General features: G+C 71.9%; 412 protein-coding genes, 6 tRNA genes, 2 pseudogenes and 1 riboswitch (1 of these 421 cut by a window edge). Of the genes and pseudogenes, 234 read left to right on the forward strand and 186 right to left on the reverse strand.

Annotation, left to right across the window (positions count from 1 at the left end):
* Positions 1 to 140: 140 nt before the first annotated feature.
* The 11 genes from ACZ51I_RS19305 to ACZ51I_RS19355 form a co-directional block, all read right to left on the reverse strand.
* The gene (locus ACZ51I_RS19305) at positions 141 to 2,330 is read right to left on the reverse strand and encodes a M28 family peptidase (protein ID WP_468877183.1); all 2,190 of its coding nucleotides are present in this window, start codon (positions 2,328 to 2,330) and stop codon (positions 141 to 143) included.
* 259 nt (positions 2,331 to 2,589) lie between these two features.
* Complete coding sequence (locus ACZ51I_RS19310) at positions 2,590 to 3,456, reverse strand: alpha/beta fold hydrolase (RefSeq protein WP_468877186.1); 867 nt, start codon at positions 3,454 to 3,456, stop codon at positions 2,590 to 2,592.
* Positions 3,457 to 3,458: 2 nt separating this feature from the next.
* Positions 3,459 to 4,205, reverse strand: coding sequence for a thioesterase II family protein (locus ACZ51I_RS19315; protein WP_468877189.1), 747 nt, complete (start codon positions 4,203 to 4,205; stop codon positions 3,459 to 3,461).
* Between the two features lie 9 nt (positions 4,206 to 4,214).
* Positions 4,215 to 4,406 carry an MbtH family protein gene (locus tag ACZ51I_RS19320; protein ID WP_468877192.1) on the reverse strand — a complete coding sequence of 64 codons (192 nt, stop codon included), beginning with the start codon at positions 4,404 to 4,406 and terminating at the stop codon, positions 4,215 to 4,217.
* Positions 4,403 to 5,704 carry an MFS transporter gene (locus tag ACZ51I_RS19325; RefSeq protein ID WP_468877195.1) on the reverse strand — a complete coding sequence of 434 codons (1,302 nt, stop codon included), beginning with the start codon at positions 5,702 to 5,704 and terminating at the stop codon, positions 4,403 to 4,405. The genes ACZ51I_RS19320 and ACZ51I_RS19325 overlap by 4 nt, the downstream gene beginning before the upstream one ends.
* Before the next feature lie 2 nt (positions 5,705 to 5,706).
* Positions 5,707 to 6,756, reverse strand: a complete 1,050-nt coding sequence (locus ACZ51I_RS19330; RefSeq protein ID WP_468877197.1) for a cupin-like domain-containing protein — start codon at positions 6,754 to 6,756, stop codon at positions 5,707 to 5,709.
* Positions 6,757 to 6,812: 56 nt separating this feature from the next.
* Positions 6,813 to 8,111, reverse strand: coding sequence for a diaminobutyrate--2-oxoglutarate transaminase (locus ACZ51I_RS19335; RefSeq protein WP_468877198.1), 1,299 nt, complete (start codon positions 8,109 to 8,111; stop codon positions 6,813 to 6,815).
* 5 nt (positions 8,112 to 8,116) lie between these two features.
* The gene (locus ACZ51I_RS19340) at positions 8,117 to 12,688 is read right to left on the reverse strand and encodes a non-ribosomal peptide synthetase (RefSeq protein ID WP_468877200.1); all 4,572 of its coding nucleotides are present in this window, start codon (positions 12,686 to 12,688) and stop codon (positions 8,117 to 8,119) included.
* Positions 12,685 to 27,522, reverse strand: a complete 14,838-nt coding sequence (locus ACZ51I_RS19345; RefSeq protein ID WP_468877203.1) for an amino acid adenylation domain-containing protein — start codon at positions 27,520 to 27,522, stop codon at positions 12,685 to 12,687. The genes ACZ51I_RS19340 and ACZ51I_RS19345 overlap by 4 nt, the downstream gene beginning before the upstream one ends.
* Before the next feature lie 118 nt (positions 27,523 to 27,640).
* On the reverse strand, positions 27,641 to 29,008 hold the full coding sequence (locus ACZ51I_RS19350; protein ID WP_468877204.1) for a serine hydroxymethyltransferase: 1,368 nt from the start codon (positions 29,006 to 29,008) through the stop codon (positions 27,641 to 27,643).
* Positions 29,009 to 29,039: 31 nt separating this feature from the next.
* Positions 29,040 to 29,861, reverse strand: coding sequence for a TauD/TfdA family dioxygenase (locus ACZ51I_RS19355; protein WP_468877206.1), 822 nt, complete (start codon positions 29,859 to 29,861; stop codon positions 29,040 to 29,042).
* A gap of 369 nt (positions 29,862 to 30,230) precedes the next feature.
* On the opposite strand from ACZ51I_RS19355, the gene ACZ51I_RS19360 reads away from it, so the two are divergent.
* Positions 30,231 to 31,040, forward strand: a complete 810-nt coding sequence (locus tag ACZ51I_RS19360) for a 4'-phosphopantetheinyl transferase family protein (protein WP_468877209.1) — start codon at positions 30,231 to 30,233, stop codon at positions 31,038 to 31,040.
* On the opposite strand, the gene ACZ51I_RS19365 is transcribed toward ACZ51I_RS19360, so the two are convergent.
* The 3 genes from ACZ51I_RS19365 to ACZ51I_RS19375 form a co-directional block, all read right to left on the reverse strand.
* Complete coding sequence (locus tag ACZ51I_RS19365) at positions 31,000 to 31,212, reverse strand: MbtH family protein (RefSeq protein WP_468877211.1); 213 nt, start codon at positions 31,210 to 31,212, stop codon at positions 31,000 to 31,002. The genes ACZ51I_RS19360 and ACZ51I_RS19365 overlap by 41 nt on opposite strands.
* Positions 31,209 to 31,793, reverse strand: coding sequence for a helix-turn-helix transcriptional regulator (locus ACZ51I_RS19370; protein ID WP_468877213.1), 585 nt, complete (start codon positions 31,791 to 31,793; stop codon positions 31,209 to 31,211). The genes ACZ51I_RS19365 and ACZ51I_RS19370 overlap by 4 nt, the downstream gene beginning before the upstream one ends.
* 314 nt (positions 31,794 to 32,107) lie before the next feature.
* Positions 32,108 to 33,097 (reverse strand): helix-turn-helix transcriptional regulator, encoded by a 990-nt coding sequence (locus ACZ51I_RS19375; RefSeq protein ID WP_468877216.1) that lies wholly within the window; start codon positions 33,095 to 33,097, stop codon positions 32,108 to 32,110.
* A gap of 54 nt (positions 33,098 to 33,151) precedes the next feature.
* Here ACZ51I_RS19375 and ACZ51I_RS19380 point away from each other — a divergent pair, with 54 nt between their 5' ends.
* Positions 33,152 to 33,568, forward strand: a complete 417-nt coding sequence (locus ACZ51I_RS19380; protein ID WP_468877218.1) for a hypothetical protein — start codon at positions 33,152 to 33,154, stop codon at positions 33,566 to 33,568.
* Positions 33,569 to 33,707: 139 nt separating this feature from the next.
* On the forward strand, positions 33,708 to 33,848 hold the full coding sequence (locus ACZ51I_RS19385) for a hypothetical protein (protein WP_468877221.1): 141 nt from the start codon (positions 33,708 to 33,710) through the stop codon (positions 33,846 to 33,848).
* 168 nt (positions 33,849 to 34,016) lie between these two features.
* On the opposite strand, the gene ACZ51I_RS19390 is transcribed toward ACZ51I_RS19385, so the two are convergent.
* Positions 34,017 to 34,226, reverse strand: coding sequence for an ADP-ribosylation factor GTPase-activating family protein (locus tag ACZ51I_RS19390; protein WP_468877223.1), 210 nt, complete (start codon positions 34,224 to 34,226; stop codon positions 34,017 to 34,019).
* A 168-nt stretch (positions 34,227 to 34,394) separates the two neighbouring features.
* Between ACZ51I_RS19390 and ACZ51I_RS19395 the strand changes: the two are divergent.
* A pseudogene (locus ACZ51I_RS19395) lies at positions 34,395 to 34,619 on the forward strand (NAD(P)-dependent oxidoreductase); the annotation flags it as partial.
* A 184-nt stretch (positions 34,620 to 34,803) separates the two neighbouring features.
* Positions 34,804 to 35,667, forward strand: a complete 864-nt coding sequence (locus ACZ51I_RS19400; RefSeq protein ID WP_468877227.1) for a Cof-type HAD-IIB family hydrolase — start codon at positions 34,804 to 34,806, stop codon at positions 35,665 to 35,667.
* 2 nt (positions 35,668 to 35,669) lie between these two features.
* Here the strand turns inward: ACZ51I_RS19400 and ACZ51I_RS19405 are convergent, their stop codons facing one another.
* Genes ACZ51I_RS19405 through ACZ51I_RS19420 form a run of 4 tightly spaced genes read right to left on the reverse strand, consistent with a single transcriptional unit; the run spans position 35,670 to position 43,555 of the window.
* A complete protein-coding gene (locus tag ACZ51I_RS19405) occupies positions 35,670 to 37,415 on the reverse strand; it encodes a GAF domain-containing sensor histidine kinase (RefSeq protein ID WP_468877230.1) in 1,746 nt (581 codons plus the stop codon).
* Positions 37,416 to 37,435: 20 nt separating this feature from the next.
* Positions 37,436 to 40,996 (reverse strand): thiol reductant ABC exporter subunit CydD, encoded by a 3,561-nt coding sequence (gene cydD, locus ACZ51I_RS19410; RefSeq protein WP_468878190.1) that lies wholly within the window; start codon positions 40,994 to 40,996, stop codon positions 37,436 to 37,438.
* A gap of 30 nt (positions 40,997 to 41,026) precedes the next feature.
* On the reverse strand, positions 41,027 to 42,028 hold the full coding sequence (cydB, locus tag ACZ51I_RS19415; RefSeq protein WP_468877233.1) for a cytochrome d ubiquinol oxidase subunit II: 1,002 nt from the start codon (positions 42,026 to 42,028) through the stop codon (positions 41,027 to 41,029).
* A gap of 18 nt (positions 42,029 to 42,046) precedes the next feature.
* Positions 42,047 to 43,555 carry a cytochrome ubiquinol oxidase subunit I gene (locus ACZ51I_RS19420; protein WP_468877235.1) on the reverse strand — a complete coding sequence of 503 codons (1,509 nt, stop codon included), beginning with the start codon at positions 43,553 to 43,555 and terminating at the stop codon, positions 42,047 to 42,049.
* 202 nt (positions 43,556 to 43,757) lie between these two features.
* Between ACZ51I_RS19420 and ACZ51I_RS19425 the strand changes: the two genes are divergently transcribed.
* On the forward strand, positions 43,758 to 44,138 hold the full coding sequence (locus tag ACZ51I_RS19425; protein ID WP_468877238.1) for a cyclophilin-like fold protein: 381 nt from the start codon (positions 43,758 to 43,760) through the stop codon (positions 44,136 to 44,138).
* On the opposite strand, the gene hisC is transcribed toward ACZ51I_RS19425, so the two are convergent.
* Positions 44,139 to 45,233 (reverse strand): histidinol-phosphate transaminase, encoded by a 1,095-nt coding sequence (hisC, locus tag ACZ51I_RS19430; RefSeq protein WP_468877240.1) that lies wholly within the window; start codon positions 45,231 to 45,233, stop codon positions 44,139 to 44,141. It abuts the gene before it with no gap.
* Positions 45,234 to 45,624: 391 nt separating this feature from the next.
* On the opposite strand from hisC, the gene ACZ51I_RS19435 reads away from it, so the two are divergent.
* The 3 genes from ACZ51I_RS19435 (at position 45,625) to ACZ51I_RS19445 (ending at position 49,264) form a co-directional block, all read left to right on the forward strand.
* Positions 45,625 to 46,731: a LacI family DNA-binding transcriptional regulator gene (locus ACZ51I_RS19435; protein WP_468877242.1), complete on the forward strand. Its 1,107-nt coding sequence runs from the start codon at positions 45,625 to 45,627 to the stop codon at positions 46,729 to 46,731.
* Between the two features lie 286 nt (positions 46,732 to 47,017).
* The gene (locus ACZ51I_RS19440) at positions 47,018 to 48,460 is read left to right on the forward strand and encodes a metallophosphoesterase (RefSeq protein WP_468877245.1); all 1,443 of its coding nucleotides are present in this window, start codon (positions 47,018 to 47,020) and stop codon (positions 48,458 to 48,460) included.
* Between the two features lie 165 nt (positions 48,461 to 48,625).
* Positions 48,626 to 49,264 (forward strand): hypothetical protein, encoded by a 639-nt coding sequence (locus ACZ51I_RS19445; protein ID WP_468877248.1) that lies wholly within the window; start codon positions 48,626 to 48,628, stop codon positions 49,262 to 49,264.
* Positions 49,265 to 49,283: 19 nt separating this feature from the next.
* Here ACZ51I_RS19445 and thiC read toward each other — a convergent pair whose 3' ends face one another.
* On the reverse strand, positions 49,284 to 51,068 hold the full coding sequence (gene thiC, locus ACZ51I_RS19450; protein WP_468877250.1) for a phosphomethylpyrimidine synthase ThiC: 1,785 nt from the start codon (positions 51,066 to 51,068) through the stop codon (positions 49,284 to 49,286).
* A gap of 199 nt (positions 51,069 to 51,267) precedes the next feature.
* Here thiC and ACZ51I_RS19455 point away from each other — a divergent pair, with 199 nt between their 5' ends.
* Complete coding sequence (locus ACZ51I_RS19455; RefSeq protein ID WP_468877253.1) at positions 51,268 to 52,590, forward strand: YibE/F family protein; 1,323 nt, start codon at positions 51,268 to 51,270, stop codon at positions 52,588 to 52,590.
* 142 nt (positions 52,591 to 52,732) lie between these two features.
* Here the strand turns inward: ACZ51I_RS19455 and ACZ51I_RS19460 are convergent, their stop codons facing one another.
* The 4 genes from ACZ51I_RS19460 to ACZ51I_RS19475 form a co-directional block, all read right to left on the reverse strand.
* The gene (locus tag ACZ51I_RS19460) at positions 52,733 to 53,173 is read right to left on the reverse strand and encodes an SsgA family sporulation/cell division regulator (RefSeq protein WP_468878191.1); all 441 of its coding nucleotides are present in this window, start codon (positions 53,171 to 53,173) and stop codon (positions 52,733 to 52,735) included.
* Between the two features lie 138 nt (positions 53,174 to 53,311).
* A complete protein-coding gene (locus ACZ51I_RS19465; protein WP_468877255.1) occupies positions 53,312 to 54,082 on the reverse strand; it encodes an IclR family transcriptional regulator in 771 nt (256 codons plus the stop codon).
* Positions 54,083 to 54,319: 237 nt separating this feature from the next.
* A complete protein-coding gene (locus ACZ51I_RS19470) occupies positions 54,320 to 54,538 on the reverse strand; it encodes a DUF5326 family protein (protein WP_468878194.1) in 219 nt (72 codons plus the stop codon).
* Positions 54,539 to 54,793: 255 nt separating this feature from the next.
* Positions 54,794 to 55,111 carry a cupin domain-containing protein gene (locus ACZ51I_RS19475; RefSeq protein WP_369145339.1) on the reverse strand — a complete coding sequence of 106 codons (318 nt, stop codon included), beginning with the start codon at positions 55,109 to 55,111 and terminating at the stop codon, positions 54,794 to 54,796.
* A gap of 51 nt (positions 55,112 to 55,162) precedes the next feature.
* On the opposite strand from ACZ51I_RS19475, the gene ACZ51I_RS19480 reads away from it, so the two are divergent.
* The 4 genes from ACZ51I_RS19480 to ACZ51I_RS19495 all read left to right on the forward strand — a co-directional run bounded on the left by ACZ51I_RS19480 (position 55,163) and on the right by ACZ51I_RS19495 (position 58,336).
* Positions 55,163 to 55,540, forward strand: coding sequence for a phage holin family protein (locus tag ACZ51I_RS19480; protein WP_468877258.1), 378 nt, complete (start codon positions 55,163 to 55,165; stop codon positions 55,538 to 55,540).
* 27 nt (positions 55,541 to 55,567) lie between these two features.
* Entirely contained in the window at positions 55,568 to 56,707 is a 1,140-nt protein-coding gene (locus ACZ51I_RS19485) for a cystathionine gamma-lyase (protein ID WP_468877260.1), read from the forward strand.
* 217 nt (positions 56,708 to 56,924) lie between these two features.
* Complete coding sequence (locus ACZ51I_RS19490; protein WP_468877262.1) at positions 56,925 to 57,821, forward strand: LysR family transcriptional regulator; 897 nt, start codon at positions 56,925 to 56,927, stop codon at positions 57,819 to 57,821.
* Between the two features lie 35 nt (positions 57,822 to 57,856).
* A complete protein-coding gene (locus ACZ51I_RS19495; RefSeq protein WP_468877264.1) occupies positions 57,857 to 58,336 on the forward strand; it encodes an NUDIX domain-containing protein in 480 nt (159 codons plus the stop codon).
* 3 nt (positions 58,337 to 58,339) lie between these two features.
* On the opposite strand, the gene ACZ51I_RS19500 is transcribed toward ACZ51I_RS19495, so the two are convergent.
* The gene (locus ACZ51I_RS19500) at positions 58,340 to 59,533 is read right to left on the reverse strand and encodes a globin domain-containing protein (RefSeq protein WP_468877265.1); all 1,194 of its coding nucleotides are present in this window, start codon (positions 59,531 to 59,533) and stop codon (positions 58,340 to 58,342) included.
* A 104-nt stretch (positions 59,534 to 59,637) separates the two neighbouring features.
* The gene (locus tag ACZ51I_RS19505) at positions 59,638 to 60,291 is read right to left on the reverse strand and encodes an HAD family hydrolase (RefSeq protein ID WP_468877266.1); all 654 of its coding nucleotides are present in this window, start codon (positions 60,289 to 60,291) and stop codon (positions 59,638 to 59,640) included.
* 173 nt (positions 60,292 to 60,464) lie between these two features.
* Between ACZ51I_RS19505 and ACZ51I_RS19510 the strand changes: the two genes are divergently transcribed.
* The 3 genes from ACZ51I_RS19510 to ACZ51I_RS19520 all read left to right on the forward strand — a co-directional run bounded on the left by ACZ51I_RS19510 (position 60,465) and on the right by ACZ51I_RS19520 (position 62,355).
* Positions 60,465 to 61,322, forward strand: coding sequence for a GNAT family N-acetyltransferase (locus ACZ51I_RS19510; RefSeq protein ID WP_468877268.1), 858 nt, complete (start codon positions 60,465 to 60,467; stop codon positions 61,320 to 61,322).
* A gap of 78 nt (positions 61,323 to 61,400) precedes the next feature.
* On the forward strand, positions 61,401 to 61,865 hold the full coding sequence (locus ACZ51I_RS19515) for a MarR family winged helix-turn-helix transcriptional regulator (RefSeq protein ID WP_468877270.1): 465 nt from the start codon (positions 61,401 to 61,403) through the stop codon (positions 61,863 to 61,865).
* Between the two features lie 37 nt (positions 61,866 to 61,902).
* A complete protein-coding gene (locus tag ACZ51I_RS19520; RefSeq protein WP_468877272.1) occupies positions 61,903 to 62,355 on the forward strand; it encodes a GNAT family N-acetyltransferase in 453 nt (150 codons plus the stop codon).
* Between the two features lie 53 nt (positions 62,356 to 62,408).
* On the opposite strand, the gene ACZ51I_RS19525 is transcribed toward ACZ51I_RS19520, so the two are convergent.
* Both ACZ51I_RS19525 and dnaB read right to left on the reverse strand, forming a co-directional pair.
* On the reverse strand, positions 62,409 to 63,791 hold the full coding sequence (locus ACZ51I_RS19525) for a serine hydrolase domain-containing protein (protein WP_468877274.1): 1,383 nt from the start codon (positions 63,789 to 63,791) through the stop codon (positions 62,409 to 62,411).
* A 219-nt stretch (positions 63,792 to 64,010) separates the two neighbouring features.
* Positions 64,011 to 65,492, reverse strand: coding sequence for a replicative DNA helicase (gene dnaB / locus ACZ51I_RS19530; protein ID WP_468877276.1), 1,482 nt, complete (start codon positions 65,490 to 65,492; stop codon positions 64,011 to 64,013).
* Between the two features lie 424 nt (positions 65,493 to 65,916).
* Between dnaB and ACZ51I_RS19535 the strand changes: the two genes are divergently transcribed.
* A complete protein-coding gene (locus ACZ51I_RS19535) occupies positions 65,917 to 67,254 on the forward strand; it encodes an MATE family efflux transporter (protein WP_468877278.1) in 1,338 nt (445 codons plus the stop codon).
* Positions 67,255 to 67,392: 138 nt separating this feature from the next.
* On the opposite strand, the gene rplI is transcribed toward ACZ51I_RS19535, so the two are convergent.
* The 4 genes from rplI to rpsF form a co-directional block, all read right to left on the reverse strand.
* The gene (gene rplI / locus ACZ51I_RS19540) at positions 67,393 to 67,839 is read right to left on the reverse strand and encodes a 50S ribosomal protein L9 (protein ID WP_053640001.1); all 447 of its coding nucleotides are present in this window, start codon (positions 67,837 to 67,839) and stop codon (positions 67,393 to 67,395) included.
* Positions 67,840 to 67,857: 18 nt separating this feature from the next.
* On the reverse strand, positions 67,858 to 68,094 hold the full coding sequence (gene rpsR, locus ACZ51I_RS19545; RefSeq protein WP_005315025.1) for a 30S ribosomal protein S18: 237 nt from the start codon (positions 68,092 to 68,094) through the stop codon (positions 67,858 to 67,860).
* Between the two features lie 56 nt (positions 68,095 to 68,150).
* Positions 68,151 to 68,738: a single-stranded DNA-binding protein gene (locus ACZ51I_RS19550; RefSeq protein ID WP_468877281.1), complete on the reverse strand. Its 588-nt coding sequence runs from the start codon at positions 68,736 to 68,738 to the stop codon at positions 68,151 to 68,153.
* 74 nt (positions 68,739 to 68,812) lie between these two features.
* Positions 68,813 to 69,103, reverse strand: a complete 291-nt coding sequence (rpsF, locus tag ACZ51I_RS19555; protein ID WP_015034882.1) for a 30S ribosomal protein S6 — start codon at positions 69,101 to 69,103, stop codon at positions 68,813 to 68,815.
* A gap of 285 nt (positions 69,104 to 69,388) precedes the next feature.
* Here rpsF and ACZ51I_RS19560 point away from each other — a divergent pair, with 285 nt between their 5' ends.
* The 3 genes from ACZ51I_RS19560 (at position 69,389) to ACZ51I_RS19570 (ending at position 72,092) form a co-directional block, all read left to right on the forward strand.
* Positions 69,389 to 69,691: a hypothetical protein gene (locus ACZ51I_RS19560; RefSeq protein WP_468877283.1), complete on the forward strand. Its 303-nt coding sequence runs from the start codon at positions 69,389 to 69,391 to the stop codon at positions 69,689 to 69,691.
* 177 nt (positions 69,692 to 69,868) lie between these two features.
* Positions 69,869 to 70,987: a lipid II:glycine glycyltransferase FemX gene (locus ACZ51I_RS19565; protein WP_468877285.1), complete on the forward strand. Its 1,119-nt coding sequence runs from the start codon at positions 69,869 to 69,871 to the stop codon at positions 70,985 to 70,987.
* A gap of 73 nt (positions 70,988 to 71,060) precedes the next feature.
* A complete protein-coding gene (locus ACZ51I_RS19570) occupies positions 71,061 to 72,092 on the forward strand; it encodes an alanine racemase (RefSeq protein ID WP_468877287.1) in 1,032 nt (343 codons plus the stop codon).
* Between the two features lie 45 nt (positions 72,093 to 72,137).
* On the opposite strand, the gene ACZ51I_RS19575 is transcribed toward ACZ51I_RS19570, so the two are convergent.
* On the reverse strand, positions 72,138 to 73,649 hold the full coding sequence (locus ACZ51I_RS19575) for a glycosyltransferase family 87 protein (RefSeq protein WP_468877289.1): 1,512 nt from the start codon (positions 73,647 to 73,649) through the stop codon (positions 72,138 to 72,140).
* Positions 73,650 to 73,767: 118 nt separating this feature from the next.
* Complete coding sequence (locus ACZ51I_RS19580) at positions 73,768 to 76,530, reverse strand: transglycosylase domain-containing protein (RefSeq protein WP_468877291.1); 2,763 nt, start codon at positions 76,528 to 76,530, stop codon at positions 73,768 to 73,770.
* A gap of 371 nt (positions 76,531 to 76,901) precedes the next feature.
* Here ACZ51I_RS19580 and ACZ51I_RS19585 point away from each other — a divergent pair, with 371 nt between their 5' ends.
* The 3 genes from ACZ51I_RS19585 (at position 76,902) to ACZ51I_RS19595 (ending at position 80,047) form a co-directional block, all read left to right on the forward strand.
* Complete coding sequence (locus tag ACZ51I_RS19585) at positions 76,902 to 77,582, forward strand: PadR family transcriptional regulator (protein WP_468877293.1); 681 nt, start codon at positions 76,902 to 76,904, stop codon at positions 77,580 to 77,582.
* 48 nt (positions 77,583 to 77,630) lie between these two features.
* Positions 77,631 to 78,713 carry an inositol-3-phosphate synthase gene (locus tag ACZ51I_RS19590; protein WP_468877294.1) on the forward strand — a complete coding sequence of 361 codons (1,083 nt, stop codon included), beginning with the start codon at positions 77,631 to 77,633 and terminating at the stop codon, positions 78,711 to 78,713.
* Positions 78,714 to 78,787: 74 nt separating this feature from the next.
* Entirely contained in the window at positions 78,788 to 80,047 is a 1,260-nt protein-coding gene (locus ACZ51I_RS19595) for an MFS transporter (RefSeq protein WP_468877296.1), read from the forward strand.
* Between the two features lie 88 nt (positions 80,048 to 80,135).
* On the opposite strand, the gene ACZ51I_RS19600 is transcribed toward ACZ51I_RS19595, so the two are convergent.
* Positions 80,136 to 81,578 (reverse strand): CCA tRNA nucleotidyltransferase, encoded by a 1,443-nt coding sequence (locus ACZ51I_RS19600; RefSeq protein WP_468877298.1) that lies wholly within the window; start codon positions 81,576 to 81,578, stop codon positions 80,136 to 80,138.
* Positions 81,579 to 81,835: 257 nt separating this feature from the next.
* Here ACZ51I_RS19600 and ACZ51I_RS19605 point away from each other — a divergent pair, with 257 nt between their 5' ends.
* The 7 genes from ACZ51I_RS19605 (at position 81,836) to trxA (ending at position 91,473) form a co-directional block, all read left to right on the forward strand.
* Entirely contained in the window at positions 81,836 to 84,244 is a 2,409-nt protein-coding gene (locus ACZ51I_RS19605; RefSeq protein WP_468877300.1) for a DUF6049 family protein, read from the forward strand.
* A gap of 45 nt (positions 84,245 to 84,289) precedes the next feature.
* Positions 84,290 to 86,512 carry a murein biosynthesis integral membrane protein MurJ gene (gene murJ / locus ACZ51I_RS19610; RefSeq protein ID WP_468877303.1) on the forward strand — a complete coding sequence of 741 codons (2,223 nt, stop codon included), beginning with the start codon at positions 84,290 to 84,292 and terminating at the stop codon, positions 86,510 to 86,512.
* A 117-nt stretch (positions 86,513 to 86,629) separates the two neighbouring features.
* Positions 86,630 to 88,327 carry a serine/threonine protein kinase gene (locus tag ACZ51I_RS19615; protein ID WP_468877305.1) on the forward strand — a complete coding sequence of 566 codons (1,698 nt, stop codon included), beginning with the start codon at positions 86,630 to 86,632 and terminating at the stop codon, positions 88,325 to 88,327.
* Between the two features lie 24 nt (positions 88,328 to 88,351).
* On the forward strand, positions 88,352 to 89,053 hold the full coding sequence (gene sigM, locus ACZ51I_RS19620) for an RNA polymerase sigma factor SigM (RefSeq protein ID WP_468877307.1): 702 nt from the start codon (positions 88,352 to 88,354) through the stop codon (positions 89,051 to 89,053).
* Positions 89,050 to 89,988 (forward strand): anti-sigma factor, encoded by a 939-nt coding sequence (locus tag ACZ51I_RS19625; protein ID WP_468877310.1) that lies wholly within the window; start codon positions 89,050 to 89,052, stop codon positions 89,986 to 89,988. Before sigM ends, ACZ51I_RS19625 begins: the two co-directional genes overlap by 4 nt.
* Positions 89,989 to 90,125: 137 nt before the next feature.
* On the forward strand, positions 90,126 to 91,091 hold the full coding sequence (trxB, locus tag ACZ51I_RS19630; protein ID WP_361741238.1) for a thioredoxin-disulfide reductase: 966 nt from the start codon (positions 90,126 to 90,128) through the stop codon (positions 91,089 to 91,091).
* 46 nt (positions 91,092 to 91,137) lie between these two features.
* Positions 91,138 to 91,473, forward strand: coding sequence for a thioredoxin (trxA, locus tag ACZ51I_RS19635; protein WP_468877314.1), 336 nt, complete (start codon positions 91,138 to 91,140; stop codon positions 91,471 to 91,473).
* Between the two features lie 69 nt (positions 91,474 to 91,542).
* Here the strand turns inward: trxA and ACZ51I_RS19640 are convergent, their stop codons facing one another.
* The 9 genes from ACZ51I_RS19640 to rpmH form a co-directional block, all read right to left on the reverse strand.
* Positions 91,543 to 92,160, reverse strand: a complete 618-nt coding sequence (locus tag ACZ51I_RS19640) for a GNAT family N-acetyltransferase (RefSeq protein WP_468877316.1) — start codon at positions 92,158 to 92,160, stop codon at positions 91,543 to 91,545.
* 162 nt (positions 92,161 to 92,322) lie between these two features.
* Complete coding sequence (locus ACZ51I_RS19645) at positions 92,323 to 93,363, reverse strand: ParB/RepB/Spo0J family partition protein (protein ID WP_468877319.1); 1,041 nt, start codon at positions 93,361 to 93,363, stop codon at positions 92,323 to 92,325.
* Positions 93,360 to 94,433, reverse strand: coding sequence for a ParA family protein (locus ACZ51I_RS19650; protein ID WP_468877321.1), 1,074 nt, complete (start codon positions 94,431 to 94,433; stop codon positions 93,360 to 93,362). Before ACZ51I_RS19650 ends, ACZ51I_RS19645 begins: the two co-directional genes overlap by 4 nt.
* Positions 94,434 to 94,669: 236 nt before the next feature.
* Entirely contained in the window at positions 94,670 to 95,386 is a 717-nt protein-coding gene (gene rsmG, locus ACZ51I_RS19655) for a 16S rRNA (guanine(527)-N(7))-methyltransferase RsmG (RefSeq protein WP_030685782.1), read from the reverse strand.
* A gap of 118 nt (positions 95,387 to 95,504) precedes the next feature.
* Positions 95,505 to 96,017 carry a Jag family protein gene (locus tag ACZ51I_RS19660; protein ID WP_468877323.1) on the reverse strand — a complete coding sequence of 171 codons (513 nt, stop codon included), beginning with the start codon at positions 96,015 to 96,017 and terminating at the stop codon, positions 95,505 to 95,507.
* Between the two features lie 29 nt (positions 96,018 to 96,046).
* Positions 96,047 to 97,363, reverse strand: coding sequence for a membrane protein insertase YidC (gene yidC, locus ACZ51I_RS19665; RefSeq protein WP_468877326.1), 1,317 nt, complete (start codon positions 97,361 to 97,363; stop codon positions 96,047 to 96,049).
* A gap of 3 nt (positions 97,364 to 97,366) precedes the next feature.
* Positions 97,367 to 97,693, reverse strand: a complete 327-nt coding sequence (gene yidD / locus ACZ51I_RS19670; RefSeq protein ID WP_352018112.1) for a membrane protein insertion efficiency factor YidD — start codon at positions 97,691 to 97,693, stop codon at positions 97,367 to 97,369.
* Complete coding sequence (gene rnpA, locus ACZ51I_RS19675) at positions 97,690 to 98,061, reverse strand: ribonuclease P protein component (RefSeq protein WP_468877329.1); 372 nt, start codon at positions 98,059 to 98,061, stop codon at positions 97,690 to 97,692. The genes yidD and rnpA overlap by 4 nt, the downstream gene beginning before the upstream one ends.
* Before the next feature lie 21 nt (positions 98,062 to 98,082).
* A complete protein-coding gene (gene rpmH, locus ACZ51I_RS19680; protein WP_007265229.1) occupies positions 98,083 to 98,220 on the reverse strand; it encodes a 50S ribosomal protein L34 in 138 nt (45 codons plus the stop codon).
* A 397-nt stretch (positions 98,221 to 98,617) separates the two neighbouring features.
* Between rpmH and dnaA the strand changes: the two genes are divergently transcribed.
* The 11 genes from dnaA (at position 98,618) to ACZ51I_RS19735 (ending at position 112,899) form a co-directional block, all read left to right on the forward strand.
* A complete protein-coding gene (gene dnaA / locus ACZ51I_RS19685; protein WP_468877331.1) occupies positions 98,618 to 100,375 on the forward strand; it encodes a chromosomal replication initiator protein DnaA in 1,758 nt (585 codons plus the stop codon).
* Positions 100,376 to 101,217: 842 nt separating this feature from the next.
* Positions 101,218 to 102,348, forward strand: a complete 1,131-nt coding sequence (gene dnaN, locus ACZ51I_RS19690; RefSeq protein WP_041130169.1) for a DNA polymerase III subunit beta — start codon at positions 101,218 to 101,220, stop codon at positions 102,346 to 102,348.
* Between the two features lie 76 nt (positions 102,349 to 102,424).
* Entirely contained in the window at positions 102,425 to 103,303 is an 879-nt protein-coding gene (gene gnd, locus ACZ51I_RS19695) for a phosphogluconate dehydrogenase (NAD(+)-dependent, decarboxylating) (protein ID WP_468877333.1), read from the forward strand.
* Between the two features lie 58 nt (positions 103,304 to 103,361).
* The gene (recF, locus tag ACZ51I_RS19700; protein WP_468877335.1) at positions 103,362 to 104,483 is read left to right on the forward strand and encodes a DNA replication/repair protein RecF; all 1,122 of its coding nucleotides are present in this window, start codon (positions 103,362 to 103,364) and stop codon (positions 104,481 to 104,483) included.
* Entirely contained in the window at positions 104,480 to 105,034 is a 555-nt protein-coding gene (locus ACZ51I_RS19705) for a DciA family protein (RefSeq protein WP_468877337.1), read from the forward strand. Before recF ends, ACZ51I_RS19705 begins: the two co-directional genes overlap by 4 nt.
* 403 nt (positions 105,035 to 105,437) lie before the next feature.
* Entirely contained in the window at positions 105,438 to 107,468 is a 2,031-nt protein-coding gene (gene gyrB, locus ACZ51I_RS19710) for a DNA topoisomerase (ATP-hydrolyzing) subunit B (RefSeq protein WP_468877339.1), read from the forward strand.
* A gap of 41 nt (positions 107,469 to 107,509) precedes the next feature.
* A complete protein-coding gene (gyrA, locus tag ACZ51I_RS19715; RefSeq protein ID WP_468877342.1) occupies positions 107,510 to 110,131 on the forward strand; it encodes a DNA gyrase subunit A in 2,622 nt (873 codons plus the stop codon).
* A gap of 106 nt (positions 110,132 to 110,237) precedes the next feature.
* Positions 110,238 to 110,798, forward strand: a complete 561-nt coding sequence (locus ACZ51I_RS19720) for a DUF3566 domain-containing protein (RefSeq protein ID WP_468877343.1) — start codon at positions 110,238 to 110,240, stop codon at positions 110,796 to 110,798.
* A 98-nt stretch (positions 110,799 to 110,896) separates the two neighbouring features.
* A tRNA-Ile gene (locus tag ACZ51I_RS19725) sits at positions 110,897 to 110,970 on the forward strand.
* A 161-nt stretch (positions 110,971 to 111,131) separates the two neighbouring features.
* Positions 111,132 to 111,266 carry a DLW-39 family protein gene (locus ACZ51I_RS19730; protein ID WP_003958712.1) on the forward strand — a complete coding sequence of 45 codons (135 nt, stop codon included), beginning with the start codon at positions 111,132 to 111,134 and terminating at the stop codon, positions 111,264 to 111,266.
* 337 nt (positions 111,267 to 111,603) lie between these two features.
* Positions 111,604 to 112,899, forward strand: coding sequence for a hypothetical protein (locus ACZ51I_RS19735; RefSeq protein WP_468877345.1), 1,296 nt, complete (start codon positions 111,604 to 111,606; stop codon positions 112,897 to 112,899).
* Between the two features lies 1 nt (position 112,900).
* Here ACZ51I_RS19735 and ACZ51I_RS19740 read toward each other — a convergent pair whose 3' ends face one another.
* A complete protein-coding gene (locus tag ACZ51I_RS19740) occupies positions 112,901 to 114,193 on the reverse strand; it encodes a serine/threonine-protein kinase (protein WP_468877348.1) in 1,293 nt (430 codons plus the stop codon).
* Between the two features lie 63 nt (positions 114,194 to 114,256).
* Positions 114,257 to 114,805 carry a helix-turn-helix domain-containing protein gene (locus ACZ51I_RS19745; protein WP_468877350.1) on the reverse strand — a complete coding sequence of 183 codons (549 nt, stop codon included), beginning with the start codon at positions 114,803 to 114,805 and terminating at the stop codon, positions 114,257 to 114,259.
* Positions 114,806 to 114,934: 129 nt separating this feature from the next.
* Between ACZ51I_RS19745 and ACZ51I_RS19750 the strand changes: the two genes are divergently transcribed.
* Both ACZ51I_RS19750 and ACZ51I_RS19755 read left to right on the forward strand, forming a co-directional pair.
* A tRNA-Ala gene (locus ACZ51I_RS19750) sits at positions 114,935 to 115,007 on the forward strand.
* A 276-nt stretch (positions 115,008 to 115,283) separates the two neighbouring features.
* Positions 115,284 to 115,658, forward strand: a complete 375-nt coding sequence (locus tag ACZ51I_RS19755) for a DUF6344 domain-containing protein (protein WP_468877353.1) — start codon at positions 115,284 to 115,286, stop codon at positions 115,656 to 115,658.
* A 261-nt stretch (positions 115,659 to 115,919) separates the two neighbouring features.
* Here ACZ51I_RS19755 and ACZ51I_RS19760 read toward each other — a convergent pair whose 3' ends face one another.
* On the reverse strand, positions 115,920 to 116,618 hold the full coding sequence (locus ACZ51I_RS19760) for a DUF5324 family protein (RefSeq protein WP_468877354.1): 699 nt from the start codon (positions 116,616 to 116,618) through the stop codon (positions 115,920 to 115,922).
* A gap of 173 nt (positions 116,619 to 116,791) precedes the next feature.
* Between ACZ51I_RS19760 and ACZ51I_RS19765 the strand changes: the two genes are divergently transcribed.
* Together ACZ51I_RS19765 and ACZ51I_RS19770 are read left to right on the forward strand one after the other, a co-directional pair.
* Positions 116,792 to 117,319: a peptidylprolyl isomerase gene (locus ACZ51I_RS19765; RefSeq protein ID WP_468878196.1), complete on the forward strand. Its 528-nt coding sequence runs from the start codon at positions 116,792 to 116,794 to the stop codon at positions 117,317 to 117,319.
* Between the two features lie 21 nt (positions 117,320 to 117,340).
* Positions 117,341 to 118,204: a rhomboid family intramembrane serine protease gene (locus ACZ51I_RS19770; RefSeq protein ID WP_468877356.1), complete on the forward strand. Its 864-nt coding sequence runs from the start codon at positions 117,341 to 117,343 to the stop codon at positions 118,202 to 118,204.
* 314 nt (positions 118,205 to 118,518) lie between these two features.
* Here the strand turns inward: ACZ51I_RS19770 and crgA are convergent, their stop codons facing one another.
* Positions 118,519 to 118,773: a cell division protein CrgA gene (gene crgA, locus ACZ51I_RS19775; protein WP_056565215.1), complete on the reverse strand. Its 255-nt coding sequence runs from the start codon at positions 118,771 to 118,773 to the stop codon at positions 118,519 to 118,521.
* A gap of 140 nt (positions 118,774 to 118,913) precedes the next feature.
* Here crgA and ACZ51I_RS19780 point away from each other — a divergent pair, with 140 nt between their 5' ends.
* The 6 genes from ACZ51I_RS19780 to ACZ51I_RS19805 all read left to right on the forward strand — a co-directional run bounded on the left by ACZ51I_RS19780 (position 118,914) and on the right by ACZ51I_RS19805 (position 123,230).
* Complete coding sequence (locus tag ACZ51I_RS19780) at positions 118,914 to 119,681, forward strand: DUF881 domain-containing protein (protein ID WP_468877360.1); 768 nt, start codon at positions 118,914 to 118,916, stop codon at positions 119,679 to 119,681.
* A 15-nt stretch (positions 119,682 to 119,696) separates the two neighbouring features.
* Positions 119,697 to 120,368: a class E sortase gene (locus tag ACZ51I_RS19785; RefSeq protein WP_468877362.1), complete on the forward strand. Its 672-nt coding sequence runs from the start codon at positions 119,697 to 119,699 to the stop codon at positions 120,366 to 120,368.
* Positions 120,369 to 120,432: 64 nt separating this feature from the next.
* Positions 120,433 to 120,594 (forward strand): hypothetical protein, encoded by a 162-nt coding sequence (locus tag ACZ51I_RS19790; RefSeq protein WP_015034837.1) that lies wholly within the window; start codon positions 120,433 to 120,435, stop codon positions 120,592 to 120,594.
* On the forward strand, positions 120,591 to 121,229 hold the full coding sequence (locus ACZ51I_RS19795) for an aminodeoxychorismate/anthranilate synthase component II (protein ID WP_468877365.1): 639 nt from the start codon (positions 120,591 to 120,593) through the stop codon (positions 121,227 to 121,229). Before ACZ51I_RS19790 ends, ACZ51I_RS19795 begins: the two co-directional genes overlap by 4 nt.
* Positions 121,226 to 122,515, forward strand: coding sequence for a class E sortase (locus tag ACZ51I_RS19800; protein ID WP_468877367.1), 1,290 nt, complete (start codon positions 121,226 to 121,228; stop codon positions 122,513 to 122,515). Before ACZ51I_RS19795 ends, ACZ51I_RS19800 begins: the two co-directional genes overlap by 4 nt.
* Before the next feature lie 37 nt (positions 122,516 to 122,552).
* Positions 122,553 to 123,230 carry a class E sortase gene (locus tag ACZ51I_RS19805; protein WP_468877368.1) on the forward strand — a complete coding sequence of 226 codons (678 nt, stop codon included), beginning with the start codon at positions 122,553 to 122,555 and terminating at the stop codon, positions 123,228 to 123,230.
* Positions 123,231 to 123,338: 108 nt separating this feature from the next.
* Here the strand turns inward: ACZ51I_RS19805 and pknB are convergent, their stop codons facing one another.
* The 6 genes from pknB to ACZ51I_RS19835 form a co-directional block, all read right to left on the reverse strand.
* Positions 123,339 to 125,354, reverse strand: coding sequence for a Stk1 family PASTA domain-containing Ser/Thr kinase (gene pknB / locus ACZ51I_RS19810; protein WP_468877370.1), 2,016 nt, complete (start codon positions 125,352 to 125,354; stop codon positions 123,339 to 123,341).
* Between the two features lie 156 nt (positions 125,355 to 125,510).
* Complete coding sequence (locus tag ACZ51I_RS19815; protein ID WP_468877372.1) at positions 125,511 to 126,977, reverse strand: peptidoglycan D,D-transpeptidase FtsI family protein; 1,467 nt, start codon at positions 126,975 to 126,977, stop codon at positions 125,511 to 125,513.
* Positions 126,974 to 128,416 carry an FtsW/RodA/SpoVE family cell cycle protein gene (locus ACZ51I_RS19820; protein WP_468877374.1) on the reverse strand — a complete coding sequence of 481 codons (1,443 nt, stop codon included), beginning with the start codon at positions 128,414 to 128,416 and terminating at the stop codon, positions 126,974 to 126,976. Before ACZ51I_RS19820 ends, ACZ51I_RS19815 begins: the two co-directional genes overlap by 4 nt.
* Positions 128,417 to 128,442: 26 nt before the next feature.
* A complete protein-coding gene (locus ACZ51I_RS19825) occupies positions 128,443 to 129,936 on the reverse strand; it encodes a Stp1/IreP family PP2C-type Ser/Thr phosphatase (protein WP_468877376.1) in 1,494 nt (497 codons plus the stop codon).
* Between the two features lie 179 nt (positions 129,937 to 130,115).
* Positions 130,116 to 130,634 (reverse strand): FHA domain-containing protein FhaB/FipA, encoded by a 519-nt coding sequence (locus ACZ51I_RS19830; RefSeq protein WP_383785402.1) that lies wholly within the window; start codon positions 130,632 to 130,634, stop codon positions 130,116 to 130,118.
* Positions 130,635 to 130,644: 10 nt separating this feature from the next.
* Entirely contained in the window at positions 130,645 to 131,514 is an 870-nt protein-coding gene (locus ACZ51I_RS19835; RefSeq protein WP_468877379.1) for an FhaA domain-containing protein, read from the reverse strand.
* Positions 131,515 to 132,166: 652 nt separating this feature from the next.
* Between ACZ51I_RS19835 and ACZ51I_RS19840 the strand changes: the two genes are divergently transcribed.
* The 3 genes from ACZ51I_RS19840 (at position 132,167) to ACZ51I_RS19850 (ending at position 134,903) form a co-directional block, all read left to right on the forward strand.
* Positions 132,167 to 132,253 (forward strand) — tRNA-Leu (locus ACZ51I_RS19840).
* A 164-nt stretch (positions 132,254 to 132,417) separates the two neighbouring features.
* Entirely contained in the window at positions 132,418 to 134,205 is a 1,788-nt protein-coding gene (locus ACZ51I_RS19845; protein ID WP_468877382.1) for a sensor histidine kinase, read from the forward strand.
* Between the two features lie 38 nt (positions 134,206 to 134,243).
* A complete protein-coding gene (locus tag ACZ51I_RS19850) occupies positions 134,244 to 134,903 on the forward strand; it encodes a response regulator transcription factor (protein WP_468877384.1) in 660 nt (219 codons plus the stop codon).
* Positions 134,904 to 134,922: 19 nt separating this feature from the next.
* Here ACZ51I_RS19850 and ACZ51I_RS19855 read toward each other — a convergent pair whose 3' ends face one another.
* Positions 134,923 to 135,384, reverse strand: a complete 462-nt coding sequence (locus ACZ51I_RS19855; RefSeq protein WP_468877387.1) for a MarR family winged helix-turn-helix transcriptional regulator — start codon at positions 135,382 to 135,384, stop codon at positions 134,923 to 134,925.
* 107 nt (positions 135,385 to 135,491) lie between these two features.
* Between ACZ51I_RS19855 and ACZ51I_RS19860 the strand changes: the two genes are divergently transcribed.
* The 4 genes from ACZ51I_RS19860 to ACZ51I_RS19875 all read left to right on the forward strand — a co-directional run bounded on the left by ACZ51I_RS19860 (position 135,492) and on the right by ACZ51I_RS19875 (position 139,874).
* Entirely contained in the window at positions 135,492 to 136,616 is a 1,125-nt protein-coding gene (locus ACZ51I_RS19860) for an ABC-2 transporter permease (RefSeq protein WP_468877390.1), read from the forward strand.
* A 186-nt stretch (positions 136,617 to 136,802) separates the two neighbouring features.
* Complete coding sequence (locus ACZ51I_RS19865) at positions 136,803 to 138,263, forward strand: DUF2252 domain-containing protein (protein WP_468877392.1); 1,461 nt, start codon at positions 136,803 to 136,805, stop codon at positions 138,261 to 138,263.
* Positions 138,264 to 138,719: 456 nt separating this feature from the next.
* On the forward strand, positions 138,720 to 139,475 hold the full coding sequence (locus tag ACZ51I_RS19870; RefSeq protein WP_468878198.1) for a J domain-containing protein: 756 nt from the start codon (positions 138,720 to 138,722) through the stop codon (positions 139,473 to 139,475).
* Between the two features lie 54 nt (positions 139,476 to 139,529).
* On the forward strand, positions 139,530 to 139,874 hold the full coding sequence (locus ACZ51I_RS19875; RefSeq protein WP_468877394.1) for a rhodanese-like domain-containing protein: 345 nt from the start codon (positions 139,530 to 139,532) through the stop codon (positions 139,872 to 139,874).
* A gap of 24 nt (positions 139,875 to 139,898) precedes the next feature.
* Here the strand turns inward: ACZ51I_RS19875 and ACZ51I_RS19880 are convergent, their stop codons facing one another.
* The 6 genes from ACZ51I_RS19880 to paaA form a co-directional block, all read right to left on the reverse strand.
* On the reverse strand, positions 139,899 to 141,032 hold the full coding sequence (locus tag ACZ51I_RS19880) for an acyl-CoA dehydrogenase family protein (protein ID WP_468877397.1): 1,134 nt from the start codon (positions 141,030 to 141,032) through the stop codon (positions 139,899 to 139,901).
* A 140-nt stretch (positions 141,033 to 141,172) separates the two neighbouring features.
* Complete coding sequence (locus ACZ51I_RS19885; protein ID WP_468877399.1) at positions 141,173 to 142,261, reverse strand: 2Fe-2S iron-sulfur cluster-binding protein; 1,089 nt, start codon at positions 142,259 to 142,261, stop codon at positions 141,173 to 141,175.
* Entirely contained in the window at positions 142,262 to 142,759 is a 498-nt protein-coding gene (gene paaD / locus ACZ51I_RS19890) for a 1,2-phenylacetyl-CoA epoxidase subunit PaaD (protein WP_468877402.1), read from the reverse strand.
* Positions 142,753 to 143,481 carry a 1,2-phenylacetyl-CoA epoxidase subunit PaaC gene (paaC, locus tag ACZ51I_RS19895; RefSeq protein ID WP_468877404.1) on the reverse strand — a complete coding sequence of 243 codons (729 nt, stop codon included), beginning with the start codon at positions 143,479 to 143,481 and terminating at the stop codon, positions 142,753 to 142,755. Before paaC ends, paaD begins: the two co-directional genes overlap by 7 nt.
* Positions 143,478 to 143,765, reverse strand: a complete 288-nt coding sequence (gene paaB / locus ACZ51I_RS19900) for a 1,2-phenylacetyl-CoA epoxidase subunit PaaB (RefSeq protein WP_468877406.1) — start codon at positions 143,763 to 143,765, stop codon at positions 143,478 to 143,480. The genes paaC and paaB overlap by 4 nt, the downstream gene beginning before the upstream one ends.
* Positions 143,762 to 144,778, reverse strand: coding sequence for a 1,2-phenylacetyl-CoA epoxidase subunit PaaA (gene paaA / locus ACZ51I_RS19905; RefSeq protein ID WP_468877408.1), 1,017 nt, complete (start codon positions 144,776 to 144,778; stop codon positions 143,762 to 143,764). The genes paaB and paaA overlap by 4 nt, the downstream gene beginning before the upstream one ends.
* Positions 144,779 to 145,025: 247 nt before the next feature.
* On the opposite strand from paaA, the gene ACZ51I_RS19910 reads away from it, so the two are divergent.
* The 3 genes from ACZ51I_RS19910 to ACZ51I_RS19920 are packed head-to-tail and all read left to right on the forward strand — an operon-like array spanning position 145,026 to position 147,681.
* Positions 145,026 to 145,694, forward strand: a complete 669-nt coding sequence (locus tag ACZ51I_RS19910) for a DUF5819 family protein (protein WP_468877411.1) — start codon at positions 145,026 to 145,028, stop codon at positions 145,692 to 145,694.
* Positions 145,691 to 147,022, forward strand: a complete 1,332-nt coding sequence (locus tag ACZ51I_RS19915; protein WP_468877413.1) for an HTTM domain-containing protein — start codon at positions 145,691 to 145,693, stop codon at positions 147,020 to 147,022. Before ACZ51I_RS19910 ends, ACZ51I_RS19915 begins: the two co-directional genes overlap by 4 nt.
* Positions 147,019 to 147,681 carry a TrmH family RNA methyltransferase gene (locus tag ACZ51I_RS19920; protein ID WP_468877416.1) on the forward strand — a complete coding sequence of 221 codons (663 nt, stop codon included), beginning with the start codon at positions 147,019 to 147,021 and terminating at the stop codon, positions 147,679 to 147,681. Before ACZ51I_RS19915 ends, ACZ51I_RS19920 begins: the two co-directional genes overlap by 4 nt.
* Before the next feature lie 40 nt (positions 147,682 to 147,721).
* Here ACZ51I_RS19920 and paaN read toward each other — a convergent pair whose 3' ends face one another.
* Positions 147,722 to 149,419: a phenylacetic acid degradation protein PaaN gene (paaN, locus tag ACZ51I_RS19925; RefSeq protein WP_468877418.1), complete on the reverse strand. Its 1,698-nt coding sequence runs from the start codon at positions 149,417 to 149,419 to the stop codon at positions 147,722 to 147,724.
* A 124-nt stretch (positions 149,420 to 149,543) separates the two neighbouring features.
* Between paaN and ACZ51I_RS19930 the strand changes: the two genes are divergently transcribed.
* Positions 149,544 to 151,130 (forward strand): 3-hydroxyacyl-CoA dehydrogenase, encoded by a 1,587-nt coding sequence (locus ACZ51I_RS19930; protein WP_468877420.1) that lies wholly within the window; start codon positions 149,544 to 149,546, stop codon positions 151,128 to 151,130.
* Positions 151,127 to 151,720: a TetR/AcrR family transcriptional regulator gene (locus ACZ51I_RS19935; RefSeq protein WP_468877423.1), complete on the forward strand. Its 594-nt coding sequence runs from the start codon at positions 151,127 to 151,129 to the stop codon at positions 151,718 to 151,720. Before ACZ51I_RS19930 ends, ACZ51I_RS19935 begins: the two co-directional genes overlap by 4 nt.
* 24 nt (positions 151,721 to 151,744) lie before the next feature.
* Here ACZ51I_RS19935 and ACZ51I_RS19940 read toward each other — a convergent pair whose 3' ends face one another.
* Positions 151,745 to 152,284 (reverse strand): Lrp/AsnC family transcriptional regulator, encoded by a 540-nt coding sequence (locus ACZ51I_RS19940; protein ID WP_468877425.1) that lies wholly within the window; start codon positions 152,282 to 152,284, stop codon positions 151,745 to 151,747.
* Positions 152,285 to 152,463: 179 nt separating this feature from the next.
* On the opposite strand from ACZ51I_RS19940, the gene pdhA (ACZ51I_RS19945) reads away from it, so the two are divergent.
* The 7 genes from pdhA (ACZ51I_RS19945) to ACZ51I_RS19975 all read left to right on the forward strand — a co-directional run bounded on the left by pdhA (ACZ51I_RS19945) (position 152,464) and on the right by ACZ51I_RS19975 (position 160,511).
* Positions 152,464 to 153,624, forward strand: coding sequence for a pyruvate dehydrogenase (acetyl-transferring) E1 component subunit alpha (pdhA, locus tag ACZ51I_RS19945; protein ID WP_468877428.1), 1,161 nt, complete (start codon positions 152,464 to 152,466; stop codon positions 153,622 to 153,624).
* The gene (locus ACZ51I_RS19950; protein WP_468877430.1) at positions 153,624 to 154,670 is read left to right on the forward strand and encodes an alpha-ketoacid dehydrogenase subunit beta; all 1,047 of its coding nucleotides are present in this window, start codon (positions 153,624 to 153,626) and stop codon (positions 154,668 to 154,670) included. Before pdhA (ACZ51I_RS19945) ends, ACZ51I_RS19950 begins: the two co-directional genes overlap by 1 nt.
* Positions 154,670 to 156,076 (forward strand): dihydrolipoamide acetyltransferase family protein, encoded by a 1,407-nt coding sequence (locus ACZ51I_RS19955; protein ID WP_468877432.1) that lies wholly within the window; start codon positions 154,670 to 154,672, stop codon positions 156,074 to 156,076. Before ACZ51I_RS19950 ends, ACZ51I_RS19955 begins: the two co-directional genes overlap by 1 nt.
* A gap of 156 nt (positions 156,077 to 156,232) precedes the next feature.
* Entirely contained in the window at positions 156,233 to 157,084 is an 852-nt protein-coding gene (locus ACZ51I_RS19960) for an NTP transferase domain-containing protein (protein ID WP_468877435.1), read from the forward strand.
* Positions 157,081 to 158,391 (forward strand): molybdopterin molybdotransferase MoeA, encoded by a 1,311-nt coding sequence (locus ACZ51I_RS19965; protein ID WP_468877437.1) that lies wholly within the window; start codon positions 157,081 to 157,083, stop codon positions 158,389 to 158,391. The genes ACZ51I_RS19960 and ACZ51I_RS19965 overlap by 4 nt, the downstream gene beginning before the upstream one ends.
* Positions 158,392 to 158,411: 20 nt before the next feature.
* A complete protein-coding gene (locus tag ACZ51I_RS19970; RefSeq protein WP_468878201.1) occupies positions 158,412 to 159,473 on the forward strand; it encodes a potassium channel family protein in 1,062 nt (353 codons plus the stop codon).
* Positions 159,474 to 159,524: 51 nt separating this feature from the next.
* Complete coding sequence (locus tag ACZ51I_RS19975) at positions 159,525 to 160,511, forward strand: NAD(P)H-quinone oxidoreductase (protein WP_468877439.1); 987 nt, start codon at positions 159,525 to 159,527, stop codon at positions 160,509 to 160,511.
* Between the two features lie 171 nt (positions 160,512 to 160,682).
* Here the strand turns inward: ACZ51I_RS19975 and ACZ51I_RS19980 are convergent, their stop codons facing one another.
* The 6 genes from ACZ51I_RS19980 to ACZ51I_RS20005 form a co-directional block, all read right to left on the reverse strand.
* Complete coding sequence (locus tag ACZ51I_RS19980; RefSeq protein ID WP_468877442.1) at positions 160,683 to 161,231, reverse strand: bacterial proteasome activator family protein; 549 nt, start codon at positions 161,229 to 161,231, stop codon at positions 160,683 to 160,685.
* Positions 161,232 to 161,327: 96 nt separating this feature from the next.
* Positions 161,328 to 164,192: an FtsX-like permease family protein gene (locus ACZ51I_RS19985; protein WP_468877445.1), complete on the reverse strand. Its 2,865-nt coding sequence runs from the start codon at positions 164,190 to 164,192 to the stop codon at positions 161,328 to 161,330.
* Complete coding sequence (locus ACZ51I_RS19990; RefSeq protein WP_468877447.1) at positions 164,189 to 164,923, reverse strand: ABC transporter ATP-binding protein; 735 nt, start codon at positions 164,921 to 164,923, stop codon at positions 164,189 to 164,191. Before ACZ51I_RS19990 ends, ACZ51I_RS19985 begins: the two co-directional genes overlap by 4 nt.
* A gap of 139 nt (positions 164,924 to 165,062) precedes the next feature.
* A complete protein-coding gene (locus tag ACZ51I_RS19995; protein WP_468877449.1) occupies positions 165,063 to 165,695 on the reverse strand; it encodes a PadR family transcriptional regulator in 633 nt (210 codons plus the stop codon).
* 95 nt (positions 165,696 to 165,790) lie between these two features.
* Positions 165,791 to 166,561 carry a hypothetical protein gene (locus tag ACZ51I_RS20000; protein ID WP_468877452.1) on the reverse strand — a complete coding sequence of 257 codons (771 nt, stop codon included), beginning with the start codon at positions 166,559 to 166,561 and terminating at the stop codon, positions 165,791 to 165,793.
* Between the two features lie 123 nt (positions 166,562 to 166,684).
* Entirely contained in the window at positions 166,685 to 168,337 is a 1,653-nt protein-coding gene (locus ACZ51I_RS20005) for a protein kinase domain-containing protein (RefSeq protein ID WP_468877454.1), read from the reverse strand.
* A gap of 264 nt (positions 168,338 to 168,601) precedes the next feature.
* Between ACZ51I_RS20005 and ACZ51I_RS20010 the strand changes: the two genes are divergently transcribed.
* Positions 168,602 to 170,224: a protein kinase domain-containing protein gene (locus ACZ51I_RS20010; RefSeq protein WP_468877456.1), complete on the forward strand. Its 1,623-nt coding sequence runs from the start codon at positions 168,602 to 168,604 to the stop codon at positions 170,222 to 170,224.
* 37 nt (positions 170,225 to 170,261) lie between these two features.
* Here the strand turns inward: ACZ51I_RS20010 and ACZ51I_RS20015 are convergent, their stop codons facing one another.
* The 3 genes from ACZ51I_RS20015 to ACZ51I_RS20025 form a co-directional block, all read right to left on the reverse strand.
* On the reverse strand, positions 170,262 to 171,278 hold the full coding sequence (locus ACZ51I_RS20015) for a phosphotransferase (protein WP_468877458.1): 1,017 nt from the start codon (positions 171,276 to 171,278) through the stop codon (positions 170,262 to 170,264).
* Positions 171,279 to 171,293: 15 nt separating this feature from the next.
* On the reverse strand, positions 171,294 to 171,731 hold the full coding sequence (locus ACZ51I_RS20020) for a pyridoxamine 5'-phosphate oxidase family protein (RefSeq protein WP_468877460.1): 438 nt from the start codon (positions 171,729 to 171,731) through the stop codon (positions 171,294 to 171,296).
* 141 nt (positions 171,732 to 171,872) lie between these two features.
* Positions 171,873 to 172,532 carry a response regulator gene (locus ACZ51I_RS20025; protein ID WP_468877463.1) on the reverse strand — a complete coding sequence of 220 codons (660 nt, stop codon included), beginning with the start codon at positions 172,530 to 172,532 and terminating at the stop codon, positions 171,873 to 171,875.
* Between the two features lie 338 nt (positions 172,533 to 172,870).
* On the opposite strand from ACZ51I_RS20025, the gene pdhA (ACZ51I_RS20030) reads away from it, so the two are divergent.
* The 6 genes from pdhA (ACZ51I_RS20030) (at position 172,871) to ACZ51I_RS20055 (ending at position 179,051) form a co-directional block, all read left to right on the forward strand.
* Positions 172,871 to 174,055, forward strand: a complete 1,185-nt coding sequence (gene pdhA / locus ACZ51I_RS20030) for a pyruvate dehydrogenase (acetyl-transferring) E1 component subunit alpha (protein WP_468877466.1) — start codon at positions 172,871 to 172,873, stop codon at positions 174,053 to 174,055.
* Between the two features lie 2 nt (positions 174,056 to 174,057).
* The gene (locus ACZ51I_RS20035; RefSeq protein ID WP_468877469.1) at positions 174,058 to 175,038 is read left to right on the forward strand and encodes an alpha-ketoacid dehydrogenase subunit beta; all 981 of its coding nucleotides are present in this window, start codon (positions 174,058 to 174,060) and stop codon (positions 175,036 to 175,038) included.
* A gap of 10 nt (positions 175,039 to 175,048) precedes the next feature.
* Positions 175,049 to 176,425 (forward strand): dihydrolipoamide acetyltransferase family protein, encoded by a 1,377-nt coding sequence (locus ACZ51I_RS20040; protein WP_468877472.1) that lies wholly within the window; start codon positions 175,049 to 175,051, stop codon positions 176,423 to 176,425.
* A 75-nt stretch (positions 176,426 to 176,500) separates the two neighbouring features.
* Positions 176,501 to 177,010 (forward strand): hypothetical protein, encoded by a 510-nt coding sequence (locus ACZ51I_RS20045; RefSeq protein WP_468877475.1) that lies wholly within the window; start codon positions 176,501 to 176,503, stop codon positions 177,008 to 177,010.
* Between the two features lie 59 nt (positions 177,011 to 177,069).
* Entirely contained in the window at positions 177,070 to 177,744 is a 675-nt protein-coding gene (locus tag ACZ51I_RS20050) for a GntR family transcriptional regulator (RefSeq protein WP_468877478.1), read from the forward strand.
* Positions 177,741 to 179,051, forward strand: coding sequence for an MFS transporter (locus ACZ51I_RS20055; RefSeq protein WP_468877482.1), 1,311 nt, complete (start codon positions 177,741 to 177,743; stop codon positions 179,049 to 179,051). Before ACZ51I_RS20050 ends, ACZ51I_RS20055 begins: the two co-directional genes overlap by 4 nt.
* Positions 179,052 to 179,134: 83 nt before the next feature.
* On the opposite strand, the gene ACZ51I_RS20060 is transcribed toward ACZ51I_RS20055, so the two are convergent.
* Complete coding sequence (locus ACZ51I_RS20060) at positions 179,135 to 179,962, reverse strand: maleylpyruvate isomerase family mycothiol-dependent enzyme (RefSeq protein WP_468877484.1); 828 nt, start codon at positions 179,960 to 179,962, stop codon at positions 179,135 to 179,137.
* Between the two features lie 155 nt (positions 179,963 to 180,117).
* Between ACZ51I_RS20060 and ACZ51I_RS20065 the strand changes: the two genes are divergently transcribed.
* Entirely contained in the window at positions 180,118 to 180,921 is an 804-nt protein-coding gene (locus tag ACZ51I_RS20065; RefSeq protein WP_468877487.1) for a carbon-nitrogen family hydrolase, read from the forward strand.
* A 21-nt stretch (positions 180,922 to 180,942) separates the two neighbouring features.
* Positions 180,943 to 182,079, forward strand: coding sequence for an SMI1/KNR4 family protein (locus ACZ51I_RS20070; RefSeq protein ID WP_468877489.1), 1,137 nt, complete (start codon positions 180,943 to 180,945; stop codon positions 182,077 to 182,079).
* Positions 182,080 to 182,101: 22 nt separating this feature from the next.
* On the opposite strand, the gene ACZ51I_RS20075 is transcribed toward ACZ51I_RS20070, so the two are convergent.
* From ACZ51I_RS20075 to ACZ51I_RS20095, 5 genes are all read right to left on the reverse strand, one after another.
* Positions 182,102 to 182,920, reverse strand: coding sequence for a histidine kinase (locus tag ACZ51I_RS20075; protein WP_468877492.1), 819 nt, complete (start codon positions 182,918 to 182,920; stop codon positions 182,102 to 182,104).
* Between the two features lie 22 nt (positions 182,921 to 182,942).
* The gene (locus tag ACZ51I_RS20080; protein ID WP_468877495.1) at positions 182,943 to 183,551 is read right to left on the reverse strand and encodes a hypothetical protein; all 609 of its coding nucleotides are present in this window, start codon (positions 183,549 to 183,551) and stop codon (positions 182,943 to 182,945) included.
* A gap of 58 nt (positions 183,552 to 183,609) precedes the next feature.
* Positions 183,610 to 185,067, reverse strand: coding sequence for a hypothetical protein (locus tag ACZ51I_RS20085; RefSeq protein ID WP_468877498.1), 1,458 nt, complete (start codon positions 185,065 to 185,067; stop codon positions 183,610 to 183,612).
* Between the two features lie 11 nt (positions 185,068 to 185,078).
* On the reverse strand, positions 185,079 to 185,513 hold the full coding sequence (locus tag ACZ51I_RS20090) for a hypothetical protein (protein WP_468877500.1): 435 nt from the start codon (positions 185,511 to 185,513) through the stop codon (positions 185,079 to 185,081).
* A 79-nt stretch (positions 185,514 to 185,592) separates the two neighbouring features.
* Complete coding sequence (locus ACZ51I_RS20095; protein ID WP_468877503.1) at positions 185,593 to 187,068, reverse strand: aminotransferase-like domain-containing protein; 1,476 nt, start codon at positions 187,066 to 187,068, stop codon at positions 185,593 to 185,595.
* Positions 187,069 to 187,131: 63 nt separating this feature from the next.
* Between ACZ51I_RS20095 and ACZ51I_RS20100 the strand changes: the two genes are divergently transcribed.
* Positions 187,132 to 188,325 carry a trans-sulfuration enzyme family protein gene (locus ACZ51I_RS20100; RefSeq protein ID WP_468877505.1) on the forward strand — a complete coding sequence of 398 codons (1,194 nt, stop codon included), beginning with the start codon at positions 187,132 to 187,134 and terminating at the stop codon, positions 188,323 to 188,325.
* Here ACZ51I_RS20100 and ACZ51I_RS20105 read toward each other — a convergent pair.
* Genes ACZ51I_RS20105 through ACZ51I_RS20115 form a run of 3 tightly spaced genes read right to left on the reverse strand, consistent with a single transcriptional unit; the run spans position 188,322 to position 191,052 of the window.
* On the reverse strand, positions 188,322 to 188,813 hold the full coding sequence (locus ACZ51I_RS20105; RefSeq protein ID WP_468877508.1) for an LURP-one-related/scramblase family protein: 492 nt from the start codon (positions 188,811 to 188,813) through the stop codon (positions 188,322 to 188,324). The genes ACZ51I_RS20100 and ACZ51I_RS20105 overlap by 4 nt on opposite strands.
* 31 nt (positions 188,814 to 188,844) lie before the next feature.
* Positions 188,845 to 189,594, reverse strand: a complete 750-nt coding sequence (locus ACZ51I_RS20110; protein WP_468877511.1) for a bestrophin-like domain — start codon at positions 189,592 to 189,594, stop codon at positions 188,845 to 188,847.
* A 6-nt stretch (positions 189,595 to 189,600) separates the two neighbouring features.
* Positions 189,601 to 191,052 (reverse strand): hypothetical protein, encoded by a 1,452-nt coding sequence (locus ACZ51I_RS20115; RefSeq protein WP_468877514.1) that lies wholly within the window; start codon positions 191,050 to 191,052, stop codon positions 189,601 to 189,603.
* Between the two features lie 141 nt (positions 191,053 to 191,193).
* Between ACZ51I_RS20115 and ACZ51I_RS20120 the strand changes: the two genes are divergently transcribed.
* Positions 191,194 to 192,987 carry an NHL domain-containing thioredoxin family protein gene (locus ACZ51I_RS20120; RefSeq protein WP_468877516.1) on the forward strand — a complete coding sequence of 598 codons (1,794 nt, stop codon included), beginning with the start codon at positions 191,194 to 191,196 and terminating at the stop codon, positions 192,985 to 192,987.
* Here the strand turns inward: ACZ51I_RS20120 and ACZ51I_RS20125 are convergent, their stop codons facing one another.
* From ACZ51I_RS20125 to ACZ51I_RS20150, 6 genes are all read right to left on the reverse strand, one after another.
* Entirely contained in the window at positions 192,988 to 193,332 is a 345-nt protein-coding gene (locus ACZ51I_RS20125; RefSeq protein WP_468877519.1) for a hypothetical protein, read from the reverse strand.
* A gap of 42 nt (positions 193,333 to 193,374) precedes the next feature.
* Complete coding sequence (locus ACZ51I_RS20130) at positions 193,375 to 194,706, reverse strand: M18 family aminopeptidase (protein WP_468877522.1); 1,332 nt, start codon at positions 194,704 to 194,706, stop codon at positions 193,375 to 193,377.
* A 186-nt stretch (positions 194,707 to 194,892) separates the two neighbouring features.
* A complete protein-coding gene (locus ACZ51I_RS20135; protein WP_468877524.1) occupies positions 194,893 to 196,731 on the reverse strand; it encodes an acyl-CoA dehydrogenase in 1,839 nt (612 codons plus the stop codon).
* A gap of 221 nt (positions 196,732 to 196,952) precedes the next feature.
* Positions 196,953 to 197,555: a hypothetical protein gene (locus ACZ51I_RS20140; protein ID WP_468877527.1), complete on the reverse strand. Its 603-nt coding sequence runs from the start codon at positions 197,553 to 197,555 to the stop codon at positions 196,953 to 196,955.
* Entirely contained in the window at positions 197,555 to 199,336 is a 1,782-nt protein-coding gene (locus ACZ51I_RS20145; RefSeq protein WP_468877529.1) for an alpha/beta hydrolase, read from the reverse strand. Before ACZ51I_RS20145 ends, ACZ51I_RS20140 begins: the two co-directional genes overlap by 1 nt.
* 6 nt (positions 199,337 to 199,342) lie before the next feature.
* On the reverse strand, positions 199,343 to 199,768 hold the full coding sequence (locus tag ACZ51I_RS20150) for a hypothetical protein (RefSeq protein WP_468877532.1): 426 nt from the start codon (positions 199,766 to 199,768) through the stop codon (positions 199,343 to 199,345).
* Between the two features lie 123 nt (positions 199,769 to 199,891).
* Here ACZ51I_RS20150 and ACZ51I_RS20155 point away from each other — a divergent pair, with 123 nt between their 5' ends.
* Complete coding sequence (locus ACZ51I_RS20155) at positions 199,892 to 200,386, forward strand: SseB family protein (protein WP_468877535.1); 495 nt, start codon at positions 199,892 to 199,894, stop codon at positions 200,384 to 200,386.
* Between the two features lie 126 nt (positions 200,387 to 200,512).
* Positions 200,513 to 201,475: a pirin family protein gene (locus ACZ51I_RS20160; RefSeq protein ID WP_468877538.1), complete on the forward strand. Its 963-nt coding sequence runs from the start codon at positions 200,513 to 200,515 to the stop codon at positions 201,473 to 201,475.
* Between the two features lie 166 nt (positions 201,476 to 201,641).
* Here the strand turns inward: ACZ51I_RS20160 and ACZ51I_RS20165 are convergent, their stop codons facing one another.
* Together ACZ51I_RS20165 and ACZ51I_RS20170 are read right to left on the reverse strand one after the other, a co-directional pair.
* Positions 201,642 to 202,457, reverse strand: a complete 816-nt coding sequence (locus ACZ51I_RS20165) for an MBL fold metallo-hydrolase (RefSeq protein WP_468877541.1) — start codon at positions 202,455 to 202,457, stop codon at positions 201,642 to 201,644.
* A 105-nt stretch (positions 202,458 to 202,562) separates the two neighbouring features.
* Complete coding sequence (locus ACZ51I_RS20170) at positions 202,563 to 204,680, reverse strand: SpoIIE family protein phosphatase (RefSeq protein ID WP_468877544.1); 2,118 nt, start codon at positions 204,678 to 204,680, stop codon at positions 202,563 to 202,565.
* Positions 204,681 to 204,887: 207 nt separating this feature from the next.
* Between ACZ51I_RS20170 and aspS the strand changes: the two genes are divergently transcribed.
* Positions 204,888 to 206,702: an aspartate--tRNA ligase gene (aspS, locus tag ACZ51I_RS20175; protein ID WP_468877547.1), complete on the forward strand. Its 1,815-nt coding sequence runs from the start codon at positions 204,888 to 204,890 to the stop codon at positions 206,700 to 206,702.
* A 266-nt stretch (positions 206,703 to 206,968) separates the two neighbouring features.
* Here the strand turns inward: aspS and ACZ51I_RS20180 are convergent, their stop codons facing one another.
* From ACZ51I_RS20180 to ACZ51I_RS20210, 7 genes are all read right to left on the reverse strand, one after another.
* The gene (locus tag ACZ51I_RS20180) at positions 206,969 to 207,289 is read right to left on the reverse strand and encodes a hypothetical protein (RefSeq protein ID WP_468877550.1); all 321 of its coding nucleotides are present in this window, start codon (positions 207,287 to 207,289) and stop codon (positions 206,969 to 206,971) included.
* Positions 207,290 to 207,550: 261 nt separating this feature from the next.
* Positions 207,551 to 207,814, reverse strand: coding sequence for a hypothetical protein (locus ACZ51I_RS20185; RefSeq protein WP_468877553.1), 264 nt, complete (start codon positions 207,812 to 207,814; stop codon positions 207,551 to 207,553).
* Complete coding sequence (locus ACZ51I_RS20190; RefSeq protein WP_468877555.1) at positions 207,807 to 212,495, reverse strand: putative T7SS-secreted protein; 4,689 nt, start codon at positions 212,493 to 212,495, stop codon at positions 207,807 to 207,809. The genes ACZ51I_RS20185 and ACZ51I_RS20190 overlap by 8 nt, the downstream gene beginning before the upstream one ends.
* Entirely contained in the window at positions 212,495 to 213,142 is a 648-nt protein-coding gene (locus tag ACZ51I_RS20195) for a hypothetical protein (protein WP_468877558.1), read from the reverse strand. Before ACZ51I_RS20195 ends, ACZ51I_RS20190 begins: the two co-directional genes overlap by 1 nt.
* Positions 213,139 to 213,690, reverse strand: coding sequence for an SseB family protein (locus tag ACZ51I_RS20200; RefSeq protein WP_468877560.1), 552 nt, complete (start codon positions 213,688 to 213,690; stop codon positions 213,139 to 213,141). Before ACZ51I_RS20200 ends, ACZ51I_RS20195 begins: the two co-directional genes overlap by 4 nt.
* Before the next feature lie 252 nt (positions 213,691 to 213,942).
* Positions 213,943 to 214,209, reverse strand: a complete 267-nt coding sequence (locus tag ACZ51I_RS20205) for a hypothetical protein (RefSeq protein WP_468877563.1) — start codon at positions 214,207 to 214,209, stop codon at positions 213,943 to 213,945.
* Between the two features lie 155 nt (positions 214,210 to 214,364).
* Positions 214,365 to 215,066: a hypothetical protein gene (locus ACZ51I_RS20210; RefSeq protein WP_468877565.1), complete on the reverse strand. Its 702-nt coding sequence runs from the start codon at positions 215,064 to 215,066 to the stop codon at positions 214,365 to 214,367.
* 271 nt (positions 215,067 to 215,337) lie between these two features.
* Between ACZ51I_RS20210 and ACZ51I_RS20215 the strand changes: the two genes are divergently transcribed.
* Positions 215,338 to 215,679, forward strand: a complete 342-nt coding sequence (locus ACZ51I_RS20215) for a DoxX family protein (protein ID WP_468877568.1) — start codon at positions 215,338 to 215,340, stop codon at positions 215,677 to 215,679.
* 71 nt (positions 215,680 to 215,750) lie between these two features.
* Here the strand turns inward: ACZ51I_RS20215 and metG are convergent, their stop codons facing one another.
* Entirely contained in the window at positions 215,751 to 217,358 is a 1,608-nt protein-coding gene (gene metG / locus ACZ51I_RS20220) for a methionine--tRNA ligase (RefSeq protein WP_468877570.1), read from the reverse strand.
* A gap of 97 nt (positions 217,359 to 217,455) precedes the next feature.
* On the opposite strand from metG, the gene ACZ51I_RS20225 reads away from it, so the two are divergent.
* Together ACZ51I_RS20225 and ACZ51I_RS20230 are read left to right on the forward strand one after the other, a co-directional pair.
* Positions 217,456 to 218,214 carry a response regulator transcription factor gene (locus ACZ51I_RS20225; RefSeq protein ID WP_468877572.1) on the forward strand — a complete coding sequence of 253 codons (759 nt, stop codon included), beginning with the start codon at positions 217,456 to 217,458 and terminating at the stop codon, positions 218,212 to 218,214.
* Positions 218,211 to 219,296 (forward strand): sensor histidine kinase, encoded by a 1,086-nt coding sequence (locus tag ACZ51I_RS20230; protein WP_468877575.1) that lies wholly within the window; start codon positions 218,211 to 218,213, stop codon positions 219,294 to 219,296. The genes ACZ51I_RS20225 and ACZ51I_RS20230 overlap by 4 nt, the downstream gene beginning before the upstream one ends.
* On the opposite strand, the gene ACZ51I_RS20235 is transcribed toward ACZ51I_RS20230, so the two are convergent.
* On the reverse strand, positions 219,293 to 221,182 hold the full coding sequence (locus ACZ51I_RS20235) for a VWA domain-containing protein (RefSeq protein ID WP_468877578.1): 1,890 nt from the start codon (positions 221,180 to 221,182) through the stop codon (positions 219,293 to 219,295). The two genes, ACZ51I_RS20230 and ACZ51I_RS20235, sit on opposite strands and share 4 nt — an antisense overlap.
* A gap of 256 nt (positions 221,183 to 221,438) precedes the next feature.
* Between ACZ51I_RS20235 and ACZ51I_RS20240 the strand changes: the two genes are divergently transcribed.
* Positions 221,439 to 223,502 (forward strand): PhoX family protein, encoded by a 2,064-nt coding sequence (locus ACZ51I_RS20240; protein ID WP_468877580.1) that lies wholly within the window; start codon positions 221,439 to 221,441, stop codon positions 223,500 to 223,502.
* 28 nt (positions 223,503 to 223,530) lie between these two features.
* Here the strand turns inward: ACZ51I_RS20240 and ACZ51I_RS20245 are convergent, their stop codons facing one another.
* From ACZ51I_RS20245 to ACZ51I_RS20280, 8 genes are all read right to left on the reverse strand, one after another.
* Entirely contained in the window at positions 223,531 to 224,502 is a 972-nt protein-coding gene (locus tag ACZ51I_RS20245) for a hypothetical protein (RefSeq protein WP_468877583.1), read from the reverse strand.
* Positions 224,503 to 224,570: 68 nt separating this feature from the next.
* Positions 224,571 to 226,046 carry an APC family permease gene (locus ACZ51I_RS20250; RefSeq protein WP_468877585.1) on the reverse strand — a complete coding sequence of 492 codons (1,476 nt, stop codon included), beginning with the start codon at positions 226,044 to 226,046 and terminating at the stop codon, positions 224,571 to 224,573.
* A gap of 220 nt (positions 226,047 to 226,266) precedes the next feature.
* A complete protein-coding gene (locus tag ACZ51I_RS20255; protein WP_468877587.1) occupies positions 226,267 to 228,210 on the reverse strand; it encodes an FUSC family protein in 1,944 nt (647 codons plus the stop codon).
* Between the two features lie 228 nt (positions 228,211 to 228,438).
* Positions 228,439 to 228,681 (reverse strand): DUF2630 family protein, encoded by a 243-nt coding sequence (locus ACZ51I_RS20260; RefSeq protein WP_468877589.1) that lies wholly within the window; start codon positions 228,679 to 228,681, stop codon positions 228,439 to 228,441.
* Between the two features lie 18 nt (positions 228,682 to 228,699).
* Positions 228,700 to 228,861, reverse strand: a complete 162-nt coding sequence (locus tag ACZ51I_RS20265) for a hypothetical protein (RefSeq protein WP_468877592.1) — start codon at positions 228,859 to 228,861, stop codon at positions 228,700 to 228,702.
* A 41-nt stretch (positions 228,862 to 228,902) separates the two neighbouring features.
* Positions 228,903 to 229,334, reverse strand: coding sequence for a hypothetical protein (locus tag ACZ51I_RS20270; RefSeq protein ID WP_468877594.1), 432 nt, complete (start codon positions 229,332 to 229,334; stop codon positions 228,903 to 228,905).
* A gap of 11 nt (positions 229,335 to 229,345) precedes the next feature.
* On the reverse strand, positions 229,346 to 229,786 hold the full coding sequence (locus tag ACZ51I_RS20275; RefSeq protein WP_468877597.1) for a DUF7144 family membrane protein: 441 nt from the start codon (positions 229,784 to 229,786) through the stop codon (positions 229,346 to 229,348).
* Between the two features lie 37 nt (positions 229,787 to 229,823).
* On the reverse strand, positions 229,824 to 230,621 hold the full coding sequence (locus ACZ51I_RS20280; protein ID WP_468877599.1) for an alpha/beta fold hydrolase: 798 nt from the start codon (positions 230,619 to 230,621) through the stop codon (positions 229,824 to 229,826).
* Between the two features lie 78 nt (positions 230,622 to 230,699).
* Here ACZ51I_RS20280 and ACZ51I_RS20285 point away from each other — a divergent pair, with 78 nt between their 5' ends.
* Complete coding sequence (locus tag ACZ51I_RS20285) at positions 230,700 to 232,031, forward strand: aminotransferase-like domain-containing protein (protein WP_468877602.1); 1,332 nt, start codon at positions 230,700 to 230,702, stop codon at positions 232,029 to 232,031.
* Between the two features lie 85 nt (positions 232,032 to 232,116).
* Positions 232,117 to 232,521, forward strand: coding sequence for a hypothetical protein (locus tag ACZ51I_RS20290; RefSeq protein WP_468877605.1), 405 nt, complete (start codon positions 232,117 to 232,119; stop codon positions 232,519 to 232,521).
* Between the two features lie 37 nt (positions 232,522 to 232,558).
* Here ACZ51I_RS20290 and ACZ51I_RS20295 read toward each other — a convergent pair whose 3' ends face one another.
* Together ACZ51I_RS20295 and ACZ51I_RS20300 are read right to left on the reverse strand one after the other, a co-directional pair.
* A complete protein-coding gene (locus tag ACZ51I_RS20295; protein ID WP_468877607.1) occupies positions 232,559 to 233,182 on the reverse strand; it encodes an FMN reductase in 624 nt (207 codons plus the stop codon).
* A gap of 4 nt (positions 233,183 to 233,186) precedes the next feature.
* The gene (locus ACZ51I_RS20300) at positions 233,187 to 234,266 is read right to left on the reverse strand and encodes an LLM class flavin-dependent oxidoreductase (protein WP_468877611.1); all 1,080 of its coding nucleotides are present in this window, start codon (positions 234,264 to 234,266) and stop codon (positions 233,187 to 233,189) included.
* 107 nt (positions 234,267 to 234,373) lie between these two features.
* Here ACZ51I_RS20300 and ACZ51I_RS20305 point away from each other — a divergent pair, with 107 nt between their 5' ends.
* The 3 genes from ACZ51I_RS20305 to cobM are packed head-to-tail and all read left to right on the forward strand — an operon-like array spanning position 234,374 to position 236,535.
* Positions 234,374 to 234,514 (forward strand): DUF6126 family protein, encoded by a 141-nt coding sequence (locus ACZ51I_RS20305; RefSeq protein ID WP_468877613.1) that lies wholly within the window; start codon positions 234,374 to 234,376, stop codon positions 234,512 to 234,514.
* Between the two features lie 48 nt (positions 234,515 to 234,562).
* Positions 234,563 to 235,789: a precorrin-6y C5,15-methyltransferase (decarboxylating) subunit CbiE gene (gene cbiE / locus ACZ51I_RS20310; protein ID WP_468877616.1), complete on the forward strand. Its 1,227-nt coding sequence runs from the start codon at positions 234,563 to 234,565 to the stop codon at positions 235,787 to 235,789.
* A complete protein-coding gene (cobM, locus tag ACZ51I_RS20315) occupies positions 235,786 to 236,535 on the forward strand; it encodes a precorrin-4 C(11)-methyltransferase (protein ID WP_468877618.1) in 750 nt (249 codons plus the stop codon). Before cbiE ends, cobM begins: the two co-directional genes overlap by 4 nt.
* A gap of 64 nt (positions 236,536 to 236,599) precedes the next feature.
* Here cobM and ACZ51I_RS20320 read toward each other — a convergent pair whose 3' ends face one another.
* Positions 236,600 to 236,674, reverse strand: coding sequence for a 50S ribosomal protein bL37 (locus tag ACZ51I_RS20320; RefSeq protein ID WP_099895366.1), 75 nt, complete (start codon positions 236,672 to 236,674; stop codon positions 236,600 to 236,602).
* Positions 236,675 to 236,865: 191 nt separating this feature from the next.
* Positions 236,866 to 237,981, reverse strand: a complete 1,116-nt coding sequence (locus ACZ51I_RS20325; RefSeq protein WP_468877621.1) for a cobalt-precorrin-5B (C(1))-methyltransferase — start codon at positions 237,979 to 237,981, stop codon at positions 236,866 to 236,868.
* A gap of 12 nt (positions 237,982 to 237,993) precedes the next feature.
* Here ACZ51I_RS20325 and ACZ51I_RS20330 point away from each other — a divergent pair, with 12 nt between their 5' ends.
* Complete coding sequence (locus ACZ51I_RS20330) at positions 237,994 to 238,719, forward strand: cobalt-precorrin-6A reductase (RefSeq protein ID WP_468877624.1); 726 nt, start codon at positions 237,994 to 237,996, stop codon at positions 238,717 to 238,719.
* A gap of 132 nt (positions 238,720 to 238,851) precedes the next feature.
* Here the strand turns inward: ACZ51I_RS20330 and ACZ51I_RS20335 are convergent, their stop codons facing one another.
* The 3 genes from ACZ51I_RS20335 to ACZ51I_RS20345 are packed head-to-tail and all read right to left on the reverse strand — an operon-like array spanning position 238,852 to position 242,212.
* Positions 238,852 to 240,336, reverse strand: a complete 1,485-nt coding sequence (locus tag ACZ51I_RS20335) for a precorrin-2 C(20)-methyltransferase (protein ID WP_468877627.1) — start codon at positions 240,334 to 240,336, stop codon at positions 238,852 to 238,854.
* Complete coding sequence (locus tag ACZ51I_RS20340) at positions 240,333 to 240,986, reverse strand: precorrin-8X methylmutase (protein ID WP_468877630.1); 654 nt, start codon at positions 240,984 to 240,986, stop codon at positions 240,333 to 240,335. Before ACZ51I_RS20340 ends, ACZ51I_RS20335 begins: the two co-directional genes overlap by 4 nt.
* A complete protein-coding gene (locus tag ACZ51I_RS20345) occupies positions 240,983 to 242,212 on the reverse strand; it encodes a cobalamin biosynthesis protein CobG (RefSeq protein WP_468878203.1) in 1,230 nt (409 codons plus the stop codon). Before ACZ51I_RS20345 ends, ACZ51I_RS20340 begins: the two co-directional genes overlap by 4 nt.
* A gap of 75 nt (positions 242,213 to 242,287) precedes the next feature.
* Positions 242,288 to 242,424, forward strand: a riboswitch (cobalamin riboswitch).
* A 40-nt stretch (positions 242,425 to 242,464) separates the two neighbouring features.
* Here ACZ51I_RS20345 and cobN point away from each other — a divergent pair.
* Positions 242,465 to 246,076 carry a cobaltochelatase subunit CobN gene (gene cobN / locus ACZ51I_RS20350; RefSeq protein WP_468877631.1) on the forward strand — a complete coding sequence of 1,204 codons (3,612 nt, stop codon included), beginning with the start codon at positions 242,465 to 242,467 and terminating at the stop codon, positions 246,074 to 246,076.
* Here cobN and abc-f read toward each other — a convergent pair.
* Entirely contained in the window at positions 246,073 to 247,665 is a 1,593-nt protein-coding gene (gene abc-f, locus ACZ51I_RS20355; RefSeq protein WP_468877634.1) for a ribosomal protection-like ABC-F family protein, read from the reverse strand. The two genes, cobN and abc-f, sit on opposite strands and share 4 nt — an antisense overlap.
* Positions 247,666 to 247,830: 165 nt before the next feature.
* On the opposite strand from abc-f, the gene ACZ51I_RS20360 reads away from it, so the two are divergent.
* Both ACZ51I_RS20360 and ACZ51I_RS20365 read left to right on the forward strand, forming a co-directional pair.
* Positions 247,831 to 248,772, forward strand: coding sequence for a hypothetical protein (locus ACZ51I_RS20360; RefSeq protein WP_468877635.1), 942 nt, complete (start codon positions 247,831 to 247,833; stop codon positions 248,770 to 248,772).
* A 2-nt stretch (positions 248,773 to 248,774) separates the two neighbouring features.
* The gene (locus tag ACZ51I_RS20365) at positions 248,775 to 249,131 is read left to right on the forward strand and encodes a GntR family transcriptional regulator (RefSeq protein ID WP_468877638.1); all 357 of its coding nucleotides are present in this window, start codon (positions 248,775 to 248,777) and stop codon (positions 249,129 to 249,131) included.
* A gap of 31 nt (positions 249,132 to 249,162) precedes the next feature.
* On the opposite strand, the gene ACZ51I_RS20370 is transcribed toward ACZ51I_RS20365, so the two are convergent.
* Complete coding sequence (locus tag ACZ51I_RS20370; protein ID WP_468878206.1) at positions 249,163 to 250,071, reverse strand: GlxA family transcriptional regulator; 909 nt, start codon at positions 250,069 to 250,071, stop codon at positions 249,163 to 249,165.
* A gap of 129 nt (positions 250,072 to 250,200) precedes the next feature.
* Here ACZ51I_RS20370 and ACZ51I_RS20375 point away from each other — a divergent pair, with 129 nt between their 5' ends.
* Positions 250,201 to 250,815, forward strand: a complete 615-nt coding sequence (locus ACZ51I_RS20375) for an MBL fold metallo-hydrolase (protein ID WP_468877641.1) — start codon at positions 250,201 to 250,203, stop codon at positions 250,813 to 250,815.
* Between the two features lie 25 nt (positions 250,816 to 250,840).
* On the opposite strand, the gene ACZ51I_RS20380 is transcribed toward ACZ51I_RS20375, so the two are convergent.
* Positions 250,841 to 251,200, reverse strand: coding sequence for a helix-turn-helix domain-containing protein (locus ACZ51I_RS20380; protein ID WP_468877644.1), 360 nt, complete (start codon positions 251,198 to 251,200; stop codon positions 250,841 to 250,843).
* A 70-nt stretch (positions 251,201 to 251,270) separates the two neighbouring features.
* Between ACZ51I_RS20380 and ACZ51I_RS20385 the strand changes: the two genes are divergently transcribed.
* Positions 251,271 to 251,630 carry a hypothetical protein gene (locus ACZ51I_RS20385; RefSeq protein WP_468877647.1) on the forward strand — a complete coding sequence of 120 codons (360 nt, stop codon included), beginning with the start codon at positions 251,271 to 251,273 and terminating at the stop codon, positions 251,628 to 251,630.
* Positions 251,631 to 251,721: 91 nt separating this feature from the next.
* On the opposite strand, the gene ACZ51I_RS20390 is transcribed toward ACZ51I_RS20385, so the two are convergent.
* The 3 genes from ACZ51I_RS20390 to ACZ51I_RS20400 form a co-directional block, all read right to left on the reverse strand.
* Positions 251,722 to 251,991, reverse strand: a complete 270-nt coding sequence (locus tag ACZ51I_RS20390; protein ID WP_468877649.1) for an SCO5918 family protein — start codon at positions 251,989 to 251,991, stop codon at positions 251,722 to 251,724.
* Positions 251,992 to 252,119: 128 nt separating this feature from the next.
* The gene (locus tag ACZ51I_RS20395; RefSeq protein ID WP_030206327.1) at positions 252,120 to 252,323 is read right to left on the reverse strand and encodes a cold-shock protein; all 204 of its coding nucleotides are present in this window, start codon (positions 252,321 to 252,323) and stop codon (positions 252,120 to 252,122) included.
* 231 nt (positions 252,324 to 252,554) lie between these two features.
* A complete protein-coding gene (locus ACZ51I_RS20400) occupies positions 252,555 to 253,361 on the reverse strand; it encodes a class I SAM-dependent methyltransferase (protein WP_468877652.1) in 807 nt (268 codons plus the stop codon).
* A gap of 185 nt (positions 253,362 to 253,546) precedes the next feature.
* On the opposite strand from ACZ51I_RS20400, the gene ACZ51I_RS20405 reads away from it, so the two are divergent.
* The 3 genes from ACZ51I_RS20405 (at position 253,547) to ACZ51I_RS20415 (ending at position 255,778) form a co-directional block, all read left to right on the forward strand.
* Complete coding sequence (locus ACZ51I_RS20405) at positions 253,547 to 254,941, forward strand: glutamate decarboxylase (RefSeq protein ID WP_468877655.1); 1,395 nt, start codon at positions 253,547 to 253,549, stop codon at positions 254,939 to 254,941.
* A gap of 70 nt (positions 254,942 to 255,011) precedes the next feature.
* Positions 255,012 to 255,422 (forward strand): VOC family protein, encoded by a 411-nt coding sequence (locus ACZ51I_RS20410; RefSeq protein WP_468877657.1) that lies wholly within the window; start codon positions 255,012 to 255,014, stop codon positions 255,420 to 255,422.
* A 32-nt stretch (positions 255,423 to 255,454) separates the two neighbouring features.
* Positions 255,455 to 255,778 carry a hypothetical protein gene (locus tag ACZ51I_RS20415; RefSeq protein WP_468877660.1) on the forward strand — a complete coding sequence of 108 codons (324 nt, stop codon included), beginning with the start codon at positions 255,455 to 255,457 and terminating at the stop codon, positions 255,776 to 255,778.
* Positions 255,779 to 255,937: 159 nt separating this feature from the next.
* Here the strand turns inward: ACZ51I_RS20415 and ACZ51I_RS20420 are convergent, their stop codons facing one another.
* The 6 genes from ACZ51I_RS20420 to ACZ51I_RS20445 all read right to left on the reverse strand — a co-directional run bounded on the left by ACZ51I_RS20420 (position 255,938) and on the right by ACZ51I_RS20445 (position 260,530).
* Positions 255,938 to 256,585 (reverse strand): VOC family protein, encoded by a 648-nt coding sequence (locus ACZ51I_RS20420; protein ID WP_468877663.1) that lies wholly within the window; start codon positions 256,583 to 256,585, stop codon positions 255,938 to 255,940.
* Between the two features lie 94 nt (positions 256,586 to 256,679).
* Positions 256,680 to 257,018 carry a MerR family transcriptional regulator gene (locus tag ACZ51I_RS20425; RefSeq protein ID WP_468877666.1) on the reverse strand — a complete coding sequence of 113 codons (339 nt, stop codon included), beginning with the start codon at positions 257,016 to 257,018 and terminating at the stop codon, positions 256,680 to 256,682.
* Between the two features lie 729 nt (positions 257,019 to 257,747).
* Entirely contained in the window at positions 257,748 to 258,059 is a 312-nt protein-coding gene (locus tag ACZ51I_RS20430; RefSeq protein WP_468877669.1) for an SCO5918 family protein, read from the reverse strand.
* A 45-nt stretch (positions 258,060 to 258,104) separates the two neighbouring features.
* On the reverse strand, positions 258,105 to 258,494 hold the full coding sequence (locus tag ACZ51I_RS20435; protein ID WP_468877671.1) for a CBS domain-containing protein: 390 nt from the start codon (positions 258,492 to 258,494) through the stop codon (positions 258,105 to 258,107).
* Positions 258,495 to 258,540: 46 nt separating this feature from the next.
* A complete protein-coding gene (locus ACZ51I_RS20440; RefSeq protein WP_468877674.1) occupies positions 258,541 to 260,070 on the reverse strand; it encodes a DEAD/DEAH box helicase in 1,530 nt (509 codons plus the stop codon).
* Positions 260,071 to 260,326: 256 nt separating this feature from the next.
* The gene (locus tag ACZ51I_RS20445; protein WP_468877677.1) at positions 260,327 to 260,530 is read right to left on the reverse strand and encodes a cold-shock protein; all 204 of its coding nucleotides are present in this window, start codon (positions 260,528 to 260,530) and stop codon (positions 260,327 to 260,329) included.
* A gap of 454 nt (positions 260,531 to 260,984) precedes the next feature.
* Between ACZ51I_RS20445 and ACZ51I_RS20450 the strand changes: the two genes are divergently transcribed.
* The 4 genes from ACZ51I_RS20450 to ACZ51I_RS20465 all read left to right on the forward strand — a co-directional run bounded on the left by ACZ51I_RS20450 (position 260,985) and on the right by ACZ51I_RS20465 (position 262,310).
* Positions 260,985 to 261,407: an STAS domain-containing protein gene (locus ACZ51I_RS20450; protein WP_468877680.1), complete on the forward strand. Its 423-nt coding sequence runs from the start codon at positions 260,985 to 260,987 to the stop codon at positions 261,405 to 261,407.
* On the forward strand, positions 261,404 to 261,577 hold the full coding sequence (locus tag ACZ51I_RS20455; RefSeq protein ID WP_468877683.1) for a hypothetical protein: 174 nt from the start codon (positions 261,404 to 261,406) through the stop codon (positions 261,575 to 261,577). Before ACZ51I_RS20450 ends, ACZ51I_RS20455 begins: the two co-directional genes overlap by 4 nt.
* 181 nt (positions 261,578 to 261,758) lie before the next feature.
* Entirely contained in the window at positions 261,759 to 262,115 is a 357-nt protein-coding gene (locus tag ACZ51I_RS20460; RefSeq protein ID WP_468877686.1) for a PRC-barrel domain-containing protein, read from the forward strand.
* A 24-nt stretch (positions 262,116 to 262,139) separates the two neighbouring features.
* Positions 262,140 to 262,310, forward strand: coding sequence for a hypothetical protein (locus ACZ51I_RS20465; RefSeq protein ID WP_468877689.1), 171 nt, complete (start codon positions 262,140 to 262,142; stop codon positions 262,308 to 262,310).
* 14 nt (positions 262,311 to 262,324) lie between these two features.
* On the opposite strand, the gene ACZ51I_RS20470 is transcribed toward ACZ51I_RS20465, so the two are convergent.
* A complete protein-coding gene (locus tag ACZ51I_RS20470) occupies positions 262,325 to 263,245 on the reverse strand; it encodes a DUF1206 domain-containing protein (protein WP_468877691.1) in 921 nt (306 codons plus the stop codon).
* A gap of 285 nt (positions 263,246 to 263,530) precedes the next feature.
* Here ACZ51I_RS20470 and ACZ51I_RS20475 point away from each other — a divergent pair, with 285 nt between their 5' ends.
* The 5 genes from ACZ51I_RS20475 to trhA all read left to right on the forward strand — a co-directional run bounded on the left by ACZ51I_RS20475 (position 263,531) and on the right by trhA (position 266,410).
* Positions 263,531 to 263,815 carry a hypothetical protein gene (locus ACZ51I_RS20475; RefSeq protein WP_468877694.1) on the forward strand — a complete coding sequence of 95 codons (285 nt, stop codon included), beginning with the start codon at positions 263,531 to 263,533 and terminating at the stop codon, positions 263,813 to 263,815.
* 155 nt (positions 263,816 to 263,970) lie between these two features.
* A complete protein-coding gene (locus tag ACZ51I_RS20480; RefSeq protein WP_468877696.1) occupies positions 263,971 to 264,186 on the forward strand; it encodes a DUF6243 family protein in 216 nt (71 codons plus the stop codon).
* Between the two features lie 319 nt (positions 264,187 to 264,505).
* Positions 264,506 to 265,174, forward strand: coding sequence for a DUF998 domain-containing protein (locus tag ACZ51I_RS20485; RefSeq protein ID WP_468877698.1), 669 nt, complete (start codon positions 264,506 to 264,508; stop codon positions 265,172 to 265,174).
* Between the two features lie 68 nt (positions 265,175 to 265,242).
* Positions 265,243 to 265,455, forward strand: coding sequence for a DUF4287 domain-containing protein (locus tag ACZ51I_RS20490; protein WP_468877701.1), 213 nt, complete (start codon positions 265,243 to 265,245; stop codon positions 265,453 to 265,455).
* A 124-nt stretch (positions 265,456 to 265,579) separates the two neighbouring features.
* Complete coding sequence (trhA, locus tag ACZ51I_RS20495) at positions 265,580 to 266,410, forward strand: PAQR family membrane homeostasis protein TrhA (protein ID WP_468877704.1); 831 nt, start codon at positions 265,580 to 265,582, stop codon at positions 266,408 to 266,410.
* A gap of 225 nt (positions 266,411 to 266,635) precedes the next feature.
* On the opposite strand, the gene ACZ51I_RS20500 is transcribed toward trhA, so the two are convergent.
* The gene (locus tag ACZ51I_RS20500; RefSeq protein WP_468877707.1) at positions 266,636 to 266,974 is read right to left on the reverse strand and encodes a MerR family transcriptional regulator; all 339 of its coding nucleotides are present in this window, start codon (positions 266,972 to 266,974) and stop codon (positions 266,636 to 266,638) included.
* A 674-nt stretch (positions 266,975 to 267,648) separates the two neighbouring features.
* The gene (locus ACZ51I_RS20505) at positions 267,649 to 268,683 is read right to left on the reverse strand and encodes a LuxR C-terminal-related transcriptional regulator (protein WP_468877710.1); all 1,035 of its coding nucleotides are present in this window, start codon (positions 268,681 to 268,683) and stop codon (positions 267,649 to 267,651) included.
* Between the two features lie 165 nt (positions 268,684 to 268,848).
* On the opposite strand from ACZ51I_RS20505, the gene ACZ51I_RS20510 reads away from it, so the two are divergent.
* The 15 genes from ACZ51I_RS20510 to ACZ51I_RS20580 all read left to right on the forward strand — a co-directional run bounded on the left by ACZ51I_RS20510 (position 268,849) and on the right by ACZ51I_RS20580 (position 283,386).
* A complete protein-coding gene (locus ACZ51I_RS20510; RefSeq protein WP_468877712.1) occupies positions 268,849 to 269,004 on the forward strand; it encodes a hypothetical protein in 156 nt (51 codons plus the stop codon).
* Positions 269,005 to 269,131: 127 nt separating this feature from the next.
* Positions 269,132 to 269,320, forward strand: a complete 189-nt coding sequence (locus ACZ51I_RS20515) for a lysine biosynthesis protein LysW (protein ID WP_031012706.1) — start codon at positions 269,132 to 269,134, stop codon at positions 269,318 to 269,320.
* Complete coding sequence (locus ACZ51I_RS20520; RefSeq protein ID WP_468877714.1) at positions 269,317 to 270,201, forward strand: RimK family alpha-L-glutamate ligase; 885 nt, start codon at positions 269,317 to 269,319, stop codon at positions 270,199 to 270,201. The genes ACZ51I_RS20515 and ACZ51I_RS20520 overlap by 4 nt, the downstream gene beginning before the upstream one ends.
* An 87-nt stretch (positions 270,202 to 270,288) precedes the next feature.
* On the forward strand, positions 270,289 to 270,918 hold the full coding sequence (locus tag ACZ51I_RS20525; protein ID WP_468877715.1) for an aspartate aminotransferase family protein: 630 nt from the start codon (positions 270,289 to 270,291) through the stop codon (positions 270,916 to 270,918).
* Positions 270,915 to 272,234, forward strand: coding sequence for an aminotransferase class I/II-fold pyridoxal phosphate-dependent enzyme (locus ACZ51I_RS20530; RefSeq protein WP_468877717.1), 1,320 nt, complete (start codon positions 270,915 to 270,917; stop codon positions 272,232 to 272,234). Before ACZ51I_RS20525 ends, ACZ51I_RS20530 begins: the two co-directional genes overlap by 4 nt.
* The gene (gene argC / locus ACZ51I_RS20535) at positions 272,227 to 273,276 is read left to right on the forward strand and encodes an N-acetyl-gamma-glutamyl-phosphate reductase (protein WP_468877718.1); all 1,050 of its coding nucleotides are present in this window, start codon (positions 272,227 to 272,229) and stop codon (positions 273,274 to 273,276) included. The genes ACZ51I_RS20530 and argC overlap by 8 nt, the downstream gene beginning before the upstream one ends.
* Positions 273,273 to 275,132 carry a M20/M25/M40 family metallo-hydrolase gene (locus ACZ51I_RS20540; protein ID WP_468877720.1) on the forward strand — a complete coding sequence of 620 codons (1,860 nt, stop codon included), beginning with the start codon at positions 273,273 to 273,275 and terminating at the stop codon, positions 275,130 to 275,132. The genes argC and ACZ51I_RS20540 overlap by 4 nt, the downstream gene beginning before the upstream one ends.
* Positions 275,129 to 275,962, forward strand: coding sequence for a thiamine pyrophosphate-dependent enzyme (locus ACZ51I_RS20545; protein ID WP_468877722.1), 834 nt, complete (start codon positions 275,129 to 275,131; stop codon positions 275,960 to 275,962). Before ACZ51I_RS20540 ends, ACZ51I_RS20545 begins: the two co-directional genes overlap by 4 nt.
* On the forward strand, positions 275,959 to 276,900 hold the full coding sequence (locus ACZ51I_RS20550) for a transketolase family protein (protein WP_468877724.1): 942 nt from the start codon (positions 275,959 to 275,961) through the stop codon (positions 276,898 to 276,900). The genes ACZ51I_RS20545 and ACZ51I_RS20550 overlap by 4 nt, the downstream gene beginning before the upstream one ends.
* A gap of 56 nt (positions 276,901 to 276,956) precedes the next feature.
* Entirely contained in the window at positions 276,957 to 278,210 is a 1,254-nt protein-coding gene (locus ACZ51I_RS20555) for an ATP-grasp domain-containing protein (RefSeq protein WP_468877726.1), read from the forward strand.
* On the forward strand, positions 278,207 to 279,535 hold the full coding sequence (locus ACZ51I_RS20560) for an amidohydrolase family protein (protein ID WP_468877729.1): 1,329 nt from the start codon (positions 278,207 to 278,209) through the stop codon (positions 279,533 to 279,535). Before ACZ51I_RS20555 ends, ACZ51I_RS20560 begins: the two co-directional genes overlap by 4 nt.
* The gene (locus ACZ51I_RS20565; protein ID WP_468877731.1) at positions 279,532 to 280,773 is read left to right on the forward strand and encodes an MFS transporter; all 1,242 of its coding nucleotides are present in this window, start codon (positions 279,532 to 279,534) and stop codon (positions 280,771 to 280,773) included. The genes ACZ51I_RS20560 and ACZ51I_RS20565 overlap by 4 nt, the downstream gene beginning before the upstream one ends.
* Before the next feature lie 33 nt (positions 280,774 to 280,806).
* Positions 280,807 to 281,754, forward strand: a complete 948-nt coding sequence (locus ACZ51I_RS20570; protein ID WP_468877733.1) for an NAD-dependent epimerase/dehydratase family protein — start codon at positions 280,807 to 280,809, stop codon at positions 281,752 to 281,754.
* 34 nt (positions 281,755 to 281,788) lie between these two features.
* Entirely contained in the window at positions 281,789 to 282,124 is a 336-nt protein-coding gene (locus tag ACZ51I_RS20575; RefSeq protein ID WP_468877735.1) for a putative quinol monooxygenase, read from the forward strand.
* Positions 282,121 to 283,386: an ATP-grasp domain-containing protein gene (locus ACZ51I_RS20580; protein WP_468877737.1), complete on the forward strand. Its 1,266-nt coding sequence runs from the start codon at positions 282,121 to 282,123 to the stop codon at positions 283,384 to 283,386. The genes ACZ51I_RS20575 and ACZ51I_RS20580 overlap by 4 nt, the downstream gene beginning before the upstream one ends.
* A 54-nt stretch (positions 283,387 to 283,440) precedes the next feature.
* Here ACZ51I_RS20580 and ACZ51I_RS20585 read toward each other — a convergent pair.
* Positions 283,441 to 283,740, reverse strand: a pseudogene (locus tag ACZ51I_RS20585) (response regulator transcription factor); the annotation flags it as partial.
* A gap of 163 nt (positions 283,741 to 283,903) precedes the next feature.
* Positions 283,904 to 283,974: transfer RNA gene (locus ACZ51I_RS20590), tRNA-Gly, on the reverse strand.
* A 406-nt stretch (positions 283,975 to 284,380) separates the two neighbouring features.
* Between ACZ51I_RS20590 and dcd the strand changes: the two genes are divergently transcribed.
* Positions 284,381 to 284,956, forward strand: a complete 576-nt coding sequence (dcd, locus tag ACZ51I_RS20595; protein ID WP_468877739.1) for a dCTP deaminase — start codon at positions 284,381 to 284,383, stop codon at positions 284,954 to 284,956.
* Positions 284,957 to 284,969: 13 nt separating this feature from the next.
* On the forward strand, positions 284,970 to 285,467 hold the full coding sequence (locus tag ACZ51I_RS20600) for a phosphoribosyltransferase (protein WP_468877741.1): 498 nt from the start codon (positions 284,970 to 284,972) through the stop codon (positions 285,465 to 285,467).
* Between the two features lie 60 nt (positions 285,468 to 285,527).
* On the opposite strand, the gene ACZ51I_RS20605 is transcribed toward ACZ51I_RS20600, so the two are convergent.
* From ACZ51I_RS20605 to ACZ51I_RS20615, 3 genes are all read right to left on the reverse strand, one after another.
* Positions 285,528 to 286,379 (reverse strand): Yip1 family protein, encoded by an 852-nt coding sequence (locus tag ACZ51I_RS20605; protein WP_468877743.1) that lies wholly within the window; start codon positions 286,377 to 286,379, stop codon positions 285,528 to 285,530.
* 153 nt (positions 286,380 to 286,532) lie between these two features.
* A complete protein-coding gene (locus tag ACZ51I_RS20610) occupies positions 286,533 to 288,791 on the reverse strand; it encodes a (Fe-S)-binding protein (RefSeq protein ID WP_468877745.1) in 2,259 nt (752 codons plus the stop codon).
* A 107-nt stretch (positions 288,792 to 288,898) separates the two neighbouring features.
* A complete protein-coding gene (locus ACZ51I_RS20615; RefSeq protein WP_468877747.1) occupies positions 288,899 to 289,378 on the reverse strand; it encodes a sugar transferase in 480 nt (159 codons plus the stop codon).
* A 203-nt stretch (positions 289,379 to 289,581) separates the two neighbouring features.
* On the opposite strand from ACZ51I_RS20615, the gene dnaK reads away from it, so the two are divergent.
* Genes dnaK through ACZ51I_RS20635 form a run of 4 tightly spaced genes read left to right on the forward strand, consistent with a single transcriptional unit; the run spans position 289,582 to position 293,730 of the window.
* Positions 289,582 to 291,423 (forward strand): molecular chaperone DnaK, encoded by a 1,842-nt coding sequence (gene dnaK, locus ACZ51I_RS20620; RefSeq protein ID WP_468877750.1) that lies wholly within the window; start codon positions 289,582 to 289,584, stop codon positions 291,421 to 291,423.
* Entirely contained in the window at positions 291,420 to 292,073 is a 654-nt protein-coding gene (gene grpE / locus ACZ51I_RS20625) for a nucleotide exchange factor GrpE (RefSeq protein WP_468877753.1), read from the forward strand. The genes dnaK and grpE overlap by 4 nt, the downstream gene beginning before the upstream one ends.
* Positions 292,074 to 292,106: 33 nt before the next feature.
* Positions 292,107 to 293,282, forward strand: a complete 1,176-nt coding sequence (dnaJ, locus tag ACZ51I_RS20630; protein WP_468877755.1) for a molecular chaperone DnaJ — start codon at positions 292,107 to 292,109, stop codon at positions 293,280 to 293,282.
* A gap of 4 nt (positions 293,283 to 293,286) precedes the next feature.
* Positions 293,287 to 293,730 carry a heat shock protein transcriptional repressor HspR gene (locus ACZ51I_RS20635; protein WP_468877757.1) on the forward strand — a complete coding sequence of 148 codons (444 nt, stop codon included), beginning with the start codon at positions 293,287 to 293,289 and terminating at the stop codon, positions 293,728 to 293,730.
* Positions 293,731 to 293,779: 49 nt separating this feature from the next.
* Here ACZ51I_RS20635 and ACZ51I_RS20640 read toward each other — a convergent pair whose 3' ends face one another.
* Positions 293,780 to 294,760, reverse strand: coding sequence for a helix-turn-helix transcriptional regulator (locus ACZ51I_RS20640; protein ID WP_468877759.1), 981 nt, complete (start codon positions 294,758 to 294,760; stop codon positions 293,780 to 293,782).
* A gap of 133 nt (positions 294,761 to 294,893) precedes the next feature.
* On the opposite strand from ACZ51I_RS20640, the gene ACZ51I_RS20645 reads away from it, so the two are divergent.
* Both ACZ51I_RS20645 and ACZ51I_RS20650 read left to right on the forward strand, forming a co-directional pair.
* The gene (locus tag ACZ51I_RS20645) at positions 294,894 to 295,106 is read left to right on the forward strand and encodes a hypothetical protein (RefSeq protein ID WP_468877760.1); all 213 of its coding nucleotides are present in this window, start codon (positions 294,894 to 294,896) and stop codon (positions 295,104 to 295,106) included.
* A gap of 8 nt (positions 295,107 to 295,114) precedes the next feature.
* A complete protein-coding gene (locus ACZ51I_RS20650; protein ID WP_053649837.1) occupies positions 295,115 to 295,432 on the forward strand; it encodes a Rieske (2Fe-2S) protein in 318 nt (105 codons plus the stop codon).
* 111 nt (positions 295,433 to 295,543) lie between these two features.
* On the opposite strand, the gene ACZ51I_RS20655 is transcribed toward ACZ51I_RS20650, so the two are convergent.
* Positions 295,544 to 295,948, reverse strand: a complete 405-nt coding sequence (locus ACZ51I_RS20655; RefSeq protein WP_468877764.1) for a pyridoxamine 5'-phosphate oxidase family protein — start codon at positions 295,946 to 295,948, stop codon at positions 295,544 to 295,546.
* A 122-nt stretch (positions 295,949 to 296,070) separates the two neighbouring features.
* Between ACZ51I_RS20655 and clpB the strand changes: the two genes are divergently transcribed.
* On the forward strand, positions 296,071 to 298,662 hold the full coding sequence (gene clpB / locus ACZ51I_RS20660; RefSeq protein ID WP_468877766.1) for an ATP-dependent chaperone ClpB: 2,592 nt from the start codon (positions 296,071 to 296,073) through the stop codon (positions 298,660 to 298,662).
* 38 nt (positions 298,663 to 298,700) lie between these two features.
* Here clpB and ACZ51I_RS20665 read toward each other — a convergent pair whose 3' ends face one another.
* A complete protein-coding gene (locus tag ACZ51I_RS20665; protein WP_468877768.1) occupies positions 298,701 to 299,120 on the reverse strand; it encodes a hypothetical protein in 420 nt (139 codons plus the stop codon).
* 140 nt (positions 299,121 to 299,260) lie between these two features.
* Between ACZ51I_RS20665 and ACZ51I_RS20670 the strand changes: the two genes are divergently transcribed.
* Positions 299,261 to 299,797, forward strand: coding sequence for a YbjN domain-containing protein (locus ACZ51I_RS20670; protein ID WP_468877771.1), 537 nt, complete (start codon positions 299,261 to 299,263; stop codon positions 299,795 to 299,797).
* 20 nt (positions 299,798 to 299,817) lie between these two features.
* On the opposite strand, the gene ACZ51I_RS20675 is transcribed toward ACZ51I_RS20670, so the two are convergent.
* Together ACZ51I_RS20675 and ACZ51I_RS20680 are read right to left on the reverse strand one after the other, a co-directional pair.
* Positions 299,818 to 300,912, reverse strand: a complete 1,095-nt coding sequence (locus ACZ51I_RS20675; protein WP_468877773.1) for a glycosyltransferase family 39 protein — start codon at positions 300,910 to 300,912, stop codon at positions 299,818 to 299,820.
* A gap of 242 nt (positions 300,913 to 301,154) precedes the next feature.
* Positions 301,155 to 302,324, reverse strand: coding sequence for a pyridoxal phosphate-dependent aminotransferase (locus ACZ51I_RS20680; protein ID WP_468877774.1), 1,170 nt, complete (start codon positions 302,322 to 302,324; stop codon positions 301,155 to 301,157).
* Positions 302,325 to 302,576: 252 nt separating this feature from the next.
* Here ACZ51I_RS20680 and ACZ51I_RS20685 point away from each other — a divergent pair, with 252 nt between their 5' ends.
* The 16 genes from ACZ51I_RS20685 to ACZ51I_RS20760 all read left to right on the forward strand — a co-directional run bounded on the left by ACZ51I_RS20685 (position 302,577) and on the right by ACZ51I_RS20760 (position 319,214).
* Positions 302,577 to 302,825, forward strand: a complete 249-nt coding sequence (locus ACZ51I_RS20685) for a hypothetical protein (RefSeq protein WP_468877776.1) — start codon at positions 302,577 to 302,579, stop codon at positions 302,823 to 302,825.
* A 488-nt stretch (positions 302,826 to 303,313) separates the two neighbouring features.
* Positions 303,314 to 303,832, forward strand: a complete 519-nt coding sequence (locus ACZ51I_RS20690; RefSeq protein WP_468877779.1) for a DUF2617 family protein — start codon at positions 303,314 to 303,316, stop codon at positions 303,830 to 303,832.
* 75 nt (positions 303,833 to 303,907) lie between these two features.
* On the forward strand, positions 303,908 to 305,632 hold the full coding sequence (locus ACZ51I_RS20695; protein WP_468877781.1) for a polyamine aminopropyltransferase: 1,725 nt from the start codon (positions 303,908 to 303,910) through the stop codon (positions 305,630 to 305,632).
* A 66-nt stretch (positions 305,633 to 305,698) separates the two neighbouring features.
* A complete protein-coding gene (locus tag ACZ51I_RS20700; protein WP_468877784.1) occupies positions 305,699 to 306,586 on the forward strand; it encodes an SRPBCC family protein in 888 nt (295 codons plus the stop codon).
* Between the two features lie 101 nt (positions 306,587 to 306,687).
* Positions 306,688 to 307,473: an aldose epimerase family protein gene (locus tag ACZ51I_RS20705; protein WP_468877787.1), complete on the forward strand. Its 786-nt coding sequence runs from the start codon at positions 306,688 to 306,690 to the stop codon at positions 307,471 to 307,473.
* Between the two features lie 24 nt (positions 307,474 to 307,497).
* Positions 307,498 to 308,037, forward strand: coding sequence for an orotate phosphoribosyltransferase (pyrE, locus tag ACZ51I_RS20710; protein ID WP_468877789.1), 540 nt, complete (start codon positions 307,498 to 307,500; stop codon positions 308,035 to 308,037).
* Positions 308,038 to 308,258: 221 nt separating this feature from the next.
* Positions 308,259 to 309,281, forward strand: a complete 1,023-nt coding sequence (fbaA, locus tag ACZ51I_RS20715; RefSeq protein WP_356900689.1) for a class II fructose-bisphosphate aldolase — start codon at positions 308,259 to 308,261, stop codon at positions 309,279 to 309,281.
* A 64-nt stretch (positions 309,282 to 309,345) separates the two neighbouring features.
* Positions 309,346 to 310,506 carry a MalY/PatB family protein gene (locus tag ACZ51I_RS20720; protein ID WP_468877791.1) on the forward strand — a complete coding sequence of 387 codons (1,161 nt, stop codon included), beginning with the start codon at positions 309,346 to 309,348 and terminating at the stop codon, positions 310,504 to 310,506.
* A gap of 41 nt (positions 310,507 to 310,547) precedes the next feature.
* Positions 310,548 to 312,050 carry an MFS transporter gene (locus ACZ51I_RS20725; protein WP_468877793.1) on the forward strand — a complete coding sequence of 501 codons (1,503 nt, stop codon included), beginning with the start codon at positions 310,548 to 310,550 and terminating at the stop codon, positions 312,048 to 312,050.
* Positions 312,051 to 312,065: 15 nt separating this feature from the next.
* Entirely contained in the window at positions 312,066 to 312,479 is a 414-nt protein-coding gene (locus tag ACZ51I_RS20730; RefSeq protein WP_468877796.1) for a DUF3151 domain-containing protein, read from the forward strand.
* Between the two features lie 218 nt (positions 312,480 to 312,697).
* Positions 312,698 to 313,558 (forward strand): tryptophan 2,3-dioxygenase, encoded by an 861-nt coding sequence (locus tag ACZ51I_RS20735; RefSeq protein ID WP_468877798.1) that lies wholly within the window; start codon positions 312,698 to 312,700, stop codon positions 313,556 to 313,558.
* On the forward strand, positions 313,551 to 314,786 hold the full coding sequence (gene kynU / locus ACZ51I_RS20740; protein WP_468877801.1) for a kynureninase: 1,236 nt from the start codon (positions 313,551 to 313,553) through the stop codon (positions 314,784 to 314,786). The genes ACZ51I_RS20735 and kynU overlap by 8 nt, the downstream gene beginning before the upstream one ends.
* A gap of 94 nt (positions 314,787 to 314,880) precedes the next feature.
* The gene (locus ACZ51I_RS20745; protein ID WP_468877804.1) at positions 314,881 to 315,750 is read left to right on the forward strand and encodes an alpha/beta hydrolase; all 870 of its coding nucleotides are present in this window, start codon (positions 314,881 to 314,883) and stop codon (positions 315,748 to 315,750) included.
* 291 nt (positions 315,751 to 316,041) lie between these two features.
* Complete coding sequence (locus ACZ51I_RS20750) at positions 316,042 to 317,355, forward strand: sensor histidine kinase (RefSeq protein ID WP_468877806.1); 1,314 nt, start codon at positions 316,042 to 316,044, stop codon at positions 317,353 to 317,355.
* A complete protein-coding gene (locus ACZ51I_RS20755) occupies positions 317,352 to 318,017 on the forward strand; it encodes a response regulator (protein WP_468877807.1) in 666 nt (221 codons plus the stop codon). The genes ACZ51I_RS20750 and ACZ51I_RS20755 overlap by 4 nt, the downstream gene beginning before the upstream one ends.
* A gap of 9 nt (positions 318,018 to 318,026) precedes the next feature.
* Positions 318,027 to 319,214, forward strand: coding sequence for a cytochrome P450 (locus tag ACZ51I_RS20760; protein WP_468877810.1), 1,188 nt, complete (start codon positions 318,027 to 318,029; stop codon positions 319,212 to 319,214).
* 49 nt (positions 319,215 to 319,263) lie between these two features.
* On the opposite strand, the gene ACZ51I_RS20765 is transcribed toward ACZ51I_RS20760, so the two are convergent.
* Both ACZ51I_RS20765 and ACZ51I_RS20770 read right to left on the reverse strand, forming a co-directional pair.
* Positions 319,264 to 320,865 carry an ABC transporter permease gene (locus ACZ51I_RS20765; RefSeq protein WP_468877812.1) on the reverse strand — a complete coding sequence of 534 codons (1,602 nt, stop codon included), beginning with the start codon at positions 320,863 to 320,865 and terminating at the stop codon, positions 319,264 to 319,266.
* Positions 320,862 to 321,761: an ABC transporter ATP-binding protein gene (locus tag ACZ51I_RS20770; protein ID WP_468877815.1), complete on the reverse strand. Its 900-nt coding sequence runs from the start codon at positions 321,759 to 321,761 to the stop codon at positions 320,862 to 320,864. Before ACZ51I_RS20770 ends, ACZ51I_RS20765 begins: the two co-directional genes overlap by 4 nt.
* A gap of 62 nt (positions 321,762 to 321,823) precedes the next feature.
* Here ACZ51I_RS20770 and ACZ51I_RS20775 point away from each other — a divergent pair, with 62 nt between their 5' ends.
* The gene (locus ACZ51I_RS20775; protein WP_468877817.1) at positions 321,824 to 322,339 is read left to right on the forward strand and encodes a GbsR/MarR family transcriptional regulator; all 516 of its coding nucleotides are present in this window, start codon (positions 321,824 to 321,826) and stop codon (positions 322,337 to 322,339) included.
* Here ACZ51I_RS20775 and ACZ51I_RS20780 read toward each other — a convergent pair.
* The gene (locus ACZ51I_RS20780) at positions 322,336 to 323,139 is read right to left on the reverse strand and encodes a diacylglycerol kinase family protein (protein WP_468877819.1); all 804 of its coding nucleotides are present in this window, start codon (positions 323,137 to 323,139) and stop codon (positions 322,336 to 322,338) included. The two genes, ACZ51I_RS20775 and ACZ51I_RS20780, sit on opposite strands and share 4 nt — an antisense overlap.
* 143 nt (positions 323,140 to 323,282) lie before the next feature.
* Here ACZ51I_RS20780 and ACZ51I_RS20785 point away from each other — a divergent pair, with 143 nt between their 5' ends.
* Positions 323,283 to 324,566 (forward strand): adenylosuccinate synthase, encoded by a 1,284-nt coding sequence (locus ACZ51I_RS20785; protein WP_468877821.1) that lies wholly within the window; start codon positions 323,283 to 323,285, stop codon positions 324,564 to 324,566.
* A 61-nt stretch (positions 324,567 to 324,627) separates the two neighbouring features.
* On the opposite strand, the gene ACZ51I_RS20790 is transcribed toward ACZ51I_RS20785, so the two are convergent.
* The gene (locus ACZ51I_RS20790; RefSeq protein WP_468877824.1) at positions 324,628 to 325,458 is read right to left on the reverse strand and encodes an oxidoreductase; all 831 of its coding nucleotides are present in this window, start codon (positions 325,456 to 325,458) and stop codon (positions 324,628 to 324,630) included.
* 85 nt (positions 325,459 to 325,543) lie between these two features.
* On the opposite strand from ACZ51I_RS20790, the gene ACZ51I_RS20795 reads away from it, so the two are divergent.
* From ACZ51I_RS20795 to ACZ51I_RS20805, 3 genes are all read left to right on the forward strand, one after another.
* Positions 325,544 to 326,449, forward strand: coding sequence for a LysR family transcriptional regulator (locus ACZ51I_RS20795; protein ID WP_468877827.1), 906 nt, complete (start codon positions 325,544 to 325,546; stop codon positions 326,447 to 326,449).
* A 161-nt stretch (positions 326,450 to 326,610) separates the two neighbouring features.
* Positions 326,611 to 327,156, forward strand: coding sequence for a DUF6232 family protein (locus ACZ51I_RS20800; RefSeq protein WP_468877830.1), 546 nt, complete (start codon positions 326,611 to 326,613; stop codon positions 327,154 to 327,156).
* A complete protein-coding gene (locus tag ACZ51I_RS20805) occupies positions 327,153 to 327,473 on the forward strand; it encodes a hypothetical protein (RefSeq protein WP_468877832.1) in 321 nt (106 codons plus the stop codon). The genes ACZ51I_RS20800 and ACZ51I_RS20805 overlap by 4 nt, the downstream gene beginning before the upstream one ends.
* 31 nt (positions 327,474 to 327,504) lie before the next feature.
* Here the strand turns inward: ACZ51I_RS20805 and ACZ51I_RS20810 are convergent, their stop codons facing one another.
* Positions 327,505 to 329,442, reverse strand: coding sequence for a serine/threonine-protein kinase (locus ACZ51I_RS20810; RefSeq protein ID WP_468877835.1), 1,938 nt, complete (start codon positions 329,440 to 329,442; stop codon positions 327,505 to 327,507).
* Between the two features lie 166 nt (positions 329,443 to 329,608).
* Between ACZ51I_RS20810 and ACZ51I_RS20815 the strand changes: the two genes are divergently transcribed.
* Both ACZ51I_RS20815 and ACZ51I_RS20820 read left to right on the forward strand, forming a co-directional pair.
* Complete coding sequence (locus tag ACZ51I_RS20815; RefSeq protein WP_468877838.1) at positions 329,609 to 330,550, forward strand: NADP-dependent oxidoreductase; 942 nt, start codon at positions 329,609 to 329,611, stop codon at positions 330,548 to 330,550.
* A gap of 148 nt (positions 330,551 to 330,698) precedes the next feature.
* Positions 330,699 to 331,349, forward strand: a complete 651-nt coding sequence (locus ACZ51I_RS20820) for an FMN-dependent NADH-azoreductase (protein ID WP_468878209.1) — start codon at positions 330,699 to 330,701, stop codon at positions 331,347 to 331,349.
* Here ACZ51I_RS20820 and ACZ51I_RS20825 read toward each other — a convergent pair.
* Entirely contained in the window at positions 331,334 to 331,573 is a 240-nt protein-coding gene (locus tag ACZ51I_RS20825) for a DUF397 domain-containing protein (protein WP_468877839.1), read from the reverse strand. The genes ACZ51I_RS20820 and ACZ51I_RS20825 overlap by 16 nt on opposite strands.
* Positions 331,570 to 332,406: a helix-turn-helix domain-containing protein gene (locus ACZ51I_RS20830; RefSeq protein WP_468877841.1), complete on the reverse strand. Its 837-nt coding sequence runs from the start codon at positions 332,404 to 332,406 to the stop codon at positions 331,570 to 331,572. Before ACZ51I_RS20830 ends, ACZ51I_RS20825 begins: the two co-directional genes overlap by 4 nt.
* 156 nt (positions 332,407 to 332,562) lie before the next feature.
* Here ACZ51I_RS20830 and ACZ51I_RS20835 point away from each other — a divergent pair, with 156 nt between their 5' ends.
* From ACZ51I_RS20835 to ACZ51I_RS20850, 4 genes are all read left to right on the forward strand, one after another.
* A complete protein-coding gene (locus tag ACZ51I_RS20835; protein ID WP_468877843.1) occupies positions 332,563 to 332,973 on the forward strand; it encodes a hypothetical protein in 411 nt (136 codons plus the stop codon).
* Between the two features lie 198 nt (positions 332,974 to 333,171).
* The gene (locus tag ACZ51I_RS20840) at positions 333,172 to 334,533 is read left to right on the forward strand and encodes an aminotransferase class III-fold pyridoxal phosphate-dependent enzyme (RefSeq protein ID WP_468877846.1); all 1,362 of its coding nucleotides are present in this window, start codon (positions 333,172 to 333,174) and stop codon (positions 334,531 to 334,533) included.
* Positions 334,534 to 334,600: 67 nt separating this feature from the next.
* Positions 334,601 to 335,308: a GntR family transcriptional regulator gene (locus tag ACZ51I_RS20845; RefSeq protein ID WP_468877848.1), complete on the forward strand. Its 708-nt coding sequence runs from the start codon at positions 334,601 to 334,603 to the stop codon at positions 335,306 to 335,308.
* 112 nt (positions 335,309 to 335,420) lie between these two features.
* Entirely contained in the window at positions 335,421 to 336,071 is a 651-nt protein-coding gene (locus tag ACZ51I_RS20850) for a hypothetical protein (protein ID WP_468877850.1), read from the forward strand.
* Positions 336,072 to 336,093: 22 nt separating this feature from the next.
* Here ACZ51I_RS20850 and ACZ51I_RS20855 read toward each other — a convergent pair whose 3' ends face one another.
* A complete protein-coding gene (locus ACZ51I_RS20855) occupies positions 336,094 to 336,798 on the reverse strand; it encodes an SLATT domain-containing protein (RefSeq protein ID WP_468878211.1) in 705 nt (234 codons plus the stop codon).
* Between the two features lie 279 nt (positions 336,799 to 337,077).
* On the opposite strand from ACZ51I_RS20855, the gene ACZ51I_RS20860 reads away from it, so the two are divergent.
* The 7 genes from ACZ51I_RS20860 (at position 337,078) to ACZ51I_RS20890 (ending at position 343,684) form a co-directional block, all read left to right on the forward strand.
* Positions 337,078 to 337,413: a YbaB/EbfC family nucleoid-associated protein gene (locus ACZ51I_RS20860; protein ID WP_352018515.1), complete on the forward strand. Its 336-nt coding sequence runs from the start codon at positions 337,078 to 337,080 to the stop codon at positions 337,411 to 337,413.
* Positions 337,414 to 337,479: 66 nt separating this feature from the next.
* The gene (gene recR / locus ACZ51I_RS20865) at positions 337,480 to 338,079 is read left to right on the forward strand and encodes a recombination mediator RecR (RefSeq protein ID WP_041662562.1); all 600 of its coding nucleotides are present in this window, start codon (positions 337,480 to 337,482) and stop codon (positions 338,077 to 338,079) included.
* A gap of 47 nt (positions 338,080 to 338,126) precedes the next feature.
* Positions 338,127 to 338,795, forward strand: a complete 669-nt coding sequence (locus tag ACZ51I_RS20870) for a DUF5063 domain-containing protein (protein WP_468877853.1) — start codon at positions 338,127 to 338,129, stop codon at positions 338,793 to 338,795.
* A gap of 207 nt (positions 338,796 to 339,002) precedes the next feature.
* Positions 339,003 to 340,274 (forward strand): aspartate kinase, encoded by a 1,272-nt coding sequence (locus tag ACZ51I_RS20875; RefSeq protein ID WP_468877855.1) that lies wholly within the window; start codon positions 339,003 to 339,005, stop codon positions 340,272 to 340,274.
* A complete protein-coding gene (locus ACZ51I_RS20880) occupies positions 340,271 to 341,338 on the forward strand; it encodes an aspartate-semialdehyde dehydrogenase (RefSeq protein WP_468877858.1) in 1,068 nt (355 codons plus the stop codon). Before ACZ51I_RS20875 ends, ACZ51I_RS20880 begins: the two co-directional genes overlap by 4 nt.
* Before the next feature lie 253 nt (positions 341,339 to 341,591).
* On the forward strand, positions 341,592 to 342,410 hold the full coding sequence (locus ACZ51I_RS20885) for a SigE family RNA polymerase sigma factor (RefSeq protein ID WP_468877860.1): 819 nt from the start codon (positions 341,592 to 341,594) through the stop codon (positions 342,408 to 342,410).
* Positions 342,407 to 343,684 carry a hypothetical protein gene (locus ACZ51I_RS20890; RefSeq protein WP_468877862.1) on the forward strand — a complete coding sequence of 426 codons (1,278 nt, stop codon included), beginning with the start codon at positions 342,407 to 342,409 and terminating at the stop codon, positions 343,682 to 343,684. The genes ACZ51I_RS20885 and ACZ51I_RS20890 overlap by 4 nt, the downstream gene beginning before the upstream one ends.
* A gap of 204 nt (positions 343,685 to 343,888) precedes the next feature.
* Here ACZ51I_RS20890 and ACZ51I_RS20895 read toward each other — a convergent pair whose 3' ends face one another.
* Complete coding sequence (locus tag ACZ51I_RS20895; RefSeq protein ID WP_468877864.1) at positions 343,889 to 344,629, reverse strand: SURF1 family protein; 741 nt, start codon at positions 344,627 to 344,629, stop codon at positions 343,889 to 343,891.
* Between the two features lie 23 nt (positions 344,630 to 344,652).
* Complete coding sequence (locus ACZ51I_RS20900) at positions 344,653 to 346,479, reverse strand: S9 family peptidase (protein ID WP_468877867.1); 1,827 nt, start codon at positions 346,477 to 346,479, stop codon at positions 344,653 to 344,655.
* 62 nt (positions 346,480 to 346,541) lie between these two features.
* Here ACZ51I_RS20900 and ACZ51I_RS20905 point away from each other — a divergent pair, with 62 nt between their 5' ends.
* Positions 346,542 to 347,372 carry a class I SAM-dependent methyltransferase gene (locus ACZ51I_RS20905; protein WP_468877869.1) on the forward strand — a complete coding sequence of 277 codons (831 nt, stop codon included), beginning with the start codon at positions 346,542 to 346,544 and terminating at the stop codon, positions 347,370 to 347,372.
* A 1-nt stretch (position 347,373) separates the two neighbouring features.
* Here ACZ51I_RS20905 and ACZ51I_RS20910 read toward each other — a convergent pair whose 3' ends face one another.
* On the reverse strand, positions 347,374 to 348,411 hold the full coding sequence (locus tag ACZ51I_RS20910) for an Lrp/AsnC family transcriptional regulator (protein WP_468877871.1): 1,038 nt from the start codon (positions 348,409 to 348,411) through the stop codon (positions 347,374 to 347,376).
* A gap of 164 nt (positions 348,412 to 348,575) precedes the next feature.
* Here ACZ51I_RS20910 and ACZ51I_RS20915 point away from each other — a divergent pair, with 164 nt between their 5' ends.
* A complete protein-coding gene (locus ACZ51I_RS20915) occupies positions 348,576 to 349,967 on the forward strand; it encodes a tetratricopeptide repeat protein (RefSeq protein WP_468877873.1) in 1,392 nt (463 codons plus the stop codon).
* 81 nt (positions 349,968 to 350,048) lie between these two features.
* Positions 350,049 to 351,056: a YdcF family protein gene (locus tag ACZ51I_RS20920; protein ID WP_468877875.1), complete on the forward strand. Its 1,008-nt coding sequence runs from the start codon at positions 350,049 to 350,051 to the stop codon at positions 351,054 to 351,056.
* 57 nt (positions 351,057 to 351,113) lie between these two features.
* Here ACZ51I_RS20920 and ACZ51I_RS20925 read toward each other — a convergent pair whose 3' ends face one another.
* A complete protein-coding gene (locus ACZ51I_RS20925) occupies positions 351,114 to 352,190 on the reverse strand; it encodes a serine/threonine-protein kinase (RefSeq protein WP_468877877.1) in 1,077 nt (358 codons plus the stop codon).
* A 239-nt stretch (positions 352,191 to 352,429) separates the two neighbouring features.
* Between ACZ51I_RS20925 and ACZ51I_RS20930 the strand changes: the two genes are divergently transcribed.
* Both ACZ51I_RS20930 and ACZ51I_RS20935 read left to right on the forward strand, forming a co-directional pair.
* A complete protein-coding gene (locus ACZ51I_RS20930; RefSeq protein WP_468877879.1) occupies positions 352,430 to 353,308 on the forward strand; it encodes a glycosyltransferase family 2 protein in 879 nt (292 codons plus the stop codon).
* A 22-nt stretch (positions 353,309 to 353,330) separates the two neighbouring features.
* Positions 353,331 to 354,044: a 4'-phosphopantetheinyl transferase family protein gene (locus ACZ51I_RS20935; RefSeq protein WP_468877881.1), complete on the forward strand. Its 714-nt coding sequence runs from the start codon at positions 353,331 to 353,333 to the stop codon at positions 354,042 to 354,044.
* Between the two features lie 84 nt (positions 354,045 to 354,128).
* On the opposite strand, the gene ACZ51I_RS20940 is transcribed toward ACZ51I_RS20935, so the two are convergent.
* The 3 genes from ACZ51I_RS20940 to ACZ51I_RS20950 all read right to left on the reverse strand — a co-directional run bounded on the left by ACZ51I_RS20940 (position 354,129) and on the right by ACZ51I_RS20950 (position 355,935).
* Positions 354,129 to 354,202: transfer RNA gene (locus tag ACZ51I_RS20940), tRNA-Pro, on the reverse strand.
* Positions 354,203 to 354,240: 38 nt separating this feature from the next.
* Positions 354,241 to 354,978: a Pr6Pr family membrane protein gene (locus ACZ51I_RS20945; RefSeq protein WP_468877884.1), complete on the reverse strand. Its 738-nt coding sequence runs from the start codon at positions 354,976 to 354,978 to the stop codon at positions 354,241 to 354,243.
* A gap of 18 nt (positions 354,979 to 354,996) precedes the next feature.
* Positions 354,997 to 355,935, reverse strand: a complete 939-nt coding sequence (locus tag ACZ51I_RS20950) for a metallophosphoesterase (RefSeq protein WP_468877886.1) — start codon at positions 355,933 to 355,935, stop codon at positions 354,997 to 354,999.
* A gap of 74 nt (positions 355,936 to 356,009) precedes the next feature.
* Between ACZ51I_RS20950 and ACZ51I_RS20955 the strand changes: the two genes are divergently transcribed.
* Positions 356,010 to 356,474 carry a GatB/YqeY domain-containing protein gene (locus tag ACZ51I_RS20955; RefSeq protein ID WP_468877888.1) on the forward strand — a complete coding sequence of 155 codons (465 nt, stop codon included), beginning with the start codon at positions 356,010 to 356,012 and terminating at the stop codon, positions 356,472 to 356,474.
* Positions 356,475 to 356,589: 115 nt separating this feature from the next.
* Here the strand turns inward: ACZ51I_RS20955 and ACZ51I_RS20960 are convergent, their stop codons facing one another.
* Positions 356,590 to 358,827: a transglycosylase domain-containing protein gene (locus ACZ51I_RS20960; protein WP_468877890.1), complete on the reverse strand. Its 2,238-nt coding sequence runs from the start codon at positions 358,825 to 358,827 to the stop codon at positions 356,590 to 356,592.
* Positions 358,828 to 359,243: 416 nt separating this feature from the next.
* Here ACZ51I_RS20960 and ACZ51I_RS20965 point away from each other — a divergent pair, with 416 nt between their 5' ends.
* Complete coding sequence (locus ACZ51I_RS20965; RefSeq protein ID WP_015034550.1) at positions 359,244 to 359,588, forward strand: WhiB family transcriptional regulator; 345 nt, start codon at positions 359,244 to 359,246, stop codon at positions 359,586 to 359,588.
* 79 nt (positions 359,589 to 359,667) lie between these two features.
* Here ACZ51I_RS20965 and bagB read toward each other — a convergent pair whose 3' ends face one another.
* Both bagB and bagA read right to left on the reverse strand, forming a co-directional pair.
* Positions 359,668 to 361,089 carry an ATPase BagB gene (bagB, locus tag ACZ51I_RS20970; protein WP_468877893.1) on the reverse strand — a complete coding sequence of 474 codons (1,422 nt, stop codon included), beginning with the start codon at positions 361,087 to 361,089 and terminating at the stop codon, positions 359,668 to 359,670.
* Entirely contained in the window at positions 361,086 to 362,048 is a 963-nt protein-coding gene (gene bagA, locus ACZ51I_RS20975) for an ATPase BagA (RefSeq protein ID WP_468877895.1), read from the reverse strand. The genes bagB and bagA overlap by 4 nt, the downstream gene beginning before the upstream one ends.
* A gap of 157 nt (positions 362,049 to 362,205) precedes the next feature.
* On the opposite strand from bagA, the gene ACZ51I_RS20980 reads away from it, so the two are divergent.
* The 5 genes from ACZ51I_RS20980 to ACZ51I_RS21000 all read left to right on the forward strand — a co-directional run bounded on the left by ACZ51I_RS20980 (position 362,206) and on the right by ACZ51I_RS21000 (position 365,629).
* Positions 362,206 to 362,364, forward strand: a complete 159-nt coding sequence (locus ACZ51I_RS20980; protein WP_015034547.1) for a DUF4177 domain-containing protein — start codon at positions 362,206 to 362,208, stop codon at positions 362,362 to 362,364.
* Positions 362,361 to 362,831: a RidA family protein gene (locus tag ACZ51I_RS20985; protein ID WP_468877897.1), complete on the forward strand. Its 471-nt coding sequence runs from the start codon at positions 362,361 to 362,363 to the stop codon at positions 362,829 to 362,831. Before ACZ51I_RS20980 ends, ACZ51I_RS20985 begins: the two co-directional genes overlap by 4 nt.
* An 87-nt stretch (positions 362,832 to 362,918) precedes the next feature.
* Positions 362,919 to 363,806, forward strand: a complete 888-nt coding sequence (locus ACZ51I_RS20990; protein ID WP_468877900.1) for an NUDIX hydrolase — start codon at positions 362,919 to 362,921, stop codon at positions 363,804 to 363,806.
* Positions 363,803 to 364,633, forward strand: coding sequence for an MBL fold metallo-hydrolase (locus tag ACZ51I_RS20995; protein WP_468877903.1), 831 nt, complete (start codon positions 363,803 to 363,805; stop codon positions 364,631 to 364,633). The genes ACZ51I_RS20990 and ACZ51I_RS20995 overlap by 4 nt, the downstream gene beginning before the upstream one ends.
* Before the next feature lie 111 nt (positions 364,634 to 364,744).
* A complete protein-coding gene (locus ACZ51I_RS21000) occupies positions 364,745 to 365,629 on the forward strand; it encodes a prohibitin family protein (RefSeq protein WP_468877905.1) in 885 nt (294 codons plus the stop codon).
* Between the two features lie 61 nt (positions 365,630 to 365,690).
* Here the strand turns inward: ACZ51I_RS21000 and ACZ51I_RS21005 are convergent, their stop codons facing one another.
* On the reverse strand, positions 365,691 to 366,365 hold the full coding sequence (locus ACZ51I_RS21005) for a Crp/Fnr family transcriptional regulator (RefSeq protein WP_015034542.1): 675 nt from the start codon (positions 366,363 to 366,365) through the stop codon (positions 365,691 to 365,693).
* Between the two features lie 305 nt (positions 366,366 to 366,670).
* Between ACZ51I_RS21005 and nth the strand changes: the two genes are divergently transcribed.
* From nth to ACZ51I_RS21020, 3 genes are all read left to right on the forward strand, one after another.
* Positions 366,671 to 367,534 (forward strand): endonuclease III, encoded by an 864-nt coding sequence (gene nth / locus ACZ51I_RS21010; protein ID WP_468877907.1) that lies wholly within the window; start codon positions 366,671 to 366,673, stop codon positions 367,532 to 367,534.
* An 82-nt stretch (positions 367,535 to 367,616) separates the two neighbouring features.
* Positions 367,617 to 368,321 (forward strand): NUDIX hydrolase, encoded by a 705-nt coding sequence (locus ACZ51I_RS21015; protein ID WP_468877909.1) that lies wholly within the window; start codon positions 367,617 to 367,619, stop codon positions 368,319 to 368,321.
* A gap of 90 nt (positions 368,322 to 368,411) precedes the next feature.
* Positions 368,412 to 369,611, forward strand: coding sequence for a MarP family serine protease (locus ACZ51I_RS21020; protein WP_468877911.1), 1,200 nt, complete (start codon positions 368,412 to 368,414; stop codon positions 369,609 to 369,611).
* A 35-nt stretch (positions 369,612 to 369,646) separates the two neighbouring features.
* Here ACZ51I_RS21020 and ACZ51I_RS21025 read toward each other — a convergent pair whose 3' ends face one another.
* The 6 genes from ACZ51I_RS21025 to ACZ51I_RS21050 form a co-directional block, all read right to left on the reverse strand.
* Positions 369,647 to 369,838, reverse strand: coding sequence for a hypothetical protein (locus ACZ51I_RS21025; RefSeq protein WP_468877913.1), 192 nt, complete (start codon positions 369,836 to 369,838; stop codon positions 369,647 to 369,649).
* 122 nt (positions 369,839 to 369,960) lie between these two features.
* Entirely contained in the window at positions 369,961 to 370,896 is a 936-nt protein-coding gene (locus ACZ51I_RS21030) for an alpha/beta fold hydrolase (RefSeq protein ID WP_468877916.1), read from the reverse strand.
* Positions 370,893 to 371,378 carry a phage holin family protein gene (locus ACZ51I_RS21035; protein WP_468877918.1) on the reverse strand — a complete coding sequence of 162 codons (486 nt, stop codon included), beginning with the start codon at positions 371,376 to 371,378 and terminating at the stop codon, positions 370,893 to 370,895. The genes ACZ51I_RS21030 and ACZ51I_RS21035 overlap by 4 nt, the downstream gene beginning before the upstream one ends.
* Positions 371,379 to 371,416: 38 nt before the next feature.
* Positions 371,417 to 372,808: a Na+/H+ antiporter NhaA gene (gene nhaA, locus ACZ51I_RS21040; protein WP_468877920.1), complete on the reverse strand. Its 1,392-nt coding sequence runs from the start codon at positions 372,806 to 372,808 to the stop codon at positions 371,417 to 371,419.
* 234 nt (positions 372,809 to 373,042) lie between these two features.
* Positions 373,043 to 374,998 (reverse strand): acetate--CoA ligase, encoded by a 1,956-nt coding sequence (acs, locus tag ACZ51I_RS21045; RefSeq protein WP_468877922.1) that lies wholly within the window; start codon positions 374,996 to 374,998, stop codon positions 373,043 to 373,045.
* Positions 374,999 to 375,191: 193 nt separating this feature from the next.
* Positions 375,192 to 377,552: a SulP family inorganic anion transporter gene (locus ACZ51I_RS21050; protein ID WP_468877925.1), complete on the reverse strand. Its 2,361-nt coding sequence runs from the start codon at positions 377,550 to 377,552 to the stop codon at positions 375,192 to 375,194.
* A gap of 278 nt (positions 377,553 to 377,830) precedes the next feature.
* Between ACZ51I_RS21050 and ACZ51I_RS21055 the strand changes: the two genes are divergently transcribed.
* Positions 377,831 to 379,129, forward strand: coding sequence for a polysaccharide deacetylase family protein (locus ACZ51I_RS21055; RefSeq protein WP_468877928.1), 1,299 nt, complete (start codon positions 377,831 to 377,833; stop codon positions 379,127 to 379,129).
* 67 nt (positions 379,130 to 379,196) lie between these two features.
* Here the strand turns inward: ACZ51I_RS21055 and ACZ51I_RS21060 are convergent, their stop codons facing one another.
* Complete coding sequence (locus ACZ51I_RS21060; protein ID WP_468877930.1) at positions 379,197 to 380,183, reverse strand: ATP-binding protein; 987 nt, start codon at positions 380,181 to 380,183, stop codon at positions 379,197 to 379,199.
* Between the two features lie 102 nt (positions 380,184 to 380,285).
* On the opposite strand from ACZ51I_RS21060, the gene ACZ51I_RS21065 reads away from it, so the two are divergent.
* The gene (locus tag ACZ51I_RS21065; protein ID WP_468877932.1) at positions 380,286 to 381,161 is read left to right on the forward strand and encodes a Fic family protein; all 876 of its coding nucleotides are present in this window, start codon (positions 380,286 to 380,288) and stop codon (positions 381,159 to 381,161) included.
* A gap of 502 nt (positions 381,162 to 381,663) precedes the next feature.
* Here ACZ51I_RS21065 and ACZ51I_RS21070 read toward each other — a convergent pair.
* Positions 381,664 to 382,503, reverse strand: a complete 840-nt coding sequence (locus ACZ51I_RS21070) for an HAD family hydrolase (protein WP_468877934.1) — start codon at positions 382,501 to 382,503, stop codon at positions 381,664 to 381,666.
* Between the two features lie 644 nt (positions 382,504 to 383,147).
* Between ACZ51I_RS21070 and ssd the strand changes: the two genes are divergently transcribed.
* From ssd to ACZ51I_RS21105, 7 genes are all read left to right on the forward strand, one after another.
* A complete protein-coding gene (gene ssd / locus ACZ51I_RS21075) occupies positions 383,148 to 384,179 on the forward strand; it encodes a septum site-determining protein Ssd (RefSeq protein WP_468878215.1) in 1,032 nt (343 codons plus the stop codon).
* Positions 384,176 to 385,372: a TadA family conjugal transfer-associated ATPase gene (locus ACZ51I_RS21080; RefSeq protein ID WP_468877937.1), complete on the forward strand. Its 1,197-nt coding sequence runs from the start codon at positions 384,176 to 384,178 to the stop codon at positions 385,370 to 385,372. The genes ssd and ACZ51I_RS21080 overlap by 4 nt, the downstream gene beginning before the upstream one ends.
* Positions 385,372 to 386,250 (forward strand): type II secretion system F family protein, encoded by an 879-nt coding sequence (locus ACZ51I_RS21085; RefSeq protein WP_468877939.1) that lies wholly within the window; start codon positions 385,372 to 385,374, stop codon positions 386,248 to 386,250. Before ACZ51I_RS21080 ends, ACZ51I_RS21085 begins: the two co-directional genes overlap by 1 nt.
* Positions 386,247 to 387,035, forward strand: a complete 789-nt coding sequence (locus tag ACZ51I_RS21090) for a type II secretion system F family protein (RefSeq protein WP_468877942.1) — start codon at positions 386,247 to 386,249, stop codon at positions 387,033 to 387,035. The genes ACZ51I_RS21085 and ACZ51I_RS21090 overlap by 4 nt, the downstream gene beginning before the upstream one ends.
* A 121-nt stretch (positions 387,036 to 387,156) precedes the next feature.
* The gene (locus ACZ51I_RS21095; RefSeq protein WP_468878217.1) at positions 387,157 to 387,363 is read left to right on the forward strand and encodes a DUF4244 domain-containing protein; all 207 of its coding nucleotides are present in this window, start codon (positions 387,157 to 387,159) and stop codon (positions 387,361 to 387,363) included.
* Positions 387,350 to 387,751, forward strand: a complete 402-nt coding sequence (locus ACZ51I_RS21100; protein WP_468877945.1) for a TadE family type IV pilus minor pilin — start codon at positions 387,350 to 387,352, stop codon at positions 387,749 to 387,751. The genes ACZ51I_RS21095 and ACZ51I_RS21100 overlap by 14 nt, the downstream gene beginning before the upstream one ends.
* 110 nt (positions 387,752 to 387,861) lie before the next feature.
* A complete protein-coding gene (locus ACZ51I_RS21105) occupies positions 387,862 to 388,398 on the forward strand; it encodes an Rv3654c family TadE-like protein (RefSeq protein WP_468878220.1) in 537 nt (178 codons plus the stop codon).
* On the opposite strand, the gene ACZ51I_RS21110 is transcribed toward ACZ51I_RS21105, so the two are convergent.
* Positions 388,352 to 390,817: a DEAD/DEAH box helicase gene (locus ACZ51I_RS21110; protein ID WP_468877946.1), complete on the reverse strand. Its 2,466-nt coding sequence runs from the start codon at positions 390,815 to 390,817 to the stop codon at positions 388,352 to 388,354. The two genes, ACZ51I_RS21105 and ACZ51I_RS21110, sit on opposite strands and share 47 nt — an antisense overlap.
* Positions 390,818 to 390,897: 80 nt before the next feature.
* Between ACZ51I_RS21110 and ACZ51I_RS21115 the strand changes: the two genes are divergently transcribed.
* The 11 genes from ACZ51I_RS21115 (at position 390,898) to ACZ51I_RS21165 (ending at position 407,291) form a co-directional block, all read left to right on the forward strand.
* A complete protein-coding gene (locus ACZ51I_RS21115) occupies positions 390,898 to 391,251 on the forward strand; it encodes an STAS domain-containing protein (protein WP_468877948.1) in 354 nt (117 codons plus the stop codon).
* A gap of 15 nt (positions 391,252 to 391,266) precedes the next feature.
* The gene (locus ACZ51I_RS21120) at positions 391,267 to 391,725 is read left to right on the forward strand and encodes an ATP-binding protein (protein WP_468877950.1); all 459 of its coding nucleotides are present in this window, start codon (positions 391,267 to 391,269) and stop codon (positions 391,723 to 391,725) included.
* 172 nt (positions 391,726 to 391,897) lie between these two features.
* Positions 391,898 to 394,216, forward strand: a complete 2,319-nt coding sequence (locus ACZ51I_RS21125) for a sodium-translocating pyrophosphatase (protein WP_468877953.1) — start codon at positions 391,898 to 391,900, stop codon at positions 394,214 to 394,216.
* Between the two features lie 220 nt (positions 394,217 to 394,436).
* Positions 394,437 to 395,144 carry a small secreted protein gene (locus ACZ51I_RS21130; RefSeq protein WP_468877956.1) on the forward strand — a complete coding sequence of 236 codons (708 nt, stop codon included), beginning with the start codon at positions 394,437 to 394,439 and terminating at the stop codon, positions 395,142 to 395,144.
* 95 nt (positions 395,145 to 395,239) lie between these two features.
* Positions 395,240 to 396,778 carry a DUF7059 domain-containing protein gene (locus tag ACZ51I_RS21135; protein ID WP_468877959.1) on the forward strand — a complete coding sequence of 513 codons (1,539 nt, stop codon included), beginning with the start codon at positions 395,240 to 395,242 and terminating at the stop codon, positions 396,776 to 396,778.
* 650 nt (positions 396,779 to 397,428) lie between these two features.
* Positions 397,429 to 397,626, forward strand: a complete 198-nt coding sequence (locus ACZ51I_RS21140; protein ID WP_468877961.1) for a hypothetical protein — start codon at positions 397,429 to 397,431, stop codon at positions 397,624 to 397,626.
* A 283-nt stretch (positions 397,627 to 397,909) separates the two neighbouring features.
* Positions 397,910 to 400,741 (forward strand): type I DNA topoisomerase, encoded by a 2,832-nt coding sequence (gene topA, locus ACZ51I_RS21145; RefSeq protein WP_468877964.1) that lies wholly within the window; start codon positions 397,910 to 397,912, stop codon positions 400,739 to 400,741.
* A 103-nt stretch (positions 400,742 to 400,844) separates the two neighbouring features.
* The gene (gene tmk / locus ACZ51I_RS21150; protein ID WP_468877967.1) at positions 400,845 to 404,204 is read left to right on the forward strand and encodes a dTMP kinase; all 3,360 of its coding nucleotides are present in this window, start codon (positions 400,845 to 400,847) and stop codon (positions 404,202 to 404,204) included.
* A 115-nt stretch (positions 404,205 to 404,319) separates the two neighbouring features.
* A complete protein-coding gene (locus ACZ51I_RS21155; RefSeq protein ID WP_468877969.1) occupies positions 404,320 to 405,522 on the forward strand; it encodes a DNA polymerase III subunit delta' in 1,203 nt (400 codons plus the stop codon).
* Positions 405,523 to 405,586: 64 nt separating this feature from the next.
* Positions 405,587 to 407,131: an alpha/beta hydrolase gene (locus tag ACZ51I_RS21160; protein WP_468877971.1), complete on the forward strand. Its 1,545-nt coding sequence runs from the start codon at positions 405,587 to 405,589 to the stop codon at positions 407,129 to 407,131.
* Positions 407,132 to 407,217: 86 nt separating this feature from the next.
* A tRNA-Thr gene (locus tag ACZ51I_RS21165) sits at positions 407,218 to 407,291 on the forward strand.
* 177 nt (positions 407,292 to 407,468) lie between these two features.
* Here the strand turns inward: ACZ51I_RS21165 and lepB are convergent.
* A complete protein-coding gene (gene lepB / locus ACZ51I_RS21170) occupies positions 407,469 to 408,212 on the reverse strand; it encodes a signal peptidase I (RefSeq protein WP_468877974.1) in 744 nt (247 codons plus the stop codon).
* A 115-nt stretch (positions 408,213 to 408,327) separates the two neighbouring features.
* Positions 408,328 to 409,050 (reverse strand): helix-turn-helix transcriptional regulator, encoded by a 723-nt coding sequence (locus ACZ51I_RS21175; RefSeq protein ID WP_468877977.1) that lies wholly within the window; start codon positions 409,048 to 409,050, stop codon positions 408,328 to 408,330.
* Positions 409,051 to 409,063: 13 nt separating this feature from the next.
* Between ACZ51I_RS21175 and ACZ51I_RS21180 the strand changes: the two genes are divergently transcribed.
* Positions 409,064 to 409,873, forward strand: a complete 810-nt coding sequence (locus ACZ51I_RS21180; protein ID WP_468877979.1) for a SidA/IucD/PvdA family monooxygenase — start codon at positions 409,064 to 409,066, stop codon at positions 409,871 to 409,873.
* Between the two features lie 181 nt (positions 409,874 to 410,054).
* Positions 410,055 to 410,708: a pyridoxamine 5'-phosphate oxidase family protein gene (locus ACZ51I_RS21185; protein ID WP_468878222.1), complete on the forward strand. Its 654-nt coding sequence runs from the start codon at positions 410,055 to 410,057 to the stop codon at positions 410,706 to 410,708.
* Between the two features lie 122 nt (positions 410,709 to 410,830).
* On the opposite strand, the gene ACZ51I_RS21190 is transcribed toward ACZ51I_RS21185, so the two are convergent.
* From ACZ51I_RS21190 to ACZ51I_RS21200, 3 genes are all read right to left on the reverse strand, one after another.
* Entirely contained in the window at positions 410,831 to 411,214 is a 384-nt protein-coding gene (locus ACZ51I_RS21190) for a DUF6479 family protein (protein ID WP_468877981.1), read from the reverse strand.
* Positions 411,215 to 411,409: 195 nt separating this feature from the next.
* Entirely contained in the window at positions 411,410 to 413,101 is a 1,692-nt protein-coding gene (locus ACZ51I_RS21195) for a bifunctional 3'-5' exonuclease/DNA polymerase (protein ID WP_468877983.1), read from the reverse strand.
* Between the two features lie 90 nt (positions 413,102 to 413,191).
* Positions 413,192 to 414,436 (reverse strand): LuxR C-terminal-related transcriptional regulator, encoded by a 1,245-nt coding sequence (locus tag ACZ51I_RS21200; protein ID WP_468877985.1) that lies wholly within the window; start codon positions 414,434 to 414,436, stop codon positions 413,192 to 413,194.
* A gap of 141 nt (positions 414,437 to 414,577) precedes the next feature.
* Here ACZ51I_RS21200 and ACZ51I_RS21205 point away from each other — a divergent pair, with 141 nt between their 5' ends.
* Positions 414,578 to 415,504: an NADP-dependent oxidoreductase gene (locus tag ACZ51I_RS21205; protein ID WP_468877987.1), complete on the forward strand. Its 927-nt coding sequence runs from the start codon at positions 414,578 to 414,580 to the stop codon at positions 415,502 to 415,504.
* Between the two features lie 53 nt (positions 415,505 to 415,557).
* Positions 415,558 to 416,115, forward strand: coding sequence for a GNAT family N-acetyltransferase (locus tag ACZ51I_RS21210; protein WP_468878225.1), 558 nt, complete (start codon positions 415,558 to 415,560; stop codon positions 416,113 to 416,115).
* A gap of 249 nt (positions 416,116 to 416,364) precedes the next feature.
* On the opposite strand, the gene ACZ51I_RS21215 is transcribed toward ACZ51I_RS21210, so the two are convergent.
* A complete protein-coding gene (locus tag ACZ51I_RS21215) occupies positions 416,365 to 417,186 on the reverse strand; it encodes an NAD(P)H-binding protein (RefSeq protein ID WP_468877989.1) in 822 nt (273 codons plus the stop codon).
* A gap of 93 nt (positions 417,187 to 417,279) precedes the next feature.
* On the opposite strand from ACZ51I_RS21215, the gene ACZ51I_RS21220 reads away from it, so the two are divergent.
* From ACZ51I_RS21220 to ACZ51I_RS21235, 4 genes are all read left to right on the forward strand, one after another.
* Entirely contained in the window at positions 417,280 to 417,672 is a 393-nt protein-coding gene (locus ACZ51I_RS21220; protein WP_468877992.1) for a winged helix-turn-helix transcriptional regulator, read from the forward strand.
* Complete coding sequence (locus ACZ51I_RS21225; RefSeq protein WP_468877995.1) at positions 417,648 to 418,796, forward strand: DUF2786 domain-containing protein; 1,149 nt, start codon at positions 417,648 to 417,650, stop codon at positions 418,794 to 418,796. Before ACZ51I_RS21220 ends, ACZ51I_RS21225 begins: the two co-directional genes overlap by 25 nt.
* A gap of 463 nt (positions 418,797 to 419,259) precedes the next feature.
* On the forward strand, positions 419,260 to 421,326 hold the full coding sequence (locus ACZ51I_RS21230; RefSeq protein WP_468877997.1) for an FUSC family protein: 2,067 nt from the start codon (positions 419,260 to 419,262) through the stop codon (positions 421,324 to 421,326).
* A 190-nt stretch (positions 421,327 to 421,516) separates the two neighbouring features.
* Positions 421,517 to 421,729, forward strand: coding sequence for a DUF397 domain-containing protein (locus ACZ51I_RS21235; protein ID WP_063992029.1), 213 nt, complete (start codon positions 421,517 to 421,519; stop codon positions 421,727 to 421,729).
* Positions 421,730 to 421,793: 64 nt separating this feature from the next.
* Here ACZ51I_RS21235 and ACZ51I_RS21240 read toward each other — a convergent pair whose 3' ends face one another.
* Positions 421,794 to 422,291 carry an ATP-binding protein gene (locus ACZ51I_RS21240; protein ID WP_468878000.1) on the reverse strand — a complete coding sequence of 166 codons (498 nt, stop codon included), beginning with the start codon at positions 422,289 to 422,291 and terminating at the stop codon, positions 421,794 to 421,796.
* A 396-nt stretch (positions 422,292 to 422,687) separates the two neighbouring features.
* Here ACZ51I_RS21240 and ACZ51I_RS21245 point away from each other — a divergent pair, with 396 nt between their 5' ends.
* The 7 genes from ACZ51I_RS21245 (at position 422,688) to ACZ51I_RS21275 (ending at position 428,995) form a co-directional block, all read left to right on the forward strand.
* Entirely contained in the window at positions 422,688 to 423,560 is an 873-nt protein-coding gene (locus tag ACZ51I_RS21245; RefSeq protein WP_468878002.1) for a helix-turn-helix domain-containing protein, read from the forward strand.
* Between the two features lie 62 nt (positions 423,561 to 423,622).
* Complete coding sequence (locus ACZ51I_RS21250; protein WP_468878005.1) at positions 423,623 to 425,080, forward strand: aldehyde dehydrogenase family protein; 1,458 nt, start codon at positions 423,623 to 423,625, stop codon at positions 425,078 to 425,080.
* 103 nt (positions 425,081 to 425,183) lie between these two features.
* Positions 425,184 to 425,741: a DinB family protein gene (locus tag ACZ51I_RS21255; RefSeq protein ID WP_468878008.1), complete on the forward strand. Its 558-nt coding sequence runs from the start codon at positions 425,184 to 425,186 to the stop codon at positions 425,739 to 425,741.
* A 316-nt stretch (positions 425,742 to 426,057) separates the two neighbouring features.
* The gene (locus ACZ51I_RS21260; protein ID WP_468878010.1) at positions 426,058 to 426,435 is read left to right on the forward strand and encodes a hypothetical protein; all 378 of its coding nucleotides are present in this window, start codon (positions 426,058 to 426,060) and stop codon (positions 426,433 to 426,435) included.
* Between the two features lie 96 nt (positions 426,436 to 426,531).
* Complete coding sequence (locus ACZ51I_RS21265) at positions 426,532 to 427,146, forward strand: PadR family transcriptional regulator (protein WP_468878013.1); 615 nt, start codon at positions 426,532 to 426,534, stop codon at positions 427,144 to 427,146.
* Between the two features lie 137 nt (positions 427,147 to 427,283).
* Positions 427,284 to 428,234 carry an ATP-binding cassette domain-containing protein gene (locus tag ACZ51I_RS21270; RefSeq protein ID WP_468878016.1) on the forward strand — a complete coding sequence of 317 codons (951 nt, stop codon included), beginning with the start codon at positions 427,284 to 427,286 and terminating at the stop codon, positions 428,232 to 428,234.
* Positions 428,231 to 428,995, forward strand: a complete 765-nt coding sequence (locus tag ACZ51I_RS21275) for an ABC transporter permease (protein ID WP_468878018.1) — start codon at positions 428,231 to 428,233, stop codon at positions 428,993 to 428,995. The genes ACZ51I_RS21270 and ACZ51I_RS21275 overlap by 4 nt, the downstream gene beginning before the upstream one ends.
* 23 nt (positions 428,996 to 429,018) lie before the next feature.
* Here the strand turns inward: ACZ51I_RS21275 and ACZ51I_RS21280 are convergent, their stop codons facing one another.
* Positions 429,019 to 430,293, reverse strand: a complete 1,275-nt coding sequence (locus tag ACZ51I_RS21280; RefSeq protein ID WP_468878021.1) for an ion channel protein — start codon at positions 430,291 to 430,293, stop codon at positions 429,019 to 429,021.
* Positions 430,294 to 430,406: 113 nt separating this feature from the next.
* On the opposite strand from ACZ51I_RS21280, the gene ACZ51I_RS21285 reads away from it, so the two are divergent.
* On the forward strand, positions 430,407 to 431,168 hold the full coding sequence (locus tag ACZ51I_RS21285) for a MerR family transcriptional regulator (RefSeq protein WP_468878023.1): 762 nt from the start codon (positions 430,407 to 430,409) through the stop codon (positions 431,166 to 431,168).
* Positions 431,169 to 431,200: 32 nt separating this feature from the next.
* Here ACZ51I_RS21285 and ACZ51I_RS21290 read toward each other — a convergent pair whose 3' ends face one another.
* Positions 431,201 to 431,569: a YbjQ family protein gene (locus ACZ51I_RS21290; protein ID WP_468878228.1), complete on the reverse strand. Its 369-nt coding sequence runs from the start codon at positions 431,567 to 431,569 to the stop codon at positions 431,201 to 431,203.
* 151 nt (positions 431,570 to 431,720) lie between these two features.
* On the opposite strand from ACZ51I_RS21290, the gene ACZ51I_RS21295 reads away from it, so the two are divergent.
* The gene (locus tag ACZ51I_RS21295; RefSeq protein WP_468878026.1) at positions 431,721 to 432,422 is read left to right on the forward strand and encodes a DedA family protein; all 702 of its coding nucleotides are present in this window, start codon (positions 431,721 to 431,723) and stop codon (positions 432,420 to 432,422) included.
* Positions 432,423 to 432,431: 9 nt separating this feature from the next.
* Here ACZ51I_RS21295 and ACZ51I_RS21300 read toward each other — a convergent pair whose 3' ends face one another.
* A complete protein-coding gene (locus tag ACZ51I_RS21300) occupies positions 432,432 to 434,084 on the reverse strand; it encodes a threonine/serine exporter family protein (protein ID WP_468878028.1) in 1,653 nt (550 codons plus the stop codon).
* Between the two features lie 187 nt (positions 434,085 to 434,271).
* Positions 434,272 to 434,763 carry an inorganic diphosphatase gene (locus ACZ51I_RS21305; RefSeq protein ID WP_468878030.1) on the reverse strand — a complete coding sequence of 164 codons (492 nt, stop codon included), beginning with the start codon at positions 434,761 to 434,763 and terminating at the stop codon, positions 434,272 to 434,274.
* 102 nt (positions 434,764 to 434,865) lie between these two features.
* On the opposite strand from ACZ51I_RS21305, the gene dacB reads away from it, so the two are divergent.
* From dacB to folE, 6 genes are all read left to right on the forward strand, one after another.
* The gene (gene dacB, locus ACZ51I_RS21310) at positions 434,866 to 436,269 is read left to right on the forward strand and encodes a D-alanyl-D-alanine carboxypeptidase/D-alanyl-D-alanine endopeptidase (protein ID WP_468878033.1); all 1,404 of its coding nucleotides are present in this window, start codon (positions 434,866 to 434,868) and stop codon (positions 436,267 to 436,269) included.
* 49 nt (positions 436,270 to 436,318) lie between these two features.
* Positions 436,319 to 437,467: a zinc-dependent metalloprotease gene (locus ACZ51I_RS21315; protein WP_468878036.1), complete on the forward strand. Its 1,149-nt coding sequence runs from the start codon at positions 436,319 to 436,321 to the stop codon at positions 437,465 to 437,467.
* A gap of 207 nt (positions 437,468 to 437,674) precedes the next feature.
* A complete protein-coding gene (gene tilS, locus ACZ51I_RS21320) occupies positions 437,675 to 438,685 on the forward strand; it encodes a tRNA lysidine(34) synthetase TilS (RefSeq protein WP_468878042.1) in 1,011 nt (336 codons plus the stop codon).
* Positions 438,686 to 438,726: 41 nt separating this feature from the next.
* Positions 438,727 to 439,266 (forward strand): hypoxanthine phosphoribosyltransferase, encoded by a 540-nt coding sequence (gene hpt / locus ACZ51I_RS21325; protein WP_323448162.1) that lies wholly within the window; start codon positions 438,727 to 438,729, stop codon positions 439,264 to 439,266.
* 171 nt (positions 439,267 to 439,437) lie between these two features.
* Positions 439,438 to 441,456: an ATP-dependent zinc metalloprotease FtsH gene (gene ftsH, locus ACZ51I_RS21330; protein WP_468878045.1), complete on the forward strand. Its 2,019-nt coding sequence runs from the start codon at positions 439,438 to 439,440 to the stop codon at positions 441,454 to 441,456.
* Between the two features lie 101 nt (positions 441,457 to 441,557).
* A complete protein-coding gene (gene folE / locus ACZ51I_RS21335) occupies positions 441,558 to 442,163 on the forward strand; it encodes a GTP cyclohydrolase I FolE (RefSeq protein WP_468878047.1) in 606 nt (201 codons plus the stop codon).
* 21 nt (positions 442,164 to 442,184) lie between these two features.
* Here the strand turns inward: folE and ACZ51I_RS21340 are convergent, their stop codons facing one another.
* The 6 genes from ACZ51I_RS21340 to ACZ51I_RS21365 all read right to left on the reverse strand — a co-directional run bounded on the left by ACZ51I_RS21340 (position 442,185) and on the right by ACZ51I_RS21365 (position 447,004).
* Positions 442,185 to 442,667, reverse strand: a complete 483-nt coding sequence (locus tag ACZ51I_RS21340) for a DUF3180 domain-containing protein (protein ID WP_468878049.1) — start codon at positions 442,665 to 442,667, stop codon at positions 442,185 to 442,187.
* A gap of 50 nt (positions 442,668 to 442,717) precedes the next feature.
* Positions 442,718 to 443,317: a 2-amino-4-hydroxy-6-hydroxymethyldihydropteridine diphosphokinase gene (gene folK / locus ACZ51I_RS21345; RefSeq protein ID WP_468878051.1), complete on the reverse strand. Its 600-nt coding sequence runs from the start codon at positions 443,315 to 443,317 to the stop codon at positions 442,718 to 442,720.
* Positions 443,314 to 443,673 carry a dihydroneopterin aldolase gene (folB, locus tag ACZ51I_RS21350; RefSeq protein ID WP_116160313.1) on the reverse strand — a complete coding sequence of 120 codons (360 nt, stop codon included), beginning with the start codon at positions 443,671 to 443,673 and terminating at the stop codon, positions 443,314 to 443,316. Before folB ends, folK begins: the two co-directional genes overlap by 4 nt.
* A 121-nt stretch (positions 443,674 to 443,794) precedes the next feature.
* On the reverse strand, positions 443,795 to 444,214 hold the full coding sequence (locus ACZ51I_RS21355; RefSeq protein WP_468878231.1) for a nuclear transport factor 2 family protein: 420 nt from the start codon (positions 444,212 to 444,214) through the stop codon (positions 443,795 to 443,797).
* 65 nt (positions 444,215 to 444,279) lie between these two features.
* Positions 444,280 to 445,140, reverse strand: a complete 861-nt coding sequence (folP, locus tag ACZ51I_RS21360) for a dihydropteroate synthase (RefSeq protein ID WP_468878054.1) — start codon at positions 445,138 to 445,140, stop codon at positions 444,280 to 444,282.
* Between the two features lie 28 nt (positions 445,141 to 445,168).
* Complete coding sequence (locus tag ACZ51I_RS21365; protein ID WP_468878056.1) at positions 445,169 to 447,004, reverse strand: phosphatidylglycerol lysyltransferase domain-containing protein; 1,836 nt, start codon at positions 447,002 to 447,004, stop codon at positions 445,169 to 445,171.
* 165 nt (positions 447,005 to 447,169) lie between these two features.
* Here ACZ51I_RS21365 and ACZ51I_RS21370 point away from each other — a divergent pair, with 165 nt between their 5' ends.
* A complete protein-coding gene (locus ACZ51I_RS21370) occupies positions 447,170 to 448,282 on the forward strand; it encodes an alpha/beta hydrolase (RefSeq protein ID WP_468878059.1) in 1,113 nt (370 codons plus the stop codon).
* 40 nt (positions 448,283 to 448,322) lie between these two features.
* On the opposite strand, the gene ACZ51I_RS21375 is transcribed toward ACZ51I_RS21370, so the two are convergent.
* On the reverse strand, positions 448,323 to 449,309 hold the full coding sequence (locus ACZ51I_RS21375; protein ID WP_468878062.1) for an ABC transporter ATP-binding protein: 987 nt from the start codon (positions 449,307 to 449,309) through the stop codon (positions 448,323 to 448,325).
* A 143-nt stretch (positions 449,310 to 449,452) separates the two neighbouring features.
* On the opposite strand from ACZ51I_RS21375, the gene ACZ51I_RS21380 reads away from it, so the two are divergent.
* From ACZ51I_RS21380 to ACZ51I_RS21395, 4 genes are all read left to right on the forward strand, one after another.
* The gene (locus tag ACZ51I_RS21380) at positions 449,453 to 450,139 is read left to right on the forward strand and encodes an ABC transporter permease (protein WP_468878064.1); all 687 of its coding nucleotides are present in this window, start codon (positions 449,453 to 449,455) and stop codon (positions 450,137 to 450,139) included.
* Between the two features lies 1 nt (position 450,140).
* A complete protein-coding gene (locus tag ACZ51I_RS21385) occupies positions 450,141 to 450,815 on the forward strand; it encodes an ABC transporter permease (protein ID WP_468878067.1) in 675 nt (224 codons plus the stop codon).
* Between the two features lie 18 nt (positions 450,816 to 450,833).
* Positions 450,834 to 451,814: an ABC transporter substrate-binding protein gene (locus ACZ51I_RS21390; RefSeq protein WP_468878070.1), complete on the forward strand. Its 981-nt coding sequence runs from the start codon at positions 450,834 to 450,836 to the stop codon at positions 451,812 to 451,814.
* 131 nt (positions 451,815 to 451,945) lie between these two features.
* Positions 451,946 to 453,004 (forward strand): hypothetical protein, encoded by a 1,059-nt coding sequence (locus tag ACZ51I_RS21395; RefSeq protein ID WP_468878072.1) that lies wholly within the window; start codon positions 451,946 to 451,948, stop codon positions 453,002 to 453,004.
* A 39-nt stretch (positions 453,005 to 453,043) separates the two neighbouring features.
* Here ACZ51I_RS21395 and ACZ51I_RS21400 read toward each other — a convergent pair whose 3' ends face one another.
* A protein-coding gene (locus ACZ51I_RS21400) for an NADH-quinone oxidoreductase subunit D (protein ID WP_189803293.1) crosses the window boundary here: on the reverse strand, positions 453,044 to 453,654 show its 3' portion. It continues 532 nt past the right edge of the window; 611 of the gene's 1,143 nt are visible here — the last part of the coding sequence; its start codon lies off the right edge, out of view; the stop codon is at positions 453,044 to 453,046.

Consider the following 453,654-nt stretch of genomic DNA (forward strand, 5'->3'; position numbering starts at 1 on the left):
GAGGGGGAGGGGAAGACTGTGAGGACGGACCTAGATGACCGCTGCCGGACCGATGGGATGGGGGGCGCGGAAAAGGGAGAGGGGGGCCGGGGCGGTGTTTCACGTGAAACACCGCCCCGGCCCCGCTCTTCTGGTGGCCCTCAGGACTTGTACGTGTGTGTGACGACCGTCCTCGCGTGGCCCACCGTCCAGTCCGGCAGCACCGCCAGGACCCGTTCGGCGTCCTCTCCGGTCTTCAGGAAGACCTGGTCGACCTGGATCTCGACGGGACCCGAGCGGTCGACGGTCAGCGTGTGGCCGTCGAAGCGGCCGACGACGTCGATCACCGCCTCCTCGCTCTCGAAGGGCCGGCCGCCGATGGAGAGGCCGGGGCCCGTCACCGTGATCCTGACCAGCTCCGCGCGGTTCGCGCCGAGCGTGATCCGGACGGGCGCGGTCGCACCGGCGGTGCGGACGGAGACCTTCCCCTCCCGTACGGACACCTTCCGCGCGGCGAGCCCGCCGTCGCGGACCCGCAGACCCGTGTCGCGGGCGACCCGGTCGACGACACCGAGGCTCTCCGGCGTGAGGTGGTCGCGGCCTTCGAGCACGATCCGCGGGTCCTTGCCGTCGGTCTGTTCCTGGAACGCGCTGACCAGCTTGGGGTGCGCACTGTCGTACGGCTGGACGAGCCCGACGACCAGGAGCCCGCAGGCGGTGTATGCGAGCACGGCGAGGCCGGACCGGCGCGGCGGGCGCCCGGCGTGGGCGGCGAACGGCGCGAGGACCAGCGCCAGCGGGACGGCGACCAGGACGCCCGCCACGGCGAGGGCCGCGTCCATGGGAATGGCGGTGGGCAACCGGCCCATCATCGGGACGGCCAGCTCGAACAGGTTCCGGGTGAACTGGGCGATCAGCACGAACGACACGAACGCGCTCACGAGCAGCGGCACCGCCCGCGAGCGGCCCGGAAGCACCAGGTAGCCGCCGATGGACAGGACGGACAGGGCGGAGCCGATCCACAGCAGATAGCCGGGTCCGACGCCGAGCCAGGCGGTGAGCACTCCGAGCACTCCGACCGCCCAGGCGTTGCCGAGCAGGGCGGCACGGGCGTCCGGCCGCCCGGCGCCGTCCGGGGCGCGGCGCCGGCGCCGGCGCTCCAGGAGCAGCTGCGGGGCGAGCCCCCCGAGGACGGTGAGGGGCAGCGGCACCAGGTACATCAGCCAGGGGTGCGCGTACCAGGCGTGCGGACCGACCAGGGACTGGGCGGCACCCACCAGCGCACCCGTGAGCACGGCCGCCGGGAGGCCGAGGAGCGCGGCCCCGGCCGTGGCCGCCACCCGGCCGGGACGGAGGTCCCAGACCCGGCCGGCCCGCCAGGTCAGCGCGGCCAGCGCGAGGAGCAGGGCGAGGGTGCCGGCCTTCACGAGCAGCGGGTCCAGGGTCACCCACCAGCGCGACAGCACGTCGAAGTAGTACGGGGCGGGCTTCCGGCCGGCCGGGTCGGCGGTCCCTGTGACGTCGGAGGCGAACCGGACGGTCAGGTCGGTGACGGCCTGCGCCGAACCGTCCCCGATCGCGGCGACCCGGTCGTTGGGCGTGTGGTACTGGTAGCCGTCCTCGAAGAGGGCGTAGTCGAGGCCCGACCAGCCCTGGGCGCGCCACACCCGGCTGTCGGTGTCGGAGTTGATGAGGCCCGCCTGGAACAGCCACTGGCCGAGGACCGAGCCGTACGGCCGCGTGGTGTCGCCCGCGAGCTCGATCAGCCGGCCGTCGTCCTCGCCCGCCTGGAACAGGATGGGCAGTCCGCCCGAGCCGACGGCCTCCAGGTTCAGGAACCAGCGGACGTCCTTCGCCCACGGATGCCCGGTGAAGGCGTCGGCGCCGGTGAGGCCGACCTCCTCGCCGCCGTTGAAGAGGTAGACGACCGTGCGGTGGTGGTCCGCGCCGGCCAGCTGCCGGGCGGCCTGGAGCACCGCGCCGACGTTGATGCCGTCGTCGGCGGAGCCGGGGCCCTCCATCGCCGAGTCGACGTGGACGTTCACCAGGAGGGCGTCCTTGCTGTCGCCGGGCTGGCGGGCGATCACGTTCTCGACGGCGTAGTCGACGGCACGGTCGTGGAAGCGGTACGAGCCGGTGGCGCGCTGCCGCTCCACCTCCAGGCCCGGGATCGCCTCCAGCTCGCGGGAGACGAGGTCGAGCCCCTCCGCGAGCTGCGGGCTCGCGGCGACGTGCGTGCCGAGGTCCTCAAGACGCTGGGCCGTGGCCAGCGCGCCCCGGCCCGCCTCCCCGTCGGGTGCCGGACGGGTCGCCCCGTAGGCCAGCGAGAAGGAGACGGCCAGGAGCAGCACCAGGACCGCCCAGGTCCCGGCGAACCGCCGTCCACCGGACGGAGCTCCGGACCGTCCACCGGACGGAGCTCCGGACCGGCCGCCGGACGGACCGCCGGACGGACCGCCGGACCAACCGCCGAACCAACCGCCGAACCAACCGCCGAACCGGCCTCCGGTCCCGGCGCCGGGACCGGAGGACCCGAGGTCCTCCGCCGGCCGCGCGTCGGCCGGGTTCGGCCGGGACTTCAGCATGCTCACCGCAGAGCCCTTTCCTCGGTCATTCCCCGGGCTGCGGCAGCTGCCGCAGTTCCCGCCACCACGTGCGCAGTTCGCGTACGACCGTCTCCTCGCGCTCCAGCGTGAGCGCGTGCGCCGCGTCCGGGACGCGGACGAGCGAGGCCTGCGGGACGGCGCGCTCGATCTCCTCGGCGGTGGCCCGCATGCCGAGCGTGTCGGCGTCGCCGACGAGCACCCGGACCGGCACGTCGAGCTTCGCGAGACGGTCGGCCGCGGGCTCGGGCCGCGTGAAGTCCGGAGTGTCCTTCTGCTGCGTGTAGTTGAGCCGCAGCATCTCGGCGACCGCCTCGCGCACGGCCGCCCGCTCGGGCGCCGCCTCGCGGCCGGGGCCGTCGACGAAGAGCCGCACCTCGAGTGCGATCAGCTCCTCGACCGTCCGGGGGACGTCGGCCTCCTCGGCGGTGTCCCAGGCCTCCTCGGCCGCCCCGACGGCTTCGAGCAGCGGGCGCTCCTCGTCCGCGACCGGGGAGTCGAAGCCCGAGACGTCGGGCGCGAGCAGGAAGAGACCGCGCACCCGTTCGGGGTGCTCAAGGGCGAAGTCGATCGCGAGTCGCGCGCCGCGCGACTCGGCCACCAGCACGGCGGACTCGAGACCGTAGGCGTCGAGGACGCTCCGGAGGTCGGCGAGGTCGGAGAACTCGCCGTCCAGCGTCGTCGTCGACCGGCCGAAGCAGCGGCAGTCGTAGGCGACGGAGAACATCTCGTCGCTCAGCGCCTCCATCAGCGGGTGCCACATCTGCCCGTGGGCGATGCCGGAGTGGACCAGGACGGCGGCGGGGCCGGCCGGGGCGCCGCCGCTCACGGCGTGCAGGGTGCCGCCGGGGACGGTGAGGGTACGCGTTTCCATGTTCATCCTTCGATTGACTGCAGGGGGCGGGTGCCGGATCGCTGATGACAGCCGACCACGAACGCGGCGACTTCTTCCACGTGGTGCAGGAGGAACATGTGACCGCCCTCCCACATCCGGGTCGGGCAGTCGCCCTGCCCGTGCGCCGCCCAGGCCGTGAGGCTCTCGACGGGCACGCCGGGGTCGTCGGTGCCCCCGATCGCGAACACCCGGGCGGAGAGTTCTGGGCCCTCCGCGTACCGGTAGCCCATCGCCATCCGGTAGTCGGCGCGCAGGCCCGGCATGACGAGTTCGAGGAGGTCGGGCTGGGTGAAGAACTCCGGGGGCGTCACCCCGTGCGAGCGGAGGCTGGCGAGGATCTCGGCGTCCGTCGGCACCGGTCTGGGCGGCAGCACCTTCGGCGCCACCATCCCGGACGCGATCAGGCAGTCGACCGGGAGCGAACGCTCCTGGAGCAGACGGGCCAGTTCGAACGCGACCAGCGAGCCGAAGCTGTGCCCGAACAGGGTGGTCGGCCGCCGGTCCGCGCCGAGCTCGTCGGCCAGGGTGCGGACGAGCAGCCCCATGTCCTCCAGGGGCTCTTCGAGCATCCGGTGTTCGCGTGCGGGCAGATGCGGTGCCCACAGCTCCACCTCGGGGGGAAGCCATCCGGTCCAGCTCTCGTAGACCGTGCCGTTGCCGCCCGCGTAGGGCAGGCACACGATCCGGCTGGTTCCTTCACCGGCGCTGAGCCGTCGGAGCAGGGTCATGGCGGACGATCAGCTCCGCGCGCAGCGCGGACGCATGTCGGTCCACACGGTCTCGATGCGGTCGAGGCACTCGTCCTTGCTCGCGGCCGGACCGTCGGCCTCCCAGCCGGCGGGCAGCTCGCGGTCGCTCCGCCAGATCGAGTACTGCTCCTCGTCGTTGACCACGACGACGTAGTCGGGCTCTGCGGTGGTCACGCTCATGGGGTCACCTCTTCGGGTGTCGGAAGTACGGGTTTCGGAAGTACGGGGGCGGGTGCGGCGGCGGACGGCGCGGCCGCCGCGGAGAGCCGGCGGCCGTAACCGGCGAAGGCGAGGCTGATCGCGAGGGAGGAGACCGCGATCACGGCCAGGGTCGCGGAGCCGGAGGTCGCCTCCAGGGCGATGCCGGCCGCCAGGACGGACAGGGGTTTCAGGCTGAACGCGGCGACCTGCGCGGTCGTCGTCACCCGGCCGAGGAGCTCGTCCGGGGTGAGCCGCGCCCGCAGCGTGCTGTAGACGATCGCGGAGAGCGACTCCCCGCCGCCCGCGAGCAGGACGACGCCGAGGGCCAGCGGCAGCGACGCGGTGCCGCTCAGGACGAGCAGCGCGACGCTCCCGAGGACCGTGCCGGCGCACATGGCCGCCACGGTGGCCGTCCTGATCCGCCCGGCGAGCACGGCGCCGGCGATCGCCCCGACCGCGTAGACCGCGATGATCGCCCCGAGGACGCCGGGCGACCAGCCGAGGTCCTCGCGGATGAAGTACGTGGCGCAGATGACGACCGGCGAGGTGAAGAAGGTGACCGCCGCCCAGTAGAGCAGCGCCGCCCGCAGCAGCCGGTGCCCGGCGATGAACCGGAAGCCCTCCAGGACCTGCCGGCGCATCGGCGCGGGCGTCTGCTCCCGCGCGGTCTGCATCGGGCGGCGGATCAGCATCAGGGAGACCGCCGACACCGCGAAGGTCAGCGCGTCGACCCCCAGGGTGCCGGCCCCGCCGATGCCCGTCACCAGGACACCGGCGAGCGCGGGACCGGCGATGTAGCCGAGCGCGTTGCCGATCGACAGGAGCGAGTTGGCCTCGCCGAGCCGGTCGCGGCCGACCAGCGAGGGCACGCAGGACAGGCAGGCCGCCTCGAAGACGGCGTACAGCACACCGACCGGCACGGCCACCGCGTACATCACCGGAAGCACCGGCAGACCCAGCCAGGCGGCCAGCGGCACCGCGCCAACGAGCAGCGCGCGCCCCACGTCCGACCAGAGCATCATCCGTCGCCGGTCGAGGCGGTCGGCCCAGGCGCCCGCGGGGACACCGAGCAGCATCATGGGCAGCGCCGACAGCATGGCGATCAGGCCCATGTGCAGTCCGGAGCCGGTGAGGGCCAGGACGAGGAGCGGCAGGGCGGTCTTGCTCAGCGCGTCGCCGAGTGCCGAGGCGCCCTGGCCGCCGGCGAACAGCAGGAAGTCGCGGTCCCGCAGCAGGTTGTGGCCCGCGGGGGTGGCCGTGCTCGCAGGTGTGCTCATGGTCAGGCCCAGTCGTCCCAGTCCTTGGCGCCGGTCACGTTGCGCAGGCCGCCCTGGGACTTGAAGTACATCTGCGCCAGGTAGCGCTCGGGGATGCAGGTCAGCCAGCCCAGCGCGTTGTCCTCGCCGACGATCTGGTGGCTGTACGAGATCGAGGTGTCCATGGCCTCGATGGCGTGCCAGTAGCCGCTGGGGACGTACAGCGTCTCGCCCGGGTGCAGGACGGTCTCCTCGACGACCACGTCCTTGAAGCGCGGGTGGCGCGTCAGGTCGGGGCGGCGGTAGTCGACCTGCGCCATGCCGAACTGGCGGCGGAACGGGCGCGGGTACAGCTTGGCGTGCTGGTCCGGGGAGACGAAGTAGCAGCGCTTGCGGCCGACGACCTGGCTCAGGTAGGCCGCGGTCTGCATGCCGTCGCTGTGGAACGGGGTGACGGTGCCCTTGCTGCCGACGAACATCACGGACGCGACCCGGGAGGACACGGTGGAGCGCGACGCCGGCTTGCCGCTGCCGCGGTTGAGGAAGAGCTTGGCGAGGTACAGGCCGAGCAGCTTGGCCGGGTTGACCGTACCGGCCGGCAGCTTCGCCTTGAAACGGATGTCGGCCCAGTTCGGCGCCAGGTCCGGGAGGTCGTAGTCCTCTTCGAGGCCCGGGTAGTGCTCGACCATCCGGTGGACCGGGTAGGCGCGCAGGTAGTAGGCGCGGCCCTCGTCGGTGTTCTTCTCGATCTCGTCGAGGAGCGCGGACAGCTTCATCCCGCGGAAGCCGCCGACGTTGCCGAGGATCAGCTCCTTGTCGAGCAGCTGGAGGTTGGCGTGGATGTCCAGGTCGCCGAAGTGCTCGCGGAAGTAGTCCAGGCTCCAGCGCTCCATGGCCGGCCAGTCGTCCATCAGGCCGGTGACGATGGCGGGCTTGCGCTTGTAGACGTACTCGCGCTTGAACATCTCGGGGTCGGGGTTGTGGAGCCGGTCGATCGCGTCGACCTTGACCGTGGCCTCGGGGAAGATCGTGCCGGCGACGGTCGTGTCCTGCTCGGCCTGGTGGATGGTCATCGTGGGTCCTGTTCGTGAGTCTGTGGGGCGACGGATGGGGGGGACTGCGGGCCGCGTCAGTGGGAGAGCGCCGTGAGCAGGCCCTCGTGGATCAGCTCGCAGCCGTACCGGAGCACGTCGAGCTCCATGGTCAGCGCGGGCAGCAGCTTGAGGACCGCCTTGTCGCGGCCGGTGGACTCGACGATCAGGCCGCGCTCGAAGCACCAGGCGACGACCTCGTCGGCGGCCCGGCGGCCGCCGGCGTGCGTCAGGTCGATGCCGATCGCGTGGCCCTCGCTGCGGATCTCGACGCCGGGCAGCGGGTTGCTCTCCCAGAAGGAGCGGAGCAGTTCGGCGCCGTTCCGGGCCTGGTCCAGGAAGGCCTCGCTCTGCCAGAGGTCGAGGGCGGCGCAGGCGGCGACGAACGCCAGCTGGTTGCCGCGGAAGGTGCCCGGGTGGTCACCGGCCTGCCAGGAGTCGAGGCCCTCGCGGATGAGGAGGATCGACATCGGCAGGCCCAGGCCGCCGATCGACTTCGAGACGGTGATGAGGTCGGGGACGACCCCGGCCTGCTCGAAGGAGAAGAAGCCGCCGGTGCGGCCGCAGCCGGCCTGGATCTCGTCGGCGATCAGCACGATGCCGTACCGGTCGCAGAGGTCGCGCAGGCGGCGCAGGTCCTCGTCGGGGATGCGGTAGACGCCGCCCTCCATCTGGACGACTTCGAGGATGACCGCGGCGGGCACGTCGACGCCGGACAGGTCGTCGCTCAGGAACTGCTCGAGGAGGTCGACGGTCGGGAAGTGGCCGCGCGGTCCGACCGGGAACGGCAGGTGGGTGACCTCGCCGAGGGCCGTACCGGCCACCTTGCGCAGCGAGTTGTCCGCCGTCGCCGCGAGGCTGCCGCGGCTGACGCCGTGGTACGCGCCGGAGAAGGCGATCACCTGGGAGCGGCCGGTGTGCTTGCGGGCCAGCTTCAGCGCGGCCTCGACGGCGTCGGTGCCGGTGGAGCCGCAGAACTGGACGCGGTGGTGCAGTCCGCGCGGCTCCAGGATCTCCTGGCCGAAGCGCTCCAGGAACTCGCGCTTGGCCGCCGTGTGGAAGTCCAGGGCGTGCAGCAGCCCGTCGCCCTGGAGGTAGGCGAGGACCTGACGCTTGATGTGGTCGTGGTTGTGACCGTAGTTGAGGGCGCCGGCGCCGGAGAAGAAGTCGACGTACTCCGTGCCGTCCTCGGCGACCAGCGTGGTGCCGTGCGCCGAGGCGAGCAGCGTGGGGAACGCCCGGCAGTACGACCGGACGGCGGACTCCCGGGTCTCGAACACATCGGTGGAAGGGGCGAGAGCGGAAGGGACGAGCGGGGAAGCGACGCGTTCTGCCATGACCGTCATCGGGGGTCTCCAATCGGGTGGGAGGCGAGCGGGAGCACCTGGCCGACGGTGGCGGCAGGTGTACGGGCGACCGAGGCGAGCAGCGCGAGGTAGTCGTCGAGCAGCTGCCGGGCGTCGGTGTCGGCGACGCGGTCGCCGTAGTACGAGAGGGCGATACGGGGTTCGGCGTCGTCGGTGACGTCGAGGCGGAGCGAGAACTCGGTCTGGTTGCGGGTGCCGTCGCTCTCGGCGCCCTCGTGGACGCTCGCGGCCTGCTGGGCGCGCAGCGCCGAGGAGACCGGGTAGTTGGCGACGACGACGACCGAGTCGAACAGCGGTCCTTCGCCGGCCCCCATCCGCTGGAGCGCGCCGGTGGGGACCGAGGTGTGCTCGGCGCCCTCGACGCGGGCCAGCTGGAAGCGGTCGAACAGTGCGGTCAGGCTCTCGTCCCGGTCGATCTCCACCCGTACGGGCAGAGCGGCGATGAACAGGCCGACCGCGCGCTCCAGGCCGTCGACGGCCCGGTCGCGTCCCGCCGAGACCACGCCGACCGTGACGTCGGCGCGCTCCAGGCGGGCGGCCGCGAGGAGCGACCAGCCGGCGCAGGCCAGGGTGGAGAAGGTGTGCCCGTGCTCGGCGGCCCGTTCGCGCAGCGCCTGGGCGACCGTCGGGTCGAGCCGGCCGGCCACCCGGGCGAAGCGGGACGGGCCGAGGAGGCCCGGCTCCGCCGCCAGCCGGGACGGGAGGGCCCCGGTCAGCTGGTTCCGCCAGAAGGCGGTGTCCGCCTCCGGGTCGGTGTGCTCGGCGTCGAGCTCGGGGACCGGCGGGAGGCCGGCGTCCCGTCCTTCGAGGGCGGCGACGTAGAGCGCGAGGAGTTCGTCGAGCAGCACCAGGTTCGACCAGCCGTCGGCCAGCAGATAGCTCTGGATCTGGCCCAGCCACCAGGTGTTCCGGCCGCGCACCAGCCACACCCGCCACAGGGGCGGCTCGGAGACGTCGAAGGGCGCGGCCCGCTCGGCCTCCAGGAGGGCGATCAGCTCGTCGGCGACCGCGTCCGGCTCGTGGTCGCTCCAGTCGAGGACCTCGATCACCGGGGCGAGCTCGTCGGCGACGACCGGGGTCCAGGCGCCGTCGCCGTCGCGCCGGAAGCCGGTGCGCAGGGCGGGGTGGCGGTCGCCGAGCGCCTGCCAGGCGGCCCGGAAGCCGTCCGGGTCGATCTCGAAGGGCAGCTCGGTGGTGGACTGCATCTGGTACAGGCCCGGCACCCAGTCGCTCTCCAGGACGTCCAGCATGTGCTGCTGGCTCGGTGTCACCGAAGGTCCTTCGCCACCGGTCCTGGCGGGCCCGGCGGCCGGGGCGGCCTCCCGCTCGTCGACGGCCTTCGCGAGCGACTCGATCGTCTGGTGGGCGAAGACCATGCGCGGGGTCATCTCCAGGCCCGCGCGGCGGGCCGCGCTGACCATGCGGATGACGGCGATGGAGTTGCCGCCCAGGGTGAAGAAGCCGACGTCGACCGGGACGTCGTCGCGGCCGAGCGCCTCGCGCCACAGCTCCACCAGGGCCCGCTCGGTGTCGGTGCCCGCGGCCCGCCCGGTGACGGCGGCGACCGTGGGCGCCGGCAGCTCGCGGCGGTTGATCTTGCCGTTGTGGGTCAGCGGGAAGGCGTCCATGCGGACGAAGGAGCCGGGCACCATGTGCTGGGGAAGCCGCGCCGCCAGCTGCCGCTTGAGCTCTGCGTCCTCGGGGATCTCCCCACCGGGCGGCGCCACCAGGTAGGCGACGAGCGTCTTCGCGCCGTCGCGCGGGCCGTGTGCCGCGACCAGGCAGGAACCGCCGCCGATCACCTCCCGCAGGGCCGCCTCGATCTCACCGGTCTCCACCCGGTAGCCGTTGATCTTGATCTGGAAGTCGATGCGCCCGAGCAGCTCCAGGTTGCCGTCCGGCAGCCAGCGGGCCCGGTCGCCCGTGCGGTACATCCGCGCCCCGGGCAGCGGGCTGAACGGGTCCGGCAGGAACTTCTCGCCGGTCAGCCGGGCCCGGTTGTGGTAGCCCCAGCCGACCCCGACACCGCCGAGGTACAGCTCGCCGGGGACGCCGACGGGCAGCGGGGACAGCGAGGCGTCGAGGACGTACGAGGTCTGGTTCGCCATCGGGACGCCGTACGGGATGCTGCGCTGCTCCGGCAGGACCTCGCCGATCAGGTGGATCGTCGAGTCCATGGAGACCTCGGTGGCCCCGCCCATGCTGACCAGCTGCGCCGACTCGACGAGCCGCGCCGCACCGCGCTGTGGCAGCGCCAGCGGGATCCAGTCGCCGCCGAGCAGCACCAGCCGGATCGGCAGCCGCTCGCCGCCGCGCACCTCGGCCTCCTCGACGAGCAGGCCGAACAGTGCGGGGACCGAGTGCCACACGGTGACGGACTCGCGCTCGATCGTCTCGATCCAGCGGTGCGGCGAGCGCTCGTCCTCGGGCGTCGGGAAGACCACGGTCGCACCGGCCATGAGCGTGCCGAACACGTCGTACGCGCTCATGTCGAAGGCCAGCGCCGAGACGCCGAAGACCTTGTCGCCGGGACCGACCAGGAAGCGCCGGTTGAAGTCGGTGAAGTTGTTGACGCGGCCCCGGTGGTCGAGGAGCACGCCCTTGGGCAGACCGGTCGAGCCCGAGGTGTAGATCAGGTACAGCAGGTCGTCGGGACGGACCTCGCGCTCCGGGCGGGTCGCGGGGAAGTCCCCGGCGGAGGACGGGTCGACGGCCGTGACGCCGTCGCCGGCGAGCCGGTCGTCACGGGTGACGACCAGGCGGGCGCCGGAGTCCGCCAGCATCCACTGGAGACGCTCGGCCGGGTAGCCCGGGTCCAGCGGCACGTAGCCCGCACCGGCCTTGGCGATGGCGAGCTGGGTGACGACCAGGTCGATGCCGCGCTCCAGGCAGACGCCGACGCGCTCGTGGCGGCCGGCGCCCCGCTCGACGAGCAGGTGGGCGAGGCGGTTGGCGCGGGCGTCGAGTTCGGCGTAGTCGACCGCCTCGTCGCCGCAGACCACGGCGGTGACGCCCGGGTCCACGTCCGCCCACTGCTCGAACAGACCGTGCGCGGTGGCGTCCTCGGGGTACTCCTCGCCCGTGCTGTTCCACTCGTCGACGACGAGCTCCCACTCGGCCGGGGTGAGCAGGTCCGCGTTGTCGACGTGGACGTCCGGGGTCTCGCACAGTCCGGTGAGCAGCCGCCGGTAGTGGCCGAGCAGGCGTTCGGCGGCGTCGGCGTCGATCACCGACTCGTCGAACTCCAGCGACACCATGACCTCGTCGTCCGTCACCGCGCAGGACAGGTCCAGCGGGAACTTGGCGGTGCCGGAGTGCAGATGGGTCGGGGTCAGCGACAGGTCGCGCAGCCGCATCTCGTGGCCGGGGCCGTTGTTGAAGACGAACATGGCCTCGAAGAGCGGGCTCTCGGCCAGGGTCCGCTGCGGCGCGACCTTGTCGACCAGCACGTCGAAGGGGATCTGGTGCTCTTGCGCCCACAGCGACTCGCGGGTGATCCCGGCGAGCACGTCGCCCAGGCTGCCGGCCCCGGCGGACAGGTCGGCGACCACGGGAACGGTGTTCGCGAAGTAGCCGACCAGTCGCTCGGTCTGCCGGTTCCGGTTGGCCATGACCGTGCCGACGGCGAACCGGGAGGTGCCCGTGTACCGGTGCAGGAGCACCGCGAACGCGCTGAGCATCACGTTGAACACGGTCGTGCGGTGCGTCTCGGCGGTGCGCTGGAGCTCGCGGCCGAACTGCCCGTCCCACTGGCAGCGGATGCGCCGCCCGGTGCGGGCCGTGCCCCGGTCGCCGCTCGCCGACAGGCCGAGCGGCTGGACCCAGGCCAGCTGCTCGCGCCACTGCGCGACCAGCCAGTTGTGGTCCGCGGGCTCCTGGGCCCGCTCGTGCACGGCCGCGTCGGCGTAGTCGATGCCGAGCTCGGGCAGCCGGGGCGAGCGGCCCTCGCGGGCCGCGTCGTACAGCTCCGCGAGGTCCTCCAGCAGGACGCCCACCGACCAGGCGTCGGTCGCGATGTGGTGCACGACCAGCGCGAGCAGGTGGTCGTCGGCGGCGATCCGGAACAGCCGGCCGTGCATCACGGGCCCGGCGGCCAGGTCGATCGGCCGGGCCGCCTCGCGCTGCGCGGCGGCCATCGCGGCCTCCTCGCCGCCGGTCTCCTCGACCGGCAGCGGCACCGGCTCGGCCTCCCGCACGACCTGCTCCAAGCCGCCGTCCGGCAGCTGCCGGTAGACGGTGCGCAGGACCGAGTGCCGGGCGACGAGCCCGTCGAGCGCGGTGCGCAGCGCGGCGACGTCGAGCGCGCCGCGCAGGCGCACGCCGTACGGCACGTTGTACAGCGGGCGGCCGTCCGCGAGGGACTCGGCGACCCACAGCTGCTCCTGGCCGCGGGAGAGCAGGACGGGCGCCGCGGGGTCGCGGCGGCGGATGGTGCGCGCCGCCGCCCGCTGCTTGCCACGGGCCAGCAGCAGCTGGGCCATCAGCTCCCGCTTGGCCGCGGACAGGCCCTTGACGGCCTCCCGCTGGGTGGAGACTTCCCCGATCATGCGTCCCTCTCCTCGCCGGCCGCGAGCAGCTCGCGGGCCTGGTCGTCGGTCACGCCGTCGAGCAGCACCTCGAGTTCGAGGAGCTCGGCCTCGCTCAGCCCGGCCATCTGGAACTCCTCCAGGGCCTGTGCGACACCGCGCACGGTGGGCTGCTCGAAGACGGTGCGCAGCGGCAGTTCGATGTCCGTCTGCGCGGCCAGTTCGGCCACCAGACGGGTGGCGAGCAGCGAGTGGCCGCCCAGGGTGAAGAAGTCGTCCAGCGCGCCGACCGCCGGGGTGCCGAGCAGTTCCTCGAAGACCGAGGCCACGAGCCGCTCGGTGGGGCCGGACAGCGCCTCGAAGCGCTGCCGGACCCGCTCGACGGTGACGTCGTCGCGCTGGAGCGCGCCCCGGTCCACCTTGCCGTTGGCGTTGCGTGGCAGCCGGTCTGCGAAGACGTAGCCGGTGGGGACCATGTAGCGCGGCAGGCGGGTGCCGAGCGCGGCGGCCAGGACGGCCGGGTCGTGCTCGGTGCCGACCACGCAGGCGACCAGGGTGGGTTCGCCGTCGCAGTCGCGCAGGACGACCGCCGCCTCCCGTACGGCCGGCAGCTCGCACAGCGCCGTCTCGACCTCGCCGGCCTCGATGCGGAAGCCCCGGATCTTGAGCTGGTCGTCGAGGCGGCCGAGGAACTCGAGCCGGCCGTCGGCGTGCAGCCTCACGCGGTCGCCGGTGCGGTAGAGCCGGGCGCCGGGGACCGTCGCGTACGGATCGGGGACGAAGCGGTCCGCGGTGGCCTTCGGGTCACCGAGGTAGCCGCGGCCGACCACCGGGCCGCCGATGGCGAGCTCGCCCGGCACGCCGAACGGCACGCGCCGTCCCTGCGCGTCGAGGACGTACGAGCTCACGCCGGCGACGGGACTGCCGAGCGGGACCGGGCGGTCCTGCGGCGGCGGTGTGGACAGCACCGCGAGGTGGGTGTCGTCCGAGCACTCCGCGGGGCCGTAGGCGTTGACCATCGGGATCCCGGGGAAGCGGCGCAGCCAGTCCGCCGCGAGGTCCGGCGGCAGCGCCTCGCCCGTGGCGATCAGGAACCTGAGGCTCGCCAGGTCGTCGCCCGCCGCGTGGTCGAGCAGCGCCCTGATCATGCCGGGCACCAGCTGGAGCACGGTGACGCCGCGCTCCCGGACGAGGGCGAGCAGCGCCTCTGCGTCCCGGCTGGTGGCGTCGGAGCTGATCACCGTGGTCGCACCGCGCGTCACCGCGACGAGCATCTGCCAGACGGAGATGTCGAAGGACTGCGAGGCGGTCTGGGCCACGACGTCGCCCGAGGACAGCTCCAGGTCATGGGCCATCAGTTCGAGGTGGCCCAGGAGTCCGGCCTGTTCGATCTCCACGCCCTTGGGCTCACCGGTCGTACCGGAGGTGAAGATGACGTACGCGCGCCGGGACGGGTGCGCACCGGCGGCGTCGAGCGGACGGTCCGCCGCGGAGTCGTCGAGGACGAGGTGGCTGCCGCGGGCCCGTGAGTCGGCCTCGCCGCGGGCCCGGCCGTCGCCGAGCAGGGCGGCGACACGGTCCGCCTGCTCGTCGTCGGTGACCGCGACGACCTCGCCGAGCCGGTCGAGGATCGTGGCGATCCGCCGGTCCGGTACGGCCGGGGAGACCGGCACGTACGTGGTGCCGGCCGCGCCGCAGGCGAGGGCGGCGGCGATGTGCCGGGCGGAGCGCTCGGCACAGACCACCACGGCCGGCTCGGGGCCGGTGGCCGCCGTGGTCAGCCGCTCGGCGAGTGCCGCGACCCGGTCCCGCAGTTCCCGGTAGGTCCAGACGGTGGTGCCGTCGATGACGGCGGGGGCGTCCGGGGTGTGCCGCGCCCAGTGTTCGAGCGCCTCGGAGGTGGTCCTCGGCGTCAGGGCGGCCGGTCCGGCGCTCAGGGCGTCCTGGGCCGCGGCCTCGGCGGCCGAGCGCAGTTCCAGGTCGGCCACGGCCCGCGCCGGGGCGGCGGTGATGCTGCCGAGCAGGGCCTCGAAGTGGTCGAGGAGCTGCTCGCCGGTCTCGGCGTCGAACAGGTCGGCGTTGAGTTCCAGGGTCGCGTGCAGGCCGTCCTTCTCCTCGGCCAGGTCGAGGCTGAGGTCGAACTTGGCGGAGCCGACCGGGGCGTGCAGCCGCTCCAGCCTGAGGTCGCCGAGGTCGATCTCCGAGTAGGGCGCGTTGTGCAGGGTGAACATGACCTGGAAGAGCGGGCTCACGCTCAGGTCGCGGTTCGGCTGGAGCGCGTCCACCACCCGGTCGAAGGGGACGTCCTGGTTGGCGTAGGCCGCCAGGGTCGTCGCGCGGACGCGTTCGAGCAGCTCGGTGAAGGACTCCTCCGCGGAGAGCTTGTTGCGGAAGACGATCGTGTTCACGAAGAACCCGACCACGTCCTCGATCTCGACCGAGCGGGTGCCCACCGGGGTGGCGACCGCGATGTCCGCCGCGCCGCTGTAGCGGTGCAGCTGGGCGTTGAAGGCCGCGAGGAGGGTCATGAACAGGGTCGCGTTGTGCTCGCGGCCCACGTGCCGGACGCCGTTGACCAGTTCGGTGTCGAGGATCCGGCGCACCGTCAGGCCGCGGTTGGTCATCGCGGCCGGCCTCGGCCGCTGCGCGGGGAACTCGAGCACGGACGCCGGATCGGCCAGCGTCTCGCACCAGAAGTCCAGCTGCCCCTGGTAGTCGCCGCCCTCGACCCGGTCGCGCTGCCAGCTCGACCAGTCGGCGTACTGCACCTCCAGCTCGGGCAGCGGCGAGGCCGTGCCCTGGCGTCGTGCCTGGTACAGGGCCGCGAAGTCGCGGACCACGATCTGCAGGCCCCAGCCGTCGGCGACGACGTGGTGCACGGTGAGGACGAAGACGTGGTCCTCGTCGGAGAGCCGGATCAGGGTGGCCTGCTCCAGCGGCGCCTGGGCCAGGTCGAAGCGGTGCCGGGCGGCCTCGTCGACGAGCTGCCACATGCGCCGCTCGGCGTCCTCCTGCGGCGCGTCGCTCAGGTCGACGACCGTGAGCGGCATGGTGACCTCGCCGGCCGGCTCGACGATCTGGCTGACCCGGCCGTCGCCCATGACGATCCGGGTGCGCAGCACCTCGTGCCGGGCGACCAGCTCGTCCAGGGTGGCGGCCAGCGCCTCGGTGTCCAGCGGGCCGCGCATCCGCACGACCGTCGGGCTGTTGTAGGCGCCGGTGTCGCCCTCCAGCTGGTCGAGGACCCACAGGCGCTCCTGGCCGTACGAGGCGGGCAGGGAGCCGGTGCGGGGCAGGGCCACGATCGGCGCGGGGACGGCGGTGCCGCCGGCGACGCCGTCGATGTGCGCGGCGAGGTCCCGCACGGTCTGCTTCTCGAACAGGGTGCGCAGCGCGATCTCGCAGCCGAAGACCCGGCGGATCCGGGACACGACCTGGGTCGCCATCAGCGAGTGGCCGCCGAGGTTGAAGAAGTTGTCCTCGGGGCCCACCTGGTGGGCGCCGAGCACGTCCTGCCACAGGCCGGCCACCAGTTCCTCGGTGGGCGTCAGCGGGGTGCGCGGTCCGTCCTCGTGGACGCCGGTCGCCGCGGAGGGTTCCGGCAGCGCCGCGCGGTCGATCTTGCGGTTCGGGGTGAGCGGGAAGGCGTCGAGGACCACGACGAACGCCGGGACCATGTAGTCCGGCAGCCGCTTGCGGACGTACCCCTTCAGCTCGTTGCCGGCCACCTTCCGGCCGGGCCTGGCCACCACGTAGGCGACGAGCGCGGTCTCGCCGCTGGCGTCGGCGCGGGCCATGACCAGGGCGTCCTGGACCTCCGGCGCGGAGCAGATCACGTGCTGCACCTCGTCGGTCTCGACGCGGTAGCCGCGGATCTTCACCTGGTTGTCGGCGCGGCCGAGCGGGGTGACGGAGCCGTCGGCGAGGTAGCGGCCGAGGTCACCGGTCCGGTACATGCGGTCCTCGTCGGACGCGCCGAACGGGTTGCGCACGAACTTGGCGGTGTTGAGCTGCTCGTCGGCGTAGCCGAGGGAGAGGTGCGGGGAGCGGATGACGATCTCGCCCGGTTCCCCGACGCCGGCCTGCTGCCCCGCCTCGTTGAGGACGAGGAGCTGGACGTCCTTCATGCCTCGGCCGAGGGGGTACGTGACCCCCGGGTCGGTCTCGGCGGTGCCGTGGGCCGCGGGGACCACGTAGTAGCCGACCGCGCGCTGCGTCTCGGTCGAGCCGTACAGGTTGACGCAGGTCGCCGAGCCGGCCATGCGGGTGATGGCCCGTACGTCACGGCTGGTCAGCGTGTCGCCGAGGAAGAACACCCGCTCCAGGAGCGGCAGCGTGCCCGGGGCGACCGACAGCTGGTCGAACAGCCGCGCCATCGGGGGCGTCATGTGGCTGACCGACACCTGGGCCGTACGGAACCACTGGGCAAGACGGCCCGGGGTCTCGACGTCGAGGCGGTCGGGCACGCAGATCATGGCGCCCGTGACCAGCGGCGTGAACACCTCGCGGTGCAGCGGGTCGTGGCTGATGCCGGAGAGCAGGCTGTAGCGGTCGGTCTCGCGGAGCCCGAAGGTCTCCACCATCCACGGCACGAAGTGGGTCAGGGACCCGTGCGCGCCCCGGATGCCCTTCGGCTTGCCGGTGGAACCGGAGGTGAACGCGACGTACGCGCAGTCCCGCGGGCCCACCTGGACCGCCTCGGCCGGTTCGGCGCCCTGCGGCACCAGGTGCCGGGCGTCCGAGAGGCGGGACGGCAGCTCGAAGCGGCAGCGGAGGGAGAGCGCCTGGAGCGCGGTGTCCACCGCGAGCGGCACGGCACCGGCCCCCTCCAGCTGGAGGAAGGCGCTCGGGCGGGCCACCGCCAGGCAGTCGGCGATGCGGTCGGCCGGGTAGCTCGGGTCGAGGATGGCGAACGAGGCTCCGGCGCGCATCACCGACAGGATCGCCCAGACCAGGGAGGCACTGCGCTCGCCGTAGATGGCGACCACGTCGCCCTTGGCGACGCCCTGCCGGCTCAGCAGCCCGGACATGGCGGCCGTCGCCCAGGCGAGGTCGCCGTAGGTGAGTTCCTGGCCCGGCTCGCTGATCGCGATCCGCTGCGGCTCACGGGCGGCCCGCCGCTCGAACTGCTCGACCACCGACCCGTACCAGGTGGTGTCCAGCGGTGCGGCCGGGTCGGGCAGCTCACGGCGCGCCTGCGGCGTGTCGAGCCGCAGTGCGTCGATCGGGCTGCCGCTGTCGGCGACGGCCTGCTCGATGACCCGGATCCACTGGGCGAGCAGCTCCCGCGTCGTGGCCTCGTCGAACTTCTCGCCGGCGTACATCAGGTCCAGCGAGAGGCCCGGACCCGCGGGGTCGACGTAGAAGGTGAGGTCGAACTTGGCACCGAGGTCGGGGACGGCGAAGGTGTCGACCTCGATGCCCGGCAGCTCGGACCGGTGCGGCGGGATGTTGAGCAGGTTCAGGTAGACCTGGAACAGCGGCGTGGTGTTCAGGTCGCGCTCGGGGGCCAGCTTTCCGACCAGCGTCTCGAACGGGACGTCCTGGTGCTCGTACGCGTCGAGGGTGGTCGTGCGGACCCGGTCGAGAAGCTCGGCGAAGGTCGGGTCGCCGGACAGGTCGGCGCGCAGCACCAGCGAGTTGATGAAGAAGCCGATCAGGTCCTCCACCTCGCGGTGGCCACGGCCCGCGATGGGCACGCCGATCGCGAAGTCGCGCTGGCCGGCCAGCCGTCCCAGGGTGAGCTGGAGGGTGGCGGCGAGCACCATGAACAGGGTCGCCCCGGACCCGGCGGCGAGCCGCTCCATCGCCTCGCGCAGCTCCGGTGCGACGGTCGCCCGCACCCGGTGGCTCCCCTCGTCGTCCGCCGGGGCGGAGCCGCCGCGGGCGATCGGGAGGGTCAGCGAGGGCAGCGCGTCGAGCTGCTCGCACCAGTACGCGACGGAGGCGTCGAGCGCGCCGGAGTCCAGCTGGTGGCGCTGCCAGCGGGAGAACTGCTCGTACGTGACCGGGAGCGGCGGCAGCGGGGCGGCGGGCTCGTGGCCGGTCTCCTCCGCGTAGAAGTGCGTCAGGTCCCGCTTGAGGATCTCCATCGACCAGCCGTCGCCGACGATGTGGTGCAGCGTCAGGACGAGCACGGCGTCGTCGCGGCCGAGGTCGAGGAGCCGGACCCGCAGCAGCGGTCCTGCCGACAGGTCCATCGGCTCGGCGGCCTCGCGGTCCACCAGGGCGAGGGCCTCGGACACCCGCTCCTCGGCGGTGACGCCGGTCGGCGGGGTGCGCGCCAGGGTGACGTCGGCGCTGTCGAGGACGGACTGGGTCAGGACGCCGTCCCGGTGGGCGACGACCGTGCGCAGCGTGGTGTGCCGGTCGACCAGGCGGCCGACGGCCCGTTGCAGCGCGGCCTCGTCGAGGGCGCCGGTGAGCCGGATCGCACCGGCCAGGTGGTAGCGGCCGGTGAGGGCGTTCTGGCCGGAGCCGTTCTCGATCTCCTCCAGGAGCCACAGGCGTTCCTGCATCACCGACAGCGGCGCGTCGCCGCCGACGGCGTGGGCCGTGATCCCGCCGGAGGTGTCCCGGGCGGCCGCTTCGTCGCACAGGGCGGCGTAGTCGCGGAGCACGGGCGCCTCGAACAGGGCGCGCAGCGGGACCTCACGGCCCAGCTCCTCGCCCACCTGCGAGGTGATCACGGTGGCGAGCAGGGAGTGTCCGCCGATGGTGAAGAAGTCGTCGCCGGCGCCGACCGCGTCGACGTCGAGGACCCGGGCCCAGACCCGGGCGACGGTCCGCTCGGTCTCCGACTCCGGCTCGGCGAAGTCGGCGTGCGCGAAGTCGGCGCGGCGCGGCCGGTCGAGACGGCTCGGGTCGATCTTGCCGCCGGGCAGGCGGGGCAGTTCCGTACGGGTCACGAACGCGGCCGGAACCATGTGCGGCGGCAGCTCCGCCGCGCACTGCCTGGCCAGCGCCTGCGGGGTCAGCTCCGGGTCGGCGGTCTCGACATGGGCCACCAGGACACCGTCGAGGCCGCGCACCACGGCCCGCTTCACCCCGGCCAGGGCGAGCAGCACCGACTCGATCTCGGCGGGCTCGACGCGGTAGCCGCGCAGCTTGATCTGGCTGTCGCCGCGGCCGCAGTAGTCCAGCGTCCCGTCGGCCCGCAGCCGGACGAGGTCGCCCGTGCGGTACATGCGGGCGCCGGGGACGGCGGAGAACGGGTCGGGCAGGAAGTGCCCGGCGGTCAGCGCGGGCCGGCCGTGGTAGCCGAGGGCCAGACCGGCACCGCCGGCGTACAGCTCGCCGACCGCGCCGGCGACCACCGGCCGCAGGTCCGCGTCCAGGACGTACGCCGTGCCGCCCGGCAGGACCGCGCCCAGCGAGGCGGGCTGCCCCGGCTCGAGGGCGGCGGCCGTGATGGCGACGGTGCACTCGGTGGGGCCGTACGCGTTGACGAAGCGCCGACCCGGCTGCCACCGCTCGACCAGCTCGGCGCGGCAGGCCTCGCCGCCCGACACGAGGGTCTTCAGGAGCGGCAGTTCACGGGCGGGCAGGGAGGCGATCACCGACGGCGGCAGCAGGCAGACGCTGATGGCGCGCTCGGCCAGGACATCGGCCAGTGCCTCGCCGACGAGGGCGTGCTCACGGCCGACGACGCACAGGGTGCCGCCCGCGGCGAGGGTGGAGAAGATCTCCCAGACGGAGGCGTCGAAGCTCAGGCTGGCGAACTGGAGCATGCGCGAGCCGGCGTCGATCCCGAAGACACCCGCCTGGGCCGCCGTGAGGTTGGCGAGCGAGCGGTGGGAGACGAGGACGCCCTTGGGGCGGCCGGTGGAGCCCGAGGTGTACAGGAGGTACGCGGGAGCGTCCGGGTCGGCCTGCGGCAGCGCCACGGACTCGGCCGGGGCCTCGCGCAGCGCCTCCTCGACGAGTTCGCGGGTCACCAGACCGCGCGCCCCCGAGTCGGCCAGCATGAAGTCCTTGCGCTCGGCCGGGTAGGCGGGGTCGACCGGCAGGTACGCCGCTCCGCAGCGCTGCGCCGCGAGGACGGCGACGACCGCCTCGACGGACGGCTCGACCGACACGGCGACGACGTCACCGGGGCGCACGGCGAACCGGTCGGCGATCACCCGGGCGACCTGCTCGACCCGGGTGCGCAGCGCGTCGTAGGTCAGCGCGCTGTCGGCGCCCTCCAGGGCGATCGCGTCGGGACGGCTGTCGACGGCACGCTCGAACTGCGCCCAGAACGTGTCGGGGTGCGGCTCCGCGCCGGCCTGGGCCGGCCAGTGGCCGAGGGCCGCGGCCGCCGAGGGGGTCTCGACGCGCTCGTCCGGACGCTGCGCCATCGCGCGGGCCGTCTCGGCGAACAGCCGGGCGACGAGCTGCGCGGTCTCGGGCCGGAAGAGGTCCGTGTTGAACTCGAGCCAGCCCGTCAGCGGGCCGCCGTCGTCGGTGATCTCGAAGGTCAGGTCGGTCTTGGCGGTGCCGGTGTACAGCGGGGCGGTCTCGACCCGCAGGCCGGGCAGGGCCGGCGAGGGCAGGGCGCCGCTGCGGACGTCGAGGATCACCTGGAAGAGCGGGCTGCGGCTGGGGTCGCGGTCCTGGCCGCTCGCCTCGACGATCGCGGAGAACGGCACCCACGTGTGCGGCATCGTCTCCAGGGTGGTGGCGCGGACCCGGGCGACGAGGTCGCGGCCGGTGGCGCCGCCGGGCACCTCGAAGCAGAGCGGGACGGTGTTCACGAAGAAGCCGACGACGTCGTCGTAGGCGCCGTCGCCCGGACGGTTGGCGTCGGGGACGCCGATGACCACCCGCTCCTGGCCGGTCAGCCGGGAGAGCGTCGAGGACAGGCAGGCGGCCAGCGTCATGAACACGGTGGCCCGCTGGTCGCGGGCGAGCGAGCGCAGCAGGTCCGAGTCGGCCTGGCCGAGCGTCAGCGGGACGCGCGCGCCGTCGAAGGTCTGCACGGCCGGACGGGTCCGGTCGAAGGGCAGGTCGAGGGCGAGCGGAGCGCCGGCCAGGTGCCCGGACCAGAAGGCCAGACCCTGCTCTCCCTCCGCGGAGTCGAGCCGGACGCCCTCGTCGAGGGCCCACCGGGCGTACTGGTGGACGACCGCGGGCGGCTCGCCGGCACCGGTGCCGGCACCGTGCGCGTACAGCTCGGCCAGCTCTCCGGCGATGACCTCCATCGAGCGGCCGTCGGAGACGATGTGGTGGAAGGCCAGGAGCAGGGCGTGCTCGTCGGGCCCGAACTCCACCAGGGCGGCGCGCATCAGTGGCGGCGCATCGAGGTCGAAGAGCTGCCGTACGTGCTCGCCGACGAGCACGGAGAGCTCCGCCTCGCGGCGGGCGGGCGCGATCGAGGTCCGGTCGAGGGCCTCGAAGGGGCAGGTCAGGCCGGTGTGCACGAAGGGGACGGGCCGACCGCCCTCGTCCTTGAAGCCGGTGCGCAGCGCCGGGTGCCGCTCGACGATCGCGTCGAGCGCGCCGCGCAGGACGTCCCGGTCGAGCTCGCCGTAGAGCCGGAGCACACCCGGCACGACGTAGGCGCGGGAGCCCGGGGCGAACTTCTCCAGGAACCACAGGCGGCGCTGGCCCAGCGACAGGGTGGGCTCGACCTCGGCGGCGACGGCCGCCGCGGCCTCGGTCTCCACCGGCTCGGCGGCGGCCAGTTCGGCGATCCGCGCCGCCTGGGCGCGGACGGTGACGGACTCGAAGAACATCCGCAGCGGCGGCTGGACGCCGAACTCCCGGCGCACCCGGGTGTTCAGGTCGGCGGCGCGCAGCGAGTGGCCGCCGAGCGCGAAGAAGTCCTCGTCGGGACCGACCCCGGCGACTTCGAGGACCTCGCACCAGAGGGCGGCGAGCCTGCTCTCAAGCGGCGACATGTCCGCCGCCCCGGTGGAACGGGACACGTCGAGGGCCAGCTCGCGCAGGGCGTGCGCGTCCACCTTGCCGTTCGAGGTGAGCGGGATGGCGTCCAGGACGAGGAGGCGGCTCGGGACCATGTAGCTGGGCAGCTCGCGGTTGAGCCACTGGCGCAGCCCGTCGGTGCTCACGCCCGCGCCGGTGACGGCGGCGATCAGCTCGGTCTCGCCCGCGCCGCGGGTGGCGACCACGGCCGCTTCGGCGACGTCGGGGTGCCGGCGCAGCACCACGTCGACCTCGCCGAGCTCGATGCGGTAGCCGCGCACCTTGACCTGCTGGTCGGCGCGGCCGACGTAGCGCAGCTCGCCGTCGGCGGCGCGGCGCACCAGGTCGCCGGTGGCGTACAGGCGGCGGCCCGGCTCGGTCGCGAACGGGTCCGGGACGAAGCGCTCGGCGGTCTTGCGGGGCTCGGAGGCGTAGCCGCGTCCGACGCCGATGCCGCCGATGTACGCCTCGCCGACGACGCCGTCGGCGACGGGCCGCAGCTCGGCGTCGAGGACGTGGACGACCGCGTCGGTCATGTCGGCGCCGATGGACACGTCACGGGCGCGGGAGACCCGGCCCGACTCGGGGCCGAGGTGGGCGACGGTCGAGCACACCGTGGTCTCGGTGGTGCCCCAGCGGTTGTGGAGGTCCACGTGGGCGCGGTCGGCCGCGAACCACTGGTCGAGCTTGTCGGGGTGCGCGGCCTCGCCGCCGATCAGGATCGAGCGCAGCGCCGGCGGCACCCGCACCCCGGACTCCAGGGCGGTGACGAGGACGTGGAAGAAGGCCGTGGGGATGTCGACGAGGGTGAGCCGCTGCTCCTCGCACCAGGCCCAGAACCGCTCGGGCGAACCGAGCACCGACTCGTCGCGCAGCACCAGGGCGGCGCCCCGGGTCCACGCGGAGAAGATCTCCTCCAGGCAGGGGTCGAAGGTGAGCGGCGCGAACTGCAGCACCCGGTCGCCCTCGGCGACGTCGAAGGCGTCGAGGAAGGACAGCAGGTAGCTGACGAGCGAGCGGTGCTCGATCTGCACGCCCTTGGGGCGGCCGGTCGAGCCCGAGGTGAAGATGACGTACGCGAGGTTGTCGCCGGTGACGGCGAGCGCGGGACGGTCCTCGGGAAGGTCCGCGCCGGACTCCTCGTCGACCCGGGTCGCCTCGCCCAGGGAGGCCGCGAGCGCGGCGGTCGCGCCGTGGCAGAGGATCCGCGCGCACCGGGCGTCGCCGACCATGTCGGCGAGGCGGTTCTGGGGCAGCGTCGGGTCCAGGGGGACGAAAGCGGCCCCGGACTTCATGACCGCGAGCATCGCGACGATCAGTTCGGGGGAGCGTTCCAGGCACAGGCCGACGGTCTGCTCGGGACGCAGGCCCTCCTGCCGCAGCCGGTGCGCGAGACGGTTCGCCGCGGCTTCCACCTGGGCGTACGTCAGCTCCTCGGCGCCGGCCACGAGGGCGGTCGCGTCGGGGGTGCGGTCGGCCGTCGCCTCGAACAGCTCGTGGACGGAGGTGATGCCCGGCAGGGTGCGGGCCGGGACGTCGGCCCGGGTGAGGGACTCGGTCGCGCCGGTCAGCCGCAGCGCGGAGACCGGGGACCCGCCGTGGACGACGATCTGCCGGAGCAGCTCCAGGAACTGCTGTCCCAGCTGCCCGGCGAGGGCCTCGTCGAAGCGGTCCGCGCGGACCAGCATGTGCGCGAGGAGGCCGCCGTCGGCCGGGATCGCGTGCAGGGTGATGTCGAACTGGGTGGCCAGCTCACCGGCCGGGAACGGCTCCAGGGTGAGGTCGCCGAGGACCGCGCCGGTGCTGCCCGCGCCGAAGAGGACCGAGGTGACGTCGTCGGCGATCGCGTTGTGCGGCCGCTCGAAGACGACCGCCGTGTTGATCGCGGCCGAGGTGTTGCCCTGGGCGCGCAGCAGCTCGACGAGCCGGCTGACCGGGAAGTGCTGGTGGCCGAGCGACCGGCGCAGCTGCTGTCCGGTGCTGCGGATCAGCTCGGTGACGGTCGGGTGGGCGCCGGGCTCGGCGCGTACCGGGATGGTGTTGGCGAAGTAGCCGAGGGTGTTGCGGAAGCGGGCCTGTGGGCGGCCGGCCGTGGTGGCGCCGACGACGAAGTCGCGCGCGCCGCTGTGCGCGGCGACGAGGACCTCGAAGGCCGCCATCAGGACCGAGAAGACCGTCGTGTCGCTCTCGCCGGCGATCCCCTCGAGCGCGGCGAGCAGGTCGGCGTCCACCGTCACCCGGTGGCTCGCGATGCCCTGGTCCGGCCTCGGCACCTCCCGTACGGGGAGCGACGGCGCCTGGACGTCACCGGCGAGGAGGTCCAGCCAGTAGCGCTCGTCGGCCTGCCACTGCGGGGAGCGCTCGTAGTCCTGCTGCCAGCGGACGAACTCCTCGTAGCCGACGGCCACCGGAAGCTCGGGGGCGCGCTCGTGCAGCAGGTCGCCGTAGACGGTGGTCAGCTCGTCGAGCAGGGTCACCACCGACCAGAAGTCCGTGATGGCGTGGTGCTGCGCGAGCACCAGGACCGGTGCGCCGCATCCGGTGAACAGCTTCGCGCGGGCGACGTCGCCGTGCTCGATGTCGAAGGGGTCGAGGGCGCACGCGTCGACGCGGGCCCGGAGCACCTGCTCCGTCTCGCCCGTCAGGGCGACGACGTCGAGCTCGAACGGCACGGCGGGGTCGACGATCTGCACGCGCCGGCTGCCGTCGACGCCGAAACCGGCGGTGAGGATGGGGTGGCGGGTGCCGATGTGGCGCACGGCGGCGGCAAGCACCCCGGCGTCGACCGGCTCCGACAGCCGGACCGCGACGGAGACGTTCTGCCGGCAGTCCGGGCCTTCGAGGTCCCGCATGAACAACAGCGACTGCTGACCGGCCGACAGCGGTACGGCTCCGCCGCGCTGCCCGGACGTCTGCTCGGCCGGCGCCTCGGGGGCGGACTCCAGGCGCTCCTCGACCGCGACCGCGACCTCGCGCAGGCTCGTCGGCTGCAGCAGCAGGCCCGGGTCGGTGACGACGCCGGTCTGCTCCTCGATGCGGAAGGCGAGGTCGACCGCGGCCAGCGAGTCGAGGTCGAGGTCGGCGACCATCGTGGCGGGCGCGTCGCCCTCCCCCCGGCCGACCAGGCTCAGGGCGCGCTCGATCGCGTCGACGCGCTCCTCGCGGGAGAGCGGGAGGAGTTCGGCGCGCGAGGGCAGGGTGAGCTCGCGCCGCTCGCCGCGGGCGACGGCGGTGGTGGAGCGGCGGTGGATCTCGCCCTCGACCTGACCGGCGATGTACGCCGTGCGGCCGGCCAGGCGCTGGATCTTGCCGCTGGAGGTCTTGGCCAGGCTGCGGGCGGCGAGCAGGACCACGTCGTGCAGGGCGATGCCGTGCTCCTGCTGGACGGCCGCGGCGATCGCGTCCGCGATCCCGGGGAGGTCCTTCTCGCCGGCGGAGACGGCGACCTCGTGGAGGATCACGCACTCCTCGCCGTCCCCGGTCTCCACCGAGAACGCCGCGCCGCAGCCGGGGCGGGCCAGGGAGGAGGCCGCGACGGCGGTCTCCTCCAGGTCGTGCGCGTACAGGTTGCGGCCGCGGACGACCATCATTTCCTTGAGGCGTCCGGTGACGAAGATCTGCTCGTCCAGCACGAAGCCGAGGTCGCCGGTGCGCAGGTACGGCTCGGGGTCGTCCGCGAGGCGGGCGCCGAAGGTCGCTTCGGTCGCGGCCTCGTCCTCCCAGTAGCCGGAGGCGACGGAGCTGCCGCGCACCCACAGCTCGCCGACCGTGCCGGGGGCGACGCGCTCGCCGGACTCCGGGTCGACGACGGCGAGTTCGTGGCGGTCCGCGACGAGGCCGGAGGAGACCAGGTGGTCGCCGTCCGCGAGCTCCTCGGCGCGGCCCTGCTCCAGGGCGGGGCGGTCGACGCGGATGCCGTGGGCGCCGTTGCCACGGCCGCTGCCCGAGACGAACAGGGTCGCTTCGGCGAGGCCGTAGCAGGGCAGCAGCGCGGACCGGTCGAAGCCGCTGACGGCGAAGGCGTCGGCGAAGCGCTCCAGCGTGCGGCCCCGGACCGGCTCGGCGCCGCAGAAGGCGACCCGCCAGGACGACAGGTCGAGGTTCTCCCGCTCGGCGGGGGTGCTCTTGTTGACGCAGAGGTCGAAGGCGAAGTTGGGGCCGCCGCTGACGGTGGCGCCACGGCTGGAGATGGCCTCCAGCCAGCGCATCGGCCGGCGCATGAACTCCAGCGGCGACATCAGGACGTTGGACAGGCCGGACAGCATCGGCTGCAGGACACCGCCCAGCAGTCCCATGTCGTGGTAGAAGGGCAGCCACGAGGCGACGACGTCGCCGTCGGCGAGGCCGAAGGCGCCGGCGATCGCGGAGCCGTTGGACAGCAGGTTCCCGTGGGTCACCACGACACCGCGCGGGGTGCCGGTGGAGCCGGACGTGTACTGGAGCAGGGCGACCGAGTCGGGGGCGACGGCCGGCATGCGCCAGTCGTCGGCGCCCTCCAGCATCGCCTCTTCGGTGACGATCCAGGGCAGCCGGGCCACCTCGGGCGCCTGCTGCTCGAACAGCTCACGGGTGAAGGCCTGCACCAGGCCGTCCGTGAGGACGATCTCGGCGCGGGAGCTCTTCACCACCGCGCGCAGCCGGGGCAGCGTACGGGCGACGCGCATCGGGTCCGGCGGGTAGACCGGGACCGCGACCATGCCGGCGTACAGCGTGGCCACGAAGCCCACGACGAAATGCTCGCCCGGGGGGTAGAGCAGCATGACCCGCGCACCCGGCTTCGCCCGCTCCAGCAGGGAGACGGCTATCGCCCGCGCACGCCTGTCGATCTCGAGCATGGTGAGCTTCGTGTCGACGCCACCGGTGTCGGCGAGGAATTCGTAGCTTGCGTCGGCGCCGCGTTCAAAGACGTTCCGGCGGATGACATCAACGACAGAATTGTTTGCGTACATAGACCGTTCTCACATCGGCGTGGAGTTTCGGAGCCCGGGCGGGCGGAGTGGCCCTGAGGGCACACCGCGGGGGCGGGCCGGCGTCATGGGGGCGCGCCGGCCCGCCGGGGAATCGCGGTCAGTAGCCGGCGACCGGCCGGCGGTGGCAGATGCTGCGGATCCGCTCCTGGACGCGTGCCCGCAGGGCGTGGTCGAGGGCGTAGGTGTTGTTGGACGTGTTCTCGAGGTCGGTCAGCACTTCGTGGACGAGCTCCGCGACCTCCGCGACGTCGGCCTCGTCGAAACCGCGGGCTGCCATGCTGTTGCTGCCGAACCGCACTCCCGACGTGACGAAGGCGGAGTGCGCGTCGCCGACGATCCGGTTCTTGTTGACGAGCACACCGCACTGCTCGAGCGCCTTCTCGGCGTTGACACCGGTGACGCCGTACGACGTGAGGACGTCGGCCACGACGATGTGGTTGTCGGTCCCGCCGGAGATCACCCGCACTCCGCGCGCGACGAGCTGCTCGGCGAGCGCGGCCGCGAGGTCGCGGACCCGGTGGATCCGGGCGGTGAACTCCGGCGTGGTCGCGGCCCCCAGGGCGTAGGCCTTGGCGGCGATGCTGTTGACCACCGGCGCGCCCTGTATCAGCGGGAAGAGCCCGCTGTTCAGCGTCTGCTGGAGCGTGCGGCCGCTGGGGAGCACCAGGTCGGCCGAGTCGCCGAGCATGATCAGGCCGCCGCGCGGGCCGTAGAGCTGCTTGTGCGTGCACGTGGTCACGACATGGGCGTGTGCCAGCGGCGAGGGGTGCAGCCCGGCCACCACGAGACCGGCGATGTGGGTGATGTCGGCCAGCAGGTACGCGCCGACCTCGTCGGCGATGGCGCGGAACGCGGCCCAGTCGAGCGTACGGGGATAGGCGGTGGTGCCCGCGATGATCAGCTTCGGCCGGTGCGCGAGCGCCTGGGCGCGGACCTCCTCGTAGTCGATCAGCCCGTCGGCCCCGAGGCCGTAGCTGTGCGCCTCGAAGATCTTGCCCGAGAGGTTGACCTTGGCACCGTGACTGAGGTGGCCGCCGGCGTCCAGGTCGAGGCCCAGGATCGGGTCGCCCGGCTTCAGGAGCGAGTTCATGACGACCTGGTTGGCGGTGCTCGCCGAGTGGGGCTGGACGTTCGCGTAGCGGGCGCCGAAGGCCTGCTTGGCGCGCTCGACCGCGAGCTCCTCGACCTTGTCGACGTTCACGCAGCCGGCGTGGAACCTGCGGCCGGGGTAGCCCTCGGCCGTGACGTTGGCGAAGAAGCTTCCCTCGGCGAGCAGCGCCGCGGGGTTCACGGGGCTGCAGGAGGCGACCAGGGCGAGGGTCTCGCGCTGCCGGTGCAGCTCGTCGTCGAGGAGCCCGTACAGGGCCGGGTCCCCGAGCTCCATGGCGTGCAGGGCGTTCTCGTAGAAGGCCGAGAGCGGGGCGGTCGGAGGGGTGAGCGTGGGCAGTCCGACGGCTTGGGTCATGGGGCCGAATCCAAACTGTGAGGGGTGGGGGTCAGAAGTTCGGCGTCGAGAGCATCGCCGCGACCTTGCGGTCGGGGTCCTCGAAACCGCGCCGGCCGTGCATGACGCGCTTGTTGTCGATCATGACGATGTCGCCGGGCTCCCACTGGAGGTCGACCCGCACCTCCTCGGTGGCGTCGAGCGCGTCCCAGCGGCAGTGCTGCGGGATGGACGATCCGTCCTCGAAGGACACGAGCGCCCCCGAACCCAGGTAGCTGTTGCACAGCGTGGGCGCGTCCACGTAGGGGGCCTGCGGGACCGCGGAGACGGTCCACTTCCAGTTGAGGTTGCCGACCTCGTCGAAGTCGTACTCGAAGTCGTCGAAGGTGGCGAACAGCGCCTCCAGCTCGGCCCGGTCGGCCGTGCCGAAGACGCGCTCCTGGTGCTCGGGGGCGGTCGGGAACGGCAGGCGCCAGGTCAGCCGCAGCCGGTCGAACAGCTCGCGGGTCTCCGGGGCGAGCCGCTTGTACGCCTCGACGCCGTCGTAGACCGTCGTCTCGCCGTCCTCGTCGGCCGGCCGCACGCAGTAGAACCACTGGAGGCCGGGGTGCAGCGGGCAGTAGCTCATCTCGGAGTGCGCCGGAATGGGATTCCGGTGCGCGTCGACGAGGAGCACGGCGCCGTCGTCGGAGATCGTCTCCCGGTTGGGATTCTGGTGGAAGAAGAGCTTCGACGAGAACTTCTGGACGAGCGCGCGGAAATCGTCGGCGGTGGCGCCGAATCCACGGAACATCAGCGTGCCGTGCTGCTTGAAGAGTTCGGAGATCTCGGAGTGCGGGAGTTCGGCGAGGGGGAGATCTGCGCTTTCGATCACCAGACCGTGGTGATCGGAAAGGGGAGAGGTTTTGAAAGGGGTTGTCGCCATGAGAATTCCTACGTGGGTGAGAGGCCCTGGCTTTCCATCACGGTCGTGACGTTAGGCGGGCGTTCATACGGTGGGCAATATCGGGATCCTGGACTGATCCGGTCATTGCAGGGGGTGTCCAATTCCGTCCACGGGGCGCGGTGCGCGGTGTCCCGTGGACGGCGTGCGCGGTGTCCCCGGAACAGGTGTCACGGCTTTCGGGGGCGTGTGTTCGCGCCGTCCTGCCGCGAGCATGGGAGGCCTACCGGTACATGCGGTACCTCCCCGTCCCGACCAGCGGAACGGCGGCGACCGGCAGGGGAAGGCAGGCGGTGGACGATGAACTCGTGCCCGACGCCGTACGCGGCCGGCTGCCGGATCGACCAGTCCCCGGCGGTCCCGGTGCTCGGCCCGGCCGACTGCCACATCTGGTGGGCGGATCCGGCCACGGTCACCGACGACTGCCTCGACCTGCTCGACGAGACCGAACAGTCCCGGCTCCCGCAGCTGCGCCGGACGGAGGACCGGCAGCGGTTCATCGCCGGACGGGCCCTGCTGCGCACCGCGGCCGCCGGCTATCTCGGCCTGCCACCCCAGTGGGTCGAGGTGATCGCCCGCTGTCCCGACTGCTCAAGGAACCACGGAAAGCCCGAACTGCCGGGCACCGGGCTCCAGGTGTCGGTGTCGCACTCCGGCTCCCGGGTGGCGGTCGCCGTCACCCGCACGGGTCCCGTCGGCATCGACGTCGAGGAGATCAGCGCCTCCGTGGCCCCCGCGGAACTGCTCCCCCACGTCCTCGGTCCCGCGGAGCCCCGGTCCCCCGCCCACACCACCATCGGCGGCTTCCACCGGATGTGGACCCGCAAGGAGGCGGTGCTCAAGGCGACGGGCCTGGGACTGCGGATACCGCTGTCCGAGGTCGGGGTGTCGGCTCCGGAGGAGGACCCGAGGGTGCTGTTCCTGGGCGGTCCGGCGGCCAGGCCCGCCGAGGACTTCGTCCTGGCCGATCTGGAGGCCGGTGCGGGCTGTGCGGCCGCGGTCGCCGTGATCGGCGGCGGACGGCCCGTCTTCACCGCCTACTCCCGGAGCCACCCCTCGGCCGCCGCGTTCAGTGCGGGGCCGCCGCCGGCTGCGGGGCCCGGGCGCTGAGCGGCCGCATGTCCGTCCACGTCCGCTCGATGTGGTCGAGGCACTCCTGCCGCTCGCCGCTGAAACCCTCCGGCTCCCAGCCGGCCGGCAGCTCGCGGTCGGCGGGCCAGAGCGAGTACTGCAGTTCGTGATTGCGGACCACGAGCTGGGTGCCGGTGCCTTCGGTCGTCATGTCTCCACCTGCTGTCGTTGTCGGGGTTCGGGGTGCGCGGCCGGTGCGCGCGGGGTGGTCAGAGCGGCACGGACCAGCTGCGCCTTGTTGTGTGCGCCGAGCTTGGAGCGGATGCGCTTCACGTACGTGTCGACCGTGTGCTGGCTGATGCCGATCCGCCGGGCCGCCTGGACGTGGGTGCAGCCCTCGACGAGGTGCCCGAGCACTTCGCGCTCCCTCGGGGAGAGCGTGGCGACGCCCTGCCGTGCGGGAACCGGTCCCGGCGCCGCCACCCGCCGGATGGCGTCCACGAGCATCAGGGGCGCGTCGTCGAACGGAAGGGTCGCGCCCGCCCGTTCGGAGCCCGCGCCCCGGCCCTTCTCCGGCCCTTCGGTCAGGAGGACCGTCCGGGCGGCGGGGACGGCCGGCGGCAGCTCGCCGAGCAGGTCCCGGTCGACCACGAGGCAGTCGACCGACCCGGGCACCACCGCGAACGGCGTGCTCAGGGCGAACGCGACCTGGATGTCGGCCTCCGCGTCGAGCAGATAGCGGATGCCGAGCAGGGCGAGCTGATTCTCGACGAAGATCCCGGCACGCGTCATGTCGACTCCTCGTCTGCGCTGGGTCCGGTCCACTCCGGTTCCACAGGACCAATCTCCGTGATGGGACCGCTCATCGGAAGGCGACTCCGGTGGCCCGTTGAGGCCCTGGACACAAGGGGACACCGGGGCGCGGGGAACGGAGTTACGGGGCGTGGGAGTAAGGGAATCCGGGGCGGGAGCACGGGGATACGGGGCGCGGGAGCACGGGAATACGGGGCGCGGGAGCACGGGAATACGGGGCGCGGGAGCACGGGGATACGCCAAGGGGACCGGCCCACGAAGGGCCGGTCCCCTGAACGTTCACGGCGTCAGCTCTACTCGGGAATCCAGCCGTTCTGCGCGGCGCGGACGCCCGCCTCGAACCGGCTGCGCGCCCCGAGCCGGGTCATCAGCTCGGAGGCCAGCCGTCGCGCGGTCCGCGGCGACACCCCGAGCCGCTTCGCGATGGTCTCGTCCGTGTGGCCCTCGGCCAGCAGGACCACGACCGTGGCCTGCTGGTCGGTGAGGCCCTGCTCGTCGGCCCTGCTCTCCTCGTTCAGCGGCCGGGCGTCGTTCCAGACGCTCTCGAAGAGTGCGCACAGCGCGGTCAGCGTGCCCTGGCCGGTCAGCACCACGGCGCCCTCGGCGCTGTTGTCGCTGTTCACGGGGATGACGGCGGTCTTGCGGTCGAAGACGATCATCCGGGTCGGCAGGGTCGGCACGGTGCGCACCTCGCCGCCCAGCTTGGACAGCCAGCTCACGTACTGGAGGGTGTGCGGGCTTTTGCGGGCGCTGTTGAGGTAGACCGTCCGCATCCGGACCCCCCGGTCGAAGAGCTCCTGGTTGAGCGGCTTCGCGGCCTCGATGTGCTCCGGCCGCTGGGGCCCGTCCGGGGCGAAGGTCATGACCTCCTCCCGGGTGTCCCGGGTGAGGGCGGCGAGCCCGTCGCGGATCTGGTCGATCCCGGTGAGTCGCTCGCCGTGCGGGTGGGTTTCCGCCGGCCGTATCTCCTCGTACTCCGCGATCAGCTGGGCCGCGGCCGCCCGCGATTCCTCCAGCTGTTTCTGGTGCGTCGCGAGCTCGGCCTGCTGGCGCGCCATGAGCATTTGGAGGCCGACCTCGGGCGACACGGGCCACGGCGTGCCCTCCTGGTCATAGGAGGGACGCAGCAACGCCAGTTCGCTCAGGGTGTCGAGACCGTACCGGACCTGCTCGGGAGTGAGCCCCAGCCGCTCCGCCAGATCCGCCACGCCGTCGCGCGGCCGTGCCAGGAGACCCCGGTAGACGGCCTCGGCGATGGAATCAAGACCAAGCGCCTTGAGCACGGCACATCTCTCCCCCCGGAGATTTCGCGGTTTAGGGGCTCCATCATCACACGCGTGGCCAGTTTTCTACAGAAGGCGGACTGGACTGTACCGGCCATTGCCGGAATGGGACTTCTGGTCTTCTTCTTCCTGGTTCGTCCTTTGGGGAAAATGCCGGGTGTGTATCTCGTTCACACCGAACTTCTCAACAAGAAGGCGGAGTTGTGCATCCCTCAGAACCTCGCGGATCTCCTCCGTGACCTGGCGCTTCCCGGCGACGGTGTGGAGCACGTGGTCGTCCACCCCCGTCCGGGCCACGGAGTGACAGTGGGGGTCTATCTGCTCGCCGACCGTCTCCGGGTCGCGGAGGAGACGGCGGCGCGGCTGTGCCTGCGCGCGGTCACCGAGATCGGTCCGTTGCCGGGGTGGCGGGTCGGCTGCTCGGAGGCGCCGCTGCTGGCGCCGTACGGTTTCGACGGATTCGTGGGCTGAGGCCCTGGACGTGGCCCGCTGACCTCTTCGGTCCAGGGCCCGTTCCGTCCACCGGAATTCCCTTCCGAACATCTTTCGGCTTGACGAAGCTCTGTCCCACCGAAGGAAAACCCCCACCGACTCGTAAGGGACTCATACCTTGCTGCGCTTCCGTTCCGCCCGCTGGGCTGCAGTCCTCCTCACGGCTCTCGCTCTCCTGGTCCCGGCTTTCGACGGGGCCGGTGACTCCGCCGGCACCGTGGTCACCGCCGCCGCGCTGGACGACGTGATCTGGGGCTGACACCCACCCGACGCCTCGGCGTCGACGCACGGAACGGGACGCGGGGCGCCCCGGGCTGCCCCTACCGAACGCCGGACGGCATCGAAGACAGAGTCTTCGGTGCCGTTTCGTCGTACGCGGGGTCTTCGATGCCGTCTCGTCGTGCGCGGCACCTTCCGCAGGGGCCGTTCAGGCCGTCCGCGGCTCGTGGCTCCGCCACAGGGCGAGCAGGACCGGGGAGTCGGCCAGGACGTCGCCCACCAGCACCGGATCCCGCGAGGGGTGCGCCGCTCCGGCCCGCTCGCACTCCGCGCAGAGGGCCATGCCGAGGCTCGCGACCCACGTCCCGTACGGCGCACCACAGGAGTCGCACTCCGCGCCTCTCCGGCCCGCGACCATGCCACGCCCTCCCTGAAGACGCCGTCAGCTCCCAGGGGTCTTCCCCGTCACGTCGAAAACGAACGGGTGTTTACGGCCACGTCCTGGCGCACACCGGAGTGCGCCGATTCCGCGCCGACTCCGCGTCGGCGCCGCGCGGTTCCTCGCTCAGCCCGGACGCTTGGGCAGATGGCGGTAGCCCGGGTGCACCCCCGGGGGGCCCTGCTGTCCCGCCCGGGTCCCCGTCGAGGACCCGGGGACCGGGCTGACCGCCTCCCCGGCGACGCGCTCGTCCCCGAGACCTGGCGGGAGGCGGTCGCCGGCCACGACGCCGTCCTCTCCTGCCTCGGCAGCACCGACCGCAAGCGCCCCACGACCGTCCACTCGCAGGGCACGCGGAACATCGTCGAGGCCATGCGCGCCTCCGGCGTCGGCCGGCTGCTCTGCCTCTCGTCCGCGGGCTCGGAGACCACCCCGGAGGTGCCGCTGCCGCAGCGGCTCCCGCGCGATCCCTCACACACATCCACCCGTGCGATCCCGCGTACTCATATGTGCGGCTCCTCGCACGCCCGTGCGTCCGGTACGGAAGAATGGTGCGGTGACCTCTCCCCGTTCCCCGCGCCCTTCCGCCCCGGTGGCCCGGCTGATCGCCACCGACCTCGACGGCACGCTGCTGCGCGACGACAAGTCCGTCTCCGAGCGCACCGTCGCCGCCCTCGCGGCCGCCGAGCAGGCCGGCATCGAGGTCTTCTTCGTCACCGGCCGCCCGGCCCGCTGGATGGACGTCGTCAGCGACCACGTCCACGGGCACGGCCTGGCGATCTGCGCCAACGGCGCGGCCGTCGTCGACCTCCACTCGGGAGGCACCTTCCTGGAGGTCCGCCCGCTGGAGCGGCCGGTCGCGCTCGACGTGGTCCGCGCCCTGCGCGCCGCCGCGCCGGGGACGTCCTTCGCCGTCGAGCTCACCACCGGCATCCACTACGAACCGCACTACCCGCCCTTCTTCCTCGACCCCGGCGCCACCGTCGCCACCGCCGAGAAGCTCCTCTTCGAAGAGGAGCCCGGCTCGGCCGCCCCGGTGCTCAAGCTGCTCGCCCAGCATTCCGAGCTCGACCCCGACGTGTTCCTCGCGCTCGCGAGGGACGCGGCGGGCGACCTGGCGGCCTTCACCCGGTCCAGCCCGACCGCCCTCATCGAGATCAGCGCGCTCGGCGTCTCCAAGGCCTCCACCCTGGCCCTGTGCTGTGCCGAGCGCGGCATCGCGGCCGAGGAGGTCGTCGCCTTCGGCGACATGCCGAACGACATCGAGATGCTGAGCTGGGCCGGCCGCTCGTACGCCATGGGCAACGCCCACCCGGACGTCATCACGGCCGCCTCGGGCCGGACGACCGGCAACAACGAGGACGGGGTGGCCGTCGTCATCGAACGCCTCGTCGCCGACGCCCTGGCAGCCCGGCCCTGAGGTCAGAGCGGCGCCTCCCACACCACCGTCGTCCCGCCGCCGTCCTCGCCCAGGCCCGGCCCGCACCAGCTCGCGCCGCCCAGTGACTCGGCCCGGCGGGCCAGATTGCGCAGGCCGCTCCGCCGCCCGCCCGCCGGAATCCCGATGCCGTCGTCGGCGACCGAGAGGCGGACCCCGGCGGAGCCGTCGGGCAGGGTGACGCCGGCGTCGACGACCACCTCGATACGACCCGCCTCCGCGTGCCGGAACGCGTTGGAGAGCGCCTCGCGCAGGGCGGCGATGAGGTTCTTGCCGGTGAGTTCGCCGACCGTCGAGTCGATCGCGCCGAGGAAGCGGTGTGCGGGCTTGAAGCCGAGCGGGACGGCCGCCATGTTGATCTCCCGCAGGACGCGGGTCCGCAGCCCCGACGGCGCCTCGGCGGGGCCCTGCTGGAGCGCGAAGATCGCCGTACGGATCTCCTGGATGGTCACGTCCAGCTCGTCCACTGCCTTGCCCACGCCCTCGCGCACGGCCGGCACGATCGACCTCCGCTGGGCGCTCTCCAGCATCATGCCGGTGGCGAAGAGCCGCTGGATGACCAGGTCGTGCAGGTCGCGGGCGATCCGGTCACGGTCCTCGAAGACGGCGAGACGCTCCCGGTCGCGCTGCGCGTCGGCCATCATCAGGGCCAGGGCGGCCTGCGAGGCGAACTGGGTGGCGAGCGTCCGCTCCGCCTCCGTGAACTGCCGGCCACCGCGCACCCGGGGCGTGGCGAGCGCGCCGAGGACCCGTCCGCCGCTCTGCAGCGGAAGGATCATGCTCGGCCCGTACGAGGAGGTCAGCCGGCTGGACGTGCGCGGGTCGATCGAGGCGTCGGCCACGAAGACCGCCTCGCCCTCCAGGAGCTCCTTCACGAGCGCGCTCTCGGGCGGGATCACCATGCCGAGGGACTTCGTGGGCCGGGGCGAGGACACGGCGACGATCTCCAGGCCGCCGTCCTCCGCGGGCAGCAGCACGATCCCGGCGTCCGCGTCGGCGAGCCGGCGGGCCTGTTCGGCGACGACCGTGAGGGCGTCGTCCGCGTCGCCGCCGGAGAGCAGCGCGGTGGTGACGGCGACCGAGCCGTCGATCCACCGCTCGCGCTGCCGGGCCGCCTCGTACAGGCGGGCGTTGCCGATCGCGATACCCGCCTCGGTGGCGAGGACCCGGACCATGTGCACGTCGTACTCGTTGAACTCGCCCCCGCCGTGTTTCTCCGCGAGGTAGAGGTTGCCGAAGACCTCGCCCTGGACCCGGATGGGGACGCCGAGGAAGGTCCGCATCGGTGGGTGTCCGGGCGGGAAGCCCGCCGCGCGCGGGTCGGTGGACAGATCGGTGAGGCGGATGGTCTGCGGGTCGCGGATCAGCGCGCCGAGGAGCCCCGCGTGGCCGTCGGGGCGGCGGCCGATCCGACGGGCCACGTCCTCGCCGACGCCGAAGGTGACGAAGTCGGAGAGGCCCTCGCGGTCCTGGTCGACGACGCCGATCGCGGCGTAGCGGGCGTCGGCGAGTTCGGCGGCGGTCTCGCAGATCCGGTCGAGGGTGGAGTGCAGCTCCAGACCGGTGCCGACCGAGCGCATGGCCTCCAGGAGCTGCGGGACGCGGGCGGTGAGCTCCGTGGACAGCCCCTGGAGGCTCCGGGTCGCCCGGGTGGCGGCTTCCAGGGGATCCTCCGAGGGGTCGGGTGCGGCTTCCTGAGGGTGTGGAGGGTCGGACGCGGCGGCGGTCATGGACCCGAGCCTAGTAAGTCCTATTTGGCGAGAAAAGTCGGCCGATCGCCGGCGGTGAGGAGCAGATCGGTCGCCCGCTCCTGCTCCAGCATCCGGCGCAGCGGTCCGTCCGCCGCCGCGAGCTCGGCGTACGGGCCGCGCTGCACGGTCCTGCCCTCGTCGAGGACCACCACCTCGTCGACGGCGTCGAGCCCGTGCAGCCGGTGGGTGATGAGGACGGTGGTGCGGCCCTCGGTGGCGCGGAGCAGATCGTCGGTGAGGGCGTCGGCGGTGGCCAGGTCCAGGTGCTCGGCGGGTTCGTCCAGGACGAGGACCGGGAAGTCGGCGAGGAGGACCCGGGCGAGCGCGAGGCGCTGCCGCTGGCCTCCGGAGAGCTGCGAGCCGTGCTCGCCCACGAGCGTGTCGAGTCCGGCGGGCAGCCCGTCGACCCAGTCGAGCAGCCGGGCCCGGCGCAACGCCTCCCGCAGCTCGTCGTCGTCCGCCCCGACCTTGGCGAGCCGCAGGTTCTCGCGGACGGAGCTGTCGAAGAGGTGGGCGTCCTGGGCGCAGAGGCCGACGAGCCGCCGGACCGCGTCGCCGTCGAGCTCCCGGGCCGGTACGCCGCCGATCCGGTACGTGCCCCGCTCCACGTCCAGGAACCGCAGCAGCACCTGGGCGAGCGTGGTCTTGCCGGAGCCGGAGACGCCGACGACCGCGACCCGCCGCCCGGCCTCCAGGGTGAGCCCGAAGCCGTCGAGCGCGAGCCGCTCCTGCCCGGCGTGCCGGGCCGAGAGCCCGGCCAGCTCCAGCGGGAACGGGTCCGCCGGGGGAGCTGCGGGCGTCCGAGGTTCGTGTACGGGGACGGGCGCGTCGAGCACCTCGAAGACCCGCTCGGCGCTGCGCTTGACGCGCTGGCGGTACTGGACGGCGAGGGGCAGGCCGGTGACGGCCTCGAAGGCGGCGAGCGGCGTCAGGACGACCACGGCGAGGGCGACCCCGTCGAGCCGCCCGTCCCGTACGGCCTGGATGCCGGCGAGCGCGGCGGCCACGACGGTCAGGCCGCACACCAGGGCCGAGAGCCCGGCGCCGAGCGCGGCGGCGGCTGCCTGCCGGGAGGCGATGGAAGTGAGGGTGCGGTCGGCGTCCCGGGTCCGCTCGATCCGGCCCCGGAGCGCTCCGGCGACGGTCAGTTCGGCGCAGCCGCGCAGCAGATCGGCCACGGCGGTCGCCAGGGCGCCGCGTGCGGGGGCGAGGCGCCGCTCGGCCCGGCGGGCGAGTGCCCCGCCGGCGGCCGGCACGGCGATCCCCGCGAGCAGCAGGCCCACGGCGAGGACGGCACCGGCCTCGGGCAGCAGCCAGGCGGTGAAACCGGCCGACGCGGCACCCACGAGGAGGGCGGCGCCCACCGGGAGCAGCCAGCGCAGCCAGTAGTCCTGGAGCGCGTCGACGTCCTGGACGAGCCGCGCGAGGAGGTCGCCGCGGTGGGTGCGGCGCAGTCCGGCCGGGGCGATCCGCTCCAGGCGCCGGTAGACGGAGACCCGCAGGTCGGCGAGCATCCGCAGGACGGCGTCGTGCGAGACGAGCCGCTCGGCGTACCGGAAGACGGCCCGGCCGATGCCGAAGGCGCGCGTGGCGGTGACGGCCACCATCAGGTGGAGCACGGGCGGCTGTTCGGAGGCGCGCGAGATGAGCCAGCCGGACACGGCCATGAGCCCGACGGCGGACCCGAGGGCGAGGCTCCCGAGCAACAGCGCGAGCGCCATCCGCCCCTTGAGGTCCCCGGCCATGCCGCGCACCCGCCGCAGGACCGGCCCACGGGCGGTGGGCATCGGCTCCGGCCGGGTGGTGAGCGCGCTTTCCGCCAGGGGCGAGGGGCTGGGCGAGAGCTCGGAGGAGGGCGGGCTCGACACCTCGACGGACCCGGCACCTCCCGCCGCACCCGCACCCCGGGGGCCCGTGACCGGCACGGCACCGCCCACCGTCACCACCCGGTCCGCCACGGCGAGCAGCGCCGGCCGGTGCACGACCAGCAGTACGGTCCGCCCCGCGGCGAGGCGGCGAACCGCGTCGACCACCCCCGCCTCCGTCGAACCGTCAAGCGCCGCCGTCGGCTCGTCGAGCAGCAGCAGCGGCCGGTCCGCGAGGAACGCCCGGGCGAGCGCGAGTCGCTGCCGCTGGCCCGCCGAGAGCCCCGCGCCGTCCTCGCCGAGCGGGGTGCCGAGTCCCTGGGGCAGCCCCGTGACGAAGCCGTCCGCCCCCGCCGCCCGCAGCGCGTCCCGTACCTCCTCGTCCGAGGCGTCCGGACGCGCCAGCCGTACGTTCTCGGCGACCGTTCCCGCGAAGAGGTACGGGCGCTGCGGGACCCAGGCGATCCGGGACCGCCACTCCTCCAGGTCGAGTGTCGCCAGATCGACGCCCCCGACCCGTACCGAACCGCCCTCCTCCGGCACCGCGAACCCGAGGACGACGTCGAGCAGGGTCGACTTCCCGACCCCGCTCGGCCCGACCAGGGCCACCGTCTCGCCCGGCTCGACCACCAGCGTCGCCGCGTCGAGCGAGGGTTCGGCACGCCCCGCGTGACGTACGGTCACGCCGTCGAGCTCAAGCCGTACGGACTCCGGCACGGCCACCGTGCCCGCGTCCCGTACCGGCTGCTCCAGGACGTCGAAGATCTCCTCCGCCGCCGCGAGCCCCTCCGCCGCCGCGTGGTACTGCGCCCCCACCTGCCGCAGCGGAAGGTACGCCTCGGGCGCCAGGATCAGGATGACGAGCCCGGTGTACAGGTCGAGCTCGCCGTGGACGAGACGCATGCCGATGGTCACGGCGACGAGCGCCACCGACAGGGTCGCGAGCAGCTCCAGGGCGAAGGAGGAGAGGAAGGCGATCCGCAGTGTGCGCATCGTCGCCTGGCGGTACTCCGAGGTGATCGCGCGGATCGACTCGGCCTGGGCCTTCGCCCGGCCGAAGATCTTGAGGGTGGGCAGGCCGGCCACCACGTCCAGGAAGTGGCCGGAGAGCCGCGAGAGCAGCTTCCACTGCCGGTCCATCCGGGCCTGGGTGTACCAGCCGATGAGGATCATGAAGACCGGGATGAGCGGCAGCGTGACCACGATGATCGCCGCCGAGACCCAGTCCTCGGTGACGATCCGGGCCAGGACCGCCACCGGCACGACCACCGCGAGACCCAGCTGCGGCAGATAACGGGCGAAGTAGTCGTCGAGGGCGTCGACGCCCCGCGTGGCGAGGGCGATCAGCGAACCGGCCTTCTGGCCGCTGAGCCACCCGGGGCCGAGTGCGGCCGCGCGGCCGAGGAGCCGGCCGCGGAGTTCGGACTTGACCGCCGCGCTCGCCCGGTGGGCGGCGAGCTCGGTCAGCCAGGAGACCAGACCCCGGGCCACCGCGACTGCGGCGAGCAGCACCACGGGGGTGGTCAGGTCGAAAACCGACTGGGCCTTCTGGAAGGCCCCCACCACGATCTCGGCGATGAGCATCGCCTGGGCGATGACGAGCACCGCCCCGACGAGGCCCAGCACGACCACCGCGGCCAGGAAGAGACGGGTGGCCCTGGCGTACCGGAGGAGGCGTGGATCGATCGGTTTCACGTGAAACATGCCCTCTCGTGAGCGTGGGCCTCAGTGAGCGTCGGCGATGTGCTGGGTACCGATGCGCTTGCGGAACACCCAGTAGGTCCAGCTCTGGTAGAGCAGCACCAGCGGGGTCGCGATCGCCGCGCACCAGGTCATGATCTTGAGCGTGTACGGGCTCGACGACGCGTTCGTCACGGTAAGGCTCCACTCCGGGTTGAGCGAAGACGGCATGACGTCCGGGAAGAGGGCGAGGAAGAGCATCGCCACCGCGGCGGCGATCGTCACGCCCGAGAGCGCGAACGACCAGCCCTCCCGCCCCGCCTTGATGGTGGCGATGGCGCCGAGGAGCGCCACCACGGCCACCAGCATCGCCGCGAGGCTCCAGCTGTCTCCGGTATGGACCTGGGTCCACATCAGGAAGCCGAGCGCGAGCACGGCCGCGACCAGACCCAGCTTGAGCGCGAGCGCCCGCGCCCGCTCCCGGATGTCCCCGACCGTCTTGAGAGAGGTGAAGACGGCGCCATGGAATGTGAAGAGGGTGAGCGTGACCAGGCCGCCGAGAAGCGCGTACGGGTTGAGCAGGTCCAGGAGGGTGCCGGCGTACTCCATGTCGCCGTCGATCTTCACGCCCCGGACGATGTTGCCGAAGGCCACGCCCCAGAGGAACGCGGGGATCAGCGAGGTCCAGAAGATGGCCTTCTCCCAGTTGCGCTGCCAGTTCTCCTCGGGCCGCTTCACCCGGTACTCGAAGGCGACGCCCCGGATGATCAGGCAGACCAGGATGATCAGCAGCGGCAGGTAGAAGCCGGAGAACAGCGTCGCGTACCACTCGGGGAACGCGGCGAAGGTCGCGCCGCCGGCGGTGAGCAGCCACACCTCGTTGCCGTCCCAGACGGGTCCGATGGTGTTGATGAGGACCCGCTTCTCGGGCCGGTCGCGGGCGAGCAGCTTGGTCAGGATCCCGACCCCGAAGTCGAAGCCTTCGAGGAAGAAGTAGCCGATCCAGAGGACCGCGATGAGTACGAACCAGACGTCGTGGAGTTCCATGCCTCGATCTCCTGAGCCTCAGTACGAGAAGGCCATGGGGCGGTCGGGGTCACGAGTGTCCCCGCCGATCCTGGTGGGCGGGTTGAGGTCGTCCTCGGTGAGCTCCGGCGGGCCGGCCTTGATGTACTTCACGAGGAGCTTGACCTCGATCACGGCGAGGACGGCGTAGAGCGCCGTGAAGACGATCATCGAGGTGAGCACCTCGCCCGTGGTGGTGCCGGGAGAGACCGCGTCCCGGGTGCGCAGCACGCCGTAGACGACCCAGGGCTGGCGGCCCATCTCGGTGAAGATCCAGCCCCAGGAGTTGGCGATCAGCGGGAACGCCATCGTCCAGAGGGCGACGATCCAGTACCACGTGGCCAGGCGGGGGCTGAGCGCCTTCCGCTTGAACAGGACCAGGTTCGGCACCTCGTCCTCACCGGTCCGCAGGCCGGGTGCCAGCATGAACTTCTTCCGGGTCAGCCAGAGACCGAGCATGCCGATGCCCAGCGAGGCCATGCCGAAGCCGATCATCCAGCGGAAGCCCCAGTAGGCGACGGGGATGTTGGGCCGGTAGTCGCCGGGCCCGAACTTCTCCTGCTCGGCCTTGTTCACGTCGTTGATGCCCGGGACGTACGAGCTGAAGTCGTCGTTCGCGAGGAAGGACAGCAGGCCGGGGACCTCGATGGCGACCTTGTTGTGGCCCTTCTCGACGTCGCCGTAGGCGAAGATCGAGAAGGGTGCGGGCGCCTCGCCGTCCCAGAGCGCCTCGGCGGCGGCCATCTTCATCGGCTGCTGCTTGAACATGACCTTGCCGAGCAGGTCGCCGCTGATGGCGGTGCCGAGACCGGCGATGATCAGCGTGACCAGGCCGAGCCGCAGCGAGGTCCGCATGATCGGGATGTGCTTCTTGCGGGCCAGGTGGAAGGCGGAGATGCCCACCATGAACGCGCCGCCGACCAGGAACGCCGCCGTCATCGTGTGGAAGAACTGGGTGAGGGCGGTGTTCTGGGTGAGCACCTGCCAGAAGTCGGTGAGCTCCGCGCGGCCGCGCTCCTCGTTGATGCGGTAGCCCACGGGGTGCTGCATCCAGGAGTTGGCCGCCAGGATGAAGTACGCGGAGAGGATGGTGCCGATCGACACCATCCAGATGCAGGCGAGGTGGATCTTCTTCGGCAGCTTGTCCCAGCCGAAGATCCACAGACCGATGAAGGTCGACTCGAAGAAGAAGGCGATGAGCGCCTCGAAGGCGAGCGGGGCACCGAAGATGTCACCGACGAAGCGCGAGTAGTCGGACCAGTTCATACCGAACTGGAACTCCTGCACGATTCCGGTGACCACGCCCATGGCGATGTTGATCAGGAAGAGCTTGCCCCAGAACTTCGTCGCCCTGAGGTACTTCTCGTTCTCCGTCCGCACCCAGGCGGTCTGGAGTCCGGCGGTGAGCGCGGCGAGGGAGATCGTCAGGGGGACGAACAGGAAGTGGTAGACGGTCGTTATGCCGAACTGCCAGCGCGCCAGAGTCTCCGGCGCCAGAGCCAGGTCCACGTCGTTTCTCCTTACATCGCCGAGGTCCGGTCGGCAGCTGGCCCTCCTTATCACCCCATAGGGGGACAAGAAGGACGCGCTTGTGAACGCGTTCACATTCACAAGCATTATGGCTCATACGAAATCCGTACCGTCAACCGGGGGCCCCTCCATCGAAGGCCACCCCTTCCCAGGACCTTCAACATATTGTTGAATCCGGGGCATGACTCTTCGGATACGCATCAGCTGGCCGGCCGGGCACACCACGGCCACCCTTGAGGAGACCCCCACGAGCAAGTCGCTCGCGGGAGCCCTCCCGCTCTCCTCCACCGCCCGGACCTGGGGCGAGGAGGTCTACTTCGACACACCGGTCTCCGCCGCCGTCGAGGACGACGCACGCCAGGTCGTCGAGCCCGGCACCGTGGCCTTCTGGACGGAGGGCGACGCACTCGCCCTCCCCTACGGCCCGACCCCGATCTCACGGGGTGACGAGTGCCGGCTCGCGAGCCCGTGCAACCTGCTGGGCGGGCTCGACGGCGACCCGCGGATCCTGGCGAGCGTCAGGGACGGCGACCCGATCCGCGTGGAACTCGTCTCGGACTGATCAGCCCTTGCGGAAGCCCTCCGCCGCCTTCAGGAACAGGTCGTTCGCCTCGCACTCACCGATCGTGACGCGCACGCCCTCGCCCGCGAACGGCCGCACCACCACGCCGTGCCGCTCGCACTCCGCCGCGAAGTCCATGGTCCGCTCGCCGAGCCGCAGCCAGACGAAGTTCGCCTGGGTGTCCGGCACGGTCCAGCCCTGGGCCACTAGCCCCGCATGGACCCGCTCGCGCTCGGCCACCAGCGAGCCGACCCGGCCGAGCAGTTCGTCCTCCGCCCGCAGCGAGGCCACCGCCGCGTCCTGCGCCAGCTGGCTCACCCCGAACGGCACCGCCGTCTTGCGCAGCGCCGCCGCCACCGGCTCGTGGGCGACCGCGAAGCCGACCCGCAGCCCCGCCAGGCCGTACGCCTTGGAGAAGGTGCGCAGCACGGCCACGTTCGGCCGGTCGCGGTAGAGCTCGATGCCGTCCGGGATGTCGGCGTCGCGGACGAACTCCCGGTACGCCTCGTCAAGGACGACCAGGACGTCGGAGGGCACCCGGTCGAGGAAGCGCTCCAGCTCCGCCCGGCGCACCGCCGTGCCCGTGGGGTTGTTGGGGTTGCAGACGAAGATCAGCCGGGTTCGGTCGGTGATCGCCTCGGCCATCGCGTCGAGGTCGTGCACCTCGCCGTCGGTCAGCGGCACCTGCACCGAGGTGGCTCCGCTGATCTGCGTGATGATCGGGTACGCCTCGAAGGAGCGCCAGGCGTAGATCACCTCGTCGCCCGGGCCTGAGGTGGACTGGAGCAGCGACTGCGCCACGCCGACCGAGCCCGTGCCGGTGGCCAGGTGGGAGACGGGCACGCCGAAGCGGTTCGCCAGCTCCTCCATCAGGCCGGTGCAGGCCATGTCCGGGTAGCGGTTGAAGTTCGCGGCGGCGGCGAGCGTGGTCTCCATGACCCCCGGCAGCGGCGGGTACGGGTTCTCGTTGGAGGAGAGCTTGAAGGCCACGGGCCCGCCCGCGGCGGCCGGCTTGCCCGGCTTGTAGGTGGGGACCCCGTCCAGCTCGGCGCGCAGCTTGGGGCTGCCGGTGCTCGTCCCGCTGGTCTCGCTCACAGTGTGGCCTCCTCGACCGTCCGTACCGCCAATACTCCTCACCTTAAGAGGATTCACCCCCGCTGCGAATGGGCTGTGGACAACAGGAGGGACACGCTGTGGATACGGCCCCACTCCCGGTCGTGAAGAGGGGGAGCGCGCGTCCGGGTGGCGTGCGCCGGTGGCGAGCGCCGTGGCGCGCATCCCCCGTAGAGGTGAGTTGAGACCTCTTCGAGACCTCGCCCCCTCGCCAGGCCTAGGGCGTTCGATGGGCCGAGTTCGTACGCCGAACACCCTAACTACCTTGGATTTCCCTCCGGTTGGGGATGTTCGATCATGCAGAAACGTGCCTGTCAACGTCCGCATATGCGACCGCCCCGACCGCCTCTCATCGCCCTACTATCGGCTCGCCATGACAGCAGCAGGGAAGCACCAGGTGAGCCGGGCACAGACCCGGGGAAGCCGGCAGGGCCGAGCAGGCATCCGGGACGTGGCCGCCGCCGCCGGGGTCTCCATCACGACTGTCTCCGACGCGCTCAACGGCAAGGGCCGACTTCCGGACGCCACCCGCCGCCACGTCCGCGAGGTCGCCGACAGGCTGGGCTACCGCCCATCCGCGGCGGCCCGCACGCTCCGTACCGGCAAGTCGGGACTCATCGGCCTGACCGTGACCACGTACGGGGATGAACCTTTCACCTTCACCGAATTCGCGTACTTCGCGGAGATGGCCAGAGCAGCCACATCGGCGGCACTCGCCCGGGGCTACGCCCTGGTCATCCTCCCCGCGACCTCCCGCCATGACGTCTGGTCGAACGTCGCCCTCGACGGCACCGTCGTCATCGACCCCTCCGACCACGACCCGGTCGTCACCGAACTGGTCCGCCAGGGCCTGCCCGTCGTCTCCGACGGACGCCCCGCCGGCACCCTTCCGGTCACCGCCTGGGTCGACAACGACCACGAAGCCGCCGTCCTCGACCTGCTCGACCACCTCGCCGACTCCGGCGCCCGCCGGATCGGTCTCCTCACCGGAACCACCACCGACACGTACACCCGCCTGTCCACCACCGCGTACCTCAAGTGGTGCGAGCGCGTGGGCCAGGACCCCGTCTACGAGGCCTATCCGGCGCACGATCCGTGCGCGGGCGCCGTCGCGGCCGACCGGCTGCTCGCCCGCCCGGACCGGCCCGACGCCGTGTACGGCCTCTTCGACCCCAACGGAACCGACCTCCTCGCGGCCGCCCGCCGCTACGGACTGCGCGTCCCGGACGACCTGCTGCTGGTCTGCTGCAGCGAGTCGACCGTCTACGCCACCACCGAACCACCCATCACGACGCTCTCGCTCAAGCCGCGCCGGATCGGCACGGCCGTCGTCCAGCTCCTCATCGACGCCATCGAAGGGGTCGCCACCGACGGTCCGGTCGAGCAGGTGATACCGACCGAACTCATCGTCCGCACCTCCTCGCAACGGCGTTCGCCGCGCACCACGGTCAGCCCGCCACGGTCACCCGCGAAGGACTGATCCCACGGGCGACGGCGCCCGAACCCGCCGTCATCCGACCCGCCGTCCCCGCCCCTGCCCGTGGGCAGGGGCGGCGAAACCGGTCACCGTACCGGCTTCAACCCTGGACTGGACCTTCTCAATTCGGGCGAAACAACCAGTGAACCCGGAGTGGACCCGGATTCACCACCCCTGGTGCGTCACACAGGAGGACCCTCATTCCTATGATGGGCGGACGACACCGCGGACCACCCCGACCAGGCCGGTCCGCGATGTGCAGGGCATCGCGACGGTGGTGGAGGGGTCGATGACTCAGGGGGCCGGTCAGGAGCCCGTGGTGCGCACGGCGACATTGCGTGACTTCCGCGTACCGCCGTACGCCCGGGTGCCCGTGCAGGGCCACGCCGCCGAACCGCCGTCCCCGGAGGAACCACCGGTGGCTCCGGCGGCCGGTTCCGTACGCGCCGAGGGCGAGGCTCCCACCGAACGGCTGGCTCACGTGCGCCCGGCTGCCGCCGAACGCGAGGCCCCGGCCGAGCACCCGGCGTCCGCCGAGCACCTCCCGCCGGTCGCCCCCTCACCGGTCGAGGCGGTCCCGGTACAGACCCGACCGACGCAGGGCCAGCCGGTGCAGTCCCCGCCCGCCGCACCGTCGGCGGTCACGCCCGCCGCTCCGCCCGCCCCCGCGCCCATGCCCGCCGATCCGACCCTCCACCTGGGTCACCGCCTGGCCCCGGCACCCGCCGCCCCGGCCGGCTCCTCCATCGTCTCCGTCGCCACCGGCCACCCGGGCAACGCCTTCCCCGAGGGCGAGCCCGAGGGGTACACCCCGACCGAGCGCGACCTCCCGGTCATCAACCGCGGCGACACGGTCCAGGTCCCCCTCACCCCCGAAGCGGCCCCCGCCCCGGAGCCCGCGAACGGCGACGGGCCCGGCCCCCTCTACGTCGTCGGCGACGTCCACGGCTACCTCGACGAGCTCCTCGCCGCCCTGCGCGCCCAGGGCCTCATCGACGAGAACGGCGGCTGGGCCGCGGGCAACGCCCGGCTCTGGTTCCTCGGCGACTTCACCGACCGCGGCCCCGACGGCATCGGCGTCATCGACCTCGTCATGCGCCTCTCCGCCGAGGCAGCCGCCGCGGGCGGTTACTGCAAGGCCCTCATGGGCAACCACGAGCTGCTGCTGATCGGCGCCAAGCGCTTCGGCGACACCCCCGTCAACTCCGGCGCGGGCACCGCCACCTTCCAGGCCGCCTGGCTGCTCAACGGCGGCCAGAAGCACGACATGGACCGGCTCCAGGACGTCCACCTCCAGTGGATGTCCCGGCTGGACGCCGTGGTGCGCGAGGACGACCACCTCCTCGTGCACTCCGACACCACCGCGTACCTCGAATACGGTCAAACCATCGAGGACGTCAACGACACGGTCCACGAGATCCTCAACCGGAACGACGCCGACGAGGTCTGGGACGTCTTCCGGAAGTTCACCAAGCGCTTCGCGTTCCGCGACGACGGCGGCCCCCAGGCCGTCCAGGAGCTGCTCTCCACGTACGGCGGCCGCCGGATCGTGCACGGCCACAGCCCCATCCCGTACCTCCTCGGCCAGGTCGGCACGGAGGACGGCGAGGACAGCGCGGGCCCTGTCGTCCACGGACCCCACGTGTACGCCGACGGTCTCGCGATCGCCATGGACGGCGGAGTGACCATGGCCGGAAAGCTACTGGTCGTCCAACTCCCCCTGAACGGCTGACGCATCACACTGCGCATCCGGGAAGGGCGATTTCCGGAAACTCCCTGTCAGGCCGCGGTGTCGCCGCAATACCATCGGGTCCATCCGTAGCAGGCTCTCCTCCGTTTCCGCCCAACCGACCGTTTCCCACGGCTGACCGGGCCTACGGAGCATCGGGGGACGCACATGAACGTGGCTCCGCACCTGATGACCGAGGACCGCGCCGAATACGAGCGGGTCCTCGACGACGCACTGAGCACCGCCCACGCACGTCCGGATCTCGCCGGGGTCGGAACGCGGCTCACGGTCGCGCAGCTGCGCGCCATGACCATGAACGCGACAGCGCTCATCACCAGCGCCGCGGCGAGCGAGTACGACCACTTCGTGAAGGTCCGCGAGCAGACCCGGGCGGCCCACGGGGCCCGGACCCCCCTTCCGTACGACCGGCCGGGTCCCGGCGCGGGCGTCCTCGCGATCTTCAGCGTCATGGTGCCCGTCCTCGCGGGCGCGGCCGCCGTCATCTTCCTGCTGGTCGGAGCGGTTCTGCACGCCCTCGCCCCCGGCATGGTCTTCGGCTCGACGCTCCTCACGGCCGGTCTGGTCTTCGGCACCGTCGCCGCGGCCGGTCTGCTCGCCGCGGCCGTCGGCCTCCTGCTGACCGCCCTGCGCAACAGCCCGGCCGCGGCGGGCGGCACCGCCCCGGCCGACGACGAACTCTCCCTCGCCAGGGAGGCCTGGCGCCGCGCCCTCCTGGAGCGCGGCATCCTCCCCTTCCTCCGCGACGCCCTCGCCGCCACGTCGCCCCCGGACGCGACGAGGCCGTGAGCGGCGAGGGAACGGGGAACTACTCGGCCAGTGGCAGGTAGACGCGGTTGCCGCTCGCCGCGAACTCCTTCGACTTCTCCGCCATGCCCGCCTCGATCTCCTGCTGCGTGCCACCGTGTTCACGCCGGATGTCCTGGGAGATCTTCATCGAGCAGAACTTCGGACCGCACATCGAGCAGAAGTGGGCGGTCTTCGCGGGCTCCGCGGGCAGCGTTTCGTCGTGGAACTCGCGGGCGGTGTCCGGGTCGAGCGCCAGGTTGAACTGGTCCTCCCAGCGGAACTCGAACCGCGCGTCGGAGAGCGCGTCGTCCCACTCCTGCGCGCCCGGGTGGCCCTTGGCGAGGTCCGCGGCGTGTGCCGCGATCTTGTACGTGATGACGCCGGTCTTCACGTCGTCCTTGTTCGGCAGGCCCAGGTGCTCCTTGGGCGTGACGTAGCAGAGCATCGCCGTGCCCCACCAGGCGATCATCGCCGCGCCGATGCCGGAGGTGATGTGGTCGTACGCCGGCGCGACGTCCGTGGTCAGCGGGCCGAGGGTGTAGAACGGCGCCTCCTCGCAGATCTCCTGCTGGAGGTCGATGTTCTCCTTGATCTTGTGCATCGGGACGTGCCCGGGGCCCTCGATCATCGTCTGAACGTTGTGACGCTTGGCGATCGTGTTCAGCTCGCCGAGCGTGCGCAGCTCCGCGAACTGCGCCTCGTCGTTGGCGTCCGCGATCGATCCGGGGCGCAGACCGTCGCCGAGCGAGTACGTGACGTCGTACGCCGCCAGGATCTCGCAGAGCTCCTCGAAGTTCGTGTAGAGGAAGTTCTCCTTGTGGTGCGCGAGGCACCAGGCGGCCATGATCGAGCCGCCGCGCGAGACGATGCCGGTCTTGCGGCGAGCGGTGAGCGGCACGTACGGCAGGAGCACGCCTGCGTGCACCGTCATGTAGTCGACGCCCTGCTCGGCCTGCTCGATGACCGTGTCCTTGTAGATCTCCCAGGTCAGGTCCTCGGCCTTGCCGTCGACCTTCTCCAGGGCCTGGTAGAGCGGCACGGTGCCGATCGGCACGGGGGAGTTGCGCAGCACCCACTCGCGGGTGGTGTGGATATTGCGCCCGGTGGAGAGGTCCATGACCGTGTCGGCGCCCCACTTGGTCGCCCAGGTCATCTTCTCCACCTCCTCCTCGATGGAGGAGGTGACGGCGGAGTTGCCGATGTTGGCGTTGACCTTCACCAGGAACCGCTTGCCGATGATCATCGGCTCGATCTCCGGGTGGTTCACGTTCGCCGGCAGCACGGCGCGGCCCGCGGCGATCTCCTCCCGTACGACCTCGGGGGAGACGTTCTCGCGGATCGCCACGTACTCCATCTCCGGGGTGATCTCCCCCCGGCGGGCGTACGCGAGCTGGGTCACCGCCTCGCCGGTGCGGCCCCGGCGCGGCAGCCGGGGGCGGCCGGGGAAGACGGCGTCGAGGTTCTTCAGCCCACCGCCGCGCGGCGAGGTGTGCTTGATGCCGTCGTCCTCGGGGCGGGCCGGGCGGCCCGCGTACTCCTCGGTGTCGCCGCGCGCGATGATCCAGTTCTCGCGCAGCGGCGGAAGGCCCCGCCGGACGTCGGTGTCGATGGCGGGGTCGGTGTACGGGCCGGACGTGTCGTACAGCGTGACGTCCTTGCCGTTGGTGAGGTGCACCTGCCGCACGGGCACCCGGAGGTCCGGGCGCGAGCCCTGGACGTACCCCTTGTGCCAGCCCGGCGTGCGCTCCTGACCGTCGGTCCGGTTCTGGTCGGAGGCAGGCGTGTGCGCATCCTGAATGGTCATGAGACCGATCTCCCTACGCCGGCATTACCCGGTAACAGGTTCGGCGGTCGGCGCAGCCTCTTCCCGTACGTGCGTACGGTGATCAGCGCCCTCTCAGCCCGGTGCTCCGAGCTCCCGCGTGTGCAAAGGTGCCACCACGCTAGCGTCATCCCTGGCGTGCTGAACAGTGGGCCCCCGCCGTTCTTGCGATGATCGGTCGGTGACTTCCCCCCAGCAGACTCCCGAAACCCATGGCCACGGGCACTCCCACTCCCACAGCCACGGCCCCGCCGCACCGGTCTCGCGGCATCTGCGCAAGGTGATCGCGGCGGTCCTGATCCCGTTCGCCACCGCCGTCGTCGTCGGGCTCGCGGTCCTGTGGCCGGGCGGCACCCCCGCGCACGAGCGCACCGGCGTCGGCTTCGACCGGCAGACCCAGCAGGGTGAGGTCGTCTCCGTCGAGCACGTCGACTGCAAGGACGTGAACGCCGCCCAGGTCCCGCCGACCGGCGACACCTCCACTCCGGAAGGGCGCGAGGCGGTCAACGCCCAGCAGGGACAGTGCGCGAAGGCAACGGTCGAGGTCACCACCGGTCCGGACAAGGGGCGCAGGTTCGTCGAGATCGTTCAGCCGGACGCGCCGCGTCAACTGCACGAGGGGCAGGGCGTGGTGGTGGCGTACGCCCCTGACGCCCCACACGACCTGCAGTATTCGGTGACCGACGTGAACCGGAAGCTGCCTCTGACGGTGCTCGCCGCCATCTTCGCCGTCGCGGTCGTGGTGGTCGGCCGGATGCGCGGTGTCATGGCCCTCGTCGCGCTCGCCGCGAGCTTCCTCGTGCTGACGTTCTTCATCCTGCCCGCGATCCTGGAGGGGTCGAACCCGCTGGTCGTGGCGGTGGTCGGGTCGAGCGCGATCATGCTGCTCGCGCTCTACCTGTGTCACGGTCTGTCGGCCCGCACTTCGGTCGCGGTGCTCGGCACACTCATCTCGCTGCTGCTGATCGGTCTGCTCGGCTCGCTCTTCATCGGCTGGGCCTCGCTCAGCGGCAACACCGACGACAACACCGGCCTGATCCACGGCCTGTACCCGCAGATCGACATGTCCGGTCTGCTGCTCGCCGGGATCATCATCGGATCACTCGGTGTGCTCGACGACGTGACGGTCACCCAGACGTCGGCGGTCTGGGAGCTGCACCAGGCCGATCCGGACATGGGGCCGCGCGGCCTGTACCGGGCCGGGATCCGGATCGGCCGCGACCACATCGCCTCGGTCGTGAACACGCTGGTGCTCGCCTACGCGGGTGCCGCCCTGCCGCTGCTGCTGCTCTTCTCCATCGCCCAGAGCAGCATGGGCACGGTGGCCAACAGCGAGCTGGTCGCCGAGGAGATCGTCCGGACCCTGGTCGGGTCGATCGGCCTGGTGGCGTCCGTTCCGGTCACCACGGCGCTCGCGGCCCTGGTGGTCTCCGCCGACCGCCCGGCGTCCGGGGGCGGCAAGCCGGCGGCGGTACGGGGAGGGCGACGGCGCCGCGCCAAGTGAGGCGTGCGTACGGGGGGACGGGCCGGCCCGGCTCGGGGAGGGTCCGGCTCGTGGAGGTTCAGGTTCGTGGAGGTTCAGGCTGCTGGGTCAGGCGGTCCGGCTCGGGCTGCCGGGGCAGGCGGTCCGGCTCGGACGGGCCCGCTCAGGCGGGGCCGGCGTTCTCTTCGGCCAGGATCCGGCCGAGTGCGGCCTCCAGGTGATCCTCGAAGTCACCGAGCGTCCGCTCCTGACCAAGCGGAACCAGCTTGTCCGTTCGGTCGAGGAAGGCGACCAGCGGCGGCGCGCTGGCCCGGAACAGCGCGCGATCGGCGCCCACCTGGAGCCGGATGGAGACGTCCGAGAGTCTCTCCGGCTCCGTGGGGGCGATGTGCACGTCGCCGTCGCCACTCGGCCGGTTGATCCCGTCGAGCAGCAGCTCCCTCCCGAACGCCCAGGTGACGGGCGCGTCGCCGGGCAGGTGGAAGGTCATCCGCACCGCGTAGGGATCCCGGGTCTCGTATCGCAGTTCGACCGGGATCTTGAAGGAGAGCTCCTCGGAGACGAGGAAGCTCATCAGGACCTCGGCCTGAACGGACTCTCGCATCATGTACCCCGCAGTAGATGAAGCAGTTGTGTGAACACGGCTGCTGAAAGCTGTGACCGAAACGGCCAGGAATGATCCCCCGTGGCCCTCTTGACGCAATCGTGCTGTAAGCACTAGCGGATCACAAGGAGTGATTTTTCAGATACTGATAGAGAACGCAAGGGAATTGAAGAGCCTTCCGATCTCACAGCGTAGCCGTTCAACTGCGGGGAGCAACCGTTCTTCCTGGTGAAGGGGGAGAGAAATCGCCATCGCGGCCGCTGCGGACCCCACAGTGATGGGGATGGCGGCACATACCGTGCCGAGCGCATATTCCTGACGCTCCACCAGGGGTTCCATTCGCCCCAAACCTCCCAAACGCTCCAAAAGCACACGGTGGTTACGCACCGTGTACGGAGTGATGGCTTCCACCGGATGGCGGTCGAGGTGGTCTTGACGAGATTTCAGATCGAGTTGACTCAGCAGGCACTGCCCGATCGCGTGGGCGTGCGCCGTCTCGCGGAAATCGGCCCATTCCTCCACCGCGGGGGCGGAGGGGGTGTCGGCGATGGCGACGAGCTCCACCTCCCCCTCGCGGTAGAGGGCGAAGTAGATGGGTACGCCGATCTCGTCCCGCAAGCGGGCGAGGGAGTCTTCGATCTTGATGCGACGATTCTGCACAGCTCCGCCGCCGGCCAGCCGGACGGCGGCGTCGCCCAGGACGAACACGCCCTTGTCGCGGACCAGATAGCCCTCGTGCGTCAGGGTGCGGAGCAGGTGGTACGTCGTGGGCAGCGGAAGGCCCGTCTCACGGGCGAGCTGTTTGGCCGGGGCACCCTCCGCATGGGAGGCGACGGCCTCCAGGAGTCTCAGCGCCCGCTGCACCGAGCCGATCAGGGTAGGCGCAGCCGTCTGCGTAGCCGTGGCCAAAGGTCACCCCCAGGCGTGACGACGGATGCAGTGCACCCGCCCGCGGGGGCCGCCCCCGCGCGCCCGCCGGGCCTGGGAAACCGCTGGTCAGTATGGAGGTCTACGCCTGTAGTCCCCAACACGGCGGAGAGATTCCACTGTAGTGGCAGCCCCAGGGCCCACATCCAGATTCGACCAGCGCGTTCCCCCGCGCGGGCTAATACCCTCCGCCGCCTTCATACCGATAGGTAGCTCGTGCTACCACTCCTCGCGCGATCTGGCGGAGGAGCTGAACTTCCGCACGACGTAGACCAGTCCGGCGACCAGGGCCACGAACAGCAGCGCCTTGAAGAGCAGACCGACCACGAAGCTCAGGACGCTGGTGATCAGCCCCCCGAAGACGAACAGGGCGAGGAGGGGTATGGCGACCCACTTCACCCACCAGGGCATCCCCGCGAGAATCTCCCGTACGGCCATCGTCCCTACCTCGCTCTCGAAGAACCGCTCCGCGCACTCCGCGCCGAACACCCTCAAGGCTAGGGGCGGAAGGAATCCCGTGGGGGCCCCGTGGCCCCCGCTCTCCCCTGATCCACCCCCTAGGGGCTCGGCCCCCACACCAGGGCCCGCTCTCGGGGTCCGGCGCGGAAGGGTCAAGACCCCGGCCCGACCAGACCCCGGCCCGACCAGACCCCAGCCCGACAGACCCCAGGTCCCGCGAGGACCCGGGCCCGTTCAGCCCTCCGGGGGTGAGAAGACCACCATGACCCGCAGGTCCTCGCTGATGTGGTGGAACTTGTGCTCCACCCCCGCCGGCACGTAGACCACGCTGCCGCGCGCCACCTGCGTGGTCTCCGTCCCCACGGTGATCGCCGCCCGGCCGCTGACCACGAAGTACACCTCGTCCTGGCCGTGCGGCTGCTGCGGATCGAGCTCCCCGGCGTCCAGCGCGTACAGCCCCACCGACATGTTCCGCTCACGCAGGAACTGGAGGTACGCACCCTTGTTCGCGGCGCGCTCCGCCTCCAGTTCGTCCAGCCGGAATGCCTTCATCGCCTGCTCGCCCCTGCCCTCGGCCCGATCATGTCTGCCACGATCAGACACATGAAGAATTTCGTCGTCAAGACGCTCGCGAACGCGGGCGCCCTGGGAGTCGCCATCTGGCTCCTCCAGGACATCACCCTGACCGGTGAGAGCACCGGCAAGAAGGTCCTGACCCTCATTCTCGTCGCCCTGGTCTTCGGCCTGGTGAACTTCCTGGTCAAGCCGGTCGTCCAGCTGCTGACCCTTCCCCTCTTCATCCTGACGCTCGGCCTGATCACCCTGGTGGTCAACGCCCTGATGCTGCTCCTCACCTCCTGGCTGGCCGAGCAGGTCGACCTCAGCTTCCACGTGGAGGGCTTCTGGACCGCTGTCCTGGGCGGCCTGATCATCTCCGTCGTCTCGTGGGCACTGAACGTCGTGCTCCCCGACGGCGACTGAGTGGAACGACGGATAGGAACGGAAACCGTGAAGGACGACGAACTCGGCGACGGCACACGGGCGGTGCGGGCCGGACTGCCCGAGCCCGTGAAGTACGAACCGACCTTGCCGGGGCCGGTCTTCGCGGCCCACTTCCATCTGCCGGGCGAGCCGACCGGCCCTTACACGTACGGCCGCGACGAGAACCCCACGTGGACCCATCTGGAGCGGGCGATCGGGGAGCTGGAGGCACCGGGGGAGGAGGGCGTGGAGACGCTGGTCTTCGCGTCCGGCATGGCCGCGATCTCCGCCGTCCTCTTCTCCCAGCTGAAGGCCGGCGACGCGGTGGTACTGCCGGCCGACGGCTATCAGGCGCTGCCCCTGCTGCACGAGCAGCTGCGGGCGTACGGCGTCGAGGTCCGCACCGCGCCGACCGGCGGCGACGCCCAGCTGTCCGTACTGGACGGCGCCAGGCTGCTGTGGATCGAGACCCCGTCCAACCCGGGTCTGGACGTCTGCGACATCCGCCGTCTGGCGGGGGAGGCCCACGCGGCCGGGGCGCTCGTCGCCGTCGACAACACCCTGGCCACCCCGCTCGGCCAGCGCCCGCTCGCCCTGGGCGCGGACTTCTCCGTCGCCAGCGACACCAAGGGCATGACCGGGCACGGCGACATCCTGCTCGGCCATGTGAGCTGCCGGGACCCCCTGCGGGCGGCGGAGGTACGGCGCTGGCGCAAGATCGTCGGCGCCATCCCCGGTCCCATGGAGGCCTGGCTCGCCCACCGGTCGCTCGCCACGCTCCAGCTGCGGATCGAGAGACAGTGCTCGACCGCGCTGACGTTGGCGCGGACGCTCGCCGAGCGCGCGGACGTCACCGGACTGCGTTATCCCGGGCTGCCCGACGACCCCTCGCACGCGGTGGCCGCCCGGCAGATGCGGCGCTTCGGCCCGGTGGTCTCCTTCGAGCTGGCGGACCGGAAGCGGGCCGAGCGGTTCCTGGAGGCGCTGCGGCTCGTCGACGACGCCACCAGTTTCGGCGGCGTGCGTTCCACTGCGGAGCGGCGCGGGCGCTGGGGCGGGGACGCGGTCGCGGAGGGCTTCATCCGCTTCTCGGTCGGAGCCGAGGACCCGGAGGACCTGATCGCCGATGTGCTGCGCGCCCTCGACGAGGCCGCGAGCACGAGCTGAACACACGGAAGAGGGCGCTCCGAGCCTCCCCCCTCGTGGCTCGGAACGCCCTCGGTTTCACGCGCGGAGTCCGCCTGGACAAGGCTAGTTGACCGAGCGTCAGTGTCCAATCACGGTAGCGACAGCGACCTATCGACTTATTTATAGTTGGACGGTCCTGAGGCGTAGTCAGCCGACCGCCTGAGTCGAACGGCCGCCCGGCCGGGAGGGGACCGAGATGGATCTGGCCTTGCTGCGCACGTTCGTCACGGTGCACCGGGCCGGCTCGTTCACCCGCGCCGCCGCGCTCCTGGGCCTCTCCCAGCCCGCCGTCACCAGTCAGATCCGGACGCTGGAACGACAGCTGGGGCGGCCGCTCTTCCTCAGACAGGCGCGCGGGGTCACCCCGACCACCATCGGCGACGAACTCGCCCACCGTGCGGCACCCCACCTGGACGCCCTCGTGGAGATCGCCGAGACCGGCCTCGACGAGGAGAGCGCGGTCCGCACCCTCCATCTCGCCGGTCCCCCGGAGTTCACCGCGCTCCGCGCGCTGCCCGCCCTCACCCCGCTGGTCGGCCAGGGGCTCGCCGTACGGACCTCCTTCCTCGGCAACACGGAGGAGATCCTCGACGGGCTCGCCGCCGGCCACCACGATCTGGCCATCGCCACCGCCCGGCCGCGCGGCGGGCTGCTCGTCTCCACCCCGCTCTGCGACGAGGAGCACGTCCTGGTCGCGGCCCCTCGTTGGGCCGCCCGGCTCTCCCCCGAGGTCCTCCTCAGCGAGGGCGCGGTCGTCCTGGAACAGCTTCCGGTGGTCGAGGTCCACGAGTCGCTGCCCTTCGTCTCCCGCTACTGGGCGAGCGTCTTCGAGACCAAACCGGCGGCCGCCGCCACCGTCATCGCCCCCGACCTGCGGGCCGTACGGGACTCCGCCGCCTCCGGCGCGGGGATCGCCGTCCTGCCGCGCTATCTGTGCGAGGAGGCCCTGCGCCAGGGAAACCTGGTGGCGCTGCTCGACCCGCCGGTCCCTCCCCTCCGGACCTACTTCCTGCTCGCGCGTACGGGGACGCTCGCGCTGTCCCCCCTCGCCCGGGCTCACGAGGAGCTGTTGCGTGCGGCCGGGAACTGGTGAGTTTCAGGACACCTCGGACGGGCCATTTTCTTCCCATGACCGAACGGCCCGTGATCAAGCGCACCGCACGCGCCATCCTGCTCGACGGGGACGACCTGATCCTCATCAAGCGGACCAAGCCCGGGATGGATCCCTACTGGCTCACCCCCGGCGGCGGCGTGGAGCCCACCGACGCCACCGTCGTCGAAGCCCTGCACCGCGAAGTGCTCGAAGAGCTCGGCGCCAAGGTCACCGACGTGGTGCCCTGCTTCGTCGACACCGTCGAGCACATCGTCGACGGCGGGGTCTCCGGGGTGAAGGTCCAGCACTTCTTCGTCTGCCGGCTCGGCTCGATGGACCCCTCCTTGCGGCACGGCCCCGAGATCGAGGAACCGGTCGGCGAGTACGAGATCGTCCGGGTGCCGTTCAGCCGGGTCGGCATCGCCGCCGTGCACCTCGTTCCGCTCTCGCTGCGCCACTACCTCGACGGCAACATCGAGGGCGTCCGCGCGATGCACGCCCCCGATCTGGGCTAGGTACTAGCCGGCAGTCGCGGGGGCGAGCTCCGCGAGGAAGTCGTGGCGGATGCGGTCCGAGGGGACCCCCGCTCCGCGGAGGGCGTCGACCCCGCGGCGGACCATGTCGAGCGGGCCCGAGAGGTAGGCGTCGCGCTCGTTCCACGGGCCGTAGCGGCAGACGGCCTCCGGGAGCCTCCCCTGCTCCTCGGTGACCGGGTGCACGGAGAGCCACGGAAAGGTCTTCTGGAGCCGCAGCATCGTGTCGATGTCGTAGAGATCGTGGCCGCTGCGCGCCCCGTAGAAGACGTCGACAGGACGCCGGTCCCCGTGCTCGGCGACGTCCTCGACCAGCGCCTTGATCGGCGCGATCCCGGTGCCGCCGCCCATGCAGAGCAGACCGGTGTCCGTGGAGTGGTCGACCGTCATCGAACCGGCCGGCGGACCGAGCCGCAGGACGTCCCCGGGGCGCGCCCGGTGGACCAGCGCGTTGGACACCCACCCGGCCGGGACGGCCTTGACGTGGAGCGAGAGCAGCCCGTCCGGCCGGGGTGCCGAGGCGAAGGAGTAGTGGCGCCAGACCCTGGGCCACCACGGGGTCTCCAGCGTCGTGTACTGCCCGGCGAGGAAGGGGTACGGCTGGTCGGGCCTGAGCGTGACGACGGCGATGTCCGGGGTGCGAAGGTCATGGGAGACCACCTCGGCCTGCCACCAGGCGGGCGTGGTCCGCTCGTTCTCGGCGGCGGCGTCGATCATGATCTGGGAGATCGTCGTGTACGTGCGGACCCAGGCCGCCTCGGTCTCCACGTCCCAGCTCCTCTCCGCGTACCGCACCAGCGCGCCGATGAGCGCCTCGCCGACAGCCGGATAGTGGGCGGCCCGGGTTCCGTACTTCCGGTGCCCCCTGCCGAGGTTCTCCAGGTACGCGGTGAGGGCAGGGGTGTCGTCCATGTGCTCGGCCGCCGTCAGGAGAGCCTTGAGAAGCCGGTCCCGCTGGGTGTCCATGGCCACGGGGAACATCTCGCGCAGCTCGGGGTGACGGACGAAGAGCAGGGCGTAGAAGTACGAGGTCACCCGGTCGGCCACCGGGGCGATCTCCGCCAGGGTGCGTCGGACGAGCACGGCGTCGGAGCAGGGTCTTCCGGGTATTCGGGGTTCCTTCCCGCCCGCTTCCGGGGGCTCCCTCTCGTCCGTCGTGGTGGTCGGAGCTTCCATCATGTGCCTCGCCTCGCGCTGGCCGGCTTCCGTGACCGCAGCATGGCGCTTCGTCCGGCGCTTCGGACAGAAAGTGGCGTTCTCGGGCCAAAGGACCGGGTTTCTGGCTAGGCTGCGCTGTTTCGGACCAAGGCGTAGGCCTCGCGCAGGTCCCCCCCGGAGTAGCTGTGGCGGGAGAGCCCGGCGAGATGGTGGTCCGCGTTCACGGCCACGGTCTCGGACACGATCGCGAAGAGCTCGGCGTCGGACATCGAGTCGCCGTACGCGACGCAGTCGTCCGGGCCCACTCCGTACCCCGCGCAGAGTTCCCGGGCAATCCGCACCTTCGCCCGCGCGTCGAGGATGCCCGGCCGGTGGATCGGCGCGGTGAAAGGGACCGCCGGCCAGAGCGAACCGTGGGTCGTGTCGACGCCCCAGTCGAGAAGCCGCTCGACGAAGAAGTCGGGCGAGAGGGAGATGACCGCGCACCGGTCTCCCCGGGCCCGGATGTCCGCCCAGACCTCCCGGATGCCGGCCAGCCAGGGCGCTCCCTCGAAGGCGGCCGCGACCTGCTCCAGGGTGAGCGCGGACCACAGGGCATGGGCCTGGACCGCGAACTCGTCGGGCGTGAGCCCCTTGAGGAACCTCGCCTCAAGGGCGGCTATCTCGTCCACCAGCCCCAACTGCCGGGAGATCTCCACTGCGGCGGCCGATCCTCGGATCAGGGTGCCGTCGAGGTCGAAGAGGTGTAGGCGTCGTGTTCGGCGTTTCACGTGAAACATCGTCTGTGGGACACGAGGCGGAAGCAACGGCGTTCGGGTATCCGCCAGAGGCACCTGTGTCCGTCTGGGGTGCCGACCGTAAGAATCGTCCAGACGAATCGGCCACCACAGGTGCCGACCGGATCCGGTAAAGCGGTGGACGGACGATCACTGTGTCGGAGAGCCTGAAAGGCATGCCGATCTCCCCCCTCGCACACCTCCCGATCCGGCGCCTCGGCCGGGAGGACCTTCCCGCCTGCTCAGACCTCGCCGAGAGCCGGGAATGGCTACGGGAGGAACACAAGTGGGGCCTGCTGCTGACGGCCGGCACCGGCTACGGGATCGACGACCCCGCCGGTTCGGGCCTTGCCGCCTGCTGCGTGGTCACCTCGTACGGTCCGGGGCTCGCAGCGATCGGCATGGTGCTCGTCGCCGAGCGCTACGCACGCCAAGGTGTGGGACGCCGGCTCATGCAACACGTCCTGGCGGAGGCCGGGGACACCCCCCTCACCCTGTACGCCACGACGAACGGGCAGCCCCTGTACGAGCAGCTGGGCTTCGTCGAGACCACCCGGGCGGAGATGGTGCGCGGACGCTTCACCTTCGCCGCGCCCGCCCCGGATGTTCCGGTCCGCCCGGCGACGGCCGAGGACCTTCCCGCGATCCTGCGCCTGGACCACGAGGTCTTCGGACTCGACCGCACCCACGTCATCGCCCGGCTCCCCGCCTTCGCGGACCACCTCCGGGTCGCGGAGGAGGACGGCGAGATCACGGGCTTCGCGGCCGCCTGGCCCAATATGGACACCCATGTCATCGGCCCGCTGATCGCCCGTGACCCGCGCACCGCACAGGCCCTGATCGCCTCCCTGGCGGCCACCACCGACCGACCGCTGCGCACGGATATCGACGTCCGCCACGCCTCCCTGCTGCGCTGGGCCAAGGAGAACGGCATCGACACGATCGCCACCACGTCGCTGATGGTCCGCTCCCTGCCCGACCTCCCCGGAGACTGGCGCCGCCGCTTCGCTCCCCTGACGGTCGCCGCCGGATAGGTTTACTTGCAGACGCCCATTATTGCGTCGCTTCGTCTACCCTGGGTGTCGAGAGCCACTCCGCACCGAGGAGAGACCATGACCGCGACGGACCCCGCACTCACCGCGCTCGCCCAGCGCTGGTGCGCCCTCTCCCTGCTGCACGGCAGGATCGAGTCCCACATCGAGCGTGCACTGGAGTCCGGGCATGGTCTGAGCGTGCGGGAGTACTCGTTGCTCGACGTCCTCAGCCGTCAGCACAGCGGCCCCGGCGGTCACCTCCAGATGAAGCAGGTCGCCGACGCCGTCGTGCTCAGCCAGAGCGCCACCACCCGGCTCGTCACCCGGCTCGAGGACCGCGGCCTGCTCACCCGGTACCTCTGCGCCACCGACCGACGCGGCATCTACACCGATGTGACCGAGGCGGGCCTGAAGCTCCTCGAAGAGGCCCGCCCCACCAACGACCGCGCCCTGCGTGAGGCCCTCGACGAAGCCGCGCGGAACCCGGAGCTCGCACCGCTGGTCCAGGTCGTGGAGGGCGTGGGCGCGCCCGTGTCAGCCTGACAACGACCACGGGGAACTCCCTCGCTACGCTGCGGGCATGAGCGATCTTGATATACGCCCCGCCACCGCGGAGGACCTTCCCGCCATCGTCGCGATGCTCGCCGAAGACCCCCTGGGCGCACAGCGCGAATCCCCTGACGACCTCGCCCCCTACCTCGCCGCTTTCGAGCGCCTCGCGAACGACCCGCACCAGCACGTCGTCGTGGCCGTCCGCGAGGAGAAGATCGTCGGAACCCTCCAGCTGACGGTCATCCCGGGCCTCTCCCGCCGGGGCACCACCCGCTCGATCATCGAGGGCGTCCGCGTTCACGCCGACGAGCGCGGCAGCGGTCTCGGGACGCAGCTCATCGAATGGGCCGTCGCGGAGTCCGGACGCCAGGACTGCCGACTGGTTCAGCTGACCTCCGACGTGACCCGTACCGACGCCCACCGTTTCTACGAGCGCCTGGGGTTCGAGGCCTCCCACGTGGGGTTCAAGAAGAACCTGTGAGGACGTGTTTCACGTGAAACAGCACGGTTTCACGTGAAACAGCTCTCAACGGCTCACAGACCGCGCCAGCCCGCCTCGTCCACACCGCCGGGAACCGCGTCACCCGGCTCGTACGGCTCCCGCGTGAAGACGAACGACCCGAGGTCGAGATGGCTGACGCTTCCGTCGGCGCGCCGAACCGCCCTGAGCGTCTCCCCCGCGTAGTAGCCGTTCAGTCCGACCCAGCCTCCCTCGGGCAGTGCCCGGAAGCGGGCCCGCCGGCCGGCGCCCCGCAGGGGTTCCAGCACCACGCTCCGCTCGGGACCGAGCCGAAGGCCGTAGGCGTACGTGCCCCAGTACCAAGGCCCGGTGAGAGACAGCAGCTCCTCATCGACCTCGGCCTCGGGGAGGGGCCGCCACGGCTCCGGGAACCTCGGCTCCGCCTCCGCCACGATCCGTACGAGATCGGAGGCCACAACCCCCGTCAGCGGGCCTGAGGTGGCATTGGAGAGAGCGATCCCCGCAAGGCCGTCCTCCACGCTCACCCACAGACAGGCGACGAAGCCCGGGAGGGAGCCGGAGTGGCCGATCAGGGTGCGGCCGTCCTTACGCAGCAGCTGGAGACCGAGCCCGTAACTCCCCTCCCAGTCGCCCTCCCCGGCGGGAGAGGCCGGGGCCCGCATCTCCTCCACGGACGCGATGGCGAGCACCCGCTCGTCTCCCGCCGCGAGGAAGGCGGCGAACCGGGCGAGGTCGGCGGCCGTCGACCAGAGCTGCCCGGCCGGTGCCATCAACCCGAGGTCCTCGGACGGCTCGGGCAGCATGACGTCGGCCCAGGGGTGGACCGCCCAGCCACCCGCGTGCGGAGCGACAGGATCAAGCGTCGTACGGCTCATTCCCAGCGGCTCCAGGATCTCGCGCCGCAGCGCCTCCTCCCAGGTCACCCCCCGGACGGCCTCGATCAGTGAACCGAGCAGGGTGTAGCCGGGGTTGGAGTAGTGGTGCCGGCGCCCCGGCGACTGCAGGAAGGGCCGCTCCCCCAGGACGTCGGAGAGCTCCGGCCGCAGCGTGGCGGAGGACCGCTCCCACCACGAGCCGGGCGTCTCGGCCGCGAGCCCGCCGGTGTGGCCCAGGAGTTGGGCAATCGTCACCTCACCGGCGCCCGTCCCCTTCAGATGCCGCTCCAGCGGGTCGTCGAGCCCGAGCAGACCCTCGTCCCGCAGCCGCATCACCAGGACGGCGGTGAACACCTTGGTGATCGAACCGATCCTGAACTGCGTGTCCGCGTCCGGCGCGTGGCCGTCCACACAACTGCGCGCACCGCTCCACACCAACGCACCGTCGCGGACCACCGCCCCCACGAAGGAAGGCGCCCGCCCCTCGGACTGGGCAACCGCGACCCGGTGCAGCAGAGCCCGCTCGGTCCCGGGCAACAAGGCCTCGAAAGATGTAGTCATAGACCCCATCCAACGCGAAAGACCCGGGCGGGACTTCCCGATTTCCCTGTCGGCCGTGTCGACGGCTCGACAGTGCGGGGAAGGGTCGCGATGACGCCAAGGAGCCTCCGCGACGCCGAGAGGTCAGCTGCGCCAGGATGCGATCTGACGACGGGCAGACCTCCAGACTTCCTCGAACTCCTCGGAGGTGAGTTGTTCGAGATCGTGGCAGCGCTCCGGTCAGGTCTGGGCCATGTCCACGAAGCGTGAGTAGTGGCCTTGGAAGGCGACGGTGATGGTGGCCGTCGGGCCGTTACGGTGCTTGCCCACGATGATGTCCGCCTCGCCCGCGCGCGGTGACTCCTTCTCGTAGGCGTCCTCGCGGTGCAGGAGGATCACCATGTCGGCGTCCTGCTCGATCGAGCCGGACTCACGCAGGTCGGAGACCATCGGCTTCTTGTCGGTGCGCTGCTCGGGTCCACGGTTCAGCTGGGAAAGCGCGATCACCGGCAGTTCCAGCTCCTTGGCGAGGAGCTTCAGGTTTCGCGACATGTCGGAGACCTCTTGCTGACGGCTCTCCTGTCGCTTCGAGCCGCCCGACTGCATGAGCTGGAGGTAGTCGATGATGACCAGCTTGAGGCCGTTGCGCTGCTTGAGCCGACGGCACTTCGCGCGGATCTCCATCATCGACAGGTTCGGGGAGTCGTCGATGTACAGCGGGGCCTGGGAGACGTCCGGCATGCGGCGGGCGAGACGCGTCCAGTCCTCGTCGGTCATCGTGCCGGAGCGCATGTGGTGGAGCGCGACCCGGGCCTCGGCCGAGAGCAGGCGCATCGCGATCTCGTTGCGGCCCATTTCGAGGGAGAAGATGACGCTGGGCAGGTTGTGCTTGATGGAGGCCGCCCGGGCGAAGTCCAGGGCGAGCGTCGACTTACCCATGGCGGGACGGGCCGCGATGATGATCATCTGGCCGGGATGCAGGCCGTTGGTGAGCGAGTCGAGGTCGGTGAAGCCCGTGGGCACACCCGTCATCTCGCCGCTGCGGGAGCCGATCGCCTCGATCTCGTCGAGCGCGCCCTCCATGATGTCGCCGAGCGGGAGGTAGTCCTCGGTGGTCCGCTGCTCGGTGACCGCGTAGATCTCGGCCTGGGCCGAGTTCACGATCTCGTCGACGTCTCCGTCGGCCGCGTAACCCATCTGCGTGATCTTGGTGCCGGCCTCCACGAGGCGGCGCAGGACGGCGCGCTCGTGGACGATCTCCGCGTAGTACGAGGCGTTGGCCGCGGTCGGTACCGACTGGACCAGGGTGTGGAGGTAGGAGGCGCCGCCGACGCGGGTGATCTCGCCCCGCTTGGTGAGCTCGGCGCCGACCGTGATCGGATCGGCCGGCTCGCCCTTGGCATAGAGGTCGAGGATCGCCGCGTAGACGGTCTCGTGGGCGGGCTTGTAGAAGTCGTTGCCCTTGATGATCTCCACGACGTCCGCGATGGCGTCCTTGGAGAGGAGCATGCCGCCGAGGACGGACTGCTCGGCGTCGAGGTCCTGCGGGGGAACGCGCTCGAAGCCGGAGAGCCCGCCGTCCCAGGGGCCGTCGCCGCCCCGCTCGTGCTGGTCGTCCCGGCCGCGGCCCCGGCCGCGTCCTTCGCTTCGCGTACGGGTGGGCAGCCGGTCGCTCGGTCCGCTGTCGGCCCAAGGGTCGTCCAAGGGCTCGGAAACGCTCACCGAGACACCTCCTCCCGTCCGCTCCGCGGACCTCGCCATGCCACTCTTTCTTACGCCACGGGCTTGATCAACGAGTGGCTTTGCGACCGCTTCTGGCGCGTCGGGCGCCGGACCACGGTAGGCCTGCGGGGGGCGTCAGCCAATCTGGTTATCCACAGGCCCTGTGGGTGAAGGGCCAGATGCTGTGGAGAACCCCCCGGATCCTGTGCACGGAGCGGGGGACAGTCATGTGGACAAACTCATAAGGCCCCCGGCTTCACGCACCTGACCTGCACTTTCCCCATCCACGGGCTGTGGGGGAGAAAAAGTTTTCCCGCTGGATCAAGATCAGACCAAACGCCCCACGCCCGAAGCCTCACGCCAGCAGAAAGTAAGGATCAGTCAGGCATTGCATGTCTTACCTGTGGAAGATTAGATTGACCCCATGACTCAGGCTCCCGCGGCCACCAAGGCCGTCCGCCGACAGCACGACCGCGAGATCGTCTCCCTCGCCCTGCCGGCCTTCGGTGCTCTCGTCGCCGAGCCCCTGTTCCTCATGGCCGACAGCGCCATCGTCGGGCACCTCGGCACACCTCAGCTCGCGGGCCTCGCGATCGCCGCGGCACTGCTCTCCACCGCCGTCAGTGTCTTCGTCTTCCTCGCCTACGCCACCACCGCCGCCGTCGCCCGGCGCGTGGGTGCGGGCGACCTCCAGGCCGCCATCCGGCAGGGGATGGACGGCATCTGGCTCGCACTCCTCCTCGGCGCCGCCGTCGTCGCGCTCACCCTGCCCACGGCGCCCTGGCTCGTCGCCGTCTTCGGGGCCTCGGACACCGCCGCCGCCTACGCCGTCACCTATCTCAGAATCTCCAGCATCGGCATCCCCGCCATGCTGGTCGTCCTGGCCGCCACCGGCGTCCTGCGCGGCCTCCAGGACACCCGTACGCCGCTCTACGTGGCCATCGCCGGCTTCGCGGCCAACGGCGCGCTCAATGTGGGCCTGGTCTACGGGGCCGGGCTCGGCATCGCGGGCTCCGCCTGGGGCACGGTCATCGCCCAGTGCGGCATGGCCGCCGCCTACCTCGTCGTGGTCGTACGCGGCGCCCGGCGCCACGGCGCCACCCTCCGCCCCGACCCGGCCGGCATCCGGGCCTCCGCTCAGGCCGGAGTCCCGCTGCTGGTCCGTACGCTCTCGCTCCGCGCGGTCCTGATCATCGCCACGGCCGTCGCCGCACGGCTGGGGGACGCGGAGGTCGCCGCCCACCAGATCATCCTGTCCTTGTGGAGCCTGATGGCCTTCGCGCTCGACGCGATCGCCATCGCGGGCCAGGCCATCATCGGCCGCTACCTCGGCGCGGACGACGCCGACGGCGCACGGCAGGTCTGCCGCCGCATGGTCCAGTGGGGCGTGGTCTCCGGGATGGTGCTCGGCGCGCTGCTCATCGTCTCCCGCCCCCTGTTCGTCCCGCTCTTCACCAGCGACATCACGGTGCGGGACGCCCTGCTCCCGGCCCTGCTCGTGGTCGCGCTCTCGCAGCCGGTCTCCGGAGTCGTCTTCGTCCTCGACGGCGTCCTCATGGGTGCGGGAGACGGCCCCTACCTGGCCTGGGCGATGCTGCTCACGCTGGTCGTCTTCGCCCCGGTCGCCCTCCTCGTGCCGACGCTCGGAGGCGGCCTGACGGCGCTCTGGTGGGCCATGACCCTGATGATGTCGGTCCGGATGGGCACCCTGTGGCTCCGTATGCGCTCCGGCCGCTGGATCGTCACGGGCGCCACCCGCTGACGGACCGCGCGCATGTTTCACGTGAAACGTGAACACGAGACGGCAGGCCACAGGCCGCAGACGAGGAACAGCGGAAGGGCCGCACCCCGAGGGGTACGGCCCTTCCTCACTGCTGAGCGCAGACTGCCAAGGGCAGCGTTACGCGGCGACGACCTCGACGCCGAGCTTCGCGGCAACCTCGGGGTGCAGACGCACGGACACCTGGTGCGAGCCCAGGGTCTTGATCGGCGAACCGAGCTCGACGCGACGCTTGTCGACGTCGGGGCCACCCGCGGTCTTGATCGCCGAGGCGATGTCGGCCGGGGTCACGGAGCCGAAGAGACGGCCGGCGTCGCCGGAGCGAACGGCCAGGCGCACCTTCGTGCCCTCGAGCTGGGCCTTGATCTCGTTGGCCTGCTCGATGGTCGCGATCTCGTGGATCTTGCGGGCGCGGCGGATCTGCGCCACGTCCTTCTCGCCACCCTTGGTCCAGCGGATCGCGAAACCACGCGGGACCAGGTAGTTGCGAGCGTAGCCGTCCTTGACGTCGACGACGTCGCCAGCGGCACCGAGGCCGGAGACCTCGTGGGTGAGGATGATCTTCATTTTTCGGTCACCCTTCCCTTATCGCGCGGTGGACGTGTAGGGCAGCAGCGCCATCTCACGGCTGTTCTTGACGGCCGTGGCGACGTCACGCTGGTGCTGCGTGCAGTTGCCGGTCACGCGGCGGGCACGGATCTTGCCGCGGTCGGAAATGAACTTCCGCAGCATGTTCGTGTCCTTGTAGTCCACGTACGCGGTCTTGTCCTTGCAGAACGCGCAGACCTTCTTCTTAGGCTTGCGCACAGGCGGCTTCGCCATGGTGTTTCTCCTGTGTGATCAAGAAGTGGGGTTACGAGCTGCTTCGAGGGCGTGCCCTAGAAGGGGGGCTCGTCCGAGTAGCCGCCGCCGGAGTTTCCACCCCAGCCGCCTCCGCCGCCCTGCTGGCCGCCGCCGGAGGAGGAGCCGCCGGTCGCCCACGGGTCGTCGGCGGGAGCACCGCCACCACCCTGCTGGGGACCGCCGGAGTTTCCACCCCAGGCACCGCCACCGCCGCCGGCGGCCGGCTGGCCGCCGCCGAATCCACCCTGGCCACCGCGACCGGTGGTCTTGGTGACCTTGGCCGTGGCGTTCTTGAGGCTGGGGCCGACTTCGTCGACGTCCAGCTCGTAGACCGTGCGCTTGACGCCCTCACGGTCCTCGTAGGACCGCTGCTTCAGCCGGCCCTGCACGACGACGCGCATGCCTCGCTGGAGCGACTCGGCGACGTTCTCCGCCGCCTGACGCCAGACCGAGCAGGTGAGGAAGAGGCTCTCGCCGTCCTTCCACTCGTTGGTCTGACGGTCGAAGGTGCGGGGGGTGGACGCGATACGGAACTTCGCGACCGCCGCACCGGACGGGGTGAAGCGCAGCTCGGGGTCGTCGACAAGATTGCCGACGACCGTGATGACGGTCTCGCCTGCCATGGGGGAACCTCTCGGCGGGTTTGCTTCTGGCTGCTTTGTTGCTACTCGAACCCGATGACCACTGAGCTAGAAGCTCAGTGGGTCTCGGGACGGAGGACCTTGGTCCGGAGGACCGACTCGTTCAGGTTGAGCTGGCGGTCGAGCTCCTTGACGACCGCAGGCTCGGCCTGCAGGTCGATGACCGAGTAGATGCCCTCGGGCTTCTTCTTGATCTCGTAGGCGAGACGACGACGGCCCCAGGTGTCGACCTTCTCGACCTTTCCGTTGCCCTCACGGACGACGGAGAGGAAGTTCTCGATCAGCGGGGAGACAGCGCGCTCCTCGAGATCGGGGTCGAGGATGACCATCACCTCGTAGTGACGCATGTGGAACCCACCTCCTTTGGACTCAGCGGCCACGGTCGTTCCGTGGCAGGAGGGTCGTGATGCGTAAGCAACGGTATCCGCCACCACTGACAAACCCCCTCGACGAGCGAGGAGAGCTGTCGGGGATCCCGGAGGGACCTGGGCAGACACCGGCGCAGCTGTACAGAGTACCCGCACATCGGCTTCCGGTTGAAATTCCCCGGTGAGGGGACGCAATCTGTACACAACGGATGTGGGCGGCGCTACGATGCGCCGCCTTCCGGCAGGCACGCCAGGAGGTGCCCCATGGCACAGGCAATGCGACCCGACCCCGGCCATTCTCTCTTCGCGACCGACGGCAAACCCCATCCCCTCCAGGACACCCTGGTGGGTGTGACCCTGGTCCTGGGGATCCTCGCCTTCGTCACCGCGCAGTTCCACAATCTCCATCTGCTGAGTTCCTGGTCGGGCCTGATCGGCATCCTGACCGGTGCCTACGGCCAGTTCATCTCCGTGACGACCCGCGAGCGCTTCGCGCTGATCGTCGGACTCGGCGCGGCGGCGGTGGGTTTCTACCTCGGCATGGCCCACGGCGGTCTCTTCGGCTGAGCCCGGCATCCTCGGGCCCGCCCGTCCTCCATGGGCGTGCCCGGCGACCTCGTGCGTGCCCCGACGCCACGTCGGGGCACACACACCCATTCGGGGCGCCTCTCGATCACAGTAGGCTTCGGCGCGAGAGCCGGAGCCCCTGACCGATGGGGACACACCTGCCGAGGAGCGCCCCGCATGAGCCTGACCCTGAGGACCATCAGCCGTGAGCAGCATCTGGCATTCATCCAGAGCCAGCCCTCCGCGAGCCACTGCCAGGTCCCGGCGTGGGCTGATGTGAAGACCGAGTGGCGCTCGGAGAACCTCGGCTGGTTCGACAAGTCGGGTGAGCTCGTCGGCGCCGGCCTGGTGCTCTACCGTCAGCTCCCGAAGATCAAGCGCTACCTCGCCTATCTGCCCGAGGGCCCGGTCATCAACTGGTACGCGCCCAACCTGGACGACTGGCTGCAGCCGATGCTGGCGCACCTCAAGCAGCAGGGCGCCTTCTCGGTGAAGATGGGCCCGCCGGTCGTCATCCGCCGCTGGGACTCGGCGGCCATCAAGGCCGGCATCCAGGACCCGGACGTCAAGCGCCTGAAGGACGTCGAGGCCACCCACATCGAGCCGCGCGCCTTCGAAGTCGCGGACCGGCTGCGGAAGATGGGCTGGCAGCAGGGCGAGGACGGCGGCGCCGGCTTCGGCGACGTGCAGCCCCGCTACGTCTTCCAGGTCCCGCTCGCGAACCGCTCGCTCGACGACGTCCTCAAGGGCTTCAACCAGCTGTGGCGCCGCAACATCAAGAAGGCCGAGAAGGCCGGTGTCGAGGTCGTCCAGGGCGGCTACGAGGACCTGGCGGAGTGGCAGCGGCTGTACGAGATCACGGCCGTCCGTGACCACTTCCGGCCCCGCCCGCTCTCGTACTTCCAGCGCATGTGGACCGTCCTCAACAACGAGGACCCCAACCGCATGCGCCTCTACTTCGCGCGCCACAACGGTGTGAACCTCTCCGCCGCGACCATGCTCGTCGTCGGCGGGCACGTCTGGTACTCCTACGGCGCCTCCGACAACATCGGCCGTGAGGTCCGCCCCTCGAACGCGATGCAGTGGCGGATGCTGCGGGACGCGTACGCCATGGGCGCGACCGTCTACGACCTCCGGGGCATCTCGGACTCGCTCGACGAGACCGACCACCTCTTCGGGCTCATCCAGTTCAAGGTGGGCACGGGCGGCGAGGCCGTCGAGTACGTCGGCGAGTGGGACTTCCCGCTGAACAAGCTGCTGCACAAGGCGCTCGACATCTACATGTCGCGCCGCTGAGCGTTCCGTAGGCTTCGTAGTCTCGTACACACCTTTGATCCACCGCTGCCGTCAGAAAGGTTCCGGGCCGGCCATGGCGCTCTCCCTCTACGTCGACACCGCTCGCTGGCGGGCGCACCAGAAGACCGTCATCGACCAGTTCCCCGGCCTCATTCCGGTGTGCAAGGGAAACGGGTACGGCTTCGGGCACGAGCGGCTCGCGGACGAGGCGGCCCGGTTCGGCGCCGACATGCTCGCCGTGGGCACCACGTACGAAGCCGCGAAGATCAAGGACTGGTTCGGTGGCGACCTGCTGGTCCTCACCCCCTTCCGCCGAGGTGAGGAACCGGTTCCGCTGCCCGACCGGGTGGTCCGTTCCGTGTCGTCGGTGGACGGCGTCCACGCCCTGGTCGGCGCGCGGGTCGTGATCGAGTGCATGAGCTCGATGAAGCGGCACGGTGTGCGCGAGGAGGAGCTCCAGCAGCTCCACGCCGCCATCGAGGACGTCCGCCTGGAGGGCTTCGCCCTCCACCTGCCCCTGGACCGGCCGGACGGCACCGACGCGGTCGAGGAGGTCATCGCCTGGATGGACCGGCTGCGGACCGCCGGGCTGCCGCTGCACACCATGTTCGTGAGCCACCTGCGGGCCGAGGAGCAGGCCCGGCTCCAGCAGCAGTTCCCGCAGACCCGCTTCCGCGCCCGGATCGGCACCCGGCTGTGGCTGGGCGACCACGAGGCCACGGAGTACCGGGGCGCCGTCCTCGACGTGACCCGGGTCGCCAAGGGCGACCGGTTCGGCTACCGCCAGCAGAAGGCCGCGTCGGACGGCTGGCTGGTCGTCGTCGCCGGCGGCACCTCCCACGGCGTGGGCCTGGAGGCCCCGAAGGCGATGCACGGCGTCATGCCGCGCGCCAAGGGCGTCGCCCGGGCGGGCCTCGCCACCGTCAACCGGAACCTCTCGCCCTTCGTCTGGGCCGGGAAGCAGCGCTGGTTCGCCGAGCCGCCGCACATGCAGGTGTCGATCCTGTTCGTGCCGGCCGACGCCCAGGAGCCCCGCGTGGGCGATGAGCTCGTGGCGCATCTGCGCCACACCACGACGCAGTTCGACCGGCTCGTCGAGCGCTGAGCAGGCCCAAAAGAGCAGCGTCCCGGGGGGTGAGTGGTTTCTCGGTCAGTCGGGAGCGCCCCAGGGGTAGCCGGGGTCGTCGGTGGTGCCCCAGCGCACCCGCTGTCCCTCCGTGGCCGGGGCGGCGTGCCGGGCCGGATGCGCCGCCCTGCCCGCCACGACGCGGTCCTCGGCGCCGTCCAGGACGCCCCCCGAGGGGTCGTCCGCGCCGTCCTGCCGGACCGGGTCCTTCTCGGGCGTCAGGATGTCCCGTACGACCATCGCGCACAGGTACAGCGTGCCGAGCAGATGCAGGACGATCGCGAACTGGTAGCCGTCCACCGGCAGGCCCTGCTTGTTGCCGCTGGTCGTGAAGGCCAGGTACATCCAGACGCCGACGAAGTACATGACCTCGCAGGCCTGCCAGATTAGGAAGTCGCGCCAGCGGGGCCGTGCGAGCGCGGCCAGCGGGACCAGCCACAGGACGTACTGCGGCGAGTACACCTTGTTGGTCAGCACGAACGCGGCGACGACCAGGAAGGCCAGCTGGGCGAAGCGCGGTCTGCGGGGCGCCGTGAACGCCAGGAACGCGAGACCGGCCACCGCCGCCGCCATCAGCAGGAGCCCGTACAGATTGGCCCGGCCCGGCGTGATCACGTCGCCCGTCCGCTGGCTGACCAGCAGCCAGATCGAGCCGAAGTCGACGTTCCGGTCCCGGCTGAAGAGGTAGAACTGCTTCCACCCCTCCGGCGCGAGCAGCATCACGGGCAGGTTCACGACCAGCCACGCGCCGCACGCGCCGAGCACCGCGGTCCCGTACGCCCGCCACTTCCCGGCACGCCAGCAGAGCAGCAGCAGCGGGCAGAGGAGCAGTATCGGGTAGAACTTGGCGGCCGTGGCCAGGCCCAGCAGGATGCCGAAGGCCAGCGGCCGGCTCCGCGACCACATCAGGGCGGCGGCGGCGGTCAGCGCGACGGCCAGTATGTCCCAGTTGATCGTGGCGGTGAGCGCGACCGAGGGCGCGAGCGCGACCAGGAGGCCGTCCCAGGGGCGCAGGCGGTGGGTCCGGGTCACACAGACCGCGAGGACGGCCGCGCAGACCATCAGCAGGCCCGCGTTGACCAGCCAGTACCACTGCTCCTGCTGCTTCATCTCGCCGCCGCCCGGCGTCAGCCAGGCCGCGACCTCCATGAAGAGGCCCGTCAGGACGGGGTACTCCAGGAACGGTATGTCGCCGCCCAGCCGGTCGAAGTACGGGACCAGACCGTCCGCGAAGCCCCGGCCGGCGAAGAGGTGCGGGATGTCCGAGTAGCAGGCGTGGGTGTACTGGGAGGTCGTGCCCTGGAACCAGGCCCAGTTGTAGCAGGGCAGTTTCTGCACCATGCCGAGGGCGTACATGCCGAGGGCCACGAGCGCGATCACCCGCACGGGCGTCAGCTGCCCGGTGGCGGCCACCGCCCGGCGGCCGTAGGGGCCACCGATCAGTTCGCTGCCCGCGGCGGCCACCTTGTCCCGGTGGGTGGGGATGACCGTCTGCGAGCGGTTCCGCGGCGCGCTCGACTTCTGGAGGCTCGGCATGGGGGACATCCTGCCGTACGCCCCCGGGAAAACGGCGAGGGCCGCCGCGGCCGGTCCGTACGGAAGGTACGGAGCGGACGCGGCGGCCCTCAGGACGTGCCCGGCGAGGGGGTCGGGGTCAGGGGACCCAGGTCCCGTCGCCGGGTTTACCGCCCGGCCCGTTGCCACCCCCCGAGCTGTCGTCCGTCGGCGTGCCGGTCGCCGTCGGTGTGCTCGTCGTGGGTGGTGTGGTGGTGGGCTGGCCGGTGTTGCCACCCGGGTCACCCGTGTTGTTGCAGTTCCAGTCCCAGACGTCACAGGTCGTCTTGCCCGGCTTCGGCGTCTTGGACGGCGTCGCCGGGGGGGTCGTCGTCTTCGACGGGGTGGCCGGAGGGGTCGTCGTCGGCGTCGTCGACTCGGTGGGCGTCGGGGTGGCCGTCGGGGTCGGCGTCGGGCTGGGGGCGCCACCGCCGTAGACGGGCTTGGCGCCCTCCAGCTTCTCCGGCTTCGGGAAGTCCACGAGCGGCATGTCCTTCACGGCATCCGTCATGTACTCCCGCCAGATCCGGGAGGGGAACGACGAACCGTGGATCGTGGGCTGGTCACCCGTGCCGTACATCGGCAGGAACTCGCGGCCCTTCTTCGTCTCGTCGTCGTCGAAGCGGTACATGTCGATCGCGGTCGCCAGCTGCGCGGTGTAGCCCACGAACCAGGCCGACATGTTGTCGTCGGTCGTACCGGTCTTGCCGGCGACCGCGCGGCCCGGGATGCGGGCCTTGGTGCCGGTGCCCCGGTCGTCGTCCACGACGGACCGCAGCACGTCGGTGACGTTGCCGGCGATGGCCGGGCTGAAGGCCGACTTGGGCTTGGCCTCGTGCTTCTTGATGACGATGCCGCTCCGCTTGACCTTCTCGACGGAGTACGGGTCGTTCTGCTCACCCTTGTTGGCGAAGGTGGCGTACGCGCCGGCCATGCGGATGGCGCTCGGGCTGGAGACACCCAGGGAGAAGGAGGGCACCTCGCCCTTGACGAGGGACTCCTCACGGAGTCCGGCGCTCATGGCCGCCTCGCGAACCTTGTCGATGCCGACGTCCATACCGAGCTGCACGTAAGGGGAGTTGGCGGACTTGATCATGGCGTAGCGCAGGGAGATGGGGCCGTAGCTGGCGTCCTCGTCGTTGCTCTGACGCCACTCCTTCCCCTTGTCGTCGAGCCAGACGTCCCCGTTGTACTTGCGGATCGTCAGGTCGTCCTTGCCGTTGTAGAGGCTCTTGTCCGGGTCCAGGATCGTGCGCTCGGACGCGTCCTGATCAGGACCCAGCCTCGGATCCCGGACTCCGTCCTTCATCGCGGCGGCGAGCACGAACGGCTTGAACGTCGATCCGACCTGGGCTCCGGTGCTGTCGGCGTTGCTCCGGAAGTGCTTGGTGGCGTCGACGCCACCGTAGATGGCGACGATCTTCCCGGTGGCCGTGTCGACGGAAGCGCCGCCGAACTGGACGTGCGTGTCCTCCTTCGGACGCTTCTTCGGGTCGATGTTCTCCTTGATGACCTTCTTGATCGTCGCTTCCATCTTGTCCACCTTCGGCTTCTCGAAGGTGGTGTAGATCTCGTAGCCGCCGCGCTCCAGCTCCGGCTCGGTGATCCCGAACTGGTTCAGCATGTTCTGGTTGGCGGTGCTGACCAGGTAGCCGATCTGGCCGCTCAGGTTGGCACTCTTCCGGAGCCTCTCCACCTTGGGGAAGGTGGTGTACTTCGCCCGCTCCGCGGCGGTGAGATGCCCGTCCTTCTGCATCTCGTCGAGGATCCACTTCCACCGCTCGGTGGCCCGCGCGGTGTTCGCCTCGGGAGTGGCCCGGGGGTCGATGTCGGGGTAACCGGCGGGGTCGTAGTACGTCGCGCCCTTCAGCACCGCGGCGAGCAGCGCCGACTGGCTGGGATCGAGCTTGCTGGCGTCCTTGTTGAAGTAGGCGCGGGCCGCCGCCTGAATGCCGTAGGCGCCCCGTCCGTAGTACGAGGTGTTCAGGTAGCCGGCCATGACCTCGTCCTTGCCGAGCTCGTTGCCGACCTTCATGGAGATGAAGAGTTCCTTCACCTTCCGGGTGAGGGTCTGCGACTGGTCGTCGAGGCGGTTGTTCTTCACGTACTGCTGGGTGATCGTCGAACCACCCTGGGTCTCGCCGCCCTTGGCCATGTTCCACACGGCGCGGGCGATACCCATGGGGTCGATTCCGGAGTCGTCACGGAAGGTCTTGTTCTCCGCGGAGATCACCGCGTTCTGCATGGAGAGCGGGATCTGCCCGATCTGGACGATCTGGCGGTTGGTACCGCTGCCTGTCGCGACCATGCGCGACCCGTCGGCCCAGTAGTAGATGTTGTTCTGCGAGGTCGCCGTGTCGGCGGTGTTGGGGATCTCCACCTTCGAGTACGCGATCGCGGCCGCGCCCATCAGGCTCGCCACGAAGAACAGGAACGTGCCCGTCACGAGCTTCCACGACGGCATCCAGCGACGCCAGCCGTACTTGTTGTGGCGCGGGTAGTCGATGATCCGCTTCTTGCCCGGCGGACGACCGCCGGCGCCGCGCCCCGGACCACTGCCGCGACCTCCGCCACCACCACCGCGCCGTCCCCCACCGGGACCGCCGGGGCCACCGGGGCCGGAGTCGGCGCCCCTGCGACGGCTGCCGCGCTGGGCGGCCCGGCGGGCCTCCGCGCGCCCTCCGTAGGGACGCTGCTCCTCTCCATAGGAGGAGGGAGGTCCGTACGAGGCCGAAGGGGCCCCCGTACCGACGTCATGGGCCGGGGCCGACCTGCGGCCCGGCTGCTGGGCAGCGCGCCGTGCCGCCGCGCGACCGCCCGTCGGCGGCTGCTGCGGCGGCATTTTGCGACGATGCTCGCTCATCGAACGACTACTCCTCGGGCAGGCGCGTACGCCTGGAAGCGGCAGTTGAGTTCCGGTCCCCCCGAAATGCGCACGGCCGGAACCCATCGGAGGCCCCTCCGTACCGCAGCCGGTCACCCGCAGCACTGACGCTCCAGGGCCTCGCTCGGTTCCCGGTGATCTGCATGCCGCACAGACTACGCACGGCCAAAACCCACCGAGAGCCGGACTTCACCCCAAATCAGGCAAGTCGATCGCTGTGAATCGACGATGTGACGCCGGTCACGGTGATCCCGCTTGTCGAGACAGAGGGGCCGTTCTATCGTGCTGATGTATCGAGTCGATACATCAGCACGGCATAAGGGCCCCGAGGGCGGAGGAGGAGGCGACGGATGAGCAGACGCTCCGGAATCCTCGAGTTCGCCGTTCTCGGCCTGCTGCGCGAGGCCCCCATGCACGGGTACGAGCTGCGCAAGCGCCTCAACACCTCGCTGGGCGTCTTCCGGGCCTTCAGCTACGGAACGCTGTATCCCTGCCTCAAGACGCTGGTCGCAAACGGCTGGTTGATCGAGGAGCCGGGCAGCGCCCCGGAGGAGGCCCTCGCCGCTTCACTGGCGGGACGCCGGGCCAAGATCGTCTACCGGCTGACCCCGGAAGGTAAGGAGCACTTCGAGGAGCTCCTCTCCCACACCGGCCCGGACGCCTGGGAGGACGAGCACTTCGCGGCGCGCTTCGCCTTCTTCGGACAGACCGAGCGCGAGGTGCGGATGCGCGTGCTCGAAGGCCGCCGCAGCCGGCTGGAGGAGCGCCTGGAGAAGATGCGCGCCTCCCTGGTCCGGACCCGCGAGCGCCTGGACGACTACACACTTGAGCTGCAGCGCCACGGTATGGAGTCCGTGGAGCGCGAAGTGCGCTGGCTGAACGAGCTCATCGAGAGCGAGCGGGCAGGGCGGGATCAGCGATCCGGCTCCGACGCCCCCGCTCAGCACGACAACGATTCTGGAGAAACGGGCGGCCTGCCCCGGCACGGGGGCAGTACCCGGCCGGATCCGTCCGATGACACCGCCAAGTGAAACCCTGCGCACAGCAGGGCTTCCACGATCACACAGGGAGCAACCGGAATGGGTTCGGTTCGCGTAGCCATCGTCGGCGTGGGCAACTGCGCCGCCTCGCTGGTTCAGGGCGTCGAGTACTACAAGGACGCCGACCCGGCGGCCAAGGTGCCCGGCCTGATGCACGTCCAGTTCGGCGACTACCACGTCGGTGACGTCGAGTTCGTCGCCGCCTTCGACGTCGACGCGAAGAAGGTCGGCCTCGACCTCTCCGACGCCATCGGCGCCAGCGAGAACAACACCATCAAGATCTGCGACGTCCCGAACAAGGGCGTCACGGTCCAGCGCGGTCACACGCTCGACGGTCTCGGCAAGTACTACCGCCTGACCATCGAGGAGTCCGCCGAGGAGCCGGTCGACGTCGTCCAGATCCTCAAGGACCGCCAGGTCGACGTCCTCGTCTGCTACCTGCCCGTCGGTTCCGAGGAAGCGGCGAAGTTCTACGCCCAGTGCGCCATCGACGCCAAGGTCGCCTTCGTCAACGCCCTCCCGGTCTTCATCGCCGGCACCAAGGAGTGGGCGGACAAGTTCACCGAGGCGGGCGTCCCGATCGTCGGCGACGACATCAAGTCGCAGGTCGGCGCGACCATCACGCACCGCGTGATGGCGAAGCTGTTCGAGGACCGCGGTGTCCGTCTTGAGCGCACGATGCAGCTCAACGTCGGCGGCAACATGGACTTCAAGAACATGCTGGAGCGCGACCGCCTGGAGTCCAAGAAGATCTCCAAGACCCAGGCCGTCACCTCGCAGATCCCGGACCGCGAGATGGGCGAGAAGAACGTCCACATCGGCCCCTCGGACTACGTGGCCTGGCTGGACGACCGCAAGTGGGCGTACGTGCGCCTCGAGGGCCGCGCCTTCGGCGACGTCCCGCTGAACCTGGAGTACAAGCTCGAGGTCTGGGACTCCCCGAACTCGGCCGGTGTCATCATCGACGCCCTGCGCGCGGCCAAGATCGCCAAGGACCGCGGCATCGGCGGCCCGATCCTCTCCGCGTCGAGCTACTTCATGAAGAGCCCGCCGGTGCAGTACTTCGACGACGAGGCCTTCGCCAACGTCGAGAAGTTCATCAAGGGTGAGGTCGAGCGCTAAAGCGCCGCACGCTCGTCGATCGAGGGTCCCCGAGGCACTGCCCGGGGGCCCTCGTCGTATGTGAGTCTTGCGCCATGTCCGTCGTACGTGATCTGCGCGTACTCCTGCGCCTGACGAACTTCCGTCGCCTGCTCGCCGTCCGGCTGCTCTCCCAGTGCGCCGACGGCGTCTACCAGGTGGCCCTGGCCGCGTACGTCGTCTTCTCCCCCGAGAAACAGACCTCTCCCACGGCGATCGCCTCCGCCATGGCGGTGCTCCTGCTCCCGTACTCGCTCGTCGGACCCTTCGCCGGGGTACTCCTCGACCGCTGGCAGCGCCGCCAGGTCTTCCTGTACGGGAACCTCCTGCGCGCCCTGCTCGCCTGCGGGACCGCCGTCCTCGTCCTCGCCTCCGTACCGGACTGGCTCTTCTACGCCTCCGCCCTCTCCGTCACCGCCGTCAACCGCTTCGTCCTCGCCGGACTCTCGGCGGCCCTCCCGCGGGTCGTCGACGAGGAGCGGCTCGTCATGGCGAACTCGTTCTCGCCCACCACGGGTACCCTCGCCGCGACCCTCGGCGGCGGTCTCGCGTTCGGTGTGCGGCTGATCGCCGACGACTCCGACGCGGTCGTCGTGGCCTGCGGTGCCGTCCTCTATCTCTGCGCGGCCCTCGCCTCACTGCGGATGTCCCGGGAGCTCCTCGGCCCCGACCCGACCCTTGTGCCGCAGTCCTTCGTCTCTGCTCTGAAGTCGACGGCGCACGGCCTGGCTGCGGGACTGCGACACCTCGCGGAGCGACGCCCTGCCGTCCGGGCGCTCACCGCGGTGGCCCTCATGCGCTTCTGTTACGGCGCTCTGCTCGTCACCGTGCTCATGCTCTGCCGCTATGGCTGGAGCTCCACGGAGTCCGAGGGCCTCGGATTCCTCGGCATCGCCGTCGCCGCGTCGGGCGCCGGCTTCTTCGCGGCGGCTGTCCTCTCTCCCTGGGCAGTGGGGCGGTTCGGGGCCTTCGGCTGGATGACGCTGTGCACGGCCACGGCCGCCGCCCTGGTACCGGCACTCGGCCTGTCCTTCGCCCCGGCACCCTTCTTCGTCGCCGCCTTCCTCCTCGGACTCATCACCCAGGGGGCCAAGATCGCGACGGACACGGTGGTCCAGAGGTCCGTGGACGACTCCTTTCGAGGCCGGGTCTTCTCCCTCTACGACGTGCTGTTCAACGTCGCCTTCGTGGGCGCGGCGGCCGTCGCGGCCTTGATGCTGCCGCCCGACGGCCGGTCGCCCCTGCTGGTCATGCTGGTGGCCGTGATCTATGCGGCGACCGCTGTGGCCCTGCACCGGGAACGCGAAGAGGGGTGATGTTTCACGTGAAACACCACCCCTTCCAGGGCGTCGGTCAGGTCGGTGTTTCACGTGAAACATCGGCCCGGCCGGGCGCCGACTCGGCTCAGTCGCGTGCTGCCCACCACTCCTTGAGCGCGGCGACGGCCTGGGCGTGCTCCATCGGCCCGTTCTCCAGTCGGAGCTCCAGCAGAAACTTGTACGCCTGCCCGATGGCCGGCCCCGGTCCGATGCCCAGGATCTCCTGGATCTGGTTGCCGTCGAGGTCGGGGCGGATCGCGTCCAGCTCCTCCTGCTCCTGGAGCTGGGCGATGCGGTCCTCCAGGCCGTCGTAGGCGCGGGAGAGGGCGCCCGCCTTGCGCTTGTTCCGCGTGGTGCAGTCCGAGCGGGTCAGCTTGTGCAGCCGGGAGAGGAGCGGCCCGGCGTCACGGACGTAACGCCGCACGGCCGAGTCGGTCCACTCGCCGGTCCCGTAGCCGTGGAAGCGAAGGTGCAGCTCCACCAGGCGCGAGACGTCCTTGATCATCTCGTTGGAGTACTTGAGCGCGGTCATGCGCTTCTTGGTCATCTTCGCGCCGACCACCTCGTGGTGGTGGAAGGAGACCCGGCCGTCCTTCTCGAAGCGGCGCGTGCGCGGCTTGCCGATGTCATGGAGCAGGGCGGCGAGCCGCAGGACCAGGTCGGGCCCGTCGTCCTCCAGGTCGATCGCCTGGTCGAGGACGGTCAGCGAGTGCTCGTAGACGTCCTTGTGCCGGTGGTGCTCATCGCTCTCCAGACGCAGCGACGGCAGTTCGGGCAGCACGTGCTCGGCGAGACCCGTGTCCACGAGGAGACCGAGGCCCTTCCGGGGGTGCGCCGATAGCAGCAGCTTGTTGAGTTCCTCACGGACGCGCTCGGCGGAGACGATCTCGATCCGGCCCGACATCTCCGTCATGGCCGCCACGACCTCGGGCGCGACCTCGAAGTCCAGCTGCGCGGCGAACCGCGCGGCCCGCATCATCCGCAGGGGGTCGTCGGAGAAGGACTCCTCCGGCGTACCCGGCGTCCGCAGGACCCGGGCGGACAGGTCCTCGAGACCGCCGTACGGATCGATGAACTCCTTCTCGGGAAGGGCCACGGCCATGGCGTTGACGGTGAAGTCACGCCGGACGAGGTCCTCGTCGATCGAGTCTCCGTAGGAGACCTCGGGCTTCCGCGAGGTCCGGTCGTACGCCTCCGAGCGGTACGTGGTGACCTCGATCTGGTAGCCGTCCTTCTGGGATCCGACGGTCCCGAAGGCGATGCCGACCTCCCACACCGCGTCGGCCCACGGCCGGACGATCTTCAGCACGTCCTCGGGGCGGGCGTCGGTGGTGAAGTCCAGGTCGTTGCCGAGCCGGCCGAGCAGGGCGTCCCGCACCGAGCCGCCGACCAGCGCGAGGCTGAACCCGGCCTCCTGGAAACGGCGGGCGAGGTCGTCGGCGACGGGGGACACGCGCAGCAGTTCACTGACCGCGCGGCGTTGCACCTGGCTCAGTGCAGTCGGGGTGTCTTCGTTGGCGTTCGGCACAACAGAAAAGGGTACGTGCCCCGGCTCACCGCGACGTCCCCGTTTTCCGCGGGGCGGGGGCGGGCGGCTTCCGCCGGGGAGGGGACGGCTTCCGCCAAGGAGGGCGTCCGGCGGCCTCGGCCGGCGACCGGTCGGAGATCGGCTGGAGCAGTCCCCGGCACTTGCCCCCAGCGAGCCTCGTTACCATGCCTGGACACAGCAACCGGGAACCATCGACACCACTGGCACCACAGACAACGACGAGGACGGGCGAGCGCGTGGCCGAGGCGGCAGACATCCAGGGAACCGGCCCCTCACCTGCCCGCCGATGGCTGCGGCGCACGATCACCGTCGCCTTCGGGGCGCCCCTTCTCACCGGCCTGCTCCAGGGCCCCCTCGTCACCTCCCCGGCGGCCGCCGCCGGGGACGCCGCCGTCTCCAAGACCGTTGATGTGTCGCTCGACACGCTGACCCCGGCCGCTCCCGTCGAGGGGGACACGGTCACCCTGAGCGGCACGGTGACCAACCGGAGCAAGAAGACCGTCACCGACGCGACCGTGGATCTGCGCGTTGGACCGAGGATGACGAGCCGCAGCGAGATCGAGCAGATCACAGGGCGCACCGGCTTCCGGAGCGACAGCGACCCCGCTCCCCTCGAGGACGCCCCCACGGTCAGGATTCCCCGGCTCGGCCCCGGTCTCAGCGCCGACTTCTCGATGTCCGTCCCCGTCTCCGAGCTCGGGCTCGACGAGGAGGGCGTCTACCAGCTGGGCGTCTCCCTCAGCGGCCAGACCTCGGACCGGCAGTACGACCGGGTGCTCGGCATCGAGCGGACCTTCCTGCCGTACCAGCCCGAGGCCACCGAGAAGAAGACCCAGCTCACCTACCTCTGGCCGCTGATCGCCCCGGCGCACGTCTCGGCGCAGACCGCCACGGACGACCAGCAGACGCCGGTCTTCGAGGACGACGACCTGGCGGCCGAGCTGCGTCCGGGCGGACGCCTGGACCAGATGGTCTCCCTGGGCAAGTCCCTTCCGGTCACCTGGGTGGTCGACCCGGACCTGCTGGCCTCCGTCGACGCCATGGCGAACGGCTACCGCGTCAAGGACGGCGATCTGGACGTCCCCGGCAAGAACCAGGCCGTCGCCGAACGGTGGCTGGACGCGCTGGAGAAGGCGGTGCAGGGGCACAAGGTCGTCGCCCTTCCCTTCGCCGACCCCGATCTGGCCTCCCTGGCCCACCGGGGCAAGGACGTCCCCGGCTCCCTCGGACACCTCCAGTCGGCGACCTCCCTGGCGGGCGTGACGGTCGAGACCGTCCTCCACGTGCAGGCGTCCACCGACTTCGCCTGGCCCGCCGACGGAGCCGTCGACCCCTCCATCGTGGCGGTCGCGACCTCGGCCGGAGCCGACAAGGTGATCGCCCGCAGCGACAGCGTCCGCGACGACCTCCCCTACACGCCCACGGCCGCCCGCCCGCTCGGCAACGGCAGCACCACGGCCGTGGTGACCGACGCGCTCCTGTCCACCGCCTTCGAAGGGGACATGGTCCGCGAGGAGAGTTCCACGCTCGCCGTCCAGGAGTTCCTCGCCCAGTCCCTCGCGATCACCCTGGAACAGCCGGAGGACCAGCGCAGCGTCGTGGTCGCCCCGCAGCGGATGCCGACCGGCGCCCAGGCCCAGTCCATGGCGACCGCCCTGCAGGGCCTCTCCGACAGGCGCTGGACCCAGCCGACGGACCTCCTGACCGCCGCAGCGGCCAAGCCGGACCCTGACGCCTCCACCACGGTGCCGAGCGGCTCGCGCTACCCGAAGAAGCTCCGCGACAGGGAACTTCCCGTCCAGGCCTTCCGTGACATGAAGACCACGCGCGACGAGCTGAACGACTTCAAGGTCATCCTGACCCAGCCGGAACGCGTCGTGACGCCGTTCGGCAACGCGATCAACCGCGAGATGTCGACCTCGTGGCGCGGTGAGGCCCGGTCGGCCGCGATCTACCGGAACAACGTCCTGGACTATCTGCAGGGCCTCACCAAGGGCGTCCAGCTCATCGACAAGTCGGACCTCACGCTCTCCGGCCGCAGCGCGACGATCCCCGTGACCGTCCAGAACAAGCTGCTCCAAGGCGTGGACCACCTGGTGCTCCGCCTCTCCTCCGCCAACAAGAACCGGCTGGAACTGGACGGCGACGGATTCGACGAGCTTCCGGTGAAGGTCGGCGGCGGACACAGCCAGTCGGTGAAGTTCACCGCCTCGGCGAACGTCAACGGCCAGGTGCCGATGACGGCCCAGCTCTACACCGAGGACGGCACCCCCTACGGGCAGCCGATGAACTTCACCGTGAAGGTCTCCGAGATCACCCCGACGGTGATGCTCGTGATCGCCGGCGGAGTCCTCCTCCTCGTCCTCGCCGGCGTACGCATGTACAGCCAGCGCAAGCGGGTGGCCGCCCGGAACGCCGAGGCGGAGGCGGCCGGCACCGCCGAGGACGACACCGTCGACGACGCCCCTTCGGAGCCCCGGGACGAGCCCCGCGAAGAGGGGCCCGGCGACGAGAAGCCCGGCAAGGAGGAGGCCCGCGACGAGGGTCCTGAGCCGGATGAACCGGTGCAGCCGAGTGACCCGACACCGGACACCGGGTCCGAAAGCGGCGACCCGTCGGGCCCGGGTGAGAAAGTGGACCGTTGAGCGATGTCGTGGCCGGTCGGCCGGGGACGATGAGGTGGGGTAACCATGAACGCGCCGTACGACGGTGACCGCGGCCAGGGCGCGGGCGGCCCGGCGCCGTCCGGTGGGACGCCCGCGGTGCCTCCCGGCGCCGGCCACCCGCCGGTGCCCGCCCCGCAGCAGGGCGCCCCTGACCCGCAGGGGCAGGACCCCTACGCGCAGAACCCGTACGCCCAGGACCCCTACGTCCAGGACGCCTTCACCCACGACCCGTACGGGGCCCAGGACATGTCGGCGCAGGACCCGGTGACCGAGGCGCTCTACGACCGCGCCGCGCACCCGCCGCCCCCGCCCGGCACCTACCAGGACCCCCACGCGCTCTACCAGCAGCCGGCCGCGCCGCCGCACGCGCCCGACCCGCGGGTGTGGGCGCAGACCCCGGCGCCCGAGCCGGACGGTCCCTCACGCCATCTGCCGTACGGCGACGACGCGCGCACGGTCCAGTTCACCGGGGTCGACGACCTGGTGACCCGGGCCGGTGAGGAGACGCCGGAGCCGGACGCGTTCGCGCACCTCTACCGTGACCAGCAGGCGCCCGGGCAGGTGCCCCCGCCCGCGCCGGAGCCGGACCCGCTGCCCGCGCCCGCCCCCAAGAAGTCGGGCCGTGCCTCCGGACTGCTGAAGTCGAGCGCGGTGATGGCGGCCGGCACCCTGGTCTCCCGGCTGACCGGCTTCGTCCGCAGCCTGGTGATCACTGGCGCGCTCGGCGCGGCCCTGCTCGGTGACACCTTCACCATCGCCTACACCCTGCCGACGATGATCTACATCCTCACCGTCGGCGGCGGCCTCAACTCGGTCTTCGTCCCCCAGCTCGTGCGCTCGATGAAGAACGACGAGGACGGCGGCGAGGCCTACGCGAACCGGCTGCTCACCCTGGTCATGGTGGCGCTCGGACTCATCGTGGCCCTGGCCGTCTTCGCGGCGCCGCTGCTGATCCGGCTGATGTCGAACACCATCGCCGACGACGCCGCGGCCAACAGCGTGGCCGTGACCTTCGCCCGCTACTGCCTGCCCACGATCTTCTTCATGGGCGTGCACGTGGTGATGGGTCAGATCCTCAACGCCCGCGGCAAGTTCGGCGCGATGATGTGGACGCCGGTCCTCAACAACATCGTCATGATCGTCACGTTCGGCCTGTTCATCTGGGTCTACGGCACCTCCGCCGAGTCCCACATGGGCGTGCAGACCATTCCGGACGAGGGCATCCGACTGCTCGGCATCGGAACCCTGCTCGGCCTCGTCGTCCAGGCCCTGGCGATGATCCCGTACCTGCGCGAGACGGGTTTCCGCTTCCGGCCCCGCTTCGACTGGAAGGGCCACGGGCTCGGCAAGACGGTCAAGCTGGCCAAGTGGACCGTCCTCTTCGTCCTCGCCAACCAGGCGGGCGTCCTGGTCGTCACCCAGCTCGCCACCGCGGCCGGTGAGGAGTCCGGGAAGAACGGTGCCGGTTTCCTCGCCTACTCCAACGCCCAGCTGATCTGGGGCATGCCGCAGGCCATCATCACCGTCTCCGTCATGGCCGCGCTGCTGCCGCGGATCTCCCGCGCCGCCCACGACGGCGACCCCGGCGCCGTCCGGGACGACATCTCGCAGGGTCTGCGGAACTCGGCGGTCGCGATCGTCCCGGTGTCCTTCGCCTTCCTGGCGCTCGGCGTCCCGATGTGCACCCTGCTCTACGCCTCCAGCGGCATCGAGGCCGCCCAGGGCATGGGCTTCATCCTGATGGCCTTCGGCCTCGGCCTGATCCCCTACTCCGTCCAGTACGTCGTGCTCCGCGGCTTCTACGCCTACGAGGACACCCGGACGCCGTTCTACAACACGGTGATCGTCGCCGCCGTCAACGCGGCGGCCTCGGCGATCTGTTACGTCGTCCTGCCCGCCCAGTGGGCCGTCGTCGGCATGGCCGCCTCGTACGGGCTCGCCTACGCCGTCGGTGTCGGCATCGCGTGGCGCCGGCTCCGCAAGCGCCTGGGCGGCGACCTGGACGGCACCCACGTGCTGCGGACCTACGCCCGCCTCTGCATGGCGTCCGTGCCCGCCGCGATCGTCGCAGGTGCCGTCGGTTTCGGTCTGCTGAAGCTGCTCGGCGAGGGCGCCCTGGGCTCGCTCGTCGCCCTGTTGGTCGGCGGGGCGGTCCTCCTCGGCGTCTTCTTCGTCGCGGCGAAGCGCATGCGGATCGCTGAACTGAACACCCTGGTCGGCATGGTCCGCGGACGTCTGGGACGCTGAACCGGCACCCGCGCACAACCATCGGCGGGAACCGCGTGTCGTGCATAGCGTCCGACTGTGGGCACAATTGGCTTGGCTGTTGGATGTGGCGCAACGGATGGGGAGGCAGGAACGACGGTGGCGGAACGTAGCACGGCTGCCGTCGACGTGGCCGACAACAGCGGTGACGACCCGCTGACCGCCAAGGCGGACACGGCCGCGACCGACGGGGTGGCGGAAGAGCAGAAGACGGCGGAGAAGACCGCCGAGGCCACGGAGAACAAGGCGGTCGAACGACAGAGCGGCGAACAGCCCCCCATCACGGCACCCGAACTGCACAGCGGCCACAAACTGGCCAGGCGCTACCGGCTCGAAGAGTGCGTCACCCGTCTGGACGGCTTCAGCAGCTGGCGTGCCGTCGACGAGAAGCTCCGCCGTGCGGTCGGGGTCCACCTGCTGCCCGCCGACCATCCCCGAGCCCGGTCGGTCCTGGCCGCGGCCCGCTCCTCGGCCCTCCTCGGCGACCCCCGGTTCGTCCAGGTCCTCGACGCCGTCGAGGAGAACGACCTCGTGTACGTCGTGCACGAGTGGCTACCGGACTCCACCGAGCTGACCGCCCTGCTGGCGACCGGCCCGCTGGAACCCCACGACGCGTACCAGCTCGTCAGCCAGGTCTCCCAGGCCATGGCCGCCGCCCACCGCGAGGGCCTCGCCCACCTCCGGCTCACCCCGAGCGCCGTACTGCGCAGCTCCACCGGCCAGTACCGGATCCGCGGCCTGGCCGTGAACGCCGCCCTGCGCGGCATCACCGCCGAGCGTCCGCAGCGCACCGACACCGAGGCCATCGGCGCCCTGCTGTACGCCGCGCTCACCCAGCGCTGGCCGTACGACAGCGATGCCTACGGACTCTCCGGACTCCCCAAGGGCGTCGGGCTGCTGCCGCCGGACCAGGTCCGCGCCGGTGTCCACCGGGGTCTCTCCGAGATCGCCATGCGCGCCCTCGTCAACGACGGGGCCACCGCCTCGCGTCAGGAGCCGCCCTGCACCACTCCGGACGAGCTGGCCAAGGCCGTGGCGGCGATGCCCCGCGTCAAGCCGCCGGAGCCGGAGTTCACCGCGCCGCCCGAGTACCAGCAGACGACCTACCAGCAGGGCACCTACGGCCGCCCCCAGCCGCGCCCCCCGGTCACCCAGCCCGTCGTCGTCCCGCCGCCCCCGCTGCAGAGCCGCACCGGCAAGGCGCTGAAATGGGCCGTCTCGGCCCTGCTGATCGCCGCCCTGGGACTCGGCAGCTGGCAGATCGCGGACCGGCTGCTCAACCAGGACAGCGCGCCGCCGACGCCGAACACGTCCCCGATGACCGACGACGAGAAGCCCGCGCCGCCGAAGCCGCTCACCATCGAGTCCGCGTACGACTTCGATCCGCTCGGCGGCGACGGCGGAGAGAACCCCGGGGACATACAAAACGCGTACGACGGTGTGCCGAGCACCTACTGGCAGACCAGCAGGTACCGCGGGGACTCGAAGTTCGGCAACCTGAAGGAGGGCGTGGGCGTCCTCCTCGACCTCGGCAAGGACCAGAAGGTCGACTCGGTCGACCTCTCCTTCGTCGGCCAGACCTCCGTGGAACTGCGCACCGCGCCCGTCGGCACCTCGTCAGTCCCTTCCGTGCTCGACGCCTTCACCACCCAGGTTTCGAAGTCCGGCACCGAGGTCACGCTGAAGCCCACCAAGCCGGTGACGACCCGCTACGTCCTCGTCTGGCTGACGGACCTTCCCGCCACCGGCGACGGCGGCTTCCGCGGCATGGTGTCCGAGATCAAGGTCATGGGCTGACGACCGCAGGGGAGGGGCTCACCGTTGGACCGTCCGATAGACGCCGTAGACGACCGGGAACTCCTGGCACGTCATATCACCGGGGACCCGGACGCCTTCGGTGAGCTCGTCCGCCGCCACCGCGACCGCCTGTGGGCGGTGGCGCTGCGGACCCTGGGGGACCGCGAGGAGGCCGCCGACGCCGTCCAGGACGCCCTGATCTCCGCCTTCCGGGCCGCCCACACCTTCCGTGGCCAGTCGGCCGTCACGACCTGGCTCCACCGCATCACGGTGAACGCCTGCCTCGACCGAGCCCGCAAGACCGCCTCCCGCCGGACCTCGCCCGTCGACGACACCGACCGCTTCGAGCAGCTCCTCGACCCCCATGAGTCGGCCGAGGCACCCGTCGAGCGCCAGGACCTCCACCGCCAGCTGCTCTCCGCCCTCGACGCGATCCCCGACGACCAGCGAGCCGCCCTCGTCCTCGTGGACATGCAGGGATACCCGGTCGCGGAGGCGGCCCGTATCCTCGGCGTCCCCACCGGGACCATCAAGAGCCGCTGCGCCCGCGGGCGGGCACGCCTCCTTCCGCTGGTCACCCATCTGCGTACCGACACCGTGGGTAACGCGGCCGCCGAAGGGGGAAGGAACCGGACGCCGGGGACATCCGTCCCACCGGTGCCGGGGTCGACGGATACCGGACCGACAGATCCAGCTGCTGTGAAGGGCGGAGGTGGGCGCACGTGACTTCCACGGCCGGCAAGGCCGACACCACACAGCACCCGGACGTCTCGGAGATCTCCGACCTGACCGAGGGGCTGCTCTCACCGACCCGTTCGGCGGCCGTACGGCGGCACGTGGACGGCTGCCCCCTCTGCGCGGACGTACGGTCCTCCCTGGAGGAGATCCGGGGCCTCCTCGGCACGCTGCCCGGGCCGCCCCGCATGCCCGCCGAGATCGCCGGCCGGATCGACGCAGCCCTGGCCGCCGAAGCCCTCCTCGACGCCACCTCCCCGGAGAGCGACGCCCCCGTTTCACGTGAAACATCGCGCTCTTCGGACGACACCGCTTCTTCCGCACCCTCCGCGCCCGCCGCGGACCGCCCTGCCGGCCGCCCGCGGGCGGCTACCGGCCCCGGCCGCCCCTCCCAGCCCCGCCGTCGCCGGATCGCGCTGCTCTCCTCGATCGGCGCCGCCTTCGGGGCCGTGGTGCTCGGAACGAGCCTGTACCTCAGCCAAGCGGGCAACCTGACCGCCGGGAGTGCGGACAGCGGCGCCAAGAAGGCCGACACCGTCGCGGGAGCGGTGCTCAGTCCCTTCTCCGGTGAACCCGTGGAAGACCGCGTCCACGCCCTGCTGACCGAGAACCGGGCGCCCAGGACGCCCCAGGGGATCGGACCCGAATCCATGTCCGCCGAGGGCGGCGGCGACACCCCCCAGCGCAACAGGGGCAGCGCCGTACCCGCCTGCGTGCTGGCGGGTACCGGCCGCAGCGACGGGGTGCTCGGCTTCGAGCGGGGCGACTACCGGGGAACTCCCGCCTACCTGCTCGTCCTCACCGATCCGACGGACAGTACGAGGGTCCTGGCCTATGTGCTCGACGCCTCCTGCGCCGAACGGCCCACGGAGAGCGGGGGCCCCGCCGCCGATCTCCTGCTCAGCCAGACGTTCCCGCGCTCCTGACCCCTCTCTCTGTCTCACGACGGCGCCGCGCGGCGGTCCCGGGAATGCACGCCCCTTAGGATCCGTTGGGTGGGGTGAGCGACCGAGACAACCGCCCCCGTAGGCAGTGGCAGGCTGCAGAGACGAGGAAGAAACCCGTGAGCGACGTCCGTAACGTGATCATTATCGGCTCGGGGCCCGCGGGTTACACCGCTGCGCTCTACACGGCCCGAGCGTCGCTGAAGCCTCTGGTGTTCGAGGGTGCCGTCACCGCAGGTGGCGCCCTCATGAACACCACCGAGGTCGAGAACTTCCCCGGTTTCCGTGACGGGATCATGGGCCCGGACCTGATGGACAACATGCGGGCCCAGGCCGAGCGCTTCGGCGCCGAGCTGGTGCCGGACGACGTCATCGCCGTGGACCTGACCGGTGACATCAAGACCGTCACCGACACCGCCGGCACCGTGCACCGCGCGAAGGCCGTGATCGTCACCACCGGCTCCCAGCACCGCAAGCTCGGCCTCCCCAACGAGGACGCGCTCTCCGGCCGCGGTGTCTCCTGGTGCGCCACCTGCGACGGGTTCTTCTTCAAGGACCAGGACATCGCCGTCGTCGGCGGCGGCGACACCGCGATCGAGGAGGCCACGTTCCTCTCGCGCTTCGCGAAGTCCGTCACGATCGTCCACCGCCGGGACACCCTGCGGGCCTCCAAGGCCATGCAGGAGCGTGCCTTCGCCGACCCGAAGATCTCGTTCGCCTGGGACAGCGAGGTCACCGAGATCCACGGCGAGCAGAAGCTCAGCGGTCTGACCCTGCGCGACACGAAGACCGGTGCGACCCGCGAGCTCCCCGTCACCGGCCTCTTCATCGCCGTCGGCCACGACCCGCGGACCGAGCTGTTCAAGGGCCAGCTGGACCTGGACGAGGAGGGCTACCTCAAGGTCGCCGCCCCGTCGACGCGCACGAACCTCACGGGTGTCTTCGGCGCCGGTGACGTCGTCGACCACACCTACCGTCAGGCCATCACGGCCGCCGGCACCGGCTGCTCCGCCGCGCTCGACGCCGAGCGCTTCCTGGCCGCCCTCGCCGACAGCGAGAAGCTGGCCGAGACCCCCGCGGTCTGACCCCCGTCTCCCCCTACCCCACACCCCGCGAAATAAGGAGGTCGCCGTGGCCGGCGCCCTGAAGAACGTGACCGACGCAGATTTCGAGGACATCGTCCTCAAGAGCGACAAGCCCGTCCTGGTGGACTTCTGGGCGGCCTGGTGCGGCCCGTGCCGCCAGATCGCCCCGTCGCTCGAGGCCATCGCCGCCGAGCACGGCGAGATCGAGGTCGTGAAGCTCAACATCGACGAGAACCCGGCCACGGCTGCCAAGTACGGCGTCATGTCGATCCCGACGCTCAACGTCTACCAGGGCGGCGAGGTCGTGAAGACGATCGTCGGCGCCAAGCCGAAGGCCGCCATCCTGCGCGACCTGGACGGCTTCGTCGAGGCCAAGGCCTGACACGCCCCACACGTTTCACGTGAAACGGCCCGTCCCCGAGAGGGGGCGGGCCGTTCTCGTGTGCCAGGGCTAGAGCGGCCGTAGGGCAGGTTCCTTCTGGACTGCCCCGAGCAGACGGTCCAGGGCCATCTCGACGTCCTCCTTCCAGGAGAGCGTCGTCCTCAGCTCCAGCCTCAGACGGGGGAAGGCGGGGTGAGGGCGGACGGTCTTGAACCCCACGGCGAGAAGGTGGTCGGCCGGCATCACACAGGCCGGCTCCTTCCACCGGGCGTCCCCGAACGCCTCGATAGCCTTGAAGCCCCGCCTCATCACGTCCTTGGCCACGGTCTGCACCATCACCCGCCCCAGGCCCTGCCCCTGATAGCCCGGCATGATCCACGCCGTCATCAGCTGGACCGCGTCCGACGCCACGGGGCTCGTCGGGAAGGCCGTCGAACGCGGCACATAGGCCGGGGGAGCGTAGAGGACGTAACCGACCGGCACCTCGTCGACGTAGACCACCCGGCCGCAGGAACCCCACTCCAGGAGAACGCCCGAGATCCAGGACTCCTTCTCCAGCTCCGGGCGCCCCGCCTTCACCGCCGCCTCACCGCTGACCGGGTCGAGCTCCCAGAAGACACAGGAGCGACACCGCTTGGGCAGATCCGGAAGGTTGTCCAGCGTGAGCGGTACGAGCCGACGCCCCACGGCTGCTCCTCGTTTCCCTCGCTCTCGAGCACGGATACGCCTCTCGGAATCGTATCGATCGGGCGATCGGGGCGACACCGCTGGCAGGCAAAGGGCGGGCCGCGTTCCGGTGAAGACCGGAGCACGGCCCGCCCTGGGCGGCCTCAGCGAGCGGGAAGGAGATCAGCCCTCGGCGTTCTGATCGGAGTTCTTGGGGTCCATGACCCGTCCCTCGCCGGGAGCCAGGGTCGACAGGATCCGGTCCAGATCCTCTATCGAGGCGAACTCGACGACGATCTTTCCCTTCTTCTGCCCGAGGTCGACCTTCACCCGTGTCTCGAAACGGTCCGAGAGCCGGGTGGCCAGGTCTGTCAGCGCGGGCGAGACACGGGCGCCCGCACGCGGCCCCTTCGGCTTGATCGTTGCGGCAGGCTCCTCGGAGCCCATGAGGCTCACGATCTCCTCGACACTACGTACCGAGAGGCCTTCGGCGACGATCCGGTACGCCAGCTTGTCCTGGGCCTCCGGGTCCTCCACGCCGAGCAGAGCACGTGCGTGGCCGGCGGAGAGGACTCCCGCGGCGACCCGGCGCTGCACCGGCAGGGAGAGACGCAGCAGTCGGAGCGTGTTGGTGATCTGCGGGCGGGAACGCCCGATCCGCTCCGCGAGCTGGTCATGGGTGCAGCCGAAGTCCTTGAGCAGCTGCTCGTAGGCGTGGGCCTCTTCGATGGCGTTCAGCTGGGCCCGGTGAAGGTTTTCCAGGAGCGCGTCCAGGAGCATCTTCTCGTCGTCGGTGTCCCGGACGATCGCCGGGATCCGCTTCAGGCCGGCCGTCGTCGACGCCCGCAGACGGCGCTCACCCATGACGAGCTCGTAGCGGTCGGCCTCGACCTTGCGCACGACCACGGGCTGGAGCAGACCGACCTCCTTGATGGAGGTGACGAGCTCCGCCAGCGCGTCCTCGTCGAAGACCTCACGAGGCTGGTGCCGGTTGGGAACGATGGCATCGATCGGAAGCTCGGTGAAGTAGGCCCCGGCCGGAGGCTCCGGAAGAACCACCGGAGCGGCTTCGGTCCACGTCGGCGCCGACTCCGGAGCCTGCGGGCTCTGCGGCAGCGTCGCCAGCTTCGCGGCGGCCACCCCGCGCTCCACCTGTCGCTCCTGGGGAGCAGCGGGGATGAGCGCACCGAGCCCACGCCCCAATCCCCTACGTCGCTCACTCACTGGATCCCCTCCGACATGCGCTGGTTGTTCTGGTGCCCTACATGGGCGTGCTGCGGGTCGTACTGCACGGCGACCCCCCGCAGGGCGATCTCACGGGCCGCTTCGAGATACGACAGGGCACCGCTGGAGCCCGGGTCGTAGGTGAGGACCGTCTGTCCGTAGCTCGGTGCCTCCGAGATGCGGACGGACCTCGGAATGCTGGTCCGCAGCACCTCTTCGGCGAAGTGGCTGCGCACCTCGTCGGCGACCTGGGAGGCGAGCCTGGTCCTGCCGTCGTACATGGTGAGCAGGATCGTGGAGACGTGGAGCGCCGGGTTGAGGTGTCCCCGCACCAGGTCGACGTTCCGCAGGAGCTGTCCGAGCCCCTCCAGCGCGTAGTACTCGCACTGGATCGGGATCAGCACCTCCGCGCCCGCCACCATGGCGTTCACCGTGAGGAGGCCGAGCGAGGGCGGGCAGTCGATCAGGATGTAATCCAGCGGCTGCTCATAGGCCTGGATGGCCCGCTGCAGACGGCTCTCGCGCGCCACCAGCGACACCAGCTCGATCTCCGCGCCGGCGAGGTCGATGGTGGCGGGGGCGCAGAAGAGGCCCTCCACGTCCGTGACCGGCTGCACCACATCGGAGAGCGGCTTGCTGTCCACCAGGACGTCGTAGATCGAGGGCACCTCGGCGTGGTGGTCGATGCCGAGCGCCGTGGAGGCGTTGCCCTGCGGGTCAAGGTCGATGACCAGGACCCGGGCGCCGTGCAGTGCCAGGGACGCGGCAAGGTTGACCGTCGTGGTCGTCTTGCCCACGCCGCCCTTCTGGTTGGCGACCACCATCACGCGCGTCTGAGCCGGGCGGGGAAGTCCCTCCCCGGCACGACCCAGCGCCTCTACTGCCAGCTGGGCAGCACGACCGATGGGGGTGTCGTCCATCGGGGGCGGTGTTTCACGTGAAACATCCTCCCCCGCCGATTCGGTTCGGGGACCGGGGACCGGATCGGTCATCGGTCCCGCGATGTTGGCGTCGGACCGCAAGGATTCACTCTCCTCGGCTTCAGGCTCGCGATGAGGAGAGCCTGCCATGCTTTCAGGGTCGTGAACCAGCGAGGTCGGTGGTTCTGTGGGTGAATCCACCTCTGTGGACAACTCTGTAACCCTCGCGGGTGGCTTCACACGGGGTCGACGGTCCCGGGGCGTGGCAGCCGCGCGACCGCGGCTGATGATCCCCTGCAGCAGTGAGCGACGTTTCACGTGAAACACCTTGCCCCTGCCGCCCGGCCGGGACCGTTCGACACTCCGAAATGGTACGTATCGGACGCTCAGCGGCGGCGACGGGTCTTGCTCGTACGGGCGGCCTTGGCCCGCTTGGCCGCGAACCGCACACCGCCGGGGCTCTCGCCGACCTCCACCCGAACGACCGTGGACAGCGGATCGACGATGCCCTCGCCCACCTGGAGCACCGAGGTCTCCACCACACCGAGCCGGGAGAGCGCGGCGCGGGCACCGTCGATCTCCTCCTGCGCGGTGTCGCCCTTGAGCGCCAGCATCTCTCCGTACGGCCGCAGCAGGGGGACGCCCCAGCCGGCCAGCCGGTCGAGCGGCGCCACGGCACGGGCGGTCACCACATGGACGGGCGTGATCTTGCCGAGCATCTCCTCCGCGCGCCCCCGGACCACGGTCACGTGGTCGAGGCCGAGCAGCTCGACGACCTCCTGGAGGAAGTTGGTCCTGCGCAGGAGCGGCTCCAGGAGCGTGATCTTCAGATCGGGCCGGACCAGAGCCAGGGGGATACCGGGCAGACCGGCGCCCGAGCCCACGTCGCATACCGTGACGCCCTCGGGGACGACCTCCGAGAGGACGGCGCAGTTCAGCAGGTGGCGTTCCCAGAGCCGCGGGACCTCGCGCGGGCCGATCAGACCGCGCTTCACCCCCGCGTCCGCGAGCAGTTCCGCGTACCGCACGGCCTCCGGGAAGTACTCGCCGAAGACTGTCCGCGCCTGCTCCGGCGCCTCGGGGAGCTCCGCTGCCTCCGTCACGGGAACCGTCCTTCCGTACCGCACGACCCGCGTGCGAGCGCACTGTGGTGGATGACTATCAAGGCTGACAAAGATCGGCCCCGCCTGCGAACAGACGGGGCCGACACTACGTGAGGGGTCAGGCCGGGAGCACGACGACGAAGCGCTGCGGCTCCTCGCCCTCGGACTCGCTGCGCAGACCGGCGGCGGCGATCGCGTCGTGGACGACCTTCCGCTCGAAGGGCGTCATCGGGTCCAGCTTGACCGGCTGGCCGCTGGACCTGACCTCGGCGGCCGCCTTCGCGCCCAGCTCGGCGAGCTCGGAGCGCTTCCTGGCCCGGAAGCCGGCGATGTCGAGCATCAGTCGGCTGCGGTCACCGGTCTCACGGTGCACGGCCAGGCGGGTCAGCTCCTGGAGCGCCTCCAGGACCTCGCCGTCACGGCCCACGAGCTTCTGCAGGTCGCGGCTGCTGGAGTCGCTGATGATCGAGACCGCGGCGCGGTCCGCCTCGACGTCCATGTCGATGTCACCGTCGAGGTCGGCGATGTCGAGCAGGCCCTCAAGGTAGTCGGCCGCGATCTCACCCTCCTGCTCCAGGCGGGTCAGGGTGTCGCCACCCTCGGCGGCGGCGGAGGTGGTGCCTTCCGTCACGGATGGACTCCTTCTTGCTTCGGGGAGGCTTACTTCTTGGAGGACGGGTGCTTGGGACGCTGCTGGCCCTTGCGCTGACCCTGGCCGGACTTGCCCTGCTGGGAGCCTCCCGAGTTGGCGCGGCTCGGACGCTGGGGCTTGTCGCCCTGCGCCTCGTCCTTGGCCTCGGTCTTGGCCGGACCCTGGGGCTTCTTCTCGAGCGACGTGGTCGCCTCTGCGGCGGTCGGCTCGGAGCCTTCCTCGGTCTCCTTGGCCAGGGCCTGCTGGACCGCGGCGGCCTGGCGCTGGGCCTTGGTCTGGCGCTTGGGCTGCTGGCGCCTGGCGGCGGCACCGCCCTCGGCCTCGGCCACGATCGTGTCGCTCTTGATCACGGTGCCGTCCGGCTGGGCTGCGAAGCCGGCCTTGGACAGGCCCGCGAAGAAGCGGCGCTCGTTCTCGTTGCGGTCGCTGCCCTTGGCGACGATCACCTTGACGACGCTCTTCCGGCGGCGGCCGCGGACCTCACCGTGCTGGGTGATGCTCTTCAGCAGACGCTGGAGGTAGGAGTCCTGAGCCTTGCTGCCCGGGGTGGGGTTCTGGTTGATCACGTACATCTGCTGGCCCATGGTCCACACGTTGGTGGTCAGCCAGTAGACGAGGACACCGACGGGGAAGTTGATGCCCATACCGGCGAAGATCAACGGGAAGATGTACATGAGCATCTTCTGCTGCTGCATGTACGGGGTCTTCACCGAGAGGTCGACGTTCTTCATCATCAGCTGGCGCTGGGTGAAGAACTGCGAGGCCGACATCATGACGATCATGATCGCGGTGACGATCCGGACCGACGTGATCGAGGCGTCGAGGGCGGCGGCCTCCGCGGCGGTGTCCATGAACTTCGAGGCGAGCGGGGCGCCGAAGATGTGGGCCTGACGGGCGCTGGCGAGCAGCGGGCCGTCGATGACCCCGATCTCCTTGCCCGAGGCGATGCCGGAGAGCACGTGGTACAGGGCGAAGAAGAACGGCGACTGCGCCAGGATGGGCAGGCACGAGGAGAGCGGGTTGGTGCCCGTCTCCTTGTACAGCTTCATCATCTCTTCGGACTGACGCTGCTTGTCGCTCTTGTAGCGCTCCTGGATCGCCTTCATCTTCGGCTGGAGCGCCTGCATGTTCCGCGTCGACTTGATCTGCTTGACGAACAGCGGGATCAGGCAGATACGGATCAGCACCACGAGGGACACGATGGACAGGCCCCAGGCCCAGCCCGTGTCGGGACCGAAGATCGCCCCGTACACCTTGTGGAACTGGACGATGACCCAGGAAACGGGCCAGGTGATGAAGCTGAACAGACTGGCAATCGTGTCCACTAATCAGGCTCCTTGAGCATTGGGCGAGGTCTCGGCGGCCGGGCTCGTCTCGGCGGGGGACCCGCCCTTGTCGCCGCGCAACGCGTTCCGCAGCATCTCGTGCCAGCGGGGACGCTTGCGCGGGGGGACGTGGTCCACGCCGCCGGGCGACCACGGGTTGCACCGCAGGATGCGCCAGGCGGTCAGGGCCGTGCCCTTGATCGCGCCATGCCGGTCGATGGCCGTGAATCCGTAGTGGGAACACGACGGGTAGTACCGGCAGACGGGGCCCAGAAGAGGGCTGATCGTCCACTGGTACAGCTTGATGAGAGCCAGCAGCGGGTACTTCATCGCGTGCCCCCTCCCAGCAGCCGCTGGAGAGCGGCGTCCAGGTCTCGGGCCAGCTGTGCGTGGTCGGCGTCGCCGGCTCCGGGCAACGCCCGTACGACCACCAGGCTACCGGGGGGCAGCTCGGCAAGGCGGTCGCGGACGAGATGGCGCAGGCGTCGCTTCACCTGGTTGCGTACGACCGCCCCGCCCACGGCCTTGCTCACGACGAAACCCGCACGCGTCGGGGGAGCGCTCTCCCCAGGCGCGTGCGGGTTCGTGGCACCGCTGCGTAGGTGGACGACGAGGAGCGGGCGACCGGCCCGGCGACCTCGGCGTACCGCGGTTGCGAAGTCCTCGCGCCGCCTCAGCCGATTCTCGGTAGGCAGCACGTCATGACCTGTTTAAGCGGATCAGGCGGACAGTGCCGAGCGACCCTTGGAACGGCGGTTCGCCAGGATGGCGCGACCGGCACGCGTACGCATCCGCAGGCGGAAGCCGTGGGTCTTCGCGCGACGACGGTTGTTCGGCTGGAAGGTGCGCTTGCTCACTCGGGGGCTCCAGAAATGATTCGTAGATGGCGGGACATCGCCTGGCTGTCACCGTGCGCCCACGAGTAGCTCGCAATACGCCCGAGTGCACCGCTTCACGATCACTGACCGTGATCTTTGCCCATCGGAGGCAGGCGGCAGCAGCCATCGACAACTCGACCTGGTTACGGTACGCGCGGCTACGCCATCCGGTCAAACCGACCTGTCGTCGCCTCCCATTGTGCACAGGCTGTGGACAACAACTTGAACCACGTCATCCGGCCCGACTACCGTGGACGGTCTCCACAATCTTTTGCCGTTCTGTCCTCACCTGTCCTCAACGGACCCGTCCTCACGGACTTCGACCCACTGTCCCCGAGAACCACACCATCGTGGGACCTGCGAGAAAGCGTGCCCTGTGGCTGACGTTCCTGCCGATCTTGCCGCAGTGTGGCCACGCGTCCTCGAGCACCTCCTCGCCGAGGGCCAGCAGGGAATCGAGCCCAAGGACAAGCAGTGGATCGAGCGCTGCCAGCCCCTCGCCCTGGTCGCGGACACGGCGCTGCTCGCCGTGCCCAACGAGTGGGGAAAGCGGGTCCTGGAGGGCCGGCTCGCCCCGCTGATCAGCGAGACCCTCAGCCGTGAGTGCGGCCGGCCGATCCGGATCGCGATCACCGTCGACGACTCCGTCGGCGAGCCGACGCCGCCGGCGCCCCCGGCGCAGCAGTCCCGCTACGACGAGCGCGGGCAGGCCGAGCCGTACGAGAAGTACGAGGGCTACGGACACCGGCCGATGCCCGACGACGGGCTGCCCACCGCCCGCCCGGCCTATCCGGACTACCAGCAGCAGCGGCCCGACCCCGGCGCCTGGCCGCGCACCCAGGAGGACCTCTCCTGGCAGCAGCCGCGGCTGGGCGGATACCAGGAGCGTGCCCCGTACACCGGTCCTGAGCAGTCCCGGCAGAGCCGCTACGACGAGCCCGGCCGCGGCTACGAGCAGCAGCGGCCCGAGCGCGCCGAGCTGCCCGACCCGCAGAACCACGGCCCCCGGCCCGGTCCCCGCCCCGGCGGTCCGGGCCCCGGCCCCGGCGGCGGCCACGGCTCCTCGTCCACCGGGCAGGGCACCGGCGCACCGGGTGAGCAGCACGCGCGCCTGAACCCCAAATACCTCTTCGACACCTTCGTCATCGGTTCCTCGAACCGGTTCGCGCACGCGGCGGCCGTCGCGGTGGCCGAGGCGCCGGCGAAGGCGTACAACCCGCTCTTCATCTACGGGGAGTCGGGCCTCGGCAAGACCCACCTGCTGCACGCGATCGGGCACTACGCGCGGAGCCTCTACCCGGGCACGCGCGTGCGGTACGTGAGCTCGGAGGAGTTCACCAACGAGTTCATCAACTCGATCCGCGACGGCAAGGGCGACGCCTTCCGCAAGCGCTACCGCGACGTGGACATCCTGCTCGTCGACGACATCCAGTTCCTGGCGAGCAAGGAGTCGACGCAGGAGGAGTTCTTCCACACCTTCAACACCCTCCACAACGCGAACAAGCAGATCGTGCTCTCCTCGGACCGGCCGCCCAAGCAGCTGGTCACCCTGGAGGACCGGCTCCGCAACCGCTTCGAGTGGGGTCTCACCACCGACGTGCAGCCGCCGGAGCTGGAGACGCGTATCGCGATCCTCCGCAAGAAGGCGGTGCAGGAGCAGCTCAACGCCCCGCCGGAGGTACTGGAGTTCATCGCCTCCCGGATCTCGCGGAACATCCGTGAGCTGGAGGGCGCCCTGATCCGGGTGACGGCCTTCGCGAGCCTCAACCGGCAGCCGGTGGACCTCGGGCTCACCGAGATCGTCCTCAAGGACCTGATCCCCGGTGGGGAGGACAGCTCGCCGGAGATCACCGCTCCCGCGATCATGGCGGCCACCGCCGACTACTTCGGCCTGACGGTGGAGGACCTCTGTGGGTCCTCGCGCAGCCGCGTCCTGGTGACGGCCCGGCAGATCGCCATGTACCTGTGCCGTGAGCTCACGGACCTGTCGCTGCCGAAGATCGGTGCGCAGTTCGGCGGCCGCGACCACACGACGGTGATGCACGCGGACCGCAAGATCCGTGCCCTGATGGCGGAGCGGCGCTCCATCTACAACCAGGTCACCGAGCTCACCAACCGCATCAAGAACGGCTGACGCGGGCCCGCCACAGGGCTGCGGACAAGGGCCTTCAGAGCCTCTTCAAGGGCGCTCCGGGACACCTCCCGGGGCGCCCTTCGGCGTTCCCGGGCACCGGCGGCGCCCTGGGGACGGACATCCGCTGTTCGATTACTCCGTTCCGGTGGCGGGTTCTCCACAGATTGGGGGATGATCTCCCGTCCACAGGGTGGGGACTGTCGAGTTATCCGGATTGTGTCCACAGGCTGGCCTGGTGACAGATCATCACCCCAGGTCAGACCCTTGTGGAATTGTTGGCAAACGATCTCCACAGGCTGTGGATGAATCTTTCGTCCACAGGGGGCCCAGGAAGTTGTCCACCGGCCGCCCACAGGGGACGGTCGGTTGCCCACAGCTTCTCCACACCGCTGTCCACTGTTCGGCAACGAAACACCCCCGCTCACTGGCCCGAGTGAAAACCGTCACACCAAGGGAGACGTTTGGGCTGTGGGGAACCGGGGGAAAGCTGGGGACAGCGCTGGGGAGAACTCCCCATGGCCTGTGTACCGGCTGTGCAGAACTTTCGGGTGTCCACAGAAAGCCCTGGTTGTCCACGGGCTCCACCCACAGGGTCGGTGGACAAAAAAACGGGTCTGACCTGCGAAAACGACGTTATCCACCGTTTCCACAGGCCCTACTACTACTCCCACATAGAGTTAGCCCGGAATTCGCTTCGAAGTGGGACCTGTGCACAACTCGGCGCCGGAGCTCCGACGCGCTCTTCTCGCGACTTGACCCCGAGCAGCACCGAGTGTCGGCGGCGTACGTCAGACTGGTTCCCGCAGTCGACGAAGAGCCAGCAACAGCAGGAGGCGGTTCCGGTGAAGATCCGGGTGGAGCGCGATGTACTCGCGGAGGCGGTGGCCTGGGTGGCCCGCAGCCTTCCGGCCCGTCCGCCGGCGCCCGTGCTCGCGGGCCTTCTCCTGAAGGCCGAGGACGGCGCCCTGAGCTTCTCGAGCTTCGACTACGAGGTCTCCGCCCGGGTCTCGGTCGAGGCCGAGGTGGAGGAGGACGGCACCGTCCTCGTCTCCGGCCGGCTGCTCGCCGACATCTGCCGCGCCCTCCCCAACCGACCGGTGGAGATCTCCACAGACGGTGTACGGGCGACCGTGGTCTGCGGCTCCTCCCGCTTCACCCTCCACACCCTGCCTGTGGAGGAGTACCCGGCGCTGCCGGAGATGCCCACCGCGACCGGCACCGTCCCCGGTGAGGTCTTCGCCTCCGCCGCCGCCCAGGTGGCCATCGCCGCCGGCCGTGACGACACGCTGCCCGTCCTCACCGGCGTGCGCATCGAGATCGAGGGCGACACGGTCACCCTGGCCTCCACCGACCGCTACCGCTTCGCGGTCCGCGAGTTCCTGTGGAAGCCGGAGTCCCCGGACGCCTCCGCGGTCGCCCTGGTGCCCGCGAAGACCCTCCTGGACACCGCCAAGGCGCTCACCAGCGGCGACACCGTGACCCTGGCGCTCTCGGGCTCCGGCAAGGGCGAGGGCCTCATCGGCTTCGAGGGCGCGGGCCGCCGCACCACCACCCGTCTCCTGGAGGGCGACCTCCCGAAGTACCGGACGCTCTTCCCCACCGAGTTCAACTCGGTCGCGGTGATCGAGACCGCCCCCTTCGTCGAGGCCGTGAAGCGCGTGGCCCTTGTGGCCGAGCGCAACACCCCGGTCCGGCTGAGCTTCGAGCAGGGCGTGCTGATCCTGGAGGCCGGCTCCAGCGACGACGCACAGGCTGTGGAGCGGGTCGACGCGCAGCTGGACGGCGACGACATCTCGATCGCCTTCAACCCGACCTTCCTGCTGGACGGCCTGAGCGCGATCGACTCCCCGGTCGCCCAGCTCTCCTTCACGACGTCCACGAAGCCGGCGCTGCTGAGCGGCAAGCCCGCGCTCGACGCGGAGGCTGACGAGGCCTACAAGTACCTGATCATGCCGGTACGCCTGAGCGGCTGACCCCACAGGTGTGCACCGGGGTCCGGGCGTAGGCTCGGACCCGGGTAAACCGCACACGACGCTTAAGGAATCTCTGATGGAGCTCGGTCTCGTCGGTCTCGGCAAGATGGGCGGCAACATGCGTGAGCGCATCCGCCGCGCAGGCCACACCGTCATCGGATACGACCGCAACCCGGACCTCGCCGATGTCCACAGCCTCGAAGAGCTTGTGGGCAAGCTCAAGGGTCCGCGCGTCGTGTGGGTCATGGTCCCGGCCGGTGCCGCGACGCAGTCCACCATCGACGAGCTGGCGGAGCTCCTCTCCCCCGGCGACATCGTCGTGGACGGCGGGAACTCCCGCTGGACGGACGACGAGAAGCACGCCGAGGAGCTCGCCGCCAAGGGCATCGGCTTCGTCGACTGCGGTGTCTCCGGCGGCGTCTGGGGCCTGGAGAACGGCTACGCGCTGATGTACGGCGGCGACGCCGAGAACGTGGCGAAGGTCCAGCCGATCTTCGACGCGCTCAAGCCCGAGGGCGAGTTCGGCTCGGTCCACGCGGGCAAGGTCGGCGCCGGCCACTTCGCGAAGATGGTCCACAACGGCATCGAGTACGCGATGATGCAGGCCTACGCCGAGGGCTGGGAGCTCCTGGAGAAGGTCGACTCCGTCACCGACGTGCGCGAGGTCTTCCGCTCCTGGCAGGAGGGCACGGTCATCCGCTCCTGGCTGCTCGACCTCGCGGTGAACGCGCTGGACGAGGACGAGCACCTGGACAAGCTGCGGGGCTACGCCTCGGACTCCGGCGAGGGCCGGTGGACGGTCGAGGCCGCCATCGACAACGCCGTCCCGCTGCCCGCGATCACCGCCTCGCTGTTCGCGCGGTTCGCCTCCCGTCAGGACGACTCCCCGCAGATGAAGATGATCGCCGCGCTGCGCAACCAGTTCGGTGGCCACGCGGTCGAGACGAAGAAGTAATCCACAGGCTGTGCACCCCGCGGTGCACAGCCGCCGGGGAAGAAGGTCGGCGCCCACCATGCACGTCACGCATCTCTCGCTGGCCGACTTCCGCTCCTACGCCCGGGTCGAGGTCCCGCTCGACCCGGGCGTCACCGCTTTCGTGGGCGCGAACGGCCAGGGCAAGACCAATCTCGTCGAGGCCGTCGGCTATCTCGCGACCCTCGGCAGCCACCGCGTCGCCTCGGACGCCCCGCTCGTCCGGATGGGCGCCGAGCGCGCCGTCATCAGGGCCGCCGTCACCCAGGGCGAGCGCTCCCAGCTGGTCGAGCTCGAACTCAACCCGGGCCGGGCCAACCGTGCCCGTATCAACAGGTCCTCGCAGGTCAGACCGCGTGACGTGCTGGGGATCGTACGGACCGTGCTGTTCGCGCCCGAGGACCTCGCCCTGGTGAAGGGCGACCCGGGCGAGCGCCGGCGTTTCCTCGACGAGCTGATCACGGCCCGCACGCCCCGCATGGCGGGCGTGCGCTCCGACTACGAGCGCGTGCTCAAGCAGCGCAACACGCTCCTGAAGTCGGCGGCGATGGCCCGCCGGCACGGCGGCCGCGGCCTGGACCTGTCGACCCTCGACGTGTGGGACCAGCATCTGGCCGGGGTGGGCGCCGAGCTCCTCGCCCAGCGGCTCGACCTCATCGCCGTACTGCAGCCGCTCGCCGACAAGGCGTACGAGCAGCTCGCGCCCGGCGGTGGACCGATCCTCCTGGAGTACCGCCCCTCCGCGCCGGGCACCGGGCACACCCGTGAGGAGCTGTACGAGCAGCTGCTCGCCGCCCTCGCCGAGGTCCGCAAGCAGGAGATCGAGCGGGGCGTGACGCTCGTCGGACCCCACCGGGACGAGCTGCTCCTGAAGCTCGGCGACCTCCCCGCGAAGGGGTACGCGAGCCACGGCGAGTCCTGGTCGTACGCCCTGGCCCTGCGGCTGGCCTCGTACGACCTGCTCCGCGCCGAGGGCAACGAACCGGTCCTCGTCCTCGACGACGTCTTCGCCGAGCTGGACGTCCGCCGGCGCGAGCGGCTCGCGGAGCTGGTGGCGCCGGGCGAGCAGGTGCTCGTCACGGCGGCGGTGGACGACGACGTGCCGGCCGTCCTTGCGGGGACCCGGTACGCCGTGGCCGGCGGCATGGTGGAGCGGGTATGAGCGAGGAGAAGTTCCCACAGCCTGTGGACAGGCCCGTGGCGCCCGAGCCCTCGGGTGTGGATCTCGCGCGGGTCGCGCTGCGCGCCGCCAAGGAGCAGGCGAAGGCCCGGGGCGCGGCCGCCCAGCAGAAGAAGCAGGCCCGGCGCGGAGGCGGGCTGCGCTCCGGCGCGCGCGCCGACGGACGCGACCCGATGGCGCTCGGCGCCGCGATCAACCGGCTGATCACCGAACGGGGCTGGGAGACCCCCGCGGCGGTCGGCGGGGTCATGGGCCGCTGGCCCCAGATCGTCGGCGAGGACGTGGCCAAGCACTGCGTACCGCTGAAGTTCGACGACGAGCCGGACGCGCGGGTGCTGACCGTGCAGTGCGACTCGACGGCCTGGGCGACGCAGCTGCGGCTGCTGGCGCCGAAGCTGGTGGCGCGGCTCAACGAGGACCTGGGGCACGGGACCGTGCGGATGATCAAGGTGCTCGGGCCTGGCGGGCCCCGCCGCGGATACGGGCCGCTCAGGGCGCCCGGCAGCGTCGGGCCCGGGGACACGTACGGCTAGGGCCTGTCTGACGATCCCCGTCGGGCCCGGGGACACGTACGGCCGGAGCGGTGCCGGGGACCTCGCGGTGCGGGTCCAGGCGGAAGGGCGCCGCATGCATAGGGCGTTGCGCCCACTCGTCCCGGACCCCTTCCGGACCTCTCACCGCGTGCGGCCGACCGATGCCCGCGGTCGGCGCCACTGGCCGTCACAGCTCGAAGCGCTGGGTGGCCGTCAGGGGGCCCTGGGGACCCTGGGCGGATATGGGGAGTCGTCGCGCTCCCGCCCAGGGCGGCACATGCGCATTCAGGTACCGGCAAACCCCCATGACTGTCTGCGCTACCGGTAGACTGGGAGACAATCCCGCCACCATGCGGAACATGTCGAACGACGCAGCCGCTCCCGTATGCCCGGAGAACGGCCTGTGCTGTGCCAGAAAGGGCGCTTCGTGGCCGATTCCGGCAACCCCAACGAGAACAACCAGTACACCGCCAGCAACATCCAGGTCCTCGAGGGCCTGGATGCGGTGCGCAAGCGCCCTGGCATGTACATCGGCTCGACCGGTGAGCGCGGTCTGCACCACATGGTGCAGGAGGTCGTCGACAACTCGGTCGACGAAGCCCTGGCCGGCCACGCCGACACCATCGACGTGACGATCCTGGCCGACGGCGCCGTGCGCGTCGTCGACAACGGCCGTGGCATCCCCGTGGGCATCGTGGCCTCCGAGGGCAAGCCGGCCGTCGAGGTCGTGCTGACCGTGCTCCACGCGGGCGGAAAGTTCGGCGGCGGCGGCTACGCCGTCTCCGGCGGTCTGCACGGTGTCGGTGTGTCGGTCGTGAACGCCCTGTCCACCAAGGTCTCCGTCGAGATCAAGACGGACGGCCACCGCTGGACCCAGGACTACAAGATGGGCGCCCCGACCGCGCCCCTCGCGCAGCACGAGGAGACCGACGAGACCGGCACCTCGGTCACGTTCTGGGCCGACCCGGACATCTTCGAGACGACCGAGTACTCCTTCGAGACGCTCTCGCGCCGCTTCCAGGAGATGGCCTTCCTCAACAAGGGCCTGACGATCACGCTCACCGACGAGCGCGAGTCCGCCAAGGCCACGGTCGGCGCCGACGACCCGGACGCCGAGGCGGCCGCCGAGCCGGCCGCGCGCACGGTGAAGTACCACTACGAGGGCGGCATCGTCGACTTCGTGAAGTACCTCAACTCGCGCAAGGGCGAGCTGATCCACCCCACCGTGATCGACCTGGAGGCGGAGGACAAGGACAAGGCCCTGTCCCTCGAGGTCGCGATGCAGTGGAACAGCGGCTACAGCGAGGGCGTGTACTCCTTCGCCAACATCATCCACACCCACGAGGGCGGCACGCACGAGGAGGGCTTCCGGGCGGCGCTGACCTCGCTGATCAACAAGTACGCGCGCGACAAGAAGATGCTCCGCGAGAAGGACGACAACCTCACGGGCGACGACATCCGCGAGGGTCTGACCGCGATCATCTCGGTCAAGCTGAGCGAGCCGCAGTTCGAGGGCCAGACCAAGACCAAGCTGGGCAACACGGAGGCGAAGACCTTCGTCCAGAGGGCGGTCTACGAGCACCTCAACGACTGGCTCGACCGGAACCCGAACGAGGCCGCGGACATCATCCGCAAGTCGATCCAGGCCGCCACCGCGCGCGTGGCCGCGCGCAAGGCGCGCGACCTGACCCGCCGCAAGGGCCTCCTGGAGTCGGCGTCGCTGCCGGGCAAGCTGTCCGACTGCCAGTCGAACGACCCGTCCAAGTGCGAGATCTTCATCGTCGAGGGTGACTCCGCCGGCGGCTCGGCCAAGTCCGGCCGCAACCCGATGTACCAGGCCATCCTGCCGATCCGCGGCAAGATCCTGAACGTCGAGAAGGCCCGGATCGACAAGATCCTGCAGAACACCGAGGTCCAGGCCCTGATCTCGGCCTTCGGCACCGGTGTGCACGAGGACTTCGACATCGAGAAGCTCCGCTATCACAAGATCATCCTGATGGCGGACGCCGACGTCGACGGTCAGCACATCAACACCCTGCTGCTCACCTTCCTCTTCCGCTTCATGCGGCCGCTGGTCGAGGCCGGGCACGTCTACCTCTCCCGCCCGCCGCTCTACAAGATCAAGTGGGGCCGGGACGACTTCGAGTACGCGTACTCGGACCGTGAGCGGGACGCGCTCGTCGAGCTGGGCAAGCAGAACGGCAAGCGGATCAGGGAAGACTCGATCCAGCGCTTCAAGGGTCTCGGCGAGATGAACGCCGAGGAGCTGCGCGTCACCACCATGGACGTCGATCACCGCGTGCTCGGCCAGGTCACCCTGGACGACGCCGCGCAGGCCGACGACCTGTTCTCGGTGCTGATGGGCGAGGACGTCGAGGCACGCCGCTCGTTCATCCAGCGCAACGCCAAGGACGTTCGCTTCCTCGACATCTGAGTCGGTCTCAGCTGACCGTACGAAAGGACTCACGACCAGCAATGGCCGACGAAAACACCTCCGGCACCACCGAAGAGCAGGAGCCCGTGCTGCGGATCGAGCCCGTCGGGCTCGAGACCGAGATGCAGCGCTCGTACCTCGACTACGCGATGTCCGTCATCGTGTCCCGCGCGCTGCCCGACGTACGGGACGGCCTCAAGCCCGTCCACCGGCGCGTGCTGTACGCGATGTACGACGGCGGCTACCGGCCCGAGAAGGGCTTCTACAAGTGCGCCCGCGTCGTCGGTGACGTCATGGGTACGTACCACCCGCACGGCGACTCCTCGATCTACGACGCGCTCGTCCGCCTCGCCCAGCCCTGGTCGATGCGGATGCCCCTCGTCGACTCGAACGGCAACTTCGGTTCCCCGGGCAACGACCCGGCCGCCGCCATGCGGTACACCGAGTGCAAGATGATCCCGCTGTCGATGGAGATGCTCCGGGACATCGACGAGGAGACCGTCGACTTCCAGGACAACTACGACGGCCGCAACCAGGAGCCGACGGTCCTCCCGGCCCGGTTCCCGAACCTGCTGGTCAACGGCTCCGCCGGCATCGCCGTCGGCATGGCCACCAACATCCCGCCGCACAACCTGCGCGAGGTCGCGGCCGGTGCCCAGTGGGCCCTCGAACACCCCGAGGCCACCCACGAGGAGCTCCTCGACGCGCTGATCGAGCGGATCAAGGGCCCCGACTTCCCCACGGGCGCGCTCGTCGTCGGCCGCAAGGGCATCGAGGAGGCGTACCGCACCGGCCGTGGCTCGATCACGATGCGCGCGGTCGTCGAGGTCGAGGAGATCCAGAACCGCCAGTGCCTGGTGGTCACGGAACTGCCGTACCAGACCAACCCGGACAACCTCGCGCAGAAGATCGCCGACCTGGTGAAGGACGGCAAGATCGGCGGCATCGCCGACGTCCGCGACGAGACCTCGTCCCGGACCGGCCAGCGCCTGGTCATCGTGCTCAAGCGCGACGCCGTCGCCAAGGTCGTCCTCAACAACCTGTACAAGCACACCGACCTGCAGACGAACTTCGGCGCGAACATGCTGGCGCTCGTCGACGGCGTGCCGCGCACCCTCTCGCTCGACGCGTTCATCCGCCACTGGGTGACGCACCAGATCGAGGTCATCGTCCGCCGGACGAAGTTCCGGCTGCGCAAGGCCGAGGAGCGCGCCCACATCCTGCGCGGTCTGCTCAAGGCCCTCGACGCGATCGACGAGGTCATCGCGCTCATCCGGCGCAGCGACACGGTCGAGGTCGCCCGCGGCGGCCTGATGGACCTGCTCGAGATCGACGAGATCCAGGCCAACGCGATCCTGGAGATGCAGCTCCGCCGGCTCGCCGCCCTGGAGCGCCAGAAGATCGTCGCCGAGCACGACGAGCTCCAGTCGAAGATCAACGAGTACAACGCGATCCTGGCCTCCCCGGAGCGCCAGCGGGGGATCGTCAGCGAGGAGCTGGCCGCGCTCGTCGAGAAGTTCGGCGACGACCGCCGCTCCAAGCTCGTGCCCTTCGACGGTGACATGTCCATCGAGGACCTGATCGCCGAGGAGGACATCGTCGTCACCATCACGCGCGGCGGCTACGTGAAGCGGACGAAGACCGAGGACTACCGCTCGCAGAAGCGCGGCGGCAAGGGTGTGCGCGGCACGAAGCTGAAGCAGGACGACATCGTCGACCACTTCTTCGTCTCCACCACCCACCACTGGCTGCTCTTCTTCACCAACAAGGGCCGGGTCTACCGGGCCAAGGCGTACGAGCTGCCGGACGCGGGCCGGGACGCGCGCGGCCAGCACGTGGCCAACCTGCTCGCCTTCCAGCCGGACGAGCAGATCGCGCAGATCCTGGCGATCCGCGACTACGACGCCGCGCCGTACCTGGTGCTCGCCACCAAGGGCGGCCTGGTGAAGAAGACCGCGCTGAAGGACTACGACTCGCCCCGCTCGGGCGGTGTCATCGCGATCAACCTGCGGGAGCGCGAGGACGGCACGGACGACGAGCTGATCGGCGCCGAGCTGGTCTCCTCCGAGGACGATCTGCTGCTCGTCTCCAAGAAGGCGCAGTCGATCCGCTTCACCGCCACGGACGACGCGCTGCGTCCGATGGGACGCGCCACATCGGGTGTCAAGGGGATGAGTTTCCGCGAGGACGACGAGCTCCTCTCGATGAATGTCGTCCGGCCCGGTACGTTCGTCTTCACCGCGACCGACGGCGGGTACGCGAAGCGCACCCCCGTCGACGAGTACCGCGTCCAGGGCCGTGGCGGCCTCGGCATCAAGGCCGCCAAGATCGTGGAGGACCGTGGCTCGCTCGTGGGCGCGCTGGTGGTCGAGGGGACCGACGAGATCCTCGCCATCACGCTGTCCGGCGGTGTGATTCGCACGCGAGTCAACGAAGTCAGGGAGACCGGCCGTGACACCATGGGCGTCCAGCTGATCAACCTGGGCAAGCGCGATGCCGTCGTCGGCATCGCACGGAACGCCGAGGCGGGCAGCGACGACGAGTTCATCGACGGCGCCGACAGCGCCGACGACGCCGAGGGCGTGGTCGAGTCGGTCGAGGTCGACGTCGACGCCGAGGCAGTCGAGGGCACGGAGCCCTCGGCCGGGGAGCACGAGGAGTAAGAGCGTGAGTGGAGCCACGGGCGCCGGATCGGCGGCCGCCGGAGCTTCTGCTGGTGCTGGAGCGAACGGCGCCCGTGGCCCCGCCACGGACTCCCAGGGGGTTGCGGTGACGGACACTCGGGGGCAGCAGCCCTCGTACGAGACCTACAACGGGCCACTGCCCGGCGAGCGCCCTCAGGGGCAGCCGGGCGGGCCCTACCACCCGCCGCAGGCGTACGGCGCCCCCGCGGGCGGTACGGCGGGCGGGCAGACCGGGGCCGTGCGCCGGCCGCGGACCGGGGCGCGCACGACGCCCAGGACGCGCAAGGCGCGGCTGCGGGTGGCCAAGGCCGACCCGTGGTCGGTGATGAAGGTGAGCTTCCTGCTCTCCATCGCGCTGGGCATCTGCACGGTCGTGGCCGCGGCGGTGCTGTGGATGGTCATGGACGCCATGGGCGTCTTCTCGACGGTCGGCGGGACGATCAGCGAGGCCACGGGCTCGAACGAGTCCAACGGCTTCGACCTGCAGTCCTTCCTGTCGCTGCCGCGGGTGCTGATGTTCACCTCGGTGATCGCGGTGATCGACGTGGTCCTGATGACCGCCCTCGCGACGCTGGGCGCGTTCATCTACAACCTCTCTGCCGGTTTCGTGGGCGGGGTGGAGCTCACGCTCGCCGAGGACGAGTAGTCCGCGTGGGGCCGGCCCGGGTTCGGATTTTGGGACTGGCCCCCACGTGCGCTAATGTTCAGGAGTCAGCGCGCGGGACACACACCGCAGAGCGCGGCGGGGCTATAGCTCAGTTGGTTAGAGCGCATCCCTGATAAGGATGAGGCCACAGGTTCAAATCCTGTTAGCCCCACACTCTCGATCGACCCGGATGGTTATTCCATCCGGGTCGATCTTTTTGTACGGGGTTTGAAGGCAGGGGTACGAAGGCCGTGCAGGTCACCGATCGGTATCGGTCGATGTGTAGAGTGGGCGTCAGAAGTTTCCTACGTCAACGAAAGACGAGGTCGCGCGGTGAAGAAGCTTCTCCTGGTCGCACTGGCCGCCATCGGCGGGCTCCTCGTGTACCGCCAGATCCAGGCGGATCGCGCCGAGCAGGACCTGTGGACGGAGGCGACCGACTCCGTGCCCGCTGGTTCCGGTGTCTGAGAGCCACACACACTCTGTGGGCGAAGCCCCGGCCGCGTGAGCGGACCGGGGCTTCGCTGTTCCCGGACCCTGACACGATCTCCTTGAATTCGCCTCCGCAAATCACTTGCTTGCTCAAGCAAAGCTGAGTGATCAGGGCGTTCTGCCCACCGGCGACCACGCGCGCGTGGTGGGCCCGCGAAGCGGGAGGAATCCACCGCGCGGGCGGACACCGGAGGTACGGGCGGGGCAGGATGGACCGGCACCAGGGCCGTAGCGGGGCGCTGGTGCTGCTCGCGGGGGCTGTTGTCGCCCTGGGGCGGGCGCGGCGCAGGGCGGGAACGGACGGGAGAAACGCGTGAGCACGCAGGCCGGGAGGCGGACCGGGATCGGCCGGAGGGCGGGGGCCCTGATCGCGGCGGCCGCGGCCGTGGGCGCGGTGACGGCACTGCCGGCCCAGGCCCGGGCGGCCGAGGGGGCGGCGGTACCCCCGTACGCCTTCGACGCCTCCGCCCAGCGGATCCAGGGCGCCGCCTCGAGCCTCGACGCGCAGGCCCTGCAGACCGGCCGGACCTACCGGGACACCCTGAAGAAGGACGGCAAGGTCTACTACCGGATCGACCTCGACACGAAGCGGAACTCGTACGTCTCCGTCGTCGCCGTCCCCAAGCCCGGCGGCAAGGTCGAGTACGGCGACGGCTTCAAGGTCAGCATCCAGGACAACTCCGGAACGGACTGCGGCTACCAGGACGTCGATTTCGGCTCCGGGCAGTACGCCAGGCCGCTCGCCGCCTATGCCCGCCGGATCATCGACCCGGACTCCTACAGCTGCCAGAAGCAGGGCGCCTACTACGTGCTTGTAGAGCGCGAGTCGGCGACGGGCTCCACCCCGGACGACTGGGAACTCGAGCTCCGGTACGTGACCGAGCCGCTCCTCAAGCAGCCGGGCTCCACCGCGCTCCCCGAGACCTGGGCGTCGGCCACGCCCGCCCCGCCGGCCGGAGGCCCGCGGAAGCGGCAGGGCGGCGCCGGGTTCAAGGAGGCCGTCGCACTGCGGGAGGGCGAGTGGCGGGCCGACATCCGGCCCGGACAGACGCTCTTCTACCGGGTCCCGGTCGACTGGGGGCAGCAGCTCTTCGCCGGGGCCGAGCTGGGCAGCGGCGCCGAGGGGGACTCCGTGAGCAACGCGCTCACCCTCGCGCTCGACAACCCGGCCCTCGGCTTCGTCGACATGAACACGGTCAGCTATGCCGGTGAGCCCGCGACGGTGGCGCTCGACCCGCTGCGGCCGGTGGCCCATGAGAACCGCACCTCGTACGACGACGCCACCAGCGGCATGCGGTTCGCCGGCTGGTACTACCTGTCGGCGACGCTGAGCCCGCAGATCGCCGCCGAGTACGGCGACAAGCCGGTGCCGCTGACGCTCCGGGTGAACGTCGAGGGCAGCCCGAAGCAGGCTCCCCCGTACGACGGGGACCCCGGGATGTTCTCGGTGACCGCGGACGACCGGGAGGCGGCGGCGAACGGCGCCGCCGGGGAGTCGGCCACGGCGGACGGGGCCATGAAGGTCGTCGCGGCGGCAGGAATCGGCACCGGGACCGTGCTGCTGCTCGGGCTCGGGGCCTGGACCCTGCTGGCCCGGCGGCGGGCCTGAGTCAGATCTGCGCCAGGGCCCAGAAACCGACCGCGAACGACACCAGCGCGAGCAGCAGCACCGGGACCGTCACCTTCGAGGGCGGTCCCGGTCGGCGTACGGGGGCGAGGGACGCGGGCGCGGTGGGTGCCGTGTGCGGGGCGGGAACGGGAACGGGCCGAGGGGTGTACGGAGGAGTGGGAGGTTGCCCGTACGGCGTCGCGGAGGCGGGCGCCTGCCCGAAGGAGGGGGTCGGGTGCGTGACCGGCGGAGGCAGATGGAAGCTGCCCGTCTCGGAGGGCCCGGGCAGCGGCGCCCGCGGCGGCACCTCGGTGGTGGGCCGGTACTGCTGTGGCTGTACGGGGTGTGCGGGCTGGTCCTGGGCCGGTACGGGCTGCTGCCGGTCCGGTACGGACGCGGGGGCCGGCGTGGCGCCGGTGGGGCCCTCGGGGCCGAAACCGGCCGGGAGCGGGCCGAGCTGGTCGAAAATCTCGACCGGCTCCTCGTCGGGGCGCGGCTCGGGCAGCAGCTCGACGGCGGCGCTCAGCGCCTTGCGCGCCCCCGTGGCCGTCCGGAACCGGGCCTGCGGATCCGGCTGGAGCAGACTGGCCAGCACCTGCCACAAGGGCTCCGGAACGCCCTCTGGGGCTCCCGGGGTGCCGTGCGCGAGGAAGTGCTCGACCAGGGCCTGCGAGTCCGGCTTGCGGCCCTGGAGCAGATAGAGCGCGACCAGGCCGACGGCGAAGAGGTCGGCGGTGAAGTCCGGCTCGGCGCCGAGGAGCTGCTCGGGCGCGAAGTAACCGGGCGTCCCCACCACGTAGTTGGTCTCGGTGAGGCGGGGTTCGCCCTTGCGCATGGAGATGCCGAAGTCGGACAGCCGCAGATGCGGCCGCCCGGTGCCGGTGACCTCCATGAGGATGTTGGCGGGCTTGATGTCCCGGTGCACGACCCCCTCGGCGTGCACCGCGGCCAGGCCCGAGAGGAGCTGGTCGAGCAGGGAGCAGACGAAACGGGGCGGCAGCGCGCCGTAGTCCCCGATGACGTGGGCCAGCGAACCGCCGGCCACCAGGTCCATGGTGAAGAGGACCTTGTCGTCGTCGGCGGCCCAGCTGGCCGGGGCGAGGACGTGCGGATGGTCGATCCGCAGCGCCTGCTCGCGGACGAAGCGGAGCAGCGTGTGCGCGTCGCTCTGCAGCAGCACCTTGGCCGCCACATAACGGCGCCGCCGATGGTCCCAGGCACGCCACACCGCGCCCGCCCCGCCGCGCCCGATCGGGTCGATCAGCTCGTACCGACCAGCGAAGATCTCACCCATCGTGCTGCGCCCGCTCCCCGTCTGCGTCGTCTCACCGCGGCGCCGACCGGTGCCGGCCCCGCGTCAGTTCTGGTGCGACTCGTAGTGGGCGACCGCGTCGGCGGTGCGCCCGGCGCCGTACACCCGGAGGAACTCTGCCAGTTCCGGGTGGGCCGGGGCGAGCGAGTCGGCGGCGTCGATGATGTCTCCGGCGGCCGCCACGGAGCGCAGCAGCGACTGGATCTCGCGGACCACCCGGCGCACGGTCGGCGCGCCGGAGCCGGTCGTGGTCGGGGTCGTGCCGGTGAGGACGGAGCCGCCCTGGGACTTCTTCACCTCGTCCATCCGGTCGGCGGCCTCGGCGGCGCTGACGCTGCCGTCGGCGACCTGGACGGCGAGCTCCTGGAGTGCCTGGACGCGCTGGACGACGGCCGGGTTGCCGATCTTGGCCCGCTGGCCGCTCATCAGCTGGGACAGCATGGGCGCGGAGAGCCCGAGGACGGCCGCGAGCCTGGCCTGGTTGAGCCCGAGATCGTCGATCAGCCTACGGAAGAGCGCCCCCAGCGGCTCCCCGTACCAACTGCGCTGAAGCTCTCTGGCTCTTGCCGTGGCTTCCTGCTGCGCTGCGTCCATTACTTCTCCCCATCCCTTAGGTTCGCCACTGCGAACCTCGGTCAGCATCTTACGGAGCGTGGTCGCCGACCGGGAGACCCAATCCTTTTGCCGGAGATGGGGGGTGACCCGGTACGCTGTCCTCGTTCCGGGGCCTTAGCTCAGTTGGTAGAGCGCTGTCTTTGCATGGCAGATGTCAGGGGTTCGACTCCCCTAGGCTCCACTCGGACAGACCCCCCTGACCCGCGACAGCGCAGGTCAGGGGGGTCTTTCGCGTTCCGTGGGGGTACGGGAGGTGGGGGTGCGGGGCCCGGTTCGGGGGCTGTGGCGCTGGGTGACGGGGGGCCGCGCTGGGCCGTCCGGGTGGTGTTCATCGGAAGAACTGCGCGGCGGCGGCGTCGGTCCGCGGAAATCGGGGGCGCATCCACATCATGAGAAAGGTATGTAAAGCGCGCAACCCGAAATGAACCATCCGAGAACGTCACGAAAGTGAGGGGTCATGGCCACCGCCAAGGTCAAGCAGTTCTGGACCGCCTTCATCTCCGTCCTCTTCGCCCTGCTCGCCTCCGCCGGCCTGGCGAACACCGCCGCCGCGGCCGCACAGCCCGCCGTCCAGCAGCCCGAGGAGCCGGCCGCTCCGGCCGCCGCCCGCGCCGCCGCCACCGGGGAGCGCGTGCTCGCGTCCGTACCGTCACAGCGGACGCATCGGTGGCCGCTCGCCGGTGACCGCTCCCTGCCGCCCACCATCAAGCAGCGCATCGCGGCCGAGGCCCACGGTTCCTCCCCCTCCGCGCGGCAGCGCTCGTCGTCGACGGCCGCGGTCGAGAGCGACCCGGTCGCGCTGACCGAGTCGGCGCTCGCCGCCGGGGCGTAGGGCGCGGGGAGACCACGACGCGTACTCCCCGCACTCCCGTTCGCATGACTTGGCAGAAACCAGCACGACCGGGCAGGACCGGTGGACCCGGCCACGCCCCGCAGAATCCGGCAATCCAAGCAGGACCCAGCAGAACTCCAGCGATCCCAGCAGACCCAGCAGGACCTTGGTAGGACCCGGCAGGACCTCAGCAGGACCCAGCAGGACCCAGTACCACCCAGCAACCACCCCCGGCAGGACCCCGGCAGGAGTGGCGGTCGGTCAGCGGCGCTCGTCGCGTTCGGCGGCTTCCGCGGCGGCCGCGGCATCGGCCTCGGTCTCCAGATCCGCGTCGAGGGGAGTCTCCGTGCCGTCGACGGGCGACAGCGAGGATCCCTCGTCCATCTCGGTGGGAGCGGGAGGCTCGACCAGCCAGTCGGGATTGGCCTGCTTGTCCCACCACTTCCAGGCGGCGAACGCGCCGCCGGCCAGTACGCCGAGGACGGCGAGTCCCTTGGCGAGGCGTCCGGCCCTGGCCCGACGCTCGTGCTTCCTCACGATCTTCTGGATTTCCTTCGGCGTCACCTGACCGCGCAGCGCGGCCCAGGCGGCGGTGGAACGCGACCCGGCCTCCTCGAGGACGGGACCGGTCGCGGCGACCGCGCTCTCGACGCGCGGCACGGTGTAGTCGGCCGCCTGACGGGCGGCCCGGCGGGTCTTGACCGCCGCACGTTGTGCGGCCGCGTCGACCCGCGGCGGTACACGCGGTGCGACATACGAGTCGTACTGCGCACGTGCCTGCGCCCGGGCCTGCTCAGCGGCCTTCGAAAGCTTCGGCGCGAGCAGCACCCGCGCCTCGTTCGCGTAGTGCGTTGCCTGGTCCTTGGCCGAGTCGGCGTACGGCGCCACCACTTCCGCGGCGTGCAGCACGCTCTCCTTCGCCGAACCTGTCGCGGCGCGCACGCTGTCCATGCGGGTCACGGGATTCCTCCTCCTCGGTGGCGATGTCGGGTTTTCACCTTTCCATCCTCTTGGGAATCATGCCCGCCGGAGCAAGGTCCGTCATGTGGGGCTGGCATCCGGGGCATGCGAGGATCGGACACGTCAGAGACAGACGTGACATGACGCGACACGACGTGGGACGGAAGGCGACCGTGGCCGAGCAGCTGTACGCGACCCTCAGGACGAGCCTGGGCGACATCGAGGTGCGGCTGATGCCGTTCCACGCCCCGAAGACGGTCCGGAACTTCGTCGAACTCGCCTCCGGCGAGCGTGAGTGGACGCACCCCGCCACCGGCACGGTCTCCTCGGACCCGCTCTACGACGGAACGGTTTTCCACCGGGTCATCAAGGGCTTCATGATCCAGGGCGGGGACCCGCTGGGGAACGGCACGGGCGGACCCGGCTACGAGTTCGCCGACGAGTTCCACCCGGAGCTCTTCTTCGACCGCCCCTACCTGCTGGCGATGGCCAACGCCGGCCCGGGCACCAACGGCTCGCAGTTCTTCGTCACCGTCGGCCCCGCGACCTGGCTGAACCGCAAGCACACCATCTTCGGCGAGGTCGTGGACAAGGAGAGCCGGAAGGTCGTGGACGCGATCGCGGCCACCCCGACCGACCCCCACACCGAGCGTCCGCTCCAGGACGTGGTCCTCGAGTCCGTGGTGATCGAGAAGCGCTGAGGCGGAAGGGACGGGACTCCCATGGACACGCAGCCCGGTCTGCTGCGCTGCTACCGCCACCCGGAGGCCGAGACCGGCATCCGCTGCGCCCGCTGCGAGCGGCCCATCTGCACGGAGTGCATGATCTCCGCGTCCGTCGGCTTCCAGTGCCCCGAGTGCGTACGGCGCGGCTCCGGGACCGGCCACGCCCCCGACGCCAACCGGCCCCGGACGCTGGCCGGCGGCCGGGTGGCCGCGGACCCGCGCCTCGTCACCAAGGTCCTCGTCGCGATCAACCTGGCGCTGTTCATCGCCGTCCAGGTGGTGGGGGACCGGCTCCTCGACGACCTCGCGCTCATCGGCGGCGCCTACCTGCCGAGCGGGGAGCTGGTCGGGGTCGCGGAAGGCGAGTGGTACCGCCTGCTGACCTCCGCCTTCCTCCACCAGGAGATCCCGCACTTCCTCTTCAACATGCTGGGCCTGTGGATGATCGGCGGGATCGTCGAACCCGAGCTGGGGAGGGCCCGGTACACGGCCCTCTGTCTGCTCTCCGGGCTCTCGGGCTCCGCCCTCGCCTATCTGCTCTCCCCGCAGAACCAGTTCTCGCTCGGCGCCTCCGGCGTCGTCTACGGTCTGATCGGCGCGTGGATCGTGCTGGCCCGCCGCCGGCGGCAGGACATGCGGCCGGCGCTCCTGTTCGTGGCGCTGAACCTGCTCATCACGTTCACTCGTCCGGGGATCTCCTGGCAGGCGCACATCGGCGGTCTGGTGGCCGGCGCCCTCGTGACGTACGCGATGCTGCACGCGCCCCGGGCCCGGCGGGACCTCGTGCAGTACGGGGCCTGTGCGCTGGTGCTCCTGGTCGACGTGGGCATCGTGATCGCCCGTTCAACCGCGCTCAACTGAGCACATAGCGCTGTGGAAGAGCTCTTCTGTGAGCTTTCCCCAGAGTTATCCACAGTGCGTGGCCGGTCTCTCCCCCGGCATGGGGAAACACCGCACCCCCCGCCTCTGACCTGGCGCTTCTCCAGGGAGGCGAGGGGTGTCGGGGTGATCCACCAAGGGTGATTCCGGTCATACCGGCGTCAACCTCGGGGCGAGTTATCCACAGATCTTCGTAAGTTATCCAGTGCTGTGCACAACGCTGTGGATAAGCTCGGGGGAAAGCTTGACGAGCGACCGGTGCGAGCGCTAACGCACCCCGGACGCGGCTCCCCCGGCTACTTCCACTGCGTGGAGACGCCGAAGCCGGCCGCGATGAAGCCGAAGCCCACCACGATGTTCCAGTTCCGGATCGACTCGACCGGCATGGAGCCGTCGGTGACGTAGAAGACCACGATCCACACCAGACCGATGGCGAACAGCGCCAGCATCACCGGCGCCACCCAGCTGCGGTTGGTCAGCTTGATATTGGTGGCCTGCTTGGCGGGCGGAGGCGTGAAGTCGGCCTTCTTGCGGATCCGTGACTTCGGCACGAGGGACTCTCCTGTCGATGCGCTGCGTGACCGCGCAGGGAACTGTGGCTGGCGCCGGGATGTGACGAAGGAGGACGACTGCGTCCCCCAGGCGTCCGTTAGCGTAGTGGTTCCGCGGCACCGAAGGGGATCAGGGTACGTTGAGCAATTCCGCCGACACTCCCGAAGGGCCGGGCCGCACCACGAGGTGGCGCCCCGTCCGGGTGCTCACCCTTGCCGTCTTCGCCCTCGCCGGACTGATCTTCGTCACGAGCTTCAACACCGCCAAGGGCACCAACCTGCGCACGGACGCCTCCCTCCTCAGGCTGTCCGACCTGATCGAGGAACGCAGCCACAAGAACGCCGGCCTCGACGAGTCCACCGCCGCGCTCCGCACCCAGGTCGACTCCCTCGCCGCCCGCGACGACGGCTCCACGCGCGCGGAGGACGAGAAACTCGCCGCCCTCGAGGCGAAGGCGGGGACCACCGAGGTCTCCGGCTCCGGCCTCACCGTCACCCTCGACGACGCCCCGCCGAACGCCCAGGCCGCCCCCGGCTACCCCGAACCGCAGGCCAACGACCTGGTCATCCACCAGCAGGACCTCCAGGCCGTCGTCAACGCCCTGTGGCAGGGCGGCGCCGAAGGCATCCGCGTCATGGACCAGCGGCTCATCTCCACCAGCGCCGTGCGCTGCGTCGGCAACACCCTGATCCTCCAGGGCCGCGTCTACTCGCCGCCCTACAAGATCACCGCCGTCGGTGACCAGGGAAAGCTGACAAGGGCCCTGGCCGCCTCCCCCGCCCTCCAGAACTACCAGCTGTACGTCAAGGCCTACGGGCTCGGCTGGAAAGTCGACGAGCACAGGGCGGTGACTCTTCCGGGGTACTCGGGCACAGTGGACCTCCACCACGCGAAGCCGGTGAGCTGACAGCGGGAGGGCGGCTTGCGTCTCGTCGTGAGGACCCTCAGCGAACTGTGCCTCACCGCCGGCACACTCATCGTCCTCTTCGTCGCGTACGTCCTGTACTGGACCGGCGTCCAGGCCGGCAGCGCGAGCGCCGCCCACATCGAAAGCCTCCAGCGCGAGTGGGCCCGCACGCCCGTCGCCCCCGCACCCGCCCCCGCGCGCGTACCGCCGCCGTACGTCACCGGCAAGGGCATCGCCGTCATGTACGTCCCCCGGCTCGGCCGGGACTGGACCTGGCCCGTCCTCCAGGGCACCGCCCCCGACGTCCTGAAACAGGGCCTCGGCCACTACCCCCGCACCGCCGCGCTCGGCGGCACCGGCAACTTCGCCGTCGCCGGCCACCGCCGCACCCACGGCGACCCCTTCAAGGACTTCCCGCGCCTGCGCCCGGGCGACGCGATCGTCCTCACCGACGGCACGACCTGGTTCACGTACCGGATCGACCGAGGCCCGTACCGGACCGTCCCCGGCGACACCGCCGTCGTCGACCCCGTCCCGGGGAAGTCGGGCTTCGACGGACCCGGCCGCTACCTCACCCTCACCACCTGCGACCCCGAGTGGGGCAGCAGCCACCGGCTGATCGTCTGGGCGCACCTCGACGCCACCCGACCGGTGACCGACGGCCGTCCACAGGCTTTGGACAGCTGACCCCCCGCGGCCCCCTCGCCCCGTACTCTGGTCCCCGTAACGAACGGAAGGGGCGGTCGACGTCATGTACGGCTGGATCTGGCGGCATCTGCCGGGCAACGCGTGGGTGCGGGCGCTGATCTCGATCGTGCTGGTCCTCGCGGTCGTCTACGTCCTCTTCCAGTACGTGTTCCCCTGGGCGGAGCCCCTGCTTCCGTTCAACGATGTGACGGTGGACGGCCAGTGAGCGCGCGAATTCTCGTCGTCGACAACTACGACAGCTTCGTCTTCAACCTCGTTCAGTACCTCTACCAGCTCGGCGCCGAGTGCGAAGTCCTCCGCAACGACGAGGTCGAGCTGAGCCACGCCCAGGACGGCTTCGACGGCGTCCTGCTGTCCCCCGGGCCCGGCGCGCCCGAACAGGCCGGGGTCTGCGTCGACATGGTCCGGCACTGCGCCGACACCGGCGTGCCCGTCTTCGGCGTCTGCCTCGGCATGCAGTCGATGGCCGTGGCGTACGGCGGCGTCGTCGACCGCGCGCCCGAGCTGCTGCACGGCAAGACCTCGCTCGTCACGCACGAGGGCCGGGGCGTCTTCGCCGGTCTGCCCTCGCCGTTCACCGCGACCCGCTACCACTCGCTGGCCGCCGAGCCCGCCACCCTGCCGGCCGAGCTCGAGGTCACGGCACGGACCGAGGACGGCATCATCATGGGGCTGCGCCACCGTGAACTGCCCGTCGAGGGCGTGCAGTTCCACCCCGAGTCGGTCCTCACCGAGCACGGGCACCTGATGCTGGCCAACTGGCTGGAGCAGTGCGGCGACAAGGGGGCGGTGGGCCGGTCGGCGGGGCTCGCTCCGGTGGTGGGCAAGGCCGTCGCGTGACGACGGGCTCGCCGTGGTTCCGGCCGACGAACGGCCCGGAGCCCGAGCCGATACCCGGCGAGCCGCAGGGGGCGGCCGAGCCGTACGCGCCTTCCGAGCACCCGTACGGGGCGGCCGAGCCGTATGAGCCTGCCGAGACGTACGCGCCTGGCGAACCGTATGGGACCGGTGAGCCGTACGTACCCGTGGAGCCGTACGTACCCGCCGAGCCGTACCCGGGCGCCGAGCCGTACACGCAGTCCTCGGCCGCGTACCCGCCCTCGGAGCCGTACGCGCCCGCCGACTCCTCCGTACCCGCCGAGCCGTACGCGTACGAGGATCCGCCGGCCCGCGGTGCCGTGCCCCCACAGGGCCTCTACGAGCCCTCCTACGGGGCCTACGAGGCTGAGGAGTCCCCGAGGGTCGCCCGGGGCGAGACGATGCCCCTGCGTGCCCTGGAAGAGGTCTCCGAGCCCGCTCCGGGCCCGGGGCGGGCCGAGCGCCGTCGTGCGGCCAAGGGGGGCCGGGGGAGGAATCGGGGCGGCGCCCCCGCGAACATCGCGCCGTCCGCCGCCGAAGGGCGGCCCCTCTCCCGCGTGGAGGCCCGGCGCGCCGCACGCGCCGCCAAGGACAGCGTCGGCGTCGTCGCCAGCCGGGTCGTCGGGGAACTCTTCATCACCTTCGGCCTCGTCATGCTCCTCTTCGTCACCTACCAGCTGTGGTGGACGAACGTCCGGGCCGGCCAGGAGACCGACCGGGCCAAGGAGCAGATCGAGGACACCTGGGCCCACGGCGGCGACGACACCAAACCCGAGGCCTTCGAGCCCGGCAAGGGCTTCGCCATCATGTACATCCCCAAGCTGGACGTCGTCGTCCCCGTCGCCGAGGGCATCAGCAAGACCGAGGTCCTCGACAAGGGCATGGTCGGCCACTACGGCGAGGGCAAGCTCAAGACGGCCATGCCGGCCGACAAGCAGGGCAACTTCGCGGTGGCGGGCCACCGCAACACCCACGGCGAGCCGTTCCGGTACATCAACCAGCTGAAGCCCGGCGACCCGATCGTCGTCGAGACCCGGAGCGCGTACTACACGTACGAGATGGCGAGCATCCTGCCGCAGACCTCGCCGTCCAACGTCTCGGTGATCGACCCCGTACCGAAGCAGTCCGGCTTCACGGGCCCCGGCCGGTACATCACCCTGACCACCTGCACGCCGGAGTTCACCAGTACGTACCGCATGATCGTGTGGGGCAAGCTGGTCGAGGAACGCCCGCGCAGCAAGGGAAAGCCGGAAGCGCTCGTAGGCTGAGAGCCCACACCTCCGGACGGGACGACGGGACGACCTAGTGGCACGCGCGCGCAACCGGATCGCCGGGATCATCAGCCTTTTCGGCGAACTCCTCATCACGGCGGGCCTGGTACTCGGCCTCTTCGTCGTCTACTCCCTGTGGTGGACCAACGTCCTCGCCGACCGCGCCGCCGACAAGGACGGCGCCCAGGTCCGCGACCAGTGGGCCGACCAGGGCCCCGGGGCGCTCGACACCAAGGACGGCATCGGCTTCCTCCACGTCCCCGCCATGCGGAACGGCGAGGTCCTGGTGAAGCGGGGCACCGGCACCGACGTCCTCAACCACGGCGTCGCCGGCTACTACACCGAACCGGTCAAGTCCGGGCTGCCGCAGGACGAGCGGGGCAACTTCACGCTCGCCGCCCACCGGGACGGGCACGGCGCCAAATTCCACAACATCCACAAGTTGAAGACCGGGGACGCGATCGTCTTCGAGACCAAGGACACCTGGTACGTCTACAAGGTCTACCGGACCCTGCCCGAGACCACGAAGTACAACGTGGACGTCCTCCAGCCCGTCCCGAAGGAATCCGGCAGGTCCAAGCCCGGCCGCTACATCACGCTGACCACCTGCACCCCCATGTACACCTCGGACTACCGCTACATCGTCTGGGGTGAACTGGAGCGCACGGAGAAGGTCGACCGCGACCGCACCCCTCCGGCGGAACTGCGCTGAACCCGGGGGACACCCCGGACGGGAAAGCCCCGGCATCCGTTCTGGATGCCGGGGCTTTCCCATCGGGCGTGCCGGGTGCGGGCGGGCGTGCCGGGTGCGGGCAGGGCGTCAGCCGAAGAAGCCGCCGCCGCCTCCGCCGGGATTGCCGTTGTTGTTGTCCCCGCCGCCTCCGCCCATCGTGAAGACGGTGATCGGCTGGGTCTTGTCGACCATCGTGCCCTCGGGCGGGTTCGTGTTGAGGACCATGGCGTCCTCCTTGTCCGAGCCCGCCTGCGTGACCGTCAGGCCCATGCCCTGGAGCAGGTCACGGACCTCCTTGAACTTCTTGCCGGTCAGGCCCGTGGGGATCTGCACCTGGGTCTGCTGCGGGCCCTTGGAGACCTTCAGGGTGATCTGGACGTCCTTCGGCTGGTTCGAGGGACCCTGCGGAGTCTGGTCGACGACCGTGCCGGCGGGCTGGTCGTTGTCCACCTCCTCCTTGGTCACGTTCGTGAAGCCGATCGCGTTCAGCTGCTGCAGGGCCTGGTTGTAGTCACGGCCCGTCACCTTGGGAAGCTCCGACAGCTGCTTCTTCGCGACGGTGATCGTGACCTCGGTGTTCTGCTCGGCCTTGGTGTTGCCGTCCGGGTTCTGGCGCAGGACCGTGCCGGGGTCCTCCTCGGACTCCTCCTGCTCGACCTTGACCTTGAAGCCCTTGTCCTTGAGGCTCTGCTCGGCCCGCTCCTGGGACTGCTCGACGACGTCCGGGACCTCGATGAGCGGGGCACCCTCGGAGACGTACACCTGGATCGTGCCGTCGACCTCCATCTTCGCGGTGGCGTCCGCGGCCGGGTCCTGGCGGCAGATGGCGTCCTTCGGCTGGTCGCAGCGCTCGGTGCCGGCCTGCTGGACCTTCACCTGGGCGTTCTTCGCGAGATCCTGCGCGCCCTGCATCGTCTGGCCGACCAGCTGCGGCACCGTCACCTGCTGCGGGCCGTCCTTGTCGTCGAAGAGCGAGACACCGATGAAGATCGCGCCGACGAGCACCAGGATGCCCGCCAGGACCAGGAGGATCGTCGAGGTGTTCGACTTCTTCTGGCCACCGCCGCGACGGCGGTCCGGACGGTCGCCATAGCCGTAACCGCCGTCGTCCGGGTTGACCGGCGGCAGCATCGACGTCTGCCCGGCCGGGTCGGCCTGGCGCAGCGCCGTGGTCGGCTGGTCCTCGGGCGGATAGCCGTAGCCCCCGCCGTACGAGGGCGCGCCCCCCATGCCCATCCCCATCGCGGCGGCGGCCGCGACCGGCTGACCGTCGAGGCAGGCCTCGATGTCCGCACGCATCTCGTCGGCGGACTGGTAGCGGTAGTCGGGGTCCTTGACCAGCGCCTTCAGGACGATGGCGTCCATCTCGGGCGTGATCTCGGGGTCGAAGTTGCTCGGCGGCTGCGGCTCCTCGCGGACGTGCTGGTACGCGACCGCGACCGGGGAGTCGCCGATGAACGGGGGACGGACGGTGAGGAGCTCGTAGAGCAGGCAGCCCGTGGAGTACAGGTCGGAGCGGGCGTCGACCTGCTCGCCCTTGGCCTGCTCCGGGGAGAGGTACTGGGCCGTGCCGATCACCGCGGCGGTCTGCGTCATGGTCATGCCCGCGTCGCCCATGGCGCGCGCGATGCCGAAGTCCATGACCTTGACCTGGCCGGTACGCGTCAGCATCACGTTCGCCGGCTTGATGTCACGGTGCACGATGCCGGCGCGGTGCGAGTACTCCAGCGCCTGGAGGATGCCGACCGTCATCTCGAGGGTGCGCTCGGGCAGCAGCTTGCGCCCGGAGTGCAGCAGCTCACGCAGCGTCGACCCGTCGACGTACTCCATCACGATGTACGGGATGGAGACCTGGTCGACGTAGTCCTCGCCGGTGTCGTAGACGGCGACGATCGCCGGGTGGTTGAGCGAGGCGGCGGACTGTGCCTCACGGCGGAACCGGGCCTGGAAGGACGGGTCGCGGGCCAGGTCGGCCCGCAGCGTCTTCACGGCGACGGTGCGGCCGAGCCGGGTGTCCTGGGCGAGGTACACCTCGGCCATGCCACCACGGCCGAGCACCGGGCCCAGCTCGTACCGGCCGCCGAGGCGACGCGGCTCTTCCATAGCTAATCCAGCCCTCTCCGTCTGTCCCGACCGCACCCATGGGTGGTCCGGCGGTGTGTGCTGTTCGCGCATACGCTACCGGCCCCGGGAAGGCGTTCCGCCCGGGGCCGGTAGCTGATACCTGACCGGTACCTGGCTCGTACGGGGGCCTGGGGGTCAGCCCCGGGTCTTGATGACCGCCTTCATCACGGCCTTGGCGATCGGGGCGGCGAGACCGCCACCGGTGATGTCCTCACGGTCGGTGCCCTCCGAGTCCTCGACGACCACGGCGACCGCGACCGGGGAGCCCTCGGAGGTCTTCGCGTACGAGATGAACCAGGCGTAGGGACGCTTGGCGTTCTTCTCGCCGTGCTGGGCCGTACCCGTCTTGCCGCCGACCTTCACGCCGTCCATGTTCAGGTCGGCGTTGCCGCCGGTGCCCTTCGTGACGACGCTCTCCATCATCTGCTGGAGCTTCTGGGCGGTCTCCGGCGAGACCGGGCGGCTCATCTCCTCCGGCTCGTTCTGCTTGATGATGTCGAGGTTCGGCGCCCGCAGCTGGTCGATCATGTACGGCTTCATCAGCTTGCCGTCATTGGCGATCGCCGCCGTGACCATCGCCATCTGCAGCGGGGTGGTCGCGGTGTTGAACTGGCCGATCGACGAGAGCGCGTTGCCACCGCGGTCGGCGTTCTTGTCGAACACGGAGGCCGAGGAGCGCACCGGGGTGAACTGCTCGGCGTTGAAGCCGAACTTCTCCGCCATCTCGACCATCTTGTCGCGGCCGACGTCGTCGCCGAGCTTCGCGAAGACCGAGTTGCAGGAGATCTCGAGGGCATGGATCAGGCTGGCGTTGGCACAGCCGTGGGCGTGGTTGACCATCTCCCGGTTGGACAGCGGGATCTTCCAGCCCTCGGGCGTCTGGGTCGCCGCGTTGATGTCGGTGACCTTGCCGTTCTCCAGGGCGGCGGCGGCGGTGACGACCTTGAAGACGGAGCCGGGCGGGTAGATCTCGCGGAGCGCGCGGTTCTGCTTCGGCTTGTTCTTGTCCTTCTCCAACGCGACCCAGGCCTTCTCGTCCTTGCCGGAGTAGCCGGCGAAGGAGGACGGGTCGTACGAGGGCGTGGACGCCAGCGCCAGGATCTTGCCGGTCTTCGGCTCGATGGCGACGACGGCGCCGATCTTGTCGCCCAGCCCCTCGTAGGCGGCCTTCTGCGCGGCGCCGCTGAGGGTGGTGACGACGTCGCCGCCCTTCTTCTTCTCCCCGGTGAACATGGCGAGGGTGCGGTCGAAGAAGAGCCGGTCGTCGTTGCCGGTGAGGATGCCGTCCTCGATCTTCTCGATCTGGTTGGCGTCGTACGCCTGCGAGGCGTAGCCGGTGACCGGGGCCCACATGGGGCCGTCGATGTAGGTGCGCTTGAACTTGTAGAACTTGTCGCCCGAGTCGACGGAGCCCGTGACGGGCTTGCCGTCGACGATGATGTTGCCGCGCTCGTTCGAGTACCGCTCGATCTGGACGCGCCGGTTCTTGGGGTGCGCGTTCAGTTCGTCGGCGCGGACGAGCTGGAGCCAGTTGTCCCGCAGGAGCAGGGCGAGGACCAGCAGGCCGCAGAAGATCGCGACCCGCCGCAGCGGCTTGTTCACGGGCGGACCACCTGGGTCATCTCGGCGTCGGGGGACGGGGCGGGCGCGGGCGCGGGACGGCGCGCGGTGTCGCTGATCCGGATGAGGATGCCGATCAGGGCCCAGTTGGCGATCACGGAGGAACCGCCGTACGCGAGGAACGGCATCGTCATACCGGTGAGCGGGATGAGGCCCATCACACCGCCGGCGACGACGAAGACCTGCAGCGCGAACGCGCCGGACAGACCCATCGCGAGCAGCTTGCCGAAGGGGTCACGGGCGGCGAGGGAGGTACGGACGCCGCGCTCGATGATCAGGCCGTAGAAGAGCAGGAAGACCATCACACCGGTCAGGCCGAGCTCCTCGCCGACCGTGGCGAAGATGAAGTCGGAGTTCGCGGCGAACTGGACGAGGTCCGAGTTGCCCTGACCGAGACCGGTGCCGAGGATGCCGCCGGAACCGAAGGACATCAGCACCTGCGTCATCTGATCGCAGGCGTACGCCATGTTGCTGCCGGCAGGCGCCGTCTTGAGGCACTCGAACGGGTCGAGCCAGGCCTGGACGCGCGACTGCACGTGGCTCGCCGTCGAGCCCACGACCACGGCACCCGCGGAGGACATCAGCAGACCCATGACGACCCAGCTGGTCCGCTCCGTCGCGACGTACAGCATGATCACGAACAGGCCGAAGAACAGCAGCGACGTACCGAGGTCGTTCTCGAAGACCAGGATGAGGAGGCTGATCGCCCAGATCGTCAGAATGGGGCCGAGGTCACGCCCGCGGGGCAGGTAGAGCCCCATGAACCGGCGGCTCGCCAGGGCCAGGGCGTCTCGCTTCACCATCAGGTAGCCGGAGAAGAACACGGCCAGGACCAGCTTGGCGAACTCACCGGGCTGGATGGAGAAGCCGCCGACGCGGATCCAGATCTTGGCGCCGAAGACGTCCGCCCCGAGACCCGGCACGAGCGGGAGCAGCAGCAGGACGAGCGCCACCACCATGGAGATGTACGTGTAGCGCTGGAGGACGCGGTGGTCCTTGAGCAGCAGCAGCACGCCCACGAACATGGCGATGCCGATCGCGGAGTACATCATCTGGTTCGGCGCGGACGGGCTGAACGCGCCGTAAGTGCGCTTCGCCAGCGAGATCAGCCGCGGTGACTGGTCCAGACGCCAGATCAGTACCAGGCCCATGCCGTTGAGCAGGGTCGCCAGGGGCAGCAGCAGCGGGTCCGCGTACGGGGCCCACTTCCGCACCACCAGGTGCGCGACGCCCGCGAGGAGGGTCAGGCCGAGTCCGTACCCGAGCATTCCGGCCGGGACCTTGCCGTCGATGGCCAGGCCGACGTTGAGGTACGCGAACACCGGGATGACGACGGCGAACGCGAGCAGCGCCAGCTCGGTGTTGCGGCGGCTCGGCGCCTCGATCGCGCCGATGGTGGTCGTGTTGGTGACAACGCTCATGGTGGTGAAAGGCCCCCTACGGGTGCTTACTGCTTGCCGCAGTTCGAGGCCAGCTTCTGCTCCTCCGCGGTGAGGGTGGGACCCGGGGACGGAGCGGCTGTGGTGGGCTTGGGGTCAGGGGTGGCGGCGTCGCCGGGCTTCTGCGTGGCCGGTGGCTTGCTCGCCTGGTCGGCGGCCTTCTCGGCGGCGGCGTGACGCTGCTCGGCCTTCTTGCAGGCCGAGGCCTGCACGGCCAGCTCGGTGATCTTCGTCTGGGCCTTGGCGAGGCTGCCGCCCGCGATCGTGTCCTCGACCTGCTTCCGCTGGTAGGCGGGGAGGTACTTGAGTTCGATCTCGGGGTGGTCCTTCTCGACCTTCGAGAGCGACACCCACGCCAGGTCCTGGCTGATGCCCTGGTACAGCGCGACGTGCTGGTCCTTGGCTCCCACGAAGTACTGCGTCTGCGTCCAGCGCCAGCCGCCGTACAGGCCGCCGCCGATGACGGCGAGGGCGAGGAGGAGGAAGAAGGAGCGCTTGAGCCACTTGCGTCCGGTGCGCGGCTTGACGAAGTCGTCATCCGTGTACGAGTCGAAGGAGCCCTGCGGGGGCATGCCGCCGTAGCCGTGGTCGTCGCCGCTGCCGGGCGGGCCGAAGCCGCCGGCGGGCGGCTGCTGGTGCGACGCGGCGCGGCCGAGGCCCGAGGCGCGGCCGGCCGGGGTCTGCATCGCTCCGCCGTCGTTCAGCTGCGCCTGGTTCTCGGCGACGGCGCCGACGATGACCGGGATGTCGCTGAGGTGACCGGCGAGGGTGTCGCCGCCGTCGACGTCGAGGACGTCGGCGACGATCACCGTGATGTTGTCGGGGCCGCCGCCGCGCAGCGCGAGCTGGATCAGCTCCTGCACGGTCTCCTGCGGGCCCTGGTAGCTGGCGAGGGTGTCTTCGAGGGTCTGGTGCGAGACCACCCCGGACAGGCCGTCGGAGCAGATCAGGTAGCGGTCGCCGGCGCGGACCTCACGGATCGAGAGGTCGGGTTCGACGTGGTCACCGCTGCCGAGCGCGCGCATGAGGAGCGAGCGCTGCGGGTGGGTGGTGGCCTCTTCCTCGGTGATCCGGCCCTCGTCGACGAGGCGCTGGACCCACGTGTGGTCCTGGGTGATCTGCGTGAGGACGCCGTCGCGCAGCAGATACGCGCGGGAGTCCCCGACGTGCACGAGGCCGAGCCGCGCTCCGGTCCACAGGAGGGCGGTGAGCGTGGTGCCCATGCCCTCCAGCTGCGGGTCCTCCTCGACCATCATCCGCAGCTGGTCGTTGGCGCGCTGCACCGCCGTACCGAGCGAGGTGAGGATGTCGGAGCCGGGGACGTCGTCGTCGAGCGTGACGAGCGTGGAGATCACCTCGGAGGAGGCGACCTCACCGGCGGCCTGGCCGCCCATGCCGTCGGCGATGGCGAGCAGCCGCGGACCGGCGTAACCCGAGTCCTCGTTGCCCTCGCGGATCATGCCCTTGTGCGAGCCCGCGGCGAATCGCAGGGACAGAGTCATGCGCACCTGCCCTGTCGACGCCGCATCGGGGTACGGCCGGTCTCGACCCACACTGCCCACCCTCCGGTCGCTCCGGTCACGCCGGTCGCTTCGGTCGCTCCGGTCGGGAGCGCGGCACGTCCCGTGGCGGGGACCGTCCCGGCTCGCTCGCTCCGCTCGCGCTCACTCATGATGTAGCACTACTTCCGCAGCTCGATGACGGTCTTGCCGATGCGGATCGGCGCGCCCAGCGGAATCGGTGTGGCGGTGGTGAGGCGGGTCCGGTCGAGATAGGTGCCGTTCGTGGACCCGAGGTCCTCGACGATCCACTGGCCGTCCCGGTCCGGGTAGATCCTGGCGTGACGGCTGGACGCGTAGTCGTCGTCGAGCACGATCGTCGAGTCGTGCGCCCGGCCCAGCGTGATCGTCTGGCCCTGGAGGGCGACGGTCGTGCCGGTGAGGGTGCCCTCGGACACGACCAGCTTGGTCGGGGCGCCACGGCGCTGGCGGCCACCCGTGTTCTGCTGGCCGCGCTGCTGCGGAGGCGCGGCGGCCTGGCGCGCGTTCTGCTGGGGTCGCGCCTCCTGGCGCCGCGAACCGCGCTGGGTGACCCGCGTACCGAACAGGTCGCTGCGAATGACCTGGACGGCCACGATGACGAACAGCCACAGAACGGCCAGGAAACCCAACCGCATGACCGTCAGGGTCAGCTCTGACATTGCCCCCGCTTCACCCTTCGGCTTGCCGGTAAACGATGGTGGTGCTGCCCACGACGATCCGCGAGCCGTCGCGGAGCGTAGCGCGGGTGGTGTGCTGCCCGTCCACCACGATGCCGTTGGTGGATCCAAGATCCTGGATCGTCGAGGGCGTTCCGGTCCGGATCTCGCAGTGCCGGCGGGAGACGCCGGGATCGTCGATCCTCACGTCCGCGTCGGTGCTGCGGCCGAGGACCAGGGTCGGGCGGGAGATCTGATGGCGGTTGCCGTTGATCTCGATCCAGCGGCGCACCTGGGTGCCCGCTCCGCCGTGGGTGGCGGGGCCGGGCATGGATCCGGGACCGCCCGCCGGGCGTCCGGCGGGCGCCGTCGGCCGGTGGCCGGGCGCGCCGGGAGGCGGGGAGGCGGGCATGGGCGGAGCGCCGGCCGGGGGGTACCCGTAGCCGCCGCGGCCCTGCTGCTGGTGGTGCGGCTGCGGCCCCGCGGAGGGGGGCTGCGGCTGTGACGTACTCGACGCCAGCGTGCGGCTGCGGACGCGGTACAGGCCGGTGTCGAGATCCTCGGCCTTCTCCAGGTGGACCTTGATCGGGCCCATGAAGGTGTACCGCTGCTGCTTCGCGTAGTCCCTGACCAGGCCGGCGAGCTCGTCGCCGAGCTGGCCCGAGTACGGGCTGAGGCGCTCGTAGTCCGGCGTGCTCAGCTCCACGATGAAGTCGTTGGGGACGACGGTCCGCTCGCGGTTCCAGATCGTCGCGTTGTTGTCGCACTCGCGCTGGAGGGCGCCTGCGATCTCGACGGGCTGGACCTCGGACTTGAAGACCTTGGCGAAGGTGCCGTTGACCAGACCTTCGAGACGCTGCTCGAAACGCTTCAGGACTCCCATGGGGCACCTCCTCCGTCGTTGTCGCCCTGGTACTGCTTACTGATCGTATCCACGCGTCGGGAAATCGGCTGGTTCCCCTTCTCTGCCCTGTGGACGAGTGTCACCTCTCACAGGCTTTCCCCACGGATCGTAGAGGTGGCCTGTGGACAGTGTCCCGCACCCGGCTGTGGGAGCGGAGGCTCGGGCCGGGGTTCCGGGGCGGTCCGTCCCCTTCCGCCCTCCTTCTCCCCTCTCCCTCCCCCTTCCTTCCGGCTTCTCTCCGTCTTCCCTGGGCCCTCCCAGAGTCTTCCCTGGGTCTTCCCTGGGGCTTCCCTGAGTCTTGCCTGGGTCTTGCCTCGGTCCTCCCTGGGTCTTGCCTGGGTCTTGCCTCGGTTCTCCGCGCGTCCTCCTCCGGACTCGCTTCCGCCTTCCGGGCTCCGTCCGTCCGTCCGTCCCTGTCCCCTGGATCTGGCCGCCTGCCGGCCGCCTCTCGCCCCTGCCTCCCGTCGATTCCTCTCCTCTCGCGGCTTCCTCACTCCTTCCCTCCCCTGTCCTTGTTCTCCGGGAGCGGGAGCGAAACAACGGGTGTGAATCCACGGTCTGCGACGTGCTAATCTTCAGATGTCGCCAGGCGCTCCCACTGAGAAGTGAGAGGGCAGGGAGATCACCCAATGCGCGGGTGGCGGAATAGGCAGACGCGCTGGATTCAGGTTCCAGTGCCCGAAAGGGCGTGGGGGTTCAACTCCCCCCTCGCGCACCAGACGGAAGCCCCGTAGGTCATCGACCTACGGGGCTTCCGCGTATGTCGGCACGAGTGTGAGCCTTCCCACGTCGGGTGCACTGGGCGAGGTCGCGACTTTTGTCGTCGGACGGCGAGACGAAAGAGAGACGCCCGGCGTGCCGGGCGCTGCCTAGGGTTCGAGCGTGGACGCAACGTCGAAGTCGGGGAGCTGGACCGCGCGGGAGATCGGGGCCGGGGTCGCCGCCTGGTGGAACTGGTACGTGCTGCCGGGACAGTGGTCGCCGCGCAGGATCACGGGTGAGGTCGCCCTCGCCGGAGTCGTCGCGGTGCTGGCCGCGGGGACCGAGGAACTCATGGGCGGCGCGGGATGGCGGCTGGCCGCGGTCGCCGTCGGCGCGGCCGTCCTGTCGCTGCTGCGGCGCGGCCTTCCCGCGACCGCGCTCGTCCTGACGGCCGGGCTCACGCCCTTCCTGCCCGGCCTCGAACCCCTGCTCATCGTGCTCGGCTGGTCGGCCGGCCGGTACGTCGTCGACGTCGGAAGGGCACTGGCGGCGTTCATCGCCGCCTTCGTCCTGAACATCGGCGGGACGCTCCTGGACACCTGGGACCAGCAGCGGCTGCTCCACGTCGCTCTCATGGCGACCCTCTACTACCTGGGCACCACCCTGGCCCCCGGCCTCGCCCACCGCTACTGGGCCCAGCGGCGGACCCTGCTGCACGCGCTTCAGGAGCGCAACGCGCAGCTGCTGCGCCAGCGGAGCATGGTGGTCTGGCAGGCCCGGCTGCGCGAGCGGCAGCGGATCGCCCAGGACATGCACGACAGCCTCGGGCACCAGCTCGCCCTGATCGCCGTGCACACGGGCGCGCTCGAAGTGGACCGGGACCTGAGCGAGCGGCAGCGCGAGGTGGTCGGCGTCCTGCGGAACGCCTCGGTGACCGCCATGCACGAGCTGCGCGAAGTCGTCGGGATACTCCGCGACGGGGTCGCGGCGGAAGCCGGGACGGTGACGGGGCCTGTGCCGGCCGGGGACGAGACGGGGCGGGCCGCGCGCGGAATCGCCGGCATCGAGGGGCTCGTGGCCGCGGCCCGGGCGGCGGGCACCTCGATCGGACTGCGGCGGCTGGGAGAGGAAAGACCCCTGGAGCCGGCCGCCGACCACGCCGCGTACCGCATCGTGCAGGAGGCCCTGACCAACGCCTACAAGTACGCGCCGGGGGCGCCGATCGGCGTCGAGCTGCGGTACGAGCCGGACACCTTCGTCGTGGAGGTCGTCAACGGGGAGCCGGCGGACGGGCCGGTCAAGGACGTGGTGAGCGGCAGGCAGGGGCTGGCCGGGCTCGTCGAGCGGGCCCGGCTGGTGGGCGGCATCTGTCACGCCGGTCCGGCCGACGGCGGGGGTTTCCGGGTGGCCGGGATGCTGCCGTACGGGGCGGCGCCCGTCGCCGAGGCAGCACCTTTGGTCGATGCGGCCGACGACTTCCGGCAGCAGACCACGAAGCCGCTGGCGGGCGATGGTCGTCCGGTCGAGGTCGGACCGGCCGACTGGACGTTCACGGAGCGGGAGCTGGCCATGGCGGTGCGCGGGGGCAAGAGCAGGAGCACGGGCGGAGCGGTCGCGCTGGGCTGCGGGATAGCGTTCGCGGCCCTCGTCCTGCTCGTGGTCGCGGCGGGTTTCGCCCTCTACTTCCTGATGGGCTCGCTGAAGGAGGGCATGATCGACCCCGTCCAGTACGAGGCGGTGAAGGTCGGGATGACCGAGAAGGAGGTCCGCCACCAGCTGCCCTCCGGCGACACCATAGCCACGGCGGGACTGAACGGCACGGGACCCGAGCGGCCGGCGGGATCCAGCTGCCTGGTGCTGATGTCCTCGGAGACCGGCGAGACCTTCGAAGAGGAGCCCGTTTTCCGGTTCTGTTTCAAGGACGGCAAGCTGATCGAGAAGAAGTCGTACGTGGTCGAGCAGCGGTAACGCTGGGCCGCCCGTACCGGAGGCGTGGGGGAGAAGCTGTGGCAGGGCAGCCCATCAGGGTCGTGATCGCCGACGACGAGCCTCTGATCAGAGCCGGGATCCGGATGATCCTCATCTCCGACCCGGAGATCGAGGTCGTCGGCGAGGCGGCGGACGGGCGGGCCGCCGTCGAGGCCGCACGGGCGCACGCGGCCGACGTGGTGCTGCTCGACATCCAGATGCCGGTGCTCGACGGCCTTTCGGCCCTGCCGGAGCTGCGCCGGGCGGCACCCACGGCCCGGGTGATCGTCCTGACCACCTTCGGGGAGCGGGAGAACGTGCTGCGGGCCCTGGAGCACGGCGGTGCCGGGTTCCTGCTCAAGGACACGGCGCCCGCAGAGCTGATCCGTGCGGTGCGGGCGGCCGCGGCGGGGGACGCCTATCTGTCCCCGGCGGCGACCCGACACGTGGTGGAGCGGCTGGCCTCCGGCCGGGAGGCGGCGCGCGCCGAGCAGGCACGGGCGCGTGTGGCAGCGCTCACCGAGAAGGAGCGGGGCGTGCTCGCGCTGCTCGGCGAAGGGCTCTCCAACGCGGACGCGGGGAAGCGGCTGCACATGAGCGAGGCCACAGTGAAGACGTACGTCAGTCGGATCCTGTCCAAACTGGCCTGCGAGAACCGGGTACAGGCTGCCCTGCTCGCGCGGGACGCCGGGCTGTAGGAGCCCGGGGGGCTTCAGCTCAAGGGGCGCCGGAGGCAGGGCTCGTGGGCGCGGCGTTGTAGCGCAGCAGGTACGCGGCGAAGCGGGCGAGGTCCTCGGCCGGCCAGTCCTCCAGGCGCTCCTGGAAGGCGGCCATGCGGCTCGTCTGGGCCGCGGCGAGAACCTTCGTACCGGCCTCGGTGGGATGCAGCACATGCACCCGGTGGTCCTCGGAGGCCGGGCGTCGCTCGACGAAGCCGAGCTTCTCCAGGCCGGCGACCTGGCGGCTCACCGTCGACTTGTCCAGGAGGTAGTGGGCCGCGAGGTCGGTGGCACGGCAGCCGCGCTGCTCCTCGATATGGGCGAGGAGCGTGTACGAGACGAGCGGGAGCTCGGGGTGGACCCGGGCGGCCGCCGCGCGTGCCCGGCGGGCGAAGGCCGTCAGCTCGCGCTGGATGACGTCCACGGACGCCTCACGGGGTGGCTGTGCGCCGCCGGTCATCGTGCGCTCCCTGCTGTGGGGGTGAGGTGGTCCGTTCAGGTGCTGGGTCGCCCTTCGCGGCCTTTCGGTTGTATAGTACAACGGTTCTTTAGTTGTAAAAGCCAACCATGGAGGTCTCGGTGTCCGCAGGACCGAACACCAGCGGTGCGTTGCGACATGTCCTCGGACATCTGCTCACCCCCCTGTTGATGTGCGTCGGCATGGGACTCGCCTACCTCGGCGCCTTCCACGCACCCGAACCCCACGACCTGCGCGTCGACATCGTCGGCTCCGGCCCCACCACGCAGGTCCTCGCCCAGACGCTGCAGAACAAGGGCGCCGGCGCCCTCGACGTCCGTACCGTCGCCGACCGGGACACGGCCGCCTCCGCACTGCGCGAGCAGCGAAGCTTCGGCGCCTACATACCCGGCGAGAAGCCCGAACTCCTCGTCGCCTCGGGCTCCTCCGACACCAGCGCCATGGCGGTCGAGAAGGTGTTCACCAAGGTCGCCGCCGCCCAGGACGCGCCACTCAAGGTCACCGACATCGCCCCCACCGCCTCCGGCGACCCCACCGGCCAGGGCGTCTTCTTCCTGCTCGTCGCCCTCAGCATCGGCGCCTACGCCTCGGTCGCCGTCATCGGCGGAGCAGGAGCCGTCCTGCCCATGCGGATCAGGGCCCTTCTCGCCGCCGGGATGTCGCTCGCCGTCAGCCTGATCGGCACCCTCTTCGCCGGGCCGGTCTTCCACCTGGTCGACCACGGGCTCGGCGGTGTGTGGGCGATGTCCTGGCTGTACGCGGCGGGCATCCTGGCCGTCGGCGTCGGCCTGCACACCTTCCTGCGCCGCTGGACCACGCTCGGCGTGATGGTGCTCTTCGTCATGCTCAACTTCACGAGCTCCGGCGGTATCTACCGGCCCGAGCTCCAGCCCGGCTTCTTTGGCGCGCTGCACGCCTTCTGGAACGGCGCGGGCTTCGTCGAGGGCGTGCGCGGCCACGTCTACTTCGACGGCCACGGGCTCGGCGGGAACGTCCTCGTCCTCGCCCTCTGGTTCCTCGCCGGCGCCGCGCTCGTCGTCCTCGCCGGGATCACGGAGGCGCGGCGGCGTCGGGCCTCGGCGGAGGGTGCCGGTGCTGGTGCCGAGGTCGGTGCGGGTGCCGGGGTTGGTGTTCCTGGTGAGGCGCGGGGCCGGGGGACGTCCGAGGTGGAGGCTGAGGCCGAGGAGGAGATGGAGGAGGCCGTCGCGGTGTGAGGGACGGCCTGTGACGGATGGGCTGGTGGAAGGGCTGAGGGCTGGGCCTGAGGGCCCGCCTGGGGTGGAGGCCGGGAGTTGTCCACAGGGTCGTGGATGCGTTGTCCACAGGGGGAGACGGCCGATCGGGAACGGCGGTACGGTCGGGGCCGGATGATGTTGGACATCGCATCGGGGGGGCGTCCCATGGACGAGAACCGGGCCGTCGTGCCAGGACAGCGGAGTACGGACCGAGCGCGCGACGGAGTGCGCGTCCCGCACGTGCCGGGGTTCGCGCCCCGTACCGCCCCCGGCGCCGGAGCCTCCCCCAAGGACCGCGGCAAGCAGCTGCGCGAGCGAGTGCCCCGCTCCTCGCACGACCGGGCGGCCCTCGCCGCCGACCGTCCGGACGCCGTGCGCGCCGTCGAGGAATCGAGCCGGGGCCGGGTTCCCGAGCTGACGCCGATACGGGTCGGCAGGATGGCGGCGAGCCCCTTCGCCTTCCTGCGCGGCTCCGCCGGGCTCATGGCCCAGGACCTCGTCGGGACGCCCGTCACCGGGATCGCCGCCCAGATATGCGGCGACGCCCACGCCGCCAACTTCGGCCTCTACGGTGACGCGCGCGGACGGCTCGTCATGGACCTCAACGACTTCGACGAGACCGTCGTCGGCCCCTGGGAATGGGACCTCAAGCGGCTCGCCACCTCCCTCGTCCTCGCCGGACGGGAAGTGGGGGCGAGCGAGGACCTGTGCCGGGCCGCCGCGTTCGACACCGTCGGGGCGTACCGGCGCACCATGCGCCTGCTCGCCCGGCTGCCCGCACTCGACGCCTGGAACGCGATCGCCGACGAGGAACTCGTCTCGCACACCGACGCCCGCGACCTCCTCGGCACCCTGGAGCGGGTCTCCGCCAAGGCCCGCAACAACACGAGCGCCCGGTTCGCCGCCCGGTCGACCGAGGCCGTGACGGACGACGAGGGCGGCGGCCGCAGATTCGTCGACGCTCCCCCGGTGTTGCGGAGGGTCCACGACGCCGAGGCGGCCGAGGTGGCCCACTCCCTCGGCGCGTACCTGGAGACCGTGTCCGAGGACAGACTGCCGCTGCTCGCGCGGCACGCCGTCCACGACGTGGCCTTCCGGGTGGTCGGCACCGGGAGCGTCGGCACCCAGTCCTATGTGGTCCTGCTGCTCGACCACCGGGGCGAGCCGCTGGTCCTGCAGGTGAAGGAGGCCCGGCCGTCGGCCCTGCTGCCGCATCTGCCGGCCGCCGGATTCACCGTGCCGGAGGTCGCGCACGAGGGGCGGCGCGTGGTGCTCGGCCAGAAGCGGATGCAGGTCGTCAGCGACATGCTGCTGGGCTGGACCACGGTCGGGGGCCGACCGTTCCAGGTGCGGCAGTTCCGCAACCGCAAGGGCAGCGTGGACCCCGCCGCCCTCACGGAGGACCAGCTCGACGACTACGGGCGGATGACCGGGGCCCTGCTCGCCCGCGCGCACGCCCACAGCGCCGATCCGCGCCTGATATCCGGCTACTGCGGCAAGAACGAGGAGCTCGACGAGGCGGTCGCCTCCTTCGCCGTCACGTATGCGGACCGCACCACCGCGGACCACGCCGACCTGCTCGCGGCCGTCCGCACGGGCCGCATAGCGGCGGAACTGGGCGTCTGACGCCCGTCGGGGGCGGGGGAAGCACAAGGGGGGAGGGGAGGGAGGGGGGGGAGGCCCCCCGAGGACCGTAGGCTGGGTGGGACGAGGCGGAACGAGGACTTGGCGGGCGTGGACGTGAGCGTGGACCAGGGTGTGAACGAGGGACCCGGGGACGAGCGGCCCGAGGCCGAACAGCCCGGCGCGCAGCAGTCCGGCGGCCAGTCGGCCGGGGCCGAGCGGCCCGGGAGCCGGCGGTCTGAGGACCACTCGGTAGGGGCCGAGGCGTCCGGGGACCAGCAGCCCGCGGGCCAGGCGTCCGGGGACCAGCAGCCCGCGGGCCAGGCGTCCGGGGACCAGCAGCCCGTGGGCCAGGCGTCCGAGGGCCAGGCATCCGCGGGCCAGGAGCCCGAGGACCAGAACCCCGCGGGCCGGCAGCCCCCGGGGCAGGAGTCCGGGGATCAGCGGCCTGAGGCTCGGTTGGAGCGGGCTGTGCGGGCGGCCGAGCAGGCGCTGATCGAGTTCGAGATCGCTGTCGAGACCTTCCGGGTCGAGGTGGAGAACTTCTCGCGGCTGCATCACCAGAAGCTCGGGCCGATGTACGCGCGGCTCGACGAGCTCGACGCGCGGATCGCCGAGGCGCGGGCGGCGCGTACCGGGGATCCCGAGGATCTGCGGCGGGCGCAGGAGGCGCGGGCGGCGGTGTTGCCGATGCCCGGCGTGGACGAGCTGTTCCACGACTGGATCGACTCCGATGGGCTCTCGCCCGAGGCGGCCGCGATGCTCACCGACCGGCCGGTGCAGCCGCCGAAGCGGGTCCGCCCCGGTGAGGAGGCGCGCAGGCTCTACCGTGAGCTGGCCCGCAAGGCTCACCCCGATCTGGCGCGTGAGGACGACGAGCGGAAGCGGCGCGAGGAGTTCATCACTCGGGTGAACGCCGCCTACGCCCGGGGCGACGAGGCGTTGCTGCGCGAGCTCGCCGCGGAGTGGGAGGCCGGGCCGGTTCCGGTCGAGGAGCGGCTCAGCGAGAGCGAGGAGCTGTACGCGCGCCTGGAGTGGCTGGCCGAGCGCAAGGACATGCTGTCGGCGGTGGCGCGGGAGCTGGAGGAGAGCGCGATCGGCGCGATGCTGCGGATGGCGCCGGACGATCCGGACCGGCTCCTGGAGGAGATCGCCGAGCAGCTGCTCGCGCAGGTCTCCGAGCGGGAGAACGAGCTGGCGGGGCTGGTGCAGTAGGTTTTTCGTGCGCCCGGGTCGTTCGGGCGGTTCTGACGAGAGAAGGCTTGTCCCATGAATTTCTCCCCGCTGCCCTCGGTGGACGCGGCTTCCGTGCCGGCCGATGCCCTGGTGCTGGACGTCAGGGAGGACGACGAGTGGACGGCCGGTCACGTCGAGGGCGCGCTGCACGTGCCGATGAGCGACTTCGTGGCGCGCTTCGGCGAGGTGACGGAGGCCGTGGCCGAGCGGGGGCGCGCCTATGTGATGTGCCGGGTGGGCGGCCGTTCGGCGCAGGTCACGCAGTATCTGGTGCAGCAGGGCTTCGACGCGGTGAACGTGGACGGCGGGATGCTCGCCTGGGACGGTGCCGGGCGTCCGATGGTGGCGGAGAGCGGCATCCCGGCCTTCGTGCTCTGAGTCCTTGACGGCTTTCCGGGGGCGTCAGTCGAGGGGGTGGGTGGCCAGCAGGTCGCCGAGTGCCTCCTCGTGGGCGGCTGCGGGGCCGAGGGACAGTTCGAGGTGCTTGGCCCAGGCGTGGTAGCGGTGCAGCGGGTAGTCGGTGTCGGCGCCGAAGCCGCCGTGCAGGTGCTGGGCGGTCTGCACCACGCGGCGTACTCCTTCGGAGGCCCAGATCTTCGCGACGGCTACGTCCCCCGCTGCGGGGAGCGGTCCGTCCGCGCCGCTGGAGAGGCGCCAGGCGGCCTGCCAGAGGGTGGCTTCCATGGCGCGCAGGTCGATGTAGCGGTCGGCGGTCTGGACGGCGACGGCCTGGAAGGTGGCGACGGGGTGGCCGAACTGTTCGCGTTGTCCGGTGTACTGGCTCGTCATGGTGAGGACGGCCTCGCCGAGTCCGAGGGCGAGGGCGCAGGTTCCGGTGGTGAGGAGGGAGCGCAGGTGTTCCCAGGCGCCGTCGGTGTCGATGAGGTGTGTGGGTGCGACGCGGACGGCGGCGAGGTGTAGTTCGGCGAGGCGTTCGCCGCTGGTGGAGTACTGGGCGGTGAGGCGGAGGCCGTCGTGGGGGCGGGGCAGCAGGGCGAGGACCGTGCGTCCCTCGGCGGTGTGTGCCGGTACGGCGATGACGTCGGCGTTGTGCGCCCAGGGGACGGCGGTCTGGAGGCCGTCGAGGATCCAGTCGGCTCCGTCGCGGCGCGCGGTGACGGCGCGGTCGGCCGGTTCGTGGCCGGTGCGGCCCTGGGAGGCGGCGGTGAGGACGAGTTCGCCGCGGGCGGTACGGGGGAGGAGTTCGGCGGCCGTACGAAGGTGGGCGTACCGCTCGACGGTCATGGCGACGGCGCTGGTCTCCAGGAGCGGGACGCGGGCGAGGACGCGGGCGGACTCGCGCAGGACGAGACAGAGGGCGACGGGGTCGAGACCGGCGCCGCCGTGCTCGGGGGCGAGGGTGAGGCCGAGGAGGCCGGCGGTGGCGAGCCGGGACCAGAGTGGCCGGTCGAGGTCCTCGGCGACGGCGCCCGGGGTGAGGGCGGGGCTCGGGACGGCATCGGGTGTGACGTCCTTGAAGACCGCCTTGGCCGTCTCGGCGGCCGCTTGCTGCTCTTCGGTGAAGGTGAAGTCCACTGTGCTGCCTTCCCGTTGGCGACCTCGCGCTGTCTGACGGTTCGTCAAGATAGAACAGGTTCCAGGGGAAGGGAATGGGGGCGCCGCCGGTACTTCGGCGGCACCACCGATCCGTCAGCGCTCGGGACGGCCGGGTCGTGTCAGCGGTCGAAGTCCAGCTCCACGTCCGGGGTGGCCGGATGGGACTGGCAGGCCAGGACGTATCCGGCTTCCGTCTCCTCGGGCTCCAGGGCGAAGTTGCGGTCCATCCGCACTTCTCCGCCGACGAGGAAGGCACGGCAGGTGCCGCACACCCCTCCCTTGCAGGCGTACGGGGCGTCCGCGCGGGAGCGGAGCACGGTGTCGAGGAGCGTCTCGCCCCGCTCCACGGGCCAGGTGCCGGACCGGCCGTGCAGGGTCGCCGTCAGGGTGGCGTGGGCAGGGGCGTCGGCCGCGGGGGCCGGGGCGGGCGCGGAGCCGTCGTCGACGTGGAAGATCTCCTGGTGGATCCGGCCGCGGTCGACGCCCAGGCCGCGCAGTGCCTGCTCGGCGCCCTGGACCAGTCCGAAGGGGCCGCAGAGGAACCAGCCGTCGATCGTGCCGACCGGCAGCAGGGCGGGCAGCAGCGCGGCGAGCCGCTCGCGGTCGAGGCGGCCGGACGGCAGTCCCGCCTGCTGCTCCTCCCGGGAGAGGACCGTGACCAGCTGGAAGCGGTCCGGGTAGCGGTCCTTGAGGTCGGCGACCTCGTCGAGGAACATCGTGGACGCGGCCGTGCGGTCGCTGCGGACCAGACAGAACCGGGCCTCCGGTTCGCGGGCGAGCAGGGTGGCCGCCATCGACAGCACCGGGGTGATGCCGCTGCCGCCGACGACGGCGGCGAAGTGTCCGGGGCGCGGGGTGAGCGAGAAGCGGCCCATCGGTTCCATGACTTCGACGAGGTCGCCGACGGCCAGTTCCTTGAGCGCGTACGTCGAGAACGAGCCGCCGTCGACGAGCCGGATGCCGACGCGCAGGACGGGGGGCTCGCCGGCCGGGGCGGCGGGGGCGCAGATCGAGTAGGTGCGCCGGACCTCCTCGCCCTGCTCGCCCGTGCGGCGCAGGGCGAGGTGCTGGCCGGGGAGGTGGCGGTACGCCTCGTGGAGCTCGGGCGGGACCGCGAAGGTGACGGCCACGGAGTCGTCCGTGAGTCGCTCGACCTCGCTCACCCGGAGCGGATGGAACCCGGCCCGTCCGGCGGCTGAGGACACCATCTACAACTCCTTGAAGTGGTCGAACGGTTCGCGGCAGGCGGTGCAGCGGCGCAGTGCCTTGCACGCGGTGGACGAGAAGCGGCTCAGGAGCTCGGTGTCGGTGGATCCGCAGTGCGGGCAGCGGATCGCGAGGGTGAGCGGCACGGGGCCGCCGGTGGGCCCCTGGGGGCGGGGCGGGGCGATGCCGAACTCGGTGAGTTTGCGGCGCCCTTCCTCGCTGATGTCGTCGGTGGACCAGGCCGGGGCGAGGACCGTGACGACGGTGACGTCCTGTATGCCGTGGAGGTGGAGGGCCTGCTCGATGTCGGAGGCCATCGCCTCGATCGCGGGGCAGCCCGTGTAGGTGGGGGTGAGGGAGACCTCGACCCGGCCGGGGCCGAGGATCTGCACGCCCCGCATGACGCCGAGTTCCTCGAGGGTGAGGACGGGCAGCTCCGGATCGGGGACGGCGCCGGCGATCCGGCTCAGTTCCTCCTCCAGGGCCGTCATGGTCACCACGTCGCCCCCGGGTGGCTGCGGTGCAGGTGCTGCATTTCGGCGAGCATCCGGCCGAAGGGCTCGGTGTGCAGGCCCTGTCGGCCGGCGCCGGCGCTCCAGGCGCCGGTGCGGGGTCCGGAGGGCACGGTGAGGGTGGCGCGGGCGAGGACGTCGGTGACGGAGTCCAGCCAGGTGGGTTCCAGGGCCGGGAGGTCCAGGTCGAGGCCGTCGACGGGCTGGAACAGTTCGCCGGTGTACCGCCAGAGGGCGTCGCAGGCCCGTTGCATGCGCTGGTGGCTCTCGGGGGTGCCGTCGCCGAGGCGCAGGGTCCAGTGCTCGGCGTGGTCCTGGTGGTAGGCGACCTCCTTGACGGCCTTGGCCGCGAGGCCGGCGAAGGGGCCGTCGCCGGAGGCCAGCTGCCCGTACAGGAGCCGCTGGTAGGTGGAGAAGTACAGCTGTCGGGCGATGGTGTGGGCGAAGTCGCCGTTCGGCTGCTCGACCAGCTGGCTGTTCCTGAAGGAGCGCTCTTCGCGGAGGTAGGCCAGTTCGTCCTCGTCGCCGGCGAGGGAGAGGAGGACCCGGGCCTGGCCGAGGAGGTCGAGGGCGATGTTGGCCAGGGCGACCTCCTCCTCCAGGACGGGGGCGGAGCCGGCCCACTCCCCCAGGCGGTGGGAGAGGACGAGGGCGTCGTCGCCGAGGGCGAGCGCCGCGGCGGCGGTGCGGGTGTCGGTGGTGGCGCTCACAGGTGCTTCACCCCCTCGGGGATCTCGTAGAACGTCGGGTGGCGGTAGGGCTTGTCCGCGGCCGGCTCGAAGAAGGGGTCCTTCTCGTCGGGCGAGGAGGCGGTGATCGACGCGGAGGGGATGACCCAGATCGAGACGCCTTCGGACCTGCGGGTGTAGAGGTCGCGGGCGTTGCGCAGGGCCATCTCCGCGTCGGGTGCGTGGAGACTGCCCGCGTGGGTGTGGGACAGTCCGCGGCGGGAGCGCACGAACACCTCCCACAGCGGCCAACCGTCGCTCGTCATGCCTGTGCCTCCCCGTGCTCACCGGTGTGCTTCCGCGCGTAGGCCGCCGCCGCTTCTCTGACCCAGGCGCCGTCCTCGTGGGCCTGGCGCCGCTTGCTCAGCCTCTGGTCGTTGCAGGGGCCGTTGCCCTTGAGGACGTCCCAGAACTCGGTCCAGTCGATCGGGCCGAAGTCGTAGTGTCCGCGCTCCTCGTTCCACCGGATGTCGGGGTCGGGGAGGGTGAGGCCGAGGGCCTCGGCCTGCGGGACGGCGATGTCGACGAAGCGCTGGCGCAGTTCGTCGTTGGTGTGGCGCTTGATCTTCCAGGCCATCGCCTGGGCGGTGTGGGTCGACTCGTCGTCCGGCGGGCCGAACATCATCAGCGAGGGCCACCACCAGCGGTTCACCGCGTCCTGGGCCATGGCGTGCTGGGCCTCAGTGCCGCGGGAGAGGGCGAGCAGAGCCTCGTACCCCTGGCGCTGGTGGAAGGACTCCTCCTTGCAGACCCGGACCATCGCGCGGGCGTACGGGCCGTAGGAGCAGCGGCAGAGGGGGACCTGGTTGGTGATCGCGGCGCCGTCCACGAGCCAGCCGATCGCGCCGACGTCGGCCCAGGTCAGCGTGGGGTAGTTGAAGATCGAGGAGTACTTCTGGCGGCCGGAGTGGAGCTTGTCGAGGAGCTCGTCGCGGCTGGTGCCGAGGGTCTCCGCCGCGCTGTACAGGTACAGGCCGTGGCCGGCCTCGTCCTGCACCTTGGCCATGAGGATCGCCTTGCGCCGCAGTGAGGGCGCCCGGGTGATCCAGTTCGCCTCGGGCTGCATGCCGATGATCTCGGAGTGGGCGTGCTGCGCGATCTGGCGGACGAGCGAGGCGCGGTAGGCCTCGGGCATCCAGTCGCGCGGCTCGATCCGCTCGTCGGCGGCGACAGCGGCGTCGAAGACCGCCTCGTGGGCGGCCTGCTCGGCCGCCGCGGCCGTGTCCGACGCGCCGGGCACGCCCGTGGTCCCTGCCGTCCCTGCCGTCACTGCGGTCATCAGACCCCCTACCGACCGATCGTTCGGTTGAATGACTTCAATGGTGGGTCGGCGGCCCGTATGGTGTCAACCCTGTGGATAACCGAGGTGGGCCGATCGGGATCGGGGCGGGATGGACGCGTACGTCGAAAAGGACGCGGTCGAGGTGAACGACGACGGGGGGAGACCCGGCGGGGAACCGTCGGTCACGCCTCCTGGAACGCCTCCCGGAACGCCTCCCGGAGCGAAGGGGGCCGGCGCCGGGATCATGGCCCTCTCGCTGCCGTACCAGGTCGTCGTCGCCGTGGCGCTCGCCGTCGTCGGAGTGTTCGCCAGCGTCCACCTGGCGATGGTGTTCCTGCACGTGGCGCCGTCCAACACGCTGACCAAGCGGCACGGCGAGGCCGTCGGCGACTGGATCTACCCCGAGTTCGAGCAGAACTGGAAGCTCTTCGCGCCCAATCCGCTCCAGACGAACGTCTCCGTCGAGGTCCGCGCCGAGCTCACCCCCGTCGACGGCCGCCGCCGCACCACCGGCTGGATCGACCTCACCGCCGAGGACGTCGAGGCCGTCCGGCACAACCCGATGCCCAGCCACACCCAGCAGAACCAGCTCCGCAGGGCCGTGGACTTCTACCTCAACACGCACACCGACGACCAGCGCCCCGACGGACTGCGGGGCACCCTCTCGGAGCAGTACATGCGCCGGATCGCGATGCTCAGGCTCGACGTCCTCGAAGGCCCCGACGGGCGGGCCGTCGGCGCCGACGTGAGGCGCATCCAGCTCCGCACCGTCTCCCGGGTCATCCCCGCCGCCCGGTGGAGCACCGAGAAGACGCGGTCCAACCCCTCCTACCGCGACTTCCCGTGGTGGAGGATCACCGAGGCCGACCGGCCCGCAGGCGCCGCCGCGAGCCGCACGGAGGCGGGCCGATGAGCACGTCACCCCGCACGACCGGCTCCCCCGCCACGACCGGCTCCCTCGCCACGACCGGCTCCCTCGCCACGACCGGCTCCCTCGCCACGACCGCGTCCCCCGGCACGCGCGCGCGTGCCCGCGAGACGTTCGACCGCCGGCTCGCCCGCGGGGTGCAGGCCGTCACGGGCCGCACCCTCGCTCCGTACCAGAGCGCGATCGTACGGATCGGCTTCTCGCTGACCTGGCTGCTCTTCCTGATGCGCGAGCTGCCGTACCGGCACCAGCTGTACGGCCCCGACGCCCCCTGGTCCTGGGAGATGGCGCAGCGGCTGATCGCCGACAACCGGGCCTTCACCGCCCTCATGTGGTCGGACGGCCGGATCTGGTTCGAGGCCGTCTACGGGCTCGCGGTGCTGTCCGCCGCGCTGCTCCTGGTGGGCTGGCGCACCCGTGCCGTGTCCGTGGTCTTCATGGTCGGCGTGCTGTCGCTGCAGAACCGGTCCGTCTTCGTCGGCGACGGCGGCGACAACGTCCTCCACCTCGCCGCGATCTACCTCGTCTTCACCCGCTGCGGCCGGGTGTGGTCCCTCGACGCCCGGCGGGCGGCCCGCGAGGCCCGCGCGGCCCGAGCCGGGGAAGCCCCGCGCCGCGATGTCGTCGGACCGCTGCTGTGGGTCGTGCTCGGCGGGTTCCTCCTCGCCGCCACCTGGTTCAGCGACGTCACCGGCGAGTGGTGGGTGCCGGTACTGCTGTGGGCGCTGTGGCTCGGGAACGGGCTGTGGTGGCTGGTCCGCCGCCTCGCGCCCGGGGAGCCGCGCACCCTGCTCGACGCCCTCGCCCACCTCGCACACAACGCCGCCCTCGTCGTGCTCATGGCGGAGGTCTGCCTGATCTACGCCACGGCCGGCTGGTACAAGATCCAGGGCTCGCGCTGGCAGGACGGGACCGCGCTGTTCTACCCGCTCCACCTGGACTACTTCGCGCCCTGGCCGGCCCTCTCCGAGCTGCTCGGCGCCAGCGGGGTCATGGTGATGCTGCTGACCTACGGCACGGTGATCGTCCAGGTCGCGTTCCCCTTCACGCTCTTCAACCGCAAGGTCAAGAACGTCCTCCTCGTCGCGATGATGATGGAGCACGCCGGGATCGCGGTGCTTCTGGGCCTGCCGGTCTTCTCGCTCGCGATGATCTCGGCCGACGCCGTGTTCCTGCCGACGGCGTTCCTGGTGGCCCTGGGCGCCCGCGTGGTCCGGGGCAGGGACCGGCTGCTGAGGCGGACCCCCGCCGAGACGCTGCCCGAGCAGCGCCGTACGGGTGAGGAGTACGGCCCCCGTACCCTCGTCGGGTGAGCACCACGGAAGAACAGCCCGAGCCGGTCCAGTACGACGAGGGCTTCGGCCCCGAGATCGGCGTCGGGCCGCACCCGGAGCCGTGGCCACAGGACGATCGGTACGACCCCGAGCTGCTCGCCGGCGGCGACCGGCGCAACGTCGTGGACCGCTATCGGTACTGGACGCGGGAGGCGATCGTCGCCGACCTGGACACCCGGCGTCACGACTTCCACGTGGCGGTGGAGAACTGGGGTCACGACTTCAACATCGGCTCGGTGGTACGGACCGCCAACGCGTTCCTGGCGAAGGAGGTCCACATCGTGGGCCGGCGCCGCTGGAACCGGCGGGGCGCCATGGTCACCGACCGCTACCAGCATGTCCGGCACCACACGGACACCGCGTCGCTGACCTCGTGGGCGGCGGCCGAGGGCATCCCGGTCATCGGGATCGACAACCTGCCGGGCGCCGTCCCGCTGGAGCGGACCGTGCTGCCCCGCCGCTGTGTGCTGCTCTTCGGGCAGGAGGGCCCGGGACTCACCGAGGAGGCCCGCGCCCACGTGGAGATGGTCTGCTCGATCGCCCAGTTCGGCTCGACCCGGTCGATCAACGCGGGCGCGGCCGCCGCGATCGCCATGCACGCCTGGGTGCAGCGGTACGCGGAGATCGAGGCGCCGTAGATCCCGTGGAGGCCCCGGAGGGCCTCCACGAGGCCGTTTGTCAGGCCTGTCGGCGGACCTCCACCACCCGGAAGCGGTTGGAGACGAAGGCGCCGTCGCACAGCGCGGCGTTCGCCGCCGGGTTCCCGCCGGAGCCGTGGAAGTCGGAGAACGCGGCCGTCTGGTTCACGTACACCCCGCCCGTGAGGTTCAGCGAGAGCTGGGCCGCCTCCTCCAGGCAGACCTCCTCCACCGCCCGCTCGGTGTCCGCCGAGGTCGTGTAGGCGCCGACCGTCATCGCGCCCTTCTCCCGGACCGTGCGGCGCAGCAGCTCCAGGGCGTCGGCGGTGGAGTCCACCGAGACGGCGAAGGAGACCGGGCCGAAGCACTCGGAGAAGTACGCGGCCTGGGCGTCCGGCTTGGAGCCGTCCAGCTTCACGATCACCGGCGTACGGACGACGGCGTCCGGGTACTCCGGGTTGACCACCTCGCGGGAGGCGAGCGCGACCTCGCCGAGCTCCGCCGCGGCCTCCAGGCGTGCCTTCACGTCCGGGTTGACCAGGGCGCCGAGCAGGCCGTTCGCCCGGGCGTCGTCGCCGAGCAGGCCGCCGACCGCCGCCGCGAGGTCGGCGACGACCTCGTCGTACGACTTGGGGCCCTGGTCGGTGGTGATGCCGTCGCGGGGGATCAGCAGGTTCTGCGGGGTGGTGCACATCTGGCCGCTGTACAGGGACAGCGAGAAGGCCAGGTTGCCGAGCATCCCCTTGTAGTCGTCGGTGGAGTCGACCACGACCGTGTTGACGCCGGCCTTCTCGGTGTAGACCTGGGCCTGCCGGGCATTGGCCTCCAGCCAGTCGCCGAAGGCGGTGGAGCCGGTGTAGTCGATGATCCGGATCTCGGGTCGGACGGCCAGGGTCTTGGCGATGCCCTCGCCGGGGCGCTCGACCGCGAGCGCGACCAGGTTCGGGTCGAAGCCGGCCTCCGCGAGGACCTCGCGGGCGACCTGCACCGTGAGCGCGAGCGGCAGGACCGCGCGCGGGTGCGGCTTGACCAGGACCGGGTTGCCGGTGGCGAGGGAGGCGAAGAGGCCCGGGTAGCCGTTCCAGGTGGGGAAGGTGTTGCAGCCGATGACCAGGGCGATGCCGCGGCCGACCGGGGTGAACTCCTTGCTCAGCTCCAGGGGGTCGCGCTTGCCCTGGGGCTTGGACCAGCCGGCCCGCCCGGCGGGCGTGCGGGTCTGCTCCTCGTACGCGTAGGCCACGGCCTCGAGGCCGCGGTCCTGCGCGTGCGGGCCGCCGGCCTGGAACGCCATCATGAACGCCTGCCCGCTGGTGTGCATGACGGCGTGGGCGAACTCGTGGGTGCGGGCGGAGATCCGGGCGAGGATCTCCAGGCAGACCAGGGCGCGGGTCTCGGCGCCGGCGTCCCGCCAGGCGCCCATGCCGGCGCGCATCGCGGGGAGCAGCACGTCGAGGTCGGCGTGCGGGTACTCGATGCCGAGCGACGGGCCGTACGGCGAGATCTCGCCGCCGGTCCAGCCGTCCGTGCCGGGCTGGTCGAGGTCGAAGCGGCTGTTCAGCACGGACTGGTGGGCGGCGAGACCCGCCGCCGCGTCGAGCGAGCCGTCCGTGCCGTAGGCCTTCGGGTGCTCGGGGTGCGGCGACCAGTAGGCGCGGGTGCGGATGGTGTCGAGCGCCTGGTCGAGTGTGGACCGGTGCTTCTCGGCCAGACGGTCGGTGGTCAGCTGAGCGGTGGCCATCGATGGACCAACTCCTCGTCGAGCTGGGCAGGGAGACGCGTACGGAGTTAGAGTAACCGAACGATCGGTCGGGACAAGGGGGTCCGTCGATCCTGTGGAAAACCCATCGGGGAGGATCACTCCTATGAGCGCCAACGTGACCGTCAGGGGGAGCGACGACGTGACCGCCAGTGAGACCGCCGCCGTGGGACAGGACAGCACCGACGCCATCGGACGGGACCGCACCGTCGCCGTCGTCGGCACCGGCACCATGGGGCAGGGCATCGCCCAGGTGGCGCTGGTCGCCGGCCATGTCGTGCGCCTCTACGACAGCGCCCCCGGCCGGGCCGACGAGGCCGTCGCCGCCCTCACCGCCCGCCTGGACCGGCTCGTGGAGAAGGGCCGCCTCGACCCCGCCGCCCGGGAGGCCGCCGCCGGCCGGCTGCACGCGGCCGGGGACCCCGCCGAGCTCGCGGACGCCGCCCTCGTGATCGAGGCGATCGTCGAAGACCTCTCGGTCAAGCAGCGGCTCTTCACCGATCTGGAGAAGATCGTCGGCGACGACACCGTCCTCGCCACGAACACCTCCTCCCTCTCGGTCACCGCGATCGCCGGAGGGCTGCGGCTGCCCGGCCGCTTCGTCGGACTGCACTTCTTCAACCCGGCGCCGCTGCTCCCCCTCGTCGAGGTCGTCAGCGGCTTCGCCACCGACCCGGACGTCGCCACGCGCGCGTACGAGACGGTCAAGGGCTGGGGCAAGACGCCGGTGCGCTGCGCGGACACCCCCGGCTTCATCGTGAACCGGGTCGCCCGGCCCTTCTACGCCGAGGCGCTCCGGGTCTTCGAGGAGGGCGCGGCCGATCCCGCCACCATCGACGCGGCCCTGCGCGAGTGCGGCGGCTTCCGCATGGGGCCCTTCGAGCTGACCGACCTCATCGGCCAGGACGTCAACGAGGCCGTCACCCGCTCCGTCTGGGAGTCCTTCTACCAGGACCCGAAGTTCACCCCCTCGCTCGCGCAGCGCCGGCTCGTCGAGTCGGGCCGCCTCGGCCGCAAGTCGGGGCACGGCTGGTTCTCGTACGCGGAGGGTGCCGAACGTCCCGCGCCGCACACCGCGCCGCCGGCCGAGGCGCCCGGGCGGATCGCCGTACGCGGTGACCTGGGGCCCGCCGAGCCGCTGGTCGAGCTCTTCGAGGAGGCCGGGATCGAGGTCCGGCGCAAGGCCGGCAACGGATACGTCCTGCTGCCCGGCGGCGCCCGGCTCTGTCTCGCCGACGGCGAGAGCGCCTTCGAGTACTCCACCGACGAGATCATCTACTTCGACCTCGCGCTGGACTACGCGCGCGCGAGCCGGATCGTCCTGTCGACCGGCGAGCACACCTCGGAGGAGTCCCTCGCCGAGGCCGTGGGCCTCTTCCAGGCGCTCGGCAAGCAGGTGTCCGTCATCGGTGACGTGCCCGGCATGATCGTCGCCCGCACGGTCGCGATGCTCGCCGACCTCGCGGCCGACGCGGTCGACCGGGGCGTCGCCACCGCCGAGGACGTCGACACGGCCATGCGCCTCGGGGTGAACTACCCCGCCGGCCCGCTGGAGTGGGCCGGGAAGGTGGGGCACGCGCGCGTGCGCGACCTGCTCATGGCGCTGCACGAGCGCTACCCGACGGGACGGTACGCGCCCAGCCTGGCCACCGCCCGCCGGGCATACGCCGAGGAAGGGCAGGGCTCCCGATGACGACGGCGAAGCGCGACACGTACACCCCCGAGACGCTGCTCTCGGTCGCGGTGCGGGTCTTCAACGAGCGCGGTTACGACGGCACGTCGATGGAGCACCTGTCCAAGGCGGCCGGGATCTCGAAGTCCTCGATCTACCACCACGTGGCGGGCAAGGAGGAGCTGTTGCGGCGGGCGGTCAGCCGGGCGCTCGACGGGCTCTTCGCGATCCTCGACGAGCCGGGCGCCGGGCGGGGCCGGGCCGTCGAGCGGGTCGAGTACGTCACGCGCCGCACCGTGGAGGTGCTGATCGCCGAGCTGCCGTACGTGACGCTGCTGCTGCGGGTGCGGGGGAACACCGCGACCGAGCGGTGGGCGATGGAGCGGCGCCGCGAGTTCGACCACAGGGTGGCCGAGCTGCTGAAGGCCGCCGTCGCCGAGGGCGACCTGCGGGCCGATGTGGACATCCGGCTCGCGACCCGCCTCCTGTTCGGCATGATCAACTCGCTGGTGGAGTGGTTCCGGCCGCATCCGGACGCGACGGCGGAGCGGGAGCGGATCGCCGAGACCGTCGCCCACCTGGCCTTCGACGGGCTGCGGACGGCCCGCTGACCCCCCGTACGGCCTATCGGCGGGTCAGCGGCCCAGGTCCCGGTGGTCCGGGTCGAGGTCCGTCTCCTCGAAGACCAGCAGGGTCCGGGTGGAGAGCACCTCGGGGATCGACTGGAGCTTGGTGAGCACCAGCTCGCGCAGGGTCCGGTTGTCGGGGGTGTGGACGAGCAGCAGGACGTCGAAATCACCGCTGACCAGGGCGATGTGCGCGGCTCCGGGCAGGGCCTGGAGCTGTTCGCGCACGGTCCGCCAGGAGTTCTGGACGATCTTGAGCGTGATGTAGGCGGAGGCGCCGTGGCCTGCCCGTTCGTGGTTGACGCGGGCGCTGAAGCCGCGGATCACCCCGTCGTCGATGAGCCGGTTGATGCGCGCGTACGCGTTGGCCCGGGAGACGTGCACCCGCTCGGCCACGGAACGGATCGAGGCGCGGCCGTCCGTCTGCAGGATCCGCAGGATGGCGCGGTCGATGGCGTCCAGGGGACGCGCGGGAGGCCCGGTGAGTCCTGCCGCCGGGCCCGGCGCGACGACCTGCTCCCAGTCGTCGGCCATTTGTTCATCCGCCATGTGCCCCCGCCTCTCTCCCGTGGACGACCTGCCCTTATCCCAGGCTGTGGAGAACCGTTTGTCCACAGGCTGGAGGTGCCTGTAGCCAAAATGCCTCCACGACCGAACAATCGGTAGGTGAGGCGCGCCACACTCGCGCCACCCGCCTTCGGGTCTTATATGCCCGCTCCCACGAGGAGGTGGACTCGTTGCAACAGCGCAGTTCGACAGTCCAAGAGCCGCCCGGTGCCGTTCCCGCCCACCGGCACACCCCGCCGCCGGCCTGGCAGCCGCGGACCGACCCGGCGCCGCTGCTGCCCGAGGCCGAGCCGCTGCGCGTGCTCGGCACGGACGCCGTGGCCGACGCCGACCCCGCGCTGCTGCTCCGGCTCTACGCGGAGCTGATCCGCGGCCGCAGGTACAACACGCAGGCCACCGCCCTCACCAAGCAGGGCCGGCTCGCGGTGTACCCGTCCACCACCGGCCAGGAGGCGTGCGAGATCGCCGCCGCCCTCGCCCTGGAGGAGCGGGACTGGCTCTTCCCCTCGTACCGCGACACCCTCGCGGCCGTCGCCCGGGGTCTTGACCCCGTCCAGGCCCTGACGCTGCTGCGCGGCGACTGGCACACCGGGTACGACCCGCACGAGCACCGCATCGCACCGCTCTGCACGCCGCTGGCCACCCAGCTCCCGCACGCCGTGGGCCTCGCCCACGCCGCCCGCCTCAAGGGTGACGACGTCGTCGCCCTCGCCATGGTCGGCGACGGCGGCACCAGCGAGGGCGACTTCCACGAGGCGCTGAACTTCGCCGCCGTCTGGCAGGCCCCCGTGGTCTTCCTCGTCCAGAACAACGGCTTCGCGATCTCCGTGCCGCTCGCCAAGCAGACCGCCGCCCCCTCCCTCGCCCACAAGGCCGTCGGATACGGAATGCCGGGCCGGCTCGTCGACGGGAACGACGCGGTCGCCGTCCACCAGGTGCTCACCGAGGCCGTGGCCCGTGCGCGGCGCGGCGGCGGACCCACCCTCGTCGAGGCCGTCACCTACCGGATCGACGCCCACACCAACGCCGACGACGCCACCCGCTACCGGGCGGCCGGCGAGGTCGAGGCCTGGCGGGCACACGACCCGATCCTCATCCTGGAACGGGAACTGACGGAGCGTGGCCTGCTCGACGAGGACGGCAGGCGCGCGGCGGCGGAGGCCGCCGAGACGATGGCGGCGGAGCTGCGCGAACGGATGAACGCCGACCCGGTGCTCGACCCGATGGAACTCTTCTCCCACGTCTACGCGGAGCAGACCACGCAGCTGCGTGAACAGGCGGCGCAGCTGCGCGCCGAGCTCGAAGCCGAGGGTGAGGCGTGATGACGACCGCGACGACCGGCCCCGCGGCGGCCAAGGCCGGCGGGAACGCCGGGAAGCCGAAGCCCGCCACGATGGCGCAGGCGCTCCAGCGCGCCATGCGCGACGCGATGGCCGAGGACCCGACCGTCCATGTGATGGGCGAGGACGTCGGTACCCTCGGCGGCGTCTTCCGGGTCACCGACGGGCTCGCCAAGGAGTTCGGCGAGGACCGCTGCACGGACACCCCGCTGGCCGAGGCGGGCATCCTCGGCGCGGCCGTCGGCATGGCCATGTACGGGCTGCGACCCGTCGTGGAGATGCAGTTCGACGCCTTCGCGTACCCCGCGTTCGAGCAACTGCTCTCCCACGTGGCGAAGATGCGAAACCGCACCCGTGGGGCGATGCCGATGCCGATCGTCATCCGCGTCCCGTACGGCGGCGGGATCGGCGGCGTCGAGCACCACAGCGACTCCTCCGAGGCCTACTACATGGCCACCCCCGGGCTGCACGTCGTCACCCCGGCCACCGTCGAGGACGCCTACGGGCTGCTGCGCGCCGCCATCGCCTCCGACGACCCGGTGGTCTTCCTGGAGCCCAAGCGGCTCTACTGGTCCAAGTCCGACTGGTCCCCCGAGGCGCCCGCGCCCGTCGAGCCGATCGGCAAGGCCGTCGTACGGCGCAGGGGCACCGGCGCCACCCTGATCACCTACGGTCCCTCGGTGCCGGTCTGTCTGGAGGCGGCGGAGGCCGCGCAGGCCGAGGGCTGGGACCTGGAGGTCGTCGACCTGCGCTCGCTCGTGCCGTTCGACGACGAGACCGTCTGCGCCTCGGTGCGGCGCACCGGCCGCGCGGTCGTCGTCCACGAGTCGACCGGCTTCGGCGGCCCCGGCGCGGAGATCGCCGCGCGCGTGACCGAGCGGTGCTTCCACCACCTGGAGGCGCCGGTGCTGCGGGTGGCGGGCTTCGACATCCCGTACCCGCCGCCCATGCTGGAGCGGCACCATCTGCCGGGCGTCGACCGGGTCCTGGACGCGGTGGCGCGACTGCAGTGGGAGGCGGGGAGCTGATGGCGCAGGTCCTGGAGTTCAAGCTGCCCGACCTCGGTGAGGGACTCACCGAGGCCGAGATCGTCCGCTGGCTGGTCGCCGTCGGCGACGTCGTCGCCGTCGACCAGCCCGTCGTCGAGGTCGAGACGGCCAAGGCCATGGTCGAGGTGCCCTGCCCGTACGGCGGCGTCGTCACCGCCCGGTACGGCGAGGAGGGCACCGAGCTGCCCGTCGGAGCCCCGCTCCTGACGGTCGCCGTGGGCGGTACGGGAGCGCCGGAGGAGCTCGCGGAGTCCGCTCCGGGAGCAGCGCCGGCACCGGGCCGGGCCGAGGCCGAGTCCGCCGTCTCCTCGGAGTACTCGGGCAACGTGCTCGTCGGCTACGGCACGGCAGGGCCCGCCGCCCGTCGCCGCCGGGTGCGGCACACCAATCCGGCGAACGCGCAGGCGGCTGGGGGCGGTCAGGGTTCGGGTGCCGGGCAGGCCTCGGTGGCCGCCCCGGCACCCGTTGCCGCGCCCGTGGCCGCCGGGCCCGTGCCCGTCATTTCGCCGCTCGTACGGAAACTGGCCCGTGACGGGGGGCTCGACCTGCGCGAGGTGCGCGGATCCGGGCCCGAAGGGCTGATCCTGCGGTCCGACGTGGAGCTCGCCCTCGCGGCCCTGGAGCGGCCGGGCGCCGCCCCCGCGACCGCCCCGAGCGCTGCCGTCGCCCCTGCCGTGGCGCCTGTCCCGACGGCCGCGGGTGAGCGGGTTCCGCTGCGCGGAGTCCGTGGCGTCGTCGCGGACAAGCTGTCCCGCAGCCGTACGGAGATCCCCGACGCGACCTGCTGGGTGGACGCCGACGCGACCGAGCTGATGGCGGCGCGGGCGGCGATGAACGCCGCCGGCGGACCGAAGATCTCGCTGATCGCGCTCCTCGCGCGCATCTGCGTCCACGCCCTGGCCCGGTTCCCCGAGCTGAACTCCACGGTGGACACGGCCGCCCGGGAGATCGTCCGGCTCCCGTCCGTACACCTCGGCTTCGCCGCCCAGACCCCGCGCGGGCTCGTCGTCCCCGTGGTCAAGGACGCGGGGGCCCGGACGGCCGAGTCGCTGACGGCCGAGTTCGCCCGGCTCACGGAGGCGGCCCGGCAGGGTGCGATCACCCCGGCCGATCTCACCGGCGGCACGTTCACCCTGAACAACTACGGGGTGTTCGGGGTCGACGGCTCCACGCCGATCATCAACCACCCCGAGGCCGCGATGCTCGGAGTCGGCCGGATCATCCCCAAGCCCTGGGTGCATGGGGGCGAGCTGGCCGTTCGTCAGGTGGTGCAGCTCTCGCTCACCTTCGACCACCGCGTCTGCGACGGTGGCACGGCGGGCGGCTTCCTGCGGTACGTGGCGGACTGCGTCGAGCAGCCTGCCGTCCTGCTCCGCACGGTCTGACGCGGGCCGCCGCACCGGGCAGCCCGTCCGGTGCGGCTGCCCGACGCTTCGGCCGTCCGGCCGTCCGCCGCGCCTTCCGTGTGGCCTTCGGCCGGGGCGTCTCAGCAGGGGAGACGGGGACCTCGGGGGCGGGGCCCGGCGGCCCATACTGCTGGGGTGACCACCGCATACGACGCCGTCGTGCTCGCCGGGGGCGCCGCCCGGCGTCTCGGCGGCTCCGACAAGCCCGGGGTACGGGTCGGGGGCCGGACCCTCCTCGACCGGGTCCTCGCGGCCTGTCCCGACGCAGGCCGGACCGTGGTCGTCGCGGCCCCCCGCCCGACCGCCCGCCCCGTCCGCTGGACCAGGGAGGACCCTCCGGGCGGCGGGCCGCTGGCCGCCCTCGACGCCGGCGTACGGGAGACCGGTGCCGACGTCCTCCTCGTCCTCTCCGCCGACCTCCCCTTTCTGGACGGCGACACCGTCCGCCGCCTCCTCGACGCGCTCGACGCGGACCCCGGGGCCGAGGCCGCGCTCCTCACCGACGCCGAGGGCCGGGACCAGCCGCTCGTCGCCGCGTACCGCCGCTCCCCGCTCCTGCGCGAACTCGCCCTCCTCACCACCCGGCGAGGCACCCTCGACGGCGGACCGCTGCGTCTCCTCACCGGTGGGCTGAGCCTCACCCGGGTCGCCGCGGCCCCCCTCGCCTCCTTCGACTGCGACACCTGGGAGGACATCGCCACGGCCCGCGCCCGCATCAGGGAGCATGGGACCGTGCTGGATGAATGGATCACCGCAGTCAAGGACGAACTGGGCATCGAACTGGACGTCGACACCGGCGTGCTGCTCGACCTCGCCCGTGACGCCGCCCACGGCGTGGCCCGCCCCGCCGCGCCCCTGACCACCTTCCTGGTCGGCTACGCGGCGGCCCGCGCGGGCACCGACGGCCCCGAGGCCGTCGCCGAGGCCGCCCGCAAGGCCGCGGCGCTCGCCCAGCGCTGGGCCGCCGAACAGGACGAGGCCGGATGACTCCGAAGGAGCCCGTCCCCGTGGCCCCGGCAGCCGCTACCGGCGTGAAGGCCGAGCCGCCGCACCGCGCCACCGCCTGGCCCGAGGCCCGGGCCGCCGCCGTCCGAGCCGGTACCGCAGCGCGGGCCGGTCGCGAGCCGCGGCGGCTCCCGCTCGGGCAGGCGCTCGGCCAAATCCTCGCCGAGCCGCTCCTCGCCCTCACCGACCTGCCCTCCTTCGACACCTCCGCCATGGACGGCTGGGCCGTCGCCGGTCCGGGCCCGGGCCCCTGGACCGTCCGTGAGGAGACCCCCGTCCTCGCCGGTCACGCGCCCGCCGCCGCGCTGACCGACGGGGAGGCCGTACGGATCGCCACCGGCGCCCCCGTCCCGCCCGGGACCACCGCCGTCATCCGGAGCGAGCACTCCCGTACCGAGCCCTCCCGTACGGAGCACCCGGGGCTTCTGCTGCATCCGCTGCGCGACGTGGTCTCCGGACAGGACATCCGGCCACGGGGCCAGGAGTGCCGGTCCGGCGACGAGCTGCTCCCCGCCGGCACCGTCGTGACCCCCGTCGTCCTGGGCCTCGCCGCGGCCGCCGGTTACGACGAGCTCCCCGTACCGCCCCGCCCCCGGGTGGAGATCCTGGTCCTCGGCGACGAGCTGCTCACGGCCGGACTCCCGCATGAGGGGCTCATCCGGGACGCCCTCGGCCCCATGCTCGGCCCCTGGCTCGCGGCGCTCGGCGCCGAGGTGCTCGCCACCCGGAGGATCGGCGACGATGCCGAGGAGCTGTACGCGGCCGTCACCGGTTCCGCCGCCGACCTGGTCCTCACCACCGGGGGTACCGCCGCCGGGCCCGTCGACCACCTCCACCGCGTCCTCGACAAGGCCTGCGCCACGCTCCTGATCGACGGGGTGAAGGTCCGCCCCGGTCACCCGATGCTCCTCGCGGCCCTGGGCGACCGTCGCCATCTCGTCGGCCTGCCCGGCAACCCGCTCGCCGCCGTCTCCGGCCTCCTCACGCTCGCCGAGCCGCTCCTCGCGGCCCTCGCCGGCACCTCCCTCACCCGGGGCAGCGCCCCCGTCGCGGACGAGGTGCCCGGGCATCCGTACGACACCAGGCTCGTTCCGGTCGTCCGCCGGGGCGGACAGCTCGTTCCTCTGCGCTACAACGGGCCGGCCATGCTCCGGGGCATCGCCGTCGCGGACGGCATGGCCGTCGTCCCGCCCGGCGGCGCCCGGTCCGGCCAGGAGCTGGACGTCCTCGACCTTCCCTGGCCGCCGACGTCGGGTGCCGTACCGGCCCAAGGAGCCTGTTTCACGTGAAACTTCCCAGCCGTGACGTGATGGCCCGCCACGCGGACGAGCGGATCTCGGACCCGCGCGTCCAGCTGCCCCGCAGGGTCGTCGAGAGACCGTTGCGCCAGGTCGGCAAGCGTCTGCTCATGGCGCTCGGCGTGCTGGTCGCAACGGTCCTCATCGTCTACCTCGACCGCGACGGCTACCACGACAACGCCAACGAGACCCTCGACTTCCTTGACTGTGTCTACTACGCGACGGTGACGCTCTCCACCACCGGATACGGCGACATCGTCCCGTACAGCGACTCGGCGCGGCTCACCAACATCCTGCTGATCACGCCCCTGCGCGTGCTCTTCCTGATCATCCTGGTCGGCACCACTCTCGAGGTCCTCACCGAACGGACCCGGGAGGAGTTCCGGCTGAACCGCTGGAGGTCCACCTTGCGCGACCACACCGTCATCGTCGGTTTCGGGACGAAGGGGCGGTCCGCGATCCAGACGCTCTGCGCGACCGGGCTCCGCAAGGACCAGATCGTCATCGTCGACCCCTCCAGCAAGGTGATCGAGACGGCGAACGCGGACGGGTTCGTCGGCGTCATCGGCGACGCGACACGCAGCGACGTACTGCTCCGCGCCGAGGTGCAGCGGGCGCGGCAGATCGTCATCGCCACCCAGCGGGACGACACGGCTGTTCTCGTCACCCTCACGGCACGCCAGCTCAACCGGGGCGCGAAGATCGTCGCCGCCGTCCGCGAGGAGGAGAACGCACCGCTGCTGCGCCAGTCCGGCGCGGACGCGGTCATCACCAGCGCCAGCGCCGCCGGCCGCCTGCTCGGCCTCTCCGTGCTGAGCCCCAGCGCCGGAACGGTGATGGAGGACCTCATCCAGCAGGGGTCAGGCCTGGACCTCGTCGAACGGCCGGTGACCAAGAGCGAGGTCGGCAAGAGCGTGCGGGAGACCGGTGACCTGGTGGTGAGCGTGCTCCGGGGCCACCGGCTGCTCGGCTATGACGACCCCGCGGCCAGCCCGCTCCAGCTCACCGACCGGCTGATCACCATCGTGCGGGCCGCGCCGCTCACCCCGCTCACCACGCCACCGGAGGACTGACCCGGACGACTGACCCGGGAGACCGGACGGGGGGCGAGTAGCCTCGCCGCCATGTATGCGATCACGATTCCGGAACCCGGTGGCCCAGAGGCCCTCGTCTGGGCCGAGGTGCCCGATCCCGTGCCCGGCGAGGGCGAGGTTCTCGTCGAGGTGGTGGCGAGCGCGGTCAACCGCGCCGATCTGCTCCAGCGCCAGGGCTTCTACGACCCGCCGCCGGGCAGCTCCCCGTACCCCGGCCTGGAATGCGCGGGCCGGATCGCCGCCCTCGGCCCCGCGGTGTCCGGCTGGGCCGTCGGCGACGAGGTGTGCGCGCTGCTCGCCGGCGGCGGCTACGCGGAGAAGGTCGTGGTCCCGGCCGGCCAGCTGCTGCCGGTGCCGGAGGGCGTCGACCTGGCCACGGCCGCCGCGCTCCCCGAGGCCGCGTGCACCGTCTGGTCCAACATCTTCATGATCGCCCACCTGCGCCCCGGCGAGACGCTGCTCGTGCACGGCGGCGCCAGCGGCATCGGCACGATGGCGATCCAGCTGGCGAAGGCGGTCGGCGCGCGGGTCGCGGTCACCGCCGGCGGACCCGAGAAGCTGGCGCGCTGCGCCGAGCTGGGCGCGGACATCCTCATCGACTACCGCGAGCAGGACTTCGTCGAGGAGCTGGCGAAGGCGACGGACGGCGCGGGCGCGGACGTCATCCTGGACATCGTGGGCGCCAAGTACCTGGAGCGGAACGTGAAGGCGCTGGCCGTGAACGGCCGCCTGGTCGTCATCGGTCTCCAGGGCGGGGTGAAGGGCGAGCTGAACCTCGGGGCGCTGCTCGCGAAGCGCGCCGCCGTCATGGCGACCACGCTGCGGTCCCGTCCGGCGCAGGAGAAGGCGGCGATCGTCGCCGCCGTCCGGGAGCACGTCTGGCCGTTGATCGGCGCGGGTACGGTCCGGCCTGTCGTCGACCGGACGCTGCCGATGCCCGAGGCCGCAGAGGGGCACCGGGCGCTGGAGGAGAGCGGCCACGTCGGCAAGGTGCTGCTGCTCACTCCCCGGGACTGAGACACGACGGGCCGGCCTGGCCCCCGGCTCGTCCACCAAGGGCCCGGCACCCCGGAGCAACCACGACGGGGCCGGCACACCCGGCTCGACCACAAGGGCCCGGCACACCCGGCTCGACCACAAGGGCCCGGCACGGAGGATTTCCGTGCCGGGCCCTTCTGCGAGCGTGACCTACAGGTACGGTCCCGAGCGGACCGCGTGGCCGTGGCCGCCCTGGTCGTCGTCATCGTCGTGGGACGCGCCCGGAGGCAGTGCGCGGCGCATCTGCTCCAACTGGGCGCGGGCCGCCATCTGCTGGGCGAACAGCGCCGTCTGGATGCCGTGGAACAGGCCTTCCAGCCAGCCCACCAACTGCGCCTGCGCGATGCGCAGCTCGGCCTCGGAGGGGATCGCCTCGTCCGTGAACGGCAGGGAGAGCCGCTCCAGTTCCTCGACGAGCTCGGGTGCGAGCCCGTCCTCCAGCTCCTTCACGGAGCTGGCGTGGATGTCCTTGAGCCTGACCCGGCTCGCCTCGTCCAGAGGTGCCGCCCGTACTTCCTCCAGAAGCTGCTTGATCATGCTGCCGATCCGCATGACCTTCGCAGGCTGCTCGACCATTTCCGTCACCGGGACCTCGCGGGGTTCGTCGTCGCCCTGGGTGCCGCCGAGCGCCATCCCGTCCTGTCCCACGATGAGGACCTGGGGGCTCTCCTGCGACCTGTCATTCCTCGGCATCTCCATGCCGCCATTCTCTCGTACACACGCGTCACCACAGGGTGTGCCCCTGTACGAGGGTGATCCACCCTCGTACAGGGGCACAGGACGGGAACGAAACCGTCAGGTCGCCGCGCGCCGGGCCAGCGCTCCGCGGGAGCGGGTCACGAGGGCGGCGAGCAGGGCGGCGCCGAGCGGGACGGCGACGAGCAGGCCGGCCAGCGTCTCCCAGGGGATGACGATCGCCAGGTCCGGCGGGGTCGCGTCGGCGGTCCAGCCCTGGGCGAGGCTCTCCTCGTGGAAGCGGATCTGGTTCCGCTCCTCGGTGAGCCGGAGGCCGACGGCGGGCAGCAGTCCGGCGGCGGAGCCGAGGACCACGCCCATGGCGGCGACGACACCGCACTGGAATCCGCTGAGCGTGCGGCGGACGCGGGGCGGGGCGCCGACGGCGGCGAGCGTCTTCAGATCGGCCTCGGCGTCGGCCTGGGCGAGGCCGGTTGCGATGCCGGCGGCACCGATGGTGACGAGACCCGCGAAGATGGCCAGCGACAGCAGGATGATGCCGTAGTCCTCGACGAAGCCCTCCTCCAGGTGGAGTTCGACCGAGCTGCCGAGCTTGGCGAGTTCACTGTCGAGCTTCTGGCGCTGCCCGGAGTCCGGGAGCCGGTCGGTGCTGACGTAGACGCCCAGCGGCGCCGTGGAGAGGCCGGCGGCCTTGGCGGTGGCCGGCGTCATGAGGGCCTGGAGGCCGTAGGACTTCTTGTCGCCGGGGACCAGGTAGGCGGGCAGGGAGCTGACCTTGCCGGGGGCGGGGCGGCCCTCCTCGGAGGCCTTGTCGGCGGCGGCGATGTCGGTGATCTGCTTGATCCCGACGGTGCCCTTCCTGTCGACCAGGGCGCGGTTGAAGGTGACGATCTTCCCGTCGGCGAGGGCCTTCACGGTCGCGGGGTCGTCGACGCCGAGGACGTGGAGCAGCTTGGCGTCACCGATGAGCAGGCCGCCCTCGGAGACGTACATGCCGTTGCTCGCGGAGTCCTTGCACCGCCAGTCGTCGCTGAGCAGCTTGCGCCGCTGCTCGGGCGTGTACTTCTCGGAGGGATCGCCGCCGCCGGGGACCGTGGCGTTCAACGGGCACTCGTTCGCCGGGGGGAGGAGGACCTCGTAGCGGCCGCAGCCGGGGTCGGTGCCCCAGGGCGGGCAGCCGGGCTTGCCGACCGCGACGCGCTCGACGTCGGCGCGGACGTCGACGGGGAAGGAGCGCTGGACGGCCTCGCGGACGGCGGGGACGTCCCGGCCGCCCTCCTCCTGGACGAACGCGGAGGCGACGCCGTACGGCAGGGTGGCCTCGTACTCGGCCCTGTTCTGGGCTTCGCGGCTGGCCATGTACGTGGAGACGGCGACGGTGCCCGCGACGGCGGCGAGGACGGCGGCGACGGCCGGGGCCGTGCGTCCCCGGTTGCGGACGGCGTCCCGCAGCGCGAGCCGCGGGGAGAGCGGCAGCCAGCGGCCGGTCCGTCCGAACAGGCCGACCAGCGCCGGGGTCATGGCGACGACGCCCAGCTCGGCGAGGGCGGAGCCGCCCGCGACGATGGCGAACTGCTGGCTGACGAGCGAGCCGAAGAGGGCGATCGCCCCGCCGAGCAGGAGGGCCGCGAGGCCGACCAGGGGCAGCACGCGGCTGCTGCGGCGGACCCCGCGCCGGCCGGTGAGCGAGGCGAGCACGGTCTGCCGGGAGGCCGTGACGGCCGGGACGATCGCGGCGAGCAGCCCGGTCAGGACCGCGAGCAGCGCGATGCCGAGCAGTTCGAGCGGCCGGACGTCGAAGGCGCCGAACCGCTGGCCCATGGTCTCCTCGAGGACCGGCTGCAGCACGAGCGTGAGGATCAGGGCGAGGACGGTGCCGGTGACGGCGGCGGCGATGCCGATGACCAGGCCGCCGCTCAGCACGATGGCCCGGATGTGGCTGCGGGCACCGCCGTTGGCCCCGACCAGACCGAGCTGGCGGCGCGAGCGGCGGGCGCCGACGGCGAAGGCGGGCCCGGCGAGGAGACAGATCTCCAGCATGGCCAGGCCGACGACCGTGCCGATGGCGGCGAGCTCGGCGGCCTGGGCCGCCGGACTGGCGTCGTAGCCGCCCCAGCCGTCCTTCTGGTTGAGCGGGACCTCGGACTCGGCGGGCGGGTCGAGCAGCACGGCGCGCGAGACGACGGCGACGCCCTTGGTGTTGATCTCCTTGACGGTGTTCCACGTGAAACCACCGGGCTTGCGCACCAGGTACGAGACGGACGTCTCGGGCGCGGGCAGACCGGCCTTCTCGACCGCCTTCGCGTACGGGGTGAGGAAGGCCCCCGGCAGTGCGTTGACCTGGTCGGCGTTGAGCGAGTCGGGAAGTTCGTAGGAGCCGACGATCCGGTACGGGCGATCGAAATTGCGGGCGGAAAGGGTCGAGCCGATCGACAGGCCACTGGCCTCCAGGAAGTGCGAGGTCGCCATGACCTCGTCGTTCTTCTCCGGGAAACGCCCCTCCAGGAGCGTCATGATGCCGTGGGCGATCGGGTCGGACGCCTTGAGCTCCCGCACGTCGGTCATGAGCAGACCGTGCGTCGTCGTCAGCTTGGCCGAGGAGATGCCGTCCGTGAGGACGGTGGAGCCGGCGGGAACGGTCTTGGTGACATCGGTGGAGCCGTTCGGCCACGGCTCGTTCCGGTAGTCCTTGGCCGGCGTGTGCATCTCGCCGGTCGGGTCCTGGAAGATCGGGACACCGCCGACGTCGGCGTCCCGGAAACGCGCGTCGGCCGCGCCGATGGCCCGCTCCACCCGTTCGGCGGCGGAGAGTTCGGAGCTGCGGTAGGTCAGATCGAGGGCGCTGACGCCGAGGATGGGCAGAGCGATCATCGCGAGGACGAGAGCGCTGCGGCCCTTGGAACGCCAGGCGTCGCGGCGGGCTATGCGGATCGCGGCCCGCCAGGAGTGGAACCAGGTCTTCACGCCTCGGCCACCTGGCCCGAGAGGAGGGAATCGGCCTCGCTGCGCACGGTCTGGTCGACGATGGCGCCGTCCCGCAGGAACACCACCCGGTCGGCCCAGGCCGCGAACCGCGGCTCGTGGGTGACGAGGACACCGGCGGCGCCCGCGTCGCAGCGGGTGCGGAGCAGGGCGAGGACGGACTCGCCGGTCTCGGAGTCGAGGGCGCCGGTCGGCTCGTCGGCGAGGACGAGCCGGCGGTCGCCGACGAGGGCACGGGCGATGGCCACGCGCTGCTGCTGGCCGCCGGACATCTCGTCGGGGAAGCGGTCGGCGAGGTGACCGAGGCCCATCTCCTCCAGTGCGGCGATGGCTTCGGCGCGTGCCTTGCGGGCGGAGGTGCCGTCCAGCTCGCGGGGCAGCGCGACGTTCTCGGCTGCGGTCAGGGCCGGGATGAGGTTGTAGTCCTGGAAGACGTATCCGATGCTGCGGCGGCGCAGGGCCGCGAGCTCCTTGACGCTCGCGGTGGTGATGTCGGTGTCCTCGACGATCACCCGTCCCGAGCTGGGGGTGTCCAGGCCGCCCGCGATGGTGAGCAGCGTGGACTTTCCGGAGCCCGAGGGGCCCATGACGGCGACGAGTTCGCCGGGGTACACGGCGAGGTCGATGCCGCGCAGGGCATGCACCTCGGTGGCGCCCGCGCCGTGGACGCGGGTCAGGTTCTGGAGTTGCAGCACGGGCTGCTGTGTCGGCATGGAGGGGTCCCCCCGTTGGCCGTACGCGGCGGTCGGCCGGGTACGGGAGCGTGCGGTGGAAGGTGGTGCGTCAAGCGGTACGGGCGGGGCCGCGAGCGTGCGGTCGACGCGCCCCGGGCGTACCGGTGGTCGAGAAGTGCTAGGGGGCGGGCGTGCCCGGGACGGCGGGCGCGGCGGGGGCGGTCGGGCCGGTGGGAGCCGTCGCGACGGCAGCTGCGGCCGCCGCCGTCGCCGACAGGCGGATCAGCCGGGACTCGCAGTGGTCCAGCCAGCGGGCCTCCGCCTCGGTCTGGAAGATGAGCTGCTCCAGGACGAGCAGCCAGGCCACGTCGTCCCGCTCCCCGGCCCCGCCGCCCTCGACGGCGAGGAGGGCCTGCGCCTTGAGCCGGGTGTAGTCCTGCATCGCCTTCACGGTGTGGCGGCGCTGGGACTGGATGACGGCGCGGATGTCGACGCCGGGCGCGCCCACGGCCATGGCGAGCTTGATGGCCAGCTCGTCACGGGCGGGGCTGGTGCGGTCGACGGGCTTCTCGAACCAGGTCCTGAGCTCGGCGCGCCCGCTGTCCGTGATCGTGTAGAGCGTGTGGCCGGCCGCGTCCTCGCCGCCCTGGGCCACCATGCCGTCGCGCTCGAGCCGGTTGAGGGTCGTGTAGACCTGGCCGACGTTGAGCGGCCAGGTGGCGCCGGTGCGGGACTCGAACTCCGTACGGAGCTGGGAGCCGTAGCGCGGGCCGCGTTCGAGGAGGGCGAGGAGCCCGTGACGGATCGACATACTCAGTATGTATACCGGGTATGCCGTCGCCGACAACCGACCTGAGAGGGAAGCCGTGGGTACGACTCAAGGGGGACCCCGCGGTCCGGGCGGGGTCAGCGGCGGCGCATCCGGAGCCCGAGGAAGCCGATGCCGAGTCCCATGGTGGCCAGTCCCACGCCCAGGGTGAGGACGGGAATCCGCTGGTCGACGAGGGTGGGCGCGGCCTCGGCCGAGAGTCCGGGCACCGTGGCGGGCCGGCTGGCGGGCGCCGCCTCGGGCAGCGCCGGGTCCTCCTCGCGTACCGGTTCGTCCCATCCCTCCGCCGCCTCCTGCTCGGCCGGGTCTGTAGCGGTTTCGGTACGAGAGGGGTGGGGCGACGGCTCCGTGCCCGGTGTGGCGGACTCGTCGTCGGAGGGCGTGGCGGGCTCGCCGCGTCCGGGACGGGGTCGCCCCGCACCGGCGGGCCGCCCCGCGAGGGAGGCGGACGCGCTGGGGGCGGGGGCGTCGGAGGGCTCGGCGCTCGGCGCGGGCGGGGACGCGCCGGTGCCGGTCGGCGCGGGCGCGGGGGAGCCGGGAGCGCGAGTCCCTCCGTCTCCGCTCGGGGTCCCGCTGGTGGAGGCGGACGCGGAGGGGGAGGCCGACGAAGGCGAGGCGGAGGGGGTGGTGGGAGTCGCCGTCGGCGTCGGAGGCGGGCTGACGCGTGCACCGGCCCCCCACCGGCCGACAGCGAGCCGCGGGGCCTCCGCCGCGGGTCCCGCCGTGGTGCCGGGGCCCTCCGCGGCGTACGCGAGGGGCGCGGCGTACAGGGCGCAAGCGCAGGTGAACGCGCAGGTGAGCGCGGGGCGGAGAGCCCGCGCGCGTGCCCTGCGGAGTGCTGGAGTCACCGGGTGACCCCCCTCCCGTACCGAGCCGCCGAGATGGTCGACTCAGCGTCACATGCCGGAACGGTTCCGGCATCCGGGACGGGGTCAGGAGGCGTACAGGGGCAATCGGATGAGACCGGGTGCCTACTGCGGCGGGTTGCCCGTCGAGATCTTCAGGGTGAATTCGGCGTCGTCGGCGGTGATGTCCTCACCGGCCGGCGGGTACTGCTCCAGGACCGTGCCCTCGCCGTACGTGGACTCGTCCACCGGGGTCTGGGTCATGATCTTCCACCCGGCGGCCTGGACACAGGCCTTCACCGACTGGATGTTCTTGTAGGTGAAGTTCGGGACCTCGAACTTGCTGGGGTCGTCGTTCGACTCCGAAGGCTGGGTGCACTTCTTGGTGTCGATCGTCTTGGTCAGATCGGGGCCCTTGTGGCCGGGCGCCGCCGTCTGGCTCTGCTGGGTCTCCGTGCCGCCGGTGCCGCCCGCCCGGGGGTCCTCGTCGTCGTTCATGGAGAGCGCGACGACCAGGCCGCCGATCGCGAGCAGGGCGGCGGCGATCGCGCCGACGATCACCGGGGTGTTCCGGCGGGAGCCGCCGCTCGTGGAGACGGGCGCCGGCGTCGGGGCGTACGGCGCGGGGGCCGGGGTCTGGCCGTAGGGCGCGGGCGTCGGGGCCTGGGCGTACGGCGCGGGTGTCGGCGCCTGCTGCGGGTAGCCGTACGCCGGGGCGGGCGCCGGGGTCGCGGGGCCGTACGGGCCGGGCTGCGGCGTCGGCGGCAGGTAGGGCTGCTGGACGCCGTGCTGGCCGTGGGCGGGGGGCGGGGTCTGGCCGATGGGCGGGAAGACCGCCGAGCCGACGCCCGCGCCGCTGCTGACCGGACCGCCCTGGACGATCACCGGCGCACTGGTCTGGCCTGCGGCCAGGACCCGCAGGCACTCGTCGCGCATCGCCGCCGCGCTCGGGAACCGCTCGTTGGGGTTCTTCCGCAGCGCGCGGGCGACGAGCGCGTCCATCGCCTGCGTCACCGACCGGTTGACGGAGGACGGGGCGACCGGCTCCTCCTGCACGTGCGCGTAGGCGATGGCGAGCGGCGAGTCGGCGTCGAAGGGGAGACGGCCCGTCAGCAGCTGGAAGAGCATGATGCCGACCGAATAAAGGTCGGAGCGGGCGTCCACCGCGCGGCCGAGGGCCTGCTCGGGGGAGAGGTACTGGGGGGTGCCGACGACCATGCCGGTCTGCGTCATCGACGTGACCCCGGACTGCATGGCCCGCGCGATGCCGAAGTCCATGACCTTGACCACGCCGCGCTTGGTCGTCATCACGTTGCCCGGCTTGATGTCGCGGTGGACCAGACCCATCTCGTGGCTGACCTCCAGCGCCGCGAGCACGTCGGCCGTGACCTTCAGCGCCTTGTCGGCCGGCATCGCGCCGTACTGCCGGACGTCCGCGGCGAGGACCGAGCCGAGCGGCTGCCCCTCCACGTACTCCATGACGATGTACGGCATGACGGCGCCGTCGAGGGTGTCCTCGCCGGTGTCGAAGACCGAGACGATGTTCGTGTGCGACAGCTTCGCGACGGCCTGCGCCTCGCGCCGGAACCGCTCGCGGAAGGACTGCTCCCGGCCGAGCTCCGTGTGCAGCGTCTTGATGGCGACCTGCCGGTCGAGGGCGCTGTCGTACGCCAGGTAGACCGACGCCATGCCGCCCTCGCCGAGAAGGTCGCGCAGCTGGTACCGGCCGCCCGCGACCGAACCGCCCGCATAGCGGCCCTGTGCGCCGTCCTGGCTCATCTGTGCTTCCCCCTACGCGCGCGTGGCGGCGTTGATCCGGAATTTCTCGGCCAAGTCTGCCCCAGGGCAGTGACACGTCAAGCCGGGTGCCCGTTCCGTGACCCTCCGCACAGGAAGCGTTTCCGCACGGCCGGAGGAAACCCGCCGAATTTGCACAGGTGTACATCGAGGGGGTTGGATGGCCGGTCCATCTCGGACCGTGGTGTCGTGCGGAGCCTGTAGCGTGGCGACTGGACACGGCACGACAGACGACGGCGAGGACTGATGGCACCCGAATCCGGAGCAGGTGGCGGTGTGCCGGACGCGTCGGCGGAATCCTGGGGCGAGGGCGGCGTCGTCGGCGACGGCCGCTACCGCCTGACGCACCGTCTGGGCCGGGGCGGCATGGCGGAGGTCTTCGCCGCCGAGGACGTACGGCTCGGCCGCACCGTGGCCGTCAAGCTGCTGCGTGCCGACCTCGCCGAGGACCCGGTCTCCAAGGCGCGCTTCACCCGCGAGGCGCAGTCCGTCGCCGGGCTCAACCACCACGCCATCGTCGCCGTGTACGACTCCGGCGAGGACCTCGTGGGCGGCCGGCCCGTGCCGTACATCGTGATGGAGCTGGTCGAGGGCCGCACCATCCGAGACCTGCTGCTCAGCGCGGAGGCGCCCGGTCCCGAGCAGGCGCTCATCATCGTCTCCGGGGTCCTGGAGGCGCTGGCCTACTCGCACCAGCACGGCATCGTGCACCGCGACATCAAGCCGGCGAACGTGATCATCACGCACTCCGGTGCGGTGAAGGTCATGGACTTCGGCATCGCCCGCGCCCTGCACGGCGCGCAGTCGACGATGACCCAGACCGGCATGGTCATGGGCACGCCGCAGTACCTCTCGCCCGAGCAGGCCCTCGGCAAGGCGGTCGACCACCGCTCCGACCTGTACGCCACGGGCTGCCTGCTCTACGAACTGCTCGCGCTGCGGCCCCCGTTCACCGGCGAGACCCCGCTGTCCGTCGTGTACCAGCACGTGCAGGACGCGCCGGTCCCGCCGTCCGACGTCACGCAGTCCGTGCCGCCGGAGCTCGACGGCCTGGTGATGCGCTCGCTCGCGAAGGACCCGGACGACCGGTTCCAGAGCGCCGAGGAGATGCGCGGGCTCATCCAGTACGGCCTGCAGATGCTCCAGCAGCAGGGCGGCCACACCGGCACGTGGAACACCGGGCCGGTCGAGGCGCACGACGGCGGGCACACCCCGGTCGGCGGCGTGGCCGCGACGGCCGCGATGGGTCACCCGATGCACGGGGAGACCGCGCAGGGCCCGATCCTTCCTCCGGTGAACCCGGACGACGGCGGGTACGGCGGTTACGACGGCGGTACGGGCGGAACCGGCGGCTACGGCCAGGACGGGTACGCCTCGCCGAACGGCGGCAACGGCGGCAACGGCGGCCGGGGCAAGATCTGGCTGTTCGCCGCGCTCGCGCTGATCGCGGTCGTCGCCGGGGTGGCGTACGCGCTCGACAAGGCGGACAACCCGGGTGGCGACGTGAAGCCGCCGACGACGGTGAGCAACTCGCCGTCGACGGTCTCGAAGGAGCCCACGCACTCGGAGGAGCCCACCCAGGACCCCACCGAGGATCCGGGCACGTCGACCGGCGGCGAGACGCAGCAGCCGTGGGACCCGCCGACGACGTACACGCCGCCCGAGCCCACGGGCACGCCGACGACCCAGGCGCCGACGCAGCCGACGACGACCCCGCCGACCGAGCCCACGGGTACGCCGACGGAGCCGACGGGCGAGCCGACGACCGACACCCCGACGGAGCCGACGGGCGGTCCGACCGACGACTCCACCGGCGGCAACGGCAACCCGGACACCCCGCCGCCGGCCACGGGCAACGAGACCGGCTGACGGAGTCCCGGAAGTCCGGCGCCCGGCCGGCACGGGCTCAGCAGGCGAAGGCGTCGCGGACCGCCGCGTACTCGCGCGTCCACCACACCGCCAGGGCCGACACCGCGGGGAACTGCGGGTCGGCCCTGCGGTCGTGCAGCTGGTAGCGCCAGCGCAGGGTCCAGAAGTCGTTGAGCCGCTCCCACCACACCCGGTGCGCCGCCGCGGCCAGTTCGGCCCCGTCCGCGCCCGTCGCCCGTCGGTACGCGCGCGCGTAGGCCCGTACCTTCTCGAGCGCCAGCTCCCCCTCCGGCCGTACGAAGAAGATGGCGGCGGCCCTGACCGCCTCCTCGGCCCTGGGGCGGACCCCGAGCCGGTCCCAGTCGACGATCGCCGCGGGCTCCGCGCCCCGGTACAGCAGGTTCAGCGGGTGGAAGTCGCCGTGCACCCAGCCGGCGGCGGAGGCGGGCGGCGGCCGGTGGTGGGCGTGCTGCGCGAGCAGCCTGCGCCGCTCCCTGAGCCGGTGCTCGGCGAGCGCGTCGAAGCTGTCACGGGGGCGGTGCGCTCGGGCGAGACGGAGCAGTTCCTCGATGGCCCGGAAGGTGTCCTCGGGGCGGGCGCTCCCGTGGTCGCCGCCCGGCGGCGGGGACTCCATGACCTGCTCCAGGCAGGTGTGGACGCGGCCGAGGAGGGTGCCGAGGCGGCGGGAGCAGCCGGTGGAGAGCTGGGCGCCGTCGCGGTGGCAGCCCTCGACCCAGGGGTGCAGGGCGTAGCAGTGGCCGCCGACGAGCGCGACGGTGCGGCCCCGGCTGTCGGGCAGCGGCGGCGCGACGGGGAGGCCGAGGGCGTGCAGGCGCTGGGTGGCCCGGTGCTGGCGGCTGATGGTGGCCCGGTCGGAGGTGGGGGCGTCCAGGTGCTGCTTGAGGAAGTACGCGCCGCGGGTGGTGGCGAGCCGGTAGCCGCGGTTGAGCAGGCCCTCGGTCACGGGGACGCAGGAGAGGGGCTCGCCGACGTCCGCGTAGCGGCGCAGGAGGGGGCCGACGGGCGGAGCGTGGAGTACAGATGAGCGCGGCACTCCGCAGATGTTAGATCACGCTGCGTGGTGGAGGTCTCGCTCCGTGGTGCGGACCTCCGTGTGCCCGCTGTAGTCGAGTTCGTGGATGGTCACGAACTGCGGTTCGATCCGCATGAACACCGGGGTGAAGTCCTCGCCGTCCACGCTGACGGGCTCGGGGCCGAAGGCCGCCACCTCCTCGGGCGTCGGCTCGACGATCTCGGCGGTACCGGTGAACTGCACGGACCAGAGGTGCTCGGCGCCGGAATCGAAGTTGTCCGCGCCGTACGCGACGACGCTGCCGTTGCAGGCGCGGTGGTAACCGAGACCGCGGTGCATCCGGAGCAGGACGCGGCCGTCGGCGACGACGTGACGGGCGGGAGCGACGAACGGCATCGCCCGCATGCTCGTCGCCACCCGGCCGTACGACACGCGGCTGAGCAACTCGATGGCGCGGATCTCGTCGGTGGACATGCTTTCCACTCTCCGTCACCGGCGCCCTGTCGGGAAAGGGGCCCCTGGCCCCGGTTCGACGGGGACGTAGGTCCCGAAAAGGGCCCTGGGGCGGGTCCGCGCCGCCGCCGCGCCGCGGAGACGGCCCCGGCCCCCGCCGTCTCAGTGCCGTTCGGCCTGGAGGCGTGCCACGTAGGCCGCGGCCTGCGAGCGGCGCTCCATGCCCAGCTTCGACAGCAGGCTGGAGACATAGTTCTTGATGGTCTTCTCCGCGAGGTGGAGCCGCTCGCCGATGACCCGGTTGGTCAGGCCCTCGCCGATCAGGTCCAGGATCTTGCGCTCCTGCTCCGTCAGGTTCGCGAGCTTGTCGTCCTTCTTCGGGTTGTTGCCGTCGCGCAGCCGCTCCAGGACCCGGGCGGTCGCCACCGGGTCGAGCAGCGACTTGCCGGCCGCCACGTCCCGCACGGCGTTCAGCAGCTCGTTGCCGCGGATGGCCTTGAGGACATAGCCCGAGGCCCCGGCCATGATCGCGTCGAAGAGCGCCTCGTCGTCCGCGTACGAGGTGAGCATGAGGCATCTGATCGACTCGTCCTGCGAGCGGATCTCGCGGCACACCTCCACCCCGCTGCCGTCGGGCAGCCGGACGTCGAGCACGGCGACGTCGGGGCGGGTCGCGGGGATCCTGACCAGCGCGTCCGCCGCCGTCCCGGCCTCGCCGACCACCTCGATGTCGTCCTCCACGGAGAGCAGCTCGTGGACGCCGCGCCGCACGACTTCGTGGTCGTCCAGCAGAAATACCCGGATTTTTCCTTCTTCGCGCACGCGGTCAGTCTCACATATTGGGTCTTCCGGCGCCCGGGGTGCGCGGGATAACGTGCCGGGTGTTCCGACGACGGCGTCGGGCCGTTGTCCATGCTCTGACCAGGGCTGAGTACCCCTTTTCTCGATTTACTTGGAAATCCAAGCAAAATCGCAGGTCAAGTGGGGTTTCGCGGGAATGCCGCGCAATGGGTAACGTGCCTATGACGGCGCTCGCCGGGGCACCTTTCACGCCCGACTCCGGCCGCGTCGCACCCACCCCGTGCGAAGGTACGGACAAGGCGGAGCCGCACTGGCCTCACCGGCGAACCCGGGGGCCGGACCGACGGAGGAGCACGCACGTGACCGTGGAGAGCACTGCCGCGCGCAAGACGACGCGACGCAGCAGCGGCACCAAGCGCACCGCAAGCGCGAGCACGAGCACCACCAAGAAGGCGACGGCCGCCACGGCCTCGGAGCCGGAGCTCGTTCAGCTGCTGACGCCCGAAGGGGAGCGCGTCCAGCACCCCGACTACGACATCGACCTGAGCGCCGAGGAGCTGCGCGGTCTCTACCGCGACATGGTCCTCACCCGGCGCTTCGACGCCGAGGCGACCGCTCTGCAGCGCCAGGGCGAGCTGGGCCTGTGGGCCTCGCTGCTCGGCCAGGAGGCCGCCCAGATCGGTTCGGGCCGGGCCCTGCGCGATGACGACTACGTCTTCCCGACCTACCGCGAGCACGGCGTCGCCTGGTGCCGCGGGGTCGACCCCACGAACCTGCTGGGAATGTTCCGCGGTGTGAACAACGGCGGCTGGGACCCCAACAGCAACAATTTCCACCTGTACACGATCGTCCTCGGCTCGCAGACCCTGCACGCCACCGGCTACGCCATGGGCATCGCCAAGGACGGCGCGGACTCCGCCGTGCTCGCGTACTTCGGTGACGGCGCCTCCAGCCAGGGCGACGTCAACGAGTCGTTCGTCTTCTCCGCGGTCTACAACGCCCCGGTCGTGTTCTTCTGCCAGAACAACCAGTGGGCGATTTCCGAGCCCATCGAGAAGCAGACGCGCGTCCCGCTCTACCAGCGCGCCCGCGGTTTCGGCTTCCCCGGTGTCCGCGTCGACGGCAACGACGTCCTGGCGTGCCTGGCCGTGACCCGGTCGGCCCTGGAGCGTGCCCGTCGCGGCGAGGGCCCGACCCTCATCGAGGCGTTCACGTACCGCATGGCCGCCCACACCACCTCCGACGACCCGACCCGCTACCGCCGTGACGCCGAGCGCGAGGCGTGGGAGGCGAAGGACCCGATCCTGCGCCTCAAGGCGTACATGGAGAACGAGGGTCACGCCGACGCGGCCTTCTTCGAGGAGCTGGAGACGGAGAGCGAGACCCTCGGCAAGCACGTCCGCGAGGTCGTCCGCGCCATGCCCGTCCCGGAGCACATGGCGATGTTCGACAACGTGTACGCGGACGGGCACGCGCTCGTCGACGAGGAGCGCGCCGAGTTCGCCGCCTACCAGGCGTCCTTCACGGGCGGAGAGGCCGAGTAACCATGGCTGTTCAGAAGCTTCCCCTGGCCAAGGCGCTCAACGAGTCGCTGCGCAAGGCCCTGGAGACCGATCCCAAGGTCGTCATCATGGGCCTGGACGTCGGCAAGCTCGGCGGTGTCTTCCGGATCACCGACGGTCTGCAGAAGGACTTCGGCGAGGACCGGGTCGTCGACACCCCGCTCGCCGAGTCCGGCATCGTCGGCACCGCGATCGGCCTCGCGCTGCGCGGCTACCGGCCGGTCGTGGAGATCCAGTTCGACGGCTTCGTCTTCCCGGCGTACGACCAGATCGTCACCCAGCTGGCGAAGATGCGGGCCCGTTCGCTCGGCACGGTGAAGATGCCGGTCGTCATCCGCATCCCGTACGGCGGTGGCATCGGCGCCGTCGAGCACCACTCCGAGTCCCCCGAGTCGCTCTTCGCGCACGTCGCGGGCCTCAAGGTCGTCACCCCGGCGAACTCCTCCGACGCCTACTGGATGCTCCAGCAGGCGATCCAGAGCGACGACCCGGTGATCTTCTTCGAGCCCAAGCGCCGTTACTGGGACAAGGGCGAGCTCGACACCGAGGCCATCCCCGGCGAGCTGCACAAGGCCCGGGTCGCCCGCGAGGGCACGGACCTCACCCTCGTCGCCTACGGCCCGATGGTGAAGACCTGTCTGGAGGTGGCCGCGGCCGCCGCCGAGGAGGGCAAGTCGATCGAGGTCGTGGACCTGCGCTCGATCTCCCCGCTCGACTTCGACACCATCCAGGCCTCGGTCGAGAAGACCCGCCGCCTGGTCGTCGTCCACGAGGCGCCGGTGTTCTTCGGCTCCGGCGCGGAGATCGCCGCCCGGATCACCGAGCGCTGCTTCTACCACCTGGAGGCCCCCGTCCTGCGGGTCGGCGGCTACCACGCGCCGTACCCGCCGGCGCGCCTGGAGGAGGAGTACCTGCCGGGCCTGGACCGCGTGCTCGACGCCGTCGACCGCTCGCTGGCGTACTGAGGAGAGCACGATGACGATCCGCGAATTCAAGATGCCCGACGTGGGCGAGGGCCTGACCGAGGCCGAGATCCTCAAGTGGTACGTCCAGCCCGGTGACACCGTCACCGACGGGCAGGTCGTGTGCGAGGTCGAGACGGCCAAGGCCGCCGTCGAGCTGCCGATCCCCTTCGACGGCACGGTCCACGAGCTCCTCTTCCCCGAGGGCACCACGGTCGACGTCGGCCAGGTCATCATCTCGGTGAACGTGGGCGGGGGCGCGGAGCCCGAGGCCCCGGCGGCGCCGGCCATGGCCGCCGCCCCGGCGCAGGCACCGGTGGCCGAGCCGGTCGCCGAGCCCGAGCCGGAGGGCCGCCAGCCGGTCCTGGTCGGCTACGGGGTGGCCGCGACCTCCACCAAGCGCCGGGCCCGCAAGGCCGCGCCCGCCGCGGCGGTCCCCGAGCAGCTGAACGGTCACGGCCCCGCGGCCGCCCGACCGCTGGCCAAGCCGCCGGTCCGGAAGCTCGCCAAGGACCTCGGCGTCGACCTGGCGACGGTCACCCCGACCGGCCCGGACGGGATCATCACCCGCGAGGACGTCCACGCGGCGGCCGCTCCGGCGCCCGCCCCGGCCGTCGAGGCCCCCGCGCCCGTGGCGGCACCGGCTCCGGTCGCGGTACCCGCCGCGGCGACGGCCGTGGCGTCCGACGCCCGGGAGACCCGGGTCCCCATCAAGGGCGTTCGGAAGGCCACGGCGGCGGCGATGGTCGGTTCGGCCTTCACCGCACCGCACGTCACCGAGTTCGTGACCTTCGACATCACGCGCACGATGAAGCTGGTCGAGGAGCTCAAGGCCGGCAAGGACATGGCGGGCCTGCGGGTCAACCCGCTCCTCCTCATCGCCAAGGCCGTCCTGGTCGCGGTCAAGCGCAATCCGGAGATCAACGCGGCCTGGGACGAGGCGGCGCAGGAGATCGTCCTCAAGCACTACGTGAACCTGGGCATCGCCGCGGCCACCCCGCGCGGTCTGATCGTGCCGAACATCAAGGACGCGCACGCGCAGACCCTGCCCGAGCTCTCGCGTTCCCTGAGCGAGCTGGTCGCCACCGCCCGCGACGGGAAGACGACCCCGGCGGCGATGCAGGGCGGCACCTTCACCATCACCAACGTCGGCGTCTTCGGCGTCGACACCGGTACGCCCATCCTCAACCCCGGCGAGTCCGCGATCCTGGCGGTCGGTGCGATCAAGCTCCAGCCGTGGGTCCACAAGGGCAAGGTGAAGCCGCGTCAGGTCACGACGCTGGCCCTCTCCTTCGACCACCGCCTGGTCGACGGCGAGCTCGGCTCCAAGTTCCTGGCGGACGTCGCCGCGATCCTGGAGCAGCCGAAGAGGCTGATTACCTGGGCGTAGTGGCCCGGTTGTCGCGTTTCACGTGAAACATCCGGTGGTGGCATTCAGCCGCCACCGGATGTTTGGGTTGAGGGCATGGACCTCCACCTCGCACCGCCGTACGGCGCCGGGCCCGTGCACCTCGGCATGACCCTCGACCAGGCGGTGGCGGCCGTCTCCCCCTGGGGTGAGCCCCGCGTACGCAGCCGCCCGAACCGCGTCCTGGTGACGGTCTCGGCCGCCTGTGAGGGGGTCGGCGTCGAGGTGCTCCTGGAGGAGCGGGACACGGTCACGGCCGTCGAGCTGTGGTGGCCGGGGGAAGGACGGGAGACCTTGACACGGGTGCTCCTGGACGGCGTCGGCGCGTTCAGCGCCCCCGCCCCCGACGTCTTCCGGACCCCCGCCGACGACGTCCTCGGGCACCTCACCGCTCAGGGGTGGCGTGTGCACGACGCCGACGGCGAGGCCCCCTTCGTGGCCGGGCTGTCGCTGGGCTTCACCCGAGGGACCTCGCAGGAGGTGGCGCGCCGTCCCGATGGCCTCCCGGTGCACTTCACCTCCGTCCTCGTCGGCGGCGAGGACTACTACGACTTCCGGCTCCGATAAGCGGTCCAGGATGCGGACGGGGCTGCCTGTTGCACCCCTGTTGTATCTAAGCTGTGCGCATGCCATCAGCGCCCGCCGGTCCCGCCCCCCTGCCCACGAAGCAGCCCCCCGCGGCCGACCGCGTCTACATGCACGTCAAGCAGGCCGTACTAGAGCGGCAGTACGAGGGAGGCACCTTCCTCACCGAGGGGGAGCTCGCCCAGGCCGTCGGGGTGTCCAGGACGCCCGTCCGCGAGGCGCTGCTCAAGCTGGAGATGGAAGGGCTGCTCAAGCTCTACCCGAAGAAGGGCGCCCTCGTCCTGGCCGTCTCCGCCCAGGAGATCGCCGACGTCGTCGAGACCCGCCTGCTCGTCGAGGAGTTCGCCGTCCGCCGGGCCGTCCCCGCTCCCGCCACCCTGATCGCCCGCCTCGAAGAGCTCCTGGAGGAGCAGAAGGAGCGCGCCGAGGCCGGGGACCTCGCCGAGGTCGCCGTCACCGACCGCTGCTTCCACGCCGAGATCGTCAAGCACGCCGGCAACCAGATCCTGGCCCGCCTCTACGACCAGCTCCGTGACCGGCAGCTGCGCATGGGCGTCGCCGTGATGCAGTCCCAGCCCGACCGCGTCGCCAAGAACATCGCCGAGCACGCCGAGATCCTCGACCGCATCAAGGCCGGCGACGTCGAGGGCGCCGCGCACTGCGTCCGCCAGCACCTCTCCTGGGTCAAGGTCCTCGTCCGGGGCGCGGACCGGTGACCGGCTCCCACGGATCCGCCGTCACCCTCCCCGGCGACCCGCCCGGCGGCCGCCGGGCCGCCCTCGTCTGGGGCGTCGGTGTCGCCGTCTACTTCGTCGCCGTCATCTTCCGCACGTCCCTGGGCGTCGCCGGACTCGACGCCGCCGACCGCTTCGACGTCAACGCCTCGGCGCTCTCCACCTTCTCCATCCTCCAGCTGCTCGTCTACGCGGGCATGCAGATACCCGTCGGCCTCCTGGTCGACCGGCTGGGCACCAAGAAGGTCCTGACCCTCGGCGTCGTGCTCTTCACCGTCGGCCAGCTGGGCTTCGCGCTCTCCCCCTCGTACGGCACGGCGCTCGCCTCCCGCGCCCTCCTCGGCTGCGGCGACGCCATGACCTTCATCAGCGTCCTGCGGCTCGGCAGCCGCTGGTTCCCCGCCCGCCGGGGCCCGCTGATCGCCCAGCTCGCCGGGCTCATCGGCATGGCCGGCAACCTCGTCTCCACCATCGTCATCGCCCGTGCCCTGCACGGCCTCGGCTGGACGGCCACCTTCGTCGGCAGCTCCCTCGCCGGAGTCCTCGCTCTCGTCCTGCTGCTGCTCTTCCTCAAGGACCACCCCGAAGGGCACGAACCCCAGCCGGCCACGCACGCCGGTGCCGCCTTCGTCCGCCGTCAGATCGCCGCGTCCTGGCGGGAACCCGGCACCCGGCTCGGCATGTGGGTGCACTTCACCACCCAGTTCCCGGCCATGGTCTTCCTGCTGCTCTGGGGCCTGCCGTACCTCGTCGAGGCGCAGGGCCTCTCCCCGGCCACCGCGGGGACGCTGCTCACCCTGGTCGTGCTGTCCAACATGGTCGTCGGCCTCGCGTACGGGCAGATCATCGCCCGCCACCACGCGGCCCGCGCCCCCCTCGCCCTCGGTACGGTCGCGGCCACCGCCCTGCTGTGGGGCACGACCCTCGCGTACCCCGGCGACCACGCGCCGATGTGGCTGCTCGTCACCCTCTGCCTGGTCCTCGGCGCCTGCGGACCGGCCTCCATGATCGGCTTCGACTTCGCCCGCCCGGCCAACCCGCCGGAGCGTCAGGGCACCGCCTCCGGAATCGTCAACATGGGTGGTTTCGTCGCCTCGATGACGACCCTGCTCGCCGTCGGTGTGCTCCTCGACGCGACCGGCGACGACTACCGGATCGCGTTCTCCTCGGTCTTCGTCCTGGAGGCGCTCGGCGTCACGCAGATCCTCCGCCTCAAGGCCCGCACCCACCGAAGGGAACGGGAACGGCTCGTCGCCAGCCGCGTGGAGGCCGTGCACGTACCGGTATAGAGAGCGCCGCGATCCCCGTACGGAAAGTGCCGCGATCCCCGTACTGAAAGCGCCGCGGATCCCCGTACGGAAAATGCCGCGATCTACCGGGGCGTCACCGCGAAGTTGTCCAGGATCGCCGCCGCGAGGTCCGCGTCGCCCTCGCTCTTGACCCGGTCGGCCACCTCGGCCGGCCGGACCCGGCCGCAGGCCAGGCGCACGAACGTCTCCCAGTCCGTCGCCAGCGTCACCGCCGGGCCGAGCGACGGCGCGCCGTCGATCGAACCGCGGCCCTCCGCGTCGACGCGTACCGTCCGCAGGAACTCCACCGGCCCGGTCACGTCGAGCACCACCGCCGAGGACGCGGGCGCCCCGGCGTCCTTCGCGACCACGTCCGGCAGCGCCTCCAGGAGGACGTCCCGGGTCACGAGCGCACCGGGCGAGTCCAGGTTGCCCGGGACGCCGAGCGCCGTCCGCAGGTCCTGCTCGTGCACCCACACGTCGAAGGCGCGCGTGCGGTAGGCCTGTTCGAGGGACTGCTCAGCGCCGAGGGGAGCGCGGATCAGATGCTCGGGGGAGCGGTTCTCGTTGCGGAGCCGGCGCGCCCGGCGGATGAGGATGTACTCCAGCTCCGACGTCATCTCCGGGGCCGTGTGGTGCCGCCGCACATCGACCTGGACCTCCATGTAGCGCGCGAAGTCACTGCGCACGTGGTACAGATCGCGGGGCAGCGAGTGGATCGGCCGCGGGTCGCCGAGCATCTCCGTCTCCATGCCGATCACATGGGAGACGATGTCCCGCACCGACCAGCCGATGCACGGGGTCGGCCGGTTCCACTCGCCCTCCACGAGCGGCTGCACCAGTTCGGCTATCGCCTCGATGGAGTGGGTCCAGGCGTCGGCGTAGTTCTGGAGGCTGGGATGGACGGTCACGGGACCCCTCGGCGGTTCTTCGGTGCGCGGGCTGAAAACACGACTGGGTGGGAGGCTCGGACGCTAAGTTACGCTGCCCGAAGGCACCCCGGCAGTGCTTTCGTGTGACGATCGTAGGCCGGTGTTGACGGCTCGAATGCCAGGACGGTGGTACTGTGCGCGCCTCGCTGATCCAGATCGCGGTAGACCCGGACGAACCGGTCGACGCCCGTCGCGCCCGAGCGGCGCGCCTCGTACGGGAGGAGTCCGGCCGCGCCGACCTCGTCGTCCTGCCGGAACTGTGGACCGTCGGCGCCTTCGCGTCCGACCTCTTCGCCGCCGAGTCCGAGCCGCTGAACGGCCCCACCCACCGGGCCATGGCGGCCGCCGCCCGCGACGCCGGGGTCTGGCTGCACGCCGGCTCCTTCGTGGAGGCGGAGGGCGGCGCCCTCTACAACACCTCGCTCGTCCTCTCCCCCGACGGCGAACTCGCCGCCTCCTACCGGAAGATCCACCGCTTCGGCTTCGACAAGGGCGAGGCCGTGATGATGGCCGCGGGCGAGGACCTGGTCACCGTCGACCTGCCGCACCTCACCATCGGCGTCGGCACCTGCTACGACCTGCGCTTCCCCGAGCTCTTCCGCGGCCTCGTCGACGCCGGCGCCCAGGCCTTCGTCGTCCCGGCCGGCTGGCCCGCCCTCCGGCGCGCCCACTGGACCCTCCTCGCCCGGGCACGGGCCGTCGAGAACCAGGCGTACGTCCTCGCCTGCGGCACCGCCGGCACCCACGCGGGCGTGGAGCAGGCCGGGCACTCGATCGTCGTCGACCCCTGGGGCGAGACGCTCGCGGAGGCCGGCCCCGACGAGGAGATCCTGCGGGTCGTCCTCGACCCGGCGAAGGTCCGGACGACCCGGGAACAGTTCCCGGCGCTGAAGGACCGGGTGCTGGGCATCGCGACGCCGCGCGCCCGCCGCGCCTGAACCTTCTCCGAGAGGCACCTCGTGAACGACCGGAACAGGGCGGCCGCGGCCGTCGCCGCCTTCGCCGAGCTCTTCGGTCCGCCGCCGGAGGGGCCCGCGATACCCGTCGACTGGGACGCGGTCGAGGAGTGGCTGGGCCTGCGCCTGCCCGCCGACTACAAGGCCGTGGCCGGAGCCTACGGCCCGCTCGACATCGGTGAACGGCTCTGGCTGCACACCCCGTTCGACGACGACGCGCGCCTCTTCGACTACGGCCGCTTCATCGAGGACGGCCGCGGGCACGCGCCCGGCGTCCTCCCCTTCGGCGCCACCCGCATGTCCGACACCCTCTACTGGGACACCACCGCATCCGACGACCCCGACCGGTGGCCCGTCGTCGTCCACGTCCAGAACCTCGCGAACGCCGGCAAGGACGCCTGGCTCCGCCCCGGCACCACCTTGCTGCCCACCCTCACCGGCTTCGTCGCCGACGGCCTGCGCCCGGTCCTCGCCCGCAGCGCCCTCGCCGGCGACGGTGCGCACGCCTGGACCCCGCCGGCCCGTCGACCGGAACCGACTCCCGCGCAGCGGGCCGCCCTCGTCTCCGGCGGCACCGGCCTCGACACCCTCACCGCCCTGGTCCCGCCGCCCGCCGCGCCCCACCTCGGCGAACAGAGCTGGGAGTGGCTGTACGAACGCCTCGGCACCCGCCTCCCGACCGAGTACGTCCGTCTGATGGAGACGTACGGCGCGGGAGAGTGGTGTCACTGGCTCCGCTTCAGTACCCCGCTGGGCACCGGGCGGTACGACCTGGCGGGCACGGAGGAGTGGTACGGCGACAGCTACCGGGACCTGCGCGCCGCCCACCCCGAGTACAACCCCCTGGCCGTCTGGCCCGAACCGGGCGGTTTCCTGCCCTTCGCCGACTCCATCGACGGCGACCAGCTGTGCTGGCTCACCGAGGGCGACACCCCCGACGACTGGCCCCTGATCGTCATCCCCCGGCACGCCGACCAGGGCCCGCCGCTCACCGCCACCCTCACGGGGACCCTCCTCGCCTGGCTGCGCGGGGAACTCCGCACGGAAGGCTTCCCCGGCCTCGTACGCCCCCACGAAGAGCCGCTGGACGTCATCGGCTTCGAGCAGTACGGCGAGGCGAGCGCCCAGGAGACCGCCTAGGCCCTGACCCGCCGGACAGAACCTAGGCCGAGGTCAGTTCCGACGCGTCCGGGAGCAGGGCGGTCAGTTCCTGCCAGATGCGTTTCGGGGCGACGCGGCGCAGCCGGAACGGGCTGCCCGCGGGGGCGCCGCCCTCCGTGAGGGGCTCGGCGGGGAGCTCCCGCAGCCAGTAGCCCAGCGGCCCGCAGTCCCAGGCGGCCACGGCGCGCGCGACCACGCCCGCGGCTCCCTCCTGCCGGCCCTGCCACGCGGCCGTCATGCGCCACTGGGAGCGGAGCTCCACGATCAGCTCCGCGAGCCGGCGGGCGGTCTCCGTGCCTCCCGCCGCGCGCAGCGCCTCCCCGACCAGGGCGCGCTCGTCCGCGCCGGGCGTCGCGGCGGCCTTCTCCAGGGCGGCGAGGCCCGCTTCCAGGACGCCCATCGTCGTCTCGACGACCTCGTCGGCCGCGTCCTCGCCCGACTGACGCAGGGCCACCAGGTCGGCGAGCGTCCACACCACGGTCCTGGGTTCGACGAGCCGGTACTCCGCCTCCTCCTGGCCCGGCCAGCTCTCGTGGCAGACGACGTGGTCGTCGCCGATCAGCAGCCCGTGGTGGAGGGTGCCCTGCCGGCCGCCGGCCTCCAGGGAGAGGATCACGGACGGCTGCACGAGGGTCTTCATCAGCGGCAGGAGCAGGGCGGACAGCTCCCCCGCCTCGTTGGCGAGCCCGGCGTCCCGCAGCCGCGCCGCCGCCGGCGCCATGGGCTCCGGGACCGGCCGACCGGTCGCCAGCTGGGCGAGGACGAAGACCTCGTCGTCGCTCAGCCGGAAGCGGGATCGGGTCACGTCGAAGGAAGGCATCTCACGCTCAATCATCAGGAGGTCAGTACTGGGACTCGGTCCAGAAGTGGGTCACGCGGGAGAGCCCGGCCTTCACCGCGCCGAGCTGCGTCAGGGTGGAGCGGTCGACGCCGGCGAAGATCAGGGCGAGGGCCAGATCGCCGCCCTCGGCCCGCCCCGCGACGTGCACGGACAGCCTGCGTCCCTTGCCCCGTCCGGTCTCGCGGACGGTGATCGTGACGCCGGGGTCCTCGTCGTCCGCGGCGCGCGTCAGGACGTAGCCGTGCTTGTCGAGGGCCGTCAGCCGGTAGTCGTCCCCCGCGTACCGCATCTCCAGGGCGCGCTGCTCCAGGGTCGCGCCGAAGCGGTTCCGCGTCACGTACACCATCCGGTCGCCGACCCGCAGCGTCGACCGGTTCAGGCCGGGCAGCTTCATCCCCTCGACGTGCATCCCGCGCGCCTCGAAGGAAGCGGTCGGCAGCTGCCCGCCCCGTACCTCCGAGACAAGCGACTCGGGAGAGGTACGGGGGAGGGGACAGGTCAGCGTGATCTCGCCGAACTCCGGCGAGACGCCCTTCCAGCCGGCCCGGTAGTCGTGCCGGTTACCCTCCTTCCACGCCTGGAGGTCGAACGGCGTGACGTGGGTGTGCATGGGTATCGAGCTCCTGCTCAGTCGAGGGGGACCCGCCGAGGAGGTCCGGGCGGGCGTCTCAGTCGAAGGGGTTCAGCGCGCTGCCGAGCTTCTTCGCCCCGTCCTTGACCCCGTTCCCGATGTCGGACGCCTTGTCGCCGACCCAGTCCCCCGCCTGCTCCAGACCCTTCCCGATCGCCTCGTGGTTGTCCCAGACCAGCGCGCCCGCGTACGCGACGCCGGTGCCGACCGCGAGCCCGAGCGTGACCGGGTTCGGCGCCACCGTCAGCGCCGTCATCGAGGCGCTGAAGGCCGTCCCGGTGAGGTCCGAGGCGAACTTCGCCGGATCCGCCTTGATCATGTCCGTGTTGTACGTGGTGAGGTTGGCGACGCCGTACGCGGTCGCCGCCACACCGCCGACGACCCCCGCGCCCCGCAGCCAGCCCGCAGCCTTCGCCGCGTTGGCGAGACCGCCGTTCTGCGCGACCTTCAGCAGGTTGGCCTCGGCGGCGGTCGGCATGAAGAACGCGCCGTTGCGCATGAACCCGCCGTACATGGCGGCTTCGTCGGAGCCGGTGATCGCGGTCGCGAGCCCCGGCGGCACCTTGCTGAGCAGGCTGCCCGGGGCGGCCCCCGCCAGCCGCATGTTGAACTGCTTGGACAGGAAGGTGCCGGGCGCGGTCGGGTGCACGAACGGCGGCCGGAGCGCCTTGGACAGCTTGTACGAGTAGAGGCCCGCGGACGTCAGGGCGCCCGCGAACGCGCCCGCGGTGATGGTGCCCTTGGTGAACTTGTCGACCAGGTCGGCCAGCTTCTCGTTCCCGGTGAGCTTCGCGATGCCGTCGCGCTGGAGCCGCTGGACGTAGTCGTCGAGTGTCTCGTCGTCCCGCATCTTCAGCCAGGCCAGGTTCATCCGGTCGTCCTTGGCCTTGTCGTCGGCCGCGGAGACCTTGCCCGCGTCACCGTTGAAGCCGGTGCCGAGGGTCTCGTCGTTCTTGGCGCCGTAGCCGTCCTTGACGACGGCCTCCAGGTCCTTCTTCAGGTCCTGGTCGGCGACGTCGAAGGCCTTGACGCAGCCGTCCAGGTGCTCGGCCCAGGCCACCTCGGCGTCCCGGACGCTCCTGGCGCCGTCCGGGTCGTGGTGCAGGGCACTGCGCTCCGCGGGCGTGAGCCGCTCGTAGTCGTAGGCGACCCTGCCCTCCTCGGAGACCTTCATGCCGGCCTTGACGGCGTCGGCACGGGCGTTCTCCAGCTGCTTCTTCAGCTCGGTGAACTGTTCGTGGGCGTTGCGCAGCAGCGTCGCGGTGGCCTTCGCCTGCGTCTGCGCCGCCTGGTACTCGTAGCGGGTGGCGGTGAAGTTGGTGTGGGCGGCGGTCGCGCTCTCGCCCAGCCAGGTCTGCGCGGTGGTCAGAGACTGCACGCTGTCCCGGTAGCGCTCCTCCACCTTGTGCAGCTCGCCCGCCATCTCGTCCCACTTGTCCGCGGTGGTGGCGAGCTTGCCCAGGTCGGTCGTCATGATCTCGGAGTACGTCAGCACGGTCCGCCCCCTCAGTAGCGCGCGATGCGCGAACTCGGTCCGACGCCGGCGATCCGGGCGCGCGTGTCGAGCTCCTGCCCGCTGAACGAGAGAGCCGTGCCGCGCAGGGCGGTCTTCTCGGAGGCGAGCCGGGCGAGGAGCGTCTTGACCTGCTTGTCCCAGGTGGTCTCGACGGTCTTGAGACCGGCCGCGGTCGCCCAGCCGGCGAAACCGGCGACGGCCGCCGTGGTGGCGGCGTCCGCCCACTTGGCGGCCTTGTCGGTGTTCGGCTCCAGCTCGTTCTCGATCGTGTTCGCCGCGGCCTTCTTCTTCGCGGGTGCGGTGGCGAGATCGGAGCCCCCGCCTCCGCCCCCTCCGCCGCCGTCCAGCTGGTTCAACCGCGTGCCGACGGTGACCCGTTCGGGTCCGGCGGTTCGTATCCCGGCCCACTCCTCGTCAAATCCCATAACCGAGGCCCCCATGAGAATCAGCTCGTCCCTTTGCAGGTGCACCTTATGTTCACGTGGTTGAGCGAGGGACACAAGGTCATACGACGATCGCATGAAGGGCCCCCCGGGCCGGCTCCGGTCCCCGCCCCCGCTCCGACGCCCGCCCCGGCGCGTACTCCGCCCAGGCGGTCGCCAGTCTCCGTACCGCCTCCGTCAGTACCTCCGGGGGCGCCAGGAAGTGCAGCCGCAGATGACGGACGCTGCCGCCGAGCGCGTCGGCCGTGACGCCCGGGAGGACGGCCACCCCGTGGCGCAGGGCGAGCTGCGCGAAGGAGACGCCGTCGCCGTGGGGGAGCCGCACCCAGAGGGTCTGGCCGCCGGCCGCCGGGGCACAGGACCAGGAGGGCAGCAGCCGCGCCAGCTCGGACCGCAGACGGTCGTGGCCCGCGCGGGCCGCCCGCAGCCGGGCCGCCAGGACCGGCCCGTAGCCGTCGAGCAGCCGGACCGCCGCCAGCTGTGACGGCACGTCGCTGCCCAGATCGTGCAGGGCCTTCAGCCGGGCGAGCCGGCCGATCAGCGGCGCCGGACCCCGCACCCAGCCGATCCGCAGCCCGCCCCACACCACCTTGCTCAGCGAACCGACGCCGACGGTCTCGCCGTACGAGGAGAGCGGGGACCAGCCGGCGTCGTCCCCGAAGGCCAGGTCCGCGAGGACCTCGTCGTCCACCAGCGGCACGCCCAGCGCGTTCGCCGCCTCGACGAGCCGCCGCCCGGCGAGCGGGGGGAGCACCGCGCCCGTCGGGTTCTGGAACCTGCTGATCACATAGGCCAGGGCCGGGCGATGACGCTCCATCACCCGCACCGCCTCCGCCACGTCCACCCCGTCCGGCCCCACCGCCACCGGCAGCGGCACGGCAGCCGCCTCCCGGAACAGATCCAGCGCCCCCGGATACGTCGGCGCCTCCACGAGCACCCCGTCACCCGGCGCGAGCAGCAGCCGCGCGAGCAGCGAAAGGGCCTGCTGGGCGCCGGTGGTGACCAGGATCTGCTCGGGCCCGGTCGGCACCCCCCGCGCCGCGTACCGCGCCGCCACCGCCGCCCGCAGCGCCCCGACCCCCGCCGGGTGGTAGCCGAGGTCGCCGTCCGGCAGCACGAGCGAGCGGTACGCCTCCGCCAGCTCGGCCGGCGGCCGGTCCGGGGCGGCGCAGCTCAGCAGGATCACGTCGTCCGGCGCCTCCAGCAGGTGCAGGAAGAGCGGGTTCGAGGTCTCCTGCACCCGGGGCGCGTCCAGGGGCAGGGCGGCCTCCGCCACCCGGGTCCCGCTGCCCTGACGCCGCACCAGCCTGCCTTCCTGCCGGAGCGTCTCGTACGCCGCGACCACCGTCGTACGGCCCACGGCCAGGGCCGACGCGAGCCGCCGGTCCGGCGGCAGGAGCGCGCCCGGCGGCAGCGCCCCCTCGTCGACGAGCTGCCGCAGCCGGGCGGCGAGCAGCAGATACAGCGGTCCGCGCCCGGCGGACCAGCGGCCGAGCCGGGCGACGAGCTCGTCCATCGAGGCGTTGATTGGCTCCATTGCCGAACCAATCTGCCGGGATTGGACCTGTGAACGCAACCGACCGCTCCCCAGACTGAGGCCATGAGCCACGCCGACTCCGCCTCCCCGCGCCCCGAGACCCTCGCCGTCCACCCGCCCCGCGTCGAGATCACGGGCAGCAGGCCCCTCGGCGTCCCCCTCCACCAGGGCCACGTCTTCGCCTTCGACTCGGCCGACGCCCTCGCCGAGGGCTTCACCTCGCCGGACGCCTTCCTCTACGCCCGCCTCGGCAACCCCACCGTCCGCACCCTGGAGGACGCCGTCGCCCGCCTGGAGGGCGGGACCGCCGGCCTGTCCTTCGCCTCCGGCATGGGCGCCATCAACGCCGTCCTGCTCGGCCTGCTCGGCAGCGGCGGCCACGTCATCGCCCAGACCTGTCTGTACGGCGGCACGTACGCGGTCCTCACCGACCTCGCCACCCGCTGGGGCGTCGACGTCACGTACGTCTCCGGCACCGACCCGGAGGAGGTGCGGGCGGCCCTGCGCCCCACGACCCGGCTCCTCTACCTGGAGACCATCGCCAACCCCACGACCCGCGTAGCCGACCTCCCCGCGCTCGCCGCCGTCGCCGCCGGGGCCGGCGTCCCCGTCGCCGTCGACAACACCTTCGCCTCCCCGCTGCTCTGCCGCCCCCTCGACCACGGCGCCGACATCGTCGTGCACTCCGCCACCAAGTACCTCGCCGGGCACGCGGACGTCCTCGGCGGCATGGCCGTCTTCAAGGACCCCGAGCTGTACGGCACGGTCCGCGGCCACGCCGTCGAACAGGGCGCGTCCACCGACCCGTTCGCCGCCTGGCTCACCCTGCGCGGCATGCAGACGCTGTCGCTGCGCATGGAGCGCCAGTGCGCGAGCGCCGCCGAACTCGCCGCCCGGCTCGAGGCGCACCCGGCGGTCGTGGCCGTCCGCCACCCGTCCCTCGCGAGCCACCCGGACCGGGCGATCGCGGCGCGCCTGCTGCCGGCGGGCGGCGGCGGGGTGGTCTCGGTCGACCTGGCGGGCGGCCGGGAGGCGGGCCGTACCTTCGTCGAGGCGGTACGGCTCGCCTCCCTCAGCGTCTCGCTCGGTGACGTGAAGACGCTGGTGATGCACCCGGCGTCCACCTCCCACCACCAGCTCGACGCGGCGGCGCTCGCGGCGGCCGGCATCGGCCCCGGCACGGTCCGGCTCTCGGTCGGCATCGAGCACGTGGAGGACCTGTGGGCGGACCTGGAGCAGGCGCTGGCGACGCCCTAGTCCTCCCGCTCCCGCTCAGCCATCCGGATGACGCACACGGCGACCGCGATCTGCAGCGCGGCGTCGGCGTCCTCGCGGACCACGTTCACCGCGTACGTCTCGCGGACGTGGAACCACTGCCGGGAGATGTGGGCCAGGAGTTCACCCTCGTACTCGACGGTGAACTCCCGGTCCAGGATCCGGCCGCTGACGTCCAGCTCCGTGCCGTCGACGAGCGTCACCCGGTAGTGGTTGCGGAGCAGGGAGAGCCGCTTGCGGCGGACGGTCGCGAGCGGCCGGTCCTCCCGCTCGATCGTCATCGCGTCCCGGAGGCTGAACATCTTCTGCCGCAGGGTGACGAGGACCTGCCCGTCGGCGTCCTTCAGCTCCAGGGTGTCGCGCAGCCGCAGGGCCTTGCCGTCGACGAGGAAGGCGGGGCGGCCCTGCTCGTCCTCGATCCAGTAGTCGTCACCGATCGCGAAGATCTTGTCCCGTACGAGATATTTCACGGCCCTATGTCTGCCCCGCTCCTCGCACTTCTCACCCGAAGTAGCGGGTGAACGCCTCCGGCGTCGCGCCGAGCGTCTCCCCGAACGGCGCGTCGAGCTGATGGATCAGCAGGACGGTGAAGGCGATGAACCCCGAGAGACCCATCACCATCACCACGTGCGTCGTACTCCTCTTGATCCCGAAGAGGAACATGAACGCCAGCGTCAGCGCGCCGCCGATCAGCAGCCCCGTCCACAGCACGGGGGAGAGCCGTTCCTGCGCCGCCGCCTCCCGGCCCCGCCGCGCGTCGTCGACGTAGCCGAGCTGGGCCAGGACCTCCTGGGCCGCGATCTGTTCCGGCACCTTCGCCGAGTCCTCCACCTCGCCCGCCCTCCGCAGCTGTTCGAGCAGCTGCCAGCCGGACGGGCCGAGCGGTTCGCGCTCCGCCATCGCAGGCCACTCGACGCCGACGACGTGATCGGCGTACGTCCGGGCAGCCTCCCTCAGCGGTTGCCGCTGCGCGGCGGGGAGCGCGTCCGCGAGGAGGTACGTCTGGTGCAGCGCGCTCGCCTCGGCCTGGACGTTGTCGGCGGCGTCGGCACGGGTGTCCCAGACGGACACCAGACAGAGACCGAGCACCACCGCGTAGAGGACGGACACCATCATGGCGATGTACTCCGCGACGTCCTCGCGCGGCTCCTCGTCCTCGCCGACCGGGAAGAGCCGGGTCTTGGCGAGGACGGCGAGGGCGGCGACGAACGCGACGCCGAGGACGACGACGAGCGTCTCGAACAGGGCCACGGTCGGTCACTTCCCCCGGTTGCCGAGAAGGGCGGCCGCGACGGCCGCCGGGATAAGGAGCAGCAGCAGCATCGCCACGACCCCGAACTCATGCGCCTCCCGCCCCCGCCGCCGCAACCGCCCGAGAAACCCCTCGCCGTCGGCGACAGCGGTGGCCCGCCGGGCCGCGTCGACGGGGACGGCCGGACCGTCCGGTACCCCTTGGGGTACGGCCTTCGGCGGGGTGACGGGGACGGGCGCGGTGCCGCCGACCGTGTCCGAGCCCGGCGGGACGGTTCCGGGAGCGACCGGAGCCCCGGGCGCGGCGCCGCCGACGGTTGCGGTACCGGCGGTGGCTGCTGCACCACTGGCAGAAGCTGTACCTCCGGCGGCTGCCGCACTCCCGGCTGCTGCTGCTGCACCACCGGCCCCCGCGGCACCACCGGCCCCCGCGGCACCTCCGGCCCCCGCAGCACCAGCGGCTCCCGCGGCACCACCGGCGGCTCCCGCGGCACCACCGGCGGCAGCCCCGGCAGCCCCGGGAGCACCGGGGAGTCCTGGAGCACCCGGGGCGCCTTGCGCACCAGGGACACCAGCAGCACCGGAGGCACCACCGGAACCGGCAACTCCAGAGGAACCACCCACCCCACGGGAACCGGAGCCCCCACTCTCCCCAGAGCCTCCCTGCGCACCGATGGTGAAGGCGGCGGACGAGCGCGCCGTGAGGAGGGGCGCGGGGAGGAGCCGCCCGCCGGCGTCATAGGTCGGGACCTGGTCGCTGCCGGTGGCGAGACCGGTGCTCCGGTGGGTACCCGGCGGGCGCCGGACGGTGGAGGTGCAGCGGGCGGAGGCGCCCGGGGCGAGCAGCGACACGGTCCCGGCCCGCCCGCCGCAGGACACGGCACCGGGGCCGAGCCGCAGGGCGGGGTCCTCGACGCGTACGGCGTGGACGGGCCGGTTGCCCCGGTTGGTCACGGTGTACGTGACGGTCGCGAGCGCCCCGACCGCGCGCCCGGCTCCCCCGCCCCCGCCTCCGACCGAGACCCGCTCGGTGAGCGAGAGGGCGGCGGCGACCCCGACGTACCCGGAGCGGGCGGTGGCGCTGATCCGGCGCCCGAGGGAGGGGATGTCCCCCTCGGCCCGTACGGTCGCGGGGTGTGACCCGGCGAGGGCCGGGAAACGGGCCACGCACTCCAGTTCCCCGAGCGCGGCGAGGGGCTGCCGGGGGCAGCGCACGACCCCGCCGGGCACGCCGGGGTCGACGACCCGAACCCCGTACAGATGGGCCTCGCCCCTGTTCACCAGCCGGTACCGCTTCACGACCTGCGCCCCGCCCCGTACGGCGGGAGGCCGCACGTCGGTGCCGGGCCGCCCGTTCACGGTCACGCTCACCCGTAGCGCCCCGTCCCCGGCCCCACCGGCCCAGGCGGCGGCTCCGGGCAGCGCGAGCAGGGCCAGTACCAGCAGCCCACCACTCACCCGGCGGCGGTAATAGTCCGATGATCTGCCCGCACACGTCATGCGCCCCATGCCACCGCCGGCCCCGCCCACCCCCCTCCCGAGACACGCCCCGGCCCCCCACCCGGCCCCCACTTTCCACCCGTACGGCACCCTTGAACCATGAACGACTCCGCGCCCACCCCCGCGCCCCGACGTGCCCGTGTCCGCGCCCCCGAGCTGATCGGCAAGGGCGGCTGGCTCAACACGGGTGGAGAAGACCTGACCCTCGCCGACCTGCGAGGAAAAGTTGTTCTGCTCGACTTTTGGACCTTTTGCTGTGTCAACTGCCTGCATGTCCTCGACGAGCTCCGGGACCTGGAGGAGAAGCACCGCGACACGCTCGTGATCGTCGGGGTGCACTCGCCGAAGTTCGTCCACGAGGCCGAGCATCAGGCCGTCGTCGACGCCGTCGAGCGGTACGAGGTGCACCACCCCGTGCTCGACGACCCGGAGCTCGCGACCTGGAAGCAGTACGCCGTGCGGGCCTGGCCGACGCTCGTCGTGATCGACCCCGAGGGGTACATCGTCGCCCAGCACGCCGGTGAGGGGCACGCCAACGCCATCCGGACGCTCGTCGAGGAGCTGGAGGCCGAGCACGAGGCCAAGGGGACGTTGCGGCGCGGGGACGGGCCGTACGTGGCGCCCGAGCCCGTCGCGACCGACCTGCGCTTCCCCGGGAAGGCCCTCACGCTCGCCAACGGCGACTTCCTCGTCTCCGACACCACCCGCCACCAGCTCGTCCAGCTCGCCGCCGACGGCGAGACCGTCGTGCGGCGGATCGGCGAGGGGGTCTTCCGGGAGCCGCAGGGGCTCGCGCTCCTCCCCGGCGGCAAGGTCGTCGTCGCCGACACCGTCAACCACGCCCTGCGCACGTACGACCCGGAGAGCGGTGCGATCGAGCTCGTCGCCGGTACCGGGAAGCAGTGGTGGCAGGGGTCCCCGACCTCCGGGCCCGCCCTCGAGGTCGACCTCTCCTCGCCGTGGGACGTCGCCTGGTGGCAGGGCAAGGTGTGGATCGCCATGGCCGGTGTCCACCAGCTGTGGACGTACGACCCCGAGACCGGCACCGTGCAGGTGGCGGCCGGGACCACGAACGAGGGGCTCGTCGACGGGCCCGCCGCCGAGGCCTGGTTCGCGCAGCCGTCCGGGCTCGCCGCGACCGAGGACCGGCTGTGGATCGCCGACTCCGAGACCAGCGCCCTGCGCTGGATCGACACCGACGGGATCGTCCACACCGCCGTCGGCACCGGGCTCTTCGACTTCGGCCACCGCGACGGCGCCGCCGACCAGGCCCTCCTCCAGCACCCGCTGGGCGTGACCGCCCTGCCCGACGGCTCGGTCGCCGTCTCCGACACGTACAACCACGCCCTGCGCCGCTACGACCCCGCCACCGGCGAGGTCACCACCCTCGCCACCGATCTGCGCGAGCCCAGCGACGCGGTCCTCGTCGGCGACGACATCGTGGTCGTCGAGTCCGCCCGGCACCGCCTGACCAGGCTGCGGCTGCCCGAGGAGGCCGTCCAGGTCGAGGCCGTCGCCCACCGCACCCGGCGCGAGGCCACCGACGTCGCCCCCGGCCGGCTCCGGCTCGACGTCGTCTTCCAGGCGCCGACCGGGCAGAAGCTGGACGAGCGGTACGGCCCCTCGACCCGCCTCCTGGTCTCCTCCACCCCGCCGGAGCTGCTGCTCGGCGGCGAGGGCACGGGCACCGACCTCTTCCGCGAGCTCGACCTCAACCCGGAGCTCACGGAAGGCGTGCTGCACGTGTCGGCGATGGCCGCGTCCTGCGACGACGACCCCGCCAACGAGTACCCGGCCTGCCACGTCCACCAGCAGGACTGGGGCGTCCCGGTGAAGATCACGCCCGCCGGCGCCGCCCGTCTCCCCCTGATCCTCGCCGGCATGGACAGGTAGTCAACGCACGATCCCCTGGTTCCTGGACGGGCGCCCCGCGGCCCCGTCCAGGCACCCCTCCACCCACGCCGCCGGGTCGTGCACGGCCCGTTCGCCGCCCATCCCCTGCCGCTCCATGAGCGCGCACTCCCCGTCGAGGAGCGCCCGCGTGCGTGAGCCGTCCACGTCGTAGCCGCGGATGCGGGAGGCCTGGACGAAGCCGCCCTCGTAAGCGATGTCCGTGCCCCACGGGGGCCGTTCGTTGTACGCGCCGATCAGAACGCCCGCCGCCGCCGTGGCGAGCACGACGGCGACGGCGGTTGTGGCGGCGAACTTCCCCCGCGAGGGGCCCTCATGACGATGCATGAGGGCGAAGCTGCCAGAAGGCGCGTTTCGCGGATGTTGCGCTCAGCCCTCCAGGAAGGCGACCAGCGCGTTCGCGAGGAGGTACGGGTCGTCCGCGCCGCAGAGTTCGCGGGCGCTGTGCATCGAGAGGATCGCGACGCCGATGTCGACGGTCGTGATGCCGTGCCGCGCGGCGGTGATCGGGCCGATCGTGGTGCCGCAGGGCATGTCGTTGCTGGAGACGAAGGACTGCCAGGGCACTCCCGCCTTCTCGCAGGCGGCGGCGAAGACCGCGCGGCCGCTGCCGTCGGTGGCGTACCGCTGGTTGACGTTCACCTTGAGGATGGGGCCGCCGTTGACGCGCGGGTGGTGCGTCGGGTCGTGGCGCTCCGCGTAGTTGGGGTGGACGGCGTGGCCGGTGTCGGAGGAGAGGCAGACGGTGCCGGCGAAGGCGCGGGCCCGGTCCTCGTAGGAGCCGCCGCGGGCGTAGACCGAGCGCTCCAGGACGTTGCCGAGGAGGGGGCCCTGGGCGCCGGTGTCGGCCTCGGAGCCGTTCTCCTCGTGGTCGAAGGCGGCGAGGACCGGGATGTACGGGAGGTCGTCGCGGCCCGCGAGGGAGGCGAGCGCGGCGACGCCGGCGTGGACGGAGAGGAGGTTGTCCATGCGCGGGCCGGCGAGGAGCTCGCGGTCGCGGCCGAGGTAGGCGGGGGCGTCGACGGCGTGGACCATCAGGTCCCAGCCGGTGACGTCCTCGGCGTCGACGCCCGCCTCGGCGGCGACGAAGGAGATCAGGTCGCCCTCGTGGACCTGACCGATGCCCCAGATGGGCTGCATGTGGCGCTGGCGGTCGAGCTTGAGGCCGTCGTTGACCTGGCGGTCGAGGTGGATGGCGAGCTGCGGGACGCGCAGCAGCGGCCGGTCGACGTTGACGAGGTGGTGGCTGCCGTCGCGGAGGGTGAGCCGGCCGGCGAGGCCGAGGTCGCGGTCGAGCCAGGTGTTGAGGAGGGTCCCGCCGTAGATCTCGACGGCGACCTGGCGCCAGCCCTGGGCGCCCATGTCGGGCTGCGGCTTGACGCGCAGGTTGGGGGAGTCGGTGTGCGCGCCGACGATCCGGTACGGGGTGTGGGCGGCGGCGCCCTCCGGCACGTACCAGGCGATGATCGCGCCGCCGCGGATCACGTACTTCCCACCGGTGCCCGCGGGCTCGCCCGCTGATGTCACGGCGTCCCAGGCCGCGGTCTCCTCGACCCGGCGGAAGCCGGCCTTCTCGAGCCGCTCGGCGGCGGTCGCCACCGCGTGGTACGGCGAGGGGGAGGCCGTCAGGAAGGCCATGAGGTCGTCGGTGTGGCCGCGGTCGAAGGGGCCGGCGGTGGGACGGGAAGCTGCGCTGCTCATGGGGTCACCTTACGCACCGACCGGAATCCGAATACGGGGCCCCGGAGAGAGGGAATCGGGGGTGGGACGCGGGCCTGGCAGCGGGATCGGGCTGCCCGGCGAAGGAACGGCTCCGGCGCCCCCGGCAGCAGGAACGGCCCGCCCCCCTCCCCGGGGACGGGCCGTTCGGTCGGAGCGAGGCGCGTCCTAGAACGCGGCCTCGTCCAGGTCCATCAGCGAGCCGTCGACGGCCTCTGCCAGCGCGCGCTCGGCGGAGACGCCGGGCAGGACGTTGGCGGCGAAGAACTTCGCGGCCGCGATCTTGCCCTGGTAGAAGGCTGCTTCCTTGGCGGACTTGGCCGCCGCGCCGGCGGCCAGCTTCTCGGCGGCGACGGCCGCGCCCTTGAGCAGCAGGTAGCCGACGACGACGTCGCCCGAGGCGAGCAGCAGGCGGGTGGTGTTGAGACCGACCTTGTAGATGTTCTTGACGTCCTCGCCGGTGGCGGTGAGGTCGGTGATCATCGTGCCGACGATGGCCTCGAGGTCGACGGCGGCCTTGGCGAGCGCGTCGCGGGCGCCGGCCAGCTCCTCGCCGCCGGTGCCGACCGCGAGGAACTTCTTGATCTCCTCGGACAGCGCGTTCAGGGAGGCGCCCTGGTCGCGGACGATCTTGCGGAAGAAGAAGTCCTGGCCCTGGATGGCGGTGGTGCCCTCGTAGAGGGTGTCGATCTTGGCGTCCCGGATGTACTGCTCGATCGGGTACTCCTGCAGGAAGCCGGAGCCGCCGAAGGTCTGGAGCGACTGCGCGAGCTGCTCGTAGCCCTTCTCGGAGCCGTAGCCCTTGACGATCGGCAGGAGCAGGTCGTTCAGGCCGTGCAGCGCCTTGGCGTCCTCGCCGGCCGCTTCCTTGATCGCGATCTCGTCCTGCACGGAGGCCGTGTAGAGGACGAGGGAGCGCATGCCCTCGGCGTACGCCTTCTGCGTCATGAGCGAGCGGCGGACGTCGGGGTGGTGCGTGATGGTGACCTTGGGCGCGGCCTTGTCCATGAAGTTGGCCAGGTCGGTGCCCTGGACGCGCTCCTTGGCGTACTCCAGGGCGTTGAGGTAGCCCGTGGAGAGGGTGGAGATCGCCTTCGTGCCGACCATCATGCGGGCGAACTCGATGATGAGGAACATCTGGCGGATGCCGTCGTGCTTGTCGCCGATCAGCCAGCCCTTGGCGGGGTGCTTGTCGCCGAAGGTCATCTCGCACGTGTTGGAGGCCTTGAGGCCCATCTTGTGCTCGACGTTGGTGGCGTAGACGCCGTTGCGCGCGCCCAGCTCGCCGGTCTCCCAGTCGAACTCGTACTTCGGGACGAGGAAGAGGCTCAGGCCCTTGGTGCCGGGGCCGGCGCCCTCGGGGCGGGCGAGGACGTAGTGGAGGATGTTCTCCTCCATGTCGTGCTCACCGGAGGTGATGAAGCGCTTGACGCCCTCGATGTGCCAGGAGCCGTCCTCCTGCTGGACGGCCTTGGTGCGGCCGGCGCCGACGTCCGAGCCCGCGTCGGGCTCGGTGAGGACCATGGTGGAGCCCCAGCGCTTCTCGACGGCGATCTGCGCGACCTTCTTCTGCGCCTCGTTGCCCTCGGTGTAGAGGATGCCGGCGAAGGCCGGGCCGGAGGAGTACATCCAGACGGCCGGGTTCGCGCCGAGCAGCAGCTCCGCGTACGCCCAGATGAGGGAGCGGGGCGAGACGGTGCCGCCGATCTCCTCCGGGATGCCCAGGCGCCAGTACTCGGACTCCATGAAGGCGTTGTACGACTTCTTGAAGCTGGCCGGGACCGGGGCGGTGTTGGTCTCCGGGTCGAAGACCGGCGGGTTGCGGTCGGCGTCGGCGAAGGACTCCGCGAGCTCGTTCTCGGCGAGACGGCGGATCTCGTCGAGGATGCTCTTGGCGGTCTCGACGTCCATCTCCTCGAACGGACCGGTGCCGTACACCTTGTCGCGGCCGAGGACCTCGAAGAGGTTGAACTCGATGTCGCGGAGATTCGACTTGTAGTGCCCCATGGCGACGGCTCCGTAAGGCTCGGGGAGGCGGATGTCCTGATACGCGTGTGCCGGTGCTCGCACTACCGACGAGTAGCCGACACTTCTCTACGATGATGCTACCCGTCGGTAATAAGAGCAACCCCTGCCCGGCCATCTGTGACACGAGCCGCACGAAAAGGCCCGGGTCGTGCGCCCGGGCCCCTCCAGTCGGGCGTACGGCCGTACGTCTCCGTACGCGCTCAGTACAGATGTGTCAGGTCGGTGCCCTCCGGAGCCCGGAAGCAGCCCGAGACGACGGTGACGCCGATCAGGTTCTTCTTCTTCGGGTCCTTGCTGCCGACCCACAGTTCGGCGTTGACGGCGAAGTGCTCGTTCTCCTTGTCCGCCGTGAGTTCGAGCGACTTGGCCTTGCTGTTGTTGGGGCCGTACGAGACGATCTTCCATCCCTTGGCGGGCAGCGCCTGGTGGAGCCGTTCGAAGCCCTGCTTCAGCTCCTCCTCGGAGACGTCGTAGAGCGACCACGGGTGACGGATCGAGAAGAGGTGCTCAGGGTCCTCCTGGCACTTGGAGGCGCCCGCGCCGCCCGGGGTCGACTTGGCCCGGGGCAGGCCGATCATGTCGAAGATCTCGCTGGAGATCTCCTTCGTCCGGGTCCTGGCGTCCTCGACGTCGAGCGTCGTGGGGGTGTAGCCGAGGTCGTCCGCGTCGCTCATGGTGCTGCATCCCGTCGCGAGGGTGGTGAGGCAGAGGAGGAGGGCGCCGAGCACGGCCGGGCGCCGGGTGCGGCGTCGTCGCGCGGTCGTCGCCGCAGGAGCGCCGGTGGGCTGGTCACTGGGGTTCATCAGTCCTCGTTCACCTTGTCGTACGCGCCGGCCACGACCTTCGCCTGGTTCTTGAGACTCTCAGAGTCCCGGGTCCAGTAGTCGCTGTGCCCGCTGGTGTCCACGTCCATCCGGTGGGCGCCGAACAGCTCGTCGGAGGGCACGGTCTGCACGTACCCGGCGTTGAAGGGGATGCCGTTCCAGGTCTCGACGCCCCACGTGTAGCCGCCGAGTCCGGCCACTTTGCCGCCCGCCGGCACGACGTCGTTCCACGCCGCCTCGGACCAGACGTGGTCCTTGCCGACGTCCAGGTCCTCGGCCCTGCCGGTCATCATGCCGGGGCTGCCGACGGCGACGATGTCGTCGGCCGCGAGGTGGCCCCGGTTGGAGGCGTCGCCGACGACCGTGGAGCCGTAGCTGTGTCCGATGATCGTGGTGTGGCTCTTGTCGGCGCCGCCCTGCACGGTCTCCAGGCCGTCCATGAACTGGAGCAGCTTGGGGGAGCCGTCGTGAGCCCAGTGCTTCTCCATGGCGTCGGGGGCGATGGAGTGCGGAGCCTCGTAGCCGAACCAGGTGATGGTGGAGACGCTCTGGCCCGGAGCCCACTTCTGGGTCTCCCTCCACGTCTCCGTCATCCGCGAGATGTTGTCGTCGAAGTCGTTCAGGTTCGTGGTCGTGCCCGGCACGTAGACGGCGGTGTGGTCGGCGGTGTCGGGATTGCCGTTGGCGATGATCGCCCGGCCGATGCCGTTCTTGTCGTAGCCGAGGAGATAGGCCTCGGGGAGACCCTCCCTGCCCGTGGCGTCGAAGCGGGCCTGGATCGAGTCGATGCCCTTGAGCTGGTCCTTCAGCGTCTCCTGCTTCTTCTGCCACTCCTTGTACTCGGGGCTGACGACGGCCACCGGGTAGGAGCCACTGGGGTTCGGGATGTACTGGGTGGGCGCGGGCGTGTTCAGCTCCGTCCGGATCTGCGCCCGGGTCTCCGCGAGCACCATCCGGTTGGCGTCGTCGCGGACCGACGACGGCAGGCCGTCGAGGGCTCCGACGGAGGCCGGGTAGAGCGTCGCGTACTCGTCACGCTGTTCCTGGGACAGCCCGTTCCACCAGGCGGCGTTCTCCTTGGGGGATCTGCCGTGGGGGATGTTGTCGTCGTCCGCGTACTTCCCGGCCGCGCTCTGGAGTGCCTTGGTGTCGGCGGCGGCGTCGACGAGGTTCGCGTCGCTGACCTCCAGGCCCGGATCGGCCTTGAGCCTGCGCAGGGCGGCGGCGTAGCGGCCGTCGATCTCGTCGGCCTCGCGGACGGCGTCGCCGATGCGCTGGGCGATGTCCTCGGCCTTGCCCTTGTTGGCGTCGGGACTGCCGATGCCTTCGGCCTTGCCGGGGAGATAGGGGATGGGAGCACCGTCGTGCGCGGTGTTGTCGCCCGGGAGGAGGACGGAGGACCGGGTCGGGTAGGTCACCGTCCCGTCGGCGTTCACGGTGAACTTCAGGTTCTCCGCGTCCTCCAACGCCTGCTTCAGCTTCTTCTGCGGCGCGGCTAATTCGGTGGCGAGGCCGTTGAGCGCCGTACGGATCAGGCCGCACTCCGTGTGTAAGTACTGGTAGTTGCGGGAGAGCCGCTGGACGTCGCCGGCCGCCCTGTCCGCCGCCTCGCCCTTCTGGGTGTCGTGGATCTTGGCGAACATGCCGTTGTCCACACGGTCCTTGTCCGCGTTGGCGCGGGAGCTGACCTTGCCCCAGCCGTCGGCGGCCTCGGTGTACTCGCTCAGCTTCACGTCGCGCAGTTGCTGCCAGGTGGGCATGGCGGATCAGCCCTCCTTCTTCTGGCCGGACTGCTGGTGGCCCTCGGCGGCCACCTTCCGGCTGGTGTCCTCCTCGCGCTCGCCGAAGTCGCGTCCGGCGGCCTTGAGGGCGCCTTCGAGCCGGCCGCACTCGTCGCGGACGTTGGTGAGGCGGGTCTTCCAGGTGCCGAGGATCTCGCCGAGCGCGGCGGAGGAGTCGAAGCCGGCGGTGGAGCCGGTGACGCCCTCGTTCGCCGTGTCCAGGTCGGTGACCGAGCTCGAGGCGGAGGCTCTCAGCTCGCCCGCGGTGTTCCCGGCGCTGTGCCAGGGGCCCACATCGCTCTTCAGGTCGGGTCCGCCGCCGCCTCCGCCGTCCGGGGCGGCCAGCCCCGCGAGGCTCATCGCGGCCGGTCGTTCACCGACGATCTCCTGCCATCTGGCGTCGAGCGCCATCTGTCACCCCCCGTGGTGGCCTGATCGCTTCCGCGAACTTAGCAAGAGAGTCCGGGCGGTAGAAGGGTGCGAGAGCGGTCCGGACGACTCCCCCGTGCCCCGCCGCTCGATAGGCTTGGCGCCATGTACGGCTACGAGCAGAATCCGGGTGCCCAGCAGCAGTACGCGCCCCCGCCCCAGCAGGGGCAGTACGCGCCGCAGGACGGTATGCAGGCCGGCGTCTACGCCCAGCAGCAGCCCCCGCTCTACCCGGAGCCCTCGCCGCCCTCGCTCGCGGACGCCGTGCGCGCCTTCACGACCGGCACGCTGGCCGCCGAGGACTTCCAGCAGATCTTCGCGACCTCCAAGGTGTACTGCCCGCGCGGTGACAACCCCGGTTTCCTGGCCCTGCACAACACCCAGCAGCCGGTCATCCCGATGTTCACCTCGCTCAAGGAGCTGCGGCGGTACGCGGGCAAGGAGTCGAAGTACTTCGTGATCACCGGCGCCGAGGTGATCGACCTGCTGCCGACGGGCTACGGCTTCGTCCTCGACATGGAGGGCGACCACCGCATGGTCTTCGACGCGAAGGCCGTGGAGCAGATGGTCGACTTCGCGATGCGGCGGATGTACGGCTGACGGACGCCGGATGTGCACGTGGGAGCGCCCGGGAGGAATTCCTCCCGGGCGTTCGGCGTTCCAGGTGGCAGGAAGTTCAGCGTTCAACTAAAGTGGATGGACAAGGTCGACCTAGGAGGTCCGGTCATGCCCGCAGTGACTGTCGAGAACCCGCTCACCCTGCCGCGCGTCGCCGCACCGGCCGACGCCGTCTCCCGCCCCGTGCTCGCCGTGACCACGGCCCCCTCGGGCTTCGAGGGCGAGGGATTCCCGGTGCGCCGCGCGTTCGCCGGGATCAACTACCAGTACCTCGACCCGTTCATCATGATGGACCAGATGGGTGAGGTGGAGTACGCGCCGGGAGAGCCCAAGGGCACGCCCTGGCACCCCCACCGCGGCTTCGAGACCGTCACCTACATCATCGACGGGACCTTCGACCACCAGGACTCCAACGGTGGCGGCGGCACCATCACCAACGGTGACACCCAGTGGATGACCGCCGGCTCCGGCCTGCTCCACATCGAGGCCCCGCCGGAGTCCCTCGTCGTCAGCGGCGGCCTCTTCCACGGCCTCCAGCTGTGGGTGAACCTGCCCGCCTCCGACAAGATGATGGCCCCCCGCTACCAGGACATCCGCGGCGGCCAGGTCCAGCTCCTCACCACCCCCGACGGCGGCGCGCTGCTCCGCGTCATCGCCGGCGAGCTCGACGGCCACGAGGGCCCCGGCATCACCCACACCCCGATCACGATGATCCACGCCACCCTGCGCCCCGGCGCCGAGATCAGCCTGCCCTGGCGCGAGGACTTCAACGGCCTCGCGTACGTGCTCGCCGGCCGCGGCACCGTCGGCGCCGACCGGCGGCCGGTCCACACCGGCCAGACCGCCGTCTTCGGCAAGGGCGGCTCCCTCACCGTCCGCGCCGACGAGAAGCAGGACGGGAACACCCCGGACCTGGAGGTCGTCCTCCTCGGCGGACAGCCGATCCGCGAGCCCATGGCCCACTACGGCCCGTTCGTCATGAACACCCAGGCCGAACTGCGCCAGGCCTTCGAGGACTTCCAGGCGGGCCGCCTCGGCACGATCCCGGCGGTCCACGGCATGGGCGAGTAAAGAAGAAGCCGAGTACGGGGCAGGGCCAGGCGCCGGGCCCCGTACGGGTGTCCGGGGGCTCGCCGTCGGGGCCCGTACGGCTAGCGGCCGGGCCACGCGTGCGCGTACCCCTGCCGGCGCGCCCAGGACTGCCGCGTACCGGATACGCCGCACCCTCGGGCACACCTCAGGCCGGCGTCAGCCCGCCCCGCTCGAACGAGGCCAGGAGCTGTTCCAGGGCCGCCTGGTCGGGGCCGACGAACGGGTCCGCGTCCGGGGCGCCCGCGATCGTCTCCAGCATCCGGTCCGTCATCCGTACGGCCGGGGGCAGATGCGTGCACAGCACGATCTCCGGGTTCATCTCCGCCAGCGGCGCGAGCGTCGCCCGGTACTTCCCCGGGTCCACCAGGTGCACCCACGGGCTGTCGATCGTCGCCCAGAGCAGCTGCGCCTGCCGCAGCTCCTCCGGCTTGAGGTCGCTCGCGTGCCCGCTCTCGGCGATCTCGGCGCTCGGCATCGGGCCGCCGAAGCAGTCGGAGCTGAAGCAGATCCGGGTCCGGTCGTCGTAGAAGCCGACGGTGGCCGGGTTGTCGAAGAGCGGCGGGCGGAACGCGTGCAGCGTGCGGTCGCCGACGTCGAGGGACTGGCCCGGGTTGAGGAAGTACACCCGGTCCATGGGCAGCGCCCGCTCGGTCATCATGATGCCGAAGCCGAGGAAGGTCGTGACCACGCGCGCGCGTGGTGCCGCGTCGAGGAGGTCGAAGATCCCGCCGGTGTGGTCCCGGTCGGGGTGCGTGAGCCAGATCCAGCGCACGTCGGCCGGGTCCATGACCCCGCCGAGCGCGGCGACGAAGTCGCGGTCGGCGACCGAGAGCCCGGTGTCGACGACGACGGGTTCGGCGGCGGTGAGGACGTAGGCGTTGGCGGGGACGAATCCCAGGCCCGGGGCCTCGAGACTGTCGGCGATCACCGTGGTGTCACTGCCGACCTTGTGGGTGTCCATGACGCACTCCGTGCTCCCCCCGGGCGGCCGTACGACACCAGTCTGCGCCGCGGGGAGGGGGCACGCGCGCGGGGCGGGCCCGCACGCCGGCCGGCGGCCCCGCCGCTACCGGCAGCAGCCGCCCTCCGGCTCCGGTTCGTTCAGTTCGAACCAGATCGCCTTGCCCTCGCCCCGCGGGTCGACGCCCCACGCGTCCGCCAGCATCTCCATCAGGATCAGACCGCGCCCGCTCGACGCCATCTCGCCCGGGTGCCGCTTGTGGGGCAGCTCGTCGCTCCCGTCGGAGACCTCGACCCGCAGCCGCCGCGACTTCTCGCCGCACGCGACCTCCGCCACCAGGAGCGCGTCGCCGTCGGTGTGGACGAGGACGTTCGTGACCATCTCGGAGACCATCAGGACCGCCGCGTCGAGCTGGTCCTCGTCCGACCAGTCGTGCAGCAGCTGCCGCATCTGCTCGCGCGCCTCGGCGATCCGCTCCGGCTCCGCCTGGGCGATCGTCATCAGGGTGCGGCGCGGGGCCTCCCGTACGGTCCCGGCGGGCCGGCGGGAGAGCAGCAGGACGGCGATGTCGTCCTCGCGGCGGTCGGCGAGCGGGCCCGTCGTGTGGTGCGAGCCGGGCCCGTGGACGGCCTCCACGAGCGCGTCGGCGAGCTCCTCCAGGTCCTCGCCGTCGTGGGATTCCAGGAGCCCCCTGACCCGCTCCCAGCCGCTGTCCAGGTCGTGCCCGCCGGTCTCCAGGAGGCCGTCGGTGCAGATCATCAGGGTCTCGCCGGGGTCCAGGGTGAGCCGCGTCGTGGGGTAGTCGGTGTCGGGGTCGATGCCGAGCGGCAGCCCGCCGGCCGTGGGCCTGAGCAGAACCGTTCCGTCGTTCATCCGTACCGCCGGATCCGGATGCCCCGCGCGCGCGATGTCGACGGTCCCCGTCTCCAGGTCGACCTCCAGGTACAGACAGGTCGCGAAGCGCGGCCCGCCGTTCTCGTGCTCGTCCCCGTCGGTGATCCCGTACAGGAAGCGGGAGGCCCGCGAGAGGACCGCGTCCGGGCGGTGGCCCTCGGAGGCGTACGCGCGCAGGGCGATCCGCAGCTGCCCCATGAGCCCGGCGGCCCGCACGTCGTGCCCCTGCACGTCGCCGATGACGAGGGCGATCCGCCCCGAGCCGCGCCCCCCGGAGCGGGAGGAGCCGCCCGGCAGCCGGATCATGTCGTACCAGTCGCCGCCGACCTGGAGCCCGCCACCGGTCGGCACGTACCGCGCGGCGACCTGGATGCCGGGGATGCCCGGCCCGAGGACCGGCATCATCGTCCGCTGGAGCCCGAGCGACAGCTCGCGCTCGGACTCGGCCACGCCCGCGCGCGCGAGCGCCTGCGCGAGCATCCGCGCCACCGTCGTCAGCACCGAACGCTCGTCGGGCGTGAACGCCACCGGGTGCTTGAAGGCCGCCATCCAGGCCCCCATCGTCCGCCCGGCGACGACGAGCGGCACGAAGGCCCAGGAGCGCCGCCCGAAGCGCTGCGCGAGCGGCCAGGTCATGGGGAAGCGGCGCCGGTACTCCTCCGGGCTCGGCAGGTAGATCGCCCGCCCCGTCCGTACGACCTCGGCCGCCGGATAGTCCGTGTCGAGCGACATCGACGAGAACGGCCCTTCGTCGCCCTCGCTGTGCCCGTGGTGCCCGATGATCGTCAGCCGGTCGCCCGCCACCCCGAAGACGGCGAGCCCGTCGGGCGAGAAGCCGGGCATCGACAGCGAGGCCGCCACCCGCAGCACCTCGGCCGTCGACCGCGCCTCGGCGAGCGCCCGCCCCGCGTCGAGCAGGAAGGCCTCGCGGGAGCGGCGCCAGTCGCCGGTGACGGGGGTACGGGCGGCGGTGCCAGGCAGCTGCTCGGCGACCTCCTGGAGGGTGCCGACCAGCTGGTAGTCGTTCCCCTCGATGAGCGGCTTCGACCTGCTCCGTACGGTACGGATCACCCGTCCGTGCTCGTCCATGATCCGCAGCCGGGCCTCGGCGAGGGTGCCCTCGGCGACGGCGAGGTTGACCACCCCGTCGATCTCGTTCCAGTCGACCGGATGAAACCGCGACCGTACGGCCGCCTCGGTGAGCTGCGCGGGCTCGGCGGGCAGCCCGAGCAGCCGGGCGGCCTCGGCGTCGAGCGAGACGATCCCGGACGCGTTGTCCCAGCGCCACAGGCCGGTCGCGATCGCGGCCAGGACGTCCTCGGTGCGCATTGCCCTACTTTATGAATATCGGACAGCAGGTCGCCACCGACAGTATTCGAAATGCGATCTCGGCCCGGCCGGTACTCTGGGTGGGTCTGCCCGTGTGTCCTGTGACATCCGCGACTCCCGAGAGTCATCCCGGAAGCCCCGCGTCCCGTGACGGAGGCCCCGGGCGGCGCCCCACGACCCAAGATCCCGAAGACTGGATGAACGACGATGCATCGGTACAGGTCCCACACCTGCGGCGAGCTCCGCGCCTCTGACGTCGGCACCGACGTCCGGCTGAGCGGCTGGCTGCACAATCGGCGCGACCTGGGCGGCATCCTCTTCATCGATCTGCGCGACCACTACGGCATCACGCAGCTCGTCGCCCGGCCCGGCACCCCCGCCGCCGAGGTCCTGGACAAGCTGACCAAGGAGACCGTCGTCCGCGTGGACGGCAAGGTCGTCTCCCGCGGCGCGGAGAACGTCAACCCCGAGCTGCCGACCGGAGAGATCGAGATCGAGGCCACCGAGGTCGAGGTCCTGGGCGCCGCCAAGCAGATCCCCTTCACCATCAACACCGACGACGGCGTCAACGAGGAGCGGCGGCTGGAGTACCGCTTCCTCGACCTGCGCCGCGAGCGCATGCACCGCAACATCATGCTGCGCTCCGCCGTCATCGCCTCCATCCGCTCCAAGATGGTGGCCCTCGGCTTCAACGAGATGGCGACCCCGATCCTCGCCGCGACCTCCCCCGAGGGCGCCCGCGACTTCGTCGTCCCGTCCCGTCTGAACCCGGGCAAGTTCTACGCGCTGCCGCAGGCGCCGCAGCAGTTCAAGCAGCTGCTGATGATCTCCGGCTTCGACCGGTACTTCCAGATCGCGCCCTGCTTCCGCGACGAGGACGCCCGCGCCGACCGCTCGCCCGGCGAGTTCTACCAGCTCGACGTCGAGATGTCGTTCGTCGAGCAGGAGGACGTCTTCCAGCCGATCGAGAAGCTCATGACGGAGCTCTTCGAGGAGTTCGGCGGCGGCCGCCACGTCACCTCCCCCTTCCCGCGGATCCCCTTCCGCGAGTCGATGCTGAAGTACGGCAACGACAAGCCGGACCTGCGCACCTCCCTGGAGCTCGTCGACATCTCCGACGTCTTCGAGGCGTCGGAGTTCAAGGCCTTCGCCGGCAAGCACGTCCGCGCGCTCGCCGTCCCGAACACGGGCGACCAGCCGCGCAAGTTCTTCGACTCCCTCGGCGACTTCGCGGTCTCCCTCGGCGCGAAGGGCCTGGCCTGGGTCCGCGTCGGCGAGGGCGGCGCCCTCACCGGCCCGATCGCCAAGTTCCTCACCGAGGAGAACGTCAAGGTCCTCACCGAGCGCCTGGGCCTCCAGCCCGGCCACGCGGTCTTCTTCGGCGCGGGCGAGTTCGACGAGGTCTCCAAGATCATGGGCCCGGTCCGGGTCGAGGCCGCCAAGCGCGCCGGCCAGTTCGAGGAGAACGTCTTCCGCTTCGCGTGGATCGTGGACTTCCCGATGTACGAGCGGGACGAGGAGACCGGCAAGATCGACTTCTCGCACAACCCGTTCTCCATGCCGCAGGGCGGCCTGGAGGCCCTGGAGACCCAGGACCCGCTGGACATCCTCGGCTGGCAGTACGACATCGTCTGCAACGGCATCGAGCTCTCCTCCGGCGCCATCCGGAACCACGAGCCCGAGATCATGTTCAAGGCCTTCGAGATCGCGGGCTACTCGCGCGAGACGGTCGAGCAGGAGTTCGCGGGCATGCTCCGCGCCTTCGAGTACGGCGCCCCGCCGCACGGCGGCATCGCCCCGGGCGTCGACCGCATCGTCATGCTCCTCGCCGACGAGCCCAACATCCGCGAGACGATCGCCTTCCCGCTCAACGGCAACGCCCAGGACCTCCTGATGGGCGCCCCGACGGAACTCGACGAATCCCGCCTGCGCGAGCTGAACATCCAGCTCCGCAAGCCGGTCGAGAAGAAGACGGAGGACCGCCCGGTGACGGAAGCGGTCCACCCGGACGCGGCGCGGTAAGCCTCCGGCTCTGCAGCGAAGGGCCCGGGATCCACGCGGATCCCGGGCCCTTCGCGTACGCCACCGCTGAGAGCCGTCTGCCGTCACGGGAGCTTCGGGACCAGCGCCGGCCACGCTTCTGCTTCCAGCCGGAGCGGGTCATCCGCACCGAGGAACTGCTGGACCTCGCCAAGGGCGCCACCATGCTCTTGATGCGTCGCAGATGAAGCAGCTGCTCTCGCGGACGGCTTCGCCAGTGTCGCCCATCGACGCGGCTTCGGCCCGGGTCAGGCCGGCTGTCGAGCGGCACCGAAATGGGACGCGCCGAATTCATGGATCATGTAGGCGCGTACGCGTGCCGATTCGCCCACGGGCTTGATTCTGCTGAGGGCTTCCTGTGCGTACTCCCTGGAAAGTACCGCGAGTACGAGATGCCCCGCCCCCATCGCAACCTCTCCGCGGTCGCGTGCCTGGGAGGACTGCATCCTTCCGACACCCAACTTGCGCACGTACTCCCAGTCGTCCGCGGATTTCTCGGTGGCGGCTGCCCTCTCGACGCGTTCTTCCAGTTCTGCCAGCCCTGGGGCGGGCATGCCGAAGGGGCTCATCTCTCGAAGATCGCCTCGACGTAGGCTCCGAGATCTCCGGGAAGCTCGTCGACGTCGAGGACCCGCAGCCGGGCAACCATGGCCGGCTCAGCCAGGCACCCGAGTTGACGGGCACAGATCGGTCACCTGGTCCGCCGCCATTCTCGGACCGACGGGTCGGAGGAAGCGGCACCCCACACGAACTCGAGGATCTGGGGAGCGGAAAGCGGCATTCAGTCACCTCTCGGATGGGTAGGGCTTATGGTTTCCTGGGGCGAGTCTTCACGAGCTTACGAGCGTGGCAAATTCCTGCAAGATCTCTGGATTTCCGGTGAAGGTGACCTTTCCAGAATGACCCTCGTCAAGCACGTCGACATTCTTGCCGTACCACTCAATTCTCAGGATTTCGACCTCTCCTGGAGCGGAGGGGGATACGAACTTTACGCCGATCCGCGCATCGCCCTCAAGGCAACGAATTACGCAGATCGTGTGGAGTGAATCGGACTTTTCGATCGAGATCACTTTGATTTCGGCGCGTTCATCCACTCTTATACACCTCCCGAAGGAATTGGGTGATCTGTTCTTTTGTAAGTTTAGGTACATCGTACTCAAGGAGTGAATCGATCTCTCCCTTTGTGACGTGTCGGGGGACATGAATCCCCATGTTGGAGAGGATCTCACGCGCCTCGGAGAGCGGTACATGCGCGGAGGCCCGCGCGGTGACCTCGGCAGGGAGCAGGCCGACCGGTATCTCTGCCTCACGGGGAATATATCCGGGGTAGATATCTACTCCATCAAGAGCGCTGCGTGGGATAACCTGGACGAAGGCTTCACCGAATTTTGATGCACTGGCGGCGAATACTGTAGCGACCCCGGGATCGGTCGATGTGGGGGTTATGCTGTGCTTTTGCACTCCGGGGCTACCTTCAAATCCGGGAACCGTTCCGCGAAATAGGTGCTCTTCATCCGGACACGGCGACAATCCCAGCGGATCGCTCCACATGTGCGGATTGTGGACATACGCCGCCGGGTTCGGGCTTGGCTCCAGCCCGAGCGGATCCTGACTCAGGTACCGCGCCGACTCCGGGTCGTAGTACCGGAAGTGGTTGTAGTGCAGCCCCGACTCCGGGTCGAAGTACTGGCCCGGGAAGCGGAGTGGGGTGTACGCCGTGGCGTCGCGGTTCCAGGTGGTCGTTCCCCAGAGGGTCGTGCGGGTGCGCCAGGCCAAGGCGCCCGTCTCGTCGACGAGTTCCGTCGGGGTGCCGATCAGGTCGGTGACGATGGCGAAGAAGCGCTCGTCGACGGAGTCCGTGCCCGTGCGGCGCTCCGTCTGGGCCAGGGGCCGCAGGCCCGCGTGGTCCCAGGTGAGGGTGACGTCCTCGGTCGTCTGCTCGCAGAGGGTCGTGCCGTCCCACGTGAAGTGGACCGTCTCGAGAGGGGACCGTTTCGAGATGCGACGGCCCAGGGGGTCGTAGGCGTACCGCCACACCGTGCCGTCCGGTGTCCTCACCGAGGTCAGGCGGTCCTCCGCGTCCCACGCGTAGCGCCAGGTGTCCGGCTTCCGTGAGAGGCGGGTCTTCTGGCGGAGCATGATCCGGCCCTGGGCGTCGTGCTCGTAGCGGACGGACCCCGCGCCGGTGATCCGTGTGCCCTCGTAGGCGCGGGTGCCGGTGGAGGAGTGGGCGGGGTGTTTGGACGGCCAGGACGCCTCCGTCTGGTTGCCGGCGTCGTCGTAGGCGTACCGTTCCGACCAGTCGTGGGCGCTGACGGCTGTGACGCGACCTGTGAGGTCCAGGTCGAAGTGGCGGGTGCCCGAGAGCTCGTCGGTGATACCGATGAGGCCGCCGTCCGCGCGGTAGGTGTAAGCGCGCTGCTGAAGACGGGCACCTGAACCGCCGGTGATCTCCTGCGCCGTCAGCCGGCCCATGATGTCGAAGGACGACGACAGGGCGGCGAAGTCGCCCACCTGACGCAGTACTTCACGGCCGGCCGCGTCGTGGCTGAAGGTCAACCTCCGCCCCGAGGACGTCAGTTCCGTGCGGCGGCCTGCCGCGTCGTACGACCACGTGCTCGTCGAACCGCCCGGCGTCGTCCGTCCCGTCCGTCGGCCGGCGGTGTCGTGGGTGAACGAGAGGGTCCGGCCGTTCACGGTCTCGGAGACGAGGCGGCCGTAACGGTCTCGGAGGCGGTGCAGTGTCGCGTCCGGGCTGGTCGCCGCCGCCAGTTCGTCGAAGACGTCGTACTCGTACGTGCTGACCGCACCTTCGGCGTCCTTGTGGACGATGCGGCCCAGGCTGTCGCGCCCGAACCCGATCGTCTGGCCCAGGCCGTTCGTCCGGAAGGCGAGACGGCTCGCCGCGTCGTAGCCGTAGCTCAGCGTCCGGTCGTCGAAGTCCGTCTCCGAGAGCAGTCGGCCCGTCGGGTCATAGGCGTAGTCCCACGTCAGGCCCTGCGGGTTGGTCACCCGGGTCAGGCGCAGGTTCGTGTCGTGGGCGAACTCGTACCGGACCCCGTCCGGGCCCGTGCGGGAGGTCAGCAGGTCGAAGTCGGTGTACGTGAAGCGCGTCGTGCCGCCCAGCGCGTCCGTGTGGCTCAGGCAGTTGCCCTCGCCGTCGTACGTCCAGGACTCCACCGTGCCGTCGGGAGCGGTGCGCCTGGACGGGCGGCCCTCGACCGTCCACTCCAGCCGGGTGACCGCGCCCAGGGGGTCCGTGATCCGGACGGCGCGGCCGAAGGCGTCGTGCTCGTAGCGGGTCGTGGCGCCCAGGGGGTCGGTGACCTCGACGGGGAGGCCTCGGCGGTCCAGGACCAGTCGGGTCGTGGCGCCCAGCGGGTCCGTCACCGACGTCAGCCGGCCCGACTCGTCGTACGCGAACTCCGTCCGTGCACCCGAAGGGGACGTCACCGACGTGCGGTTGCCGCGCTCGTCGAAGGTCTGGCGGGTGACATTGCCGTCGGTGCCGGTGAGGCGTACCGGGAACCCGCGTTCGTCGTACTCGGCCCGCGCCTGCCGTCCGTCCGGGCGCTCCACCACCGACACGCGTCCCTGCTCGTCGTACGTGGTGCGGCTGACGTGGCCCAGCGGGTCCGTCCGGGACAGCAGCCGGTTGTGGCGGTCGTATTTGAAGCGGGTGACCGCGCCCAGGGCGTCGATCTCGGCGACCACCTGTGCGCGGTCGTTGATCAGGTGGCGTTCGGTGTGCCCGAAGCCGTTGGTGAGGGTGGTGATGCGGAGCCCGGTCGCGGGGTCGACGTCGTCCCAGGTGAACGTGGCTTCCAGGTGTCCGTTCGCTCCCGACTGGTAGGTGCAGCGGTCCTGGTCGTCGTAGACGTAGTCGAAGCGGCTTCCGTTGGTGTCGGTCCACGAGGTGATGCGGCCGTGCTCGTCACAGCCGAAGCGCAGGGGGAGGCCGGACGAGTTGGTGACCTCGGTCAGGTGGCCGTCGGTGTAGCCGTAGCGCAGGATCTCCTGGTCCGAGCCGTCCGGCGCCGCTCCCGCGAGATGGAGGGCGGTCACGCGGCCCTCGCTCGTCGTGAGCTTCACGTGGTAGCCGCCGTGGTGGACGATCGCCGTCGGGGCACCCGACTCGTCGTACTCGAACGTGATCCAGCGCCCGTTGCGGTCGTCGATCTGGGCCAGGAGCGCGAGCTCGTCGCCGTGGTCGACGAAGTGCCGGACCGTGCCCGTGTCGGGGTCCGTGACGGTGTAACCGTCCTCGACCCGGTCCAGGGGCCACTGCCGGCCGTGCGTGGGCGTCACCGGGACGCCGGGTGCCGGATGCGGATAGGCCAGGAGGCTGCCCTCGTCGCAGCTGAAGATCACGCCCTCGGAGTCGATCTCGAGGCGCTGGTCCACCGTCGACGACCACGTCGGGCCGAACCAGCGCCCCGAGCGGCGGGAGGAGTCGAAGGTGCGCCGGAAGAGGAGGGGCAGGGAGCCGGGGAGGGCGATGTCCGTCTGGGGCAGCAGCATGCGGCCCGTGGCGATGTCGACAGGATCGTTCTTGCAGGCCGTCTCCCGGCACGTCTTGCCGTTGGTGTGCGGATCCTTCTCGTGGTCCCCGCGGACGCCGCCCGGCTTCTCCCCCTCCGGCAGGTGCTTCGTGCCGTTCTTCACCCCTGCGCGCAGGCCTCCCCGTATCAGCCCCCCGCCCTTCGTCCCGATCAGCTCCGGCGCCAGGCGGCCGAAGAACTCCGAGGGGTCGCCCTTCAACGACTCCCAGGCGTTCTTCAAGGCCCTGTCCGGGTTCGCACCCGTGGACACCAGGCCGGCGAGCGTCATGTTGACGCCCTTGTAGTAGTCCGCGGGGTGCGTCAGGTTGTACGGGTCCACAGGGTTGACCGAGCGGACGAAGTTGACCAGACCCGCCGTGCCCTTCGCGACGCCACCGCCGAAGTGGGCCAGTTCGAAGCCCTGGGCCAAGCCGTAATCCATCAGTTCGGCCTTGGCCCGCTCGCGGCCCGTCGGCTCCTTGGGCGCGTGGGCGAGCGCGGCGGTGACCGCTGCCTTCGCGGTCTCCGCGGCCTCGTTCCGCGCCTTCCGCGCGTCGCTCAGGATCTCCTGGGCCCGATGCCGCTTGGCCGTGCCGGGGTCGGAGAAGTCCCCCGGGTCCGGCAGCGGGCTGTCGCTGTCGCGCGCCGCCTTGTAGGCCTCGCGCTTCTCCTTGTAGGTCTCGGCGGCCGCCTTGGAGTCCTGGTCGCCCTCCTTGTACAGCGCGATCGCCTCACGCGCTTTGCCCTGCGCGCTCACGATCGCCTGGGAGTACGTCTCCAGCGCCTCGGCCGCGCTCTCCATCGCGTCCGCCGCGTGCAGCCAGTCCGTCGGCAGCGTCTGGAACTTCTCCCGGAACGCCTCGGCCGCCTCGCCCTTCCAGTGGCTGGCGTCCAGCTTCCTCATCCCGCCGCCGACCAGGTCGAAGGCCTTCTGGAAGTCACGGAGGTTCTTCACCGTTCCGGCGATCTTCTCCGGTTTGCCGTGGACGAGCTCGTCCGCCTCCTCGGTCTGTCCTAGCTGCTTCTCTCCGACCTCGGCGCCGAGGGAGGAGGCGGTCTCGTCGCCCCAGTCCTCGACCGATTCGGCCCAGTCGTGTGCGCCCGTCTTATCCAGAAGCTGACCGGTCTTGTCGGTCGCGAAGTCGATACTCTCGCCGACGAGTTCCTTGCCCTTGTCGATGCCGTCACCGATCTTGTCGATGCCCTTGTCGACCAGGCCACCCCAGTCCACCATCAGCGACTCTCCCCCCAGCGCGGCTGTTCGGCCTGGTCGACGGTCGCCTGGTCGGGACCGAACAGGTCCCGGAGCCTTTCGTCGGCCCTTTCCCGCTGCTCCGGGGCCAGCGCGCCCGAGCGTTCCATCCCGTCGAGCATCGAGTCCTCGACGTCGTACGCGGTGTTCTTCCAGGTCTGTTCGACCTCGTCGTGGGCGTCGCTGAACGACTCCCCGCTCCAGTCCGCGTTGTCCCATGTCTGCTGGTCACGGAGTGTGTCCCAGCTGATCTGCTTGACCTCGTCCTCCGAGAGATGCGGGTTCCCGTTGAGTGAGTTCGCGCCGATCTTGATCGAGTCCTTGATGTACCGCTCCTGCTCCGCGAACGACCCCGCCGACAGGCCGACCGCCTGAGCGAACCCGTTTCCCCGCTGGGTCAGTGCGCGGACGCCCCACTCCCACCGGTCGCAGAACGTCCGGAACTCCGACGTCAGTCCGCCGTGCCCCAGCTCCAGACCGGACAGGGTGAGATCGGAGAACCCCCGGCCCGTGGATGCCTCGCCGATCATGCCCAGCTCCTTCAGCTCGGCATGGGCCAGGTCGATGCCCTTCGCTATCTCGGCCAGCGCCTCCGCCGGCGCCGCGAGATCAGGCTCGTTCCCGCTCATGGTGTCCCCGTCCCTGTCTCCCTGGGCGTCCCTGTCCCGGCCCCGGTCTCCCCGAGATCCACTGCCACCTCGTCCGGGACGATCCCCGCCACCGGCGGGAACAGCGTCCCGTCCGCGCTGCCCGCGTCCAGAGCCACCCCGCCGGGGCCCGGCAGCGCCGGCACCATCACGTCGAGGAGCCGCGCGCCGAGGATCGTCCGGTACGTCCACTCCCGCTCGGCGTCGCCTCGTGCGACGGCGAACCGGGCCAGCGCCTCCTCGTCGGAGAACGCGCAGATCCACCGGACGCCGTTGAAGTCGGCGGTCCACAGGCTTCCGTGCTCGTCGAACGGTACGAGTACGGCCGTCCGCCGGAATTCCCCGAGCAATCGCGCAAACGCGCGCCGGGCCGCAACCGCCTCATCGACAGGTTCCGGCGGTGGCGCCGGTGCCTGTGCCGGTGCCTGTTCCGGCTGTACGGCCGGTCCCGGCTCGTCCGCCGGCTTCGCCAACTCCGCCAGCCGCGACGGCTGGTGAGGGTGCGGCGTGTCGTCCCCGTGCTCTCTCACCGGCGCAGGCTGCCACACGATCCTTCACACGAGCAACGAACAAAAGCCCGATTCGTCATGTCCCGGGCGGGCAGCCACCGCGAGTACCCGGCTCCGCGGCGCGGTAGGCGCGGTCGCAGGAATCGCAGTTCTGGAGGGGGAAAGGGGTCTTCTACGCGGGGCGGATCGGCGGGAGCGGCGGGAGTTGAGCGCCCAGGCGGTGGGCCAGGAGCGCGGCCGGGCGGCGCAGGGGCTCCCGGGGCAGGTCGAAGGTCAGGACGCGGCGTACGGCCTCCGGGGTGCCTCCCGCTCCAGCCAGGAGGCGACGCCGGGGGCGAGGTGCTCGGCGTCGGTGGCCGAGAGGTGCAGGCGCGAGTCCTCGCGGCGCAGGTCGGCGAGGATGTCGAGGGCGTTGGTGAGGAGGTCCGGGGCCGGGTATGCGGGCTGCGGTACTGCGGGGAGCGCGCGGCGCGGCCGTGCCTCAGGGCGGCGGGCCGGGGGCCTCGGCGGCTCCGGGTTTGGAAAGACCGCCCGCCCCACCGAAGCCCGGGTTCCTGGACTTCGGTGATCTGCTCCACCTACGACCAACGCCCCTTGACCGCCCGGGCACAGCGGCCGAACCCGGTCCGCGCCCACCGCACGGCAGCCCGCCACCAACCTGCCCGCCGACCGGCACCGGGACGTCGGACCGCCTGTCAGGTTCCCCGGCGCTCTTCATCGAACCGATGCACAATGATCCACTTGTCGTACTCCTCATCGGACACCGCGCACATGGTCCGCCCGTCCGCGGAAACGGTCAGGAACTCCTTGAGGCCGGCGCCTGCCAGCATGCGGGAGGGCAGGTTGGTGCCCAACGGGTCCTTGACTCTGATCCAGCCGATCTCGTGGCTCCCCGCTCCCGGTGCCAGCATGCTGAACTCACCCTCGTCCGTCATGAGTCGAGCGGAAGCCGCCAGCGCATCCCACCGGCGGTCCAGTTCTTCCGCGGCATCGGGTCGCGCATGGCCGACCGTGGCGGTCGGCTTCGTCTCGTACCCCGCCCAGGCGATGTGGGCCCGGCGCACATCGGGCAATCGGGGTGACCTGTCGAAGTCCAGGACCTGGAGGCCGCACGCTTCGAGCTTCCGGTACCAGTCGGGCGCCGGGTGGGACACGAGGACGTCCCCCTTCCGGAGCCGGTCGAGCGGGCCGCCGGAGAGGAGGATCGCGGCGCTGTGCGGGGGGCCGGTGAATTCCACGGATTCGTACTTCTCGATGTCCTCCAGCGTGAGCGCGCCTTCGGGCCCCACCGTGCCCTGTTCCCGCTCCAGGACGAAGACCTGTCCGACTCGGGCGGTGCCTGCGATACAGCGGACGACGCAGATCCCTCCCCAGGCGTCGTCGGCCGGCCCCACCACCTCGTGGAACCAGAGCCTGCTGAAAAGGCCGGGGGCCTGGGATGTCGGCACGTCGTCCTCCCGGATCGATTGTCCCGGCTGTGGTCCTGACCAGGCTGACGTCGAGCCGTGCGAGTTCGCAACACCGTTTGCCCCTGTGCGTCACGTCCCGGCCCCCCGTGGGCGCCGGAACGAATTTCTCCGTGGCTGTCACACTCCTCGCCCGGCCTCCGTCAGTGCAGTGTCCGGCTCGGTCGAGCCGGATGCCGGAAGGTCTAAGGAGCCCAACGCCATGTCCACCACCGCCATCGTCGTCACCGCCGTCGCCGCGTTCATGGCCGGGTTCTCCGGGGTGTCGATCTTCGCCAGGGCCAAGTTCGTCGTCGAGCCGCTCGCCGAGTACGGGGTGCCGCGGTCCTGGTGGAACCTGCTCGGGGCCGCCAAGGTCGCCGGGGCCGTCGGGCTCGTCGTCGGGTTCTTCGTACCCGTCATCGGGACCCTCGCCGCGATCGGGCTCGTCCTCTACTTCACCGGGGCCGTGATCACCGTGCTCCGCGCCCGCTCGTACGGCCACGTGGCCTTCCCGCTCCTCTACATGGCGCCCGCCGTCGCCGCACTCGCCCTGGCCGCGTGACCCGTACGGCAAAGGCCGCCGCCCCGGATCGACACCGGGACGGCGGCCTTCTTCGTGACGTCAGTACGCCGTCAGTCCTTCTTCGGCTCCTCAAGGCGCGGGAACAGCACCGCGCCCTTCGTCACCGTCGCGCCGGCCGGGAGCTGCCCCCACGTGGCGGCGGACTGGACCGGCTGCGCCGCCAGGACGCCCAGGGACGCCTCGGCGCCCAGGGACTCCCAGAGGGCCTGCGAGGTCTCCGGCATGATCGGGTTGAGGAGGACGGCGACGGCGCGGAGGGATTCCGCGGCCGTGTAGAGGATCGTGGCGAGGCGGGCCCGGCCCTCCTCCGAGTCGTCCTTCGCGACCTTCCACGGCTCCTGCTCCGTGATGTAGCCGTTGACCTGCTTCACGAAGTCGAAGATCGCCAGGATGCCGGCCTGGAAGTCCAGCTCCTCGCCGATCTTCTGGTCGGCCGTCGCGACCGCCTTGGCCAGGCCCTCGTGGATCGCCTTCTCGGCGTCACCGTCGGCCGTCGACGCCGGCAGCTCGCCGCCGAAGTACTTGCCGACCATCGCCGCCACGCGGGACGCCAGGTTGCCGTAGTCGTTCGCCAGCTCGCTCGTGTAGCGGGCGGTGAAGTCCTCCCACGAGAACGAGCCGTCCTGGCCGAACGCGATCGCCCGCAGGAAGTACCAGCGGTACGCGTCCACGCCGAAGTGCGAGGTCAGGTCCTGCGGCTTGATGCCGGTCAGGTTCGACTTCGACATCTTCTCGCCGCCGACCATCAGCCAGCCGTTGGCCGCGACCCGGCCGGGGACCGGCAGGCCCTGCGCCATCAGCATCGCCGGCCAGATCACCGCGTGGAACCGCAGGATGTCCTTGCCGATGAGGTGCACGTTCGCCGGGAAGGTCTCGTCGAACTTCGCCGGGTTCTCGTTGTAGCCGACGGCCGTCGCGTAGTTCAGGAGCGCGTCGATCCACACGTAGATGACGTGCTTCTCGTCCCACGGCACCGGGACGCCCCAGTCGAACGTCGAGCGCGAGATGGAGAGGTCCTCCAGGCCCTGCTTGACGAAGTTCACGACCTCGTTGCGGGCCGACTCCGGCTGGATGAAGCCCGGGTTCGCCTCGTAGAACTCGAGCAGCTTCGGGCCGTACTCGCTCAGCTTGAAGAAGTAGTTCTCCTCCTTGAGGATCTCCACCGGCTTCTTGTGGACGGCGCACAGCTTGGTGCCGTCCTCCGCCTCGATCAGGTCGCCGGGGAGCTTGTACTCCTCACAACCCACGCAGTACGGGCCTTCGTACCCGCCCTTGTAGATCTCGTCCTTGTCGTACAGGTCCTGCACGAACTCCTGGACGCGGTCGGTGTGACGCTTCTGCGTCGTACGGATGAAGTCGTCGTTCGCGATGTTCAGGTGCTCCCAGAGGGGCTTCCACGCCTCCTCGACGAGCTTGTCGCACCAGGCCTGGGGCGTGACGTTGTTCGCCTCGGCCGTGCGCATGATCTTCTGACCGTGCTCGTCCGTGCCGGTGAGGTACCACACCTTCTCGCCGCGCTGACGGTGCCAGCGCGTGAGCACGTCGCCTGCGACGGTCGTGTAGGCGTGGCCCAGGTGAGGAGCGTCGTTGACGTAGTAGATGGGGGTCGTGACGTAGAACGCCTTCGCCCCCTGCTTCTCGGATCCAGTGGCCGCCATGGTCGAAATCCTAACGGTCGGACGAAGATCCACTCACATCCATAAACCGTGGGGGGTGGGGGCGGGCGTGGTGCCTGGGGTCGGGAGGATGGACCGCATGCGTGTACTCGTAGCCGAGGACGAGCGGGACCTCGCCGCACTCCTCGCCACCGGCCTGCGGCGGGCGGGCTTCGCCGTCGACACCGTCCACGCCGGGGACGACGCCCTGGAGCTGCTCGGACTGCCCGCGTACGAGGCGGGGCGGAGCTCGTACGACGCACGGCAGGGCTCGTACGGCGCCGGGCAGGGCCCGTACGGCCTCGTCCCCGGGGCGCCGCTCGCGCCCGGCCCCTACGACGTCCTCGTCCTCGACCGGGATCTGCCCCGGGTCCACGGCGACGACGTGGCCCGCCGGCTCGTCGCCGCCGGGTCGCCCACCCGGATCCTCATGCTCACCGCCTCCTCCTCCGTCGAGGACCGTGTCGACGGCCTCGACCTCGGCGCCGACGACTACCTGGGCAAGCCCTTCGACTTCCCCGAGCTGGTCTCCCGCGTCCGCGCCCTCCGCCGGCGCTCCGCCCGGCCCGCCCTGCCCCCGCTCCTGGAGCGCGGCGGACTCGTCATGGACACCGTCCGGCGGACCGCCCTCCGCGACGGGCGGGAGCTCGACCTGTCCCCCAAGGAGTTCTCCGTCCTCCAGATCCTCCTGGAGGCCGACGGCGCCGTAGTCTCCGCCGAGGAGCTCCTCGAACGCGCCTGGGACGCCCACGCCGACCCCTTCACCGGGGCCGTACGGGTCTGCATGAGCAAGCTGAGGGCGAAGCTGGGAGAGCCGGGCCTCATCAGGACCGTGCAGGGCGTGGGGTACGTCCTGTGAGCCGCCCCGGACTCCTCGGCGCCGGCTCCACCATCCGCACCCGTATCGCGCTCGTGTACGGAGGCGTCTTCCTGGTCCTCGGGGCCGTCCTGCTGCTCGTGGTGAACCTGCTGGTCAGAGCCGGGACGGACGGCGAGGCCGACGCGATCGTCGCCCGCGCGGACGACGTCGCCGTGGTCGAGGCGTACCGGATCGGCGACGACGTCAGCCGGGCCGCCGGCGAGCAGATGCTCATGTGGTCCTGCCTGGCCCTGCTCGTCATCGCCTGTGGCGCGGTCGTGGTGGGGTGGTGGACGGCGGGACGCGTCCTGCGGCCCGTCCACGAGATGACCGCCCGCGCCCGGCTGCTCTCCGGGCTCGACGAGAGGCTCGACGTGCGCGGGCCCGACGACGAGCTCAAGGAGCTCGGCGACACCATCGACGCGCTGCTCGACCGCCTGGCGACCGCCTTCGACAGCCAGCGCCGGTTCATCGCCAACGCCTCCCACGAACTGCGCACCCCGCTCGCCACCCAGCGCGCCGCGATCCAGATCGGGCTCGACGACGACTGCGAGGTCCGGCAGGTCCTCCTCGACGCCAACCGGCGCAGCGAACGCCTCATCGACGGGCTGCTGCTCCTCGCGCACGGCGAGCGGGGGCTCGCGGAACGGGAGGACGTGCGGCTCGCGGACGTCGTCCGGGAGGAGTACGCGGACGCCCGCGTGGTGGCCGACGGCGGTGTCGTACGGGGGAGCCGGGTGCTGCTCGCGCAGCTCGTACGGAACCTCGTCGCGAACGCGGTCGCGTACAACGTGCCGGGGGGCGAGGTGCGCGTACGGGTCGAGGGGGGAGGGGTCCTGACCGTGGTCAACACGGGGCCGGTCGTCACGCCGGACTCCGTCGAGGGGCTCTTCGAACCCTTCCGGCGCGGGGAGGGGCGCGACCGGATGGGGCCCGGCGCGGGGCTCGGGCTCTCCATCGTGCGGTCGATCGCCGTCGCGCACGGCGGTGCGGTGCGGGCCGTGGCGCGGGGTGCGGAGGAGGGCGGCGGGCTGGTGGTGACGGTGACCCTGCCGGTCACCGCCACCGCGCCGGGTTCCTAGAACTCCAGGCCGGAGAGGAGGCCCCGGTAGAAGGCGGCGTGCGCCGTCTCGACGGGGGTCGCGCCCGCGAAGTAGGTCGCGGTACGGGGGGTGCCGTCGAGCTTCCGGAGGTAGTCGAAGGCCTTGTTGTCCTCCTCGCCCCAGGCCACGAACCGCCAGTGCAGCGGCCGGCCCTCGGCCTCGGCGAGCGCCTGCGTGGCGGCCGTCTTCGACTCCGGGGCGCCGTCCGTCTGGAACACGACGAGCGCCGGGCGGGCCGGGTCGTTCTTCTCGTGGTGGGCGAGGACCTCTTCGACGGCCCGGTGGTAGTTGGTACGGCCCAGGCGGCCGAGGGTGGCGTTGACCTCCTCCACGTGGGTGGGGGTGAGGGTCGCCGGGGTCAGGTCGACGGTGCCGTCGATGTCCGTCGAGAAGAAGACGGTCGTCACGGTGGCGGCCTCGTCCAGGTGCGCGGCGAGCGCGGTGACCTGCTCGGCGAGGCGCTGCACGGAACCGTCCTTGAAGTACCCGCGCATCGAGCCGGACCGGTCGACGACGAGGTACACGGCGGCCCGCGCCCCCGTGAGCCCCTGCTTCTTGAGCTGCGCCCCGGCCGCCTTGTACGCGTCCGCGAGGTGCGGCGCGGCGGCCTTGACGGCGGCGAGGGGGAGGGCGGGGGTGGCCTGGTCTTCCTGGTCCACCTCGCCGGCGGGGGCCTCGCTGGCCTGAGCCTCGTCGGCCCGGGCCTCCGGCTCGGCCGCCGCGACGGCGACGGGCTCGGCCGGGGCGGTGGTCTCGGCCTGGGGCTCGACCGCCTCCTGCTCCTCCGGAGCGGGTTCGGACGCGTCAGCGTCCGTGCCCGCGTCGGCGGTCGCCTCCGGCTCCGTCTGGGGCGCGTCGGCAGCGTCCCCTTCCGGCTTCGCCGGAGCCGCGTCGTCCGCGACGACGGCTGCCTCGGGCTCGGCCGACGTGGAGGGCTCGGCCCCAGCGTCCGCCTGCGGCTCCGCCGCTTCCTGCTCCTCCGGAGCGAGTTCGGACGCGTCCGCGTCCGTGTCTACGACGGCGTCCGCCCCCGGCTCCGCCGGGGCGGCGGTCTCGGCCGCTTCCGGCTCCGCCGGGGCCGTGTCGTCCGCGACGGCGGTCGCCTCCGGCTCCGCCGCCTCGGCCTCGTCGGCCGCTTCGGCGTCGGCCGACTCCTCAACGGTCGGCGCGGCGGCTTCGGCAGCCGCCGGCTCCTCGGGCTCCTCGGCGGAAGCCGCACCCTCCGGCTCGGCGGCAGCGGCAGCTTCCGACTCGCCGGGCGCGGGCTCGTCGGCGCCGGCCGCACCCTCCGCCTCGGCAGCCGCAGTCGCCTCCGCAGGCTCGCCGACAGGCTCCGCCGCAGTCGCCTCCCCGGTCTCGCCGGCAGCCACAGCCGCCCCCGTCGCCTCCGCAGGCTCCCCCGCAGGCGCCGCGTCCGTCCGTTCGGGAGCCGTCGGGGCCTCGTCCGGCTGACCCGCAGCGTCACCCCCGCCCCGGGCCTTCGGGATCTGCGGGTTGTCGAAGGCCGCCGCCACCAGGTCGTCCGCCGCGCGGCGCGCCGCCGCGTCCGGGACGTCCGGGACCTCCGGAGCTTCCCGCGCCTCCAGGACCTCCCGCGCCTCCGACGCGCCCCGCGCCTCCGGGATCTCCCGCGCCCCCTCGCCACTCGGCGCCTCCGAGGCACCTCGCGCCTCCGAGGCACCTCGCGCCTCCGACGCGCCCCGCGCCTCCGGGACCTCCCGCGCCTCCGAGGCCTCTCGGGCCTCCCCGGCCTCCAGGGTCTCCCCGGGCTCCCGGGGCTCACGCGTCTGGGGCGGGACGGAGGTTGCCGGGGATTCCTCGCGGTCCCGGCCGAACACCTTGCGCAGCATGCTCCGAATACCCATGGGCGAACCCTTTCGCATGAGTGGGGGTGCAGTGAATGTCCGTACTGGGCGTTTCGGGACTTTCATCCCTGGCCAGGGCGGACACGTAAGGTTAGCGGCCACCCCCACCCTCCCCCGTGACCCGGTCGCCCCCGGTTGCCGTGCATTCATTCGGCGTTCACTCCGGCGCCGCCCCTGTGCAGATCCGCGCACCTAGCGTCGCCGCCGAAGGAATCCGACACCATGTCGGCGCAAGGGTGCGCCGGAGGAGGACGAAGTGCGCAAACTGCTGCCGCTGCTGAGCACCAACCCCCACGGAGGCGGCCGTTCCGCTCTCACCTGCCGGTTCCGGTGCGGTGACGCCTGCTTCCACGAGGTGCCCAACACCAGCGACAACGAGTACGTCGGCGACGTCATAGCCGGGGTGCTCTCCCGCCGTTCCGCGCTCCGTGCCGCCGCTGTCGTGACCGTCGCCTCCGCCGTGGGCGGGGCCGTGGCCGTCGGGAACGCCCCGGAGGCCGTCGCCCAGGAGGCCGCCGCCCGGCCCCAGAAGCCGGCCGACGGCGCCCGCGGCCTCCGGTTCGCGCCCGTCGCCCCGAACACCGCCGACCAGGTCACCGTCCCCGCCGGGTACGCGCAGAACGTCGTCATCCGCTGGGGCGAGCCCATCCTCCGCGGCGCGCCCGCCTTCGACTCCGAGCGCCAGACCGCGAAGGCGCAGGCCGGGCAGTTCGGCTACAACAACGACTTCCTCTCCCTGCTGCCGCTGCGCGGGGAGCACCACCGCCAGGTCCTCGTCGCCAACCACGAGTACACCGACGAGGTGCTCATGTTCCGGGGGTACGACCCCGCCGACCCGACCCGCGAGCAGGTCGAGATCGCCTGGGCCGCGCACGGCCTGTCCGTCGTCGTGGTCCAGGAGGAGCACCGTACGGGCAAGCTGACGCCCGTCACCCGGCACCACCTCAACCGCCGCCTCCACACGACGAGCGAGTTCGAGGTCACCGGGCCCGCCGCCGGGAGCGACCTCCTGAAGACCTCCGCCGACCCGGCCGGCCGTACCGTCCTCGGCACGCTCAACAACTGCGCCGGCGGCACCACCCCGTGGGGCACCACCCTCCACGGCGAGGAGAACTTCAACCAGTACTTCGCCAACGGGTCGAGCGCCACCGACAAGCGGTACGGCGTCGGCACCGGCGCCTCCGAGCGGAAGTGGGAGCGGTTCGACAAGCGCTTCGACCTCGCGCAGGAGCCCCACGAGGTGCACCGCTTCGGCTGGGTCGTCGAGCTCGACCCGTACGACCCCGAGTCGACGCCCCGCAAGCGCACCGCGCTCGGCCGCTTCAAGCACGAGGCCGCGCAGCCCCGGCTCACCGAGGACGGCCGTCCGGTCGTCTACATGGGCGACGACGAGCGGTTCGACTACTTCTACAAGTTCGTGTCCGGCAAGCGGATGAAGAAGGGTTCGTCGCGGGCCGCGCACGCGCACAACCTCACCCTGCTCGACGAGGGCACCCTCTACGTCGCCAAGCTGACCGGCGACTCGCCCGCCGCCGAGATCGACGGCACCGGCAGGCACCCGGACGACGGGGAGTTCGACGGGTCCGGCGTGTGGATCCCGCTCGCCACGGCCGGTCCCGACGGCGCCGTCTCGCACGTGCCCGGCATGACCGCCGACGAGGTGTTCGTCTTCACCCGCCTCGCCGGTGACAAGGTCGGGGCGACGAAGATGGACCGTCCCGAGGACGTCGAGCCGTCCCCGCGTACCGGTCGGGTCTACGTGGCGCTGACGAACAACTCCAACCGTGGCAAGGCCGGGTACGCGCCCGCCGACGAGGCCAACCCGCGCAACCTCAACAAGCACGGGCAGATCCTCGAACTCGCCGAGCACGGGGACGACCCGTCCTCCGACGGCTTCGCCTGGCGGCTGTTCCTCGTCGCCGGCGACCCGAACGACCCCGCCACGTACTTCGCCGGCTTCCCCAAGGAGAAGGTCTCCCCGATCTCCTGCCCGGACAACGTCGCCTTCGACCCGCACGGCAACCTGTGGATCTCCACCGACGGCAACCAGCTCGGCTCGCACGACGGCCTGTTCGGCGTCGCCACGCGCGGCGAGCGGCGCGGTGAGCTCAAGCAGTTCCTGACCGTGCCGACCGGCGCCGAGACCTGCGGCCCGCTCGTGCAGGACCGCCGCGTCCTGGTCTCCGTGCAGCACCCGGGCGAGGTCGACGGCGCCTCCGTCGAGAAGCCCGCCTCCGTCTGGCCCGACGGACCCGGCAGGATCGTCCGCCCGGCGGTCGTCTCCGTCTGGCGTACGGACGGGCGCGACATCGGCGTCTGACCGCCGCGGCGGGGCCTGGGAAGGGGCGTCACACCACTCCCAGGCCCTCCCGGAACCTCGTGAACTGCTCCGCCGGGTCGCCCGTGTACGCCCACGGCACCCACGCCGCCCGCCTCCCCAGCATCCCCATCAGCTCGCGGGCGATCTCCACCTGCCCCGCGTAGCAGGCGGCGTGGGCCAGGAAGTTGAGGTCCGCGACCTCCTCCGGTGCCACCGGGCGCCCCGGGTCCCTTCCGCCGATCCAGCGCGCGTGGGTGCGGCGCAGTTCCGTCACCGCCAGCTCGTGCTTCCAGTGCTGGTCGAAGCCGCGCACCGGGCCCCGGCCGAGTGCCCCGTCCGCGATGTACCGGTACTCCTCGACCCGGGCCACCTGCACCAGGACCGGCAGCGGTGAGCCGGGCGGTGCCACGCCCGCCGCGTCGCGGGCGAAGTCGTACATGCTGCCGTGCGTGCCGTGCCACCGCGCCGACCAGTAGCGCAGCACCTGGATGTGACCCTCGGTGTTGTACGGGTCGCGGCGCCGCAACTCGTCGAACCAGTGCCGCAGTTCCCGGCGCGGCACCCCGCCCTCGTACAGCCGGGCCACCGAGAGCAGCGCCACCCACGGCATCGGGTCGGCCGGCGCGGCCTCGGCGGCGCCCCGGCAGGCGTCGACGGCGGCGTCGATCCGGCCCCGTTCGAGGGTGGCGCCCCGGCCGGCCGCGATGGCCGCGTCGAAGACCCGTACCACCTCGGTCGCGGCCCGCAGCACGGCGCCGTCCGGGTTGCCGGGCTCGGCGGCCCGCCAGGTCTCGACGGTGGAGCTGCCGGCGGCGGCGTGCGAGAGGAGCCGCAGCCGGTGGGTGCGGCGCGCCCAGTCCGTACCGGTGCCGGCGAGCAGGTCCCGTACGCCCTGCCAGCGGCCGATGACGATGTCGTGGCGCGCCTCGGTCAGCGCCCGGTCCCCGAAGTCCGGGTCGAAGTCGGGCGCGAAGCGCGCCGGGCGGCGGCGTACGGCCATCGGGGCCTCCTTCGGGTTCGGTTCCGTCAGAAGTCGCCGCGTCCCCGGGGGGACGGGTGGCGCAGGCGTCAGAAGTCCGTCGCGTAGCTGTTGTCGCGGCCTCCTGTACGCGCGCGCGTGGCCGGTCCCGAGCCCTCCGCCGCCTCGCGGGCGCGGACGGCGTCGAGGCGGGCCGGGCGGTAGTAGTCGCTGCCCTTGCGCCAGTACACGAGCAGCGGGACCACGCCGAGGAGGAGTCCGCCGAGGCCGATGGTGAGGGCGGTCGTGGAGAGTTCGCCGAGCGATTCGACGAAGGCCCAGAGCATGAACGCCGAGCCCAGCAGCGGCCAGAGCCCGCCGAGGAGCAGGTTCCGTGCCGAGTGGAACAGGACCGCCTTGTACGCGACGACGGCGGCGATGCCCGCGAGGCCGTAGTAGAAGGCGATCTGGAGGCCGATCGCGGCGACGGCGTCGCGGAGGATCCGCTGCACGGAGCCGGCGGCCGCGGCGGCGCAGAACATCAGGAGGGCGGCGCCGCCGACGGCCGCGATCGCGACCCACGGGGTGTTCCAGCGGCGGTGCACCAGGCCGAGGGCGGCGGGCAGGGTGCGGTCGCGGCCCATCGCGAAGAGCGAGCGGGTGACCTGGAGGAGGGTGGTCTCCAGGGTGGCGACGGTGGACAGCAGGACGGCCACGACGAGCAGCTTGCCGCCGACGCCCGGCCAGATCTCCTGGCCGAGGACGGCGAGCACGTTGGGTCCGGCGGCGCGGATCTCCTCGGCGCTCAGCAGGACGTTGACGGCGACCGTGAAGGCCTCGAAGAGGAGGAAGACGAAGCCGACGCCGACGAGCGCGGCGAGTCCCGCGGTGCGGCGGCTGTCGCGGGTCTCCTCGCTGAGGTTGCTGGTGACGTCCCAGCCCCAGTAGTAGAAGGCGGCGATCAGGGCGCCCGCGGCGAAGCCCTCGGGCCCGTGGAAGCGGTCCAGGGAGAACCAGGACCAGTCGAAGGCGGTGGCCCGGCCCCGGTGCCCGACGGCGGCCAGGACGAAGGCGAACAGGATCAGCATCTCGACGCCGGACATCACGAGCTGCGCCCGTACGGTGAGCCGGGCGCCGCCCAGGACGACGAGCAGCATCATCAGGAACCAGCCGGCGCCGACGGCCGCCGCGAGCGGGGTGTTCCCGGCGAGTTCCGGGTCGATCAGGGAGAGCGTGAGGGAGCCGGCGGGCAGCGAACCGGCCACCATGAAGACGGTGGCGGCGAAGACCAGCGCCCAGCCGGAGAGGAAGCCCAGGAAGGGGTGGAGGGTGCGGCCCACCCAGGAGTATCCGGCGCCGGCGTTGACGTCGATGCGGCCGAGGCGGGCGTACGCGAGGACGATGCCGAGCATCGGTATCGCGCAGTAGAGCAGGGCGGCGGGCCCGGCGAGACCGACCGCGCCGAAGAGGACGGCGGTGGTCGCGGCCAGCGAGTAGGCGGGGGCGCTGCCGGCGACGGCCATCACGATCGTGTCGAAGGTGCCGAGGACGTTGGGCTGGAGCCCTCTGTTCGTGGTGGTGCGCATGGCGGGTCCTCGGGGGCGCGGCGGGGAGGGGCTGAGGCGGGGGGTGGTGGGCGGCAGGGCGAAGTGGCTCGTCCGCCAGGCCGGTTGCCGACGGCGGCGGGCGCGGATCACGGTGAATCGAGCGCATCGTAGTCGCCCGGGTGGCTTCCGGTAACGGCGGTGGGGAAGGTTCCGTTCCGTGACCGCCGGTAAGTCCTCCCGTACGCCCCCGGAGGGGGGTTTACCGCAGGTCGGGACCGGCGATGGCGCGGGCCGCGCCGACCTCCTGGCGGAGGGGCGCCAGGACTCCGTTCTCGTCACCGGGGAGCTCGGTGCGGACCTCCACGAGGGTGGCGGTGCCGCGCAGTCCGTCCGCGAGGTCCCGCAACTCCCGCTCGACGGCGGCGACCTCCGTCGGATCGGGCGCGGGCGCGCCGTGGTCGACCCGGATCCGGGCGGCGGTCGTCGCGTCCACGATCCGCTCCGCGGCGACGACGAGCGGCCACCAGGCGGCGGCGCGGCGGCCCGTCGGCGGCGGTTCGGTCAGGGCGCGCTGGAACTCGGAGCGGACGGTCGACAGGTCCCGGTAGAGCTTGCGCCGGGCCCGCAGCCGGGTTCCCCGGTCGCCGTCCACGGCGAAGGCCTGCCCCACGTACGCGGCGGTGTCGGTGACGCAGTCCGCGAGCCGGTCCCCGATCCGGGCGTGCCAGGACTCGGGCCAGAGCAGATAGCCGGCGACCAGCGCGATCCCGCAGCCGATGAGCGAGTCGTACAGCCGGGGCAGGACGAGGTCGAAGCCCTGGTGGTTGAGGGTGTCGGAGAGCAGCAGGATGACCGGGGTGATGGCCGCGGTCTGGAAGGCGTACCCCTTCGCGGAGAAGGCCGGGATCAGCGCGGCGAGCCCCACCATCACCGGCACGTCCCACCAGCCCCGCGGCACCTCGGAGAGCACGAGGGCGGCGAGGACGAGTCCGGCGGCGGTGCCGGCGGCGCGGAGCACGGCCCGGGAGAAGACCGAGCCGAAGTCGGGCTTCATGACGAAGGTGACGGTGAGCGCGACCCAGTACGAGCGGGGTACGGCGATCAGCGAGACGAGGGCCTGCGCGAGGCCGACGCAGAGCGCGAGCCGCAGGCCGTACCTCCAGGACGCCTCGGAGAACAGGACGGCGCGGGCGGCCCGGCGGGCCCGGACGCGGAGGGCGGCGGGCCGCCCGAGCCGGTCGTCGACGTTGTACGGATCGGGGTCCGCCTTGTGGACGACGGCCGCCGCGTGCCGCAGGGCGTGGTCCACGGCCTTCTCGGCGGGCCGCTCGGGCGCGGGCAGGACCAGGACGGGGGCTCCGGTGCGGCCCTCCTCGACGGCGTCGGCGAGCTCCCGTACGGCCGCGGGGATCGCGGGGGCCAGCGGGCCGATGAGCCGGGCCCGCAGATGGGCGGCGGGCGCGGCCTCCACGAGCGGGATGACGACGTTGAGCTGGGCGAGGATCCGCACCAGGGAGGGGGCGCGGCCGTGCTGGCGGGCGCGGCGGGCGAGGACGAGGTCGTACGCCTGGTTGAGGGAGGCGGTGACGGCCTGTCGTCTCTCGTCGTACGCGGCGGTGCCCGCGGCCTCGTACAGCTCGGCGACGGTGCGGTAGGTGGCGGCGACGGCCTCCCGTTCGGGGGCGGCGCGGCGCATCGGCCAGCCGAGGAGGGTCAGGACGAGGACGAAGAGCCCGCCGAGGGTCAGGAGGACGGGAGCCTTCCACCAGGGGTCGGGCATGGGCAGGCCGGCGCCGACGACGGCGTTGAGGAGCAGGAGCAGCCCGGAGACGGAGGCGACCGCGCCGATGGAGGAGATCATCCCGGAGACCAGCGCGACGAGGGTCAGGGCGGCGACGGCGGCCCATCCCTCCCCGAAGACGAGCGTCCCGAGGGTCACCCCGAGGGCGCCGAACAACTGCGGCACGGCGATGTTGTAGACCCGCATCCGGTAGGCGTCGGCGGTGTCGCCGATGACGCCGGAGAGCGCGCCCATGGAGACGAGCGCCCCGTACGCGGGCCGGCCCGCCGCGAGGCCCACGGCGAGGGGCGCGGAGAGGGCGACGGAAGCGCGCAGGACGGCGGCCCAGGGGACGGGGGTGGGAGCGGGCTTGAGCCCGGCGGTGAGCCAGGCGGGCGGGGTGATCCGTACGGGCCGAGCCATGCGACCAAACGTACCCGGCCGGTGGTGGTGGGTGGTCGCCCGCCGGGGCGGTGGCCCCCGCCGTGGTGGGCGGCGCCCATCCCGCCGGAGGGCGCGTTCTGGCTGGGCCCGCCTCCGAGAGCGGTCATCCCGCCGAGGTGGTGCCCCCGCCCACCCGCGTGGTGATCGCCCACACGGGCGGGTGAGCGGGGGCGCCGTTCTGGCGGGCGGCCCCGCACGGGCAAGGGGCTAGTTGCGGTAGGACTCGACCTCCGCGGCCGGGCGGAGGGTCGCCGAGTCCGGGTCCTCGCCGAATTCGGCTTTCGCGCGCCGCTGCCGCAGCAAATCCCAGCACTGGTCGAGGCGGATCTCGAGCTCGGCGAGGCGGGTGCGTTCCTCGGCGGGGAGGCCGCCTGTCCCCGCGCGCTGCCGCAGGGCGCGCTCCTCCTCGACGAGGGCGCCGATGTCGTCCAGGATCTCGTCGTTGTCCATGCCTTCCAGCGTGGCGGATCAGCGCTCCTCGCGCAGGTCGAGATCGGCGAGGACCGGCCGGCACGTGGTCGATCCGAGCGGCCGGTCGTACGGGCGTCCGGCGGCCCAGGCGACCGGTTGGCGCCTGGGCCGGAGGGGCGGCGGCTCTGGGGCCGCCGGGACGGTGTTCGGGTTCGTCACGGGTGGGGCGCGCTCCTTCGGGAGGGCTCGGACCCCGCGCCTCAGTGTCGCAGGGCCCGCGCGATCTCCGCCTTCGCTTCGCCCGAGAGGGATCGATTGCTGCGCGCCGTACCGGACTTGGACTTCCCCGGTGCGACGCCGTCGATGTCGAGGACGACGGTGTCGAGCAGATTGCCGTCGCCGTCACGGAAGTTGACCATGATCGTGTAGTCGGCGGCCTTGTCCTTGGGGTTGGTCGCGGTGATCTCGGCGACCGTGCGGTCCCCGTCGGTGCGCGTCGCCCCGGCGCGTACCTCTCCGGTGGCGTTCACCCCGTCCTTGACCGCGTCCATCTTCTCCTGGGCGGCCGAGGCGACGGCCGCGGTGGCGGAGGAGACGATCTCCCCCGCCTTGTCCTTGGCGTCCTCGCAGCCGGTGAGGCAGAGGAAGGCGGCGGCGAGGACGATTCCGGTCGCGCGCCCCGTGCGGGTCATGGCCGAGTGCCTCAGTACCGCTCGCCCCGGCCGTGCCCCTCGTCCGTCGCCAGCGCCCAGATCACGAAGATCGAGACGGCCATGGAGAAGAGCGCCCACCACGGCTGGTAGGGCAGGAAGAGGAACTGGAGGAGGGCGTTGAGGGAGGCCAGGGCGATGCCGGCGACCCGGCCCCATTCGGCGCCCTTGAGGATGCCGAAGCCGACGATGACGAGGATGACGCCCAGGATCAGGTGGATCCAGCCCCAGGTGGTGAGGTTGAACTTGAAGACGTAGTCGCCGACGCGGGCGTAGACGTCGTCCTTGGCGATGCCGGCGATGCCCTGGAAGACGTCCATGAAGCCGGTGACCAGCATGAGGACGCCGGCGAAGACGCTGCCGCCGGCGGCCCAGGCGCCGGCGGTGCTGTGGGGCCGGTTCGACGGATTGCGGGGTGCGGTGTTCTGGCTCATGACCCCATCGTCGGAGCATTCGTACGATTGCGAACTTTCAGCTGGGCCGAACGAGTGAGCGAAGGAAGGCGTCGAGGACCGCGTCGAACTCCTCGGGTCGCTCCAGGTTGGGCAGGTGCGCGGCCCGTTCGACCACGGCGAGCGTGGAATCGGGGAGCAGGGCGTGCATCTCCTCCGCGTCCGCCACCGGGGTGTACGTGTCGTCCCGGCCGACGACGACGAGCGCGGGGACCGTGACGGTGGTGAGCGTCGCGCGGTAGTCGGGGCGTTCGGCCCGGCCGCGCAGCGCGGCCGCCGCGGCGATCGGGTCGGTGGCGCACATCATGCGGTGGACGTGCGGCGCGGCATGCGCGTTGTAGGGGGCGACCATCCGGTCCAGTACCTCGTCGGCGTACCCGCGCATGCCCTCCCGCAGGAGCCGGTCGGCCATGGCGTTCCGGGCCTGCTTGCCCTCCTCGGTCTCGGCGGCCGGGAAGGTGTCGGCGAGGACGAGGCCCCGGACCCGCCCGGGGTGGCGGCGGTGGAACTCCATGGCGATCTGGCCGCCCATGGAGAGCCCGGCGAGGACGCAGTCCTGGATCCCCAGTTCGTCGAGGAGGCCGGCGAGGTCCTCGGCGAAGTCGCCGAGGCCGGTGGCGCCGGTCGTCGCGCCCAGGGGCGTGGCGCCGTAGCCCCGGAGGTCGGGGGCGACGACCCGGTGGGTACGGGAGAAACGGTCGATCTGCGGCTGCCACATGGTGTGGTCGAAGGGGTGGCCGTGGACGAGGAGGAGGGCGGGACCGGTGCCCCGGTCCTCGTAGAAGGTGCTGGTGGCGAGGGTTTTGGTGACGGGCATGACGGCAGGCTAGGCAGCCCCAACTCGTCGGTGCAATAAGATCTTTGCTCTCGGTGCAATGGTGAGGGGGCGGGCCGGGTGGAGGAGTACCGGAGGATCGCGGACCGGGTCGAGGCGGCCGTACGGGACGGGCGGCTCCGCCCCGGCGACCGCCTTCCGCCGCAGCGGGTCTTCGCCCGCCGTCACGGGATCGCGAACTCGACGGCGATCCGGGTGTACGGGGAGCTGGCCCGCCGCGGCCTGGTCGTCGGCGAGGTCGGGCGCGGCACCTTCGTCCGGGCCGCGCCCCCGCTGCCGGGGCCCGCGCTGGCCGAGGCGACCGGGGCCGCGCCCGTCGACCTCCAGCTCAACTACCCGGTCGCCGAAGGCCAGACGGAGTTGATGGCCCGTGCGCTCGCGGCGCTCTCCCGGCCCGACGTGCTCGCCGAGGCCGTCTCGCGGCCGGCCGCCGCGACCGGTACGGCCGAGGCCCGCGAGGCGGCGGCGGCCGTGCTCGCCCGGCCCGGCTGGGCACCCGACCCCGACAGCGTCCTCTTCGCCGGGAACGGCCGCCAGGCCATCGCCGCCGCGCTCTCCGCCCTCGTGCCGCCCGGCGGCCGGCTCGGCGTCGAAGCCCTCACGTACCCCCTGGTCAAGGCGGTCGCGGAACGCCTCGGCATCCGGCTCGTCCCCCTCGCCCTCGACGAGGAAGGGGTACGGCCGGAGGCCCTGGAGTCCGCGCACCGGGCCGCGCCGCTCGCCGCCGTCTACCTCCAGCCCACCCTGCACAACCCGCTCTCCACGACCGCCGGGCAGGGACGGCGCGCCGAACTCGCCGAGCTGCTGCGCCGCCTGGACCTCACGGCGGTCGAGGACACCACCTGGGCCTTTCTCCTCCCCGCCGCGCCCGCCCCGCTCGCCGCGCACGCCCCCGAGCGGGTCCTCCTGGTCGACAGCCTCTCCAAGCGGCTCGCCCCCGGGCTGACCGTCGGCTACCTCGTGGCGCCCGCCCGGCTCCGGGCCCCGGCGGCCGACGCCCTTCGCTCGGGCGCCTGGACGGCCGGCGGGCTCGCCCTCGCCGCGGCCACCCGGTGGGCCGGGGACGGCACGGTCGCCGAGGCCGTCGCCGCCAAGCGGGCGGACACCGGGGCCCGGCACGCCCTGTTGCTGCGGCGGCTCGCCGGACACACGCTGCGGACCTCGCCGCACGCGTACTACTGCTGGTGGGAGCTGCCCGCGCCCTGGCGCGCGGAGACCTTCACGGCGGCGGCGGCAGCCCGCGCGGGCGTGGCGGTCACGCCGGGCAGCGCCTTCGCGGTGGGCCGTGGCACGGCCCCCGACGCGGTCCGCCTGGGCCTCGCGTCCCCGCCGCCGGCGGTACTGGACGAGGCCCTGGCCCGGCTGGCGGCGGTGGCGGCGGAAGGGCCGTGAGCTGATCCACTTGCGGGGCGCCGGGCGGGGGTGTGCCCTGGAGGGTGCGGGAACCAGGGGGGCCTGACACGAAGGAGCTCCTGCCATGGCCGCACACGCAGCGGTGCCCACCGGGCGCCGGATCAGCATGAACGGCTGGGGCGTCCCGGTCACCATCGGCGTCCTGTACGGCCTCTGGGCGCCCACGGTCGCCCGCGACGGCGGTCCCACCACACTGGGGCAGCTGTGGCTCGGGATCGTCTCCGCGATCGTCCTCGCCGTCGGCATCCACACCCTCCGGCACCACGGCCGCGCCCTTCCGCGCGAGGCGCGCGCCACCGCGTGGGGCGCCCTGACGGGCGCGGCGGTCGGCTTCCTGTACAGCCTGTCGGACGCGAGTGTGCTGTCGTCGAGCGGGCTGGGGCTGGTGAGCGGGGCGGTGGCCGGGGTGGCGGCGTACTACCTCTTCTACACGCACGAGGACGCGCAGGGCCGCCCGGCCCCGTGGTGACCCCCGCCGTCCGTCGTGGCGCGGCCCGGCGATCCGGTCAGTCCAGGCGCAGGCCGGCCAGCTGCTTCTCGAACGGGACGACCTCCTCCTCGTCCGTACGCCGCGCCGGGCGCCCCGCCACCGTGTCCGCGAACTCGTTGCCCGCCCGGGTGATCCGGGCCGGCAGCCCCTCGGTGTACTCGTCGCCGCCCGAGCCCCAGTCCTCCGAGGCCGCGTAGACGGCGGTGGGGACGACGAGGGCGCGCAGGTAGGCGAAGAGCGGCCGCAGGGCGTGGTCCAGGACCAGGGAGTGGCGGGCGGTGCCGCCCGTGGCGCCGATCAGCACCGGGACCCCGGTGAGGGCCGCCGGGTCGATCAGGTCGAAGAACGACTTGAACAGGCCGCTGTACGAGGCCGTGAAGACCGGCGTCACCGCGATGACACCGTCCGCGCCCGTCACCGTGTCGATCGCCTCCTGGAGCGCGCCCGACGGGAAACCGGTGACGAAGTTCTTCGCGATGTCGACGGCCAGGTCGCGCAGTTCTATGACCTGGACGTCGACGGCGTACTCCTGCTCGGCGAGCCGGTACCGGGCCGCCTGGAGCAGCCGGTCGGCGAGCAGCCGGGTGGAGGACGGGGAGCTGAGTCCGGCCGAGACGGCGACCAGCTTCAACGTCTGCATGGCGTCAGACCTCCTGGGACGCGAGGACGGCGGGGTGGAGCGGGGCGGTCTCCGGTACGCCGGCGGGGCGCAGGTTCGCGAACTCCTTGCGCAGCACCGGGACGACCTCCTCGCCGAGGAGGTCGAGCTGCTCCAGGACCGTCTTGAGGGGCAGTCCGGCGTGGTCGACCAGGAACAGCTGGCGCTGGTAGTCGCCCACGTACTCGCGGAAGGACAGGGTGCGTTCGATGACCTCCTGCGGGGAGCCGACGGTCAGCGGCGTCTCGCGGGAGAACTCCTCCAGGGACGGGCCGTGGCCGTAGACCGGCGCGTTGTCGAAGTACGGGCGGAACTCCCGTACCGCGTCCTGAGAGTTCTTCCGCAGGAAGACCTGGCCGCCGAGCCCGACGATCGCCTGTTCGGGGGTGCCGTGGCCGTAGTGCGCGTACCGCTGGCGGTAGAGGCGGACCATTTTCTCGGTGTGCTGCTTGGGCCAGAAGATGTGGTTCGCGAAGAAGCCGTCGCCGTAGTACGCGGCCTGCTCGGCGATCTCGGGGGAGCGGATGGAGCCGTGCCAGACGAACGGCGGGACGCCGTCGAGCGGGCGCGGGGTGGAGGTGAAGCCCTGGAGCGCGGTGCGGAACTTGCCCTCCCAGTCGACCACGTCCTCCCTCCACAGCCTGTGGAGGAGCGCGTAGTTCTCGATGGCGAGCGGGATGCCCTGGCGGATGTCCTGGCCGAACCACGGGTAGACCGGGCCGGTGTTGCCGCGGCCCATCATCAGGTCCACGCGGCCGTCGGCGAGGTGCTGGAGGGTCGCGTAGTCCTCGGCGATCTTCACCGGGTCGTTGGTGGTGATCAGGGTGGTCGAGGTGGAGAGGATCAGGTTCTCCGTGCGGGCCGCTATGTGCCCGAGGAGGGTCGTCGGGGAGGACGGGACGAACGGCGGGTTGTGGTGCTCGCCGGTCGCGAAGACGTCGAGCCCGACCTCCTCGGCCTTGAGCGCGATGGCCACGGTGTTCTTGATGCGCTCGTGCTCGGTGGGGGTGCGGCCGGTGGTGGGGTCGGTCGTCACGTCGCCGACGGTGAAGATCCCGAACTGCATCGTGCTCACCTCTCGCGGTACTGCCTGGCGGCTTGTTGGTTGAATCTTAAACCATCACGTCCAACGGCGCGACCCCCCTCCCTATTCCGGCCCGTACGCTGAACGGCATGGCCGAGGAGACGCACGACAGCGAGCGCTGGAAGGAGCGGGGCGTCATGCTCCGCGTCTTCGTCTATGTCTTCGCCACCCACGCCTTCGCCGGCTTCGTCTGGCTCCTCTTCTACGTCGGGCAGCACGCCCCGAAGTGAGGGCCGCCACGTCCCCCCCGCCGGCGGCCCTCACGTAGAGTCCCCGACGTGAACGGTGCGATATCGGTCGTCGGAATCGGCGCGGACGGCTGGGACGGGCTCCCCGAGACCGCCCGCCGCGCCCTGCGCGCGGCCGAGGTCCTGCTCGGCGCCCCCCGCCAGCTGGACCTGCTGCCCCCCGGCGACTGCCCCGGCGAGCGCATCGCCTGGCCCTCCCCCCTCCGCCCCGCCGTCCCCGGGCTGCTCGCCGCCCACGAGGGCCGCGCGCTCGCCGTCCTCGCCAGCGGAGACCCCTCCTTCTACGGCATCGCCCGTACGCTCGCGGAGGCCGCCGGCGCCGAACGCCTGCGCGTCCACCCGCACCCGTCCTCCGTCTCGTACGCCTGCGCACGGCTCGGCTGGCCCCTCGAAACCGTCGAGACCCTCTCCGTCGTCGCCAGGCCGCTCGCCGCGCTCTCCGCCGCCCTCCACGACGGCCGCCGCCTCCTCGTGCTCAGCGAAGGCGCCGACACGGCCGCGCGGGTCGCCGAGCGGCTGCGGGCCACGGGCTGGGGCGGCACCCGGATCCGCGTCCTGGAGCAGCTGGGCGGCCCCCGCGAGCGGCTCCTCGACGGGACCGCCGCCGACTGGCCGCACGAGCGGACCGACGCCCTCAACGTCCTCGCCCTCGACTGCGTACGCGACCCGGACGCCCTCCGCCTCGGCGCCGTCCCCGGACTCCCGGACGAGGCGTACGAGCACGACGGACAGCTCACCAAGCGGTACGTGCGCGCCGCCACCCTCGCCGCCCTCGCCCCCGCCCCCGGCGAACTGCTCTGGGACGTCGGCGGCGGCTCCGGCTCCATCGGCGTCGAGTGGATGCGGGCCCACCGCTCCTGCCGGGCGATCGCCGTCGAGAAGTCCCCCGAACGCGCCGCCCGCATCGCGCGCAACGCCGACGCCCTCGGCGTACCGGCCCTGCGCGTCGTCACGGGCCCGGCCCCCGCCGCGCTGACCGGGCTCCCGGCACCCGACGCGGTCTTCGTCGGCGGCGGCCTCACCGCGCCCGGTCTGCTCGACACCTGCTGGGAGGCGCTGCCCCCCGGCGGCCGGCTCGTCGCCAACACCGTGACGCTGGAGTCCGAGGCGCTGCTGGCCCGGTGGTACGGCCGCCACGGCGGCGAACTGGTCCGGCTCGCCGTCTCCACCGCCGTGCCCGTGGGCGGCTTCACCGGCTGGCGCCAGGCCATGCCCGTCACCCAGTGGTCCGTAACGAAGGGTTCTACAGAGGAATGACCGTCTACTTCATCGGCGCGGGCCCCGGCGCGGCCGACCTCATCACCGTGCGCGGCGCGCGGACCCTCGCGAAGTGCAGGGTCTGCCTCTACGCCGGCTCCCTCGTCCCCACCGAGCTGCTCGCCGAGTGCCCGCCGGACGCGAAGCTCGTCGACACGGCGAAGATGGACCTCGACCAGATCGTCGCCGAGATCACCGCCGCCCACGAGGCCGGCCAGGACGTGGCGCGGCTGCACTCCGGCGACCCGTCGGTCTTCAGCGCGGTCGCGGAGCAGATGCGGCGCCTGGACGCGGCCGGCATCCCGTACGAGGTCGTGCCCGGCGTCCCGGCCTTCGCGGCGGCGGCCGCCGCGCTGAAGCGGGAGCTGACGGTCCCGACCGTCGGCCAGACGGTGATCCTCACGCGCATCGCCCAGCAGGCCACCCCGATGCCGGAGGGCGAGGACCTCGCCACCCTCGGCCGCAGCGGCGCACTGCTCGTCCTCCACCTCGCCGCGCGCTACGTCGACCGGGTCGTCGGCGAACTCGTCCCCCACTACGGCGCCGACTGCCCGGCCGCCGTCGTCGCCATGGCCAGCCGCCCGGACGAGGTGGTCCTGCGCGGCACCCTCGACGACATCGCGGAGCAGACGAAGGCGGCGGGCATCACGAAGACGGCCGTCATCCTCGTGGGCCGCACGCTGGCGGCCTCGCAGTTCCGCGACAGCCACCTGTACGACCCGGCCAGGGACCGCCACGCCTGCTGACGGACGGACCTCGCACACGACGGCGGCCGGACCCGAGGGGGTCCGGCCGCCGTCCGTGCCACGGTCAGGCGTTGGGCCGCTTGCCGTGGTTCGCCTTCTTCTTCTTACGGGCCCGCTTCTTGTTGCCGCGCTTCGCCATGGGACGGCCTCTCGCTCGGGAACACTGACCCCGTCAGCCTAGGAGCGGAGCCGGGAGGTCGCATCCGGTCGGGTTCCCCGAACCCGGGACAGCGGACGATACGGGACGACCCGGAGAAGCTGATTCCGGACCGGATCGTCGTCCTCAAGGTCTGACGACTGCCCCGCCCGCCCCCTCTTGCAGCGTGCGGATCACGGCCCTGCCGGCGCCGACCGCCCCACGACGACCCCCGCGCGGTCGATGCAGATCACGTCCACCGCGACCGGGGCGCCCCGGAGGACCGACAGGGCCTCGTCGCGGGCGCGGGTGGCGACCAGGTCGCCGAGGGGCACGCCCGCTGCCTCGCAGAGGCGGAGGGCGGCGAGCCCCGTGTTGGCGTCGGTGATCTCGGCGGCGAGGGCCTCGGAGGCGCCGCCCGTGCGGGCGAGCCCGGCGAGGAACGCCTTGTCGACCTGGGAGCGGGCCGAGTGGAGGTCCAGGTGTCCCGCGGCCAGTTTGGAGAGCTTCGCGAAGCCGCCGCAGATCGTGAGCCGGTCGACGGGGTGGCGGCGGATGTACTTGAGGACGGCACCCGCGAAGTCGCCCATGTCGAGGAGCGCGATCTCCGGCAGGTCGTAGATCCCGGCGACCGTGCGCTCCGACGTCGAACCCGTGCAGCCCGCGACGTGGGTGAGATCGCCCGCGCGGGCCACGTCGACGCCCCGGCGGATGGAGTCGATCCAGGCGGAGCAGGAGTACGGGACGACGACGCCGGTCGTGCCGAGGATCGACAGGCCGCCGAGGATGCCGATGCGCGGGTTCCAGGTGGAGCGGGCGATCTCGGCGCCGTTGTCGACGGAGACGGTGATCTCGACGTCGCCGGGGGCGTCGTGCGCGGCGGCGACCGCGGCGACGTGCTCGCGCATCAGCTGCCGGGGGACGGGGTTGATCGCGGGTTCGCCGACGTCGAGGGGGAGACCGGGCAGGGTGACCGTGCCGACGCCCTCACCCGCGCGGAAGACGACGCCGGAGCCGGGCGGCAGGAGCCGTACCGTCGAGCGGATCACGGCCCCGTGCGTGACGTCCGGATCGTCGCCCGCGTCCTTGACCACGGCGGCCATGGCGGAGCCGGCCGCCAGGGACTCGGCGGTCAGCGCGAAGGACGGCGTCTGGCCCTTCGGCAGCGTGATCGTCACCGGGTCGGGGAAGTCGCCGGTGAGCAGCGCGGTGTACGCGGCGGTCGTGGCCGCCGTCGCGCAGGCACCGGTCGTCCAGCCCGGCCGGAGACCGGTGTGCTTGAGTTGGGCCTCACGCCCGCCTGTACTCACGAAGAGGCTCCTGTGCACGTACTCATTCTGGGCGGGACCACCGAGGCCCGCGCCCTGGCCGGACTGCTGCACGGCCGGGTCCGGGTCACCAGCTCCCTCGCGGGCCGGGTGGCGAGCCCCCGGCTGCCGGCGGGCGAGGTCAGGATCGGCGGGTTCGGCGGGCCGGAGGGGCTCGCCGCGTGGGTGCGGGAGCACGCCGTGGACGTGGTCATCGACGCCACCCATCCCTTCGCCGAGCGGATCAGCTTCAACGCGGCCCGGGCGGCCGCCACCGCCCATGTTCCCCTGCTGGCGCTGCGCCGTCCCGGCTGGGTCCCGGCGGACGGCGACGACTGGCGTGCGGTGGCGTCCCTGGAGGAGGCGGCGCGCGCCCTGGACGGCCTCGGCGAACGCGTGTTCCTGACGACCGGCCGCATGGGCCTCGCGGCCTTCGCCGCCTGCCCCCAGTGGTTCCTGGTCCGCTCGGTGGACGCCCCGGACGCCCCGATGCCGGCCCGCACGGAGATCCTCCTCGACCGGGGTCCCTTCACCCTGGACGGCGAGCGGGAGCTCCTCGCCCGCCACCGGATCGACGTCCTGGTGACGAAGGACAGTGGTGGCGCGGCGACCGCCCCCAAACTGACGGCGGCCCGCGAGGCGGGCGTCCCGGTCGTGGTCGTCCGCCGCCCCCCGGTCCCGGCGGGCGTACGAACGGCGGCCTCCCCGGAGGAGGCCGCCGCCTGGGTCACTACTCGGTGACGGGCGTGCCGAGTTCGGTGACCTCGACCCCGTTCAGGTCGGGGTCGTTCCAGTAGATCTGGTGGTGCGAGCTGTCGATGGCGATCACGGAGTAGAGCACGTGGGTTGTGCCCTCGCCCCCACCCCCTCGTCTCAGTTGTACCTGCGCGGCGTCCACGTGATCGTGCGCCCGTCGCCCCGTTCGACCGCACGGGTCTGTGAGGAGCCGATCAGGAGGAGGGTGCGCATGTCGACCTCCGCCGGGTCCAGGGTCTTCAGGGTGAGGACGCGGACCGACTGCTCCGGGCCGCCGACGTCGCGGGCGACGACCACCGGGGTCTCGGGGGAGCGGAGTTCGAGGAGGAGGTCGCGGGCGGCGGCCACCTGGTGGGTGCGGGACCGGGAGCCCGGGTTGTAGAGGGCGAGGACCAGGTCGGCGGCGGCGGCCGCGCGCAGGCGGGTCTCGATGACGTCCCAGGGCTTGAGGCGGTCGGAGAGGGAGATGGTCGCGTAGTCGTGGCCGAGCGGGGCGCCCGCCGCCGCGGCGGCCGCGTTGGCCGCGGTCACCCCGGGGAGGACCCGTACGGGCACGTCCGCGTACTCCGGTTCCGAGGCCACCTCCAGGACCGCCGTCGCCATGGCGAAGACGCCCGGGTCGCCGCCGGAGACGACCGCGACCTTCCGGCCGCGCCGGGCCAGGTCGAGGGCGAACTCGGCGCGCTCGGACTCGACCTTGTTGTCCGAGCCGTGCCGGATCTGCCCGGGGCGCAGCACCGGCACCCGGTCGAGGTAGGTGGTGTAGCCGACGAGGACGTCGGCGTTGACGAGCGCGCCGCGCGACTCGGGGGTGAGCCAGGGTGCCCCGGCGGGCCCGGTGCCGACGACGGTGACCTCGCCCGTCTCCCGTACGGGAGGCTCCTGGTCGATACGGGAGGGGAGCACGGCGACCGAGAAGTACGGGACCGACTCCGGGTCCACCTCGGACAGGACGCCCGTCCGCTCGCCCGCCATGAACGCGCGCTCCACGTACCGCGCGTCGTCCAGCCGCCCGGCCCGCTCCAGGGCCCGCCGCACGGCGGGGAAGGTGCGGCCCAGCTTCATCACGACGGCCGAGTCGGTGCCCGCCAGTCGGGCCGTCAGCTCGTCCTCCGGCAGGGTGCCGGGGATGATCGTGAGGACCTCCTCCGCCTCGCACAGCGGCTCGCCGAGCCGGGCGGCGGCGGCGCTCACCGAGGTGACGCCGGGGATGACGGTCGTGTCGTAGCGGTCGGCGAGCCGCTTGTGCATGTGCTGGTACGAGCCGTAGAAGAGCGGGTCGCCCTCGGCGAGGACGGCGACCGTGCGGCCGGCGTCGAGGTGGGCGGCGAGGCGGGCCGAGGCCTCCTCGTAGAAGTCGTCCAGGGCGCCCCGGTAGCCGCCGGGGTGGTCCGTGGTCTCCACCGTGAGCGGGTACATCAGCCGCTCCTCGACGTGGTCCTCGCGGATGTGCTCGGCGGCGATGGAGCGGGCTATCGAGCGGCCGTGCCGGGCGGAGTGGTAGGCGATGACGTCGGCCTCGGCGATCGCCTTCACGGCGGCGACGGTCATCAGGTTCGGATCGCCGGGCCCGAGCCCGACCCCGTACAGCTTTCCGGTCACTTCTGGATCTCCGCTTCGTGGGCGAGGGCGTTGATCGCGGCGGCCGTCATCGCGCTGCCGCCGCGCCGGCCCCGTACGACCAGGTACTCGAGGCCGAGGGCGTTCTCGGCCAGCGCGTCCTTGGACTCGGCGGCGCCGATGAAGCCCACCGGTATGCCGAGGACGGCGGCGGGCTTCCCGGCGCCCTTCGCGACCATCTCCAGGAGGTGGAAGAGGGCGGTCGGCGCGTTGCCGATGGCGACGACGGAGCCTTCGAGGCGGTCCCGCCACAGTTCGAGGGCGGCGGCGGAGCGGGTGGTGCCGAGTTCGGCGGCGAGGCCCGGCACGGCCGGGTCGGAGAGCGCGCAGAGCACCTCGTTGTCGGCGGGCAGCCGCTTGCGGGTGACACCGCTGGCGACCATCTGCGCGTCGCAGAGGACGGGCGCACCGGCCTCCAGGGCCGCGCGGGCGGCCGCGACGACCCGGGGCGAGTACGCGATGTCCTGCACGAGGTCGGTCATGCCGCAGGCGTGGATCATCCGGACCGCCACCTGGGCGACGTCGGCGGGCAGGGCCGCCAGGTCCGCCTCGGCGCGGATCGTGGCAAAGGACCGGCGGTAGATCTCCGTCCCGTCCTTCTCGTAGTCGAACATCCTGGTGCTCTCGCTCATCTCGTCGTGCGGGCCGTGGTCACTGCTTCGGGCAGGGAGGTACGGGGGGTGGGGACGCCGTCCACCAGGTAGGTGTCGTCGCCGGTGGCGAGGACGTCGACCCAGGTGCCGTGCGGGTGCCCGCAGCGGCGCTCGCACCCGGAGTAGTGGACGGGCAGGCCCCCCCGGCGGACGAGGCCGGCGTCCGTCCGTACGTCGGCGAGGGACTTGGCGCAGCCGGGCCGCCCGGTGCAGGCGCTGACCCCGACCGAGGGCACGTCGGGCCGGGTGACCAGGCCGTACGTCTCCAGGTCGGGCAGCCGGTCGGCGCGGGCCCCGACGACGACCACCCCGCGCCAGGGCGTGAGCCGCAGCTCGCCGGCCCCGTCGGCCAGGGCCCGCAGCTGCGCGGCGGTGAGCCGGCCGAGCGGGGCGAGGACGTGCAGGGCGCCGTCGCCGAGCGGGCCGGGCGCGGGCGGCGGGGACGCGGGCAGCGGCGGTGCGGGTACGGGCTCCGCCGTGATCCCGGCCCGCGCGAGGGTCGCGGCCCAGTCCGGTACGTGCTCGTCGGGCAGCTCGTGCGGCCGCCAGGCCCCGTTCCCGGCGGCCCCGGCCGCGTCGAGGAACGCGAGGGCCACGGCGAGGGCGGCGGGCACGGCATCGGCGGCGGCGAGGCGGAAGGACCGGGCGCCGAGCCCCAGCAGGACGGAGCCGTCCCGTCCTGCGACCAAGCTCACATCTCCGCCGAGCCCGGCGACGTCCCCGCGTCCGTCGTCCAGGACGAACAGGAACCGGCCCGAAAGGGACGCGGCCCGGGGTTCCGCGCACAGGGCGGTGTCCAGGGCGCGCGCCCACAACTGCACGTCCGCGTAACCGAGTCCGTCGAGTCCCGCGCCGGGCGAGGCCACGATGTTGCGGACGCGCTCGTGGGTGGGGGAGGGCAGCAGCCCCGCGCCGGCCAGGAGCGCCGCGAGCTCCGCACCGCAGCTCTCGCCGAGGCCGCGCAGCTCCGCGTTCCCCCGCGAGGTGATGCTGATCCGTCCGTCGCCGAGCGACTCGGAGGCGCGGGCCAGAACCTCGGCCTGATGCGTCGTCAGTCGCCCTGCGGGCAGGCGCAGTCGGGCCAGGCGGCCGTCGTCGGCGGGGTGCAGGCGCAGCGCCCCGGGGCAGGCGTCGCCACGGTCCCGTATACGAGCTTCGCCCGGTTCGGGCGTCGGGGGTGGGGTGGGCGGCATGGCGGCGAGCATACCGACGGGGAACCGGGCGGCCACCGAGTGTGATCCGGTCGACCCTCCGGGCCCCTCCGCCCGGGGACGGCACGATCTAGGATGCAGAGCGGCATGGGGTCCCAGGACCCCGGGGAGGAAGCCCGGTGAGAATCCGGCGCGGTCCCGCCACTGTGAGCCCGAGCCGGCGACGGCGCGGGTGAGTCAGGAACTCCTGCCGTCCATACGACCACCCGGGGCGCGGACAACCCCGAGGAAGGGCCTGAGCCCACCATGCTCCTGCTGCTGTCGCACTCCGACACCGACCTGCTCAGCGCCCGCGCGGCCGGGGGTCCGGTGGAGTACCGCTTCGCCAACCCCTCCCGGCTCCCGCTCGCCGACCTCCCCGCCCTGCTCGACGGCGCCGACCTGGTCGTCGTCCGCCTCCTCGGCGGGGTCCGCTCCTGGCAGGAGGGCCTGGACACGGTCCTCGCCGCCGGAAAGCCGGTCGTCGTGCTCAGCGGCGAACAGGCCCCCGACGCCCAGCTGATGGAGACCTCCACCGTCCCCATCGGCGTCGCCACCGAGGCGCACGCCTACCTGGCGCACGGCGGCCCGGCCAACCTGGAGCAGCTGGCCCGCTTCCTCTCCGACACCGTCCTGCTCACCGGCCACGGCTTCGAGGCCCCGGCCGCCGCGCCCACCTGGGGCCCGCTGGAGCGGACCGTACGGAACGAGACCGGCCCGACCGTCGCCGTGCTCTACTACCGCGCCCACCACATGAGCGGGAACACCGCCTTCGTCGACGCCCTCTGCGGGGCGATCGAGGACGCCGGCGCGCGGGCCCTCCCGCTGTACGTGGCGTCCCTGCGCGCCCCCGAGGCTGAGCTGATCTCCGTACTGGAGGGGGCCGACGCGATCGTCACCACCGTCCTCGCGGCCGGCGGCACCAAGCCGGCCGAGGCGCAGGCCGGCGGCGACGAGGAGGCCTGGGACGCGGGCGCGCTCGCCGCGCTCGACGTGCCGATCCTCCAGGCGCTGTGCCTGACGGGCTCGCGATCGGCGTGGGAGGAGAACGACGAGGGTCTCTCCCCGCTGGACGCCGCCAGCCAGGTCGCCGTCCCGGAGTTCGACGGCCGGCTCATCACCGTCCCGTTCTCCTTCAAGGAGATCGACGCCGACGGTCTGCCCGCGTACGTCGCGGACGCCGAGCGCGCGGCCCGCGTCGCCGGGATCGCCGTCCGGCACGCCCGGCTCCGCCACATCCCGAACGCCGAGAAGAAGCTGGCGCTCGTCCTCTCCGCGTACCCGACGAAGCACTCCCGCATCGGCAACGCGGTCGGCCTCGACACCCCCGCCTCCGCCGTCTCCCTGCTCCGCCGTCTCATCGCCGAGGGCTACGACTTCGGCCCCGTCGAGGACCTCCCCGGCCTCGTCTCCGGCGACGGCGACGAGCTGATCTACGCCCTCATCGAGGCCGGCGGCCACGACCAGGACTGGCTGACCGAGGAGCAGCTCGCGAAGAACCCGGTCCGCATCCCGGCCGCCGACTACAAGCGCTGGTACGCGACCCTCCCCGAGGAGCTGCGGACGCACGTCGAGGAGCACTGGGGCCCGGCGCCCGGCGAGATGTTCCTGGACCGCTCCCGCAACCCGGAGGGCGACATCGTCCTCGCCGCCCTGCGGCGCGGGAACCTGCTGATCCTCATCCAGCCGCCGCGCGGCTTCGGCGAGAACCCGATCGCGATCTACCACGACCCCGATCTCCCGCCCTCCCACCATTACCTGGCCGCCTACCGCTGGATCGCCGCGAGCGCCGAGGACGGCGGCTTCGGCGCCGACGCCATGGTCCACCTGGGCAAGCACGGCAACCTGGAGTGGCTGCCCGGCAAGAACGCCGGCCTGTCCGCCGCCTGCGGCCCGGACGCGGCCCTCGGCGACATCCCGCTGATCTACCCGTTCCTCGTCAACGACCCTGGCGAGGGCACCCAGGCGAAGCGGCGCGTCCACGCCACCCTCGTCGACCACCTGGTGCCGCCGATGGCCCGCGCCGACTCGTACGGCGACATCGCGCGCCTGGAGCAGCTGCTCGACGAGTACGCGCAGATCTCCTCCATGGACCCGGCGAAGCTGCCCGCGATCCGCGCCCAGATCTGGACCCTGATCCAGGCCGCCAAGCTCGACCACGACCTGGGTCTGGAGGAGCGGCCGGAGGACGACGGCTTCGACGACTTCCTGCTGCACGTCGACGGCTGGCTGTGCGAGGTCAAGGACGCCCAGATCCGCGACGGCCTGCACGTCCTCGGCGGCGCCCCGGAGGGCGAGGCCCGGGTCAACCTGGTTCTCTCCATCCTGCGCGCCCGTCAGATCTGGGGCGGTACGCAGGCGCTGCCGGGTCTGCGCGAGGCCCTCGGCCTCGACGAGTCGGCCGCGACCCGCACGACCGCCGACGAGGCGGAGGCGAAGGCCCGCGAGCTGGTCGAGGGCATGGAGGCGGCGGACTGGTCCGTGGAGGCGGTCCCGGCCGTGGCCGCCGCGTACGGCTCCGAGGTCCACGCCGTGCTGCGCTTCGCCTGCGAGCAGGTCGTGCCGCGCCTGGCCGCCACCACCGACGAACTGGCGCACGCCGTGCACGCCCTGAACGGCGGCTTCGTCCCGGCCGGCCCGTCCGGCTCCCCGCTCCGGGGCCTGGTCAACGTGCTGCCGACCGGCCGCAACTTCTACTCGGTCGACCCGAAGGCCGTGCCGTCCCGGCTCGCCTGGGAGACCGGCCAGGCGCTCGCCGACTCGCTCCTGGAGCGCTACCGCACCGACAACGGCGAGTGGCCGACGTCCGTGGGCCTGTCCCTGTGGGGCACGAGCGCGATGCGCACCGCCGGCGACGACGTCGCCGAGGCGCTCGCCCTGCTCGGCGTCCGCCCGCTGTGGGACGAGGCCTCGCGCCGCGTGAACGGCCTGGAGCCGATCCCGCTCGCCGAGCTCGGCCGCCCGCGCGTCGACGTCACGCTGCGCATCTCGGGCTTCTTCCGGGACGCGTTCCCGCACGTCATCGGCCTCCTCGACGACGCCGTACGGCTCGTGGCGGGCCTGGAGGGCGAGTCCGCCGAGGACAACTACGTACGGGCGCACGCGCAGGCCGACCTGGCCGAGCACGGCGACGAGCGGCGCGCCACGACCCGCATCTTCGGCTCCCGGCCCGGCACGTACGGCGCGGGCATCCTCCAGCTGATCGACTCGCGCGACTGGCGCACGGACGCCGATCTCGCCGAGGTGTACACGGTGTGGGGCGGCTACGCGTACGGGCGCGGGCTCGAAGGCCGCCCGGCGCGCGCCGAGATGGAGACCGCGTACAAGCGGATCGCGGTCGCCGCGAAGAACACGGACACCCGCGAGCACGACATCGCCGACTCCGACGACTACTTCCAGTACCACGGCGGCATGGTCGCGACCGTCCGCGCGCTCACGGGCACGGCCCCCGAGGCGTACATCGGCGACTCGACCCGCCCGGAGACCGTCCGCACCCGCACGCTCGTCGAGGAGACCTCCCGGGTCTTCCGCGCCCGCGTGGTCAACCCGCGCTGGATCGAGGCGATGCGCCGCCACGGCTACAAGGGGGCGTTCGAGCTGGCGGCGACCGTCGACTACCTCTTCGGGTACGACGCGACGACGGGTGTCGTCGCCGACTGGATGTACGACAAGCTGACGCAGGAGTACGTCCTCGACGAGACGAACCAGGCCTTCCTGAAGGAGGCCAATCCGTGGGCCCTGCACGGCATCGCGGAGCGGCTCCTGGAGGCCGAGTCGCGCGGCATGTGGGAGAAGCCGGACCCGGAGACGCTGGCCGCCCTGCGCCAGGTGTTCCTGGAGACGGAGGGCGACATCGAGGGCGCGGCGGACACGCCCTAAGCCCCCACGCGGGCCGGGGCCAGTTCGAGGACACGGCCCCGGAAGCCCTCCCGCAGCCGCCGGTCGTGGCTGACGACGATCAGCGTGCCCCGGTACTCCGCGAGCGCGGCCTCGATCTCCTCCACCAGGCCGGGGGCCAGGTGGTTGGTCGGCTCGTCGAGGAGGAGCAGATCGGCGGGGGAGGTCACCAACCGGGCCAGTTCCAGTCTGCGGCGCTGGCCGGTCGAAAGCAGCCGGACCGGGGTCGTCAGATCCCGGGCCGCGAAGAGCCCGAGGGCGAGCAGTTCGTCCTCGCGGCCCTCTCCGAAGGCCTCGCCCACCGTACGGGGGTCGAGGGGTGGGGCCGTGTCCTGGCGGAGCAGCCCGACCCGGGCGGGCACGGTCACCGTGCCCGCGTCCGGGGCGAGTTCGCCCGCCAGGACCCGGAGGAGGGTGGTTTTCCCCGCGCCGTTGGGTCCGGTGAGCAGCAGGCGCTCGCCCGGGTCGAGGTGCAGGGCGTCCAGGTGGAGCCGTCCGTCGACGCGCACCCCGGTGAGGTCGACCGGAGCGCCCTCTCCGCTGATGTCCGCGCGGAACCTGAGCGGTTCCGGCGGCGCGGGGACGGGGTGGGTGGTGAGCCGGGCGAGCGTCTCGCGGGCGGCGCGGATGCGGCTCATGGCGCCGTGCGCCCGTGACCGGGCCCGGAAGGCGCCCGCCCCGCTGAACGCGGCCGGGGCCTTGCGGGGGATCGCGGAGAAACGGTCGATGTTCGTGTCGGCGAGGGCCCGGTGGCGGGCGAGTTCGGCTTTCCACTCCTCGTACTCCCGCTGTCTGCGGGCCCGTTCGGCGGCGCGGCCGGCGAGGTGGCCGGCGTAGCCGTCGCCGTACCGCCGCAGGGTGTGGCGGTCCTCGTCGACCTCCAGGACGGCGGTGGCGACCCGGTCGAGGAAGACGCGGTCGTGGGAGACGGCGACGACGGTGCCCCGGTGGGCGCGCAGCCGCTCCTCCAGCCAGGCGACGGCCTCGTCGTCGAGGTCGTTGGTCGGTTCGTCGAGCAGCAGCAGTTCGGGCTCGGCGGCGAGGACGGCGGCGAGGGCGAGCCGGGACCGCCGGCCGCCGGAGAGCGTCCCGAGGGGCCGGTCGCGGTCGAGCGGTCCTGGCTCGCCGAGCCGCCGCAGGATGGTCTCGAAGCGCCGGTCGGCGCCGGCGCCGCCCCGGGCCTCGTAGGCGGTGAGCAGCTCGGCGTACCCGGTGAGGTCGCCGGTGGCGGCGAGTTCGGCCTCGGCCGTGCGGATCGCCCGCTCCAGGTCCCGTACGTCCGCGAGTGCCTGGTCGACGGCGTCGCCGACGGTCGCGTCCGGGGGGAGGTCGAGGGTCTGGGCGAGGTGGCCGGTACCGCCGGGCGCGTCGACGGTCACGGTGCCGTTGTCGGGCGTCTCCAGGCCGGCGAGGAGCCGGAGGAGGGTGGACTTCCCGGAGCCGTTGTCCCCGACGACGCCGAGGCGTTCGCCGGGGCGCACGGAGAGGGACACCCGGTCGAGCACGGTCCGGTTCTGGACGTGGCGGTCGTCGTAGCGCTTGGTGACGTCGACGAGTTGGGCACGGAACAAGGGCGACCTCCAACCATCGGGAACACGGTCGCGAGACGGTTCGTCTCGTGAGGATGACCGTACGGCGGGTAGGGGTATTTGGCAAGACGATACGTCTCGTCGCGCAGACCGCGTACTGCGGAAACCTGGATTGTTCTAGTAGAGTGCGAACAAGGGAGGTTTTCCATGAACCGTGCCACGCCTCGTCTCCGCGCGCTCGCCGCGCTGCCCTTCGTCCTCGTGCTCGCCGCCCATCTGCTGGTCCTCGCCCTCGGCCACGACCGGCTGCCCGACCCCCTCGCCACCCACTTCGGGAGCGGGAGCCGGGCCGACGGCTTCACCGGACGCACCGCGTACACCGTCATCAGTACGGCCCTGCTCCTCGGCCTCGGCGCAGGCTGGACGCTCCTCGTCCGCCGCACCGTCCTCTGGGGCGCCTGGGCGACCGCCGGCCTCACCGGCTCGCTTCTCGTCCTTCTCGTACGGGACAACCTGGACGCCGCCCACGCGGCCCAGGTGGTCTCGCCCCTCGCCAACCTCACCGTCGCGGCGGCCGTCGCGGGTCTCTTCGCCGTCACGGGCTGGTCCCTGACCCGGTTCGTCCCGCCCACGGACGCCGGGACGCCCGCCGTGGACGGGCCACGGCTCCCGCTCGGCGCGGGCGAGGTGGCCGGCTGGACGCGCGCCACCGGCTCCCGGCCGCTCGCCGCCCTCGCGGTGCTCGCCCTCGCCGCCGCCCCCGTCGTCCTGCTCCTCGCGCCCTGGCCGGGGGCCCTCCTCGGCCTCCTCGGACTCGTCATCGGCCTGCCCGGCCTCGCCCTCGCCCGGATCAGGGTCACGGTCGACCGGCGCGGCCTCACCGTCCGCCCCTCGCTGACCTCCCGGCCCCGGATCCGGGTCCCGCTCGACGAGGTCGCGGGCGCGGGCGTCCGGGACGTCGAGGCCGTCGCCGACTTCGGCGGCTGGGGCTACCGGGTCCGGGCGCACCGGACGGGCGTGGTGCTGCGCTCCGGCGAGGCCCTCGTCGTCCAGCGCCCCGGCGGCCGTGAGTTCGCCGTCACCGTGCCCGACGCGCGGACCGCCGCCGCCCTCCTCAACACCCTCGCCGAGCGGCATGGGAAGGTCTGACCGTGCTCTTCCGTGTCGACCCGGCCTCCGCCGTCCCCCTCGGCGACCAGATCGCCGCCTGCGTGCGGGGGGCCCTCGCCGACGGCTCGGCCGCCCCCGGCGAACGCCTCCCCGCCGCCCGCGAACTCGCCGACTCCCTCGGCGTCAACGTCCACACCGTCCTCCGCGGCTACCAGCGGCTCCGCGAGGAAGGCCTGATCGAGCTCCGGCGGGGCAGGGGCGCCCTGATCGTCCCCGGCGCCACCGCCCCCGACCGCGCCCGCCTGATCTCCCGCCTCCGCGAGGCGGCGGCGGAGGCCCGCGGACTGGGCCTGACGGAAACGGAGTTCCTGGACCTGGCGCGCACGAGCCTGGGGTAGGCCGCCAGGTACGGGGCCCGGCGTCAGGCCGTCACGGCGTACGGCTGAAGGAGCGGCGGTACGCGCGCGGGGGCACGCCCCGGCGGCGGACGAACTGGGCGCGGAGCACCGCCGCGCTGCCGAAGCCGACCGCGCGGGCGATCTCCTCGACCGGGAGCTCCGTCGTCTCCAGCAGCTCCTCGGCGCGGCTGAGGCGCAGGCCGAGCAGCCAGGCGTGCGGGGTGGTGCCGGTCGAGGCCGCGAAACGGCGGGCGAAGGAGCGCCGGCTCATCAGGGCCCTGCGGGCCAGCTCGGCGACGGGCAGCGGCTCGTGGAGGTTCCCCCGGGCCCAGGTCAGGACGTCGGTGAGCGCCTCGTCCCGGCTGTCCTCGGGGACGGGGGTGGCGAGGTACTGGGCCTGGCCGCCGTCGCGGTGGGACGGCAGCACCAGGTCCCGCGCGATGGCGTTGGCCGTGGCCGCGCCGTACTCCCGCCGCAGCAGGTGCAGGCACAGGTCGAAGCCGGCGGCGGCGCCCGCGCCGGTGACGACCGTGCCCTGGTCGACGTAGAGGGCGTCGGGCTCGACGGTGACCTCCGGGTGCCGTTCGGCCAGGAGCCCGGCGAACCGCCAGTGGGTGGTGGCCCGCCGCCCGTCGAGCAGCCCGGCCGCGGCGAGCGCGAACGCCCCGACGCAGTGGGCCGCGACCAGCGCCCCGCGCGCGTGGGCGGCGGCCAGCGCGTCGAGCACGTCGGGCGCCGGGGGCGTACGGAACCCGGCCCACGGCAGGGCGATCACCAGATCGGCGGCGGCCAGCCGGTCCAGGCCGTGGTCGACCACCAGCGGCAGCCCGACATCCGTACGGATCCGGCCCGGCCGGTCGGTGCAGAGCGCGAAGTCGAAGGTAGGCAGGCCCTGCCCCCGCGCGTCGAACACCTCGGAGACGATCCCGGCACCGAGCATGCCGACGCCGTGCGGGGCGTAGGCGGCGACGGTCGGGAAGGGCGGCACGGGAGGAGTGTGGCACGATTCCCGCGATCAGTGGCAGTACGGCCACTCGTGAACGGTCCCGTCCCGCAGAAGACTTGGGGCATGACGACGACGAAGAACAGCGACACCGACGCCCCTCTCGCCCGCACCGCCGGCTACACGATCCTGACCACCGGCTACACGCTCTCCACCGGCCCCGGGGTCGCCGCCACCGTCTCGTACGTCCACGACGGCGACCGGCACGTGATCGTCGACCCCGGCATGGTGGCGAGCCGCGACCGGATCCTGGGCCCGCTCGCCGCGCTGGGGCTCGGCCCCGACGACATCACCGATGTGGTGCTCAGCCACCACCACCCCGACAACACCATGAACGTCGGGCTCTTCGGCCGGGCCCGCGTCCACGACCACAAGGCGATCTACACGAACGACCAGTGGACCGACCGCGACGCCGAAGGCCATGAGATCGCGCCGTCCCTGCGGCTGATCCGTACCCCCGGCCACAGCCCGGAGGACATCACCCTCCTCGCGGGGACCGGCGAGGGAGTCGTCGCCTTCGTCGGCGACCTGTGGTGGCGGCCGAACGGCCCCGTGGAGGACCCGGTGGCCCCCGACCACACGCTGCTGCGCTCCTCGCGCCTCCGCGTCCTCGCCGCCGCCGACGTCATCGTCCCGGGCCACGGCCCCGCCTTCCCGGCGGACGACTCGGCACCGATCTGACCGGCCCGCGGCTCCCGCTCCGGGGTCAGGCCGGCTCCTGGTCCGGGGCCCGGCCCCCCGCCTTGGCCCGGTCGGCGGCGCGGCGGTACTCGGCGTTGATGCGCTGGGCCTCCTCCAGCTGGTCCTCGAGGATCACGATGCGGCAGGCGGCCTCGACCGGGGTGCCCTGGTCGACGAGTTCCCGCGCGCGGGCCGCGACCCGCAGCTGGTAGCGCGAGTAGCGCCGGTGGCCGCCCTCGGACCGCAGCGGAGTGATGAGGCGCGCTTCGCCGATGGCACGGAGGAAGCCGGGGGTGGTGCCGAGCATCTCGGCGGCCCGGCCCATCGTGTACGCCGGGTAGTCGTCGTCGTCGAGTCGGTCGCCGAGCGGTTTGTCCGCTGTCATCTGCACCTCTTCTTGGGGCCCTGGGGGGAAATTCAACCACCGGAGGGCGCGGCCCCTAGAATCGGCTCTCATGTCGAAGCCTGACGAGCTGCTCGTTGACATTGCCGCCACGGTGGAGTCCGGGCAGAGCAATCAGATGTCCTTGACCGTGGTCGCGGGGGGTGTGGTTCTCACCGGGCGACTGGCCCCCGAGGCCCTGTGGAGACAGCGCGTGTCGGAGGTCCTGACGGATTCGCCCCGGCTGGGCGAGTTCTCCGGGGTCTTCAGCCCCGTCGTCCGGAAGGGCGACCCACCCACCCACCTGCACTTCCACCTCGCCCGGATCCTCCAGGGCACGGTGGGCATGCCGGAGACCGGCGGGATGTTCCGCGTCGCGATCGCGGACGTCAGCGCCTGGACGGTGGGTGACTTCAGCTACTCGGACCACTGAGCGACGAACGAGGAGGGCCCGACCGGTCTACACCGGTCGGGCCCTCCTCGTAGGCGGCCGTGGCCTCACGGCCCGTGCCCTGTGGCCGTGGTCAGAGCGCCTCGGCCGGTGCTTCCACGGGAAGAGTGGAGCCGGTGCTACAGGTGAAACCGAGGCGGGTCATCGCGCGGACGACCTCGCCCGCGCTGAAATCACGCCGGTCCTGGCGGGTGACGACCTCGCCGACCTGCTTCACGGGATACTGGCGGCGGCCGATGGTGACGAAATCACCGGCGCCCGGCTCGGGCTTCACGCCCTTCATGGATTCCAGCACGCCGCTTTTCGTCAGGTCGAAGGGAAAACGGGCGATGACACAGCGCATGATGCCTCTCAGGGGATAACGGGCGTACCGGGGGCGACCCGCCGGGTACGGGCGACAAGGGCGGGACATGCGACGAGCCGGGCCCCACACACCATGGTGCGGGTCCCGGCTCGTCAGGCGCGTGGGCGTCAGGCGGAGACGATGTTCTCGGCCGTCGGGCCCTTCTGGCCCTGCGCGATGTCGAAGTTCACCTTCTGGCCTTCCTGAAGCTCACGGAAGCCCTGCGAGGCGATGTTCGAGTAGTGGGCGAAGACGTCGGGGCCGCCGCCGTCCTGCTCGATGAAGCCGAAGCCCTTTTCCGCGTTGAACCACTTCACGGTGCCGGATGCCATGTCATTCTCCTTCGGGGCAGTGCTCGGAGTCCACACCGTGCGGACTCCGTTTCGCCGCGATGATCGCCCCAACCGGAAATGACCGGCATTTCTCAAGCTTTGGGAACCACAACTGCAACTGATGTCGACAGTAGCACGGGGGCGGGGGGTCGTGGAGGTGTCGAATTTCTCCCGGCGTGTTTGGATGAGAAATTCTCACGGCGCCTGACATCGAATTCTCACTTCGCGATCTCAGCTTTTTACACCCGAGACGACGAGAAACGGCGGATGGCCCGCCTCCGCCGGGTCGCCCCCGAGCAGCGCCGACCGGTGGGTGAGGACCGGCTCGTGGACGTCCAGGTCGGTGAAACCGGCCTTGCCGAGCACGTCGAGGTACGTCTGGCACGGCCAGTGGTGATCGGTCACCTCCAGCGGTGCCCCTCCACCGGGCTGCTCCAGGCGCGACCGGCGCAGCTCGCCCTTGGTGTAGACGCGGCCGGGCTCACCGCTGCGGAAGGTGGAGAACCGGATGCCCGTGGTGCGGGGGTTGGTGTCCAGTACGGCGAAACGGCCGCCGGGGCGCAGGACCCGGTGCGTCTCGGCCGCGATCTCGTGCAGGACGGCGATCTCCCCGGTGGTGACGAAGACGAAGCAGGCCATGGCGGCGTCGACGGAACCGTCGGCGAGGAATCCCAGCCGGCCGTCGTCGGTCAGCCGGTACTCGACGCGCGGGTGCGGGCGCCGCTCACGGGCGATCTCCAGCATGCGGGGCGAGACGTCGACGGCCACCACGCGCGCGTCGGAGGCCTCGACGACGCGGGTCGCGACCTTGCCAGGCCCGCAGCCGTAGTCCAGGACCGTACGGACGGCACAGGAGCCGATGCCGAGGGCGTGGAAGACGGCCGGGTAGCCGATGAGGCGCTCGGGGAGGTCGTCGTAGGCGTCGAAGGCGTCGGCGAAGGCGTCGGCGGCGTCGGGGAAGCCATCCGCGGTGTCCGCGGTCTCCGTCGTGCGGGCGGTGTCCTGCCGGGCGGTGCGGCTGACGGTGTCGGGGTTCATGGCGGGGCCTTCCGGTGATGATCCACTTCGTCCGGAACGTACTGGCCCGGGAAGCGCCGGGACAGGGCCTGGGCGGCCCCCTCACCCGGGTGGGTCAACGGTCGCGGCCGCTGCCGGGCGCCCCGGCGGGTCCCATGGGTTGATGAGAGGACGTGTCGACCCGACCGCCGATCGAAGGGGAAACCGTGGCGCTGCACGAGATGAAGGCACCGAAGAGCCCCGACGCGGCGACGGACGTGTTCGCCTCCGCCCTCAGCGAGCGCGTCCTGCCGAAGCACCGGATTCCGGAGGAGCCGTCCCTGCCCGCCGTCGTGTACGCGATGCTCCACGACGAGCTGCTGCTCGACGGCAATTCCGCCCAGAACCTGGCGACGTTCTGTACGACCTGGACGGACGACGAGGTCCGCCGGCTGATGAACGAGTGTCTCGACAAGAACATGGTCGACAAGGACGAGTATCCGCAGACCGCCGAGATCGAGTCCCGGTGCGTGAACATCCTGGCCGATCTGTGGAACGCCCCCGGAAGCGCGACCGGCGAGGGCACCGCCATCGGCTGCTCCACCACCGGCTCCAGCGAGGCCGCCATGCTCGGCGGTCTGGCGCTGAAGTGGCGGTGGCGGGAGAAGCGCCGCAAGGAGGGCAAGCCGGCCGACCGGCCCAACCTCGTGTGCGGCCCCGTGCAGATCTGCTGGGACAAGTTCGCCCGCTACTTCGACGTGGAGCTGCGCCAGGTCCCACTGGAGCCCGGCGCCACCGGACTGCGCCCGCACCAGCTGAGGGAGTACGTCGACGAGAACACGATCGGCGTCGTCGCGATCCTCGGCGTCACCTTCACCTGCGACTACGAGCCGGTCGCCGAGATCGCCGCCGAACTCGACCGGATCCAGCAGGAGTCGGGCCTCGACATCCCGATCCACATCGACGCGGCCAGCGGCGGCTTCATCGCGCCCTTCCTCCACCGGGACCTCGTCTGGGACTTCCGGCTGCCGAGGGTCTCCTCCATCAACGCCTCCGGCCACAAGTACGGGCTCGCGCCCCTCGGCGTGGGCTGGGCGGTCTGGCGCACCGCCGAACTCCTCCCGGAGGAACTCGTCTTCCGGGTGAACTACCTCGGCGGCGACATTCCGACGTTCGCCCTGAACTTCTCCCGCCCCGGCGGCGAGATCGTCGCCCAGTACTACAACTTCCTGCGCCTGGGGCGGGCCGGCTACCGGCGCGTCCAGGAGGCCTGCGCGCTGACCGCCCAGTACCTCGCCGAACGGATCGAGGACATGGGCCCGTTCACCCTGCTCTACGACGGTCAGGGCGCGCTGCCCGCCGTCTCGTACACCCTCACGGACCCGGAGGGTGCGGGCTTCAGCCTGTACGACCTCTCCGACCAGCTCCGGATGCGCGGCTGGCAGGTCCCCGCGTACCCGCTGCCCGCCGACCGGCAGGAGACCGTCATCCAGCGCGTCCTGATCCGCCACGGCATCGGCCGCGACGAGATCGACCTCCTGGCCCAGGACATCCGCCGCTCCCTGGAACGGCTGACGAAGGGCGCGCCCGCGGACGCCGACCGCACGGGGTTCCACCACTGAACGGGCCGCGTCCGGGACCGGTCAGATGTCGAGAAGCGCGGCGCCGGGACCAGGCCCTAACGTGACGTCCATGGACCTCATGATTCACACCACCGCCCTTCCGCACGAAGACCCGGACGCCTCCCTGGCCTTCTACCGGGACGCCCTCGGCTTCGAGGTCCGCAGCGACGTCGGCCAGGGCAGGATGCGGTGGATCACGGTCGGCCCGGCGGGGCAGCCGGAGACGTCCATCCTCCTCGCGCCGCCGGCCGTCGACCCCGGGATCACCGAGGACGAGCGCCGCACCATCCTGGAGATGATGGCCAAGGGCACGTACGGCTGGATCCTCCTGTCCACCCGGAACCTCGACGCCACCTTCGAGAAGGTGCGGGCCGCCGACGCCGAGGTCGTCCAGGAGCCGACGGAGCAGCCGTACGGCATTCGCGACTGCGCGTTCCGCGACCCGGCGGGCAACCTGATCCGCATCCAGGAACTCCGCTAGCCGAGCCGAGCAGACAGCAGAGGAGAGCCCGCATGTGCAGCCCCGCATGGGCACGCGCGCGCGTCACGGCGCGACGCCTGCACGACTTCGCCCGCATGCGCCGCGTCCGCGACCGGATCGACCGCGAGTACGCGCGCCCGCTGGACGTCCTGGAGCTCGCCCGCGGCGCGAACATGGCGGCCGGGCAACTGAGCCGCCAGTTCCGGACGGCGTACGGGGACTCGCCGTACGGCTACCTGCTGAGCCGCCGGGCCGAGCGAGCGAGGACGCTCCAGCTGCACGGCGTACGAGCGGAGGAGCGGCGGCCGGCACCGGAGCGAGCGCCTCACGTCCTCAGCGGGCAGCCGACGGACTGACGGTCAGCCGCGTCCGCCGGTGCCGGCCAGGACGGGCCGGTCGGTGTACCCCTCCGCCCGCCCGCGTACAGCAGGCCCTCGACCCGGGTCGGGGTCGGCGAGGAAGGCCCGGCCGAGGCCGGCGCGGACGCGGAGCGTTTCGCGCCTTCGTGGCCACGGTCAGCGAGCTGCGACGGGGGCCCCGGGCGCCGTCGGCATGCCGGCGGGCTCCCAGGCGAACCCGTCGGGGTCGGTGAAGGAGCCGCCGTCGCCGCCGAGCGCGATGCGGTGCGGGCCGGTGCCGTCGGCGGGGACGCCGACGTCCTTGGCGAGGGCCCGGCGGTTGTACAGGGCGAGCGTGACGCCCCCGTCGGAACCGGCGAACTCGACGTACTTGCGGCCGAAGCTCTTGGCCACGGCGAGGCCGCGCTCGACGTAGAAGTCCCTGGTGGCGGCCACGTCCGTCGCGCCCAGGAGGAGGACGACCCGGTCGACCCGCCCGGTGGCGGCGCCGGTGTCCTTCTTCTCGGAGGACGCGAACTTCCAGATCGTCCCGTCGGGGGCCCGTACGACACCGCCGTAGCCCCAGAAGGACTTCGTGGCGGGCTTCAGGACGGTGGCCCCGGCGCCGGCCGCGGCCTCGACGAGGGCGCGGACGTCGGCCGGCCGCTCCACCGTGAGGGACACGGCGAAGCCGCGGAAGCCGTCCGACGGCTCGTCCGCGGTGGCGCGCAGCCGCACGTGGGCGCCGAGGCCGGAGGCGGCGTAGAAGGTGTCGGCGGCCGTCAGGTCCGCCACTTCGAGGGTGAGGAGCGTGAGGGAGGTCATGCGGACGACGCTAGTTCCGGCGGCCCCGCCGGTGCTTCTCGATTCCTGACCGACCGGTGACCTCTTTCCTGCCGCCGGTCGTCGGTGGGCCGGCTCAGTCCGTGGTGACCGGCTTCGCGGCCTCGGCGGCCCGGCGGTATTCGGCGTTGATGCGCTGGGCCTCTTCCAGCTGGTCCTCGAGAATGATGATGCGGCAGGCGGCCTCGATGGGGGTGCCCTGGTCGACGAGTTCACGGGCGCGGGCGGCGATGCGCAGCTGGTAGCGGGAGTAGCGGCGGTGGCCGCCCTCGGAGCGCAGCGGGGTGATGAGGCGTGCTTCGCCGATGGCGCGCAGGAAGCTCTGGCTGGTGCCGAGCATCTCGGCGGCCCGGCCCATCGTGTAGGCGGGGTAGTCGTCGTCGTCGAGACGGCCGTACGAGTCGTCTGCTGTCATTGGCACCTCTCTCGGGGAACGCGTTGAGGGGCCCTGGTGCCGTACGGCACCAGGGCCCCGAAGGAACTACTACACCACCTGCCGGCCCTGATACTGCGCCGGCCTTCTGTGTCCGCCCGCCCGACCTGACTGCTGTCGGGAGTGCGGGGATCGCGATTGCTTGACCGGAGACCACCTCACTATCGATGTCCTGCGGTACCCGGGCTCAAGGCCTACGCCCGGGCGATCCTGATGGCGCGGGTTCCTCCGTTCTTCCCTCGGTGATTCTTCACTTACTCGGTACTGCGTACTGCTGGGTACTGCGTTACTGCACGCGCGGGCACCGCAACTGCCATGACCGCGGTCCCGCTGCGGCGGCCCCTGATCACTGCGGGCCACCCGGTCCGGCCGTCAGCCCCGTCGCCGTCATGCAACAACCCTGGCTTCGAGACTCCACCGCCGCACCGTCCTGCGAACTGCGACTACATCGGTACTGCTGGTACTGCTTCTGTACTGCTGGTACTTCTTCCCGGCAGTTCGTCTCTGCCGGGCCCTTTGTCTCTCTGGGCTACGAAAGAAACCATAACCGTGCCAGCGCCCAATGTCTACTCTCGCCGATGTAGATTTTCGCTTCTCCGTCGGAGAGGCAATCGGCCTCGATCAGTGACGGGGGTACGCCGCGCGGTGACCGGCAACACAGAAGGGCCCGACCGGGATGTCCCGGTCGGGCCCTTCTTGGCTGTGTGGGTGTCAGGCCGCGGCCGGGGTGCCGAGCAGCGCGGAGGCGTGCTGCATCGGGTCGGCGGCGCGGACGGGTGCGGCGGCCCGGGGAAGGACGCGGCAGGTGAAGCCGAGCTTGGTCATGGCCCGGCGGACCTCGTCGGCGCTGAAATCGCGCCGGTCCTGGCGGGTGATGACCTGGCCGACCTGCTTCACGGGGTAGGTGCGACGGCCGATGATCACGGACTCACCGACGGCCTCCTCGGGCTTGATGCCCTTCATGGAGTCCAGGACGCCGCTCTTGGTGAGCTCGAACGGGAAGCGGGCGATGACACAGCGCACGATGCCTCACAGGGAGAGGAAGGAGAGTTCAGGCGGCACAGGGGCTCAGGCACGGACGAGGGCGGGGGCGCCCCGGGTGGTGCCGTGGTGCTCGTCCACGAGGGACGGGGCGGAGAGCAGGCGGCGCTGCGGAGCGTGGTCGCCGCTCAGGCCGGCGCTCATGCCGCCGCGGATGTCGCGCAGCTGGAGCCGGTCCGTATAGGCGGCGCTGTCGCGGACGGCGGTGAGCTGGGCGAGGGTGACCACGCCGGTGCACAGGCCGTCGTCGTCGCAGACGAGCAGGTGTCCGGTGCGGGCGCCGGCCATGACGGACAGCGCGACCTCGACCGTCATGTCGTCGGGGACCCGCGGTCCGGCCGTGTCCACGGAGCCGGCCTCCGTGACGTACAGGGGCATGGGACCCGCCGAGCGGGGTTGCATCGGGAACAGCGTCACAACATGCCTCCTGTAGGGATGGGGCCGGCCTCCGGATCGCGTGGCGTCAGGCCGCCGCGCCGACGGCGGTACGCCGCGCGCCGCCGCGCCGGGCGGTCGAAGCGGCACCGCGCCGGCCACGGGAGGTCGTGCCGCGCTTGCTTCGCTCGGCCGGCGGCGCGGTGATCGTCACGGGGACGCCGGACGGGGCCTGGGCGCCGGTGATCCGGCGCAGCTCCTCCTCGCCGGAGCGGACCTGGGTGACCTGGGGCTGGATGCCGGCGGCCGTCATGAGGCGGGTCATGTCGCGGCGCTGGCGGGGGGTGACGAGGGTGACCACGCTGCCGGACTCGCCGGCTCGCGCGGTACGCCCGCCGCGGTGGAGGTAGTCCTTGTGGTCGGTCGGCGGGTCGACGTTGACGACGAGGTCGAGGTTGTCGACGTGGATGCCGCGCGCCGCGACGTTCGTCGCGACCAGGACGGTGACGTGCCCGGTCTTGAACTGGGCGAGGGTGCGGGTGCGCTGCGGCTGCGACTTACCGCCGTGGAGGCCGGCGGCGCGGACACCGCAGTCGAGCAGATCCTGGGTGAGGCGGTCCACGGCGTGCTTGGTGTCCAGGAACATGATCACCCGGCCCTCGCGCGCCGCGATCTCCGTCGTCGTCCGGTGCTTGTCGGCGCCCTGCACGTGCAGGACGTGGTGCTCCATCGTGGTGACCGCGCCCTGGGAGGGATCCACGGAGTGGACGACGGGGTCGGTGAGGTAGCGGCGTACGAGGAGATCGACGTTACGGTCCAGGGTGGCGGAGAACAGCATGCGCTGGCCGCCGGGGCGGACCTGGTCCAGGAGCGCGGTGACCTGCGGCATGAAGCCCATGTCGGCCATCTGGTCGGCCTCGTCCAGGACCGTGATGGCGACCTGGTCCAGCCGGCAGTCACCGCGGTCGATGAGGTCCTTGAGGCGGCCGGGTGTGGCCACGACGACCTCGGCGCCGCCTCGCAGCGCACCGGCCTGCCGGCCGATCGGCATGCCGCCGACGACGGTGGCGAGGCGCAGCCTCACGGCGCGGGCGTACGGGGTGAGGGCGTCGGTGACCTGCTGGGCGAGCTCCCGGGTGGGGACCAGGATCAGGGCCAGCGGGCGCCGCGCCTCGGCACGCTGTCCGGCGGTACGGGCCAGCAGGGCCAGGCCGAAGGCGAGGGTCTTGCCGGAGCCGGTCCGGCCACGGCCCAGGACGTCACGGCCGGCCAGGGAGTTCGGCAGCGTCGCACCCTGGATGGGGAACGGGACGGACAGGCCCTGCGCGGTGAGCGCGGCGAGGAGTTCCCCGGGCATGTCGAGGTCGGCGAACTTCTCGACGGCGGGCAGCGCCGGAGTGATCGTCTTCGGCGGGGCGAACTCGCCCTGCACGGCGGCAGGCCGTCGGCCGTAACCGCCGGAGCCGCCGGAGCGGCCGGAGCCACCAGAGCGGCTCGGGGCGGCCGGGGCCGACCCGAAGCGGCTGCCACGGCCCGAGCCGGCGGGGGCGCCGTAGGCGTGACCGCCGCCGTTGCGGCGGGTACGGGAGGATCGGTTGTTCGTACGTGTGGGGTTCATGCGGAACCTTCCTTGATACGGCGCGTATCGAGGAATTCCGGCAGCGGAGGAACAATGCTGGGAATCACAGGCACGGGCCGAATGAAATGCGAACGCAAGCGCCATTGCGCAGCCGGAGAGAAAACGGCGCGCAAGCGGACGAGCGAAAAAGAAACGAACGGCGCAGGGAATCCAGAAAGGATCCCGCGCATACATGCATGCAGCTGGGGCCCGCACCCCGAGGGATGCGGGCCCCAGCTACGATTGTGCGTCAGCGTCAGGCGGGAACGATGTTCTCGGCCGTCGGGCCCTTCTGGCCCTGCGCGATGTCGAAGCTCACCTTCTGGCCCTCCTGCAGCTCGCGGAAGCCCTGGGCGGCGATGTTCGAGAAGTGGGCGAACACATCGGCGCCGCCACCGTCCTGCTCGATGAAGCCGAATCCCTTGTCCGCGTTGAACCACTTCACGGTGCCAGCAGCCATGTCATATCTCCTTGGGGCAGTACGCCGGCGTCCGTACGGTACGGACGCCGTGTCGCCGCGATGATGCCCTGCCCGGAAAATGACCGGAAATAAAGCGCTTCCGTGCGGCGTGTGGCCGGCCGGAGGCGCTCGAAGTTTTTGGGTACCAAAACTGCAACTGACTTCGACAGTAGCACGCCGTCCCGGACTCCGTGCGGCGAACATTTCCCCCGGCGCGGTGCCGACAAAAACCCTCCCCGCCAGGGCGGCTAAATCCTCAGACGGCGAACACAGGTATTCATTCACCCCGATCACAGCGTCCCCGAAAGGGCTGCCTGGCCGGTCGCGTCACGGGCGCCCGGCTGACTCGTCCGGGTGGAAACTTCCCCCTTCCCGGGGATCGGTGCTGGTCACATGGGGTGAAAGGGGCGCGTGGCTCGTTCCCTGACCCCGGGCGGGAGGCGTTGATGGGGATGTGAGTACCTCAACCACCGCCCCGATACTGCCGGCCACGGTCGCCGCCTCTGCTCCCCTCCTCGTGCACGACTCGGGCGCGGACACCGCGCCCGGCGTCATAGTCATCGACTCCTGCACCACCCTCGGCACCACACTGGTCGTCCACCTCGCCGGAGAGATCGACCGCTTCAGCGCCGCGCCGCTGCGGGCGCTGCTGGCCTCGGCGGCCGACGACGGCTACACCGGCCTCGTACTGGACACCACCCGGGTCACCTTCTGCGACTCCGGCTTCCTGGCGGCCCTTCACTGGTGGCCCCGGCGGGGCCGTCGCCTCAGGCTCGCGAACCGCTCCCGGGCCGTGCGGCGCCTCCTGAGCGCGGCTGCGGCAGCGGCACGGCAGCGAGGACGGGCCGCCTCCCTGACGGTGGCGGGTCCGTCATGACGTTCACACTGCTGACCTGCGTACCGATGCTCGCGGCCGTCCTCCTCGCGTACGGGGAGCCCCGCGAACCACGGCACCGCCGTGCGGCCGCCCCGCTTCCCCGGCCCGGACCCCGCAGGACCCTGATCCTCTGCCACCTGGCGCCCCCGCTCCTCTGCGCCACGGAATAGACAGGGGAAGCCGTCGAGACCCGCGCCGGTCGTGGGTCTCGACGGTGGGTCTCGAAGCGGCCCGCCTCGACGGTGGGCGGCCTGGACGGCGGGTCGCCGGCGGCTGGCGCCGACCGGCATCGCGAGGGAGGCTGGGAAGGGCACCGGCTCGGGCGCGCCATCGTGCGAAGGGAAACCCGGGATGATCCAGACCGCGGACATCCGTGAGTGGCGGACCCACGACGTCATCGACGCGGGCGGCCGCAGGATCGGCGTGCTGGAAGCCGTCTACGTGGACACCGGCACGGACGAGCCGGCCATGGTGACCGTCCAGGTCGGTCTGCCCACCCGCCGCCGGCTGGTCTTCGTTCCGCTGGCCGGCGCGATCGTGGGGCCCGGCTACGTGAAGGTCGACCACGACAGGTCGCTGGTGAAGAAGTGCCCGGCGATCGGCATGGACGACGTCCTGCCCGCCGAGGACGAGGCCGCGGTCTTCGCGCACTACGGCCTGCCCTACGAGCCCGGCGCGAACGGGGAGCGGCGGCTCGCCCGCCGCTGACCGGTCATCCGAGGAGGTGCAGCCGTGACGCTCTTCCTGGCCCTCGTCATCGTCGCGATCGTCCTGGGCATCATCGGCGCGGTCGCCGACGGACTGTTCTACCTGCTGATCATCGGTATCGCCGTGTTCGCCGGGGCCTTGGTGTACCTGGGGACGCACCTGCGACGCTCCGGCCGCCACCACCCACTCCGCTGATCCGCGGTGACTCTTCACGGGCCGGACGCACGGGGGCGTGACCCCGAGCCCGGCCTCTCGGTGGGCTGCTCCGTCGACTCCCCGTGTTCAGCGGCTTTGCGCCAGCGGGCTTCGCAGAACGAGTAGAGGCCGAACAGCAGGAGGCCCACGGCGGCGGCGATCAGCAGGGCGGGGCCCGCGGGGGTGTCGGCGAAAGAGCGCAACGTCTCGTCGAGCCCCTTGGCCTGGCTGGGGTCGTACCGCATCGCGGCCAGCAGGACGGACACACCAGCCCCGGCCGCGACCACGCCGCACGCCACGCCGCCGACGATGCCCAGCACCGCGACGACCCGCCGCGTCGCCGGGCGCATCTCCTCCGTCCGGAGGTTCTTCTCGAACCTCCGCATCAGGCTGCGGACCAGTGTCACGGCGCCCACGACGACGAGTACGGCCCCGAGCACGCCGACGATCACCCGGCCGCCCGGCAGATCCAGTACCCGCGCCGTGTACTCCTTCGACGTCTCGTCACCGGGGCGGCCACCGGAGGAACCGCCGACCAGGGCGGTCTGCACCACGCCGACGCAGATCACCGTGTAGAACACCGCCATCCCCAAGGAGCCCAGACGGCGAGACCACTTCTCCCCGCCCTCCACGGTCTGACCGAACGCCGCCTCGCACAGCCGCCACAACGCCATCGCCGCCAGCCCCACCACCAGCGCCCACAGCAGAGCCCGGCCGAACGGCTGCTCGCCGAGGGTCCCCACCGCGCCGGACCGGTCGGCCTCCTGGCCGCTGTCGCTGCCGATGCCGATCCGTACGGCCAGAATCCCCACCAGCACGTAGATCACTCCCCGGGCGCAGAGGCCGACCCGGGAGGCGACCTCCACGGCGCGGCTGTCGGCCACACGCCGCCCGCGGGACTTGGGCTGAGCCGCACGTTCCTGACTGGTCTCCATGTCGGGCACACCTCCACGTGCCGGACCCGGCCGAACAGCGGTCCGCCGGCCGGGGCGGGGGCCGGGGGCGGAGCCGGTGTCCCGAAACGTCCCCGGCGCGCCCGCTGTCCGCGGGCCGCGAAGCCACGGCGGTCGACGCGGCGGCCAGGACCGGAACTCCGAGGCGGACGGGCGTGACACCATCCCCGGGTCTGTTCCCTGTCTCTCCACGGTAGGGCGGCCCTGTCCCGGAAGTCGCCCTGCGGGGTGGTCGTTCGGCGCGGCGACCGCCCGCGGGGCGTGACCATGGTGCGATCGTCCACCGGGTTCGGCATCGGTGTGGTCGCGGCCCTCATGGGCGTCGCGGGCGGGGAACTGCTGATCCCCACGCTCGCGCTGCTGTACGGGGCCGGCATCAGGCCGGCGGGAAGCCTGTCCCTGCTGGTGTCCCTCCCCACGATGCTCGTCGCGCTCGCCCGCTACAGCCGCGACGGCGGCTTCGCCGTCCTCGGCGCCCACCCGCGCTTCACCGGACTGATGGCCACGGGCTCGATCGCCGGCGCGCTCCTCGGCGGACTCCTGCTGGCGTGATCCCCGCCGACGGGACCGGGTACCGTCGTTGTCTGTCCTTCCAGACGCCGATCTGCGAGTGAGAGCGGGAGGGGCTCCTGCTGACGCCCTTCGACGTCGCCGCCGTCCCCACCGATGAATCCGTCCTTCACCTCACCTCATGACCGGGAGAACCCGTGACCGACAGCAAGAACATCAACAACCCCGTGGGCCAGGGCGGCGGCCAGCGCAAGAAGCTGTCCCGCGCCGAACGCCAGAACAACGGCCCGCACCGCAACCTCGACCGCCAGGGCGCCGCCGACCGGAAGGCGGAGCTGGTGCGCAAGATGCGCGAAAAGACCGGCACGGCCGAAGGCGCCGACCAGACGACCGACGACACCGCCCAGAGCTGACGCCCCACGGGGGCGCTGCCGCCCGGGGCGGATCCGAACCGCGTTCCCCTCGCGGTGGGTGCGCGGACTCCAGAACAGGTGGACCCCCCGACGAAGCCTCAGGTCGCTGACCTGGGGCTTCGTTCATAAGCGGCTGACGGGAAATCGAACCCGCTCCCCATGCTTCGGAATCACCATCCCTCGGCGGGGTGGACGCTCTTGTGGACGGCTCCTGGCGGCGACCCGTTCGTGTGACGCAGCCCACTTCGCCGGGAGCGATGACTTCGGGATCGGCCGTCGGTCATATGAGCGACAACACCGACGCGAGGAAGGCCCGTCCATGACCCACACGCTCAGCGCACCCCGGCGCGTCACCCCCGTCGCGCCCGCGTCCGGCCTCGCGGCACGGAGGGTTCTGGCCGGTGGCGTGGTGGCGGGCCCGCTGTTCCTCGTGACCGGCATCGCTCAGGGCGTGGCGCGGGACGGGTTCGACTTCACCCGAAACGCGATCAGCCAGCTCGCCCTCGGCGAGGCGGGCTGGATCCAGACGGTGAACTTCCTGCTGACCGGAACGCTGCTGATCGCTGGTGCGGCCGGTCTGCGCCGGGTGCTGGACGGAGGCGCGGGCGGGACCTGGGGTCCGGTCCTGATCGGGGTCTTCGGCGCCTCGTTCTGGGTGGCCGCGCTCTTCCCGGCGGACGCCGGGGCGGGTTTCCCCGAAGGCTCCCCGGACGCGACGGTGATGAGCGGGCACGGCGCCGTGCACATGTTCGGCGGGATGGTCGGCTACCTCGCCCTGTGCGCCGTGTTCGTCGTCCTGGCCCGCCCGCTCGCCGCCCGGGGCCACCGCGGCTGGGCCCGCGCCTCGCGCCTCGTGCCCGTCGTGGTTCTCGCCGGCTTCATGGCCTCCGCCGCTTCCGTACTGGCCTTCACCGTCGGCGCGGGCCTCGGCCTGCTGTGGCTGACCGCGGTGACGGCCCGTCTGGCCGCCGCCGGGGCGAACCACTAGCGCCTGCCCTGCCGGGCAGGCACCATCGATATGGCCAAGATCGTTTGGACGACCGACGGAGGTACCCCATGACCGACGCAGCGAAGGGCCCCGCCAGCTACTTCCCCTCGATCGAGAAGAAGTACGGCCGCCCGATCGCCGAGTGGAAGGACCTGATCCGCTCCTCAGCCCTGACCAAGCACATGGAGCTCGTCTCCTGGCTCAAGACCGAGCACGGCCTGGGCCATGGGCACGCCAACGCGCTCGTCGCACACACCCTCGCCGAAGACAGCGGAAAGTGAACCGCTCCGGACCCCGCTGGACGAGGGACCGGACCCCGAGCCGGCCCTCGCGCGCCGGCCGGCTCCGCGGGCGATGAGGTGAGCCTCCGGGATCTCGGTACGGGCAGGTTCCTAGCATGTACACATGGTTGCTCGTGATACCCAGCAGTCCGATCCGGGACGGGAAGCAGTGTCCCGAGACGACACCAAAGCCCGCCGTGTCTCCTCCTCGCCGACGGTCGAAGGGCGCGAATCGACCGGCCTTCCCCCGGGATCCCGGGGCGGCGGGCCACCCGAGGGCTCCCATCCGGTGGCCGACCTGGTCGAGCGCGCTGCCGATCTGGTGGAACCCGTCAAGCCGCGTCTACGCGGCTGGCTCCACGCCGGCATGGTCCCCGCATCGCTGGCAGCGGGCATCGTCCTCATCTGCCTGGCGGGGACGACCCAGGCCAAGGCGGCCTGCGCCGTGTACGCCGTCTCGGCCTGGCTGCTGTTCGGGACGAGTGCCGTGTACCACCTCGGCACGTGGGGACCACTCGGTGAGGCTGTTCTGCGTCGCCTCGACCACGCCAACATCTTCCTGATCATCGCCGGCACGTGCACCCCGCTCGCCGTGCTCCTGCTCTCCCCGGACCAGGGGACCCTCCTGCTGTGGATCGTGTGGACAGGCGCTCTGGTCGGCATCGCCTTCCGTGTCCTGTGGGTCGGAGCCCCACGCTGGTTGTACACGCCCTGCTACCTGGCGCTGGGCTGGGCGCCCGTGCGGTACCTGCCCGAGTTCCTGCACGACGGCGGGGCGGCCCTGGTCTCCCTGGTCGTGATCGGCGGGCTTCTCTACAGCGCGGGCGCGGTCGTCTACGCCCTCCAGCGCCCCGACCCCTCTCCGCGCTGGTTCGGCTTCCACGAGGTCTTCCACGCGCTGACAGTGGCAGCCTTCACGGCGCACTACATCGCCATCTTCCTCGCCGCTCACTGACCACGAGGCCGAGTCCCGCAACCCGGACGAGCAGCTCGCCCACCACCTCGGGGTACGAGCTGCTGCCCGACCGACCCGGACAGCCGGGGGGCCGCCGAGATGTCGGCCGGCCCTCGCCATGCCGGTGCCGGAAGGGGACCTCGCGCGGGCATGCGCGCTTGCGTGGGCGTCCGTCAGGCCCCCGGTCGAGTCCGGGGGCGGATGCCGACGGAGGGCGAGTGCACCTCAGGCGGCGGCCGGCGGGTCCGTCGTTTCGGCGGTGCGGCGGTATTCGGCGTTGATGCGCTGGGCTTCCTCGAGCTGGTCCTCGAGGACGATGATGCGGCAGGCGGCCTCGATCGGGGTGCCCTGGTCGACGAGTTCACGGGCGCGGGCGGCGATGCGCAGCTGGTAGCGGGAGTAGCGGCGGTGGCCGCCGGCGGAGCGCAGCGGGGTGATGAGGCGGTGTTCGCCCAGCGCACGCAGGAAGGCGGGGGTGGTGCCGAGCATCTCGGCGGCGCGGCCCATCGTGTAGGCGGGGTAGTCGTCGTCGTCGAGACGGCCGTACGAGTCGTCTGCTGTCATCTGCACCTCTCTCTGGAACGCGTGGAGGGGCCCTGGTGCCGTACGGCACCAGGGCCCCGAAGGAACTTCTACACCACGTGCCGACCCTGATACCGCGCCGGCCTTCTGTGTCCGCTGACCCGACCTGACTGCTGTCGGGAGTGCGGGGATCGCGGTTGCTTGACCGGAGACCACCTCACTAACGATGTCCTGCGGTACCCGGACTCGAGACGTCCGTCCGGGCGATCCTGATGGTGCTTCGTTCCTCCGTTCTTCCCTCGTCGATCAACTACCTACTACGGGAACTGCGTACTACCGGTACTGCTCTACTGCGTACTGCACTCACGGGTACCGCATCGGTCATGACCGCGGTCCCGCGCGGCGGCCCCTGATCACCGCGGGCCACCCGGTCCGGCCGTCAGTCCCGTCGCCGTCCTGCGACAACCCTGGCTTCGAAACTCCACCGCCGCACCGTCCTGCGCACTGCGACTACCTGTACTGCTGGTACTGCTTGCCGGCAGTTCGTCTCTGCCAGGCCCTGCTGTCCTTCTGAGCTACGAGAGAAACCATAGCCAGGCCACCACCCACTGTCTACTCCGGCCGCTGTAGATTTTCGTGTGTCCGGTGACGAGGTAATCGGCCTCGAACAGTGATGAGGGTGGGGGGGCGGGGCGGTCACATCGGGTGGACGCCCGTCACGCCCCGTCCGTCGCCTCGCTCCGCGCGGACGCCGGATCCAGGAGGCCCGCCCGAGCGGTGAGATAGGCCAGCTGGGCGCGGCTGTTGCTGCCGAGGAGGTCCGACGCCTTCTTGATGTGCGCGGCGACCGTCCGCGAGCTCATGCCCAGCCGGCTCGCGATGGCCGCGTCCGTGTAGCCGTCGACCATCAGCCGCAGCACGTTGAGCCGCGTCGCCTCCGTGAGGAGTTCCGGGCGCTGGTAGTCCGAGCGGTACGTGACCGGCTCGGCGCGCTCCCACGCGTGGTCTAAAACGGAGGCCAGATAACGCACGACCGCGGCGTCGCGGATCATGACGGCGGACGTGTGGCGGGCGGCCTGACCGTCGGGGATGAACGCCAGCGAGCGGTCGTAGATGATCAGTCGCTCGAAGACCTCGTCGATCGTGCGCACCTCGACCCCCGCCTTGGTGACGCGCTTGATGTAGTCGAGCGTCGGGCCGTGGGCCCGCACCGTGTGCTGGTACAGCGTGCGCTGGTCCACCCCGCGGTCGCGGGCCTCCAGGGCGCGCGGCAGCGCCTCCTCCAGGATCTCCGCGGGGCGCCCGCCGCCCGGCTGGGCGGTCAGCACCTCCCGCCTGCACGACTGCGCGGCCTCCTCCAGCGCGGCGCTGATGACGGTGGGGCCGTTCAGTCGCTGGATGGCGACGGACGAGTTCCGGCGGGTGCTCCGGTAGACGCTCTCCACCTGGGCCATCACGGTCCGCATGGAGTTCAGCGCCTGCTGCTGCTCCATGATGGCCCGCTCCACCGGGTGGGCCAGGGCCGCCGTCGCGACCTCGGGAGGGACCGGTACGAGGGTGTCGGGGGCGTCCGGGGCGGGCATCATCAGCCCCAGCGCCGTCAGGCACGCGGGCGCCTCCCCCTGGGCCGAGCCGGCCGTGAGCGCCGCTTCGTAGAACGCCAGACCTTCCGGGCAGACACGGGTGCGGAGCGGCGGGGCCGACGCCTCCCCCTGGCGCGGTTTGCCCGAGTTATCAGGTATGGAGCACATTGATTCTCCCCCCTTCATGTTTCTGCAATGCCTGATCTTGATGCCTGTGATCACTTCACGCAACCTCCACCCCGGGGCATGCTCTTCCTGACGAAACCAGCAAGCCGCTGGAGATTCGGAACACCAGGGGGATCAGAAGTGAAGACCAGTGTTTTTCCGAACGCCGTGAGAGCCCTCGCCGTCGTCGCCCTCACCGCGGTCGCGATGGCCGGGACCGCCGCCGTCGAGGGGGGCACGGACACCCGTGCCGCGGCCGGAGGCCAGGCCACGGCCACGGTGCTCACCGGCGCCGATGGCAAGGAAGACCAGGGCTGGGGCTGACCTCCCGCCCTCCGCGGCACCGGTCCTGCCGCACGTCACCCCGCCGGGATCCCGGCGGGCACTCTCTCACCGATCGGCAATTCACCGGCGGAACCGCCATGCCGATTTTCACAAGGAGATTCCATTAATGACCACCGCAATTGCGGCGCCCAAGTGCCTCGTATGTGACACGGAATTCGAGGTGCAGGCCGACTGGGAAAAGGGCGAGATCACCGAATGCACCGCCTGCGGGCAGGAGCACGAGGTCCTGGAGAAGACCGGTGACCTCGTCCGCTTGGACCTCGCGCCCGAGGTCGAGGAGGACTGGGGCGAGTGAGCCAGGACGCAGAGGTCCTCGTCTCGGCGACCATGCTGAGGCCGGACGAGAAGCTCCTTCTCCAGGCCCTGCGGGCCAAGGGACTGAAGGCGGCTCCGCTGCTCCGGGAAGACCTCGCGGGGGTGGTGGCGGGCGACACGCGCCCGCCCGGCCTCGCCCTCATCAGGAACCTCTCCCACCAGGACGCCGTCAGCGTCTCCCGCCGGCTCGAACACCGCGGCGTCGCCACCCTCAACCGCGCCGCCACCATCGAGACCTGCAACGACAAGGGCCTCCAGGCCCTCACCTTCGCCCGGCACGGCATCCCGCACCCGCTCACCCTCCACGCCTTCAGCTACGACCAGGTCCGCGCGACCGTCGCCCGGATGGGGCTGCCGACCGTCGTCAAGCCCGTCAGCGGCTCCTGGGGCCGGGGCGTCACGCGGATGGTCAACCCCGAGTGCGTCGACGCCTGGGTCGGCGGCCGTGAGTCCACCGACGCGGCCGGCAAACTCTTCCCGGTCGTCGTGCAGCAGTACATCGACAAGCCCGGCCACGATCTGCGCGTGGTCGTCGTCGGCCGCACCCCCATCGTCGCGATCCAGCGGGTCTCGCCCGATTTCCGCACCAACACCCACCTCGGCGCGGAGGTCCACCGGACCGAGATCACACCGGAGATCGAGAAGCTCTGCGCCCAGGTCGTCGACGCCCTCGGCGACGGCTTCTACGGGGTCGACCTCGTCGAGGACCGCACCACCGGCGAACTGCTGGTGCTCGAAGTCAACGCCAACCCCGAATTCGCCCGCTCCTCCGCCCAGCACGGCGTCGACGTGGCCGGTCATCTCGCCACGTACGTCACGGAGATGCTCGGGCGCACCGCCGTCACGCCGACCGCCGCGTAAGCGTCGCACCGCCGTACAGCCGCGCATGTGGCACACCGTCATGCCCGCGGCGCACCGTCACGCGAGACGGAGACACCGGAGAAGACCATGGAACTGTTCGACACCGCGACCGTGCTCACCCGCGTCCTCACCTCGGGCGTCGTCATGAGCATCGAGAAGAGCGACCGGGAGCTGCCCGGCCTGGAGCGCCTCCTCACCAAGCGCACCGGCCGCGCCAGGGCGGCCCTCTTCAACAGCCGGACCGGCGCCCTGCACGGCGCGCTCGCCGGCCAGGGCCTCGGCCACGGCGACACCGTGTCCGTGCCCCACACCGACCGCGAGACCCTCGCGTTCCTCGCCTGGCTCGGCCTCACCACCGAGCCGGGCGGGCCCGCCGCGTACGACTACGTGGAGCTCACCCCGGAGAACGCCGACCGGCTGCCGGAGTTCGCCGCGGAGGCCACCGCCCCCGTCCTGGTGGTGGACCTCACCGGCCTCGGCTTCGGCCCGGCCGCCGCCGTCCTCACCGACTCCGCCGACGTCTGGGCCCGCGCCGAGCGCCTGAAGATCTTCGGCGCCTACGACCTGCGGACCATGTGGACCCAGGAGGAGGCCGACGCGGACCTGGTGCCCGGCGTCCAGTTCAACTACCGGCTCAGCCCGCTGGTGGCCGCATGCGCACGGATGGCCCTCACCCACGCGGTCCGGCCGGCCGCCACTCTCGGAGCACACTCGTGATCACTGACTTCCCGGCAGCGCCGCTGCCCCTCCCGTCCGAGGCCGAACTCGACACCGAGCTCGCCGCGCTGGGCGGCGACGCCCTGATCCCCAAGGCCCTGCGCCGCACCCTCTTCCCGGTCATCACCAAGGAAGACGTGTTCAACCTGATGCTGGCCCAGCGTCAGGACCCGCGGAAGGTCGTCGCCGACTTCGCCGAGGCGTACCGCGACTACGTCGGCGCCCAGTACGCGCTGCCGACCGCGAGCGGCACCTCCAGCCTGCACATGGCGCTCGTCGGCGCCGGCGTGCAGCCCGGCGACGAGGTCATCGTCCCGGCGTTCACCTTCATCGCCACCGCCCAGGCGGTCGTCGCCGCGCACGCCGTCCCCGTCTTCGTGGACATCGACCCGGTGACGTACTGCATGGACCCGGAGGCCGCCGCCGCGGCGATCACCGACCGCACCCGCGCCCTGATGCCGGTCCACGTCCACGGCCTCCCGGCCGACGTGCCCGCCCTGCGGGCGCTCGCGGACCGGCACGGCATCGCCCTGGTCGAGGACGCCTCGCACGCCCACTCGGCGAAGATCGGCGACCAGGTCGCCGGGTCCTTCGGCGACGCCGCCGGCCAGAGCCTCATGGCCGACAAGAACTTCCCGCTCGGCGGCGAGGGCGGCATCGCCTTCTTCGCCACCCGGGAGGCGTACGACCGCGCCGCCGCCTACCTGGAGCGGCACGGTATCGACTACGGCATGTCCTGGGTCGCCGCCGCGTTCGGCAGCAGCCAGCTCAAGCGGCTCCCGTACTACGACCAGATCCGCGCCCGTAACGCCGCCCTCCTCGGCGAAGCCCTGGACGGCACCGGCCTGTTCAGCCCGCCGCACGTCCCGGAGGGCCACACCCACGCGTACAACATGTACCGGGTCGCGCTGCACCCGGAGGCCGTCGGCCTCGACGACCTGCCCGTGCACGCCGTCAAGGAGGCCGTGCACGAGCTGCTCGTCGCCGAGGGCGTGCCCGCCCGCGAGTGGCAGAACACCCCCATCCCCTGCCACCTGCCGTTCCGGCACCGCGACGGCTTCGGCAACGGCTACCCCTTCACGCTCAACCCGGGCGCCGTGCGCGACCACCGACCGGAGGACTTCCCGGTGACGCTCGGGATGCTCGACAGCACCCTGGTGCTCTGCCGCGAGCTGCGCTCCCCCGTCGAGTACGAGCGCGCCCTGCGGTACGCCGACGCCTTCCGCAAGGTGGCCCGGCGCCCCGACGCCGTCCGCAAGCTCGTCGAGGCGGGCGACTACCGCCGTCCCTACGAGAAGGCGGCCCGCCTTGGCTGACGACGACCAGAAGGTGCGCGTCGCCGTCATCGGCGCCAGCGGCTACACCGGCGGAGAGGTCATCCGGCTGCTCCTGGAGCACCCCGGCGTCGAACTCGCCTTCCTCTCCGCGGAGCGGAACGCGGGCGCCACCCTCGGCTCCGTCCACCCCTGGCTGCGCAACCACCCGGCCGCGGCCGGCCTCAGGTTCCGGCCGCTGGCCGAACTGGAGGAGGTGGACATCGCGTTCGGCTGCCTCCCCACCGGAGCCCTGCCCGAGCGGCTGCCGCTCATCGCCGAGCGCGCCAAGCGCGTCCTCAACCTCGGCGGTGACTTCCGGCTGCGCGACCAGGCCGAGGTCGAGTCGTACTACCCGAAGACCGCGACGAACCCGCCGGTCGAGGACTTCGCTTACTACGTACCGGAGTTGAGCGCCTCCGTCCCGGAGAGCCGGTTCATCAGCCTGCCCGGTTGCATGGCCGTCACCACCATCTACGCGCTCTATCCGCTCTTCGCCGCCTCCCTGATCGACCACCGGGTCGTCGTCGACGCCAAGACCGGCTCCACCGGCGGTGGTCGCGGCAGCGGCGAACCGCCGGCCGAGCGCAGCGGCAACTTCCGGGTGCACAAGCTGTACGGCCACCGGCACGCGCCGGAGATCAGCCAGGCCATCGCCGAGTTCACCGGCGCCACCATGGACCTGCGGTTCTCCACCCACAGCCTCGACGTGGCGCGCGGCATCATGGTCACCGCCTACACCGACCTGCTGCCCGGCGTCTCGCCCCTCGACGTCAAGCGGGCCTACGCCAAGGCGTACGTCGGCAAGCCGTTCGTGCGGGTCAGGCCCGCGCCGAAGGCGCCGCAGGACTTCCCGATGCTGAAGGCCGTCGTCGGCTCCAACGTGGCCGAAGTCGCCATCGCCGTCCGCGACGGGCAGTGCGTCGCGGTCGCCGCGCTCGACAACCTCGTCAAGGGCGCCGCCGGCCAGGCCATCCAGGCCATGAACCTGATCTGCGGCTTCGACGAGACCGCGGGCCTGCCCACCACGGCGGTGTCGCCGTGACCAGGCCCCTGTACGTGATCAAGGCGGGCAGCGCCACCCTCGACCTCGGCACCGTCCACCAGGAGCTCGCGCTCCTGGTGGCCCGTGGCGCCCGGGTGCTCCTGGTGGCCGGCGGCGCGACCGGCATCGAGCGGCACTACCGGTCCGCCGGCCGCCCGATGCCCCGGCTCCGCCTCGCCAACGGGGACGCGGTCCGCTACTGCCCACCGGAGGAGATGCGGCACCTGGTCGACGCGTACGAGCAGGTCACCCTGCCCGCCGTCGAGCAGGACCTGGCCGCCCACGGCCTGCGGGTCTTCACCTCGGTCGCGGCGCGCAACCGGCTCGTCAGCGGCCGCGCCAACCGGCCGCTGAAGGCGGTCAACGACGACGGCCGCCCGGTCGTCGTCCGCGACCACCGGGCCGGCTTCCCCTCGGACGTCGACACCGTCCGGCTGACCGGGCTGCTCGACGCGTACGACGTCGTCTGCGTCTCCCCGCCGGTGCACGACGAGGCCGGCGGCGCCCCGCTGAACGTCGACGCCGACGTGCTCGCCGCCGCGCTCAGCAACGCCCTCGACGCCGACCACCTGCGGCTGGTCACCGGCAGCGCCGGACTCCTCACCGACCCCGAGGACCCCGCCTCCACCCTGCCCAACGCCTACCTGGGCGACGGCGCGCGGTACGCGGGCGGCAGGATGCGGCAGAAGGTGCGGGCCGCCGAGATGGCCCTCGCCGGCAGCGCCGACGTCGCCATCACCGGCCCGCACACCATGGCCGAACCGGAGAAGTGGACCCGCTTCTGGCGCACCCGCGAGCCGGGCGCCGACCTCGGGCTGCTCACCAAGGTCGTCTCGGTGCCCTCGGTCTCCGGCGACGAGGCCGAACTCGCCCTCTACCTGGCCGACTGGTGCCGTGAGCGGGGCATCGACGCGGAGGTCGACGCCGTCGGCAACCTCGTGGCCACCCGCGGCCACGGCCCCCGCAGGATGCTGCTCCTCGGCCACCTCGACACGGTGCCGCACCGCTGGCCCGCCGAATGGCGCGGGGAGGAGCTGTGGGGCCGGGGCAGCGTGGACGCCAAGGGCAGCCTCGCCAACTTCCTGGAGGTCCTCGCCCACGCGGACATCCCCGAGGACGGCCAGCTGCGCGTCGTCGGCGCGGTCGAGGAGGAGGTGTCCTCCTCCAGGGGCGCCTTCCACGCCCGCGACCACTACCCCGCCGACGCCGTCGTCATCGGCGAGCCCAGCGGCGCGGAGACCCTGACGCTCGGTTACTTCGGCCTGTTCAAGCTCCGCGTCACCGCGTCGGTGGCCAGCGGCCACTCGGCCGGCATGGACGCCGTCTCCGCGCCCGACCTGCTGACGGAGGTCCTCGACGGCATCCGTACGGCGGTGCACAAGGAGGCGCCCGACGCGCTCAGCGCCGTCATCGACATCCACTGCGAGACCGGACGCGCCCGGCACCGGGCCGTCGGGATCCTCAACTTCCGCATCCCGCCCTCGGCCGACCTGGAGCTGCTGCGCACCGCCGCGCTCGGCGCCGCCGCCGGCCGGGACGGCGTGGAGGTGGAGATCCTGCGGGCCACCCCCGGTCACGCGGGCGGCCGGTCCGGCGCGCTCGTCAAGGCGTTCACCCGCGCCTTCGCGCAGGCCGGCATCCGGCCGCGGTTCGTGGTGAAGAAGGGCACCTCCGACATGAACACCCTGGCCACGACCTGGAAGGACGTCCCCATGGTGGCGTACGGCCCGGGCGACGCGGCCCTCGACCACACCGACGAGGAGCGGATCGGCAGCATGGCGTACCGGACCGCCCGCTCGGTCCTCGCGGACGCCGTGAACCGCTGGTTCGCCCTCGGCGAGGGGAGCTCCCGATGACCGCCGTGCACGACGCCCCGTCCCCCGCGGGCACGTACGCCGACGACGCCACGGTCGCCCTGCTCGCCGAGCGGGCCAGGGAGGCCCGGCGGCTCGTCGTCGACATGGCCGCGGGCCCCCGCGGCTGCCACCTCGGCGGCAGCCTGTCCGTCCTGGACGTCCTGATCGCCGCCCTGCACCGCGCCGAGCGAGGCGACGGCACCGAGGTGGTGCTCAGCAAGGGCCACGCCGCCGCCGGACTGTACGCCGCGCTGCACGTCAGCGGCATCCTCCCGGAGAACCCGGCCCCGCTCTACGGCCTCGCCGGACACCCGTACACCGGGCACCCGGGACCGAAGGTCCCCGGCGTCCGCTTCCCCACCGGCAGCCTCGGCCACGGGGTGCCGTACGCGGCCGGCTGGGCCATGGCCCGTCGGCTCGGCCGCCAGGGCGGCCTCGGGATCGCGGTCGCCGGCGACGGCGAGCTCCAGGAGGGCCTGGTCTGGGAGACCGTCCAGGTCGCCGCCGCCCAGCGGCTCGGCAACTTCGTCCTCGTCGTGGACCGCAACGGCGGCCAGAACGACGGACTCGTCGCGGACATCTCCCCGCTGCCCCGGCTGGCCGAGCGCTTCGCCGCCTTCGGCTTCGACACGGTCACGGTCGACGGGCACGACCTCGCCGCCCTGACCGAGGTGTTCGCCGGCGACCGCGCGGGCTCCGACCGGCCGCTCGCCGTGCTCGCCGACACCGTCAAGGGCAAGGGCGTCCGCGCGGTCGAGGGCAAGGCGGCCTCGCACTACGTGACGATCGACGCGGCCCGCGCCGCGCAGTGGAAGCGAGCCATCCGATGACCCCGACGGCCCTCACGCCCCCGGCCGCCCCCGCGCTGAGCGGACGGGACGCCTACCGCGCCGAGCTCACCGAGCTCGCCGCCCTCGACCCCCGTATCGTCTGCCTCGAAGCGGACCTCGGCGGCAAGAAGCACCCCTTCCAACTGGCCCACCCGGAGCGCTTCTTCAACCTCGGCATCGCCGAGGGCGCCATGATCGACATGGCGACCGGGCTCGCCGCCGCCGGCTACCGCCCCTTCGTCTCCACCTTCGCGCCCTTCGCCGCGCTGCGCGCCGCCGAGAGCCTCAAGCTGACGCTGGGCTACCTGAAGGCCGGCGTCACCGTCGTCGCCCCGTACGCGGGGGTGTCCGGCGCCTGGTTCGGCACCACCCACCACTGCCTGGAGGACCTCGCGGTCCTGCGCAGCATCCCCGGCGTCGCCGTCGCCGCCCCGTACGGCGAGGCCGAGACCCGCGCGGTGGTCCGCGAGGCGGCCCTCACCGGCACGCCCACCTACATCCGGACGGGCCGCAACGCCGCCTACACCTCCCTGCCGGGAGGCGACACCGCCGGCGGCATCCCGCCCGTCGTGTGGGACGCCCGGGGCGACGCCGACGCGCCCTGCCTGGTCTCCGTCGGCGAGGAGGGCACCCGCCTGGCCCTGGCCGCGCGGGAGCGGCGCCCCGAGCTCGCCCACGCCCACCTGGTCCACCTCGACCACGCGCGGCTCGCCCGCTCCGCCGCCGAACTGGCCGGTCGGCACCGCCGGTTCGTCGTCGTCGAGGAGCACCGCGCCGAGGGCGGCGCCGCCGAGGCGCTGGCCCTGCTGCTGCCCGGCAGCGAAGTCGTCGGCGTCAACGCGGGCCACGACTGGCCCTACGAGGGCGGCGACCACCACGAGGTCCTCGCCCGGCTCGGCCTCGACGTCGACGCCGTCCTCGCCGCGGCCGCCCCCTGAGCCGCCGCACTCCCCACGCCGCCGCCAACCACCCCACGTACACAAGGAGTCACGCCATGCACATCCTGATGATCGAGTGCAACCCGAACGGCATCCAGGGCATCGCCAACGCCCTGGAACTGGGCCACGACGTCACCCTCGTCTCCGCCGACCCCGACTTCTACCTGGCCGCCTCGCCGCTCGCGAAGGACGCCTTCGCCCACCCCCGCTGCCAGGTCGTGAAGAGCGCCCAGGCGTTCTCCATCGACGAACTGGAGCGGCTCGCCAAGGAGATCCACGCGGCCAACCCCGTGCACGGCGTCACCACCTACAGCGAGTACCACACGGTGCACACGGCGACCGTCGCCCGCTCCCTCGGCCTGCCCGGCATGAGCGTCGACGGCGCCCTCAACGCCCGACACAAGCACCGCACCCGCCTCACCCTGGACGGCACCGGCGTCCGCCAGCCGCGCTTCGCGCACGTCGACGACCCGGCGAAGGTCGAAGCCGCCGTCCGTGAGATCGGCTTCCCCTGCGTCGTCAAGCCGTCCGACGGCACCGCCAGCCTCCACGTCCTCCACCTCAGGGACGAGCAGGACCTGCGCGACTACCTCGCCGAGCTGGAGCGGGTCACCGACTACGGGCGCGGCGTCGTCCGGATCCCCGACATCCTCATCGAGGAGTTCGTCGAGGGCGAGCTGATCTCCGTGGAGTCCTGCGTGCTGGCCGGCGGCGAGGTCGTCAACCTGGGCCTCACGGACCGTCCGCTGAGCGGCTTCCCGCACTTCATCGAGATGGGCGCCACCTACTTCGAGGGCCACCCGCTCCAGGACGAGCTGTTCGCCATGACGACGAAGGTCCTGAACGAGCTGGGCGTGGACTTCGGCTTCATCCACACCGAGTTCCTCCTCGGCGCGGACGGCCCGGTGCTCTGCGAGGTCAACGGGCGGCTGATCGGCGGCATCGTGCCGACCCTGATGAAGATCTCCTCCGGCGTGGACGCCTACCTGGAGGTCATCCGGCAGGCCCTCGGCGAGCGCCCCGAGCTCCCCTTCCCCGGCGGCACCACCGCCGGCGGCCACTGGTTCGGCGCCCCCATCGCCGGCACCGTCGAGTCCATCGGCTTCGACGCCCTGGCCGACCTCCCCGGCTTCCACAGCGCCCAGGCGTACAAGAAGCCCGGCACCGCGGTCGACCGGCTCGCCAAGAGCAACTTCGACTGGATCGGCCACCTGATCTTCACGGGCGAGGGCCGCGAGCAGGTCAACGAGCGCTGCGAGGAGGCCCTGGGCCGGATCGAGCTGCGCATGGGCGTCGAGGTCGCCCGGTGAGCCCGGCTCCGATCCGGCAGGAGGCGGGGACCCTCACCGTCCAGGGGGTCGCGATCCCCCTCCTCGACGACGAGGCGCTGTTCGACGTGACGGCCGAGGACGGCGTGTTCACCGCCTTCACCCCGGCCGGCCGCCGCACCGGCTCGGAGCCCGAGCTGTGGCCCGGCTACACCGAGACCCACGCCCATGTCGCGCTCCCCGCCAACTGGGACGACTCGGTCGACGACCCGCGGATCGTCGCACTCCAGTACCTCTACCACGGGGTCACCCACGTCGTGGACATGTTCGGCTTCCCGCTGGTGGACGACGCCTGGCGGGCCGGCCGGGAGGCGTCCCCGTGGCCGTACCCCGAGATCGTCCACTGCGGGTACGCGGTGACGGCGATGACCGACGCGGCCGGGCGCAACGGACACGGCGTGGAGTTCCCCGCGCCGGTCCACATGCTCGCCGTCGAGGCCGACCTGGAGCACGCCCTCCGGTCCAACGCCGAGCGCGGTGGCACCTTCCTGAAGGTCATGTTCACCGACGGCACCGAGCAGCCGGGCAGCCCGGTCCGCTTCTCCCGGTTCTCCGAGCGGGTGCTGCGCTTCACCGCCCGGATCGCCGCCGAGCGCGGGGTGACCGCGATCGTCGACTGCAACACCCTGGAGGAGACGCGCTTCGCGTACGAGTGCGGCTTCCGGCTCTTCGCCCACACCGTGCGCGACCGCACCCTCGACGACGCCGACTGGAAGGAACTGGACGGCGCCCGGTTCGTCTCCACGCTCGCCGGACTCCGGCCGATGATCATGACGCGGGAGGAGTTCCTCGCCGAGTACGGCCGGGAGGGCTTCCTCGACACCCAGGACCCCCACAACCTGGAGTTCGTCCACACCATCGAGCAGCCCTTCGGCATCGAGTACGGCTGCCAGGAGACCCGTACCGCGGCCCTCGCCGACATGCGCCGCAACGCCCTGGCGGCGCTGCGGCGGGGCGCGCTCCTCATCGGCACCGACTCGGGCAACACCGGCGCCCACCACGGCTACTCGTTCCTCGGCGAACTCGCCCTGCTCGCCGGGGACGACGAGGGGCTCAGCGAGGAACTGCGCCGGCAGGCCACCGTCACGGGCCGCCGCCACTTCGACGAGCTGAGCGGCGTCCGCGCCGCGGAGCCGCCGCTGCGGGCCGGTGCCGCCGCCACGTTCAACCTCCTCACCGCCGGCGGCCCGCTGTCGGCGCTGCCCCTGGCCACCGTGGTGAACGGCGTGCCGATCGACCGGGCCGCCCTCGCCCGCACCATCTCCGAGCTCCGCTCGACCCCTTCGAAAGGAAAGGCAAGCCTGTGACCAGCGAGCGCAGAAGCGCCCTCTTCGGGCTCAACGCGGGGATCTTCCTCGCCCACATCGGGAACTTCATCTGGTTCCCCATCCTGGTGGCCTCGCTCGGCGACAGCGACAGCGGCTTCTGGGCCGGCGTGGTCATGTGTATGACGTACGTCGGACGACTGGCCGCGACCTTCTCCTACGAGGGCTTCTCGGACCGGCTCGGCATCCGCGGCGCGGTGTTCGTCGGCACCGGCCTGGAGGCGCTCTCGCTGGGCCTGATGGGCTTCACCAGCGGCGTCGCCGTCTACAGCCTGCTGGCGCTGTTCATCGGCTTCGGCTCCGGCACGGCCTTCCCCGGCCTGAAGAACATCCTCGTGTCCTACCCGGAGAACGAGCGCGCCAAGGCCTTCTCGACCTTCCAGATGTCCGCGCAGGTCGGCCTGTTCGGCGGCGCACTCGCCGGCGGTCTGCTCCTCGGCATGGACCTGCGCATCGTGTTCACCGCGGTCTTCGTCCTCTTCCTCGGCTTCTGCCTGTCGGCCTCCCTCTTCATCCCCCGCGACGGCTTCCAGGCCGACGGGACCGCCGCCCCGCGCAAGGACGCCGGGGCCTCGCCGCTGTTCAGCCTGGCCGGGCTCAAGTCCGTCGAGGTCGGCGGCGCCACCCGCTACTTCCTGCTGTCGGCGGTGTTCTGGTTCCTCTCCCTGTGCTTCGTCGTCGGCATCCCGCTGCACATGGGGAAGTACATGCCGCAGTGGGCGCCCTCCGCCCCGTTCTGGATCACCGGTCTCAGCCTGCTCGTCCTCCAGTACCCGGTCTTCAAGCTGGCGATCAAGCACCTGCGCCCGGGCGTGGTCATGGGCATCGGCCTGACCGCCATGGCCCTCGCCTTCACCCTCTTCGGCTCCGGCCCCGCCGCCCTGTGGGCCGTCGTCGCCGGCTGCTTCGTCGTCGTCTTCGGCGAGATCCTCTTCGTGCCGTCCTTCGACATGTGGGTCTCCCGCAAGGTGCCCGCGCAGCAGCTCGCCCGCGCCATGGGCGCCATGCACTTCTTCCGGAGCGCCGGGAACATGGCCGGCGCGCTCCTCGCGGGCGTCATGTTCGACGTGTCGGTCTCCGCCGACCTGCCGGGCGCGAACTGGTACGTCGCCGCGGCGGTGGCCGCGCTCTGCGCCGTGATCTGCTTCGCCAGCCGTGACGAGGACCGCTCCGGCACGGACGCCGAGGCCACGGAGTCGGCCGAGCCGGTCACGGCGTGACCCCCCTCCGGACGGAAGTGAAAGGCGAGACAGATGGCTGAGATCTGCGTCATCGGAGGCACCCGCTTCTTCGGGAAGCTCCTGGTGCGGCGGCTGCTCGACGAGGGCCACCGGGTCACCCTGGTCACCCGGGGCCGGACCGCCGACCCGTTCGGCCCGGCCGTGCGGCGCCTTACCGCCGACGTCGGCCGGCCGGGCGAGCTGGCCGCCGCGGTGGCCGGCGAGCGGTTCGACGCCGTGGTCCACCAGGCGTGCTACACCCCGGCCGCCGCGCTGGACGCCTGTACGGCCTTCGGCGAGCGCGCGGGCCGGTTCGTGCTCACCAGCAGCATGGAGGTGTACAACGCCGACACCTTCCGCCACCGGATCCCGGCGCCGCCCATGAGCGCCTTCGCCCGCGAGGACGAACTCCGGCCGGAGGAGTACGCGTACGACCCCGAACTCCCCTGGCACGACCTCGACTTCGTGGGCAGCAACTACGGCGAGGGCAAGCGGCAGGCCGAATCGGCCCTGGTGCGCAACGCGAAGGTGCCCGTCACCATCGCCCGGGTCGCCCATGTCCTGGCCGCGACCGACGACTTCACCGGGCGGCTGCGGTTCCACCTCGACCGCGCCCGCGCCGGGGAACCCGTCACGGCCCACGCCCGCCCGGGCCGTACGTCCCTGGTGCACGCCCCGGACGTCGCCGCGTTCCTCGGCCGCGCCGCGACCACCGACCTCCCCGGCGTCGTCAACGTGGCCTCCCCGGACACGGCGGACGTCTACGACGTGTGCGCCGCCGTGGAGCGGGCCACCGGGAAGGCGACCACCGTCGTGGAGAAGGACGACCCGGCCGGCGACCCGGCGCTCTCGCCGTACTCCTGCCCGGCCGACTTCGGCATGGACGCAGGACGGGCGCTCGCGCTCGGCGTCGACCTCGCCCCGGTCGGCCGGTGGCTCCCGGAGATCGTCCGGATCGCCGCCGCCGAGGAGACCGCCTGATGCCCACCCCCATCCCCGCCGAGGAGACCGCCTGATGTTCGACCTGATCGTCATCGTCCGCGTACCCGACCCGGCCGACGCCGAGCCCGTGGCCGACGCGCTCCGCCGGATGCGCCCGCTGTGCCTCGCCGAGGACGGCTGCGTCGGCTGGGAGGCGTACCGGTCGGACGCGGACCCGGGCCGCTTCGTCCTCGTCGAGCGCTGGGCGAGCCGCGCCCACTGGGAGGCGCACGGCGCGGGAGCGGCCATCCAGGAGATCTACCTCCCCGAGATCCTGCCGCGCGTCGAGCGTGAGGTCCACCCGAGCACACCCCTGAGCAGCGCCCCCGACACCACCGGATCCCCCGCCACGGAAAGAGCGCCGCGATGAACACACGGCCCCGCATCGCCGTCGTCGGAGGCCGTCCCGCCCCCGTCCACGGGGCCAGGGAACTCGGCATCGACGTCACGCTGGTCCACACCGAGGGACAGTTCGACCGGGCCGAGGCCGAACCACACTGCGTCCGCATCCTGACCTGCGACATCACCGACACCGGCGCGCTCCTGGAGCTGCTCCGGCCGCTCCACGAGGCCGAGCCGTTCGACCGGGTCCTCACCACCACCGAGCTGTCCGCGGTGCCGGTCGGCGAGGTCAACGAGAAGCTCGGGCTGCCCGGCACACCGCCGGAGGTGTCCCGGATCATCCAGGACAAGGCCCTCACCCGGCAGGCTCTGGACCGGCACGGGCTGAGCCCGGTGCGCCACCGCCGTGTCCACAGCGCCGCCGAGGCGGTCGCGTTCCTGGAGGAGGTCGGCGACCGGGTCGTCCTGAAGCCCGGCCAGGGCGCGGGCAGCCTGCACGTCAACGTGGTCGGCGACGCGGAGGGCGCCGCCCGTGCCTTCCGGGAGATCGAGGAGTCCGGGTACGGCGGCGTCCTGGCCGAGGAGTACCTGCGGGGCCCGGTCGTCAGCGTCGAGGCGTTCTCCCACCAGGGCCGCCATGTGGTGCTGGGCGTCAGCGAGTACCGGGTGAACGAGCACTTCGTCGAATGGGAGTGCAGCGTCCCCAGCGACGCGGCGCAGCCGGACCTGGCGGAGCTCCACGAGCTCACCGCCGGCGTGCTGGACGCCGTCGGCCTCACCGACGGCCCCTCGCACAGCGAGTTCGTCCTCACCCCGGCCGGCCCGCGCCTCCTGGAGACGCACAACCGCCTGTCGGGCGCCGGCATCCCCGAGATGGTCCACCGGGCCACCGGCTGGGACCCGGCCCGGCTGTTCATGACGGTCCCGCTGGGCCTCGACCGGCTGCCCGAGACGGCGCCGGAGCCGAAGCAGGGCGCGGCGATCCGCTTCCTGGACGCGGCCCCGGGCCGGATCACGGCGATCACCGGCGTCGACGACCTGCCCGTCCCCGTCCGCCGGGTCCCGGCCGGCGAACGCGCCCCCCACATGATCCCGTACCTCAAGGACTTCGCCGACGCGGACGCCGGAGCGGTGCTCGGCAAGCACGTGGGCGACGAGGTGTCGGCGATGGACTCCCTCCTGTCCTCCGACCGGGGCTACGTCTTCGCCACCGCCCCCACCCGGAAGGAGGCCGTCCAGCGCTGCGAGGCCCTGGCGGACGCCATCGTCTTCCACGTCGGACCGGCGTAGGGCCTGTTCCGAAAGTGGCGTCGTCCGCCCGGAGGGTGGAAGCCGACAAGCGGCTCAGGTCGAGCCGCCGGGCTGACGCCGGTCCAGGAGCCCCGCCTCCAGGGCCAGTACGACCGCGCGCGTGCGGTCGCCGACGTTCAGCTTGGCGAAGATCCGGAGCAGATGGGTCTTCACCGTGGCCTCGGAGATGACCAGGCGCTTGCCGATCTCCGGATTGGACAGGCCGTCCGCGACGGCATTCAGCACGTCCACCTCGCGCGGGGTGAGCGTCACCGGTGAGGGTTGCCGCATCCTGGCCACGAGACGCTGCGCGACGCGCGGGGCCAGGACGGTCTCGCCCCGGGACGCCGAGTGGGAAGTACTCGCCGGAGCCGGCGAACTCCCCTCGTGAGCTCGCCCGCTCGGTGCGCCGAGCGGCCCGGGACGAAGCCGGGGCGGTGCGCGGGCGGTGCGCAATCTTTGGCGCGGTCTGGACGACGACGAAGGCCCAGGTCTCTGACCTGGGCCTTCGTAGAAGAGCGGATGACGGGAATCGAACCCGCGCTATAAGCTTGGGAAGCTCATGTTCTACCATTAAACTACATCCGCACAGCGGCCGGGTGATCCGTGCCGCATCGTTGCACACTGTACCCCATGTGCCACTTGAGGCGAAGCTCATGCCTTTCGGGTGTGCGGAGTGCCGCGTGGAGGGTGCCCCCTTCATCCCCTAATGTGGCTGATCGTCCACCACATGTGTAGGGGAAGGGACTTGATGGCTTCGATGGAGCGCACCGTCGTCCGTTGTGCCGAAGGGCATGTGTTCAGTACCGCCTCGTTCCCGCTTCAGCAGCTCGGTGCCGGGCGGATCGGGCCCGGGCGGCTCATCCGGTGTCCTCGGTGTGCGCGGTTGCGGCACGCGGTGCCGGTGGAGGTCGCGCGGCGCTGAGCCGGGCGGTGCCGGGCGCGGGCGGCTTCCGATTGGGGCAGGTCCGCGCCCTCTGCGTATCGTGGGGGCGTGCTTCTCTCAGACAAGGACATCCGGGCCGAGATCGATGCCGGACGGGTGCGCATCGACCCGTACGACGAATCCATGGTGCAGCCCTCGAGCATCGACGTGAGGCTTGACCGCTTCTTCCGGGTGTTCGAGAACCACCGCCACCCCCACATCGACCCCGCCGTCGAGCAGCTCGACCTGACGCGTGAGGTCGAGCCGGAGGGCGACGAGGCGTTCATCCTGCACCCGGGCGAGTTCGTGCTCGCCTCCACCTACGAGGTCATCACCCTCCCGGACGACATCGCCTCGCGGCTCGAGGGGAAGAGTTCTCTCGGGCGGCTCGGGCTCGTCACGCACTCGACCGCCGGTTTCATCGACCCCGGCTTCTCCGGGCACGTGACCCTGGAGCTGTCGAACCTCGCCACCCTGCCGATCAAGCTCTGGCCGGGGATGAAGATCGGCCAGCTGTGCATGTTCCGGCTGAGCTCGCCCGCCGAGTTCCCGTACGGGAGCGAGCGGTACGGCTCGCGGTACCAGGGCCAGCGGGGCCCCACGGCCTCCCGCTCGTACATGAACTTCCATCGGACCCAGGTGTGAGGCGGTCGTAGGCATGAGTGAAGTACGCGAGAACCTGACGTACGAGGGCTTCGGCAACGCCGTCCGCGAGCTGGCGCAGACCATCGCCGACGACGGCTATGAGCCCGACGTCGTCCTCTCCATCGCCCGCGGCGGCGTCTTCGTCGCCGGCGGTCTGGCCTACGCCCTGGACTGCAAGAACATCCACCTCGTGAACGTGGAGTTCTACACGGGTGTGGGCACGACGCTCGAGATGCCCGTCATGCTCGCGCCCGTCCCCAACGCGATCGACTTCTCCGACAAGAAGGTCCTGATCGCCGACGACGTCGCCGACACCGGCAAGACCCTCAAGCTCGTCCACGACTTCTGCGTCGACCACGTCGCCGAGGTCCGCTCCGCCGTCATCTACGAGAAGTCCCACTCCCTCGTGAAGTGCGAGTACGTGTGGAAGAAGACCGACGAGTGGATCAACTTCCCCTGGTCGGTCGAGCCCCCGGTCGTGAAGCGTGAGGGCCAGGTTCTCGACGCCTGACCCCCCGGACACGAGAGAAGGCCCCCACCGGCTGACGGTGGGGGCCTTTCTCGTACGTCGTTACAGGGTGCCCAGCTTGATCAGGCTCAGCAGGGCCACCAGCTGGATCGCCGACGCGCCCAGCGCCTTCGGCCACGGGAGGTCGTGCGAGCGGCTCACCATCACGGTGAGGAGCGCGCCCGCCGCCAGCCAGGTCGCCCAGCCGATGACCTGGACCAGGCCGTTCTCGCCGCCCAGGAAGAGGGCGAAGACGAGCCGCGGCGCGTCCGTGATCGACATGATCAGCATCGAGAGGCCGACGGTGGGCTGCCAGGCGCCGTCGCCGCCCAGCTGGCGCGCGAGGGTGTGGGTGACCGCGCCCAGGATCAGGCCGCCGACCACGAAGCCGAGGGCCGTCATCAGGACGTACGGGATGGTGCTGGAGATCGTCGCGTTGAGGGCCTCTTCGCGGGCCTTGTCGAAGCCGAAGATCGCCAGGAGCCCGTAGAGGAACGTGACGACCACCGCCGGGCCCCAGACGGCGTGGTCCCGCATGCGCAGGAACGTGTCCGCCGGGCGGAGCACGATGCCGGTCAGGAGCGGCTTCCACGGGAGGCGCGGACCCGTCGGGACGGGCGGGGCCTGGTACTCGGCGGCCTGGGCGTACGGGTCGTCGACGCTGAACATCTGGGTGTGGCCCGGGTTGTTCGCCGCCGCCGCGTTCTGGTGCGGGTGCCCGCCGTACGGCTCGCCGAAGTACTCGGGCTCCCCGTACTGCTGCTGATGCCCCTGCTGCGGGTGCCCGTGCGGCGGCTGCTGCCACTGCTGCTGCGGGTACGGCGGCGGGGCCGCGTTGTACCCGTAAGGCGCCTGCTGCGGTTGTTGTTGCGGGGGGCGGTTGTCCCGGCCGCGTCCGTTCCTGAATCCAGCCACGCCTTGAACGTACCCGGTTCCGCGGTCCGGGCGCTCCTCAGGCCGGTCCTTGCCACGGAGCTGTGACATCCCCTAGGGGGCGTGACGTGGTCGTGAGAGGCGAAAGGGCCGCCCCGCGTTCTCGCGCGGGACGGCCCTTTCACATGCTCGGGATCAGACGGCCGGCTCCGGCTCTTCCTCCGTGGCCGGCTCCTCCGGCTCGACCGGGGTCTTCACCGAGTCGAGGAGCAGCTGGGCGACGTCCACGACGGTGACGGACTCCTTGGCCTTGCCCTCGTTCTTCTTGCCGTTCACGGAGTCCGTGAGCATGACGAGGCAGAAGGGGCAGGCGGTGGAGACGATGTCCGGGTTGAGGGACAGGGCCTCGTCGACGCGCTCGTTGTTGATGCGCTTGCCGATCCGCTCCTCCATCCACATCCGCGCGCCGCCGGCGCCGCAGCAGAAGCCGCGCTCCTTGTGGCGGTGCATCTCCTGCTGGCGCAGGCCGGGGACGGCGGACATGATCTCGCGCGGCGGCGTGTAGACCTTGTTGTGCCGGCCCAGGTAGCAGGGGTCGTGGTAGGTGATGAGGCCCTCGACCGGGGTCACCGGGATCAGCTTGCCCTCGTCGATGAGGTGCTGGAGCAGCTGGGTGTGGTGGATGACCTCGTACTCGCCGCCGAGCTGCGGGTACTCGTTGGCGATGGTGTTGAAGCAGTGCGGGCAGGTCGAGACGATCTTCTTCGCCGACTTCGGCTTCTTCGTCTCCGGGTCGTCGTCGTCCTCGCCGAACGCCATGTTCAGCATCGCGACGTTCTCCTGGGCGAGCTGCTGGAAGAGCGGCTCGTTGCCCAGGCGGCGGGGGGAGTCACCGGTGCACTTCTCGTCTCCGCCCATGATCGCGAACTTGACGCCCGCGATGTGGAGGAGTTCGGCGAAGGCCTTGGTGGTCTTTTTGGCCCGGTCCTCCAGGGCACCGGCGCAGCCGACCCAGTAGAGGTAGTCGAACTCGGAGAGGTCCTCCGCGTCCTTCCCGATGATCGGGACCTCGAAGTCGACCTCCTTGGTCCACTCGACGCGCTGCTTCTTCGCCAGGCCCCAGGGGTTGCCCTTCTTCTCCAGGTTCTTGAGCATCGTGCCGGCCTCCGACGGGAAGGCGGACTCGATCATCACCTGGTAGCGGCGCATGTCGACGATGTGGTCGATGTGCTCGATGTCGACCGGGCACTGCTCGACGCAGGCGCCGCAGGTGGTGCAGGACCACAGGACGTCGGGGTCGATGACGCCGTTCTCCTCGGCGGTGCCGATGAGCGGGCGCTCGGCCTCGGCCAGGGCGGAGGCGGGCACGTCCTTGAGGGCCTCCTCCGAGGCCTTCTCGTTGCCCTCCATGTCCTTGCCGCCGCCCGCGAGCAGGTACGGCGCCTTGGCGTGCGCGTGGTCGCGCAGCGACATGATGAGGAGCTTCGGGGAGAGCGGCTTGCCGGTGTTCCAGGCGGGGCACTGCGACTGGCAGCGGCCGCACTCGGTGCAGGTGGAGAAGTCGAGGATGCCCTTCCAGGAGAACTGCTCGACCTGGGAGACGCCGAAGACGGCGTCCTCGGCCGGGTCCTCCCAGTCGATCTCCTTGCCGGCCGTCGTCATCGGCTGGAGCGCGCCCAGGGCGGTGGAGCCGTCGGCGTTGCGCTTGAACCAGATGTTCGGGAAGCCGAGGAAGCGGTGCCAGGCGACGCCCATGTTGGTGTTCAGCGAGACCGTGATCATCCAGGTGAAGGACGTGACGATCTTGAGCGCCGCGAAGCCGTAGGTGAGGTACTGGATCGTGCTCAGGTCCAGGCCGTCCAGGAGCGCGATCAGCGGGTACGAGGCGAAGAAGCCCGGCTCCCAGCTCGTCACGTGGTGCTGGACGCCTTCGAGGGCGCGGAGCGTCATGATGCAGACGCCGACGATCAGAATGACGGCCTCGACGAAGTACGCCTGGCCGGTCTTGGAGCCGGCGAAGCGGGACTTGCGGCCCGCCTTGGTCGGCTTGCTCAGCTGGCGGATGACGATGAGGGTCACGATGCCGAGGACCGTCATCAGGCCGAGGAACTCGGTGAAGATCTCGTACGGCAGCCAGTCGCCGATGATCGGGATCAGCCAGTCGGCCTGGAAGAGCTGGCCGAAGGCGTTCACGATCGTGAGGAGCAGCGAGAAGAAGCCCACCGCGACGAACCAGTGCGCGAAGCCGACGATGCCCCAGCGGTTCATGCGCGTGTGGCCGAGGAACTCCTTGACCAGGGTGATGGTGCGCTGCTTGGGGTCACCGGTGCGTGTGCCGGCGGGGACCGGCTGACCGAGCCGCACGAAGCGGTAGATCTGCACGGTGGCGCGGCCGAACAGCGCGACGGCCACCACCGTGATGGCGATCGACACGATGATCGCGGCGAGTTGCATGACGGGCTCCTCGGGCGGGCCTACTAAGCGGTAACTTATTGAGTTCCTGCTGAGATTACCCGGTCGCGGCGCCGCCATGTAGCGGCGCTCGCGGTGATATGTGTCGCTCAGGCAAACCTTGCCGCGCGACGCCTGCGGACTGCTGGAAGCGTACGCGCCAGGATCAGCAGATCCATCCCCAGCCAGTGGTGGTCCACATAGTGGAGATCGAGCAGTTCCCGCTCCTCCCACGGTAGGTCCGAGCGGCCGCTGATCTGCCACGGTCCGGTCAGCCCCGGGCGTACGGAGAGCCGGCGGCGGCCCTCGCCCGCGCACTCGCGGTGGGCCGGGGTCAGGGGGCACGGGCCGACGAGCGACATCCGGCCCGTGACGACGTGCAGCAGCAGGGGCAGCGCGGCCAGTGGGCTCTTCGTGCGGAAGGTCAGCATCGTGAAGGGCCGCCCCTCCAGGCCGGCCACCGTCCGCCGGCGCAGCACCGAGCCGCTGCCGCCGAGGGTGACGGAGAGGGCCGTGCCGGCGATCAGCGGGGCGAGGGCGAGGAGCAGGAGCATCCCGCCCGTCACGTCGAACGCGCGCTTCGCCGTCATGCGCTCACACCCTCCGGCGGGAATCCTGGGATATGTCCGGACCCTCTCACGCGAACCCGGGCGAAGTGGGGGAGCGACGCGCCCTTTGAGCGCCACGAACAGCGAAGAGTTGAGTCGACTCGACTCAGGTCTGTTGACGTGGTTCGTTCCGTCATGCATCCTTGAGTCAGTTCCACTCAAGTCAGTCAGCTGGAGGAATCGAAATGGCACGTGCGGTCGGCATCGACCTGGGCACGACTAACTCCGTCGTCAGCGTTCTGGAAGGCGGCGAGCCCACCGTCATCACCAACGCCGAGGGCGCCAGGACCACGCCGTCCGTCGTCGCCTTCGCGAAGAACGGCGAGGTGCTCGTCGGCGAGGTGGCCAAGCGTCAGGCCGTCACCAACGTCGACAGGACCATCCGGTCGGTCAAGCGCCACATGGGCACCGACTGGAAGATCGACATCGACGGCAAGTCCTTCAACCCGCAGCAGATGAGCGCCTTCATCCTGCAGAAGCTCAAGCGTGACGCCGAGGCGTACCTGGGCGAGAAGGTCGTCGACGCGGTCATCACCGTCCCGGCGTACTTCAACGACTCCGAGCGTCAGGCCACCAAGGAGGCCGGTGAGATCGCGGGCCTCAACGTCCTGCGCATCGTCAACGAGCCGACCGCGGCCGCCCTGGCGTACGGCCTCGACAAGGACGACCAGACGATCCTCGTCTTCGACCTCGGTGGCGGCACCTTCGACGTGTCCCTCCTGGAGATCGGCGACGGCGTCGTCGAGGTGAAGGCCACCAACGGTGACAACCACCTCGGTGGTGACGACTGGGACCAGCGCGTCGTCGACTACCTGGTGACGCAGTTCCAGAACGGCCACGGCGTGGACCTGGCCAAGGACAAGATGGCTCTCCAGCGTCTCCGCGAGGCCGCGGAGAAGGCGAAGATCGAGCTCTCGTCCTCGACCGAGACCACGATCAACCTGCCCTACATCACGGCTTCCGCCGAGGGCCCGCTGCACCTGGACGAGAAGCTCACGCGCGCCCAGTTCCAGCAGCTCACCTCGGACCTGCTCGAGCGCTGCAAGGTGCCGTTCCACAACGTCATCAAGGACGCGGGCATCCAGCTCTCCGAGATCGACCACGTCGTCCTCGTCGGTGGCTCGACCCGCATGCCGGCCGTCGCCGAGCTCGTCAAGGAGCTGACCGGTGGCCAGGAGGCCAACAAGGGCGTCAACCCGGACGAGGTCGTCGCCATCGGCGCCGCGCTCCAGGCCGGTGTCCTCAAGGGTGAGGTCAAGGACGTCCTGCTCCTCGACGTGACCCCGCTGTCCCTCGGCATCGAGACCAAGGGCGGCATCATGACCAAGCTGATCGAGCGCAACACCACGATCCCGACCAAGCGGTCCGAGATCTTCACGACGGCCGAGGACAACCAGCCGTCCGTGCAGATCCAGGTCTACCAGGGCGAGCGCGAGATCGCGGCGTACAACAAGAAGCTCGGCATGTTCGAGCTGACCGGTCTGCCGCCTGCCCCGCGTGGCGTCCCGCAGATCGAGGTCGCCTTCGACATCGACGCCAACGGCATCATGCACGTGACCGCGAAGGACCTGGGCACGGGCAAGGAGCAGAAGATGACCGTCACCGGCGGCTCCTCGCTGCCGAAGGACGAGGTCGACCGGATGCGCCAGGAGGCCGAGCAGTACGCGGAGGAGGACCACCGCCGCCGCGAGGCCGCCGAGTCCCGCAACCAGGGCGAGCAGCTCGTCTACCAGACGGAGAAGTTCCTCAAGGACAACGAGGACAAGGTCCCCGGCGACGTCAAGACCGAGGTCGAGGCCGCTCTCGCCGAGCTGAAGGAGAAGCTCAAGGGCGAGGACACCGCCGAGATCCGCACCGCCACCGAGAAGGTCGCGGCCGTCTCGCAGAAGCTCGGCCAGGCGCTCTACGCCGACGCCCAGGCCGCCCAGGCCGCCGGCGGCGACGCGGGCCAGGCCCAGGCGCAGGACGACGACGTCGTCGACGCCGAGATCGTCGACGAGGACAAGCCGAAGGGTGGCCAGGCGTGACCGAGGAGACCCCGGGCTTCGAGGAGAAGCCCGACGTCCCCTCCGGCGCCACCCCTGACGACGCCGCCGAGGCCGTCGAGCCCTCCGAGGAGGACGCGACGGCCCCGGCCGGGGACGCAAGCAGCCAGAAGCCGGCCGAGGCCGCGGGCCTCACCGCCCAGCTGGACCAGGTGCGCTCCGCGCTCGACGAGCGCACCGCGGACCTCCAGCGGCTCCAGGCCGAGTACCAGAACTACCGCCGCCGCGTGGAGCGGGACCGGGTCACGGTCAAGGAGGTCGCCGTCGCGAGCCTCCTGTCCGAGCTCCTTCCCGTACTCGACGACGTCGGCAGGGCCCGGGACCACGGCGAGCTCGTGGGCGGGTTCAAGTCGGTGGCCGAATCGCTGGAGACCGTCGTCGCCAAGATGGGTCTGCAGCAGTTCGGCAAGGAGGGCGAGCCCTTCGACCCGACGATCCACGAGGCCCTCATGCACTCGTACGCGCCGGACGTCACCGAGACGACCTGCGTGGCGATCCTGCAGCCCGGGTACCGGATCGGCGAGCGGACCATCAGGCCCGCCCGCGTGGCCGTCGCCGAGCCCCAGCCCGGGGCGCAGGCGAAGGCGGAGGAGTCGGAAGACGCCGACAAGTCCGAGAAGGACAGCGAGTAACAGCCGTACCCGCACGCGGGAGGAGGGACGTCGATGAGCACGAAGGACTTCGTCGAGAAGGACTACTACAAGGTTCTCGGCGTCCCCAAGGACGCCACCGAGGCCGAGATCAAGAAGGCGTACCGGAAGCTCGCCCGCGAGAACCATCCGGACGCCAACAAGGGCGACACGAGCGCCGAGGCGCGCTTCAAGGAGATCTCCGAGGCGAACGACATCCTCGGTGACCCCAAGAAGCGCAAGGAGTACGACGACGCGCGCGCCCTCTTCGGGAACGGCGGCTTCCGGGCCGGCGGCCCGGGCGCCGGCGGCTCCTTCAACTTCGACCTGGGCGACCTCTTCGGAGGCGCCCAGGGCGGGGCGGGTGGCGGCTTCGGGGGCGGCGGGATCGGGGACGTCTTCGGCGGCCTGTTCAACCGAGGCGGGGGCGCGGGTGCCCGCACCCAGCCGCGGCGCGGCCAGGACATCGAGTCCGAGGTGACGCTCAGCTTCACCGAGGCCATCGAGGGCGCGACCGTGCCGCTGCGGATGTCCAGTCAGCAGCCGTGCACGGCGTGTTCGGGCACCGGTGACAAGAACGGCACGCCCCGGGTGTGCCCGACCTGCGTCGGCACCGGCCAGGTCTCGCGCGGCAGCGGCGGCGGCTTCTCGCTCACCGACCCGTGCGTGGACTGCAAGGGCCGGGGCCTCATCGCCGAGAACCCCTGCGAGGTCTGCAAGGGCAGCGGCCGGGCCAAGTCCTCCCGGACGATGCAGGTCCGCATCCCGGCGGGCGTCAGCGACAACCAGAAGATCCGTCTCCGCGGCAAGGGAGCGCCGGGCGAGCGCGGCGGGCAGAACGGCGACCTGTACGTCGTCGTGCACGTCGACGAGCACCCGGTCTTCGGCCGCAAGGACGCCAACCTCACCGTCACGGTGCCGGTCTCCTTCACGGAGGCGGCGCTCGGCGGCGAGATCAAGGTCCCGACCCTCGGGGGACCCCCGGTCACGCTCAAGCTGCCCGCGGGCACCCCGAACGGCCGGACCATGCGCGCCCGCGGCAAGGGCGCGCTCCGCAAGGACGGCACGCGCGGCGACCTCCTCGTGACGGTCGAGGTGGCGGTGCCGAAGGAGCTGGACGACAAGGCACGCGAGGCCCTGGAGACCTTCCGCGAGGCGACGGCCTCGGAGGATCCGCGGGCCGAGCTGTTCCAGGCCGCGAAGGGAGCTTGAGGAGATGGAAGGCCGTCGTCGTAACCCGTTCGAGCTGACCGACGAGTCGCCGGTGTACGTCATCTCGGTGGCGGCCCAGCTCTCGGGTCTGCACCCGCAGACCCTGCGGCAGTACGACCGCCTCGGCCTCGTCTCCCCGGACCGCACGGCCGGGCGGGGCCGCCGCTACTCGGCCCGTGACATCGAGCTGCTCCGCCAGGTGCAGCAGCTGTCGCAGGACGAGGGCATCAACCTCGCGGGAATCAAGCGGATCATCGAACTGGAGAACCAGGTCGCGGCGCTCCAGGCCCGTGTGGCGGAGCTGTCGGCGGCGGTCGAGGGCGCGGCGGCGACGCTGCGCCAGCGCGAGGCCCAGGTGCACGCCTCGTACCGCCGGGACCTGGTGCCGTACACCGACGTGCAGCAGGCGAGCGCCCTCGTGGTGTGGCGCCCGAAGCGCGGCGAGTAGCCCTCCGGGAAGTCGGAACGAGGCCCCCTCCTCACGGAGGGGGCCTCGTTCAGTTGTCCCGTTCGAGGATGCCCGACTGGGCGATCAGATAGCCGAGCTGCGCCCGGCTCCCGCTGCCGAGGGCGGCGGCGAGCTTGGCGATGTGTGCCCGGCAGGTCCGTACGTTCATCCCGAGCCGGCGGGCGATGGCCTCGTCGACGTGCCCTTCGACGAGGAGCCTGGCGATGGAGCGCTGGACGCCGCCGATGCCGTCGGTCTTGATGTCGTACGGGATCTCCTCCCGGATCGGCACCGCCAGCTGCCAGAACTGGTCGAAGACGCCGCCGAGGTAGGCGACCAGGCCGGGGTGGCGCAGCTCCAGGGCGACCTGGCGGTCGCTGCGGGCCGGGATGAAGGCGACTTCGCGGTCGACGATGATCAGCCGGTCGATGATCTCTTCGAGGGTGCGGACCTGGACCTCGGGGCCCACGTGCTCCAGGTAGGTCAGCGTGAGCTCGGTGTGGCGCGCGGTGTGCTGGTAGAGCGTGCGCATGCTGATGCCGCGTCCGAGCAGGGGGGAGACGCGGTCGAGGGCCTCGCTGAGGGCCTGGGCGGGGCGGCCGCCGCCCGGCTGGACGGTGAGGAGTTCACGGCGGCAGTTGGCCACGACGCGGTCGAGGGTCGAGTTGATGCGGTCGATGCCCTCGAGCACGGTGATGGCGTGTGTGGTGGGGGAGTCGTGGGCGCTGATGGCCATGAACGGCTCGAAAGCGTCGGACAGGGCGACGGTGCGCCGCCGGCGGTCGAGTATCTCCCGTTCGATCGGCTGGAGCAGTTGGGCGAGCGCCGCGGACGGGGGAACCGGGCGGAGCCACTGCGCGTCGTCGGGGTCGGGGTGGAGCAGGGAGAGATCGAGGAGGCAGGGGGTCTCGACCGCCTCTGACCGGGGTATTCGACCAGTGCGCAGAGCGGCCGCGTACAGCTCGGAGCCCGCTTCGCAGAGTTCGGCATGCGAATGCGGGTGACCTGTTTCGTCCGCTTGTTTCCGCATATGTACACCCCCAGGCTCCTGCATCTCAGGAACATGATGCCTGGGTTTGGTGGTGCAGGCGCAGAGAGTAAGCCATCGTCTTACTCGCGGGGGTTGGAAAAGAGACGTTGCCTTCAAGTGAGGTTGCTCGGTGATGATGAAGAAGCTCATACGCGCGGCGGCCGGACTCGCCTTCATCGCGGCCGCCACAGTGGGCGCGGGAGTGGCCCTTGACCCGGGCTGGCACACGGGGACGGCGCAGGTGCAGGCCGCTCCGCTCGACCCGGGCTGGCACCTCGCCGGTCCCGCGCTCCTCGGTGACCCGGGCTGGAGCGTTGCCCCCACGCAGGATCCCGGCTGGAGCTAGACGGGCGCATGAACGTTCCCGATGACCCCAGGTTCCGCCGGGAGATGGCCTCGGCCTATCGCTCCGGCTGGCACTTCGTCGATCTCGCCACGGCCATCCCCCACCGTGGCGACTCGCTGAAGGTCACGCTCTTCGGAGAGCCGATCGTCGTCGCCCGCGAGCAGGACGAAGACGTCCGCGCGTACCGCTGTCTGCGCCGCCCCCGAGGCGCACCGCAGCCCATCCGCTGTGCCATCCGGTACGGCATGATCTTCGTCAACCTCGACCAGCGGGACCACCAGCTGATCGAGCCCGAGACCATCACCGCCACCCCCCGCAGTGCCTGAGCGATTCCCCCGTCGTTGTAGATCGCTCCGGCACTTCCCCCACACAGCGGCGCCATCGCGGACCTGAAACGCGATGGCGCCGCTGTGCTGTGCCCGCGCGCTTCCGCGGCGTCAGGCGCGGCCCATCGCCCGGGTGAGGGCGATCTCGATGACGACCCGGTCCGGGTTCGGGGCCGGCGTGCGGCCGTAGCGCTCGGCGTAGCGGGCCACGGCGTCCGCGACCGTCTCCGCCTCCGTACGGATGTGGGCGACGCCCTCCAGGGTGGCCCAGCGCCCCCTGTCGACCTGGCAGACGGCGACCCGCGCGCCCTCCGCGCCCGCCGCCAGGACGTTGGCGACCTTCCGGCTGTTCTTGTTGGTGATCACGCGCGCGTACCCGCCCTCGGGGTCGTACGTGACGCCGACCGCGACGACGTGCGGCGTGCCGTCCGGGCGCGGGGTGGTCAGGGTGCACATGTGGCGCTCGCGCCAGAAGCTCAGGTAGGTGTCCGGCGGGTTCCGCGGGTCAGTGGCCATGCCCGGAAACTACCCCGCGGAGAGCTCTGCCATGGACCTTGAGCGGATAGGACTCAACTTTGTGTACCCTGGAAGGGTCATAAAGGGAGAGGACCCACGACCGCCGAGAAGGAGCACCGCACGTGGACGCCGAACTGACCAACAGGAGCCGGGACGCGATCAACGCGGCCAGCAGCCGCGCCGTGTCCGAGGGTCACCCGGACCTGACCCCCGCACACCTGCTGCTCGCACTTCTCGGCGGTCAGGACAACGAGAACATCGTCGACCTGCTCGCCGCCGTCGAGGCCGACCAGGCAGCCGTGCGCTCCGCCGCGGAGCGGCTGCTCGCCGCCCAGCCGAGCGTCACCGGGTCCACGGTCGCGCCCCCGCAGCCCAACCGCGAGCTGCTCGCGGTGATCGCCGACGCCGACAAGCGCGCCAAGGAGCTCGGCGACGACTACCTCTCGACCGAGCACCTGCTCATCGGGATCGCCGCCAAGGGCGGCCAGGCCGGTGAGATCCTCGACCGGCAGGGCGCGAGCGCCAAGAGGCTGCTCGACGCCTTCGAGACGAACAGGGGAGGACGCCGGGTGACCACACCCGACCCGGAAGGGCAGTACAAGGCGCTGGAGAAGTTCGGCACCGACTTCACCGCCGCCGCGCGCGAGGGCAAGCTGGACCCGGTCATCGGCCGTGACCACGAGATCCGGCGCGTCGTCCAGGTGCTGTCCCGCCGCACCAAGAACAACCCGGTCCTCATCGGCGAGCCCGGCGTCGGCAAGACCGCCGTCGTCGAGGGCCTCGCCCAGCGGATCGTGAAGGGCGACGTCCCCGAGTCCCTCAAGAACAAGCGGCTCGTCTCGCTCGACCTCGGCGCGATGGTCGCCGGCGCGAAGTACCGCGGCGAGTTCGAGGAGCGCCTCAAGACCGTCCTCTCCGAGATCAAGGAGAGCGACGGCCAGATCATCACCTTCATCGACGAGCTGCACACGGTCGTCGGCGCGGGCGCCGGCGGCGACTCCGCCATGGACGCGGGCAACATGCTCAAGCCCATGCTGGCCCGCGGCGAGCTGCGGATGGTCGGCGCGACCACCCTCGACGAGTACCGCGAGCGGATCGAGAAGGACCCCGCCCTGGAGCGCCGCTTCCAGCAGGTCCTGGTCGCCGAGCCGACCGTCGAGGACACCGTCGCGATCCTCCGCGGCCTCAAGGGCCGGTACGAGGCCCACCACAAGGTGCAGATCAACGACTCCGCCCTGGTGGCCGCCGCGACCCTCTCCGACCGGTACATCACCTCCCGCTTCCTCCCCGACAAGGCCATCGACCTCGTCGACGAGGCCGCCTCCCGGCTCCGCATGGAGATCGACTCCTCACCCGTGGAGATCGACGAGCTCCAGCGCTCCGTGGACCGGCTCCGCATGGAGGAGCTGGCCCTGAAGAACGAGACGGACGCGGCGAGCAAGCAGCGCCTGGAGAAGCTGCGGCGCGACCTCGCCGACCGCGAGGAGGAGCTGCGCGGCCTGACCGCCCGCTGGGAGAAGGAGAAGCAGTCCCTCAACCGGGTCGGCGAGCTGAAGGAGCGCCTCGACGAGACGCGCGGCCGCGCCGAGCGCGCCCAGCGCGACGGCGACTTCGACACCGCCTCCAAGCTGCTGTACGGGGAGATCCCGGCCCTCGAGCGGGAGCTGGAGGAGGCGAGCGAGGCCGAGGCCCAGCAGGAATCGGCCAAGGACACGATGGTGAAGGAGGAGGTGGGCCCCGACGACATCGCGGACGTGGTCGGCGCCTGGACCGGCATCCCGGCCGGCCGCCTCCTGGAGGGCGAGACGCAGAAGCTGCTCCGCATGGAGGACGAGCTCGGCAAGCGGCTGATCGGCCAGTCCGAGGCCGTCCAGGCCGTCTCCGACGCGGTCCGCCGCACCCGGGCCGGGATCGCCGACCCCGACCGGCCCACCGGCTCCTTCCTCTTCCTCGGCCCGACCGGCGTCGGCAAGACCGAGCTGGCGAAGGCGCTCGCCGACTTCCTCTTCGACGACGAGCGGGCCATGGTCCGCATCGACATGTCGGAGTACGGCGAGAAGCACTCCGTCGCCCGCCTGGTCGGCGCGCCCCCCGGCTACGTCGGCTACGAGGAGGGCGGCCAGCTCACGGAGGCGGTCCGCCGCCGCCCGTACAGCGTGGTCCTGCTCGACGAGGTGGAGAAGGCGCACCCGGAGGTCTTCGACGTGCTGCTGCAGGTCCTGGACGACGGTCGGCTGACCGACGGGCAGGGCCGGACGGTGGATTTCCGCAACACCATCCTGATCCTCACCTCGAACCTCGGCAGCCAGTACCTGGTCGAGCCGCTGACCCCGGCGGACGTGAAGAAGGAGCAGGTCCTGGAGGTCGTACGGGCGAGCTTCAAGCCCGAGTTCCTCAACCGGCTGGACGACCTGGTCGTCTTCTCGGCGCTCGACCGGGACGAGCTGGGCCGGATCGCGCGGCTCCAGATCGACCGGCTCGCGAAGCGGCTCGCCGAGCGGCGCCTCACCCTGGACGTCACCCCGGCGGCCCTGGAGTGGCTCGCCGTGGAGGGCAACGACCCCGCGTACGGCGCGCGCCCGCTGCGCCGCCTGATCCAGACGGCGATCGGCGACCGGCTCGCGAAGGAGATCCTGGCGGGCGAGGTCGTGGACGGCGACACGGTCCGGGTGGACCGCTCCGAGGACGGTCTGACCGTCGGGGCGGCACGGTAGGGCCTGTCCGCGCGCGGCGGCGCCCGGCACGTCCTGGCTCAGGTGTCGAAGGCCTCCACACGTACGAGGGCGGTCTCCCCGTCCTCGTACGTGACCCGGACGTGCACGTACAGCATCTCGTCGAACGACACGTCCACGCAGCGGTCCACCGCGCAGGAGAACGCCGGCTTCCCCGTCGGATAGGTCGCTTCCAGCCACCCCCCGACCTCGGAGCGCGGCATCCGGAACTCGGCCGTGGCCTGGGTGTCCTGCCAGTGGGCCGCCGTGCAGCGCGTGTCCACGGCGCTCATCGGGAGGCTTCCCCGGGCGAAGGTCATCAGCTGGGCGCAGTCGACCGGCTTCGACTCACCGATCTCGTCCCAGGCCATCGCGCCCCACGCCAGCAGGGCCGTCGGCCCGCCGCAGAACAGGGTCACCACCACCGAGACCCACACCCAGGTCCACGGTCGCGGCTTCACCGTTCCGGCCTTCTTCCCCGTTTTCTCCCCCATGTGCACCAGATCTTGTCAGCCCGCAGCGGATCGCGGGAGGCAGGACTTGCCACGTACCGCCCGGCATGGGGGAGGATGGCGAGCATCCGTACGAAGGGAAATTCACGGTGAGCATCGACCCGTCCTCGATTCCGAATTTCGGGGGCCAGCCCCAGCCTCAGGCCGCAGGACCGGCGGGCCCCGTCGTCCCCGACCAGGACCTCGTCAAGCAGCTCCTCGAGCAGATGGAACTCAAGTACGTCGTCGACGACGAGGGTGACCTCGCGGCGCCGTGGGAGGAGTTCCGCACGTACTTCATGTTCCGCGGCGAGGGCGAGCAGCAGGTCTTCTCCGTGCGGACGTTCTACGACCGTCCGCACTCCGCCGACGACCGCGCGAGGATCCTCGACGCGATCGACGACTGGAACCGCCGCACCCTGTGGCCCAAGGTGTACACCCACCTGCACGAGGAGGAGGACGGCTCCGCCACCCTCCGCCTCATCGGCGAGGCCCAGATGCTGATCGGCACCGGCGTCGCCCTGGAGCACTTCGTGTCCTCCACGGTCAGCTGGGTCCGCGCCTCCATCGAGTTCGACAAGTGGATCGTCGAGCAGTTCGGCCTGGAGTCCCCCGAGGAGAAGGCCGCGGGCGACGAGGAGGCGTAAGCCCCCTCCGCGCCCGGATCCTAGATCGCCATGCGCGCCAGGGTCAGGGCGTACGCCCCGTAGCAGCACGAGAGCCCGGCCAGGGCCGCGACCACCAGGATCGCGGCCCTCGGCCGGGCTTTCGCCAGGGCCGCCGCGAGCGGGAGCAGCAGCGGGAAGGCCGGCAGCAGGAAGCGCGGTTTCGACTCGAAGAAGCCCGAGCCGCCGACGGCGATGAGCACGAGGACCGCCGTGTAGCCGAGCACGGGCAGCGGCAGCCGCTCCACGCACACGAGCAGCGCGAAGAGCAGCACGCCCGCGCCGGTGACCAGCAGCGCCATCGCGAAGCCGAACTGGGTCGGGCCGCCGAGCATCTCCCGTACGAAGATCAGCGCGCCCTTGCCGAAGTCGAAGCGGGAGGTCCAGCCCTCCTGCACGGCGAAGTAGCCGCCGAGCGGATCACCGCTGCGGACGCCGACCCAGAGGATGTACGAGAGCCAGCCCGCCGGCGCGAGCAGGCCCGCCGCCCATACGCGGGACCCGGACCGGCCCCGCGTCCGCCACAGCTCGCAGGCGACGGCGGCCAGGACGGCGGCGGCGACAGCGACCCCGTTCGGCCGGGTCAGCCCGGCGAGACCCGCGAGGGCGGCCGCCCCCAGCCAGCGCCGGGTGAGCAGCGCGTACAACGCCCAGGCGGCGAACGCGGTCATCACCGGTTCCGTGTACGCCATGGTCAGCACGATCGAGTGCGGCAGCAGACCCCACAGCAGCACGAGCAGGGCGGCGGTCCGCCGCCCGCGCAGCCGCTCCCCGACCAGGTAGACGCCCCAGGCGGCGGCCCCGGCGGCGAGCCAGGAGAGCAGCAGCCCGGCGGTGCCCCCGGTGACGGGCAGCACGGTGGTGACGGCCCGGAGGAGCGCCGGGTAGAGCGGGAAGAAGGCCAGGTCGTTGAGGACCATGCCGTGGGCGCCGTGGAGGACGCGGCCGTATCCGTGCGCGGCGATCCCGGCGTACCACTCGGAGTCCCAGGACGTCGCGAGGAGCGCCCGGGACGAGCGGCCGGTGTGCCGGGCCCACAGGGTGAGCACGAGCAGACCGGTGAGCCGGGCGGCGGCGAAGAGCCCGAGCGCGGGCACCGCCCGGCGCAGCGGCCCCGGGCCCCGGCCGCGGTCACGGGGGCCGCCGGGGACCACGGCCGGGGGCGCCGGGCGGGCGAGGGTCTCGGCGGACAGGGTGCACCTCCGGGCGGGCGGGAAGCCGGTCTCTGCCGATAAGTCGGTCTACCCGACGATCGGCCGGGCCCCCGGCGGACGCGCGCGGACACACCCCCACCCGGCCGAACGTCCCGTACCGCGGGCCGGTCGCCCGTGCCGGTCGCTCAGGCCAGGCGCTTGAGACGGGAGACGGCCTCCTCCAGGACCTCGGTGCGCTTGCAGAAGGCGAAGCGGACGAAGGGGGCGCCGGCCTCGCGGTGGTCGTAGAAGACGGCGTTGGGGATGGCGACGACGCCGGCGCGCTCCGGGAGGGAGCGGCAGAAGGCGAAGCCGTCGGTGGCGCCGAGGGGGCGGATGTCGGTGGTGACGAAGTAGGTGCCGGCCGGGCGGTAGACCTCGAAGCCCGCCTGCGCGAGTCCCTCGCTCAGCAGGTCCCGCTTGGCCGTCAGGTCGGCGCGCAGGGCGTCGAAGTAGCCGGCCGGGAGGCGGAGGGCCTCCGCGATCGCGTACTGGAAGGGGCCCGAGGAGACGTACGTGAGGAACTGCTTCGCCGAGCGGACGGCGGAGGTCAGCCCGGGGCTCGCGGTGGTCCAGCCGACCTTCCAGCCGGTGAACGAGAACGTCTTGCCGGCCGAGCCGATGGTGACCGTGCGCTCCCGCATGCCCGGGAGGCTCGCGATCGGCAGGTGCTCGGCCCCGTCGAACACCAGGTGCTCGTACACCTCGTCCGTGACGACCAGCAGGTCCCGCTCGACCGCCAGCTCGGCGACGGCGGTCAGCTCGGCCCGGGTGAGGACCGTGCCGGTGGGGTTGTGCGGGGTGTTGAGCAGGATCAGCCGGGTCCGGTCGGTGACGGCGGCCCGCAGCTCGTCGAGGTCGAGGACGTAGGTGCCCTCGTGGGGGCGGAGGGTGACGGGGACGCGGGTGCCGCCGGCCATCGCGATGCAGGCCGCGTACGAGTCGTAGTACGGCTCCAGGGCGATCACCTCGTCGCCCGGCTCGACCAGGGCGAGGAGCGAGGCCGCGATCGCCTCGGTGGCGCCCGCGGTGACGAGGACCTCGCTGTCGGGGTCGTACGTGAGGCCGTACCGCTCGCGCTGGTGGTCGGCGATCGCCGACCTCAGCTCGGGGACGCCGGGGCCGGGCGGGTACTGGTTGCCGAGGCCGTCCCGCAGCGCGCGGACCGCCGCCTCCCGGATCTCCTCCGGGCCGTCGGTGTCGGGGAAGCCCTGGCCGAGGTTGATCGACCCGGTCCTGGCGGCGAGCGCGGACATCTCGGCGAAGATCGTCGTCCCGAACTCGGCGAGGCGGCGATTGAGCAGCGATCTTGTCATGACGGCCATCCTGGGGCCATGCCCGGCCCGGGGCCAAGACCGCCCCCGGAGTCAAGCCCGGCCCGGGGCCGAGACCGTCCCCCGGGCCAGGGCCGTCGCCGGGCGACGGCCGGCCCCTGGCCGGAACCGCTCCCGGGGGCAAGCTCTGGACTTGCTCAAGTGCGCTTTGACGGGAGGGCGGTGTGGGGATCGCCCTGGCATGAACATTGCACTGCTCCTCCTCGGGATCGCGGTCGTGATCGCGATCGTGGTGTGGGTCGTCGCGAGCTCGCTGAGCGGCACGGCGCGGGCGGGCGCCGGCGGCGACAGCTGGTGGGCCGGTTCGTCGTCGGCCTCGTCGTCCGACTCCTCGTCGTCCTCCTCCTCGTGCTCCACGTCCTCGTCGTCCTCCTGCTCCTCCTCCTCGTGCTCCAGCTCTTCCTGCTCCTCCTCCAGCTGTTCCAGTTGCTCCAGCTCCTCCTCGTGCAGCTGAAGCTCTGGACTCGCTCAAGTCGGCTTTGACGGGGTGTCGGATCGGGCATCCCCCTCGCACAGAAGAACGGGGGTAGTACTGATGGGATTCTTCATTCTCCTCTTCGTCGTGTTCGTGGTGATCGGAGTGTTCTCCGGCACCCGTAAGGGCGGGAGCAAGCGGCGCGGCGGACGCAAGCGCCGGGGCGGGAGCAGCTGGGCCGACGGCGGTGGGGGCGGCGGCTGCGGCAGCAGCAGCTCCTGTGGGTCGAGCGGCTCCTGCGGGTCCGGTTGCGGCGGTGGGGGCTGTGGCAGCAGCTGATTGAACAAGTGAACTGTTGGGGCCCCGAAGGGGTTGGAAAACACAGCAAGTTGGGTAAAACCGCTGCGAGTCGCTCGGGGTCCGTGGTTCTCTCGCTCCTGACATAGACAGCCCTCGGACCGTGTGTGGACCCGAGCCGGCGATTCCCCACTCCCGTAGAACCCTTCTCCGGGGCGCCCCCGGCCCACCCGTCAAACCGTGTTTGCGGAGCCGACCCATGCTCACGACCCTGAAGACCTCCTACACCGATACGCGCGCGGCAGATCTGGCCTGGGCCCTCGGGCGCGAGCCGCTGCCCGCGCTCGCCGTGCTCGATCTCGAACTCTCCGGTGCCAAACTCCAGTTGAGGCTGCTCGGCGCCTCCCATCAGGTTCTCCTGGAGGAGGAGGAGCGCCGCTGCTCCGAGACCGTGGCCTGCATGCCCGGCAGCAGCACCCCCCTCCCGCTCGGCGTCTCCAAGCGCGTCGGCGGATGGGAGTACGAATTCGCGGCGCGCGTCGAGACGCTCTCGCACGGCTCCTTCGCGGGCCGTGCGCAGGAGCTGCTCGCGCTCGTCGCCGACCATCCCCATGGCCTCGCGGGGACCTTCCCCGGCTCCCCGCACGCCTTCACGGCGATGCTGGCGCAGCGTCACGAGGGCCAGGTGCGGTGGCGCACCTGGCACGCCTACCCGCAGGAGGGGCAGTTGGTGGTGACCAGGACCCGCATCGGCGCCCGTATGCCCGCCACGCTCTGATGCGCCCTCCCGGAGCCCCATGTGCACTCGTGTGGGTGACATGGGGTGCACGGTTCGTGACGTAGCGTTACGGGCATGATCGAGCCGACCGTGACCCTGCCACCCAAGAGGGTGCGCCGGCCGCCTGTGCGGCGGTCCGTGCGGCCGCCGCGCGAGGCGGTGCGGTTCCCGGTCCTCGCGGTCGTCTTCGTCTGCGCGGCCTGTGGCCTGGTCTACGAGCTCGAACTGGTCGCGCTCGGGTCCTACTTGATCGGCGACTCGGTCACCCAGGCCTCCGTCGTACTCTCCGTGATGGTCTTCGCGATGGGGGTGGGTTCGCTTCTCGCCAAGCGGCTGCGCTGCCGTGCCGCCGTCGGCTTCGGCCTGGTGGAGGCCGGGTTGGCGCTGGTCGGCGGCTGCTCGGCGATGGCGCTGTACGCGGCCTTCGCCTGGCTCGGCGAATCGCGGTACGTCCTGGTGGCGTTCTCCCTCGCCATCGGGGTGCTCATCGGCGCCGAGATCCCGCTCCTGATGTCGCTCATCCAGCGGGCGGGACGGCCGGGCGACCGGCCCCGCGGCCCCGGGGACCCTCCCCGGGCGGGGCGGTCCCGGCGGCAGGCCTCCCTCGGGGAGCAGGACGACGCCGCGGGGACGGTCGCGGACCTCTTCGCCGCCGACTACGTCGGCGCGCTGGTCGGCGGCCTCGCCTTTCCCTTCCTGCTGCTGCCCTGGCTCGGCCAGCTCACCGGCGCGCTCGTCACCGGCGCGGTCAACGCGGTCGCGGGCGGCGGCCTCGTGTTCTGGGTGTTCCGCCGCGACCTGACCCACCGCTCCCGCGCCCTGCTCCTGACCGTGAACCTGTGCGTCCTGACCGTCCTCGGCACCGCGACCGTCCTCGTCGACGACTTCGAACAGGCCGCGCGCCGGGCCGTGTACGGGGAACGGGTGCGGGTCGCCGTCCACACGGAGTTCCAGGAGGTCGTGGTGACCGGGGACGGCGACGAGCCGCCCGACCTGTTCCTCGACGGGCGCCTGCGGGTGGCAGGCCGGGACGAGTACCGCTACCACGAGGCGCTCGTCCACCCCGCGATGAACGGCCCGCACGCGCGCGTCCTGGTCGTCGGCGGCGGCGACGGGATGGCCGCCCGGGAGGCCCTGCGCTACGCCGGGGTCCGCTCCGTCACCGTCGTCGAGCTCGACCCGGGCGTCGTCCACCTCGCCCGTACGGACCCGGCGCTCGCCGCCCTCAACGCACAGGCCTTCCGCGACCCGCGCGTCCGCGTGGTCCACGCGGACGCCTTCCACTGGCTGAGGGGCGCCGCCGATCGGCTGCGGGAACGGTACGACGTGGTGATCTCCGATCTGCCCGACCCCGGGATCACCCCCAGCACCAAGCTCTACTCGGAGGAGTTCTACGGCCTGGTGGCCCGGGTGCTCAGCGGCTCCGGACGGTTCGCCGTGCACGCCGGATCGGTCACCGACCGGCCCCGCACCTACTGGACCGTCGACGCCACCCTGCGCGCCGCCGGCTTCGCGACCCGCCCGTACAGCGCGAGCGGCCGCACCCCCGGCTTCTCCGCCGGCCCCGACCGCGCCGACCGCACCAGCGGTACGGAACGGGGGCCGGGCGACTGGGGATTCCTCCTGGCCGTACGGGGCGACCTGCCGCCCGTCCTCGGCCTCGCCCCCGACGCGCCCCGGCTCCGCTCGCTCGGCTCCGGGGCCCTGGCGATCGCGGCGCGCCGCGCCGAACGGACCCGGGGCGCCGAACCGCCGCCCTCGACCCTGGTGCACCCCAGGTACGGGCCCGACCGAGCCTGACCCGACGGGACACCCCCCGGGGCAAACAGGCGACGCCGCGCCCCCGCCTGAGTAGGCTCGGCTTCCATGGAGCATGAGGTGTTCGTTCCCGTCCCGGCCGAAGCCCTGCGCGCGACGCTCACGGACCCGGCCCGCGTGGTGCGCTGCGTGCCCGGTCTCCAGCGGGACGCCGACGCGGAGGCCGGTCCCCTCACGGGCCGGCTGCGGGTGCGGGTCGGCGGCAACACCATCACCTACCGGGGCGCCCTCAGGGTCGTCGAGCGGGACGGTGCCATCACCTACGAGGGGGAGGGCGCCGAGGCCCGGGGCAAGGGTTCGGCCGAACTCTCCCTCACCGTCGTCCTCACCCCGGTGGCCGAGGGGACCAGCCTGAGCTTCACCGGCGCCCTCACGGCGACCGGACGGCTCGCCGACGCGACGGACGAGGCGCGCTCCACGGCGGGCGCCAAGCTCCTCGACAAGTTCGTGGAGGCCGTGGCCGCGCTGGCGGAGGACCCGGAGCAGCCGGAGGAGCCGGAGCAGCCGGAGGAAGCGGGGAACCCCGAGGTATCGGGACCGCCCGAGGCACCGCGAGAGCCCGAGGCCGCCGACGACGAGGCCACCGACGACGACGGGGTCGACGACGGGGTGGAGGAGCCGTCCGGCCGGCGGTCCGTCTTCGACGCGCCGGTGCCGCCGCCCTCCCTCGACCCCCTCCTCGACGAGGACTTCGGCGCCGGCCCGATCGAGTTCCCCGCCCCGCAGCCCGCCGCCGAGGCCGCCCACGCCCGCCGGACCATGATCGGGCGGAGCGCCGAGGAGGTCGACCACGCGCCGCCGCGCGGCCGGTACGCCCCCGTTCCCGCCGCCGAGGCGTCGAGCGCCGGCGCCACCCTGCGCTGGATCGCCCCGGCCGCCGCCCTCGCGCTCGCCTCGGCCGTCGTCGTCGGCCGCGCGCTGAGGCGCCGTCGCTGACACGACCCGCGGCGGGAGCGGCTGCCGCCCGGACCGGCGGCGCGCGCCCCGACCGGGCGTCGGCGTTCGACGTGTCGCACGATTAGGGTCGGAGGGTGAGCATGCAGACACGACTGACGGCGGGCGACGCCGAGTTGACCATCAACCCCGAACACGGCTGCCGGATCGAGAGCCTGCGCATCGGCGGCACCGAGGTGCTGCGCCAGGGCGAGCGGTACGGAAGCTTCCCGATGGCGCCCTGGTGCGGGCGGACCGAGAACGGCCGCTTCCGCAACGGCGCCATCACCCATCAGCTGCCGGTCAACGCGGCCCCGCACGCCATCCACGGCACCGTCCGGGACCTCGCCTGGAAGACCGTCCGGACCTCCGCGAGCGAGGCCGTCTTCACCTGCGAGCTCGGCGACCCCTGGCCGTACACGGGCAAGGTCACCCAGGTCTTCGAACTGGCCGAGGACGCCCTCACCCTCCGCTTCGGCGTCGAGACCTACGAGGACTCCTTCCCGGCGCAGGCCGGCTGGCACCCCTGGTTCCTGCGCAACCTCGGCCGGGGCGGCCAGGACGTACGGATCGCCTTCACGCCCGCCTGGCAGGAGGAGCGCGGGGAGAACCACCTCCCCACCGGCCGCCGCATCGACCCCCTCCCCGGCCCCTGGGACGACTGCTTCGGCATGCCCGAGGGCGTCGACGTCACCCTCACCTGGCCGGAGGAGCTGGAGCTGAAGGTCGCGAGCCGCGCGGAGTGGGTCGTGATCTACGACGAGCCCGAGCAGGCCGTCTGCGTCGAGCCGCAGTCCGGCCCGCCGAACGGCCTCAACACCCATCCCCGCCTGGTCACCCCGATCGACCCCCTGGAGGTCGAGAGCGTCTGGAGCTGGCGGCGGCTGTAAAAGACGCCCCTTAAGCTGCTGAGCATGACTGACGTACGCGCTGAGCTGCTCCAGCAGATCAAGGACAAGGCCGTGGTGCACGGCAAGGTGACCCTCTCCTCGGGTCGGGAAGCCGACTACTACATCGACCTGCGTCGCATCACGCTGGACGGCGAGGCCGCGCCGCTGGTCGGTCAGGTCATGCTGGACCTCACGGCCGACCTGGACTTCGACTGCGTCGGCGGCCTCACCCTCGGCGCCGACCCGGTCGCCACCTCGATGCTGCACGCCTCCGCCGCGCGCGGTCAGCGGCTCGACGCCTTCGTCGTACGCAAGGCGCAGAAGGCGCACGGCATGCAGCGCCGGATCGAGGGCACGGACGTCAAGGGCCGTCGCTGCCTCGTCGTCGAGGACACCTCGACCACCGGCGGCTCGCCGCTGACCGCGGTCGAGGCCGTCCGCGAGGCGGGCGGCGAGGTCGTCGCCGTCGCCACGATCGTGGACCGGGGCGCCGCCGGCGCCATCGCCGAGGCGGATCTGCCGTACCTCACCGGCTACCAGCTGGAGGATCTCGGCCTGGCGTAACCGCCGCGAAGTCGTGACGGAGGTCCTGGACCCGGTCAGAGTGGTCCTGACCTGCGTTTTTTCCGAGGGGCGGGGTGTTTCACGTGAAACACCCCGCCCCTCGGCGTGCCGGGCCCGTGGGAGCCCGCACAAGAGTCTGGAAAGATGGGCCGCGACGATGACGTCGCCCCTAGGTCAGGGACAGCAACGCACACACCCCGCACATCACAAGGAGCGGACGAATGCCCATCGCAACCCCCGAGGTCTACAACGAGATGCTCGACCGGGCGAAGGCAGGCAAGTTCGCCTACCCGGCCATCAACGTGACCTCGTCCCAGACCCTGCACGCTGCGCTCCGCGGTTTCGCGGAGGCCGAGAGCGACGGCATCATCCAGATCTCGACCGGTGGTGCCGAGTTCCTGGGCGGTCAGTACAACAAGGACATGGTCACGGGCGCCGTCGCCCTGGCCGAGTTCGCGCACATCGTCGCCGCGAAGTACGACATCACGGTCGCCCTCCACACCGACCACTGCCCGAAGGACAAGCTGGACGGCTATGTCCGCCCGCTGCTCGACATCTCCGCCGAGCGCGTCGCCAAGGGTCTGAACCCGCTGTTCCAGTCGCACATGTGGGACGGCTCCGCCGAGACCCTCGCCGACAACCTGGCCATCGGCCAGGAGCTGCTCGCGAAGGCCGCCGCCGCCAAGATCATCCTTGAGGTCGAGATCACCCCGACCGGCGGCGAGGAGGACGGCGTCAGCCACGAGATCAACGACGAGCTGTACACCACCGTCGACGACGCCATCCGCACCGCCGAGGCCCTCGGCCTGGGCGAGAAGGGCCGCTACCTGCTCGCCGCGTCCTTCGGCAACGTGCACGGCGTCTACAAGCCGGGCAACGTCGTCCTCCGCCCCGAGCTCCTCAAGGACCTCCAGGCCGGTGTCGCCGCCAAGTTCGGCAAGGCCGACCCGTTCGACTTCGTCTTCCACGGCGGCTCGGGCTCGACGGCCGAGGAGATCGCCACCGCGCTGGAGAACGGCGTCGTGAAGATGAACCTCGACACCGACACCCAGTACGCCTTCACCCGCCCGGTCGTGGACCACATGTTCCGCAACTACGACGGTGTCCTGAAGGTCGACGGCGAGGTCGGCAAGAAGTCCACCTACGACCCGCGCACCTGGGGCAAGCTGGCCGAGGCCGGCATGGCCGTCCGCGTGACCGAGGCGTGTGCCGCGCTGCGCTCGACCGGCACGAAGCTGAAGTAAGCGTGTGAGCGACGGGCCCGGTACCTCCCGAGGTGCCGGGCCCTCGTGCGTCCCTGGAGGGCTGATGTACGACTTCGACCGGGAGACAGACCGGCGCGGGACCTGGTCGGTCCAGTGGGACGGGATCGCGGACCGTTTCGGCGTCCCCGACCTGCTGCCCTTCACCATCTCCGACATGGACTTCGCCTCCCCGCCGGAGGTCCTCGCGGCCCTCCGCGACCGCGTCGACCACGGGGTCTTCGGCTACACCGACTGGCGGCTCGGGGAGTTCCGGGAGGCGATCCGCCACTGGTACGCGAGCCGGTACGGCGCCGAGATCGACCCCGGGACCCTGGTGTACGCGCCGTCCGTCCTCTCCCAGCTCTCGCAGCTCCTCCAGATGTGGACGGAACCCGGCGACGGCGTGGTCGTCCACACCCCCACGTACGACGGCTTCCGCAAGGCCGTCACCGGGCTCGGGCGCGAGCTGCGGGGCGTCCCGGTCGGCGACCTCGAGGCCCTGGAGCGGGAGCTGGCCCGGCCGGACAGCCGGATGCTGCTGCTCTGCTCCCCGCACAACCCGACCGGCCGGGTGTGGACGGAGGAGGAGCTCACCGTCTTCGCCGAGCTGGCCGAGCGGCACCGCGCGGCGGTCGTCAGCGACGAGATCCACGCCGACCTGACGACCGACGGCCACCGGCACGTGCCCTGGACGCGGATCGCCGAACCGGGGCGGGGCCGCCGCTGGGCCCTGGTCACCTCGGGCACGAAGGCCTTCAACTTCCCCGCCCTCTCCGGCTCGTACGGCGTGATCGGCGACCCCGACGAGCGCGACACGTTCGTCCGCCGCATGGAGACCGGCGAGGGTCTCGCCTCGCCCGCGGTGCTCTCCCTGACCGCCCACATCGCCGCGTACCGGCAGGGCGCGGCCTGGCTGGACGAGCTGCGCGGGTACGTGGCGGGCACGATGACCATGGTCCGGGAGCGCCTCGCGGACGGACTCCCGGAGATCGGCTGGACGCCTCCGCAGGCCGGCTACCTGGCCTGGATCGACCTGCGGCCGCTGGGGATCGAGGACACCCGGCTCCAGGAGGAACTCGTGGCGGTGGAGAAGGTCGCGATCATGCCGGGCGGGACGTACGGCACGCCCGGCTTCGTCCGGCTGAACGTCGGCTGCCCCCGCGGCAAGGCCGAGCGGGGCGTGGACGCGCTGGTCCGCGCGGCGAACCGGCTGCGCACGGCCTGACCCGGCGCGCGGGACGCCCCGCTTCGCGGGACCATGCAGACATGGGTGCGGGTGCGGGCGCGCGGGACGTGCGGATGGCCTCGGGGACCGGCCGGTGGATCGTGTTCACGACCGTCCTGGGGTCCGGGATGGCGCTGCTCGACTCGACCGTCGTCAATGTCGCCCTGCCGCACATCGGCGAGGATCTGGGCGCCGACCTCGCCGTCCTCCAGTGGACGGTCAACGCCTACATGCTGACCCTGGCCGGGCTGATCCTGCTCGGCGGCTCGCTCGGCGACCGGTTCGGGCGGCGGAAGGTCTTCGTCGTCGGGGTGGTGTGGTTCGCGCTCGCCTCGCTGCTGTGCGGGCTCGCCCCGAACGCCGGGGTGCTGATCGCGGCCCGCGCCCTTCAGGGCGTGGGCGGGGCGCTGCTCACGCCCGGCTCCCTCGCGCTGATCCAGGCGAGCTTCCACGCGGACGACCGGGCGCGGGCCGTCGGGCTCTGGTCGGGCTTCGGCGGTGTGGGCGCGGCGATCGGGCCGTTCGTCGGCGGCTGGCTGGTGGACGGTCCCGGCTGGCGGTGGGTGTTCCTGCTGAACGTGCCCCTCGCCGCCCTGTGCGTACCGGCCGCGCTGCGGCATGTGCCGGAATCGCGGGACGACACCGCGCACGGCCGCTTCGACGTGCTCGGCGCGGTCCTGGGCGCGGCGGCGCTCGGGCTCGTCACGTACGCGCTGATCGGCGAGGCCTGGTGGGCCGGGGCGGCCGGGGTGCTGGTCGGGGCCGGATTCGTGGTGGTGGAGCGGCGGCGCGGGGAGCGGGCGATGGTGCCGGCGTCGATCTTCCGCTCGCGCCTGTTCACCTCGGTCAACCTGGTCACCCTCTGCGTGTACGCGGCGTTCGGCGGCTTCTTCTTCCTGGCGGCCCTCCAGCTCCAGGTGGTCTCCGGCTACTCGGCGCTCGGCGCCGGGACGGCCCTGCTGCCGACGACCGTGCTCATGCTGCTGCTCTCGGCGAAGTCCGGGGAGCTGGGGGAGCGGATCGGGCCCCGGATCCCGCTCACCGTGGGGCCGCTGCTGTGCGCCGGCGGGATGCTGCTGATGCTGCGGGTCGGTGAGGACGCCTCGTACGTACGGGACGTGCTGCCGGCCCTGCTCGTCCTCGGGCTCGGCATGACGGCCCTGGTCGCCCCGCTGACCGCGACCGTCCTCGCCTCGGTGGACGTGTCCAGGGCGGGTCTCGCGAGCGGCATCAACAACGCGGCCGCCCGTGCGGCCGGCCTCATCGCCGTGGCCGCGCTGCCGCTGCTCGCCGGGATGGGCCCCGAGGCGTACCGCTCGGCGGAGGAGTTCGGGGAGACGTTCCGGCGGGCGATGCCGATGTGCGCGGGGATCCTGGTGGTGGGCGCGGTCCTCGCCTGGGCGACCATGCGGACCCCGGCCGCGTCGGCGGACTGCCACCCGGAGTGCAGGGTCCACTGCGGGGTGCAGGCCCCGCCGCTGGACCCGGGGCAGCGGGACGCCCCCGCACGGCAAAGGGGGTGGGACGGCGGGGCGGGCTCCTGAGGCAGACTGGGGCCCATGGCCATCCATGAGAACCTCCTGGGGGGACCGGCCCCCACCCACCTGCCCGACGACCCGGGTCCGCGCGAGCTGCTCGCGAACGGTACGGCGCCGGCGGACGTCGCCGCGAAGTACCCGACCTCCTCGCTCGCCTGGGCCCAGCTCGCCGACGACGCCTACGGGCGCGGCGCGGTCGTCGAGTCGTACGCCTACGCCCGTACCGGTTACCACCGCGGCCTGGACGCGCTGCGCCGCAACGGCTGGAAGGGCCACGGCCCGGTGCCGTGGGAGCACGAGCCGAACCGCGGCTTCCTGCGCGCGCTGCACGCCCTGGCCCGGGCGGCCGGGGACATCGGCGAGAAGGACGAGTACGAGCGCTGCACGACCTTCCTGCGGGACTCCTCGGAGACCGCGGCGGAGACGCTCGGCTGACGCCGCCCGGCGGCTCACGGAGCTCGTCCGGCACGCCCTTTCCTCCTGTGCGGGGGAGAGGGCGTCCCTGTTGATCGAACTCCGATTCGTGTCATGATGCGCTTGGGACGCGCGCGCTGAAGCGCGCCTCCCGAGGGGACCGGAGCTCCCGTGGCGCGCCGCAGAGCGTGCACGGTGGAGCGGACCGCTACCCGGTAGCACATATCGAGGAGACAGAAATGTCAGCCTTCCCAGGTTCTCCCGATGCCTCCGGAGCCGGCTCGGTCGTCGACGACCCGAACCTCGACTTCGCGGGCACGACGCCGTACGAGGACTACGTCCAGGCGGACGTCCTCACCCACCTCCAGCACCTCCGCTCGGACGACCCCGGCGAGATGGTCTTCCTGGTCACGACCCAGGTCATGGAGCTGTGGTTCACGGTGATCGTCCACGAGTGGGAGACCGCGAGCCGCGCCCTGCGCGAGGACCGCGTCCCCGTGGCGATGGACGCGCTCAAGCGCTCCGTGCGCGAACTGGAGGCGCTCAACCACTCCTGGCGGCCGCTCGCCCAGCTCACCCCCGCCCAGTTCAACGCCTACCGGTCCGCGCTCGGCGAGGGCTCCGGCTTCCAGTCGGCGATGTACCGGCGGATGGAGTTCCTGCTGGGCGAGAAGTCCGCGTCCATGCTCGTCCCGCACCGGGGGGCGCCCCGCGTCCACGCCGAGCTGGAGAAGGCGCTCCACGAGCCCAGCCTGTACGACGAGGTCCTCGGGTTCCTCGCCCGCCGCGGCCTGCCCGTGCCGGCGGCGGTGCTCGGCCGTGATCTGGCGCAGCGGTACGAGCCCTCGCCCGAGGTCGAGGCGGTCTGGGCCGGGATCTACGCCGACCCCGACCAGAACGGCGAGCTCGTCCGGCTCGGCGAGGCCCTGAGCGACGTCGCCGAACTGGTCTGGCGCTGGCGCAACGACCACCTGGTGGCGACCCGGCGGGCGATGGGCGCGAAGACCGGCACCGGCGGCTCTGCCGGGGTGGCCTGGCTGGAGAAGCGGGCCCAGAAGAACGTGTTCCCCGAGCTCTGGACGGCCCGCAGCCATGTCTGAGCCGTACGAGAAGAGGGCCGCGCGGCCCGACGGCCTCCGCGAGGGCGACCTCCGGCGGCGGGCCCTCGAGCTCGACGCCGCCGACGGACTCGCCGGGCACCGCGAGAAGTTCGCACTCGACGAGGGGACCGTCTACCTCGACGGCAACTCCCTCGGCGCGCTGCCCGCGCACGTCCCGGCCCGGATGGCCGACGTCATCACCCGCGAGTGGGGCGAGCTGCGCATCCGCTCCTGGGACGAGTCCGGCTGGTGGACGGCGCCCGAGCGGATCGGCGACCGGATCGCCCCGATCGTCGGCGCCGCCCCTGGCCAGGTCGTGGTCGGCGACTCGACGAGCGTGAACGTCTTCAAGGCGGTCGTCGCCGCCGCCCGGATCAACGGGGACGAGCGGGACGAGATCCTCGTCGACGCGACGACCTTTCCCACGGACGGGTACATCGCGCGGTCCGCGGCGCGGATGACGGGCCACGAGATCGTGGCCTGCGACCCGGCCGACATGGCGGCCGCGGTGAGCGACCGCACGGCCCTCGCGCTCGTCAACCACGTCGACTACCGCACGGGCAGGCTCCAGGACCTCCCCGGGCTCACAGCCGCGCTCCACGCGGCGGGCGCGCTCGCGGTCTGGGACCTGTGCCACAGCGCGGGCGCCCTGCCCGTCGGCCTGGACGCCCACGGCGTCGACCTGGCCGTCGGCTGCACCTACAAGTACCTGAACGGCGGCCCCGGTTCGCCCGCGTACCTGTACGTCGCCGAGCGCCACCAGGCCGCCTTCGACTCGCCACTGCCCGGCTGGAACTCGCACGCCGACCCGTTCGGCATGACGCCCGGCTACGAGGCGGCGCCGGGCGCGCTCCGGGGCCGGGTCGGCACGCCCGACATCCTCTCCATGCTGGCCCTGGAAGCGGCGCTCGACGTCTGGGACGGGGTCGCCGTCGAGGACGTGCGGACCAAGTCGCTCGCGCTGACGGACTTCTTCCTGGAGTGCGTCGGGGCGTACGTCCCCGAGGGCCGCGTCACCTCCGTGACCCCCGGGGCGCACGGCGAGCGCGGCAGCCAGGTGGCACTGCGCTGCGCGGACGCGCCCGCCGTCATGGCGGAGCTGATCAAGCGCGGGGTCGTCGGGGACCTGCGCCGTCCGGACATCCTGCGGTTCGGTTTCACCCCGCTGTACGTGGGCTTCGCGGACGCGGAGCGGGCGGCGGCGACCCTCGCGGAGGTCGTGGGGTAGGCCCGATGATCGCCTGATCCGCGGGGGCTCGGGGGCTGGTACCGTCCCCGCAGGTCAGGCCAATTCGGCCGCGTACCCGAGAGGTTGGAACAGCATGCCGGACCCCGCCGCGCGCGATGCCGCCGAAGAGGCGTCGGCCTTCTCGCACCCGGCTGTCGCCCCGGACGCCCGTGCCGCGTACGGCGACCACCCGGACCAGGTGGTCGACTTCTACGCCCCGCGCGACGGGGGCACCCGGGCCCCGCTGGTCGTCGCCCTGCACGGAGGGGCGTGGCGTGCGCCGTACGACCGGCGGCACCTGACCCCGTTCACGGACTTCCTGGCCCGCCGGGGCTTCGCCGTGGCGAACGTCGAGTACCGGCGGGGCCCCGGCATCCCCCATCAGGGCGGTACGGCCCCGGTCGCCGGTCGCTGGCCGGAGACCTTCGACGACGTGGCGGCGGCGCTCGACGCCGTGGCGGACCTGGCCGCCGCCCACCTCCCGCAGGCCGACCCGCGGCGGACCGTCCTCACCGGTCACTCGGCGGGCGGCCACCTCGCGCTGTGGGCCGCCGCCCGGCACGTCCTGCCCGCCGGCTCCCCGTGGCGGCTGTCCGCCCCGCCGGAGCTGCGCGGGGTCGTCGCCCTCGCCCCGATCGCCCACTTCGGCCGGGCGGTGGAGCTCGGGGTGTGCGGGGGCGCGGTCACGGAACTCCTGGGCGGCGCGGAGCGGTACGAGGAGCGGGCCGCGTTCACGGACCCGTCGGTCCTCCTCCCGACCGGCATCGCGACCACCGTCGTCCAGGGCCGCGAGGACACGGACGTGCCGTTCGCCGTGGCGGAGGCGTACGCGGAGGCGGCGGCGAAGGCGGGCGAGGAGGTCGGCCTGACGCTCCTGCAGGGCATCGGCCACTTCCCCCTGATCGATCCGGCGGCGGACGCGTGCGCGGTGGTGGCGGAGGAGATCGCCCAGCTGGCGTGGTGACCCCGGACTTCCCGTACGACTCTTCGACGCCCACGACTTCGAAGGCTCCACCGACGTCCTCGCCCGCGACGCGAAGGGTGACCTGATCGCCCTCGACGGCTCCGGCGTGCTCGCACCGAGTTCAACGGTGTCGCCTGAGGTCTTCCCTAGGCGGCGTCGTCGATCATGCCGGGCTCGCGGCGTCTGGTGCCGCGCCTGATCGACAAGGCACCTCCTAGTCCTCAAGGGGGACCCCGCAGGATCCGCATCCAGCGGGACGACCGGGTTCCCCGCCCCCCGTACCGTTTCGGTGTGACCCAGACACAGTCTTCCGAGACGAGCCGCAGCCCCGAGCTCCGCCTGGCGCAGGTGGCGCTCGGCGGGCTGCGCCAGGAACTCTTCCACGACGCCTTCGCCTACCGGCCGCTGCCGCGCATGGACGTGAACGGCGGGCCGGCGCGCTTTCTGCCGCGCCGGATACGGATCTACACGGGGCTGTTCCCGCACGCCGTCGTGGCGTTCATGGCGCTGATCGTCTTCTTCCTCGGGATCGAGCGCTTCCACGGGGGTATCGGCCCGCTCGGGCTCGTGACCACCTTCGGACCGGCCGCGATCGTGCTGCTCACGCTGGTCCGGCCGGTGCTCGCCTTCTGGGCCTCGCTCGTGTCGACCCCCTTCGTGGGGTTCCTCGCCGGGTACGAGGGCGGCTGGCCCTGGGCGGTGAACTCGCTCGCCGCCCATCTGACGGTCCTCGTCGTCGTCGCCGCCCGCACCCGGCCCCGGGCGGCCGCGTGGATGTGGCTGGTCACCGCGGCCTACTGCCTCTTCGCGGAGGCGTTCCTCGGGCTCGGCCGCAGCTCCGACTCGGTCCCGTTGCTGTTCGTCGCGGCCCTCGCCCTGCTCACCGTCACCGTCTTCCAGGTCCGCCGCCAGGCGACCCGCGAGGTCACCGCCCAGCAGACGGTCACCGCCCAGGAGCGTTCCAGGCGGACCCTTCTGGAGGAGCGGACGACCATCGCGCGCGAGCTGCACGACGTCGTCGCCCACCACATGTCGGTGGTGGCCATCCAGGCCGAGGCCGCGCCGTACCGGGTGGAGAACCCGCCGCCGGAGCTGGAGCAGGCCTTCCTCACCATCCGGGAGAACGCCGTCGCCGCGCTGACCGAGCTGCGCCGCATCCTCGGGGTCGTACGGGCCGAGGACTACGAGGCGCCCGACGCCCCGCAGCCGACCCTCGGTGACCTCGACTCCCTGGTCGCCAACGTCCGCGAGGCCGGGCTCGACGTCGAGAAGACGGTGACCGGCGCGGTGCGCGAGCTGCCGCAGGGCGTGGAGCTCTCCGCGTACCGGATCGTCCAGGAGGCCCTGTCGAACGTCCTCCGGCACGCGCCGGGCGCGGCCGCGAAGGTCGAGGTCAGCTACGTTCTCGGCGGTCTCGGTCTGCGCATCGCCAACGGCCCGGCGCGCGGTCTCGTCAAGCCTTCGCCGGGCGCCGGGCACGGCATCACCGGCATGCGGGAGCGTGTGACGATGCTGGGCGGGGAGATGACGGCCGAGGCGACCGGGGACGGTGGCTACGAGGTGACGGCCTTCGTGCCCGTGAGCCGTGAGGAGAGCGTGGAATGAGCATCAAGGTGCTGATCGTCGACGACCAGATGATGGTCCGCGAGGGCTTCTCCGTGCTGCTCGGCGCGATGCCCGACATCGAGGTCGTCGGCGAGGCGGTCAACGGCCGGGAGGCGATCGCGCAGGTCGCCGCCCTCCACCCCGACGTGGTCCTCATGGACATCCGGATGCCCGAGCTGAACGGCATCGAGGCCACCCGGGAGATCGTCGCCGCCGACGCGGACGCGAAGGTGCTCGTCCTGACCACCTTCGACCTCGACGAGTACGTGTACCAGGCGCTGCGCGCCGGCGCCTCCGGCTTCCTCCTCAAGGACGCCTCGGCCCGGCAGCTCGCGGACGGCGTCCGGGTGGTCGCGGCGGGCGAGGCGCTGCTCGCGCCGACCGTCACCAGGCGGCTGATCACCGAGTTCGCGAAGGCGCCCGGGTCCTCCCCGCGGCCGCCCGCGCTGGCGCGGATCGGCGAGCTGACCGAACGGGAGACGGAGGTGCTCGTCCTCATCGCGCAGGGCCTGTCGAACGCCGAGATCGCCGACCACCTCGTCGTCGCCGAGTCGACGATCAAGACGCACGTCAGCCGGATCCTGGTGAAGCTGGGCCTGCGCGACCGGACGCAGGCGGCGGTCTTCGCGTACGAGGCGGGCCTGGTGCGCGTCGGCGGGTAGCGTCCGTCCATGGATGCCGCCTACGACCCCTGGTCGCCCGCGTTCGTCGCCGACCCCTATCCGGCGTACGCCGAACTGCGCGCCACCGGCCGCGCCCACTGGCACGCCCCGACCCGCCAATGGCTCGTCCCGCACTACGAGGACGTGTCGGCGCTGCTGCGGGACCGGCGCCTCGGCCGGACGTACACGCACCGCTTCACGCACGAGGAGTTCGGCCGTACGCCTCCGGACCCGGCGCACGAGCCGTTCCACACGCTCAACGACCACGGGCTGCTCGATCTGGAGGCCGCCGACCACAGCCGGATCCGGCGGCTGGTCTCGAAGGCGTTCACGCCGAGGACGGTGGAGAACCTGGCGCCGACGGTACGGCGCCTCGCCGCCGGGCTCGTCGGTGACCTGGTGGCGGCGGGCGGGGGCGACCTGCAGTCGGCCGTCGCCGAGCCGCTGCCGGTCGCGGTGATCGCCGAGATGCTCGGGATCCCGGCGGAGGACGAGGAGCGGGGGCGGCTGCGGCCCTGGTCGGCGGCGATCTGCGGGATGTTCGAGCTGAACCCCTCGGAGGAGACGGCCCGGCGGGCGGTCGAGGCCTCCGTGGAGTTCTCGGACTATCTGCGGGAGCTGATCGCACGGCGCCGGAAGAGCCCGGGGGAGGACCTGATCTCGTCCCTGATCGCCGTGGAGGAGCTGACGGAACAGGAGATGATCTCCACCTGCGTCCTGCTCCTCAACGCGGGTCACGAGGCCACCGTGAACACCACGGTCAACGGCTGGTGGACGCTCCTGAAGCAGGACGTCCGCCCGGATCCCGAAAAGTTGTCCACAGCTGTGGAAGAAATCCTGCGGTACGACACCCCGCTCCAGATGTTCGAGCGCTGGGTCCTCGACGACATCGAGCTCGGCGGCGTCACCCTCCCGCGCGGCGCCGAGGTCGCCCTCCTCTTCGGCTCCGCCAACCGCGACCCCGCCCGCTTCGGCCCCACCGCCGACGTCCTCGACCTCGAACGGGCCGACAACCCGCACATCACCTTCGGCGCCGGCATCCACTACTGCCTCGGCGCCCCGCTCGCCCGCCTCGAACTGACCGCCGTCTTCGGCGAGTTGCGGAGGCAGGCGCCGGGGCTGAGGCTCGCGGCGGAACCGGTTCGGAAGCCGGGGTACGTCATCCGGGGCTTCGAGGAGCTGCTCGTGGAGGTGTGACATCCTCCCCTCCCCGAAGTCCCTCGGAGGGCCCGGTGGTGTCCGGCCCTCAGCCTCCGATGTCCCGGCGGCGCAGCCCCGCCAGGCCCGTCGCCGTCAGGGCCGCCGCCAGGGCCGTCAGGGCCAGGACCGGGGTCCAGGCCATGCCCGGGCCCGGCAGCCTCGGCAGGTGTCCGAAGGGGGAGGCGTCCAGGACGGCCTGCGGCAGGTCCAGGGCGGGGCCGATCCAGCCCAGGGCCAGGCAGAGCCCGGCCACGCCCCACGCGGCGGGAGCGGCCTTCGGGGCGGCGCCCCAGAGCAGGACCGCGAGCCCGGCGAGCGTCCAGACGGCCGGGAGCTGGACGAGCGCGGCGCCCAGGACCGGGCCGGCCTCGTGCCCGTACGCGAGGGTGAGACCGAGCCCGCCGAGGACCAGGATCAGGGCCGAGCCGCCGAAGGCGATCACCAGGTGCCCGGCGGCCCAGCGGAGCCGGCCGAGGGAGCCCGCGAGGAGCGGTTCGGCCCGGCCCGAGGTCTCCTCCCCGTGCGCCCGCAGCACCGACCCGACGGCGTACAGCGCCGCGAGCATCCCGAGGAGGGAGACCATGGTGGCGAGGAAGGCGTCGGTGAGCGCGCTCTGGCCGCCCATCCGCTCGAAGATCTCCCGGGCCCGTTCGTTGTCGCCGACGATGTCGGCCGCGCCCTCGACCATCCCGCCGAAGACGAGCCCGCCGAGCAGGAAGCCGAGGGACCAGCCGAGGAGCGTGCCGCGCTGGAGCCGCCAGGCGAGCGCCCCGGCCGTCGCGAGCCGCCCCTCCGCCGGGCCGGGCCGGGTGGGGAGGAAGCTCGCACCGACGTCCCGGCGGGCGGTCAGCGCGTACGCCGCCGCCGTCTGGGCCAGGACGGCGGCGAGGATCAGGAGGAGCACCCACCAGCGCTCGCCGGCGAAGGCGCGGACGTGTTCGGCCCAGCCGACCGGCGAGAGCCAGGTGAGCACCGAGGAACCGTCCGCCGTGCCGGAGTCGCCGGCCGCCCGCAGGACGAACGCCAGGCCCAGGAGGGCCGCCGACAGGCCCTTGGCGAGCCGGGCGCTCTCCGTGACCTGGGCGGCGAGCGCGGCCGTGGCCGCGAAGACCATGCCGGTGCCGCCGATCGCCAGACCGAGCGCGAGCGCCCCGGCCGTGCCCTGTCCGGCGAGGCCGGCGGTGACGACGAGGGCGATGGCCGTGTTGAGGACGAGGGCGGCGAGGAGCGCCGCCGTCAGCGGGGCCCGGCGGCCCACCGCACCTGCGGACAGCATCTCCTGACGGCCCGTCTCCTCCTCCTCGCGGGTGTGCCGGACCACCACGATCAGGCTCGCGACGGCGGCGAGGACCGCGCCGAAGGTGCCGAAGCGCCAGGCGACGAGCCCGCCGAGGGAGTCGCCGAAGACCGGTCCGTACAGCGTGCGCATCGAGCTGTTGGCGGTCATGGAGGCGGCGAGCTCGGCCCGTTCGGCGGCCGTGGAGTACAGCCCGCCCAGGGAACCCGCGCCGCTCGCGACCAGGCCGCCGGTGACGAGCGCCCATACGGGGAGCGTCAGCCGGTCGCGGCGGAGCGCGAGCCGGGTGAGGACGCCGGTGCCGGCGAGGGGCCCGCTCCGGGCGGGGGCGGCGGTGCCGGCGAGGGTCATGACGCCACCTCGTCCGTGTAGTGCCGGAGGAAGAGCTCCTCCAGCGTGGGCGGGGTGGAGGTCAGGCTCCGCACGCCCGAGGCGGTCAGGGAGCGCAGGACGGCGTCGAGCTTGTCCGTGTCGACCTGGAACCTCACCCGGGCCCCCCGCACGTCGAACCCGTGGACACCCGGCAGGTGGGCGAGGCCGTCGGGCGGCCCGGCGAGTTCGGCGGTGACGCTGGTACGGGTCAGGTGCCGCAGCTGCGCGAGCGAACCCGACTCCACGGTCCGGCCCTTCCGGACGATGCTGATCCGGTCGCAGAGCGCCTCGACCTCGCTGAGGATGTGGCTCGACAGCAGGACGGTCCTGCCCCGGTCGCGGGCCTCCTCGACACAGCTCTGGAAGACCTCCTCCATCAGCGGGTCGAGGCCGCTGGTCGGTTCGTCGAGGACGAGCAGGTCGACGTCGGCGGCGAAGGCGGCGACCAGGGCGACCTTCTGCCGGTTGCCCTTGGAGTAGGTGCGGCCCTTCTTGGTGGGGTCGAGCTCGAAGCGTTCGATCAGCTCGGCCCGTCGGGCCCCGTCGAGGCGGCCGTTCCCGCGCAGCCTGCCGTACAGGTCGATGACCTCGCCGCCGGAGAGGTTGCGCCAGAGCGTCACGTCGCCGGGGACGTACGCGATCCGGCGGTGGAGCTCGACGGCGTCGCGCCAGGGGTCGCGGCCGAGGAGCCGGGCGGCGCCGGAGTCGGGCCGCAGCAGGCCCAGGAGGACCCGGATGGTGGTGGACTTCCCGGCGCCGTTGGGGCCGAGGAAACCGTGCACCTCGCCGGTCCCGACGGTGAGGTCGAGGCCGTCGAGGGCGTGGGTGCGCCCGAAGGACTTGTGGAGTCCGAGGACGCTGATCGCCTTCGTCATGCTTCTGAACCTACGGTAGTTTCACAAATTTGTGAAGTTAAGGAACAGTATAAAATCGCGGGATGGGTGAGAGCGAGACGACGAGGACCGACACGACGGCCGACGAGGCGGTCTCCCGCTTCGTGGAGCGCTTCGCCGCGGAGATGACCGCCGCCGGCATGCAGCGCATGGCGAGCCGCGTCTTCGCGGCCCTCCTCGCCTCGGAGACGGGCTCCATGACCTCGGCGGAGCTGGCCGAGCAGCTGCGGATCAGCCCGGCCGCCGTCTCCGGCGCGATCCGCTACCTCGGCCAGGTGAGCATGGTCAGCCGCGAACGCGATCCCGGCACCCGCCGCGAGCGCTACGTCCTGCACAACGAACTCTGGTACGAGACCTTCACCCGCCGCGACCAGACCCTCACCCGCTGGGAGAAGGTCCTCGACGAGGGCGCCGCGACCCTCGGGACGGACAGCGCGGCGGGCCGCCGCGTCGCGGAGACGGCCGAGTTCTTCGCCTTCCTGCACGCCGAGATGTCCGTGATCATGGACCGCTGGCGCGTCCACAAGGCCGCCCGCGCGGACCGGGCCCCCGGGGCCTAAGCGGCCTCCCGCGGCAGCGTCAGACCCCACGCCCCCGCCCGGACCGTCCACGTCCGGCGCCGCACCGGCCCCGTGACGCGGCCGTCCGCGCGGTAGCGGAAGTCGGGGCCCGAGACCGTGACCGCGCGGGCGGTCGCGCGGCGGGGCGCGGCGGCGGCGGGGTGGACGGTCACCTCGGTCGCACCCGCCACCGGCCGGAGCGTGAGGCCCTCCACCGGCGCGTCGACATCGGCGAGCAGCACCCCGTCGGCCTCCACCCGCAGCCGGTGCGTCCGGACGGCGAGGGCCGCCGGGGCGGGGCGGACCAGCGTACGGACGAGGGAGCGGCAGGTGCCCCAGACCGACGGTGTCACGGAGTCGCCCAGCGGCAGGCCCGGCACCAGGAGGTCGCCGAGGACGACGCCGTCGCTGTCGTCGACGAGCAGGTCGAGGCGGCGCACCAGGCCGTGGAGGGCCACCCGGGCCGCCACCGGCGTGGAGCGCGGCACGCCGAGCGCGTGGGCGACTTCCAGGGCGTCCGGAGCTCCTATCGGGACGAGCGAGAGGGCGCCGTCGGCGAGCTCCCGCTCGCGGTGCAGCAGAGCCACCGTACGCAGCAGCGCGCGGTCGTCGCCGAGCACCACGGGGCGCCGGGAGCCGCGCCGGGCCAGGGCGCGCGAGAATTCCTCGGGGCCGTCCGGCAGGCAGATCTTCGCCTCCGCGCCGGCACACAGCACATCCTTCGCGATCCGTACGGACTCGCCGTCATTTCGGCGGGCGACCGGGTCGACGATGACCAGCAGCTGGTCGTGATCCGACACCTCGGTCCTTCCTCGGGTAGCATCTTTGTGCAAGAGCCCCTTGCGCTATTGCGCCAGGGGCTTCGTCTATTCCGGGGCACACCGGTGAGGCGGCGTACGCCCCCTGACCTTGGACATGCCCCACCCGGAAGGGGTGTACGCCTGTGCCCGCACTTGTGCTGCTCGGTGCTCAGTGGGGTGACGAGGGCAAGGGAAAGGCCACCGACCTGCTCGGTGGATCCGTGGACTACGTGGTGCGCTACCAGGGCGGCAACAATGCCGGCCACACGGTCGTCGTAGGCGACCAGAAGTACGCGCTCCATCTCCTCCCTTCCGGAATCCTCTCCCCGGGGTGCACCCCGGTGATCGGAAACGGTGTCGTCGTCGACCCGGCGGTCCTGCTCTCCGAGCTGAGCGGACTGAACGACCGCGGCGTCGACACGTCGAAGCTCCTGATCAGCGGCAACGCCCACCTGATCACCCCGTACAACGTCACCCTCGACAAGGTGACGGAACGGTTCCTCGGCAAGCGCAAGATCGGCACCACGGGCCGGGGCATCGGCCCGACCTACGCCGACAAGATCAACCGCGTCGGCATCCGGGTCCAGGACCTGTACGACGAGTCGATCCTGACCCAGAAGGTCGAGGCGGCGCTGGAGGGCAAGAACCAGCTCCTCGCCAAGCTGTACAACCGCCGTGCCATCGACGCCGCGCAGATCGTCGAGGAGATGCTCCAGTACGCGGAGCAGATCAAGCCGTACGTCGCGGACACCACCCTGATCCTCAACAACGCGCTCGACGAGGACAAGGTCGTGCTCTTCGAGGGCGGCCAGGGCACCCTGCTCGACGTCGACCACGGCACGTACCCCTTCGTCACCTCCTCGAACCCGACCGCGGGCGGCGCCTGCACGGGTGCGGGCGTGGGCCCGACGAAGATCAGCCGGGTCATCGGCATCCTCAAGGCGTACACGACCCGCGTCGGCGCCGGCCCGTTCCCGACGGAGCTCTTCGACGCGGACGGCGAGGCGCTGCGGCGCATCGGCGGCGAGCGCGGTGTCACCACCGGCCGTGACCGCCGCTGCGGCTGGTTCGACGCGGTCATCGCCCGCTACGCCACCCGCGTGAACGGCCTGACGGACTTCTTCCTCACCAAGCTCGACGTGCTGACGGGCTGGGAGCAGATCCCGGTCTGTGTCGCGTACGAGATCGACGGCAAGCGCGTCGAGGAGCTGCCGTACTCGCAGACCGACTTCCACCACGCGAAGCCGATCTACGAGATGCTGCCGGGCTGGTCCGAGGACATCACCAAGGCGAAGACCTTCGCGGACCTGCCGAAGAACGCGCAGGCCTACGTGAAGGCGCTGGAGGAGATGTCGGGCGCCCCGATCTCCGCGATCGGCGTCGGCCCCGGCCGCACCGAGACGATCGAGATCAACTCGTTCCTGTAGGACGACGTGCGGGAGGGCCCGCATCCCGGTTCCCCGGGGTGCGGGCCCTTCGTCGTTCTCGCTACGCGTCCAGCTTCGTGTCCCGCCCGACCTTCTCCCAGGCCGCGAGGTCGCCCCGGACCTGCTCCAGGTGGCCGTAGATCGTGTCGATCGAGTCGTCGCCGAGGGCGAGGCGGAGCGGGGTCTCCTCGGCGTCGAGGGCCGCCAGGACCGCCGCCGCGGCCTTCGCCGGGTCGCCCGCCTGGGTGCCGCCGCCGGTCTCGACGAAACCGCGGGTGGCGCCGACGGTGTCCGCGTAGTCGGCGATGCCGTCGCCGCTGAGGCTGTGGTTGCCGAAGAGGCTCGTGCGGAAGGCGCCCGGTTCCACGATGAGGACCTTGACGCCGAGCGGACCGACCTCGGCCGCGAGCGCCTCCGAGAGGCCCTCCAGGGCGAACTTCGTCGCGCTGTACGCCCCGAAGCCGGCCATCGACATCTGCCCGCCGACGCTGCTGAGCTGCACGATCGCGCCGGAGCGGCGGGCCCGCATGTGCGGCAGGACGGCGCGGGTGAGGGCCGCGGGGCCGAAGACGTGGAGGTCGAAGAGGGAGCGCAGCTCCTCGTCGGAGGTCTCCTCGACCGAGCCGACGTGGGTGCGGCCCGCGTTGTTGACGAGGACGTCGACGCGGCCGTGGCGCTCGACCAGACCGGCGACGACCCGGTCGACGGCCGCCGTGTCGGTGACGTCGAGGGCGACCGGGTCGACCTGGTCGGGATGGGCGGCGACCAGCTCGTCCAGGGTCTCGGGGCGGCGGGCCGCGGCGACGACGACGTCGCCGGCGGCGATCGCGGCCTCGGCGAAGGCGCGCCCGAAACCGCTGTTGGCACCGGTGATCAGCCAGACCTTGCTCATGTGCGTTGCTCCCCGAGTCGTTGTGGTGGTGCGACAAGCCTGGGGCGGACGGCTGTTGTCCGTCCAAGATCCGCCGTGATAACCCATGGCTATGGATGTGCACGGGCGGGATCTGCGGTACTTCCTCGCGGTCGCCGAGGAGCTCCACTTCACACGGGCCGCCGATCGGCTGTACGTCTCGCAGCCCGCGCTCAGCAAGCAGATCCGGGCCCTGGAGCGGCAGCTCGGCGCGCCCCTCTTCGACCGCGACCGTCGGGGCGTGGCCCTCACCCCGGTCGGTACGGCCCTGCTGCCGCACGCGCGGGCCGTGCTCGCCGCGTGGGAGGAGGGCCGGGAGGCGGTACGGCGGGCCCGGGCGGCCGCCGACGGCACCCTGATCGTCGGCATGAGCACCAGCCCCGGCCGTGGCGGGCTGCTGCCCGCGATCCGGTCCCGGTTCACCGGGGCGCACCCGGAGGCCCGGCTCAGGCTGCGCCAGGTGGGCTGGGAGGACCCGACGGCGGGGCTCGCGGACGGGACGAGCGACCTGGCGTTCGTCTGGCTGCCGCTGGCCGGGGCGGACCGTTTCCGCTGGGTGGTCGTGGCGACCGAGCCCCGGCTGATCGCCCTCCCCGAGACGCATCCGCTGGCCGCCCGCGACCACCTCGACTTCGCGGAACTCCTCGACGAACCGTTCCTCGCCCTCCCCGGCACCGGACCCGAACTCCGCGACCACTGGCTGGCCCTGGACGCCCGGGGCGGCCGGCCGCCGGTCGTCGGCGCGGAGATCGCCAGCGCGGACGAGACGTACGAGGCGCTGGTCGGGGGCCTCGGCATCTGCCTGGTCGCCGCCGGGAACATCCCGCTCCTCACCCGAGGCGGGGTCGTCACCCGCCCCGTCCGCGGCGTCACCCCCAGCCGCTTCGCCCTGGCCTGGCGCGTGGACGACACCCGCCCCCTGGTCCACGACTACGCCCGCGCGGCGGCCGAAGTCGTCCCACGGGAGGCCTGAACTCCCCTTGTGCGGAGGGCGAGTCGAGCGCTTAATGAGGCTCCGTTCCAGCCCGTTCCAGCACAGGGGGAAGCATGGAGACGACGGGAACACCGCCACCACGGCAACCACCGAGACCGGCCCACGCGCCCGCGCCGGCCGCCGCACCCGCGGCTCCGAGGGTGCCGCCCCGCGAGAGTCTGGTCATCAGCAAGCGGCTGCTCTGGGTGCACGGGGCCGCGTACCCGCTGGAGAACATCGTCCGCGTCTACACCTTCGTCCTCACCCCGCGCCGGGGAGCGGCCTTCGCGCGGTTCCTGAAACGCGGCGGGATCGCGCTGCTCGCCCTCGTGTTCCTGATGTGGCTGTCGGCCGGGTCGAGCGGGGGATGGGGCAGCAGCAGCGATGTCGCCGACGTGGCCGAGTTCCTCATGGTCCTGGTGGTGTGCGCGCTGATCTACTTCGTCGGCGACATGATGGCCGTGGTCTTCGCCGCGTCCCACCACGTCCTCGCCGTCGAGACCAACGGCCGCTCCACGGCCCTGGTGACCGCACCGCGCGATCGGCTGGACCAGCTCGTCCTCTCGATCGCCGAGGCGATCGACAAGCCCGACGCGGAACTCCACGCCCACGTCGCCTCGCTGGCGATCACCAACTACGGCAACTACCACTTCGGCGACTCGGTGAACATGTACGGCGGCAGCGGCAACACGGGGGTGTCCAGGTGACCGGGGACAGCAACAACTACTACGGCGACGTCGTGAACATGCACGGCGGCCGGGGCAACCAGGGCATCGTCCACCACCACGGCTCGCCCGAGCTCGAACGGGCCCTGGCGGCCGTGCTCCAGCGCGTCGGCGAACTGCGGGACAGCCTTCCGGCCGAGGCCCGGGAGTCCGTCGACGGGGCCACGACCGACCTCGCCGTGCCGGACAGGCGGCGCGGCGCGCTCCAGCTCCTCCAGGCCGTCGCCGCCACCGTCGGCGGCGTCGGCCAGCCGCTCCTGGACTCCGTGCGGGCGGCCCTGGAGCTGCTCGCGCGGTGAGGCCCGTCCGGGTCGCGTACGAACCCGGCGGTCAGTCCCGTACGAACTCCGCCGGTTCCCCGTCCGCCGTCATCCCGTAGACCTGGAGCCGCTCCTTGCCCTGCCACCGGACGATGCGGAGGTTGCTGCTGCCGTTCTCGGCGCAGTCCGGGTCCCAGGTGTCCGGGTCGCGGGTCTCCGGGCCGATGACCAGGAGGGAGCCCGCGCTGCCCACGACGGCGGTGGACGCGCAGTCGATGTCCTCGGCGAGGAGGTTGCCCTGGTCGTCCATGCGCGGGTACGACTGCTCGAAGCGCACGAGCGGCGCGCCCACCGGGCCCTGGGTGACGGTCACCCGGTAGGACCAGCGGTCGGGTTCGGGCTGGGTCATCGTGTCCGGCGCCTGCTTCCAGGTGCCGACGTAGGCGGCGGGGACGACGTCCGTGCCGGCCTTGACCCGCCGGAAGGTGCTCTTGGCGACGCCGGAGCCCCACTCGACGACGTCCGTCGAGCGCAGCCTGAGGGTCTGGCGGGCGGCCGGCGTGCAGCGCTGGGCGGGGACGCTCGCGGTGATCTCGGCCTCGCCGAGGACGAGTTCGCCGTCGGTGGCGGAGATCAGGGTGGCCCTGCCGATGCAGAGCCGCTCCCCGGTGACATGCGTGTAGACGGCGGCCCTGGCACCCGCGGGGCCCTGGGAGATCTCGATCCGGCTCGTCTCGTACGGGACGTTCGCCGTGCCCTTGAGGACACCCTCCCAGGCGCCGAGGAAGGCCGCCGGGACGATGCCGGCGGGGCGGCCGGTGCCCGACTTCCCGCCGCCGGCCGCACCGCCCGCCGTGCCGCCGCTGCCGGCGTCGTGCCGGCCGGGCCAGTAGACGTACGCGACGGTGGCCGCCGCGGCGACGGCGAGGGCCGTGACGGTGGCGAGCAGAGCCGTACGGCCCCGGCGCCGGGGCCCGGCGGGAGCGGCGGGAGCGGCGGGCGCCGTGGCGGCCGTGCCGTTCGGCGGTACGGGAGCGGCGGCACCCGCGTCCGTGCCGCTGCCCGCGCCCGTTCCCGGGTCCGTACGCCCGTCCGGAGCCGTCCTCGCCTCCGTGCGCCCTTCCTCCTCCAGCAGCCGCGCCGCGTGCCGTCCGAGCCGGGCCAGGACGTCGGCCGGGAGCCAGGGGTCCGCGACCGGGAGCGTCTCGACGATCTCGGTCGCGGTGGGCCGGGCCGCCGGGTCCTTGGCGAGGCAGGCCCGGATCAGTCCGGAGAGCTCGGCCGGGAGGTCCGTCAGGTCGGGCTCGTCGTGGGCGATGCGGAACATCGTGGCGTGGACGCCGCTGTCCGCCGTACCGAACGGAGCGCGGCCGGTCGCCGCGTACACGAGCACCGATCCGAGGCAGAAGACGTCCGACGCGGGCGTGATGTGGTCGCCGCGGACCTGCTCGGGCGACATGAAGCCGGGCGAGCCGACGACCGCCCCGGTGGTGGTCAGGTTGCCGCCGTCGGCGACGGTGTCGACGGCGCGGGCGATGCCGAAGTCGATGATCCGCGGCCCGTCGACGGTCAGCAGCACGTTGGACGGCTTGAGGTCGCGGTGGACGAGCCCGGCGGAGTGGATGTGGTCGAGGGCGCGGGCGAGCCCGGAGGTCAGGGTCCGCACGGTCGCGGGCGGCAGCGGTCCGAACTCGTCGCCCACCACGGTCCGCAGCGAAGGCCCCGCCACGTACCCGATGGCGACCCACGGCGAGTCGGCGGTGGTGTCCGAGCCGAGGACAGGCGCGGTGCCGGTGCCGCCGACCCGTTCCAGGGCGGCGACCTCCCGGGCGAACCGGCGCCGGAACTCGTCCTGGGCGGCCAGCTCCGCGTGCACCACCTTGACCGCGACGGTCCGCCCGCCGGCCGAGCGCGCCAGGAACACCCGGCCCATCCCCCCGACCCCGAGGCGGCCGATCAGACGGAACGGGCCGACGCTGACCGGATCTTCCGCGTTCAATGACTCCACGTCGCCAGAGCATGCCAGACAGGCAGGTCGGCCGTCCCGGAGAGACGGCCCGCCGCCGAGGGCTCCCTCCGGGGCCTTCCTCCCCGGGTGGACCGACAGAGGTTGCCGGGGGTGTGGAGCCTGGGTGTAATGGCGACGAGGGGGCCTTCCGTCTGAGGAGTACCCCATGCGTGTCGTCGAAGTGACCGCCTACGGCGGACCCGAGGTCCTCAGGATGGCCCGCCGGCCCGAGCCGGAGGCCGGGGCCGTCCCGGGCAAGGTACGGGTGCGCCTCAAGGCGGCCGGGGTGAACCAGGCCGACCTGCGGATCCGCGCGGGCCTGTACGCCGACGCGGTCGGCGACCTCAAGCCCCCCTTCGTCCTGGGGACGGACTTCGCGGGCAAGCTGCTCGACCCCACGCCCACGCTGGCGGCGGGCACCCGCGTGGCCGGTTTCCACCCCTGGTACCAGATGCTGACGGGCGACGGCACGTACGCCGAGGTCATCTGGGCCGACCCCGAGTGGCTGGCCCCCGTCCCCGACGACGTGGACTTCACCGTCGCCGCGTCCCTCCCGCTCGCCTCGGCCACCGCGCAGCAGGGCCTCGAGCAGCTCGCGCTCCAGCCGGGGGCGACGGTCCTCGTGACCGGCGCGAGCGCGGTGGTGGGCCGCCTGGCGGTCCAGTACGCCCACGCGGCCGGCATGCGGGTGGTGGCCGTCGCCCACGAGGGCGACGAGCCCGAACTGAGGGTCCTCGGCGCCGACCACGTCATCACGCGCGGCGCCCCCGAGGAGACGGTCGCGAGGGTGCGGGAGAGCGACCCGTACCGGGTGGACGCGGTCTTCGACGGCGCGCTCGTCGGCGAGGGGCTCCTGCCCGTCCTGAAGGACGGCGGCGTCTTCGCCGCGCTCGCCCCCGACCGGGTCCCGACCGCCGAGCGGGGCATCCGCGTCGAGACCGTACGGGCCAAGCCGGACGCCGCCCGGCTCACGGAGAGCCTCCGGAAGGTGGCGGACCGGGAGCTGATCACCCGGGTGGCCGACGTGATGCCGCTGGAGGAGGTCGCGGAGGCGCACCGCAGGGCGGAGGCGGGGCACAGGCCCGGCCGGATCATCCTGATGATCTGAACCGCGCAGGGCGGCCACGGCCCATGGGGGCCGTGAGCCAGGTCACAGCTGGCGTCGCTGGACCTCAAGTTTGGTTGAGGAACCAGGATCTCCTGTGTCAGCCAGGAACGCGAAGCACGCGGACGGCGAACCCCAGGAGACGATCCCCATGGCCACACTGCTGCACATCGACACGTCCTTCAACGGCGAGGACTCCCACTCCCGCGCCGTCACCGCCGCCTTCCGCACGGCCTGGCAGGCCGAGCACCCGGAGGGCACGGTCGTCTACCGGGATCTGGCGGCCGACCCGATCCCCCACCTGGACGCCGGTGCCTACTACGCCGGCTTCACCGCCCCCGACGAACAGTCGCCGGAGCAGCGCGCGGCCTTCGCGCTGCGCGCCGAACTGATCGAGGAGGCCGAGCAGGCGGACGTGATCCTGCTCGGCGCCCCGATGTACAACTACTCGATCCCCTCGGTCCTGAAGGCCTGGATCGACCACGTCTTCGCCGTGGGGCGCACCGCGGTCACGGAGAACCCCTCACTCGCGGGCAAGCGGGTGGTCGTCGCGGCCAGCCGGGGCGGCTCGTACCGCGAGGGCACGCCGATGCACGGCGGCGACTACGTGGAGAACTTCCTGCGCCAGGTCCTCGGCCACGGCCTGGGCATGGACGTCACGTTCATCCTGCCGGAGCTGACCATGGCCCCGATGGTCCCCGCCATGGCCGGACTCGTCCCGCTGTACGAGGTCTCCCGCACGGAGTCCCTCGCGGCGGCCGAGTCCCTGGGGAGGGAACTGGCGGTTCAGCTGGCCGCGTAGGCGATAAAGGCGCTCCAGGAGGACGGCTCCACGGCGAACGTGGGACCATCCTGGACCTTCGAGTCCCGGAGGTGGACGGCGTGGGGGCAGGCGGCGACTTCTACGCAGTTGCCACCGCCGTCGTCGCTGTACGAGGACTTCTGCCATGCGATGGCCACCTCGACGCAGTTACCGCCACCACCGTCGCTGTAGCTGGACTTGAACCAGTGCAGGGTCTCGTTCATCTCCGTACTCCCGCCAACTCCTCGATGACGCCCAGCGACCTGCGCGGATCCAGGGCCTGTGCCCGGATCTTCGCATACCGCTGTCGATGGGTACTGACCTTCGTCCGGTCGGTGATCAGCAGGCTCTCTCCCTGGATCTCCAGGAAGGTCACGTGGTCGTGGGCCGGGGTTTCGACGATGTTCAGGTCACCGCGCGCACCCGCGTACTCACCGGACAACCCGGCATCCAGGGGCAGCACCTGAATGTTCACGTTCCTCCTCCGGGCGCACTCCGCCAAGTGCAGGAGCTGCTCCCGCATGATCTCCTCGCCCCCGATCACCCGTTTCAGTACGGACTCGTCGAGGATCAGCTCGATCTCGCAGACCTGCTTCCGGTCGAACAGCGCCTTCCGTGCCATTCGACCGACCACCAGCTCCTCGACGCGTTCCGGGGTCGGCTCCGGATAGCCGCCCGCGATCAACGCCCGTGCGTACGCCTCCGTTTGGAAGAGCCCGTGGACGACGTGGTTCGCGTACAAGCACAACGCCACCGCCTTCTGCTCGATCGGGGCGTACCCCCGGAACTGTTCCGGCAGTTTCTCCAGCCGTACGAGCTCCCGCATCTCCTCGAAGATGCCCGTGCCGCCGCCCAGGACGCGTTCGAGCTGGACGAGCATCTCGTCGCTCACCGGGTGGATCAGCCGTTCCATCGCGCTGATCGCCGCGCCCGTGAATCCCATCTGGGCGCCCAGCTGTTCCTGTGTCCAGCCCTTCTTCATCCGCAATCGCTTTGCGACCGCCGCTGCCATCCTGGCCGCGGGGCCGACTGTTTCCTTGTTCTCTGCTCGCGCCATCGCGGTCCCCATTCGGACTCAACCGATCTCAACCGGTCTCAACTGCTCCCCGCCGAATTCGACTGCGTACGGGGTGCGTTGGTGCAGGTCAAGGGGTTGTCGACGCGGCCCCCGCAGTCGTGGAAAACGCTAGCGCCGACGCGGGAACATGTCCCCGTGAATGAAGAGAATCGGGAAGTAAACGTGAGTTGGATTCCTGTTTCCGGATTCCAACTCCGGAAGGCGGGCGTACAATTCGACGCCGTTCGGGTGGACGGTGAGGAAGGGCGGCGGCTGGCCGACTGGATGGAGGCGCTCACCGGGGGCGACCCCGGGCCCGTCGTCATGGAGGCGAACGGCCGGCGGGGGGTCTACTTCCTCGTGCCGCCCGGGACGACGGCCCGCCGCGCGTGGCCGCGCGGGGTGACCCGCTTCAACGCGGGCCCGGCCCACGTGAGCTACGTACCCGTCCCCGCCCTGACGGGCAGGACCTGGCCCCTGTCGTGGCGCTTCCCCCCGACGCGCCCCGACCGCTTCGTCCACCCGATGCTCCTGCGGAGCGCCGTGGCGGTACTCCTCGCCTGCTAGGCGAGGGGGCGGACTGGGTTGTCCGCCGGGCGGTACGACAGTCGGCTGGGTGCGGGATCCCCCCGGTGGACGTGATCACCGGCCGAGCGCCCGCCCCGGCGGCCCCCGGCCCGACCGGCAACGTGTCGGGTCCGCCACGGTCTCGGTGGACAAGATGGTGATGGCCCGTCCCACCTGCGGTTCCTTACCCTCGACCCCATGACCCCTCATGTCGAACCCGATCCTCAGGCCGGCGCGGCCGTCAAGGCCGCCGACCGCGCGCACGTCTTCCACTCCTGGTCCGCACAGGGACTGATCGACCCGCTCGCCGTCGCCGGCGCGGAGGGTTCGTACTTCTGGGACTACGACGGCAACCGCTACCTCGACTTCACCAGCGGCCTCGTCTACACGAACATCGGCTACCAGCACCCCAAGGTCGTCGCCGCCATCCAGGAGCAGGCCGGGAAGCTCGCGACCTTCGCGCCCGCCTTCGCCATCGACGTCCGCTCCGAGGCCGCACGCCTCATCGCCGAGCGCACCCCGGGCGACCTGGACAAGATCTTCTTCACCAACGGCGGCGCCGAGGCCGTCGAGAACGCCGTCCGCATGGCCCGGCTGCACACCGGCCGTACGAAGGTGCTCTCCGCCTACCGCTCGTACCACGGCGCCACCTCCACCGCGATCAACCTGACCGGCGACCCGCGCCGCTGGGCCTCGGACAACGGCTCCGCAGGCGTCGTGCGCTTCTGGGCGCCGTTCCTCTACCGCTCGCCCTTCTACGCCACGACCGAGGCGGAGGAGAGCGCGCGGGCCCTCCAGCACCTGGAGGACACGATCGCCTTCGAGGGTCCGGCGACGATCGCCGCGATCATCCTGGAGACCGTGCCCGGCACCGCCGGCATCATGACCCCGCCGCCCGGCTACCTCGCCGGCGTCCGCGAGATCTGCGACAGGTACGGCATCGTCTTCATCCTCGACGAGGTCATGGCCGGCTTCGGCCGCACCGGCAAGTGGTTCGCCTCCGAGCACTTCGGCGTCGTGCCCGACCTGCTGACCTTCGCCAAGGGCGTGAACTCCGGCTACGTGCCGCTCGGCGGCGTCGCCATCAGCGCCGAGATCGCCGCCACCTTCGACAAGCGCCCGTACCCCGGCGGCCTGACCTACTCCGGGCACCCGCTGGCCTGCGCCGCCGCCGTCGCCACCCTCCACGTGATGGAGGACGAGAAGGTCGTCGAGAACGCCGCCCACATCGGCGAGACCGTCCTCGGCCCCGGCCTGCGCGAGCTCGCCGAGCGCCACCCGTCCGTCGGCGAGGTCCGCGGCATGGGCGTCTTCTGGGCGCTCGACCTGGTCAGGAACAAGGAGACCCGCGAGCCGCTCGTCCCGTACAACGCGGCCGGCGAGGCCAACGCGCCGATGGCCGCCTTCGCCGCCGCCGCGAAGAAGAACGGCCTGTGGCCCTTCGTGAACATGAACCGCACCCACGCCGTCCCCGCCTGCAACGTCTCCGAGGCTGAGGCCAAGGAAGGCCTCGCGGCCCTGGACGCGGCCCTCTCGGTGGCCGACGAGCACACCGCGTAACGCGGAACGGAGAGGCCCCTTCCGTCTGGACTAGGGTGTCCGGAACCGGACGGAGGGGGGCCGACCCATGCCCGCGAGCGGAGCTGTCACCCGCAACACCCTGCGACAGCAGATCGCGGACGCGCTCCGTGACGAGGTGCTCGCAGGGCGTCTCCAGCCGGGCGAGGAATTCACCGTCAAGCAGATCGCCGAGCAGTACGGCGTCTCCGCGACGCCCGTGCGGGAGGCGCTCGTCGACCTCTGCGCCCAGGGCCTCCTCGACTCCGACCAGCACCGCGGCTTCCGCGTCCACCAGTACTCGATCGACGACTACCGGGGCATGGTCGAGGCCCGGATGCTCGTCGTCGACGGCATCTTCCGCCGCCACGCGCCCGCGACGACCCCGCCGCCCCCCGCCCCGGAACCCGATCTCGGCATCGGCCTCGCGCTCGTCTCCGTACGCCGCCGGGGCGAGGCCGCCGCCCGCGCCGCCCGCGCCGGGGACCTGGACATCCTCATCGGCTACGACATCCGCTACTGGCGCGAGCTGGGCCGCCTGGTCTCCGCCAACGACTACATCGCCGACTTCCTGCACCGGCTCCGCGTCCAGGCCTGGGTCTTCTCCGTGCCCTACCTGCGCTCCGAGCGGGACGTCCTCGGCTGGCTGTGGAGCGGCCACGTGGACCTCGTCGACGCGATCACCCGCGGCGACGGGGAGGCCGCCGTCGAGGTCGTACGGGCGTACAACACGCACTCGCTGGAATGGGCGGACCGCCTGGAGGCGCGGGCCCGCTGAGGGCCCGTCGGGTTGAGACGGGGCCTCGACGGGCAGGTGCTCAGCGGGTGGGCGTGGGCGGCCGAGCCGACTACCCTGGCCGTCCCTGCATTTGACGGAGAGCGAGCCTCCCTTGGCCTGTGACCTGTGGCTGGTCCCCCTCGTCGACGTGCTGTGCCACAGCCCCGACAACCCCTTCGCCGAAGACATCGCCGCCTACGACGCCGTGCTGAGCGCCTCGGGCCTGCCGACCGTGCCCGTCTACGCGTACATGCCGGGGCTCTCGGGCGACGTCGCCCCGGTCGCCGGCTTCGACTACGCGGCGCTGCACTTCCTGCGCCGCGTCTACCTGCTCCAGATGTGCGGACTGCCGGTCGAACCGGTCGGCGAGCTCGGCGGGGACTACGAACAGCTCCTGGAGATGTTCGAGGCGACCGCCCAGCAGTCCCACCTGGTCTGGCACTACGACCACGCGGGCGCGTACGTGCCGGTGGACTTCCCGGTGCCGCTCGCCAGCGACGAGCTCCTCGAGGGCGGCGGGCCGCTCGGCTCCTCGTACGGTCTGCTCCGCGAGCTGGAGTTCGTGGCGCCCGCCCTCGGCATCGACCCGGCGAACCCGCCCGCGGCCCCCCGTCCGCCGGAGCGGCCCACCACCCTGGAGGAACCGGCCGCGGCCGGACCCTACGAGGACCACCCGTTCGCCCGGGAGCGGCACGTCTGGCTCGGGCTCCACGCGGCGGCGACCCGGAGCCTCGCCCAGGGCTCGATGATCATCCTCAGCTGAGGCCGGGTGCTCCCCGGAGGCCCTAACGGGTCTCCGGGGGCCGCTGGCGCGGCATGTTCGGGCGGGTGCCCGGGGGCAGCGGGAAGCGACCGGCGGGGTGGGGGCTCTCCGCCCTGGCCGGGACCACGCCGACCGACTGGAGCGCCAGCGGCGCCGGGCCCGAGCGGAACTCGACCATCCAGTCCGCGGTCTCCGCCCGTACCAGCTCCGTCACGTCCTCCGAGAAGCGGCGCAGCACGCCGAGGCACCGCTCGGCCGCCTCGCTGGCCGTGCCCTCCGTGGGGCCCAGCACCTCCCGGACGCTCTCCGAGGCCCAGTCGAACTGGAGCGCCTGGAGGCGGCGCTGCACGGCCTGCGCCGTCGCCACGTCCCTTATCCAGCCGGAGGTCACGCCGAAGTACCGGTCGCAGGCCATGCAGGCGGCACCGAGCAGCAGCGAGAGATAGCCCCAGCCCGCGGCGCCCTCGGCGGCCCCGGTCAGGTCGAGCAGCGGGAGCGCGGCGCCCGCGATCACCCCGGCGGCCGCGCCGATCCGCAGGATCCGGGCGCAGCGGCGCTTCCAGACCCGGTCGGAGAGGTACCACTCGGCGGTGCGCAGGGCGTTCGTCTCGACCCAGCGGTACAGCTCGTCGAGCCGTTCGGCGGGCTCGCCCCAGTCGCCCAGGGGGAACGGCGTACCGGTCAGATCGCGGGTGACGTCTCCTCCGGGGGTCCCCGGTGGCTGCATCTCCGGCTGCTGGCTCACCGGGGGACTCCTCTGTTCAGCTCAGCGCTCGTGTCCTTTTGTGACGTGCGGTGCACGTGGTGCCTGCCCTTCCTACCGCCGAATGGTGGGCGATGGGCCCGGAATCCCGGGATTTCCGCCCGCAAGAGGGTGTTGATCAGGTAGAGGAGCCCGCAGTTTCTCACTCGAAAGAGTTGCGTCGGCACCCCGCTCGGCGAGCACGTAGGCTCGGGATACCGACGTTCCGAAGACGTTTCCGAAGACCTGTAGGAGTGAGTGACCGTGATCCCCGGTGGTGGCCAGCCCAACATGCAGCAGCTCCTCCAGCAGGCCCAGAAGATGCAGCAGGACCTCGCGCGGGCCCAGGCGGAGCTCGCCGCGACCGAGGTCGACGGACAGGCGGGCGGCGGCCTCGTCAAGGCCACCGTCACCGGCTCCGGCGAGCTGCGGGGCCTGGTGATCGACCCCAAGGCGGTCGACCCGGAGGACACCGAGACGCTGGCCGACCTGATCGTCGCCGCCGTGCAGGCCGCCAACGAGAACGCGCAGCAGCTCCAGCAGGCCAAGCTGGGCCCGCTGGCCCAGGGCATGGGCGGCATGCCGGGCCTGGGCTTCTGAACCCCTTCTAAGGCTCGCTTCCAGCCACTACCGTAAGAATCAAGCACTCCGAGGAGAGGCGTTCCGTTGTACGAAGGCGTGGTTCAGGACCTCATCGACGAACTGGGCAGACTGCCCGGCGTCGGTCCCAAGAGCGCGCAGCGGATCGCCTTCCACATCCTCCAGGCCGAGCCCACGGACGTCCGCCGTCTCGCGCACGCGCTCCTGGAGGTCAAGGAGAAGGTCAGGTTCTGCGCGGTCTGCGGGAACGTGGCGCAGCAGGAACAGTGCAACATCTGCCGCGACCCGCGCCGCGACCTGACCGTCATCTGCGTGGTCGAGGAGCCGAAGGACGTCGTCGCGATCGAGCGGACCCGCGAGTTCCGCGGGCGGTACCACGTCCTCGGCGGCGCCATCAGCCCGATCGAGGGCGTCGGCCCGGACGACCTGCGGATCCGCGAGCTGCTCGCGCGGCTCGCGGACGGCACCGTCACCGAGCTGATCCTCGCGACCGACCCGAACCTGGAGGGCGAGGCCACCGCGACGTACCTGGCGCGGATGATCAAGCCCATGGGGCTGAAGGTGACCCGGCTCGCGAGCGGGCTCCCGGTCGGAGGCGACCTGGAGTACGCCGACGAGGTGACACTGGGCCGTGCCTTCGAGGGGCGGAGGCTGCTAGATGTATGACGACAGGGCCGGTGCGCTCTCCTGCGCGCTCTCAGGGAGGCTGCTCGATGTCTGATCCCACACTGCACTCCGTCACGCAGGATCCGGACGACTTCGCGGTCCAGATCGCCGACTCGATCGAGAGCTTCATCGTCGCGACGACCGAGGTCGCCAAGGGCGACGAGCCGGACAGCGCGGTGCCCTTCCTGCTCCTCGAGATCTCCCAGCTGCTCCTGGCGGGCGGCCGGCTCGGCGCGCACGAGGACATCGTCCCGGACGAGCGGTACGAGCCGGACACGGGCCCGGAGCCGGACGTCGACGACCTGCGCGAGCGGTTCGCGGCGATGCTGGACCCGGTCGACGTCTTCTCCGAGGTCTTCGACCCGTACGAGCCGCGCAAGGCCCCGGTCCCGGCCCGGATCTCCGACAACCTCGCCGACATCGTCGCCGACCTGCGCCACGGCCTCGCCCACTACCGCGCGGGCCGCACCAGCGAGGCGCTGTGGTGGTGGCAGTTCTCGTACTTCTCCAACTGGGGCCCCACCGCCTCGGCGACCCTCCGCGCCCTTCAGTCCCTCGTCGCCCACGTCCGCCTCGACCAGCCCCTCGCGGCCCTCGACGGCCTCGACACGGACGAGGACCTCGCGGAGGACGACCTCGCGGAGGAGGCGGGGCGCGTGATGCTGGAGGAGATCGGCGTCCCGCTGAGGCTGCGCGGCGGGTCGCTCGGGAAGTAACGGCCGCGCTTGGCGGCTGGAGCGGACGCCGCGGGGGAGCGGTCGGTCGGGAAGCAGCGGCCGCGCTCGGCGTGCCGGACACGGCTTCCTGATCACTTCCTGAGCGGCTCGTCTCACCATGCGATATCACGGTGGTGTTTCCGGGTCCCTCGATAGACTGAGCCGATCGCAGCGCCGGCTGCGGCACAGACTGAGCGAGGAGCGCACGTGGGCCTTGTCGTGCAGAAGTACGGAGGCTCCTCCGTTGCCGATGCCGAAGGCATCAAGCGCGTCGCCAAGCGGATCGTGGACGCCAAGAAGAACGGCCACCAGGTGGTCGTCGTGGTTTCCGCGATGGGCGACACGACGGACGAGCTGATCGATCTCGCCGAGCAGGTATCCCCGATCCCTGCCGGGCGTGAGTTCGACATGCTGCTGACCGCCGGAGAGCGGATCTCCATGGCCCTGCTGGCCATGGCGATCAAAAACCTGGGCCACGAGGCCCAGTCGTTCACGGGCAGCCAGGCAGGCGTCATCACCGACTCCGTCCACAACAAAGCGCGCATCATCGATGTCACGCCGGGCCGAATCCGTACCGCCCTCGACGAGGGCAACATCGCCATCGTCGCCGGCTTCCAGGGCGTGTCCCAGGACAAGAAGGACATCACCACGCTCGGCCGTGGCGGGTCCGACACCACCGCCGTCGCGCTCGCCGCGGCGCTCGACGCCGAGGTCTGCGAGATCTACACCGACGTCGACGGTGTGTTCACGGCCGACCCGCGCGTCGTGAAGAAGGCGAAGAAGATCGACTGGATCTCCTTCGAGGACATGCTGGAGCTCGCCGCCTCCGGCTCCAAGGTGCTGCTGCACCGCTGCGTCGAGTACGCACGCCGTTACAACATCCCGATCCACGTCCGCTCGTCCTTCTCGGGACTCCAGGGGACCTGGGTCAGCAACCAGCCGCAAGGGGACCGCAAGGTGGAGCAGGCCATCATCTCGGGCGTCGCCCACGACACCTCCGAGGCGAAGATCACCGTCGTCGGCGTGCCGGACAAGCCCGGCGAGGCCGCGGCCATCTTCCGCGCCGTCGCGGACGCCGAGATCAACATCGACATGATCGTGCAGAACGTGTCCGCCGCCTCCACCGGCCTCACGGACATCTCCTTCACCCTCCCCAAGGCCGAGGGCCGCAAGGCCATCGACGCCCTGGAGAAGGCGAAGAACTCGATCGGCTTCGACTCGCTGCGCTACGACGACCAGATCGGCAAGATCTCCCTGGTCGGCGCCGGTATGAAGACCAACCCCGGCGTCACTGCGGACTTCTTCCGGGCGCTCTCCGACGCGGGGGTGAACATCGAGCTGATCTCGACCTCCGAGATCCGCATCTCGGTCGTCACCCGCGCCGACGACGTCAACGAGGCCGTACGCGCCGTCCACACCGCCTTCGGCCTGGACAGCGACTCGGACGAGGCCGTCGTCTACGGAGGCACCGGCCGATGACCCCGAAGCCGACGCTCGCGGTCGTGGGAGCGACCGGGGCGGTCGGCTCGGTGATGCTCCAGATGCTCACGCACCACGCGGACGTCTGGGGCGAGATACGCCTCGTCGCCTCCCCCCGCTCGGCCGGCCGAAAGGCCTCCGTCCGGGGGGAGGAGTGCGAGATCCTCGCGCTCGACGAGGAAGCCTTCGAAGGCGTCGACCTGGCGCTCTTCCTGGTACCGGAGGACGTCGCCGCCCACTGGGCGCCGATCGCCGTCTCCAAGGGCGCCGTCGTCGTGGACACCTCCGCCGCCTTCCGGGCCGACCCCGACGTGCCGCTCGTCGTCCCCGAGCTCAACGGCCACGCCGCACGGGTACGCCCCCGCGGCATCGTCGCGGGACCCGGCTCCACCACCCTCGCGCTGATCGTCGCCGTGGGCTCCCTGCACGCCGAGTTCGGCCTCGCCGAACTGGTCGTCACCGCCCAGCAGGCCGCCAGCGGCGCCGGTGCCGGGCGGGCGGGCGTCGACGCCCTCCGCGCCCAGCTCGGCCTGGTGGCCGGCGACGCCGACCTGGGCACGCACCCCGGTGACGTACGGCGGGCCGTCGGCGAGAACACCGGCCCCTTCCCCGGCCCCCTCGCGCTCAACGTCCTGCCCTGGTCGGGCACCCCCGGCGCCGACGGCTCCTCCTCCGAGGAGGAGCACGTCCGCGACGAGACCCGCAGGATCCTCGGCCTGCCCGGCCTCCGGATCGCCGCCACCTGCGTGCGCGTCCCCGTCGTGACCGCGCACTCCGTCTCCGTGCACGCGCGCTTCGAGAACCCCGTCCCCGTCGCACGCGCCCACGAGGTCCTGGCGACCGCGCCGGGGGTCGTCCTCTACGACGACCCGGCCGCCGGCGACTTCCCCACCCCCGCCGACGTCGCCGGCACCGATCCCGCCTGGGTCGGCCGCGTCCGGCGCTCCCTCGACGACGAGCGCGCGCTCGACTTCTTCGTCTGCGCCGACAACCTCCGCAAGGGCGCGGCCCTGAACGCGCTTCAGATCGCGGAATCCCTTGTCACGGATTTGTGTGATCTGTGAACGACCTGTGAGCAAAAAGGCGTCAGATACCTCTTGAAGTGCGGCGATGCCGTGGTCGACGATGCACTTCCCCCCTACTGCAACCAAGAGTTGGGCGGGGCGCGTCTCTGCGTGCACCCACCACCGTGTGGCACGGGACACGCTGAAAGCGGGGCATCGGGGGAGAACGGTTACGCATGAGGACGAACAACTCGCCGTCGAAAAAGGCGGCGTGCGCGTACAACCCTGCCGGGGGGAAACGTGTCCAACAGGCGTGGCAGAGGTACTCGACATCGCGACCATCGCCCCGCTGCGCGGCGCGGGCACGGCGGTGCTCCCCGCGCGGAGCGACGCCGTCGTTCCCCTACGCGCCCCCGTCGCCCCGGTACGTGACGCCGCCGTCGTTCCCGTACGCGGCTCGGCCGTCCCTGCGCGTGAAGTCGTCGCCGTCCCCGTGCGCGGCTCGGCGGTCCGTCCGCTCCGGCGGCCGCGCGCGCTCGGCGGCATGCCGGTGATCGCCCCCGTGCCCACCGGATCCCGCACCGGCGGGGTGGACGGCATCCCGTCGCCCCGCAAGAGCGCCGAGGCCGTCCCGGCCGCAGGCACCACCGTCGATCACCTCACCGAGACCTACCGCGCCCACTACCGGTCGCTGCTCGGCCTCGCCGCGCTGCTCCTCGACGACACGGCCTCCTGCGAGGATGTCGTCCAGGAGGCCTTCATCCGGGTCCACTCGGCCCGCAAGCGGGTGCGTGAGCCGGAGAAGACGCTCGCCTACCTGCGCCAGACGGTGGTGAACCTCTCCCGGTCCGCGCTGCGCCGCCGCATCCTCGGACTGAAGCTGCTGTCCAAGCCGATGCCGGACATGGCCAGCGCGGAGGAGGGGGCGTACGAGCAGTTGGAGCGCGAGGACCTGATCAGGGCGATGCGCGGACTCCAGCGGCGCCAGCGCGAGGTGCTCGCCCTGCGGTACTTCTCCGACATGACCGAGGTCCAGGTCGCCGAGACGCTCGGGATATCCCTGGGTTCGGTGAAGGCGTACGGTTCGCGGGGCATCGCGGCGCTGCGCGTCGCGATGGGGGCGACGACATGAGCGAGGCACCCGACCGGGACGGCGTGGCCCACGAGAACCGTGACGGCGACGACGTCCCCGAGAGGCATGCCGCCGAGGCGGCGCTCGAGGACCGCACCGACTCCGCCGCCGGGCCCGCTCGTGAGAAGCCTGACGCCCTGGATGAACGTGACGAGCTGAGTGGACAGCGCATGGTGAAGATCGAGCCCGGGCCCGGCGAGGGCGACGACGAGCTCGCGCTGCGGCGGCTTTTCCAGGACGCCGTGGGCGGCCTTGAGCCCTCCCTCGGCTCGCTGGAGCACCTGCGGCGGGCCGTGCCCGCGCGGCGCGCCCGGAAGCGGCAGGCCGTCGTCGGCGCCGCGGCCGCCGCCGTCCTCATCGGCACGGCCGTCCCCGCCTTCGTGCACGTCGCCGCGTCGGGCGGCATCTCCGCGGCCAACCCCGTGAACGCCGGCCACGGCGAGCAGGCCCAGGGCGGCACCGGCACGGAGACCGGCGTCGAGGGCGGTCAGAGCTCCACGGCCCCCGCGAGCAGCGTCTCCCCGCGCCCCGGCGCGGCGGACGCCGCGTCGGGCAAGCCGCAGCTCCCGGGGGCCGGCTCCTCGGGAGACGGCCCGCGCCAGACGCTCGGCGCGGACCCCGACTCCACCCCGCGGTGCGCCGTCGGCCAGCTCGGTGTCGCCGGGTCGGGAGCCGCCGGGGCCGACGGTGAGGGCAAGGTCCACGGCACCTTCCGCATCGCCAACGTCTCCGACCAGGCATGCCTGGTGGACGGGGCCGGCATCGTCGGCTTCGAGGCCCGGGGGGCGGCGGACCCGGGGCGGATCTCGGTGGTCCGCCACACGTCGGGGGACGGGGGCGGCGGACTGCCCGACCCCGCCCAGGAGGCCTCGGCGCTCGTCCTCGAGCCGAGCGGCAGCTACGAGGTGAAGTTCGTCTGGGTGCCGAGCGACACCTGCCCGACGACCGGCACCACGCCGACCCCCACGCCGACCACCCCGAGCGAGCCGCCGGCCACGCCGACCCCGACGGACAGCCCGTCGGGCGGTACGGGCAACCCCGAACCGACCGAGGGCGCCGACTCCGGCGGCGCCGGCACCGGACCGGACACCGGCACGGAAGAGGGCGCGGGCGCCGGCACGGCACCCCAGCTGCTCCACGAGGACGGCACTCCGGCGGACGGCGGCATCGCGGTCAGCCACACCGCCGAGCCTGGCGGCCCCACGGCAACGGTCCTCATCCCGAACGCCTGCGCCGGCACCCTCTACCGAACGGGCCTCCTGGCCCCGTCCTAGGACGGCGCTGGGCGCGCCGGGCTGCAGGTGCTGCGCCCCGCGAGGCGCGGCGGGAGCGCCCCGGCGAGGCCGCAAGCGGCGCCACACGAGGGCCCACCGGCGCCTCACGAGGCCCAGGGTGGCGCCCTGCGAGGCTCAGCGCCGCCACCAGGCTCGACGGCGGCAGCGGCGGCGCCTGCGCGGCCCAGCGGGGCAGGGCCGGCCCTACAGGCCCAGTGCCTCGTCCCGTGAGGCCTCCGCCTCGCGGCGCACGAGGCGGAACCACATGAAGACCACGAAGCCCGCGAAGACGAACCACTCCGCCGTGTAGCCCAGGTTCTGGAACGCCTTCGCGTCCAGGCCCGTGCCCGCGGCGGCCACCGCCGGGACCGGCGTGAGACCGGCGGGGGAGTCCGCGAGGGTGATCCAGGCGTCGTAGACGTCGTCCGTGACCACGTTCACCAGGGACGCCGCGCTGATCATCCCCAGCTGCCCCTCCGGCAGCCCGCCCGCCGCGCGGACGCCCTTGGTGCCCGGGTTCTCCGAGGCCTGGAGCGCGCCCACCACCGTGACCTCGCCGGCCGGCGGAGCGGGGGCCTTCGCGCCTGCGGGGAGCCAGCCCCGGACCACCGGCAGCGACCGGCCGCCGTCCGTCTTCAGCATCGTCAGGACGTACGAGCCGGTGCGCCCGTCCAGCTCGCGGTCCGGCACGAGGAACTGCTCCCCGAACCGGCCGCTCGCCCGCGCCGCACGGCCCGAAGTCTTCTGGTCCACCGGCAGGAGCGAGTCCAGCGGCTCGGCCTTGAGCGAGCTCGCGGCGGGCAGCTCCTCGGCCTCCCGGTGGGTCTCGACGCGGTCCTCGAACTTGCCGAGCTGCCATGTCCCCATGAACACGCAGAACGGGATCGCGAGGAGGACGAAGGCGTTGATCCCCCACCAGCGGGGCGTTCTCAGGAACCGGTACACGCCCCCACGGTACGCAAGCCGGCTCAGGCTCCCGCAGCCCGGGTCCCCAGGTGTCTCGCCGCGAAGTCGAGGTCCAGGGCGACCTGCTTGATCCGCTCCTCCACCACCAGGGAGCCGTGCCCCGCGTCGTACCGGTACACCTCGTGCACCGCGCCCCGGGCCGCCAGCCGGTCCACGTAGTTGTCGATCTGGCGGATCGGGCAGCGCGGGTCGTTCACGCCGGCCGTCACGTGCACCGGGGCCTTCACCGCGTCCACGTACGTCAGCGGCGACGAGGCCGCGTACCGCTCGGGCACCTCCTCGGGGGAGCCGCCCAGAAGCGTCCGGTCCAGCGCCTTGAGGGCCTCCATCTCGTCCTCGTACGCCGTCACGTAGTCCGCGACGGGCACCGCCGCGAGCCCGACCGCCCAGTCGTCCGGCTGGGTGCCCAGACCGAGCAGCGTCAGGTAGCCGCCCCAGGAGCCCCCCGACAGGACGAGCCGCTCCGGGTCGGCGAGGCCGCTCGCCACCGCCCAGGCCCGGACCGCGGCGATGTCCTCCAGCTCGATCAGACCGACCCGGTGCTTGAGCGCGTCGGTCCACTCCCTGCCGTACCCCGTGGAGCCCCGGTAGTTGACCCGCACCACCGCGTACCCGTGGTCCACCCAGGCCGCCGGGCCCGAGGCGAAGGCGTCGCTGTCGTGCCAGGCGGGGCCGCCGTGCACCTCGAAGATCGTGGGGAACGGCCCCTCTCCCTCCGCCGGCCGCTGCACCAGCGCGTGCACCCTGCCGCCCGGTCCCTCCACCCACACGTCCTCCACGGGCACCGACGGCGGCGCCTTCGGACCGGGCGGGTCGAGGACGACACTGCCCGCCGTGGAGCGCACCACCGGCGGCTCGGCGGCCGAGGACCACAGGTACTCCACGGAGCCGTCGGGACGGGCCGTCGCGCTCGACACCGAACCGGCCGGGGTCTCCACCCGGACCAGGGCCCCCGTCGCGATCTCGTACCGCCACAGCTCGCTGCGGGCCTCGAAGCCGTGCACGATCAGCAGACCCGAACCGTCCGGATACCACTCCGCCGACACGTCGCCCGGCAGATCGAGCCGGAGGTCGGTCTCGGCACCCGTCGCCACGTCCCAGAGCATCGGCTCCCACCGGCCCCGCCGCTGGTGGCCGACGAGCAGCCGGGTGTCCCCGGCCAGCGGGGCGAAGCCGAGGACCGTGAGCCCCAGCTCCTCCGTGCCGCCCTTGGTGTCATCGAGCTCGGCCACCACACCCGCGTCCGAGGCGCGCAGCACGCGCAGCGCCGAATGCATCGCGTCCCCGTGCTCGGTGTGCTCGATCGCGATCAGCGAGCCGTCGAACGAGAGGTCACCGACGCCGGCCGACTCCCGGTGCCGGTAGATCTCGACCGGGGCGTCGGCCCCGGGCCGTACGAGATGGACCGTCGTGCCGTCCTCGTCCGTGGAGCGGCCCACCACGAGCGTGCCCTCCCGGCCGATGGCCAGTCCGGCCGGATAGGACGGGGCGAGGCCGGGCATGGCCGGCTCGTCCGGGCCGCCCGTGAACGGCTGGCGCATCCACACCCCGAACTCGTCCCCGTCGGTGTCCGCGAACCACCAGATCGAGGCGCCGTCCGGCGACAGCGTGCCGTCCGTCGTCCCGTTCGGCCGGTCCGTGACCTGACGCTGCTCGCCGGTCGCCCGGTCCCAGGCGTACAACTCGTACGTCCCCGTCGCGTTGGACACGAAGAGTGAGCGGTCCGGTGCCTCCTCGGCCCACTCGGGCAGGGAGACGCGGGGTGCCCGGAAGCGCTGCTCCCAGACGGGGGTGTCGCTGTGCTTGCTCTCGGTAGTCATGGCATCCATCATGCTCCGCGCGGCCGACAATCGGGTCGCGTCCTCCGCAGCCTGTGGATAACCTCGCCGGCATGTACTCTCCGACCCCCGAGGACTGGCGCGAGGCCAACCGCGCGAAGTGGGACGAGCGCGTCCCGATCCACGCCGCCAGCGAGTTCTACGACCTCGACACCTTCCGTGCGGGCAAGGACGCCCTGCGGGACTTCGAGCTCGCGGAGGTCGGCGACGTCACCGGGCGCTCCCTGCTCCACCTCCAGTGCCACATCGGCCTGGACACCCTCTCCTGGGCCCGGCACGGCGCCTCCCAGGTCGTCGGTCTCGACTTCTCCGAGCCTGCCGTCGAGACCGCCCGCTCGCTCGCCGCCGACCTGGGCTTCTCGCAGGAGCGCGCCGCCTTCGTCGCCGCCGACGTGTACGACGCCGCCGAGGCCGTCCCGGACCGGTCGTACGACATCGTCTACACCGGCAGCGGGGCGCTGTGCTGGCTGCCCGACATCGAACGCTGGGCGGAGACCGCCGCCTCCCTCGTCGCCCCGGGCGGCTTCCTCTACGTGGCCGAGTTCCATCCGCTGACCGACTCGCTCGACGACGAGACGGGCAGCCGGGTCGTGCACGACTACTTCGTCCGCGACCCGTGGGTGGACACCACCCCGGGAACGTACGCCGACCTCGACGCCGTCACCGTCCACAACCGCAGCGTGGAGTGGGTGCACCCCGTCGGCGAGGTCGTCACGGCGCTCGCGAGGGCCGGTCTGCGCATCGAGTTCCTGCACGAGCACGACGCCTCGCTCTTCCCCCGCTACGGGGCCCTCCAGCGGCACGAGGACGGTTGCTACCGCTTCCCCGCGGACCGCCCCCGCATCCCCCTGATGTACTCGGTCAAGGCGTCCCGCCCGGCCTGAGTCAGGCGTCGCCGGTCGCCGGCCGTATGTGGTGGGTGCGCCGGCCGTCCGGGCCGAGGACCTGCGCGCCGATCTTGTGGGTGCGCAGGGACACCGCCGTGCCCGTGATCCGCAGCGCCGGCGCGGCCCGCACCAGGGCCGCCGTCACGTCGTGGACTTCCTCGACCGTACGGAGCCACATGGCGAGCGCCAGGTTGTGCGGCCCGGTGACCGAGGTGACCACCCGGGTCTGCCGCAGCCGGGTCAGCGAGGCCACCGTCTCGGCCACGTCCAGGGGTGGCACGTCCGCCGTGACCAGCGCCCACACCGGCCGCCCGGAGAAGCGCGGGGCCGGCAGGCAGTGGTGGTGGAAGACTCCGGCCGCGCCGAGGAGGTCCAGCCTGCGGCGTACGGTCGACTCGCTCGTGCCGCACTGCCGGGCCAGTTCGGCGGCACTGCGCCGGGCGTCACCCGCCAGCTCCGCGGCGATCCGCTGGTCGAGCTCCGTGACGTGCGGGTACGCGCGCGCGGGGGAGCGGTTCCGCCGGTCGCCGCCGGTGATCTCGGTGAGGTGCCGCACCTGCGCCGGGGTGAGCTGCTCGATCCGCGAGCGGTACGGGCGGTTGTGCAGCTGGGTGACGACCTGCGTACGGGCCCTGAGCACTCCGGGGAGCCGCCGCACCCGCCCGGCGAGATAGCCGTCGAGGGCGTACAGATCCGGGCAGTTGACGAGCAGCACCAGATCCGCGTCCCCGGTCACCTGGTGGACGCCGAGGGTGTACGGGTCGCCCGCGACCTCGATCGCGGTGGCCTCGGCGGCGCCGGCGACGCACTCCAGCTCGACCCACGCGTACAGGGTGGCTTCCGCGCCGCGCCGGGCGGTGAGCAGTGAACTCCAGGCGTACCCGCCCGCGGTGAGGGTCTCCCAGCGCCGCGCGAGGGTGTCCGCGCTCACGGCGAGCACGCCCGCGAGCTGGGTCCAGCTGGCGCGCGGCGCGATCTGGAGTGCGTGGATCAGCGCCAGATCCACCTCCCCCAGGACGGATTCCCTGGTATGCATGTGCCTCCTTGGTCGATCCCGGGGAAACCCTGGGCGTGGGCACGGGAAGGCCCCAGGATGTGGACCCGGGCAAAGGCATTCAAGCCGCGACGCCGGCCGATTTCCATTGAATCCGTCCTAAGTCACAGGAGAGGGGCGGAGACCTGACACGGGGGCTGGAGCACATGTGGGCAGGAGAACCACCGGAGTCCGAACGTCTGTGGGGCGAACCGGTCGGCCTTGACCAGATCGCCGCGGCCGAGCGCGGTTACGAGAGCTGCGGCCCGATCGAGCAGCTCCTGTGGGAGCGGCTGTCCGTCTTCGAGGGGGCCTTCGGCCGGGAGGCCGTCCGCGAGGTCTGTGCCTCCGGCCCGCTGCCCGGCGGCGGGATCCAGGCGGTACTGGACCGGCTGGCGCCGCTCGCCCTCCTCCCCGTGGACGACCTCTTCGACGGCGAGGACGGCCTGCCCCGCTACTGGATGCCGCCCCCGATGCGTGCTGTCGGCGCCCGCCGGCTCACCGCGCGCGGTGACCGCTGGGCCGTCCTCCTGCGTCACCGCAGGTGGTGCGTGAAGGTGGCCCGGCGGGCCGCCGACTGGTGGCAGCGGGGCCGGCAGGTGGACGCCCGGGACCTCGCGCTGCGTGAACTCCCGGACCTGGCCGCCGCCATGGACCCGACGACCGCGCCGCTCTCGCCGCGCGCCGAGGCCGAGACGTCCGTCGAGATCGTGGTCTCCCTGTGGTTCCTGTGGGTGGCCTGTGGGCGGATCGCCGAGGGCCGCTCCCGGCTGCGGCACGCCCTCAGCCTGCACCCGGGACCACCGTCCGCACGCGCCCTGTGGCTGGCGGCCTTCCTGGAGCTGGAGTCGGGCCGCCCCGAGGACGCCGACCCACTCCTCGCCCAGGCGTGGGCGGCGGCCGTACGGGACGGCGACGAGCGCTGCCTGGCGCTCCTGGCCCATCTGCGCGGAGCGTGCGCCCTCTACCAGGGGCGTACGCGCGCGGCGGCGGCCGAGTTCCGGGAGGCCCTCGCCCTCATGGACGAGCACCCGGAGTTCGGGCCGACCCGGCGGGCCTGCTGGGTCGGGCTCGCGCTCTCCCTGTGCCGCTCCGACCCGGAGGCCGCGCAGGAGGCGCTGGACCAGGGGGACCTGGACCTGGAGAGCCGCCGGGCCTGGGTGGGCCGCGACATGTTCGCCGAGGCCTGGGCGTATCACGTACGGGCCGAACTCGGCGCCTGGGACGGGGACCGGGAGCGTGCCGCGGAGTACGCCAGGCGGGCCCTGCGGGAGCACCTGCGGCTCGGCTCGGCGGTGGGCGCTGCCTGCGCGGCGGAACTCCTGGCCCAGATGCGGGCGATGAACGGGCAGCACGGTGCCGCGGCCCATCTCCTGGGCGCGGTCGACCTGTTGCGGACCTCGGTCTTCGACTCCTCGTACCGGCCGGCGGAGTACTGCGCCGTCACGCGCACGCGTGGGGAGGAGGCTCTCGGGGCGCTGCTGGTCGACCCGGAGCTGCGGGAAGCATATGAAGAGGGCGCGAGACGCGGCCTCTTCGCGCTGGCGGGCGAGGTCTGAGGGCGTCGGCCGCACAGCCGTCGAGGCAGGTTGTCCACAGGGCCCCGTTCCGTCGTCGGCCCCGATGCCTACGATGTCGGAATGATCGCCTTCGTCGTGGCCGCCGTCTTTCTGCTGCTCTTCGGGGCGGGTGTGCTGCGCGACCGGCGCCGCTTCGGCAACGCCGTGTACCTCGGTCTCGCCGTCACCTTCCTCGGGCTCGGTCTCCTCACGGGGATCGACGACGCCCCGCCCGGGGTCGCCGGGACCGTGATGGTCCTCGTGCTGCTCGTGCTCGGCCTCGGCCCGGTGGTCCTGGCCGGGTTGCTCTGCGCGAACGGCGTGAAGATGGTCCGCAGGGAGGGCAGACGCCCGGCCAACCTGCTCACGCTCCTCGCCGGGCTCGGCATGTTCGGGGTGATAGCCCTGACCGTCACGGCGGCCGTCACGCGCTCGTGGGACCTGGGCGTGATCGCCGGCACCACCCTGCTGGTGGTGGGGTACGTCTCGTTCCTCTTCCTCTGCTTCGTCGGCTACGCGTTCCTGTACGGCCGGTCGCGGCTCCGCCGCGACGCCGACTACGTCGTGGTCCTCGGCTCCGGCCTGATGGGCGGCCGCCAGGTGCCGCCGCTTCTCGCGAGCCGCCTGGAGCGGGGCCGGGAGGTGTACGAGCGGCTGGCCGCCCGGGGCGGGGAGGCGCCCGTCCTCATCACCTCCGGCGGGCAGGGGCCCGACGAGGAGCTGCCCGAGTCGCACGCGATGGCGGACTACCTGGTGGAGCGCGGGTTCCCGGCCGGGGCGGTCGTGCGCGAGGACCGCTCGCGGACGACCGAGGAGAACATGCTCTTCAGCAAGGAACTGATGGAGCGGGACAGACCGGGCTCCTCCTGCGTGATCGTCACGAACAACTACCACGCCTTCCGGGCCGCCCTGATGGCCCGCCGCGCGGGGGTGGACGGCCAGGTGGTGGGCTCGCCGACCGCCGCCTACTTCTGGCCGTCGGCGATCCTGCGCGAGTTCGCCGCGGTCTTCCTCCAGTACAAGGTGGTCAACCTCGGGATCTGCCTCACGCTGATCCTGCTGGGGGTCCTGGTGTGGCTCGTGAGATGACGCCCCGGCCGGCCGGGCGCCGGAGCGGGGGACCCTACTGGGCGGGGGCGGGGTCCGTCACGACAGCCAGGCCATCCCGATGATCAGGAAGACCACGAAGGCGATGGCCCCGGCCACCGCGGCCGTCTTGCGCGGGCGGCGCCGCGACAGCTCGGCGAGGCCGCCGGTGCTCGCCACGCTCTGATGCCGCCGGGCGACGGGCGCGGACCGGGTCGCGGCCGACCGGGGCGCGGGCGGCCGGTTCATCGGCGGCGGGGTCGGCGCGGGGGTGTGCACCGGCGCGGGCAGGGGCATCGGGGTGGCCGAGCCGGGGTGATGGGCGGCCTGCTGCCGGACCGGGCCGGCCCCGGGGTAGGAGCGCCAGGCGCCGGAGGAGAACCAGTCCGCGATCGCCTGCGCGGGCGGCCGCTGTTCCGGCTTCTTGGCGAGCAGGCTCAGCAGGTACGTCTCGAACTCGGGCGGCAGCGCGGCGCCGAGCCGGCTCGGAGGCATCGGCGCGGTGTCGATGTGCTGGTACAGCAGGGCGGTCGCGGTGTCCGCGCGGAACGGCGGTCTCCCGGTGAGGAGTTGGTACAGCACGCACCCCAGCGAGTACACGTCGGAGGCGGGCGACGCCGGCTGGCCGAGTGCCCGCTCGGGCGCGAGATAGAGCCCCGTGCCCACGATCTGACCGGTCGTCGTGAGCGCGGCCGAGGGGTCGTCGACGAACCGGGCGATGCCGAAGTCGGCCAGTTTCACCGTGCCCTCGGAGTCGACGAGCAGGTTGCCCGGCTTGATGTCCCGGTGCACCACGCCCTGCCGGTGGGCGGCCGCGAGCCCGGCGGCGGCGTGCGCGGCGACGACCGCGACCCGCTCGGCGGGCAGGATCAGCGGATTCGACGGGCTTCCGGCGAGGCTGTCGCCCTCGACCAACTCCATGACCAGGAACAGCTTTCCGTCCCACGTGCCGAAGTCGAAGACACCCACCACGTGCGGGTGGCTCAGCCGCGCGGCGGTCTGCGCCTCCAGCCGGAATCGGTCACCGGCGGAGGGGTCGGTCGCCTGGGCCAGCATCAACTTCACGGCCACGGACCGGCCGAGGACCTCGTCGGTGGCCTGCCACACCTCGCCCATGCCGCCCCGGCCGATACACACATGAAGCCGATATCGGTCCGCGACCAGCACCTGGAGACCACCCTTTCGACGATCGATCAACCTGACGGAAGAGAACCAGCGTAGAGCCGCCGGACCCCGCCCCTCGCCGCCCTCCCCCCTCAGCGCCTCTGTCCGGTGCACGACACCTGTGGTCCGGGTGAACGGAAGGTGTCCACAGGCGGTTAGCATCGCGGCCCGGAGCACGTTCCGGTGCACAGTCTCAGGGGACGGAGTGGGTCGTGGCGCGACCGCGTGTGGGTGTGGCGGTACTGACGATGGGCACGCGCCCCGCCGAGCTGCGGGCGCTGCTCGACGCCGTGGCGGGCCAGGACGAGCCCGCCGCCCGGATCGTCGTCGTCGGCAACGGCACCGGATCGCTTCCGGCCCTGCCCGACGGCGTGACGGGCGTCGAACTCCCGGAGAACCGGGGCGTCTCGGGCGGCCGGAACGTCGCGATCGAGACGCTGCGCGCCTTCGGCGACGTCGACATCGTGGTGGACCTCGATGACGACGGCCTCCTCGTCGACACGGACGTCTTCCGCCGCCTCGCCGACCTGTACGAGGCGGACCCGGCCCTCGGCATCGTCTCGTTCCGCATCGCCGACGAGACCGGCGAGACCCAGCGCCGGCACGTCCCCCGGCTCGGCGCCAAGGACCCGCTGCGCGGCGGCGAGGTGACCACCTTCCTCGGCGGCGGCCACGGCCTGTCGATGGCGATGCTCGACCGGATCGGCGGCTGGCCCGAGGACTTCTTCTTCACCCACGAGGAGACCGACCTCGCCTGGCGGGCCCTCGACGCCGGCTGGAAGGTCCTGTACGCGCCGGAACTCCTGCTCCAGCACCCCAAGACCAGCCCGGCCCGGCACGCCGTCTACTACCGGATGACCGCCCGCAACCGCGTCTGGCTGGCCAAGCGCAACTTGCCGGCCCTCCTCGTCCCCGTCTACCTCGGCGTATGGACCCTCCTGACCCTGGCCCGCACCCGCTCCCTCCCGGGCCTCAGGGCCTGGTTCGGCGGCTTCGCGGAAGGCGTCCGCCGTTCCTGCGGGCCCCGAACCCCGATGCGCTGGACCACCGTCCTCCGCATGACCCGTTTGGGCCGCCCCCCGGTCATCTAGGCACTCTGGGAGCATGGCGGTCATGGGTACGGCACTGACTCCCCGCGACGGCATCGAAGCGGACGACACGACCGGCGTCCGGGTTTGGCTCTTGCCCGCCCCACCGGCGGTCTCACCGTCCGCGCTCGACCTGACCGTCCTGGACGAGGAGGAGCGCAGCCGTGTGGCCGCCTACCTCCGGGACGCGGACCGCGTCCTCTACGCCTTCGCCCATGTCGCCCTCCGCACGGTCCTGTCCGCCCGGACCGGTACGGCACCCGGCGAGCTCCACTTCACCCGGGACCCCTGTCCGTGCTGCGGCGAGCCGCACGGACGGCCCGTCCTCGCGTCCCGGGAGCTGGAGTTCTCGCTGTCCCACACCCGGGGCCTCGTCGTGATCGGCGTCGCCCCGACTCCGATCGGCGTCGACACGGAGCCCGTACCCGAGCCCGGGACCGCCGACCAGCTCACGAAGGTCCTGCACCCGGCGGAACGAGCGGAACTCGAAGCCACCCGCCCCCAGGACCGCCCGACGGCCTTCGCCCGGCTGTGGGCACGCAAGGAGGCCTACCTCAAGGGCCTGGGCACCGGCCTCGGCCGCGACCTGGCGGCAGACGACGTCCGCGGCCCCCTCCCCGGCTGGCACCTCACCGACCTCCCGGCCGGCCCCACCCACGCAGCCGCCCTCGCGCTGGCCTCCCCGACCCCGCACGAGGTCAGCGTCCACCGGACCCTCCCGCCCCACCCCCACGCCTGAGCCGGCCACGGCAAAGCACCCGGAAACCACTCAGGGGCCCGACCCGCTCTCGCGGATCAGGCCCCTGATCTGGTCTTACAGCTGTCGGGGTGGCGGGATTTGAACCCACGACCTCTTCGTCCCGAACGAAGCGCGCTGCCAAGCTGCGCTACACCCCGATGTCGCTGCTCTGTTCTTCACGTCGCGGCGACATCGATTACTTTAGCCCACGCGCGCGCTCAGGCGAAATCCGGTATTCGCGGGACCTCGGCGCAGGTCGGATGCCGTCCAGGCCGACGATCGCGAGGCCGAGGAGGTAGAAGGCCGCGCCGAGGACTACGGCGTTGGTGAGGACGCCGGTGTAGCCGTGGACGGTCACGTCGAGGAACGGGTACGTGTAGCGGGTGGGCGTGTCCGGGGAGATCAGCGCGCCGCGGACCAGGGCGAAGGTGAGGTAGAGGCCCGGGGCCGCCAGCCACTGGGCGGCGTGGCGCCACCGGAGGGCGCCGGGCGCCGTGAGCAGCAGGAAGTCCAGGGCCGTACCGATCGGGGTCACGGTGTGGAGGAGCTGGTTGGCGACGGCCTTCGCGCCGGTGAGCCGGACGATCTCGGCGGTCTGGTTGAACGCGCTCGCCTCGTTGTCGAGGACCAGGTGGAAGACGAGGCCGACCACCGCGATGCAGAGCAGCGCCCCGCCGGTCCACAGCGCGGGCAGCGGCGGGCGGCGGGTCCAGGCCTGGACGGCGCCCCGGCCGAGGACGACGGCGACCAGGATGTTGGACCAGATCGTGAAGAAGCTCAGCACGACGAGCACGTCCCCGTACACGCACTCGATGACCAGGCCTGTCGCCGCGCACAGGGCGATCAGGGCCCGGAAGGCCGCCGCCCGGGGACGGCGGCCTGTGGGGGGTACGACGGCGGAGGCCGGCACGGCCGCGGTGCGGGGCGTGATCATGCCCTCCACCGTAAGCGCTCAGGCGCGCGCCGTCAGGGTGAGCAGGGTGACCTCGGGCGGGCAGGCGAAGCGGACGGGGGTGTACCGGCTGGTGCCGCACCCCGCCGAGACGTGGAGGTACGAGGTGCGGTGGCCCACCGCGTGCGTGGAAAGGCCCTTCACGCGGTCCGTGTCCAGGTCGCAGTTGGTGACGAGCGCCCCGTAGAAGGGGATGCACAGCTGCCCGCCGTGAGTGTGCCCGGCGAGGATCAGCTCGTACCCGTCGGCCGTGAAGGCGTCGAGCGCGCGCAGGTACGGGGCGTGCACGACGCCCACCGTGAAGTCGGCCGACGCGTCGGGGCCGCCGGCCACCCGCTCGTACCGGTCGCGCTTGATGTGCGGGTCGTCCAGGCCGGTGAACGCGAGGTCGGCCTGCGGCAGCTTCAGCCGGCCGCGGCTGTTGGTGAGGTCCACCCAGCCCGCCGCGTCGAAGGCGTCCTTCATGCCCTCCCACGGGTTGTGGACGGCGCCGACGACGGGCTTGTTGCCGTTGAGGCCGTGGCGGCCCTGCGCCTTCTCCAGCAGGTAGCGGGCGGGGTTGCGCAGCCGGGGCCCGTAGTAGTCGTTGGACCCGAAGACGTACACGCCGGGGAACTCCATCAGCGGCCCGAGCGCGTCGAGGACCTCCGGCACCGCGTCCGGGTCGGAGAGGTTGTCACCGGTGTTGACGACGAAGTCGGGGCGGAGCCCCGCGAGGGACTGCAGCCAGGCCCGCTTCTTGCGCTGGCCGCTCACCATGTGGATGTCCGAGACCTGGAGGACCCGCAGGTCGCGCATGCCGCGTGGGAGGACCGGGACCGTCACCCGGCGGAGCCGGTAGGAGCGGGCCTCGAACCCGGCCGCGTAGACGATTCCGGCCGCCGCCGTCGCCGTGAGGCCTGCCGTGATCTTCAGGGGGATGCCGTACCGTGCGCGCATCCCCCCATCGTCGCAGACCCGCTGAGCCGAAATGCGCGGGCGGTACGGGCGGGTCACCTGCCACACTTGAGCCCATGACCACGCTCAAGGCGAAGCTCCAGGACGACCTCAACGCCGCGATCCGGGAGCGCGACGAACTGCGCTCCTCGACTCTGCGGCTCACCATCACCGCGATCACGAAGGAGGAGGTCGCGGGCACGACCAAGCGCGAACTCTCCGACGACGAGGTGCAGAAGGTGATCGCGAAGGAGGCCAAGAAGCGCCGCGAGGCCGCGGACGCCTTCGCCAAGGGCGGTCGCCCCGAGTCCGCCGAGCGCGAGAAGGCCGAAGGCCTCCTTCTCGACGCTTACCTGCCGAAGCAGCTCAGCGACGAGGAGCTCGACGGCATCGTCGCGGCGGCCGTCGAGGAGGCGAAGGCGGGAGGCGCCGAGGGGCCGCGCGCCATGGGCGCCGTCATGAAGATCGTGAACCCGAAGGTGGCCGGCCAGGCCGAGGGCGGCCGTGTCGCCGCCGCGGTGAAGAAGCTGCTCGCGGGCTGAAAGGCGACCGGGCCCGGTGGCGCCCGTAGGACTCACCAGCAGCCGTGAACGAGAAGGGCGCCCCACCGGTCAGGTGGGGCGCCCTTCTCGCGTATCACCGCGTCAGCTCAGCACGTCAGTGGTGTCCACCGCGTCCGTTGCCGCGGCCGTCGCCGCCGCCGATCAGATCCGGCGGGATCGTGATCCCGCCGATCGGGTCGGTGTCGCCGGGCTTGCCGTCGGCGGGCTTCCGGGGCTTGTTCGGGCCCTCGTCGCCCTCCTTCTCCTCGTCCTTGGGCTTCTGGGCCCGCGGCACGGAGACGGGCACGAAGCCCGGGGTCTGGCCGGCGTCCAGGGCGCCCGTCATCGCGATCTTCCAGATCGGGCCGGGGAGACAGCCACCGCAGACCTTGTCGTAGTACTCGCCGCCGATGGTGATGTCGTACATCGAGTCCTTCTTGCCGACATCGTCACCGACCCAGACGGCGGTGGACAGGTTCGGCGTGTAGCCGACGAACCAGGCGTCCTTGCGGTCGTTGGTGGTACCGGTCTTGCCCGCGTTGTCGCGGTCGCTGAGACCGGCCTTCGTACCGGTGCCGTCCTCGACGACGCCCTTCAGCATCTGGTTGATGGTGTCGGCGGTCCGGTCGCTCATCGCGCGCGTGCACTTGGTCTGCGGCACGTTCAGCTTGTCGCCGTTGGCCGCCTTGATCGACTCGATGGCGACCGGGGTGCAGTACATGCCGCGGTTCGCGAAGGTCGCGTAGACGGACGCCATGTCGAGCGGGGTGCTCTCGATGCTGCCGAGGGTGACGGACGGGCTCTGCTTGATGGGCTTGCCCAGCTCGCGGTCGTAGCCGACGTTCTTCGCCATCGTCAGCGTCTCGCAGAGACCGGCCATCTTCTCCAGCTTGGCGAAGTACGTGTTGATGGACTTGCCGAGGGCGCTGGTCATGTCGAAGACGCCCTTCTCCGACTCGGTCTCGTTGTTCACCTCCCAGTTCGCGTACCCCGCGGGCTTGCCGTCACAGCGGGTGTAGTCGCGCTCCGGGATGTTGATCTGGGCCGGGTCGTTGAAGCTCGTCGCCGGGCTGATGCCCTTCTCCAGGGCCGCCGCCGCCGTGATCGGCTTGAAGGTCGAGCCGACCTGGAAGCCGTACGTCGTGCCACCCATCTTGCTGCCGACGGCGAGGTTCAGCGTCGTCTGGTGCTGCTTCTGGTCCAGGCCGTACGGGCGGGACTGGCCCATCGACAGGATGCGGCCGGTCTTGGGCTCGACCTGCACCACCGAGGCGGCGACCGGGTCGTCTTTGTTGACCTTCGCGATGGCGGCCTCGTTGGCGGCGGCCTGCGCGCGCGGGTCGAGCGTGGTCCTGATGGTGAGACCACCCAGGTTCCACAGCTTCTGCCGGTCCTCGGACGTCTTGCCGAAGACCGGGTCGCCGAGGATCGTCTTGCGGACGTAGTCGCAGAAGAAGCCGGCGCCGTCGACGGCGGTGATGCAGCCGTTCCTCGGGGTCTTGACCTTCAGCTTGAGCGGAGTGGCCTTCGCCTTGTCCGCCTCGGCCTGGCTGATGTCCTTCACGTCGGCCATCCGCTGGAGGACCACGTTGCGGCGCTTGGTGGCTTCCTGGATGTCGTTGATCGGGTCGTAGCGGCTCGGCGACTGGACGAGACCGGCCATCATCGCCGCCTCGCCCAGGTCCAGGTCGGCGGCGTGCTTGGAGAAGTACCGCTGGGACGCGGCCTCGATGCCGTAGGCCTGCTGCCCGAAGAAGGTGATGTTGAGGTAGTTCTCCAGGATCTTCTTCTTGCCCAGCTCCTCCTCGACCTGGATCGCGAACTTCAGCTCGCGGACCTTGCGGCCGATGGTCTGCTGGGTGGCCTGCGCGACCTTCTCGGGGTCGTCACCGGCCTCCTCGACGAAGACGTTCTTCACGTACTGCTGGGTCAGCGTGGACGCGCCCTGCGCGACCCCGCCCGACTGGGCGTTGCGGTTGATGGCGCGCAGCACGCCCTTGAGGTCGATCGCCCCGTGCTCGTAGAAGCGCCCGTCCTCGATCGCGACGATCGCCTTCTGCATGTACGGGGAGATCTTGTCCAGCGACACGACCTTCCGGTCCCGCGAGTACACCGTGGCGATGAGGCCGCCCTCGGCGTCCAGGATCGTGGTGCGCTGACTCAGCGGTGGGGTCTTCAGGTTGGAGGGGATCTCGTCGAACCCCTCCACCGTCCCCTTCGCGGCCAGCCCGAGTGCCCCGGCCGCGGGCAGGGCGATGCCCGCCAGCACGGCTCCGGCGAGCACACTGACACCGAGGAACTTGGCGGCCTGCTGGGTCCCGGTCAGACCACCGCCCGAGCGCTTCTTTGCCATGGGGGCAGCCTACGTTCTCAATCGCCGGACACACGTATATGCCTTGGCCTAAGCTGCTCCCAACTGTCACAGCAATGCGGTCGTGCATCAAGACCCGGGTGTGACATCGGCATGAATTCCCGTGACCCCGAAGCGCGGGAACCTCGTGTCCGATTCCGGCTCATGCGTCACGCGGTGCCCGAAGCGGGGCCGTCGGGGATGGGCATATCCGAGCGGTATGTCCGCTATCACACGCATGTCCTTCGATCACTCCCCTGGGTGATCTGACGCGCACGCATAGTCCGTTCGGACCATTCAAGATTGGGCCCGAAGGGGGTGTTGCGCTGTGCCCACCTTCCGTAACGTCCCAACTGGCAGCGGTGAATATGCCGCTGCCGCCGTGGGGGAGCCTCGATTCGGGAGAGGACGGCGCCGGTATGGGCTGGGTAGCTGACTGGAGTGCGCAGGCGGCCTGCCGCACTACCGATCCGGATGAACTTTTCGTGCAGGGAGCGGCGCAGAACAGGGCGAAGGCGGTGTGCACCGGATGTCCGGTGCGGACCGAATGTCTCGCCGACGCCCTCGACAACCGCGTGGAGTTCGGCGTGTGGGGCGGCATGACGGAGCGCGAGCGACGCGCCCTGCTGCGCCGGAGGCCGACCGTCACCTCGTGGCGCCGGCTCCTGGAGACCGCGCGGACGGAGTACGAGCGCGGAGCCGGCCTGCTCCCCGTGGCGATCGAGGACGACGCGACGTACGAGGCGTACGCGGCGGTCGGTTAGCCCCGGTCCGTACGAGCACGTACGGGAACGAGGGAGAGTACGAGTACGGGTACAGGCGGGTACTCGTATGCGAGACGGCTCAGGCCGAGGGCGTCCGCCCCGCCGTGAGCCGGTCACCGATGGCCCGCAGCCCGGCGAGGTCGTGCACATCGCCGGGCAGGGCGGCCACCTCGGTCACCGCCACCTCGGGATGGAGCGCGGCGAAGCGGTCGCGTGTGCGCTGCTCACGCGCGAGCACCCGCATGCGCTCGGCATGCAGGCGGAGGAGTCCCGCGGTGAGATGACGTACGTCGACGTCTGTTTCCTGTGCCGGGTCGGCTGTGGGGGCAGCCTCGGGTACGGGGTGTGCTGCGGCGGCGGTGGCGAGATCGTTCGGCTCGGGCTGCTGCTCGGGCTGGTGCGCGATGGCCGGGGAGCCACCCAGACCAGCCTTCCCGTCCCCCTGATCCACAATGCGCCCCTCGTCAAGATTTTCCGCGGCCGCACGCGCCCGCTCGGCCGACAGCCGGGCGGCGCCGCTGCCGTGGACGCGGTTGAGGACGAGGCCGGCCAGCGGCATCTCCTCGGCGGCCAGCCGCTCCACGAAGTAGGCGGCCTCACGCAGCGCGTCCCGCTCCGGTGTGGCGACCACCAGGAAGGCCGTGCCCGGTGCCTGCAGGAGCTTGTACGTGGCGTCCGCCCGGGTCCGGAAACCGCCGAACATCGTGTCCATCGCCGCCACGAACGTCTGCACGTCCTTGAGGAACTGACCCCCCAGCAGCTTGCCCAGCGTCCCCGTCATCATCGACATGCCGACGTTGAGGAACTTCATCCCGGCCCGGCCGCCCACCTTCGCCGGTGCCATCAGCAGCTTGATGAACTTCCCGTCGAGGAACGACCCGAGCCGCTTCGGCGCGTCCAGGAAGTCCAGCGCGGACCGGGACGGCGGGGTGTCGACGACGATCAGGTCCCACTCGTCGCGAGCCCGGAGCTGACCCAGCTTCTCCATCGCCATGTACTCCTGCGTACCGGCGAATCCGGCCGACAGGGACTGGTAGAAGGGGTTCTCCAGGATCGCCCGCGCCCGCTCGGGCTCCGCGTGCGCCTCGACGATCTCGTCGAAGGTCCGCTTCATGTCGAGCATCATGGCGTGCAGTTCGCCGCCGTCGGACCCCTTGATGCCGTCGACCTTGCGGGGCGTGTTGTCCAGGGAGTCGATGCCCATGGACTGGGCGAGCCGGCGCGCCGGGTCGATGGTGAGGACGACGACCCGCCGGCCGCGCTCCGCCGCCCGCACCCCGAGCGCCGCCGCCGTGGTCGTCTTGCCGACCCCGCCCGAGCCGCAGCAGACGATGATGCGGGTACCCCGGTCGTCGAGGAGCGGGTCCAGCTCGAGGACGGGGGCCCGGCCGAGCCCGGCCTCGGCGACGGCGCCCTCCGTGACGGACGAGGTCCCGTCGGGCCCCTCCGCGCGAGACCCGGTTTCGTCGAGCCCGGTCTCGGCGCCCGCTTCCTTCGTCACGCGCCCACCCCTTGCTTCCGCAGTTCCCTCGCCAGCCGGTAGAGCCCGGCGATGTCCGCCCCGTCCCCGAGGTAGGGGAGTTCGTACGAGGGGACGCCGACGCCGTCCAGGACCGCCCGCTGCGTCCGCTCCAGCTCCACCCGCCGCGCGTGCTCGGCCGCCTGGTCGAGCAGCGGCTCGACCAGGCGCGCGCCGGCCGTGACGCCGGCGGAGACCAGGGTCCGCGCGATCGCGTCCCGGTGGTCGCCGGAGGCGGCCCGTACCGCCGCCTCGTCGAGGACGTGCGGGCGGACCATGTTCACCACGACCCGGCCCACCGGCAGTTCGGCCGCTCTCAGCTCCGCGATGCCGTCGGCGGTCTCCTGGACCGGCATCTCCTCCAGGAGCGTCACCAGGTGCACCGCCGTCTCGGGAGACTTGAGGACCCGCATGACGGCCTGCGCCTGGTTGTGTATCGGGCCGATCCTGGCCAGGCCCGCGACCTCGTCGTTCACGTTGAGGAAGCGGGTGATGCGGCCGGTGGGCGGTGCGTCCATGACCACGTGGTCGTAGGTGTGGCCGCCGTGCTTCTCGCGCCGCCGCACCGCCTCGCACGCCTTGCCGGTCAGCAGCACGTCCCGGACGCCCGGCGCTATCGTCGTCGCGAAGTCGATCGCCCCGAGCTTCTTCAGCGCCCGCCCCGCGCCGCCCAGTTTGTAGAACATCTGGAGGTAGTCGAGGAGCGCGCGCTCGGCGTCGATCGCCAGCGCGTACACCTCGCCGCCGCCCGGCGCGACGGCGATCTTGCGCTCCTCGTACGGAAGGGCCTCCGTCTCGAAGAGCTGTGCGATGCCCTGTCTGCCTTCGACCTCGACGAGAAGGGTCCGCTTCCCCTCCGTCGCGAGGGCGAGGGCGAGGGCGGCGGCGACCGTCGTCTTACCGGTACCGCCCTTGCCACTGACGACCTGGAGCCTGCTCACGCAGTCGAGCCTAACCACTGGCGGCCGCGCGCAATCAGCAGGCCGCCCCGGAGAAGCCACCTAGGGGGAGCCTCGGGGGAGCCCGGGGCGGGCCTCGGGCGGGCGGGAGGGGGCCGCCTCGGAGGGCAGCCCCGCGGCAGCGGATACAGTCGGCCCCATGACCAAGTGGGAGTACGTCACGGTGCCGCTTCTGGTGCACGCGACCAAGCAGATTCTGGACACCTGGGGCGAGGACGGCTGGGAGCTCGTCCAGGTCGTACCCGGGCCGAACAACCCCGAGCAGCTCGTGGCCTACCTGAAGCGGGCCAAGTCGTGAGCGGGGCCGTCGAGGCGCGGATCGCCGAACTCGGACTGACCCTGCCGGACGTCGTGCCGCCGATCGCCTCGTACCAGCCGGCCGTGCAGTCCGGCGTGTACGTCTACACCTCGGGCCAGCTCCCGATGGTGAACGGCGCCCTGCCGACGACCGGCAAGGTCGGCGCCGAGGTGACCGCCGAGGAGGCCAAGGAGCTCGCCGCCCGCTGCGCGCTCAACGCGCTCGCGGCCGTGAAGTCGGTCGCCGGTGACCTCGACCGCATCAAGCGCGTCGTGAAGGTCGTCGGCTTCGTCGCCTCCGCCGCCGACTTCACCGGTCAGCCCGGCGTGATCAACGGCGCCAGCGAGCTGCTCGGCGAGATCCTCGGCGAGAAGGGCGTGCACGCCCGCAGCGCCGTCGGCGTGACCGTGCTGCCGCTCGACGCGCCGGTCGAGGTCGAGGTCCAGGTCGAGCTCGTCGAGGCCTGACCGTCTCCGTACGACGAAGAGCCGGTTTTCCACAGCCCTGGGAAACCGGCTCTCGTGCATTCCGATGCTTGCGCATAGCATCCGGCCATGCCGAATGGTCAGTCGAAGCAGTCGAACGGTCAGTGGTACCCGCCCGAGTGGCCCGACCGCATCCGCGCCCTCGCCGCCGGTGAGCTCACCCCGGTGACGCCCCGGCGCGCCGCCACCGTCCTGCTGCTGCGGGACGGGGCCGCAGGGCCCGACGTCCACATGCTGCGCCGCCGTACGTCGATGGCCTTCGCGGGCGGTGCGTACGCCTACCCCGGCGGTGGGGTCGACCCGCGCGACGAGCAGCCGGTGCGCTGGGCGGGCCCGTCCCTGGAGGCGTGGGCGGCCCGGCTCGGGCTCGACGACCCGGCGGAGGCCCAGGCCGTGGTCTGCGCCGCCGTGCGCGAGACGTTCGAGGAGGCGGGCGTGCTGCTCGCCGGGGCGACCGCGGACGGCGTCGTCGGCGACACGACCGGCGAGGAGTGGGAGCGGGACAGAGTGGCGCTCGTCGCCCGTGAGCTCTCCTTCGCCGACTTCCTCGACCGGCGCGGGCTCGTCCTGCGCTCGGACCTGCTCGGCGCGTGGGCCCGCTGGATCACCCCGGAGTTCGAGCAGCGCCGGTTCGACACCTGGTTCTTCGTGGCGGCGCTCCCGGCCGGCCAGCTCACCCGCGACGTCTCCGGGGAGGCGGACCGCACGGTCTGGATCCGCCCGGCGGAGGCCGCGGCCGGCTACGACCGGGGCGAGCTGACGATGATGCCGCCGACGATCTCGACCCTGCGCACCCTGGAGCCGTACGGGACGGCCGCGGAGGCGCTGGCGGCGGCGGAGGAGCAGGACATGACCCCCGTCCTCGCACAGGCGCGCCTGGAGGGCGAGGAGCTGGTCCTGAGCTGGCCGGGGCACGAGGAGTTCACCAAGGTCATCCCGACCGGGGGCGCGCGATGAGCGACGCCGCCGCCCTGCCCGGCCAGCCGCGCGGGCTCGTGGTCTCCGGGCCCGCGACCGACCGCGCCGTGAACGTCCTGGCACCGAATCCCTCCGCGATGACCCTCGACGGCACCAACACCTGGCTGCTCTCCGAGCCCGGCTCCGGCCTCGCCGTCGTCGTCGACCCAGGGCCGCTCGACGAGGGCCATCTGCGCCATGTGATCGACACCGCCGAGAAGCTCGGCAAGCGGGTCGCGCTGACCCTCCTGACCCACGGCCACCCGGACCACGCGGAGGGCGCGGGCCGTTTCGCCGAGCTGACAGGGACGGCCGTACGAGCCCTCGATCCGGCGCTGCGGCTGGGTGACGAGGGGCTCGGTGCGGGGGACGTGGTGACGGTCGGCGGCCTGGAGCTGCGGGTCGTCCCGACGCCCGGCCACACCTCGGACTCGCTCTCCTTCCACCTGCCTGCCGACGGGGCGGTGGTGACGGGTGACACGATCCTGGGGCGCGGGACGACGATGGTCGCGCACCCGGACGGGCGGCTCGGGGACTACCTGGACTCGCTGCGGCGGCTGCGCTCGCTGACCGTCGACGACGGCGTGCACACGGTTCTGCCGGGTCACGGGCCCGTCCTGGAGGACGCGCAGGGGGCCGTGGAGTTCTACCTCGCGCACCGGGCGAACCGACTGGCCCAGGTCGAGACGGCGGTCGAGGCCGGGCACCGGACGGTGGCCGAGGTCGTCGCCCACGTGTACGCGGACGTGGACCGCTCCCTGTGGCCGGCGGCCGAGCTGTCGGTACGGGCGCAGCTGGAGTACCTGAGGGAGCGGGGCCTGGTCTGAGCGTGCAGGGCCCCTGCTCCGGGGCCGTCTGGCGCACCCCGGGAACCTTCAGGCCTCCCCCTGTGTCTTACGCTCCGCTTACATCTGGCCGTAGCTCTCGGGGGGAAGCCCGTGTTCGTCATCGCCATCCTGCTGGTCATAGCCGCAGTGGTGCTCTTCTTCGTCGGTCGTGCCAACGACTCCAAGGGGCTGAAGTTCGGCGCCCTCGGCGCGGTCCTGGCCGGTCTCTTCTCGCTGATCGTGAGCATGACGTACGTGATCAGCGCGTACGAGGTCGGCGTGCCGGTCGCCTTCGGCAAGGTGGGGTCGCCCATGACCTCGGGCATGCACGTGAAGTCGCCGTTCACGAGCGTCACGACCTTCTCGACCCGCCCCGTCGACCTCAACCTCTCCGACAAGGACGTGGTCGAGGTCCGTTCCTCGCAGGGCGGTGTCATGTACGTCGAGGTCACGGTCAAGTGGGCCGTCGTCCCGTCCGAGGCCGTCGAGCTGTACAAGCTCGCGGGCAGCGAGGACGCCATCCAGCAGCGGCTCGTCTACCCCGACAGCCGGGAGATCGTCCGCAACGTCTTCGCCCGCTACACGAGCGAGCAGGGGTACGCCTCCGACCGCGAGAAGATCAACGCCGAGATCGGCACCCTGATCAAGGAGCGACTGGCCCCGCGCGGCATCGCCGTGACCACGGTCAACCTGCGCAACGTGAAGCCGTCGGACGCCCTGCAGGGCCAGATCGACCGCAAGATCCAGCAGCAGCAGGCCACCGAGCGGGCCACCGAGGCCTCCCGCACCGCCAAGGCCGAGGCCGACCGCCGCCGCATCGAGGCGGAGGGCATCGCCCGCGCCAACAGGATCCTCAACGACTCGCTGACGGAGAAGGTCCTGATGAACCAGTGCATCGACGCCTTCAAGGAGGCCGCGGCGAAGAACGCGATCTACACCGTGCCCTGCGGGAACGGCGCCTCCGCCCCGGTGATCGTGGACGGCTCGAAGCGCTGACCGTCCCCGAGAACGCGAAAGGCCGCCCCGGTCGTCGGACCGGGGCGGCCTTCTCGCACGCCTAGCGCGAGCGCTTCGCGAGGCGCTCCACGTCGAGCAGGATCACGGCGCGGGCCTCCAAGCGCAGCCAGCCGCGCTGGGCGAAGTCGGCGAGCGCCTTGTTGACCGTCTCGCGGGAGGCGCCGACCAGCTGGGCCAGCTCCTCCTGGGTCAGGTCGTGGACGACGTGGATGCCCTCCTCCGACTGCACGCCGAAGCGGCGCGACAGGTCGAGGAGCGCGCGGGCGACACGGCCCGGGACGTCGGAGAAGACCAGGTCGGACATCTGGTCGTTGGTCTTGCGCAGTCGGCGGGCGACGGCGCGCAGCAGCGCGGTGGCCACCTCGGGGCGGGCGTTCAGCCAGGGCTGGAGGTCGCCGTGGCCCAGGCCGAGCAGCTTGACCTCGGTCAGCGCCGTCGCCGTCGCGGTGCGCGGGCCCGGGTCGAACAGGGACAGCTCGCCGATGAGCTCACCCGGGCCGAGGACGGCCAGCATGTTCTCGCGGCCGTCGGGGGAGGTGCGGTGCAGCTTCACCTTGCCCTCGGTGACCACGTACAGGCGGTCACCGGGGTCGCCCTCGTGGAAGAGCGCGTCGCCACGGGCGAGCGTCGCCTCACTCATCGAGGCGCGCAGCTCGGCAGCCTGCTCGTCATCGAGCGCCGCGAAGAGCGGGGCGCGCCGCAGAACGTCGTCCACGAGTTCTCTCCTACTGTCGACCTGCTCAAAGGACCTGGGTCCCATGATGCCGGACGCACAAAACAGTGCGATCAATCACAACAAGTTTGACGTACCGAGCCGCCCGTCCGGACGGCAGGGGCCCGATTGGGCTCTGATCGGCCACGCCCGGGGCGGATGTCGGTGGCGGCGCCTAGGCTGGCCGGGTGTCCAACTCGCCGGTGAGAGCGCAGGCCAAGGGGGCTGAAAGAGTGTCGGCCGAAGGAAATTCCGCCGTGGGCGAACACGGCGTGTCGAAACGGGCAAAGGGTGCAAAAGGGGAGTCCGTGAAGGCGGTCGATCCCACCGGGGCGCCCGCGTCGGGCAAGGCCGTCGGGCCCGCGGAGTCCGTGAGGCCCGCCAAGACCGCCAAGTCCGCCAAGCCCGAGTCACGGCTCGCGATGGTTCGCCGGGCGCGCCGGATCAACCGCGAACTGGCCGAGGTGTACCCGTACGCCCACCCGGAACTCGACTTCCGCAACCCCTTCGAGCTGCTCGTCGCCACGGTCCTCTCGGCCCAGACCACCGACCTGCGGGTCAACCAGACCACCCCCGCCCTCTTCGCGAAGTACCCCACGCCCGAGGACCTCGCCGCGGCCGTGCCCGAGGAGGTCGAGGAGCTGATCCGGCCGACCGGCTTCTTCCGCGCCAAGACCAAGTCGATCATGGGCCTCGCCGCCGCCCTCAGGGACGACTTCGGCGGACAGGTCCCCGGCCGCCTGGAGGATCTCGTCAAGCTCCCCGGCGTCGGCCGCAAGACCGCCTTCGTCGTCCTCGGCAACGCCTTCGGGGTCCCCGGCATCACCGTCGACACCCATTTCATGCGCCTCGCCCGGCGCTGGAGGTGGACCGAGTCCGACGATCCGGTGAAGATCGAGGCCGAGGTCGCCGCGATCTTCCCGAAGAGCGAGTGGACGATGCTCTCGCACCGGGTCATCTTCCACGGGCGCCGGATCTGCCACGCCCGCAAGCCCGCGTGCGGTGCCTGCCCGATCACCCACCTCTGCCCCTCGTACGGAGAGGGCGAGACCGACCCCGAGAAGGCCAGGAAGCTGCTCAAGTACGAGATGGGCGGCTTCCCCGGCCAGCGGCTCAACCCGCCCGCCGGATACCCCGGCCGTCCGGCGCCCCCGCTGGGCGGTGACTCCTGAACCCGGCCGCGGGAGCCCGCGCTCGTACGAGCGCCGGGAACGAACCCGTTCATCGATGGCGTTGTGAATCACGGGGGTGCCTATGACGCGCACTGACGAAGAGCTCCACGGTCCCGGCAGCGCCGGCCTGCTCAGCCGGGACGGGCTGCCCGACTGGCTCGCGCCCGTCGACCGGGCAGCCCGCACCGTCCGGCCCGAGCAGCTGAGCCGCTTCCTGCCGCCCGAGAGCGGCGCCGGCCGCCAGTCCGCCGTCCTCGTTCTCTTCGGCGAGGGCGAGCGCGGACCCGAGCTGCTGCTCATGGAGCGCTCCGGCAGCCTCCGCTCGCACGCCGGGCAGCCCTCCTTCCCCGGTGGCGCCCTCGACCCCGAGGACGGCGACCCGGCCGACGGCGGCCTGCTGCGCGCCGCCCTGCGCGAGGCCCAGGAGGAGACCGGCCTCGACCCGGCGGGCGTCCAGCTCTTCGGCGTGCTGCCCCGGCTCTACATCCCGGTCAGCGGCTTCGTCGTCACCCCCGTCCTCGGCTGGTGGCGCGCCCCCAGCCCGGTCGGCGTCGTCGACCCCGGCGAGACCGCCCGCGTCTTCACCGTGCCCGTGGCGGATCTCACGGACCCCGCGAATCGCGCGACGGCCGTGCACCCGAGCGGCCACCAGGGCCCCGCGTTCCTCGTCGCGTCCGCTCTGGTCTGGGGTTTCACGGCCGGAGTCATCGACCGGCTGCTCCACTACGCCGGCTGGGAGCGCCCCTGGGACCGGTCCAGAAAGGTCCCGCTCGACTGGCGCTCATGACAGGCTGACCTTCGGCCGGCCGGCCTTCGGGTCGGCCTTCGTGCCGACTGACCCCGGGTGACCGGAAACGAATCTGCGAGGCTATTGACGGTGAACGTGCTGGACATCCTGTTGCTGCTCGCCGCCGTGTGGTTCGCGATCATCGGTTACCGCCAGGGCTTCGTGGTCGGCATCCTCTCCGTCATCGGCTTTCTCGGCGGCGGTCTCGTCGCCGTTCTGCTGCTCCCGATCCTCTGGGACCAGCTGACCGACAACAGCGAGGTCTCGACCACGGCGACGGTCGTCTTCGTGATGGTGGTCATCGTCTGCGCCTCCGTCGGCCAGGCCTTCACCACGCACCTCGGCAACAAGCTGCGTCGGCACATCACTTGGTCGCCGGCCCGCGCCCTGGACGCCACCGGCGGCGCCCTCGTCAACGTCGTGGCGATGCTGCTCGTGGCCTGGCTGATCGGCTCCGCCCTCGCCCGTACCTCACTGCCCACCCTGGGCAAGGAGGTACGGAACTCCAAGGTGCTGCTCGGTGTGGAGCAGGTGATGCCGGATCAGGCCTCGGGCTGGTTCGACGACTTCAGCTCCACCCTGGCCCGCAGCGGCTTCCCGCAGGTCTTCAGCCCCTTCGCGAACGAGCCGATCACCCCGGTCACCCCGCCCGACCCGGCGCTCGCCGACAGCCCGGTGGCGGCCCGCGCGCAGCGCTCGATCGTGAAGGTCGTCGGCACCGCGCAGAGCTGCGGCAAGGTCCTCGAAGGCACCGGCTTCGTCTTCGCCGACCGCCGCATCATGACCAACGCCCACGTCGTCGGCGGCGTCGACGAGCCGACCGTCCAGATAGGCGGCGAGGGCAAGCTCTACGACGCCAAGGTCGTGCTCTACGACTGGCAGCGCGACATCGCCGTCCTGGACGTCCCGGGTCTCAGGGCCACACCGCTGGCCTTCACCGACGAGGACGCCCGCAGCGGCGACGACGCGATCGTCGCCGGATTCCCGGAGAACGGCTCGTACGACGTGCGCTCGGCCCGCGTGCGGGGTCGCATCAGCGCCAAGGGCCCCGACATCTACCACCGCGACGAGGTGCGCAGGGACGTGTACTCGCTGTACGCGACGGTCCGCCAGGGCAACTCCGGCGGTCCGCTCCTCACCGAGGACGGCGAGGTGTACGGCGTGATCTTCGCCCGCTCCCTCGACGACGCGAACACCGGGTACGCCCTGACGGTCGACGAGATCCGCGAGGACATCGAGCGCGGCCGGACCGCCGACCAGCAGGTCGACACCCAGGCCTGCGCCCTCTGAGTCCTCCGGATCCGTGCTCCCGGCTCTACGGAGCCTTACGCGGTGGCTCTGGGGTGGCGGAGCCGGGCCGAGACCCAGCGGGCCCGGCGTCGCAGGATGCGCGAGATCCCCACCCCTTGCCCCAGGTGGCCCTGCTCCGGCGGGCCGCCCCTCTCCCGGGAGCCCGGCCCAGTGGCCGAGCGGCGGTCGCGTGCTGTCGTGTCACCGTAGTCGTGCGTCCAGCCCATACCTCGACGTCTGCCCGGGGGCCAAGGTCGGTAATCTCCCCCGGGCCCGCCAATTGGAGTATGCGCCGGGCACATGGCCGTTCGACGGATGTCTGTACGCCGCCGCTGTCCCTGACAGAGGCTCAGCGGTCGGGTTCGGGGTCCTTCAACCAGTTGACGACCTCCGTGGTGAAGGCCACCGGGTCCTCCTCGTGCGGGAAGTGCCCGAGACCGTCGAAGAGCCGCCAGCGGTACGGCGCTTCCACGTACTCGCCCGAGCCCGCGGCGCTGCGGGTCCGCATCACCGGGTCCAGGGAGCCGTGGAGATGGAGCGTCGGCACCCGCACCGGCCGCTTCATGCGCCGGTTGAACTGGATCCCGTCCGGGCGGGCCAGCGACCGCACCATCCACCGGTACGGCTCGATCGAGCAGTGCGCCGTCGACGGGACCAGCATCGCCCGCCGGTACACCGCGACGGCCTCCTCGTCGACCGGCTTCGGCCCCGACCAGTCCCGGATCAGCTCGCCCACGAGCTCGCCGTCGTCCGCCACGAGCTGACGCTCCGGCAGCCACGGCCGCTGGAAGCCCCACACGTGCGAGCCTGCCCGTGACTGCGCGAAGTCGGAGAGCATCGCCGAACGCCACCGGCGCGGGTGCGGCATCGAGGAGACCACCAGCCGGCGCACCAGCTTCGGCCGCATGACGGCGGCCGTCCAGGCGAGGTAGCCGCCCAGGTCGTGCCCGACGAGCGCCGCGTCCGGCTCGCCCAGGGAGCGGACGACCCCGGTGATGTCGAGCGCCAGGTTGGCGGGGTCGTAACCCCGCGGCGTGCGGTCGCTGCCGCCCACCCCGCGCAGGTCCATCGCGACCGCCCGGAACCCGGCCTCGGCGAGGGCGGGCAGCTGATGGCGCCAGGTCCACCAGAACTGCGGGAAGCCGTGCAGGAGCAGCACCAGCGGGCCGTCGCCCATCTCGGCGATGTGGAAGCGGGCGCCGTTGGCGGCCACGTCGCGGTGGGTCCACGGCCCGTCCAGCCGTACGGGCCCGCCGTTGCCGCCGCTGCTCTCGGGAAGGGTCATACGGACGAGCGTGCCACAACGGAGGCCTTCTCCAGTGCCGGGCGCGACTCGGGACGGGGGTGCGGCTTCACGTTCTGCATGATCGCCGCCGTCTGCTTGGCGGAGGCGATGGTCTTCTCCGGCGGCTTGACCTTCTTGAACTTGGCGACCGCGATCACCCCGAGGAGGCCCGCGACCAGCACGTTGAAGGCGAAGGACAGCAGGAAGCACCAGACGAGGTTCCAGCCCCCGTGGCCGTTGTGCCCGCCGGTCCAGGTGTTGATGGCGTACGCGAGCGCGAAGCTCAGCATCGGCAGCGAGAAGAGCAGCACCACGGCGGCCGCGATGCCCGCCGCGCCACCGATCGTGCCGCGCTTGACGTCCTGTCGGATCTCGGCCTTGGCCAGGGCGATCTCGTCGTGCACCAGTGCGGACATCTCGGCGGTCGCCGAGGCGACCAGCTGACCGAGGCTGCGCTCGGTGCCGTCGAACGGGTCGCTCATCGCTGCTCCCTCTCCTTGTGTCTACGGTCCGACTCAGATCATGCCGGACGGTCGCCTCCATCGCGCGATGCCCCCGCCAGTTGGGCGCGCTCCCGGTGTTCCGCGGCCTTCCGCTCGTAGATCTCGGCCATCCTCAGGTGGTACTCGGGGTTGTCCTGCTCGTAGATGTCGGGGATGCCGTCCTCGTCGTCATCGCGCTCCTCGTCGTCGCAGAGTGCCCGGTACTTCCGGACCCGGAGCTTCAGCAGGACGGAGGCGAGGACGGCCGCGATGAGCGAGCCGGCCAGGACGGCGGCCTTCACCTCGTCGGTGAGGACGGCGTCCCCGGCGAAGGCGAGTTCGCCGATGAGGAGCGAGACGGTGAAGCCGATCCCGGCGAGGCTCGCCACCGCGAACACGTCCGGCCAGGCCAGGTCCGGGTTGAGCTGCGCCCGGGTGAAGCGGGCGGCGAGCCAGGTGCCGCCGAAGATGCCGATCGCCTTGCCGACGACGAGACCGAGGACCACACCGAGGGTGACCGGCTGGGTGAAGACGTCGTGGATCGCGCCGCCGGAGATGCTCACACCGGCGGAGAAGAGCGCGAAGAGGGGTACGGCGAGCCCGGCCGAGAGCGGTCGGACGAGGTGCTCGATGTGCTCTCCGGGGGAGTGCTTCTCGCCCTCCCGGGTGGTGCAGCGGAGCATCAGGCCCATGGCGACGCCGGCGATGGTGGCGTGCACGCCGCTGTTGTACATGAGGCCCCAGATGACCAGGGCCAGCGGCACGTACACGTACCAGCCGCGGACGCCCTTGCGGAGCAGTACCCAGAAGACGACGAGTCCGGCGACGGCGCCGCCGAGCGCGGCGAAGTTCAGGTCGCTGGTGAAGAAGACCGCGATGATCAGGATCGCGAACAGGTCGTCGACGACGGCGAGGGTGAGCAGGAAGGCGCGCAGCGCGGACGGCAGCGAGGTGCCGATGACGGCGAGGACGGCGAGCGCGAAGGCGATGTCGGTCGCCGTGGGCACGGCCCAGCCGTCCAGGGAGCCGTCGCCGAGGGTGTTGACCAGGGCGTAGACGAGGGCGGGGGCCGCCATGCCGCAGAGCGCGGCGACGACGGGGAGCGCGGCGGCCTTGGGGTCGCGCAGCTCGCCCGCGACGAGCTCGCGCTTGAGCTCGATGCCGGCGACGAAGAAGAAGACCGCGAGGAGGCCGTCGGCGGCCCAGTGCTGGATCGACAGGTCGAGGCCGAGGGCGGCGGGGCCCATGTGGAAGTCCTGTACGGATTCGTAGCTGTCGCCGAGCGGGGCGTTCGCCCAGACGAGGGCGGCGACGGCGGCGAGGAGCAGCAGGACGCCGCCGACGGTCTCGGTGCGCAGGGCGTCGGCGAGGTACTGCCGCTCGGGCAGCGAAAGACGGCCGAGGAACTTACGGTCGCTGGGCACGGACACGGGGGGACCTCCGTCGGGTAGGCAGGGCAAAGCACATGCCGACCAGACTTCCCGGCTCACCTGGGTCTTTCTGTCACGTTTCTGACGCGATCCTTACCTTACCTAAGGAGCCCGGGTTGTGTCCGGCGAGATTCACTTTAGGAATATCTGAGGCTTTCGTCCCGTCGGGCGTGGGGCACGAGAACGCCCGCCCCGAGTGGACCGGGACGGGCGGTCACGTGCGATTCCGGTCTGTCAGTCCTCGCTGGACGTGGCCGGCAGCTGGGTCTGGATGAGCGACATGACCGAGGAGTCGGTCAGGGTGGTGACGTCGCCCAGCTCGCGGTTCTCCGCGACGTCCCGCAGCAGACGCCGCATGATCTTGCCCGATCGGGTCTTCGGCAGCTCCGCCACGGGCAGGATCCGCTTGGGCTTGGCGATCGGGCCGAGGGTCGCGCCCACGTGGTCGCGCAGCTCGGCGACCAGGTTCTCGTCCTCGCGAGCCGTACCCCGCAGGATCACGAAGGCGACGATCGCCTGACCGGTCGTCTCGTCGGCGGCGCCGACGACGGCCGCCTCGGCGACGGACGGGTGCGAGACGAGGGCCGACTCGACCTCGGTCGTCGAGATGTTGTGACCCGAGACGAGCATGACGTCGTCGACGCGGCCGAGCAGCCAGATGTCGCCGTCGTCGTCCTTCTTGGCGCCGTCACCGGCGAAGTACTTGCCCTCGAAGCGGGACCAGTAGGTGTCGATGTAGCGCTGGTCGTCGCCCCAGATGGTGCGGAGCATCGACGGCCACGGCTCGGTCAGGACCAGGTAGCCGCCGCCGCCGTTCGGGACCTCGTTCGCCTCGTCGTCCACGACGGTGGCGGAGATGCCCGGCAGCGGGCGCTGGGCGGAGCCCGGCTTGGTCTCGGTGACGCCCGGCAGCGGGGAGATCATCATCGCGCCGGTCTCGGTCTGCCACCAGGTGTCCACGATCGGAGTCCTGTTCGCGCCGATGTGCTCGCGGTACCAGACCCAGGCCTCGGGGTTGATGGGCTCGCCGACGGAGCCGAGGACGCGGAGGCTGGAGAGGTCGAACTTCGCGGGGATGTCGTCTCCCCACTTCATGAACGTGCGGATCGCGGTGGGCGCCGTGTAGAGGATCGTGACGCCGTACTTCTGCACGATCTCCCAGAACCGGCCCTGGTGCGGGGTGTCCGGGGTGCCCTCGTACATGACCTGCGTCGCGCCGTTGGCCAGCGGGCCGTAGACGATGTACGAGTGCCCGGTGACCCAGCCGATGTCGGCGGTGCACCAGTAGACGTCGCTCTCCGGCTTGAGGTCGAAGACGGCGTGGTGGGTGTACGCGGCCTGGGTGAGGTAACCGCCGGAGGTGTGCAGGATGCCCTTCGGCTTCCCCGTGGTGCCGGAGGTGTAGAGGATGAAGAGCGGGTGTTCCGCCGGGAACGCCTCCGGGGTGTGCTCGGCGGACTGGCGGGCGACGATGTCGTCCCACCAGACGTCCCGGCCCTCGGTGAAGGCGGTCTCCTGGCCCGTACGGCGGACCACGAGGACGTGCTCGACCTGCGGGCACTTGGCGACGGCCTCGTCGATGGCCGGCTTGAGGGCGCTCGGCTTGCCGCGGCGGTAGCCGCCGTCGGCGGTGACGACCAGCTTGGCGTCGGCGTCCTGGATGCGGGAGGCGACGGCGTCGGCCGAGAAGCCGCCGAAGACCACCGAGTGGGCGGCGCCGACACGGGCGCAGGCCAGCATCGTGATGGCCGCCTCGGGAATCATCGGCAGGTAGACGGCGACCCGGTCGCCCTTGCGGACGCCCAGCTCGGTCAGGGCGTTCGCGGCCCGGGAGACCTCGTCCTTGAGCTCGGCGTAGGTGATCGCGCGGCTGTCGCCGGGCTCGCCCTCGAAGTGGATGGCGACCCGGTCGCCGTGGCCGGCCTCGACGTGCCGGTCGACGCAGTTGTACGCCACGTTCAGCTCGCCGTCCGCGAACCACTTGGCGAACGGCGGGTTCGACCAGTCGAGGGTCTCGGTCGGCTCGGTGGCCCAGCTCAGCCGCTTGGCCTGCTCGGCCCAGAAGCCCAGCCTGTCCGCCTTGGCCTGCTCGTACGCCTCCGCCGTCACATTGGCGTCCGCGGCCAGCTCGGTAGGCGGCGCGAACCGCCGCTCTTCCTTGAGCAGGTTGGCCAAGGATTCGTTGCTCACGACATCTCCCTTTCCCAGGGCGTCCTCTGTGCGTATGTGTCCCGCGTCATAGCTCATCAGTCAGATGCCCGGGTGACAAGAGCCTCCAGGCAATTGGTTTAGACCTGTGAGCGGATGGACGTGCGGTGGCCCCTTCTTCCCGGGTGGTGGGAGAAGGGGCCACACAGTCTCACGGCCCGCGGAGCCGCCAGGTTCAGGACGCGCGCGCCGGTTCCAGGTGGTCCGTCGGCATGACCTGGGTGAAGACGTCGTCGTAGCTGTGCACCTCGTCCGTCCCGGAGAGCAGGTATGCCTGCGCCTCGCCCACGTGGAAGTACATGCCGTGCAGTGTGAGCGTGCCCTCGGCCAGCCGGCGTGCCACCGGCTCGTACGCCCGCAGGTGCTCCAGCTGCTGGACCACGTTGGTCAGACAGAGCTGCTCGACCGCGTCGGCCGGAAGGCGCCCGGAGATCCGGGCCCAGGCGTGGCGTCGGCTCGCCATCCGCTCAAGGCTGGGTCTGCCGTGGCGCAGCCAGCGTCGGAGCGGGCTCGGCGGGTCGTCCGGACCGCCGCTCAGCAGGGCTTGCATCGCGCCGCAGCCGGAGTGGCCGCAGACGGTGATCGACTCGACCCGCAGCACCTCCACCGCGTACTCGATCGCCGCCGCCACGGAGTCGTCCCCGCTCTCCTCGCCGGGGAGCGGGACGAGGTTCCCGACGTTGCGCACGGTGAAGAGGTCACCGGGGCCGCTGGAGGTGATCATGCTGGTGACGAGACGGGAGTCGGCGCAGGTCAGGAAGAGCTGCGAGGGGCGCTGTCCCTCCCGGGCGAGCCGCGCGAGCTCGTCCCGTACGAGCGGGGCGGTGTTCCGCTGGAACTTGCCGATGCCGCTCGCCAGGTGCAGTCCCGTCGTGGTGCGCTCGGGAGCGTCGCTCTCGGACCGCTCGGCCGGCCGCTGCTCCCCGCACTGGTGGTTGTGCCAGGGCGTCCAGGGACGGCAGCAGGGGTGCGTGGCGGAGCCGGTGCCGGGGGAGGGCTCGGCGATCGGGGCCCCGGAGGGCCCGGTCGTCTCGACCGTACCGCCGTGGGCGAGGTGCCCGGCGGTCCAGTCGCTCAGCGTCTCGTAGGCGGCGTGGTCCATGAAGGACCCGTCGAGCTCGACCACCACGTCGGAACCCCGCGGCAGTTGGTGCAGGGCCCGGCTGAGCCGGGGCACGGCGAGGAAGGTCAGCTGGCCCCGGACGTGCAGGAGGTGTCGCCCGTCCCGCTCCTCCCGGGTGATCCGGGTGCGGGCGAGCCGGTGCAGGGAGACCGCGATGGCCACCGCGATCCCGAGGGCGACGCCCTCCAGGATGCCGACGAGGACCACGCCGGTCACCGTCACGGCGTAGACGACGACCTCGCGGTGGCGCGTGACCGTACGGATGTGGGTGATGCTCACCATCTGGATGCCGACGACCATGACGAGGGCGGCGAGCGCGGGCAGCGGGATCAGGTCGAGCACCGGCACGAGCAGCAGGGACGCGAGCACGATCCACAGCCCGTGCAGCATGGTCGAGGCGCGACTCACCGCGCCCGCCGAGACGTTGGCGACGCTGCGGACCGCTACTCCGGCGACGGGGAGGCCGCCGAGCGCCCCGGAGATCACGTTGGCCGCGCCCTGTCCGGCCAGTTCTCGGTCGAGGTTCGAGCGCGGGATGCCCCGGCCGTGGTCCGCGCGGGCGGCGACCAGCTTGTCGACTGCGACGGCCGAGAGCAGCGACTGCACGCTGGTGACGAGGGTGATCGTGAGCACCCCGGCCGCGATGCCGAGGACCGGGCCCTCGGGCAGGCCGGGCAGGGCGTGGCTGCTCCAGGACGGCAGGTCCACGCGGGGCACGGCGAGTCCGGCGAAGGTGGCCACGGCCGTCGCTCCTGCCACCGCGATGAGCGCGGCCGGAGCCTTCCGTACGAGTCTCCCGGCGCGGCCCGGCAGGCGCGGCCAGCCGAGCAGCACGGCCACGGTGAGGGCACTGACGGCGAGCGCGGCCGGGTGGACGCGCGCCAACTGGGCGGGCAGCCCGAGGACGTTGTCGACGGCGGAGCTCTGCGGGGTGCCGCCGAGCACGATGTGGAGCTGGGCGAGGGCGATGGTGACGCCGATGCCGGCCAGCATGCCGTGCACGATCGCGGGCGAGACGGCGAGCGCCGAGCGGGCCACGCGCAGGGCCGACAGGGCGAGTTGGCAGAGGCCGGCGAGGACGGTGATGGCGCAGGTGGTGCGCCAGCCGTACCGCTGGATGAGCTCGGCGGTCACGACGGTGAGTCCGGCGGCGGGGCCGCTCACCTGGAGCGGGGAACCGCCGAACCGGCCGGCGACGAGGCCGCCGACGGCGGCGGCCACCAGGCCGGCCTGGAGCGGGGCTCCGGTGGCGAGCGCGATGCCGAGCGAGAGGGGCAGTGCGATCAGGAAGACGGCGACGGACGCCGAGAGGTCGGCGCCGGCGACGCGGAAGCGGCGGGGCCCATCCGGCGGGCTGTGAGGCCGCTGGATACGGGGCCGGTTGGTCGTGCGGTCAGGGGTGCAGAGGGTCATGTTCCCGTCTCCTCCGGGGGCGGCGCGGTCGCGGCTCGTGCGGGGTGCAGCGGCGGGATTCCCGGCGAGAGCCTCGAAGAGAGGATCAACGCTCGGTAAACGAATCGTAATGGAGAGTAAAGACCGGGGCATTATTTTCGGGGCAAACAGGGCAATGATTCACCTGATCCGGTGACAGAGCGTGCCTATGCCGCTTGTCGTTGACGCTCTCCGGTCCTCGTGGTGCGACGTTGACGCCGCTTGTACGTAAATCCGAGGATCTGAGGAGAGGTGCGCGGATGTCAGCCGCCCGCAGAACGACCACCGTCCGGAAGAAGGCGCTCGCCGTCGGCGCCCTCACCCTCGCTCTCGCCACCGGCCTCGCCGGCTGCTCAGGCTCCGACGACACCGCCACGAACGGCTCGGCAGGCGGCGCGGGTGCCAAGAAGGGCCCCGCCGCGGCCCCGGAGACCGCGCCCCGGCTGATCGGCGACGGGTCGACCGCCTTCACCGGCGCTCAGCCCCGTCAGCCGGTCTGGCAGCGCCTCAAGCCGGGCGAGGCCCCGCCGCAGTTCGTGGTCTTCTCGTGGGACGGCGCCGGCGAGGACAGCCAGAAGCTCTTCTCCCACTTCCGCGCGGTGGGCAAGAAGTACGACGCGACCATGACGTACTTCCTCAGCGGCGTGTACCTGCTGCCGGAGGAGAAGCGGAAGCTCTACGACCCGCCGCAGCACAGCGCCGGCCGCTCCGACATCGGCTTCAACGACGTCGAGGGCATCCGCGCCACCGTCCGCGAACTGCGCGCCGCGTGGCAGGAGGGCAACGAGATCGGCACCCACTTCAACGGCCACTTCTGCGGCAACGACGGCGGGGTCGGCACCTGGTCGGTCGAGGAGTGGAAGAGCGAGATCAACCAGGCCAAGTCCTTCGTCAAGCACTGGAAGACCAACGCCGGACTGCGTACCGAGCAGCCGCTGCCCTTCGACTACGACAAGGAGCTCGTCGGCGCCCGCACCCCCTGCCTGGAGGGCCGGAAGAACTTCGTCAAGGCGGCGGCGCAGATGGGCTTCCGCTACGACACCAGTGGCGTCAACGACCAGATCTGGCCCAAGAAGGACCTGGGCCTGTGGGACCTGTCGATGCAGCTCGTGCCCGTCCCGGGCCGCGCCTTCCAGACCCTCTCCATGGACTACAACTTCCTGGTGAACCAGTCGCCGGGCACGACCCAGGGCGACCCGTCCCAGCGCGAGTACTGGGGCGACCAGATGCGCGACGGCCTGGTGCAGGCCTTCGAGCGCTCCTACAAGGGCAACCGCGCGCCGCTGATCATCGGCAACCACTTCGAGTCCTGGAACGGCGGCGTCTACATGCGGGCCGTCGAGGAGACCATCGCCACCGTCTGCGTGCAGAAGGACGTCAAGTGCGTGTCCTTCCGCCAGCTCGCCGACTGGCTCGACGCCCAGGACCCCGACGTCATCGCCAAGATGCGCACCCTGAAGGTCGGCGAGGCGCCGGCGGCCGGCTGGAAGGCCTTCCTCACCCCCCAGCCGGCAGCCCCGGCGGGCGCCCCTGCCACCAAACCGGCCGCACGGCACTGAGCGCCTGGGGCAGCTCACGTCGGTGAGCGCTCGGGCGAGGTCCAACCGCTGAGCGCTTCGGCCGGGCTCAAGCAGGCTGAACGGCGCTGAGCCCTTCGGAGAGTACGAAATCGGGGTCGACCTGCGCCGCCAGGTCGGCCCCGGTCTTGGCGTTGCCCCAGCTCTCCGCGTTGCGCAGGTGGAAGTGGACCATCTGGCGCGTGTACCGCTCCCAGTCGCGGTGGGCGTACGAGTCGTCCGCCGCGTCCTGGAGGGCCTGGAGCGACATGCGGTTCTCCGCCTCCAGGAGCTCGAACCGGGGTGGCCGGCCCTTCTCCATCGCGCGCACCCAGTCCGAGTGCCCCACCGTCACGAGCAGGTCCTCGCCGGCCTCCTCGCGCAGGAAGTCGAGGTCGTCCTGGCCCTGCACCTTGTTGCCGACGACCTTGAGCGCCACACCGAAGTCCCGCGCGTACTCCTTGTACTGGCGGTAGACCGAGACACCCTTGCGGGTCGGCTCGGCGACCAGGAAGGTCATGTCGAAGCGGGTGAAGAGTCCGGAGGCGAAGGAGTCCGAACCCGCCGTCATGTCGACGACCACGTACTCGTCCACCCCGTCGACCAGGTGGTTCAGGCAGAGTTCCACCGCGCCGACCTTGGAGTGGTAGCAGGAGACCCCGAGGTCCGATTCCGTGAACGGCCCGGTCGCCATCAGCCGGATCTCGCCGTCGTCGAGCAGGACCGGACGAGCGCACGCCTCGTACACCGGGTTGTCCTCCCGGACCCGCAGCAGCCGCGAACCCTCCCCGGGCGGCGTCGTCTTGATCATCGTGTCGGCTGAGGTGATTCGCGGGTTGGTCCCCCGGAGGTACTCCTTGATGAGCGGCAGATGCGCGCCCATCGCGGGCAGCGCGGCGGCCTCCGCCTCGGGCAGGCCGAGCGCGACGCCCAGGTGCTGGTTGATGTCGGCGTCGACGGCGACGACCGGGGCTTCGTTGGCGGCGAGGTGGCGGATGAAGAGCGAGGACAGCGTGGTCTTGCCGCTGCCGCCCTTCCCGACGAAAGCGATCTTCATGTTCACCTAGGGTAGCGGGTCGATTGCGTGCCGTGGTCAAGCTTCGTGAAGAAGACCACTCCATCGTGGGGCTGGCGCTCGGGGCGCGTAGCCTCCCTACTTATGAGTACGCACGCCTCTGACCCCTTGGCCGCCCTCGGCTCCCTGCCGGGTGTCGCCGAAGCCGTGGACTCCGTACGCAAGGCCGTCGACCGGGTCTACGGCCACCGCGTGATGCGCCGCCGCAGCAACGAGATCTCCTCCGAGGCGGCCCTGCGCGGCGCACGCGGCTCGGCCGCGCTGTCGGGGGCCGACTGGGCCCTGGAGGAGGTCCGTCGGCGGACCGACTTCAGTGCCGACGCCGAGGCGCGCACGGTCGGCGCCGCTCTGCGTCTCGGGGCCGAGGCGGGCCAGCTGCTCTCCATCTGGCGCCAGTCGCCCCTTCGCGTACTCGCCCGCCTGCACCTGGTGGCCGCCGGGGACGCCGGAATCCCGGTCGGTAGCGGTGGCACCGCTACTGGTGCTGGTACCGGCGTCGGTCTCGGCGATTCCGTGGGCAGGCCCCGGCTGGACGGGGAGACGGTCGACGAGCCCCTCATCAGCGCCCCGCTGCCCACCCCCGCCGAGGTCGCGGGCCGGCTCGACGGCCTTGCCGAGCTGATCGTCGCGGGCAGCGAGGCCCCTGCGCTCGTGACGGCCGCCGTGGTCCACGGCGAGCTGCTCGCTCTGCGCCCCTTCACCTCCTACAACGGCCTGGTCGCACGGGCGGCCGAGCGGATCGCCCTGGTCGGCAGCGGCCTCGACCCCAAGGCGATCTGCCCCGCCGAGGTCGGCCACGCGGAGCAGGGCCGGGCCGCGTACGTGGCCGCCTTCGAGGGGTACCTGTCGGGCACCCCGGAGGGCGTGGGCGCCTGGATCGCCCACTGCGGCCGCTCGGTCGAGCTGGGTGTCCGGGAGTCGACCGCCGTCTGCGAGGCGCTCCAGCGCGGCGCGGCCTGAGGCCACGCTTCCTTCCGCAGGGGGCAGCCCCCGCGGGGAAGGCGAGGCCCCTTGCGGGGTAGGGGCGTACGTCGGAGGCGCGGCCCTCGGGGCGAGGCGTGGGGCGGGCCTTTACGACGAGGCTTGCGTCGCGCTCAGGCGGGACGGGCCGGGGGTCCGGTGCCCAGCCGGCCCAGCGCCCGGAAACGGGTTGCGGCGGCACCAGTCCTGGTACCGCCGCTGGCACGTCCACCCAGTTACCAAGCGTCCTCGATATGTGCCCATCAGGCCGGGAACTTTGCCCGTGGCCTGGTGCGGCTGGCCCGTAATCGACGGGTCGACGTCGCGTGGGTGCCCGGTTTCAGTGCTAGGTCCGTGGGGCCTTCATGCTCAACAGGTGATCCTCTCGGATGTCCTTGGTCTCGCGGGCCTGATTCCTTTCTACTCCTGTCCGAGGGGAAGCGAAAGTGCTGGCTTCACTTCTCTGGCCGATTGCTCAAATTAGGGCAAAGTCCCCGTCGAGTCATTGGGCGAGGGCGGCCTGCCGACGCCGGGCCGCGTACCAGACGAGTCCCGCCCCCACGGCCGCCGCTCCCACCGCGGCGGCGGCGACGAGCGTGGGGCGGGGCGGCATCCGGAACGCCGGCAGCCGCTGCTTGAGGCGTACCGGCTTCTCGAAGGCGAGGACCGGCCACTCCCGGGCCACGGCCTCACGGCGCAGCGTCCGGTCAGGATTCACCGCGTACGGGTGGCCGACGGCCTCCAGCATGGGGATGTCGGTCGCCGAATCGCTGTACGCGTAACAGCGCGAGAGGTCGTAGCCCTCCGACGCCGCGAGCTCCCGGACCGCCTCTGCCTTAGTCGGCCCGTAGGCGTAGTACTCCACCTCACCGGTGAAGCACCCGTCCTCGCCGACCACCATCCGGGTGGCGACGACCCGGTCGGCGCCGAGCATCTCGCCGATCGGCTCGACCACCTCGGCGCCGGAGGTCGAGACGATCACGACGTCGCGGCCGGCGGCGTGGTGCTCCTCGATGAGGGAGGCCGCCTCGTCGTAGATGATCGGGTCGATCAGATCGTGAAGGGTCTCGGCGACGAGCTCCTTCACCTGGGCGACGTTCCAGCCTTTGCAGAGCGCGGAAAGATATTCCCGCATCCGCTCCATCTGGTCGTGATCGGCTCCGCCCACCAGGAAGACGAACTGGATGTAGGCCGTCCGCAGGGCGGCGCGGCGGCTGATCAGCCCGCCCCGGTAGAAGGACTTGCTGAAGGTCAGCGTCGATGACTTCGCAATGACCGTCTTGTCCAGGTCAAAGAAGGCGGCTGTGCGCGGCAAGGAGTGGTTTTCCACAAGCCCGAGCATAGGTGCCCGCCATTCGGCGTACCCCGCGGCGCGTGGGTTTGCCTGAGAGGGCTCTCGGGTACACCATGGAAGTCACGGATCGTTCGCGACCGTGCTAACCCGGTCCGGCTCCTCCCCCCCCGAGTCGGCCGGAGAGACGACCCCCGCTCTCCCCCCCGGCGGGGGTCGTCGCATGTCCGGAGCCATTTTGGCCCTGTGTGCCATCGCGCGCTCCCTTCCTTCCGTTCATCGGTCACGAGTCGGCCGAGGCTCCGCCCAGCTCTCGACACATCACTCACGGTAATCGTCGGGCTGCGTTCCGGACAGTCCCCGCCGGGGTGGGGAAGTTATTCACAGCCCCTCGCTTATCCACAGTTTTTCGGCAAGATCGGCACGATTTCCGAGACGGCCCCACCGTGATTCCTGTCGCGATGTTCGCGGACGGCAGGAATCACGAGAGGAGGGGCGCCGTGGAGACATCCAGGACTTCCCGGGCCGGCGGGACGACACGCGGTTCGGTTCGGTGGGGACGGGACTCGCGGGGGTCGGAGGCGCGAGGAGACGAACCGAGGGCGGCGGCCTCGCCGCGGCCGGGCGAGCCGTGGCCGGACGGGACAGGGGCAGACAGGCCGGGGGCGGACGGACCGCGCCGGGCCGGGCCTCTCATCGTCACCGAGGACCTCGGGCTGCTCGATGACCTCCTGAGGCTGTGCGCGGCGGCCGGGGTCGAACCCGAGGTACACCACCGGGTGCCCGAGCGGCGGGCGAGCTGGACCGATCCGCCGCTCGTCCTGGTCGGCGGCGACGTCGCTGCCCGCTGCCGGGGAGCGGTGCGCCGCCCGGGGACCCTCCTCGTCGGCCGTGACGGGGACGATCCGGCGCTGTGGCGACTGGCGGTCGAAATCGGAGCGGAGAGCGTGCTGAGCATCCCGGGCGCGGAGAGCCTCCTCGTCGACCGTCTCGCCGATGCGGCCGAGGGTGCGGGCAGGGTGGCGCTGACCGTCGGCGTCGTCGGCGGCCGGGGCGGCGCGGGGGCCTCCACGCTGGCCTGTGGTCTCGCGCTGGCCGCCGCGAGGGCCGGGCACCGCACGCTGCTCGTCGACGGTGACCCGCTGGGCGGAGGGCTCGACGTGTTGCTCGGCGGCGAGCGCGAAGAGGGCAGACGATGGCCCGACTTCGCCGCATCGAAGGGCCGTCTCGCCGGCGGCGCCCTGGAGGAGTCCCTGCCCTCCGTGCGCGGTGTCCGGGTCCTCAGCTGGGGCAGGGACGCGGCCGCTCCGGTGCCGCCCGAGGCCGTGCGGTCCGTGCTCGCCGCCGCGCGCCGCCGGGGCGGGGCCGTCGTGGTCGACCTGCCGCGGGCGGCCGACCCGTCGGTCGCCGAGGCTCTGGCTCAGCTCGACCTCGGACTGCTGGTCGTCCCAGGCGAGTTGAGGGCCGTCGCGGCAGCCCACCGGATGGTCTCTTCGATCGGACCTGCCGTACGCGACCTTCGCGCGGTGGTCCGCGGACCGTACGCGGCGGGGCTCGACGAGCGATGGGTCGCCGAAGCGCTGCGGCTGCCGCTCGCGGGTGAACTCCCTTACGACCCGCACCTCGTGGACGACCAGGACGCGGGAGTGCCGCCGGGCGCCGAGCCGCGGGGGCCCCTCGGGCGGTTCTGTACCGCCTTCTGGGAGCACGCCGGTGGTGCGGCATGACGGGGGCGGGGGTCGCGGCCTGGGGTGCGGTCGGTGGGGCCGGTGACGGCACGGCACTCCTCGACGCCGTGCGGCAGCGGCTCGCGGCGAGCGGGGCCGAGCCCACCCCGGCGCGGGTGGCGGCGGCGCTGCGGGCCCAGGGGAAACTGCTCGGCGACGCGGAAGTCCTCGGCGCGGCGGAGGAGTTGCGGTGCGAACTGATCGGCACCGGTCCGCTGGAGCCGCTGCTCGCCGACCCGGCGGTCACCGACGTCCTGGTCTCCGCGCCCGACCGGGTGTGGGTGGACCGCGGCACCGGTCTGGAACGGGCACCGGTGTCCTTTCCCGACGCAGCCGCCGTCCGCAGGCTCGCTCAACGGCTCGCGGCGGTGGCAGGGCGCCGGCTCGACGACGCCCGGCCCTGGGTCGACGCACGGCTTCCCGACGGGACCCGGATGCACGCGGTGCTGCCGCCGGTCGCGGTCGGCTCGACGTGCCTGTCGCTGCGGGTGGTCCGCCCACGCGCCTTCTCCCTGGAGGAGCTGGTCGCGGCGGGCACCGTGCCACCGGGCGGCGCCCCGATCCTGCGGGCCCTGATCGACGCCCGCGTGTCGTACCTCGTCAGCGGCGGCACGGGGACGGGCAAGACCACACTCCTCGCCTCGCTCCTGGGACTCGTGGGGGAGCGGGAGCGGATCGTGCTCGCCGAGGACTCGGCGGAGCTGCGGCCGGACCACCCGCATGTGGTGCGCCTGGAGGCACGGCCCGCGAACCAGGAGGGCGCCGGTCTCGTCACCCTGCGGGACCTGGTCCGCCAGGCGCTGCGGATGCGCCCCGACCGGCTGGTGGTCGGCGAGGTCAGAGGCGGCGAGGCCGTGGACCTGCTCGCCGCTCTCAACACAGGTCATGAAGGCGGCTGTGGAACGGTCCATGCCAATACGGCGGCCGACGTCCCGGCGCGACTCGAAGCCCTGGGGACGGCGGCCGGTCTCGACCGGGCCGCTCTGCACAGTCAGCTCGGCGCGGGGCTGTCGGTCGTGCTGCACGTCGTACGGGACCGGGACGGGCAGCGGCGGATCGCCGAGGCGCACGTCCTGGAGCGGGACCGGGACGGCCTGGTCCGGACGGTGCCGGCGCTGCGGTGGGGCGCGGCAGGGTTCGAGCGGGAGCGGGGCTGGGAGCGGCTGAGGACGCTGATCGGAGGGGGTTCGTGATGGCGGGGGAACTGGTGCCGGTGCGGGGCGCGGCACACGGAGCGGCGGCGCTCTGCGCGGTGCTGGCCCTGTGGTGGGCGGTCGAGTGGAAGCGCGGTGCGGGCCGGGCGCGGGCGGTGCTGGCGAGCGGACCTCCCGAGGGGCGCGCCGGCTGGCAGTGGCCGGCGGTGGCCGTGCGATGGTGGGCCGCGCTGCGGGGGCGGCGTGCGTGGTTGTGCCTGCCGGCGGCGGGAGTTCTCGCTCTTGTCGGCGAGTCACCGCTTCCGCTGGTTGCGGGGGCGCTGGCGGTCCCCCTGGTCGGACGGCGGCTGCGGGCCGCCGCGCGCAGGAGGGAACGGGAGGCGCGGGCCGAGCGGGTCGTGGCCCTGTGCGGGGCGGTCGTCGGCGAGTTGAGAGCCGGATGGCAGCCCGCTCAGGCGTTGTCCTTCGCGGCGCGGGAGACGGGCGCCCTCGGCGCCGCGGAGGCGCCGGTCCTCGCGGCGGCCCGGTTCGGCGGAGACGTGCCGGAGGCGCTGCGGTGGGCGGCCCGGCAGGACGGCGCCGACGGGCTCGCGGGCATGGCGGCCTGCTGGCAGGTGGCCGTGGACGGAGGTGCGGGTCTGGCGGCCGGGCTCGACCGGCTGGAGGCCGCCCTGCGGGACCACCGTGAGCAGCATGACCGCCTGCGGGCCGAACTGGCCGGCGCCTGGGCCACCGTGACGGTCCTCGCGCTCCTCCCCGCGGCCGGACTCGCTCTCGGTGCCGCTTTGGGGGCCGAGCCGTTGCGGGTGCTGCTGCACACACCGGCAGGGCTGGGCTGCCTGGTTGTGGGCGGGGCGCTGGAGGCGGCCGGACTGTGGTGGGCCGCGCGGATCGTACGAGGAGGGGAGCGGGCGTGATCCACGAAGCGCTTCATCCGGTGCCGGCCGGCGTTCGGGCGGCAGGCCTTCTGCTCCTGGCGGCGGTCCTGTGCGGGCAGGGCGTCATGGAGGTGCTGCGCGGACTGCGGGCACGCCGGACGCGGCGACGGGCGGGGACCCTCCTGGCGAGCCCGGAACCGCAGCGCCTGAAGTCCTGGATCCGGCTGCCGTCGGCGGCGCGGCTCTGGCTGGTGCCCCTCGCAGGGGCCGGCATCGGCTGGGTGCTGTTCGGCGTGGTCGGTGGCCTGTGTGCCGGGGCTCTGGTGACGGCAGGGGTGAGGCGGGCAGCCGCGAGGCGGACCTCGCCGCCGGCGGAGGACGAGGAGGCGGCCCGTCACCTTCCGCTCGCCGCCGACCTGTTGGCCGCCTGCGCCGCCTCCGGTGCCGGGCCCGGTGAGGCGGCGGAGGCGGTGGGCCGGTCGCTCGGCGGTCCGCTCGGCGAACGTCTCACCCGCACGGCCGCCGAACTGCGGCTCGGCGGCGAACCGGCCGAGGTGTGGGGGAGGTTCGGTGCGATAACGGGCGCCGAGGGGCTGGCCCGCTGTATGGAGCGGGCCGGTTCCTCGGGAGCGCCGGCGGCGGAGGCCGTCGCCCGGCACGCGACCGCCCTGCGCAGTGCTCGCGCCCGCGCCGCGGCAGCCGCGGCGCAGCGGGCGCAGGTGCTGATCAGCGCTCCCGTGGGGCTCTGCTTCCTGCCGGCCTTTCTGGCGGTGGGAGTGGCTCCGGTGGTGATCGGCCTCGCGAGGGGGCTGCTGGACGCCTGAACACGGACGACGAGAACGCGCACGACAGAAGACGACGAGGTACGGGGACATGGCAAAGCACCAGATGGCACAGCGCGACGAGACGCGGCAGGACGAGACGGGTCGGGACGAGGAGGTCGGCATGGGAGTCGGGGTACGGCTGGGTGGTTGGTGGCGGGCGCGGCGGGCGGCAGCGCGCCGAGACGAGGGAATGACCACGTCCGAGTACGCGGTGGGGACGATCGCCGCGGCGGCGTTCGCCGCCGTGCTCTACAAGATCGTGACCAGCGGGGCGGTCTCGGGGGCGCTGGAGTCGGTGATCGGAAAGGCCCTCGATGCGCCGTTCTGACCGGGGTTTCGTGACCGTGGAGGCGGCCATGGTCCTGCCCGTCCTGGCGCTCTTCACGGTGACGCTGCTCTGGGCGCTGGCCGCGGCCGCCGCGCAGATCCGGTGCGTGGACGCGGCACGGGCGGGGGCGAGGGCGGCGGCCCGTTCGGAGCCGGTGGCCTCCGCCGAGGCGGCCGCCCGGGCCGCCGCGCCCGGGGGAGCCCGGGTGTCGGTGGTGCGGGAGGGCGAGCTGTGGCGGGTGACGGTGGAGTCGGCGGCCCCGGGCCCCCGGGGCATGGGAGTCACCCTGAGAGCCGGCGCGGCGGCCCTCGCCGAGGACACGCTGGACGGCCGGACGCCGTCACGGGCGGCGGGGTCCGGGGCGTCTCCCGACGGGGGAGCGCCGTGACGGGCTGCGGGGGCCGGGGTGTCCCTGGGCGGGGGAGCGCCGTGACGGGCCGCGGCGCCCGGGGCGCCCCGGGGCGAGCGAGCGCTACGACGAGCGCCTCCGCCCAGGGCATGCACAACCAGGGCGCCTCCGGTCGGCCTGCCCCCGGTCGGCCTGCCCCCGGTCAGCCTGCCCCCGGCCGGTCCGCCCCCGGTCGGCCTGCCTCCGGCCGGCCTGCCTCCGGCCAGGGCGCCTCCGCTCAGGGCGCCCCCAGCCAGGGCGCCCCCCGCTATGGCGCCTCCGGCCAGGGCACCCCTCGTCAGCGTGGTGATCGTGGGGCGGCGACCGTGTGGGCTGCGTTTGCGGCGTGTGTGTTGTGCGTGGTGTTCGGGGTGGTGCTGGCGCTCGGGCAGGCGGTGGCGGTCAGGCACCGGGCCGGTGGTGCCGCCGATCTGGCCGCGCTCGCCGCCGCCGACCGGGCGCTGTGGGGCGAGGCCGAGGCGTGCGCCGCGGCCTCGCGGGTGGCCGCCGCGCAGGGCGCCGTGCTGGCGCGGTGCGCGGTGCGGGACGGGGTCGCTGAGGTGACCGCCCGGGTCGTGCGCGGCCCGTACCGGCCGGAGGTCAGGTCGCGGGCGGGTCCTCCGGGGCTTCCCTCAGGAGCTCCGTGAGGAGGCGGACCGCACCGCGCTTGTGGAGCGGATCGTTGCCGTTGCCGCACTTGGGGGACTGGATGCAGGAGGGGCAGCCCGCCTCGCACTCGCAGGAGGCGATGGCCTCCCGGGTGGCCGTCAGCCAGGCGCGGGCGGTGTGGAAGGCGCGCTCGGCGAAGCCCGCGCCGCCCGGGTGCCCGTCGTACACGAAGACGGTCGGCAGCAGGGTGTCGGGGTGGAGCGGTACGGAGACTCCGCCGATGTCCCAGCGGTCGCACGTGGCGAAGAGCGGCAGCATGCCGATGGAGGCGTGTTCGGCGGCGTGCAGGGCGCCCCCGAGGATCTCCGGGGTGATCCGCGCGGTGTCGAGCTGGTCCTCGGTGACCGTCCACCACACCGCCCGGGTGCGCAGGATGCGGGGCGGCAGGTCGAGCTTGGTCTCGCCGAGCACCTCGCCGGTGATGAGACGGCGGCGCAGGAAGGAGACGACCTGGTTGGTGACCTCGACGGAGCCGTAGCAGAGGCGGCCGGCTCCCCAGGGGATCTCGGTGTCCGTTTCGAGGACGGTGATGGAGGTGGTGTCGCGGGCGGTGGTGGAGTACGGGGGGACGGCCTCTTCGACGAGGGCGACGGAGTCCTTGAGGTCGAGTTCCCGCACCAGGTAGGTGCGGCCCTGGTGGAGGTGGACGGCGCCCTCGTGGACGGCGGTGTGGGAGGCGGCCTCGTCGACCGTGCCGAGGAGGCGGCCGGTGCCGGCCTCCACGATCCGGACGGGGCTGCCGCCACCGCCCCGGATGTCGGTGAGGTCGGCGGCCCGCTCACGGCGGGTCCAGTACCAGCCGGTGGAGCGGCGGCGCAGCAGGCCGGCGCCTTCCAGCTGGGGCAGCAGCCCGGGCGCGGCCGGGCCGAAGAGAGCGAGGTCGGTCTCGGTCAGCGGGAGTTCCGCGGCGGCGGCGCACAGATGGGGGGCGAGGACGTAGGGGTTGTCGGGGTCCAGGACGGTCGTCTCGACCGGTTGTTCGAAGATTGCCTCGGGGTGGTGGACGAGGAAGGTGTCCAGCGGGTCGTCCCGGGCGACCAGGATCGCGAGGGCGCCCTCACCCGATCGGCCGGCGCGGCCCGCCTGCTGCCAGAGCGAGGCCCGGGTGCCCGGGTATCCGGCGATCACGACGGCGTCCAGGCCGGAGACGTCCACGCCGAGCTCCAGGGCGGTCGTGGCGGCCAGGCCGAGGAGTTCGCCGGAGTGCAGGGCCCGCTCCAGGGCGCGGCGCTCCTCGGGCAGGTAGCCGCCCCGGTAGGCGGCGACACGGCGGGCGAGCGCGCGGTCGGTCTCGGCCAGCCGTTCCTGGGCGATCACCGAGATCAGCTCGGCGCCGCGCCGGGACCGGACGAAGGCGACGGAGCGGACGCCCTGCCGGGTCAGGTCGGTCAGCAGGTCGGCGGTCTCGGCGGTGGCGCTGCGGCGCACGGGCGCGCCGCGCTCGCCCTGCAGCTCGGTGAGCGGCGGCTCCCAGAGGGCGAAGACCAGCTCGCCGCGCGGGGAGGCGTCGTCGGAGACCTCGGTGACCGGCAGGCCGGTGAGGCGGCCGGCCGCCAGGGCGGGTTCGGCGGAGGTGGCGGAGGCGAGGAGGAAGACCGGATCGGAGCCGTACCGGGCGCAGACGCGGCGCAGGCGGCGCAGTACCTGGGCGACGTGGGAGCCGAAGACGCCCCGGTAGGTGTGGCACTCGTCGATCACGACATAGCGCAGGGAGCGCAGGAAGGAGGACCACCTGGGGTGGGAGGGAAGTATGCCCCGGTGCAGCATGTCGGGATTGGTGAGCACGTAGTTCGCGTACTGCCGGACCCACTCGCGCTCCTCCACCGGTGTGTCGCCGTCGTAGACGGCGGGGCGGATCCGGTTGCCGAGCGGGGTGGCGAGTTCTCGCACGGCGCGCCGCTGGTCGGCCGCGAGGGCCTTGGTGGGCGCCAGGTAGAGGGCGGTGGTGCCGCGGCCGTTCGGGGCCTCGGAGCCGTCCAGGAGGGTGCTGAGGACCGGGGCGAGGTAGGCGAGCGACTTGCCGGAGGCGGTGCCGGTGGCGATCACGACGGACTCGCCGTCCAGGGCGTGCTCGGCGGCCTCCGCCTGGTGTGCCCAGGGGTGCTCGATCCCGGCCTCCTGGATCGCCGCGATCACCTCCGGACGGATGCGGTGCGGCCAGACGGCATGACGGCCCGCCCGGGCGGGCATGTGCTCCGTATGAGTGATGCGCGCGGCCCGGCTCTCGCCCGAGGAGAGCCGGTCGAGGACCATGCCGGGAGAGGGGCGGCTGCCCGTCTCCCCGGCATGACTACGGGGGCGCTTGTTCTTGGCCATCGGCACCGAGTGTGTCACTGCCATGACGGACAATGCTTCCAAGGCGTCGTGCATGGCTGCAGGTAAGTGATTGAATGCCATCGCGGCTGGCGTTCCGTTCCTCGGCTCCGCCCCGGAGACGCGAGGGGACGATCGCCCGATAGCAAGGTGCTGGAGGATCCGTGGACCTGTCCCTGTCGACTCGCAATGTGTCCGGTGCTGGTGGTGACCGTACGGTCGTCGAGGTCGGTGGCGAGATTGATGTGTATACCGCGCCCAAGCTGCGCGAGCAGTTGGTCGAGTTGGTGAACGACGGCAGCTATCACCTGGTCGTCGACATGGAGGGCGTGGACTTCCTCGACTCCACCGGCCTCGGTGTGCTCGTCGGCGGCCTGAAGCGCGTTCGCGCGCATGAGGGCTCGCTGCGTCTGGTCTGCAACCAGGAGCGCATTCTGAAGATTTTCCGGATCACGGGCCTCACCAAGGTGTTCCCGATCCACACCTCGGTCGACGAGGCCGTCAACGCCCTCGACTGAGCCCAGGGGGTTCGCATGGCCACCGTTGAACTCCGCTTCAGCGCTCAGCCCGAGCACGTCCGCACGGCCCGTCTGGTGGCCGCCGCGGTCGCGCGCCGGGCGGGCGTGGACGAGGCGGTCCTCGACGAGGTGCGTCTCGCTGTGGGTGAGGCCTGTTCCCGTGCGGTCGGGCTGCACCGCAGCAACGACGTCGTGACCCCCATCCGGGTCGCCCTGACCGAGGAGGAGAAGACGTTCTCCATCGAGGTCGGCGACGAGGTGCCGGGCGCGGGGGTGGCGGCGGCCGATGCCGTCGGTGTCCCCGGCGCGCGGGCCGCGGCCCCGGCCGAGGACTTCGACGACGCCGACGGCGAGGACGAGATGGGGCTCGCGGTGATCCGCGGGCTCGTCGACGACGTCGAGGTGAGCGCCGGCGAGGACGGCGGGACGATCCGGATGAGATGGCCGGTGAGTCCGGCGGGCGTCGTGCCCTGACCCGTACGTGAAGTGAGAGAAGAGGCCCTGCGTCGCAGGGCCTCTTCTTTTTCGTTCCGGCTCGTCCCGGCGGCTTCTTTCCGTCCCCGGGTCTTCGCTACCGTCCGGTCGTCCTCGCCCACGAATGGCGCATCCCCGTATGTGCCGGTTCATCTCCCTATGATCCGTCCCCATGTACCCCACATCTCTCGCCGCGGCGGTGCTCACGAGCGGGAACCGGACGATCGTGGTCGTCGTCGCGGCCGTCGCCCTCGCCGCCCTGGTCGTCGCGTGGATCCTCGTCCGCCAGGTGCTCGCGGCCGGTGAGGGCACCGAGAGGATGAAGGAGATCGCCGCCGCCGTGCAGGAGGGGGCCAACGCCTACCTCGCGCGGCAGCTGCGGACCCTCGCCGTCTTCGCGGCCGCCGTGTTCTTCCTGCTGATGCTGCTGCCCGCCGACGACTGGTCGCAGCGTGCCGGACGCTCCCTGTTCTTCCTGGTCGGGGCGCTTTTCTCGGCGGTCACCGGTTACATCGGCATGCGGCTCGCCGTACGGGCCAACGTGCGGGTCGCCGCCGCGGCCAGAGAGGCCACTCCGGCGCCGGGTGAACCCGAGAAGGACCTGAACGAGGTCGCGCACCGGGCCATGCGGATCGCGTTCCGTACGGGTGGGGTCGTCGGCATGTGCACGGTCGGCCTCGGGCTGCTCGGAGCCGCCTGCGTCGTCCTCGTCTACGCCGCCGACGCGCCCAAGGTCCTGGAGGGATTCGGACTCGGCGCCGCGCTCATCGCCATGTTCATGCGAGTGGGCGGCGGCATCTTCACCAAGGCCGCCGACGTGGGCGCCGACCTCGTCGGCAAGGTCGAGCAGGGCATCCCCGAGGACGACCCGCGCAACGCCGCCACCATCGCCGACAACGTGGGCGACAACGTCGGCGACTGCGCCGGCATGGCGGCCGACCTCTTCGAGTCGTACGCCGTGACCCTGGTCGCCGCCCTCATCCTCGGCAAGGCGGCCTTCGGCGACGACGGCCTCGCGTTTCCCCTGATGGTGCCCGCGATCGGCGTGGTCACCGCTGTGATCGGGGTCCTCACGGTCGCACCGCGGCGCGCCGACCGCGGCGGGATGAGCGCGATCAACCGCGGATTCCTGGTCTCGGCGGTGATCTCGCTGGCGCTCGTCGCCGTCGTCGCCTTCGTGTACCTGCCGTCCTCGTACGCCGGACTCGACGGCGTCACCGAGCCGGGCATCCGCGACCACGGCGGCGACCCGCGGGTCCTCGCCCTGGTCGCGGTCGCCCTCGGCATCGTCCTCGCCGCGCTCATCCAGCAGCTCACCGGCTACTTCACCGAGACGAGCCGGCGGCCGGTCAGGGACATCGGCAAGTCCTCGCTCACCGGCCCCGCGACCGTCGTCCTCGCGGGTGTCGCGCTCGGCATGGAGTCCGCCGTCTACACGGCCCTGCTGATCGGACTCACCCTCTACGGGGCGTTCCTGCTCGGCGGCGCCTCGATCATGCTGGCGCTGTTCGCGGTGGCCCTCGCCGGGACGGGACTGCTCACCACCGTCGGGGTGATCGTCGCGATGGACACCTTCGGCCCGGTCGCCGACAACGCGCAGGGCATCGCGGAGATGTCAGGGGACGTCACCGGGGCGGGCGCGCAGGTCCTCACCGACCTCGACGCCGTCGGCAACACCACGAAGGCCATCACCAAGGGCATCGCCATCGCCACCGCCGTCCTGGCCGCCTCGGCGCTCTTCGGCTCGTACCGGGACGCCATCGCGACCTCCGTCGCCGACATCGGGGAGTTCGGAGTGAAGGCGGGCGAGGTGACGCTCTCGATGGACATCTCGCAGCCCAACAACCTCTTCGGCCTGATCCTCGGAGCGGCGGTCGTCTTCCTCTTCTCCGGGCTCGCGATCAACGCGGTGTCCCGGTCCGCCGGATCGGTCGTCTACGAGGTGCGGCGGCAGTTCCGCGAGCACCCCGGGATCATGAACTTCACGGAGAAGCCGGAGTACGGGCGGGTCGTCGACATCTGCACCAAGGACGCGCTGCGCGAACTCGCCACGCCCGGACTGCTCGCCGTCATGGCCCCGATCGCGGTCGGTTTCGCGCTCGGTGTGGGCGCGCTCGGGGCGTACCTCGCCGGGGCGATCGGCACGGGCGCCCTGATGGCGGTCTTCCTCGCCAACTCCGGTGGCGCCTGGGACAACGCGAAGAAGCTGGTCGAGGACGGGAACCACGGCGGCAAGGGCAGCGAGGCGCACGAGGCGACCATCATCGGGGACACGGTCGGCGACCCGTTCAAGGACACGGCGGGCCCGGCGATCAACCCCCTCCTGAAGGTGATGAACCTGGTGGCGCTGCTGATCGCCCCGGCGGTCGTGCGGTTCAGCTACGGCGGCGACGCGAGCGCCGGACTGAGGGCGGCGCTCGCGGCGGTCGCGATCGTCGTCGTGGTGGGCGCGGTCCGCGCCTCCAAGAGGCGCTCCGTGGCGGTCTCCTGACGTGGCGTCCGTCTCACGGGCGACGTGGCACCCGTCTCGTCGATGAGGTGCCCTCCGTCCTGTCAACGACGTGGCATCCGTCTCATCAACGGGGTCGCGGGCAGGGGCATCCCTTGGGTCAAAAGGTTGCAATCTGGGCGGAATCCGTCGCACGAAAGGTGGAAGTAGCCCGTTCGGCGTGTATGTTCCGGGGCCGAGAGCCTTGGAAGGGACCGATCCGTTGAACAAGAAGCTTGCGGCCGCACTGTCCGGCGGCGCGGTACTGGTGCTCGCGCTGTCCGGTTGCAGCGACGACGAGGGCGACAAGGTGGGCGACTGGGCGAAGACGTTCTGCGACCAGGCGAAGCCCCAGATCCAGAAGCGCGCCGACGCCCACCAGATCATCATCTCGACCGCCGCCGACAGTAAGCCGGCCGAGATCCAGTCCGCCGACTCGAAGGCGTTCCAGGACATCGCGAACGCCGACCGCGCCCTCGCGAAGGCCGTCGAGGCCGCGGGCGCCCCGCCCGTCGACAACGGCCAGAAGGTCCAGCAGGACGCGATCAAGGAACTCAACGCCACCGCGCTGGCCTACGAGGGGCTCAAGAAGCAGGTCGACGCGCTGGACCCGTCGAACCAGCAGAAGTTCGCGGACGGCCTCCAGGGCGTCGCCGACGGCCTGACCAAGATCGAGAAGATGGACCAGAACGCCCTGTCCAAGCTGGAGGAGGGCGAGCTGGGCCAGGCGATGGCCAAGCAGCCCGGCTGCCAGAAGCCGACGGCCTCGGCCCCGCCGAAAACCTCGGCCTCCCCGAAGGCCGGCTCCACCGCCGACTCCGGCTCCGGCGCGGACGCGGAGTCCGACACCGACTCCGGTTCCTCGGCGCCGACGAAGAAGGCGTCCGCCAAGCCGACCAAGAAGTCCTCGGCGGTCAAGAGCGAGGAGTAGGGCCCGGCGGCCGATCGGCCCGGCGGTGGCGGCGATCGGCCGCACGCCGCCGGGTCGGCCGCCCTGATGTCGGTGGCGGCCGTCACAATGGAGCGGTGAGTACGACCAGCCTGCCTCCCCGCCTCCCGGTGCCCGCGCACGCCGCCCGTCTGCGCGAGGCCCTGCTCGCCGCCGACTTCACCGCCGACGGACTGCTCGACCTGCTCGGCGCCCCGGCCTACGCGGCGCTCGCCCGCAGCGAGACCGTGCCCGCCCTGCGCGCCACCCGCGGCGACTCCCCGCTGGAGACCCTCGTCCGGCTCTTCCTGCTCCAGGAGCCCGTCACGGCAGGCCGGGCCGCCGCCGCGCTCCCGCTGGACGAGGCCCTCGCCGACGGCTGGGTGGTGAGCGAGGACGACACCGTCCGCGCCACGGTCGACGTCCGGCCGTACGGCGGACCGGACGGCGAGGACTGGTTCATCGTCTCCGACCTGGGCTGCGCGGTCGGCGGCGCCGGCGGGATCGGGAAGAAGGACGAGGGTGTCGTCCTCGGTGTCGGTGGCGCCTCCACGACCCTCGCCGGCATCACGGTCCGTACGCCGGTCTCCTCGGCCCTCGACCTCGGCACCGGCTCCGGCATCCAGGCGCTGCACGCCGCCCAGCACGCCACCCTGGTCACCGCCACCGACCTCAACCCGCGCGCCCTGGACTTCACCCGGCTCACCCTCGCCCTCTCCGGGGCCAGGGAGGCCGAGTTGCTGACCGGCTCGCTCTTCGAGCCCGTCGACGGCGACACGTACGACCTGATCGTCTCCAACCCGCCGTTCGTGATCTCCCCCGGCGCCGGGCTGACCTACCGGGACGGCGGGATGAGCGGCGACGACCTCTGCCGCACGCTCGTGCAGCAGGCCGGAGAGCGTCTCAACGACGGCGGGTACGCCCAGTTCCTCGCCAACTGGCAGCACATCGAGGGCGAGGAGTGGCAGGAGCGGCTGCGGTCGTGGGTGCCGCGCGGCTGTGACGCCTGGATCGTGCAGCGGGAGGCCCAGGACATCACCCAGTACACGGAGCTGTGGCTGCGGGACAGCGGCGACCACCGCGGCGACCCGGAGGCCTACCGGGCGGCGTACGACCGCTGGCTCGACGAGTTCGAGGCGAGCAAGACCCGCGCGATCGGCTTCGGCTGGATCACGATCCGGCGCAACGAGGCCGTGGCCTCCGGCGAGGTCGAGCCCTCGATCGTCGTCGAGGAGTGGCCGCATCCCGTCGAGCAGCCCCTCGGCCCCACCGTCCGCGCCCACTTCGAGCGCCAGGACTACCTGCGCGCCCGCGACGACGCCGGGCTCCTCGCCGACCGGTTCACCCTCGCGCCCGAGGTCGTGCAGGAGCAGGTCGGTCTGCCGGGCGCCGAGGACCCCGAGCACGTGGTGCTCCGGCAGAACCGGGGCATGCGCCGCGCCACCAGGGTCGACCACGTGGGTGCGGGGTTCGCCGGCGTGTGCGACGGCACGCTCAGCGCGGGTCGCATCCTCGACGCGATCGGGCAGCTGATGGGCGAGGACCCGGTCATGCTGCGGGACCGCACCCCGCAGGCGATCCGGCTGCTCGTCGAGGAGGGCTTCCTGCTGCCGGTGACCGAGGGAAGCGGCGCTTGATACGGATCGAACCGGACGAGACCCTGTGGGGAGGGGGCGATCGAGCCGGGTTGGCCGACGATGCGCCGGCTCGCCGAGGACCCTTCACCTGAAAGGCCCTCAGTGATGTTCCGTTTCCTCGGCACCGCCCGGCTGTCGTCAGCGGCGGAGCGCTCTCCTCCCGGGCGCTCCTCAACCGGACCACCCCGCCGATGTTCATCGGAACGCTGCTGGTCGGACCGCTGCTCCAGGTTTTCCTCTTCGTCCTCCCCGGGCGGGAAATCGGTGTAGCCGACGCTCGTTTCCACCTCGTGGGCAACGCCGTCCTCGCAGCTTCCGCCTCCTGCGTGTACGGCGGCACGACCGCCGGCGCCGACGTGCGCCGGTGTGGCGCCGCCGTCCTGCTCTCGCCCCGCCGCTGGGCCCCGATCCAGCTCGGGCGAGCCCTCCCGTACGTCCTCAACGGGCTGCTCGGCCAGGGACCAGCCGATGTGACGAAAGAGCGGCAGGGAAGGGAGGCGGAGATGAGGAGTCGGTCACTACCGGCCATCTTCGTGAAACGCGCGAGACGGCCCGCTCCGTTCACCCGCAGTTCGTGCCCCCGATGCCGGGGGGTGTCAGCCTCGGCCGCGAGAGGCGAACACCGCACGTGAACGGAACGGGGTACGGGCATGGAGAGCGGGCCGGCGATCTTCGCGGGGGCGGCGTTCACGCTGTTCGGAGGCGCGCTGCTGCTGTGGACCGCCGTGCGGACGCTGCACCGCGAGCCCGTGGCGTACGGGGTCGCCCCGCGCGCGGCGGTCGCGCTGACGAGCCTCTCCGGCGCTGTCTCCCTGGCCCTCGGCCTCTGGTGCTTCGGCCGCCTCTGATCCCTCCGCCGACTCCGCCGATCCCCTCCGTCGACTCCGCCCGCGATCCCTCCGGTGACGGCACCGTCCGGGACGGCCGCCCCGCCCGAGCGGGAGTCTGGGCGGCAGGAATGCCAGGACTCGGGTTACCGTTCGAGTGGCCGTTGCGGGCTTTTGCCGTTTGACACGGGGGCGGGTTGTACCGTCACACTCCGCAGCGACGGGAGCATCACCGTCCGTGCCGCTGTCGTGCGTGCCAGTGCCGTACGTGCCAGAGAGTGTCGATCCGGAGAGAAGAGCGAAGTTGTCCCCGACCAGCGAGACCGCACACGGCGGCCGCCGACTCGTCATCGTCGAGTCGCCTGCCAAGGCGAAGACGATCAAGGGCTACCTCGGCCCCGGCTACGTCGTCGAGGCGAGCGTCGGGCACATCCGCGACCTCCCCTCCGGCGCCGCCGAGGTGCCCGAGAAGTACACCGGCGAGGTGCGCCGCCTCGGCGTCGACGTCGAGCATGACTTCCAGCCCATCTATGTCGTCAACGCCGACAAGAAGGCGCAGGTCAGGAAGCTCAAGGAGCTGCTCGCCGAGTCCGACGAGCTCTACCTCGCCACCGATGAGGACCGCGAGGGCGAGGCCATCGCGTGGCACCTCCAGGAAGTCCTGAAGCCCAAGGTCCCGGTCCACCGGATGGTCTTCCACGAGATCACCAAGGACGCGATCCGCGAGGCCGTCGCGAACCCGCGCGAGCTGAACCAGCGCATGGTCGACGCCCAGGAGACCCGCCGCATCCTCGACCGGCTGTACGGCTACGAGGTCTCGCCGGTCCTGTGGAAGAAGGTCATGCCGCGGCTCTCCGCCGGCCGCGTGCAGTCCGTCGCCACCCGCCTCGTCGTCGAGCGGGAGCGCGAGCGCATCGCCTTCCGTTCCGCCGAGTACTGGGACCTCACCGGCACCTTCGGCACCGGCCGCACCGGTGACGCCTCCGACCCGTCCTCGCTGGTCGCGCGGCTCGCGACGGTCGACGGCCGGCGCGTCGCGCAGGGCCGCGACTTCGGCGCCGACGGGCAGCTGAAGACCGCGAACGTGCTCCAGCTGGACGAGGAGAACGCGCGGGCACTGGCCGCCGCGCTCGCCGACACGGCGTTCTCCGTCCGCTCGGTCGAGTCGAAGCCGTACCGCCGCTCCCCGTACGCCCCCTTCCGGACCACCACCCTCCAGCAGGAGGCGAGCCGCAAGCTGGGCTTCGGTGCGAAGGCGACCATGCAGGTGGCGCAGAAGCTGTACGAGAACGGCTTCATCACCTACATGCGTACGGACTCCACGACCCTGTCCGACACCGCCGTCGGGGCGGCACGGGCGCAGGTCACGCAGCTGTACGGCGCCGACTACCTGCCGGAGAAGCCGCGCGTCTACGCGGGCAAGGTCAAGAACGCCCAGGAGGCGCACGAGGCGATCCGGCCTTCGGGTGATCGTTTCCGCACCCCGGCGGAGACCGGTCTCACCGGCGACCAGTTCAAGCTGTACGAGCTGATCTGGAAGCGGACCGTCGCCTCCCAGATGAAGGACGCGACGGGTAACTCGGTCACCGTGAAGATCGGCGGCACCGCCGCCGACGGCCGCGACGCCGAGTTCAGTGCCTCCGGCAAGACGATCACCTTCCACGGCTTCATGAAGGCGTACGTGGAGGGGGCCGACGACCCGAACGCGGAGCTCGACGACCGCGAGCGGCGCCTGCCGCAGGTCGCCCAGGGCGACGCGCTGACCGCCGAGGAGATCACGGCGGACGGCCACGCGACCAAGCCGCCGGCCCGCTACACCGAGGCCTCGCTGGTCAAGGAGCTGGAAGAGCGCGAGATCGGCCGCCCGTCCACGTACGCCTCGATCATCGGCACCATCCTCGACCGCGGCTACGTCTTCAAGAAGGGCACGGCGCTCGTCCCGTCCTTCCTGAGCTTCGCCGTCGTCAACCTCCTGGAGAAGCACTTCGGGCGGCTCGTCGACTACGACTTCACCGCCAAGATGGAGGACGACCTCGACCGCATCGCACGCGGCGAGGCCCAGTCCGTGCCGTGGCTGAAGCGCTTCTACTTCGGTGCGGGCGAGTCCGGCGGCGCGGGCGCGGCGGCGGACGCCGGGAACGGCGACGGCGACCACCTCGGCGGCCTCAAGGAGCTCGTCACCGACCTCGGCGCGATCGACGCGCGCGAGATCTCCTCCTTCCCCGTCGGCAACGACATCGTGCTCCGCGTCGGCCGCTACGGCCCGTACGTCGAGCGCGGCGAGAAGGAGCAGGAAGGCCACCAGCGGGCCGACGTGCCCGAGGACCTCGCGCCCGACGAGCTGACCGTCGAGCTCGCCGAGGAGCTGCTCGCCAAGCCGAGCGGCGACTTCGAGCTGGGCACCGACCCCGTCAGCGGCCACCAGATCGTCGCCAAGGACGGGCGTTACGGCCCGTACGTGACGGAGATCCTGCCCGAGGGCACCCCGAAGACCGGCAAGAACGCGGTGAAGCCGCGCACGGCCTCCCTCTTCAAGTCGATGGCCCTCGACACCGTCACCCTGGAGGACGCGCTCCGGCTGATGTCCCTGCCGCGGGTCGTCGGCACGGACGCCGAGGGCGTCGAGATCACCGCGCAGAACGGCCGCTACGGCCCGTACCTGAAGAAGGGCACGGACTCGCGGTCGCTGACGGACGAGGAGCAGCTCTTCACGATCACCCTCGAAGAGGCGCTCGCGATCTACGCCCAGCCGAAGCAGCGGGGCCGTGCCGCGGCCAAGCCGCCGCTGAAGGAGCTGGGCACCGACCCGGTCAGCGAGAAGCCCGTGGTCGTCAAGGACGGGCGCTTCGGCCCGTACGTGACGGACGGCGAGACCAACGCCACCCTGCGCACCGGCGACAGCGTGGAGACGATCACGCCGGAGCGCGGCTACGAGCTGCTCGCCGAGAAGCGGGCCAAGGCCCCGGCGAAGAAGACCGCCAAGAAGGCCCCGGCGAAGAAGACCACGGCGAAGAAGACGGCCACGAAGACCGCGGCGAAGAAGACCACGACCGCCAAGAAGACGACGGCCGCGAAGAAGACGACCACGGCGAAGAAGACCGCTGCCAAGAAGACGGCGGCGGCCAAGCCGGAGTAGTCCCCGACGCGGTGCGGAGGAGGGCGGGAGCGGTGCTCCCGCCCTCCTACGTTTGTTCGGGCGCGGGCCGCGGGGAGCGAGGCCGTCCGGATAGGGTGGACGGATGACGCGAGCAGAGCAGCCAGACCGCCTGGGCGATTCCGATGCCGCACTCGTCGCGGATTCCCGGGAGCGCGCCGTACGCGCCCTCTTGCGCCACCAGCCGTTGCGCAGGCTGTGGAGCGCCCAGGCGCTCGGCAGCACCGGCGACGCCCTCGCCCTCCTCGTCCTCGTCCTGCTCGGCCTTCAGGCGGCCGTCGCCGAGGGCGCGCTCGGGGGCGGCGCGCGGGGAGCCGCGTTCGCCGTGGCAGCCGTCGTCGGCGCCCGCCTGCTGGCCTCGGTCCTCTTCGGGGCCGTCCTCCTCGGGCCGCTGACCGCCCTCACCGGGCCGTCCGGACCGCTCGACCGGCGCTGGACCATGATCGGTGCCGACGGGGTGCGGATCGCGCTGCTCGTCATCGCCCCGCTGTGGATCGACTGGACCCCCGGCAGCGCCCTCTGGTACCTGCTCGGCACCGTCTTCGTCACCGGTGCGGCCGAGCGGCTGTGGACCATCGGCCGCGAGGGCGCCGCGCCCGCGCTGCTGCCCGCCCCGCCCCTGGAGGGCGCCGCCGTACGCCCGCTGCCCGACCACCTCGGCGCGCTGCGCCGGCTGTCCCTGCGGACCGGCTTCCTCGCCGTCCCCGCCGCGGCCGCCGCCCTGCTCGTCGCCACCCTCGTGGGGAACCTGTTCGGCGCCGGGATCGACTGGTTCTCGCTGCACCAGGCGGCCCTCGGTTCCTACCTCGCCGCCGGACTCTTCGCCGCCTGCGTGACCGTCCTGTACGCGATGGCGCTGCCCGGCGAGGAGACGCCCCGCCCGCGCTCGCCCCTGGAGGGCCTGCGTCGGCCGTCGGCGGGGAAGCCCGGTGAGCCTGACAAGGGCCGCACCGGCGCGCTGCCGCTGCTCGTCCTCGCCTCCGCCACCGTCGCCGGGGCGATCGCCGCGGCCGCCTCCCTCGCCGTGCTCCACGCGTACGACCTGGGCGGCGGGCCCGTCACGTACGCCCTCCTGATCCTGGCGCTCAGCGGCGCCGCCGCCGTCGGCATCCGCACGGCGGGCTCCGTCCTGCCCGTGCTGTCCCGGCGCCGGCTGCTCGCCCTCGCCACCGCCGCCACCGGCGTCGCCCTGATCGCGACGGGCCTGGTGCCGGACACAGCGACCGTGCTGTTCCTCGCCGTCCTCGCCGGGTACGCGGCCGGGGTCGCCGCCAACACCGGCCACACCCTGATCGACCAGGAGACCGAGGAGCCCCGCCGGGCCAGGACCACCGAGCACCTCCAGGCCACCGCCCGCGTCGCCATGGGCCTCGGCGCGCTCGCCGCACCGCTCCTCGCCGCCGCGATCGGGCCGCACCGGCTCGCCTCCGGCGACTTCGTCTTCGCCCACGGCGGCGCCGCCTTCACGCTCGCCCTCGTCGGCGCCCTGCTGCTTCCGGTCGCCGCGCTGCTCCTCGCGAAGACCGACGACCGGGCGGGCGTCCCGCTCCGCCGCGACCTGCGCGACGCGCTGCGCGGCTCCGACCCGGCCCAGGCCCCCGCCCCGACCGGCTTCTTCATCGCCCTGGAAGGCGGTGACGGCGCCGGGAAGTCCACGCAGGTCCAGGCCCTCGCCGAGTGGATCCGCGCCAAGGGCCACGAGGTCGTCGTCACCCGCGAACCGGGGGCCACCCCCGTCGGCAAGCGCCTCCGCTCGATCCTCCTCGACGTGTCGTCGGCGGGGCTCTCGAACCGCGCCGAGGCCCTGCTGTACGCGGCCGACCGCGCCGAGCACGTCGACTCCCTGGTCCGTCCGGCCCTGGAGCGGGGCGCGATCGTGCTCTCCGACCGGTACATCGACTCGTCCGTGGCCTACCAGGGCGCGGGCCGTGACCTGTCCCCGACGGAGATCGCCCGCATCTCGCGCTGGGCGACCGACGGCCTCGTCCCGCACCTGACCGTGGTCCTCGACGTCTCCCCGGAGACCGCGAGGGAACGGTTCACCGAGGCGCCCGACCGGCTCGAGTCCGAGCCGCCGGAGTTCCACGCGCGCGTACGGGCCGGTTTCCTGGCCCTCGCGGCCGCCGACCCCAGCCGCTACCTCGTCGTCGACGCCGGCCAGGAGCCCGAGGCCGTCACCACCGTCGTACGCCACCGGCTCGACCGGATGCTGCCGCTCTCCGAGGCCGAGGTGAAGGCCGCGGAGGAGGCCCGCCGGAAGGCCGAGGAGGAGGCGCGGCGCCGGGCGGAGGAAGAGGCCGCTCGCAAGGCCGAGGAGGAGCGCCTGGAGCGTGAGCGCCAGGAGCAGCTCGCCAGACTCCGGGCCGAGGAAGAGGAGCGCAAGCGGCGCGAGGAGGAGGAAGCGCGCCGCCTGGAGGCCGAACGGCAGGCCGAGGAGGCCCGCCGCAGGGCCGAGGAGGCCAGGCTCGCCGCGGAGGCCGCCGCCGAGGAGGAGCGCAGGCGCCTCGCGGCCGAGGAGAAGGCCCGCGAGGAGGAGCGGGAGCGGCTCCGCAGGGAGGCCGAGGAGGAGGCCCGACTGCGGGCCGAGGCCGAGGAACGCCGCCTGGAGAAGCAGCGCAAGGCCGAGGAGGCCCTGCTGCGCGCCGAGGAGGCCCGCCGGATGGCGGAGGCCGCCGCGGCCGCGAAGGCCGTGGAGGAGGCGGCTGCCAAGGCCGCCGCGGAGAAGCTCGCCGCCGAGGCCGCCGCGAAGGCGGCGGCGGAGCGGGCTGCCGCCGAGCGCGCGGCGGCGGAGCTCGCCGCCGCGGAGCGGGCCGCCGCCGCGAAGGCGGCCCGGGAGAAGGCGGCCCGGGAACGGGAGGCTGCGGAGCAGGCGGCCGCGGAGCGGACGGCGGCCGCCGAGAGGGCCGCGGCCGAGAGGGCGGCTGCCGCTGAGCGGGCCGCTCGTGGCAATGGTTCGGCCGGGGACCCCCGTTCCGCCGAGGTGTCGGCGAGCGAGGTCACCGTAGCGACCCCGATCGTGAAGCCGGACGCGCCGACCGTCTCGCCGGACGAGATCACGGTGGAGACGCCGATCGTGAAGCCGGAGACGGCCGACCGTCCGGTGCCGTCCGAGCGGCCGGAGGCGGAGACCGCCGTGCTGCCGCAGATCCGCGACCCGCAGGACGTGGAGGAGACCGCGGTACTGCCCCCCGTACGGGACCCCAGGGCGTCCGACCCCGTCGACCGGGTGCCGCGGGGCATCTTCCGCGAGGAGACCGCCCGGCGGGACGAGGCGCGCGGGGCGAACGACCGGACCCGTGAGCTGCCCCAGCTCGACGAGAACGGCCGGCCGCGCCGCCGCTCCGACTGGGCGGAGGAGACCCCGCTCGACGATCTGCCGACCCTCGCGGACGAGCTGTTCGGCCCGCACGAGGACGAGGACGAGGGCCCCCGGCGCCGCCGCTGAGGCCGCCGCCGAGGTCATCGCGGGGGCGGAGCTCACTCCGCCCCCGCCCCCGTCCCCGACGGGGGTTGTCAGAGCGCTGCCCCACAATGGAGGACGTACCTGAGGAGGGGCAGACATGGCCGTATGGGACGACCTGGTCGGACAGACCCGGGTCGAGGAGCAGCTCGCCGCCGCCGCGCGAGACGCCGACGCGCTCGTGACCGTCCACTCCGCCGGCGGGCCGGACCCCGAGTCGTCCAAGATGACCCACGCCTGGCTCTTCACGGGCCCTCCGGGGTCCGGCCGGGCGACCGCCGCGCGGGCCTTCGCCGCAGCGCTCCAGTGCGTGAGCCCCGACCGGGCGCTCGGCGGGGCGCCGGGCTGTGGCTTCTGCGACGGCTGCCACACGACCCTCGTCGGCACGCACGCGGACGTCGAGATCGTCCGTACGGACCTGCTGTCCATCGGTGTGAAGGAGACCCGCGAGCTCGTCCGGCGCGCCCAGCTCTCCCCGGCGGGCGGCCGCTGGCAGGTCATCGTCCTGGAGGACGCCGACCGGCTCACCGAGGGCGCGGGGAACGTGATCCTGAAGGCCGTCGAGGAGCCCGCCCCGCGTACGGTCTGGCTGCTCTGCGCGCCCTCCCTGGAGGACGTGCTGCCCACGATCCGCTCCCGCTGCCGGCACCTGACCCTGCGCACCCCGCCGGTGGAGGCCGTCGCCGATCTGCTCGTACGGCGCGACGGCATCGACCCGGAGACGGCCCGGGCCGCCGCCCGCGCCACCCAGGGCCACATCGACCGGGCCCGGCGGCTCGCCACCGACGAGCGGGCCCGCGCGCGCCGGTCCGTCGTCCTGAAGCTGCCGCTGCGCGTCGAGGACGTCGGCGGTTGCCTCAAGGCCGCGCAGGAGCTGGTCGACGCGGCCGCGGAGGACGCGAAGCAGGCCGCGGAGGAGGTCGACGTCAAGGAGACCGAGGATCTGAAGGCGGCCCTCGGCGCGACGCAGGGGGGCCGTATGCCGCGCGGTACGGCGGGGGCGATGAAGGAGCTGGAGGAGCGGCAGAAGCGGCGCAGGACGCGGACGCAGCGCGACAGCCTGGACCTCGCGCTCACCGACCTGACCGGCTTCTACCGTGACGTCCTGGCCCTCCAGCTCCGCTCCCGCTCGGCCCTGGCGAACACGGACGTGCGGGACGCGCTGGAGCGGATCGCCCGCGACACCACCCCGGAGCGGACCCTCCGCCGCATCGAGGCGGTCCTCGCCTGCCGCGAGGCCCTCGACCGGAACGTGGCGCCGCTGCTCGCGGTGGAGGCGATGACGATGGCGCTGCGGGGCTGACACCGTGGGCCGGCGCCGGGAAGCGATTGGACACGGTCCGTACCGGTCCGGATACGCTCCGGGGATGGATTCCAGGCGCTTGCTCCGTACGTCCGCCACGGCCCTCGCGGCCGCCGGGCTGATCCTCTCCGGCTGCTCGGGCGGAAGCGACGCCGCCGCGTCCCGGACGACCTCGCCGGCGCCCGCATCCTCGTCCGGGGCGCCGAAGCTGGAGAGGTTCTACGGCCAGAAGCTGAAGTGGCGCGACTGCGGGGCCGACGGTTTCCAGTGCGCCACGCTGCGGGCCCCGCTCGACTACGCGAAGCCGGACGGGGAGGAGATCGCGCTCGCGGTCTCCCGGGTCCGGGCCACGGGCCCCGGCAAGCGGCTCGGCTCGCTCCTGGTCAATCCGGGCGGCCCCGGCGGCTCCGCCGTCGGCTACCTCCAGGGGTACGCGGGCATCGGCTATCCGGCGCCCGTCCGCGCCCGCTACGACATGGTGGGCGTCGACCCGCGCGGAGTCGCCCGCAGCGAGCCCGTCGAGTGCCTGACGGGCCCGCAGATGGACGCGTACACGCAGGTCGACCAGACCCCCGACGACCCGGCGGAGATCGACGCGCTCGGCGCGGCCTTCAAGGAGTTCGCGGCCGGCTGCGCGAAGAAGTCGGGGAAGGTCCTGCCCCATGTCTCCACCGTCGAGACGGCCCGTGACATGGACATCCTGCGGGCGGTCCTCGGCGACGGGAAGCTCACCTATGTGGGGGCGTCGTACGGCACGTTCCTCGGCGCCACCTACGCCGAACTGTTCCCCGACCGCGTCGGCCGGCTCGTCCTCGACGGGGCGATGGACCCCGCGCTCTCCGCGCTCGACCTCAACCGGGACCAGACCGGGGGCTTCGAGACCTCCTTCCGCGCCTTCGCCGCCGACTGCGTCCGCAAACCGGACTGCCCCCTGGGCACCGGGTCCGTCGCAGCGGCCGGGGAGGCGATGAAGAAGTTCTTCCGCGACGTGGACGCCAAGCCCGTGCCGACGGGCGAGAGCCGCGCGCTCGGCGAGTCCCTCGCCACCACCGGGGTGATCGCCGCCATGTACGACGAGGGCGCCTGGCCCCAGTTGCGCGAGGCCCTCACCCAGGCGATGGGCGGCGAGGGCGCCGGCCTCCTCGCGCTGGCCGACAGCTACTACGAGCGGGAGGCTGACGGCACGTACGCCAACCTGATGTTCGCCAACGCCGCCGTGAACTGCCTGGACCTGCCGCCCGCCTACACCGGCCCCGCCGACGTGGAGAAGGCCGTCCCGTCCTTCGAGAAGGCCTCCCCGGTCTTCGGCGCGGGCCTCGCCTGGGCCGCCCTCAACTGCACCCACTGGCCCACCCGGCCCAGCGGCCACCCGCACCGCATCACCGCCGAGGGCGCCGCCCCGATCCTCGTCGTCGGCACCACCCGCGACCCGGCCACCCCGTACCACTGGGCCCAGTCCCTGGCCGGCCAGCTCTCCTCCGGCACCCTGCTGACCTACGAGGGCGACGGCCACACGGCGTACGGCCGGGGGAGCGACTGCATCGACACCGCGATCAACACCTACCTCCTCGAAGGCACCCCTCCGGCAGACGGAAAGCGCTGCTCATAGGCCTGGTCCGGGGGTGGTCGGAGCACCTCCGGAAACTGTGTAGACTTGGCGTCGCTGCTGCACCCACCATGGGACCGCACGGCGGCGCCGCCTTAGCTCAGTTGGCCAGAGCAACGCACTCGTAATGCGTAGGTCTCGGGTTCGAATCCCGAAGGCGGCTCGGAATTACCCCAGGACTCACTCGCCGTGACCTGGGGTTTTTTCATGCCCGGGTGGTGCGCGTCGTGCGCGGGAGCGCCGTGGGAACGGCCGCGGCCGTTCCCGCTCGGCATCCGTCAGCTCACCCCGCATGTGCAACTCAAGGCTGCGGAGTGGTCACATGATCGGCCGGACGGTCCTAGTCGAAGGTGTCCGGGACGGGGAGGGTCGACCAGTGGGCGATCGGCCAGGCGACCACGACGGCGCGGCCGACGACGTCCGGGACGGGGACCATGCCGGCGCGGGGGTCGTCCTGGTGGTAGCGGGAGTCCTGTGAGGCCTGTCGGTGGTCGCCCATCACCCAGAGGCGGCCGGCGGGGACCGTGACCTTGAACTGGCCGGCCGGGTCCGTGCTGCAGGCCGTGTTCCCCGGGAAGACATAAGGCTCGGTCAGCGCCTTGCCGTTCACCTTCAGGGGGCCCTCGCCCGCGCACTCCACCGTGTCGCCGGCCACCCCGATGACCCGCTTGATCAGGTGCTTCTCCCCGACCGCCGGCATCAGACCGACGAAGCCCAGGGCCTTCTGGACCGTGCTGGGCTCCTTCACCGGCTGCCCCGCCAGCCAGTCGCCCGGGTCGCGGAAGACGACGACCTCGCCCCGCTCCGGCTCCGAGCCGAACCACGGCGTGAGCTTGTCGACCAGGACCCGGTCGTCCACCTGCAGGGTGTTCTGCATCGAGCCCGACGGGATCAGGAACGCCTGGAGCAGGAACGTCTTGATCAGGAAGGCCAGGACGAGCGCGATCCCGCAGAGGAACGGCAGCTCGATCCAGAGCGGGCGGCGCCGCTTCGGGCCGCGGCCGGCGGCCGGAGCGGTCTCGTCCGGGGGGCCTCCCTCCGGGTCCTCCCGGTCGGCGCGCGTCTCGATCACCAAGTCCCCCACGTCTCACCCGATTTCGTCGAATCCCTGCGATATGCACGGACCCTATGCCCGATGGCGGCCGGCGATTGACCGCGCACCGTTTCTTCACCACGTACGGGTGACCCCCCGGTCCTCCTCACGAGGCCGGCTGCTCGCGGTCCTGCTGGGCCAGCAGATAGCCCGCCTGGAAGCGGCTCTCGGCGCCGAGCGCGGCCATCACGTCGGCGACATGGCGACGGCAGCTGCGCACCGAGAGGCCCAGGCGGCGGGCGATCGCCGCGTCGGTGAGACCTTCGGTGAGGAGCCTGACGATGGTCTGCTTCAGCTCGTCGGAGATGTCCATGATGGTCTGCCGGTCCCACTCCGTCTCGAACGGCAGCGCCTCCAGCCACAGCCGCTCGTACGCCCCCACCATGAAGGCGACCACGTGCGGTTCACGGATCAGGACCGCCGCGTGCGGGTCGTCCGGGACCGGGATGACCGCCGTTGACCGGTCGAAGACGAGCATGCGCATGAACTCGTCGTCCAGCGTGCGCACCTGGGCTCCGAGCCGCCCGACCCGCTCCACATAGGCGCAGGTGCCCGAGGAGAAACGGGCGGTGTGCTGGTAGAGGACGCGCATCCGCACGCCGCGGCGCAGGAGCTCCTCGTCGCGGGCCACCGCCTCCTCGAGGACCTCCGCGCGCCGTCCGCCGCCCGGCTGCGCCGTCATCACCTCGCGCTCGCAGGTCCGGCCCAGCTCGGTGATGGCCTCCCGTACCGCGCGCAGGTCGGTGAGCAGCTCCACGTACTCCGCCTGCCGCAGGTGCGTCAGCCGGAGCAGGTGGGACTCGTACAGCGGCGCGCGGAACCTCGTCATCGGCACCGGCCTGGTGCCCCGGCTCCCCGAGGGCGTCAGGTCCTCCGAACGCCTCTGGCACAGCAGCGAGTTCCTGCACCGCCTCGCCGCCCTGTCCACCGCGAACCCCCGCCGTTTCGTCGTCGCCGGGGCCGGGCAGAGCGCCGCCGAGATCGCCGACCACCTCCACCGTACGTACGAGGGCGCCGAGGTCGTCGCGGTCCACACCCGGTACGGCTACAGCCCGGCCGACGACAGCCCGTACGCCAACCGGATCTTCGACCCGGAGGCCGTCGACCTCTACCACGCGGCCGAGCCGTCCGTCCGCCGCACGCTCATGGACTACCACCGCAACACCAACTACGGCGTCGTCGACATGGACCTCATCGAGGAGCTCTACCGCCGCTCGTACCAGGAGAAGGTCCGCGGGGAGCAGCGGCTGCGGATCCTCGGCGTCACCCGGCTCACCGAGGTCGAGGAGGGCCCGGACGGCGTCCGCGTCCAGGTGCGGAACCTCGCCACCGGAGAGACGGAGACGATGGACGCGGACGCCGTCGTCTACGCCACCGGCTACTTCGAGCCCGACCCGGCCCGGCTGCTCGGTGAGCTCGACGCCGCCTGCGCGCGCGACGAGGACGGCCGGCTGCGGGTGCGCCGCGACTACCGGGTGGCGACCTCGTCCGAGGTGGAGGCCGGGATCTACCTGATGGGCGGTACCGAGCACTCGCACGGCATCACGGCCAACCTGCTGTCGATGGCCGCCGTGCGGGCCGGCGAGATCTGCGACTCCCTGGTGGCGAGCCGCCGTTCCGACAGGCGGGCGCCGGTGGCGGTGACGGGCTGATCACCCGTAGAACAAACACGTAGCCACACACGTCCCACCCGAAAGACAGCCTGAACGAGAGGGCACCATGAGCATCACCACGGAGACCGGCGACGAGCCGGCCGTCGAGCCGGTCGCCGGTACGGATCCGGCTGCCGCCGCCGCTGACCTGGCCGTCACCGAGCGGACCCGGCTCCGTCGGATGCGGCACAAGGGGAGCCACCGGCGGGCCGACCTGGACGCCGTGCTCGCCGCGGGCTTCCTGTGCCACCTCGGCGTCACCGTCGACGGCACGACCATGGTGGTGCCCACCGCGTACGGCGTGGACGGCGACCGGCTCTACCTGCACGGTTCGGTCGCCAGCCGCAGCCTGGTGCAGGCCCCCGACACCACCGTCTGCGTCACGGTCACCCACGTCGACGGCCTCGTCCTCGCCCGCTCCGTCTTCGAGCACGGCGTCAACTACCGCTGCGCGATGATCTACGGCGTCCCCGAGCTCGTCACCGACCCGGAGGAGAAGCTGCGCGGCCTGCGGGCCCTGACCGAGCAGAGCTCCCCGGGCCAGTGGGAGTACGCGCGGCAGCCGAGCCGCAAGGAACTGGCCGCGACGGCGCTCCTGGCGCTCGACCTGACCGAGGCCTCGGTGAAGACCGCCGACGGGCCGCCGGACGACGGCGAGTCCGAGGACGCGGCGCTCGGCCTGTGGGCGGGGGTGCTGCCGGTGCTGACCACCTTCGGCGAACCGGTCACCGACCCGATCCTCCCGGCGGACTTCGCCGCACCGGCCCACATCGCCTCACGCGCGGGCCGGACCCCGGGCGCGCCCCTTTCGGGAGAGTCCCTTCCCGGGCGGTGAAACCGCCGCACCACGGGACCGAGCCCAGCCTGAATAGGCTGGGCTCACCTGTGTCCGTAACAGTCCGTAACAGTCCGTAGCAGGAAGTCCGCATCGGGCGATGGCCGCGACGGCAGTCCGTGTCAGTCGCCGTGGCCCGTGCCTCCGCTGCCGAAGCCACCGCTGGAGATGCCGCCCCACTTGCGCTTCTCCTCGCTCGGCGGGTCGGGGGAGGTCTCCGTGCCGGAGTCCTTGAGCTGGTAGGGCATGAGCCGGTGTTCGCCGTCCGTCTGGGGCATCTCGGCCGGCCTGCGGTACTCGGACATCTCGCCGGGCAGCGCGCCGGTGTCCGGCCGGTGCGGCTGCTCCTCAGGCGACGGAGGTCCGGGCTCGCGGTTGCGGATCCGGAAGCCGAACCAGAAGGCCCCGATGAGTACGGCGACGAGGACGAGGCCGCCGAGAACCTGTCCAAGACCTGACTGCCAGACCCCAGCGGCCAGGATCTCTGCTGCGCTGAGAGTGTTCATACCAACAGGATTACCCGATTCCGCTTCTTCGGATACGTCGAGCGGGACATCCTCTGCGAATCCCGCGAATGTTCCCCTGTTCGGCTGAAACGTTTCCGCGCCCCCAAGGCGTCCATGAGACGCGGGCACCTGTTCCGCTCGGCCACCGAGCGCCGTCCCGTACCGCCGAACCGCGCCGCACGTGCCCCTCCCCGGCTACTTCGCGTCCGCGTACCGCTCGACCGTCGCCGTCGTGAACGGGAAGCGGACCGGCGTCTCCCCGAACGCGATCCGCCCGGCCTCTTCCCCGGCCGCCCGGATCGCCTCCGTCACCGCCTCCGACTCCTCCGCCGGGCAGTGCACGATCACCTCGTCGTGCTGGAAGAACACCAGCTCCGCGCGCATCCCCGAGAGGGAGCGCCGCAGCGCCGCGAGCATCAGGAGCGCCCAGTCGGCGGCGCTGCCCTGGACGACGAAGTTGCGGGTGAACCGGCCGCGCGCCCGTGCGTTCCCCGAGGCGTACCCCGGGACGAACTCGCCGCTCTCCGGCTCCGGTTCCCCCGCCTCCTGGGGCAGTCCCGCCTCCCCGTCCTCGCCCGAGCCGACCGCCCGCGGGCTGGTCCGGCCGAGCCAGGTCCGTACGAGCCGGCCCTCCTCGCCCGCCTTCGCCGCCTCGTCGACGTAGGCCACCGCGCGCGGGAAGCGGCGCCGCAGCGCCGCCAGGTTCTTCAGGCCGTCGCCGCTGGTCTGCCCGTAGATCGCGCCGAGCAGCGCGATCTTGGCGTGGTTCCGGTCGCCGGAGAAGGCCCGGTCGGAGAGCCGGGTGTAGAGGTCGTCGGGGTGTCCGGCGACCTCCATCAGGCCCGGGTCGCGGGAGATCGCGGCGAGGACGCGCGGCTCCATCTGGTCGGCGTCGGCCACCACGAGCCGCCAGCCCTCGTCGGCGACCACCGCCCGCCGGATCACCTTCGGGATCTGCAGGGCGCCGCCGCCGTTGGTCGTCCAGCGCCCGCTGACCGTGCCGCCCGGCAGGTACTCCGGCCGGAAGCGGCCGTCCCGGACCCAGTCGGCCAGCCAGGACCAGCCGTGCGCCGTCCAGATCCGGTACAGCTTCTTGTACGCGATGAGCGGCTCCACCGCCGGGTGGTCGATCTCGGCGAGCTCCCAGCGGCGCGTGGACCTGATCCGGATGCCGGCCTGCGCGAAGGCCCTCACCACGTCGGCGGGCAGGTCCGGCCGGACCCGGCGGCCGAACGCCGCCGACACCTCGTCCGCGAGCTCCGCGAGGCGGCGCGGCTCGCCGCCGCCCGCGTAGCGCTCGCCGAGCAGCTCGGTCAGCAGCTCCCGGTGCACGTCCGCCCGCCACGGCAGCCCGGCCCGGTGCATCTCGGCGGCCACCAGCATGCCCGCCGACTCGGCGGCCGTGAGCAGCCGCATCCTGCCCGGATGCTCCGCCCGGTCGTGGCGGCGCAGCTGCTCCGCGTAGACCGCGAGGAGCCCGTCGAAGGGCACGGAGGCGGTGGGGCGCGGCTCGAAGAGGGAGTCCTGCGAACCGGGCTCGGCGGCGCGCTGCGGGGGATCCGGCGGTACGGGGGCGTCGCGCAGGCGCGCCCAGGCGGCGGCGGCCGAACGCGGCTCGCCGAGCCGGCCCTCGTGGCCGAGGAGGAGCTGCTCGGCGTCCTCGATGTCGTAACAGCGCTCGACGCGGACGCCGGCGGCGAGGAGCCGCGGATAGACCTCGGCCGTCGACCGCCAGACCCAGCGGGCCACCTCGGGCCGCGCCCGCACGGCCGCCACCAGGTCGGGCTCGCGCCGCGTCGGCCCGGCGGGCAGGCCGTCCGGGCCGAGGGGCACGAGCAGCGCTCCGTCCCCTTCGCCCTCGACGCCCAGCGCCCACCTCTCGCTCACGGGTGCGAGTCTGGCACCCCCCACTGACACCGCCCGGCGCCGCCGCGCCCGCCGCCCGTGGGGCCCGCGCCCTGGCCGGGCGGACAGGCCCTACGCCGCCGCGTGGAAGAGCGCCGCCGCCTCCCCCCGGGAGTCGACCCCCAGCTTGTTCAGGATGTTCGCCACGTGGAACTTCACCGTCGACTCGCTGATGTGCAACTGCTCCGCGATCCGCCGGTTCCGGTGTCCGAGCGCCAGGTGCCGCAGCACCTCCACCTCCCGTTCGCCGAGCCCGGTCAGCGGGTGGGCCGCCTCGACCGGCGCCTCCGGGGTCGCCAGCGGGATGACGGCCGTGATCGTCGTGCCCCAGCCGGGGACCGCGTCCATGTCGAGCCGCCCGCCGAGCACGTCGAGCCGGTCCCGGATCGTGCCGGCGCCCAGGTCACAGGGGGCGAGGGCGCCCGCCCCGTCGTCCCGCACCGAGGCCCGCAGTTCGTGCTCGGTCAGCTGCCAGCCGACGTGGACCCGCCGCACGGAGTCCTGCTCCAGGACGATGAGGAGCAGCGACCGGACGATCGCCCGCGCGCTGTGCGCGACGTCCGCCGCGAGTGAGCGCGGCGAGTCCGGCGCGCCCAGGTCGATCCGGACCTTGCTGTGCCGGAGCATCGGCCGCAGCTCGCCCGCGAGCCGCTCGAAGGCGTCCTGCGCGGGCTCCTCCGCGAGCGCCCGGTCCCGCCGCTGCTCGGCCCGCCACTCGATGAGCGCGGACGCGGCCAGGTCGGTGGCGGTCGTCCGGGCCGTGGTGTCGTCCAGGGCCCGGCTGCGCAGCACCCCGAGGACGCCGGAGAGCGCCGCCGCGTGCGAGGCGGTGAGTTCGGCGATCACCCGGGCCCGGGTGTCGGCGGCGGCCCGTGAGCGGGCGAGCGCCCCCGGCAGGGCCTCCGTCGCGAACCGGTCGAAGTGCCCGGTGACCAGGTCCCACAGCGCCTGCGCCACGGTGAGTGCGTGCGCGTCGGCCGGGGCGGTGCCGTCCTCCCGTACGAGCACGAGGACCGCCCCGCGCCGGGTCGCGTGACTGGTGACGGCGACGACCTCGCGCTCCCGGCCCCCGATCCTCGCGCGGCCCTGCCAGGGGGCGCCGGGGACGCCCGCCGCGAGCAGCGGTGCCAGTTCGGCGGCGGTCAGCAGTTCCGTACCGCCGAGTGCCTTGAAGGGGGAATGGGCGCAGTGGGTGGAGAGTTCGGCCGCGTCCACGTGCGGGACCAGCGGGGCGAGGGCGGCCGAGACCTTGGGGAGGATCTCCCCGAGCGGCTGCCGGATGATCTCGTACGCGGTGGTCAGCGTCTGCGCGTCCATGCGGCTCAGCCTAGTCAGCGGCGCACAGGTGACGGCCCGTCTTTCGGCCAGGTGGGACTGGCCCTTGGGAGGGCGGGGGGAAGGGGTGCGCGGGCGCAGGCTTGGGGCATCAAGAGCGAACGGGCGGCAGCGGAGGCTGAGATGGAAGCGATCGTGTACGAGGAGTTCGGCGGCCCCGAGGTGCTGCGCCACGAGACCGGCGTCGCCAAGCCGGAGCCCGGCCCCGGCGAGGTCCGGGTCAGGGTGGCGGCGGTCGGGGTCAACCCGGTGGACTGGAAGCGGCGTTACGGCTGGGTCGAGGAGTTCTACCCGACCACCTTCCCCGCCGTCCCGGGCCTGGAGTTCGCCGGCACGGTCGACGCGCTCGGCGAGGGCGTCACCGACCTGGCCGTCGGCGACGAGGTCCTCGGCTGGACGAAGACGGGCGCCTACGCCGAGTACGCCATCGCCGGCATAATCGCGCCCAAGCCCGCCGGGCTCTCCTGGGAGGCCGCCGCCGCCCTCCCGGTGGCGGGCGAGACCGCCCAGCGCGTCCTGGACCTGCTGCGGGTACGGAAGGGCGAGACGCTGTTCCTGCACGGCGCGGCCGGCGTCGTCGGCTCGGTGGCCGTGCAGCTCGCGGTCGCGGCCGGAATCACGGTCGTCGGCAGCGCCTCGGAGTCCAACCACGCCTACCTGCGGGAACTCGGCGCGGTCCCCGTGACGTACGGGGACGGCCTGGCCGACCGGGTCCGCGGCGCCGCCCCGGAGGGCGTCGACGCCGTCTTCGACGCGGCCGGGCACGGCGTGCTGCCGGTCGCCGTCGAGCTCCTCGGCGGCGGTGACGCGGCGAAGGAACGGATCGTCACGATCGCCGCGACGGACGCGGCCGAGCACGGCATCGTCTTCTCGGGCGTCACGGGGGAGCCGGACGCGGTACGGCGCGGCCTCACCGCCCAGGCACGCCTGGCGACGGAGGGCGCGCTCTCGGTCCGCCTGGCCGACACCCTGCCGCTGAAGGAGGCGGCCCGAGCCCAGGAGGCGAGCGAGTCGGGCCACGCGCGGGGCAAGATCGTCCTGATCCCGTAGGGGCCGGGGGCCGTGGGAGGATCCCTCGGTCCCGACGGAGAAAGGCGATGCCGATGTACGCGATGTCCCTGGGTGACGACGGCGCGGAGCTGCGCCCGCTCGAACCGTGGCAGGCCGATGAGTTCCTCGCGCACATGGACCGGGGACGGGAGTTCATCGGCGCCCGCAACGGGCTCCCCGACGTCGTGACGGACCTGGAGTCGAGCCGGGCCTTCCTCCGCGCGTACGCGGAGAGGGCGGCGGCCGACACCGGACGCATCCACGGCATCTGGTACGACGGGACGCTCGTCGGCGCGGTGATCCTCCGCAAGCTCGACATCGCGGACGGCACGGCCGAGGCGGGCTGCTGGCTGGAGCCGGCGGGCGTCGGCAAGGGCCTGGTGACGCGGGCGGCACGGGCGCTCATCGACTGGGCGATCTCGGTGCGCGGGATCCACCGCGTGGAGTGGGTCGTCTCCTCCGACAACGAGCCCAGCATCGCGGTCGCCCGGCGGCTGGGCATGACGAGGGACGGCGTCCTGCGGGGCAGCTACCCGTACCGGGGCAAGCGGCACGACGAGGAGATCTGGTCGATCCTGGCCCCGGACTGGCGCGCCGGCGCCGCCGGGTAGCCCGACCGCCCGCACGGCCCGTGTCCGCCCGCCCGCACGGGGGTGGGGCGGGCGGACACGGGCCGCACCGCGCACGCGAGGCCCGCGGGTGGGGCGGTGACCCGGCTCCGACCCCGGCCACCGCCCCGTCGTCCCACCATGGCGGCCCGGCGCGTGAGCCGCCACGCGGAGGCGGCCGGCGCCGCGACCGCCGCAAGTGGCCGGTCCAGCGGGCGCGAAACCTGTCCACAGGCTGTGGACGGGACCCCCCTACCCCTCCCGTACCGCCTTCACGAACACCTCCAGCGCGTCGAGCGGTTCGCGCCCGCCGAGCAGCGCGCGCAGATCGCTGCGCTCCACGCCCGTACCGTCCAGGAAGCCGTGCGCGATCGCCGAGTACGTGCTCGCCAGCATCGGCACCTGGAAGGGCACGGCCCCGGAGGCGGCGATCGCGGTACGGGCCTCCGCGAGCGTCCCGGGGGAGTACTCGGCTCCGAGGGCCGCCGCCAGGTCGGCGCCGCCGAGGGGGCGCTCGCCCACGAGCTCGTACACCCGGTTCCGGTGCGCGGCCGGGTCCGTGGCGACGGAGGCGGCGATGTCGGCGAGGTCCGCGCGGGCGACGGCGGCGAGGCGGCCCTCGCCGAGCGGGCCGGTGATGCGGTTCTCCGCGTCGGGGGCGGCGATCCAGGTCAGGAACTCGGCGTAGAGGCCGTTGCGGAGGATCGTCCAGTCGAGCGTCGTGGACCGCCGCAGCCGCCGCTCGGTCCAGCGGTGCGCGAGCGCGTACGTGAGGTGGTCGCCGTCGCCGGAGAGGCTCGTGTAGACGACGTGCCGGACACCGGCGGCCTCGGCGGCGGAGATCGCGGCCTCGTGGCGGGCGATCACGACGTCGTCCTCGCCGTAGCCGGCGGATATGAGGAGCAGGGTCTCCACACCGGCGAAGGCCTCCGGCAGGGTCTCCGGCGCGTCGAAGTCGAGCCGGCGGGTGCCCGGAAGCCCGGCGCGGGTGCCGAGGACGACGTCGTCGCGGCCCGCGAGCCGTTCGGCGACGAGCGAGCCGAGGGCGCCGGAGACGCCGGTGACGAGCAGCATGGATTACCCCAGGGATCGTGACGGCTGAGACCATCGAGGACTGTCGAGGATCATCGTGACCGGACGGACAAGATCGCGGAAGGAGGCACATCGATGTCGGAAGGGCACACGGAGGTAACCACCGAGCCCCTGGTGAGCTGCGCCGAGGACTGCGGGGTGCGGGACGTCCAGGACCGGCTCGGCGACAAGTGGACGGTGCACGTCGTCGTCGAACTCGCGCCCGGGCCGCGGCGGTTCAGGGAGCTCCAGCGGCTCGTCACCGGTGTCTCGCAGCGGATGCTGACCCTGACGCTGCGCCGCCTCGAGCGGGACGGGCTCGTCTCGCGGACCGTGTATCCGACGACCCCGCCGCAGGTGGAGTACGCGCTGACGGAGACCGGCCACAGCATGACCCGGCTGATCAGGCAGCTGGTCGACTGGTCGCTCGACCACCGCGCGGTGATCGCCCGGTCGCGCGAGGAATGGGACGCGAGGGACACGGCGTGAGCACCACCCTGGAGAAGGCGTTCGAGGCGCTGTACGCGAGCGACGACGGTTCCCTCGACATGGCGGCCTCGCTGCTCGCCGCCGATCCGGGCGCGGACGCGGAGGTGGCGCGGCGCGGCGAGGAGTTCGTACGGACGCTGTGGGTACGGGGCTGGCAGCCGGCCGACCTGGCGCGGATGGCGCGGCGCGAGCTGTCGGACGAGCACGTGCGCCTGCTCTCGGGCCTGATCAGGGCGGAGACGGCCGGTTACGGGCGGCTGCCGCACCGCTGGCAGGCCCAGATCGACGAACTGGACGCGGTGGCAGGGCGTCAGGGGGACCGTTCCCCGGACCGCTTCTCGCAGGCGACGACCGTCCTGGAGCTGTACCGGCTGCTCGTCCGGCTGCCGCGCCTGGACGCGGTGGGGCCGGTCCCGGGGGAGGCGCTGCCGCCGGCCGTGGCGGGCGAGCCCCGGATGCTCACCCGGATCAGGGCGCTGCTCGCGAAGGCGGAGGCGACCGGGTTCCCGGAGGAGGCGGAGGCGCTCACCGCGAAGGCGCAGGAGCTGATGGCCCGGCACAGCCTGGACGAGGCGGCGCTCGCGGCGGGCGCGCCGTCCCCGGAGACGCCCGGCGCGATCCGGATCGGGGTGGAGCCGCCGTACGAGCAGGCGAAGGCGATCCTGCTGGACGCGGTGGCGACCGCGAACCACTGCCGGTCGGTGTGGAACGAGGCATACGGCTTCTCGACGGTGGTCGGCTTCGAGTCGGACCTGGACCCGGTGGAACTGCTGTACACCTCGCTGCTCGTGCAGGGGACGGCGGCGATGACGCGGGCGGAGGCGGAGCAGCGGGCGGGCGGCCGGAAGCGCACGAAGTCCTTCCGGCAGTCCTTCCTCCTCGCGTACGCGAACCGGCTGGGCGCCCGGCTGTCGGCGACGTCCCGGCGGGTCGCCGCCGAGGCCCCGACGCTGCTGCCGGCCCTCGCCTCGCGCGAGGTCGCGGTCACCGCACGGACGGACGAACTCTTCCCGGAGACCCGCACGAGCCGGGTCCGGGCGGCGTGGGACGAGGCGGGTTGGACACACGGCGCCACAGCCGCCGACCGGGCGACCCTCCACCCCCACCGCCCTCACTTGCCGTAGGGCCGCGCCCCGCGCGCCCGTACGGACCGCGCCCGCCCCCGCCCCGCGGGCGCCCACCGCCGGACGGGCCCGCGCCCGCGGCTCGTGTGGGCCCGCGCCCGCCACCCGCGTGCGAGCCCGCGTCCGCCGGGGCGGTGCCACCCGCCGTGTGGGCAGGCGTCCCGCAGGGCGATGGTGGTCCCCCTGCTCGAGCGAAGCCGAGAGCCCGGGGGTGGGCACGACGGGACGGCGCCCCTTGCCGGGCCCAGGCTCCCGCGCCCTGGCCCGCACCCGGCGTGCCGCGCCTCGCCACGGACGGATGCGCCCGGGGCGCTCCACCCCGGCCCTGCACCCTGCCCGCTCCCGGCCCCGCAGGCACGCCCCGCTTCCGGCCCCGCAGACCCTGCCCGCCCCCGCCCCCGGCCACCCCCCCCGCCGACAGTGAAATGCCCGTTTCGTCAAGGTTCACGGATACGCTCTCCGCATGAGCTGGCTCCGGGCGCTGAAGCAGACCGCCCGCTCCGGGCTCGCCGTCGAGCGGCCGCGGCTCGAACCCCTCGTCGCGGCCCGCGGCGCCCTCGGCCTCGCCCTCGTCGTCGGGCTCTCCCTCGCCCTCTTCGGCCCCGCCGTCGCCGTCTCCTCCGCCTTCGGCGCCTTCCAGGCGGCCATCGCCACCTTCCAGCGTTCCTGGCGCCCCCGCCCCACCCTCGCCCTCGCCTCCGGCGCCAGCCTCGCCGTGTCCACCTTCCTCGGCTATCTGACCGGCGCCCACACCGCCCTGTTCCTCGCCCTGCTGCTCCTGTGGACGTTCCTGTCGGGGCTGGCCTGGGCCGCGGGCCCGACCGCCGGCATCATCGCCTCCTCCAACGTGGCGATCATGCTGGTGACCGTCACCCTCCCGACCTCCGTGGCCACCGCCGCCGGCCACGCCGCCATGATCTTCGCGGGCGGGTTCGTCCAGGCCGCCCTGGTCGTCGTCCTCCCCGTCCGCCGCTGGGGCGCCCAGCGTGACGCCCTCGCGGACGCGCTCGCCGCCGAGGCGGACTACGCCCGCCGCCTGCGCCACGACCCGGTCGCCCCGTTCGACCCCGTACCGCTCATGACGGCCCGCAACGCCGCCGCCGTGACGCCCCGCCAGGCCCGTACCCGCCCGGCGGAACTGCACGGGGCGCGCGGGCTCGCGGAGCGGATCCGTCCGGTCCTGGCCTCGCTCGCGGACCCGGCGGTCGGCGTGCCGGGGGAGGGGCCGCAGCGGGCCAGGGTGCGGGAGCTGCTCGGCGCGGCGGCCGAGGTCCTGGACGCCGCCGCGCACGCGATCCGGCACGCCGAACCGGTCCGCCTGCCCCCGCCCGCCCTCGCCGCCCTGCGCACCCCGGACACCGGGGCGATCCTCAAGGGCCCGTCCCGCCGGGCGGCGCTCCGTCTGGCGGCACTGCTCGGCGACGTCGTCGAGACGGCGGAGCCGCGTACGGAGACGTCGGAGCCCGCCGGCGAGGGGACCCGAACCCGCCCGACCCTGGTCCGTCTCGTACCGGTCGTGGTGGCGAAGGCGCGCGCCGAACTGCGCCCCGACTCCCCGGTCCTGCGGCACGCGGTCCGCGTCTCGGCGGTCACGGCCGCCGGCTATCTCCTGGGGACGTGGCTGCCCTTCGGCCACGGCTACTGGGCGCCGATGGCCTCGGTGATGGTGATGCGCCCGGACTTCTCGCAGACGTACGCCCGGTCGGTGGCGCGGTTCGGCGGCACCCTGGTCGGCGTGGCGCTCGCGACGGGGGTCGTGCGGTCGGCGCATCCGGGCACGTACCTGTCCGCCGCGCTCGCGGTGGCGTGCGCGTTCGGGATGTACCTGCTGATGCGGACGGGATACGCGGTCGCCCAGGTCTGCGTCTCCGCGTACGTCGTCTTCCTGCTGGGCATGGACGGCGCGGGCCTGACCCAGACCGTACGGGAACGGGCCCTGCTGACCCTGCTCGGCGGGATCCTCGCGATGCTGTCGTACGCCGTCTACCCGGCGTGGGAGACGCCGCGGCTGCGCGGCCGGCTCGCGGACTGGCTGGCGTCGGTCGGCGGGTACGCGGCCGTCGTCACCGCGCGGTACGCCCATCCGGCCGGGCCGGCCAGCCCCGACGTACGGGAAGCGCTCCTGAGGACCCGTGCGGCCCGGGTCACCTGGCAGGAGGCGCTGGCCCGGGCGACGCACGAGCCGGTGCGGCACCGGGGGCTCTCGCACGCGGCGGCGGAGCAGGCGGAGGGCGCGCTCGCGGAGTTCGGCCGGGTGGCGATGCTTCTGGAGGCGCACCTGCCGGAGCACGGCGCCCCGCCCGTACCCGCGGCGGCGCCCCTCGCGGAGGCCCTGCGCCGTTCGACGGAGCGGGGCGCGAAGGAGGTTCGGGAGCGCGGGGAGCCCCACTGGGACGAGCTGCGCGAGACGCTCACCGCCTGGTCCGCCGAGCCGCCGGACCACTTCCTCCTCCACAAGGGCGCCGTCCTGCTCCTGGAGACCCTGGAGGAGTTCACGACGGCCCTGACGGGGCCGAGCCGGAACCGCTAGAGAGCGTGGGGGCGTCCCGCCGCACGAGGACCTCGGGGCGCTCCGCCGCGTAGCCGCCGCGCCACCCCTTGTGCACGTGCATCTGCTCATGCATCCGCATATGAACACAGCTATGATCCGAGGAAGTTGACACCTGCACCAAGCACCCGGGGAGCTACCAGTGCATCATGCGCATCACGCGTACAACGGCATGGCGGCCACGGAGCTGCGAGGTGTCGTGTGGCAGAAGAGCCGGCACAGCAACTCCCAGGGGTCCTGCGTGGAGTTCGCGAAGCTGCCGGGGGGCGACGTCGCCGTACGGAACTCGCGCCACCCCGACGGGCCCGCGCTCGTCTACACGCCCGCGGAGATCGAGGCGCTCCTGCTGGGCGTGAAGGACGGAGAGTTCGACCACCTGGTCTGAGACGCGAGAAGGGCCCCGACGGTTGCCGTCGGGGCCCTTCTCCTCTTCTTCCATGCTCTCCGCGCTACTCCGGGCCGATCCGGAACAGCGCCCACACGACCTTGCCCTGCAGCCTGCCGGCCAGGGGGTGCCAGCCCCAGCTGTCGCTGAACGAGTCCACCAGGAACAGGCCGCGTCCCGACTCGGCGGAGAAGTCCTCCTCGCCGCCGCGCGCCTCCGGGCTCTCCCGGCTCGGGTCGCGCACGGCGCACACCAGGCGCGAGGCCCAGCGCATCAGGTGCAGCCGGACCGGCGGGTTCTGGCCTTCCTCCTGGGGGGCGTCCGCGGGCACCGCGTGCCGCAGCGCGTTCGTGACGAGCTCGGACACGACCAGGGCCACGTCGTCGAAGCGCTCCGTCAGCTCCCAGCGGTCGAGCGTGGCGCTGGTGAACTTGCGGGCCCCGCGCACGGCTTCGTACCGGGCGGGCAGGGCGCAGGAGGCGGAGGTGGAGACGGCGCCGGGATCGAGCGGCGGTAGGCCCTGCCGTAACGGCTCGAGCACGGTCGATCCATTCGTCCCCATGCGAGGCACTCCCGGGAATCGCGACTGTGGTGCGACAACACGACAACACGAACGAGTACGCGGCTGCGCGGGCACCATGGTTCCGAATGCGACCACTGGATGCAAGGGCAGATGCACGTGCACGCGCCGGACCTGTCCGTCTGCGTGCCGAATCTGTGCATAAGTCGTCCACACGATGAGGGGAACTTCCCCGGTTCCGCACCCGCTGTGTCCGCTCTGTGCCCCCACCGTGCCCCCCCTGTGCCCGCGTTGTACCCCCGCCCGTGCCCGCAGCGGCTGGGCAGGTGCCTGGAAGTCGCCGCCTTTGCGTAATCGAATGTGTACGCGCTGAAGCGTTTGATGGCAGAATCCGGGGCTCGACGGGGGCTCGACACCGTAAAGGGGAGGCGAAGAGCCGTGACCGCAGGCGAATCGAGCGGAGCGAGCGGGAGTGTGGTGCGGCGCATCCTGCTGGGCTCCCAGCTGAGGCGGTTGCGCGAGTCGCGCGGGATCACCCGCGAGGCGGCCGGATATTCCATCCGCGCGTCCGAATCCAAGATCAGCCGCATGGAGTTGGGACGGGTGAGCTTCAAGGCCAGGGACGTCGAGGATCTGCTCACCCTCTACGGGGTCGGGGACGAGGCCGAGCGCGGCGCGCTCCTCGGACTCGCCCGCGAGGCCAACGTCGCCGGGTGGTGGCACAGCTTCGGCGACGTCCTGCCCGGCTGGTTCCAGACGTACATCGGCCTGGAAGGCGCCGCCTCCCACATCCGCGTCTACGAAGTCCAGTTCGTCCACGGCCTGTTGCAGACCGAGGCCTACGCCCAGGCCGTCGTCACCCGGGGCATGCCGGACGCCCCGCGCGCCGAGATCGACCGCCGGGTCGCCCTCCGCCTGGAGCGCCAGAAGGTACTCGTCTCCGAGCGCGCCCCGCAGTTCCATGCCGTCCTCGACGAGGCCGCGCTGCGCCGCCCCTACGGCGACCGGTCGGTCATGCGGGGGCAGCTGAAGCATCTCATCGAGATCTCCGAACATCCGGGCGTCACCCTGCAGGTCATGCCCTTCAGCTTCGGCGGTCACGCCGGCGAGAGCGGCGCGTTCACGATGCTGAGCTTCCCCGAGTCCGACCTCTCCGACATCGTCTACCTCGAGCAGCTCACCAGCGCCCTCTACCTCGACAAGCGCGAGGAGGTCGCCCAGTACGAGCGGGTGATGGCGAAGCTCCAGCAGGACGGTCCGGATCCGGCCGAAAGCCGGGACCTTCTCCGGGGACTCCTCCAACTCTCCTGATACGTCAGTACGATGACGCCACATCAGTCGCACTGCAGGTAGCGGGTAGAGGGGTCTCCACCATGTCGCACTTCACCGACCTGGCCCACCAGTACATCGACGGCGAGTGGAAGCCCGGCAGCGGTTCGTGGGACATCATCGACTTCAACCCGTACACCGGGGAGAAGCTGGCCTCGATCACCGTCGCCACCGCCGGCGAGGTCGACCGCGCCTACCGGGCCGCCGAGCGCGCGCAGACCGCGTGGGCCGAGACCAACCCGTACACGCGCCGGCTGGTCTTCGAGCGCGCGCTGCGGATCGTCGAGGACCGCGAGGAGGAGATCGCCGAGACGATCGTCGCCGAGCTCGGCGGCACCCGTCTCAAGGCGGCCTTCGAGCTGCACCTCGCCAAGGAGTTCCTGCGCGAGGCGATCCAGCTGGCGCTGCGGCCCGAGGGGCGCATCCTGCCCTCCCCGGTCGACGGCAAGGAGAACCGCGTCTACCGCGTCCCGGTCGGCGTCGTCGGTGTCATCTCCCCCTTCAACTTCCCCTTCCTCCTCTCGATCAAGTCGGTCGCCCCCGCGCTCGCGCTCGGCAACGCCGTCGTCCTCAAGCCGCACCAGAACACGCCCGTCTGCGGCGGCACGCTGGTCGCGAAGGTCCTGGAGGAGGCGGGTCTGCCGGCGGGCCTGCTGAACGTCGTCGTCACCGACATCGCGGAGATCGGCGACGCGCTCCTGACCCACCCGGTTCCGAAGGTCATCTCCTTCACCGGCTCCGACAAGGTCGGCCGTCACGTCGCCACGGTCTGCGCGCAGAACTTCAAGCAGGCCGTGCTCGAACTCGGCGGCAACAGCGCCCTGATCGTCCTCGACGACGCCGACGTCGACTACGCGGTGGACGCGGCCGTCTTCAGCCGCTTCGTGCACCAGGGGCAGGTCTGCATGGCCGCCAACCGCATCCTGGTGGACCGCACCCTGGAGGAGGAGTTCACCGAGAAGTTCGTGGCGAAGGTGAAGACCCTGCGCGTCGGCGACCCGGCCGACCCCGCCACCCACATCGGCCCCCTCATCAACTCCCAGCAGGCGGAGTCCGTCTCCTCGCTCGTCGACCAGACCGTGGCGGCCGGCGCGACGGCGCTGCTGCACGGCACGGTCGACGGCAACCTCGTCTCGCCGTCCGTCCTCACCGGCCTCGCCGCCGACTCCCCGGTCCTGAGCCAGGAGATCTTCGGCCCGGTCGCGCTGATCGTGCCCTTCGACGGCGAGGAGCAGGCCGTACGGATCGCCAACGACACCCCGTACGGGCTCAGCGGCGCCGTCCACACCGGGGACGTCGAGCGGGGCGTACGGGTCGCCAAGCGCATCCACACCGGCATGATCCACATCAACGACGGCACCGTGCACGACGAGCCGATCGTGCCCTTCGGCGGTGAGAAGCACTCGGGCGTGGGGCGGCTCAACGGCGAGGCGATGGTGGAGTCCTTCACCACCCAGAAGTGGATCTCGATCCAGCACGGCCGCAGCCGCTTCCCGTTCTGACCACGCTTGAGGGGCAGCCGTTTCCTGTTTAGGACAGTCCCTGTCCGCAAGCCTCCGTAGCGTGGTCGGTGTCGAGAAGGCTCAGATATGGAAGGCGGACATCATGGTTGCCCTTGCTCCCACAGAGGCCCACAACGACGAGCGCGGCACGCTCCTCGACTTCGTCGAGACCCAGCGCGCCGCCCTCCGCCGCGCGCTCCTCGGACTCACCGAGGAGCAGGCGGCGAGTCGTCCCAGTGTCAGCGAGCTCAGCCTCTCCGGCCTGGTCAAGCACGTCGCCGAGATGGAGTTCAACTGGCTGCGGATGGCACAGCAGCGGCCGAACGAGCGGCTTCGCTCCCAGGAGGCGTGGGCCGACGGCTTCCGGCTCGTGGAGGGCGAGACGATCCCGGAAGTGCTCGACTTCTGGGCGGGCGTGGCGAAGGAGACCGAGGAGTTCGCCCGCTCCGTGCCGAGCCTCGAGGACACCTTCCCGCTGCCGCCCGCGCCCTGGTTCCCCGAGAACGGGCGCGTGTCGATGCGCTGGATGCTGCTGCACCTGGTCGAGGAGATGGCGCGGCACGCCGGCCACGCGGACATCATCCGTGAGTCGCTGGACGGCAAGGGTTCGTTCGACCTGATCGCGGAGGAGAACAGCCCCGCTGAGGGCGTCCGCCCGTAGGGGATGAGGTGGGTGACGGTAGCGGGGCAGGCACGGTCCGCCCGATCACGGAGTTGTCCGCGTTTCGTGATCACCGGGGATCCGTGCCGGCCGTTCCCTCGCGCGTTCTCGACCCGATCCGAGACCGGTTTCTCGCCTCGCCGCCCGTACGGGACGGGCGGCCGCCCTTGGACGTCCAGTCGATATCGGCGGCACGAGGAGCCAAGCCGGGGACGAGGAGAGGGTGTTGCCCATCAGGCCGGAGCGGGGAGAGACTGCTTGTGAGCCGAGAGTAGGTGCGCCCGTGGCAGCAGCCGAACCGGAGCACGTTGCCTGGTTGTCCGAGAGACAGCTGGCCCGCGCCTGGCCGACCATCCGGGCGACCTGCCTGGACGCCACCGCGAATGCCAACGGGGTCCGGAAGAACACCCGTGTGTCGCACTCCACTTGGGGTGAGAGCGTGTGGCGCGGGTACCACCCCGAGGATGTCGCCCGGGTGGCCAGGGCGATCGCCGACGGCACCGCGGAGCTCCAGCCGCACTGGCGCAACGACACCCCCGAGGCCAAGCTGCTCGATCGGCGCCTCCGCAGGGAGAACCTGCCCGGTGCCATCGGGTGCGCCCTGCTCATCGTCATCCCGTTGGCGATCATCGCCTTTCTCCTGATCATCTCCTGGAACGGCTCCGGATCGTCTTCGCCCTCCTACTGGCACTGACCCGCGAAGAGCCCGCTCAGCCCCCGCGCCTTCTGCCCGCCCGGCTGCCTCGTCTACCGGCGGACGCTCTTAGTCAAGGTTGACTAACATCGAGGCATGTCAGCGATCCGACTTCTCGTCCTGGGTGCCGTCAAGCAGCACGGCCGCGCCCATGGCTACCAGGTGCGCAACGACCTGGAGTACTGGGGCGCCCACGACTGGTCCCACGCCAAGCCCGGCTCGATCTACCACGCCCTGAAACAGATGGCGAAGCAGGGACTGCTGCACGCGCACGAGGTCGCCCCGAGCGCGGTGGGAGGGCCGCCGCGCGTCGAGTACGAGCTGACGGAGCGCGGAACGGAGGAGTACTTCGCGCTGCTGCGCGAGGCGCTGACCACGTACGACCAGAAGATGGACGTCCTGTCGGCGGCCATCGGCTTCATGGTGGACCTGCCCCGCGAGGAGGCCGCGGAGCTGCTGCGCCGGCGGGTGCGGGCCCTCGACGAGTGGCGGGCGGCTGTCACGGAGTACTACACGCCCGAGGGCGGCCCGGAACATCTCGGGCACATCGGCGAGATCATGCACATGTGGGTCCACTCTGCGGACGCCGGCAAGGAGTGGACGCTCGGCCTCATCGAGCGGATCGAGGGCGGTGCGTACGTCTTCGCCGGCGAGGGCGCCCCCTTCGTGGGCGTGCTGGCGGAGGGTGAGGAGAACCCGTACGCGACGTGACGCCGCCCGAGGTTCGCATTAATCAAGTTTGATTAATGCCCAGGACGGGCATACCCTCCTTCGTCGTCGACCATTGGTCAAATTTGACTAGAGGATCTCGGGGATCGGGATCCCGGTGTCGGTAGGAGAGGAGACGGATGGCATCGGAAGCGGTTCTCGTGGAGGGCGCGCGGAAGCGGTACGGGGGGAAGGACGCCCTGGACGGGCTCGACCTCGCCGTCGGGCGGGGCACCGTCCACGGCCTGCTCGGCCCCAACGGCGCGGGCAAGACCACGACCGTACGCATCCTGGCCACGCTGCTGCGGCACGACGAGGGTCTGGTGCGCGTCGCGGGCCACGACGTACGGACCGGGGCCCGGGAGGTACGGCGCCGGATCGGGCTGCTCGGGCAGCACGCCGCCCTCGACGAGGAGCTGGGCGGCCGGCAGAACCTGGAGATGTTCGGCAGGCTCCACCACCTGGGCGCCCGGCGGGCCGGCCAGCGGGCCGACGAACTCCTGGACCGCTTCGGCCTCGCGGACACCGGCCGCAAGCCCGTCCGGCAGTACAGCGGCGGCATGCGGCGGCGGCTCGATCTGGCCGCCTCGCTGATCACGGAGCCGGAGGTGCTCTTCCTCGACGAGCCGACGACCGGGCTCGACCCACGCGGGCGCGTGGAGGTCTGGGACGCGGTGCGTTCCCTGGTCGGCGGGGGCACGACCGTCCTGCTCACCACGCAGTACCTGGAGGAGGCCGATCAGCTCGCCGACCGGATCTCGGTCGTGGACCGGGGGAGGGTCGTCGCGGACGGCACGCCCGACGCGCTCAAGGCGCGGGTGGGCGCCGATCGCATCGACGTGGTCGTCCGGGACGCGGCACGGCTCGACGAGGCGGCCCGGCTGCTGCCCGTGGAGCGGGCGGAGGTGGGCGTGGACGCCGACCGGCGGCGGCTCAGCGCGCCGGTCGCGGACCGGATGGCCGCGCTTGCCGAGACCGTCCGGGCGCTCGGGGCGGCCGGGATCGAGGCGGAGGACATCGCCCTGCGGCGGCCGACGCTGGACGAGGTGTTCCTGCACCTGACGGCCCGGGAGAAGGAGGTGGCGGCATGAGCGCGGTGTACGCGATGAGCGACTGCTGGACCATGACGCGGCGGGAACTCGCCCACTGGGCGCGGCAGCCGGTGCAGGTTCTCGTCGGGCTGGTCTTCCCGGTGATGATGCTCCTGATGTTCGGATACCTGGTCGGTGGCGGGCGGTCCGTCGACGGCGACTACGTCGACTACCTGGTGCCCGGGATGCTCACCCTGACCATGGTCTTCGGCCTCGAAGGCACGATGACGGCGGTGACGCGGGACCTGGACAAGGGGGTGATCGACCGGTTCCGGTCCATGCCGATGACCGACGGGGCGGTGCTCGTCGGGCGGGCGGCCGCCGACATGCTCCAGTCGGCGGTGGGTCTCGGCGTGATGGTCGGCGTGGGGTACGCGATCGGCTGGCGGCCGGACGGCGGACCCGGGGCCGCCCTCGGGGCGCTGGGGCTGCTGCTCCTGCTGCGCTTCGCGATGCTGTGGATCGGGATCTTCCTCGCCCTGGTCGCGGGACGGGCGGAGCTGGTGCAGGCCGTGCAGATCCTGGTCTGGCCGGTCGGCTTCCTCTCCAACGCCTTCGCCTCGCCGGACTCGATGCCGGGCTGGCTCGGGACGGTCGTGGAGTGGAACCCGATGTCGGCGACCGCGACGGCGGTGCGCGACCTCTTCGGCAACCCGGGTGGCGAGCCGGGGCACGTCACGGCGGCGGTGGTGTGGCCGCTGGTGCTGCTGGTGCTGTTCTTCCCGATGGCGGTGAGGAGGTTCGGGCGGCTCGGGAAGTAGGGGCCGGCCGCCCGGTGGCGGGGTCAGCGCAGGGACGTGCCCTGGTGGTCGAGTTGGAGCTGCGGGCGGCCGGTGACGATCAGCCAGGCGGGGAGCGAGGCCAGGCAGAGGAGGGAGAGCATCGCGGGGGAGGAGGCGAGGACGGCGCCGGTGAAGAGGCTGATCCAGCCCTGCCGGGTGGTGGCGAGCAGGACGCCGAGGACGGCGGAGGAGACGGCGACGGCCGGGTGGACCTCGGGCACGAGGGCCTGGGCCAGCAGTCCGAAGGCGGCGCCGATGAAGACGGCCGGGAAGATCCGGCCGCCCCGGAAGCCGCAGGAGGCGGCGACGACGAGGGCGAGGAGTTTGACGACGGCCAGCTTCGCGAGTTCGCCGGAGGACCAGCCGCCGATCGAGGAGGTGAGCTCCTTGACCTCCTCCAGGCCCTTGAAGAGGGTCAGGCGTCCGCCGAGGGCGCCCAGGAGACCGAGGGCGAGACCGCCGAGGGGCAGCACCAGCATGGGGTGCCGCAGGCGCCGGAAAGCGGCGTGGACGTAGGGGAACAGGGAGCAGGCGGCGAGGCCGAAGAGGGCCGCGGCGGAGGCGATCAGGAGGGCGGCGAGGAGGTCGCCGAAGCCGGGGTCGGTCAGCGGTGGGAGCCCCACGTCGAAGCTGGGTTCGGCGAGCAGCTGGGTGGTCATCGCGCCCGCTCCGGCGGCGAGGAGGGGGGCGAAGAGCCGGTCCCACAGGGAGCCGCGGCCCGGCCGGCCGGCCAGGGCCTCGGAGATGACGAGGGCGGCCGCCACGGGGGTGCCGAAGAGGGCGCCGATGGTGGCGGCCGAGGCGAGCGAGACCCAGGCCGCGCCCGGCACGGCGGGAGCCGCCTTGCGGCCGAGCCAGTAGGCGAGGGCGATGTTGGCGGCGATGATCGGGTTCTCGGGGCCGAGGCTGACGCCACCGGCCAGGGAGAGGGTGCTCGCGAGCAGCAGCCCCGGCACCACGCCGGGGGCGAGCGGTGTCCCGCCGAGTCCCTCGGAGGCCGGGTCGGGTCCGGCGTGTCCGGGCACCTTCCACACGACGAGGCCCACGGCGACGCCCGTCGCCGTGAGCATGAGGATGATCCAGAGGGAGGAGTAGGGCCCGATGCCGAGGGCGTCCGGCAGGTTGTTCCAGAGAACGTGCTGGAACTCCTCCGCGAGGGCGCTGATCCCGAGGAACAGCAGGCTCGCCCCCACCCCGACGAGGAGGGCGGGCAGGATCTGGGGGAGCAGGATCCGGGCGGGCGTCTCCACGGGAGAGGGGACTCGATCGGTGGCCACCGCCCCACCATAAGTGCGCAAAGGGAACACAAGGTCCGGATCGGCACTTGCACCTCACGTCGCGTCAGGACCCAGGCTGAACGGCGTACCGACTGAGAAAGGGCGGACGGCCGATGGGCTACTCCGTGGGACAGGTGGCCGGCTTCGCCGGGGTCACGGTGCGCACCCTGCACCACTACGACGCGATCGGGCTGCTCTCGCCGGGCGGCCGCAGCACGGCGGGCCACCGCCGCTACGACGACGCGGACCTCGACCGGCTCCAGCAGATCCTGTTCTACCGGGAGCTCGGCTTCCCCCTCGAAGAGGTCGCCGTCCTCCTCGACCACCCGCTCGCCGATCCGCGGGAGCACCTGCGGCGCCGGCACGCGCTGCTGACCGCGCGGATCGGCGAGCTCCAGAGGATGGCGGCGGCCGTCGAGCACGCCATGGAGGCGAAGAAGATGGGCATCAACCTCACGCCCGAGGAGAAGTTCGAGGTCTTCGGGGACAAGGACCCCGAGCGGTTCGCGGCGGAGACCGCCCGCCGCTGGGGCGGCACGGACTCCCACGAGCGGGCCCAGGCCCGCGCCGCCGCGTACGGCAAGGAGGACTGGCAGCGGATGAAGGACGAGGTGGACGCCTGGGGCGCCGCGTACGCCACCCTGATGCGCGAGGGCCGGGAACCGCGGTCCGAGGAGGCGATGGACCTCGCCGAGGCCCACCGCCGCCACCTCACCACCTGGTTCTTCGACTGCCACCCGAGGACCCACATGGAGCTCGCCGAGATGTACGTCACCGACGAGAACTTCCACGCGTTCTACGAGGCGATCCACCCGGGCCTCCCGGAGCACCTGCGGGAGGCCGTCCGGGCGAACGCCGCACGCCGGGCGGCCTGACCCGGATCAGGCGCGCGGCCCGGTCACCGCCCTCAGGCGCGCGGCCCGATCACCACCGCCGTGCCGTACGCGCACACCTCCGTGCCCACGTCCGCCGCTTCCGTCACGTCGAAGCGGAACATGAGCACGGCGTTCGCGCCGCGTGCCTTCGCCTGCTCCACCAGGCGTTCCATCGCCTGGTTCCGGGTCTCCACCAGGGTCTTCGTCAGGCCCTTCAGCTCCCCGCCGATCATCGACTTCAGCCCCGCACCGATCTGGCTGCCCAGATGGCGGGAGCGGACGGTGAGCCCGAAGACCTCACCGATCACCTGCCGGACCTCGAAGCCCGGCACGTCGTTCGTGGTCACGACCAGCACGTCGGACTGCGGCCCCTGGCCGCCTCCGTACTCCTCGATGCCCATCGGCATGCACCTCCTGTCCCCCCACCTTCGGGTCCGGGGGCCGGGTCCGCATCCCGTGGGAGCCGGGTGGAACCGGGCGCCTGCGGCCCGCGTTGATAGCTTGGGGCCAGCCGTCCCCCAAGCCCCCACCGACCGCAGGAGCCCGGAACCCGTGAACACGCTTGCCCTCGGACCGAGCTGGCTGGACCCGGACTACCTGATCGGAACCTTTGGTCTGATCGGTGTCCTGGCCATCGTCTTCGCCGAGTCCGGCCTCCTCATCGGGTTCTTCCTGCCCGGCGACTCGCTGCTCTTCACCACCGGCCTGCTGGTCACCACCGGCAAGCTGGACACGCCGCTGTGGGTGGTCTGCGCCCTGGTGGTGGCCGCCGCCGTCATCGGCGACCAGGTGGGCTACCTCTTCGGCCGCAAGGTCGGCCCCGCGCTCTTCAAGCGCCCCGACTCCAAGCTCTTCAAGCAGGAGAACGTCGAGAAGGCGCACGAGTTCTTCGAGAAGCACGGCCCGAAGTCGCTGATCCTCGCCCGCTTCGTCCCCATCGTCCGCACGTTCACGCCGATCATCGCCGGCGTCAGCAGGATGAACTACCGCTCGTTCATCACGTTCAACGTCATCGGCGGCGTGCTGTGGGGCGCGGGCGTGACCCTGCTCGGCGCCTCCCTCGGCAAGGTCGAGTTCGTCCACAAGCACATCGAGCTGATCCTCGTCGGAATCGTCCTGATCTCCGTGGTCCCGGTCGCGATCGAGCTCCTGCGCGCCCGCTCCCAGTCGAAGAAGAACCCGCCCGCCGACGACCACGACGCCCCCGGCGCCCCGAACCCGGGGACCTCCCGAGGCCGCCACGCCAAGCGGTAGCGGAGCCGGCTAGAAACCCCGGGTGCGCTTCGCCGCGCGCCGCGCCGCCGCCGCGCCCGGGGCCTGCATGAAGAGCCGGGCCAGCTCGCCCCCCAGGTTCACCCCGATCGCGATCGCCAGAGCCAGCGCCGACGCCTTCGCGAGCGACGCGAAGCCCTGGTCCAGGTTGTTCTGGGCGATCGCGAGCACCCCGAAGTACGTGGCCGAACCGGGCAGCAGCGGCCCGATCGCCGCCGTCACGTACGGCAGCGACGAGGTGTGCTCGTAGCGGGCGATCAGCTGCCCGAAGAGTCCGACCAGGCCGGCCGCCACCGCCGTCGCCATCACCGCCGAACCCTCGGCGGTCACCGCGATCGAGGCGTAGACCACCCACGCCACCCCGCCGTTCAGCGTCGCGAACAGCACGGTCGCCCGCGACTGCTGCAACAGGACCGCGAAGGTCGCGCACAGCACCATCGACGCCAGGATCTGCGTCACCGGCCGCTCCACCGCCCGCAGCACCCCCTCGGGATTCAGCTCGGCGTCGAACTGCACGGCGATGTACAGCACCGACAGCACACCCACCACGATCGCGACGAAGAAGTACGCGACCTCCAGGAGCCGGGCCGAGGCCGTGATGTAGAAACCGGTCAGACCGTCCTGCACGGCCGCGACGAGCGCCCGCCCCGGGATCAGCGCGAACAGCCCACCGGTGATCACCGCCGAAGGACGCAGGTCCGCGTGCAGCACGGTCAGGAGCACGCCCATCGCCGCCGGCGGCATCGCCGCCACCAGGAACTGGTAGAACTCCGGCATCCCGCGGCCCGCGAACAGCCACGCCAGCCGGTCACCGAGGACCGCGCCGAGCGCCGCCACGAAGAAGACCGTCGGACCGCCGCCGAGCAGCACCGAGGCCGCACCGGCCAGGACGCCCGCCGCCGCCGTCAGGACCCAGCCCGGGTACGGGTGCCGGTTCCGCCGTATCTCCGCGAGCCGCCGGTACGCCTCCTCGGGCGTCACCTCGTGCGCCTGCGCGTTGATGTCCGCGAGCAGCTGGTACACGGCCGCCAGCCGCGTGTAGTCGGTGCCCCGGCGGCGTACCGTCCGGTTCGCCGTGATCGGGTCGTCCACCAGCGAAGGCTGGTAGGTGACGGCCAACAGCGTGAACGTCACCGTCGGCTCCACCCGGTCCAGACCGTACGAGCGGCAGATCGCGAACATCGCCGCCTCGACGTCCTCCGCGCCCTCCCCACCCGCGAGCAGCAGCTCGCCGATACGCAGGGTCAGGTCCAGCACACGCGGCACCGAGGGACCGGACTCGTCCTCCTTGCGGACCGCCTCGGGCACCGGCCGCTCACCCACCGGCAGCCGCAGCATCGTCCGCATCCGGTCCTGCCACGGCGCGTCCTTCGAGAGCCGCACCAGCGGCACCCCGTACGCCGGGGTGAACGCGGCCGGCGAGTCCTTCGCCGAGTACGTGGCCGGCGGGGCGAACGCCGAACCCTCCGGCTCCGGCGGCGGCTCCGGCGTCAGACCGGGCGGAAGGGCGAACTCGGAGGTCGGGTGCTCCTCCTCCGGCGGCGCCGGCTGCTCCACCCCGGCCGGCGGCACGAACGCGCTCCGCGCCTCGTCCGACTGCGGCTTCCGGTCCTCAGGAGCACCGTCCTCCGGCTCCGCCACCACGCTCTCCGCCTCATCCCCGGGGAATCCTGGATTCCAGTATGAAGGTGCGGCGGATACGCGAAAGGCGGTGCACCCGACAGGTGCACCGCCTTCACACGATCACGCCCTCGCATGATCACGCGTTCCCGCGCATCACGTCTTCACGCGCATCACGCCCGCACGCACGATCAGAGGGGCCGGGGACGGCTCAGTGGCCGCCCTGCTCCTTGGCGCGCGCGTACGACTTCTCGATCTCGGCCTCGGCCTCGGCGCGGCCGACCCAGTCGGCGCCCTCGACCGACTTGCCCGGCTCCAGGTCCTTGTAGACCTCGAAGAAGTGCTGGATCTCCAGACGGTCGAACTCCGACACGTGGTGGATGTCCCGCAGGTGCTCCATGCGCGGGTCCGTCGCCGGGACGCACAGCAGCTTGTCGTCGCCGCCGGCCTCGTCCGTCATCCGGAACATGCCGATGGCGCGGCACTTGATCAGGCAGCCCGGGAACGTCGGCTCGTCGAGAATCACGAGCGCGTCCAGCGGGTCACCGTCCTCGCCGAGGGTGTTCTCGACGTAGCCGTAGTCGGTCGGGTAGGCCGTCGAGGTGAAGAGGCGACGGTCCAGGCGGATGCGACCGGTCTCGTGGTCGACCTCGTACTTGTTCCGCGATCCCTTAGGGATCTCGATGAGAACGTCGAACTCCACGGGTGGCTCCTCCTGAATCAACACAAGTGAATGCTCGCGACGACGCGCGGTGATTAAGTGTCCCTCACGCACGTGTGTGATCGCGAAAGGGGCTGGTCAGCAATGCCGGAGCCGAGGACGTGGCAGCTCACGGCGGGCTCCGCCGCCCTCGGTCTCGTCCTGGCGGCCGCGGCGGTGACCGCGGCCGGACCATGGGACGGGGGCCAGCGTACGGCCGAGCGGGCCCGCGCCGCCGCCCCCGCGTCGGGTGGCACACGTCACGCCCCGCCCCCGGCGCCCGCCGCGCCCCGCCACCCCGCCCCCGCCCCCAGCGCCCCCGGCGTCCTCACCGCCCTGCACGCCCCCGCCCCCGCCGCACGACCCGCCGACCTCGCCGCCGTCCTCGTCCCGCTCCTCGCCGACCCCGGCCTCGGCCCGCTCCGTACCGCCGCCGTCGTCGACACCGCCACCGGCAAGCAGCTCTACGGCGAAGGCGCAGGCACCCCCATGACGCCCGCCTCCACCGTCAAGATCGCCACCACCGCGGCCGCGCTCTCCGCCCTCGGCCCCGAGCACCGCATCCCCACCACCGTCACCGCCGCCCCCGACGGCACGAGCGTCACCCTCACCGGCGGCGGCGACCCCACGCTCGACCCCGCCCGCCTGAAGACCCTCGCCGCCGACACCGCCCGCGCCCTCAAGGCCGGCGGCCACACCTCCGTACGCCTCGCCTACGACACCGGCCTCTACCGGGGCCCCGCCGTCCACCCCATCGGCCCCAACGAGAACCTCGCCCCCGTCGTCGCCCTCATGACCCGCGAGGCACGCCTCGACGACAGCCGCAGCGGACCGGCCCCCCGCAGCGCCGACCCCGCCGGCGACACCGCCCGCGCCTTCGCGGATCTCCTCACCCGGGCCGGCGTCACGGTCACCGCCGACCCCGCCCCCGGCCCCACCCCCAAGGCCGCCCCCCTCGCCCGCACCTACTCCGCCCCCCTCGCCGACCTCGTCGAGCACACCCTCACCCACAGCGACAACGACCTCGCCGAAGCCCTCGCCCGGCAGACCGCCCTCGCCCGCAAGCTCCCCGCCAGCTTCCAGGGCGCCGAGCGGGCCGTACGTGACGAACTCGCCCGGCTCGCCCTCCCCCTCGCCGGCGCCCGCTTCGCCGACGGCAGCGGACTCGACCGCCGCGACCGCGTCTCCGCCTCCCTCCTCACCGGGCTCCTCACCCGGGCGGCCGACCCCGCACGCCCCGCCCTGCGCCCCCTCCTCACCGGACTGCCCGTCAGCGGCTTCACCGGCACCCTCACCGACCGCTACGACACCGCCCCCGCCACCGCCGGCGCCGGACTCGTCCGCGCCAAGACCGGCACCCTCACAGGCGTCAACACGCTCGCAGGAACCGTCGTCGCCCCCGACGGACGCCTCCTCGCCTTCGCGTTCCTCGCCGGCCGCACCTCCTCGCCGTACGAGGCACAACCCGCCCTCGACCGGCTCTCCGCCGCACTGGCCGGAACCGGCTGACCCGCCCCGAAGCCTGACCGAACCGGCGCCGAGCCCGTACGGTTGACGCATGACGAGCATCGGTGGCGCAGGCACATCCGGGATGGTCGACTGGAATCTCGCGGTCGCGACCGCGACCCGCCTCGTGCGGCCCGGACCCGAAGTCAGCCGCGACGAGGCCCGCGAGGTCGTCGCCGAACTCCGCAGGCACGCCAAAGCCTCGGAGGAACACGTCCGCGCCTACACCCGGATGTTCCCCGACGGCACCGACCCCCTGACCATCGCCGACACCCCCGTCCTCGTCGTCGACCGGGCCGGCTGGATCAGGGCCAACGTCGCCGGCTTCCGCGAACTCCTCACCCCGCTCCTCGGCAAGATGCGGGAACGCCGCGCGGCCACCCCCGGCAGCGCCGTCCTCGGCGCCGTCGGCGGCAAGGTCACCGGCGTCGAACTCGGGATGCTGCTGTCCTTCCTCGCCTCCCGCATCCTCGGCCAGTACGAGACCTTCGCCCCGGCCACCCGCGAACTCCCCGCCGGGACGAACGGCGGCGGACGCCTCCTCCTCGTCGCCCCCAACATCGTCCACGTCGAACGCGAGCTCGACGTCTCCCCGCACGACTTCCGCCTCTGGGTCTGCCTCCACGAGGAGACCCACCGCACCCAGTTCACCGCCGTCCCCTGGCTCCGTGACCACCTCCAGGGCGAGATCCAGTCGTTTCTCGCCGCCACCGACGTCGACCCCGGCACCGTCGTCGAGCGCCTGCGCGAAGCCGTCCAGACCCTCGTCGGCGGCCGCCCCGAAGGCGAGGAGGGCGAACCCGCCCCCTCCCTCGTCGAACTCGTCCAGAGCCCCGAACAGCGCGAGATCCTCGGCCGCCTCACTGCCGTCATGTCGCTCCTCGAAGGCCACGCCGACTACGTCATGGACGGCGTCGGACCCGAGATCGTCCCGTCCGTCGCCGAGATCCGCGAGAAGTTCCAGGCCCGCCGCGCCCGCGGCGCCTCCCGCCTCGACCTCGCCCTGCGCAAGCTCCTCGGCCTCGACGCCAAGCTCCGCCAGTACCGCGACGGCGAACGCTTCGTCCGCGCCGTCGTCGACCAGGTCGGCATGGACGGCTTCAACCGCGTGTGGACCTCGCCCAACACGCTCCCCACCAAGAGCGAGATCGCGGCACCCGCCGACTGGATCGCGAGGGTGCACCGTAAGGCAGACTCCTGAGACGGGTGCGGCACACGGCACGGGAACACGTCGGAACACCCCACCAATCACCCATCCGAGGGACCCTGACCATGGGGTGAGGCGTGCAATGCTCGGGTAACGGCCGGGTTTCTGTCACCATCGACGCACTCTGAGTGACCGAAACCCCCTTTCCGACCGTTAAGACTCCGACCGAGGCACCCCACCCCATCACGAAGGGCACCGGACATGGGTCCCCATCCTGCGGTCGCGGCGATACGCCTGGCGGTCCGCCGCGTACTCCACGACGTCCTCACCGAACACGCCACCACCCCGGACGCCGAGCACACCCCCCTCGTGCTCGTCGCCTGCTCCGGAGGCGCCGACTCCATGGCACTCGCCTCCGCCCTCGCCTTCGAGGCCCGCAAACTCCCCGTACGCGCCGGCGGCATCACCGTCGACCACGGCCTCCAGGACGGCTCCGACACCCGCGCCACCGAGGTCGCCGGACGCATGACCGCCCTCGGCCTCACCCCCGTCGAGTCCGTCACGGTCACCGTCGGCCGCGAAGGAGGCCCCGAGGCCGCCGCCCGCGACGCGCGGTACGCCGCCCTGGACGCCGCCGCCGAGCGCCACGGCGCCACCGCGATCCTCCTCGGCCACACCCGCGACGACCAGGCCGAGACCGTCCTCCTCGGCCTCGCCCGCGGCTCCGGCATCCGCTCCCTCTCCGGCATGGCCGCCGTCTCCGGCACCTCCCGCCGCTACCGGCGCCCCTTCCTGCAGCTCGACCGCCAGACCGTCCGCAAGGCCTGCATCGCACAGGAACTCGCCGTCTGGGACGACCCGCACAACCGCGACCCCGCCTACACCCGCTCCCGCCTCCGCCACGAGGGCCTCCCCGCCCTCGAGAAGGCCCTCGGCAAGGGCGTCGTCGAAGCCCTCGCCCGAACGGCCCAGCTCTCCCGAGACGACGCAGACGCCCTCGACACCTGGGCCGCCGACGCCGAGACCGCCGTACGCGACGAGGCGGGCGCCCTCGAATGCGCCAAGCTCCACGGACTGCCCCCCGCCGTACGCCGCCGCGTCCTGCGCCGCGCCGTCATCGCCGAAGGCGCCCCCGCCGGCTCCCTCTTCGCCCGCCACATCGAAGAACTCGACCGACTCATCACCGGCTGGCGCGGTCAGGGAGCCATCAACCTGCCCGGCCGCGTCGAAGCCCGCCGCCAGGGTGGCAGACTGGTCATCCGGCAAGGCTGACGCACGCTGCAACGAAAGTGACCCGGGTGAACGAGAAGGACATGGGCACCGACCTCCAGTCGGTGCTCATCACCAAGGAAGAGATCGACGCCAAGCTGGCAGAGCTGGCCGCGAAGATCGACGCGGAATACGCGGGCAAGGACCTGCTCCTCGTCGGCGTCCTCAAGGGCGCGGTGATGGTGATGGCGGATCTGGCTCGCGCCCTTTCCACCCCCGTCACCATGGACTGGATGGCCGTCTCCTCCTACGGCGCCGGCACCCAGTCCTCGGGCGTCGTCCGCATCCTCAAGGACCTCGACACCGACATCAAGGGCAAGCACGTCCTGATCGTCGAGGACATCATCGACTCCGGCCTGACCCTGTCCTGGCTGCTGTCGAACCTCGGCTCCCGCGAGCCCGCCTCCCTCGAGGTCTGCACCCTCCTGCGCAAGCCGGAGGCCGCCAAGGTCGCCATCGACGTCAAGTGGATCGGCTTCGACATCCCCAACGAGTTCGTCGTCGGCTACGGCCTCGACTACGCCGAGAAGTACCGGAACCTTCCGTTCGTCGGCACGCTCGCCCCGCACGTCTACGGCGGCTGACAAACCCGTCGTACGGGGAACCCGCACCGCCTTCCCTCCGTTGAACCATGGGAAGGCGGTCGCGGGCGACGATGCTGAGGTACCGTCCGAAGAACAGCTTTTTCACACAGCAGCTCTCACAGCAGCATTTTCCTACGGGCAGGAGGGACGGAGCGTTCTCGCTCCGTATGGATGGACGTGAAGCGATACTTCCGTGGGCCGGTCATGTGGATCGTGCTGGCCGTCCTCGCCGTGGTCGTGCTGATGCAGGTCGTCGGCTCGTCCGAGGGCTACAAGACGGTGGACACCGGCCAGGTCGTCCAGGCGATCGACAAGAACCAGGTCAAGCAGGCAAAGCTCACCACCGGTGATGAGCAGCTCATCAAGATCGACCTCATCGACGGTCAGAAGATCAACAAGTCCGACAAGCTCCAGGCCAGCTACATCGGCACACAGGGCGCGGACCTCGCGGACAAGCTCCAGGAGAAGTTCGAGGCCGGGCAGATCGAGAAGGGCTACACCGTCTCCCCGACGAAGCAGTCGCCCTTCGTCTCGATCCTGCTCTCGCTCCTCCCCTTCGTCCTCATCGTGGTCGTCTTCCTCTTCCTGATGAACCAGATGCAGGGCGGCGGCTCCCGCGTCATGCAGTTCGGCAAGTCCAAGGCGAAGCTCATCACCAAGGACACGCCGAAGACCACGTTCGCCGACGTCGCCGGCTCGGACGAGGCCGTCGAGGAACTCCACGAGATCAAGGAGTTCCTCCAGGAGCCCGCGAAGTTCCAGGCCGTCGGCGCCAAGATCCCCAAGGGCGTCCTGCTCTACGGCCCCCCCGGAACCGGCAAGACGCTCCTCGCGCGCGCCGTCGCCGGCGAGGCCGGGGTGCCCTTCTACTCGATCTCCGGCTCCGACTTCGTCGAGATGTTCGTCGGCGTCGGCGCCTCCCGGGTCCGCGACCTCTTCGAGCAGGCCAAGGCCAACGCTCCCGCGATCGTCTTCGTCGACGAGATCGACGCCGTCGGACGCCACCGCGGCGCCGGCCTCGGCGGCGGCCACGACGAGCGCGAGCAGACGCTCAACCAGCTCCTCGTCGAGATGGACGGCTTCGACGTCAAGGGCGGCGTCATCCTGATCGCGGCGACGAACCGCCCCGACATCCTCGACCCCGCCCTGCTCCGCCCCGGACGCTTCGACCGGCAGATCGCCGTCGACCGCCCGGACATGCAGGGCCGGCTGGAGATCCTCAAGGTCCACCAGAAGGGCAAGCCGGTCGCCCCGGACGTCGACCTCAGCGCCGTCTCCCGCCGCACGCCCGGCTTCACCGGCGCGGACCTGGCCAACGTCCTCAACGAGGCGGCGCTCCTCACCGCTCGCGGCGACCAGAAGCTGATCGACAACAAGGCTCTGGACGAGGCGATCGACCGTGTGGTCGCGGGCCCGCAGAAGCGGACCCGGATCATGTCGGACAAGGAGAAGAAGATCACCGCGTACCACGAGGGCGGCCACGCCCTGGTCGCGGCGGCCTTGCCGAACTCCGACCCGGTCCACAAGATCACCATCCTGTCCCGCGGCCGCGCCCTGGGCTACACGATGGTCCTGCCGGAAGAGGACAAGTACTCGACCACGCGCAACGAGATGCTCGACCAGCTGGCCTACATGCTGGGCGGACGCGCGGCCGAGGAGCTCGTCTTCCACGACCCCACCACGGGCGCGGCGAACGACATCGAGAAGGCCACCGCCACGGCCCGCGCGATGGTCACGCAGTACGGCATGACGGAGCGGCTCGGCGCCATCAAGTTCGGCGGCGACAACACCGAGCCCTTCCTCGGCCGTGAGATGGCGCACCAGCGCGACTACTCGGAAGAGGTCGCGGCGCTGGTCGACGAAGAGGTCAAGAAGCTCATCGAGACCGCGCACAACGAGGCCTGGGAGATCCTCGTCGAGAACCGCGACGTCCTCGACAACCTGGTCCTCCAGCTCCTGGAGAAGGAGACGCTGGGCAAGGAGGAGATCGCCGAGATCTTCGCCCCCATCGTCAAGCGCCCGGCCCGCCCGGCCTGGACCGGCTCCAGCCGCCGCACCCCGTCCACGCGTCCGCCGGTGCTCTCCCCCAAGGAGCTCGCCCTGACGAACAGCGCGAACGGCACGGCGACCCCGGCCGTGGACACCACCAAGGGCATCGACATCGCCCCGGTGGACACCCCGGAGGACTGACGGCCCCGGCCCCCCGGAATGGAAGCCGCGCCCCCACAGGTTCTAGCCTGTGGGGGCGCGGCTCTTTCGCGCGCACACAGTCAGACGGAACGAGGCACAGGATGACCGACCCGGTGACGCTGGACGGCGAGGGCACGATCGGCGAGTTCGACGAGAAGCGCGCCGAGAACGCCGTACGAGAGCTCCTCATCGCGGTCGGCGAGGACCCGGACCGCGAGGGTCTGCGCGAGACGCCGGCGCGGGTGGCGCGGGCGTACAAGGAGATATTCGCGGGCCTGTGGCAGCGGCCCGAGGGCGTGCTGACGACCACCTTCGACCTGGGCCACGACGAGATGGTCCTGGTCAAGGATATTGAGGTGTACTCGACATGTGAGCACCATCTCGTCCCGTTCCGCGGGGTCGCCCACGTCGGGTACATCCCGTCCACCTCGGGCAAGATCACCGGGCTGTCGAAGCTGGCCCGGCTGGTGGACGTCTACGCCCGCCGCCCCCAGGTGCAGGAGCGGCTCACCACTCAGGTGGCCGACTCTCTGATGGAGATACTCGAGCCGCGCGGCGTCATCGTGGTCTTCGAGTGCGAGCACATGTGCATGTCGATGCGGGGCATCCGCAAGCCCGGCGCGAAGACCATCACCTCGGCCGTCCGTGGTCAGCTGCGCGACCCCGCGACCCGCGCCGAGGCGATGAGCCTCATCATGGCGCGCTGAGCCCCACGACGGAGCGGTACCTCAGGCCCGGGCTTTGCCCGGGCCTTCGTCGTCGTCCTCCGGGAGCTTGCAGACGCGCTCCAGGAAGAGGGCGGCGGCGATGACGGCGATGCCCGCCGCGACCGAGAGGGCCGCGTAGAGGGCCTGGTCGCGGCGGGCCGGGACGTCGAGGGAGCCGAGGAGGAAGACGCCCGTACCGCCGTACATGCCGGCGACGAGGGCGGTGACCAGGGCGCTCGCCTGGCCGAAGACCACCGCGCGGGCCGCCATCAGGGGTTCGACGCCCTTCGCGCCGGGGCGGCGCTCGCGCTGGGCCTTGAGGCGGGAGCGGATCGAGAGGGCGGTCGCGGTGAGGACGACGGCGATCACCGCGAGGACGATCGGCGCGGCGATCGGCACGCTGGGGAGGGTGCCGACCGAGTCCCAGAGCCGGGCGGCGCCCCAGGAGAGGATGCCGGCGACCAGGAACAGTCCGGTGAGTACCTTGAGCCGCAGTTGTTTCACCGGGTGTCCTTCATGTGGTCGTCACGGGCGGTCTGCCACGAGCGTAACGACTACTCGGGCAGACGGAGTTCCAGGTCGGCACGGGGAGTGACGCCTTCGTGGCCGAGGCCGGCCAGGAGGGCGTCCACCGCGCCGTGGCCGGGGAGCTGGGCCTCGGGGTCCACGTCGTGCCAGGGGGCGAGGACGAAGGCGCGCTGGTGGGCGCGGGGGTGCGGGAGGGTGAGGACGGGGTCCTCGGAGACCACGTCCGCGTACGCGACGATGTCGACGTCGAGGGTGCGGGCGCCCCAGCGCTCCTCGCGGACGCGGTGGAAGGCCTCCTCGACGGCGTGGGCCCGCTCCAGGAGGGAGGAGGGCGGCAGCGTCGTCTTCACGAGGGCGACGGCGTTGAGGTAGGAGGGCTGGCTGTCCGGGTCGACGCCCCAGGGGGCCGTCTCGTAGACGGGGGAGACGGCCTTGACCCGGAGGCCGGGGGTGTCGCCGAGGGCGTCGACGGCTCCCTGGAGGGTCTCCAGGCGGTTGCCGAGGTTGGCGCCGAGGGCGAGGACGGCCCAGCGGGGGTTGGAGAGGGTCGTGTCGGCGGCGTCGACGGTCGCGACGACGGAGGCCGGTACGGGCTGGACGGTGGGGTCGCTCTGGGTCGGCTTCATCGTCGGCTCCGGGTGATCGTGATGGTCACGTCGTCGAAAGGCACGGTGATGGGCGCGTCCGGCTTGTGGACGACGACCTCCACCTCTTGTACCCCGGCGTGGCTGAGGCACTGCTGGGCGATGCGCTCGGCGAGTGTCTCGATGAGGTCGACGGGCTCGCCCTGGACGACGTCGACGACCTCTTCGGCGACGATCCCGTAGTGCACGGTCTTCGTGAGGTCGTCCTCGGCGGCCGCCGGGCGGGTGTCCAGGCCGAGGACCAGGTCCACGATGAAGGTCTGGCCCTCCTCGCGCTCCTTGGGGAAGACGCCGTGGTGGCCTCGGGCCTTGAGGCCGCGCAGCGCGACACGATCCACGCGAATCACTCCTGCTGTCGTAGTTCGGGTGGCCACGCAGCCGGGTGCGGACGGCCGGGTGTCCACATCGAATCTACCTGCGGGGACCGACAGCGCTTGCCCGTGGGGGGCCGGGGGCGGGTCAGGCGGAGGGTTCCGCGGTGTCCGGGCCGTCCTCCGGGGCGTCCGGTTCCTCGGTCTCGCCCAGGACGGGGGAGGCGTGGTGGGACCAGATCCGCCAGCCTCCGGGTGTGCGGCGGAACACGTTGGTGGCGACGACGAGCTGGCCGACGAGGGGGCCGAGCTCGGCGCCGTCCTCGGCGGGTCCGCCGCTGAGGATGTTCTCGGTGCAGGTCACGAGGGCGGTGTCGCCGGCCAGGGAGATCCGCAGGTCGGTGAGGAAGAACTGGATGTACTCGGTGTTCGCCATGATCAGGGCGTACGAGCGGAGCACCTCGCCGCGGCCGGTGAGGACGGGCCAGCCGGGGTGGACGCAGGTGATGGGGGTGGCCCCGTCGTCGAGCCAGAGGGCGGAGAGGCTCTCGAAGTCGCCGGTCTCCATGGCCTCGTAGAAGGCGGTGTTGGCGGCTTCGACGGCTGCCTCGTCGGTGGCGCGGTCCGTGCGGCTCACGCGGCTCCCTCGACGGCTCTGGCGACGCGTACGGCGTCGGCGGTGGCCCGTACCTCGTGGACGCGGACGGCCCACGCGCCCGCGTGGGCGGCGAGGGCGGAGACGGCGGCGGTGGCGGCGTCGCGCTCGCGGGCGGGGGGTGGGGCGGCGCCCTCTCGGGTGAGGACGTGGCCGAGGAACCGCTTGCGGGAGGCGGCGACGAGGAGGGGGCGGCCGAGGGCGTGGAGCTCGGGGAGGTGGGCGACGAGGGCCAGGTCGTGGGGGGCGAGCTTGGCGAAGCCGAGGCCGGGGTCGATGACGATCCGCTCGGGGTCGATGCCGCCGTCGACGACGGCCTCCACGCGGGTGCGGAGTTCGGTGACGACTTCGGCGACGACGTCGTCGTACACGGCGAGGCGGTTCATGTCGGCGCTGAAGCCGCGCCAGTGCATGACGACGAAGGGGACCTCGGCGGCGGCGACGGTGGGGACCATGGCGGGGTCGGCGAGGCCGCCGCTGACGTCGTTGACGAGGGCGGCGCCGGCGTCGACGGCGCGGGCGGCGACGGTGGCGCGCATGGTGTCGACGGAGACGGTGACGCCTTCGGCGGCGAGGCCGCGGACGACGGGGACGACGCGGCGGAGTTCTTCCTCCTCGTCGACGCGGGTGGCGCCGGGGCGGGTGGACTCGCCGCCGACGTCGACGAGGTCGGCGCCCTCGGAGACCAGGTGGAGGCCGTGTTTGACGGCGGCCGTGGTGTCGAACCAGCGGCCGCCGTCGGAGAAGGAGTCGGGGGTCACGTTGACCACGCCCATGACCGCGCAGCGGTCCCACTCCGGCAGGCCCCGGGCCGTACCCCGGTCGATCGTCGTACTCATGTGTCCAGCGTAGGGCCCGGGGGTGATATCAGGCCGCGTGGACCCCGCGGTCGGCCGTCTGGGCGGGGGCGATGTGGGCGCAGGGGCGGCGGGCGGGGGTGGGGCGGCTGCGGGTGAAGGGACGCGGCAGCGAGAGGTTCACGAAGCCTTCGGCCTGCATGGCGGCGAAGCCGATGCGGGGGAGGTCGCGGCTCTTGCGGTAGACGACGAAGCGGGGTTCCCAGCGTGGCCGGAACTTGGCGTTGAACTTGTAGAGCGACTCGATCTGGAACCAGCGGGAGAGGAAGACGAGGAGGCCGCGCCAGAGGCGCAGGACGGGGCCGGCGCCGATCTTCTCGCCGCGGGCGAGGGCGGCGCGGAACATGGCGAAGTTGAGGGAGACGCGCGCGATGCCGAGGCCGGGGGAGGCCTGGAGGGCGGCGACGATGAGGAGCTCGTTCATGCCGGGGTCGGCGGAGCGGTCGCGGCGCATGAGTTCGAGGGACATGCCGTCCGGGCCCCAGGGCACGAAGTGGATGATCGCCTTGAGGTCGCCGTAGGGCGAGGTGTCGTCGGTCTTGTGGGCGGTCGCTATGACGGCGTCGCCGTCGCCGGGGGCGCCGATGCGGCCGAGGGCCATGGAGAAGCCGCGTTCGGTGTCGGTGCCGCGCCAGTCGGCGGCGGCGCGGCGGACGCGTTCGAGTTCGTCGTCGTCGAGGTCACGGACGCGGCGGACCTGGGTGGTGTAGCCGCCGCGTTCGATGCGCTTGACCATCTGGCGGACGTTGCGCATGGCCCGGCCGGACAGGGAGAAATCCGCGACGTCGACCACCGCCTCGTCGCCGAGTTCGAGGGCGTCGAGGCCGGTTTCGCGGGTCCAGACCTGGCCGCCGGTCTCGGAGCAGCCCATGACGGCGGGGGTCCAGGAGTGGGCCTTGGCCTCGTCCATGAAGCGTTCGATGGCGCCGGGCCAGGCCTCGACGTCGCCGATGGGGTCGCCGCTGGCGAGCATGACGCCGGAGACGACGCGGTAGCAGACGGCGGCCTTGCCGCTGGGGGAGAAGACGACGCCCTTGTCGCGGCGGAGGGCGAAGTGGCCGAGGGAGTCGCGGCCGCCGTGCTGGTCGAGGAGGGCGCGCAGTCGGGTCTCGTCGTCGTCGGTGAGGCGGGCGGCGGGGTGCTCGGGGCGGAAGGCCAGGTAGATGGTGGTGAGGGCGGTGAGCATGCCGAGGGCGCCGAGGGAGTAGCCGACGGTCCAGTCGACGCCGTTGGTGTAGGCGACGGGGCCTTCGATGCCGAAGAGTCCGTAGAGGACGTGTTCGAGGCGGTCGGCGAGGCTGGGGCTGCCGACGACCCGGCGGGGGTGGGCGCTGACGATGACGAGGCCGAGGGCGATGGATCCGGCGCCCATGACGACGAAGTTGGCGAGGGCGCGCCAGCGGCTGCGGGGGTCGGGGAGGGCCGCGAACTCACTCCGGTGGCGTACCAGGAGGGTGAGGAGTACGAGGGAGAGGAGGGCGCCCAGGACGGAGTGGCGCCAGACGAACTGGGCGGCGGCGCCGAGGGGGAGCAGGACGACGGCGGCGCGCCAGGCGCGGCGCTTGTGCCGCTTGAGGCCGTGGGCGAGCAGCAGGAGGAGGACGCCGGCGCTCAGGGAGAGGGCGGCGGAGAGGGGGCCGAGGGTGCCGGGGAGGACTTCGGCCACGGCGTGCATGCGGCTGGTGCGGAAGCGGGGGAAGACCCCGGCGGCGATGTCGATGAGGCCGATGAGGGTGCAGGCCGTGCCGACGAGGGAGGGGACCTTCTCCGGGCGGGGGCCGCGGAGAATCCGCCGCACCCGAAGCGGAACCAATCCCGATTTGTCCCCATCTACCGTGACAGACATGGCTTCCCGTACTTCTCGTTGTCCTGCGCAGGGTCTTTGACTCCGGTCGGGCCCTGCGGCGCGTTCGGCGGGCCGTTCCGGCTGGTGCGCCTTCTATGACGGCGGCGCGCGGGGTCGGGTTCATCCGTTCACAGGAAAATCTCGGAAAGAAGGCTCGGTCGTCTCATGGGTCTCACCAGCGACAAAGTCCTCGTGTCCGCCGTGGCGCTGGCCGTGGCGCTGTTCCTGGCCACCGTCTGGCTGTGGCCGAGGCTCGCGCGGCGCGGTTGGCGGGCGGTCGTGGGGCGGGTGGGGCTGCTGCTCGTGACCCAGGTGGCGCTGTTCGCGGCGGTGGGTCTGGCGGCGAACCGGTCGTTCCTCTTCTACGGCTCGTGGGCCGACCTGTTCGGGCAGGAGCAGGACATGGGGGTGGTCGTCGACCACGCGTCCGGGTCGAAGGACGTGCGGGTGGTGGGGAAGCAGGGGCTCGACGTGCCGGGCGGCGGCCGTCCGTCGGTCGCGGGGCAGCTGCAGAAGGTCGTGGTGGCGGGCGAGCGGTCGGGGATCGTCTCGCCGGCCTATGTGTACCTGCCGCCGGAGTACTTCCAGGCGCGGTACGCGAAGCGGACGTTCCCGGCGGCGGTCGTGCTCACGGGATATCCGGGGACGGCGGAGAACCTGATCAAGGGGCTCAGGTATCCGAAGACCGCGTACCTCCAGGCGAAGGAGGGGCGGATGCAGCCGATGGTCCTGGTGATGCTGCGTCCGACGGTGGCGCCGCCGCGGGACACCGAGTGCGTGGACATCCCGGGGGGCCCGCAGACGGAGACCTTCTTCGCGGAGGACCTGCCGAAGGCGGTCTCGGGGACGTACCGGGTGGGGACGAAGCCGCGGAACTGGGGGTTCATGGGGAACTCGACGGGTGGGTACTGCGCGCTGAAGATCGCCCTCCACCACCCGGACCGGTTCGCGGCGGGGGCGGGTTTCTCCGCGTACTACCGGGCGGCGGAGGACGTCACGACCGGGGACCTCTTCCACGGGGACGACGGGCTGCGCAAGCGGGGTGACCTGCTGTGGAGCCTGGACCACGGGCAGCAGGGGAACTCGTCGTTCCTGGTGACCTCGTCGAAGCGGGGGGAGGGCAACTTGAAGGGGACGCGGGAGTTCATCCGGAAGGTGAAGAGCCCGGCGGAGGTCTCGTCGATCGTGCTGGAGAGCGGCGGCCACAACTTCAACACGTGGAACCGGGAGATCCCGCCGGGGCTGGTCTGGATGGCCGGGAAGCTCAGCGCGGGCTGACGGTCGCTGCGGAGGCCGAGCTGTCAGGGGCTCCTGACGGTCACTCGGCGGTGGCCCGGCGGAGGGCGCGGTGGACGCCTGCCGGAGTGAGGACGCCGAGCGGCCGGCCGTCGTCGCCGGTGACGGTGAGGCGGCCGGTGTCGTGCTGGAGGAGTACGGCGAGGGCGTCCTTGAGGGAGGTCCCGAGGGGTACACGGGTGCCGTCCTCGTGTTCGTCGGGGCCTCCGACGTACCCTTCGCGGCTTCCCTTCCAGAGGTCGAGGTCGGCCGCGGTGACGGGGGTGACCGCGAGCCGCTTGAGGCCGCGGTCGCTGCCGACGAAGTCCGCGACGTACGGGGTGGCGGGGGAGCCGAGGACGGTGGCGGGCGGGTCGAACTGTTCGATGCGGCCCTGCCCGTAGACGGCCATGCGGTCGCCCATGCGGACGGCCTCCTCGATGTCGTGGGTGACGAGGAGGACCGTCTTGCGGACGGTGGCCTGGAGCGCGAGGAACTCGTTCTGGAGTCGCTCGCGGACGACCGGGTCGACGGCGCCGAACGGCTCGTCCATGAGGAGGACGGGCGGGTCGGCGGCGAGGGCGCGGGCGACGCCGACGCGCTGGCGCTGGCCGCCGGAGAGCTGGGCGGGGTAGCGGGGGCCGTACACGGCCGGGTCGAGGCCGACGAGGTCGAGGAGTTCGGCGGCACGCGCGCGTGCGGCGGCCTTCTTCCAGCCGAGGAGGGCCGGGACGGTGGCGGTGTTGTCGAGGACCGTGCGGTGGGGGAAGAGCCCGACCTGCTGGATGACGTATCCGATCTTGCGGCGCAGGGCGACCGGGTCGACGCCGGCGATGTCCTGCCCGTCGACGAGGACGCGGCCCGAGGTCGGCTCGACGAGCCGGTTCACCATCATCATCGTGGTCGTCTTGCCGCAGCCGGACGGGCCGACCAGGGTGACGAGTTCGCCCTCGGCGACCTCGAAGGAGAGGTCGTCGACGGCCGTGGTGCCGTCGTCGTACCGCTTGGTCACGTGCTCGAACCGGATCATGGTTCCCCATTCTGTCCCCTGGGCGCCGGGGGTGTGTGAAGGGCGTGTTGCCGCATTGTGGCGGGTCTCGGGGATTGTCGGTGGCGGGGGTTAGGGTCGTCACACAAGCGTTCGGGAGGGTGGACGAGCCGGGGGGAGGGACGATGAGCACGCCGAACTGTCTGGTCACGAACGACTGGATCTGCGGTGAGTATCTGCGCACGCGCAGGGAGGAGTTGACGGACGCGCTGCTCCAGCATGTGGGAATCACGGTCGTGTCCGTGCTGATCGCGCTCGTCGTCGCGGTGCCCCTCGCGCTGCTCGTCCGTGCCAGGCCCCGGTTCGCCGGCCCGGTCCTCGGTCTGACCACCCTGCTCTACACGGTGCCGTCGCTCGCGATGTTCTCGCTGCTGCTGCCCTTCTTCGGTCTGTCGGCGGCGCTCGTCGTGACGGGCCTCGTGCTGTACGCGCTGACGATCCTCGTGCGGAACACCCTGGCGGGCCTCGCGGCCGTGCCGGCCGAGACGCGCGAGGCCGCCCGGGGCATGGGGTACGGCTCGCTGCGCCTCCTCTGGCAGGTCGAACTCCCGCTGGCGCTGCCGGTGCTGATGGCCGGGGTGCGGATGGCGACCGTCTCCACGGTCGCGCTGACGACGATCGGCTCGGTCGTCGGCCGCGGGGGCCTGGGCAACCTCATCGAGGACGCGCTGCCGACCTTCTTCAAGGCACAGATGCTCGCCGCCTCGGTGCTGTGCGTGCTGCTCGCCGTCGCCGCCGACCTGCTGCTCCTGGGCGTGCAGCGGCTGCTGACGCCCTGGACCCGCATACGGACCGCGCCGGGAGGCGGGTGAGATGGGCGTCGTGACGGAGGCCTGGGGCTGGCTCGCCACCGGCGCGCACTGGACGGGCGACGGCGGCATAGGGCAGCGGCTCGCCGAGCACGTGTACGTGAGCGGGGCGGCGCTCCTCGTCGCCTCGGCGCTCGCGCTGCCGCTGGGCCTGTGGCTCGGCCACCTGGGCCGGGGCGGGGCGCTCGCGGTGAACGTGTCCAACGTGGGGCGGGCGGTCCCCGTCTTCGCGGTGCTCGGGCTGTTCATGGTGTCGCCCCTGCGGAACGCCGGCTATGTGCCGACCGTGGTGGCCCTGGTGCTGTTCGCGATACCCCCGCTCCTCACCAACGCGTACGTGGGGGTGCGGGAGGTGGACCGGGCCGCCGTGCGGGCCGCGCGGGGCATGGGGATGACGGGCGGTCAGCTCTTCCTCCGGGTCGAACTGCCGCTGGCCCGGCCGGTGGTCATGACGGGGATCCGCTCGGCCGCGGTGCAGGTGGTCGCCACCGCGACGGTCGCCGCGATGGTCGGGCAGGGCGGCCTGGGCCGGATCATCACGGCCGGCTTCGCCACGTACGACACCGCGCAGGTCGTCGCGGGCGCCGTGCTCGTGGCGCTGCTCGCCCTTCTGGTGGAGGGCGTCCTCGTGGCCGCGGACCACCTTTTCGAACGACAGAGACGACGTACCGAACGCTGACGGGAATGGGTGATCTTCGTGAACAGGGTCTCGCGTGTCGCGAGCGCGCTGCTGGGGACGGCGGCGCTGACCGTCGCCCTCGCCGCGTGCGGCGGTGACAGCCTGGAGGAAGGCAAGCAGAAGGGCTCCGGGAGCTCCGGCGGCTCCGGGGAGAAGGGCTCGCTGGTGGTCGGCGCGGCCGCCTTCACGGAGGCCAAGGTCCTCGCCGAGCTGTACGCGCAGTCGCTGCGGGCCACCGGATACACGGTCTCCATCACCACGGTGAAGAACCGCGAGCTGTACGAACCCTCGCTGGAGAAGGGCGAGATCGACGTCGTCCCGGAATACGCGGCGACGATCGCGGAATTCCTCAACGCGAAGGTGAACGGTCCGAAGGCGCCCGAGGACAAGCCGGTCGCCTCGGGCGATGTGACGGCCACGGTCGACGCCCTGCGGAAGCTCGCCGAACCGCGCGGTCTGAAGGTCCTCGCGGCCGGAGAGGCGGTCGATCAGAACGCCTTCGCGGTGACGAAGGAATTCGCCGCGAAGAACAAGCTGACGACGCTTTCCGATCTCGGTCGCGCCAAGCTGAAGGTGAAGATCGCGGCCGGTGACGAATGCGCCGTGCGCCCGTTCTGCGCGCCCGGTCTGAAGAAGAGGTACGGGATCGACGTGGCCGGGATCGACCCCAAGGGTGTCGGTACGCCGCAGGCCAAGCAGGCGGTCAAGGACGGGGTGGACCAGCTGGTCCTGACGACCACGACGGACGCCACGATCGACGGCTACGGCCTCGTCTTCCTCACCGATGACAAGAAGCTGCAGAACGCGGACAACGTGCTGCCCGTGGTCAACGCCGAGGACGCCGGTTCCCCGGAGATAGCCGCCGCGCTCGACGGCCTCACCAAGGTGCTGACCACAGCGGATCTCGCCGAACTCAACCGCAAGGTGGACGCCGAGCGGGCGAAGCCGGAGGACGTCGCCAAGGAGTATCTGGAGGCGAAGGGGCTGCTCAAGAAGTAGGCGCGGGGGGTGGGGAGTCGGCGGGAAAACGGAACCGGAACCGCCGATATCCACTTCCGGTGGCGAGAAGTGGCCAAGAGATTGCGGGGCCGACGCCCCACATGACGCCTACGCACGGTAAATTTCAGGCCATGCCACGTGGACGCCACCGCCATTCCCCGCCTCTGCACAAGCTGCTGCCGCCCTCCGCGGTCGCCGGCGCCGCGGTCGTGTGCGCCGCGGCCGCCTGGGTGCCCGGCGACCCGGTGATCGCGCGGCTGCTCGCGGCCGCCGCGGCGGCCGCGGCCGTCACCGGGGCCGTCCTCATGCGCAGTTGGGACCGGAGCGCCGGCCGGAAGGTCGCCGAGCTCGACCGGGCGCGCGCCGCCGACCAGTGGAAGGCAGAGGAGCGGACCGCCGAGCTGGAGTCCGACCTGGAGGAGTCCCGCGCGCTGCGCGTCCGGCTCGAAGCCAAACTCCGCGCCAAGCGCGTGGAGCTCGCCGGCCTGCGCGGCGAGCACGCCGATCTGCTCCGCCGGTACGCCACGGCGGAGACCGAGCGGGCCAGCGCCCTGGAGGGCCGCCGCGTCCTCGCCCTGGAGGCGAGCGGCCCGGCCGGCGCCGACGCCAAGGCGCTGCCGGCCGCCGGTTCCACGCCCACCCCGGAGGCGTACCGCCGAGCCGCCCTGGCACTGCGCGACCTCCCGCGCAACGCCGCGGCCCAGCAGGCCCGGCGTACGGCGGAGGCGGCCCGCGCCCGCGACCTCGCCGAGCGGGCCCGGGAGACGGAGGAGCCGCAGGGGAAGCACGCGGCGGCCGCCGGGACCGAGCAGCACACCCGTACGGCCGCCGCCGCTCCCGCGCTCCCGCCGGCCGCGCCGGTCCCCACCGCCCCCGCCACCGTCCCGGCGGTGCCGGTCGCGGCCGCGATCGTCCCGTACGCGGCCCGCAGGCCCGTCCCGCGCCCCGAGGGCGGCTTCGACTTCTTCGGTACGCAGAAGGCGGCGGCCGCCATCGAGGCCGTGCAGAACACCGACCTCGCCGACGTCGTGGGCGAGGAGGTCCTCGAAGAGGCCCTGGCCTCCGGGACCCCGCTGCTCACCCCCGCCGCGGCGCCTCCCCGGGCGATCGGCCAGGTCATCGACCTGACGGCGCACGACGAGACCGAGCAGCTGGACGTGGCGGAACTCCGCGGAGCGGTCAGCTCCTGACGCGCCCCCCGTGGTGGGCGCGTCCCCCCGCGGGCGGCGCTACTTGTCGATGTCGCCGACGACGAAGAAGAGCGAGCCCAGGATCGCCACCATGTCGGCGACGAGCGTCCCCGGCAGCAGTTCCACCAGCGCCTGGATGTTGTTGAACGAGGCGGAGCGCAGCTTCAGCCGGTACGGGGTCTTCTCGCCCTTCGAGACCAGGTAGTAGCCGTTGACGCCGAGCGGGTTCTCGGTCCAGGCGTAGGTGTGGCCCTCCGGCGCCTTGAGCACCTTCGGCAGCCGCTGGTTGATCGGGCCCGGCGGCAGCTCGGCCATCCGGTCCAGGCAGGCGTCCGCCAGGTCCAGCGAGTTGTGCGTCTGGTCGAGCAGGCACTCGAACCGGGCGAGGCAGTCGCCCTCCTGACGCACGGCGACCCGCAGGGTGTCCTGGAGCTCCCCGTACGCGAGGTACGGCTCGTCGCGGCGCAAATCGAAGTCGACGCCCGAGGCGCGGGCGATCGGCCCCGACACCCCGTACGCGTGGACGGCCTCCGGGCTCAGGACGCCGACCCCGCGCGTGCGGCCCCGGAAGATCTCGTTGCCGAGGACCAGCCGGTCGTACACGTCCATCCGCGACCGCACGTCGGCGACGGCCTGGCGCGCCCGGCCCA

It is taken from the genome of Streptomyces sp. NPDC034084, from assembly GCF_055575535.1.

Bases quoted from the DNA above. Each gene is read 5' to 3' on its own strand.
- ACZ51I_RS20005 (WP_468877454.1), bottom strand. From the start codon at position 168,337: ATGAGCCAGGACGGCGCACAGGGCCGCTATGCGGGCGGTTCGGTCGCG.
- ACZ51I_RS19320 (WP_468877192.1), bottom strand. From the start codon at position 4,406: ATGAGCGTGACCACCGCAGAGCCCGACTACGTCGTCGTGGTCAACGAC.
- ACZ51I_RS21365 (WP_468878056.1), bottom strand. From the start codon at position 447,004: ATGTCTGTCACGGTAGATGGGGACAAATCGGGATTGGTTCCGCTTCGG.
- ACZ51I_RS21185 (WP_468878222.1), top strand. From the start codon at position 410,055: ATGCGGCACAAGGGGAGCCACCGGCGGGCCGACCTGGACGCCGTGCTC.
- ACZ51I_RS19965 (WP_468877437.1), top strand. From the start codon at position 157,081: ATGACTCCGAAGGAGCCCGTCCCCGTGGCCCCGGCAGCCGCTACCGGC.
- ACZ51I_RS21355 (WP_468878231.1), bottom strand. From the start codon at position 444,214: ATGGAGACCGGCGACTTCGAGAGCCTCTCCGCCCTCTGGCTCGACGAC.
- ACZ51I_RS21235 (WP_063992029.1), top strand. From the start codon at position 421,517: ATGGCGGCCACGGAGCTGCGAGGTGTCGTGTGGCAGAAGAGCCGGCAC.
- ACZ51I_RS21070 (WP_468877934.1), bottom strand. From the start codon at position 382,503: ATGCTCGGGCTTGTGGAAAACCACTCCTTGCCGCGCACAGCCGCCTTC.
- ACZ51I_RS19980 (WP_468877442.1), bottom strand. From the start codon at position 161,231: ATGGAGATGCCGAGGAATGACAGGTCGCAGGAGAGCCCCCAGGTCCTC.
- ACZ51I_RS20490 (WP_468877701.1), top strand. From the start codon at position 265,243: ATGACCGACGCAGCGAAGGGCCCCGCCAGCTACTTCCCCTCGATCGAG.
- gyrA (WP_468877342.1), top strand. From the start codon at position 107,510: ATGGCCGACGAAAACACCTCCGGCACCACCGAAGAGCAGGAGCCCGTG.
- ACZ51I_RS20575 (WP_468877735.1), top strand. From the start codon at position 281,789: ATGTTCGACCTGATCGTCATCGTCCGCGTACCCGACCCGGCCGACGCC.
- ACZ51I_RS20695 (WP_468877781.1), top strand. From the start codon at position 303,908: ATGATCGAGCCGACCGTGACCCTGCCACCCAAGAGGGTGCGCCGGCCG.
- ACZ51I_RS19910 (WP_468877411.1), top strand. From the start codon at position 145,026: ATGGCCCTCTCGCTGCCGTACCAGGTCGTCGTCGCCGTGGCGCTCGCC.
- ACZ51I_RS19365 (WP_468877211.1), bottom strand. From the start codon at position 31,212: ATGACGACCGAAGGCACCGGCACCCAGCTCGTGGTCCGCAATCACGAA.
- ACZ51I_RS21375 (WP_468878062.1), bottom strand. From the start codon at position 449,309: ATGATCCGGTTCGAGCACGTGACCAAGCGGTACGACGACGGCACCACG.
- ACZ51I_RS19995 (WP_468877449.1), bottom strand. From the start codon at position 165,695: ATGTCGATCCGTCACGGGCTCCTCGCCCTCCTCGAACGCGGCCCGCGC.
- ACZ51I_RS19370 (WP_468877213.1), bottom strand. From the start codon at position 31,793: ATGACGCGTGCCGGGATCTTCGTCGAGAATCAGCTCGCCCTGCTCGGC.
- ACZ51I_RS20345 (WP_468878203.1), bottom strand. From the start codon at position 242,212: ATGCTCGCCGCCATGCCGCCCACCCCACCCCCGACGCCCGAACCGGGC.
- ACZ51I_RS20410 (WP_468877657.1), top strand. From the start codon at position 255,012: ATGGACCTCATGATTCACACCACCGCCCTTCCGCACGAAGACCCGGAC.
- ACZ51I_RS20555 (WP_468877726.1), top strand. From the start codon at position 276,957: ATGCACATCCTGATGATCGAGTGCAACCCGAACGGCATCCAGGGCATC.
- ACZ51I_RS19435 (WP_468877242.1), top strand. From the start codon at position 45,625: ATGACAGCAGCAGGGAAGCACCAGGTGAGCCGGGCACAGACCCGGGGA.
- ACZ51I_RS21050 (WP_468877925.1), bottom strand. From the start codon at position 377,552: ATGACCCTCTGCACCCCTGACCGCACGACCAACCGGCCCCGTATCCAG.
- ACZ51I_RS20225 (WP_468877572.1), top strand. From the start codon at position 217,456: ATGCGTGTACTCGTAGCCGAGGACGAGCGGGACCTCGCCGCACTCCTC.
- rpsF (WP_015034882.1), bottom strand. From the start codon at position 69,103: ATGCGTCACTACGAGGTGATGGTCATCCTCGACCCCGATCTCGAGGAG.
- ACZ51I_RS20420 (WP_468877663.1), bottom strand. From the start codon at position 256,585: ATGACCTCCCTCACGCTCCTCACCCTCGAAGTGGCGGACCTGACGGCC.
- ACZ51I_RS20760 (WP_468877810.1), top strand. From the start codon at position 318,027: ATGGATGCCGCCTACGACCCCTGGTCGCCCGCGTTCGTCGCCGACCCC.
- ACZ51I_RS19565 (WP_468877285.1), top strand. From the start codon at position 69,869: ATGAGCCTGACCCTGAGGACCATCAGCCGTGAGCAGCATCTGGCATTC.
- ACZ51I_RS19580 (WP_468877291.1), bottom strand. From the start codon at position 76,530: ATGAGCGAGCATCGTCGCAAAATGCCGCCGCAGCAGCCGCCGACGGGC.
- ACZ51I_RS19495 (WP_468877264.1), top strand. From the start codon at position 57,857: ATGACCGAACGGCCCGTGATCAAGCGCACCGCACGCGCCATCCTGCTC.
- ACZ51I_RS20100 (WP_468877505.1), top strand. From the start codon at position 187,132: ATGAGCCACGCCGACTCCGCCTCCCCGCGCCCCGAGACCCTCGCCGTC.
- ACZ51I_RS21275 (WP_468878018.1), top strand. From the start codon at position 428,231: ATGAGCGCGGTGTACGCGATGAGCGACTGCTGGACCATGACGCGGCGG.
- ACZ51I_RS20990 (WP_468877900.1), top strand. From the start codon at position 362,919: ATGCCGAATGGTCAGTCGAAGCAGTCGAACGGTCAGTGGTACCCGCCC.
- ACZ51I_RS19570 (WP_468877287.1), top strand. From the start codon at position 71,061: ATGGCGCTCTCCCTCTACGTCGACACCGCTCGCTGGCGGGCGCACCAG.
- ACZ51I_RS20095 (WP_468877503.1), bottom strand. From the start codon at position 187,068: ATGGAGCCAATCAACGCCTCGATGGACGAGCTCGTCGCCCGGCTCGGC.
- ACZ51I_RS21015 (WP_468877909.1), top strand. From the start codon at position 367,617: ATGACGCGCACTGACGAAGAGCTCCACGGTCCCGGCAGCGCCGGCCTG.
- ACZ51I_RS20745 (WP_468877804.1), top strand. From the start codon at position 314,881: ATGCCGGACCCCGCCGCGCGCGATGCCGCCGAAGAGGCGTCGGCCTTC.
- ACZ51I_RS19790 (WP_015034837.1), top strand. From the start codon at position 120,433: ATGTACGGCTGGATCTGGCGGCATCTGCCGGGCAACGCGTGGGTGCGG.
- ACZ51I_RS19745 (WP_468877350.1), bottom strand. From the start codon at position 114,805: ATGGACGCAGCGCAGCAGGAAGCCACGGCAAGAGCCAGAGAGCTTCAG.
- ACZ51I_RS20900 (WP_468877867.1), bottom strand. From the start codon at position 346,479: ATGGATGCCATGACTACCGAGAGCAAGCACAGCGACACCCCCGTCTGG.
- ACZ51I_RS19310 (WP_468877186.1), bottom strand. From the start codon at position 3,456: ATGGAAACGCGTACCCTCACCGTCCCCGGCGGCACCCTGCACGCCGTG.
- ACZ51I_RS21240 (WP_468878000.1), bottom strand. From the start codon at position 422,291: ATGGGGACGAATGGATCGACCGTGCTCGAGCCGTTACGGCAGGGCCTA.
- ACZ51I_RS20390 (WP_468877649.1), bottom strand. From the start codon at position 251,991: ATGCGCTGTGTCATCGCCCGTTTTCCCTTCGACCTGACGAAAAGCGGC.
- ACZ51I_RS20910 (WP_468877871.1), bottom strand. From the start codon at position 348,411: ATGCATACCAGGGAATCCGTCCTGGGGGAGGTGGATCTGGCGCTGATC.
- ACZ51I_RS21175 (WP_468877977.1), bottom strand. From the start codon at position 409,050: ATGACGAGGTTCCGCGCGCCGCTGTACGAGTCCCACCTGCTCCGGCTG.
- ACZ51I_RS21220 (WP_468877992.1), top strand. From the start codon at position 417,280: ATGTCGGAAGGGCACACGGAGGTAACCACCGAGCCCCTGGTGAGCTGC.
- paaB (WP_468877406.1), bottom strand. From the start codon at position 143,765: ATGACGAGCGACGGTTGGCCGCTGTGGGAGGTGTTCGTGCGCTCCCGC.
- ACZ51I_RS19935 (WP_468877423.1), top strand. From the start codon at position 151,127: ATGACGACGGCGAAGCGCGACACGTACACCCCCGAGACGCTGCTCTCG.
- thiC (WP_468877250.1), bottom strand. From the start codon at position 51,068: ATGACCATTCAGGATGCGCACACGCCTGCCTCCGACCAGAACCGGACC.
- ACZ51I_RS20690 (WP_468877779.1), top strand. From the start codon at position 303,314: ATGCTCACGACCCTGAAGACCTCCTACACCGATACGCGCGCGGCAGAT.
- ACZ51I_RS20195 (WP_468877558.1), bottom strand. From the start codon at position 213,142: ATGAGCGGGAACGAGCCTGATCTCGCGGCGCCGGCGGAGGCGCTGGCC.
- ACZ51I_RS21125 (WP_468877953.1), top strand. From the start codon at position 391,898: ATGTACCCCACATCTCTCGCCGCGGCGGTGCTCACGAGCGGGAACCGG.
- ACZ51I_RS19585 (WP_468877293.1), top strand. From the start codon at position 76,902: ATGAGCAGACGCTCCGGAATCCTCGAGTTCGCCGTTCTCGGCCTGCTG.
- ACZ51I_RS20840 (WP_468877846.1), top strand. From the start codon at position 333,172: ATGACCCCTCATGTCGAACCCGATCCTCAGGCCGGCGCGGCCGTCAAG.
- ACZ51I_RS20960 (WP_468877890.1), bottom strand. From the start codon at position 358,827: ATGGCAAAGAAGCGCTCGGGCGGTGGTCTGACCGGGACCCAGCAGGCC.
- ACZ51I_RS19405 (WP_468877230.1), bottom strand. From the start codon at position 37,415: ATGACCGCCGCCGCGTCCGACCCTCCACACCCTCAGGAAGCCGCACCC.
- ACZ51I_RS20765 (WP_468877812.1), bottom strand. From the start codon at position 320,865: ATGACCCTCGCCGGCACCGCCGCCCCCGCCCGGAGCGGGCCCCTCGCC.
- ACZ51I_RS19480 (WP_468877258.1), top strand. From the start codon at position 55,163: ATGAAGAATTTCGTCGTCAAGACGCTCGCGAACGCGGGCGCCCTGGGA.
- ACZ51I_RS21035 (WP_468877918.1), bottom strand. From the start codon at position 371,378: ATGAGCGACCCGTTCGACGGCACCGAGCGCAGCCTCGGTCAGCTGGTC.
- ACZ51I_RS20955 (WP_468877888.1), top strand. From the start codon at position 356,010: ATGACCACGCTCAAGGCGAAGCTCCAGGACGACCTCAACGCCGCGATC.
- ACZ51I_RS19330 (WP_468877197.1), bottom strand. From the start codon at position 6,756: ATGACCATCCACCAGGCCGAGCAGGACACGACCGTCGCCGGCACGATC.
- ACZ51I_RS20045 (WP_468877475.1), top strand. From the start codon at position 176,501: ATGGACCTCCACCTCGCACCGCCGTACGGCGCCGGGCCCGTGCACCTC.
- ACZ51I_RS20190 (WP_468877555.1), bottom strand. From the start codon at position 212,495: ATGGTGGACTGGGGTGGCCTGGTCGACAAGGGCATCGACAAGATCGGT.
- ACZ51I_RS21210 (WP_468878225.1), top strand. From the start codon at position 415,558: ATGTACGCGATGTCCCTGGGTGACGACGGCGCGGAGCTGCGCCCGCTC.
- ACZ51I_RS19340 (WP_468877200.1), bottom strand. From the start codon at position 12,688: ATGATCGGGGAAGTCTCCACCCAGCGGGAGGCCGTCAAGGGCCTGTCC.
- ACZ51I_RS19475 (WP_369145339.1), bottom strand. From the start codon at position 55,111: ATGAAGGCATTCCGGCTGGACGAACTGGAGGCGGAGCGCGCCGCGAAC.
- ACZ51I_RS20385 (WP_468877647.1), top strand. From the start codon at position 251,271: ATGTCGAAGCCTGACGAGCTGCTCGTTGACATTGCCGCCACGGTGGAG.
- ACZ51I_RS20460 (WP_468877686.1), top strand. From the start codon at position 261,759: ATGATCCAGACCGCGGACATCCGTGAGTGGCGGACCCACGACGTCATC.
- ACZ51I_RS19505 (WP_468877266.1), bottom strand. From the start codon at position 60,291: ATGTTTCACGTGAAACGCCGAACACGACGCCTACACCTCTTCGACCTC.
- ACZ51I_RS20270 (WP_468877594.1), bottom strand. From the start codon at position 229,334: ATGACCCGCACGGGGCGCGCGACCGGAATCGTCCTCGCCGCCGCCTTC.
- ACZ51I_RS20485 (WP_468877698.1), top strand. From the start codon at position 264,506: ATGACCCACACGCTCAGCGCACCCCGGCGCGTCACCCCCGTCGCGCCC.
- gnd (WP_468877333.1), top strand. From the start codon at position 102,425: ATGGAGCTCGGTCTCGTCGGTCTCGGCAAGATGGGCGGCAACATGCGT.
- ACZ51I_RS19460 (WP_468878191.1), bottom strand. From the start codon at position 53,173: ATGCGAGAGTCCGTTCAGGCCGAGGTCCTGATGAGCTTCCTCGTCTCC.
- ACZ51I_RS20295 (WP_468877607.1), bottom strand. From the start codon at position 233,182: ATGCAGACGTTGAAGCTGGTCGCCGTCTCGGCCGGACTCAGCTCCCCG.
- ACZ51I_RS19740 (WP_468877348.1), bottom strand. From the start codon at position 114,193: ATGGGTGAGATCTTCGCTGGTCGGTACGAGCTGATCGACCCGATCGGG.
- ACZ51I_RS19770 (WP_468877356.1), top strand. From the start codon at position 117,341: ATGGACACGCAGCCCGGTCTGCTGCGCTGCTACCGCCACCCGGAGGCC.
- ACZ51I_RS20395 (WP_030206327.1), bottom strand. From the start codon at position 252,323: ATGGCATCCGGCACCGTGAAGTGGTTCAACGCGGAAAAGGGCTTCGGC.
- dnaK (WP_468877750.1), top strand. From the start codon at position 289,582: ATGGCACGTGCGGTCGGCATCGACCTGGGCACGACTAACTCCGTCGTC.
- ACZ51I_RS21110 (WP_468877946.1), bottom strand. From the start codon at position 390,817: ATGGCATTCAATCACTTACCTGCAGCCATGCACGACGCCTTGGAAGCA.
- ACZ51I_RS20615 (WP_468877747.1), bottom strand. From the start codon at position 289,378: ATGACGGCGAAGCGCGCGTTCGACGTGACGGGCGGGATGCTCCTGCTC.
- ACZ51I_RS21080 (WP_468877937.1), top strand. From the start codon at position 384,176: ATGACGGGGGCGGGGGTCGCGGCCTGGGGTGCGGTCGGTGGGGCCGGT.
- ACZ51I_RS20360 (WP_468877635.1), top strand. From the start codon at position 247,831: ATGAACCGTGCCACGCCTCGTCTCCGCGCGCTCGCCGCGCTGCCCTTC.
- ACZ51I_RS20155 (WP_468877535.1), top strand. From the start codon at position 199,892: ATGTACGGCTACGAGCAGAATCCGGGTGCCCAGCAGCAGTACGCGCCC.
- ACZ51I_RS20090 (WP_468877500.1), bottom strand. From the start codon at position 185,513: ATGGGATTTGACGAGGAGTGGGCCGGGATACGAACCGCCGGACCCGAA.
- ACZ51I_RS20915 (WP_468877873.1), top strand. From the start codon at position 348,576: ATGTGGGCAGGAGAACCACCGGAGTCCGAACGTCTGTGGGGCGAACCG.
- ACZ51I_RS21230 (WP_468877997.1), top strand. From the start codon at position 419,260: ATGAGCTGGCTCCGGGCGCTGAAGCAGACCGCCCGCTCCGGGCTCGCC.
- ACZ51I_RS20545 (WP_468877722.1), top strand. From the start codon at position 275,129: ATGACCGCCGTGCACGACGCCCCGTCCCCCGCGGGCACGTACGCCGAC.
- ACZ51I_RS21085 (WP_468877939.1), top strand. From the start codon at position 385,372: ATGGCGGGGGAACTGGTGCCGGTGCGGGGCGCGGCACACGGAGCGGCG.
- ACZ51I_RS19830 (WP_383785402.1), bottom strand. From the start codon at position 130,634: ATGTCAGAGCTGACCCTGACGGTCATGCGGTTGGGTTTCCTGGCCGTT.
- ACZ51I_RS19360 (WP_468877209.1), top strand. From the start codon at position 30,231: ATGAACTCGTGCCCGACGCCGTACGCGGCCGGCTGCCGGATCGACCAG.
- ACZ51I_RS19860 (WP_468877390.1), top strand. From the start codon at position 135,492: ATGGAGGTCTCGGTGTCCGCAGGACCGAACACCAGCGGTGCGTTGCGA.
- ftsH (WP_468878045.1), top strand. From the start codon at position 439,438: ATGGACGTGAAGCGATACTTCCGTGGGCCGGTCATGTGGATCGTGCTG.
- folP (WP_468878054.1), bottom strand. From the start codon at position 445,140: ATGAGTACGACGATCGACCGGGGTACGGCCCGGGGCCTGCCGGAGTGG.
- ACZ51I_RS19535 (WP_468877278.1), top strand. From the start codon at position 65,917: ATGACTCAGGCTCCCGCGGCCACCAAGGCCGTCCGCCGACAGCACGAC.
- ACZ51I_RS19390 (WP_468877223.1), bottom strand. From the start codon at position 34,226: ATGGTCGCGGGCCGGAGAGGCGCGGAGTGCGACTCCTGTGGTGCGCCG.
- ACZ51I_RS19855 (WP_468877387.1), bottom strand. From the start codon at position 135,384: ATGACCGGCGGCGCACAGCCACCCCGTGAGGCGTCCGTGGACGTCATC.
- ACZ51I_RS20150 (WP_468877532.1), bottom strand. From the start codon at position 199,768: ATGGCGCTCGACGCCAGATGGCAGGAGATCGTCGGTGAACGACCGGCC.
- ACZ51I_RS21190 (WP_468877981.1), bottom strand. From the start codon at position 411,214: ATGAACACTCTCAGCGCAGCAGAGATCCTGGCCGCTGGGGTCTGGCAG.
- ACZ51I_RS20655 (WP_468877764.1), bottom strand. From the start codon at position 295,948: ATGGCCACTGACCCGCGGAACCCGCCGGACACCTACCTGAGCTTCTGG.
- ACZ51I_RS20280 (WP_468877599.1), bottom strand. From the start codon at position 230,621: ATGCCCGTCACCAAAACCCTCGCCACCAGCACCTTCTACGAGGACCGG.
- ACZ51I_RS20525 (WP_468877715.1), top strand. From the start codon at position 270,289: ATGGAACTGTTCGACACCGCGACCGTGCTCACCCGCGTCCTCACCTCG.
- ACZ51I_RS19970 (WP_468878201.1), top strand. From the start codon at position 158,412: ATGGCCCGCCACGCGGACGAGCGGATCTCGGACCCGCGCGTCCAGCTG.
- ACZ51I_RS20640 (WP_468877759.1), bottom strand. From the start codon at position 294,760: ATGCGGAAACAAGCGGACGAAACAGGTCACCCGCATTCGCATGCCGAA.
- ACZ51I_RS20425 (WP_468877666.1), bottom strand. From the start codon at position 257,018: ATGACAGCAGACGACTCGTACGGCCGTCTCGACGACGACGACTACCCC.
- ACZ51I_RS19335 (WP_468877198.1), bottom strand. From the start codon at position 8,111: ATGGCAGAACGCGTCGCTTCCCCGCTCGTCCCTTCCGCTCTCGCCCCT.
- ACZ51I_RS20235 (WP_468877578.1), bottom strand. From the start codon at position 221,182: ATGGGTATTCGGAGCATGCTGCGCAAGGTGTTCGGCCGGGACCGCGAG.
- fbaA (WP_356900689.1), top strand. From the start codon at position 308,259: ATGCCCATCGCAACCCCCGAGGTCTACAACGAGATGCTCGACCGGGCG.
- ACZ51I_RS19650 (WP_468877321.1), bottom strand. From the start codon at position 94,433: ATGGCAGGCTCTCCTCATCGCGAGCCTGAAGCCGAGGAGAGTGAATCC.
- ACZ51I_RS21225 (WP_468877995.1), top strand. From the start codon at position 417,648: ATGGGACGCGAGGGACACGGCGTGAGCACCACCCTGGAGAAGGCGTTC.
- ACZ51I_RS20180 (WP_468877550.1), bottom strand. From the start codon at position 207,289: ATGAGCCCCTTCGGCATGCCCGCCCCAGGGCTGGCAGAACTGGAAGAA.
- pknB (WP_468877370.1), bottom strand. From the start codon at position 125,354: ATGGAAGAGCCGCGTCGCCTCGGCGGCCGGTACGAGCTGGGCCCGGTG.
- ACZ51I_RS20035 (WP_468877469.1), top strand. From the start codon at position 174,058: ATGGCTGTTCAGAAGCTTCCCCTGGCCAAGGCGCTCAACGAGTCGCTG.
- ACZ51I_RS19445 (WP_468877248.1), top strand. From the start codon at position 48,626: ATGAACGTGGCTCCGCACCTGATGACCGAGGACCGCGCCGAATACGAG.
- ACZ51I_RS20290 (WP_468877605.1), top strand. From the start codon at position 232,117: ATGGCCGCACACGCAGCGGTGCCCACCGGGCGCCGGATCAGCATGAAC.
- ACZ51I_RS19955 (WP_468877432.1), top strand. From the start codon at position 154,670: ATGGCGCAGGTCCTGGAGTTCAAGCTGCCCGACCTCGGTGAGGGACTC.
- folE (WP_468878047.1), top strand. From the start codon at position 441,558: ATGACCGACCCGGTGACGCTGGACGGCGAGGGCACGATCGGCGAGTTC.
- ACZ51I_RS20995 (WP_468877903.1), top strand. From the start codon at position 363,803: ATGAGCGACGCCGCCGCCCTGCCCGGCCAGCCGCGCGGGCTCGTGGTC.
- yidD (WP_352018112.1), bottom strand. From the start codon at position 97,693: ATGAAGTACCCGCTGCTGGCTCTCATCAAGCTGTACCAGTGGACGATC.
- ACZ51I_RS20945 (WP_468877884.1), bottom strand. From the start codon at position 354,978: ATGATCACGCCCCGCACCGCGGCCGTGCCGGCCTCCGCCGTCGTACCC.
- ACZ51I_RS20145 (WP_468877529.1), bottom strand. From the start codon at position 199,336: ATGCCCACCTGGCAGCAACTGCGCGACGTGAAGCTGAGCGAGTACACC.
- ACZ51I_RS20475 (WP_468877694.1), top strand. From the start codon at position 263,531: ATGGTGCGATCGTCCACCGGGTTCGGCATCGGTGTGGTCGCGGCCCTC.
- ACZ51I_RS20020 (WP_468877460.1), bottom strand. From the start codon at position 171,731: ATGTCCACCGACGAGATCCGCGCCATCGAGTTGCTCAGCCGCGTGTCG.
- ACZ51I_RS19440 (WP_468877245.1), top strand. From the start codon at position 47,018: ATGACTCAGGGGGCCGGTCAGGAGCCCGTGGTGCGCACGGCGACATTG.
- ACZ51I_RS19930 (WP_468877420.1), top strand. From the start codon at position 149,544: ATGAGCGCCAACGTGACCGTCAGGGGGAGCGACGACGTGACCGCCAGT.
- ACZ51I_RS21160 (WP_468877971.1), top strand. From the start codon at position 405,587: ATGGATTCCAGGCGCTTGCTCCGTACGTCCGCCACGGCCCTCGCGGCC.
- ACZ51I_RS19560 (WP_468877283.1), top strand. From the start codon at position 69,389: ATGGCACAGGCAATGCGACCCGACCCCGGCCATTCTCTCTTCGCGACC.
- ACZ51I_RS20845 (WP_468877848.1), top strand. From the start codon at position 334,601: ATGCCCGCGAGCGGAGCTGTCACCCGCAACACCCTGCGACAGCAGATC.
- ACZ51I_RS19705 (WP_468877337.1), top strand. From the start codon at position 104,480: ATGAGCGAGGAGAAGTTCCCACAGCCTGTGGACAGGCCCGTGGCGCCC.
- ACZ51I_RS19325 (WP_468877195.1), bottom strand. From the start codon at position 5,704: ATGAGCACACCTGCGAGCACGGCCACCCCCGCGGGCCACAACCTGCTG.
- ACZ51I_RS20855 (WP_468878211.1), bottom strand. From the start codon at position 336,798: ATGCAGCCACCGGGGACCCCCGGAGGAGACGTCACCCGCGATCTGACC.
- ACZ51I_RS20935 (WP_468877881.1), top strand. From the start codon at position 353,331: ATGGGTACGGCACTGACTCCCCGCGACGGCATCGAAGCGGACGACACG.
- ACZ51I_RS21120 (WP_468877950.1), top strand. From the start codon at position 391,267: ATGGCCACCGTTGAACTCCGCTTCAGCGCTCAGCCCGAGCACGTCCGC.
- ACZ51I_RS20950 (WP_468877886.1), bottom strand. From the start codon at position 355,935: ATGCGCGCACGGTACGGCATCCCCCTGAAGATCACGGCAGGCCTCACG.
- ACZ51I_RS21290 (WP_468878228.1), bottom strand. From the start codon at position 431,569: ATGGGCATCGAGGAGTACGGAGGCGGCCAGGGGCCGCAGTCCGACGTG.
- metG (WP_468877570.1), bottom strand. From the start codon at position 217,358: ATGGCGGCCACTGGATCCGAGAAGCAGGGGGCGAAGGCGTTCTACGTC.
- ACZ51I_RS20250 (WP_468877585.1), bottom strand. From the start codon at position 226,046: ATGCGCACCACCACGAACAGAGGGCTCCAGCCCAACGTCCTCGGCACC.
- cobM (WP_468877618.1), top strand. From the start codon at position 235,786: ATGACCGTCTACTTCATCGGCGCGGGCCCCGGCGCGGCCGACCTCATC.
- ACZ51I_RS21030 (WP_468877916.1), bottom strand. From the start codon at position 370,896: ATGACCCTTCCCGAGAGCAGCGGCGGCAACGGCGGGCCCGTACGGCTG.
- ACZ51I_RS20215 (WP_468877568.1), top strand. From the start codon at position 215,338: ATGTCCACCACCGCCATCGTCGTCACCGCCGTCGCCGCGTTCATGGCC.
- pyrE (WP_468877789.1), top strand. From the start codon at position 307,498: ATGACTGACGTACGCGCTGAGCTGCTCCAGCAGATCAAGGACAAGGCC.
- trhA (WP_468877704.1), top strand. From the start codon at position 265,580: ATGGTTGCTCGTGATACCCAGCAGTCCGATCCGGGACGGGAAGCAGTG.
- ACZ51I_RS20890 (WP_468877862.1), top strand. From the start codon at position 342,407: ATGAGCGAGGCACCCGACCGGGACGGCGTGGCCCACGAGAACCGTGAC.
- ACZ51I_RS19825 (WP_468877376.1), bottom strand. From the start codon at position 129,936: ATGACTCTGTCCCTGCGATTCGCCGCGGGCTCGCACAAGGGCATGATC.
- ACZ51I_RS19940 (WP_468877425.1), bottom strand. From the start codon at position 152,284: ATGGCGGATGAACAAATGGCCGACGACTGGGAGCAGGTCGTCGCGCCG.
- ACZ51I_RS20770 (WP_468877815.1), bottom strand. From the start codon at position 321,761: ATGACGAAGGCGATCAGCGTCCTCGGACTCCACAAGTCCTTCGGGCGC.
- cobN (WP_468877631.1), top strand. From the start codon at position 242,465: ATGCTCCTGCTGCTGTCGCACTCCGACACCGACCTGCTCAGCGCCCGC.
- ACZ51I_RS19950 (WP_468877430.1), top strand. From the start codon at position 153,624: ATGACGACCGCGACGACCGGCCCCGCGGCGGCCAAGGCCGGCGGGAAC.
- aspS (WP_468877547.1), top strand. From the start codon at position 204,888: ATGCATCGGTACAGGTCCCACACCTGCGGCGAGCTCCGCGCCTCTGAC.
- ACZ51I_RS20570 (WP_468877733.1), top strand. From the start codon at position 280,807: ATGGCTGAGATCTGCGTCATCGGAGGCACCCGCTTCTTCGGGAAGCTC.
- ACZ51I_RS20720 (WP_468877791.1), top strand. From the start codon at position 309,346: ATGTACGACTTCGACCGGGAGACAGACCGGCGCGGGACCTGGTCGGTC.
- ACZ51I_RS20815 (WP_468877838.1), top strand. From the start codon at position 329,609: ATGCGTGTCGTCGAAGTGACCGCCTACGGCGGACCCGAGGTCCTCAGG.
- ACZ51I_RS19425 (WP_468877238.1), top strand. From the start codon at position 43,758: ATGACTCTTCGGATACGCATCAGCTGGCCGGCCGGGCACACCACGGCC.
- hpt (WP_323448162.1), top strand. From the start codon at position 438,727: ATGGGCACCGACCTCCAGTCGGTGCTCATCACCAAGGAAGAGATCGAC.
- ACZ51I_RS20600 (WP_468877741.1), top strand. From the start codon at position 284,970: ATGAGTGAAGTACGCGAGAACCTGACGTACGAGGGCTTCGGCAACGCC.
- ACZ51I_RS20370 (WP_468878206.1), bottom strand. From the start codon at position 250,071: ATGCTCGGTGCCGGGATCGTCTCCGAGGTGTTCGACGCGCGGGGGCAG.
- cydB (WP_468877233.1), bottom strand. From the start codon at position 42,028: ATGGAACTCCACGACGTCTGGTTCGTACTCATCGCGGTCCTCTGGATC.
- ACZ51I_RS20470 (WP_468877691.1), bottom strand. From the start codon at position 263,245: ATGGAGACCAGTCAGGAACGTGCGGCTCAGCCCAAGTCCCGCGGGCGG.
- ACZ51I_RS21065 (WP_468877932.1), top strand. From the start codon at position 380,286: ATGAGTACGCACGCCTCTGACCCCTTGGCCGCCCTCGGCTCCCTGCCG.
- ACZ51I_RS20135 (WP_468877524.1), bottom strand. From the start codon at position 196,731: ATGGGGCACTACAAGTCGAATCTCCGCGACATCGAGTTCAACCTCTTC.
- ACZ51I_RS20580 (WP_468877737.1), top strand. From the start codon at position 282,121: ATGAACACACGGCCCCGCATCGCCGTCGTCGGAGGCCGTCCCGCCCCC.
- paaA (WP_468877408.1), bottom strand. From the start codon at position 144,778: ATGACCGCAGTGACGGCAGGGACGGCAGGGACCACGGGCGTGCCCGGC.
- ACZ51I_RS21270 (WP_468878016.1), top strand. From the start codon at position 427,284: ATGGCATCGGAAGCGGTTCTCGTGGAGGGCGCGCGGAAGCGGTACGGG.
- ACZ51I_RS20705 (WP_468877787.1), top strand. From the start codon at position 306,688: ATGCAGACACGACTGACGGCGGGCGACGCCGAGTTGACCATCAACCCC.
- ACZ51I_RS19865 (WP_468877392.1), top strand. From the start codon at position 136,803: ATGGACGAGAACCGGGCCGTCGTGCCAGGACAGCGGAGTACGGACCGA.
- ACZ51I_RS21265 (WP_468878013.1), top strand. From the start codon at position 426,532: ATGTCAGCGATCCGACTTCTCGTCCTGGGTGCCGTCAAGCAGCACGGC.
- ACZ51I_RS20120 (WP_468877516.1), top strand. From the start codon at position 191,194: ATGAACGACTCCGCGCCCACCCCCGCGCCCCGACGTGCCCGTGTCCGC.
- ACZ51I_RS20825 (WP_468877839.1), bottom strand. From the start codon at position 331,573: ATGAACGAGACCCTGCACTGGTTCAAGTCCAGCTACAGCGACGGTGGT.
- ACZ51I_RS20650 (WP_053649837.1), top strand. From the start codon at position 295,115: ATGAACGTTCCCGATGACCCCAGGTTCCGCCGGGAGATGGCCTCGGCC.
- ACZ51I_RS21370 (WP_468878059.1), top strand. From the start codon at position 447,170: ATGGGTCTCACCAGCGACAAAGTCCTCGTGTCCGCCGTGGCGCTGGCC.
- ACZ51I_RS20170 (WP_468877544.1), bottom strand. From the start codon at position 204,680: ATGCGCACCGAGGACGTCCTGGCCGCGATCGCGACCGGCCTGTGGCGC.
- ACZ51I_RS20790 (WP_468877824.1), bottom strand. From the start codon at position 325,458: ATGAGCAAGGTCTGGCTGATCACCGGTGCCAACAGCGGTTTCGGGCGC.
- folK (WP_468878051.1), bottom strand. From the start codon at position 443,317: ATGAAGCCGACCCAGAGCGACCCCACCGTCCAGCCCGTACCGGCCTCC.
- ACZ51I_RS21200 (WP_468877985.1), bottom strand. From the start codon at position 414,436: ATGGACGCGCAGACGCTGACCACCGCGTACGAGATCATCCGGCAGCCG.
- ACZ51I_RS20550 (WP_468877724.1), top strand. From the start codon at position 275,959: ATGACCCCGACGGCCCTCACGCCCCCGGCCGCCCCCGCGCTGAGCGGA.
- ACZ51I_RS20880 (WP_468877858.1), top strand. From the start codon at position 340,271: ATGACCCCGAAGCCGACGCTCGCGGTCGTGGGAGCGACCGGGGCGGTC.
- kynU (WP_468877801.1), top strand. From the start codon at position 313,551: ATGTCTGAGCCGTACGAGAAGAGGGCCGCGCGGCCCGACGGCCTCCGC.
- rpsR (WP_005315025.1), bottom strand. From the start codon at position 68,094: ATGGCGAAGCCGCCTGTGCGCAAGCCTAAGAAGAAGGTCTGCGCGTTC.
- ACZ51I_RS19595 (WP_468877296.1), top strand. From the start codon at position 78,788: ATGTCCGTCGTACGTGATCTGCGCGTACTCCTGCGCCTGACGAACTTC.
- ACZ51I_RS19835 (WP_468877379.1), bottom strand. From the start codon at position 131,514: ATGGGAGTCCTGAAGCGTTTCGAGCAGCGTCTCGAAGGTCTGGTCAAC.
- ACZ51I_RS19550 (WP_468877281.1), bottom strand. From the start codon at position 68,738: ATGGCAGGCGAGACCGTCATCACGGTCGTCGGCAATCTTGTCGACGAC.
- ACZ51I_RS20125 (WP_468877519.1), bottom strand. From the start codon at position 193,332: ATGCATCGTCATGAGGGCCCCTCGCGGGGGAAGTTCGCCGCCACAACC.
- ACZ51I_RS19575 (WP_468877289.1), bottom strand. From the start codon at position 73,649: ATGCCGAGCCTCCAGAAGTCGAGCGCGCCGCGGAACCGCTCGCAGACG.
- ACZ51I_RS21025 (WP_468877913.1), bottom strand. From the start codon at position 369,838: ATGGGCTGGACGCACGACTACGGTGACACGACAGCACGCGACCGCCGC.
- ACZ51I_RS19345 (WP_468877203.1), bottom strand. From the start codon at position 27,522: ATGTACGCAAACAATTCTGTCGTTGATGTCATCCGCCGGAACGTCTTT.
- rplI (WP_053640001.1), bottom strand. From the start codon at position 67,839: ATGAAGATCATCCTCACCCACGAGGTCTCCGGCCTCGGTGCCGCTGGC.
- ACZ51I_RS20775 (WP_468877817.1), top strand. From the start codon at position 321,824: ATGGGTGAGAGCGAGACGACGAGGACCGACACGACGGCCGACGAGGCG.
- ACZ51I_RS21155 (WP_468877969.1), top strand. From the start codon at position 404,320: ATGGCCGTATGGGACGACCTGGTCGGACAGACCCGGGTCGAGGAGCAG.
- murJ (WP_468877303.1), top strand. From the start codon at position 84,290: ATGAACGCGCCGTACGACGGTGACCGCGGCCAGGGCGCGGGCGGCCCG.
- ACZ51I_RS20870 (WP_468877853.1), top strand. From the start codon at position 338,127: ATGTCTGATCCCACACTGCACTCCGTCACGCAGGATCCGGACGACTTC.
- ACZ51I_RS21315 (WP_468878036.1), top strand. From the start codon at position 436,319: ATGACGAGCATCGGTGGCGCAGGCACATCCGGGATGGTCGACTGGAAT.
- ACZ51I_RS19350 (WP_468877204.1), bottom strand. From the start codon at position 29,008: ATGACCCAAGCCGTCGGACTGCCCACGCTCACCCCTCCGACCGCCCCG.
- ACZ51I_RS20610 (WP_468877745.1), bottom strand. From the start codon at position 288,791: ATGCAACTCGCCGCGATCATCGTGTCGATCGCCATCACGGTGGTGGCC.
- ACZ51I_RS20730 (WP_468877796.1), top strand. From the start codon at position 312,066: ATGGCCATCCATGAGAACCTCCTGGGGGGACCGGCCCCCACCCACCTG.
- ACZ51I_RS20445 (WP_468877677.1), bottom strand. From the start codon at position 260,530: ATGGCTGCTGGCACCGTGAAGTGGTTCAACGCGGACAAGGGATTCGGC.
- ACZ51I_RS20275 (WP_468877597.1), bottom strand. From the start codon at position 229,786: ATGAGCCAGAACACCGCACCCCGCAATCCGTCGAACCGGCCCCACAGC.
- ACZ51I_RS19500 (WP_468877265.1), bottom strand. From the start codon at position 59,533: ATGATGGAAGCTCCGACCACCACGACGGACGAGAGGGAGCCCCCGGAA.
- ACZ51I_RS21215 (WP_468877989.1), bottom strand. From the start codon at position 417,186: ATGCTGCTCGTCACCGGCGTCTCCGGCGCCCTCGGCTCGCTCGTCGCC.
- tmk (WP_468877967.1), top strand. From the start codon at position 400,845: ATGACGCGAGCAGAGCAGCCAGACCGCCTGGGCGATTCCGATGCCGCA.
- ACZ51I_RS20755 (WP_468877807.1), top strand. From the start codon at position 317,352: ATGAGCATCAAGGTGCTGATCGTCGACGACCAGATGATGGTCCGCGAG.
- ACZ51I_RS21055 (WP_468877928.1), top strand. From the start codon at position 377,831: ATGTCAGCCGCCCGCAGAACGACCACCGTCCGGAAGAAGGCGCTCGCC.
- ACZ51I_RS20340 (WP_468877630.1), bottom strand. From the start codon at position 240,986: ATGAGCGAGAGCACCAGGATGTTCGACTACGAGAAGGACGGGACGGAG.
- ACZ51I_RS21100 (WP_468877945.1), top strand. From the start codon at position 387,350: ATGCGCCGTTCTGACCGGGGTTTCGTGACCGTGGAGGCGGCCATGGTC.
- ACZ51I_RS20795 (WP_468877827.1), top strand. From the start codon at position 325,544: ATGGCTATGGATGTGCACGGGCGGGATCTGCGGTACTTCCTCGCGGTC.
- ACZ51I_RS20905 (WP_468877869.1), top strand. From the start codon at position 346,542: ATGTACTCTCCGACCCCCGAGGACTGGCGCGAGGCCAACCGCGCGAAG.
- ACZ51I_RS20635 (WP_468877757.1), top strand. From the start codon at position 293,287: ATGGAAGGCCGTCGTCGTAACCCGTTCGAGCTGACCGACGAGTCGCCG.
- ACZ51I_RS19315 (WP_468877189.1), bottom strand. From the start codon at position 4,205: ATGACCCTGCTCCGACGGCTCAGCGCCGGTGAAGGAACCAGCCGGATC.
- ACZ51I_RS20820 (WP_468878209.1), top strand. From the start codon at position 330,699: ATGGCCACACTGCTGCACATCGACACGTCCTTCAACGGCGAGGACTCC.
- ACZ51I_RS19875 (WP_468877394.1), top strand. From the start codon at position 139,530: ATGAATTTCTCCCCGCTGCCCTCGGTGGACGCGGCTTCCGTGCCGGCC.
- ACZ51I_RS20380 (WP_468877644.1), bottom strand. From the start codon at position 251,200: ATGACAGCGGACAAACCGCTCGGCGACCGACTCGACGACGACGACTAC.
- paaN (WP_468877418.1), bottom strand. From the start codon at position 149,419: ATGGCCACCGCTCAGCTGACCACCGACCGTCTGGCCGAGAAGCACCGG.
- ACZ51I_RS20375 (WP_468877641.1), top strand. From the start codon at position 250,201: ATGACGACGACGAAGAACAGCGACACCGACGCCCCTCTCGCCCGCACC.
- ACZ51I_RS19520 (WP_468877272.1), top strand. From the start codon at position 61,903: ATGAGCGATCTTGATATACGCCCCGCCACCGCGGAGGACCTTCCCGCC.
- ACZ51I_RS19990 (WP_468877447.1), bottom strand. From the start codon at position 164,923: ATGCCGACACAGCAGCCCGTGCTGCAACTCCAGAACCTGACCCGCGTC.
- ACZ51I_RS20160 (WP_468877538.1), top strand. From the start codon at position 200,513: ATGCCCGCAGTGACTGTCGAGAACCCGCTCACCCTGCCGCGCGTCGCC.
- ACZ51I_RS20920 (WP_468877875.1), top strand. From the start codon at position 350,049: ATGATCGCCTTCGTCGTGGCCGCCGTCTTTCTGCTGCTCTTCGGGGCG.
- ACZ51I_RS20500 (WP_468877707.1), bottom strand. From the start codon at position 266,974: ATGACAGCAGACGACTCGTACGGCCGTCTCGACGACGACGACTACCCC.
- ACZ51I_RS20830 (WP_468877841.1), bottom strand. From the start codon at position 332,406: ATGGCGCGAGCAGAGAACAAGGAAACAGTCGGCCCCGCGGCCAGGATG.
- ACZ51I_RS20725 (WP_468877793.1), top strand. From the start codon at position 310,548: ATGGGTGCGGGTGCGGGCGCGCGGGACGTGCGGATGGCCTCGGGGACC.
- ACZ51I_RS19590 (WP_468877294.1), top strand. From the start codon at position 77,631: ATGGGTTCGGTTCGCGTAGCCATCGTCGGCGTGGGCAACTGCGCCGCC.
- dacB (WP_468878033.1), top strand. From the start codon at position 434,866: ATGCCGGAGCCGAGGACGTGGCAGCTCACGGCGGGCTCCGCCGCCCTC.
- ACZ51I_RS20645 (WP_468877760.1), top strand. From the start codon at position 294,894: ATGATGAAGAAGCTCATACGCGCGGCGGCCGGACTCGCCTTCATCGCG.
- ACZ51I_RS21105 (WP_468878220.1), top strand. From the start codon at position 387,862: ATGCACAACCAGGGCGCCTCCGGTCGGCCTGCCCCCGGTCGGCCTGCC.
- ACZ51I_RS20140 (WP_468877527.1), bottom strand. From the start codon at position 197,555: ATGAACCCCAGTGACCAGCCCACCGGCGCTCCTGCGGCGACGACCGCG.
- ACZ51I_RS19885 (WP_468877399.1), bottom strand. From the start codon at position 142,261: ATGGTGTCCTCAGCCGCCGGACGGGCCGGGTTCCATCCGCTCCGGGTG.
- ACZ51I_RS19525 (WP_468877274.1), bottom strand. From the start codon at position 63,791: ATGACTACATCTTTCGAGGCCTTGTTGCCCGGGACCGAGCGGGCTCTG.
- ACZ51I_RS21380 (WP_468878064.1), top strand. From the start codon at position 449,453: ATGAGCACGCCGAACTGTCTGGTCACGAACGACTGGATCTGCGGTGAG.
- ACZ51I_RS20075 (WP_468877492.1), bottom strand. From the start codon at position 182,920: ATGCCTTCCTTCGACGTGACCCGATCCCGCTTCCGGCTGAGCGACGAC.
- ACZ51I_RS19510 (WP_468877268.1), top strand. From the start codon at position 60,465: ATGCCGATCTCCCCCCTCGCACACCTCCCGATCCGGCGCCTCGGCCGG.
- ACZ51I_RS20165 (WP_468877541.1), bottom strand. From the start codon at position 202,457: ATGGACACCCACAAGGTCGGCAGTGACACCACGGTGATCGCCGACAGT.
- ACZ51I_RS20010 (WP_468877456.1), top strand. From the start codon at position 168,602: ATGGCACCCGAATCCGGAGCAGGTGGCGGTGTGCCGGACGCGTCGGCG.
- ACZ51I_RS20255 (WP_468877587.1), bottom strand. From the start codon at position 228,210: ATGGCTCGGCCCGTACGGATCACCCCGCCCGCCTGGCTCACCGCCGGG.
- ACZ51I_RS20515 (WP_031012706.1), top strand. From the start codon at position 269,132: ATGACCACCGCAATTGCGGCGCCCAAGTGCCTCGTATGTGACACGGAA.
- ACZ51I_RS19490 (WP_468877262.1), top strand. From the start codon at position 56,925: ATGGATCTGGCCTTGCTGCGCACGTTCGTCACGGTGCACCGGGCCGGC.
- ACZ51I_RS21060 (WP_468877930.1), bottom strand. From the start codon at position 380,183: ATGAAGATCGCTTTCGTCGGGAAGGGCGGCAGCGGCAAGACCACGCTG.
- ACZ51I_RS20080 (WP_468877495.1), bottom strand. From the start codon at position 183,551: ATGCACACCCACGTCACGCCGTTCGACCTCCAGGCGTGGAAGGAGGGT.
- ACZ51I_RS20680 (WP_468877774.1), bottom strand. From the start codon at position 302,324: ATGACAAGATCGCTGCTCAATCGCCGCCTCGCCGAGTTCGGGACGACG.
- ACZ51I_RS19755 (WP_468877353.1), top strand. From the start codon at position 115,284: ATGGCCACCGCCAAGGTCAAGCAGTTCTGGACCGCCTTCATCTCCGTC.
- ACZ51I_RS21205 (WP_468877987.1), top strand. From the start codon at position 414,578: ATGGAAGCGATCGTGTACGAGGAGTTCGGCGGCCCCGAGGTGCTGCGC.
- ACZ51I_RS21285 (WP_468878023.1), top strand. From the start codon at position 430,407: ATGGGCTACTCCGTGGGACAGGTGGCCGGCTTCGCCGGGGTCACGGTG.
- ACZ51I_RS20300 (WP_468877611.1), bottom strand. From the start codon at position 234,266: ATGCAGTTCGGGATCTTCACCGTCGGCGACGTGACGACCGACCCCACC.
- ACZ51I_RS20505 (WP_468877710.1), bottom strand. From the start codon at position 268,683: ATGTGCTCCATACCTGATAACTCGGGCAAACCGCGCCAGGGGGAGGCG.
- ACZ51I_RS20260 (WP_468877589.1), bottom strand. From the start codon at position 228,681: ATGGACAACGACGAGATCCTGGACGACATCGGCGCCCTCGTCGAGGAG.
- ACZ51I_RS21385 (WP_468878067.1), top strand. From the start codon at position 450,141: ATGGGCGTCGTGACGGAGGCCTGGGGCTGGCTCGCCACCGGCGCGCAC.
- ACZ51I_RS20700 (WP_468877784.1), top strand. From the start codon at position 305,699: ATGGAGCATGAGGTGTTCGTTCCCGTCCCGGCCGAAGCCCTGCGCGCG.
- ACZ51I_RS19470 (WP_468878194.1), bottom strand. From the start codon at position 54,538: ATGGCCGTACGGGAGATTCTCGCGGGGATGCCCTGGTGGGTGAAGTGG.
- ACZ51I_RS20050 (WP_468877478.1), top strand. From the start codon at position 177,070: ATGCCATCAGCGCCCGCCGGTCCCGCCCCCCTGCCCACGAAGCAGCCC.
- ACZ51I_RS21250 (WP_468878005.1), top strand. From the start codon at position 423,623: ATGTCGCACTTCACCGACCTGGCCCACCAGTACATCGACGGCGAGTGG.
- ACZ51I_RS21140 (WP_468877961.1), top strand. From the start codon at position 397,429: ATGGAGAGCGGGCCGGCGATCTTCGCGGGGGCGGCGTTCACGCTGTTC.
- ACZ51I_RS20130 (WP_468877522.1), bottom strand. From the start codon at position 194,706: ATGAGCAGCGCAGCTTCCCGTCCCACCGCCGGCCCCTTCGACCGCGGC.
- ACZ51I_RS20305 (WP_468877613.1), top strand. From the start codon at position 234,374: ATGGCCGAGGAGACGCACGACAGCGAGCGCTGGAAGGAGCGGGGCGTC.
- ACZ51I_RS19820 (WP_468877374.1), bottom strand. From the start codon at position 128,416: ATGAGCGTTGTCACCAACACGACCACCATCGGCGCGATCGAGGCGCCG.
- ACZ51I_RS20245 (WP_468877583.1), bottom strand. From the start codon at position 224,502: ATGGCCGTACGCCGCCGCCCGGCGCGCTTCGCGCCCGACTTCGACCCG.
- ACZ51I_RS20440 (WP_468877674.1), bottom strand. From the start codon at position 260,070: ATGAACCCCACACGTACGAACAACCGATCCTCCCGTACCCGCCGCAAC.
- ACZ51I_RS19915 (WP_468877413.1), top strand. From the start codon at position 145,691: ATGAGCACGTCACCCCGCACGACCGGCTCCCCCGCCACGACCGGCTCC.
- ACZ51I_RS21255 (WP_468878008.1), top strand. From the start codon at position 425,184: ATGGTTGCCCTTGCTCCCACAGAGGCCCACAACGACGAGCGCGGCACG.
- ACZ51I_RS20400 (WP_468877652.1), bottom strand. From the start codon at position 253,361: ATGAACCCCGACACCGTCAGCCGCACCGCCCGGCAGGACACCGCCCGC.
- ACZ51I_RS20415 (WP_468877660.1), top strand. From the start codon at position 255,455: ATGTGCAGCCCCGCATGGGCACGCGCGCGCGTCACGGCGCGACGCCTG.
- ACZ51I_RS20040 (WP_468877472.1), top strand. From the start codon at position 175,049: ATGACGATCCGCGAATTCAAGATGCCCGACGTGGGCGAGGGCCTGACC.
- ACZ51I_RS21095 (WP_468878217.1), top strand. From the start codon at position 387,157: ATGGGAGTCGGGGTACGGCTGGGTGGTTGGTGGCGGGCGCGGCGGGCG.
- dnaJ (WP_468877755.1), top strand. From the start codon at position 292,107: ATGAGCACGAAGGACTTCGTCGAGAAGGACTACTACAAGGTTCTCGGC.
- ACZ51I_RS20455 (WP_468877683.1), top strand. From the start codon at position 261,404: ATGACGTTCACACTGCTGACCTGCGTACCGATGCTCGCGGCCGTCCTC.
- recF (WP_468877335.1), top strand. From the start codon at position 103,362: ATGCACGTCACGCATCTCTCGCTGGCCGACTTCCGCTCCTACGCCCGG.
- ACZ51I_RS20735 (WP_468877798.1), top strand. From the start codon at position 312,698: ATGTCAGCCTTCCCAGGTTCTCCCGATGCCTCCGGAGCCGGCTCGGTC.
- ACZ51I_RS21395 (WP_468878072.1), top strand. From the start codon at position 451,946: ATGCCACGTGGACGCCACCGCCATTCCCCGCCTCTGCACAAGCTGCTG.
- ACZ51I_RS19515 (WP_468877270.1), top strand. From the start codon at position 61,401: ATGACCGCGACGGACCCCGCACTCACCGCGCTCGCCCAGCGCTGGTGC.
- ACZ51I_RS19975 (WP_468877439.1), top strand. From the start codon at position 159,525: ATGTATGCGATCACGATTCCGGAACCCGGTGGCCCAGAGGCCCTCGTC.
- ACZ51I_RS20980 (WP_015034547.1), top strand. From the start codon at position 362,206: ATGACCAAGTGGGAGTACGTCACGGTGCCGCTTCTGGTGCACGCGACC.
- ACZ51I_RS20965 (WP_015034550.1), top strand. From the start codon at position 359,244: ATGGGCTGGGTAGCTGACTGGAGTGCGCAGGCGGCCTGCCGCACTACC.
- tilS (WP_468878042.1), top strand. From the start codon at position 437,675: ATGGGTCCCCATCCTGCGGTCGCGGCGATACGCCTGGCGGTCCGCCGC.